The sequence below is a fragment of the Capnocytophaga sp. oral taxon 864 genome, assembly GCF_002998835.1.
Lineage (GTDB): Bacteria > Bacteroidota > Bacteroidia > Flavobacteriales > Flavobacteriaceae > Capnocytophaga > Capnocytophaga ochracea.
The window spans coordinates 1,195,001-1,656,373 of sequence record NZ_CP027232.1 but is presented as its reverse complement, the minus strand read 5'-3'; the positions used below and the strand labels follow the sequence as shown (position 1 = coordinate 1,656,373).

The window sequence follows — 461,373 nt, the reverse complement described above, 5'->3', positions numbered from 1 at the left end:
CAGGCGTAGAAATTAAACGATTTACAGCAGGCATTCAGTACGGTATTGGTTTCAGCGATGTGCTCCCTAACCGTTCTGAGAGTACCTCAAACCAAGTGTTTAGCCTTTCAGTAGGATATAGAATATTTTAAATAGGAAAGTATAGTATAAAATAAAAAACAAAAGCCTCAGCATTACGCTGAGGCTTTTGCAATTCCTAATCCTTAAAAATATGAAAAATTTCCTCTATGAAGAAGATCTCGTGGTACCTCCAGGAATCGAACCAGGGACACAAGGATTTTCAGTCCTTTGCTCTACCAACTGAGCTAAGGTACCTTCTTTCATTACGGGTGCAAAAGTAATACTATTTTCGAAACTTGCAAAATATTTAGTGATTATTTTCTAAGTTTTTTCACTACTTTTTTTCAATACTTTGACATTCAGAATAATTATTAAAGAGTTTTTGTGTAAAATTCTCTGCTTTTTTAGCTAATGAACCTTTCGTTATTTAAATTTATTTAGGTAGAGTTGTATTACATTTTCTAAACCTAAATAGAGTGCTTCACAAATAAGTGCGTGCCCTATGGATACTTCCGATAAATTAGGAATATTATCTTTGAAGTACTTCACATTGTCGAGATTCAAATCGTGTCCTGCATTGAGTCCTAATCCTACTTTTTGTGCTTCTAAGGCTGCTTTTATATAAGGGGCTATCTGGGTTTTATCACCGCGAGCATACTCACGCGCATACCTCTCAGTATAAAGCTCCACACGGTCAGCTCCTGTGGTAGCGGCAGCCGTTACCATTGCTTCCACTGGGTCTACAAAAAGAGAGGTGCGAATGCCGTTGCGCTTAAATTCGGTAACTACTTCGGTTAAGAAACTTTTGTGTTTAACAGTATCCCAACCCGCATTAGAGGTAATAGCATCTTCGGCATCAGGAACAAGAGTTACTTGGGTAGGTTTTACTTGTAACACTAAATCGATGAACTTAGGGATAGGGTTGCCCTCAATATTGTACTCGGTGGTTACTACTTTTAGCAAATCGAAGGCATCTTGGTAGCGGATATGACGTTCATCGGGGCGAGGGTGAATAGTGATACCCTCGGCACCAAACTGTTGTACATCTTTGGCTACTTGTAACAAATCGGGGATATTGCCTCCACGTGCATTGCGCAAGGTGGCAATCTTATTAATGTTTACACTTAGTTTTGTCATTGTTTTTTTGTATTATAAACTGTCTTGAGGTTGAGGTTGAGTCTCTTCCTCTTCTACTTCTTTACGAAGAATAGAATCTTTTTTTGTAGGAGTTGTCCTGTAAGCCTTAGGGTTGTATTTGGGGTCGGAGATGTTAAAGCTGGTAGTATCTTTGTCTTGTTGAGGTTTGATATTACCTACAAGTACCTTTTTTAGTGAAGCGAGATACTCATCATTACTTTGTATTTTACCTTCTAAGGAATCTACCCTAAAGAGCAAGTTTAAAGTCTCGCGTTTGTTTTCTACGGCAGTATACCCTAAGATATACTGACGCAAAGGTGAATAGATAATCAGCACGGTGGTGAGCGTAATGAGCACAAAGGCAAACAAGGAACCAAACACAAAGATATTAAGACGACTCAAGCGGAAGGAGGTTTTCTCCTCATAAGTACTGTCGTCCATTACTACCAAGCGGTATTTACTGAGCCACTTGCGTTTCCAATATTCTTTTCTCGATTCTTTATTCGTTGCCATTATACTGATTAGTTATTCCACACTGATTACCTTTTCTATTTGAGGTACAAACTCTTTGATAGTCATTTCCACTCCGCTTTTAAGTGTGAGTTGGTTTACTGAACAGTTAGTGCAAGTACCTTCTAATCGCACTTTTACGATTTTGCCATCTTCGATATCCACTAAAGAAATATCTCCCCCATCATTTTGCAAATAGGGACGTATCTTATCTAAAGCTTTTATTACTTCTTGTTTAAGTTTTTCTGGGTTCATTGATATTGTTGTTTATTAGTTATAAGAAGTTAGTAATTAATTTAAATCTAATTCATCAGGATCATTCCTATTGTCCCAAAAAACAATAAAGCGAATTTCTTTCTTATCTTCTATGATTTTGTAATAGATGGAGAAATTATGAAGCACTATCACCCTTCTTAATTCTTCTGTTGTATTTTCAATATCATATACTTTCTGTCCTATTCTTGGAGTTTGTTTAAGTAGATTAGCAATCTTTTCTACTTCCGTTTCTATTTTATCACTATAAGACCTTGAGAAGGTCTTTTTCATCCAAAACAATAGAGCATCTAAGTATTGTATTTGTGCTTTGGGCATCCATACAATTCTCAATTCATCATCTTTTGCTCCCATTGGTCTATAACTTTTTTGGCTTCTTTCATAACATCATCGTGGGGTATAAAAATACCCTTCTTTTCATCTTCTAAGCCTTCTTTTATAGCTTTTAGAGCTTCTTTTGATATGTTAGAAAGAGGTAAAACTTCTCTTTCTTTAGGTTCTACAATAGGTGTATCCATAATTATTACTTATTAATTGTTACTTGCTACTGCACCCTGCCATATTGGTAATTTTGATAGCCTCAGAGGGTGGTAGGGTTTCGTTGCGAGCGACTACATTCTTCACCACTTCTTGCGCTAAGGAGTGGAAGGCTTTTGCTTGCGGACTGTCTTCTTGCAACGCTATGGGTTGCCCTGTATCGCCTGCCTCACGAACGGCTTGTACTAAGGGTATTTCGCCTAAGAAAGAAACTTTTAGTTCTCCTGCCAGGTGTTTAGCTCCTTCTTTACCAAAGATATAATACTTGTTGTTCGGCAATTCCTTAGGGGTAAAGTAAGCCATATTTTCTACGATACCCAACACAGGCACATTGATATTTTCTTGTCCGAACATTGCTACCGCACGACGAGCATCGGCAAGGGCGACAGGCTGTGGAGTGCTCACTACTACTGCCCCTGTGATAGGTAAGGCTTGCATAATGCTTAGGTGAATGTCGCCTGTACCTGGGGGAAGGTCGATGAGGAGAAAATCTAATTCGCCCCAATAAGCCTCGAAAATGAGCTGGTTAAGGGCTTTGGCTGCCATAGGACCTCTCCATATCACTGCTTGATTGGCATTGGTAAAGAACCCAATTGAGAGTATTTTTACCCCGTAGTTTTCGATGGGCTGAATAAACGATTTATCCTCAATGGTTACTGAACGCGGACGCTCTCTAGCTACATCGAACATCATAGGGATAGAAGGACCATATACATCGGCATCGAGCACACCTACTTTAAAGCCCATTTTGGCAAGAGCTGCTGCTAAGTTGGCTGTAACAGTACTCTTTCCTACGCCTCCTTTGCCTGAGGCAACGGCTATGATATTCTGAATACCTGGAATAGGTTTCCCTTTGATTTCAGTAACTTCGGGTGCGATTACTTTTACATTTACCACTACTTTGGCTTTCTCGTTTACTTCGCCGTGAATGGCTTTCATCACCTCTACTTCGGTGCGTTTTTTGGCTTGCAGACTGGGGTTGTTTATCACTACATCTACTACCACTTCATCACCAAAAACTACTATATTTTGTACAGCACCGCTATCTACCATATTTTTTCCTTCACCAGGAGCGGTAATCTTGCGGAGCGCTTCTAATACGTCTTTTTTTTGAATAATCATCTTTTTAGTTATGGGTTAAGAGTTAATAGTTAAAAGTTTTGCAAAGGTAGAACTTTAAAATGAGAAAAGCAAATTTAAAGAATTGTTTGTAGGGCGAAGAGGCAAAATTAAAGATAAGAGGAAGTATAGCTTGCGCTATAGAAATTAAACAAAAATCAGAATAAAATCAACACTGTGCCTTGTGAAATGGTTATAAGGCTTCAACTTTGCCAAAGGTACGAACCGCACAGGCAAAAACTTTGGCTAAGTGTATGATAAGTAAAAAGGGGAAGACCTAAAGTAGTAGTCTTCCCCTTTCTTAGAATGAGAGTATTAATTTTCTATTTTTTAGTTTTTTTCTCTAAGAGGGGTATATATTTGCCATAACCTTCTTTTTCCATATCGTCTTTGGGGATAAAGCGCAATGAGGCACTGTTGATACAATAGCGCAAGCCTCCTTTATCCTTAGGTCCATCGTTAAAAACGTGACCGAGATGTGCGTTGCCTAACTTACTGCGCACTTCGGTACGAGTCATATTATGAGATTTATCGGTTTTTTCTTCTATGAGTTTTTTATCAATAGGTTTAGAGAAACTTGGCCAGCCACAGCCTGATTCGAACTTATCGGTAGAGATAAAGAGGGGTTCGCCGGTGGTAATATCCACATAAATACCTTCGCGGAACTCGTTGTAATAGGCATTGGCAAATGGGCGCTCGGTAGCGCTTTCTTGGGTAACGGCGTATTGCTCGGGGGTGAGTTGCTTACGAAGGTCGGCTTGGGAAGGCTTTTTAAAGCCTTTCTGTTTGACTGGATTGGCTTTGCGGGCTATTTCAAACAAGGCTGGTGAAATATGGCAATAGCCTTGCGGATTCTTATCTAAATACGCTTGATGATATTCTTCGGCTTTATAAAAGTTCTTTAAAGGGAGCACTTCTACTACTATGGGTTTACTGTATTGTGTGGCAAGTGTCGCGATAGCTTTGTCGATAAGCGGTTTTTCGGTTTCGTTTACGTAATAGATGCCTGTGCGGTATTGCGTGCCACGGTCGTTGCCTTGTTTGTTGAGAGAAGTGGGGTCGATGATTTTGAAATAGAGGTCGAGCAGTTGGTTGAGGTCGATGAGTTGAGGGTTGTAGGTTACTTTTACGGTTTCGGCAAAACCTGTATTGCCTGTACTTACTTGTTCGTAACTGGGGGCTTTGGAGAGTTTGCCATTGGCATAGCCTACTTCGGTGGCGAGCACTCCGCGAATTTGTTTAAAGAAGTGTTCGGTGCCCCAGAAGCAACCTCCTGCAAAATAGATGTCAGTAGATTTTGATTTGTTTGTTTTTTTCATTTCTGCTTGTTGATGAGTTGAATTTTCGTCGTTAGTGATAAGTGAGGATGTTCTTTGGCTATTGCCGTTAGCACACCCCATTGTGAAGACCGTTGTCATTAAAGTAAAAAAAAGGATTTTCATTAGTGATTAGTTTTTAATTAATTAGTTTATGAGTTTTTGTTTTGGTGTGTAACCTCAAAAATAATGCCAGATTAATTAGTAAATTAGCAAATGAGAAAATTAGGTGCGAGTACAAGCTTGCACCAGAGGAGATTAACTTTGCCAAAGGTGCGAGCCGCACGTGCAAAAACTTTGCCAAAGTTAATACCCCTAAAAATGATACCTCTGAGTTATCGAAAGGAAGCGGAAAAGTTCGGAAGTAGGTCGGGAGGGATTTTGGTGAAAAAAGGGTGTAAGGAGGGTGGGGTTAGCTTATAGAGAGCTTATAGGAAGCTTATACGAATCTTGGACGATTGGTATAGGAAGGGTATATAAAAAGTTGATTCATAATATAATACAACGATGCAAAAAACGGTAAAAACGGGGTTTCGAGGCGAAAGAAAAGGGAATGGGCACTAGGCCTTAGGCCACAGGCACTAGGAGGGAGTATGACGGAAAATCAAAGGAAACCTCCCCCTTCTCACATACTCCGCTCTCGCGGGGCACATACCCAGCTGTCACTGGCTAGGTTCAAAAAGGGAGTGTACTGACGGGAAAGATAAAGGAGAGGTGGTGGAAAGGTGTTTTTTACTGGAATTTTACAAAAAAGTCGTACAGGTTATCGGTTTCGGAAAGGTTGAGTTTTTTGCGGATACGGTAACGGGCAGTTTCAACCCCACGAATGGATACACCTTGCATAGTGGCGATTTCTTTGGTTGTGTAATTAAGCCTTATCAGTACGCAAATGCGCAAATCGGTGGTGGTGAGTGAAGGGAAACGCTCTTTGAGATTCTTGAAGAAGTTCTTGTGAATCATATCGAAGTTTTCCTGGAATACTGCCCATTGGTCTTCTTCTGAGATATTCTCGCGGATATGTTGCAAGATAAGATGACTTTTGGCTTTACTTACTTTCTGGTTGTCCATTAGTTGTTCCAGCTCTACTATGAGGTTGGTAAGGAACTCGTCGCGCCTGATGTTTAGCATAGTGGCTTCGGCAAGAGCTTTACTCTTGTACTCTAACTGGTTCGCGAGCATTTGGTTTTGGAGTTTAGTTACCTCCTGTTCGCGTGACTCGAGCAGGCGTTGGCGACGTATTCTTTCACGCAAAAAGGAACGCTCTTTTTTCTTCATTTTATAACGGAAGTAGATAGCTGTTGCTACAATACTTACCCCGATGAAGCTGACAAAATACAATATATAAGCCCAAAGGCTTTTATACCAAGGGGTGGTGATTTGAAACGGGAGAGAATAGAGGGAGAGCTCTTTGTTTAGTTCGTTGAGCACTTTTACTTTGAGCCTGTATTTACCAGGGGGGAGATTTTGATAGCTGATGCTAAAATCGGGGTCGGCTTGCGTCCACCGCTTGTCATACCCTTCTAAGACGTACCACAGTTGGTAATGTTCTTTACTAAAATTGGGATACTGAAATTGGAACACCAAATTGTTTTTGGCGTAAGGGAAAGAAGGATTGGCGGTAATTTCTTCCAAAAGATATTGGTCGGTATCGCGGTCGTAGGAGCGGAGGCTTTTTAGGCTGAGATTATAGGGGTAGGTGGTTTGAGGGGCATTATCGGTATAACGGGCGATACTACCGTCTAAACAAAAGAAAGAAGCACCATCGGAGGAAACGAATACTGAGGCGCGGTCTTCGGTGGTGGGGTGTTGGAGCTCATCGAAAGCAATCTTTTCGGTTATTTTGTATTGACCATCGGCAAAGGAAACTAAAAAGTAATCGGTGGCAGTGATAAACCAGAACCGATTATCGTTTACGGGTACTATATTGCGGGTTTTGGTGAGCTGAGGGAGTTGTTCATTGAGGATAGTATAAGGTACAATTTCTTCTTTATCTTCGTTGTAGTAGTAGAATTGAGAGCCGTCGGCAAAGACTACTTTTCCGCGTATTTTGAGGAGGCGGAGGGCTTCTTTGGTTTTAGGTTTACTGAACACTGTTTTGTGTTTCACCTTTTTTAGGTCTTCGGTAAGTGAAAGTTTGCAGACGCCTTTATAGATGTGATTTGTCCAGATGTTGCCCATAGGGTCTATTTCGATGCGATAAGTAAGGTCGAAAAAGCCATCGACGATATGTGAGGGTTCCCACCTGCCAGCTTTGTCTCTCTTGTAAATAGTAAGTACAGAATACGAAGAGCCGACGAGCACCTCCTGACCGTGAATCGTTCCCTTCTTTAAATCCATACCGCCGACGCCTACATTGCTGAGGGGACGTAATTGGTCACCTACGAGTTCGGAGACTCCTTTGTTATGTCCTACAAATAACTGGTGGTCGAACTGCTTTACGAACCACACTTGGCTTGAGAAGTTGGGCAGTTTGTTGAGTTTTCCGTTAGTAAGGGAAAAGACCCCTTTATTAGAAGCTAAGTAATAAGAGTTGCCTTGCTCAGCCATATCGCTGATGAGCTCTACATCGCCATTTAAATTTAAGAAGCGGAGTTTGCTAGGGATTTCAATCATAGCAATACCGTTGTCTAAGGCTACCCAGAGGTTGTGCTGGATATCTTCATAAACCCCGAGTACGGTGTTATTGTTCAGTCCGTTTTTCTTGTGGATATGCCACAGGAGTTTACCTGTACTGACATTGATAGCATACAAACCTTCGGAAAGGCTTCCTAAGATGAGGTTACCTTCATCGGTAATGAGCGCACGGTTCAGCCTAATGGAGGGTAATAGGGTGTCGATATCGGTAGTGAACTTGCGCAACTGGTCGGTTTGAGGGTTGAAAAAGAACAAGCCATTCTTGTCGGTTACCAGAAGGAGTTCTTTTTGATAGGGGATAGTAGCGATTACCAATCCTCCTAAGCTGTTAGTAGAGAGTTTTTGGTGGAGGCGATGCTGAGGGTCGATGGTATAAAAGTCGGCATTTACGCCTTGCATATAGAGGGTATTGCCGTCGGAGAACATTGCAAAAGGGGCAGGTTTAGGGTTGAAGGCGCATACTTGGTTGCCGTCGAACACAAAATAGGAGGAGAAAGTTTGGAAGTAAATCTTATCTTGATGCTTGAATATGCGCCAGACTTCATCGTTGTGAAAGCGGTAATCTTTGAGTTGGTCTTTTAGAGAAGTGTAGACCAATTGGTTTTGAGCATTGCGCTGGAAGTAGCCAAACTCTTCGAAAGAGCCTACATAGACGCGCAGTTTCGAATCGTTATTATCGGCAAGAACAGAACGGGCTATTTTTTTCTGGGGCAGGTAGTGGAGTTGCCATACCTGTCCGTCGAAAGTAAGTAGCCCTTGGTTATTAGCCACGTAGAGGACGCCCGTTTTGCATTGGCTTATTTGCCAATTTTGCAAGCCTGCCTTGTATTGAGTTTGAGAGTAGTTATAGATAGGTGGGACAAAGGGCAAGTCTTGATTTTGGGCTGTTGTGGTGGGGAAATGCCCCAAAAGAATGATAAGTAAGATGATGAAGTGCTTCATATCTATCGCACAATAGTGAGCGACAAAGGTACGAAAAAAAAATTAAATAAGGTGCATTGGATAGGTAAAAGGTAAAAGATAAAAGGTAAAAGGTAAAACCAGCGAGGGCTCACAGCTGGATATATGAATAAAAGGGAAAAGAGAAAAGGAAAAAAGTAGTGATAGCTATTAGGTTGAAAGACAAGGTTTGTCAGGAGGTAGAGCAGGGGTAAGATAAAGGTAGGGTAAACGATGAGTGGGTCTACAGTGGGTCTACAGTGGGTCTACAGTGGCTCTACAATGAAGATTAATCAAATTATAATCGAAGATTAATTGAGTTTATAGCGCTACTATCTGCTAATATCATTGGCTACTGGTTAGATTTGTCGGACATAAAATAACTAACGTGAGTCCGATGTAAGAAAAGTGTAGCTTACGCTACAGAAATCTTACAATTCTTTACAAATCAAACAAATAGGCAACAAGTTGCCTTTATACACATACTCTGCTATGCCAGCTCGCAAACTACAGACAGATTATAATACAAATACAATTGTAAATCAGTATTGTATATATTGAACAAATATTATAGTCAAATAAAAATAGATTACGACTCAATAGGCTTGTTTTTAGAGGGCGTTTTGCAAATCGCCCCCTACAATATACTGAAAAAGCAACTGATTATCAGTGTGTCAATTTTACTAAGGGTCGTAGCACGACGAGGAGAGAGCTACACGAGCAGGTGGAAAATTAGAGAATTAGAAAATGAGGGTGTGTAGTTAATCGGAGTTCTCAGAAAATCTTGGAGAGACTCAGGACATCACTGATGACTAAAAACTAAGTACTAAATTTTGCTAATTTACAAATTAGTTATTATCTTTGTCGCCAGATTCCTAATGGAGTGATTGCCTTAATAGGGCGAATTGCCTCACATACTCAGCTGTGCCAGCTCGCTGACTTTGCTCCTACGACTTAACACAAAACTTGATTTATATTAAGAACTAAAAACAATGAAAACATTACGTACTTACAGCGATTTTAAAGATATCGTTTTTGATAAGAAAGAAGTGGCTATTAGCAAAGAAGCTAAAGCCCTCATTGAAGAGAGTTACGCTTTCTTAAAAGACTTTGCAGAGAACAAAATCATCTATGGCGTGAATACAGGCTTTGGACCGATGGCGCAATATCGCATTGAAAAAGAAGACCAATTGCAGTTGCAATACAACCTTATCCGCAGTCATAGTTCGGGCTTAGGGGAGGTGTTTGATGAAGAAACCGTGCGTGCGGCTATATTGTGTAGACTTACGAGCTTGTCGTTAGGCAAATCGGGGGTGCATATAGAGGCAATTGAACTGATGCGCGACCTATTGAACTACCGCATTACCCCGCTTATCTTCAAACACGGAGGCGTGGGAGCTAGTGGCGACCTTGTGCAGTTAGCCCATCTCGCCTTAGTGCTCATAGGCGAAGGAGAAGTGTTCTACAAAGGCGCGCGCAGACCTACGGCTGAAGTATTTGCCGAAGTGGGACTCAAACCGCTACAAATACATTTGCGCGAGGGTCTTTCGCTGATGAACGGTACGTCGGTAATGACGGGCTTGGCAGGGGTGAATGTGTATTACGCACAAAAGCTATTGGATTGGACAGTGAAGTTCACAACGGCTATCAACGAGCTAGTACAGACTTATGACGACCATTTTTCATCTGAATTAAACAACGCCAAACAACATACTGGGCAAAAAGAAATCGCCCGAATGATGCGCGACTTCTTGCACGACAGCAAACGCACCCGCAAACGTGCAGAACATCTTTACAAAGGGCAGCACAACGAAACTGTATTTAAAGAAAAGGTGCAAGAATACTACTCCTTGCGCTGTGTGCCACAGATACTCGGGGCTGTATACGACACCATTGCGCATACTGAGCGCATCGTAGAAGAGGAACTGAACTCGGCTAACGACAACCCAATAGTAGATGTGCCTACCCAGCAGGTATATCACGGGGGTAACTTCCACGGCGATTATATATCCCTTGAAATGGACAAGCTTAAACTGGTAGTTACCCGTATGACAATGCTTGCTGAGCGACAGATCAACTACCTTTTGAACCCCAAAATCAACGAGCTATTGCCTCCATTTGTGAACGCGGGTAAATTGGGCTTTAACTTCGGTATGCAAGGGGTGCAGTTTACCGCTACTTCTACCACTGCCGAAAACCAAACCCTCTCTACCTCGATGTATGTGCATAGTATCCCGAACAATAACGACAATCAGGATATAGTGAGTATGGGTACCAATGCGGCGACCCTTACCCATAAAGTGATAGACAACGCTTTTCAGGTGCTTGCTATTGAGGCTATCACCATTGCGCAGGCTATCGATATCTTGGGCTGTTATGACGAGCTTTCGAGCACTACGCAAAGATGGTATAGGGAAATAAGAGCCATTATTCCGTTCTTTAAGGAAGATTTGGTGTTTTATACTTACTTGAAGGAAGCCACATCGTGGTTGAAGAAATAGAATGTTTTTCAACTTTGGCAAAGTTTCAAACTTTGCCAAAGTGTAGCGACAGCGTGATTGAAGAAATAGAACAATCTGACTTGTCGGACTAATGATAGAAAACAAAAAAGAAGTAAAACTAAATAAAAAAACAAATGAGAAAGTATGCTATTATTACAGGCGGTTCGCGAGGCATAGGGCGCGCTATATGCGAAAAGCTCGCACAAGACACCGATTATCATTTACTCATTGCTTACCAAAGCAATGAGGTTGCTGCACTTGAAACCCTCAATCACATCAGGAAATTAGGGCGCGAAGGAGAGATTATACGCTTTGACGTATCTGACCACCAAAGTACTACTGAAGCCCTTACCAAATGGCAACACGACAATAAAGATGCCGTGGTAGAAGTGATTGTGAACAACGCGGGTATTAACCGCGATGGACTCTTTATGTGGATGCCCCAAGAGGATTGGAGCAAAGTGATTTCCACTACTCTCGACGGCTTCTACAATGTAACTAATTTCTTTATCCAAAAGATGCTACGCCATCGTTATGGACGTATTATCAATATCTCATCGGTATCGGGAGTGAAGGGAACCGCAGGGCAAACCAACTATTCGGCTGCCAAAGGAGCAATTATTGCGGCTACCAAAGCCTTGGCGCAAGAAGTAGCCAAAAGACACATCACCGTGAATGCCATTGCTCCTGGTTTTATACGCACTGATATGACCTCTTCGCTCAACGAAGAAGACCTCGTGAAACTTATACCGGTAGGTCGTTTTGGGGAAGCCGAAGAAGTAGCTGACCTCGTATCGTTTTTAGTCTCTAAAAAAGCTTCGTATATCACCGGAGAAGTGATTAATATCAACGGGGGAGTGTATAGTTAGGTAAAAGATAAAAGATAAAAGGTAAAGCCAGCGAGGGCTCACAGCTGGGTATGTGAGTAAAAGATAAAACCAGTGAGGGTTCACAGCTGGGTATGTGAATAAAAGATAAAAGGTATTGCATAAGAAGCGTTGCCAAAGGTCGTTTTACGACCTTTGGCAACGCTTTCTTAATAATATCAATTGTTAATAAAGAATTATCCTTGGTGAGTTTTCTTCAATAAATCGTTTACTACTTTTACGGGGTTGAAGGTGATGATAGGTACTTCTACGAATAGGGTAATCCAGTGAGCCATAGAGCCGTTCCACAAACCGGGGAGTTCGAGAGCTTTTAGCGGTCTGCCCATAAAGGTTTTGGAGGTTATAAAGGCTTGGTTAGGGTCTACGTACTGTTGTAGATCGAATTTTTCGCCTTTGTAGTTCTTCGTGCCACAAACCAAATCTACGGGGTTAAAGTGAGTAGATTGCTGGAAAATTTCCTTTTGCTTGGCATCTGCCATATTCACCTGTGCAGATTCGATGATTTGTAAACTATAACCTTCACCATCTTTCACCCAGAAAGGACCTCCACCGGGTTCTCCTTCGTTCTTCACCATTCCGCATACGCGTATAGGGCGATTCAGTTGCTCTTTGATAAACTCCATAGCATATTGACGGCGGAATTTATAGAGATAATCGGGAACGGAGATATTGATTTCTTTGAGGAAATCGAGTATATGCTTAATCTCTTTCTTCTTAATCTTATCATTATCTATACGATGTAGGATTTTAAACACTTCGTCTTGTACTTCACATAGTTTTCCGGCGAGCGCTTCTTTGTAAAACACGGTCTCATCGGTATACTTTTTCACTACCACATTATCAATATTCTTGATGAAGATGATGTCGGCATCGATATCGTTGAGGTTGCTGAGTAGCGCTCCGTGCCCCGCAGGGCGGAAGACTAAATTACCTTCTTCGTCGCGGAAAAACTCATTATCTTCGGTTACCGAAATTGTATCAGTACTTGGTTTTTGGTAAGAGAAAGTTACATCGAAAGTAATGTTATAGCGTTCTTCGAGTATAGGTTTGATATGGTTGAGTTCCTTATAAAAAGCTTCGGTATGCTGCTCGGTGATGGTGAAGTGTAGGTGTGCTACTTCCTCATCGGAGGCATAAAGTACTGCTTCGCGGAAGTGCTCTTCAAAAGGAGTAGCGATTTTCTCGGAATGCTTATGGAAAGGCAGTAATCCCTTAGGCATATTGCCATAGCCCAACCCTTCTTCATTGAGAAGCGTATTGACGATGATGTGTTTTTGGATATCTTCGTTTAGTGAGGAAAAGTCGGGGTGATTTTTATCAATAGCAGCTTTTAAGATAGGATAAAAGGCAAAGCGTTCGAGACCTTCGAAGAAGGTTTTAACTTCTTTGTTACCTGTTCTATTGACATAAGCTATAAATGACTCACGATCGGGTTCGAAATCGTCTCGGAAAGCGAAAAGAGCTTTAAACATACGGGTAGCCGCACCAGAGGCAGGCACGAATTTGAGGATAGTGTTACCTCGCTTTCGTTTTTGGTAAATAGCAGCGTACTTGGCGGCTTCTTCTTTGCTGAGCGGAATAATACCATCGTCTATCACAGCGGCTTTATACAGTTGTATAGGAGGAATTCCTTGTTTGAATTGCGCTATTTGGGCATCGAGTATTTCTTCGGAGATCCCTTTTTTAATGAGCAATTGGCGGTCTTTTTCTGTTAATTCATTCATAATATAATAGTTTCGTTTAACATTCTAAAACTTACGATTGTTTTAGAGGACAAAGATATAAACAAAAAAAGATAAAAGCAAATAAAAAGCAAAAAAAGTTTTTGGAAGATAAAAGATAAAATTTATGACAGCTGAGTATGTGGCAAATTAGAGAATTAGAGAATGAGAAAATTAGGAAATTAGGAAATGAGAGAATGAGGAAATGAGAGAATGAAGAAATGGAGCGTGAGCTTGTAGCTCACGCTGACGAAGGGACTCGGAGGAGCGAGCTATACGAGCATTCTTATTATTTAGTTTTTGAAATCATAGATTCTTCTGTAGCTATATCGGCTTTTGCGCGGTCTCTTCCTATTTGGAAGCCTATGGTAAGGAGTATTGCTATCGCCCAAATAATAGAGAGCACCAAGCGCCTTTCTTTATTTTTCTCGCGATAAGCACTGGCTAAAAAGATACATAAAAATACAATAACTAACCACATAATATAAGGGTTTAATGAGAGATATAATACAAAAATTCGCCTGTAGCTTTCCCTAATCTATAAATAAAAAAAAAGGATAAGATAACAGCTACAAGGGTTAGTTTTTTGTCACTAAGAATAAGGCGACGGACTGAGGTAAGAAAATTCATAAGTCTTTCTGGATATTCCCTACAAATTCTCCTAAGGCATAAAAAACGCCATATAAGAACCACCATAGTAGAATGGCTAAGAATATCATTTTGGGTATGGACACTGTTTCTGATTCTTTTGTTTTCATATTACAAACGAGTATTAATGTTAATAACTATTGTCCGAACAATCCTTCAAGGAACCCTTGTTTGGCGGAAGCCCAGTTGTTGTACAGATAGGCGATTGCCATTAGTATTAGGAAAGCGCCTATAATTCGGTTGGGTTTTGATTTTTTCATATGCTTATTATTAAAATGCAAATTAAGGAAAATGTTGGGAGAGCCATCACATACAGGCATTATAAAAATCATCAGCGTTGTTTACCTTTTTCATACCCCTCATAAAAGGAGTTTAATAGACTGTCGATGTCTTGTGCTAAGAGAGCAACTAAAAGAGCTATAACTATTACAATTAAGATTTTTGTATGTGTTTTCATAACGTATGTGATTAAAATTCGGTACAAAGGTAGTGAATTATTATTTATAAAACAAAAATAATAATGCCAATAATACTAAAAATGCCAATAATGCCAGAAATACTGATAATTAACTTTGCCAAAGGTGCGAGCCGCACGGGCTGTTAAATTAGCAGATTAGCAAATGTAGAGGGTTGAGGGGTTCGAAAGGATACGGAGAAGTTCGGAAGGGAGCTGAGAAAAATTTTGATGAAAAAAGGGTGTAAGGAGGGTGAGGTTAGCTTATAGAGAGCTTATAGGAAGCTTATACGAATCTTGGACGATTGGTATAGAAAGGGTATATAAAAAGTTGATTCATAATATAATACAACGATGCAAAAAACGGTAAAAACAGGGTTTCGAGGCGAAAGAAAGAGGAATAGGTGATAGGCCTTAGGCCATAGGCACTAGGAGGGAGTATGACGGAAAATCAAAAGAAACCTCCCCCTTCTCACATACCCCGCTCTCGCAGACTTCCATTCAAAGGGGGAATGTGGTGACGGAAAAGGGAAGAAAAATTAGAGAATTAGCAAATTAGAAAATTAGTAAATGGGACACGAGCTATAAGAAACGCGTCAGCAAAGGTGAGCCATAGAGGTAGGAGGGAGGTTCGTTAGGTAAAAGATAATAAGGTAAAGCCAGTGAGGGCTTAAAGCTGGGTATATGAGTAAAAGGTAAAATGGATATATTTAGCTTATACGAATCTTATAGGATAGAAGTCTCTGTTTTGGTAAGAGGATATCTGTAAGGAAGCGTTTTCGTAGAAAAAAGAACTATGTAAATAGGGATTGTGTAGGATATATAACGAATGTTAGAGCTTACAGTGCTGAGGGTGAGAAAATATTTATGGGTGAATTGCTAATTGATAATTATTTTCTATCTTTGCCAAAAATTTACCCATTTATGAATGTAAGATTTACTATACTCACTACCACAATGTTTGTCCTAATGGCTTGTAATAACGGGCAACAGGAAATAGCTGTTGCCGAAGATGCTCTTGCTAACACTCAGAAAGCTGAGGAAGCACGCGATAAGAGCAACGAAGGAAATCCGTTTGGTGCAGGTGGGGCGAATTTTTCTAACAACGTATCGCTACCAGCTACACAGCAAGGAGTAAAGCTCAATCCGCCTCACGGAGAGCCAGGACACCGTTGTGATATAGCCGTGGGGGCTCCGCTACCCAACGACGGCAATGTGATAGCCCAAACGCAAACACAAGCACAGCCTGTGAGCAGTGCCGATGCTAAGCCTGTAGTTTCGGGAGGTATGCCACAAGTGCAACAGGTGCAGGTGACACAACCTCAGACACAGCAAGGGGTGGCGACGAAGGGTCAGAAACTGAATCCGCCTCACGGGCAACCAGGGCACCGTTGTGATATACCGGTGGGCGCTCCGCTGAACAGTAAGCCTGTGAAACAGCAAGCACCAGCTACGCCTAAAACGGTAGAACAACAAATAGTTATCGACCCCAAAATGGCACAACAACACACGGGAACTACTGAACCGGGCTTTTCGGGGAAGCCTAATCCGCCTCACGGGCAACCGGGACACCGCTGTGATATAGCGGTAGGAGCGATATTGCCATAAAAAGAGGCGCAAGGGGTGATTTTTAATATGTAAATGAGTGAAAAAATAGCAATACAGGGTATCAAAGGTTCGTTTCACTATCAGACGGCTGAGAGTTACTTTGGCAAAGACATAGAGGTGCTGGAATGTCGTACTTTTGATGCGGTAGTGAAAGCACTGCTGAAAGGCGATGCTAACTGGGGCGTGATGGCTATTGAGAATAGCATTGCAGGAGCAATATTACCTAATTATGCGCTTATAGACCACCATAACCTGCATATTACAGGGGAGCACTATATGAACATACAGCACCACTTGATGGCGCTAGAAGGGCAACGCTTGGAGGATATTACTGAGGTGCATTCGCACTATATGGCACTGTTGCAGTGTAAGGATTTCTTTCACGATTATCCTGATATAAGACTGGTGGAATCTCCTGATACAGCTGAGGCAGCACGACAGATACACTTGCAACAACTCAAAGGAGTGGCGGCTATTGCTTCGGCATCGGCTTCTGAGCTTTACGGCTTGCCTATTATAGCGGAAAGCATACAAACCATTAAGCGTAATGCTACCCGCTTTGTGGTACTCAGAACTACTGATGCACACCTGCCCAAAAGAGATATCAATAAGGCGACGCTTAAATTCCAGGTGTATGACAAGAGTGGTAGTTTGGCAACCGTGCTGAACGTGTTACGCGATTATGATATGAATATGACTAAAATACAGTCGTTGCCTGTAATAGAGACTCCTTGGAAATACGCATTCTTTGTAGATGTGGTGTTTGATAGTTATGCTCGATACCAACAAGTGATGCAACTTTTGGATATTATGACAGAAGAGCTAAAAGTATTAGGGGAATATGAAAATCGGTTGAACAGTGAGAGCTATTCAAAATCAATCATATAGAAAATAAATATAAAAAAACAGATTAAAAGATAGCTTCTATATCAAAAAAATTGACTAATATTGACCGCGAAATTAATAATCAATGGTTAAAGGTTAATGATAAATGACAAAAGACTAATTAGAAATGGCGAATTATGAATTACAAAAGGTGGCTGTATTTAGACGCAATAGAGTGCACCAATACTTACATACCCAGCTTTTGTTGGCTTTATTTCTTAGCTTTTACTTGTTATCTGCACAGTCTATTTCTTTAGAGAATATCTGGACGCAACACGCTTTTTACCCCGAACGTATGTACAACTTGAAGGCACTGAAGAAAACCCCACAATATACAGTGCTCGAATATAGCCGTGACAAACACATTCAGGAAATCAACCTTTACGACTTTGCAACACTCAGCAAAGTACAAACACTCTTTGAAACTAATGAAAGGGTGAATAGGATTGAGAGCTATGAGTTTTCTCCTGATGAGAAAAAGCTCCTCATCGCTACCCGAAAAGAGGATATCTACCGACATTCGTTTATAGCCGATTATTTTCTGTACGACCTCGCTTCTGGCGACCTTAAAAAAGTGAGCGATAAGCGCATACAAGTCCCCACTTTTTCGCCTAATGGTAAGCAATTGGCTTTTGTATACGAAAACAACTTGTATTTATACGACCTTACGACGGGTGCGGAAACCCAAATCACTACCGACGGACAGAAGAACGCTATCATCAATGGTACTGCCGATTGGGTGTACGAAGAAGAGTTCGGGATTGTGCGATTGTTCGCTTGGAATGCCGATGGTACACAATTAGCATTTATACGTTCGGATGAGCGCAAAGTACCTGAGTTTTCAATGGACATCTACGGTTACGACCTCTATCCTACACCTTATACTTTCAAATATCCCAAAGCAGGGGAAGCTAATTCGGCGGTAAGTTTGCACATTTATACTGTGGCTGATAAATCGGTGGCTGAAATACCCTTGAAAGCCTATTATATCCCACGTTTGCAATGGACAAACGACCCTCATAAGCTGACGGTACAAACTCTCAATCGCCACCAAAACGATTGGCAACTCTTGCAAGTGAATAGCCAGACGAAGGCGACGACTTCCTTAGTGAAGGAAACCAGCGCGACTTATGTAAGCATCAACAAGGATATACTATTTTTACCCGATAATAGTTTTATTTACCAATCGGAGAAAGATGGAAATAACCATTTTTACTACTGCAATGCCAAAGGAAAATTAGTATGCCAGCTCACGCGTGGTAACTGGGAAGTAACCGATTGCTATGGCTATGATCCTAAAACCCAACAGTTGTTCTACCAATCTACCCAGACGGGCTCTACCCGCCGAGGGCTCTATGCGGTAAACCTCAAAGGCAAAGCTCCTCGCGCGCTTTCTACTGAGGCAGGAACAAACAAAGGCACATTCAGTGGGGATTTTTCTATGTATATCCACGCTTTTGCCAATGCCACTACGCCTCCACGCTATACGTTAAACGATACCAAAAGTGGCAAGCAACTCAAAGAAATCGTTACCAATGCCGAATACGCCCAACGATTGAAAGCCTATAATTTGCCCGAAAAAGAGTTTATGGAACTGAAAACTGCTAAGGGTACTTTCAACGCTTATATGCTCAAACCTAGGGATTTTGACCCTAAAAAGCAATATCCGCTCTTGATGTACCAATACTCAGGACCAGGTTCACAAGAAGTTGCCGACCAATGGTGGGATATGAATGACTTTTGGCACGCAATGCTCACCCAAAAAGGTTATATAGTGCTATGTGTAGACGGCAGAGGCACAGGTTACAAAGGAGCAGATTTTAAGAAATGTACCTATCAGCAACTAGGGAAATACGAAGTTGAAGACCAAGCAGAAGTTGCTCAGCTCGTAGGGACTTATCCTTATATAGATAAGAGCAGAATAGGTATTTGGGGTTGGAGTTTTGGTGGATTTATGTCGTCTAACTGTCTGTTTCAAAAAGGCGATATATTTAAAATGGCGATAGCAGTAGCCCCTGTTACCAATTGGCGTTTTTACGATACTATTTACACCGAGCGTTTTATGCGCACCCCCCAAGAGAACGCAAAAGGTTACGACGAAAATTCACCGTTGTTTCACGCTGCCAAACTCAAAGGTAAATACTTGCTCATTCACGGTAGTGCCGACGACAATGTACACGTGCAAAACGCAATGGTGCTCATCAATACCTTGGTGAGTTTGCAAAAAGATTTTGATTGGTTAATTTACCCCGATAAGAATCACGGTATTTACGACAACACAGGTAGCACACGCTATCAGTTATATACAAAAATGACGAATTTTATCATAGAAAATTTATAAACAAAGCCCCCGTCCCCCGAAGGGGGACAATCTGTAAAAGAAAAACTTTACTGGATTAAAAATATTTAATGTAGAATTTTAATTTATAAACAAACTTTTTAATTTATTAAATAAATGGATACAAACGTAGAAAATGCGAAAAAGAAGCACCCTAAGGGGCTTTATTTGGTGTTCCTAACAGGTATGTGGGAGCGTTTCAGTTACTATGGAATGCGTGGTATTTTGATGTTATACCTCACCAAGACGTGGCTTGAAGGCGGTTTGGCTTTCGATAAAGCTACAGCGAGTCTTATCTATGGCTTTGCCACAGGGCTTACCTATTTCACTCCACTGATTGGTGGTTGGATAGCCGATAACTTTTTAGGACAACGCAGGGCAGTATTGTTAGGGGGACTCATAATGTTCTTCGGTGAGTTTGCGTTGTTCTCTATAAACACTCACTTTGGCTTATATTTAGGGCTCTTTTTGCTAATTATAGGTAACGGGTTCTTCAAACCGAACATTTCAGCCTTGGTAGGAGGACTCTATGAATCAGGTGATAAACGTCTAGACTCGGCTTTCTCGATTTTCTATATGGGTATTAACTTAGGGGCTTTCTTAGCACCACTCATTACTGGATTCCTTACTGATAACATCTTTGCTACTCACGGTGTAGATGCACAAGGAAAAGAAATAATTCTTTCTTACGGTTATAGATATGGATTCTTGGCAGCTGCTATCGGTATGCTTATAGGAGAGTTGATATTTGTTTTCTTTGCACAGAAATACTTAGGCGACCTTGGATTGCAACCAAAAGGTGGTAAGAAAAAAGTAGAAGAACTTTCGGAAGCCGAAGTGCAAAAACCACTTACCAAAGAAGAAAAAGAGCGTATTGCTGTTATCTTTATCTATTTCTTCTTTGCAATCTTCTTTTTTGCAGGATTTGAGCAAGCGGGCTCTTCGCTTACCCTTTATACCGATAACTATATCAACAGGACGGTGATGGGCTTTGAAATTCCTACTGCTTGGTTCCAATCAGTAAACCCATTGTTTATTGTATTATTAGCACCGGTATTTGCATCGTTTTGGGGTACTAAAATGGGACAACGTCTCACTACTCCGTTTAAAATGGGAATGGGAATGATACTCTTAGGGGTAGGGTTCTTCTTTATGCTTGGTGCTGTTTACGAGCGCGGTGGCTCCATAGGGGTAGACCCTAAAGATATAGCAGTGAAAGCGAGCTTGGCTTGGTTGGTGCTTACTTACCTTACTCATACCATTGGTGAGTTGTGCTTATCACCCGTAGGACTTTCTACGGTTACAAAACTTTCACCTCCGCGTTTAGCAGGACTTATGATGGGTGTTTGGATGATGGCTGCTTTCTTCGCCAATGCAGCAGGAGGAGTGATTGCTTCTTACGTAGAGAAACTTGGGGCAAGCGTAGTATTTGCTGCGGTTTCAGGATTTGTAATCCTCTGCGGTTTAGGAATGATACTCCTTAACAAGAAACTTCAAGCGATGATGCACGGAGTAAAATAGTGCGAGCGTGTGAGCCACACAAGCGCATACAAACCGTACAAGTTATATAATAAAGGCTGTCCTATTTTAGGACAGCTTTTTTGTTATATATATTCTTGGATTTGTTAAGTAGAGAGTTATAGCACGACGGGTGGAGTGAGCCATATAGGCGGGGAAAAATTAGCAAATTAGCAAATTAGAAAATGAGAAAATGAAGATTGTCAGTTTATTCAACTTTGCCAAAGTTTCAAACTTTGGCAAAGTTTGAGATAAAAAAGCGATGTGTTGGGTCTGTTAAGAGTATTCGGAAGATATCGGAAAAGAACGGAAGAAGATAGGGAGGGTTTTTGATGAAAAAAGGCTGTAAGGAGGGTAGGGGTAGCTTATAGAGAGCTTATAGGAAGCTTATACGAATCTTGGACGATTGGTATAGAAAGGGTATATAAGTAGTTGGTAGTGAATAGTTAAAGGAGAAGGGTTAGGAGGTGATAAACGAGAAGAAAAACGAAAATAAAACAAAGATTAGAGAGATGTATCTTAAAAATTGTTTTTTGGTATTGTATGTTATTTTTGTATTTTTGCACCGAAATAAAAGAAGAAGCTACGAGCTTATAGTATCTGAGAAGCAAAGCATATCGTTTTATCAAGGAGAGTTGAGCCTAACGCTCCTGAGATGATGGAGTATAGAGGGATAGGGTTTAGCTTTGGAGTGCGGTTTTGATAGTAGAAGAAGCTATCGTGTTAAATTTATCAATGGTTAATTGCTAATTGTGAATTGTTTTGTATCTTTGCACCCGAAATGAGTGGTTATGGCAAAACTGAAGCTATCGACAGAGTTTTTTTGCGATTATAAACTTATCGCTCTTCACACCCATTTGGAAGACTATCAGCTAGCGTATTTCTTAAATAAAACGCTACATTTGCAGTTGGCTAAGACAAAAGGAAAGGCTTGTTTGACGATGCCTTCGGGAGGACAGTTTTCTTATTATACGTGGGAGGACACCTCTGCGGATATTATTTGGCATTGTATAGCTAACAAACTGCAAGACACACAAGCTCCTACCGCTGTGGTTACCCTTTTTGAAGAACTGCCACAGGTGCAATATTTGGTTGAGAACGAAAAGAAGGTGGATTACTTTTTGAAGATAGATACTGAAGGGCGGCTGGATATACCGAAAATTTTAAATCGGCTTCGTGAAGTGCCTGCCACTACCGCACGAGAAATAGCAATTGATACCCTAGATAAAAAATATAAATTGATTTTTCAAGAATGTTAAATACAAAGAAAACAAAGATTGTAGCGACCTTAGGTCCAGCGACCGAGAGTCCTGAGGTGATAAGGGATATGATGGTTGCAGGGGTAAATGTATTCCGCATCAACTTCTCGCACGCCGATTACGACGATGTGCGCAACCGCGTGCAAATGATTCGCCAAATCAACGAAGAAAACGGTTTTCATACCGCTATCCTCGCTGACCTACAAGGTCCTAAGTTGCGAGTGGGGGTAATGGAAGACGACGCTACGGTATACCCAGGTGACCGAGTTACTTTCGTTACCGGAGAGCCCTTCGTAGGAACTAAAGAGCGCGTATATATGAACTACAAAGCTTTCCCAATGGACGTGAACCCAGGAGAGCGCATCTTATTAGACGATGGGAAGCTCATCTTTGAAGTAGAATCCACCAACCGTGAAGACGAGGTAGTAGCGGTAGTAGTGCAAGGCGGTCCGCTGAAATCTAAAAAGGGCGTGAACTTGCCTAACACCAAAATATCACTCCCTGCGCTTACCGAAAAAGACGTACGTGATGCCCTTTTTGCTATCACACAAGACGTAGACTGGTTTGCGCTATCGTTTGTGCGTCACCCTGAAGACATTCAGGATTTAAAAGACCTCATCAAAGAGAATGCAGGTCACGAAATTCCTATCATTGCCAAGATAGAAAAGCCAGAAGCCTTGGTGAATATTGATAAGATTATGGCAGCTTGTAATGGGATTATGGTTGCTCGTGGTGACCTTGGAGTAGAAATCCCTGCTGAAGAAGTGCCTCTTATCCAAAAAGAATTGGTGCGCAAAGCTAAATCACACCACATTCCGGTAATCATCGCTACCCAAATGATGGAAAGTATGATTTCCAGCTTGACACCTACCCGTGCTGAAGTAAATGACGTAGGAAACTCGGTAATGGACGGTGCTGATGCGGTGATGCTTTCAGGCGAAACTTCGGTAGGAAAATATCCTGTACAGGTAATCCAACAAATGACTCGCATTATCAAAAGTGTAGAGGATTCGAATTTGATACAAGTACCACTTGTTACACCTTTTATCCGTTCGTTGCGCTATGTAACTAACACTATCTGTTTTCACGCAGCCAAGATGGCGAACGATACCAATGCCAAAGTGATTACTTCGCTTACAAACAGTGGGTATGCTGCTTTCCGCATTTCGTCGTACCGACCTAATTCGCACATTCTCATCTTTACTGCCAACAAGCGTATCCTCACCCAGTTGAACCTCTTGTGGGGGGTAACTACTTTCTACTACGACCGCTTTGTTTCTACAGATGAGCTTATTGAAGACATTAACCACATTGCCAACGAAAAAGGCTACGTGGATATGGGTGATATAATGATAAGTCTCGTGTCGATGCCAATGCAAGGCAAGGGAATGGTAAACACTTTGCGCGTATCGGAAATCGACTCGTGTGCGGTGAATTTTGAGAAGAAAAAGAAGAAATAATTTTAGAGGGTTAATATTTGAGAAAGGTCGTTTGGCAAGGTGCTGAACGACTTTTCTTATTATTGGTTGCAGTACGATAGGCGATTACTTGGGCGAGCCGGACTGGTTATACGAAGCTGAAGGCTGACAACTAATTGTTAAATTGATAAATTTGCTTTATCTTTGCACCCAAAGAAGAACAGATATGCAGTTTTTTGGAGTGTGATAATTAGCCGATTTGGATAATAATCTAAGAGCTAAAACTAACGACTAATAACAAATACTATGATAAAGAAAATATTCATTTTTACAAGTCTGCTATTAGCAATGGCTTGTAGTGACAAAAAAGAGAAAGAAATAGCAGCGATTCCGATGGACTTTGATTGGATACGTCTTGATTCGCTCTTTATGAAAACTCCCGACGCAAAAATGGGTGAGTTAAGTGCACAGTATCCTTATTTTTTCACTCAGAGCGTTACTCCCGAAGAGTGGTGTGAGATACGAAAGGGTTCTATCTTCCCTGATATTCCTGCTTTTGCGAATCTACATTATGCCGATTTGTACGGAGAAATTGAAAAGAGTGTAGGTACACTTTCTGCTGAAAAGAAAGAGATTAAGAACTTGTTTCAGCATATTAAGTACTATTTCCCCAAGTTTGAGCCACCTAAGGTTGTGATGCTCATCAGTAGGGTAGCTTATGAAACCCGAGTGATTTATGCCGATAGTCTCTTACTTATCGGTACAGATAATTACTTAGGAACTCAACACAAATACTACCAAGATATGGATAAGTATATCAGGGCTGATTTAGACAAGAAAAACCTTGTGATAGATGTAGCTGATGCTTTTGCCGATAAACTCGTACCTCGTGGCATACATCTCACTTTCTTGGACAATATGATTTACGAGGGCAAGAAGCTCTATTTAGAAAGTGAGTTATTACCCAAAAAAACACCCGCTGACCTTTTGCGGTATGACGCAAAGAAGTACGCTTGGGCTGAGGCAAACGAAGCTGAGATATGGCGTTATTTTATAGAAAAAGAATTGCTATATCAAACAGATAAGAAACTGCTCACCCGCTTTTTGTATCCAGCTCCCTTCTCCAAGTTTTACTTAGAATTAGACAACGAATCACCAGGACAAATAGGTAGATTTATAGGGTTACGCATAGTACAAGCCTATGCTAAAAATCACAAAGAGGAATCTATGTTGAAAATTTTGGCAATGAAACCCGATGAGCTCTTTAAGCAATCACTTTACAAACCTGATAAGAATTAAAAGCGAGTTACGCACACAATTTAATTTAGAAATTAGCAGATTAGTAGATGAGCAAATGTTTTGATTAGCTAACATCTTTTTACTTTGGAGAAATGAAAATTCTAAACACACAACAAATGCGCGAAGCTGATGCGCATACTATCTCTGCTGAAGGTATCACCTCGTGGCAACTGATGGAGCGCGCCGCAACCAAACTCTTTGAGTGGATAAAAGAACACCTCCCCAAAGAGCGAACTGTTACCGTATTGGCAGGTACGGGAAACAACGGAGGAGATGGTCTCGCTTTGGCGCGTATGCTCATAGCTGATGGTTGGCAAGTGAATACTTATCTGCTTTGCTTTAGCGAACACCTATCGCCAGATTGCCAGCAGAATAAAGAACTCTTAGAAACACAAGGAATTGCGATTGCCGAAATACGAGCCGAGCAAGTAAGTAATATTACGTTTGGTAAGATAGTGATAGATGCTGTTTTTGGCATTGGACTCAATCGTCCAGCTCCTAAATGGATACAACAAATATTTTGGAATTTAAATAACTCTAACAGCTATATATTAAGTGTAGATATGCCCTCGGGTCTGCCTACCGAACGCATTCCGTCTCCCGAGGAGGTTTGGGTACACCCTCACCAAGTGCTCACTTTTCAAGCCCCGAAATTGCCTTTCTTCCTTCCTTCCACAGGTTGCTATATCCGTAAGTGGGAAGTGCTCAACATAGGTTTAGACGAGCATTTTTTAAAGACTCTTCACCCGGATTTCTACTATCTCGAATCCGATATACAGCAATTACAACGACGACGTGCTAAATTTTCGCACAAGGGTACTTATGGGCACGCGTTGCTTGTAGGTGGGAGCTATGGTAAAATAGGGGCAGTAGTGCTTAGCGGGACAGCCGTATTGCGCGCAGGAGCAGGTCTGCTTACCGTTGCTATTCCCCAATGTGGTTATAACATACTGCAAACTGCTCTGCCCGAGGCGATGGTACTCACCTGTGAGGAAGAAAAACACTATAAGACAGCAGAGATTCCTTTTACACCCTCTGCCATAGGCGTGGGTATCGGTTGGGGTACGCATCCCGAAACCGCCTCAGCACTCTTTGATCTTTTTCAACAATATCCTAACACTCCTTTTGTAATAGATGCCGATGCGCTGAATATTCTCGCTCAACACCCTGAACAATTAAAAAACCTTCCAAAAAATGCAATTCTCACACCACACCCTAAGGAATTAGAGCGTCTTATAGGTAAGTGGGACGACGACCTGCACAAGCTCACCAAAGCCAAAGCCTTTGCCAAAGAGCACAAAGTAATACTTCTCATCAAAGGTGCCTATACGATGATAACCGATGGAGAAAAGTATTGGATAAATTCCACTGGAAATGCAGGAATGGCAACCGCGGGCAGTGGCGATGTGCTTACTGGAATGCTTACGGGCTTACTGGCTCAGGGTTATAGTGCGGTAGAAGCTGCTTGCTTAGGTGTCTTTTTACACGGTTTACAAGGTGACCGTGCAGCAAAAAAAATGGGTATGGAACGCCTTATTGCACGTGACCTTTTATAACCTTGGCACGGTTTTTGCCCATATGTTAGCGGTTTATCATTAAAAACTCACAAATAATGAAAAGACTTATCCTAAGTATGGCAGTAATAACAACGTTTCTCACAAGTTGCGGCAACAGTAAAAACGCTGTAAGTTACACTCCTGCTGAGAACTATTTTGTGAATAATACTTTCCAAAATACAAAAGTAGAAACTTTAAAAATCGACTCACAAGCTGATTTTGACCGTATCTTTGGAGGTGCTACTACTATCACAGCGCGCCCTACCACTATTGATTTCAGCAAACAGAGCGTTTTAGCTATCGTGGCTCCTGCCAGCAATAAGGAAGTAAAAATAGTGGTAAAAGCCTTAGAAACCACACTTACAGGTGGTATTTTGGTAAAATATACTATAGATGAAGGTAAAGATTTAGGTCATACAGCCCAGTCTTCTGAAATACTCATCGTAAACAAAACCGATAAAGAAGTAGAGTTTAGAGAAGTATTTTAAACCATAGAAAAATCCCATCGCTATTATTTTATATAACAATAGGGGAGACAGTTTACATAAACTGTCTCCCCTCTCTTTTTGATTAATATCAGTCGGATATAACCAAATACTATTTCCTCTTTTATATCGCTATACTCCCCTCTTTACGACCCTATAGCTCGCCCCTCCAAGTTTCTCAGAGTCTCTCCGAGACCTTCAGTAAGTCGTCTGTCCTTTCTCTTATTTTCGCCTCGAAACCTTATTTTTACCATTTTTAACCTTCTTGTACTACAGTATGAATCAAGTACTTATATACCCTTTCTATACCAATCGTCCAAGATTCGTATAAGCTTCCTATAAGCTCTCTATAAGCTAAGTGCACTCAATTTACCTCTTATCTTTTACCTTTTACCTGATTTCTCTCTTCCGTTCTTCTCCGTTTCCTTCCGAAAAACCCTAACCAGTCCTATTTGTCCAACAAGTCATACCCATCAAAAAACCTTTTTTATCACTATCCATTTGCTAATTTCTCAATCTACTAATCTGCTAATTAATGGCCGGTGTGGCTCGCACCTGCGACCTTGTACCTGTACTTACGCTATTTTAAAGCGTATAAATATAACTAAAATTGATGACAGCGTGGTAACGAGTGATGTAGTTACCTTTGTTCCAAAAAGAGCCTCCTATTTCGCCAAAAATTGCTAATTTGCTATGATCGGAAGCGTATAAATCTATTCCTCCAAAAAGATGATAACCGAGATTGACAGTACCTCCTATCCAACCTTTGTTGTTCACATCCTGAGTTTTGAATTGTCGCCACAAAGGAGCGCTGAGATGAAGTCCGGCACCTGTAACAATACCAATATTAGGGCTCACAGGAGTAACCACAGCTAATCTCAAGGGCACATCAAGGGTAGAGACTCTGAGCATTGCGTAGTTACTTTCACTTTGCTGAAAACTTCCTTGTGAAAACTCGCTGACTCCAAACCCCATTTCAAAGCGGAAGTTTTTTTCAGGAGAGTAGAGCACTCGCATTTGCAGGCGTAGCAAATCACCTCTCATTTGGAAATCACTGCTCACCATTTCAGCAAGCCCTAATCCTGCATCGAATTCACAAGACCATTTCGCATACGGAATACTATCTTTAACGGTTCCTTTTTCTTGGCTAAAAGCGCTAACAGTAGCGCATAATAACAGGGATAATAATAACTTTTTCATTTTATATTTAGTTTTTTAAGCTTTCAAGGATTGAAAGTCAGAATTGTCAGACCAATCAGACTCCGTCCAATAACTAACCCCTTATTTAGGTATTCCCCAAATAGGGAAAGCATATAAAGGGAATTCGTAGCTTTGCAATAGGTATACGGGGTTATCTTCTTGAGGTTGAACTTTTATATTTAATTTTTTGATATAGAAGCCCTGTGTACCAAGGTCGTAGATGGCACCTAACGCACGTTTAGCTTGCTCTAAGATAGCCTTGTTTTTCTCATCGCTCCAAGCTTTAGCATCGCTAGTACTCAAATTTTTATCACTGTCTTTTAAGTATAAACGTTTGTTTTTAAGTTCGTATTTACAACTGATTTGTAGTATAGAGAATCCACCATCAGGGAATCGATGTCCTATTTGTATATTACAATCATCAGTGCCATCAAACATTATTCTAAGCATAAAGAGGTCGGTAGAGGCATTGACTTTTAAGACATCTTCATAGAAGGCTTCACTCATATATTCATTATTTTTGAAAGCTTGGCTTATAAGAGCAAACCCTTCAATGGTGGTATTGACATCTTTATAATCGTCGTTGTCAAAGAAATTAGGAGGTACTGAGGAATAGAAAAGTTCGGCAGTAACCCCATTTACTGTTGCCTTATACACCGGAGGCATACTACCTGCAACGCGTTCCAACTCGGTAAAAGGTTGTCCTCCTAAAGTGAAAGTGCGATTGAAAGCAACGCCTTTTTCAGTTGCTAAAACAGCTACTTTACTTTGGGTATCTTTCAGCGCCAACACTCTATTGGTAAACTGAATAGGGTAAGTAGTAGGAGTGCCCGTAGCGGTGCTTACTTTTAGATAATAATGAGTTGCATTTTCCGTAATCGGAGTGATATTTCTGTACAAAGCAGGGGTGCGTGTCCAGTCGGCAGAGGTGGCAGGCTCAAAGTAAATAAAAGAATTGCCTTTTACAAGTAGATTCTGGAATTTGAGTTTGTTACCATCTTTACCTGTGTACAAAAACTGATATACCTTCCCCGTATGGGCATAGCCTATTTCCCCTTGTAAGGCATCGGCTAACAGATGGATTTGATTCTGCCCTATAAAACTGAGCACCAAACCACGTGCCTCTTCTTGGGTGCTATAGCTACTGATAGTGGGGGTAGTAGTGCCACAGAGGTCGGAGAGCATAGATACTTTTCCTTGAGTGTCGAACTTCATCAGGAACTGATAGCCTCCAAAAGAGTCGTCAGCAGAGATATAAGTAAGTTTCCATCCTTCGGAAGAAGCAGTAAGTTCTTTCATCAGGGCAGGGTTTTGTATTGGAGCAATAGGGTCGGGCTCAGGAGTGTTATCATCGTTCTTAGAGCAGAACGAGAGGCTCATAGCGATCAAGAGTAGGGTAAACTTTTTCATAAGGTGTTTATTTTATGGATGTTTTATTTTCCAAATAGATAGCACAATAAGCAGTAATAGGGCAGTAATAGCTATTACTGAAGGCTCATAGAAAATATGGGTAATGAGCAGGAGTACAGCTACTATAAGGATAAATTTGTACATTTAGGTTAGAGTTTTAGAGATTAAATAACTTTGCCAAAGGTGCGAGCCGCACGGGCAAGAAACTTTGGCAAAGTTGTTAAATTATCTTTTATAGACGAGATAAGGAGCGATATAAGTAGGATTATTACGACTTTGTAAGGAGTATATTGGGTATCCTGAATAAGTACGTCCTGTATTTGCTACATAAAATCCTTCTGCAGCTATTTGTATTGTTTTTGTTATGGCATTTGTAGCTTTTGCAAAAATAGTTGCATTTTCAGTTTTCTCCCAAACAGTAGCGTTTGTTTTTTTTAGGGCTCCTGGATTTTTTAAATACAAGCGTTTGTTTCTTAATTCATAATTACAGGTAAGGTAAAGCCATGAATTATTATTTTTATCAAATTTATACGCTATTTGGATTGTGCAAGTTCCATCATTACCAAAGTCCATCCTAAAGATTTCAAAATCTTTAACGCCATCGATTTTTAAGATATTATCATAAAAATCTCGTGACATAAGAGATTTTAAGGTAGAAGGAAGTATTACAAAAGCATTTAATCTTGAAGGAATAACTAGGTAATCATCTGTAACAAATTCATCAGGAGGTACTAATGAATAGTACACCTTTACCGTTACGCCATCAACGGTAGCTTTATAGGTAGGAGGGGTGGTACCATCATCACGTATAAGCTCGGTAAAGTTTTTGCCTTGAATAGTAAGGGCAGGTTTAAAGGCTACTCCTATTTTGGTGGCCACTACTGAGACTTGTGAGAAATCATTGGCATTAGAAAGTGGAGCTATCCCTATACTCCCGTTTTGCATATCGATTTCATAGGGAATAGTAGTACCATTAGTAGTTACTTCCATATAATAATTAGAAATGTTCTCAGCCAAGGCATTGAGGTTGCTTGAAAGAGTGCTAATGTCTGTCCAATCTTGGGCAGTAGCGGGCTCAAAGTACACAAATTGTTCGGTAGATTTGCGCTGGGTTTTGAATTTGAGTTTATCGCCTTCTTTACCGTAATACAGGAACTGATATTCACCTGCATAACCTGCTCCTCGTTTTCCTTGCATCGCATCAGATAGCTCGTGGATATAGGTTTTGGTAGTGAAAGTGAGTTTCACTCCTTGTCCTTGTTGCAATTCGTACTTGCTGGTGGTAGGAGAGATTGTACTACTATTGAAATCAGATACCATTGTTACAAGACCTTCAGGAGTAAACTTCATCAAGAAATGGTAGCCTCCAAACGTGCCTTCTTTGGTAAAGTAGGTAAGTTTCCAGCCTTGAGAGGCGGAAGTAAGGGTGTTGCGGAGTTCGCTTTGATTTTCTTCGAAGCGCTTAGAGGGGCTTTTGCCAAAAAGGTCATCGGGTTCGTTCTTTTGGCAGGCAAAAATTGTAAGAGCCCCTACAAATAGGTATATTAATTTTTTCATTGTTCTACTTTTTATTTTAATACTGATAGCATTTGTTCTTCTACTTTAGCTTGTAGTTGATAGATGTCGATACCCCATTCGCTTTTGAAGTAGGCTACTACAAAAGCTTCCTTCTTGCGAATAGCTTCTTTTCCAGTCGCGCTACTGATAGCGTTTATTTTGGCATCCCAAGCGGTTTTACTCATACTGAGCATCCCAGAAGTCATCTCGGCAAAGTCTTCAATGTCATTCAACATAGAATATGGGGTGATAAAACCAGCGGCGTTAGCATCGGCTTCTCGCACGTTATACCAGTTGGCGGTATAGCCAGAAGGGGTAATCTTACCATATTCAGAAGAATAAGGTTTCTTCTGGTTGATGATGTGGCAATACTCGTGCTGGATGGTATGAAAATACTGGCGTGTACCACTGTGATTGTGGGTGTCGAGCTGGTCGACATTGAAAAGGGTAATTTTCATACCACTATCGGCAAAACCAAGAGTAATGGTACCGCTGGGGTTCACGTTGTATCCTCCAATAAGGGAGATTTGGCGCGGTGCTACTTCTTTTATGAAGTTAGGTCCTGCTACCTCGGAATAGGCATCAATCCATACTTTTTTACGATTTCAAGCATCGGTTGCACTTTGGCTTCAGTAGGGGGGTAGAAGTATTTACCCATTTCGAAATCAGCATCGATATAGTTATAGGTTACTATAATATTGTAAGGCTTTTGGAAGTTGTTGTATATATAGGTATCCAAAGGAGTCTTAGCTGTAACTCTGGGTTTTAACACGCTCTCAGAGTTTAGTGATTCTTTGTTGTTGCAGGCAGCTAACGATAAAGCCAACACTGCGATTATACTTATTTTTTTCATATGATTAACTATTAAAATTAGCAATTATCTTGGGTTTACAGTGATACCATTAGAAACAGCATCTTCAGGAATTTGCAACTCACGACGAGGGTCGTTTTTAAGAAGTTCCATTGTTTGCCCCCTTTTCACGTGCACGACTTTCATTCCGAGGCGTTTGTTGTCTATCCAGCGCAAACCTTCAAACACAAAGGTAGCTCTTCTCACATCGGCTACCGCTTGTAACCATTCGCGTTGTTGGGTAGAAAGCGTATAGGCGGGGTCGAACTCAGTACCTTTGTTTTGATAAATGGTATTCATATCCTCTTCACTTAACACAAAGGAATCGGGGATGTCTTGCATAGTTTTCTTTTTTAGGAAGACTACCAAATCAGTGAGGAACTTCGCTTTTTCGCCTTTCATTAGGTAGGCTTCCAAACGGTTTAAGAATACCTCGTCGTAAGAGATGAGCACTGCCATATCATAGACGTAACCATTACCTGCTGATACATTGGTGTATTTGAAATACTCTTGATATTTAGGGATATTGCGATAGTCATCACGTCCAAAGATAGCAAAAGCCCAAGTAGCACGGAAGGCATTTAGAGGGTGTTTGTTGTCACCTAATACTTCTTCAGATTTCTGCAAAGTCAAACCGTACTTGTTGAAAGCAAAATTTCTTTCATATTTTGAAGAAGCACCTACAATCAGAGCATTAGTGGGTTCATCGGAGCTAGCGTACAAGAGTTGTTGTTGTGCATAAGTGCGTGTGCGTTGTCCTTTCACATCACGTAGCTTATTAGCAGGGGCACTACCAAGAGCTTCATTGGCGTGTGCTATTACCTTATCCCAATCACCTTTTATCAAATAGAAGCGTGAGGCAAAAGCGTGAGCCGCTTCTTTGGTAAAGTGGAATTTAGGTTTAGTATACTTGCTATTATCAATAAGAGATATGCCTTCTGTCAAGTCTTTTTCAATCGCATCGTAATAATTCTTTAAAGGGATGCGTTTGTATATCTCAAAAACTTTTCTTTCGGCTTTGGTAGCATAGGGCAACCCTAAATCGGAAGTGGCAGTAGCGGGGTTGTAGGGCTTGCACCAGAAGAGCCCCAACATAAAGTGTGCATAAGCACGGGCTACGAGTGCTTCGCCTTTGAGATAGTTGAGCTCACTACCTCCTCCGAGTTTTTCTACTGCTTCCAAGGCATAGTTGGCATTAGCAACTGCTGCATAAGCAGCATAGAAATAATGAGGTGGTGTATCCCAAGAGCTATATTCGTTGTTAGTCTCCCAAGAGTACATTTGAGTGTTGAAAATGGAGGACTCGGTGAGGTTCACTTTGTCGCCAGCATTATCGCTCATTGTTTCACAGAAATCTGCATACAAAGCATTGGGGTAGGCTGTTGCCAAGAGCTCTTGTACTTTTTCGGGCGAGTCGAGTTCAGTACGCGCATCGGGTACTTCATCTAAGAATTTATCGCAAGCGGTAAGTGATAAGCCTAAAATAAGGGCTATTATGGGTGTATATATATTCTTTTTCATTGCTACTTGTTTTTAGATTCCAAGGTTGATAGTAAATGTATATTGAGCATTTACAGGGTAAGCTACTCCTCCTGTACGGAAGAACTCAGGGTCTTGCCCATTGAGGTCTTTATGTGCATATATCAAGAACGGATTGGTAGCTTGTAAGCGCAAGGTAAGGTTGTTTATGTGCAAAGCATCCAATACGTCTTTGGCAAAAGTATAAGAAAGACTCATACTTTTCATACGAATAAAAGAGCCATCTACTACTCGCTGGGTAGAATAGTTGTAGGCGTTGTACACACGGCGTAGGGTACTTCTACCTATCTCGTTAACAGTTCTCTTATCGGCAATACCAGGAATATTGGTAGTATATTCGTTGCCTGGGTGTATCCAACGGTTTTTCATTTCTTTAGGAAATACACTTAGGTCGTTGTAATCGACATCATATTGGTCAGGTTTGCGTATCTTGTTACCTGCTGCTATGGTAATCAAGCAACTGAATTCCCAGTTTTTATATTTGAAAGTATTGGAAAGCCCCGCAGTAATATTAGGTTCTACAGGACCTTCCTTTTTGAGATAAGACAAGATATTATCCATACTTTGGAAATCTATTTTATTATAGTCGGTGCTACCGTCGAGCAAGTTAAACACAGGAAGACCTTTATCGTTTAATCCTTTGAAATCATAAGAATACAAGGTATTACGAGCGCCTCCTACTACATTTCCTCCTACTTCACGTACTAAGTTGTACACATTAGGGCGATAGGTAAGACTTGTAATTTCTTGGTTAAAATAGGCAAAATTGATACCGGTATTCCAACTGAAATCGACGGTTTTGATATTTTTGGTATCCAAAGCAAGCTCTATACCTTTAGTCACCATAGAAGCATTGTTTGCTAATTTCACAAGTTGTCCTCCAACACCTGAGGTACGTACATAGTCAATCAAGTCTTTAGAGTTCTTTTGGTAAAGGTCTAATGATAAGTTAACGCGGTTTTTGAACAAACCAAGTTCTATACCTATGTTAGCTTCGTATACTTTTTCCCAAGTAAGCTCGGAGTTTTGAAGCGCTTCTATATAGATAGTGTTTTCTCTATCATTTAGGTTATAACGGTTAGCTACCTCATTTTTAAAGATAGCTAAGGCGTTGCTCGCAGAGCCTAAACCAGCTATAAGTCCGTAGCTAAGGCGGAAAGCGAGGTTTGAGATGGTGCTATTATCTTCGAGGAATTTCTCGTTCGAAGCGTTCCAACGACCACTGACATTCCAAGTAGGTAACCAGCGAGAGCTACGACTTCTACCCAATTGGTTAGAGCCTTCGTAATTGGCAGTACCTGCAAATACGTACCGATTATCATAGGTATAAGTGCCTTGCAAGAAAAAGGCAATACCACGTTCTTTGGTGAAAGATTTACCAAAGTAAGGAGAGTTATCCTGTATCGCTTTTTGAATCACGCGATAATCGGTAAAGGCGGTTCCTCCGCGTGCAAACTGATAACCATATCCGTTGAAGAAAGAGTTATCGCGGTCGGTATGGCGATACTCTTGCCCAAAGAACACTTTTAGGTCGTGTACGTCTTTAAACAAGCGTTTGTACTCTAAGGCATTACGAAAATAATAACTTTGCAAGTTGTTTTCGGTAAGTTTATAAATACCTCCGTTGGGCAATGCTACCTGAGGAATCATATCAGGGTTTTCAGGGTCTTTGAACAAGAAAGGATTGGCTTTGGCAATCACGGTAGTGCGATTGGCGCGATAAGCTCCTACCACGTTAGAGTTTTCTCTCATAGAGTGTTCGTTAGAACTCTTTACGTGGCGTACAGAGCCGAGGAAATTATACTTCAAGCCTTTGGCGAGTTTTACTTCTAAGTCACCTTGAATTTTATACTCAAGCACATTTAAATCCATATAGTTATTGGCGAGCTCGTTGAGGATGTTCATAGGAGCATAGTTATAGCTGTAATACTCATATTGTCCATCATCGCCATAAGGGCGCAAGGCGCGTGTGGTGTTGAGCGCATAGCTAAAAGGGTTGATATCGAAATCACGGTCGTACCCACCACTTACGGTATTAGCTGAACGGTTGTAAGTACCGGGAGCTCTTTGGGTACGGATAGAGCCTTGTGTAAGCACCCCTATCTTTACGCTGGGTGAAAGGGTATAGGTGGTTTTGAGGTTACCGGTTACGCGGTGTACACGGTCAGCAATTGTCCAACCGGGGTCTACAAAGAAACCTACTGAACCATACACCGTTGCATTTTCACCCCCACCTGAAAGACTCACCGTATGGTTTTGAGTGAGCGATGGGCGAAAGAGCGTTTTAAACCAATCGGTATTGGCATATTCGTATTTTTTTAGAAATTCAGTACGTGCTGCTTCGGTATTTTCGAGTAAGAAAGTACCTGTAGCGGGATTAAAGGTATCGATAGCACGATACATTATATTATAAGCCCCACCGTAACGCGCTTGAGTATAAGAAGAAAGCGAAAAGTAGCCTTTGCGTTCCAACTCTTGATATACGTCCATTGTTTCTTGAGAGTTCATAATGTCGTACTGATTATAGTTAGGAATCATACGCACGGACTCTTCTAATTGGTAGTTTATCTGTGTTTTTACGTTTTTCTTACCACTTTTGGTAGTGATAATCACGGCACCGTTCAGGGCGCGTGCTCCGTAAAGAGAAAGGGCTGAGGCATCTTTGAGGATTTCGATGCTCTCGATATCGTTGGCATTGATACCAGAGATAGCGGAGCTTACCAGGGTAGAAGCATCACCCGAAGCGAGTTGCTCGAAGCTAAGGTTTACTACCTCTTCTTGTACGGCACCATCGACCACCCATAGCGGTTTGGTATCGCCGAAGATGGAGGAGCCCCCGCGAATGGTAATTTTAGGTGAAGTACCAAAAGTACCAGAGATGTTCTGCACGTTTACCCCTGCGGCACGACCTTCGATCATACGACCTACATCGACTACGCCGTCCATTTTGATATTGTCGGCTTTGAGGGTTTGAGCATTACCCGTAAATTTAGAACGGTCGAACTCTTGGTAACCAGTAACGACTACTCCTTTAAGTTCAGTTACGTTCTCTTTAAGGACAACGTTAATCACTTTGGCAGTACCTACTACTTTCTCTACTGAGGCGCTCCCCAGTTGAGAAAAGACTAATACGGCGCTGTCATTGGGTACTTTAATGGAGTATTTACCATCGAAATCGGTGGCGACCCCGTGAGAAGTACCTTTTACCAGTACTGAGGCACCGGGTAGTGGAGTGCCTGCTTCATCTTTTACTACCCCTGTTACGGTGCGTTCTTGGGCAAAGGCAACACCAAAGAACAGCACAGTGCATAACAGTGCATACATCAATTTTTCTTTCATCGCTATTATATTATTTCGTTCAATTAATTTTGCAAAGGTTCAGAAAAAAAAATTATAAAAGCAAATTTTATGGGTAATTTTTTCTATGTTAAATAACTAAATGTGTATAATTTCCTAATGCTATTTTTTGAATAAAACAAGTGCATTTCTTGAAAATACCCTATTTTTTTTCATCATTTTGCCGAATTCTTTGCAATATTTTCAGAGAATCGCCAAAAACATTGCGTTTTTTTCAGTTTTTCACATATTGCTTTGCAAAATACTTATTTTCAAGTATATAGGGACTCATAATTCGCTTTTAAGCGCTATTTATTAAACTGTAACTTTCTGTGAAATTTAACTTTATTTAACATTTTGAAATATTATTCTTTTATTGAAATTGAAGTGTTTTTAGGCTAATGAGAGTTTGAGTGATTAGTAAATTAGGTGCGAACCGCACGGGCGGGAGAAAATTAGGAAATAAGAGAATTAGAAAATTAGGAAATGAGGAAATTTGGAAATGGGTAGTGATAAAAAAGGTTTTCAATAGGTGTGAGTTGTCGGACAAATAGGACTGGTTTGAGTTATCGGAGGAAAACGAAAAATATAAAAAGTGAGTTAGGAGGATTTTTGGTGAAAAAAGGGTGTAAGGAGGGTGGGGTTAGCTTATAGAGAGCTTATAGGAAGCTTATACGAATCTTGGACGATTGGTATAGAAAGGGTATATAAAAAGTTGATTCATAATATGATACAACGAGTATAAAAATGGTAAAAACAGGGTTTCGAGGCGAAAGAAAGGGAAAAGGCAATAGGTCTTAGTCCATAGGCACTAGGGGGGAGTATGGCGGAAAAAGGAAGAAATGACGAAGGGCGAGGGGCGAATAACGAGGGACAAATGATGAATCACGAGGGACGAATCACGGAGGTAATGTGAGGTCATAGCGCGATAGACAGGTGAAAAATTAGTAGATTAGCAAATTTGGGAGAGGCTAAAAAGGGAGAACCAAAGACAAAGAGGGTTATATTAACTTTACTAAGTTTGAAACTTTGGCAAAGTGTAGAGACACAAAAGAGGAGGTAGGAAGGAGAAGAGGTGTATGTGAAACGGTTGTAAAATGATATTTAGAAAGAGAAAAAATGTTATTTTTTGCGTATCATTTTTTAGTTATGATTTTATTTTGTACCTTTGCACACTTAAAAGAGTTTGAATTGTTATGCCAAGAATCTATTACAGAGAGAGGAAACTACACGGTCACCCATTAAGGAACGAGGTGATTACCGTTGATTTATTCAATAAAATCATACAACTCAGTGCTTTCATTCCCGAAGATGCCTTGCAGATTTTTGAGCTTCCTCAGAAAACATCGCCGTTGGCTTTTTGGAACAACACCAAAGGTTTTAAGTATGCTGTAGTGTGGAATACCGAAAAACCTCACACTACTTATGAATATGGAGATTTTTATCTACCGAAATCTATTGTGTTCTTTGATGAAAAAGACTCTTATTTTCCTTCTGATTATTATTTTATTGTAAATATAGACAACCAACTGGAACTGAGTCATAGTAGGGCAGGAGCTGATACCGCTTGGTATGAACAACCTCAGTTGCGCAGTAAAGTAACTAATCCTAAACTCATCAAACGCTTCGAAAAGAGTATCAAAGAACTGTATAAACTTCTAAAGAAAAATTAGCAAATTAGCAGATTAGCACATTTGCAAATTAGACAAATGTTTACAACTGAATACGATGTGATAGTAGTGGGCGGAGGACACGCAGGTGCTGAAGCTGTCGCTGCGGCTGCCAATATGGGAGCCAGCACACTACTGATTACTATGAACTTACAACATATCGCCCAAATGAGCTGTAACCCTGCTGTAGGAGGTATTGCCAAAGGGCAGATAGTACGCGAAATAGATGCCTTGGGTGGCTATATGGGGATTATCACTGATAAAACCGCTATTCAATTTAAGATGCTCAACCAATCGAAGGGTCCTGCTATGTGGAGTCCGCGTGCACAATCTGACCGTATGCGTTTTTCGGAAGCGTGGCGATTGCAGTTGGAAAGTCTGCCTACACTTGATTTCTTTCAAGGAATGGTAAACGACCTTCTGATTGAGAAAGACAAGGTAGTAGGAGTACGCACTTCGTTGGGGATTACTATCAAAGCGAAGAGTGTAGTGCTCACCAATGGTACTTTCTTGAACGGAGTGATGCACATAGGGCTGAAACAGTTTGGCGGAGGGCGTGCAGGTGAACCCGCAGCATACGGTATCACCGAGTGCCTCGTACAACACGGTTTTGAGGCGGGACGTATGAAAACAGGTACGCCTCCACGTGTAGATGCACGTTCGCTTGATTTCAGTAAGATGATTCCTCAACCGGGCGATGAACATCCACAAAAGTTTTCTTTCTCTGCTGAAACACAGCCGCTCGCAGTGCAAAAAGACTGCTATATGACATACACCAGCGAGCGCGTACATAATATATTGCGCACAGGCTTCGATCGTTCGCCTATGTTTCAGGGCATTATCCACGGTGTGGGTCCGCGCTATTGCCCTTCGATAGAAGATAAAATAAATCGTTTTGCCGACAAAGACCATCATCAGCTGTTTGTAGAGCCCGAAGGCTGGCATACCGTAGAGATGTACGTGAACGGTTTTTCGACTTCTTTGCCCGAAGAAGTGCAATACGTTGCCCTGAGTCAGGTAGCTGGTTTTGAGAAGGTGAAGTTTTTCCGTCCAGGGTATGCGATAGAGTACGACTATTTTCCGCCTACCCAGCTGAAACATACCCTTGAAACGAAACTCATAGAAAACTTATACTTTGCAGGGCAAATCAACGGAACTACGGGCTATGAAGAAGCTGCTGCACAAGGACTAATGGCAGGAGTGAATGCGGTACTGAAAATACGCGAGCGAGCTCCTTTTGTACTGAAACGCGACGAGGCTTATATAGGAGTTTTGATTGATGACCTCATCACCAAAGGCACCGAAGAGCCTTATCGTATGTTTACCTCACGCGCTGAATACCGCACCCTCTTGCGACAGGATAATGCTGACAGACGATTGACTCCGTTAGGGTATGAAATAGGTACTGTAAGTGAAGCGCGCTATCGTGCGTGGGAAGCCAAAGAACGCAAGGTGAGTGGATTTATCACTTATATAAAGGAATTGAGTGTTACCCCCGAAGAGGTAAACCCTATACTCGAAAAATACGAGTCATCACCAATGAAACAAGGCGACAAGTTTCAAAAGGTACTTTCTCGCCCCGATGTAACTCTTGCTGACTTTGAGGCTATAGACCGTATTGCCGAATATATAAAGAAGAACGAACTTACCGAAGAAGAAAAAACCTGCGCAGAAGTGGAGGTGAAATACGCCGGCTATATAGAAAAAGAGCGCAATAATGCTGATAAACTCAACCGCTTGGAGAGTATGCGTATTCCCGACAACTTCGATTACGACAAGATAGTATCGCTCTCGTTTGAAGGGCGCGAGAAGCTGAAAAAGATACGCCCTGTTACCCTTTCGCAAGCCTCACGCATCAGTGGCGTATCGCCAGCGGATATCAGTGTATTACTGATATATATGGGAAGGTAATTGGTGTGAGGTCGTAGCACGACAGGCGGCAGTGAGCCATACAGACGATTGCAAAATAAAGGAATTGAGAAGGGAAGATTAACTTAGAGCCTAAACATTTAGCGTAATGCGGTGTTTAGGTTTTTGTTTTATAGATATTATAGTTGTTATCGGCAGTTATGGTATTGTAGAATTAAAATTATTTACTACCTTTGCACTCAAAATCATTCTAAATAATAATCGTTATGGAAGAAGTGCGCAACCGTGCTTGTACTGTTGCCGAGCTAAAGAAGGGCGAAAAAGGGATTATACAAGACTTTGATATTACTAAAATACCTCAAAAACTCATTGATTTAGGTTGTTATGCGGATAGTGAAATAGAGGTACTCCAAAAAGCTACTTTTGGCGACCCTATCTATATCCGTATGAATGAGGCATATCTTTCGATTAGAAAGGATATGGCAGAGAATATTCAATTAGCAAATTAGGTGCGAGCCGCACGAGCAAATTAATTAGCAAATTAGTAAATTGGCAAATTTAAAAATCGCCCTTGTGGGCAACCCTAATACCGGTAAAACTTCGCTCTTCAATGCACTGACGGGCTTGAACCAAAAGGTAGGCAACTACCCTGGTATTACTGTCGAAAAAAAAATAGGATACTGCAAGCTTTCCGATACCCAGCAAGCCGAAATCATAGACTTGCCGGGTGCCTATAGTCTCAACCCAAGCTCGGAAGACGAGCACGTGGCTATAAATGTGCTTACACATAACTCTGAGCCTCATTACCCTGATGTGGTGGTAGTGGTGTGTGAGGTGAGTAACCTCAAGCAAAATCTCTTGCTCTTTACCCAAGTAAAAGACCTTGGGTTGCCTACGATACTTGTTATCAATATGGTAGACCAGATGCACAAAAAGGGTATCAGTATTGAGGTGGAAAAATTAGCGCAAGCTTTGCAGACGAAAGTTGTGCTCACTAGTACTCGCAAAGGCGAAGGACTTGCAGAACTGAAAGAAGCGATTGTAAATTATCAACAACTGTCGCTCACTCCTTGCGTAGATATCTCTCGCTTAGAGGCAATGACTTTTGGCACTTCGGAAAGTGAGCAACGGCGCAAACAGCAAAAAGAAACAATACTTCGCTATCAGTTTATCAACAAAATACTGAAAGAGACGTATACGGTAGACCAGCGCAAAGCACAGACGCTTCGCGCACATCTCGACCGCTTCCTCATACACCCCTTCTTTGGCTATGTGGTGTTTGCTGCGATACTCTTGCTTATTTTCCAAGCAGTATTTACTTGGTCGAGCTATCCAATGGATTGGATAGAAAACGGTTTCAATGTTTTTGGGGAATGGCTTGCTACTAAACTACCCGCTGGGGCACTTAGCGAATTACTAATAGAGGGTATCATACCAGGAATCGCAGGTATCACAGTGTTTATCCCCCAAATAGCTGTACTCTTCACCTTGATTGCTCTATTGGAAGAAAGTGGCTATATGAGTAGGGTGGTGTTCTTGATGGACAATGTAATGCGTCGTTTTGGGCTCAGTGGTAAGAGTGTTGTTCCTCTGATTTCGGGAGCAGCTTGTGCCGTACCTGCCGTGATGATTGCCCGCAATATTGAGAATTGGAAAGAACGCCTAATCACCATACTTGTTACTCCGTTTATGACCTGTTCGGCGCGTTTGCCTGTATATCTCATCATCATTAACTTGGTAATCCCAGACGGTGATTTTTGCTGGATTAGCTATAAAGCGTGGACCTTCTTTGCGATGTACTTTTTGGGCTTTGCGGTAGCTTTGCTCTCGGCTTTTATCTTAGACAAAGTACTGAAGATGCACAAGAACAGCAGTTTCTTTATCGCAGAAATTCCCGATTATAAAATTCCGCTTTTACGTAATGTATGTCTCACTGTATACGAGAAGACCAAAGGCTTTGTAATAGGAGCCGGGAAGTTCATTTTAGCAATTTCGATACTTTTGTGGTTCTTAGGGTCTCACGGGGTAGGAGAAAAGTACAACAGCATAGAGACTACCGCCGAGCAGTTGGCACAAACTCACCAGTGGACTGCCGAGCAGAAAGCACATTACATAGAAGCCCAAAGTCTTGAATACTCGTTTTTGGGTTACATAGGCAAAGGAATAGAGCCCGTATTTCGCCCGCTGGGCTACGATTGGAAAATCAGTATAGGGGTAGTAGCCTCGTTTGCAGCGCGAGAGGTGTTCATTAGTACCCTATCAACGGTTTATAGTTTAGGAAAAGATTTGGATACCGAAGGTGAAGAGGGTGAACGTACTATCTTGGCAAAAATGCGCGCTGAAGTACGTCCTGATGGTACGCCTGTATACACACTCGGCACCGGTATTTCGCTCTTGCTCTATTACGCTTTTGCAATGCAGTGTCTTAGCACTGTTGCCGTAGTACGAAAAGAGACCAACAGCTGGAAATGGACAGCTATCCAATGGATATTTATGACGGGAATTGCCTACGTGAGTGCAATGATGGCATTTTTTTTAATTAGATAATTAGCAGATTGCCCCCGTTCCCCCGAGGGGGGACAATCCGTAAAGACGATAATCGACAAATAATGAAGTTAGGTTTAGTATTTTCAGGTGGCGGGGTGCGCGCTTTGGCACACGCTGGATTGTTGAAGGCTTTGGAAGAAAAAGGCTTGCAACCCTCAATTATTTCGGGTACCAGTGGTGGAGCGCTTATTGGGGCACTCTACGCTTGTGGGGTAAAGCCCGAAGATATGGTGCATTTTTTTAAGGAAACACCTGTGTTCAAATGGTCGATGCTCACTTTTAAAAAAGTGGGATTAGTAGATAGTGCTAAATATACCAAGTTCTTTAAAAAACAATTCCAATGTCCGACTTTTGAAGACTTGCGTTTGCCCTTAGTGGTAACAGCTACCAATCTGCTGAACGGTAAAGTACAGTATTTTAGCAAAGGAGAGCTCATTCAGCCCCTCATTGCATCGTCGGCATTACCGCCTTACTTCTCACCGGTGAGAATAGGAGACAGTTTATATTGCGATGGTGGACTGCTGGACAACTTCCCTATAGAACCCCTCAAAGACCGATGCGATAGAATTATAGGGAGCTTTGTGAATCCGTTAGAAACGATTACCGAGAAGGAGCTCAGCAACTCGTTCCAGTTTATGCAACGCATTTACAACATCACTATGGATGGCAATTATAACCGCAAGTTTAAAAAATGTGACTACTTACTACTACATAACCTCAGCAATGTAGGCGTACTCGATACTAAAAAGCTCGATCAAGCCTTCGAATATGGATACGAACAAACAATTATCAAATTAGCTGATTTGTCAGTTAGCTAATGAGTAGAGGCAAACATTGACAAATTACTAAATTAAGACATTAACTTTATGAGTGAGATTTCTAAAATTCTATTCTTGGTATCGGATAGTTTGCTGATACCCGACATTATTGTACTCTTGGTACTTTTTGTGCGCGCTTTATTATTAGTAGGTAGTTTCTACAATCGCTTCATCACTAAATACAAAAACGACAAACAGCTGAATGAAGCTATCAGGACGCTCACACCCGAAAGCGCAGAACAGCTTAAAGCTCTATTGCCCGCACGCGATAACGCTCTTTACACTCAATACTTGCGTGATATTCTTAGCCATATACCCGATGAGGCTTATTACGACTATATGATTTCCAACTTCGAGAATGAAGGCGAAAAAGACATAGCCACCTCTAAGCTGTTGGCAAAAGTAGGTCCCGTTTTGGGGCTCATCGGTACGCTTATTGCTATGAGTCCGGCGCTTACGGGGCTCTCCACCGGAGACATTTCTAAGATGGCAAGTAATATGCAAGTGGTATTTGCCACCACCGTTGTAGGCTTAGTGATTAGTTTAGTAGGGTTGGTAACTTTGCAGTTCAAACAACGCTGGTATAGCAAAGAAATCAACAACCTTGAATATGTAAGTAGAGTATTAACTCAACCCGCAAGACAATGAAAACAAACCGACGCATATCCCGACTCAAAGACGATGATGCCGACCCGCTAAGTGTAGTAGTAAACCTCTTTGACGTGGCAATGGTCTTTGCCGTTGCCTTAATGGTATCGATGGTGATGAACCTGAATATGGCAGATTTCTTTTCGGGTGAAGATTTTACCATTGTAAAGAAGAAAGGTGATGATATGGAAATCATTCGTCGTGAAGGACAAAAAATCACTAAATATAAAACTGTAGAAGGTGCAACCCCCGACGCTTCTACCACTCAGAAAAAAGGTAAACGCCTCGGGGTAATGTACGAAACCGAGAATGGCGAAACTATATTGTTGCCTGATGAAGAATAAGCATAAATAAACCCTATTAAATATGAAAAAGTTTCTCATTAATTTCGTTGTTGTACTGCTACTACTCATAGGAACCCTTTACGTGGCGGGCTATGGTTATATTCTCAAAGCAGTAGTGGTGGTCTACGGCACGGGGCATACTACTACTTTCCTTGATGATTATACCTATTTTGACAATCGTACAATTGCTAAAAGTCCTACTCCTCAGCCTTGGCCACTTTCAGCGGATTACAACAAAATACCCGAAACCCCCGAGTTACAAAATGCTCACAAGAAATACGGAACGGTAGCTTTCCTTATTATCAAAGGTGATAGTATATGGCACGAACAGTATTTTGAAGGCTATAATACTGAGAGTAAGAGCAATTCGTTTTCTATGGCAAAAAGCTATGTCTCGGCGCTCTTGGGTAGGGCTATTGCCGATGGTTATATCAAGAGTCTCGACCAAAAAGTAAGCGATTTCTTCCCTGAGTACAAAAAAGGCTTCGGAGCCCAGCTTACGGTAGGCGACCTGTCGTCTATGGCATCAGGGCTTGACTGGGACGAGGCGTATTACAATCCGTTTTCTATTACGACTCGTGCTTATTTTGATAAACATTTTAGAGAAAAGATGCTCCAACTGAGGATTGTTTCTCCTCCTGGGAAAGCCTATAAATACCTCAGTGGAAATACTTTCCTTTTGGGAATGGTATTGGAGAAAGCTACAAAGAAGACCCTTACTCAGTATCTCACCGAAAGCTTATGGCAACCGATGGGTTGTGAGAGCGATGCTCTTTGGCAATTGGACAGTAAAGAAAGCGGACTCGAAAAAGCGTATTGTTGTATTGCTTCGAATGCACGTGATTTTGCCCGCCTCGGGAAACTCTATCGAGATAATGGTAAGTGGAACGGCAAACAGCTATTAGACTCTACCTTTGTGGCGACTTCCGTACAACCGCGCTTTGCCGAGAGTCCAGAATACGGCTATGGTTGGTGGTTATTAGACTATAAAGATACCCATTTCTTTATGATGCGTGGACATTTGGGACAATACGTAATAGTAAATCCTACTGATAAAGTCATCATTGTGCGTTTAGGACATTGCACTGCCGATACCTCTCCTGAAGGCAGTAAGTTTACTCAGGACATTTATGATTATATAGATGAGGCATATAAGGTTTTAGATGTTAGAGGGTAGTAGAGCGATGAGACTTTAAATTAATAGTTGAATTTCAGTAAAAATGCTTAACAAGATTAATCTTGAAGATATTCTCTTCTTAGACATAGAAACGGTACCACTCTATGAACAACACGCTGAGCTTTCGGTTTTAGAACAAGAACTGTGGGAGGAAAAGACACGTTATCAGCGGAAAGATGAGTTTACTGCTGAAGAATTTTACGACCGTGCAGGTATTTGGGCGGAGTTTGGGAAGATTGTATGTATATCAGTAGGCTACTTTTCTTTTCGACATCAGCAACGCACTTTTAGGGTTACCTCGTTTGTGGGAGAGGAAGAAGTATTGTTAAAAGATTTTGTACGTTTGGTAGAAGAACACTTTTCACGCGCTAATAAATTGTTTTGTGCTCATAACGGCAAAGAGTTTGACTTTCCTTACCTTTCGCGACGTATGATTATTAATGGTATTCCTATTCCTCAAAAACTACAGCTCTTTGGCAAGAAACCTTGGGAGATTCCACATCTCGATACTCTTGAACTATGGAAATTTGGTGATTATAAACACTTCACTTCGCTGAAGCTCTTGGCTCATATTTTGGGCATTCCTTCGCCTAAAGACGATATTAATGGTAGCGAAGTGCGTGATGTGTTCTACAATGAAGGTGATGTAGACCGCATTGCTACTTATTGTGAAAAAGATACTATTACAGTAGCCCAAATACTGCTACGTTTCCGCAACGAAGAGCTTCTAACCGATGATGAAATTCTAATTGTAGGGCATTAACTTTTACTTCTATTTTAAATACTGAGGTTCAAAATAAGCAATATCTTCAAAGTCTTGTTTTGTATATTTTTCTATAGCAAACGGAAGCATATCTTTTGCCTCAGGGAAGGCATTGGGTATAAATACAGCATTAGGATGCTTACAGATAGTAGCAAACTTCGTACTACCATCACCTAAAAAAGTTACTTTACCCCTATTTAGTTCTTCTTGATAACTATGCTCATCGAGGATTTTAGCTTCAGTAGGACTCACAAACTGATAAGCACTATTAAACACGGCGCTATACACCTCCATACGGCGTGCATCGAGCATAGGGATAATGCAATTACCCTGAGCTTGGTGAGCGAGGATTTGCAAGGTAGGAATAGCAATTAAGGGTTTCTCCAAAGCAAAGCAAAGACCCTTGGCAGTAGCAATACCAATGCGCAAACCTGTATAAGAGCCTGCACCAGCACTTACGGCTATAGCATCAACCGCAGAAAGGGACAAGGAGGCTTGTTGCATTACGTCTTCAATGAAGAGATGTAAGTTTTCAGAATGGGTAAACTTGCCTGCATTCTCAGATTTTTCAGCTATAATATGATTGTCTTTTGATAGGGCTACCGAGCAATTGAGTCCTGAAGTTTCTATGTGAAGGATAATCATTTTTGTTGTATTTTTCAACTTAGGGGGAATGTGTGACGCAAAAGCGACTGTTTATTTTTCACTTTTCCCAGAAACAATAAGAACTATTTCTCCTTTAATATTCTTATCTTTATAATAGTCTAAAAGTTGTTGGAGGGTGCCACGTTGGGTCTCTTCGTGTAGCTTAGTGAGCTCACGTGAGAGACTCGCAGGACGGTCGGTACCGAAAGTGGTGATAAAGTCAGTGAGGGTTTTGAGCAATTTATGCGGGGAGATGTAGAAAATCATCGTTTTGGTTTCAGTTGTGAGCCGAGAGAGGCGCGTTTGTCGTCCTTTTTTATCGGGGAGGAAACCTTCGAAGGTAAAACGGTCGTTAGGCAGACCACTGTTTACCAAGGCAGGCACAAAGGCTGTAGCTCCTGGTAAGCATTCTACATCTACTCCCTCAGTAAGGCAAGCACGTGTAAGCAAGAAGCCGGGATCGGAAATGGCAGGTGTTCCTGCATCGGTGATGAGTGCTACGGTAGTACCCCCTTTGATGCGCTGTACCCAACCGTCTACCACTTTGTGCTCGTTGAACAGGTGGTAACTTTGCATAGGGGTATGGATATCGTAGTGTTTGAGAAGCTTACTACTGGTGCGCGTATCTTCGGCTAAGATGATATCAACCTCTTTGAGCAAACGGAGTGCTCGCAAGGTTATATCTTCGAGATTGCCTATGGGGGTAGGAATGAGATAGAGTTTGCTCATTACACTTCAAAGCGTTTGAGGAGGAGAGAAAGGAAGCGTTCTTCGTATTCCTCTTTGTCTTTCCAATAGTTGTAAGTAGGTTTTATTTCTTGTTCTAAGTATAAAACAGCATCTTGCATTGTATTGAGTTCTCCGATATGTTTTACAACTTTGTTATATTCGCTTTCACTACCAAGGAAGAGTTTTTGTACAAAAGCCAATTTATCATTCAAACCTATTTGAGCATTTTTACCTAACTTATCGTTAAGAGATTGTACGGGTTTTATATTCTCATCAGTTTCTTTTCTATCGAATACTGTGTTCTTAGACTGAGAGATATATTCTTCTAAGGAAGGGGATTGCTTTAAGATACGTTGTTCATCGGTGTACTGAGGTTGCTCAATAAACTGTTCGGGCTGTGTTACTTGCTGAGGTTGCTCGATAGCAAAATCTATTTGAGATGTTTCTACTCTTTTGGGTTGTTCCACAGGTACTGCCCATTCAGGTTCGGGCTGATGTACTTCTACTTGGGGTTGCGCTATTTTTGTAGTTTGTTTTTGAACGGGTTTTGGTTCCATTGCTACAAACGAAGTTTTTTCTTTTGTTTGTCCTTTAGGAGCAATAGGGTGCACTTCGGTAGCTTCTACGTTGATGTCGAAAATATCTTTTTCTTGATTTTCATCAATGAAATTAGATACTTTTTTCATCATTGAGTTTTTTCGGTTTTCATTAGCACCTAAGTCTTGATAATATTTATCAACGAAACTCAATATAGTGATTTTTTCAGCTAATTTATGAGCCTGTCTATTGAGTTCTATGAGGTTAAGTTTCCCTTGTTTAGCAATAATTTCGGTAGCGAGAGCTACTAAACTTTGTTCTAATTCTTCTTTCATAGATTGCTATTCTTTAGTTAAGATGTGGCAAAGATATAAAATATTTTTGAATAATAAAGAAATAACAAAAAAACAGACTGCCCCAGAAAATCTTTTTGAAGCAGTCTGTTTTTTTTAGATTACTTAATTGAAGCTTCGTAAATACCTTCGATAGTGTGAGTTAAAGTATCGTTGAACTGAGCATCGGTTTGCTGAGCTGAGAGTCCTTCGGTAAGTGCTCTTGAGAAACTGGCGATTACGCCTTTATTTTCGGCAAGGATATCATTGGCTTTCTCTCTTGGGTAACCTCCTGAAAGGGCGACTACACGCACTACACGAGGGTGCTTGGTGAACTCTTTGTAGAGATTGTTAATAGTTGGCAAAGAGAGTTTGAGCATCACATTGAAAGTATCGGGGAGGGCATCGAGGTGTTTTCTTATCTCGTCGCGCAAGATAGCTTCGGCAGGTGATTTATCGGGGATATTGATATCTACTTCGGGCTCTATAATAGGCACGAGTCCTGCTTTTACGATTTGTTTGGCTATCTCAAACTGCTGTTTTACCACTCGTGCAATACCGTCAGGAGAGGCTTTTTTAATGACTGAGCGCATTTTGGTGCCGAAGATATGACGCTCATTGGCACGCTCTAAGAGTTCTGTAAGACCGCCAATAGGTTTCATCAGTTGAACGCCATCGGCGTCTAAGCTTTCTAAGCCTTTATCGACTTTTAGGAAGGGAACTATATGTTTTTCTTCCCAGAGATAATCGGCGGTATATTTACCGTCGATTTTTCTATCCATTGTCTGTTCGAAAAGGATAGCACCGATAATTTTATGGCTGTTAAAAGCGGGGCTTTTGATGATGCGGGTACGCATTTGGTGAATGAGGTCAAACATTTGGTCTTCATTGCTATATTGGTCTTCATTCACACCGTAAAGTTTAAGGGCTTTTGGGGTACTACCGCCACTTTGGTCGAGGGCTGCGATAAAGCCCTTGCCATCTTTCATTTGTTTGAGTTGTTCTTTTTTCATAGTGTGTTACTGTTTAAAAGATAGTACAAAGGTACGAAATATTTTTTAATTGACAAAAATTAATAATACTGGAAATGCGAAAGATGCGAGCTACACGGGCGAGGAAAAATTAGAAAATTAGCAAATTAGAAAATGAGAGAATGAGGAAATGAGAAAATGGAGTGTGAGGTTGTATTAGAGAAATGAGGCTGTGCCTCAGAAATTAAACAAATTTTAAACAAAATCAAGGCTACGCCTTGTAAACCAGCGGAAATATTGTCAGTTTATTCAACTTTGGCAAAGGAGCGAGCCACACAGGCAGTCGTAGCACGACGGGCTATTAACTTTGCCAAAGTTTGAGATGAAAAAGCGATGTGTTGGGGTCTGTTAGGAGGATTCGGAAGGAAACGGAGAAGTTCGGAAGAAGGGAGGGAGGGGTTTTGACGAAAAAAGACTATAAGGAGGGTGGGGTTAGCTTATAGAGAGCTTATAGGAAGCTTATACGAATCTTGGACGATTGGTATAGAAAGGGTGTGTAAATAATTGAATAATAGTATAATACAGCGATACAAAAAATGGTAAAAACGGGGTTTCGAGGCGAAAGAAAAGAGAATCCTCACCCCGTCCCTCTCCCAAGGAGAGGGGGGGATATAGCGACGGAAAGAAGAAGGGATAATTAGAGAATTGGCAAATTAGAAAATTAGTAAATGGGAAAGTGTGAGGGCTTAGGGCATAGGCAATAAGGGAAAAACATCTTCAAAGGAGAAATGTGGCAACCAAAGGGAAGCTATCGGGGGGGTCGGAGAGGCTCAAAAAGGGAGAACCAAAGACAAAGAGAGCTATATTAACTTTGGCAAAGTTTTAAACTTTGCCAAAGTATAGTGATAACAAACATCTCTATAACTCGCTTTAAATGGGGAATGTAGTAATAGGGAAAAAAGAGGAATGTAGGGACAAAAATAGTTGTTTGGTGGGGAGGACTCGTAGGAAGGGGGTCGGATAGAGGGGGCTTGTGAGAAGATGTTATGCGGTTAGCATTTTGGTGCATTGGGCGATGCGTTCCTCTAAGGAGCCTTTTAGGATATGGTGTTGTATGCCGTGAGCGTTCAGATGTTGCTCAAAAAAAGCAAATACGCTCTCGCGCTCGTGGGGTTTATCGCGGAGGTCATCGGGTTGCCAAGGGACATCTACATAAGTGAGAAAAAGGGTGTGATAATGATGTGTGAGGGCTGCGCGCTCTATTTGTGGGTTGCATTTGCCATAGTAAAGGTAAGAATAGACCATTAGTTCGAGCAGACAGGTGTCGCAGAACAAATATTCATTGGCTTGCTGGATACGTTTGTTTTCGAGAGAAACTTGTCCGTGAGCGATAGGAAGGAGGTCGTCCCACGTGCAGGTGAGATGCTGAGTGTCCCACTTGTGTTGCAGGTAAGTGCGCATATACTCCTCAGCCCATACGGTTTGGAACTGCTGGGCAAGAGTACGACTAAGAGTGGTTTTGCCGGTGCACTCAGGGCCTACAAAGGCGATACGCTTTATCGGGCTGTCTCGTTGCGCAAGTGTTGTTTCCATTCTCTATAGCCCATAATGGCAATAATGGTGAATAAAAAGTACTGAAAGGAGGTGAATAACATTCCTTTTTTGAGGTAGAGGGGTACTGAAATGAGGTCGCCGAGAATCCAAAAGACCCAGTTTTCTACTTTGCGTTTTGCCATTAGCCACATTCCTATCAAGAAAATGGAGGTGGTAAAGACATCGACATATTCGGTAGGGAGGAAGTTGTGAAATCCTAAGGAGATTCCCTGCATAGAAAAGTTGTTTTTGATGTAAGGTTTCAGGTAGTATACCGCAGTGACAAAAACCAAGCTAAAAACACCTAAAAGAGTACAGATTTGCCAATCGCGACGGGTGGTAGCGGAGATAGTAATCACATTGTCTTGGGCGTTCTTTGCCCATAGTATCCATCCGTAGATACTCATCGCTGTATAATAGGCATTGATAAGCATATCGCCCCACAGCACGTAGTGCCATAGCAGGTATACAAATAACACCGTGCTGATGATACCCGTAGGGTATACCCATATATTTCCTTTTTTAGCCAGCCAAACACTGAGGAACCCAAAGAACACACCTATAATTTCTAAAACCACTAAATGGGTAGGGACTCCTTGATACTGACTAAAAAACCAATTGAAAAACGCTTCCATATCAGATACTCAGTTACGCTTGCTCGTTGGCTTTACTTAGAAGAAAGGTTTATACTCGTGGCGGTCGGACTTTACGATTTTCACGTACATCAGTCCGCGTTCTACTAAGTCGAGGGCTTCTTCTATCTCGGTGGTGAGAACATTCATCACTTGGGTATATTCGCCATAGACTTGGGTACTGAGAGGGTTTTCTTGTACGATGAGCCCAGAGGCGCGCAGTTTCTTAATAAAGTGAATGATAGGACGCTCGTAATCGTCTTGCAACGGGCTAAAAGTAAGTTCAACAGATACTTTCATAATGGTGAATGATTAATTATTAAAGGTTAATTTATATTCGGGACAAAAGTACAAATAAAATGGGAAATTACAATTATTTTACTACCTTTGCGCAAAAATATGTATCTCTTTCAGCCAAAAGAGTAACCCCCTTTTTACCTATATTGAGTGAAGATAAAAAGAACTAAAAACACCCTTCGAAGAGGGAATTAGCGAATTTAAGAGGGAGTATGCTTGATGTTTTTGGCTTAATGGAGGATAAATTATTTAATGAATGAAAAAACGGCTTTTCCTACTCGATGCTTATGCCCTTATTTTTAGGGGTTATTACGCTTTTATCAAGAACCCGCGTATCAACTCCAAAGGGTTGAACACGTCGGCTATTTTGGGCTTTATGAACTCTCTTTTAGAAGTAATTAAAAAAGAAAAGCCCGACCACCTTGCTGTGGCTTTCGACAAGGGAGGAAGTGTGGAGCGCACGGAACTCTTTGCCGACTATAAAGCCAATCGGGAGGAAACGCCCGAAGCCATTCGGTTAGCAATCCCGTATATTCACGAAATCTTGAAAGCCTTGCATATTCCTATCATCGAAAAAGAGGGTTATGAGGCTGACGATATCATCGGGACACTCTCTAAACAAGCTGAAAAGCAGAACTACCAAGTGTATATGGTAACACCCGATAAGGACTATGCACAACTTGTGAGTGATAATATCTTTATATACCGACCTTCGCGCGGAGGTAACGATGTGGAGATTTGGGGCGTAAAAGAAGTACAAGAGAAATTTGAGGTACAAAATCCTTTGCAGGTAATAGACTTCCTCGGAATGATGGGTGATGCGGTAGACAATATACCTGGACTCCCGGGAGTAGGCGAGAAGACCGCTAAAAAGCTACTTGCCGACTTTGGCTCTATGGAAAACCTTCTCGCCCATACTGACCAGCTGAAAGGCAAACTACGCGAGAATATAGAGAGCAACAAGGAAAAAGGAATCCTCTCTAAACAGTTGGCTACCATTATGCTGGACGTGCCTGTAACATTTGATGAAGAAGACTTTGCGATGTCCGAACCCGATTTTGAAGCGGTAGGGAGGATATTTGAAGAGTTAGAATTTCGTCAGTTATTGCAAAACTTTCTCAGAACGTATCAGCCCCAGATGGCAACAACACCCCCGCCACTTACAGGGAATAAGCCCACAGAGGGACAGTTAAGTCTCTTTACGCAAGGCGACCTATTTGCCCAACCGCAGGTAATGAGCGAGAAGAAGAACAGCGCTAAAACACCTCACTTCTACCAATTAGCCGATACCCCAATGGCGCAACAACTGCTCTTGCAGAATTTATTGCAACAAACCGAAGTGTGTTTTGATACCGAAACGACCAGTGTGAACGCCCTGGAAGCCGAATTGGTAGGGATTTCCTTCTGCTGGTCGGCTCACAAAGGTTATTACGTACCTTTCCCTACTGATAAAGCAGCAACAACAAAACTGCTTGAAACTTTCCGTCCGTTCTTTGAAAATGAGCGTATTGGTAAGGTAGGTCAGAATTTGAAATACGACCTTAAAGTATTGCAAAACTACAACATTGAGGTGCGAGGCGCACTCTTCGATACGATGATAGCCCACTATCTGCTGAATCCAGATATGCGCCACAATATGGATATCCTCAGTGAAACCTATTTGAACTATACCCCTATTACTATTGAGAGTTTGATAGGTAAAGGTAAGGCACAACGCTCTATGCGTACCGTTCCACTCGACCAAGTGAAGGAATACGCCGTGGAAGATGCTGATGTTACGTGGCAACTCAAAAACGTATTTAAGGAGGAAATGCCCAAAGTGAACGCCGAGAAAATCTATACTGATTTGGAAGCGCCTTTGATAAAAGTGTTAGCCGCTATGGAACGCGAAGGAGTGAACCTGGATGTACCCTTCTTAAAAGAATACGCTAAGACCTTAGATGCCGATATTGCACAACTCGAAGCCACTATAGCCCAGCAGGCGGGGGAGAGTTTCAATTTGGCATCGCCGAAACAGTTAGGTGATATTCTTTTTGAAAAACTGAAAATTGACAGCAAACCTAAGAAGACAAAAACAGGTCAGTATGCCACTTCCGAAGAAGTATTAGCCCCCTTTGCTTCTAAGCATAAGATAGTAGCCGATATACTTGAATGGCGACAAGTACAGAAGCTGAAATCTACTTATGTAGATGCCTTGCCTTTGGAGGTGAACAAACTCACCGGTCGTGTACACACTACCTATATGCAAACGGTAGCTGCGACGGGTAGATTGAGCAGTAATAATCCTAACTTGCAGAATATTCCTATCCGCACTCCTCGCGGTCAGCAGGTACGCAAGGCGTTCATTGCACGCAATCCTGATTATGTGCTTCTCTCTGCCGACTATTCGCAAATAGAGCTTCGCATCATCGCTGCCTTGAGCGAAGAACACAATATGATTGACTCATTCCTCCGCAATGAGGATATTCACCGTTCCACAGCTGCCAAAGTGTTCCACGTGCCTTTGGAAGAGGTAACTCGCGAACAGCGCAGTCACGCCAAGACAGTGAACTTCGGGATTATCTATGGTGTATCGGCTTTTGGGCTCTCGGCTCAAACCAATTTGAGTCGTTCAGAGAGCAAGGAATTGATAGATACTTATTACGCTACGTATCCCAATCTGCGAAACTATATCAGTAAGCAAATACAATTTGCTCAAGAACACAGCTATGTAGAGACCGTATTAGGAAGGCGTCGCTATCTACCCGATATTCACTCTCGTAACCAAGTAGTGCGCGGAGCAGCTGAGCGCAACGCTGTGAATGCTCCGATACAGGGCTCGGCTGCGGATATCATCAAAATTGCGATGATACGCATACAACACGAGTTGATTCGCCAACAACTTCAAACCCGTATGCTCTTGCAGGTGCACGATGAGTTAGTGTTTGATGTACCTAAAACAGAGCTCAATATCGTTAAGCCTCTGATTAAAGAAGCAATGGAAAGCGCTTTTAACCTTGCTGTTCCGCTTGTGGCAGATTTAGGGGTAGGGGATAACTGGCTCGATGCACACTAGAATTAGGTAAGAGGTAAGAGGTAAAAGGTAAAGCCAGCGAGGCTCACAGCTGGGTATGTGAATAAAAGGTAAAAGGTGAGGCGACGCAGACTTTGGCGAAATTTGTGGCTCAAAGGTGTTACTCCTTGTTAATTGTCAATGTAAATTATGTACAAGATATTTCCTAAAAAACGCTATCAAAAAACTTTGAGTATTCTCAAACAATATGCCCCTCAGGGAAGCACTATCCTTGATGTGGGGGTGGAGAATCCTTTTTCGGCAGTAATGCAACAAGAAGGCTATACTGTGCTTAACACTACGGGGCAGGATTTGGATTTTGAATCACACACCCTACAAGCCTTTAAGGCTGATTTTACAGTAGCTTTGGAAATTTTAGAGCACTTGGTAAACCCTTTGGCAGTTTTGCAGAATCTCCCTACTAAGAGAGTGCTCATTACGGTGCCCTTGCGCCTTTGGTTTGCCAAAGCCTACCGCAATACGTCTGACCCTCGCGACTGTCATTATCACGAGTTTGAAGATTGGCAATTGGATATGCTGGTAGAGAAAGCGGGCTTTCGTATTATTTATAGAGAGAAATGGACACACCCAGTGAAGAAGTTCGGTTTACGTCCGCTATTGCGATATTTTACGAATAGATACTATGCCGTGGTTGCAGAGAGAAAATAATAGTTCAATCTGCCTTTGGGAGAGAAATTTAACAAATTGCAACAAATCAAACAAGCTATAGCACGATAGATAGGAGCGAGCTAGACGGATTTAGCACAGATGATTCTTTTGTAAAACATCATTGTTCCACGGATTGGCTCAGCTTTAGCTGAGGAATTTCACGGAACAGTAATGAAAAGGCAATTGTAAATCAATATTGTATATATCGAACTGACGTTAAATTATATTAGGATTGAACCGGCTTTTTAATAGGAATTAGAGAATTTCGGAGAGACTCAGAAATGCGAGGTCGTAGTACGACAGACAGTGTACAATTAACTTTGGCAAAGGTGCGAGCCACACAGGCAGCCGTAGCACGGCAGGCGAGGAAAAATTAGCAAATGAGGAAGCGTTGAGGGGTTCGGAAGGAAACGGAGGAGTTCGGAAGAGGGGAGGGAGAGTTTTTGATGAAAAAAGGGTGTAAGGAGGGTGGGGTTAGCTTATAGAGAGCTTATAGGAAGCTTATACGAATCTTGGACGATTGGTATAGAAGGGGTATATAAGTGGTTGACTCATAGTATAATACAGCGATGCAAAAAATGGTAAAAACGGGGTTTCGAGGCGAAAGAAAGAGGAAGAGGTGATAGGCCTTAGGGCATAGGCACTAGGGGGAGTATGATGGAAAAGAGAATTAGCAAATTGGCAAATTTGGAAATTAGCAAATGGGAAAGAGGTTAATAAATTCGGAGAGGCTCAGGAAAGGTGTAAGCGGTGAGAGAAACTTATTAAGGGATTAGACCTTAAATTGCTATAAAGTGGAATAAGAAAAACGGTGGGATTCTTTGTTAATTGAAAATTATATCGTACCTTTGTACTTTAAACATCATTAAAACTAAGTATGAATCTGAAAAATATATCGTTTAAGAAGCTACTTACACAAGGCGGTCTTGTACTTGCTACCCTGCTATCACGGTTGTTAGAAGGCTGTATCGCTTTGGCTTCGATGGTATATAAATTACTACGTTATGCCTTAAAAGTGCTCTGGGCGGTATTTATCTTCGCTTTGCTTATAATCCCTTATGGTATTTTTAGACTTTACCAAGGATATAAGAATAGAAAAAACGCTCCGAAAAAGGAACAGGAACAGATAGTATATACGGGCAACATATTCCACCGCAGCTGGCAATGGTTGCGGGCTAAACCTTATCAGTTTTACCTCAAATGCATAGGTATACCGATTGGGATAGGCGTAGCAGGTATACTGTTGCTCATCTTGTTAATTTACTTTGGGGCTTTTGGCAGGTTACCCTCAGAGGAGGATTTGAAAGAGTTGCGCCAATCGGAAGCGAGTCTTGTTTACGATTACGAGAACCAATTGATAGGGAAATTTTATATCTTCGACCGTACTAAAATAGAATACAAGGACTTTCCTCCTTATCTTATCAACGCACTTATCGCTACCGAAGACGAGCGTTTTTACTTGCACAAAGGGGTAGACACGAAGAGTTTGTTTAGGGTTTTCTTTAAATCACTGCTTTTGCAAGACGACTCATCAGGAGGGGGAAGTACTGTTACAATGCAGTTGGCTAAAAATATTTATGGGCGTGGACAGCGCTACGGAAAACTTTCGATGCCTATACACAAAATCAAAGAGATGATTATAGCCAGACGCATAGAAAAGGTATACAGCAAGGAGGAAATCTTGACACTTTACCTCAATACTGTGCCTTTCAGCGATAATACTTACGGGATAGAAAGTGCGGCGCAACGATTCTTTGACAAATCGGCGAGAGACCTTACGCTTAATGAAGCGGCTACGCTTATCGGTACGCTTAAAGCGACGAATAGCTATAATCCGCGTACCTCACCCAAGCGCAGTGAAGAGCGTCGGAATGTGGTATTGGCACAGATGAAGAAAAACAACTTGCTGACCGAAGACGACTTTAAAGTTCATACAAGAGACACTCTTAAAACTACGGTAACTACGGCTGAAAAAGATGGTGTAGCGCCTTATCTTGTAGAGCAAATACGCTTACTATTACCTGAACTGCTGAAAGAGGTGAAGAAGCCAGACGGTTCGGCTTATAATATTTATAAAGATGGATTGCGCATCTATACGACCATTGACAAGACAATGCAGGAATATGCTGAGAAAGCAGTGGAAAAGCATTTAACATCGTTACAACAAGATTTTGAACAGACCTATGGCAAACGTGCTCCTTGGAACTTGGACAGTGATTGGTTTAAGGAAGAAGTGAAGAAGTTGCCTGCTTATAAAGAACTTGAAGAGCAAAAACTCTCGGAAGCGAAGATATGGGCGAAGCTGAGTGAGAAGAAGCCAATGGATTTATCTTTCTATACCGAAGACAGTATCAAAAAGCATAGTACATTGGACAGTTTGTCGCGTTTTATACGCATATTAAACACGGGATTTGTGAGTGTAGAGCCTCAAACAGGGGCAATTAAAACTTATGTGGGTGGAGCAGACTTCCGCTACTTTAAGTACGACCATATCCTACAAAGCCGTCGCCAAGTGGGCTCAGTTTTTAAACCGATAGTGTACGCTACTGCCTTAGAGATGGGAATGCCTGTGTGCACACACTTTTCGCCCCTGCCTTTGACCTATGCTGATTACGAATATTGGTCGCCACGCAACGCTTCTAAGACTGACGATGACCCTAACATATATTACTCAGTATGCAAGGGATTGCGAGAATCATTGAACACCATAGCTGTACAAACGCTCTTTTATGCGGGGCTAAAGAATGTGATAAAGAAAACACGACAGTTAGGCATCACTTCTCCTCTACCGAATGTACCTTCGATAGCATTGGGTTCGGCTGAACTATCGGTGATAGAAGTAGCTAAGGCTTATACGGCTTTTGCGAACAAAGGGGTGCCTGTAGAGCCTTATTTTATCACCCGAATAGAGAACAAAAAAGGGGAAGTAATATGGGAACGCAAACCTAAGGTTTTAGCTCCTGCACTGAGTGAACGCACTGCCCAAATAATGATACAGATGATGCGCTCGACCGTGAACGAAGGTACCGCATCACGTATGCGTGGGCAATACGGACTTACCAATGACCTTGCGGGTAAAACAGGTACGACCCAAGACAATAAAGACGGTTGGTTTGCGGGAATGCTCCCCAACCTTGTGATGATTACGTGGGTGGGTAACGACCAGCAGATAGGGTTTAAAAGTACGCGTTTGGGACAAGGAGCTAACTCGGCATTACCTATTGCTGCCTTGTTTGTATCGCAACTGAACCGCAACAGCAAGTATAAAGACCTAACGCGAGCTACTTTTAAGGTAAGCGAAGAGATACGTACGGAGGTAACTGAATGTGAGCCTACTGTACGCGAAGGTTTCTTTGACCGCCTTTTGAGCAGTACTGCCAAAGATACCATAAGAGCAGGAGATGTGCATTATCGGATTTATGAGCGCAAAGGTAAGCTACACAATGTGGAAGATGAGGAAGATATATCGGTAGACGATGTGGTAAATCCTGCAAATACCCCTGCGCCAGCACCAAGCACTCAAACAGCTACACAGGAGGGAAAAGAAAAGAAAAAAGGGCTTTTGGATAGGATTTTTAGTCGTAGCACGACAGGCGATTAGTCGTAGCACGACAGGCAATTGAATGAGAAAATTAGGGAATGAGAAAGTTAGCAAATGAGGAAATGAGGAAGGATAAGATTTTAAGAGAGGCAATAAAACATTGAGATAACTAAAGACTAACAAATTAAAACTAATATAGATGAAAAGAATAGTATTTTTAATGGTGTCGTTCATCTTGATGACACCTTACATAAACGCACAAGAAAAAAAGAAGTTTGCTGTGAGAACCGTTGCTTTTTACAACGTTGAGAACCTTTTCGACACGATTAATGACCCTCATAAGTTTGATGATGACCGCACTCCTGAGGGAGCTGACCGCTGGACGAGTAAGGTGTATAACGACCACGTACACAAGATAGCCAAAGTAATTTCGGAGATAGGAAGTGATGTTACCAAACACGCCCCCGATATAGTAGGTCTTGCCGAAATAGAAAATGAAGCGGTAGTGAGAGACCTTATCAATACCGAATATTTGAGGAAATATAATTATGGGATTGTACATTACGAATCACCCGACGCTCGTGGGGTGGATGTAGCTCTCATCTACAAAAAAAGCGTGTTTAAACCTACTGCTTCATTTCCACACCCTCTATACCTCACCAAAGATGACGGAAAGCCTCTTTACACTCGCGACCAACTGTTAGTAAGTGGTGAATTGGACGGTGAAATGATTCATTTTATAGTAAACCACTGGCCTTCGCGTTTTGGAGGAGAAGCTAAAAGTAGACCCAGTCGTGAAAAAGCGGCGGCTTTGAACAAGAAAATTATAGATTCACTTCTCAGCAAAGACCCTAATGCTAAGGTGATAGCAATGGGTGACTTTAACGACGACCCTATTAACTCAGGCTTTAAGAATGTGTTAAAGACTAAAGACAAAAAGAAGATGTAAAACAAGGGGAGTTATTTAACCCTATGGAGGCTATGCTGAAAAAAGGAATGGGAACGTTAGCCTATCAGGACGGCTGGAATCTTTTTGACCAGTTTTACTTTACTTATGATTTGCTAAAAGAAGACAAGAGCAGTTACCGCTATTGGAAAACGGGGATATTCAATCGCTCGTATTTGGCTAACCCCAAAGGGCGCTATAAGGGATATCCTTTCCGCAGTATGAGCAATGGCAATTACACTTGGGGATATTCTGACCACTTCCCAGTATATATGTACCTTATCAGAGAACTGAAATAAGGAAATAAGAATATTTATGTTAGCAATTGAGAGGCTACCCGAAGAGTTTAAAATATTTTCGGGTAGCCTCTCGAACTTTTCTATTCTTCTCTCACCTCTGTTGTCTCCTCAGTAGGTGCTTCTACAGGTGCTGTACTCTCAGGCTGAGGTGCAATTACAGGAGGCTCTTGCTCCTGTAAAGGTCTGTTTTTAGAGAGTTTCAAGCCTGCACCTACTGAAATGGCAAAGTAATAACTTTGAGCGTCTTTAAAGTTTAGATAAGGTGTAGGTTCTTGATTGGTGAGAGGCGATAGATTGGTAGAAAAACGACCATCTACGGTAAGGATGATTTTAGGAAATTCCCACATCACACCTCCTCCTAAATGCAAATTCATCACAACACTATTGAAATGTGAGGTGATATCATACTTTTCACTGTATTGTTTCTCGGAATAAGAGGCTAAAAGTAAGAATTTAGGAGCTACTCCTATTTGTCCAAAGCCCCTAAATTTCTTTTTACCTTCTATTTGTAGTAAAATAGGTACTTCCAAGCAATCAAAACGAATAAAATGACGGTCGGATAGTTTTAAATCAGAACCTTCAGGACGAAAAGGAATAGCTTCGCGTTTGTACATCACTTCGGGTAAGAATACCCAATGGGTCTTGAGCGGAAGGCGGAAGAATACGCCTGTATTAAAAACTCCTGAATGCCCAAAGTACTCTATATTATAGCTTTCATTGGCTGTTTTAGGAGTTATAACACTTACCGTTGCCAAAGGATTATTAAGTTTTACTCCTATGGCTGTCTGAGAAAAACCGAGTGTAGCAACACTCAAAAAAACGATGGTAATTAAAAAACGTTTCATAATATATGTTGTTAAAAATTAAAAATCTTGTTCTTGTGATGTATTCACCTCAGCAGGAACACTATCTTTGATAATAATTGGGAGCTCTTCTTGGGGAATAGCCCTTTCTAAAGGCAATGCTTTCTTTTTAAAAGGTTTGTAGCCTGCGCCTAAAGAAAACGCAAAATAATAGCTTTGTGCCTTACTGAAATCAATATCAGGGGTGTTCTTTTCAGAAGTAAGTGGTGTAAGGTTGGTAGCGAGTCTTCCATCAGCAGTAAAAACCCAATCTCTTCTGTTCCATAAAACACCTCCCCCAACATTTAAATTGAGAACAACCCTATTAAAAGAGCTCGTAACATTATGGTCGCCTTTTTCTAAAACAGCAGAATACTTTGCTGAAGTTAAGAATTTAGGAGACACTCCTAATTGGGCAAACCCTCTTACGGTGCGCTTTCCTTCCCATTGTAACAGGATAGGGACCTCAGCATACCAAAATTTATATACTCCGCGATCAGAGAGAAGTTCTTCTATTGTTTCCTCTTGATGAAAAAACCAAACCCCTTCACGCTTGAACAACACTTCGGTTTGTAGTGCCCAATGTGTTTTTAGAGGCATTCGCATAAAAGCTCCTATATTAAAAGCCCCTATATAAAACTCACCAAAAATACCTCCTCCGTTTCTAATCCCCTTAGGTGTATTTGCAATTTGATGTTTCATTACATTAACTGCTACAAACGGATTAGCAACTTTCACCCCTACGGCTATTTGGCTATAGCTAAATGCCGAAATACTTAAAAGCATAGCAGTAATTAAAAAACGTTTCATAATATATTTAGTTAAAGATTATTATTACTTATTACCTAATTCTAAGTATTTTTCAAAATAATCAGCAATGTCTTTGAGTTCTTGGCGGTAGTGATCGTCGTCTTTTTCGGTAAGGATACCATAGCCATAACGGCGGAAGTCCTGTAGTATATCCGAGAGTCGGTTGGTGATGAGTTTGAGCGTAATATGCACATTGTTTTCCGTGCGATTGGAGAGGTAAATCCCTAATACCTTCCCTCCATTTTCTTCCACTATCCTACTGATTTCAGTAAAAGAATAATTGTGAGCACTTTTCTCTAAGATGAGTACCCGACCCGCTTCTTGTATAAAAGGCGTTTTGGTGAGTTGTTGTATAAAGTCTCCCAAGTAGTAATAACCTATAAATTGCTGATTCTCATTTATTACGGGGAGCATTTCGGTGTGATAGGAAGCGAAAGCCTCTATTACGGTATCCCACGTTGCGGTTAGCGGTACAAAAAAGCGTTCTAACGCATATTGATAATCGGCTACTATAGCTTCTTTATCTTCCTCATCTACTGCTTCTTTGCGGAGTACCCCTATAAAAGTATTGCCTTCGCACACGGGCAAAGCTGAAAGCAAATGCGCCTCAAAAAGCAACTTCACTTCCTCTATTGAAGTATTAGGTTCTATGTATAAAAAATGTGTTGTCATATTCTTACCTCTTATCTCTTATCTAATCAATAACAGTCTGTTTTGATTTGTCCTTTGTTTTGGTAGTAGCTCAGCGGTTTATCTAAATGTTCTCTACAAATAGCTTCCAAAACTTCGGTCACCGCTTTCTCCATCGCAACCGACCCGCATATCATTATAATTCCTTTGTTTTTCAGGAGTTCAGCAAAGAAAGGAGCTTCTCTTTGCAAGATGTCTTGCACGTAGAATTTATCACCTTCACGCGAGAGGGCTTGCCAATAGTTGGCTATCTTTCCTTCGCGAGTAAACTGTTCTATATAAGGGCGATAGATTTCCAAAGAGGCTTCACGGCGACAACCCCATATCAGGGTGATAGGTTTCTTTTGGGTATTTTCGGCTATCATTCCTATAAAGGGCGCCATCCCCGAACCATTGGCAATACACACCACTTGGGGTGCTTTTTTAGGGAAATGGAAGTGTTTGTTGGCTACCAAAGCAGCTTGCAACGTATCGCCTATTTGCAAATTGTTCAGCAGGTTTGACACCACCCCTTGTGAGTGTAGCTTCACGCTCAACCACACATCTCCTTTGTATTTGGCAACCGAATAGAGCCGTTCACGTCCGTCTTCAGGAGTAATGCCCAAGAGGTCACCCGAGGCAAAACTACTTTTTTGGGATGGGCGTAGCGCTATTAGGAAAATATCGTCGTCCATTACGGGTGTTTTCTCCGTTACCGTAAAAGTGAGCAGTTTGCGCTGAGGTTGTACACTGAAATTATCAGGCAAAGCCAAAGAGAGCTTTTGAGTCATAGCCCAAGCTGTTGCCCACGCTTTAAACTGACCGAAGTCTTGGTCGTTTACGGTATGCAAAGGCAGCGCACATTCTGCTTGTGCAGTAGCCGACAATAGTTGGTCTACTTCTTTGGCATATTTGCAGAAATCGGGGTAAGTATCAGAGCCAAAGCCGAGTACGCTATACGCCAAAGGTTGTGCGGGGGGATATTTTGCCCATAAGTGCGCAAAGTGAGTCGCATTGATAGGCGCCTCGCCATCGCCATAAGTGCAAGTAAATACAATGAGTTGCTCTGCTTTAGCAAAACGAGTGTAGGCGTTCATATCGGTCAGGTAGGAACGCTTGCCCAAACGGAGGAGTTCGTTATGAAAAAGGATAGCAAACTTGCGGGTGGTGCCCCCTTCAGTGCCTACTAACACGATGTATTCACATTCGCTTTTATCAAACGGATTGTTGATGCCTTTCTTTCGTTTTCTGAGGGTCATCGCAAAGCCAGAGTAGAGGAAGAACAACAACGCTACACACGAGAGCAACAAGACAGTCGCCCAGAGGTAATGCCCTTTGCCAACGTGTAGGGTGCGCACCAAATACGCCAAGCCTTTATAAGGAGAAGTGGAGGTGCTAATAACCTCGCCCGTAAACTGATTGACTACTATATTTTTATCGATGAAATCTACTTTATAGACCTCTTCTACATCTTCAAAAGCAGGAAATTCTACTTGGCGCACTTCGGAAAGAGGCACTTGGAAAACAGAGAAGTCTTTAGCGGGTTTTGCGGGAGTTTCTCGTAGTGTGCTAGCGTCATAATTGTGTTCGGCTTTAAACTTAGGAAATACTTTCACCGTTTCGAGCATCATATACACCCCCGTGAGGGCAATGATAAAGATAGGCACGAGCGCCCAACGCCCCAGAGCACTATGGTAATGATTGTAGAATTTCTCTTGCGGAAGTTTGTGGAAAAATCTACCCCAACGTTGCTGTTTGCGGGCGATGAGCCATATACCCGACAAGGCTACTACACACAAACACAAGGCTGTAAGCCCCATTATCACCCGTCCCGTTTTGCCCATATAGAGCGAGCGGTGTAGCGTTTTGACGAACTGTATAAACTTCGAGGGTTTGTAATTCCCTTTGATAACCTCCCCCGATTGCGGATGGATAAAGAGTTTTTCGCCCTCAGCCGTCTCTATTTGCACAAAGTGATTGCGGTCGATAGTGAGTTTAAGGACGTCTATATTCTTTTCCTTTAAAACGGCAATTGTTTGGGCAAGGGTAGTGCTTTCAAACGCTACACTTTTGTAAGGCAACGTTTGGTTATACACCGATTCACCTGCCAAGATAACCCCCGTAAGAGCTCCCAGCAGTATGAATACCCCTGCTATCAGGGAAAATATTAAGTGGAGTTTACGCATAATAATTACGAATTACGAATGACGAATTACGCAAAGGCGGTTTGCCGATGTGTTTGGCACGAGTTATAAGCTCGCGCCAGTGGTGGGATTTGTTGATGTGTTGATTTGTCAATTTGTTTAGCACGAGCTACAAGCTCGCGCCAGCGGTGTGTGAGTATTCTTATTTTGGCTATTGCAAGATATAAAAAATACTGAAACTAGGTATATAACATATCTATAAAGGAATTTTTGTATGATCATTATTATTATCAAAACGTGTTTAAACTTTTTTGAGGAACTTGGAGATAAACCCTATATCTCATTATCAAACTTTTATATCCGTCAAGCCAATCATTGGCTTGTTCAATCTTAAACCTATTTTTGTACAATTCTTCATTTTTAACTTTGCCAAAGTCTGAAACTTTGGCAAAGTGTAGTGACGCTTTTCTTACCTCTTATCTCTTACCTAACTCAAACCGTATTTTCTTTGCATTTTTCAAAGCCTCGTGACTGATAAAATAGGATTTGTAAGGCTTGTCGTCGATGTAAATGTTCTTAATGTAAATGTTTTCAGGCGAAGCATTACTTTCTATTACCAAATCACCAGCAGGATAGTACTGCGGGTCGCGTTTAAGGGTGATTTTGGTGAACTTAGGCGAGGTGAAAGTGTAGTTAGGCTCAGATGGGGTAATGGGGTAGAAGCCTGCCATTCCATAAATGAGCCAAGCCGACATTACCCCTGTGTCTTCATTGCCTGGGAGTCCCGCAGGTTTATTTTGGAAATACTCATTGATGAGTTGGTCTACTTTCTGTTGGGTTTTCCACTCTTTGCCTTTAAGGAAGTTGTAGAGATATGGATAAGCAATATCGGGTTCGTTTGCCATATCGTACTGTTTACTGTCGAAAATATGGTCGAGTTGCTTTTCAAAAGGTTTTTCACCACCCATTAGCTTGATCATTCCTTTTACATCGTGGGTTACCATATATACGTATTGCCACGCATTGCCCTCGATATAGCCCACATTCTCTTCAAAATTAGCCCCACTTTCGGGGTTGAAAGGCGCATACCACTTGCCATCAGCGTGACGTGGACGCAATAAATGGGTTTCCTTATCGAATAGTTTTCTATATGAATAGGCTTGTTTGTTAAACTTCTCGTAATCGGTTTTTTTGCCTAACTTCTTAGCTATTTGCGCAATGGCAAAGTCAGCCGCATTATACTCTTGGGTAGTAGATACCGGACCTCTTACACCCCCATCTACACTCAGGTAACCCAATTTCCAATACTCTTTCACTCCTGGGCGTATAGGGTTATTTTCAAGGGTATTCGCCCCTTTGAGCATCGCCTCGTAGGCAGTTTGTATATCAAAATCGGTGAGACCGCGCAAGTAAGTATCTGCTAATACTATGCTGGCAGGGTCACCTACCATCGTAAAGGTTTCTGTAGAATTGAGTTCCCATTTGGGCAGCCAACCGCTTTCTTTGTAGATATCGAGCATCGTGCGCACCATTTGCAGTTGCTGTTCGGGATAGAGCAGGGTGAGCAATTGGTGGTAATTGCGATAGGTATCCCACAATGAGAACACCGTATAACGCTGGTGATTTTTGCCTATTTTGTTAGTCTTGCTCTCAGGATAATCACCATTCACATCGTTCAGAAGGTTGGGGTGAATAAGCGCGTGATAGAGCGCTGTGTAGAATATCGTTTTTTGGTCGTCGGTACCCCCTTCTACGGTAGCGCGTAGGGCATCGTTCCACGTTTGGCGAGTAGTGGCATACACCTCATCGAAAGTGCGGTTGCCTATTTCTTTTTCAAGGTTTTCACGGGCGTTGGCTATGTTCACGTACGAAATACCCACTTTGAGTTCCACGACTTCCTCTTTGTCAAATTTATAGCGGAAATACGCCCCTATACTATCGCCTACTACCTCGCGGGCAAATTGTTCTTTGAAGCGTGTTTCGCCATTGTACCACATCCATTGGGCTTCCACCCCTTGATGTTTTTCGGGCGTATGCCAAACACCATAGGAAGGTGCTACTTTGCTTACTTTGGCTACAAAATACACTGGATAAGCTAGCTCCGGACTGTTATAGCAGAAAGTCCCTACCATACGCATTCCTTCTACCTCGGTAGGCGATACGAATTTCAACATAGCCCCCTTTTCGTTGGTGAGTCCAAGTCCGAGATTGATGAGCAAATTAGCTTCGCCTTTAGGAAAGTGATAACGAGTGATACCTGCGCGGGTGGTAGCAGTAGCTTCGGTTTTGATATTGTATTTAGTGAGGAAATTGCTGTAATAACCCGCTTTAGCGACTTCTTTTTGGTAAGTAGAGCCGTATTTTAGGTGATTTACCTCCAATTTGCCAGTGGTAGGCATTGCGATAATCACCCCCAGTTCAGGACAGCCCACCCCACTGAGGTTCACGTGGGTAAGTCCGGTGAAGAATTTATTTTCATTTACATAAGGGTTTGAAAGCCAACGACTGTCTTTTTCAAGCGGAGCTTTCACCCCCGTAGTATCGAAAGCTACATTGAAAGGCGAAATGCTAAGCATACCGCGGGGAGCAATTGCGCCAGGGTGCGTAGCACCAAAATTAGAAGTACCAATAAGCGGATTGATATAATCCACGGGTTGCTGTTGTGCGTGTAGTGATAAAGCCACCCATAGAGTGGTAAAAGCAAATAGGTTTCTCATTCGTATAAAACGCTAAAATGGTTAATCAGGCTACAAATGTACAACTATTTTTTAGAAGAAGCAACACTTAATAACTTATTATACATTTCTATCAAGGCTTGCCATACCATTCCCCTGTGATATCGTTGTTCTATCAAAGGTCTACTATTACTCTTTAACTTATGATACAATGGCTTATCATCTAATAATAACGTCATTGCTTTTTGAAAAGCTTCTGTATTTTTAGGAGGAACGATAAGTCCGTTTTTGTTTTCTATAACTATTTCATTACTACCATTGATATCGGTTACGATACAAGGTAATTCCATAGCACCTGCCTCTAATACTACATTGGGGAAGCCTTCGCGATAACTTGGGAATACAAAACAGTTGGCTATTGCTAAATAAGGGCGTACGTCTTTTTGCTCTCCTACGGATATAATATCAGGGTCTGTATCTATGGCGCTTAATGTTTTAGTTTGCAAGGGGTCTAAATGAGCTTCTTGTCTGCCTACTAATAGCAGTTTTATAGGAGATGTTGTTTGCTGTTTCAGTGCTTGAAAAGCGGTAACCAATTCATTAATTCCCTTATCACCTACTAATCTTCCTACAAAAACGTATACAAAATCATCTGCTCCTATGCCTAAGGATGCTCGTAAAGTAGCTTTATCAGTAGCCGAAAAATGTGTTTTAGAAAAATAATCGGTATCTATCCCGTTGATATTGCCATTAGCCAATACTTTTAAGGGTTTTGCTGTAATATGAAATCGCTGTAAATCTCTTTTTACTCCTTCACCTTCGGGATATATATCGGTAGCCGACCAGCATAGTAACTTATCCATCGCTATGAGTAGCCGTTGCATTAAACCTTTGCGAGTGGGAAAAATGAGTCCGGTGAAAGTATGTATCCTGATAGGTACTCCTGCCATTTTTGCAGCCAGCATACTCAATAAGCCTGCCTTTGGAGTAATAGAATGTACTATAGTAGGTTTTTCTCTCTTAAACAAGCGATAAAGTTTCAGTAGAGAACTCAAATCTTTCAAGGGAGCAATAGGGCGCGACATTGCGATAGCAAAGGTATTTACCCCTTCTCGCCTCTTTACCTCTTCCAAGTCTTCTCCTTCACCCGAAATAGCAGTTACCTCAAAAGTCTCGTTCAAGAACTTTAGTTGCCCTTTTAGCAGTGAGTTTAAAGACGAGGGTACAGTGGCAGTTCTAAATAGTTTTGTTTTCATCTTGATAAGCTGTATAAGGTTTTACAGGGTTGATTTTTACATTGCGCCTATTCACAAGCCATTGCTCCATACCAAAAATATGAGCTATTCTATATACAATACCTTTGAGAAAATTCGCTCTAAAATAGTGTTTCCAATAGCTTTCATTAGGATATTTACTAAAAATATAGGCTTTACTTTGCTGAGCTAAAAAATACTTCTTGTAATAGTTATTGCCTACTTCTCTATAAAACATCAAAGGCTCATTTAAACGCACAAAATGGTATTTTGAGTGGGTGCGATACCACAGTTCAGCATCTTCCATACGAAGCGCTTTGGTATCATAAGGATTTTCTAAAAACCACTGTTTTTTAGCTATGATGGTAGGGTGTATAAAGCTTTTTACACGTGTTAAAGTATTTTTAGGAGTGAGAGGGTATCGTGTGCTTGTTACGGCATTCTCATCGTTTATGATATAAGCATTAGTGCCGAGTACATCTATCTCGGGATGAGTTTCCAATATTGCCAATTGTCTTTCAATGCGAGCAGAGTGCATTATATCATCAGCGTCCATTCGGGCAAGATAAAGTCCTTGGGCAAGAGAAGAAAGTTCGTTGAGTCGCGTTGCCAAGTTCTTATTCTTTCCATCGCTTATTACTTTTATACGACTGTCTTTCTGAGCATAGCTTTGAGCAATAGATAAAGAATTGTCAGTGCTTCCATCGTCCAATAGCAACAATTCCCAATTGGTATACGTTTGAGCTTGTACCGATTCAATGGCTAAAGCTAAATACTTTTCGGCATTGTAAAAAGGGAGTCCAATGGTTACCATCTATGCGTGTTTTAAAGTGTTGTACAAAGTGAAAAAGGCGTATAGGAAAATGAAAAAAGCAATCACGGCGGTCTTAGGTTTAAAGTCTTTTGAAAAACAAGGCAGTACAATAAACGGAATTGCTATCCAAGCAAAAAGTCCCCAACGGTCGGAATACGGAATCTGGAATGCCATAAAAAACAGAAAACTTACGCTTACAAAGTATTTTAAAAGCTGGTCGTAAGAGGTACTCCAAGCGCTCGCTACCATAAACGATTGCTTACGTATATAGAGCCCTATCCCCAGAAATAGCGTGGTAAAAGCTACAAATTGTGGCTTGAATCCCACTTGATATAAGCCATCATCATTTAGAAAATAAGTACTAAATCGCCCTGGATCTTTCCGCAAGATAACTTCCATAACCGAAGCAATATTTAACAGCCCTATATTTAGATAGGCTAAGACAATCCCCAATACATATAAGGCTAAAAAATAATACAATGGAATTCTTTTAGCTATTAATTGCAATAGCAGAAATACAACAATAGGAATTATTACAGTGGTATGAGTAATAAAGGCTAATAATAAAAATAGATAAGCTGTGTATTGCTTTCTTTCCCATAAGCTATAAGCAAATATTAAAAAAGCTAAAGAAAGTCCTTGTCTGATAATATTAATGGCTAAACTCTCTGCAAAAAACAATGACACGAAGGAGAAAAAAACAAAAAAAGCATTTGCTTGGTATTTGTTACTTAAGTTTTTCAAAGCATAGGCTATGATTCCGTAGAAAAGTCCTGCAATTATTAGTAAAAATACTGAAAAAGGGGCTCCTATACTACTTAATCCTGCCATCAACCAGCTGAACATTACCTCTATTTTTACAATCGGAGGTACATCGCCTGCCATCCAGTAGTGATAATTTACCGTATCTGTACCTACACTCACGTCTCTAAACCCTACAATCGCAATAAAGTAGAGCACAAAGAAAGGTAAAGCGTGTTTTGAAATAAAAGAGGGTAATTTATCTTCATTCCCTCTATCCATTTGGTATGCCCAAACGAGGGCTATAATAGCCATTAGTGCATAACCAACGTTATACAATAGCTTAAAATACGCTTCTGAAATTCCTAATGGTGCAATCATAGTTCTTTATTTTTATACATAATTTGTTTCACTTCCTTTGCATAAAACACAGCGAAAAGCGACCCTATCACTAAACATTTTAACACAAAAGAGAGGTATAAATTATGAAATTCAATAGCTCGGGTAAAATAGGCTATCAATAATAGCCCTACAAATATAATGGCTACTTTCAGCAGATTCCATAACTGATGCTTTAAAATTCCTTTGAGCACTTTATCAAGAGAGAAACTCACCCAAAGGAACATTATCACACTGTGGATTACAATTCCGTAGAGTACCCACTGAAAACTTCCGCAGTAGGCAATTAAAAGAACGGGAATAATGAGCAGTTTCCCGATGAGTTCTATCCGTAAATATTGGTTAGTGTCACCTAATACCGCAAAATAATCGATATTTAAGTTATAAAGCACTATAAAGACTCCTGAAAGGGAAAGGATTTGTAATATCGGGATACTTTCTATCCATTTTTCTGATAATATAATAATTATTATCTCCTTTGAAGCAAAAAATAGCACACAACTCACAAAACTCACTAATAAGAAAGTAACTTTTTCAAAAAAGAAGAATTTATCACTTTTGGCTTTGAGATTTTCTTCCTTAGAAAGAGTTGAGAAACTTACTTTTTTTACAATCGTAGAAATATTGGAAGAAAACAAATCGCGAAAGGTTACTGCACGAGTGTAATAACCCAAAGCACTTGCACTAAAAAACTTACCAATAAACACGTAGTAAATATTAGTTTGGAGGATATTTAGCAGGTTTGAAAACAGCAAATTCCCTCCATACAAAAACAACTGTTTAAACGATTGCCAAGAGAACAACCAACTGGGGCGCCATTTATTTAAAATCCAAAAAAGTACGACTGTAATAGCTTCTCCAATAAGCACTCTATACACCAAACTGTACACACCCCAGCCTCTTTTTGCCATTACGATAGCGCAAACGGCACTGATAGTTACAGAAATGAGCGAAACAACAGCAATCTTTCTGAAAGCTAATTCTTTTATAAGTATAGTGCGATGTATAAGTTCAAAAGAAACTAATACAATGTTAAGTCCTAATAACTGTAATAGAGGCTGAATAGGAGGGTTACCAAAAAAAGAGGCTATCCCTGCTGATGAGACATAGAGGAGTAGGTATAAAAAGACTGAAAAACATATATTTATAAAGAAGATAGTGCTATAATCGGTTTGTGTAGTGTTCTTTTTATTGATAAGTGCTGCCCCAAAACCTCCTTCTACCAAAACATTTGTTACAGTAATGAAGAAGGTAGCAATACCAATAAGACCAAAATCTTCAGGCACGAGGATACGAGCCAAAATAATCCCTACTACAAAATTCAATATTTGTTGTAGGAAATTATCTACTGAACTCCAAAATAAATGCCTAAAAGAATTGTTTTGTAACATTAAAAAAATGATTCTCTACATTAAGTAGTTAAATTGCAAAAGTAGCAACTCTGCCGAAAAAAAACAACAAAAAGGACGTATTTTTATTTTTTGAGTATTGATAAACAACTTCTCAGAGAGACTCTGAGTGTATCGGAAGGAAACAGAAGAAATCAGAAGAGAGCTGAGAGAAAAATTGGTGAAAAAAGGGTGTTAGGAGGGTGGGGTTAGCTTATAGAGAGCTTATAGGAAGCTTATACGAATCTTGGACGATTGGTATAGAAAGAGTGTATAAGTAGTTGATTCATACTGTGATACAACAGCGCTAAAAATGGTAAAAAGAGGGTTTCGAGGCGAAAGAAAGAGAAAAGGCACTAGGCCTTAGGCAATAGGCACTAGGGGGGAGTATGACGGAAAAGAGGAGGGATAATTAGGGAATTAACAAATTAGAAAATTAGTAAATGGGGAGGTGTAAGCTACACGGGCAGTTATAACTTTCAGCAAAAATCGTAGCACAACAAGTAAAAAAGCTGTTAAGCCCCTCGCTTAACAGCTTTTTTTATTATTTATCCTGAATAGGTATGTACACTCATTTGTGCCGTTGGCAAGTAGTTAACGCCAAACCAACAGATGAGCAACAGTATGAATGCGAGCCCTACAATGATAAAACTCTGAAAAGGTTTCTTTTCTTTGTGATTGTACTTGTGGTGGAGATATACCAAATAGCCGAGCCAAGTGATAAACGCCCAAGTTTCTTTAGGGTCCCACGTCCAATAGTGTCCCCACGCTTCTTTTGCCCAAAGGGCTCCAAAAAGCAATCCAAAGGTGAGAAATACATAGCCTATTTTTACGAGTTGGTCGATGACAGTAAAGATTGATTGTACTTCTTTTCCTTTTTTATAGCGATAAATACCATAGAAAGCAGTAAGTGAAGCCATACCCAACATCGCATAAGCAAAGATATACACGATTACGTGTGGAATGAACCACACGCTCTGTAAGGCAGGCATCAGGGCTTTGTTCATCGTATCGGGGTGAGTGTAGGTAAGCACTATAAATACAATACCCATTACTGCTGAATAGCTAAGCATCCACTTTTGGCGATAGAGCCAATAGATAGCACAGCCTATGAGTCCCATAAAAAAGGCATACCAAATACGCGTTTCGGCAAGTGTGCGCAATGGCGGACGGTCTAAGTTTTGCCATAAGGCAACAATAAAACCTCCTATGGTTAAGGTAGCTACTAAGTGAGCTACAATACTCACTCCTCTAAGTGCTTTGCTCTTGCTGTAGATAAGCGTACCTGAAAGTAGCCACAAAGCTACTGTAATATATGTTATAAGATTAAAATAATGCCACATTTTTAATTAACAATTGACAATTAATAATTAACAACAGCGTTAGCTGTTACTTGTTAGCTGTTTTAGTTTTTACTTCAAAGAGTAGAGCAATACCGCCAGCAAGTAGTAAGAAAATTCCTACATAAACGACAGGTAACCAAGGGTCGGAAATGAGTTCTACCACACTAAGCTCTGACCAGCGTCCCATACGCTCGTCATAACTCAATTGGTAAATACGCCAACCGTCTACACTGATAGGGTGATTCACCTCTATTTTTTCTTCTAAAACTTCTTGTTTTCCTTTTTGGTATACTAATACCTCAGATTGGAATTTGCGTGCTTCGGCAGGAGCCATTACCAAGGTATGCTCATCGTCTAAATGAATGGCACGGGGTGAGAATTGGAAGTTACCTGCAGAAATCCAATCGGTTTTCTTTTTATGAGTACGAAGGTCTTCTACGGTTACCTTAGCCGCATTGGTCGCGCCCCACATCGTGTGATTGATGTAGGTACTATCGGTATCGGGAATAGCTTTTTCAAGATATTGGTGAAGGGTGATTTTCCAGTTCAGCAGGGTTGCATAGTCACCTTCTTTCTCCAGCATAAAGCCTATAGGTTTTTCGTGAGGTAGTGCTGAGCCTGTGCTATCGATAACAAATAGTTTATTAGGGTAGATATCGATACTAAACTCTTTGATTTCCATAGCGATAGGAAGTTGTACTACGCGATTATCATCGGTAGTAGCGTGCCATTCGAGTTTATCCTTATAGAGGTTCATTTTCAGACGTATAATATCTCCCTGACCTAATACGCCAGCGAACATTGTAAGCCATAAGCCAAAGTGGTTGAGGAGGAAAGGTATGTTTTTACGTTGGTAGACCATCGAGCGTTTGAGGATAGAAAACCAAAGGTTCATCAGTGCCAATACGAAGATAATACCAAAGTACCAAGTTTTGGTAAGGTCGTCTAAGCCCAATTTGCCCACAAAGCTATGAGCTACCTCTTGAGGATTTACGTTGATGCTCCCCAAACCAATGGTGAGTACCCCAAGGGTTACGACCGTAACAATAGCAAAAGGCGCTGATGAAAAGCGCACGATGAAATTCGTTTTTCTAAAAATAAAATATACAGCTGTAGTGAGTACCACAAAGGCAAAGCCTCCTATTACATTGTAAGGAAAGCTAAACCAGCTTTTGCTGATACTTCCTAAGGTAAGTTGTAGTATCAGCCCTATGATAAGGGATAAGCACGCTACGAGAATAGCGAAGGGATATTGTTTCATAGTTAGGTAAGAGATAAGAGGTAAGAAATAGGGGCGAATGTAATTCGCCCCTACTCGTCATTTGTCATTCGTAATTCGTTAAATTACTTTTGGGTTACTAAGCGTCCTTTTTCTTTAGCTTCTTTAATCCATTTAGGGACGATAGTTTCCAAGAATCTTTTCTTAGCAGCTTCTTCTTTAGGAATATCTAGACCGATTTCTTTTTGGGCTTTAGCTTTAGTGCTGATATCAGGCATTACGAAAGCTGTTTTGATGTTTAGTTTTTCTTTAAGCACATCTAAATTATTTTCAGCTTGATAAGCATAGATAAGACCATCGCTAAGGAGGCGTTCAGATTCGATAGGAGCGTGGAAAGCGGCACCGTGTGAAGAGTGTACCATATCCCAACGCCATTGTGATTTGCGGATAAGTGCCAAAGTAGGTTTCATTTGTTCTTCAGTAGCACCGTTATCCCACAAGAATTTAGCTTTAAAGTGTACTTTTGCTAATTGTTTTTCGAGTTTCATACGCATACCATATACAGCATCTTGGCGATCGTATACGTTTTTCACCAATTCTTCTTCACTTTGGCGGTGACAAGTTTGGCAACTTGCAGACACGTTACGCAATGGACTGCTGATTTGGTGATCAGTAAATTTCACAGCGCCATCAGTTTTGTAAGGCATATGGCAATCGGCACAAGAAACGCCGCGTTGTCCGTGAATACCGAGTTGAGAAAGTTCATAGTCGGGGTGTTGTGCTTTGAGGATAGGAGTACGGCTAAGTGGGTGTACATAGTCAGTCCAACCTTCTGCATCGTAGTACTCTTCCATCTTTTCAACAGTCATACCTTTATCCCAAGGGAAAGTAAGATATTTTTTATCACCTTTGAAGTAGTACTCTACGTGGCATTGCGCACACACAAGAGAACGCATCTCTTGATGAGTAGCTTTATTGATATCGCGACCTTGACGTTTGAAGGCTTCTTGTAAAGCCAATTGGCTTACTTGCAATTTCATAGTTTTAGTATCGTGGCAAGTAGCACAACCGATAGGATTTACGATTTGGCTACCCCATTGATCCCAAGGAGCGCTGTAATAAGTTTCAGCACCTACTTCTTTAATTAAGCGAGGCACATCAGGGCTTTTACAAGTCCAGCAAGTACCTGGTTGAGGGGAGTGGGTAGAATCGGTAGGGGCACCAGTACGGAGGATTTTAGTAACGTCTTCAATAGCGTGCATATGTCCGCGTGGAGCGTTGTATTCCTTAGAGAAAGAATAACCAGCCCAAAGGATTACCATTTCGGGGCGCAAAGCGAGCAAATCATCATCTTGACTACTCATATACTTAGAGCGGAAAGTAGTGTCGACAGTAGCTGCCCACGAAGCGTATTCACGAGGATAGAACGGTTCGTAAAGCTCGTTGCGGCATTCACCCTCTTTAAGGTTATTACCACCTCTAGCTATTAACTGAGCTTCTGTTGATCTGTTCATTATCGAATTAGCCAATAGACCTAATAAAAAGGTAACCACTGCTAATAAACCTGCAATTAACCAATGTTTCTTTTTCATCGCTGTATAAATTATATTTCGTTTTTTTTAATTATTTGATTTTTCTCTGTTTTTCACCATTTTGTCAAGCCAATCGGGAGTGTTGCTCGGCATATTGTCCACAATAGGCACAGGCGAATGAGGAGCAGCATTAAGCCCTCTCACACGACTGTGAGGTACTTCGCGGTGGCAATCCCAGCACAATTTGCCATTATCGGCGTGTGCCATTTCAGCAGTTACCTTGCCTGCTTGCACTTCGCTTACAAGGGTGCTGTGGCAACGAATACAATTTTCTTGTACTACTCTTTGCCCTGGAGAGTGCATCTTAATCACTTGTGGTTCCATACGGAAGGTGAACATTGTGGCGTGACGCAGACCGTCGTTCGCTTTAAAATAATATTTGCGAAAAACGTTGTCGTGAGGCACGTGACAATCGTTACACATAGTATTGCGACCGTGCGAAGAGTGCATCCACGTAGCGTACTCAGGCTCCATAATATGGCAGTTCACACACGCCTTAGGGTCGTCAGACAGATAGGTATATGCTTTGGATATATAAAATTTGTATCCACAAAGCCCTATCAGTATCCCTACTAACGAGGGAATTAAGAAACGAAACCATCGTCCTTTTTTAGTAGATGGGGTGTTGTTATCTGTTGTCGCCATTATATAAAAAATATTTTTTTCGTTGCTTTTCGTTGCAAATGTAAAATAGTTTCCTTACATTTGTAAAAGAAAATAAAGATATATCCTTATTTTATTGTTATTCTAAATAAGAAACTCTGCTCTTATGTCTTATTTTCAGCATTTTAACCTATTTTAAACGTAAAACATTTTAAAAACACTATACCAATGAAAAAACATTTATTATCATTTTTTGCTTTGGGTACCGCTTTCGTTTTGTACCCCACTTTAGCAACTGCGCAGGTAGAAAATCCTCCTGCCCCTAATGAAGGTGTTCCTCCTCCTCAACCTCCTATGGAAGAGATGATGACGCCACCTCCTCCGCCACCTGCCGATAACGAGTTCACGCTATCAGCACAAATTCGTCCGCGTTTCGAGTACCGCAATGGGGCATATCGTCCTTTAGTAGAAGGTGAATCGCCTGCTATCCTCACCAACAACCGCGTGCGCTTAAACTTCGACTATAAGCATAGCGACCGTCTACATTTGTACGTTTCTCTTCAAAACGTGAACGTTTGGGGGCAAGCGCAACAAGTACAAGCCGTCGATAAAACAGGCGGTATGTCGGTTTTCGAGGCTTACGCCGAATTCCCTCTTGTGAATACCCTTAGCGCAAAAGTAGGTAGACAAGTGATTGCGTTGGACGACGACCGTATTTTCGGCTCTCTCGATTGGCACCCTGCTGGACGTAGCCACGATGCAGTGAACCTCAATTGGACACCTTCTGAAAAGTGGACACTTCGCGGTTTCTTTGCTTATAACCAATCGGGAAGTACCACGACCCCTACTCTAAATGTAAATACTCCTAGCGGACAGAATTTTACTCCAGGATTGGGTCAGGATTATCAACACTTGCAAGCTCTTCACGCGCACTATAGCATCAGTGAAGCACACCAATTGTCGCTCTTGTTTGCTAACTTAGGTTACCGTACTAATGATAGTGCTGACCAAAATATGCAAACTTTCGGTGCGCACTACACTGGCAAAAGTAACCAGTTGAGCTATGGAGCTTCGGCTTATTTGCAAACTGGTAAAAATGCAGGAGGAACTGAAAAGAGTGCTTATATGTTTGCAGTGAACGCAGGCTATAAGTTCTCTCCTATCTTTGGCTTAACCGCTGGTGTAGACTACCTCAGTGGCAATGCTTCTGATGACAATTCTAAAGATAAGAAATTCAATCCATTCAGCGGTACCAACCACAAGTTCTACGGTTTTATGGATTATTACTATGTAGGTTTCACCCCTTCTGTGGGTTTGCTCAATCCGTATCTCACTGCCAATGTACGCACTGGTGAGAAGAGCAACCTCAGCGCTACTTATCACTTCTTTGCACCCGCTGCCAAGTTCGAAACTGATAAGAAGCACAGTAGTCTCGGTAGTGAAATCGACTTGGTGTACAACTTAAAAGTACAACCTTTTATAGGATTGCAAGTAGGTTACTCTACTTATTTTGCTAACGATGGTACTAAAGCCCTCAAAGGTACTGCTAACCAACGCGGTTACCAAGACTGGTTCTGGTGCAGCCTAAATATCAATCCTAAATTGTTCTCTGCGATATTTTAATTGTATTGAACTATAATAAAAAGAGGTAAGAATTGCCATAGCATTCTTACCTCTTCTTTTTTGCTAAATTGTTCACTACATCTCTCTCCTACCTTCGCTTTACCTTCTCCTTTCCGTCGCTACATTCCCCCTATTACCTCCGTCATTCGCCCCTCGTCCTTCGTCATTTCTTCCTCTTTCCGTCATATTCCCCCTAGTGCCTATGGGCTAAGACCTCACACTTCCCCATTTACTAATTTTCTAATTTGCTAATTCCCTAATTATCCCTTCTCCTTTCCGTCACCACATTCCCCCTCTCCTTGGGAGAGGGACGGGGTGAGGATTCCTCTTTCTTTCGCCTCGAAACCCTGTTTTTACCATTTTTTGTGTCGCTGTATTATACTATGAGTCAACTACTTATATACCCTTTCTATACCAATCGTCCAAGATTCGTATAAGCTTCCTATAAGCTCTCTATAAGCTAGCCCCACCCTCCTTACAGCCTTTTTTCATCAAAAAACCTCCCTCTCCTCTTCCGCTCTTCTTCGTTTCCTTCCGAAAATCCTAACCAGTCCGATTTGCTCGACAAGCCAGATCTGTCAAAAAACCTTTTTTATCACTACCTATTTTCTAATTTTCTAATTCTATCATTTTCTAATTCCCTCACTTTTTTACTCTCAAAAATATCTAACAATCAAAATATTGCATTTCTTTGTAGTACTTTTGACGTAGTACGTCATTTCGTTAATTTTTCATTGTAGTAGTTTTGACGTAGCTCTTTTTTTGGAGACAAAAGAAACTTTTAGCAATTTTGCGGTGAAAAAAATCAACAACATATGGAAATAAAGAAAATATTGTTTTTCTTCCTGATGTTTTCTCTAACCGTTACCCTGCACGCTCAGCAAATTACCGTACAAGGTACCGTTTATGAAGAAGGGACTAAAAACCCCATTCCAGGAGCAAACGTAATTGTAAAGGGTACTACCCAGGGTACTTCTACCGACTTCGAAGGGCACTATACACTTCCCAATGTGCCCTCCAATGCCGTCTTAGAAGTCAGCTTCGTAGGTATGCAGACCCAAAATGTAAAAGTAGCAGGACGCTCCCGCATTAATGTTACTTTAAGAGAAAATACCCAAGAGCTCAAAGAAGTAGTAGTGATTGGGTATGGGGCAGCTCAGAAACGAGACCTTACAGGCTCTATTGTCAGTCTTAAAACCGATGAATTTGCTGACCGTCCGTCTACCAACCCCTTAGCCTCTATCCAAGGGAAGGTAGCTGGGGTGCAAATCGTTAATACAGGGCGTGCAGGGCAAGACCCCGAAATACGTATCCGCGGTACAAACTCTATCAACGGCTATACACCTCTATATGTAGTCGATGGGCTCTTTACCGATAATATCAACTACCTCAACCCGCAGGATATCGAGTCTATGGAAATCCTTAAAGACCCCTCGTCTCTCGCAATCTTTGGGGTTCGTGGTGCCAATGGGGTGATTATTATTACCACCAAGAAAGCCAAAAAAGGACAAACAGTCGTAAATATCAATTCTTCCGTAGGATTAAAAGTCATCAACGACCGTGTTGCAATGACTGATGCCGAAGGCTTTAAAACTCTTTATGACGAAGAGTTAGCCAATAAAGGCGCCAATCCGTTTGATTATACCCATTGGCAAGCTAATACCGATTGGCAAGATGAAATCTTCCGCCGTGCGTGGGTGTCCAATCATAACGTGAGCGTAGCTAGCTCAGGCGAGAAAGGACGCTTTTATATGGGGGCAGGTTATACCGATGAAGAAGGTTCTATCAAGCACGAAAAGCTCTCCAAACTTACCCTCAACCTCAGTAGCGATTACAACGTAACCGACTTTTTGCGTTTTGGTTTCCAAGCCAACGGCTCACGTATCCTACCTGCTGACGGGCGTGGTGTAGAAGCAGCGCTCAAAGCGGTTCCTATTGCCCCTGTGAAAGATGAAAATACAGGTTTGTTTTACGATATGCCTAACTTCCAAAATGCACAGGTATACAATCCTATGATACGTGTAGAAGAACAAGCTAATAATGCCAAAGCTTCTATTCACCGTTTAACAGGGAACATCTATGGAGAATTGAAGTTCTTGAAAGACTTTACTTTCAAAGCCACTTTCTCCGCCGATTATAACGTGCACGAAGAACGCAAATTTGACCCTCTTACCTATGTGTATAGTCCTTTAACTCGCGATAAAAAACACATAGGAGGGCAGTATGAAACCCTTTCACAATCTAAGGCAACCACTTTGCGCACTCAGCAAGATTACATACTTTCATTTAAAAAGCAATGGGGGAAACACAACCTCAATGCAATGACAGGGCTCACTACTGATTATAAAGAATATTCTAAGTTAAATGGAGCGCGTAGTCAGCATATGGACGATATTATCTTTTCTCCTAACGGCAATACCGATAAATGGTGGCTTTCTTCTTTTGGAGCTAAGAATTCTTCTAATGGTTCTTCACAAAACAGACGCTTCACGATGTCTTACCTTCTTAGAGCTCTTTATAATTACGACAATCGTTATTTGCTCAACGCTTCTTATCGCCGTGATGGAGCTTCAGTATTTCATCGCTTGGGTAATACGTGGGACAACTTCTACTCCTTTGGCGCAGGTTGGGTACTCAGTGAAGAAGCCTTTATGAAAAACCAAAAAGTAGTAGATTACCTCAAACTAAAAGGTTCTTGGGGTGTGCTAGGTAACCAAAACACAGGCAATGACTATCCTCTTTACCCTAGATTAGTAAGTTCAAGTAGTGCTGTTTTTGGCGACCGTATTATTACAGGCTATGTACCTGCCTATTTAGTACAAAACTTAGGTTGGGAAAAGACCTATGCGTGGGAAGCCGGTGCCGAGTTCCGTTTCTTGGGCAATCGCCTCAGTGTAGAGCCTGTTTACTATCACAAGAAAACCAAAGACCTTATTGTAAATCTGCCTAGCCTTGCAGGTACACAAAACTCTTTGGAGAACCTCGGAGAGATAGAGAATAAAGGTTGGGAAATTTCAGCCTCTTGGCAAGACCAACTCAAAGAAAGCGGATTTAGTTATGGTGTAAGTGCCAATATTACCACTATTGATAACAAAGTGCTTTCATTAGGTCGTAATGCTGAGTATGCTGTTTATAGTGGTCCAAACGACGTAGCGCGTAGCTTGGAAGGTTATCCTATTGGTCATTTTTACGGCTACAGAGTGATTGGTGTATATCAAAATTATCAGGACATTGCCAATTCTCCAGTAAATTCTTTTGGAGCTAAACCTGGTGACCTTAAATTTGCCGATCTCAACGGTGATGGCGTGATAGACACCAAAGACCGTGAGATGATAGGTAATCCTACCCCAGACCTTACCTATGGTTTCAGTCTCAATCTCGGCTACAAAGGCTTTGACCTTTCAGCAGAGTTTATGGGAGCTTATGGCAACGAAATCTATCGCGGTTGGGGCGAAAGTGGTTATGCGACCCTTAACTACCAAGCACACCGCTTGAACCGTTGGCACGGCGAAGGTACTTCTAACTGGGAACCTATTGTAGATAACAGTCGCCCCATCAATCGTATGAACTCTTCATACTATATAGAAGATGGTAGCTTTTTCCGCTTGCGCAACGTGCAGTTAGGCTATAGCTTGCCACAAGACGTATTACAACGTCTAAGAGTACAGAAATTGCGCTTCTATGCCAATATGCAAAACCTCAAAACTTGGCATAAAAATACAGGGTATGTTCCCGAAATAGGAGGTAGTGCCTTATCTTTCGGTATCGATACGGGTACTTATCCTATGCCAATGATTATTACTTACGGTGTAAATATCACTTTTTAATTAACAATTATGAAAAAGAATATAAACCATATTATAGCAATAGGATTAATGGCAACAAGTATTGCCCTCTTCACCCATTGCAACAAGTTCGACCAAGAGCCTCAAGGCGAATGGTATGAAGGAGAACAAAAAGGAGCAGCTGGTACTTATGAAGCCGAAGTATTCGGGATGTATGGTAAAATACGAGCTTCTTCTATCACGTCAGGATTGCCAGCTTTGGCGGTACACAGCTTCCGTAGTGAAGATGCCGAAAAAGGCTCTAACGCAGGAGACTCAGCTGATTCTAAGAATGTAGACGAATTCAATTACGTAGCTACCAATGCTCTTGTATCACAGTATTACGACGGAAATTACCAATTGATTTTCGCAGCCAATACCGTAATTGACAAGATTAATAATGCTAATCAAGCCTCTTTGGCAGAAACAGATAAAGTCAATAGAGGAGAAGCTCATTTCTTCCGTGCTTATGCTTTTTTCAATTTGGTGCGCGCCTTTGGTGAAGTACCTCTTATTAACTTCTCGGTGAAAAGTAGAGATGAAGCCAATAAACCAAAAGCATCAGTAGAAAACATTTACGCACAAATTGATGCTGACCTCGCTATTGCTGAGCGCGATTTACCACGAATGTGGCCTACTACTTTTGTAGGACGCCTTACTTGGGGAGCTGCTCGCGCCCTGCACGCTCGCACCTATATGATGCGTAGTAATTGGCAAGAAATGTATACCGCTTCTGTAGATGTAATTAACTCAGGATTGTATAATCTAAGTGCCGATTACAATAAGATTTTCCGTGAGACAGGCGAGAATGGACCCGGTTCTATTTTTGAATTGCAATGCACTTTTGATAAGGCATACGGAGCAGAACAAGTAGGAAGTACTTTTGCCCAAGTACAAGGAGTACGCGGTTCTGGACAATGGGATTTCGGTTGGGGTTTCAACTGTCCTACTCAATACTTAGCCGATGCTTTTGAAGCAGGTGACCCTCGCAAAGATGAAACCTTGCTTTATTTTGCTAAAAATATAGCAGAAGCCAACGCTATGCAGCCTAATACACCCTATGGCGAAAAACCTATTGCTAATAATGATGTAGTGAATAAGTATTATAACAAGAAAGTATATACTGATCCTGCTTTGCGTCGCACCAATAGCAAGTTTGGTTATTGGTTCAATATTCGCCTTATTCGTTATTCAGATGTACTCTTAATGGCTGCCGAAGCAGCTAATGAGCTTGGTAACAGCACCGAAGCCCTTACCTACTTGGAACAAGTGCGCGCCCGTGCAAGACGAACTAGTAGCACCCCCGTGCTTCCTGCCGTTACTACCACCAATCAAAGTGATTTGCGTAAGGCTATTCGTCACGAGCGCCGTGTAGAACTGGGTATGGAGTTTGACCGCTTTTATGACTTAGTACGTTGGAATATAGATGTAGAAACTCTTCATAATGCAGGTAAAGCCTCTTATCAAGTAAAACATCGTTTGTTCCCTTTACCACAAACACAGATAGACCGTTCTAACGGTGTACTTGTACAAAACCCTAATTATTAATTGAGATAACAGGTCTAAACTTAGCCAAAATTTCAAACTTTGGCTAAGTTAAAAATCTAAAATTTACTACAATGAAAAAATATGTATTATATATCAGTTTTATGGTGAGTCTGACAGCTTTTACCAGCTGTTTCCAAGACTTAGACCAAGACCCTGCGTTTGATTATCCCAAGCAACCTCCTATCTTAGACTATGTAAAGCCTAAATTGGCTTTTACTTTTGAAGATAATAGTGAGGATATGAGTGTGTATAAAGCAACTACTCAGGTAGTAGGAAATGCTTCTTATACAAAAGGAAAAGTAAAGAAAGCTTATCAAGGAGCTGATAATAGCTATATACTTATCACGCCTCCTACTACTCCACTTAATGGTGATAAATCGTTGCACGATGTATTGAGTAACTTAGGTAGTTTTTCTATCGCTTTTTGGATGAATGCCGAAAAACCTACTAAGGCAACAGGATTATTTTCTTTAACCAATAACAAAGGCTTTTGGAGTTATATAGACCTATTTATGGAACCAGGTAATTCTACTCAAACCAATGGACGTTTTAAACTGCATTTGAGCAACGGTACCAAAGATGGTTGGGTAGATAAGGTAATCCCAGAAACATTAGGCAAATGGGTACATTTGGTCTTTCGTTATGATGCTACCACAGGTAAGTTTACTATTTTTCGGAATGGAGCAGAGGTGCATTCGCAAGAATTTAAGACTTTGGGAGGCATAGCGTGCCCCAACTTAGGTACTCTTGTAATAGGAACGCTTCCTTTTCAAACTACTCCTCCGCTCACCACTGGGGCAGGTGCACAAGGATGGGCAGGATTCTACAAAGGTCAGTTAGACCAGTTTTATTTCTTTAATGAACCTATTAATGATGTTCAAATAAAAACATTAGCGAGTGAAAAATAGATATTTAATAATTTTTATCATCTTTCTTTACAGCATCAGTATCAGTGCTCAGAATGAGGCGTATACCAAAGGCGTATATGTGGATAAGCAAAAGAATAGTATGCCTTATCGCTTTCTTCAACCTAAAAAAATGGAGAAAGGCAAGAAATACCCTTTGGTGCTCTTCTTGCACGGAGCTGGCGAAAGAGGGAACGATAATGAGAGTCAGTTGCGCAATGGGGGCACAGTGTTTAGCAATCCTGCAAACCGAGAAAAGTATCCTTGCTTTGTGCTCTTTCCTCAGTGCCCTGAGGAGGCGTATTGGTCGCTTGAAAAGCGCCCTGACCAAGGTTACAAAAGCGGTAATCCTCTGCCAAAGGACACTCCTATTACCAGTCATTTGCGGTTGGTGAAGGAACTTTTAGACGAGACTTTGGCTACATATCCTATCGACCCTAAGCGGGTGTACATTATGGGCATTTCGATGGGTGCGATTGCTACTTTGGATATGGTGTATCGCTTTCCTGATACCTTTGCCAAAGCTGTCTCGATATGTGGGGCGACTAATATAGAGCGTATGCGCGAGTTCAAAGGGAAAACAAAATTCCGTTTCTATCACGGTGATATTGACGATGTGATACCGGTGACTTACTCGCGCGAAGCCTATGAGGCGTTGAAAAGCACTGGAAAGAAAGTAGAATACATAGAGTTCTACGGAGCTAATCACAACGCTTGGCATCCTGCTTTTAACACCAAAGACTTTTTAGAATGGAGTTTTAGGTAAAGCAAATGAGGAAATTAGCAAATGAGGAAATTAGAAAATATTATCAGTTTATTCAACTTTGCCAAAGTTTCAAACTTTGGCAAAGTGTATATCCTTAAAAGTGACATATCTGAGCTATCGGAAGGAAACGGAGTAATTCGGAAGAAGGGAGGGAGAAATTTTAGCGAAAAAAAGCTGTAAGGAGGGTGGGGTTAGCTTATAGAGAGCTTATAGGAAGCTTATACGAATCTTGGACGATTGGTATAGAAAGGGTGTATAAGTAGTTGACTCATAGTATAATACAGCGATATAAAAAATGGCAAAAACGGGGTTTCGAGGCGAAAGAAAGAGGAATAGGTGATAGGCCTTAGGCCATAGGCAATAGGGGGGAGTGTGACGGAAAAAAGAAAGAAATGACGAATGACGAGAGACGAATGTCGAAGGAAATATGATGAAAATATCCTCTTAGTATTGTATAAACATCCCCCTAGCCCCCCTTCAAAGGGGGAATGTAGTGACGGAAAATCAAAAGAAACCTCTCTCTTCTCACATACTCCGCTCTCGCAGACTTCCGTTTAAAGGGGGAAATTAGTGATGGATAGGAGCACGAGCTACAAGCTCGCGCTAGCGGGGAGATAAGTAGCTGATGTTACTAGATTGCACAGATTGCAATATAAATATAACTGTAAATCAGTATTAATATTATATTGAATTGATGTTAAAATAGAAAAATATACAAAATATGAAGCATTTCAAACAGATAAACAGAACACTTTTTGTGCTTCTTATTGCATTCTGCGCGTCGTGCAGTTGCAGTAAGGACAGTAAGAAAGGCGGTAATACGCCTACTCCTAAACCACCTGTTGAAAAGAACCGTCCGATGGAATTTGCTTCCGACGATGCTTTCTTGGATTATATTCAGCGTTCGCACCTCAACTATATGTGGGATGGTGCCGAACCTAATTCGGGGTTAGCCCCTGAGCGCAATCATATAGATGTGCCTTCCGATGATGCTCATATCATCACTACGGGAGGTTCGGGCTTTGGGATTGCAGGGCTATTGGTGGGTGTAGAGCGCGGTTTTATCCCTCGTGCACAAGCGGTAGAAAGATTTACAAAAATCGTAACTTTCTTGGAGAAAGCCGACCGTTATCACGGTGTATGGTCGCATTGGATAGACGGGCGTACGGGTAAGACCAAGCCTTTTGGACAGAAAGACAACGGGGGTGACCTTGTGGAAAGCGCTTTCTTGATGCAAGGATTGCTTTGTGTACGTCAGTATTTCAAAGATGGCAACGATACCGAAAAAGCCTTAGCCCAGCGTATTGATAAATTATGGCGCGAAATGGAATGGGATTGGTACCTAAACGGACAAGATGTGCTCTATTGGCATTGGAGTCCCGATTATGCTTGGCAGATGAATTTTCCTCTGAAAGGTTATAACGAGTGCCTGATTACCTATATTTTGGCAGCTTCTTCACCAACCCACACCATTCCTGCTTCGGCTTATCACAACGGTTGGGCACGCGGAGGAGCTATTAAAAGCTCTCAGGTAACTTACAATTTGCCACTTATTCTCAAGCACAACGGAGCAGAACAATACGGAGGTCCGCTATTTTGGGCGCATTATTCGTACATAGGGTTGAACCCCAAAGGACTCAGTGATGATTATGCCAATTACTGGGATTTGAATCGCAATCACACCCTTATCAACTACAAATATTGCCTAGAAAACCCCAAAGGTTATAAAGGTTATGGGGCGAACTGCTGGGGACTTACCGCCAGTTATTCAGTAAAAGGGTACTCAGCCCACAGCCCTAGTAACGATTTAGGGGTAATCGTGCCTACTGCCGCCCTTTCCAGTTTCCCTTATACCCCTCAAGAATCAATGGCTGCGCTCAAGCATTTCTATTACGATTTGGGCGATACTATTTGGGGTAAATACGGCTTTTACGACGCTTTCAGCGAGCAAGCGGTATGGTATCCTAAGCGTTATTTAGCAATCGACCAGCTTACTATTGCCCCGATGATAGAAAACCACCGCACAGGCTTCGTATGGAAACTGTTTATGAGTTGCCCCGAAGTGCAGGAGGGATTAAAGAAACTGAATTTTAAGGTGCAGTAAAAAAGATAAAAGGTAAAGCCCAGCATTATCTTATATCTAACCTAACCAGAAGTTTATTACTAACAGTGTTTTGAAAATTGGGTTTTAACAAAGGGCGATGTGTGAACATCGCCCTTTGTTTGATTAATGACTAAAAATAAAGAATAACAATTTTAATACGATAATACCAAAAATGCCAATAATACCAAGTCAGAGACGAATGATGAGGGAGAAATAAGCGAAAAGAGACTTTCATTGAAAATAGAGGATGTTTTTTGGAATATTCAAAATAAAATAGTTATCTTTGCCAGCAACTAAACTTTAATACCTTATGCGTATGCGTGTTTTTTTGTGTGTTTTGATGGGGTGGTTTGTAGGGACGATACACGCTCAGTTATTGCCACCTATCTATAACTACGCTCCTTCGGTATACTTGGGTGAGAGTCAGAATTGGAAAATATGTCAAGCGATAAATCAAAAGATATATTTTGCTAACAATATAGGTCTGTTGGAGTTCAATGGGGTGGTATGGCAACATTACCCCTTGCCCAATGGGGCGATAGTGCGCGCCGTAAACGCCAAAGGTAACACTATCTATACGGGAGGTTTTGCTGAATTTGGTTATTGGCAAGCAGATGCTTTCAACCGTTTGCAATATACTTCACTAAGTAAACGCTTGCCACCTAAGGATATAGAAGATGAAGAGGTATGGAAAATTGTTTTTTTTGACCATTGGGTGCTCTTCCAGTCGTTGCACAAACTTTATATTTACGACTCTCAGCACGACCGCTTTCACATTGTGCATTCGCAAAACAACCTACCTAAAATCTTCAAAGTGGGCGAGCATATCTTCTTTCAAAAGATGAATGAGGGGCTTTTTGCTCTTGTGAATGGTAAAGAGGAGTTGCGTTCGGAAGCATCTCTTTTCCGCGAGCATATTGTTATTAATATCTTCCCATATAAAGGTAAGTTTCTATTTGTTACCCAAGACAAAGGCATTTACGAAGGAACACCTGCTGAGGTGAGACCTTGGCAAGTGAGTACTGGAGCGCTTACTTCTTCTTTAAATATCTATAGTTGCGAACAACTCTCTGACGGTTCTATCTTGCTGGGGACGATTGCCAATGGTGTATACCGATTATCGCCAGAAGGACAACTGTGGGAGCACCTTCATCAGAAACAAGGCTTGCAAAACAACACAGTGCTTTCTATCTTCGAGGACAAAGAACACAATGTGTGGTTAGGCTTAGACAATGGCATTAGTATGGTGAATTTCTTTTCGCCTTTCCGCCAGTATAAAGATAACGAAGGAGTGTTAGGAGCTGTTTATACCTCTATTGTTTACCAAGGTGATTTGTATTTGGGTACCAATCAGGGGCTTTTTTATGCGCCTTTTCCTTTGAAAGCAGGTCAGCCATTTCAGTTGGTTGAAGGTACTAAAGGGCAAGTGTGGCAACTGAAAGAACTACAAGGCACTTTGTTTTGTGGGCACAATTCAGGTACGTTTGTGATAAACAACCATCGTGCACAGTTGGTTTGTAATCTTTTGGGTACTTGGGATATTAAACCTGTGGAAGGACACCCTAATTGGCTCTTGCAAGGTAATTATGAAGGTTTATACCTTTTGGAACTGAAAGAAGGGCGTTGGCAATATCGCAATAAGATAACAGGATTCAACGTATCGAGTAGGTTTTTTGAGTTTATTTCGCCTACTGAACTATTGGTAAGCCACGAGTACAAAGGCGTGTTCCGGTTGCAACTCTCCCCTGATTTTACCAGAGTACTCCAAGTGCACAAAGAGACTTCTGCTCCAATGGGACGCAAGTCGGCGATTGCTAAATACCGCAATGAGATTTGGTATTTTACTGAAAAAGGCTTGTTTAAATATGATATTACCGCACGTAAGTTTGTGCAAGATGAAAGCCTTACCCATCGGCTATTCGACCAAGATGCCTACTTATCGGGCACTATGTTACAGGGCAAAGAGGACGGATTGTGGTTTTTTACCCAATACAATATAGTGAAGGTGAGTCAGGGTAAGTTAGACAAGGCGCTTCAGCTGAAAAAGATGCCTCTCTCGGCTACTTTTCGCAAGGATTTGGTAGGGTTTGAGAACCTCAATGAGTACCGAGAAGGTGATTGCCTTTTAGGTACGAGCACCGGCTTTATGGATTTTGTGTTTAATCCGTCGCACCATACCGCTTATGAGGTGCATATAGACCATATAGATAAAAGCAAAGTGGAAGGCGTATGGCAACCTATTGCTCTTAATAGTACTGATAACCGCTGGGCACATAACCAAAACAATCTGCGTTTTAGCTATAGTGTACCTGCCTATAATGCGATGTTTCAAACTGTATATCAATATAAATTGGAAGGACTTTACGAGCACTGGAGCGACTGGAGCAAGGAGGCAAGTGTGCAGTTTGATAATCTGCCTGCGGGTGATTATACCTTTTTGGTAAGAGCCAGAGTGGGAAATGCTGTTTCGACCAATACGGCTACTTTTCACTTTGTAATAGAAAAACCTTGGTATGCCACTAATGTGATGATAGCTACCTATATAGGACTCTTACTGCTTTTGCTTTTTATAATTCACCGAGTGTATAGAGTTCATTACAAGCGTCATAAGAAGAAAGTAGAACAAGAAAAGGAGAAAGAACTCGCCCTATTGCAACTGGAAAATGACCGCACAGTAATGAAACTCCAAAACGATAAGCTCCAGAGTGAAGTGGAGAGCAAGAACCGCGAGCTGGCGGTGACTACGATGAACATCGTGCGCAAGAATGAACTGCTGATGAGCATCAAAGAGGCACTTTTGAATAGTGGCAATAGCAAACACGTATTGCATATTGTGGAAGATAATATTAACAGCGAAGGTGACTGGGAGCATTTTAAAGAAATCTTTAATCAAACTGACCGCGACTTCCTTAATCGGCTTAAATCACTTCACCCTGACCTTACTCCTAATGACATCAAACTGTGTATTTACCTGCGTTTGAACCTTTCGAGTAAAGAAATTGCTCCACTACTGAACATCTCTACCCAAAGTATAGAGATAAAGCGCTACCGCTTGCGTAAAAAGATGCGTTTAGAGCGCAACCAGAACCTTACTGACTATATTCTAAAGCTCTAAATTAATGATTAATGGTTAATGATTAATAGTGCGAGCCACATAGGCAGATGTGAGTTGTACGAGCGAGTAGAAAACATAAATTGATTTTCTTAAAAAAATATATACATTACCTATACAACACCTCTTTTTAAGAGGTGTTTTTTATTTGTTGTTACCTTTACATCGATTTTTTGCATATAAGTTTAAATGTAAGATTTACAATGGTTTGTTTTGTAATTCTCGTTAATAGCAACTATACATTTACGTTAAAAATACTTCTTGTATATTTTTTGTATAGGTAAAATATTTTGTGTGTTGAATAATTGCGTTTATCTTTGTTGCGTGATTGAAAGAGAAATAAAGGAAAGAGAAAGTAATACCGAGTTAATACCAATAATGCCAATAATACTGATTGAAAAGTATAAATTTAGAGAGAGTAGGAAAAAGCAACTGAAAAAGGTGATTTGTTGTTTTGAAATTAAGGCTGTAATTTATCATTTTTGAGATAAAACTTATCAAAAGTTACCACTGGGAATGGAAGAACGAAAGCGCACGAAAATTATTCTTAACTTTATCCCAAAAAAGAGAGGGATTTTTACTATATGAATGATGGACTTAGCTTATAGAGAGCTTATAGGAAGCTTATACGAATCTTGGACGATTGGTATAGAAGGGGTGTATAAATAGTTGATTAATAATACAATACAACAATACCAGTAATATCAGTAATAGGTAGAGAAGCGAAAGTAAAGGGAAGAAAAGAGCAAGTTAGAAACAGTTTAAACCTAATATAATACATTAACATACCATTTAAAAAGAGCAATTCAGATGAAAGTATTTATTTTACCAATGTTGCTATTTTTATGTACGAGTTTGGCAGTGGCACAAACTTATAACATAAAAGGAAATGTGAAAGAAGCTCCTAACAGTCCGATGATGGGGGTTTCGGTGGTTGTAAAAGGCACTACCCACGGGGTCTCTACCGATTTCGAAGGGAATTTTGCCTTAGACAATGTGAAGAGAGGTCAGGTTCTGGTGTTTTCGTATGTGGGTTACATCACTCAAGAAATCACTGTGAACAATGGCAATGCGCTGAACGTTACCTTGAAAGAAGATACCCAAACCCTCGGCGAAGTGGTAGTTATCGGGTATGGAACTCAAAAGGTAAAGGACGTAACAGGTTCGGTATCAGTAGTAGATGCTAAAACCATTACCGAACTAAAGCCTGTGGATGCGGCTACTGCCCTACAAGGTACTACCTCAGGGGTGAGCGTAAACAAGGCTTCGGGCTCACCTGGAGGGAAGATAAACATTCTCATTCGCGGAGTGAGTTCTAACGGTAGCAACGAGCCTTTGGTAATTATCGACGGTTACGAAGGGGCACTGAACAGTATCAATCCCGAGGATATTGAGAGTCTTACCGTACTGAAAGACGCTCAAGCGGCTATCTACGGTATCAAAGGAGCGAATGGGGTAGTGCTCGTAACTACTAAAGGTGGACGCAAAAATACGCCTTTGGAAGTGAAAATTAGCTCGTACAGTGGTATCCAACAAACTACCAAAAAGTTGGATTATATGAACGCTACCGAGTATGCTGCCTTGCTCAACGAGAGTTATGCTGCCAACGGACAGGCGTTGCCCTTTGGCAATTTGGCTTCTTTAGGCAAAGGCATTGATTGGCAAGACGAGGTGTTTAAGAATTCTGTTATTTCAGATATGACAGCTAGTATCTCGGGTGGAGGTGAGAAATTTAGTTATTACTTAGGGGCATCACATCTTACCCAAGACGGTATTGTAGCCCCTGAAAAATCCAACTTTAAACGCAATAACGTGAAAGTGAGTTTGGGAGCTGATATTTCACCAAAACTTAAGATGAACTTCACTGCCAATTATTACAACAACAAGCGCAAAACCATTGAGGAAAACGGCTTGGGAGCAGTGCTTTTCAACGCTTTGAACTTCTCGCCTACTTACGGTTTGCACGATGAGGATTTAACGGGCTTTTTGGGCAATGAGGTGATTAACCCTTTAGCACAAATAGACAATACCTATAATCAGTATGACGGCAATGGATTGGAGGGGAATTTCCAGTTGAGCTATAATCTCATAGAAGGCTTAGACCTCACTTCGCGTATTGGGTTTAAAACGTATAGTGATGAGAAGAAAGATTTTCAACCTCTGAGCTTTTTTGGTACAGGCAAAATCTTTAACCGCAGTCGCAGTACGGTAACTCAGGAAAAGAACGAAACGCACGCCTATACGTGGGAGACTTTTGCTACTTATAACAAAACTTTCTGGAAAAACCACAACACTTCACTCACTGTGGGAACCAGTGCGCAACGGAACTGGGGCAGTGGACTCAGCGCTACGGGTTACGATGTGCCTAATAACTCTTGGGATTTTGCCGATATAGGGCTTACTACAGGTACGAACAATAGCAAAACTGATAACTCGTATATGAACGATTCGCGTCTTACCTCTTTTTTTGGTAGATTGCAATACGATTTTAAGAGCAAATACTTGCTATCGGCGATGCTTAGGCGTGATGCTTCTTCAGACTTCCCGAAAGACAACCGCGCCGACTTGTTTTCATCAGTAACAGCAGGTTGGAAAGTATCCGATGAAGGCTTCTTGAAAGACAGCAAATGGATAGACTTCCTCAAATTGCGCGGTAGTTACGGTACGTTAGGTAACAATGCCGGTAAAAACCTTTATAAGGCGATTTTAAACGGGGAAGCTGTGTACGTGTTCAACGGACAGATAGTGCGTGGAAAAGCTGTAGGCAAATTGCCCAACCCAAGTGCTAAATGGGAAGTAGCTGAAAAGTTAGACGTTGGTTTTGATTTCAATACCTTGAAGAACCGTTTGTCGTTAGTATTTGATTACTTTATAGAAAACCGCAACGATTTGCTCATTTCTAATTTTCCTGTCTCAGGTATTATAGGGACGGCTGCACCAGGAGCATCAAACCCCACCGTGAACGCTGGTAATACTCAAAATAAGGGCTTTGAGGTAGCCTTAGGTTATAGAAGTGATGTAACAAGACCTTTCTCTTGGGGCTTTAACTACAACATTACCCGTTTAGACGGCAAAGTGGTATCAATCAATGGTGATGTGATTCCAGAAGGAGGGGCTTTCAGCGTCGGTCAGTTAGCGCCTGCACGTATGGAAGTGGGTCAACCTATTGGTTACTTCTACGGTTTGCAAGCCGATGGAATTTTCCAAAACCAAGCTGAGGTAGATGCACACCCTTCACAACTCGCCTTAGGGGCTCCTGCCAAACCTGGCGACATCAGGTATAAAGATGTGAATGGCGACGGAGTAATCGATTTTAAAGACCGTACTTATTTGGGTAAGCCTACCGCCACTTACTATATGGGCTTGAACCTCAATGCTAAGTATAAAAACTTTGATTTCTCGACCTATATGTATGCCGAGCTCGATAAAGAGATGGTGCGCAACTACGAGCGTTCACAACCTAACGTAAACCGTCAGCGTTTATATCTTGACCGTTGGCGTGGTGAGGGCACCAGCAACAGCGTGCCTCGTGTAACCACAGGGGCGACTACCAATAATTTATTCTCAAGTTTCTTTGTAGAAGACGCCTCATTCTTGCGCGTTCAGAATATACAGTTGGGCTATTCGATTCCTGCATCGGTATTGGAGAGTGTGAAGATGAAGAGCTTCCGCGTGTACTTTTCAGTAAACAACGCCTTTACGTTTACTAAGTACAAAGGTTATGACCCCTCAGCTACCTCTGGCGATGCCATTGGTGGAGGTATAGATTACGGCTTTTATCCACAAGCTCGTCAGTTTATCTTAGGATTTAATACATCATTCTAAAACCCATACAAACAAATGAAAACGATACACCACATACAAAAATGGACAGTAGGGCTAATGCTCCTCGCCTTTGCCCTTGCTTGTTCCGATGATTTTCTCGACAAAACCAAACAGTACGAGATAAATTCCGAAAGTTACTTCAATTCTAAAGAAGATTACCAAAATGCGCTGATTGCATCCTACAACTTGTTGCATTCTACGTATATAAATGTATTGATGGGCGAAATTGCTTCCGATAATACCCTTTGCGGAGGGGAAGGAGCATCGGATGTAATAGGCTTTCAGCAAATAGACCAGATGATTCATACTCCTGTCAATGCACAACTCAAAAACCTTTGGGACTGGATGTTTGCCGGTGTAAACCGCACGGCTTATATCTTGGAATTCCAAAACAAAACAGCCTTTGAGGGCAAAGAGGTGATCATTGCCGAAACACATTTCCTTCACGCTTATTACAATTTTGAACTCGTGAAATGGTTCGGAGCAATTCCTCTTAAAGAAAACAAACGCTTTGAGCGTGGCGACGAACAAAAAATACCTCGTTCTCCTGTGAGTGAGGTCTATGCTTCTATTGAGAAAGACCTTTTGGCTGCCATTCCTCACTTGCCTACAACACCCCCCGACGGTCAAGTAGGGCGTGCTACCAAAGGTGCGGCTCAAGCCCTCCTCGGCAAGGTATATTTATACCAAAACAAGTTTGCCGAAGCTGCTCAAGTATTAGAAACTGTGATACATAGCAATACCTATTCTCTTGTAACCGACTATGCTTCTATCTTTGAAAAAGAAGGTGAAAATGGTGCTGAATCAGTATTCGAGATACAATACACCGATGCTGAAGGTGCGAGCTTCGACTGTTTGCAATGTAGCAAAGGGAATGTAGCGGTAGGGTTTAACAGTATCCGCAACTACAACGGCCCTGTGTTCGATTCTGGCTATAGTTTCAATGTGCCTGTGCAAGAAGCTGTCGATGCTTTTGAAGCAGGCGACCTCCGCAAAGATGTTGCTATCTTGGATATCGTAGCGTGGGCAGCCGCTAACAATGCTACTTATGCCGAAGGTTACAAGCATACAGGCTATTTCAATAGAAAATATATTGCTCGCAAAGGTGACCTCAATAGCCCCGACCAAAACCTTACCAACCCTAATAACTATCGTGCCATTCGCTATGCCGATGTGCTCTTAATGGCTGCCGAAGCGCTCAACCGTGGTAATATCAGCGATGAACGTGCTCGTGACTATCTCAACCAAGTGCGCAAACGTGCCTTTGGCAATGAAAATCACAATATTACGGTTTCGGGTACTGCCCTTACCGAAGCAATATGGAAAGAACGCCGTGTAGAGTTCTTAGGTGAAGGCTTGCGCTTTTTCGACTTAGTCCGCACCGGAAAAGGTACCGAAATACAAGGCTTTACTGCCAATAAAAACGAAGTATTCCCCATACCCCACGAAGAAATTCGTTACGCCAACGGCAATTGGCAACAAAATCAAGGATACTAATTACCTCTTATCTAAATTAAAATGAAAACACTCAAAAACCTCATAGCACTACTGTTTCTCATTGGAATAGTAGCCTGCGAAAAAGATAAGGACGATCTCAGTTTCGTCCAAAATGCCACTGCCCCTACTGATGTCTCAGCTAAATTTCAGGTGAGCACCGATAACTCAGGAGCTGTAACCATCACGCCAGTAGCTACGGGAGTAGCCACCTACAAGGTCTACTTTGGCGATAGCACTGCAACTCCCACTGTGGTAAAAGCAGGTGGTTCGGTAACACACACTTATGCTGAAGGTAGTTACCAAGTGAAAATAGTAGCTGTGAACATTGCTGGCAAGGAAGCCGAAGCGACTTTGCCTTTAGAGGTGTCTTTCCGCGCCCCTGAGAATGTAGAGGTAACCGTCGCTAACGACCAAGCGGTCTCCAAAAAAGTGAATGTAACAGCTAAAGCCAACTTTGCGATTACTTACGACGTGTATTTCGGTGAGAGTGCCGACGAAAAACCGGTCTCTGGCAATATAGGAGAGGAAGTTTCACACATTTATAAGCAAGTAGGTACTTACACCCTTACCATAGAAGTGAAAGGTGCGGGCAGACAAACTACTAAAGTGCAAAAAACGGTACGAGTAATTGCCTTGCAACAGCCTACTACTGCAGCTCCTCAACCTCCAATCCGCAAAGCACAAGAGGTCGTTTCGCTTTTCAGCGGACGATATACCAATGTGGCAGGTACCGATTTCAACCCTAATTGGGGTCAAGCCACTGCCTACAACCTCTTTAAGTTGGGCACCGATGAAATCTTGCAATACGCTCACCTCAATTATCAAGGTATCCAATTTGCCCGAGAAATCGACCTATCAGCGATGGAGTTCTTACATTTAGACGTTTGGACTGCCGATGCTACAGCTTTAGATATCTATTTGATTAGCAAAAGCACAGGCGCTGACGGTGAGAAGTTCGTCAAAAAGACCCTCACTGCCGATAAGTGGACAAGCATCGATATTCCACTAAACGACTACACCAAACAAGGATTTGTAATCACCGATGTACACCAAATCAAATTAGTAGGACAAGGTACGGTATTTATCGACAACTTGTATTTCTACAAAAAATCGAATACTGTGATAATCGAAAACTTTGAGGGTACAGCTCCCGAGTTTACTACCTTTGGCAATATGGCAGATGTAGAAGTAGTAGCCAATCCTAATACTACAGGCAATACTTCTGCTAAAGTAGTAAAAATGGTGCGCACCAAAGGTTGTGAAACGTGGGCAGGTGCGTTCTTCACTTCCGAAAGTTTGGATATGAAAAGTCACAAGGTATTGAAGCTAAAAGCTTTTTCTCCTAAGACAGGTATTACTGTAAAAGTGAAATTAGAGGGAGCTACTAGCGATGAAGCAAAAGAAGTAGATGCTCGCATCACCAAAAAGAACACTTGGGAAGAACTTTCGTTTGATTTTACTGGCATTGATACCAGCGCAACCTACACCAAAGTAGTTGTTTTTTTCGACTTTGGTGAAAAAGGCGATGATACCACTTATTACTACGACGAAATAACACTGAATTAATTACCCGTGCGGCCCGCACTAAATTGACAAATTAAAATGAAAACCTTAAATCTTTTAACCCTATTAGTAGCTTTTGTCTTTATAAGTTGTAAAGATAAGCACGAGTTTGGAGACCTTACACCTCCTTCTAATGTAAATGCCTCGTTCAGTATCGTGGGGGCTGATAACACTCATCCTCACGGCGATGGCACGGGCTTGGTGAACTTTGTAGTAACCGCCCAAAACGCCATTTCTTACCGCATCGATTTTGGCGATGGCAAGACCGAAATGGCTCCCTCTGGTAAAATCCAACACCGCTATACCAAAGTAGGTACCAACAAATTCACAGCGGTAGTAAGTGCTGTAGGTGCAGGAGGCTCTATGAGTTCTGTGTCTTTAGAATTGGAAGTATATAGTTCCTTCTCCGATGCTGAAGCCGAAAATATGCTCGCAGGTAAGAACATCGGCGATACTAAAACTTGGTATTGGGCTGCCAATGTAGCGGGATATGCAGGCTTAGGCCCTCAAGAAAGTGGCGACAATGGCGAATATGGCTACCCAGCTTGGTGGCAAGCAACACCATTTGACCCTACTCGTACTTGTATGTTCGAAAATTCCTTTATCTTCACCCGTACAGCTAATGGTATTACCTATAAACAAACTGCCAACCACGTGTTTATACCAGGAGCCTATGCTGAGGTATTAGGTGTAGCTAAAGACCAATGTCACGGCACCGATGTAGTACCTACGATTACAGGTGAGAAACAAGTGTCCTTCGTGCCTTCTACTTCCAAAGCTGCTACCCAAGGTAAGTACGACAACAAAGCCTATCGCGGTACAGCTATCGAGCTCTCCAATGGCGGTATGCTCGGCTGGTGGGTAGGCGCAAGTACTTATGACATCATCAGCCTTAGCGATACCCAACTCATCGTGCGCGTGATGCAACCTAACAGTCAGTATGCGTGGTATCACATTTTCACCACTACCAAACCTTCCGAAAATAGTTTTACCAATCTCGTGTGGTCTGACGAATTTAACAAAGCGGGTACCCCCGATGCGACAAAATGGACGTATGATTTAGGCAAAGGTAGCAATGGTTGGGGTAACAACGAGTTGCAAACCTATACCAAAGACCCTGAAAATGTGAAAGTGGAAAACGGAGTGCTAAAAATTACTGCCAAAGCCGATGGAAATGGGGGGTATACCTCTGCCCGCCTCAAAACCGAAGGCTTGTATGGTTTCAAATATGGTAAAGTGGAAATCAAAGCCAAATTACCAGCTTCTCAAGGCACCTGGCCTGCAATGTGGTTCTTGGGCAACAACTTTGCTACCGAGGGTTGGCCTAAATGTGGCGAAATAGATATGCTCGAGCAAAAAGGTAATAAAAAGACTCATATTCTCGGCGCTTGCCATTGGTATGACACCGATAGCAACCATCAGGGTGATTACGACAAAGAAACGGCGGTAGCAGGCACATCAAACGATTTTCATATCTATACAATGACGTGGACAGAAAAAAAGATTATCTTTGCAATCGATAACAAGAACTATTTCGAAATGGATAACAACGCTAAATTGCCATTCAACCAAAAATTCTTCCTTATTCTAAATGTCGCGATGGGAGGTACATTGGGAGGTCAGGTAGCTAATAATTTCACCGAAGATAGCCTTGAAATCGATTATGTGAGAATTTATCAGTAAATTAATTATTATGAAGAAAATAACGTATTGTATCGCTATGGCATTAGCTGTAGTAGCTTGTAACAATTCGTCAAAAACTGACGATAAAACCCCTGTGAAATGGGAGTCCTTCAGTGGCGATAAAAACATCGAACGCAAGGTAGATTCTTTGCTATCGCTGATGACCTTAGAAGAAAAAATCGGACAACTTACTCAGTTTGCTGCCAATTGGGATGTTACAGGCCCCGTAATGTCCGATGACTTTCAGCCTTATCTCGAAAAAGGTCTCGTAGGCAGTGTGTTCAACGCTGTTACCGTGCCTGGAGTGCGCAAATTGCAGGATATAGCTGTCAAGAAAACTCGCTTGGGTATCCCTATTCTATTTGGTTACGACGTGATTCACGGTTATAAAACCATATTTCCTATGTCGCTTGCCGAAGCCTGCTCTTGGGATTTAGACCTAATGCGCCAAACCGCTGCTATTGCTGCCGAAGAAGCTGCTGCCGATGGCATCAAATGGACGTTCGCCCCTATGGTCGACCTCGCTCGCGACCCACGCTGGGGGCGTGTGATGGAAGGCGCTGGCGAAGACCCCTTCTTGGGAAGTGAAATCGCCAAAGCTCGCGTACAAGGTTTTCAAGGGGGAACCGACTGGCATTCGCTTAGTAAAACCAATACTGTCTTAGCGTGTGTAAAACACTTTGCTGCCTATGGCGCTGCCGAAGCAGGACGCGACTACAATACTGCCGAGCTCTCTCAGCACACCCTTTGGAATGCCTATCTACCACCATATAAAGCAGCAATTGATGCTGGAGTGGGCACCGTAATGGCTTCCTTCAACGAGGTGAATGGTATCCCTGCAACTGCCAATCGCTACCTAATGACGGATATCCTTCGCAAGCAATGGGGCTTTAAAGGCTTTGTAGTAACCGATTATACCGGTATTAACGAACTGGTTCCTCACGGTATTGCGGTTGATAATAAGCACGCTGCCGAGTTAGCAATCAATGCTGGTATTGATATGGATATGACAGGCGCTAACTTTATCAAGCACCTCAAAAAATCAGTCGAAGAGGGTAAGGTAAAAGAAGAGACTATCAACACCGCTGTACGCCGTATCTTGGAAATGAAATTCGTATTGGGCTTATTTGACGACCCTTACAAGTTCCTCGATGAGAATCGCGCCAAAACAACCCTTATGAAACCGGAGTTCTTGCAAGTAGCCCGCACTGCGGTTGCTAAATCAGTGGTATTGCTCAAAAACAACGCCGAGGTATTGCCTATCACTCCCGATATGGTGAAAAAGGTAGCCCTTATAGGCCCTATGGTAAAAGATTCTATTAACCAAAATGGCGAATGGCAAGGTCGCGGCGACCGTGAACTCAGCGCTTCTCTTTTCAAAGGATTACAAGAAGTGTATAAAGATAGTAAGGTGCAGTTCAGCTATGCCAAAGGTTGTACCCTTACTGCCACTACTTCTGCCGATATAGCCAAAGCAGTAGCTACAGCACGCGCTGCCGATGTAGCAGTGGTAGCCTTAGGTGAAGACTATAACTGGTCTGGTGAATCCGCTTGCCTTACCGATATACGTTTGCGCGCTCCTCAGCGCGAATTGCTCCGCACCCTCAAGCAAGCAGGCAAACCTATAGTGTTATTAGTGTATAGCGGTCGTCCGCTCGATCTCAGTGAAGAAAGTGAATTAGCCGATGCTATTTTGCAAGTGTGGTTCCCTGGTACCCAGTCAGGTTATGGCATTGCCGATGTATTATCAGGCAAGTACAACCCTTCAGGGCGTTTGGTGATGAGTTTTCCTCGTAATGTTGGACAAGTGCCTATCTATTACAATCACAAGAACACCGGTCGCCCCGTTGATCCTAATAACCCAACAGTTGATTACCGTTCTAAATATGAGGATGCGCCTGTCACACCGCTCTATCCTTTTGGTTACGGATTGAGCTACACCACCTTTAATGTTAGTAATGTACAGCTCAGCAGTGCCACCCTCAACAAAGGAGGTAAGATTACTGTTACAGCCCAAGTAGTCAATACCGGCAAGCGCGATGGTGAAATAGTAGTGCAATTGTATATTCGTGATTTGGTAGGTAGTGTAACCCGTCCGGTGAAAGAGCTCAAAGGCTTCCAAAAAGTCGCACTCAAAGCCGGCGAAAGCAAACAAGTGCAGTTTGAAATTACCGAAGACCTCTTAGCCTTCTACAACGCCGATTTGAAAAAAGTAACCGAACCCGGCGCTTTCAAACTCTGGGTAGCTCAACACTCCGCCGATAACAGCAACGAAAAAGATTTTGAGCTAAAGTAGATTTTTTCCTTTCATTACACGCAAAAAGGATTGCTCTTCTAGGGCAATCCTTTTTTTGTTTTAGTGTATGATATCTTATTCGCTAATCTTAGCCCACGTATCTTTTAAGCCGACGGTTTTGTTGAACACCAATTTTTCGGGGGTAGTATCAGGGTCTACGCTGAAATACCCCAGACGTTGGAACTGTACCGTGTCGCCTGCTTGGGCGGTCTTGAGGCTTGGCTCTACATAAGCAGTTACTACTTTTAGAGAATCGGGGTTGATGTAGTTTAAGAAGCTATCTTCTTGGCGGTCGGGTTCAGCAACGGTAAAGAGGCGGTCGTAGAGGCGCGCTTCGGCTTCTATTGCGTGGGCTACTGATACCCAATGCAATGTGCCTTTTACCTTGCGCATACTCGCTTCGGTACCACTACCGCTACGGCTATCGGGGTCGTAAGTACAATGTATTTCAGTAATATTTCCTTGAGCGTCTTTCACTACGCTTTCAGCTTTGATGATATAAGCATTCTTCAAACGTACTTCTCCTCCTAATTTCAATCGGAAATACTTCTTGTCAGCCTCTTCTCTAAAGTCATCTCTCTCGATATAAATTTCTCTACTAAAAGGCACCTTACGATAAGTCATAGGAGTTATCTCGGGATTATTTTCGGCGTCAAGCCATTCTTCTTGTCCCTCAGGATAATTGGTAATCACCACCTTCACGGGGTCGAGCACTGCCATTACGCGGTTAGCTTTTTTATTGAGGTCTTCGCGCACACAGAACTCTAAAAGAGATACATCGATGAGGTTTTCGCGTTTGGCAATACCGATGGTGTCAGCGAATTTGCGAATGGCTTCAGGGGTATAACCACGGCGACGTAAGCCTGAGATAGTAGGCATACGGGGGTCGTCCCAGCCAGCAACGTAGTTTTCGGTTACTAACTGCAACAGCTTACGTTTACTCACAATCGTATGACTGAGATTGCGGCGGGCAAACTCACGTTGCTTAGGACGGGTACGAGTGTTGTCGTATACCTGGTCTAAAAACCAATCGTATAACTCTCTGTGTGGTAAGAATTCCAACGTACAAAGGGAGTGTGATATTTGTTCGAGGTAGTCGCTTTCGCCGTGTGCCCAGTCGTACATAGGGTAGATATGCCATTTGTCGCCTGTGCGGTGGTGTGAAGCGTTCATAATGCGGTAGATGATAGGGTCGCGCATTAGCATATTAGGCGATGCCATATCTATCTTGGCGCGGAGTACATATGTGCCGTTTTCGAACTCACCGTTTTTCATACGCTCAAAAAGGGCGAGGTTTTCCTCTACTGAGGTATTGCGATAGGGGCTCTCGGTACCCGCTACCGTTGGCGTGCCTTTTTGAGTGGCAATTTCTTCCGATGTTTGTTTATCTACATAGGCTTTCCCTTGTTTGATGAGCATTACTGCCCAGTCGTAAAGTTCTTGAAAATAGTCGGAAGCATAGCATTCTTTATCCCATTTGAATCCGAGCCACGCTACATCACGGCGAATCGCATCTACGTATTCTTGTTCTTCCTTAGAAGGGTTGGTATCGTCGAAACGCAAGTTTACAGGGGCGTTGTAGCGCAACCCCAATCCGAAGTTAAGGCAGATAGAACTCGCGTGACCGAGGTGCAAGTAGCCATTCGGTTCTGGAGGGAAGCGAAAGCGTAAGGCGCTGGCGGGAAAGCCTTTCGCAAGGTCTTCCTCAATGATATTTTCTATAAAGTTATTAGAGCGTTGTTCTTTTAATTCTTCTGACATCTTTTTTAATGATTAATGATGAATGGTAGATAGTTAATTCTTGTTTTCAAGGTGCAAAGATACAAATAATTTCCTAATTTACTAATTAACCAATTACTCTCATTCTTTTGGCGAAGGCAATAGCTTCCACATTATCAGCGTGTGTTTTCTCTTAGGATATTTTGCCTATAACGGTTTACTGTATGTACACTGATATTCAGCTTTTCGGAGATTTCTCTGCAAATATTTGTCATTTCCCTAAAAACACCTACCTTTGCCACCTCAGTAGCCACTAATCATTATAACTTATGCCTACTTACAACAAAATATTCGAAAACAATCGTCAATGGGTAAAACACCGCAAAGAGGGCGACCCTCATTTCTTCGAGAAACTCGCCGAAGACCAGAACCCCGACTATCTTTATATAGGTTGCTCCGATAGTCGTGTAGCTGCCGAAGAGTTAATGGGTGTAGGTCCTGGTAAGGTGTTTGTACACCGCAATATTGCCAATGTAGTAAACACCCTCGATATGAGCTCTACCGCTGTGATACAATATGCCGTAGAACACCTGCAAGTAAAGCATATTGTCGTATGTGGTCATTACGATTGCGGAGGTGTAAAGGCTGCTATGCAAGCCAAAGACTTTGGTTTGTTAAACCCTTGGTTGCGTACCATTCGCGATGTATACCGCTTGCATCAAGCAGAACTCGATGCCATTACTGATGCCGACCAGCGTTACCGCCGTTTGGTAGAACTGAACGTAGAAGAACAGTGTTTCAATGTTACCAAAATGGCAGTTGTGCAAGAAAGTTATCTCAAACACCAATACCCTGCTGTTCACGGTTGGGTATTCGATATTCACACCGGCGAACTCATAGACCTTAACCTCGACTTCGAAGCCTTCCTTCATAAAATCCAAAAGATATACGACCTCACCGGACAAGAATGGTATAAACCCTACTAATTTCACTCAGTAGTCAAAAATCAAAAGACGTCATATATCAGTTCCAACTATTCTCTGGCTACTTTACAACGAACTTATATTAAATACAATTTCTCTCAAAAGTTTTTTTATAAACACCTATTCTACCACATCTATCTTTTCGCTCCCCTAAGTCTCTCCGACAGCACCCACCTTTTTAACCTATCTCATAAAACTTTTTCACCGCCTCACCCTCGTCATTCTCCGTTCATTCCTCATTGCCCGTGCGACTGACACCTGCCTGTGTGGTTCACACTTTTCCTTCGCTACACTCCCCCTCGGGGAGGAAGTCCGCGAGAGCGGAGTATGTGTAAAGAGGGAGGTTATCCCCTAGTGCCTATGGCCTAAGGCCTAGCACCTCTTCCTCTTTCTTTCGACTCGAAACCCTCTTTTTACCATTTTTAACCTTATCGTATTATAGTATGAATCAACCACTTATACACCCTTCCTATACCAATCGTCCAAGATTCGTATAAGCTTCCTATAAGCTAACCCCACCCTCCTTACAGCCTTTTTTCATCAAAAGACCCTTCAGTCTTCTTCTGAAAATCTTCGTTTTCTTCCGAACCCCTCAACGCTTCTCTATTTGCTAATTTTTTTCTCGCCTGCCGTGCTACGGCTGCCTGTGCGGCTGGCACCTTTGCCAAAGTTGAATAAACTAATAATATTTACTCCTTTCCTCATTCTCTAATTTCCTCATTTTCTAATTTGCTAATTTTCCCCGCCCGTCGTGCTACGACCTCACACTTTCTTCCTTTTTCTTTTGAAAAGTGTTAAAATTAATAATAATACACTTTCTTTTATTTTCTCCTTATCTATTGTAATTCATATGATTATCCCCTCTATTTAGCGAAGAATATAAAATTATTTAAAAATATTAGCTATGATTATTTGGTAGATATAATAAATAGTGCTACTTTTACGCCGTAAATTTCATTTAATAGCCAAACTTATGAAAGAAAAGTATTTAACATTTGTTATGTTTGTGTTAGGTTGCTTTTTAACAACTCTTATGGCACAAACCATCTCAGTAAAAGGTAAAGTTACTGATGATAAAAAAACGCCTTTACCCGGTGTTTCCGTAGTGGTTAAAGGCTCTACGCACGGTACATCTACTGATTTTGACGGTAATTATCAAATCCAAGCCAAAGCAGGCGATGTGCTCGAGTTTAGCTTTGTAGGATTTACTACCCAGACTAAAAAAGTTGTAGGGGGGGGTAATTCTTACACAGTTAATGTGCAACTAAAAGAAGATACCCACCAACTTACAGAAGTGGTAGTGGTAGGTTTTGCCACTCAAAAGAAAGAAAACCTTACAGGAGCTGTAGCTTCGGTAGATGCTAAAGCCTTAGAGAATCGCCCTGTAAACAATGTAACCCAAGCACTACAGGGGAACGTTTCGGGGGTGAACTTCTCTGTAGGAAATGGAGGCGGACAGTTGGACAGTAATCTTTCCTTCAATATTCGCGGTACAGGTACTATTGGGTCAGGATCTAGTGCAAACCCCTTGGTACTTATAGATGGTATGGAAGGCGATATGAATACTTTAAATCCTAATGATATAGAAAGTATTTCGGTGTTGAAAGATGCAGCTTCGGCTTCTATTTATGGGTCGCGTGCGGCTTTTGGAGTGATTTTAGTAACTACTAAATCAGGTAAAGATGGTAGAATGGTGATAAATTATAGTACTAATTACCGCCTTGCTTCACCCGTAGGCCTCCCTGAAATGTTGGATTCAGAAGATTTTGCTAACTATTTTAATGAAGCTCAAAAGAATAATGGAGGGGCTCCTGTATTTGAAGATCGTATTATACAGAACATCAAGGCATACAAAGCAGGGAAGCTAAAAGATGCTACTGATTGGAACCCTACCAAAGATGGAAATGGTGCTTGGAATGACTACAAGCAAAGCTGGGCAAATGTAGATTGGTTTAAAGAGTTTTATAGAGCTTCTACTCCTTCGCAAGAACACAATTTTACAGCTCGTGGTGGTACTGAAAAGATACAATATTACGTATCATTAGGTTGGCTTGATGCTGAGGGGTTATCGCGTTATAATACCGATAAAATGTCACGTTACTCAGCACAAGGAAAGATATCAGCACAAATACTTCCTTATTTAAAGTTGAATTACAACTCACGTTTCAGTCGCAGAGATTTCTCTCGTTCTTCTTATTTAGGAGGTTTGTTTTTCCACAATATAGCCAGACGTTGGCCTACCTTACCACTTAAAGACCCTAATGGTCATTATATGAACGGTAATGAAATTGCACAGCTTAATGAAGGACGCGATAAAACACAAAGAGATGAGCTTACCCAACAATTAGCTTTGGTATTCAATCCTATAAAAGGATGGGTAACCAATGTAGAGCTCAACTACCGCACTTCTACTATCTTTAATAATTGGTACTACTTGCCTATCTACAAATATGGTTTACACGGAGAGCCTATTCCTATTTCGCGCGATGGGGAAGCTCCTGCTGGACATTCAAAAATAAGTGAATGGGCAGCCCGTTACAACTTCTTTAATACTAATATATATTCATCTTATACTAAAGAGATTAAGAAACATACAGTTACTGCATTAGCAGGTTTTCAATCAGAGCTATTCAAATCACGTCAATTTTCTGCTTCTCGCGATGAGATATACAGCAAGAACTCTCTTTCACTCAACACTACAGGAGGAAAGAATGATGATGTAAGTGGAGATTATCAACACTGGGCAACCGCAGGTTTCTTTGGCAGGCTCAACTACAACTACGACAGCAAGTATTTATTGGAAGTAAACGCTCGTTATGACGGTACCTCTCGCTTTTTGCGCGACCAGCGTTGGAACTTGTTTACCTCAGCTTCAGTAGGTTGGAATATAGCCAAAGAGGGCTTTTGGAAACACTTCGGTAAGTTTGGAGAAGCGGTAAGTGAATTTAAATTTAGAGGGTCTTATGGCGAATTGGGCAACCAAAACACTGATAGTTGGTATCCTTTCTATCAAACAATGAACATAGGGGCTAATAATGGTAGTTGGCTTCTTAATGGTGATAAAACTAATACAGCAAAAATGCCAGGATTGGTAGCTTCTACCCTCACTTGGGAAAAAGTAGCTTCTTGGAATGTAGGGTTTGACCTTACTGCTTTGAAGAACCGTCTTAAATTCACATTCGAGTTGTTTAGCCGTAAAACCTATAATATGGTAGGACCTGCTCCTCAACTACCTCCTGTATTGGGTACTGCTCCTGCTCGTATCAACAATACTGATATGGTATCAAACGGATTTGAGATTGTAACGAGCTGGAAAGACAAAATAGGAGAGGATTTCTCTTATGGTATTTCAGCTAACTTAACTGATAGCCGTCAAAAAATTACTAAATATCCTAACAAAAATAAATCTTTAGGAACTTTTTACGAAGGACAGTATTTAGGTGAAATATGGGGCTACCAAACACGTGGCATTGCTAAAACAGATGCAGAGATGACCGAATGGTTAAAAACACACGACCAAAGTGCTTTGGGTAACAACTGGGCAGCAGGTGATATAATGTATGAAGACCTCAATGGCGATGGTAAAATTAATAGTGGAGCTAATACCCTCGATGATCCAGGTGATAGAAAAGTTATTGGTAACACCACTCCTCGTTATAACTTTGGGGTACAAGTAGAGTTGAAGTACAAAAACGTAGATTTTAGTATGTTTTGGCAGGGCACAGGTAAGCGTGATTTAATTTTCAATGATTCTCCTTATTTTAGAGGGGCTAACCAAAACGTATGGCAATCAGCAGGCTTTAAAGAACACTTAGATTACTTCCGTCCCCAAGGCACTGATAGTCCTTTTGGATCTAATGTAAATGCGTATTATCCACGACCTACTATGGACGGTGGAGGTAAGAACTTCGCCTCTCAAACACGTTGGGTACAAAACGCTGCTTATGTACGTTTGAAGAACATACAATTGGGGTATACCTTCCCTACTGATATTATGAAGACTATAGGTATAGATAATTTGCGAATTTATATCTCAGCCGATAATGTATTTACCTTTACCAAACTCTCTAAAATATTCGACCCTGAAGCTAATGGAGGTTCTTGGGGACAAGGGAAACTATATCCTCTTTCAAGAGTGATTTCAACAGGATTAAGTTTAACCTTCTAAAAGACTAACACAATGAAAAAAATATATAAAAATATAATCATAGCTACCTTTTCGGTAGGGCTTATAGGGTGTAACAAATTTTTGGATAGAGAACCGCTCTCTAATATCACCCCTCAACAATATTTCAATACCGAATCAGATTTGGCAGCCTATACTATCACTTATTATAATTTCCCTACTCACGGTGGGTATAATATAGGGATTTTTAAAGATGATAACGGCACTGATAACCAAGCTACAACAAATGCTAATGTAGCTTGGGTAAAAGGACAATGGCACGTGCCTAAAGGTACAGAAGGTTATGATTTTGGTAATATTCGTGCTATCAACTATTTTTTAGCTGAAGTAACCCCGAAAATAGAGGCAGGAAAAATAACAGGAACACCTGCTAATATCAATCACTATTTAGGAGAAGCCTACTTTTTAAGAGCTTATGAGTATTTCGATCGTTTACAATCCTATGGTGATTACCCTATTGTGAAAACCGTACTCCCCGATAATGAAGATGAGCTCATAGAGGCTTCTAAACGTCGCCCTCGTAATGAAGTAGCTCGCTTTATTTTGCAAGATTTAGACAAAGCTATCAGCTTGTTAAAGTCAAGCCCAGTAGAAGGTAAAAACCGTATCAGTAAAGAAGTGGCTCAGCTTTTCCGCTCACGTGTAGCGCTTTTTGAAGGAACTTGGCTCAAATATCATAAGGGCACTGCCCAAGTGCCGGGAGGTATGGGCTGGCCAGGAACTAAAGTCTCTTACTTATCCGGTTTTTCTATCAATATAGATAGTGAAATTAATTACTTTTTGACAGAAGCAATGGCTTCTGCTAAGGTCGTAGCCGATGCTTTCCCATTGGTAGCAAATGACCACAATACCACTGGAACAGCTGTGTTTAGCAATCCTTATTTCAAAATGTATGGTGATAACAGTCAGTCAGGTTATTCAGAAGTGCTTTTTTGGAGACAATACAGCGCTGATAAAAGTGTTGGGCATTATACCAATGGTTTCTTGACAGGAGGCGCTAATAGTGGTTATACACGTGGTTTTGTGGATGCTTTCTTGATGAAAAATGGTTTACCTATCTACGCATCAGGTTCGGGTTACCAAGGTGATGCTGATCTTACAACTGTGAAAGTAGATAGAGACGAGCGCTTGCAACTTTTTATGCGTGTACCAGGTGATTATTTAGCCGTTACTCAGCAAGATAACAGTTATCCTAACATTATTAACTCGGTAACCGAAAGAAAAGCTGTTACAGGCTATAATGTGAAAAAAGGGCTAAATGGAGATGCCAAATATCTCACTGATGCGGTACTTACTGAGGCGGGTTGTATTGTATTCCGTGCTGCAGAAGCCTATCTTAATTATATTGAAGCTTGTTATGTAAAAAATAACAGTCTCGATGGTGATGCCGACCGCTATTGGAAAGCATTACGCGCTCGTGCAGGGGTAAGTGAAAATTACAATGCTACTATAGCCGCTACCGATCTCACCAAAGAAAACGACTGGGCAGTATATTCAGCAGGACAAAAAGTAGATGCAACCCTTTACAACATTCGCCGTGAACGCCGTTGTGAGTTTATAGCTGAAGGAATACGTAATAACGACCTCCGCCGTTGGCGCGCTATGGATCAGTTAAGAAACTACCAAATAGAAGGTATGAACCTTTGGACAAGTATGTATGATAAACCTACTTATAAAAATAATAACGGGACTTCTAAATTAGTAGCTTTGCCTGCTGCCAGCCCCAACATATCAGCAAAAACATTGAGCGTGTACATTCGTCCTTATCAAATTATACAACAAAACAACTTGTATTACAACGGTATTACTTGGACGAAAGCACATTACCTATCACCCATAGGCTTTGAAAACTTCTTACGCACTTCCAAAGGAGGAAATGTAGCTACCAGTGTTATCTACCAAAACCCAGGTTGGCCAGTACAAGCCGATGGTATTCCTACTGAATAATATATAGAATAACATCTTTCATAACATAATTTTTATTGCTTAAATAGGAAAAGCTACCCCTAAAAGGTAGCTTTTCCTATTTTATAGCTATTTGCTATAAACTTTTTCATCGCCCCATCTTTTGTCACTCATCATTCGTCCCCCGTCATTACTTCCCTTTTCCGTCATACTCACCCCTAGTGCCTATGGCCTAAGGCCTAGTGCCTCTTCCTCTTTCTTTCGTCTCGAAACCCCGTTTTTAACATTTTTAGCGCTGTTGTATTATGTTATTATTCAACTGTTTATATACCCTTTCTATACCAATCGTCCAAGATTCGTATAAGCTTCCTATAAGCTCTCTATAAGCTAACCCCACCCTCCTTACAGCCTTTTTTCATCAAAAACCCTCCCTCTCCTCTTTCGAACTTCTTCGTTTCCTTCCGAGCTCTCCAATCCCTCCTCTAACCTGTCCTACTCGTCTGAAAACTCCGACCCGTCCATTCCCTTTGGTGGTATTATTGGTATTTCTGGTATTATTGGCATTTACCTCATTTCCTATTTTTCTCATTTTCTCATTTTCTCATTTTCTCATTTCCTAATTTCCTCATTCTCTCATTTTCTAATTCTCTAATTTCCTCATTTTCTTTAAATTATTTTAAACTCAAAATTCTGTTCTCATATTTCTTGCACAATTCAAAAAAAGAAAGTACATTTGTAGCCGTTAATAACCCATAAAATTTCACATTATGCCCTATTTATTTTACATTTTATTCTTTTTTGCGTTAGTATTTTTGCTATCTACTTTCTTTACCGTGCGCCAACAAACCGCCGTGTCAGTAGAACGTTTTGGTAAATTCGAAAGTATTCGTCATTCGGGTTTACAAATGAAAATACCTATCATCGATAAAGTAGCCGCTCGCATCAGCCTCAAAATCCAACAGCTCGATGTCATTGTCGAAACCAAAACTTTGGACGATGTATTCGTCAAAATCAAAGTATCAGTACAGTTCGTGGTGATCAAAGAAAAAGTATACGATGCCATTTACAAGCTCGAATACCCACACGACCAGATTACCAGCTATGTATTCGACGTAGTCCGCGCCGAAGTCCCTAAGATGAAACTCGACGATGTATTCGTTAAGAAAGACGATATCGCCATTGCCGTAAAACGCGAAGTACAAGAATCAATGGAAACTTACGGTTACGACATCATCAAAACCTTAGTAACCGATATCGACCCCGATGCTCAAGTGAAGGCCGCAATGAACCGTATCAATGCCGCCGAACGCGAAAAAGTAGCGGCTCAATACGAAGGTGATGCACAACGCATCCTCATCGTCGAAAAAGCAAAAGCAGAAGCCGAAAGCAAACGTTTGCAAGGTCAAGGTATCGCCGACCAGCGTCGTGAAATTGCTCGCGGATTGGTAGAGAGTGTAGACGTATTGCATAAAGTAGGTATCAGCTCGCAAGAAGCTTCAGCGCTTATTGTAGTTACTCAACACTACGACACCTTGCAAGCCGTAGGTCAGCAAACCAATAGTAATCTTATCCTACTTCCTAACTCACCCGAAGCAGGTAGTGAGATGCTCAACAATATGATTACCTCCTTTACCGCTTCAGCTCAAGTAACCGAAACCTTGAAGAAGAAGAAAAACGACTAACTCACTGTTAAATAATATAGATTTTAAAAGCTATTCATTTTTTTGAATAGCTTTTTTTGTGATTATTGCTAAAATTACTACTTTTGCACTCTGTAATAACTTTTTGCGGTATACACATTGGTATACACTTTGCCAAAGTGTAGTAACGCTTGATTGAAGATTGAAAAAAAACAACTATGAAAATATCATATAACTGGTTAAAACAATATTTGAAGTTAGAAATGCCTGCTGAAGATACAGCGGTCATCCTTACTGATTTAGGCTTAGAAGTAGAAGGGATTGAACACTTCGAAAGCGTAAAAGGGGGACTCAAAGGGGTAGTGGTAGGTCACGTACTCGAATGCGAAAAACACCCTAACGCCGATAAACTTAAAATCACCAAAGTAGACGTAGGGGGCGAAGCTCCTTTGCAAATCGTTTGTGGAGCTCCTAACGTAGCACAAGGGCAGAAAGTACTTGTAGCTACTATTGGCACAGTACTCTACGACAAAGAAGGTAAGCCTTTCGAAATTAAGAAAGGTAAAATTCGTGGCGAAGAGAGTTACGGTATGATTTGCGCTGAAGACGAGCTTGGCTTAGGCGAAAGTCACGATGGCATTATGGTGCTCAACGATAAGTACGAAGTAGGTACCCCTGCCAGTAAGGTGTTTGAGGTAGAAACCGACGAAGTGTTCGAAATAGGACTGACTCCTAACCGCGCCGATGCAATGAGCCACTACGGTGTAGCACGCGACTTACGTGCAGGCTTGATGCAAAAAGGTATTTCATTAGAGCTCATCACCCCTTCTATTACAAAATTCCACGTCGATAACCGTTCACTTAAAATAGATATAGAGGTGCAGAACAAAAAACTCGTACCTCGCTATACCGGCGTTACCATTAGCAATGTACGCGTAGACGAATCTCCTGAATGGTTACAAAACAAACTAAAAGCCATAGGCATTACTCCTAAGAACAACGTAGTAGATGCTACAAACTACGTACTGCACGGAATGGGACAACCTATTCACGCTTTTGATGCCGACCATATTATTGGTCGCAAGGTGATTGTAAAGAATGCCGACGAAGGCATAAAGTTTAAAACCCTCGACGGAGTAGAACGTACCCTCAACGCTGAAGACATTATGATTTGTGATGCCGAAAAACCTCTCTGTATAGCAGGGGTATTAGGCGGTGAAAACTCAGGTATCACTCATTTTACTCGCAATGTATTTTTAGAAAGTGCTTATTTCGATGCTGTATCGGTGCGCAAAACAGCCAAACGTCACGGCATCAATACCGATGCTTCTTATCGCTTTGAGCGCGGTATTAATATAGAAGATTGTAAATACGCCCTAATGTATGCCGCAGTACTGATTGAAAATATTGCAGGAGGGGTTATATCATCCGATGTGATAGATTTTTATCCTAAAAAGCAAGAAGATTTTCAGGTGTTTCTTACTTTTGAGAAAATAGATAAACTTATTGGTCAGAAGATTTCACGCGATACAATTAAGGCTATCTTACACTCTTTAGATATCAAAGTAAATTCGTTTACCGAACGTGGGTTAGGCTTGTCAGTCCCTTCTTACCGCGTAGATGTACAGCGTGAAGCCGATGTAATAGAGGAAATCCTTCGCATCTATGGCTACAACAATGTCATTTTCCCTGAAAAACTAAATGCTACAATGGCGTATTCTAACAAATACGACGACCACAATATACAAAATGTGATAGCCGACCAGTTGGTAGCGAAAGGCTTCTTTGAGATAATGACCAACAGTCTTGTTTCAGAAAAAGAGATTACTACTTATGCCGAAAATCCAGAGCAAGCAGTAAAGCTCCTCAATCCTTTGAGTAGCGATTTGGGCTATATGCGTAAGAATCTAGTGTTTTCAGGCTTAGAAGTGATTGCTTATAATAACAATCGCAAACGCTCCGATTTGAAATTGTTCGAGTTTGGCAAGAACTATCACTATATCGATGGTAATTATACTGAAAGCAAGCATTTGGTGTTGTATCTCACAGGTAATACCCAACCTGAGTATTGGGGCGCTCCCGCTCAAAAAACCTCTTTCTTTGAGCTCAAAGGAGTAGTGGAATCTCTCTTCGAACGTCTCGGCTTGAAGGAAATCACTATTTTGCCTTTAGAAGCTAACGACACGTTGAGTAGTGAAGGCTTCCGTTGGCAAATAGGGGAGACCCTTTTAGGAACGATAGGAGTAGTAAAAAGCAAAGTGCTTAAAGATTTCGATATCAAACAAGAGGTACTTGTAGCTGATTTGCATTGGGAAGTGATTTTAGAACAAGTACAAGACCATAAAGTGGTATACAAGGAAATCTCTAAATACCCCGAAGTACGTCGTGATTTAGCTCTTTTGCTCGATGAGAAAGTAACCTTCGCCGACCTTTACGAAAAGGCATACGCTACCGAGAAAAACCTCTTAAAACACGTAAACCTTTTTGATGTATACCAAGGCGACAAACTACCCGAAGGCAAGAAGAGCTATGCCCTCAGTTTTGTACTTCAAGACAATAATAAAACTCTTACCGATAAACAAATCGACAAAACGATGCAACACCTCCAAGACGCTTTTGAAAAGCAATTAGGGGCTACATTAAGAGAGTAAAAAAGAAATTAGAACAAAAATAAGACGGCGTAAAAAGCCGTCTTATTTTGTTATGCTCCTTAATGGTTTAGTTCTCAAATTAAGACTATTGTTATAGAACAAAAATAGAATTATTTTGTGATATTTGTAACAAATCACAACTTTTTCATAACTACTTATGTTACACTAATTTCTAAAACTAAATCTCATTAAAACATTGGTAATCAACGATAATATAGTGTCTATACCTCTTGTTTCTTACCTCCTATCTCTTATCTCTTATCTCTTATCTATCACCTCTTATCTATCAGAGACTTTTGCAGTTTTAAAAAATAGTTGTACTTTTGCACCCGCTTTGGATAATTAAGTCTAAACCTCTAAGTCCTATGGACTGAAACAAGTAAACAAATAAACAAATATATAGTATTGTAAATTATGCCAACAATTTCACAATTAGTACGAAAAGGAAGAACCAGAATTACCAAGAAGAGTAAATCGGTTGCTTTGGATTCGTGCCCACAACGCCGAGGTGTATGTACACGTGTGTACACCACAACGCCTAAAAAGCCGAACTCAGCTATGCGTAAAGTAGCTCGTGTTCGCTTGACTAATGGCAATGAGGTGAACGCTTACATACCTGGTGAAGGTCACAACCTCCAAGAGCACTCGATAGTATTGGTACGAGGCGGAAGGGTAAAAGATTTACCAGGTGTTAGATACCACATTGTTCGTGGTGCTCTCGATACGGCTGGTGTAGCAGGTAGAACGCAACGCCGTTCTAAATACGGTGCGAAACGCCCTAAACCAGGACAAGCAGCTCCCGCCGACAAAAAGAAAAAGTAATTTAACACACAAAATCTTTTAACTGAAAAGAAATGAGAAAAAGACAGGCTAAAAAACGCCCCCTTTTACCAGACCCTAAGTTTAACGACCAATTGGTTACGCGTTTCGTGAATAACCTTATGTGGGACGGTAAAAAGTCAGTGGCTTTTAAAGTATTCTACGACGCAATTGATATCGTAGAACAAAAGAAGAATAACGACGAAAAGTCGGCATTAGAAGTTTGGAAAGACGCCCTTAGTAATGTGATGCCTCACGTTGAGGTGCGTTCACGTCGCGTGGGTGGTGCTACCTTCCAAATCCCTATGCAAATCCGCCCAGACCGCAAAGTGTCTATGGCGATGAAATGGCTCATCGGTTTCGCTCGTAAACGCAATGAGAAATCAATGGCTCAGAAATTGGCTGCCGAAATTATCGCTGCCTCTAAAGAAGAAGGTGCTGCTGTGAAGAAAAAAATGGATACGCACCGTATGGCTGAAGCTAACAAAGCATTCTCACACTTTAGATTTTAATTAACACGATGAGTAGAGATTTAAAATATACAAGAAACATAGGTATTGCCGCGCATATTGATGCCGGTAAAACCACAACTACTGAACGTATCCTTTTCTATACCGGTAAAACGCACAAAATCGGTGAAGTACACGATGGCGCTTCTACTATGGACTGGATGGAACAAGAGGCTGAACGCGGTATTACTATTACTTCAGCGGCTACTACCTGTAAATGGAACTTCCCTACCGAAAATGGTAAACCTACCGCCGATGCTAAAGAGTATCACTTCAACATTATCGATACCCCAGGTCACGTGGATTTTACCGTTGAGGTAAACCGTTCCTTACGTGTACTCGACGGCTTAGTATTCCTTTTCTCTGCCGTTGATGGCGTAGAACCTCAATCGGAAACCAACTGGCGTTTAGCTGATAACTACAAAGTACCTCGTATTGGGTTTGTAAACAAAATGGACCGTCAAGGAGCTAATTTCCTCAACGTTTGCAACCAAGTGAGAGATATGCTCAAATCTAACGCGGTTCCTATCGTATTGCCTATCGGTGACGAAGCAGATTTCAAAGGTGTTGTAGATTTGATTAAAAACCGCGCCATTGTATGGCACGAAGAAAATTCAGGTTCTACTTTCGACGTAGTAGAAATTCCTGCCGATATGAAAGAAGATGTAGCCAAATATCGCGCTCAATTGATTGAAGAGGTAGCAGGCTATGACGAAGGATTACTTGAGAAATTTATGGAAGATGAAAGTTCAATTACTGAAGAGGAAATCCATAAGGCATTGCGTGCAGCAGTAATGGATATGGCTATCATTCCTATGGTATGCGGTTCATCATTCAAAAACAAAGGAGTACAATTTATGCTTGATGCGGTATGTCGTTATTTGCCATCACCGCTTGATAAAGAAGCTATTGAGGGTACTAATCCTGAAACAGGTGAGCCTGCACTCCGCAAGCCAGCCGTTGACGCTCCTTTTGCAGCCTTGGCATTCAAGATTGCTACTGACCCTTACGTAGGTCGTTTAGCATTCTTCCGCGCTTATTCTGGTCACCTCGATGCAGGTTCTTATGTGTTGAACACTCGTTCAAATAACAAAGAGCGTATCTCTCGTATCTACCAGATGCACGCTAATAAACAAAATCCTATCGAATATATTGAAGCTGGTGATATAGGGGCTGCAGTAGGTTTTAAAGATATCAAAACGGGTGATACCCTTTGCGATGAGAAATATCCTATCGTGCTCGAAAGTATGGTATTCCCTGATCCAGTAATCGGTATCGCTGTAGAGCCTAAAACAAAAGCCGACGTTGATAAGTTAGGTATGGCTTTAGCTAAACTCGCTGAAGAAGACCCAACCTTCCAAGTAAAAACTGACCAAGCCTCCGGGCAAACTATCATTTCTGGTATGGGTGAGTTACACTTGGATATCATTGTAGACCGTCTCAAACGCGAGTTCAAAGTAGAAGTAAACCAAGGACAACCTCAAGTAGAGTATAAAGAGGCTATCACTGCTAAAGCTGACCACCGCGAAGTCTACAAAAAACAAACAGGTGGACGTGGTAAATTTGCCGACATCGTATTCCGTATGGAACCAGCTGAAGAAGGCAAAGTAGGTCTTGAGTTCGTAAACGAAATCAAAGGTGGTAACATTCCTAAAGAGTATATCCCATCAGTTGAAAAAGGTTTCAAAGAAGCAATGAAGAACGGGCCTTTAGCAGGCTTCGAAATGGACGCGATGAAGATTGTTCTTATCGATGGTTCATTTCACCCTGTCGATTCAGACTCATTGTCATTCGAGTTGGCGGCCAAATTGGGGTACAAAGAAGCTGCTCGTGCTGCAAAAGCTGTATTGATGGAGCCTATTATGAAATTGGAAGTTATTACTCCAGAGGAAAATATGGGTGATATCGTAGGAGACTTGAACCGCCGTCGTGGTCAAGTAAACAATATGGACGACCGTAACGGTGCTAAAGTAATTAAAGCATTTGTTCCACTATCTGAAATGTTCGGTTATGTAACAGCGCTTCGCACTCTTTCATCAGGTCGTGCTACTTCTACAATGGAGTTCTCTCATTATGCTGAAACTCCTTCAAACATTGCAGACGAAGTAATTAAAAATGCCAGAGGCAACTAATTTATTGAAAAAATGGGTAATCAACAAAAAATAAGAATAAAGTTAAAATCTTACGACCATAACTTGGTAGATAAATCTGCTGAGAAAATCGTAAAAACAGTAAAAGCAACAGGTGCAGTAGTTACAGGTCCTATTCCATTACCTACACACAAGAAAATCTTTACTGTGTTGCGCTCACCTCACGTAAATAAAAAAGCACGTGAACAGTTCCAATTGAGCTCTCATAAGCGTCTTTTAGATATCTATAGCTCTTCATCAAAAACTATTGATGCTTTGATGAAATTGGAATTGCCAAGTGGTGTAGAAGTAGAAATCAAAGTTTGATAACTTTACTAAAATGTCCCGAAACTGTGGGTTAGGGAAAGACGGATAAAAATGATTCAGGGTTAAAAAGTCTCGGGCATTTTTTGACCCTGAAACGTTATAATAATTGTCAATTATCAATTGTTAATTGTCAATTAAAAAAGAACTAATAACTAATTTAATATTTAATTTATGTCTGGGTTAATCGGAAAAAAAGTAGGAATGACCAGCATTTTTGATGAGAACGGTAAAAATATACCTTGTACCATCATCGAAGCAGGTCCTTGCGTAGTTACCCAAGTCAGAACCAAAGAGGTTGATGGCTATGATGCTCTTCAACTTGGTTTCGATGACAAAGCAGAAAAACGTGCTACCAAAGCAGAGCTTGGTCACTTCAAAAAAGCAGGTACTTCTGTAAAGAAAAAAGTTGTTGAATTCCAAGGTTTTGAAGACAATTACAAATTAGGTGATACTATCACCGTCGATTTCTTCACCGAAGGAGAGTTTGTGGATATCACAGGCGTTTCTAAAGGTAAAGGTTTCCAAGGGGTAGTGCGTCGCCACGGTTTTGGCGGAGTAGGTCAAACTACTCACGGTCAGCATAACCGCCTCAGAGCACCAGGTTCAGTAGGCGCTTCGTCTTATCCTTCACGCGTATTCAAAGGTATGCGTATGGCTGGACGTATGGGAGCTGAAAAGGTAACAGTACAAAACTTGAAAGTATTGAAAGTGGTTGCTGAGAAAAATCTTTTAGTTGTAAAAGGTTGTATTCCAGGTCACAAAAATGCTTACGTAACTATTCACAAATAATGGAAGTAGCAGTATTAAACATAAAAGGAAAAGAAACAGGTAGAAAGGTAACCCTTTCTGATGCTGTGTTCGGTATCGAGCCTAATAATCACGTAGTATACTTAGATGTTAAACGCTATTTAGCTAACAAACGTCAAGGTACTCACAAGGCTAAAGAAAGAAACGAAGTGGCTGGAAGTACTCGCAAAATTAAAAAACAAAAAGGTACTGGTACAGCTCGTGCAGGTAGCGTAAAATCTCCTGTATTTGTGGGTGGTGGACGCATATTCGGTCCTCGTCCTAAAGACTATACACAAAAACTTACTAAAAACGTAAAACGCTTGGCTCGCCGTTCTGTCCTCAGTGCTAAACTACAAAACCAAGCCCTCGTTGTAGTTGAAGATTTAAATTTCGACGCTCCAAAAACTAAAGATTTCACCGCAGTTGTAAAATCTTTGGGCTTAGAAAATAAAAAATCACTTTTTGTGTTACCAAATACAAATAATAATGTATATTTGTCCTCTCGTAACGTACCTACTTCAAGTGTAGTAACCGCTTCAGAGTTAAACACTTATCAATTAGTGAATGCTTCAAACGTAGTACTTACTGAGAGCTCAGTAGCAGTTTTAGAGTCAATTTTAACAAAATAAGAAGGAAATGAGCGTATTAATTAAACCTGTAAATACAGAAAAAGCAAACGACAATAGCGAGTTGAGAAACTGCTATACGTTCGTAGTAGCTAAGGACGCTAACAAGATTCAAATCAAAAATGAAGTTGAAGCTACTTATGGCGTTAAAGTGAAATCCGTGCGTACTCTTAACTACGGACCTAAACGATCTACTCGTTATACAAAAACAGGCTTGCAAATTGCTAAAACCAACGCAGTGAAAAAAGCAGTTGTGCAAGTAGAAGATGGAACTATAGATTTTTATAGTAATATATAAGTATTTAACAAATAGACAAAAATGTCAGTTAGAAAATTAAAACCGATTACCCCCGGTCAGCGTTTTAGAGTAGTAAACGAATTCGACACCATTACTACTGATAAGCCGGAAAAGAGCTTGCTCGTTCCGTTGAAAAAGACTGGTGGTAGAAACAATCAAGGAAAAATGACCATGCGTTACATTGGTGGTGGTCATAAGAAAAAGTACCGTATTATCGACTTCAAACGAAACAAATTCGGCGTAGACGCCAAAGTAGTTTCTATCGAGTACGACCCAAACAGAACAGCGTTTATTGCTCTCGTTCAATACACCGACGGCGAAAAGCGTTACATCATCGCTCCCGCTGGTTTGAAGGTTGATCAAGTAATCGTTTCAGGTCAAGAAAATATCGCCCCTGAAATCGGTAACGCAATGCCGCTCTCTCAAATCCCTCTCGGTACTGTAATTTCTTGTATTGAATTGCGCCCTGGACAAGGAGCTAACATTGCTCGTTCTGCAGGAACTTTTGCTCAACTAATGGCAAAAGATGGTAAGTATGCTACTGTAAAGCTACCCTCAGGTGAAACCCGTATGATCCTCCTCACTTGCCTCGCAACCATAGGAGCCGTATCAAACTCTGATCACCAATTGGTACTTTCAGGTAAAGCAGGTCGCTCACGCTGGTTAGGACGCCGTCCTCGTACACGTGCAGTAGTTATGAACCCTGTCGATCACCCAATGGGTGGTGGTGAAGGTCGTGCTACCGGTGGTCACCCACGCTCACGTAAAGGTATCCCAGCGAAAGGTTATAGAACTCGTTCTAAAACCAAAGCAAGTAATAAGTATATTGTAGAACGCAGAAAAAAATAAGAGACTAACAAATGGCACGTTCATTAAAAAAAGGACCTTACGTTCACTATAGCTTGGAAAAGAAAATCCAACAAAATATACAGTCTGGTAAGAAAAACGTTATCAAAACTTGGTCACGCGCTTCTATGATTACACCAGACTTCGTTGGCCAAACTATTGCAGTTCACAACGGTCGTCAGTTTGTCCCTGTATATATCACTGAAAATATGGTGGGACATAAATTAGGAGAATTTTCACCTACTCGTTCTTTCCGTGGACACGCAGGTGCAAAAAATAAAGGTAAAAAATAATTAAGGCTATGGGAGTTAGAAAAAAATTAAGAGCAGACGAAATTAAAGAAGCTAAAAAAAGCTTGGCTTTCGCGAAGTTAAATAACTGCCCTACTTCTCCTCGAAAAATGCGCTTAGTAGCGGATTTAGTACGTGGACAGCAAGTAGACAAAGCCTTGGCTATTTTGAAATTCAGCCAAAAAGAAGCAGCCGCTCGTTTGGAAAAATTGTTGCTTTCAGCTATCGCTAACTGGCAAGCTAAAAACGAGGACGCTAACTTGGAAGAAGCAGGAGTATTCATCAAAGAAATCCGTGTGGATGGTGGCGCTATCCTTAAACGCTTACGCCCAGCTCCACAAGGAAGAGCACACAGAATTAGAAAACGCTCTAACCACATAACTTTGGTGCTTGGAGCTAAAAATTTTAACACAGAAAGCTAAGATAAACTATGGGACAAAAGACAAATCCAATCGGAAATCGCCTAGGAATTATCAGAGGATGGGAGTCTAACTGGTATGGAGGCAATGATTACGGAGATAAACTCGCTGAAGATGATAAAATCAGAAAATATGTTCTCGCTCGTTTATCTAAAGCTAGTGTTGCTCACGTGATTATCGAACGTACTTTCAAACTTGTAACCGTTACTATCACCACCGCTCGCCCCGGTATCATCATCGGTAAAGGCGGTCAGGAGGTAGACAAGTTGAAAGAAGAACTTAAGAAAATCACCGGTAAAGACATCCAAATCAACATTTTTGAAATTAAGCGCCCTGAGCTAGACGCAGCTCTCGTTGCAGCAAGCATCGCTCGCCAAATCGAAGGTCGTGTTTCTTATAAACGCGCTATCAAAATGGCTATCGCTTCCGCTATGCGTATGAATGCCGAAGGTATCAAGGTAATGATTTCAGGTCGTTTGAATGGAGCCGAAATGGCACGTTCCGAAAGCTTTAAAGAAGGTCGTATCCCTCTTTCAACCTTTAGAGCTGATATTGATTACGCTATTGACGAAGCTCACACTACTTATGGCCGTATGGGCATCAAAGTGTGGATTATGAAAGGCGAAATCTATGGTAAAAGAGAACTCTCCCCACTCGTAGGTATGACTAAAAAAGCCACTGGCGGAAATTTCTCTGGTAAATCAACTGACAAGCCTGCTGGTGCACCCAAAAGAGCGCGTCGTAAAAAGTAATTTTTTAAAGAACAAGAAAGATGTTACAGCCAAAAAGAACGAAATATCGTAAACAACAAAAAGGCAGAATGAAAGGTGTATCTCACCGCGGGGCGCTCCTTTCTAATGGTACTTTCGGAATTAAATCGTTAGATTCAGCATTCATCACTTCTCGCCAAATCGAGTCAGCTCGTGTAGCTGCTACCCGTTATATGAAACGTGAAGGTCAACTTTGGATCAAAATCTTCCCAGATAAACCTATTACCAAAAAGCCTTTGGAAGTACGTATGGGTAAAGGTAAAGGTGCCGTAGAATACTGGGCAGCCGTAGTAAAACCAGGAAGAATAATGTTTGAGGTAGGCGGTGTGCCGCTCGACGTAGCCAAAGAAGCGCTACGCCTCGCAGCTCAAAAGCTACCTGTGAAAACAAAATTCGTTGTAGCAAGAGATTATCAAAATTAATTAAAGAACAATGAAACAGTCTGAAATTAACAAATTGACAATAACTGAGCTACAAGAAAAGCTTGGTGAGTTTAAGAAATCGTATGCAGATTTGAAAATGGCACACGCAATTTCGTCATTGGAAAAACCAATTCAATTACGTAATGTAAGAAGAACTATCGCGAGATTGGCTTGTGAGCTAACTAAACGAGAATTACAATAATTCGAACCTGCCTTATGGAAAAAAGAAATTTAAGAAAAGAAAGAATAGGGGTTGTTACAAGCAACAAAATGGATAAATCTATCGTAGTTTCAGAAGTGAAACGTGTAAAACACCCTATGTATGGTAAGTTCGTGTTGCGCACTAAAAAATATGTTGCGCACGACGAAAAAAACGATTGCAACATTGGTGATACTGTGCGTATAATGGAAACACGTCCATTGAGCAAAACCAAATGTTGGAGATTAGTAGAAATCATTGAAAGAGCTAAGTAATTATGGTACAACAAGAATCAAGACTAAAAGTAGCCGATAATACTGGCGCTAAAGAAGTGCTAACAATCCGTGTACTCGGTGGTACTAAGCGCCGATACGCCTCTGTTGGCGATAAGATTGTAGTTACCGTCAAAGAAGCTACCCCTAACGGAAACGTAAAAAAAGGACAAGTTTCTACCGCGGTGGTTGTAAGAACTAAGAAAGAAGTACGCCGTGCCGATGGTTCTTATATCCGATTTGATGAAAACGCTTGCGTTCTCTTGAACGCAGCTGGTGAAATGAGAGGTACCCGTGTGTTCGGACCTGTAGCGAGAGAACTTCGTGATAAACAATTTATGAAGATCGTTTCATTAGCACCAGAAGTGCTTTAATTTTTAACTAAAGTAAATGATGAAACTAAAAATTAAAACTGGAGATACCGTAAAAGTAATTGCTGGAGACGAAAAAGGTAAAGAAGGCAAAGTATTACGTGTAGATCGCGAGAAGAACAGAGCGATTATTGAGGGAGTTAACCTGGTGAAAAAGCACACCAAACCTAACGCTCAAAAACCTCAAGGTGGAATCGTAGAAAAAGAAGCATCTATTCACATTTCTAACCTCGCCCTCATCGACCCTAAAACGAAAAAAACTACTCGTGTAGGATTCGAAGTACGTGACGGTAAAAAAGTGCGAATTTCTAAAAAATCTAATGTAGTAATATAATATGGCTTACGTACCTAGATTAAAACAAGAATACAAAGAGCGCGTCATTGCGGCTCTAAAAGAAGAATTTGGCTATAAAAACGTAATGCAGGTTCCTAAACTTGAAAAAATAGTTGTGAGCCGCGGTGTTGGTTCAGCCGTAGCCGATAAAAAACAAATCGACTATGCTGTAGACGAACTTACCAAAATTACTGGTCAGAAAGCTGTTGCCACTTATTCTAAAAAGGACGTAGCTTCTTTCAAACTCCGTAAAGGTATGGCTATCGGTGCCAAAGTTACCCTTCGTGGCGAAAGAATGTATGAGTTCTTAGACCGCCTTATAACTACAGCTCTTCCTCGTGTAAGAGACTTCCAAGGCGTGAAAGCAAATGGCTTCGATGGTAGAGGTAACTACAACTTAGGCGTTACCGAACAAATCATATTCCCTGAAATCGACATTGATAAAATCAACAAGATTGCAGGTATGGATATTACCTTCGTTACATCAGCTCACACTGATAAAGAAGCTAAATCATTATTAAGCGAATTAGGATTACCTTTTAAAAAGAACTAAGTATATGGCTAAAGAATCAATGAAAGCCCGCGAGGTGAAACGTCAAAAGTTAGTAGCTAAATACGCTGCTAAACGCAAAGCTCTAAAAGAAGCTGGTGATTATGAAGCACTTCAGCTAATCCCTAAAAATGCTTCTCCTGTCCGTCTGCACAACCGTTGCAAACTTACAGGACGCCCTAAAGGGTATATGCGCACTTTTGGAATTTCACGTGTGTTATTCCGCGAAATGGCAAACAAAGGATTAATTCCTGGTGTAAAAAAAGCAAGTTGGTAATAATTTAAAAGGACAAATTTATGTATACAGATCCTATCGCAGATTATTTAACAAGAATTAGAAATGCTAATAGCGCAGGTCATAGAGTTGTAGAAATCCCTGCATCTAAACTCAAAAAGGAAATTACTAAAATCCTTTTCGACCAAGGATTCATCCTTAGCTATAAATTTGATGACTCTACCGTTCAAGGTACTATCAAAATAGCTTTGAAATACGACAAAGTGACTAAAGAACCCGTTATTAGGCATATTGAAAGAGCCAGCCGCCCAGGTCTGAGAAAGTACGCTGGCGCTGATAACCTACCTCGAATATTAAACGGATTGGGTATTGCTATCATCTCTACATCACAAGGCGTGATGACAGGTAAAAAAGCTAGAGAACTCAATATCGGTGGAGAGGTAATTTGTTACGTTTACTAATCAATAAAAAGACAATAAAGAATGTCAAGAATAGGTAAAGCACCCATCAATATTCCCGCAGGCGTTACCGTTACTATCAAAGATAACGCTGTAACCGTAAAGGGGAAGTTAGGCGAATTAACCCAAGAGGTTAAAGACATTGCTGTAAAGCAAGAAGATGGACATTTAGTGTTTGAAACTACAGATGCTACCAAAGACCAAAACGCTAAACACGGTTTATACCGTGCCTTAGTCCATAATATGGTTGTAGGTGTTTCTGAAGGATTCACTAAAGAATTAGAGTTAGTAGGGGTTGGATACCGTGCAGCTAACCAAGGACAAAAGTTAGATTTAGCCCTCGGTTTCTCTCACAACATCATTCTCGAATTGCCAAAAGAAATTAAACTCGAGACAATCAACGAGAAAGGTAAAAACCCTATCATTAAATTAACTTCTCACGACAAACAACTACTCGGTCAAGTAGCGGCTAAAATCCGTAGCTTCCGCAAACCTGAACCTTATAAAGGTAAAGGTGTGAAATTCGTAGGCGAAGAGTTGAGAAGAAAAGCAGGTAAATCAGCTTAATAGTTAGAACAATGGCATTATCAAGAATAGAAAGAAGACAACGTATTAAAAGCAGAATCAGAAAAGTAGTAAAAGGTACTGCTGAACAACCTCGTTTGGCTGTTTTCAGAAGTAATAATGAAATCTATGTACAAATCATAGACGATACTAAAGGAACTACTCTGTTGGCTGCATCTTCACGTGATAAAGAAATTAGTGCCGCCAAAGGTACTAAAACTGAAAAAGCAGCATTGGTCGGTAAAGCTATTGCTGAAAAAGCTTTAAAACAAGGTATCGAAAAAGTATCCTTCGATCGCGGGGGATATCTTTACCACGGACGTGTAAAATCATTAGCCGACGGTGCTAGAGAAGGCGGACTTAAATTCTAATAACTATGTATCAGAAATATAAAAATGTAGAATATGTAAAACCAAGTGGTTTGGAATTGAAAGACCGTTTGGTAGGAGTACAACGTGTTACTAAAGTAACTAAAGGTGGTCGCGCTTTCGGTTTCTCTGCTATCGTTGTAGTAGGCGACGAAAACGGCGTGGTTGGTCACGGCTTAGGAAAATCTAAAGAGGTTTCTGAAGCTATTGCTAAAGCAGTAGAAGACGCTAAGAAAAACTTAGTACGCATACCTCTCAACGGTACTACCTTGCCCCACGAACAAAAAGGAAAATACGGCGGAGCTCGTGTATTCTTACAACCAGCTACTGAGGGTACCGGAGTAATCGCAGGAGGTACAGTACGTGCCGTATTGGAATCAGTAGGTATCCATAACGTACTTTCTAAATCACAAGGTTCTTCTAACCCTCACAACGTGGTAAAAGCTACTTTCGATGCTTTATTGCAGTTGCGTAGCGCTAAAACTGTTGCTGCTCAACGTGGCATCTCTTTAGAAAAATTGTTTAAAGGTTAATTTTTATAGCAATGGCAAAACTTAGAGTAACACAAATTAAAAGTAGCATCAAACGTCCAAAAGACCAAAAACTCACTCTCGAGGCTTTAGGACTTACCAAAATCGGTAGAACCGTGGAACACGAAGCTACACCAAGTATCCTTGGTATGATCAATAAGGTAAAACACTTAATTTCTGTAGAAGAAGTTAAATAATATTTTTATACAAAGTTATGAACTTGAGTAATTTACAACCCGCACAGGGTTCAATTCACAGAGAAGGGAAGCGCGTAGGTCGCGGTCAAGGTTCCGGTAAAGGTGGAACTGCTACCCGTGGTCATAAAGGAGCTAAATCTCGTTCAGGCTTTTCTAATAAGATTGGCTTCGAAGGTGGACAAATGCCCCTCCAAAGACGCGTACCAAAATTCGGTTTTAAAAACTTTAACCGTAAAGAATACGTAGGTATCAACTTGGGTAGACTACAAGAACTCGTTGATAATGGTAAAATTACTGATAAAGTAGACCTTGAAATCTTAGTTCAACTAAACCTCATTAAAAAAACTGACTTGGTGAAAATATTAGGTGGTGGAGAACTAAAATCTAAGCTAAAAATATCTGTTCATAAGTTTACAGCAAGTGCTAAAGCTGCTATCGAAGCTGCTGGAGGTGAAGCTGTAACCTTGTAATATTTAATTTATGAAGAAGTTTATCGAGAACCTGACCAACATTTGGAAAATTGAAGAGTTAAAAAATAGAATTATTTTAACTCTCGGAATTTTGTTAGTTTATCGCTTTGGAGCTCACATCGTTCTCCCTGGTATCGACTCCGCTCAACTCCACGAGTTGGCAACGAAAACCTCAGGTGGCGGATTGCTCGACATTCTCAACGCTTTTACAGGGGGCGCTTTCTCTAATGCCTCAGTATTCGCGCTCGGGATTATGCCCTACATCTCGGCTTCTATCGTAGTACAGTTGATGGGAATCGCTATTCCTTATCTCCAAAAACTACAAAAAGAAGGTGAAAGCGGACGAAGAAAGATAAACCAAATCACTCGATGGCTTACTATTGCAATATGTATTGTACAAGCACCTGTATACTTATACGGTATCAATAGATTAGGAGTCCCTGATTCTGCCTTCCTTTTAGGTAAGGGACTCAATTTTATTGTTCCAGCAGTGCTTATCTTAGTAACAGGAACTATTTTTGCAATGTGGTTAGGTGAGAAAATCACCGATAAAGGAATAGGTAACGGTATCTCCCTCCTCATTATGGTAGGTATCATCGCCCGCTTGCCTCGCGCATTCTTGTCTGAAACAGCCTCTCGCCTTACTGGTAATGGAGGACCTCTATTGATTCTTATCGAAATAATTCTTTGGTTCGTAATCATTCTGCTTTGTATTTATCTAATCAAAGCAGTACGTCAAATCCCAGTACAGTATGCGCGCAGAACAGCTGATGGTGGAACTACTAACGAGAGAAACATCTTCGGAGCTCGCCAATACATTCCTTTAAAAATTAACGCTGCAGGGGTAATGCCTATCATCTTTGCTCAAGCCTTGATGTTTATCCCAGCCACTGTAGCCGGACTATCACAATCAGAATTTGCAAAAAGTGTTCAAGCAGCCTTCTCAAACGTCTTCGGATTTTGGTACAACTTGCTATTTGCAGCTATGATTATACTTTTTACGTATTTTTATACTGCAATCACAGTGCCTACAAACAAAATGGCCGATGACCTAAAACGCAGTGGAGGTTTCATACCAGGTATACGTCCAGGTAAAGAAACAGGCGACTATTTAGATAAAATTATGTCGCTCATCACTCTCCCAGGTTCTATATTTATAGCCTTGGTAGCAATATTCCCTTCTCTGCTTAAAATCATCGGAATGCAAGACCAATGGGCATTGTTCTACGGTGGTACCTCACTACTCATCTTAGTAGGGGTTGCAATTGATACTATGCAACAAGTAAATTCATATCTGCTCAATCGCCATTATGATGGTTTGATGAAAACAGGTAAAAACAGAAAAGTATCTTAATTAATATATGGCTAAACAGGCAGCAATTGAGCAAGACGGAACCATTGTAGAAGCTTTGTCTAATGCAATGTTCAGAGTTGAATTGGATAACGGTCACGTAGTGATTGCCCATATCTCAGGAAAAATGCGTATGCACTACATCAAGCTTCTTCCTGGTGATAAAGTAAAACTCGAAATGAGTCCTTACGACCTAAGTAAAGCTCGTATCACTTACCGTTATTAGTTAATTAAGAGAATTCTTCCAATATTTTGGTTGTTAATTTCTCACAGATATTTTTCTATTTTAGTAATATCTGTGAGAAATTATAATCATAAAAAAGAATTTTTTATTTGTAGTATTTTTAGTATAAAGCATTTGTATTCAGTATCTTGAATATGGTTTTTTATGCTTAAAAATGAGTGAGTGAAATGTATAATTGCATTTTTGTGAGCTAAAAATGTGGCTATTACAAAAAAAAATTGTAGTTTTGCGCACTCTATTGATATAAACAAAACGAAATGAAAGTTAGAGCATCAATTAAAAAAAGAAGTTCAGAGTGCATCATTGTGCGCAGAAAAGGACGATTGTACGTAATTAACAAGAAAAATCCTAAATTTAAACAACGACAAGGATAATTATGGCACGAATTGCAGGTATTGACTTACCAAAAAACAAAAGAGGGGTTATTGGTTTAACCTACATTTTTGGTATTGGAAAAAGTAGAGCTAAAGAAATCTTAAGTAGAGCTCAAGTAAACGAAGACACAAAAGTAAGCGAATGGAATGATGACGAAATCACTCGTATTCGCGAAGTGGTTGCGTCTTATAAAATTGAAGGAGAATTGCGCTCCGAAATCCAATTGAACATCAAACGTTTGATGGACATCGGTTGTTATCGCGGTATCCGCCATCGTAACGGATTGCCTTTGCGCGGACAAAAAACTAAAAACAATTCTCGTACAAGAAAAGGTAAAAGAAAAACTGTTGCGAACAAGAAGAAAGCAACTAAATAATAAGTAGTAGAGTATGGCAAAACAAAATGCAAAGAATGCAAAAGTCTCTAAGAAGAGAAAAGTAGTGGTTGAGTCAGTAGGCGAAGCACACGTTTCAGCTACTTTTAACAATGTTATTATTTCTCTTACCAACAAAAAAGGAGACGTAATTGCGTGGTCATCAGCAGGAAAAATGGGCTTCAGAGGATCTAAAAAGAACACTCCTTACGCTGCCCAAGTAGCCGCAGAAGATGCAGCTAAAGTAGCTTTTGACTCAGGTCTTAAAAAAGTAAAAGTATACGTGAAAGGACCGGGTAATGGTAGAGAATCTGCTATCCGTACTATTCATAATGCAGGTATAGAAGTAACTGAAATTATCGACGTTACTCCACTACCTCACAACGGATGTCGCCCTCCTAAAAAACGTAGAGTCTAATTTCAATACTAACAAGTAAGAAAGGTGAGTTGTTATCGAAGGAATGCCTTAATTCATAACTACCTTTCATTTAAACAATTTAAAATGGCAAGATATACAGGACCAAAAACAAAAATAGCTCGTAAATTTGGTGAAGCTATCTTCGGAGATGATAAATCTTTTGAAAGAAAAAACTATCCTCCCGGGCAACACGGTTTGGCACGCCGTAGAGCAAAACGCTCTGAATATGCTATCCAGCTACAAGAAAAACAAAAAGCTAAATATACTTATGGTATTTTAGAAAAACAATTCCATAATCTATATGAAAAAGCAAAAAGAAGTAAAAGTATTACCGGTGAGGTGCTTCTTCAACTTTGTGAATCTCGCTTAGACAACGTAGTATACCGTATGGGCATTGCTCCTACTCGTAGTGCAGCCCGCCAATTGGTATCTCACCGTCACATCACTGTAAACGGAAATATTGTAAACATTCCGTCTTACTCTCTTAAACCAGGTGATGTAGTAGGCGTTCGCGAAAAATCAAAATCTTTAAGTGTGATCGAAAATTCATTGGCTGCTCACAGCACCGTATACGAATGGATCACTTGGAACCCTGAAAAATTAGAAGGTACTTTCGTAGCAGTACCTCAACGTATTCAGATTCCTGAAAATATTAAAGAACAGTTAATCGTAGAGTTGTACTCTAAATAATAATAAAGACAGCAGTCAAATTATGGCATTATTCAACTTCCAAAAACCAGATAAAGTTATAATGATTGAATCATCTGATTTCGAAGGACGATTTGAGTTTCGCCCTTTGGAACCAGGGTATGGTTTAACAATAGGTAACGCATTACGAAGAGTTATGCTTTCTTCGTTAGAAGGTTTTGCAATCACTTCTGTGAAATTTGATAAAGTAGGGCACGAATTTTCTACTATATCAGGAGTAAGAGAAGATGTTACTGAAATTATTCTCAATTTGAAACAAATACGTTTTAAACGCCAGATTGAGGATATAGAAAACGAAACAGCAACTATTACTGTTTCTGGTAAAAGACAATTGACTGCCGGTGATTTTCAAAAAGCTCTTTCAGGTTTTCAAGTATTAAATACTGATTTGGTGATTTGCAATATGGATTCTTCAGCTTCTTTTACAATAGAGATTACTATTGAAAAAGGACGCGGTTATGTTTCGGCTGAAGAAAATGCAAAACCAAATGCGTCGATAGGTGTAATTGCTACTGATGCAATTTTTACGCCTATTAAAAATGTGAAATATTCTATTGAAAATTATCGTGTTGAACAAAAAACAGACTACGAGAAGTTAGTCTTTGAAATTAAAACCGATGGGTCTATACACCCTAAACAAGCACTTACAGAAGCTGCAAAAACACTCATTCATCACTTTATGCTCTTCTCTGACGAGAGAATTACTTTAGAGGCTGATGAAATAGCACAAACTGATACTTACGATGAAGAATCATTGCATATGCGCCAGTTGCTAAAAACTAAGTTGGTGGATATGGACTTATCCGTTCGTGCACTCAATTGTTTGAAAGCTGCCGAAGTAGAAACATTAGGTGATTTGGTATCTTTCAATAAAGCCGATTTGATGAAGTTTAGAAACTTCGGAAAGAAATCATTAATTGAGCTTGATGAGTTGGTAGTCAATAAAGGTTTAGTGTTTGGTATGGACACCTCGAAGTATAAATTGGATAAAGATTAACTCGCTCTTGCGATATTTTAACTAAGGAAAAATGAGACACGGAAATAAAATTAATCATTTAGGAAGAAAAACTGCTCACAGAAATTCAATGCTTGCCAATATGGCGAACTCACTGATTGAGCATAAACGCATTAACACTACTTTGGCAAAAGCAAAGGCTTTAAAACTATTTGTAGAGCCTTTGGTAACCAAATCTAAAGAAGATACCACTCACAACCGTCGTATCGCTTTTAGTAAATTGCGCAATAAATATGCTGTTACCGAGCTTTTCAAAGAAGTGGCTGTAAAGGTGGGCGACCGCCCAGGGGGATACACTCGTATTATTAAATTAGGAAACCGTTTGGGTGATAACGCTGAAATGGCTATGATTGAGTTTGTAGATTACAACACTACTTACAACGTAGCTAAAACCGCTAAGAAGAAAACTACCCGTCGTGGTAGAAAGAAAGCAACTGCTGAAGAAACTCCAGCTACAGCCGAAGTTAAACCAGAGGCTACTGCTGAAGCTACTGAATAATATTGCAGTTTATTAGGTTCGTAAATTATAAAAAAGGGCTTGCCGTCGGCAAGCCCTTTTTTATTGTGTAAGATTTCTTTTTTAAGGCTGTTTTTAGTCTTTTATATAAAAGTGTAGCTATACGCTACAGAAATCGTACAAATCTTTAAAAAATCAAACAAATGGGTAACAAGTTGCTTGAAAAAGCTAATAATACCAGAAATGACAGAAATACTGATAATTAACTTTGGCAAAGGTGCGAGTCGCACAGGCAGGGGAAAAAATTAGAAAATGAGAAAATTTGGAAATTAGAGAATGAGAAAATGGGGGAATGGGGAGGTAACTTTTTGGAACATCAACTTTGCCAAAATTTCAAACTTTGGCAAAGTGCGTAGCGCAAAAGCGATGTGTTAGGATTGTTAGGAGGGTTCGGAAGGAAACGAAGAAGTTCGGAAGAAGTAATTCAGGTAAAAAGTAAAAAATGAGCTGTAAGGAGGGTGGGGTTAGCTTATAGAGAGCTTATAGGAAGATTATACGAATCTTGGACGATTGGTATAGGAAAGGTGTATAAAAAGTTGATTCATAGTATAATACAGCGACACAAAAAACGGTAAAAACAGGGTTTCGAGGCGAAAGAAAGAGGAAGAGGCACTAGGTCTTAGGCTATAGGCACTAGGAGGGAGTGTGACGGGAAAGAGAATTAGCAAATTTGGAAATTAGAAAATTAGAGAATTAGCAGGTTAGGTGTGAGCTGGACGGGCGGGGACGAGCTACACGGAGGATTGTAGCAAAATAGACAATAAAAAACTTTGCCAAAGTTGTAGAACGATAGGTGTTCAGAACCTTTGGCAAAGTGCTATGGTATAAAAAGCAATTTTAAGCTTGTGTTATTTAGAAAAGTGTGGTTACCCGATAATCATTCCGGCGATAGTTGCGGATAACAGAGAGGCTAAAGTACCCCCAAGAACGGCTTTTAAGCCGAATTGAGAGAGTGTTTTACGTTGGTTGGGGGCTAAGGCACCTATACCACCTATTTGAATGCCTATGGAGGCGAAATTGGCAAAACCGCAAAGCATATAGGTAGCCATAATGATAGATTTGTTATACATTAAGTGAGGAGCACTCGTCATATCTTTTAGAGCAGCTAACTGAGTGTAAGCTACAAATTCCGAGGAGGAGAGCTTAATACCGAGCAATTGTCCCATCAGCATAACGTCTTCTTTGGCAATACCAGCGAGCCACATAACGGGTGAGAAAACGGTACCTAAAATCATTTCTAAAGAGAGTCCATTATAAGGAGTATTGCTGGCTATGATATTGTTGAGATGTGTTTGATAACCCACCCAATTAAAGAAATAATTAATCATTGCAATAAAAGCCACAAATACTAAAAGCATAGCCGCTACATTGGCAGCGAGTTTAAGTCCTTCGGTAGTACCATTGGCGATAGCGTCGAGCACATTGGAACCTACATTCTCCATAGACACTTTGGAATCGTTGGAGAATTGCTCGGTTTGAGGGCATAGCATCTTGGAAACTACGATAGCACCGGGGGCAGCCATTACGGAAGCTGCTAAGAGGTGTCGGGCGAAGAGCAAGCGCATTTGGGGGTCGTCGCCACCGAGGTATTGGATATAAGCAGCCATTACGCCTCCTGCTACGGTAGCCATTCCGCCTATCATTACAAGGAGGATTTCGGAGCGAGTCATTTTGGCTAAATAGGCTTTAATCATCAGAGGGGCTTCGGTTTGTCCTAAGAAGATGTTCCCCGTAACCGAAAGACTTTCGGCACCTGAGATATTCAGCAGTTTAGACAATGCCCACGCCATACCACGCACTATTACCTGAATAACACCTAAATAGAACAATAGGGAGGTGAGTGCAGAAAAGAAGATGATGGTGGGGAGCACTTGGAAAGCGAAGATATAGCCTATGCTATTGGTATCGACTAAGTTACCGAGGAGAAAATGACTGCCTGCTCTTGTAAAATCTAATATGAGCACAAAGATACTACCGGCAAAATCGAAGGCGTCTTGTATAAAGCCTACTTTTAGAATACCTATTGCAATGGAGAGTTGTAGGGCTAAGCCTATGCCAATAGTCTTCCAATTAATAGCGCGCCTATTGCTACTGAAAAGATAGGCGATAAACAGGAGGGTAATCATACCTACCACACCACGAGTAAAACTTTCGAGAGAGAAACCTTCGCTAGCGACAGCCTTCATTACTTGTGTAGTGGCGGTTTGTGTAGTAGGAGATTGTGTAGTAGGAGATTGTGTAGCGTCTTGGGCGACACTTATGAGTGGTAAAAGGAAGCTAAGGCTTCCGATGGTTATGTTTTTTTCATTGGTATATAGTTTTAAAAAGTACTATCGCGTTTAGAGATTTCATCTCTGATAAGCGCTGCCATTTCGTAATCTTCATTTTCGATACAGTCATTTAGCATTGTTTTTAGTTCGGGTAAGGCGTATTTAGTATATCTGTTTCGGCTGCTGTCTTCCTCATCAACATTGTCTAACGAAGGGCTTATGGTATTGGAGGGCTCATCGTTGAGCAAAGGGATATAAATGCCGGCTCTTTGAATGATATCTCGATAGGTGTAGATGGGTGCGTTGCAACGCAAGGCAATGGCGATGGCATCGCTGGTACGAGCTTCGATGGTGTATTCTTGACCATTTTGTACACAGAGAATATTGGAGTAGAAAATGCCTTCTTCTAATTTGTAAATCACGACTCTTTTTATTTGTATACTGAAAGTATCGGCGAATATCTTGAAGAGGTCGTGTGTAAGGGGTCGAGGAGGTACAAGGCTCTTCTCTAATTCCAAGGCAATAGATTGCGCTTCAAAGGTACCAATGACGATGGGTAGCTTTAAATCGGTCTCGACCTCGTGCATTATAAGCACAAAGGCATCGTTCTGCGATTGATTGTATGATATCCTTTTTATGAAAAGACGCACTAAATCCATTGGAAGGTTACTAACATAAAATACAAATTAGGGGGTAAAGTTATAACAATTATTTTAACTACAAAAGATTTTTAACATATTTTTTCTTCTTTGTAAAAGAAAAGGCTGTTCAATCTTGTATTGAACAGCCTTCGCATTACATAAGATTTTACTTGTTACATTTGTTTGGTAAGAGTATATTCTTTTACCATTTTAGGTTCTTTACCATCTTCACCTACTTGTACGATATTATCGCCTTTGGTAATATAGAAAGATTTGTGATTATCAGCTTTAGAAACGAGTGTAAAACCTTTATCAGTGTGTTCTACTTTACCTTCTTCTTTAGATTCGAAGTTTTTGCTTGCACAGTTTTCTTGTTTTACATAGGTGTCATCGGCATAGAGATGGATAACGGTAGCCATTCCGCCGCAATCGGCAGCAGGAAGAGTACCTACATAAGTAGCTAACAATTGAGGAGTTACCATTTCTTCTACTTTTTCAGCAGCATTCTCCATCATAGTAGTGGTTTCACTTACTACAGTGTTAGCAGTTTGTGAAGGATTGTTTTGGCAGGAGGCGAGCATAAGCACAGCAACTCCCAATGTTAAGATGTGATTTTTCATAAAATATAATGTTTATTTATTTACTTATTCAAAAAGTGTACCAATACTACAGTAAATTCACTTCCCTTTCCTACTTCGGAAGTAAAATGAATACTACCCCCGTAGGAAAGCACGATGTTTTTCACCATTGCTAATCCCAAGCCACTACCACTGGTTTTGGTAGTGAATTTTGGTTCGAATATCTTTTCTTTATCAACATCGGGGATACCCGTACCATTGTCTTTTACTTTTAGAGTAATATCGGTATCGCTTTTATTAAGGCTCACTTCAATAGAAGGGAAAGGTTCGTTTTCGGTAGCTTGTAGCGCATTTTTCACCAAATTGGTAACTACACGACCGAGCTGGTCTTTATCGAATATACTTATAATCTCATCGTGAGAATGGGTGAAGTGAATTTCATCAGAATTAAAGATATCTAAAGTGCGTTTGATAACAGACACAAAATCGAATTCCTCATCATTTTTAGCAGGCATATTGGTAAGTGCCGAGAAGGCAGTAGAAATATTACTCAATATGTCTATCTGTTGGATAAGAGATTCGCAGAATTCATTAGTTTGTTCAGCGGTTTGAGGCTCTCGAAGGGCTTTGCGTTGATAACTTTGCACGGAGAGACGCATAGGAGTAAGAGGATTTTTGATTTCGTGTGCTACCTGCTTTGCCATATCGCGCCACGCTTGTTCGCGTTCGGATTGCGCCAAAAGGGCTTTGCTGTTCTCAATCTCATCAATCATTCCGTTATAGGCATTTACCAACTCGGTAATCTCGGTAGGGGCAGACTTGAGAAGTATCTTTTCGTTTTGGGAGAGCAAACGAGTTTTCTCTAAGCGACCTTCGATGGTTTTAAGCGATTTGGTAATATATTTAGAGATGAAGTAAGCTACCGTAAGGGCAACTACCAAGAGCGAGAAATACACCATCGCTAAGTTGTACAGCGACCCTTTTAAAGCGCGCTCGTTGAAGGTGTCGTTCTCGAAATAAGGAATATTGAGAATAGCGATAGGCTTAAACTGCAAATCGGTAATATAACTGTAAGAGGTTTGGTAACCACGCCCTGCAAATTCGTGGTGCTCAACAAGACGTTTATTGAGTGTAGCGGAAAGCTGATGCAATACATCAGGAGGAATAAAAAACGCATCTTGGTCGGGCGAGAGAGAGGCTTTGGAGCTTTTTAGCAGAACTCCGTCGAGGTCATAGAGGGCAAAGTTTAGGTTTTGGATATTGGCAATGCTGTAGATATCCTCCCGAAAGATAAGGGGTATATAAGGGGTTTCGACAGGGAAAGTGGTTTGCGAGAATACATATTGTATCTGCATCTTGATTTGGTTTTCCTTGTCGATAAGTCGCTCATCGTGATATTCTAATGCCTGTTTTTTATACTGCCCAATCATTACGAAAGCTAAGATAGCGAAAGCTACTAGCACGAGTAGGGTCATACTGAGGAATATCTGAAAGCGAAGGGTTTTTTTTTTAAACATAGTGTCCCCTTATTACAGGTTATTTTAAGCCTATTACAAAGGCTGCGGGATAAGATTTTTTAATCTCTACAAGTTTCTTCTCAGCCTCTAAACGCGTACGAAAACTACCAAGGCGCACTTTGTAGTTAGGCGACTCGAAAGTGAGCAATACAGGGTATTGTTTGTATTTGCTTTTGGCATCGAGCATTACTTTATTAGCTTCGGTGATATTGCCATTATAGATTTGTACTTGGAAAGCACTCTCGGTACGAGCTATTTCCTTTTTGAGTTCCATAGCATCGGCTATATTCTTTTCCTGACTAATAGTTATTTGTGCATAGGAAGCGCTTGTGAGCAATAGTATTCCAGCTATAAATATGTTTTTCATCATCAATATAAATTTAATTCTTTTGTTTTCTTTGGCGTAAGAACCAATACAATTTACTAAATCCAAAGCCTATGCCAAACAAGGCTATAAAGAAAGTAAATATACCTCCCAATACTTTTAAATTGATAGGTTCACTTTGGGGAACGTAGAGTATTTGTCCGTTAGCAGTACCTATAAGTCCTAAGAGAGTGATAAGCAAACTCACCAAAAAGTGTAGCTCTAAGCGCAGGTCTTTCTCGGGCAACAGCTTTTGAAGACCCCAAGCACCTAATATAATGAAAACTACCACGCTCGCACCTATCCAAAAAGCAATATGCTCAAACGATACCCCTGTATAATAAAAGATAGATTGAGTGAGTACATAGAACAATGCAGGAAAGATAAGCAGGTTAGGATACCACTGCAAAACTTTATGCCAGCGACTTTCTTTACCTTTGAAAAGCGTACGTAGTGAAGTAAAACAATACGCCATACACACAGCAGTTTCTACGGTGAGCAGTACAGTGATATTACCGAGCACTTTGGGGTTGCTGAGCATTGTTTGGAGGGTAACTTGTGACTGCTCTGAGGCAAAATCAGTAGCCAACCATACAAACAAGAAACAAACAGCTGCAAATAACGCCTGTTGCCACAGTTTCCAAAAACTGAGTTTCAGCACTACGTTCAGCATTATAAAGACTGTAAGAATTGCTATTACCATATCACATATCCCTTATCTCTTACTTACATTCTCAGCTACGCCAGCTCACCGACTTTACTTATTACCTCTACTGAGTCTTCTCCGTCGTTTTGTTTCCAGTGTACTACCACACGCTCATCATTGATAGCGTCTACTTGCTTACCACTGTAATCGGGTTGTATGGGAAGATGACGACTAAAGCGCCTATCAATAAGCACTAAGAGTTCTATTTCAGAAGGGCGCCCGAAGCTCTGTATGGCACTGAGAGCAGCGCGAATACTGCGCCCTGTGTAGAGCACATCGTCTATAAATACCACTCTCTTGTTTTCGACGATAAAGTCGATAGCGGTAGAGTTGGCTTCAAGAGGTCTACCTGTGCGCCTAAAATCGTCGCGAAAGAAAGTAATATCTAATAAGCCTAATGGAATATCAGCAATGTGGTATTCGTTAGTGAGTAGTTCTACCAATCGCCCAGCTAAATAAGTGCCACGGGGCTGGATACCGATAAAAACCGTATTCGAGAAATCGTTATGGTTTTCTATCAGCTCACAAGCAAGGCGATGTAGCATTACTTGGAGTTCCTTCTCGCTGAGGATTTGTTTTGTATAGGTATTCATTTGACTTAAAAACTGAGGGTATTTAAGTTGCGTTGAGCATCGGCATTGCCCTCGCTAGCGGCTTTTTGGAAAAAGACTTTGGCGTTTGCTTTGTCGCCCAACATATAGTAGCAAGAGGCGCGATAATTATTCAGTACAGCATCTACGGGCACTCCTAAGCTCTCCATTTCAGCCATATCATTAATAGCCTTTTGGTATTGCTGCGTGTTGTAGTAACTAATAGCACGATACCTGAGCCCGTCTATATGAGCAGGTACTTTCTCCAAGAACTTCGTAAATATAGGAATTGCTTCAGCATAACGTTGCTGCAAATAGAGTTGCATTGCCTGAGTGTAAAGAGGGGCAAACTGTTCTACCTGCATACGCGAGATAATCTTGTTGCGGTTATTAATTATATCTTTATTATCGGGCAAATACACAATGGCACTATCTAAGGTAGCACGAGCATCAGCTATTAAGTTATTTTTCTCTTGCAGATAAGCCAAAGAGTTCCACGCTTGTACCTCACTGCGATTACCGCGAAGAGCGTCTCTATCTACATCTACGTGGAAACGGTTTTTCAGTATAGTTTTCCACTTAGGTTGTGGTTTCTGCACACTGTCTTTCTCCAAGCCTAAATACTGTTTGAGCAAGTGAATCGATTCTTGTTCTTTACCCATATTGTTCAGCGCAAAGGTCTCTAAATTTAGGTTACCGAAGAAATTTGGCTTTATCATTCGGGCTTTATGAGCATATTTATAAATACTATCGTTGTTTTTGTTCTCTTCCATAAAGTATGATACAGCAGTAAAATACTCAGGGCGCGCATCATAAGGGTGGTAATGAATGGAAGCCAATACTTTACGTGCCTCATCGAATTTCTTTTCGTCTATCAAGTAGCGCGCCTTTTCTACATCCACGGGCTCAGCCACTGCCGTGAGATTTGGAATACGAGGATAGTTGCGTATCAGGTAATCCGAAGGTGATTTAGTAGGACGCACCCCTTGTTGCTCTTCTTTTACCATACGTTGTATTTTAGAAGAATCAAAGTACATACGCTCTACTACTACATTCAAAACCATTGCCACCACGGCTACTGATCCTATAAAACCTACAACACTCATTGGCAATTTGCGCTCTTCTGCTTTTTTCTTACTGAAATACAATACTGCCAAGCCTACTGCTATCCCTACATAAATACCAAAGAGGGCTTGTATTTCGGGGCGGTCTTGAGGAAAATTAAAGAATGCATCGAACGAATAAGCAAAGAGTCCAAACAATGGTAAGAAAAACCATTGCTCTTGCTCAGGATTCTTGTTTTTATAAGTGCCTCTTAGGAAATAATAAGCTGTCAAGAGGAAGATAGCCAAGAACGCCAACCCTGCGAAGATTCCCGCTTCGGCGGTGAGCTCCAAAAAGTCGTTGTGGTTCTTATACATATAAATATAATGCGGACTGTAAGAATTCTCATACTGTAAGAAGCGTACCTTCCAGTTACCAATGCCTACGCCCAACAGTGGGTCGTTCGGGATCATATCAGTAGTGGTAATCACCCAAGCAGTTTTACGCAAGTTGTTACTGGTATTCTCTTGGTTAGCTACCTCAGCTAAACGAGCCCCGAAACTGGTGCTTTGTCGCACTTGTTGAGGGTAGAGATAGTTCTGTACAAACGAGAAAATACCAAAAGCAAGAACTACCAAGCCTACGTGCATCAGTACTTTTACGCCCGTTTCACGGCGTTTTAAGATAAAATAGTCGATAGCACCATACGTGATGAAGATAAGCGTTGTAAGAATAGTTGCTAAATAGAAAGCACGGGTACTCATAAAGAAGATTGCCAAAGTACCGACTAAAACACCTATCCCTCCGATGATACGCAAGGTGTTTTTCTGAAAATAAAACAACCAGATAGCAAAAGGTATCTTAATAAACATAGCCGAAGCCAAAATATTCTTGTTAGAATACGAGCCTTTGATATTGTAATCGGCACTAATACCCTTGATGATGCCTTTTACCCCGTCGAGGGTTACCAAAAAGTCATAACACAAAAGAATTGTCATCGCAACTGCCAAATGTACTAAACTCTTTTTGTTGTAAATTACCAAAGCCGATACCATCCAAGCAGCTGAGAAAGCTGTAAATATCTTAAAGAAGTGCAAAATCGCTTCTTCTATATCAATAGCTTTGGTAAACGAGAGCAATGCCAATACCATTATCAGGCAGTAAGCAATCCCTATTTTATTGGTAAAAAAGCCAAACAGTAATTGTGTGCGTTCTCTGAATTCTTTAATAAAAAACACAAGCCCTACTACTATCAAGTTCAGAATAGCAAAGGTGTAAAACTTTGTAGCATTGGAGTCGAATGCCATCCAGTTAGGGGTAAGTACCGTTACATAGCCATAGGCAATGAGCAAGACACTCGCCAAAAGCTTCATACTCGAATTCCCTTCCTCACTCACTGTGGGGGTAGGTTTAATAGGATTCTTGCTGGGTGTTTTCTTCTTGTTGGGTTTCATCTTATGTATTTATATAATTTTTCTTAATTACTTATATCTTGATAGTTACCTCCAATTATAATCAGTCTTTTATACCAGAAATTCTATTGAATATTTGGTGTTCTTTTATTTGTTGTTTGGTGTTAATAATGGCTATGATAATCACTTCTGACAATTCTTCCAAAACAATATAATGAATTCCAAAGTGGAATCTTTTAGTAAAGAAAATACGAACCTCCTCATATTTCTTTGGAGCAACAAAGGGAAAGTCTTTTAATGTTTCTATATAATCTACTATTTCATTATATGCTTCAAAACCTAAATTTTCTCTAAAAACATTGTAATAATCTATAATATCATTTAACTCTTTTTCTGCTCTGGGGTGGAAAATCAAACTAAATGACATACTTCTCTGATATTTTCTTCTTTACTTCTTCAAAAGGAATTCCAATAGAAGGATTCTCTTTTATCTCTATAACTCTTCTATCCAACTCTTTTTTAAGAGAATCAGATAAAAAAGATTGTTCATACTCAAATTCCACTCCCATTTTTTCAAACAAAGAGGTCAATTCAGCTTTTTGTATTTCATTCTTAGGATACACTAATATACACATATTATTTTAATTAACAGTTAATATCTGTAAAAGTCTCTTTCTCTTCTCATTTACCTTTTATCTCTTACCCTTTACCAACTCTTGTGGCTCGCACCTTTTACCTATTTGAATCATCTCATACGCTAGTCCCGTTTGCTTCACTACGTCTTCGGTGCGTTGCGAATGAGTATCGGTGATAAAAAGCTGTCCGAAATGTTTTTGAGTAACTAACTGCACCAACTGTGTTACGCGAGTATCGTCAAGCTTATCAAAAATATCATCTAAAAGCACTATGGGTGTAATCCCTAACGATTGCTTCAACACTTCAAACTGCGATAGCTTTAAGGCTATCAAAAAAGACTTCTGTTGCCCCTGACTGCCATACTTCTTCATCGGGTAGCCCTCAATCTCAAAAAGCAAATCGTCCTTGTGAATACCTGCGGTAGTGTATTGCGCACTGCGGTCTCGCTCAGTATTTTCAGCAAGCTGGGTAGCCAAATCACTTTGGTGCAAACTGCTGTCGTACTGCAAACTCACTCGTTCCTTACCCCCCGAAATATACGCGTACTGCTCGCTAAAGATAGGCAAAAACTCTTTCATAAAAGCTCGCCGTTTCTCATAAATGTGTTGTCCTAAGGGCGCCAACTGCTCGTCGTAAATGTGCAAAGTCTCTAAAGAGAAAACGCCTCCTTCTGCCATTTGTTTCAGTAACGTATTGCGTTGCAAGAGCGTGCGGTTGTAACGCAAAAGCAGTTCTAAGTAAGCCCTATCAGTTTGCGAAATCACACTATCCAAAAACTTACGGCGTGTTTCACTACCTTCTACTATCAAGTCGCGGTCGGAAGGTGAAATGAGCACCATAGGGTATTTACCTATATGGTCAGCCAGACGTTCATAGGCTTTGCCGTTGTGTTTCATTACTTTCTTCTGTCCTTTTTTAAGGCTACACACTATCTGCTCTTCACGTTCCTCTTGCCGAAACTGTCCTTCGATAAGATAAAACTCCTCGCCGTGGCGTACGTTCTGCACTGCCGAAGTAGTAAAGTAGCTCTTAGCCATACCTAAGTGATAAATAGCATCAAGCAGATTCGTTTTCCCTACACCATTATCCCCTACAAAACAGTTGATAGTAGGGCTAAAGGCATACGCTTGTGAGAGTATGTTCTTGTAGTTTACGACCGATATTTGTTTGAGAAACATCATTTGTTAGTGCAAAGGTACGAATAATTTGTGAATTACCAAATTTGTCGATTGAGTAATAAAAAACTTTGCCAAAGGTAATAGTCTGTCGTGCTACGTCCTTTGGCAAAGTTGATACTATAATGCTTCTTGTTAAAATTCTCTTAGAAAATTAATAGCTGTATTCTGTAGTGCTGATAAGTACTTGTGGTGCTTTTTCATCTTTAGGCACTGAGTAAACTTTAATTCGGATTGGATAATCCCCATCATACTGAATATCATAGCGATATACGGTCTTAGTAACATTTTCTGGCTTATTGAGTTCTGCAGTTACAACTGTTTTCTTAATGATATTATTAGGGGTAAGAAGAGTAACAAAGTGGTCGGGAGTAGTTTGTATTATAAAATTCACATACTCAGGATTGATTTTAGCATCATATTCATAGGTTACCTCATAGCTATGAGTGGTAGTAGTGTACTCATCTTTTACCACATTGCCTTTAGCGTCTAAGGTGTAGCTATGCCATTCGTTTGTGTCATCACCGTTTTTGCCATCTTTTCTCACATAAGTGTTTTTGGTAATTCTTACCACATTGGTACTGGGATAATCGAAAGTAGTCGTGATGTAATTCCCGTCGTTGTTGTTGGCGGGCTTATCTTCTTTTTTCACAAGACGTCCGTCTGCTCTGTATTCATAAACTTTCGTAGCGTAAAGAGTTGTTCCTAAGGCTATCGTTTCTTCTTTTTCTAACTTCCCATCAGCTCTATAGGTATAGATGTAGTTATGGAAGTAGGGCTCCTTTGAGTAGTAAGTTCTTCTTTGTAAACGGCCACTGCTATCGTAGTCGTAATCGTGATAAGTCTCATCACCATAAGAAGAATTGCCTCGATAGGTAATTCTTGTTTCTTTTTTAGGACGAGTAGCATCTTGCATCTCATATTTAATAACAGTGCGTTCTGTTCCTACAATAGTAGTAATTTCTTTAGGAAATTTAGCACTAGTACCGTCTTCGTCCTTGTCTTCTTTATTACAAGCTACGAAAGTTGCTGTTGCCATTAAGGCTAAAAATATTTTCTTCATCGTTTAAAAAGTATTTTGTTAATCGGCACAAAAGTACATACTTTTTTGTTCCCCACCAAATATTTCATCATCTTTTTTGTTTTACATATAACACAAACCATTTACCAACCTTCTTGCCTATGCGCTCACACCTAATCTGTTAATTTTCTAATTCCCAAATTTTCTAATTCTCTAATTTCCCAGCCCGTCCAGCTCACACCTAATTTGCTAAATCTCTTTTCTGTCACACTCCCTCCTAGTGCCTAAGGCCTAAGGCCTAGCACCTATTCCTCTTTCTTTCGCCTCGAAACCCTGTTTTTAACATTTTTTGCGTTGTCGTACCACAGTATGAATCAACTACTTATATACCCTTTCTATACCAATCGTCCAAGATTCGTATAAGCTTCCTATAAGCTCTCTATAAGCTAACCCCACCCTCCTTACAGCCATTTTTCACCAAAAATTCCCTCAACCCTCTTCCGAACCTTTCCGATTTTTTTCGTCTCCGTTTACTAATCTATTAAATTTCTCATTCTCACATTTTCACATTTTCTAATTATTAAAAAAGCTATTCACATTTAAAAAAAAGCTATTTATATTAAATCTATGTAAGAGCTTTTTACAGTATTTTTGCCCCGTTAATCAAACATTTAAATAAAATGATTCGCAATTTACTGTATATTACAGCTTTTAATAAAAAAGGTACGTGGCAGAGCGTGTTGTGGGAAATTGTGCATAACGGTTTTATCACAGCTCCGTCGGGCATATTACTCATAATATTATGGGAGCTTTTTAAACCACAACCCAATCTGTCCCTTATCTGGGAAATGGTAGCCCTAATGGGCATCTTACTCCTATTACAGTTCTTCGTTGCCTCGCGCACCCTTGTGTCGTCCAACCTATTAGTATATGGTATTTCCGAAAAAGTACGCATTCGCTTAGGTAATCATATCCAAAAATTCTCATTAGGTTTCTTCAAAAAGCGCGACCCCGGCGAAATAGCTTCAGTGATTATGCAAGATGTCGCCTCGTTTGAGCATATTTTCAGTCACAGTTTTGGCAATTTAGCAGCCGCTCTTTTCGGTACACTTATGCTCTCAGGATTCCTCTTCTATTGCGATTGGCGACTCACCCTTTGTTTGTTCATTGGCATTCTACTGGTAATACCGTTCTTAAAGCTCGGTATTTTTATGGTCGATAAATGGGAACTCAGCAAAGGGCAAGTAAAGGCACGAAACGAAGTATCAGCTAAATTCTTGGAATATGTACAAGGAATACGACACCTAAAATCCTATGGTCTTACAGGTAGTAATTACCGAATGCTCGAAAAGGCTTATGAGAATTTGCGCCAAAAAAGTATCCGCTTAGAAGCTATACCAGGACCATTTGTAATGCTTTCGTTTACTGTTTTGGAAATAGGCTTTGTGTTGATGCTTGCTTTAGGCTTGTACTATCTCACTCACAATACCATTACTATTCCTGTGCTTATCGTTTTTCTAATTTTAGGCTATATTCTGTACAACCCCATCAAAGTAGTATTAGTAGATTATATGATGTTGCGCTATATGAACGAAAGCCTCAGCCGTGTCATTGATGTACTGAAAGAACCCACTATGGAAACCGATAAAAACGAGTTCCCTTCTCACTTTAATATCAATTTTGATAATGTAAGTTTCTCGTATTTAGAAGATAAAACTACACTTAACAATCTTAATTTCAGCATTCCTCAGCACAGTATGGTAGCATTGGTAGGACATTCGGGCTCGGGTAAAACCACTATTGCTTCACTGATTGCGCGTTTTTGGGACGTGAATAATGGAAGAATTACCATTGGTGGAGTAGATATTAGAAATATCCGGCAAGACCGCTTCTATGGACTTATCAGCGAAGTATTCCAAGATGTATACCTATTCGATGATACTATTTACAATAACATCAAAATAGGGAATCCTAATGCTACCGAAAGCCAAATTATAGAGGCTGCCGAAAAAGCACAAGTACTTTCGTTTGCGTGGGAATTACCGCAAGGAATGCACACTCCCGTAGGTGAAGGAGGCAACCATCTCTCTGGCGGACAAAAACAACGTATCAGCATCGCACGTGCTTTGCTGAAAGACGCTCCTATTATCTTGTTAGACGAAGCTACTGCCAGTCTCGACCCCGAAAACGAAATATACATTCAAAAAGCCATTCAGGAACTTGTAAAAAACAAAACAGTAGTGGTGATAGCCCATAAGCTCTCCACCATTAAAAATGCTGATAAAATACTTGTTTTAGAAGAAGGGCATATTGCCGAAGAAGGTACGCACCCCGAACTCTTGGCTAAAAAAGGTATTTATCATCGCCTCTGGACACTCCAACAACAAGCCTCTGGCTGGACAGCAATTAACAATTAACGAACTATGAAAAGATTATTACAAATAGCAGGACAGCGTAAAACCTTACTCTTAGCCTCCTGCACTTTAGCCATTATTCACGCAGTACTGAGCTTGATTCCTTATGCCTTGGTATTCTATATCATACAAGAACTCACACAGCAAATGCCCAATTTTGCTACCGCTCAACAATATGTAATCTACGCCATTGTAATGATAGCCGTGAGTATGGTCGCTTTCTTCTTATCGGGTATTTTATCACATATCGCCGCTTTCAACATTCTTTACGGTCTCAGGAAAACGATTACCGAAAAGGTCGGCGTATTGCCTATGGGCTATCTTTCTAACCGTAATTCAGGAGCTTTTAAGAAGATTATTTCGGACGATGTAGAGCGTATAGAAACCTTTATTGCTCACCAAATCCCCGATTTTGTAAAAGCTATTGCCTTGCCTTTATTCACCTTAGGATATCTGTTCAGTCAAGATTGGCGATTAGCTCTTGCCAGCTGTTTGCCTTTATTGTTGCTACTGCTTATTTTCCCAATAATGTTTGGAGGAAAAAACAAAAATCTCACTCAGCTATATCACCAATCGTTAGAAGAGATGAGCTCAGGTATCGTAGAATACGTACGTGCTATGCCTGTGATGAAAATATTCCAACAATCAGCTGAGAGTTTTGATAAATACGGCAAAAAAGTAAAATCTTTCAACCGTTTTGTAAGCCAGTGGATACGTCATAGCTCACCTCCTTACGCTATCTTTATGAGTTTTGCTAGTAATGCAATGTTGCCTGTTTTGGCATTAGGTCTATATCTTTATTTTCACAATGGGGTAACCCTTGCCACTATGCTCTTTTTCCTCATCATAGGTACAGGCTATATGCGTCCCGTTTTTGCCATTAGCAATATGGCAATGCAACTACAGCTGATAGAACAAGGCGTACAACAGATTGATAAAATTCTCAATCAACCCATTCTTCCCGAAGGACATAATGCACAGATACCTACTCACTATAATATCTGTTTCGACAAGGTTAGCTTTGCTTACGACGGCGAGAACTATGTATTGAACAACGTTAGCTTCACAGCCAAAGAAGGTACAGTTACTGCCTTAGTAGGCCCCTCAGGGGCAGGTAAAAGTACCGTAGGGCAATTGCTCTCTCGTTTTTGGGATTGCCAAGAAGGACGAATTACTATAGGTGGAATTGACATCAAAGAGTTACCCACCGAAAGTTTGATGCAAAAGGTATCATTTGTTTTCCAAGATAGCTTTATGTTTCAACAAACAATGTACGACAATATTCGTATGGGAATGGATAAAACAGAAGAAGAAGTGATAGAGGCTGCCAAAGCAGCTCAAATACACGATTTTATCACGAATCTGCCCAATGGGTACAACACATTTTTCGGTCAGCAAGGGGTACATCTCAGCGGAGGAGAACAACAACGCTTCCAGTTGGCACGTGCTATTCTTAAAAATGCACCAATCCTCATCTTAGACGAAGCTACTGCCTTTGCCGACCCTGAGAACGAGCATAAAATACAGCAGGCTTTCAGTACGCTTATTCGCAACAAAACCGTACTTGTGATAGCACACCGCCTTAGCTCTATCACTACAGCCAACCAGATTATTGTATTCAACAAAGGCGAAATCAACGCTATAGGCACTCATAGTCAGTTATTGCAAGAGAGTGAATTATACGAAAGAATGTGGAATGCTCACAACCGAGCTAAAGAATGGGCTTTATAAGAAGATAAAATAAAAAAAGCACTTACTTATGTAAGTGCTTTTTTTGTTGCTCCCCCTACTGGACTTGAACCAGTGACCCTCTGATTAACAGTCAGATGCTCTAACCAACTGAGCTAAGGAGGAATATTTTCTACTTATGTTTTCCTTAATTGCGGTGCAAAGGTACAACTATTTTTGAAACCTGCAAATTTTTAAGCAGAAAAATATTTAATATTTTTTAGCTGTATTGCTAAGTCGTTTATTTTCAATAATAATATAAAAAGACTTTACCAAAAATTTAATAGCCTCTCGTGCTACGAGTTTTGGTAAAGTCCTTATTACTATTTATGTAACTCGTATTACTTTTGTACAAAGTAGTGATAGAACCACGGAATGGTTTCAATACCTTTTAGGAAGTTGAAAATACCGTAGTGTTCGTTAGGCGAGTGAATAGCATCGCTATCTAAACCAAAGCCTAAGAGAATAGATTTGCTACCTAATTCTTCTTCAAAAAGAGCTACAATAGGGATACTACCACCTGAACGCACAGGTATAGGCTCTTTCCCGAAGCTCGCTTGGCAGGCTTTTACTGCTGCTTGGTAAGCAGGCGTATCGGTAGGGGTTACATAACCTTGTCCGCCGTGGTGCGGAGTTACTTTCACGCGCACACCTGCTGGAGCGATACTCTCAAAGTGTTTGGTGAAGAGCTCGGTTATTTCGTGGTTGTCTTGGTTAGGCACTAAGCGCATTGATATTTTGGCATAAGCCTTACTTGGGATAACCGTTTTAGCTCCTTGTCCGGTATAGCCTCCCCAGATACCATTTACATCAAGGGTAGGACGTATAGAGGCACGCTCGGTAGTGGTATAGCCTTTTTCGCCATATACTTCATCGATATCTAAGGCTTTTTTGTAGGCTTCGAGTGAGAAAGGTGCTTTTGCCATTTCATCTCGTTCAGCTTGTGAGAGCTCTTCTACTTTATCGTAGAAATGCGGAATGGTAATGCGGTTGTTCTCGTCGTGCAAAGAAGCAATCATTTTAGTAAGCACGTTGATAGGGTTCGCTACGGCACCACCATATAAGCCAGAGTGCAAATCGCGGTTGGCACTGGTAACTTCCACTTCCACATAGCTAAGTCCGCGTAAGCCCGTAGTGATAGAAGGTGTATCGTTAGCTAGCATACTAGTATCGGAAATGAGAATAATATCGTTTTTGAGTTTTTCGTGGTTGTTTTTTACAAACCAACTAAGGCTTCCTGAGCCTATTTCTTCCTCGCCTTCAATCATAAACTTCACATTGCAAGGGAGCACGTTGTTTTTCACCATATATTCAAGGGCTTTCACGTGCATAAACATTTGTCCCTTGTCGTCACAAGCCCCACGAGCGAAGATAGCTCCATCGGGGTGAATATCGGTTTTTTTGATAACAGGCTCAAAGGGGTCAGATTCCCAAAGCTCAATAGGGTCGGCGGGTTGTACATCATAGTGCCCGTATACTAAAACAGTAGGCAGGGCAGGGTCGATAGTTTTTTCGCCATAGACGATAGGGTAGCCAGGGGTCTCACATATTTCCACCTTGTCGCAACCAGCCTTCTCTAAGGCATTTTTTACGGCATCGGCAGTGTTAAGCACGTCCTGAGAATAGGCAGCATCAGCACTAATAGAAGGCATTTTAAGCAGTTCTATCAGTTCCGCAATAAAGCGGTCTTTGTTTTCATTGATATAATTTTTTACTGAATCCATATGTCAATTAACAATTTACAATTAATAATTTACAATTCTGCAACCGTAGCAGGGTGTTTTTTTCTTTTTGTGTTATTGTTGTGTGTTTTTAAAAATATGTAGTTATATCCTTTGGTAAAATTATTTGCTAAACAATTCTGAATGAGAACCTAACCTAACTAAAAGTATTCTTTTCCTCTCTTCGTCGTATTGTAACCAAATGATAAGTAAATCAGGTTCTATATGGCATTCCAAATGTCCTTTATAATTTCCTGTGAGGAAATGGGCTTTCATTGATTTAGGTAAGTTATCTACTCCTCCCTCTTCTAATAAAGCAATAGTATCTTCAATCTTTAGAGCTTTGTTTTTATTACTTCTATACTTTTTATAGTCTTTTTTAAATTGTCCAGTATAAGTTATCTCATATACATTTCTGTTAATATTATCCATAACTTAATCATTTAAAGAGGCTATTAATTCTTTTACATTTGTAAAGTATTTTGTGTTAGAATCGTTTATAAGTCTTTCAGCTTCTTCTAAGGCTTTTTGAGTAGTCTCATTTGGAATGTTTTCTCCCCTTCGTAAACGAGGAGTTTCTTCAAAAGTCTCTATTATTTTAAAGTTGAGACTTTCAAGTACAGATTTAGCATTTTTCAATGAAAGTCCTTTGGGTAAGGCAACTGTAATTGTTTCCATATTTTTCTTCTTTTACGCAACAAAGGTACATTATTTTTCTAAAATACCAAAATTTCATCTATAAAAAGCCAAGCATCACCTCCTTTTGGGGGTGTTTTTACGTTTTTGAGGGTGAGCTTGATATAGCGAGCTTCCGTTGGACTAAACTTCAACACAAAATCTTTTAAGGTGGCTTTCCCTCTCACTACACAAGGCTCGTTGTGTGTTGCTACTTCACGGTAGTTTTTACCGTCGTTTGAAAGGGATACCATAAATTTTACGGGAAAGTAAATACCAGATGCTTGGGCATCCATTGCGCCTATACGCACTTCTCTCACCTCAGTAGCTTGCTCCAAATCGAGGGTAAGGGTTACATCGTCGCCTAACCAACCGAGCCATTGCCCATCGTGAAAGTTTTTGGTACCGCGAATGACATTGGTGAGCGTCGCTTCTCCTTGCCCTTGGTAACTCTTGTGATAAAATGGACTGTAACTTACTTTCTTATCTATCGCTTTGTGGAATGTTACCTCGCCAGTGGTAATGGTGTTGGTCGCCTTTCCACTGAAAACAGTTGCTTTAAAGGTAGTACTTCTATTCAGCGCAATAGGCTGGTGGTATTTCGTAGCTTTCTCTATAGGAGTATCTCCCAAAGCGTAGCGAATGTCGGCGTTGGGGACTTCACAGTCTAATTTTAGAAAGATATTCCCCTTTTGGTTTTCAACGGTAGGCACTACTTGGTACATAGAGCGGGCATAGTTCACCTTCATCACGTCCAAGCGCTTCATAAAGGCTTGAGTGCGATTTATAAAGTTGTCCCAATTCTTCAAGTTATCGGTTGTCCAACTGATTTCAGCAAGCGCCAACAATCGCGGAAAGAGCATATATTCCGAATGTTCAGTGCTACCCACGTGTTCTGTCCATAAGTTGGCTTGCGTACCCAAAATATTTTTTTGCAGCGCTGGGCTGAGGTTTTCTTTTTCAAGATTGTAATGGTAAAGGGTTTTGAGCGGTAAGTAACCGCCATTAGCTTGAGGCTCATAGTCGGGAAGACCTTGATAGTTGTCTATATAGCAATCGCTAGTGAGGACAACAGGGTTACCTTGTTCGAGGGCTTTTTTACCTACCTCGATACCGCGCCAATTCATCACCACTGCATTGTTAGCTAAACCCCCGTCCATTATTTCGTCCCAACCTACCAAAGTGCGCCCTTTGGATAGTAAGAAATCATTTATACGCTTGATAAAATAACTCTGTAATTGGTGCACATCTTTTAAATGATGGTCTTTCATACGTGTTTGGCATTTGAGGCATTTTTCCCATTCGGTGTGAGTAGCTTCGTCGCCACCTACGTGAATGTATTTGCTGGGGAAAAGCTCCATCACTTCGGTAAGTACATCTTCCAAGAAAGTGAAAGTCTCTTCTTGCCCCGCACAATAGATATCGGTGATAGGCCACACCGCGCCTGAGGGTACTCCTATGGGGCGTTTGTGACAAGACAGTTCGGGGTAAGCCGCTATGGCACTCATTGCGTGGGCAGGCATTTCTATTTCGGGGATTACCGTAATGCCACGTGCAGAGGCGTAGGCTACAATCTCTTTAATATCTTCTTGGGTATAGAAACCTCCGTATTTTTTAGGAGCTGTCGCAGGATTAGCAAAGGCGTTGGCGGAGTTAGGAGTGCGCTCATTCCATAGTTTATCTTCTTGGTCTACACGCCACGCACCTATTTCGGTAAGTTTAGGATACTTTTTAATTTCGACGCGCCAACCTTCATTGTCTACTAAGTGGAAGTGGAAGGTATTGAGCTTGAGCATTGCCATACGGTCGAGGGTTTTCAGTATATATTCCTTGGGGAAAAAATGGCGAGAAACGTCCAGCATCAATCCGCGCCAAGCGTACTGAGGAGCATCAGTGATGGTAACTGCGGGCACCGCCCAATCAGTCTTCACGGGTGTAGTGCTTTCAAACTCTTTAGGCAGTAGCTGACGCAGCGTTTCGAGGGCGTAAAGTGCCCCGTTGTAACCACCTGCCTTAATGATAATTTCTTTAGGATTTACAGTGAGAGTGTAACCTTCTTTAGGAAGAGATGTATCAGTGTCAATCACTACATAATTAGTCAAGAGAGCTACTTTTTGTACAGAAAACCTAAATCCAGAAGCCTTCTCAAATTGTTCGAGAAAAGAACGCCGAGCTGGCATCAAAGCAGGGTCAATCACAAAAACAGTTTCCTTAGTAAACCGGAAACTACCCCTACCCATAGTGAGCGATTGGGGTCGCGGAATAACATTAAGGTCACTCTCGGTAAAGGCAACCTCTTTGTGAGGAAGTTGGCAAGCAACTACTAAAAGAAATAACAAAAATAGGAGCCTCTTCATAACAATTAAAACTAATTGGGATTATATGAAAATACTATTCTGAAACACTTTTAGTTCCTGTTGGTTTAGTCGATTTCTTAGTTATAAGAGCCTGTGCTAAGCGCTGTTTATTAGCGTTTATAGTGTCATCAAGTAACTTATTAAATAAGGTGGTGAAATTATCAGTTTCAGCAGAAGCATTGATAATGTGATTTGCAAAGACAAACCTTGCCAAATCCTTATAAAGCAAATCGGTTTCTTTTCGCACTTTTTTCACATTGATTACCTTATTGCTAATTTGGTTTTCAGCTCTCACATCTACCAGTTCTTGGTATTTAGCGTTAGCTTCTTTCAAAGGAACTACGGCGTGTGAAATGCCTAAAGTCTTTAAATGTTTAGCGATTTCAGGCTTTTCTAAATCTTTAACCAAAGCATCGATAGCTTGAGACTTCTGCCGGGTAGGCAAAGAGGCAACACCTTTGTAGTTTTTAAACTCTAAATAAAGAATTTGCGCCGAATCTTTCTGGGTTTGTAATGAACTTTTCTTACCTAACCTAAAAGAAGAAAGTAAATAAGAAAGCAATTCATTACGTTGTTTGTCTAACCGATTGATGTTTTCAGACTCTTTACTTGAACGGCTTTGTCGGGAAGCCTCAGTAAGGAGGTCTAAATTCTTTTCAATAGCTGTAATAAGTTCTGGCTTAACGCCTAATTTTTCTACGGTGGTAGTATTCACTAATTTTACTACCCCTTTAATAAACTGAGCATACTCATCGTTATTGAGTTTGCTAACGTTAGGTAATGAGATGTCAATTTTAAAGCTCATAATTTTAATTTTTATTGTTAAAGTTTCATTCGGAAAAAATAAATAATACTTTTGATATATGCAAACTATTTTCGTTTTTTAACATCAATAGCTTATTTATTATTTAGCTACAGGAATAACCTCGCGACAGTAGCTTTTATGTTTTTTACCCTAAAGAATGAGGTAGAAATCGTAGTTTTTGTATTTATTAGCTACAATAATGAGGTAGCGACAGTAGCTATTTTCTTTTTAATCTATATTTGTGTTGTAAATCAACTGTCTTTTACATTAAGTAAGATATGCTACCGCAAATCCTACACAAACACTTAAAAACTTTAGCAGATTAAAACGGTGTCCTTCGGCACTTTCAAATAGAATAACGGTGGATATATGTAAGAAAATACCTATTACAATAGCCGAAAGCTCGGTGTGGTAACTGATAAGGCTTGGTACAGTACTGCTTAAGTAAGTGCCTAATGGCGTCATTAGAGCAAAAAAGAGTAAAAACAGTGCTGTCTTCCACTTGTTTACTCCTGAATTAATAAAAAAGGTGGTAAGCACAATAGCGACGGGCAACTTATGAACAAATATGCCATACACGAGGTCGTGATTATGCCCGTGAGATAGCGGGAAACCTTCTAAAATGGAGTGAATACTAAGGCTGATAAACAGTGAGAGAGGAAAAGCACTATGCTGATGCAGGTGTGGGTGCTGGGTGTGACCGTGTTCGGCTCCGTGCGAAAATAACTCCAAAACAATTTGCAAGAGTACTCCTACTATCACAAATAGCCCTATGTATTTAAAACCGTGTGTTTGCTCATCGTGAGAGTGATATACTTCAGGTATCAGTGCGAATACAGTGAGTGCTAATAGATAAGCGCCACTGAAAGAGAGTAGTAATTTGGTGTATTGCTGTTGGGCAGGTTTAAAAAAGGTAACGAATGAGTAGCCTAATACTACTGCCAGAAAAGGGAGAAGATAATTCATTTTACATTTAATCTCTTACCTGTTTTTTAAAGGTAGCACGGCGAGCAAAGATAACGGGGTCAAAGCTCTTCCAGAGTTGCTGAATAGCAATATTTTCTTCGAGTTCAGGTGTAATCACGCAATGAGTAACCCCATTGCGGGTGAATATATCATAATAATAGTCGAACAACAAGGCGGGAATACCCTTGCTTTGGTATTCGGGGGCTACCCCAATAAGGTAGAACTCCACCGTATCGTGATGTCGTTTGGACTGTAACAAATACCACCAGCCCCAAGGGAAGAGTTTGCCCTTTGCCTTTTGTAATGCTCTAGAGAACGAAGGCATCACTATGGCAAAACATATCAGTTTACCGTCCTTATCTTCAATAAAACGTACATACTCAGGATTGATAAAAGGGATATACTTTTGTTTGAAATACTCGCGCTGACGTTCGCTTATAGGCACGTAGGAGGCTAACTTAGAATAGGTTTCGTTGTAAAGGTCAAACATTGCGTCTACGTGCTTGAGCACTTCTTTAGTAGTAGGCGTATCGATGAACTTTACCCCATAGCGTTTTTTTATGGCTTCAGCTGTTTTCTTAAAAACCTCAGGTTTAGAGTTCTTTACTAGGAATTTCATCTCTACAAAGCCTTTTTCTTTGGTAAAGCCTAATTGCTCTAAATGCCGATTATAATAAGGATAGTTATACCACGTCATCATATTCGAGAGATGGTCGTAACCTTCAGTAAGCAATCCCACTTTGTCCATATTCGAAAAACCTATAGGCCCTTCCATATACTCCAATTGATACTCACGAGCTTTTTCAGCTACTTTATCCAAGAGAACTTGTGTTACTTGAATGTCGTCTATCATATCCAGCCAACCAAAGCGCACTTTCTTTATGTTCTGTTTAAGGTCGTGCTGATTAACAATAGCTACTACGCGCCCTACCATTTTACCTTTTTCATTGTAAGCTCCGTAAAAGAAGGCTTCGGCATTGTCGAATACAGGGTTCTTGGTTTTGTCAAAAGAGGCTACCTCGTCGCTGATGAGAGGCGGCACCCAATAAGGGTTGTTTTTGTATAAAGACAAAGGGAACTTCACAAACTCGGTAAGTTCCTTTTTAGTGGTGAGTTCTTTAATCAGGATCAATGGCATTAGGTCTGTTTCTTTTAGGTTTTTTCTTGCGTTTAATTTTGGTGGTTTCTATTGTTTCATTCAACACCTTCTTGATATAGCTGTTGTGATTATCGATGCGATAAGAAGCCCCGAACAATCCCATATAGCGTTGTGGGGTATCTTTCCAGCCAAAACCCATATCGGCATTGAGTTGTATTTTATCGGAAAGCAAGAAGGCAACGCCAAGACGCGTAATCTGGTCGTTGTAATGCTGGCTGTGAATACCTTGATGCTCTGCAAAGATACTAAACCAACCATTGTCTAAATTATGAGTAACGGTGAACAAATAGCTGTATTCGGTGTTTTTTCCGCTTAAGAACCTATCAATGATACCGTTTGCTACCAACACCACACGGGGGATAGGCTCTGCTTGAAAGATAGCTGCTATTTTAGGAGAGAGTGCTGGTATTGACTCGTAGTAATATCGCTTGTTTGGTAAGAAATTCACCCCTGCATAAAGAGATATAGAAGGTGTGAGATTGCGCCATCTAAAAGAGTTATTAGCCTTCCAACTGTAAATACTTGGCTTCTCGTCTAAAAAAGCAGGTTTAAAGAGCAAATACTTAGCTCCGATAGTATTGTTCACAAAACCAAAGTGCGAAGTTGTACCATTAGATGCAATCGTACGGTCATAAGCAAGAGTACCATTGAGCATCACTTCCAATTCTTCTTTATAAAAGCCATAACGCACTGCATAGTTCACTCCCGTAAAATCCATAGAAGTACCTGTGTATTTGTGGTGGTTGTGTTCATACCAAAAACCTCCTTCGAATTGTAATACTCTCGCTCCTACTGCATAGGCACTTTGTGAAGTACCTGGGAGATTTGAGTTAATAATTTCAGTGTATTGTGCCTTTGCCAAAAATGGGAAAGTACAAAGCATTAGCAAGTATATTTTCTTCATTGTATGTGAAAATTTTGGGCGACAAAGATAGAAAAAAGTTTTTTACTATACAACTTTTATAACCTAAACACGTTCTTCTTCACTTTCAACTCCCCCTTTACGTCGTAAATGATACCGTCTTCTTTTAAGTAATTTCCTATATTCATTTGCAGAAACTCTTGGTGCGCCACGCAAAGCACCACTACATCGTTGTGGGTAGGGAGGTTTTGTGGTTTAGTAGCTACTGTAATGCCATATTCTTCACGAGCGCGCTCGGGGTTTGCCCAGGGGTCGTATACCACTATATGATTAGTAAAGTTTTCGAAGGTGCGGTAGATGTCTACTACTTTCGTATTGCGAGTGTCGCGGCAGTTTTCTTTGAATGTAAAACCTAAGAGCAGGATTCGGCTGTCCTTCACAGGCATACCTTGTAAACACAATCGGTTGATAATCTGATAGGCGATATATCCTCCCATCGAGTCGTTTGTCTTGCGTGCTTCCATCATTAAGCGTGGCGATACGCCGTGCAGTTTAGCTTTCTGTATGAGGTAGTAAGGGTCTACCCCTATACAGTGTCCACCTACCAGACCGGGGCGGAAGGGCAAGAAGTTCCACTTGCTACTCGCTGCATCTATCACCGCATTAGTATCAATCTCTAAAATATTGAATATCTTCGCTATCTCATTCATAAAGGCGATATTCACATCACGCTGAGCGTTTTCTATCACTTTGGCGGCTTCGGCTACTTTTATAGACGGGGCAAGGTAAGTGCCTCCCCTCAGCACTGAATTGTAGAGCGTATCTATTTCCTGTGCTACCTCAGGGGTAGAGCCTGAGGTAATCTTGCAGATAGTCTCCACGGTATGGTGCTTATCACCAGGGTTGATGCGCTCGGGCGAGTAACCCACAAAGAAATCGCGGTTGTATGCAAGCCCCGACGCGCTTTCCAAGATAGGCACACACACCTCTTCCGTCACTCCTGGGTAAACCGTCGATTCGTAAATCACTATATCTCCTTTTTTTAGCAATGCGCCTACTGTTTGGCTCGCCTCGCGCAAGGCGGTAAGGTCGGGTTGCTGATAAAGGTCGATAGGTGTAGGTACTGCCACTATGTACACATTGCAATCCTTAGCGTCCTCAGGGTTCGCAGTACAAATAAGGTGGGTAGCCAAACGCTCTTTAAGGGTTTCACTACCGATTTCGCCCGTAGTGTCAATACCCGTGTTGAGGCTCTCCACTCGCGCCGTATAGGGGTCGTAACCCACTGTGGGATATTTTTTGGCAAACAGACAAGCTAAGGGGAAACCCACATAACCCAGCCCAATAATGCCTATTTTATATGATTTCATCTAAATAATTAACAATTCACAATTAATAATTAACAATCCTTTCCCAAAACTCCGCCTCTTCCGGCTGAGCAGAAAGTTCTCTCCTCTGACCTCCTATTGCCTGAGGCTTATGCCCCAAAGCTTAGTGCCTAAATCATATTATACTGTTTTAGTTTGCGATATAGCGTCCGCTCCGAAATCCCCAAGGCTTTGGCGGTTTCCTTGCGCTTGCCACCGTTGTGTTCTAACGACTTGCGTATCATCTCGCGCTCTTGCTCTTGAAGTGAAAAACGCTCTTCTTCCGCAGCTTCCTCATAGTCGTACACCTCTTCGTGAGATAGGATTTCCTTCTCGGTAGGAGGTACGGGAATAATAGAATAAGCCGGAGAGCTCGCCTCATTCTTGTGTGAATCATTGCCGTAGATGCGGTGAATAAGTCCCTCGTTGTCCTGTTGTACTTGGGCTGAATTGCCGTGTTGTAGCAGTTCAAGAGTAAGCTTTTTCAAGTCGTTGAGGTCAGATTTCATATCGAAAAGCACCTTGTAAAGCAATTCGCGTTCGTTGCTAAAATCACTATCCTGGCGCGCTTGCTGAGGTACAACCTGTGGTAGATTGCTACCCTCATCAGGTAAGTAGGTGCGCAAAATACTCGCTGTAATATCCCTGCGCTGTTCAAGTACCGAAATCTGTTCGGCTACATTGCGCAACTGACGGATATTCCCGCTCCAACGGTAGTTTGTGAGCAGATGTACTGCATCTTCGCTGAGCTTCACAGGAGGCATTTTGTATTTCTCGGCAAAATCTGAAGCAAACTTGCGGAAAAGCAAGTGGATATCCTCTTTGCGTTCGCGCAAAGGAGGCAAATGTATCTCTACTGTGCTGAGTCGGTAGTAAAGGTCTTCGCGAAAACGTCCTTTTTTAATAGCTTCTTGCATTTGCACATTGGTAGCCGCCACAATGCGCACATTCGTCTTCTGCACTACCGACGAACCTACTTTTATGAACTCGCCGTTCTCGAGCACCCGCAAGAGGCGCACTTGGGTAGTGAGGGGCAATTCACCTACCTCGTCTAAGAAGATAGTCCCGCCATCGGCTTCCTCAAAATACCCACTACGGGTAGCGGTAGCTCCCGTAAAAGCGCCTTTTTCGTGACCAAAAAGTTCTGAATCGATAGTTCCTTCGGGGATTGCTCCGCAGTTTACGGCTATGTATTTGCCGTGTTTGCGTAGGGACAGCGAGTGAATGATGCGCGGTATAACCTCTTTTCCCACCCCACTTTCTCCGGTGATGAGTACCGAAATGTCAGTAGTGGCTACTTGTATGGCTTTTTCGATAGCGCGATTCAGCTTAGGGTCGTTGCCAATAATGCTAAATCGCTGTTTTATAGCTTGTATATTTTCCACTTTTTTAGTTGAGAGTTTATGAACGGCAAAGGTACGAATATTTTTTTGAATTTATGTCAGTTCGATATAACAAAATGCTATTTTTCAATCGCTTTTTCTACGCCTTTCTGCCACCACACTCCCACTAAACTCCTCCAACAAATTTGCTAATTTCCCAATTTGCTAATTCTCTTTCCCGTCGCTACATTCGCCCTTTTCCGTCGCCATATTCCCCCTTCGAAGGGGGCTAGGGGGATGTTATCTCATAGTGCCTATGTGTCATAATACTTTGCCAAAGTTTTTGCCTGTGCGACTCGCACTATCTTTCCGCCACCACACTCCCACTAAACTCCTCCCGCAAATTTGCTAATTTCCCAATTTGCTAATTCTCTTTCCCGTCGCCATATTCCCCCTTTGAAGGGGGCTAGGGGGATGTTATCTCCTAGTGCCTATGCCCTAAGGCCTAGTGCCTCTTCCTCTTTCTTTCGCCTCGAAATCTCGTTTTTACCGTTTTTAGCCTTGTTGTATTATACTATTAATCAACTGTTTATATACCCTTTCTATACCAATCGTCCAAGATTCGTATAAGCTTCCTATAAGCTCTCTATAAGCTAACCCCACCCTTCTCACAGCCTTTTTTCACCAAAACCCCTCTCAACTCTCTTCCGAACTTTTCCGTTTCCTTCCGAACACTCCTAACAGTCCCAACACATCGCTTTTTCATCTCAAACTTTGCCAAAGTTGAATAAACTAACAAACCCTCCGCTAGTGCGATTCTTGTAGCCTCCTCCTCATTCTCTCATTCTCCCATTTTCTCATTTCCAAATTCTCTCATTTCCCCACCCTCTTGTCACTTTTTCGTCGCATTCCTAGTGCCTATGGCCTAAGGCCTCGCACTTTTCTCATTTTCTCATTTTCTAATTTTTCTCATTTCCACATTTTCTTTATCTTTGCAAAAAAATATGTTTTTAATGAAGAAATATATCATCACTTTATCGCTTTTGTGCCTCGCAATGGCTTGCAAAAGCCCCTCAACCGGACAAATAATCCCCCAAGAGGAGATTACTAATCAAATGTATTTCACCTCCAAACCCATTGTTTCTGCTCATCGGGGTGGGGGAGGAGAGCAACTTAAAGGCTATCCCGAAAACTGTTTGGAAAGCATTCAATACCTTTCCAAGAAAGGAATACACAGCTTTGAGATAGATATCTTCGAGAGTGCCGACGGCGATTTGCTCTTGATGCACGACGATAAGTTAGGACGTACCGCCACAGGTCAAGGAGTCGTATCAGTCCTTACTACCGCACAGTTGCGCACTGAAAAACTCAAAGATGAGTTTGGCAATGTAACTGCTTTTCAGATTCCGTTTTTAAAAGATGTACTTTCGTGGTGTAAAACCCATAAGGGGTACTTAATGTTAGATTTTAAAAAGGGTATTTCTTATCAAAAGGTGGTAGATTTAGTGCGCGAAGAGAAAATGGAAGCGCAAGTGGTGCTTATCAGTTATAATACTGCACAAGCCGAAGCCTTGCATAAGGTAGCTCCTGAGATGCTCCTTTCGGTGAGCGCCCGCAATGAAGACGAACTGAACCGTATTTTGCAAACAGGTATTCCTAAACAGAAGTTGTTGGCTTTCACCGGTATTCGTTTAGCTCCTGATCAGCTGTACGAGCGTTTAAACCAACTAAAAATACCTGCCATATTAGGTACATTAGGTAACTTAGATAAGCGTGCTGCTACCAAAGGCGACCATCTATATACCGAGTGGGCAAAGAAAGGTATACAAGTTTTTTCTACCGATAGACCTTTGGCATTCAAGTAAAAAATAAGAGGTAAGAAACTTACTTCTTACCTCTTATTTTATCTAAAATAAATCGTTTTCGCTAATACTCTTGTCGTGTTTAGTATAAGCAGTAGGGCGTTTGGCAAAGAAGTCGTCAAGCTCATTGCTAAACACTTCCTCCTCAAACCACATCATCGGTTTAGCTTCCTCTCCCGAAATACCAAAAGGCTTTCCTAATCCCAATTGTGTAAGCGAGTCGTCCAAACGATAACGCATATAGTTCGACAAGTCTTTTTTGCTAAAGAACTCCAATTCACCTTGTTCAAAAATCCAGTCTAGCATCTTGTCTTCCAAAGTGATATAACTACGGATAAAAGTAGTCGCATCTTCTTCGGCTTTAGCTTTCATTTCTGGATTTTCTTCAAATATCTTTTTGAGAATATAAATACCTGCATTGGCGTGTAACTGTTCGTCTACCGATGTCCACGCAATAATATTCGCTACGTTTTTCAAGAACCCTTTAAAACGTGTAAATGAAAGAATAGTAGCAAACTGACTGAACAACGAAGCATTCTCAATAATCAATGTGAAAAACAGAATCCGCTCCATAGCGTTCTCACGATTTTTAGCCAAGTATTCTTTTAATACATTACTACGTTCTTTAAAAACAGGTACCTCCAATAAGTTTTCAAACTCGTTGTTGTAACCCAAAACCTCCAATAAGCGTGCGTAAGCCTCGCTGTGGCGGAACTCACATTCGGCAAAAGTAGCTCCTAATCCGTTGAATTCAGGTTTAGGGAAGAGGTCATAGAGGTCTCCCCAGAAAGTCTTTACTGATACTTCCACTTGGGCGATACCTAATAGGGCGCGTTTCACTGCCTCTTTTTCTACAGGTGTTAACTCCGATTTAAAATCCTGAATATCGGCAGTAAACTCCACTTCTGAGTGTACCCAAAACGATTTGTGCATAGCGTTCACAAACTCCATAACCTCAGGATATTCAAAAGGTTTGTAGTTCTCGCGTTTGTCAAAAATTCCCATAATGATAAATGTTTTTTTATGAATGTTTTAATGATGTTTTACAGAGCGCAAAGATAATAAAAATACTATAAACTCCAATAATTTTTCTAATTTGCTAATTCCCACATTCCCTAATTTTCTAATTTTCTCATTCTCTAATTTTCTTCACCTTACCTTTGCTCTTCAAAAAATCTTTTATTTTCACTAATTTTACCTTTTACCTTTTATCTTTTACCTTTTATCTAAATTCCTCCTGTTGATAACTCTGTTAATAACCTGTTAATTTAAATTGATAACTATTTTTTTGTCAATAATAAATTTATTCGTACTTTTGCCTCGTCAAACAATGATTAAACATTTATAGAACTATGGAAGAATTTGTAAAATTAGTAGAACACATTTTGTATATGGAGAATTTCAACACTGCAATTACTCCTGATTTAAAACAAAAGTTTATAGAGCTTAACAGAACTTATGGCAATAATGTGCCCGATAAGTATAAAGCAGATGTAAACAGATTATATAATAGCTTTCGCGATAAACAAAGCGTAGAGGTAGATAGTAACGCTTACGCTGTTAGCTAATAGTAAATGAATGTTTTAGTAACTGGAGGTAGTGGGCAATTAGGTTCTGAAATTCAGGCTAATCCTCACAAGAAAAGTTGCTACTATTTCACGGATATAAATAGCTTGGACATCTGTGATGTCCAAGCTATTCGTGCTTTTGTGCAACTTAATAATATTGATGTCATTGTCAATTGTGCAGCTTATACCAATGTAGATAAAGCCGAAGACGACTCAGCTCTCGCAACTCTTATCAACCATACAGCTGTCGAGAATTTAGCAACTGTTTGTAAAGAACACAACTTGCCTCTTATTCATATTTCCACCGATTATGTATTCGGAGGAAGTAAAAACACTCCTTATACCGAAACCGACCCAACCACACCTCTTGGGGTGTATGGGCGTACTAAATTAGCAGGCGAACAAGTAATACAACAAGCAGGTATTGAACATCTCATTATCCGTACAGCGTGGTTGTACTCATTGCGTTTCGGTCATAACTTTGTAAAGACTATTCAGCGTCTCAGTGCCGAACGTACTGAACTAAAAGTAGTATTCGACCAAGTAGGTACCCCTACCAACGCTTCTGATTTAGCCGATTTTATTGTGCAAGCAGTCGAAAATCTTTGGTATAAAGGCAAACGTGAGGTATATCACTTCTCTAACGAAGGGGTTTGCTCGTGGTATGACTTTGCAGTAACTATTGTAGCGCAATCGGGTAATAATTGTAAAGTATTGCCCTGTCGTTCCGATGAGTTTCCAAGCAAAGTAACGCGCCCTGCCTACTCAGTGTTAGATAAAACCAAGCTAAAAAAAGACTTTAATTATCCAATTCCTCATTGGAGGCATAGTTTTTGCAGTGATAAATGAGAAATAAATGCTAAATTATATGAAAAAAGAAATCTCAAAGAGCCCCTTTAAAGTAGGTGATATTGTAGAAGTATCACCTGATTTAACTATGTTAAAAGATTGGATAACAGGTACTGTTATTAAAATCTTTAAAAATCCGTTTATAGGAGATGAAATAGCTATCAAAGATAATCAAGGACGTATCTTCTTCGGTGTAAAAGATTACTTCAAAACCTCTAAATCTTAGGTTATGTATGCTATAGCTTTTGATATGAATATATCATCTTTAGAAAAGCATTATGGGAAACCGTATAATAATGCTTATTATGAGATAGCTTCAGAACTTGAAAAATATAACTTTTACAGAATACAAGGGAGTACCTATGTAACCGATAATAAGGATATGGGCAATTTAATGTTAGCCATAGATGCCCTTGCTTATATTGAATGGTTTGCTAATGCTGTTAGAGATATAAGAGTATTCAGAATTGAGGACTGGAGTGATTTAACTCAAGTAGTAAAAATAAAATCCACTAAAAAAACATTTATTAATTAGATATGGGACTTATAATAACCATTGCAATCATAGTGATTCTAGTATTTTGGTACATTAGTGCCAACAACAAACTCGTGGCATTAGCCAATAATCGTGAGAACGCCTTTGCTGATATCGATGTGCAACTCAAGCAACGTCACGACCTTATTCCTCAACTCGTAGCAGCTGTAAAAGGCTATATGACTCACGAGTCCGATGTGCTCACCAAAATCACTCAAGCGCGCAGTCGTGCTATGAGCGCTACTGATATAAACGATAAGATTGCAGCTGAGAAAGAACTTTCTTCTGCTATGGGCGCTTTCAATATCCAAGTAGAAGCTTATCCTGATTTGAAAGCGAATACTAACTTTATGCACCTCCAACAAGAAATTGCCGATATAGAAAATAAATTGGCGTCAGTGCGTCGCTTCTTCAACTCTACTACCAAAGAGCTGAATACCGCCATCCAATCGATACCTACTAACATCGTAGCAGGTTTCAAGAAAATGACTCCACAACCTTTCTTCGATTTGGGTACAGAACAACGCCAGCAGTTGGATAAAGCTCCAGAGATTTCGTTTAGCTAATCGAATGCATAGAAGATATATAAAGGAGATGTTTTATAGCGTCTCCTTTATTTGTTTTTTTGAACATTGTTTGGTATTCTCATATAAAACTAATATCTTTGCCACTCCTATCTTTGCAAGTAAAGAAAAATTGGTAATAATTAAAACCTAAATTATGCAATATCTTGGTATCCGACAACAAATCGCACGAAATAACACCAAGTCTGTTCTGTATTTATTAGCCTTCCCCTTGCTAATCCTTGCGGGAACCTATGCGGTATTGTATATGCTTAACGACCAAGATATAGAGGCTGTGAATGCTCAATTCCTTTCAGTAGTCCCTGTGGTGCTGATAGGGGTAGCTATATGGTTTGTAATCTCCTACTTCTTCAATACCCAAATGATACAAACCGCCACTCACTCTCGTCCCTTAGAACGCCGTGAGAATATGCGGGTGTATAATCTCACCGAGAACCTTTGTATGAGTGTCGGAATGCCTATGCCCAAGCTCTATATTATAGAAAGCGATGCGCTCAATGCTTTTGCTTCCGGTATCAACCAAAAAACCTTTGCCGTCACCCTCACACGTGGTATTATCAACACGCTTAACGACGACGAACTCGAAGGGGTGATAGCTCACGAACTTACCCATATCCGCAATCGCGATGTTCGTTTGCTTATTATTACCATTGTGTTTGTAGGTATTTTTGCCACGATTGCCAATATCGCTTTCCGCACGATGCTCAATAGTCAGTTGTATTCTTCACGCAATAGGCGAAACGAAAAGGGTGGGGGAGGAGCTGTTGTGCTGGTAGTCTTATTGGTAGCAGGGGTTGTCTATTTCTTTTCAATACTCTTTAAGTTGGCACTTTCTCGCAGTCGCGAATATATGGCTGATGCAGGAGCTGTTGAAATGACCCATAAGTCTTTGGCATTAGCCAATGCCTTAAAGAAAATCTCAGGGCACTCCACCATCGAAGGTGTCGATAACGACGAAGTAAAAGAACTCTTCATCGACTATAAAGCCGAAGGCTTTTTTGCAATGTTCGCCACCCACCCACCTATTCGCAAACGCATACAAGTATTAGAGCAATTTTAAAGACTTATTTTAGCTCAAATCAACTAAAACATTCTTGCGCATAAGCTTCCCTTCTACAACTCCCCTTGATTCTTTCAGTAAACGTACCTCCCCTATGTATCAATCATAGAAGTTTCCTTCATTCATTCTTCGTCTTTTGTTTGTCTTTCCTTCATTCTAGACCCACTGTAGAGCCACTGTAGAGCCACTGTAGAGCCACTGTAGAGCCACTGTAGAGCCACTGTAGAGCCACTTATCCTTCGTTTAAACCTTATTACTTGTCCGTATGCCCCACACTTGTTCGTGCGGTTCGCATCGTATTTTTGTTTACTTTTACATCATAAAGCTTTGCCAAATCCTAATTAGCTAATTATTCACGTAAGCTAAAAAAATAGCAATAAAGTTAAAACATATTATTTAGAAAATACATCTGATATTCAAATGTTTATATTTACAATTAAAATATTTTCGTAAAAAAAGTGCTAAAAATTTTGTTGATAAAAAAAAATGTTATACTTTTGCGCTCTGTAAAAAGATAGACGCCGGCATAGCTCAGTTGGCCAGAGCACGTGATTTGTAATCTCGGGGTCGTGGGTTCGAATCCCTCTGCCGGCTCAAAAAAAGTACATATTTTAATAGTTCGAATATTCGGGGGAGATACTCAAGCGGCCAACGAGGGCAGACTGTAAATCTGCTGGTTTTACCTTCACAGGTTCGAATCCTGTTCTCCCCACTGTCATATTTTTATTTTTTTGCGGGAGTAGCTCAGTTGGTAGAGCGTCAGCCTTCCAAGCTGAATGTCGCGAGTTCGAACCTCGTCTCCCGCTCTTTTTTTGTATGCTGATGTAGCTCAGGGGTAGAGCACTTCCTTGGTAAGGAAGAGGTCACGAGTTCAAATCTCGTCATCAGCTCTCACGTATTTTGTACACACATCAAACACTCATTTATATAACTAAGATTTAAAATTTATTTAAAAATGGCAAAAGAAACATTTGATCGTTCCAAACCCCACTTGAATATTGGTACTATTGGACACGTGGATCACGGTAAAACAACTTTGACAGCCGCTATTACTAAAGTATTAGCCGACGCTGGTCTTTCAGAAGTTCGTAGCTTCGATTCAATCGACAACGCTCCAGAAGAAAAAGAACGTGGTATTACCATTAATACCTCTCACGTAGAATACCAAACAGCTACTCGTCACTACGCACACGTAGACTGTCCTGGCCACGCCGACTACGTAAAGAATATGATTACAGGTGCTGCCCAAATGGACGGTGCTATCCTCGTAGTTGCTGCTACCGACGGACCTATGCCTCAAACTCGTGAGCACATCCTCCTCGGTCGCCAAGTAGGTATTCCTCGTATCGTTGTGTTTATGAACAAAGTAGATATGGTAGACGACCCAGAATTGTTGGAACTCGTAGAACTCGAAATGCGTGAGCTTTTGAGCTCTTACCAATACGATGGCGATAACACTCCTATCATTCAAGGTTCAGCGCTTGGAGCTCTTAACGGTGAGAAAAAATGGGTTGATAGCGTTCTTGCCCTTATGGACGCTGTTGATAAATGGATCGAACTTCCAACTCGTGACATCGATAAACCATTCTTGATGCCTATTGAAGACGTGTTCACTATCACCGGTCGTGGTACCGTTGCTACTGGTCGTATCGAAACTGGTGAAGCTAAAACAGGTGATGCAGTTGAAATCATCGGTATGGGTGCTGAAAAATTGACCTCTACTATTACTGGGGTTGAAATGTTCCGCAAAATCCTCGACCGTGGTGAAGCTGGTGACAACGTAGGTTTGTTGCTTCGTGGTATCGACAAAAAAGACATCAAACGTGGTATGGTAATCTGCAAACCAGGTTCTGTAACTCCACACGCTAAATTCAAAGCTGAGGTGTATATTCTTTCTAAAGAAGAAGGTGGTCGTCACACTCCATTCCACAACAACTACCGTCCTCAGTTCTACGTACGTACTACCGACGTAACCGGTACTATCCACTTGCAACCAGGTGTTGATATGGTTATGCCAGGTGATAACGTAACTATCGAAGTAGAATTGTTGCAACCTATCGCATTGAACGTAGGTCTTCGTTTCGCTATCCGCGAAGGTGGTCGTACCGTAGGTGCTGGTCAAGTAACTGAAATTCTTGACTAATTAGCTAAGAAGGTTAGGTTAAATATTATTTAATACAAAAAAGTTTTGAGCATAAAAACTCAAAACTTTTTTAAAATACGGGTGTAGTTCAAGGGTAGAATAGCGGTCTCCAAAACCGTTGATGGGGGTTCGAATCCCTCCACCCGTGCTTAACATTGCTAAAGTTACAAACTTTGGCAATGTTTTTTTTGTTTTTATCTTCTAAAAATCATATCTTTGTATCACATTATTTTTTATCTTTTACCTGAATATACTTCATATTTTTGATGATAAATAAAAAAGTTGTACCTTTGTGGTGTCAAACCAAAAACAGTATTACCCAATGAAACCTTTTTACTTCTTTTTCGTATTGTTGTGGACTTTCATCAGTTGTGGAAAGTCCGGTAACCAGCAAGACAACCGCCTTTACGAGAATTGGAAATACGTAGGCTATCGCGATAAAGCTTTAAAATTCCACTCGTCCTCTTCGTATGTAGCCGATTGCAAGTCGTGTTATACCGTCCATTTTAAAAACGACGACTTTTTTGATATTCAAAAATGTAGTAATAAAGGGGGAGGCAAATATCAAATAGATGTACAACGACATCAACTCTTCTCTCAAGGCTACGGACTTACAAAGATTTACGACCCAATGTGCCCTGATGAGGAGGGTTTTTTCATTAGCGGTAATTACCGTTTTATAGGCGATACACTTGCCATTTCACCTAACGACACGCTTACTTCACTCTTTGTAAAAGCAACTACATACATCCCCCACGTAGATCCTCCGCGTTACTACAAACGAGGTGTCCTTAACCTAGCACCACAAGGTAGTTATGATTGTTCTGCTGTGAGCCACACCCTTGTTTTAGAAGATAACAGCGGTACTCTATCAATTTCCTACGATCAAATACTCGACCTGAGTAGTTACGAAGGAAAACCCGTAAGTATTTGGGGATATTTTACCCCCAAGTTTAAAAACTGTCCCCAAACATTTCACATAGAACGAATTACAAAACTATATTAAAATGAAACCTCTTTATTTTTTCTTCTGTATGCTCCTCGTTATGAGTTGTAGCAAAAGTTCCGATGATAATAACGCTTTTGCTTTTACGCCTCTACTCAATAGTTATACGGGTTCTACATCCTCTATTACTCACCAGCAAGAAATTATTCATAGTGAAATCGAATTACAAGATATTGCTAAAAAAAGGGGTATAGAACACAAAATAGCCAAACTCCCTAAAATTAATTTCAATACTGAACAGTTGGTACTCATTTGGGGAGGCATCAAAGGTTCGACACCATCGCAAATAGAGGTAATCTCGGCTATAGAATACGATGACTACATAGAAATCATCACCGAAAGCAAAGTAACAGGAGATGCCTTGGCACTTAGTCGTCCTTTTTGTATTATTAAAACGACTAAAACACATAAGAAAATGGTGATTAAGAGTAATATCTCTACTAGTGGAATTATAGATTCTTAAAACAATTTCCTTAAAACATTTGTTTTTTAATGACAGGTTTAATACCTTTGCGGGGTAGTTTATTAGGCATCAGACGTTAGAGTTTTTTCAGAAACTCTCCGAGCTTCTCCGAAAATTCAGACACTCCTAAACAACTTTACTCAAGAATTTCAACTAAATATCAATCAACAAGAAGTAAAGGTATCATCTCTTACCTCTTATCTCTTACCTAAACAAAATGGAAAGTAAATTTAACATAGGACAACGCGTGTGGGTTTCTCCTCAACTCACAGGGAAACCCGATTGGGTAGAAGCTACCATTACCGAAATAGAACAAAATCCTTTTATAGGAATTGTCATTGAAGTAAAGACGGACAATGGCGAATTATTCTTTGAAAAAGAAGATATGTTTAAACCTGTTGAAGAGGAAGAATTATGCACACTATAGCTTTTGACTTAATAGTTTCTGAGCTAAAGAAACATTATAAAGATCCATATCACAACGCTTATGCTGAAATTAGAAAAGTACTTAAGCAAAATGATTTTTATTGGATACAAGGGAGTACTTATGCTACTGAAGGCGATTTGCGAACCCTTTTTCGTGCTATACAAAGCCTAAAAAATATCAAATGGTTTTGCTTTTCAGTAAGAGATATTCGCGCTTTCAAAATAGAAGACTACTCCGATTTCACTCAAGAATTTCAACTAAATATCAATTAACAAGAGTTAAAATGTAAAAGGTATAATTTCTTACCTCTTATCTCTTACCTCTTAACTAAACAAAATGGAAAGAATAGCAAGTTTTTGTATTGACCACCTCAAACTGGAGCGTGGCATTTATGTATCGCGTAAAGACTATGTAGGCAACGAAGTGCTTACCTCTTTCGATATCCGTATGAAGCTCCCTTACCGTGAGCCCGTACTCGGTAGTCCCGAAACGCATACTATCGAGCACCTCGCTGCTACTTGGTTGCGCAACAACCCCGAGTGGAAAGACAAAATTATCTACTGGGGGCCTATGGGCTGTATGACCGGTAATTACCTCATTCTTGCTGGCGACTATACCTCTAAAGATATAGCCCCCTTGATTACCGAACTCTTTGAGTATATCGCTAATTTTGAAGGTGATATCCCTGGTGCATCGGCTTTAGAATGCGGCAATTTCTACAACAACAACCTCCCTTTTGCTAAATACGAAGCTAAAAAATACTTAGAGGAAACCTTGTATCACCTCACCGATAAAAATCTGAATTATCCCAAGTAAAATATGAATATAATGATTTTACAAGAACCCACTTTTCTAACTGATAGACAAGGCAATACACTCTCGGCAGTTGTTCCTATTGAACAATACAACGAGCTTTTGAGAATTGCTGAATTATATGAAGAGTTAGAAGACTTACAACTCTATTACGAATCTAAAGCCGACCCAACTCCTGCTGAGCCTGCTGATATAGTATTTAAAAGAATAGAAGCTCGCCGTAATCAAAATGAAAACTAAAACCAAAACAGAAAAAGAATATACTGTTGTATTGAAGAAAAAAGCAGAGAAGTTTTTAGATGGACTTTCTGAACCTAATTATTCTGCTGTTAAGACTGCTATTCTCTCTTTGGCTTACAATCCAAGACCTTTTGGTTATATCAAACTATCAGGTTCTGATGCCTATAGAATAAGAGTAGGAAACTATAGAATTATCTATGACATTTTTGATGAAATACTCACTGTAGAAGTTGTCAATATAGGTCATAGAAAAGAGATTTACAAAAATTCAAAACTATAAACAATGAATACACCTGAAAAATTATCCCTCTTGCGCTCTAAAATGCAAGAAAACCACATCGACGCTTTTGTGGTATTCAGCGCCGACCCTCACCTTAGTGAATACCTACCCAAAGAATGGCTCGAACGCGCTTGGCTCTCTGGATTTACAGGCTCTGCGGGTTTTGTAGTCGTTACTAAAGATAAAGCCGGCTTGTGGACGGACTCTCGTTACTTTGTACAATCGGCGATTGAGCTCAAAGGCTCTGGCATCGACCTCTTCAAAGACGGTGTAGAAGGTACCCCCGATTATGCCGATTGGCTCGTATCAGTACTTCCCGCTGGGGCTACTGTAGCACTCAACGCCTTGGCGACCTCTCACATCGCTTGGGAAAAACTACAAGCTACTTTAGCCGCTCAAAACATCAAATTGGTACATAAACCTCTCATCGACCTTATCTGGACGAACCGCGAAAAAGACCCTCTTCATCACATTTTCGTACACCCCGATAAATGGGCAGGACAAACCGTAGCCGAGAAACTCACCGCTATTCGCAAAGCAATGGCTACCCACCGCACTACCTTGCACCTTATCACTGCCTTAGACGATGTAGCTTGGACACTCAACCTCCGCGGTAGCGATGTGGCTTACAACCCTGTATTCCTCGGTTATATTGCTCTATCCGATAAAGAAGCGACCCTTTTTGTAGATAAAGCTAAACTCACCCCTGAGGTAGAAGCTCATTTGGCAGCAGCCAAAGTAAGCGTGCGTCCTTATGATGAGTTTTACAACTATTTGGCTACCGTAAAAGGACAAAATATACTCCTCGCCCCTAATACCAATCAGGCGATATTCGAAGCTCTTCAAAAGGACAATAAACTCGTGCAAGCTCCCGCCCCTGGCAACTTGATGAAAGCCGTAAAGAATGCTACCGAGCTCGAAGGTTTCCGTACTGTAATGGTACGCGATGGGGTAGCAATGGTGAAGTTCCTCTACTGGCTCACCCACCAAGTAGGCAAAGAACCAATGACCGAATACAGCATTGGCAAGAAGCTACGCGACTTCCGCGCCGAAGGCAAGAACTTCGTAGGTGAAAGTTTTGGCAGTATCATTGGTTACCAAGACAATGGCGCCATTGTGCACTATTCAGCTCCTGAACACGGCAGTAAAGAGGTACATCCCGAAGGTAGTGTTTTGGTAGACTCTGGCGGACAGTATCTTGAAGGTACTACCGATATCACTCGTACCATTCCATTAGGCAAAGTAAGTCAGCAGTTTATAGACGACAGTACCCTTGTACTCAAAGGAATGATACAACTCGCAATGGTACAATTCCCTAAAGGCACCCGCGGCGTACAACTCGATGCTTATGCGCGTATGGCACTTTGGAAAAACCACAAGGACTACGGTCACGGTACTGGTCACGGGGTAGGTAGCTTTATGAACGTACACGAAGGACCTCAAAATATCCGCAAAGACCTCAACCCACAAGTACTATTAGCAGGTATGGTATGCTCCGACGAACCTGGGGTATATCTCGAAAATCAATACGGTATTCGTCACGAGAACCTCATTACGGTGCGTGAAGTAGTTACCAATGAGTTTGGTACCTTCTACGATTTCGAGACCCTCACCCTTTGCCCGTTTATGCCCTCAAGCATCAATGTGAGTCTACTCACCGATGTAGAGCGTAAATGGCTTAATGCCTACCACAAAACCTGTGAAGAAAAACTCGCTCCCCTTTTGGAAGGAGAAGTAAAAGAATGGTTCTTAACTCTTGTAAAACCCTTGTAGTTTAGCTTCTATTTGTTTTTAAATATACTGAAGGAAGGCTATCCAAAGCTCTATTTGGGTAGCCTTTTTTAATTATTACGCTTGCCAATTGTTTATTATTTTGTACTTTTGAGCCCAAAATATAATAAGATGTCTGTAGAAGTTCAACAACTAACAAAAATATACGGACAGCAAGTGGCTGTCAATGCTATCAGTTTTCAACTTGAAAAAGGTGAAATTACCGGATTTTTAGGGCCTAATGGAGCAGGTAAATCTACTACTATGAAAATGATTACAGGAGCGCTTACCCCTACTGATGGAACAATAACAGTAAATGGCATTGATATACTAAAAAATCCTATTGAAGCACAGAGAACAATAGGGTATTTACCTGAACACAATCCGTTGTATACCGAAATGTACGTGCGAGAATATCTGCGCTTTATGGCTGAACTATACCCCAAAGTCCCCTCCGATAGAATTGAAGAGGTAATTGCTCTTACAGGGCTTTCTTCTGAAAGCAATAAGAAAATAGAGGCACTCTCCAAAGGCTATCGCCAGCGTGTAGGCTTGGCTTCTGCGCTTATTCACGACCCCGAAATTCTTATACTCGATGAACCTACCACAGGGCTCGACCCCAATCAGCTGGTAGAAATACGCCATATTATCAAAGAGTTAGGTAAGCGTAAAACAGTGTTGCTATCTTCTCATATTATGCAAGAAATTCAAGCTTTGGCTGACCGTGTGATTGTATTGCATAAAGGTAACATTGTGTTAGATAAGAAAATGGCCGAACTGCAAAACAAAGAACAAATTATAGAAGTAGCTTTTGATTTTCGTGTCGAAGAACGCCTCTTACGCGCTTTGCCTAACATAGTATCAGTGCATAATGTCTATGATTTTCTATATCAGTTACAGTTCGATACCTCAGAAGATATGCGCCCCACTGTATTTGATTTTGCCAAAGAAAACGGATTGAAAATACTACAAATTAATCACAAGCATAAAGACTTAGAAGAAACCTTTATTCAACTAACGGCTAATAATTAAAAAAGTTGCTTGATTTTTTCAAGCAACTTTTTTAATTAACCATTAGGCATTATTTTATTCAGAAACGCCTCCCTACAATTCTCAGCAATCGTAATGCGCTGTTTGCCAAATACTATTTGGTTGCGCTCCACTACTTTCACTTTGTCCAAAGCTACTATAAACGACCTATGCACTCGCATAAACCGTTCTTCCGGTAATTCCTCTTCTAATTTCTTCAAGCTCATCAGCGTTATAATAGGTTGTGGCTGACTGTTGAGGTATATTTTTACGTAATCTTTAAGACTTTCTATATACAAAATATCATTATACATCACCTTTATTTGCTTGTAATCCGCCTTTACAAACATATAATCCTGCGCTACTTCGAGCGATTTTTCAGTAACAAAAGGTGTGCTTAATAGCAGAGCCTTTTGAGCCGTCTCCAAAAACTCAGCATAATCAAAAGGTTTCAATAAGTATCCAATAGAGTTTACCTTATATCCCTCAATAGCGTATTGGTCAAAAGCCGTAGTGAAAACAATTTTAGTAGAGGTGGGTATCTTTTTAGAAAGCTGGAGCCCTGTAAGCTCAGGCATTTGGATATCCATATAGATAAGGTCGGGCGCGCTACCTTCATATAAGAACGTCAATACATCAATAGCATTGCTAAATTTGCCGACTAACCTCAGAAAAGGAGTCTTTACCACATAACTTTCCAGCAGTTGGAGCGCCATAGGCTCATCGTCTACAATGATACAAGTAAGTTGCATTTTGGCACAGATATAAAATTCCAAAGGCAAAGATACACTTATTTTTCTGTTATATACCCAAATAATGATATTTTTTTCCTCCCGCACACTCCCCAAAACTCCTCTCACAAATTTGCTAATTTCCAAATTCTCTAATTTGCTAATTCTCTTTTCTGTCATACTCCCCTAGTGCCTATGGTCTAAGGCCTAGCACCTCTTCCTCTTTCTTTCGCCTCGAAACCCCGATTTTAACATTTTTAGCGCTGTTGTATTATATTATGAATCAACTATTTATATACCCTTTCTATACCAATCGTCCAAGATTCGTATAAGCTTCCTATAAGCTCTCTATAAGCTAACCATACTCATTTTACAGCTTATTTTTATCTTCCATCTAAATTTCTCCTTCTGAATTTCTCCGTTTTCTTCCGACAGGTTCAACCTTCCCATTTGCTAATTTCCAAATTTCCTCATTTCCACATTTTCTACGCACCCCATTTGCTATTTTTATCCCTCCTCTCACAGTAAGTATGACCTAATTAGCCATTAATCAGATTTTTTCTTTGCACAAACAAGAATAAGAAAAAAATATTTCTAAAATATATCCTCGTTAAATTGTTGGTTTTCTGACTCTTGTATGTTTTCAAATCATAAATCCACCCTTTTAAATAAAAATATTTAATAAAAAACTTGTTTATATTGTTATTTTTATCTTATTTTGCGCTGTAAAATTAAATACTGTAAAAACTATCCTTGTGATTTAAAACTATAGGAAGTATGAAAGAACATTTATTAACAATTAGAAATATAGTGACCCTATGGTTGCTATGTTTGGGTACTTCCTCTTTATGGGCACAGACGCTCGAGGTAAAGGGGAGAGTGACCGATGACAGTAATCAGCCCTTAATGGGAGTGAGTGTAGTAGTGAAAGGTACTACCCAAGGAGTGAGTACCGATATGGAGGGGAATTATACCCTTGCTAATGTGCCTCGTGGGGCTACTTTGGAGATTTCTTATATAGGTATGATTACCCAAAACATTGCTGTCAATGGGCGCTCGCTTATCAACGTACAGATGAAAGACGAGAACCAACAGCTCGACGAAGTGGTAGTCGTAGGCTATGGTACTCAAAAGAAATCGAGTATGACGGCTGCTGTATCTTCGGTATCGGCTAAAGAGGTGCAAAAGCAGGTAACTGCCAATGTGGCTTCAGCCTTGCAAGGGCGTACACCTGGGGTGGAAATCTTGCAACGCGGAGGTATTGCGGGTGCCGAGGTAAATATCGTAGTGCGTGGAGCGGGTTCGTTTGGAGCTACCGCACCGCTTTATGTAATCGATGGAGCAATAGCCGATGGACTCGAGGCACTTAACCCTTCCGATATCGAATCGATAGAGATTCTCAAAGATGGTTCAGCGGCAGCTATCTATGGTTCGCGCGCTGCCAATGGGGTGGTACTCGTTACTACCAAAAATGGTAAGAGTGGTAAAACCATAGTAGAGGTCGATGCTTCTTATTCTTACCAAACGCCTTCTAAAATGCTCGATATGATGAATGCCGAGCAATGGCGCACTTTTGCTAATCAAGTAGCCGACAACAGTCCAGCTTACGACCGTGCCCCTCAAAACGTAAACCCTACCGACCCTAACCGTAGCACCGATTGGCAAGATTTGTACTACCGCAATGCGCCAATGAGTAGCTTCAATGCCAGCGTATCAGGTGGTGGCGAAAACTCTACTTTCAACACCAGCTTGGGCTATGTAAGGCAAGAAGGGATTATCATCAAATCGGAATACGACAAATACAACGCACGTATCAACTCTACTTTCAAAAAGGGTAGATTTTCCTTGACAGAGAAACTATCGATTGCCAATACTAAGAAAGTAGCTCCTCCTAGTGTTCGTACGCTCGAAATGCCTACTATTCCTGTAACTGATGAAAATGGACGTTATATTTCTACAGCTGCTTCAAAAGGCTATTCTATCACCAATAGTAATATTTCTAATCCCTTGGCAGCTATTTATAAACAAGATGCTTTCACCCGGAACACTAGTGCTACGGGAAGTTTATCAGGAGCTTTTAAACTGATGAAAGGGTTGCAATATAAGCTAAATGTAGCAGGTACTTATGTAAATACCAATACCTATAAACACACTCCTGCTTATAATACCTTCTTTAATCCTGATGGTACTCCTGATGCCAAACTCAATCAAACAGGACGTACTTCATTATCGGAAGGTAGAGCGGAACACTTCAATTATACTATTGATAATCTGCTCACTTTTAACCGTACTTTTCAAAAGAAACACCATTTCGATGTGCTATTAGGTACCAGCTGGATGCGCGATTTTTACCGTAAAAACTCTATCAGTTCAGGGGTGAACGATTTAGGAGCCCCTACCGTAAAAACTTATAATGGCGAAGGGGTAGTAGGATCTAACCAACTGAACAGTGCGTTACTTTCTTTCTTTGGTCGTTTGAATTACGACTATAACAACAAATACCTGCTATCGCTTAGCTTGCGCCGTGATGAGTCGTCTAAATTTGCCAAAGGGCATCGTGTAGGATATTTCCCTTCAGCTTCTGTGGGTTGGAATATTCATTCTGAGCCTTGGTTCGACACTGAATTACTCAGCAAACTGAAAGTACGCGCCAGCTATGGTGAATTGGGAGCTAACTTTATCGACCCTTATACTTTCTTAAACTTGGCTTATGGTCCTGTACCAGCTATTTTCGGTAGTAGCCGTCAGTATGGTTATGTTACTCGCTTTGCACAACAAGACCTTACGTGGGAAACTTCTATTACCTCCAATGCAGCTATCGAAGTAGGAGTGCTTAACAATATGCTCACCTTCACAGCCGAATACTTTATCAAGCGCAACAACAATTTGTTAGCACCGCTCGAATCACTACCTTCTTCAGGGCAAACCATCACTATCAACAAAGGAGCGGTACCCAATTACAATACGGCTTCGGTTGAAAACAAAGGGTTAGAGTTTTCTTTGGAATTCAGAAAGAAATGGGATGATTTCACTCTTAACTTTCAAACCAATCTTACCTATATGAAGAATAAAGTGTTGGCATTGGGTGAAGGAGTACAACCTATTCGTGGAGAGTTGATGAGTGCTAAGTTTAACGACCGTCCTACCATTACTAAAGAAGGCTTGCCTATCGGTACTTTCTGGGGCTATAAAGTAGTAGGAATTAATGACCAAGGCGATTTTCTTTACCAAGCCAAAGACGGCACTGCTAAGCTGGCCAAGCAGCTAAAAGAAGACGATAAACAAGTAATCGGGAACCCTACTCCTGATTTTATCTTTGGCTATAACCTCAATTTGAATTATAAGAATTGGGATTTCACCGCTTTCTTTCAAGGAGTAGCAGGCAATGAAATTTTCAATGCCGAAAAGTATGATTTGTACTTCAACTATAATAGTAATGCGCCTGTAGATGCCTTAAATTCTTGGACACCTACCAATCGCAATACCAAGTTGCCTATCGCTAAAACCGATAACTACAACGGTGGGAACGCTTTGCCCAGTACGTTCTATATAGAAGACGGCTCTTATTTGCGCCTTAAAAACGTGCAAATAGGCTATACTTTTCCCGAAACATTACTCAAAAAGATAGGAGGCTTACGTTCTTTGCGTATTTATGGCAGTGCTCAAAACCTCTTTACCCTCACTAACTATTCTCTTTACGACCCTGAGGTAAGTAGCAACGCTTTGTTCAACAAAGGTATTGACGGCTTGGAAGCCAATGCTCCTGCTATCAATGCCCGCGTGTATAATATGGGATTAAAACTCACTTTCTAAACTAAAAACAAAATGAAAAAGATAGTATATAAAGCTGTATTTGCAGCCTGTCTTATAGGGCTTACGGCTTGCGAAAAAACATTCGATGAATTGGCGAGCAACCCTAACCAACAAGACGTAAATGGGTTTTATAATACGCCACAAAACATTAATAAAGGGGTAATAGGTATCTATGCCTATATTACTACCCCTCGTGCAATGGGTACTGCGGGGCGCTTGCAAATCAATCGTGGTGATGAGAGTAGCGACTGCTCCGACTATGGAGAACCTGGTCAGTATTCGGCTAACCTATCCAGCTCTTGGTATACCATTGTGCAACCTTATGCGCTCTTCTATACTGCAGCTTCTCAAGCCTGCCAAATGATAGAAGCAATTCCTAATGTAAACTTTACGAACCAACAGTTGAAAAATGCCTATTTGGGTGAAGCCTATTTTTTAAGGGCTTATACACACTGGTTTTTATTTCTCAACTTTCGCAATATCCCGTTGATGAAAGAATTGCCAGCCTCTGCCAAAGACTACAAACCTCAGGCAACTCCTGAAGAGGCTTGGAATTTTATCATATCAGACCTTAAACGTGCTAAAGAACTTTTACCCAAAAAAGGCTTTTGGAAAGGTGAATCGGTAGGACGTGTAACCAAAGGCTCGGCTATTGCTCTGCTCGGTAAAGCTTATTTGTACCGTTCGGGTATTGAACGCTATTATGGCAACAGTACCGCTACCTATTACAACGAGGCAGCTGCCGAGTTCAATGAGCTTATTGTTAGTGGTAAATACCGCTTGGTAGCCGATTATAACGATAACTTTAAAGTCGCTACCGAAAACAACGATGAGTCTATTTTCGAACTCCAATTTTTGGGCGATGTAACCAATACGGGCTTTAACCCAGGTTTGTCTAACAGTGGGGTATGGCGTGACCCTCGTGGCTATCTGCCTCCTACCAATAAAATTGCCAGCAGTAGTATAATTCACGATTGGGTCTACAATACCTTTGTTAATTCTAAAGACGCCTCAGGTCATACCGACCCTCGTATGTTTGGCACTTTAATTTTTGATGATACCAAGCCAGAAATCAATGCCCGTACAGGTGATGAAGTGCGTATTTTTGACAATAAGACTTTTAAGGAATATTATGGAACCAAAGGTTTTGGGGTAGCCAAAGCACAAGCTAAGAAGTATAAAGCAGCTTGCCGTAAGGGTATCGACTGGACACTACCTACTAATAACCCTGGTAATAACTTCTATATGTGGAACGGTAGGGCTAACGGCTTAAACCAAATAGAAATTCGTTACGCCGATGTATTACTAATGTATGCTGAAGCGGTAGTAAGTGGAGGTACGCAAGGCTCATTGAGTGCGTTAGACGCTGTAAACCAAGTGCGCGCCCGTGTAGGTATGCCAGCAGTAGTTTCAGTAGATATGAACGTAATAGAACGTGAGCGCATCTTAGAACTCACCCAAGAAGGGCATCGCTTTTTCGACCTCCTTCGCTGGGGCAAGGTAGTTCAACGTTTCCGCGAATTGGAGGGTAGTGACCCCAATTTCAAACAGTATAACAATTCGGCTTACCTTGGCTTCCAAGAACACAAAAATGAGTGGTTACCGCTACCCGTAGACGAAGTAGAAGGCAACCCCTATATTCAACATAATAATCCTGGTTGGTAATGATGAAAAAAATAATACTTTTACTTTTAATTACTTTATTTGTAAAGTCTTTCGGTCAGGAGCTTCATAACGGCATTCAGCTACCTGCTGAGTGGCCTCCCCGTTATGAAGAGCCTACTGAGAGAAAAGAAATGTCCGTGCCCTATTTACAGCACAAACCTGCTGTCATCCCTATCAATACGGGCAGACAACTATTTGTAGACGATTTTTTGCTCAGCGAAAACCACTTGCAGAAGGTCTATCACACCCCCACTTACTATGCGGGCAACCCTGTATTGGAACCCGATAAAGAGTGGGAGAAAACCACACAAGGAGCGGTTTATGCTTCGCCTTTCAGCGATGGGGTATGGTATGACGAGCGTGACGGTAAGTACAAAATGTGGTACCTTACTGGGGCAGGCACGTTGCACAGAGAAGACCCGCAGACTTTCTACACCGGTTATGCCGAATCAACCGACGGCAAACACTGGGTGAAACCTAGTGTAGGGGTGTATAGCAATACCAATATCGTAGAGACATCTAACCGTGATGCAGCTACCGTATGGCTCGACCGCAATGAAAAAGACCCTGCCAAACGCTGGAAACTCTTCAATGTAGAACGTCGCCCGTCCGACCGCCGTTGGCAGTTTGTACTTAAATACTCTCCCGATGGTGTGCATTGGAGCAAAGGGGTAGCGCAGTCAGGTGATATATACGATCGTTCTACTGCTTTCTATAACCCTTTCACTAAAAAATGGGTCATCAGTATGCGCTATGGCACCCCTGTGTCAAGCCGTTCACGTGCTTATGTAGAACATTCAGACCCTGAGACTCTTGTATCGGTAACCCACCGCATACGCAAAGACGACCGTGATAAGTACGTGCACTTTTGGTTCACCCCCGATGATAAAGAGCTACGCCACGAGAAATACCCCGAAGTAGAGCCTGGTATCTATAATTTTGATGCGATTGCTTACGAGAGTATCATACTCGGTTTCTACAGTGCGTGGGCAGGACCTGAAAACAAAGTATGCGAGCAGGATAAGATACAAAAGCGTAATGTGATTTCATTGGGTTATAGTCGTGATGGTTTTCACTTTGCTCGCCCTACTCACCAACCCTTTATGAATGTGAACGAAACTAAAGGAGCGTGGAACTGGGGCAATATGCAGTCGGTAAATGGTGTGCCTATCATTGTAGGCGATTCGCTTTACTTCTACGCCAGCGGTCGTAGGCTTAGCGATGTGTTCTGGGATAGCCATACCTCTACAGGCTTGGCTACCTTACGTCGTGATGGTTTTGTATCGCTCAAAGCTGATAAGAAAGAGGCTTTTGCCACTACCGAAAAGGTATCTTTTGACGGTGAATACCTTTTTGTAAATGCAGCCGTTAAGAAAGGCAAACTATTAGTAGAAGTATTGGACGAAAATGGCTCTCCTATTCCAGGTTTTACTAAGAAAGACTGTGTAGTATTGCAAAAAACCGACAGTATTAAGGCACGTATACAGTGGAAAAACAACGCTACTCTCACAGCACTCAAAGGCAAGCCCGTACGCTTTAAATTTTATCTTACTAATGGCGACCTCTACGCTTTTTGGGTGTCTCCTTGGGAAACTGGTGAAAGTAGGGGATATACAGCAGGAGGCGGTAAAGGCTTAAATCCTAATGGTATAGATGAACCATAAGAATTAGCAAATTTGTGTGTCGCAACACTTTGCCAAAGTTTTAATCGCCCGTCGTGCTACGACCTTTGGCAAAGTTGATACCCTACACTAATAACTAACGACTAAAAACTATGTACAGAATAATACTTTTACTTTCAATTACTTTATGTATGAAGTCTTTCGGTCAGGTACTTCATAACGGTATAACGCTACCTTCACACTGGCCACCCCGTTATGAAGAGCCTACTGAGAGAAAAGAAATGCCCGTGCCGTATTTGCAGCACAAGCCTGCGGTTATTCCTATCAATACAGGCAGACAACTGTTTGTAGACGACTTTTTGCTCAGTGAAAACCACCTTCAAAAGGTCTATCACACACCGCGCTTCTACGCTCAAAATCCAGTACTCAAAGCTGATAAACCTTGGGAAAACACTAAGGAAGGCTATCCTTATGCTGCTCCTTTTAGCGATGGAGTGTGGTATGACGAACAAGATAACAAGTTTAAGATGTGGTACTTAGCAGGTGCCTCTCAGGCAAATGGTGCCAAACACGGTTTGGCTACCTGCTATGCCGAATCGGTTGATGGTAAACATTGGATGAAACCTTCGTTAGACATAGTGCCTGGCACTAACTATGTAGATGTGAATAACCGTGATGCCGCCACGGTATGGCTCGACAAACAGGAAAAAGACCCCGCTAAACGCTTTAAGTTCTTCAATGTAGAATACAAAGCGATGAATAACATAGAGTACAAAAGCGACTATGTTCAATACCAAATCGTGTTGAAATATTCCCCCGATGGCATTCACTTTACGGACAAAGGAGTAGCACACTCAGGTAGTATTACCGACCGCTGTTCGGCGTTCTATAATCCTTTTACCAATCGGTGGGCTATTAGTATGCGCTATTCGGTGCCTGAGGTATCTAACCGTTCGCGCTCTTATTTAGAGCACGCTAATGTAGAAGATGCTGTAAGTCTTGCTCATATGATGAGTCGACAGCTACACGAGAAATATCAAGTATTCTGGTTCACCCCCGATGATAAAGAAAAACGTCACCCCGACCACCCCGAAGTAGCTCCTGGTATCTATAATTTCGATGCTATTGCCTATGAGAGTATCATACTCGGCTTTTACAGTCAGTGGCAAGGACCTGAGAATGGCATTTGCAAAAAAGCGATGATGCCTAAGCGCAACGAAGTGCAGTTGGGCTACAGTCGCGATGGCTTTCACTTTGCACGCCCTACTCACCAGTCTTTTATGGGGGTAAACCCTACCGAAGGAGCGTGGAATTACGGCAATATGCAGTCGGTGAATGGAGTGCCCATTATTGTAGGCGACTCGCTTTATTTTTACAGTAGTGGTCGCTCTAAAAACAATATCTGGTGGGATGCTGGTATGAGTACTGGCTTGGCTACCTTACGTCGTGATGGTTTTGTATCGCTCAAAGCTGAGAAGAAAGAGGCTTTTGCCACTACCGAAAAAGTGAGTTTTGACGGTGAATACCTCTTTGTAAATGTGGCAGTCAAGAAAGGAAAACTATTAGTAGAAGTGTTGGACGAAAGCGGCTCTCCTATTGCAGGTTTTACTAAGAAAGATTGTGTAGTATTGCAAAAAAACGACGACACTAAGGTGCCTGTACAGTGGAAAAACAATGCTACCCTCACAGCGCTTAAAGGCAAGCCTGTACGCTTTAAGTTCTACCTTACCAATGGCGACCTTTACGCTTTTTGGGTATCTCCTTGGCAAACCGGTGAAAGCCGTGGCTATACAGCAGGAGGCGGTAAAGGACTCAACCCAAGTGGAATAGATGAACCATAAGAATTAATAAATTAGTAAATTTGTCAATTAGCAAATCGACAAATCACTTTTTCGGCTTGTCCTCCTTCGGGGGAACGGGGGCTACTAACCCCTAATGACTAACGTTCTCGCTGGTACGAGCTACAAGCTCGTACCTCCTTTTAAGAAACCCAGCAACAGCTGTATATGTGTAAAGGGGAATGTTTTCCCCCTAGTGCCTATGGTCTAAGGCCTAGCACCTCTTCCTCTTTCTTTCGCCTCGAAACCCCGATTTTAACATTTTTAGCACTGTCGTATTATAGTATGAATCAATTATTTATATACCCTTCCTATACCAATCGTCCAAGATTCGTATAAGCTTCCTATAAGCTATTTATAAGCTACCCCCACCCTCCTTACAGCCTTTTTCCATCAAAATCCCTCTTAACCTTCTTCCGAACTTCTCCGATATCTTCCGAATCTCTCAATCCTTTCCCATTTGCTAATTTAACTGCCTGTGCGGCTCGCACCTCATTTCCTCATTTTCCACCTGCCCGTCGTGCCACGACTTGTTAATTTCGCAATTACTTCGTACCTTTGCACTTTCAATAACTATCAATAGAATATAATAATGAGAAAAATACTCTTAGCATTCTCTGTTTTCGCTTTTATGCTGAATGCAATAGCCCAAGATAACCCTTGGCAACAACAAGCTGATTACCAAATGAACGTAACGATGGACGTGAAAAACTTTCAGTATAAAGGCACCCAAAAACTCACGTATACCAATAACTCTCCCGATACCCTACGCGTAGTATTCTACCACCTCTATTTCAACGCTTTTCAGCCAAATAGCGAAATGGATAGCAAACTGCAATCCATCCCCGACCCCGATAGACGTATGGTTAACAATCTCGGCACCGATAAAAACCCCATTTACGAGAGTCGTATAGCCAAACTCTCACCTTCTGAAATCGGACTATTGCGCATTACGGCTATGAGTCAGGACGGACAAAAAGCTACCTTCTCTCACGAAAGTACAATCCTAAAAGTAACCCTCCCCACCCCTATTCTACCTCACAGCAAAACAGTACTCGATATGACCTTTGAAGGTCAAGTGCCCGTAATGATACGCCGTGCAGGTCGTAATAGCCCCGATGGTGTAGCACTTTCAATGGCACAATGGTACCCTAAAATGGTAGCTTACGACCATCAAGGTTGGCATACTACCGAATACTTAGGTCGTGAGTTCTACGGCGTTTGGGGTAACTTCGATGTAAAAATCACCCTCGACAAAACCTATGTGGTAGCAGGTTCAGGCGTGTTGCAAAATCCTAACGAAATGGGCTGTGGTTATGAAGATAAGGGCGTAAAAATACCCCAAACCAAAGCTAAAACCAAAACGTGGCATTTTATAGCCGAACGTGTACACGATTTCACTTGGGCTGCCGACCCTCAGTTTACTCACGATAAGCACACTCTCACCGACGGTAAGACCATACACTTCTTCTATAAAAAATATCCAGAGAATTGGAAGCGCATCCAGCCCGATATGCTCAAAGTATTCGATTATTTCAATACACTTATAGGCAAATATCCTTGGCCTCAATACTCTTTCATTCAAGGAGGCGATGGTGGTATGGAGTATGCAATGTGTACCCTTATGGAAGGCGGTAAGAAATATGAGAGTTTAGTAGGCACTGCCATTCACGAACTGGCTCACGCTTGGTTTCAACACCTCTTAGCTACCGATGAGGCAGCTTATCCGTGGATGGACGAAGGGTTTACCTCCTATATCCAAACACTTGCCGAACAACAAGTGTTGCACCTCATTCCTGCAACCAACTATCCCTTTAATAAAGCGTACAATGGTTACCTAAACTTAGTAAAATCGGGGTTACAAGAACCTACCATCACTCATTCCGACCGTTATGCGACGAACTACGCTTATAGTATTGCCGCTTACTACAAAGGGCAGCTCTTCCTCACTCAGTTAGATTATCTAATGGGTAACGAAGCACTGATGAAAACTCTCAAACGCTACTACCGAGAATATGCTTTCAAGAATCCAACCCCCAATGATTTTATTCGCATAGCCGAAAAAGTATCAGGAATGCAATTGCAATGGTTCCTCAATGAGTTTATGCAAACTGACCACGTAGCCGATTACGCTATCGACAAGGTAGAAGCCAAAGGAAATAAAACTGCAATTACCCTCAAACGCTTAGAACGCCTGCCTCTTTCTATCGACCTTTTTGTAACCGATAAAGCTGGTAAAACCCAATACGTATATGTGCCCTTGCGAATGACTTACGGCGAAAAACCAAACACTTACCCTAATTATCCCCGTACAGTAGTTCCTGCTTGGGGTTGGGGTAACCTTACCTACACTTTTGAACTCGATATGCCTTTGAACAATATCCAGAGTATAGTATTAGACCCTAATAACAGAAGTGTAGATATCAATAGGGAGAATAATATTTATAAGAAATAGAATGTATACTGTTATTATCTTTTTAGGATTTTATAATTTGCTCTTTGCCCTCTTCCATTTGTTGTTTTGGAGACTTTTTAAGTGGAAAGAAGAGGTGCACAAACTCAGTTTTGCCAATCGCGGAATTATCCAAATTCTCAATATACAAATAGTTTATTATTTTGTAGCAGTAGCAATAGTTTGTTTTTGTTTTACTAACGAACTTCTCACTACTGATTTAGGTAAGGTTTTCTTACTTGGCAACTCGTTGTTCTGGGCAATACGTTTGGTACAACAATATATATTTTTGAGGAAAAATAGTTTTGTAATTCACTTTTTGGCAGTACTATTTTTGTTAGGAACAGTATTATTTTTATTACCCTTGCTCTACTAAAATCAGTATATACTAACTCCTAACATCTAACACCTAAACAATGGACAATATTTTAGGATACGATACAATAAAGAACTATTTGCAAGCCAGTGTGGAAGCAGGTCGCATTCCACACGCTCAATTATTTGTGGCAGGCGAAGGACAAGGCGCTCTGCCAATGGCAATCGCCTACGCAACTCTCATTCTTTCGCACGATAACCCCAAGGCAAAGGCTCAATGCGCCCAACTCGCTCACCCCGACCTCCATTTTGCTTTCCCCACAGCTATTAATGACAAGGTGAAAAAAGACCCTATTAGTGCTCTCTTTATGGACGAATGGCGCGCTTTTGTAAAAGAACAGCCTTATGGCTCTCTTTTCGATTGGCTTGTGTTCCTTGGAATCGAAAAAAAACAAGCTAACATAGGGGTAAACGAGGCTAAAGAGATTACCAATAAGTTAGCACTGAAATCATTTGAAGGTGGTTATAAGGTAATGATTATCTGGATGGCAGAGAAGATGAATGCCGAAGCCTCTAACAAGCTTCTTAAACTCCTCGAAGAACCCGCCGATAAAACAGTCTTTCTCTTGGTGGTAGAAGATGAAAATGCCCTATTAGACACTATCAAATCACGTTGCCAAATCCTGCGTTTCCCGCCCCTAAGTGAGAAGGCTATTAAAGAAGCCCTCGTAGAACGTGGTTTAGCTGATGCCGAAGCGACCAAAATAGCCCTACGCGCTCAAGGAAATTTCAACAAAGCCCTCCAACTGATGAACAACAAAGAAAGCGAAGAAGCCATTTTTGAGCGTTGGTTTATTGCGTGGGTGCGCACAGCCTACCGCGCGCGTGGTAACAAAGCCTCTATACAAGGACTCTTGCAGTGGAGTGACGAAATCAATACCGTAGGGCGGGAGGCACAAAAACAGTTTTTGCAGTATTGCACTGAGGTGTTCCGTCAGGCATTCCTACTGAACTATACCGCCTCTGGTTTGGTATATATGCAATTCGCCGACCCTACTTTTCAACTTGCTAAATTTGCCCCTTTTATTCACGGCGGTAATATCGAGGCAATACATAACCTCCTCGAAGAAGCCCAGTTACACGTAGAGCGCAATGGTAATGGCAAAGTTATTTTCACCGATTTAGCTATCAAACTCACAAGATTGTTACACACTAAGCAATGAGACAATTTTCTAATTTTCTAATCTGCTAATTTGCTAATTTAAAATTATGTTAACCGCAATTTCCCCTATCGATGGTCGTTATGCCGATAAAACGACTTCTTTTGTGCCTTTCTTCTCCGAAATGGCACTCATTCGTTATCGTGTGCAAGTGGAAGTAGAGTACTTTATCGCACTCTGTGAACTCCCCTTGCCTCAACTCGGCAATTTCCCTAAGGAAAGATACACCGATTTGAGGAAACTCTACCAAAATTTCACTGAAGAGGAAGCTCTAAAAGTAAAAGAAATAGAGCAAACTACCAATCACGATGTAAAAGCGGTTGAATATTTCATTAAAGAGGCTTTTGATAAACTGCAATTAGAAAAATACAAGGAGTTTATCCACTTTGGTCTCACCTCTCAGGATATCAACAATACCGCTATTCCACTTAGCATCAAGGAAGCTGTACAACAAGTGTATTTGCCTGCCTTGGAGCAATTGCTCAGCAAACTGAGAAGTTTAGTAACCCAATGGAAAGATATCCCTCTACTGGCGCGCACTCACGGTCAGCCGGCATCCCCTACGCGTTTAGGCAAGGAGTTCGAGGTGTTTGTCGTTCGTATGGAACAGCAGTTACAAACCCTTATAGCAGTGCCTTATGCTGCCAAGTTTGGGGGAGCTACTGGTAACTACAACGCTCATAAAGTGGCCTATCCTAATATCGATTGGAAGGCTTTCGGCACTCGCTTTGTAGAGGAAATATTAGGCTTGCACCATTCTTTCCCCACTACCCAAATTGAGCATTACGACCATTTAGCCGCTCTTTTCGATGCTCTTAAACGCATCAATACGATTCTCATCGATTTGAACCGCGATATTTGGACGTATATTTCTATGGATTATTTCAAACAACAGATAAAAGCTGGCGAGGTAGGCTCTTCGGCTATGCCTCATAAAGTAAACCCTATTGATTTTGAAAACTCCGAAGGTAATTTAGGCATTGCCAATGCTCTTTTAGAGCATCTATCAGCGAAATTGCCTATTTCCCGTCTACAACGCGACCTCACCGATAGCACAGTATTGCGCAATGTAGGGGTGCCTTTTGGTCATATACTCATAGCCCTGCAATCTACCCTCAAAGGACTCAATAAACTTCTTTTAAATGAAGATAAAATCCGCGAAGACTTGCAAGACCATTGGGCAGTAGTAGCCGAGGCTATCCAAACGATTTTGCGTCGTGAAGGCTATCCTAACCCCTATGAAGCCCTCAAAGCCCTCACGCGTACCAATACCGCTATCACTGCCGAGACTATTAGCAGTTTTATCGATACCTTGGAAGTAAATGAAGATGTAAAGGCAGAACTAAAAGTTATAACGCCCGAGAACTATACGGGAGTTTAAAATAACAGCCACAATATCCAATAAAAAAGCCTACTTGAAATTTCAAGTAGGCTTTTCTTTTTTATAAATACTTCTTCTCTTAAAAATCTACGGTTACTCCTAATTTCTCAGCAATAATCGCATTGATATACTCCGAAAGGGCTGGAATGCTTACGCTCTCCAATACGGTATTTGCAAAAGCATAGGTAAGTAAGGCAGAGGCTTCTTTTTTGCCTATCCCACGTGTTTGCAAATAGAAAAAGGAGTCTGCGCTGAGAGAGCCTACGGTACAGCCGTGTGAGCACTTCACATCATCGGCGAAGATTTCGAGTTGGGGCTTGGTGTATACCGTTGCTTTATCGGAGAGAAGGATATTGTCGTTCTGCTGATAAGCATTTGTTTTCTGAGCGATTTGCTCTACCATTATCTTACCGTTGAACACATTGGTTGCTTCATCACTTACGATACTCTTATAATCCTGATGACTCTCACAGTTAGGATATGCGTGGTTCACTAGCGTATAATGGTCGGTATGTTGTGTGCCTTGCAAAATGCTCAACCCTTTAAGGGTGGACTCTAAATACTCGCCTTGGTGATAGAAATTGAGGTTGTTGCGAGTGAGTGTCCCACCAAACGAGAAGGTATGCACGCTGGCGTGGCTGTTTGCCTCTTGCGAAATATAGGTGTTATCGATAAGGGAAGCGGTAAGACTATCGTTTTGCAATTTGTAATAATCGAGGAAAGCCTCTTTGGCTACAAATGCCTCGGTTACTACATTGGTAAGGATTGCCGTAGCAGTATCCGATAAGTTTTGGTGAACTTCAATAACTTTGAGCTGTGCATTCTCACCCACTGCAATAATATTGCGCGGTTGGTAGCAAGTGGTTTCTTTTCTGTCGTTGAAATACAGCAACTGTATGGGTTTATCTACTACTTTCCCCTTAGGTACTTCTATATATATCCCTTCTGAGGCAAAAGCCGTGTTGAGGGCTGTGAATATATCGCCTTTTTCGGTATTGGTGTTGAAGTATTTTTTGATAAACGCCTCTCCGCCCTTGTGTAATGCTTCTAATAGGGGCGTAATGGTAACACCTGCTATTTCTTTACTCGACATTTCTGGGCAGTAATAGCCATTTACAAACACGAGCACATCACAATCCTTAATCCAGTGTTCGTATAGCACTTCTGCGGAGAGGGTTGTTTTATTATAAATAGGTTGCCACAAGTGGTAATCAGTAGCTTGGAGGTTAGTGAGAGAGGTGTATTTCCACGCTTCTACTTTTTTATGAGGGAAACCTTTTTCGGCAAAGAAACTAAGGGCTTCTTTGCGAATGTCTTTTAATATATCGCCTTTATGTGGGAACGCCTCGAAGGCAGTAACCCATTTTTCTTTTAAATTAGTCATTAGTGGTTTGTTCATTAGTCGTTAGCTCATTTGTTAATCTTTTAATTCACTTGGTAAGGGCAAACCTATTTTTTTGCAATTGGAGGCATAGCTTACTGTTGGATCAAGACCAAAGATAGTGAGAATTTTATCTTTTACTTTTTTGTTAAAAGGAGCTCTCAAGTCTCTCTTTCGCCATCCTAACGCTTCGCCACTTAGCACCTCTTGTAAATCACAGTTTCTGAACAACTGTGGCGAAATACCATTTCCTCTATTGTTATAATCCAAATCATCGGTAAGTGTTTTGAGTTTTTCGGCTCTTTCATCAAAAGCAGTTTCACTCATTCCTAATTGTATCAATCCCCATTGCAATATGTACTTAGGGGCTCCATATAGCATAGAACCATCGTTTTCAAAGTTGATAGGAAAGTCGTATTCTTCATCGGGTATAGGAGCATTGCCTATAATTTCATATTCCCCGTAGAACAGTTTGTTGTCCATCATTACATTGCAGGGCAGTACTTTTTGCTGTTGCAATACCTCTATAGGAATATTTTTAGTATCAGAAGCATATACGAAAAACTGTATCATCACTGGACGACCAAATAAAAACCTCCAAAAGTGATTTTTAGGTATGATATTCTCTTTTTCTACCTTATAAACATCTAATAGCACCCTACCAAATCCGTATTGGGTACGATTGAGCTTAAAGCAGAAAATATCGCCTTTTTTGAATTTTACGTGCTTGCGTTTCTGTTGTTTGAAAACGGCTATTTCTTCTAAATGATTCGCTGGTGATTGAGCAATAAAATCAGCTATTTGCTCGGGGATAGAGGTTTGTTTTCTATCGGGAGGTTTATCCCAATGACTGTTGTAAAAAGTGGTTTCCGAAGTATAACTTGCTATATATATGTTATCATTCTTGAGTTCAACAGAAACACCTATAGGGGTACGTTTTTCAAAATGATTGGCTTGCAAAGGCACTTCTTTACCTTTTTGGGTTTTAGGTAGCAAAATCTCGCGGTTGCGGGTTGCTTCCTCGTACTGTTTTTCGATGTACTTTTCCTTTGTGGAGATGATTTGCCTTTTGATGATGTCACCGTCAAAATACAATATACTCTCAGGGCGGTGTTTGTCACCTGCCAATAAAACCCTATCCCAATGAGGTAATATAGGGTCTAAGCCTACATATCTACGTTGTTCGTTGTTGAGTTCAAACATTGTGCAAGCCTTGGGTAAGTTCAATTATTTCAGCCAATCATAGCCTTTTGCTTCCAATTCTAAGGCGAGGTTTTTGTCGCCTGTTTTTACGATTTTACCGTCGGAAAGCACGTGTACGTAATCGGGGACGATGTAGTCTAAAAGGCGTTGGTAATGGGTGATAACAAGCACCGCATTGTTTTCGTTTTTGAGTTTATTCACCCCATTAGCTACAATGCGTAGGGCGTCGATATCAAGACCAGAGTCGGTCTCGTCTAAAATAGCAATTTTAGGTTCGAGCATTGCCATTTGGAAGATTTCGTTGCGTTTCTTCTCACCGCCAGAGAATCCTTGGTTAAGGGAGCGCGAAAGAAAGTCGGGGTTGATTTCTAAAAGGGCTGCTTTTTCGCGTATTTTTTGAGAAGTTCAGCAGCAGGCATATCGGGTAATCCTTGTGCCTTCCGACTCTCATTGATAGCGGTTTTGATGAAGTTGGTTACTGATATTCCAGGGATTTCTACAGGGTATTGGAAAGACATAAAGATACCTTTATGTGCGCGCTCTTCGGGGGCATCTTCTAACAGACTTTCGCCATTGAGGAGGATATCACCCTCTGTTACCTCAAAGTTTTCGCTACCTGCAATCACCGCCGAAAGGGTAGATTTGCCTGCTCCATTAGGTCCCATAATAGCGTGTACTTCGCCTGCTTTTATTTCTAAATCAATCCCTTTGAGGATTTCCTTGCCTTCCACACCTGCGTGGAGATTTTTTATTATTAACATTCTTAATTGAGTTTAGTGATACTTTTCTTCTAACTATAAAGTATGATACAGCTTGTATTAGTACTCATATTTTTCAATAGTACTATCATATCCCATCATCACTTTGGTAATTTTAGTAGCGTAACCTTGCGGATTATTAGCTTCATTTTTATATTCAGTTAAATATGGAATGCCTGTAGTAAGTCCTAAACTGGGGTTGTCAGGATCTTTTAGATGTTGAGTTTGTTCAGTTTTTTTCACTACAAGATTTTTGCTATTAGTGGCTTCATAAAGCTCATAAAAGATGTACTTATTTAAAGGATTGTTTGCTAACGTGATAAGTTGTATTTGCAAGTCTCTCTTGGGGTTTTTCTTCTGCAGGTCATACTCATATAGACAGGTCTCTCTAAGAAAAACTTCTCCCCCGTCATTGAGTTTATCTTTTACTTTCTTTATCAAGTTGCCTTCTGGACTAAAAGTATAGGTTTTTCTGTCGTGTCCAGAAGCACTCGTTGCCACCACAGTATGGGCATCTGGGTAGGTAATTTTGTAAACGATTGAAGGAGAAAATTCACTTAGTTTTCCATCTTTGTAGCCAAAAGTAATAGACATAGGATGCTTTCCTATTCTACTTTTTCTAATTTCAGTAACTTGGTCTTGGTCATTGAAACTAAATTCTACAACTCCTTGAGCTATACCGTCTTTATCAATATCTATCCTGGCAGGAAGTTTCTTACCCTTTAGGGGCTTAATAATCAAATGTTTGACTTCCTTTCGCTTTGAACGATAAGTTTTGAACTCTCTTGCTTCCTTAATAAATCCGTCCTCTATGGTGTAAACCATTTCGGAGATATCATCCTTTGAACGCTCTATGATGTACTTAGTAGGCAATAATGTCTTTTCTTCCCACGGGTCAGGAGTTTTTTTATTGTTATTATTGTTATTATTGTTATTGTCATCATCACTTTTGTGGCAAGCAACTCCAATGAGAGCAAGACTTGCTAAAATTAACAGCTTTCTCATAACGATTTTTTTAATTAAATTAGGGAGCAAAGGTAGTCTTTTTTGACGTAACAGACAAAAAATATTTCTCCTATCTCCTTCTTATATTCGTGCCACGTACGTGGTTTAGGTGTGGTACAGGCACCCTATACCCATCGTAATAACCTAATTTCTTTAAGAACCTCTCTATGGGGAAATTTAGCCCGTCCTGCTAGTGCAAGCGTTTCGTTCCTACTCTCACCATATCATCACTAAGGTACCTATGGTAATGAGTGAGACACCTATCACCGATTTAAGGGTGAAGTCTTCGTGTAGGAAGATAATAGCCAAAACAAAGGTGATGGCGATACTTAGTTTATCTACCGAAACAACTTTGGTAGTTTCTCCCATTTGCAGGGCTTTGTAATAGCACAACCACGATGCCCCTGTGGCAATTCCTGAGAGGATAAGAAAGAGCCAACTGCGCTGGCTTATCTGGGCAATATTATGCTGACTTTGGGTGATAAAAACCATTGCCCACGCCAGCAACACAACTACCACTGTGCGGATAGCGGTCGCTACATTAGAATTGACCCCTTCAATGCCTATTTTGGCAAGAATAGCGGTAAGAGCAGCAAAGATAGCCGAAAGTAGTGCAAAAACGAACCACATCATACGTTATTTTGTGACAAAGGTAAGTATAATTTACTAATTAGCAATTAGCAAATTATCTAATCTGCTAATTTATACACGTGTATTGCATCCGCTTGGTGGAGCGGGGTAACAGTAATATCGGTGATTTGTATTTTATCTGGCAGATTGACGATATAGGCTATGGTGTCGGCTATATCTTCGGCATATAGGGGCGTGATACCCTTATACACATTCTCGGCTTTTTGTTCGTCACCTTTGAAACGCACCTTGCTGAAATTGGTCTCTACCAACCCTGGTTTTACGGTTGTTACCTTCAGCTTCTTGTCCATTAGCTCTATGCGCATCGCATCGCTGAGGGCTTTTACGGCAAACTTCGTCGCACAATAAATACTGCCATTGGGGTAAGCTATCTCACCCGCTACCGACCCGACGTTCACTATCGTCCCTACCTTGTCGGTGGCAATCATTAGCGGAATCACACTATTGGCAATATAGGTAAACCCTTTGATGTTGGTGTCAATCATCTGGTCTATATCTTCTATGGCGTAAGTATAGAGGTGTTGCAATCCTATTGCCAAACCCGCATTGTTGATGAGTATATCTATTTGTTGCCATTTTTCGGGTAAGGACTGGATATTTTTCGCAACCTCTTGGTAGTTTCTCACGTCGAAAGCTAAGGTTATAACCTCCACAGCGTGTTCTTTTTCGAGTTTTGCTTTCAGTTCCGCCAATATCTCAGCACGACGAGCGCAGAGAATCAAATTAACACCCATTTGTGCCAACTTTTCGGCTACTGCTTTACCTATCCCGCTGCTTGCACCCGAGATAAAAGCGATTTTTCCTTTGATACGATTTAGTTCCATTTGTTTAGATATTTAAGTGTTAGGTTATCTCCATATCTTTTTCATTACCCCTTCTACAGTAGGTTGGTGATACTTACCCTCTTTATCTTTTGTGGTATTGAACACAGTAGGGTCAAAGTGCGGACAGTTGAGTGCTAAAAACTGAAAGAAGTAGCCATCGCTGTAAAACATATAAGGCATAAACTCCTGTTGAAAATCGTTTTCGCACTCAAATTCATTGTTTATGATGATACGCACAAAAGTAGCGATGTCCTCTCGGGTGAGGTTGTTGTGTTTTACAGGGTCGGGCATAGCCAAATCAAAGGCAAAAGCTTCAATGCCATTGCCTTCCCACCATTCCCATAGCCAAGTGTTGAAAGGTCTTTACCGGTGAGCTCACTGAGGTATTGCTCCATCACCTTGTATTCTTTGTCAAACACTTCTTCGGGAGTGTCTTCACTTTGGGCATCCCAAAAGGCTTCGTAATCTTGCAGGCGTTTTAGCACGAGGGGGTACAGCTTTTCTGCGGTTGCAAAATCGGGGCGTAGTTCTTTTCTAAGGTTTTTCATTTTCGTTAATTTTAATCATCATACGAAGTGTAATCCCATTGCAGACCATAACTTCCTAAATCATTTAATAGTTTATCAAAAAGAGCTTTTTGGGTAGTCCCTATAAAGATAGCTGTGGGTTTTCCAGTATCTCGGTGTATAGAGAGTGTTATCACAAGCTTAAAATCTTCATCGGTAAAGGTGCGTTGGCCTTCCCAACTGAGAGAGGTAAGTTCGGTATATTGTTTTTCTATATGGGCAACTGCTCCTGTGGGTACTTCAAAGTCTTCCATTGTAGCTCGCACCCTGTCTTGCTACGACCTTTGAAAAAGTTGATTACCTTATAATCACTCGCCTTTTCGGTGTGCGTAGGGGCGATTGGCAAATCGCTCTTTAAGAAATAAGCCCATTCATTTGCAATCTATTTTTGTTTGACTCTAAAAAGACAAAGCCTTTATTTTTGCTTATTTTTTTATCGAATTTCTATAGCGTGAGCTACATACACTTCCTCTTATCATTAATCATTAACCATTCATCACTAACCATTCATCATTTTTCTACCTCTTTTTCACTTTGCACGCCACTACTTGGGAGAGAGGTTGGAGGTGAAGCCTTCCTCATTCTCATATTCAGAAACTCTACCCCTAACGAAAACGCTATTGCAAAGTACAAGTATCCCTTAGGCACAGCACCCACCGTTTGCCCTGCCAATACCGCTTCCGATAGGTGCATACTCTCAGTAATAAGCATAAAACCAATGAGTATCAAGAACGAAAGTGCCAATATCTGAATCGAAGGATTGCGGTTTACAAAGTTGCCCACAGGGTTTGCAAAAAGCATCATTATACCCACCGAAAGCACTACCGCTGTAATCATTATATAAATCGCCCCTGTCAGTCCGCTGGTCATTCCCACCGCCGTAAGAATACTATCCATCGAGAAAATAAGGTCTATCAGCAGTATTTGTACAATAGTCCCCCCGAAAGAAGCGTGTTGTCGCCCCTTAGGGTTATCCGATTGTGTAACGTGTTCTATATGATTCACTTTCGCGTGAATTTCCTTAGTCGATTTATAGAGCAGGAAGATACCCCCGCAAGCAGTATGAGAGCCTGCCCGTTAAAATGAGCTGAAAACCACCCCCAGTCAAGGCTGATAAGCGGGTCTTTCAACCTAATCAGAAACGAAATACCCAATAAAAGAGCAATGCGCAAAAACATCGCCAAGAAAAGCCCTAAGCGTGTAGCGCGCTTACGTTGATGTTCGGGCAGCTTACCCGTAACGATAGAGATAAATATCACGTTATCAATCCCCAATACAATTTCGAGGAACGTAAGAGTAATAAGCGCCACAAAGGCATCAGCAGTAAAAAGAAAATCCATTTTATTCTTAGTTTTTAAAACGCAAAGATAAATCAAAAATTGAATATGAATACAACCCAAAGCCCAAAATAATAAAATTCTTATTCAATTACACCTTAATTATAAGAAAAGTTTCCCGTCCCCATACTCCCCCTAAACTGCTCCCACAAATTTGCTAATTTCCCAATTTTCTAATTTGCTAATTCTCTTTCCCGTCACACTTCCCCCTAGTGCCTATGCTCTAAAACCTAATTCCTATTCCTCTTTCTTTCGCCTCGAAACCCTGTTTTTAACATTTTCAGCCTTGTTGTATGATATTATGAATCAACTTTTTACACACCCTTTCTATACCAATCGTCCAAGATTCGTATAAGCTTCCTATAAGCTCTCTATAAGCTAACCCCACCCATCTTACACCCTTTTTTCATTAAAATTTCTCTCAGCCCTCTTCCGAACTTTTCCGTTTCCTTCCGACTCTCAAAGACCCTCCCCAATAAAGTCTTCAATCTCGCCTAACCTCCGTCCGACACGTCCGACCTGTCAAAAAACTATTTTTATCACTACTCATTTGCTAATTCTCTCATTCTTTCATTTCCTAATTCTCTCATTCTCTCATTTCCTAATTCTCTCATTCTCTCATTTCCTAATTCTCTCATTCTCTCATTTCCTAATTCTCTCATTCTCTCATTTCCAAATTCCCCACCCTCTTGTCACTTTTTCGTCGCATTCCTAGTGCCTATGCCCTAAGGCCTAAGGCCTCGCACTTTTCTCTTCTTTCATCACATTTTTTCGTAGTTTCAAAAAAAGTCGTACCTTTGCAAAAAATTACTCACAGGTCTTGTAGTTCAACGGATAGAATAGAAGTTTCCTAAACTTTTGATCCAAGTTCGATTCTTGGCAAGACCACTTTTTTATCAAAAAACTTGGTCGGTATAAAAAAATATCGTACCTTTGTTGTTTCAAAAGGCAAATCCATCATTTTAATAACTTAAAATATCGGAATTATGAAAGACCTAAATGTATACATCGAAGAATTGCTCTACAAACACCAATGCGTGATTATCCCTAAGTTTGGAGCATTTATATCTAATAGAAAATCAGCCCAAATGGCTGAAGATAAAACGTTCGACCCTCCTAAACGAGAGCTCAGTTTCAACGCAAGCCTCACTTCTAACGACGGCTTGCTCATCAAGTATATATCCGAACAAACAGGCATCGAATATAACTTGGTAGAAGATTACGTAAACTTAGCTGTCGAAGGGTGGAAACGCATCTTAAAACAAGACCAAACCTTAAATCTCGAAAAAATCGGGACGCTTAGGTTAGTCGGCGAAGGTCGTATCTCTTTCGAACCCGCTGACGACGTGAATTTCCTTACCGATTCTTTCGGTATGGCGCCTTTCGTACCTCACGAAGTAACCGCTTCCGATTTGAAAATAGAAGAAAATCAAATCCGTCCTACACTCGACCATTCAAGTACCGATACCGGCATTCCTAACCTTCCGCCAGAAGAAGAAGATGCCGTAGTAACTCCTACTGAAAGTCCTGTGAGCCAAGTTACAGCTCCTGTGGTAACCAATACTCCTAAAACCCACAGAGGTACTACCCCACCGCCAGCTAAGGAAAAGAAACCTGCTAAAATAATGCCGTATGTAAAATATACAGCAGTAGCCTCAGTAGGATTAGCCTTTTTGGCTTATGGAGCTTACCTGCTCTTTGGTGAAAGAGTAGTAAACGATGGCAATAACGAACAACAGTTTGCAATTACTGACAGCTTAGTACAAGAGCGTCTTAACCAAAAACTCAGCGAAGCAGCCGTGTTCACCCCGCCTATTACTATCCCTGCTATTCCTTTGCAAGTAGAAAAAGTAAAGGCTAAAAAGCCCGAACAAGTAAAACCTGAGCAAGTAAAGCCTGAACAAAAACCTACTCAGTCCACTAATCAAGCTGCCACTACGGTAGCGACAACCAAGCCCGCTAATACGCCTGTACAAGCTACTGCTACGCCTAAGCCAGCGCAAACTAGCACTGCGCCCAAACCTGCACAAACCACTACAACACCTAAGCCCGCTCAAACCAATACCTCAGGTGTAGCCTCTACCCCTGTACGTACAAATTCGGCAATGGCAGCTAAAAAATACCAAGTGATTGCAGGGGCTTTTAAAGACGAGAAAAACGCAGAAACCCGAGTGAAACAACTCCAAAAGCTGGGGTATAAAAACGCTTTCGTATTAGGAATGAACGCCAGAGGTCTGTACCAAGTAAGTTATGGCGGTTTCGATTCTATGGACGAAGCTAAACTACAACAAAAAGAAGTGCAAAACTCTAAAGAAGAGAAAAAACTCGACGGTGGCTGGATACTAACTCAACCCTAAAATAATGATGAAACTCAAGAAAAAACCTTCTGACTCACGTACTATACTCACCGACCTCGTACTCCCAGGCGAAACCAATCACCTCAACGCTCTGTTTGGGGGTGAACTCCTCGCCCGTATGGATAGAGCTGCTAGTATTGCCTCACAACGTCACTCTGGACGTTTAACCGTTACCGTATCAGTAAACCACGTGGCTTTTACTCACAGCATACGCATAGGAAGCATCGTAACGGTCGAAGCCGCCATCTCTCGCGCTTTCTCTACTTCTATGGAAGTATATATCGATGTGTGGATGGAAAATATCTATGGCGAACGTACCAAAGCTACCGAGGCGATTTACTCTTTCGTAGCGGTAGACGAAAACGGTCGCCCCGTAAAAGTACCTGAGATAGAACCAGAAACCCAGCTCGAAAAAGAACGTTACAACGGTGCCCTACAACGTCGCCAACTGAGTCTTGTGCTTGCAGGTAAACTCAGTCCGCACGACGCTACCGAGCTAAAAGCTCTCTTTACTGAATTAGAAAATAGCTGATGCATTTAGTAATAGAACCGCTGTAAAAGGCGGTTTTTCTCTTAAAAACAAAGCAAAATGACCTTATCTGAAGAAAACCACTTGAAAGCTATCTTTCACCTTTATAACGAAAAAAAAGAAGAGGTGAATACCAATGCTATTGCCGAAGTGATGAACACCAAAGCTTCATCAGTAACCGATATGCTTAAAAGGTTAGCCGATAAGGGGCTCATCAACTATGTAAAATATCAAGGGGTAACACTCACTAAAAAAGGCACGCAAAAAGCTATTGCTATCATTCGCAAACACCGTCTTTGGGAAGTATTCTTAGTCGAAAAACTCAATTTTTCTTGGGACGAAGTGCACGAAATAGCCGAAGAGTTAGAACATATACAGTCAGAAAAACTTATAGAGCGCCTCGATGCTTTCCTCGATTTTCCTAAAAAAGACCCCCACGGCGACCCGATTCCTAACAAAGAAGGCGTTTTTACCACCACTATTCAAACCCTATTAAGCGAGCTCAAACAAGGCGATAAAGGTATATGTGCAGCAGTAAAGAACACCTCTAAGGAATTTCTCGTTTACCTCAACAAAATGAATATAGCTCTTGGCGACGAAATAGAAGTACTCAGCAAAGAACCCTTCGACGACTCTATGATTCTACTGGTAAACGACAAACAAATCAACCTATCAGCAATGGTATGCCGAAATATCTATGTCAATGGTTAGTGATTAATTGTAAATGATTAATTGCGCCCCAAACTTTGGTAAAGTTGAAATTTTACAGACAAAGGTTTTAAAAAGATGAAAAAAAACAATATAAAAAAATTAAGCCTTATTTTAGGTCTTATATTCATTATAATAATCGGTTACTGCGGTTACTGCATTTACCGTCACTACACCCGTACTCAAAAAATCAGCTTCGAAGAGAAAACTATAGAACGTAGCGATGAGAATTGCGAGGATAACTGTTTCTCTGTAAGCCTAAACTATCTATATTGCAACGGTAATAGCGAGTTCGCTAAGAATTTCAATGAAGAAATAGAGCTACAACTCTCCAATTTTCTCCTTTCCAACGACGACTCTCTACAAGTGGAAGGTATCAGTATAGAAAAAGCTTTAGATAGCCTCACAAAAGATTACTATAAGCTTCACGAACATTTCCCTGAGCTCCCTGCTTTCGAGTTTATCGCTACCGATAGCATTATGTGGCAAAACAGTAAGATGCTTTCTTTAGTGTCCAACCGTTATGCTTTTACCGGTGAAGCACAACCTATACAAACCAAAGTTTTTACTCACTTTGCGTTAGATAATGGGGAAGTAATTACCAATGAAAACCTCTTTACTGATGAAGAAAAAGTAACCCAAATAGCCAAACGTTATTTTGAAAAAGCACAACAGAACGCCACCATCACTCTTTTGGATGATAAGAAGTTTGATTTTGAAGATGGAGTCTTTCGTCTTCCTAACCAAATGGGCGTAGCAGCCGATGCTCTCATTTTGTTCTATGAACCTTTTGAGATAGCTCCTTATGTAGATACGCCTTTTGAAGTGAAAGTACCTATAAAAGAAATTATGCCTTATCTCACTTTTGCTGACAATAAATAACACTATGAAAGAACGATTAACAACATTACATAACGCTCTCTTAGAAAAAACAGAAGTAGAAGGTCTCGCTTTTTTAGCTGAACAATTTCCTAATGAGATAGTTTTTTCAACCAGCTTTGGGTTAGAAGACCAAGCTATTACTCACCTCATTCTCGCAAACCAAATTCCTATCAGTATTTTCACCTTAGATACCGGTCGTTTGTTCAACGAAACTTACTCAGTTTGGGAAAGCACTGAACAGCGCTACAATACACATATTTTACCTTATTATCCCAAAACACACGATATAGAAGAATATGTACACAAAAATGGCCCTTTGTCTTTTTATCGCTCAGTAGAACTGCGCAAAGAGTGCTGTCATATACGCAAAGTAGAACCTCTTAGCCGAGCGCTAAAAGGTAAGAAAGTATGGGTAACAGGTTTGCGTGCCGACCAAAGTAATGCTCGTAAAGATCTCCCTATACTCGAATGGGACGATACTTACCAGCTCTTTAAATACAATCCTATCCTCCATTGGACGTTTGAAGATACCAAAGCCTTTATCAAGGCACATAACATTCCTTATAATGTGCTACACGACAAAGGTTTTGTGAGCATAGGCTGTGCCCCTTGTACTCGTGCTATCAAGGAGGGTGAAGATTTTCGCGCAGGTCGTTGGTGGTGGGAAAGCAATAGTAAAAAAGAATGCGGACTACACGAACACAAATAATAACAAAGAGCTCCACTTAGCTTGCTAAGTGGAGCTCTTTATTCTCTATAAATAATTCATTAATTAAGTTTTACCCTTTGTCTTTTCGCTTCAAAAATAAGCACCGCAGCAGCAACTGATACATTCATAGAGTCGATTGCGCCTTCCATTGGGATAATGATATTCTGAGTGCTATGAGTAAGCCATTCCTCTGTAAGACCTTGGTCTTCCGTACCTACTACGATAGCACTGGTTTCCTCAAAAGATACTTCGTAGTAAGGTTTAGAGGCAGTAAGAGCAGCGCAATAGCTATTGATACCTTTGGCTTTGAGAAAATCAATCACTTCAGTAGTACTACCCGTTGCGATAGGAACAGTAAACACACAACCTACGCTCGAACGTATAATATTAGGGTTGTAGAGGTCAGTTTTAGGATTAGCAATAATCACAGCGTCTATATTAGCAGCATCGGCAGTACGAAGGAGAGCCCCTATATTACCTGGTTTTTCAGGAGCTTCAGCTACCAATAACAAAGGAGAATCGGTTGCGAAAGCCAACGTGTCTAAACTGTGCTTTTTAGTCTGTATTAAGGCAATAACCCCCTCAGTAGAACTGCGATAACTAATCTTTTGGTATACTTCTTTGCTAATAGCGATAGGATTTACTCTTTGAGCTGTATGACTAAGGAGTTTTAGCAAGTGTTCTTCTGCAAAAATCTCAGGCTGATATAGCAATGTTTCGAGAGTGTAGCCTCCTTCAAGGGCTAAGCGTATCTCGCGCGCACCTTCTACTACACATATTCCTTCTTTTTTGCGTTCGCGTGATTTCTCGCTGAGGAGAACTATTTTCTTTATCAGGGGGTTTTGAGTACTGGTGATGTTCATTTTTAGGTAAGAGATAAGAAGTAAGAAAAAGCTGCCTACTCTCGTAGGCAGCTTTTGTTATCATTTATCCATAAGCACCATACATTGCATCAGCTCGGGCTTATTTTTGGTGTAGTCATCTAACCAAACTTTCAATTCTTCTATTTCATAAGGTAATAACCTATCAATAGCTTTTTTAAGTTCCTTACAAAATAGGTTAGGGTCGAAACTCACTTTCGATAAAATCATTGTGGTATATTCAAACATAGCTCGTTTCATAACTTCATCTATTTAGAATTTCACTGTACAAATGTACTTCTTTAAAATGAACTAAGCAAGTTTTTAGGTGTTAATATTGTGTTAATTTTTATAACTATTTCAGTTTCACATCGTATTCTAAATGGGCTTGCACTCCACGTTGCTGAGCGATATGTTTCACCTGCTGATAGACTTCATAAGCTTCTACACCCATCTCATTGCGCAAGTTCTCGCCTCTCAGATTCGCTCCAAAACGGCGGAACATTGCTTTAAAGTCCATTTCGAAAGTAGGGTAAGAAACAGTGCGATATTCTTTAAGTCCGTTGTCTTTAGCAGCGTAGGCGATAGCATCGTTCAGCGAGCCGATTTCATCTACCAAACCATTAGCAAGAGCTTCTTTACCGCTCCATACTCTTCCTTGTGCAATGGAGTCTATTTGGGCAACCGTTTTACCACGCCCTTTGGCTACACGGTCTAAAAATACAGTATACACTTGCTCGATAGATTCGGTCATTTCTTTTTTAAATTGTTCAGTAGGTTTTTGGAATACACTATAAAACTGAGCGTTGGGGTGAGTACTTACAGTTTCGGCATTTATACCCCAGTTGGTAGCTAAAACATTTACATTGGGAATTACCCCAAACACCCCAATAGAACCGGTGATAGTACCTGCTTCTGCAAAAATGCGGTTAGCATTGCACGCAATATAATAGCCCCCTGAAGCGGCATAGTTGCCCATAGAGACATATACCTTTTTCTTCTTTTTAGTAACTTCGATTTCTCGGTGCATCAATTCAGAGGCTAAGGCATCGCCACCAGGGGAATTGATACGAAGCACAATAGCTTTTATATCTTTATTATCAGAGGCTTTGCGCAAGGCGCGGATAATGGTTTCATTACCTACGATTTCGGCACGTCCTTCGCCTTGCATAATCTCACCATCGGCATAGATAACAGCTATCTTATTTTTGGAGTGCTTGCCCGCTGCTTTGCCTACTACGGCTTCGGCATAATCTTCAATATTGATAAAATCGACTTTATCGATACTTTTACTACCGGTTTTATCACAGATGATTTGTTCGAATTCATCACGGAAAAGAATGCCGTCTATGAGTCCGTTGTTTTTAGCTAACTGTGCAGTACGTCCGCCTACATTGGTAGCTATTTCATTGAGTTTTTCTACGGGAATATTACGACTTTTAGCGATATCGGTAACGATGACGTTCCACATAGCAGAGAGTAATTCGGTGAGTTGCTTGCGGTTGTTATCGCTCATCTTATTGTCTAAGAAAGGTTCTACAGCGCTTTTGTATTTACCGTGGCGAATCACTTCCATTTGTACACCGCTTTTTTCTTGGAGCCCTTTGAAGAAAAGGACTTCAGAAGAGAGACCTCGGAGCGCAACACTTCCAAGCTGACTAATATACACCTTATCGGCTACGGTTTGGAGATAGTAATCGAGTTGAGAAATTTCATCGCTATAAGCTAAGATGAATTTGCCAGAAGTCTTGAAATCCTCCAAAGCCTTACGAAGTTCTTGAGCGAAAGCTAATCCGCCGATATTACCCGTACTTTTGAGGTAAATACCTTTGATACGCTTGTCGGTTTTGGCATTCTCAATGGCTTTGAGAGTTGCATTAAGTCCGTTATAGGATTCAGAGGTATAGTCGAAATCCTTAAAGGTTATGCGTTCGCCGTAGTCTACTAATGGTTCTTCAAAAGAGAGTTCGAGTACAGAGTTGTCCTTCACACTCACTTCTTCACCTTTGGCACCACCTACCACTGAGCTTATCATCACAGAGATGAAGATGAGGAAAAGAATAAAACATATCCCCATAGAGATAAAGAATCCGAGGATAGTGGCTAAGAGAGTTTTAAAAAAAGTCATATTGTTGATGTTTTAATGATTATTTTTTAGGTGAAATATTATCACTATCATACCAAACGTATACCGCCTACGGGAATCAGTTTGTTATTAGGATCATTTTCTTTACTTTGTACATATAGTACCCTTTTTAAGTCTTTGATACCATTAGCGGTAAGTTCTCCTGAAAATACCGAAAGCAAAGTATATTTTACATCACTTTCTATACCTTCACTTTTAGAGAAAATACTAAACTTATTACCATTACCCGAAATGATAGTGGCTACTCCTTTACCTACATCGGTATTTTCTCCTTGGTAGCTATAATCTAACTTTAGATTTACCCCTTGCTGGTTGTAAAAGGTAAACTTGTAGTTATAGAGCTCTTTGCCCACTTTCCAACTATTGATATGAGAAGTATAGAGCAGTTTCCAAGGATTAGCAACAAAAGTACCATTTAGTACAGGTGGATTCGTCCCTTCATTAATAGGAAAATTTTGAGCTTTTATTTGGTCGAGTACCTCTTCGGGAACAATAGTTGTCGCTTTTTCAGGGAGGTTGTATTTTTTAGGTTTTGGAAAATTACCTCCTCCATCAGAAGAGCAAGCAGTAAAAGTTACTAATGTTACTGCAATAGCAATAAGGCTGTAAAATGTTTTTTTCATTTTATTTATTTAAGTTAATACTGGGGCAAAGATAGGAGAAAATTAGCAAATCAGCAAAGTTTTAATACAAAAAAACACAATATCTAAATAATTAGGTATTGTGTTTTTTAAGATTTTTCAACTTAGCCAAAGTTTCAAACTTTGGCTAAGTATGTAACTATTACTTTTCTGTTTTTATGGCTCTGAGAATTTCTCCTGTCCAGAGTACGAGGCTGGTAGCGCCAATGATGATTGTCCAATCGGTGAGCTTGAGTGGGGTTACATTGAACATCTGTCCACCAAAAGTAGTGATAAACACTTGACCGATGACAATCACCGTAGCAATAAGTATAAAACCTTGGCTCTTGCCTATATTATAAAAAGTACTCTTGCCGGTACGATAAGCTTTGGCATTGAACATATTCCAGAATTGCAAGAACACGAATATCGAGAAGAACAAGGAAAGTTCATAAGCCGATAGTCCGTTTTTGGGTGTTCCGAAGTGAAAGAAATGACTGAAATAATCAGTAATTGAAAATTGAGTGAGACTGGTGATATCCTCATTTTTAAAGTACTGAATGAAACCAAAAAGCAACACTACAAAGAATCCTCCTACACCAAAAATGCCTTTCGTCATTGGTTTTGTAATGATATTAGCACCACGCGCACGAGGTTTATCGTTCATTACGCGATTGCTCGGTGGTAAGGACGCTAACGCTAATGCTGCAAAGGTATCCATAATGAGGTTCACCCAGAGCATTTGGGTTACGGTAAGCGGTGACTCTACCCCTAAAAATGCCCCAATGAGCACGATGATACACGCTGCCACATTGATAGTCATCTGGAAGAGGATAAAACGCTGAATGTTTAAATAGAGTGAACGCCCCCACATCACGGCTTTACCGATACTACTGAACGAGTTGTCCAAGATAGTGATATCAGAAGCTTCTTTGGCTACTGAGGTTCCGTCGCCCATTGAAAGACCTACTTGGGCAGCTTTGAGGGCTGGTGCATCGTTGGTACCATCACCGGTTACGGCTACAACTTCGCCTTTTTGTTGCAATAGGTTCACGAGGCGTGCTTTGTCGAGCGGACGTGCGCGTGAAATCACACGTAGGTCGGTAATGCGGTCTAAGAGTTCGGTATCGCTCATTGCGGCAAATTCTACGCCGGTGATTTGGTTACGCTCGGTGCAAGTATCGTCCCACAAATGTATTTGGCGGGCGATTTCGCGAGCGGTACCTGGTGTATCACCGGTTACAATCTTCACCTGAATGCCTGCGTGCAAACATTCTTCAATAGAAGCAGGCACATCAGGGCGTACGGGGTCAGAAATAGCAGTAATACCTATAAAATTTAAGCCATTTATCACTAACTTACCATTTTCGGATATTACCGTATTCGGGTCGTCGATTACTTTATATGCAAAACCGATAGTGCGCATCGCTTGGTTTTGGTATTGTAATAGTTTTGCCTCGAAATCGGCTTGAGGAATATCGGAAAGGAATTTACCACCCTCGTAGCAAAAAGTCATCACGATTTCGGGTGCTCCTTTTACGTACAATACCGGTTTGCCCAACGCAGGTGATTGCACCAAAGTAGCCATATATTTGCGTTCGGTAGAAAAAGTGAGTTGGTTAAGCACTTCACTCCCTTCGCGTATGGGCAAGTAATTAGTTCCTTTGCCGTAGAGCCACAATAGGAGTGCTCCTTCGGTAGGATTCCCCAGCACGTTTGGTTTTTCTTTATCAGTAAAATCGAGGTAAGCCGTAGAGTTCACTGCCATCGATTCGGCGATGAGTTTTTCACCTAATTGTTCATCTGTAAAATGATTGAAATAAGTTTCGTAGATAGTCATTTGGTTTTGGGTGAGCGTACCCGTTTTATCGGTACAAATCACGGTAGTAGCACCCATCGTCTCACAAGCGTGCATCTTGCGCACGAGGTTATTGGTAGCCATCATACTGCGCATACTATAAGCCAAACTGAGGGTAACACTCATCGGTAAGCCTTCGGGTACCGCAACTACCACCACAGTAATAGCAATCATCGCTGTATTGAGAAGATAGTGACCAAAATCAATCCAATCGATTTGGTTTATGTTATGAGCAGGAAGCGTAAAATATAGGATAAGGCGACCTACAATCACCAAAATTGCAATGGCGTAACTGATTTTGGTAATCATTCCTGCGAGTTTATCCAACTGTTCGTTGAGAGGAGTTTTTACTGTGTTGTCTATCTGAACCCCTTCGAACACTTTGCCATATTCGGTAGCATCGCCGACCTTTTTCACTTCAAAAATACCGTGACCATCGGATACCGAAGTACCGCGACAAACGTAGTTAGAAGGGTAAGTAGCATCTGCCTCAAAATCGGCTGGATTGGTGGTCTTGTGTACCAAAGGTTCTCCGGTAAGGGTAGACTCGTTGATATGCATTGATACGGCTTCGAGGAGTTCGCCATCGGCGGGTACTTCTTCTCCGGTTTCCAAAATCACTATATCGCCTACTACAATATCCTTTTTGAGCACTTGTGTAATGTGTTCGTTGCGAATGACTTTGTAATAAATCTCGTCGTTTACCTGATTGAGAATTTCGAATTGTTTATTGGCTTTATGTTCAAAATAGAAAGCGACACCTGTAGCCAAGAGTACAGCAAAGAGAATCCCTATGGGCTCTAAGAAAGCATCGAAACCTTCATTATGCACCATATACTCATAAGTAGATACTCCAAAAGAGAAGACGAGGGCAACGAGAAGAATGATGATAATGGGGTCAGTGAACTTTTCTAAGAATTGTTTCCAAAGCGGTTCGCCTTCTACTGATGAGAGGGAGTTTTCGCCGTATTTTTGGCGACTTTCAAGAACTTGTGCATCGGTAAGACCTTTGTAATGGTGTTTATCAGCCATAGTTTTTCGAGTAATTAAAATGCAAAGATAGCTATAATTAGCGAATTAGAAAATTATAAAATGAGAGAATTAGAAAATTAGGAAATGAGGAAATGAGGAAATTAGAAAATGAGGAAATTAGAAAATGAGGAAATGGGGAAATGAGGTGCGAGGTTGAGTTAGAGGAATGAGGCTGTGCCTCAGAAATTAAACAAATTTTAAACAAAATCAAGGCTACGCCTTGTGAAATGGGGAGAGAGGTTCGTCGGAGTTTTCAGAGAATCTTAGAGAGGTTCTGAACTTTCGGAAGATATCGGAGAGATTCGGAAGAGAGCTGAGAGAAGTTTTGGTGAAAAAAGGGTGTAAGGAGGGTGGGGGTAGCTTATAGAGAGCTTATAGGAAGCTTATACGAATCTTGGACGATTGGTATAGAAAGGGTATATAAATAACTGATTAATAGTGTGATACAATAATGCTAAAAATATTAAAAACGGGGTTTCGAGGCGAAAGAAAGAGGAATAGGTGATAGGCCTTAGGCCATAGGCACTAGGGGGAAGTGTGACAGAAAAGAGAATTAGCAAATTAGAGATTTTGGGAATTAGTAAATTTGTTGGAGGAGTTTAGTGGGAGTGTGGGGACGGAAAGATGAAGCGTAGTGATATATAAGACAAAGATAAGCTATATAAAAAATTGGAAATAAGTGGGTTGATAGAATGAGAGGGGTTAGGGTATTGGTATTTTTTATTATTGTTGTATCTTTGCACCGATTTAACTTCTTAGGTTTAACACTTAACTAAAAATGCAAACATATCACGACCTCTTGCGCCATATCCTCGATAATGGCTATTCTAAAGATGACCGTACCGGCACGGGAACGACTAGTGTATTTGGTTACCAAATGCGCTTTGACCTCAATAAGGGTTTTCCGCTGGTAACGACTAAAAAGATACACTTAAAATCGGTTATCTATGAATTACTTTGGTTTTTAAAAGGAGATACAAATATTAAATATCTCACTGACCACGGGGTGCGCATTTGGAACGAATGGGCAGATGAAAACGGCGACCTCGGTCCTGTTTATGGAGCGCAATGGCGCCACTGGAATGGCGAGGCGATTGACCAGATAAAAACGGTGGTAGAGACCCTTAAACAAAATCCTGAAAGCCGACGGATTATCGTTTCGGCTTGGAATCCGTCGGTATTGCCTGATACGGGAAAATCGTTTGCGGAGAACGTAGCCAATGGTAAAGCGGCATTGCCTCCTTGTCACGCACTGTTTCAGTTTTACGTAGCCGATGGGAAATTGTCTTGTCAGTTATACCAACGCAGTGCCGATGTGTTTTTAGGGGTGCCTTTTAACATTGCTTCATATGCGTTACTCACGATGATGCTTGCGCAGGTATGCGATTTGCAATTAGGAGATTTTGTGCATACTTTTGGAGATGTGCACATCTATAACAATCATCGTGAGCAGGTAGCTTTACAGCTCAGCAGGACACCACGTCCTTTGCCTACGATGCACTTGAATCGGGCAGTGAAGGATTTGTTTGCCTTTGATTATGACGATTTTCGTTTAGAAGGCTATGACCCTTACCCTACGATTAAAGCGCAGGTATCGGTATAAAGTTAAAATTTCGTTAAAAAATGCTTAAAATTTTGCTATATGGAGCTTTTTTGTTTCATTTGTGCGTTTAAAATAAAGTAAATACTATAAATCAAGAATTAAATAGAGTTATAGTAATTGTTTTAAAAACATCCCCCTACGCCCCCTTCAAAGGGGGAATGTGGTGATGCAAAAATGACTTTAACAAGTAAATACTATAAAAAAATGAAGAAATTTCTTACAATCGTTATCGCTTTGGTAACCTTACAAAGTGCGTTTTCACAGGTTATTTCGGAGACTTTTTCGTCAGGGAGACTCAATAGAAAACAGAAGATAGGTATCTACAAGCCTGAAAAGTACACGGATAGACAGGCATATCCGCTGATAGTAGTGCTCAATGCCGAAACGTTGATGGAGCCTGTTGTTTCGATGGTGCGTTATTACGAACAGTTTGGTGAAATGCCTAAGTGTATAGTGGTGGGTGTGTATGAACCCAAACAAGAAGATGTAACGGTGGTAGAAGAGGTGGGTCGCCCTATTAATGAGTCGGCTCGTTTCTTTGAGTTTGTATCGGCAGAATTAGTGCCTTACATACAAGGGAAATACCCGATAGCTGACCTAAAAGGGGTTATTGCTTCGGAAGAGGCGGGTTTTTTGGCTAACTACTATATGCTTGCCGAGAAGAAACCTACTTTTAATATGATAGTAAGCCTTAATCCAGTGGCTCTTCCACGTATGGGAGAAGAGTTTTCGCACGCTTTGGCAGCGGGAGTGCCTAACCGTTTGTTTTACTATATGGCTACTGCCGATGTGGAAAACAAAGTGGTGTACGACAAGGCAATTCAGTTTGAAAGAGCGATGCGCTCAGCGCCTGTGCACGAATCGGTAGAATATCACTTTGTTGATTTTAAAGGAAGCTCAGTAAATGCTGCTAAATTGCAAGGGATAGCGCAGGCTCTTGATATGTGTTTTGACATTTATAAACCTATAGGAGGCAAGGAGTTTAAGACCCAAATGGAGACTCTTGAAACGGGGATTTATGAATATTTGGAGAACAAATATAACACTATTTATAAACAGTTAGGCGTAAAGAAAGTGCCTATACTAAACGATGTGATGGCTACTTATACAGCTATTAATTCGTCGCAAGACTGGGAATCGCTTAAGAAATTGGCGAAATACGTAGAGAGCAATGGCTACCTAAAAACAGCGATGCCCAACTTCTTTTTAGCTGAATATTACGAAAAGATGGGCGACGATAAAAAGGCACTGAAAACCTATCAGAAAGCGTATACTGAGCCTAATATAGATTTCATCACAGGAGACTTGATAAATGAACGTATCACGCATTTGCAAGTTACCAAACGCAAGAGTAAAAACACAAAAGTAATAGAACCCATAGAACCAACAGAAGAAGTGGCACCTGCACAAGAAGAACAAAATCCTACCGATGAAAGTAATCAGAACTAAGATAGAAGGCGTGGTGATTATTGAGCCACAGGTGTTTTTTGACGGAAGAGGTTACTTTTTTGAATCGTTTTCGCAACAGCGATTTAATGAGTTAGTAAGCCCCACTGTATTTGTACAAGACAACGAATCGCAATCGACCTATGGGGTATTGCGCGGATTACACTTTCAGAAACCACCTTTTGCACAGGCTAAATTGGTGAGAGTGGTAAAAGGAGAAGTACTTGATGTAGCAGTGGATTTGCGAGAAGGCTCACCTACCTTTGGGCAGTATGAGTCTGTGATACTAAACGAAGAAAACAAGCGCCAGTTTTTTATCCCGAGAGGTTTTGCTCACGGTTTTGCTGTACTGAGCGAAGAAGCTATTTTTCAATACAAATGCGACAATTACTACGCTCCCGAGAGTGAGGGTAGTGTGCGCTGGAACGACCCTATCATAGGTATCGATTGGCGACTACCAGCTGAGGTGATACAACTTTCGGAGAAAGACAAGAAAGCGCCATTACTGGTAGAGGTAAAAGGTAAAAGATAAAAGGTAAAGCCAGTGAGGGCTCGTAACAGGGTATGTGAGTGAAAGGTGAAAAGAGATTGAAAATCAAAGAGCTAAATGTTTCTAACACTTAACACTTAACACTTAGCTAAAAAATAGTTGTCTAAATATTTGGTAGATTGGGAAAAAGGAGTTACTTTTGCACCCGAAAATACAGACGGTGGTCTTAGCTCAGTTGGTTAGAGCGTCGGATTGTGGTTCCGAAGGTCGTGGGTTCGAGCCCCATATTCCACCCTATTGATAAAAAAAGCGCCTTAAAAGGCGCTTTTTTATTATATCACTTTTTACAGTTTCTTCTTTACTGCTACTTCTTGGAAGGCTTCTATTATATCGCCTTCGTGAATGTCGTTGTAGTTCTTGATCTGCAAACCGCAATCATAACCTTTGCTCACCTCTTTTACATCGTCTTTGAAACGCTTGAGTGAAGAAAGTTCACCCGTATAGATAACCACATTGTCACGCAATAGACGTATCTTAGAGTTGCGGTAGATTTTACCATCGGTTACCATACAACCCGCAATGGTTCCTACTTTAGAAATCTTGAAGAGTTCGCGTATCTCTACAGTACCGGTAACCTCTTCTTTAAACACAGGAGAAAGCATTCCTTCCATTGCGTCTTTGAGGTCGTTGATAGCATCGTAGATGATAGAGTAAGTACGGATATCGATAGATTCTTTTTCTGCCAAGGCGCGTGCGTTGGTCATCGGACGAACGTTGAAACCAATGATAATAGCATCGGAGGCGGAAGCCAATAATACATCAGACTCGGTAATTGCTCCCACGCCTTTATGAATGATAGACACTTGTATCTCTTCAGTAGAGAGCTTTTGGAAAGAGTCGGTAAGTGCTTCTACCGAGCCGTCTACGTCACCTTTAAGAATAATATTCAACTGTTTGAAGTCACCGAGAGCAATGCGTCGCCCTATCTCGTCGAGGGTGATGTGGCGTTGCGTACGTACTGATTGTTCGCGTTGTAATTGAGCGCGTTTAGCTACAATCTGTTTGGCTTCTTTTTCGTCTTCGAATACGTAGAATTTATCACCTGCTTGTGGAGCTCCGTCCAATCCTAAGATAGAAATAGGAGTAGAGGGGCCTGCTTCTTTTACCTTCTTACCTCGTTCGTCGTGCATAGCACGTATTTTACCAGAGTTGGTACCTGCCAGTACATAGTCGCCTACGTGCAACGTACCCGATTCTACCAATATAGTAGATACATATCCACGACCTTTGTCAAGAGCTGCTTCCACTACAGTACCTACCGCCGGTTTGTTTGGATTTGCTTTCAGTTCGAGGATTTCAGCTTCTAAGAGTACTTTTTCCAATAGTTCAGATACTCCAATACCTTGTTTTGCCGAAATATCCTGAGACTGTATTTTACCGCCCCATTCTTCTACGAGGAGGTTCATAGTCGCCAAGTGTTCTTTAATTTTATCGGGGTTCGCATTCGGTTTATCAATCTTGTTAATAGCGAAGATAATAGGTACTCCTGCGGCTTGTGCGTGACTAATAGCCTCTTTGGTTTGAGGCATTACATCGTCGTCGGCAGCCACCACAATAATAGCGATATCGGTTACCTTGGTACCACGAGCACGCATAGCAGTAAAGGCTTCGTGACCAGGAGTATCGAGGAAAGTGATACGTTCACCACTTTCTAATTTCACGCTGTAAGCCCCAATGTGCTGAGTTATACCTCCGCTTTCGCCTGCAATTACATTTTCTTTACGAATGTAGTCTAAGAGCGATGTTTTACCGTGGTCTACGTGACCCATTACAGTAACAATAGGTGCGCGAGGTACTAAATCTTCAGGTTGATCCTCTTCGGTATGGATAGCTTCTTCGATGTTAGCTGTTGCAAATTCCACTTCATAGCCAAACTCATCAGCTACTATCGAGAGGGTTTCGGCATCGAGACGCTGGTTCATTGTTACCATAATACCGAGAGACATACACGCACCAATCACCTTATTGATAGGTACGTCCATCATTGTAGCCAGCTCGTTTACTGTCACAAACTCGGTTACTTTTAGTATTTTCTCCTGTTGTTCTTGTTCAGCGAGCTCTTGTTCTACCTTTTGTCGGTGTGTTTCTCGTTTTTCTTTGCGGTATTTAGCCCCCTTAGATTTTGTACCTTTACCTTGCAAGCGTTCGAGGGTCTCGCGCACTTGTTTTTGTACTTCTTCTTCGGAAGGTTCTATTTTCGCAATAATCTTGTTTTTCTTCTCTTTCTTCGTGTTGTCGCCACTTTTAACCACATTCACTTCATCTTTGCGAATACGTTTGCGTTTGCGTTTTTCGCTGTCGCCAGTAGCATCAGTAGCGCTATTAGCAGTAGTTTGAGTCTCTTTATCCTTGTCTTTGTGACGGTTGCGTTTGCGCTTTTTCTTCTTTTTCTCAAACTGACTGAGGTCTATTTTCTCACCCACTACTTTAGGACCAGTGAGCTTTTGGTATTGGGTTTCAATCACACCTGCAGGGATCTCAGTTGTGAGTTCTTCCTTAGGGATATGGATCTGTTGTTCCTTCTTCTTTTGCGTAGCAACGGTTTGTGCCAATGGATTTTGATAAGCAGATTTATTCTTTTGAGCGTCGGGTTTGTTGTTGTCTTTTTTCTTGTCCTTAGCAAGCTGAGATTGCACTGTTCCAGAAGTTGCTTCTTGCTTCGAGGTTGTTGTCTTTGTTTTAGAAGTAGTTACTTCCTGTTTTGAAGTAGTAATTTCTGGTTCTGGTGCTTCTTGAGTAGGAGCTGTCCCTTCTTTTTTATTACCTTCTTCAAGGTCTATTTTACCCACAGGTTTGAGCCCAGCCAGTTGAGCCTTAGCTTTTATTACTTCTTGCTCCTGCTGTTTGCGCTTCTCTTGGTTTTCTTTCTCTTGCTCTATGCGGATAGCCTCGCGCTCTTTGCGCTTGTCTTCCACTATCTCTTTTGAAACCTCACGCTTACTCTTGTCGGCGTTAAATTTGTTCGAAAGGAACTTTACAATATCTTCTGTAATAGAAGTATTAGGGTTAGATTCTATTTCTATCCCTTTTTCCTTCTTCAGATATTCTACGGCTGTTACCATAGAGATATTGAACTCCTTTAAAACTTTGCTTAATCTTATTTTTTTTCCCTCGCTCATATATGTTTATTAAAATCCATTCCCCTTCTAAGAAGAAAGGGTACATTATTCTTTGTTTAAGTTGTAAGGAATCTACCTCCCTCATATACTCTGCTCTCGCAGATTTTTCCTTATTACCCTATTCAAACTCTTCCGCCAAAATGCGTAGCACTTCGCTTACAGTCTCTTCTTCGAGGTCAGTGCGTTGCATTAGCTCTTCGGCAGAAAGTTCCAATACACTCTTAGCTGTATCAAGTCCTGCTTTTTGCAGTTCTTCAATCACCCATTCTTCAATTTCGTCGTTAAACTCGCTAAGCTCAATATCTTCTTCGGTTGCTCCTTCGCGATATACGTCGATTTCATAGCCTGAAAGCTGACTCGCCAAGCGAATGTTATAGCCCGATTTACCAATGGCTTTCGATACTTCTTCATTTGCCAAATACACATCAGCACGTTTTTCTTCTTCGTTGATAATCACTGAAGATACACGTGCAGGTGCCAAGGCACGGGTGATGAGCAGTTGTGGGTTATTGGTGAATGGTAATACATCGATATTCTCATTGCCCAACTCGCGCACAATACCGTGAATACGAGACCCACGCACACCTACGCACGCACCTACCGCATCAATACGGTCGTCGAATGAATCTACAGCCACTTTTGCCTTTTCTCCTGGAATACGCACAACCTTGTTAATAGTGATAAGTCCGTCGGCAATCTCAGGGATTTCTTGTTCGAACAAACGCTCCAAGAATAGGGGAGAGGTACGCGACATAATAATGGTAGGCTTAGTGCTTTTCAGCTCTACTGATTCGATAATTCCGCGCACGTGCTCGCCTTTCTTAAAGAAGTCTGACGGAATTTGTTTTTCCTTAGGAAGGATAATCTCATTGCCTTCGTCGTCTAATAAGATGATAGCTTTGTGACGGATATGATGTATTTCGGCTACGTATAGCTGACCTATCAAGTCTTTGAAACGCTGATAGATAGTCATACTATCGTATTCGTGAATTTTAGAAATCAAGTTTTGGCGTAAAGCTAAGATAGCACGCCGACCCAAGTCATTAATTTTAATTTCCTCTGAAACGTCTTCTCCTACCTCAAAATCGGGTTCAATTTTGCGAGCCACCGAAAGTTCAATTTGCTGATTGTCGTTCGTTACTGCACCGTCTTCCACTACCACACGGTTACGAAAGATTTGTAAGTCGCCTTTATCGGGGTTGATAATAATATCGAAATTATCGTCAGAGCCATATTTCTTTTTTAGGGTATTGCGGAAAACCTCTTCCAAGATAGCCATCAAGGTTTCGCGATTGATGAGTTTATCATCTTTAAACTCCGAGAATGATTCGATTAATTCAAGACTATTCATATACGTTTAATTAAAATTTAATGATTACTTTAGTTTCTTTTATATCGGTGAGCGCAAACAAGTGCTCTTTTTTTACAGTGGTTTTACCTTTACCTACGGGTTTCGGTTCGCGAGTTTCAGTTTCGAGTACGGTTTTACCTTCAACAATGCCTTTCAGTACTCCTTCGTGTGTTTTGCCGTCGAGTGTTGTGATTTGCACGGTTCTACCCACATTTTTAGTGTATTGGCGTTCCATTACAAAAGGCTCAGTAGCACCAAACGAAGTAACCTCCAGGGCGAAATCTACCACCTCGCGGTCTAAAGAGTTTTCAATAGCACGGCTAAGCTCTATACAATCGTCAATACCCACGCCTTTATCTCCGTCGATAGTCACGCGAATGGTATTGTCAGTTCCTACGCTTAAATCGGTTAGAAATAGTTCAGGGTGCTCGCTTAAAGCCTTATTAACTAACTCTTTAACTTGGTCTTTGAAATTCATTTGCTATAAAAAGAGGGGACTTAAATGTCCCCTCAAGTATTATTTTTCGGTGCAAAGATACGACGAATTTTCTAAATAACAAGAAAAAAAGTAAAAAAAGTTTGGAAAATTAGGTAAATAAGTGGTAGTTTTTGGGCTGTTATTTTAATCTCTCGATCTGTTCTAATTTAAGTTTTTTAAGGAGAAATCATTACTTTTAGCTAAAAGTAGAATAATCAAAAAAATAAAGAGTATGAAAGTATATTTTTTTGTATTATCATTGTTCATTAGTACTTTTGCTTTGGCGCAAGAAGATAGTTTTTATGTACAAGATTCTATTATGTTGCTCAGTCAGCTTAAAAGATAAAAGTTTTAAGATAAACAAAAGAGTAACAATAGGTTGGGTTTCTCCTATAGAAGGTTCTTAATCATTTACCTAATAGTAAGTTGCAAGTTGAGAAGGATTTTGATGCTATTTTTGACGATGTTTTTTATCAAAAGCTAACTCAAGGAGCTTTTTCGCTTTCTATTCAAAGGAAGATTTTTGTAGATCTTGATTCTACACAAAGAGTAGAACTTGTCTATTTTCATTTATTTTTAGGGATTATTGGTTTGAAGAAAGAGGGAGAAAGTTTTGTTTTATAAAGATTGAATATCACTAGAGGGGTGTATGCGCAATAAGTGTTTAGAATTGTAAAGATTACCTATTTCTTTTTACTGTTGAATGTAGTGTTTTATAGCTTTATATATTATATTTTGAGTAACATAACAAAATAAAGTTTAGAAATTTACATAATAAAAGACCGATTTTACAAAGGAATGAAAAGTAAAATAAAAAAAAGGAAAGATTTTTCTTGCAAATAAAAAATAAAAGTTATATATTTGCCTCATCAAATGAATAAAACACATAAAATGAAATATATACTTAACATTGTGATAGGAGTCTTTATGTTAGTTCTTTTGGAATGCAATGTTAAAGAAGAATCTGATAATCCTCACAAAGACCTTGAAAAAGAAAAACCGTGGAAAGAGTTTATAAAAGAGAAACTCGGTATTCCTGCTGAAGCTCAAATAACATATGAAGCATTTGGTGTAGTGGGATATCCATCTTATCTACTTGCTAAAAATAAAAAAACTTTTTACTTCTATAAATATGACGATGACTACAAAGTTCTTGCTAAACATATTGAAACACTTCCTGAAGATATAGAATTTAGAGGTGAAAAAGTAGGTCAGATAGATGCACAGCGTATAGAACCTATTCTGTATCAAAAAAATAATATTGCAATGGGAGGTATTAGAATATCATTTGCTATTGTAGAAAGTCCTTCTCATACCAGCTTTCAGTATGAATATTATTCAAAAAAGTTTGTTTTAAGTGATGAAGCCGTAAAAGTAGTAGATATTCCTTATGAAATACAAGAAATAGAATATATGGAAGGAATAGGTTGTTTTATTGCTATAGCAGATAATTATCAATGGCGACTATTATACGATACCAATTGGAATTTGTGGGGAAAAGTGCCCTTGTATTTTCATAAACTTCCCTATTCTGGTAAAAAATCATTTGCTGTATTGAATAATGATAAGGAAGTAATCCTCTTTGAATTTAAAAATAATAAATTAGTAAAAAAATACATTGCAGCACTTCTTGAGAAAACTGATTGTATTGCTGAAATAAATTTTGAAAAGAACGAAATTCTAATCTATCTTTATAAAAATGGTAATAAAAAGAATTACTATTTCAAATTTACCGGAGAGGAACTAATGTTAGTCAATACATAATGCTATGAAAAAAATATATATACTTATTGTAGGATTTTCTATATTGGCACTCTCAGGGTGTAACACCAAGGACAATAATGATGTTATTGGAGAAAAAGAAGAACCTAAAAAAGAAAAGACAAAAGATGAATTGTTAAAGGAAAAACTTAATATTCCTATAGAAGCTGAAATAATAGAGCAAACAATTCCTCGAATAGGCTTTCCTTCCGATGTGCTTGCGAAACACAACAATACGTTTTATTTTTATAAATATGATTCTCAAACCTATCAAGTGCTTTCTAAACACATAGAAACTCTTCCCGATAGTTTAACGTTTAGAGGTGAAAAAGTAGCCCAAATGGATACAAAACGCTTACAACCCACTTTTGTGTATGTCAATGGATATGTGAGCGTAGCAACTATAAAAGTACAGTTCGAAGATGATGGCGATTTTGAATATGAACTATACAACAAAAAGTTTATCTTAAACGACGAAAATGTAAAAGTAGTAGATATACCTTATAAAGTAGCCTTCATAAAATACCAAGAAGGCTTAGGGTATTTTGTAACTATAGAAGGAAATAGAGATAAACAATTGTTGTATGATGCTAATTGGGATTTCTGGAGTGAAATACCTATGCAAATCTATACCTATGATTGTTATCGTATTAATAAAAAATATGCTGTCCTAAAAAATGAACATGAGATACTTCTCTTGGAATATCAAGGTAATGCTTTTGTAAAGAAATACGTAGGAGTTCTCCCCGAACTAATAACAGGTTATTATCCTAGCTTAAAAGTAGAAAAAGATATTGTCCAAATATATTTATATAAAGAAGACAATATTAGTCATCAAAAGAATTACTATTTCAAATTCACAGGGAAAGAATTAATTTTGGTTAATATATAATACTATGAGAATACTTGTAACCAATTTGGTTTTAATAGTAATGATAGCTTGTGCAAAAGAAGAGGCTACTTCTAAGATAGAGGAAAATAACTCCAAGCAACAAAATATGGTGATAAAAGCTAAATATACTGATTATTACCACCCTTATATGACGTATATTGCTGGAGTAAAAGGAAAAACTACTCTCTGTTGTTATACTATTAAAAAAGGAAAAATCATCGCACAAGGAGAAAAAACAATGCCCCAGAAACTGAAAATACGAAAAAAATGGTTTGATTTCAATGAAGCAAAAATAGCAGTAAGACATTGTGGTAGTGTAGTGCTAGCATCTTTAGAAGTAGACTATCCTACAGTGGAGTCACCTGGATTTAGAATTTCTGAAACAGCTTATTACAAAGAGCATCTTGTAATGGGAAGTGATAAGATATCAGCCATAGAAGTGGATAGTATCAATACTATTAAGGCTTATGAAGGAATGGGATACCTTGTAAGTTCACCTGGGCTTACTAGTGATCCATATCGTTACTACGACCCTCAATGGTCGTATGTAGGTCTCTTCTATCCATATACACAAATTGAAAATGATAGTAGAAACGGTTGGGATTACTTTGTAGTTGATATACAGAATGAAGTAGTGCTTTTTAGAGTTGAAGAACAACGTGTGATAGCTAAATATACTAAAAAAATACCTTTTTCTCCTAAAGAAGAAATTATACCCGAGTTTTCTAACACTAATAAAACAATCATTTTTAGAGATAAGGATGGACATCTAAAAAATTATATATTAGTACTAAAAAATGAACAACTTGTAGAAAAAAATAATTGAAACGATGAGAAAAATACTAATATACACTATATTTCTATTCCCTTTTATAGCTTGTCATTTAAAAGAGGAAGAACCCTCCAAACCTAAGGAAGAAATAACTGATATAAATGACCCCTTTCAAGAATTTAAAAAAGAATTAGGTATTCCTCAAGAGGTAGAAATACAAGGTCGAGAATCAGGTTATCCCGATCCTGAAAATACTTATACTATAGGTAAATATAAAAATACTTTCTATTTTTATTTGATTAGAAACAAGAAGATTATAGCTCAACATCAAGAAACACTTCCTGAAAAAGTGATTATAAATGGACGTAACTTCAATACCGAGGAACTAAAAGTAAATTTCTATAGAGATAATGAGGTGCAAGTAGGTCGTATAGTTGCACAACAACCTTTGGTAGAACCACAAGGATTTAGAGAAGATAAAGATAGATATTATCACAAAAAGTTTGTCTTTTCCAATGATAAAATCTATGAAGTATCTCTTGAAAAACTATATGGTATTAGTAAAGAAGGAGACTTAGGTTTCTTTGTTCAAATTTATTCTAGAACCGATAGACCGCGATTGGCTTACAATAAAGAGTGGCAGCTATTAGGTAAAGTAGCGGGGTGGGGGCAAAGTAATTATTGGAAAAGTGATACGTTCTATGCTATAAAAAACAAGAACACTCTTACCCTTTTTAGAATGAACAACAAGCAAGTTACAGCTAAGTATACCTATATACTTCCTTTCAGCGATGAAGATGTAGTGCCTATAATAGAAGCTCGCGAAAAATTCGAGATTTTCTTTGAAGATAATGAAGGTAATAAAAAAACATATAGTCTGAAATTCGAGAATTATAAAATTATTCCTAACACATAAAATTTAATTAATAACTAAAAAAAATAGATTCTTATGAAAAACATTTTAGTAACCACCGATTTTTCAGAAAAGTCAATCGCTTCACTACACGTTGCGATTAACTTAGCCAAGCAACACAATGCCAAAGTATATGTGTTGCACGCCATTGAACTTCCTATCCGCTTAATGACCGAAAGTCAAGTATCGGTTCCCGAAGCGATGTATTTCCTCAACCTTACTAAACAGCGTTTCAACGACCTTAAAAAGGAAATTGATACCACTGTCGAAGTGATTGACCTTGTTGAAACCGCTCCGCTACCCGAAGCTGTGGAAGAAGTTGTAAAGAAATACCATATCGACCTCGTGTTTATGGGCTCTAATGGGGCTTCAGGCGCCAAAGAACTCTTTATAGGCTCTAATGCTGAAAAAGTAGTCCGCTCTACCTCTGTGCCTGTATTGGTAATTAAAAATCCACACGAGAAGCTCAAAATTAGACATATGATGTTTGGTTGCGATTTCTCTAAACGATTTTTAAAACCTTTTGAAAAGGCACTGAAACTTGCTAAAGTATTTGGTGCTAAGGTTGATTTGGTGTATGTTAATACTCCTTACCAGTTCCTTACTACTTCCGAAATAAACAAACGTATGGAAGAGTTTCTTAAAGAAGCTGAACACTCTCATCAGCATTTTGAAACACACGTTTATAACGATATTCGTGTAGAAACAGGAATCTTAAACTATGTGAAGGAAAACAATATAGACCTTATCTGTATGTTCCCTAACGGACGTAAGGGTATTGCTCACTTCTTCAATGGAAGTATCAGTAGTGACCTTGTAAATCACTCCAGCACACCTGTGCTCACTATTAAATTAGAAAAGTAGGAGAATGTTAATGTAAAAAGGCTGTAAGAAAACTCTTACAGCCTTTTTATTAATCATTAGCCATTAATCATTATTTCACTAATTTTGCTATTTCCTTAAATCGCGGGTGCCCGGCAGTACGCAAGAGGGCGAAGAGAGTCGCTTCGGTGCTTAATAGAGTAGCTCCTGCATCACGTAGCATTGTGAGCCCGATGTGCTTATTGCTTTCGGTGCGCGAAGATACTGCATCGGCAATTACGGATACTTCATAACCTTCAGCGAGCAAATCGAGCGCAGTTTGGTAAATACAGATATGGGTTTCAATACCTATAAGCAATACGTGCTTGCGATTGTTAGCACTAAGCTCCTTGCGGAACTCAGCATTGCCCCAAGCTGAAAAGCTACTTTTCTTCACGGGGGTTTTGCCTTCTAATATCTCAGCAATCACAGGGTGAGTAGCACCCAACTTATCGGGCATTTGCTCCACCCAAATGATAGGAAGCTCTAAGAGCTTGCACCCCTCAATAAGAATCCTGCTGTTGTGTAACACCTCTTCCGATTTATAAACGATTTGTGATAACTTTCCTTGAATATCAAGGATTACCAATTGTGTATTTTCTGTTGTCATACTATTGATTATTATTATTAATTGATACTCATCTTCTATCTTATTTTATCTCTTATCTAAGTCGAATCCTGCTCTTCTCATTAAAGCATCTATAGAGGGCTCTTTTCCACGAAAACGTTTGTAAAGGGTCATTTCCTTCTCACTACTACCTTTGCTGAGCACTTCTCTGCGGAAACGAGTAGCTACCTCAGTATTAAAAATACCTGCTTCCTTAAAAACTTCAAAAGCATCAGCATCTAGCACTTCCGACCATTTGTAACTATAATACCCTGCGGCATAACCTCCACTAAAAATATGTGAAAAGGCGGGCGAAATACACATCGCTTCCACAGTTGGATAGAGTTGGGTTTCTTTGGTAACTGTTTGTTCAAAAGTGCGAACATCTTCAAGGCGTTCCAAATGAGGGTAGGTATGCCACGCCATATCTAAGAATCCAAAATTTAACTGACGCACACTTAAAAGTCCTTCCATAAAGACACTGGCTTCTTTTATTTTTTGCACCCATTCTATGGGCAAAGGCTCACCTGTTTGGTAATGTGTTGCAAAAAGGCGCAAAATTTCTTCTTCGTAACACCAGTTCTCCATCAGCTGGCTGGGAAGCTCTACAAAGTCGCGGGCTACATTAGTACCGCTTAGAGAAGGGTACGTAACCTTAGAAAGCATACCGTGAAGAGCGTGCCCAAACTCGTGGAAGAGAGTCGTCAGTTCGTTGAAGGTGAGCAAGGAAGGAGCCGAAGCAGTAGGGCGCGTGAAGTTACACACTATGGAAATGTGTGGACGCGAATCTTTTCCGTCACTATCAGTGTATTGCTCTTTATAAGAAGTCATCCACGCGCCATTGCGTTTGCCTGTACGTGGAAAGAAATCGGTGTAGAAAAGGGCAAGATATTCTCCTTTATCATCGGTTACTTTATAGGTTTGTACTTCGGGGTGATACTTTTCTACCTCATCGGTAAGGGTGAAGTGCAAACCGTAGAGCTTATGTGCTACTGCAAACATTCCTTCCACTGCTTTATCCAAAGATAAGTAGGGTTTTAATAGAGAGTCATCTATTTGATAGCGCTGTTGTTTCAGTTTTTCGGCATAATAAGCAAAATCCCATTGCTGAAAGTCATCAAGTCCTGAAAAGTCTTTTAGCTCTTCCAATTCTTTGATTGCTTGCGGTTTGGCTTTAGCTAAAAGTTTATTTAAGAAATCCATAACCTTTTCTGATGTTTCTGCCATACGTTCTTCTAATACCAAAGAGGCATAATCGGGATAACCCAATAGTGAGGCGCGTTGGGCACGTAACTCAGCGATACGCAATACATTGGCTTCGTTATTATAAGCACTATCACCTGCACAACGGCTATGATAGTCAATAAAAAGTTTACGGCGTAACTCACGGTTATTAGCATATTTCATCACGGCGGTATAGACAGGAAGGTCGAGGGTGATTACCCAACCTTCTTTATGGTGCTTTTTGGCTTCGGTAGCGAGCATCTCTAATACAAAGTCGGGTAGACCGCTGAGCTCTTCTTTATGGGTAATCACCCATTGGTAATGCTGTGTTTCAGCCAATACATTTTCTGAAAACTTCAGTTTGAGGCGCGCCAATTCCTTGTCAATTCTGCGCAAATGCTCTTTATCATTCGATGATAAATTTGCACCATTGCGAGTAAAACTCTTATAAGTCTTTTCAAGTAGAGTATGTTGTTCTGGTGAAGCGGAAAGGTAATTGCGGGTTTTGTAAACTGTTTCTACACGTTTAAAAAGCGCTTCGTTCAAACGGATGTCGTTGCTGTAATCGGTGAGCAGAGGCGAGATGCGTTGAGCTTCTGCTTGCAGGGTTTCGTTCGTTTCGGCACTGTTCAAGTTGAAGAACATTGCCGTAAGTCGGTCGAGTTCTAATCCCACATAAGCCAAAGGCTGTATTGTATTCATATAGGTAGGCACTTCTGGATTATGAGCAATGGTATTAATTTCTTTGAGGCTTTTGGCAATAGCTTTTTGGATGGCTGGTAGATAGTCGGTAGGAGCAAAGCGCGAAAAGGGCGCTGCGTTATAAGGTGTTTGGAACATATAGGTTGTTTTTTATTATAAGAGTGCAAATATATATCTTTATGCGGGAATTAGCAAATTAGCAGAAGAGAAAATAGATAAATGGCACTAATTTTTTTAGTGAAAAGAAAAATATTGAAATATAAAGGTAGAAAAAGGAAAATGAATTTTGGAGCCTTCTGAGACGAACCTAAAGCGAACCTAAGGCGAAGGTAAGGCGAAGCTAAGACGAAGAAAAGGTGCTTTTAAGTTGATTTTGAGGTGATAAGAAGAGGGTTTTAAGTTGACTGAAGTTTTAAATTTTGTTAAAGTCAATTTTCCAAACGAAACATTTCTGACTATAGCTAACAGAAGACAAATTTGTCAATTAAAAAATGTTTTGTACCTTTGCACTCATTATGAAAATACTCTATTTACACGGTCTCGATAGCTACTTACAAGATGATAGGCGCGCAGTGCTCACCCCTTACGGTGAAATCTTCGCTCCTACGATTGACTATCGGAATGCGCCTAACCTCTTTGCTGAGTTACAAAAAGAGTATGCTGAGGTTGATGTGCTTATAGGTTCGAGTCTTGGAGGGCTCATTGTCTATTACCTCGCTCAAAAGCTTGGAAAACCTTGCTTGTTGTTCAATCCTGCGCTTACCTATCGACACGAAGTGCCTTTTAACACCCAACCCAACCCTAATTACCGCGCTTATATGCAGATAGTTATCGGTTTGCAGGACGACGTCATCACACCGTGGGAGTCGCTATCAGTTCTCCGAGAAGATATGAGTTCTCAGCAAAATATAGAAATTCACCTCTTGAATACTATGGCACACACTTACCCCATAGAGATTTTTGAAAAAGAAGTGAAGGAGTTTTTTGAGGTAAAAGATGCGAGCCACACGAGCAGATAGCAGGTAAAAAGATAAATAAGGACTAAATGTTAATCATTAAAATTAATAACTAAATATAATGTATCCACTGAGAAGAAACCGCCGTTTGCGCGTAAGCGATACGGTACGTAGTTTGGTAAAAGAAACGATTGTTACCCCGAATGATTTTCTTGTACCTCTCTTTGTAGTTGAAGGTACTGGCGTAAAAGAAGAAATAGCCTCTATGCCGGGTTATTACCGTTATAGCCTCGACCTATTGGCAAAAGAAGTAAAAGAGCTCTGGAGCTTAGGACTCAAATCGGTATTACTGTTTGTGAAAGTGCCTGACGCTCTCAAAGACAACAAAGGCGTAGAAGCAGCCAACCCCAATGGTTTGATGCAACGCGCTATTAAAACTGTGAAAGAAGCAGTTCCCCAAATGCTCGTAATGACTGATGTAGCACTCGACCCTTATTCAATTTATGGTCACGATGGTATTGTGGAAAACGGGCGCATTGTGAACGATGCTACTGTAAATGCTCTTTGTACAATGGCACTCTCACACGCTCAGGCAGGTGCTGATTTTATTGCGCCCAGCGATATGATGGACGGACGTATCCTCGCCTTGCGTGAAACCCTTGAAGACAATAGCTTTGAGCACGTAGGGATAATGGCTTATAGTGCCAAGTACGCCTCAGCTTTCTACGGACCTTTCCGCGATGCACTCGACAGTGCTCCCGTAGACCAACAGGATATCCCTAAGGATAAGAAAACTTACCAAATGGACTATCACAACCGCCTCGAAGCCTTACGCGAGACCCGTATGGATATAGAGGAAGGCGCTGATATTGTGATGGTAAAACCAGGGCTTTGCTATTTAGACATCGTTCGCGAAGTGAAGAATATGAGCGAAGTGCCCGTAGCTGTTTACCAAGTATCGGGTGAATACGCAATGCTGAAAGCTGCCACTGCCAACGGTTGGCTCGACCACGATGCTGTAATGATGGAACAAATTGTGAGTATCAAGCGCGCCGGTGCTGACCTTATCGCTAGCTATTTTGCTAAGGAAGTCGTAAAACTTTTATAGGCAACAATCTTCCTGAGGGAGATAAATAGAACAAATCACACCAAATCAAACAGGGAATCTATATCTTTGTTTAATTTTCTTATTGATTTTTGTTTAATTTCTATGGCTTTAGCTATATTTCTTTACAAAACAAGAATACTTAATTAATTTTCATAGCGCAAGCTATATTTCTTTATACACTAATGAAAAAACACTTTTTAACATTCGCCACTATGGCACTTTTAACCGCTTGTGGTGGCGGAACAAACAACAATAACACCACCACCGATAGTACTACCCAAGAGGCAACTACTACTGCACCTGCCCCTTCAAACAGTGCACCAGAACCCGATTTTCCCGATTGGCAAAACAACAAAGGGATAGGTCCAGTGAAGACCATCACCCCACCCTTAGCTGATACCCCCGATGCAGCAATGGTAGCCAAAGGAGAAGAGACTTTCAATACCTATTGCACCGTGTGCCACCGTCCTAAAAAGCGACTCACAGGACCTGCAATGATAGGTTTGCTCGACCGCCGTACGCCAGAGTGGGTGATGAATATGATTCTCAATCCCGATGTGATGGAGAAGCAAGACCCTATCGCCAAGAAGTTGGTAGAAGAGTACAACACCTTAATGCTCAACCAGCGCTTGAACGAACAACAAGCTCGTGAAGTTTTGGAGTACATCAGAACAATAAAATAAGAAATAATTGTTCATTATCTATTTTTTTGTATCTTTGCCGAGTGAATAACTTAAAATAAGAATCACTAATGAAGAAGCTTGCACTCAGCTTAGCTATTATAACAAGTGTTGCACTTATATAAAAGGCAGTTGATAGCAACTGCCTTTTTCTATTATACCCTTATGGAACCTATTTCTGTAATAATTATTCTTACTACACTCGTGCTTTCAGCCTTCTTTTCGGGGTTTGAAATCGCTTACGTGTCGTCTAACAAAGTACACGTAGAAATCCTTAAAAAGCAAGAAGGAGTGATTGCTAATGTGCTTACCAAACTCACCCGAAAGCCTTCTAAACTACTGGCTACTATGCTTGTGGGCAATAACGTAGCCCTTGTAGTGTATGGGTTTGAAATGGGAAAGGTAATGACAGTTCTTTTGCCTCCTTTCTTCCAAAATGTCCTTTGGCATACCATTATTTCTACTCTCATAATTCTCATCACGGCAGAGTTTATGCCCAAAGTGTTCTTCCAGATTTATGCGAACCAACTCCTAAAAGTATTTGCTATTCCTGCATACTTTTTCTATCTGCTGTTCTATCCGTTTTCCAGCTTTGTGATGTGGATATCCGACTTTGTCTTACGCGTATTCTTTAAGACGAAAGGCGATTATGTGCCTCTTTCGTTCTCTAAAGTAGAGCTGGTAGATTATATCTCCGAACAGATGGAAAACGCTCCTAAAAAAGAAGAGGTAGATAGTGAGGTGCAGATGTTCCAAAACGCCTTGGAGTTCTCGGGCGTAAAAGCACGTGAAATAATGATTCCGCGTACTGAAATAGTAGCCGTGGAGCTCAATGAATCTATTGAAAATCTTATTGCTACCTTTGTATCATCAGGGTTTTCCAAAATATTGATATACAACGAAAATATAGATGATATTTTGGGTTACGTGCACTCTTTCGATATGTTCAAGAAGCCAAAAAACATTAAAGAAGTGCTTATTCCTATTGTGAATATCCCTGAGACTATCCAGATAAACGAAGTACTAAACATTCTCACCCGCAAACGCAAGAGTATGGCAGTAGTACTCGATGAGTATGGAGGTACTTCGGGCATTGTAACCTTAGAAGATATCGTAGAAGAACTCTTTGGCGAAATAGAAGACGAACACGACAAAGATAAGTTTATAGAAGAACAAATATCCGACACTGAATACCTTTTTTCAGCGCGTTTGGAGGTCGAATACCTCAATGAAACCTATCATTTGGATATCCCAGAAAGCGAGGAATACGAAACACTTGGCGGTTTTATAGTGCTTCATAACGAAGGAATCCCTACTCAAGGCGAAGTGATAGAAATCCCTCCTTTTACCTTCACTATCGAAGCCTGCTCACAGACTAAAATAGAAACCGTAAGACTTACTGTGAATAACGAATAGCGAATAGCGAAAAGTGATTAATCCCCTTTAAAAATAATGTATCAACTCCTGTTAAAGAAGTGAAGTACAGGGTCGCAAAAGGATTACTGCAACACCTTATTAACTATTAATCACTAATCATTAACCATTAAAAAAAGACCCTCCCTTTCGGAAGAGTCTTTTTTCACAATGCATATAAATACTACTACTAACTCCAAAATGAATACTTTTAAGTTGATAAAATTTTATGAACTTAAAAGTATTTGTTTTTTCTCATAAAATTTTGTCTTTAAATAGCCTAATAAATGACTTTGTAATTTAGTTTTTTCAGTCTTTGCTTCAATGATTCAATGTTTCTTATAGTAATTTTGATTAACAATGTTTATTTTAGCAATCTCTGTGTCTTCTCAAAATCTTGTTTCAATGAATAATTTTTATCTAACAATGTTTCTTATAGCAATTTTTCAGTAATTTTGTTTAATTCAGTTTTTTCAAGCAATTTTTAGTGTCATCATTTATTATATTTAAATGCACTTGCAAGTTTTACTAACATCCCGTCTGTCAAACTTACATTATCTATATTGAAAATAGCGTGCCAAAAATGATAAAGTAGCCTTTTTTACATTTAAATAGCTTATTATCAATGTCTAATATTGTTTTAGATTCTTTACTTCAATATCCCTAAAATCTTCATTTTGTGTATACGCTACACGATTAACCTGTATAATATTCTCATTTTACACGGCTCATTTTCAGTTTTCTCCCACACGAAAAAGAAGCAGTATCAAAATTCACACTAAACAAGATAATTGATATTATTCTATTTCTTCAGTTCTTAATACCATCATCTTGTCTCTCTCTTAACTTTCCTTATTTGTCGATTTATTTCCCTCAAAAACCCGTTTTATTTTTCATTTTTAGCTATTCATTATCAACTATTTATATACCCTTTCTATACCAATCGTCCAAGATTCGTATAAGCTTCCTATAAGCTCTCTATAAGCTAACCCCACCCAATTTACAGCTTATCTTTCACCTTTTACCTAACTCACCTCCTTCGAACTTCTTCGTTATCTTCCGGAAGTTCAAATTCATTTCTGATATCTCAAAGTTTTTCTGATATTTTCTAAGTCTCTCTGAGATTTCTCAAGTCTAAAATTAAAAATCTTCTTGCTTTTCAGGAAAGAATCAGTATCTTTGTAAAAAAATAATAGAATTATGAGTATTGCAGTATTAACACATAATCCAAATGTTCAGTTTATAACCGATAGTAATGGAAGAACAGTATCAGCCATAGTTCCTATAAATGAATATAATACTATGTTGAAAATCATAAAACAATATGATTCCGATGATGAGTTTACAGAAGAAGAATTAAAAAGAATAGCCTTATCGCATCAGCAAGCTAAAGAGGGAAAAATGGTAAAGAGTGAAGAAGTTTTTAAAATGCTAAGGGCTGAGTATGGAAATTAATTGGACTAATGAGGCTATTGAAAGCTTTAGAGATACACTTCGTTATTGGAGTAAACGGAATTGTAATAATGATTATTCCAATAAAATTATTGATGAGGTAGAAAAAACTGAAGTTTTTCTAAAAGAAAATCCTATGTTACTTTCAAAATTTGTAGAAGAGGTTAAATTATATAAAATACTAATTATGAAAGGGAAGTTTGCTTTGTATTACGATTTTATAGAAGAAGAAAATCTAATTGTAATAAAATTTTTTAGAAGCACCAAGCAAAAACCTTTAGAGTAGTTTTTTAGTTGCAAAAAGAAATGATTACGACAGAATTTAGCTAATCACTACAATGTAAGTGCCCATTCGTTAGCTCACAGCATTAACACTCCTGATATAAAGAAGTCTTTTTAAAATCGGTAGATTAACAAAACTTATGACGGAATCCTTACTTTTTATCTCTGAAGAAATAGATGTCAACCCTCGTGCATCTTGGGCAGAGCTTTTGCAAATAACTTTTGTAAATAAGAAGCAATATTTTTCTATAAGTAGATTAGCTTATGAAGAAGAACTCTATTTTGAATACAATGAGCAAACTCACTACATTTATGCCTTGTGCCAAGATGTAGAGTTTGAATTGAAAGCCAATGCCTTGCATATCCATATCACAAAGAAGCTAAAAGGTAATTGCCCTTTCAGTACTATTACAATACAATTACCTTCTTTTTCTGTTGATTTAGAAGAAGTGTTTCAAGAATTAAAAAAGAAAGTCCGATAAAAGAATTATCGGACTTCTTCATTAACCAACCAAAACTTTAAATTATGAAAACTATTATTTGAAGTTTACAATGAGCTACCACCCTCATTGCGAGGCAAAGGTACGAATAAAACAGTACTTGTCAAGCGTATTTTTAAGTTTAACAAAAGTTTAATATAAAAGGGGCTTATAGAGCCCCTTTTTAGGGTAAATTTAATACTTATGCACTTATTTTTTTAAGATTTTGTTTACCATTTTTATTTGGCATTACGTGCTTCAATCCACTTGCGGGCATTGATAAATGCCTCTAACCAAGGACTAACCGCTGCTTTTTTACTCGGATAGTACGCCCATTGCCAAGGAAAAACTGAACGCTCTATATGGGGCATCGTTACCAAATGTCGCCCTGTTTTGTCACATAACATAGCCGTGTTGTAATCAGAGCCGTTAGGGTTTGCAGGGTACTCCTGATAAGCGTATTTACCTACGATATTGTACTGATTTTCTGCCAATGGCAAGTGAAATTTCCCTTCGCCGTGTGATATCCATACCCCTAAGGTACTACCGGCAAGGGTGGAGAGCATCACCGAGTTGTTTTCAAGAATGGTTACTGATACAAAGCCACTTTCGTGCTTGCCACTATCGTTGTGCCACATTTTGCCGTGCTCAGTGTGCTCAGGATTGATGACTTCTAATTCCATAAACAACTGACAGCCATTACAGATACCTACCGAAAGAGTGTCGGGACGGGCAAAGAAGTTGTCTAACGCTTTTTTAGCTTGCTCGTTGTAAAGCAAAGCACCAGCCCAACCTTTGGCACTGCCTAACACATCGGAGTTAGAGAAACCGCCCACAGCTCCTATAAATTGTACATCTTCTAAGGTTTCGCGTCCGCTGATAAGGTCGGTCGTATGCACATCTTTCACATCAAAGCCTGCTAAGTATAGGGCATTTGCCATTTCGCGCTCGGAGTTGCTACCCTTTTCGCGTATCACTGCTGCTATAGGGCGTTTGCCTGTGGGGTGTGCGGGTTTTTCGCCCGTGAAATGCGCTGGGAAAGTGTATTGTAGAGGCTGCTCAGAGTAATTTTGATAACGCTCGGTCGCCTTGTCATTTTGCGTTTGTTGTTTGTCTAACAGGTAAGAAGTGAGGTACCACACATCGCGCAATTCGGGGATGTTAAAGTGGTGTTCTTTGCCTGAATGATGAATGACAAGTTCTTCAGAAGTAGTTACTTCGCCTATATTTGCCCACTCTAAACAGTATTCAGTGAATATTGTTGCTTCAACACTGCTATCGGCTTGTATTACTACCCCTGCGTTTTCGGCAAAGAGGGTTTTGATAAGGTCTTCACCGAAAAAGAGCTCGCTGAGATCAATATTTGCTCCTAAGCCGTTTTCGGTAAAACACATTTCTAAGAGCGTTGTGATAAGTCCGCCGCTACCAATGTCGTGTCCTGCTTGTATTTTACCTTCTTTTATCAGTTCTTGGAGTGCATTAAAGGCGTCTTTAAAGTAGGTAGCATCTTTGATGGTAGGGGCTTCCTCGCCTATACGGTTGAGAATTTGGGCAAAAGCTGAACCTCCTAATTTTAAACTATCGTCTGAAAAGTTGATATAGTAAATATTACCTCCGTTCTTTTTGAACACAGGCTCTACTACTTTTTGCACGTCAGTACAATGGGCAGCCGCCGAAATAATCACCGTACCTGGGGCAATCACATCACCACCTTCGGGGTATTTTTGTTTCATCGATAGGGAATCTTTACCAGTAGGGATATTGATACCCAATTCAATCGCAAAATTAGAAGCTGCTTCTACAGCTTCGTACAAACGCGCATCTTCTCCTTTATTACGGCACGCCCACATCCAGTTGGCGGATAGCGATACACTTTGCAAGCCGTCTTTTAGTGGTGCCCAAACAATGTTAGTCAGTGCTTCGGCAATAGCATTGCGACTACCTGCGGTAGGGCTGATGAGTGCCGTAAGAGGCGAATGACCAATACTGGTAGCGATTCCTTCTTTGCCATTGTAGTCCAAAGCCATAACCCCAACGTTGTTCAAAGGGAGTTGTAGTGCACCTGCACATTGTTGTTTCGCGACTTTGCCCCCTACACAACGGTCTACCTTATTAGTAAGCCAGTCTTTACAAGCCACACTTTCTAATTGCAGTACCTGTGTTAAATAGTTGTGCAACTGACTTGAATAGTAGTGTAACTCTTCGTAATTAGTAATTACTGTTTCATCGGTCATTATGGTTTTTGGCGAACTGCCAAAGAGCGCGCTGAGGTCTAAATCCATTGGGTGGGGACCTTTCTTTTTAGATACAATGCTGAAATGCTTGTCGTTGGTAACTACGCCCACCTCGTACATAGGCGCACGTTCGCGGTCGGCAATGGTTTTTAGTTTGGCAATAGCCGAATTGGGCAATACCAATCCCATACGCTCTTGAGATTCATTGCCTATAATTTCCTTGTCTGATAGGGTAGGGTCGCCTACGGGCAGTTTGTCTAAGTCAATTTTACCACCGGTTTCTTCTATGAGTTCCGATAAGCAGTTGAGGTGTCCGCCAGCCCCGTGGTCGTGTATAGAAACGATAGGGTTCTCGTCCAATTCTACCATTGCGCGGATAGCATTGGCAGCGCGTTTTTGCATTTCGGGATTCGAACGCTGTACGGCATTGAGCTCAATACCTGTACCAAAAGCGCCAGTATTGGCAGATGATACGGCAGCCCCTCCCATACCTATGCGGTAGTTTTCACCGCCTAAGATAACGATTTTGTCGCCTTCCTTGGGGGTGTGCTTTATAGCTTGTGAGGCTTTGGCATAACCCACACCTCCTGCTTGCATAATTACCTTATCGAAGCCTAATTTGCGTCCGCCTTCTTCGTGTTCAAAGGTGAAGAGAGAGCCCGTAATGAGTGGTTGCCCGAATTTATTACCAAAATCGCTTGCCCCGTTAGAGGCTTTGATGAGGATATCCATTGGCGTTTGGTACAACCATTGGCGTTCAGCCATTCCTTTTTCCCAAGGGCGGTCTTCTTCCAATCGAGGGTAAGCCGTCATATACACAGCTGTACCTGCCAAAGGCAAAGAACCTTGTCCGCCCGCGAGACGGTCGCGTATTTCACCTCCCGAACCTGTAGCAGCCCCGTTGAAAGGCTCTACCGTAGTGGGGAAGTTGTGGGTTTCGGCTTTGAGTGAGAGCACTGCCTCAAAAGGTTTTACCTCGTAGAAATCGGGTTTATCGGCACTTTTAGGTGCAAACTGGTCGACGGTAGCCCCTTTGATGAAAGCCACATTGTCCTTATAAGCCGAAACAATGCTATTAGGATGTTCTTGTGAAGTCTTTTTAATGAGTTTGAAGAGGGTAGAAGGTTTTTCCTCACCGTCGATAATAAAAGTGCCGTTGAAGATTTTATGGCGGCAGTGTTCGGAGTTGATTTGTGAGAAGCCAAACACTTCCGAGTCGGTGAGTTTGCGCCCCAATTGTTGAGAGAGATTTTGCAAATAGGCAACTTCTTCAGCGCTTAGTGCAAGCCCTTCTTGCTGGTTAAATGCCTCGATATCATCGATTTCGAGTGTTGTTTGCGGTTGAATGTCGATAGTAAAACTCTCCTGAGTAAGACCGTTGTATCGCTCAAAGAGCATAGGGTCGAAAGGCGTATCAGGGGCGGTTACCTCGTGGAACTCCTCAATGCGGGTAATCCCGTGGATATCCATATTTTGGGTAATTTCCACCGCATTGGTACTCCAAGGGGTAATCATCGCCACACGAGGTCCGATGAAAGTACCGCTAAGGGTAGGGGAGGGGATTTGCTGGGCATTGCCAAACAGCCATTTCAGTTTGTTGAGGTCGGTCTCAGTAAGGGCAGCTTCGGTAGCTACCACATAGATAGTGTTTTTTGGGTTTTTAAAGAAAAGAAGCATTATTATCCAATTAACGATTAGCAATTAACAATTAATAATTCAGTTATTGAGTAGTATTTTTCAAAAAGTTAGGTAGCATTAGTAAGAAAGGTATGCTGTTATTATAATTCAGTTTTTCGTAAAAGAACCCTAACAGAGCTATATTCTTGTAGTAAGTTTCACGCTGTTCCCAATAATTGATTTCAGAGGGTATAAACCAAGCATTTTTACCTGTTTTTTCAGCTAAGAACCATTTTTCGAGTAAGCGCGCTGTACGCCCGTTACCATCGTCAAAAGGGTGTATCTTTACTAAAAATAAGTGCAATAATGAGGCATAGAAGAACGTTTCTTCTACAGATAATGTTCGTTTTATGAGCTCTTCTAAGAAATTACAAAAAGCGTCAAACTCACTTTTCACTTCTTCCTTAGCGCAGGCTTCATAGATAACGATTCCTTTTGCCACATCGCGTATAATCATATCCGAAGTACGCACTTTTCCTTGTGAACTGTCGGTTAGCAAATTCTTTGTAATAATTTTATGTGCTTTCAGTAAGTTAGCAACAGTAAGGGGGGAGTTCTGAGCAAAAGTATAGGCAGCAAACACATCGTTAGGTTTCTCAACTAAGTTTTTTTGATAAATTACTCCATTTAATTTATGTTTCAAATAGCTATCGATGTCTAATACTTCTCCTTCAATTTTCGAAGAAGCCATAGAAGAAACAGCCGTATAGAACTGAAAACTCTCCTTTGTAAGAGGTATTTCTTTTATTTTTGAGAGAGATAGAGGAATGTTTACCTCTATCTTTTTTTGTAGAGCTCAAATAATTTATCTGTGATACTAATTGCTTCAGAAACTTTCATAGTTATTCATTCTTTCCCTTTATCCGCTACTTTATCATATAATAATAGAGGTTTCTTTTTCAGTGATTTGCGTTGTGTTGGTGCTGTTGTTGCAAGCTACCATTGCCATTGCCAAAAGAGCTACCATACTTAGTTTTTTCATAGGTGTTTTTTCTAAGATGAAACTTGCGACAAAGATACAAAATAATTATGAATAATATATTAAAAACTTTCTAATTAAAAGAATAAATTATTTTTATAGCAAAAGTACTCATTATACACCTCTAAGAACCCAGATTTGTAGTACTGTTCTTCATCTTTTGTTCGTTGTTTGTTCGTCTTTTCTTCGTCTTTTGTTCGTCTTTTCTTCGTTGTTTGTTCGTTGTTTGTTCGTTGTTTGTTCGTCATTTGTTCGTTCATTTTTTATCTGCCCGTGCGGCTCGCACCGTCTTTTGTTCGTCTTAGCTCCGAATAATGTTTGATTATAAAGCTATTACAGCTGAGCTGTCTACTGCTTTCGCCATAGATTATTTCTATAATGGAACTTGCTCTAAAGGTATGAAACAAATTGTAATTAGCAACAGATAAAGCCTTCGTTTTTATTTATGACTCTGGAAATATTCATATACTCTCTTACCTCTAAAACCTGCTACTTGGGTAAGCTCCTCTAAAGTAGCTTCTCTTATGCGTTTTACCGATTTAAAATGTTGTAAGAGTGTTTCTTTAGTTTTTTCTCCTATGCCCTCTACTCCATCAAGCTCCGATACGATAGCCGATTTACTCCGTTTTTGCCGGTGGAAGGTAATCCCAAAACGGTGAGCTTCATCACGTAACTGCTGTATCACTCGCAAGGTTTCCGAACGCTTGTCTAAATACAATGGAATACTATCCTCAGGGAAATATATTTCTTCCAAACGCTTCGCAATACCTATAATAGCTATCTTTCCGCGCAGTTCTAATTGCTCTAAGGCTTTTAATGCCGAAGACAATTGTCCCTTCCCGCCGTCTATTACAATCAGTTGTGGCAGAGGTTGTTCCTCGTCCAACAATCTTCGATAACGTCTATACACGGCTTCTTCCATCGAGGCAAAATCGTTAGGGCCTTCTACAGTTTTCACGTTAAAATGGCGATAGTCTTTTTTGCTCGGCTTCGCATTCTTAAATACTACACACGCCGATACGGGGTTCGTACCCTGAATATTCGAGTTGTCAAAGCACTCAATATGCACCGGTGGGACAGAGAGGTGCAAGTCGCGTTGCATCTGGGTGAGAATACGGTTCGTATGGCGTTCGGGGTCTACTATTTTCTCCTGTTTGAATCTATCTTGACGGAAGTGTTTGGCATTGCGCATCGATAGGTCTAAGAGTTGTTTTTTCTCACCTGCCTTAGGAATGGTCGCTTGTAATCCTTCTGAAAGAGTAACCTCAAAAGGCACAATAATCTCTTTGGAATTAGAGAAGAAACGTTCACGAATATCAATAATAGCGTATTCCAAGAGCTCTCTATCGGTTTCTTCCAATTTCTTTTTAATCTCCAAAGTATGAGCTCTCACAATCGCTCCGTAGGCTACTTGTAGGAAATTTACATAACCGTACTCTTCGTCCGAAACGATAGAAAATACATCTACATTGCTAATTTTACTACTTACGATGGTCGATTTTGCCTGATAGTTCTCTAAACTCTGTATCTTTTGCTTAATGAGATGTGCTTCTTCAAACCGCATTTCCGAAGCCAGTGCCATCATCTCCTCCTTAAACTGATGTAATGCATCTTTGAAATTCCCTTTGAGGATTTCTACAATCTGCTGAATATTCTGGTTGTAATCTGCTTCGTTTTGGTATCCTTCACAAGGCCCTTTACAATTTTTCAGATGATATTCCAAGCACACTTTAAACTTGTGGTTAGCGATGTTTTGCGGAGATAAATCGTAATTACAATTGCGCAAAGCGAAGAGCTCTTTTATCAAATCTAAAAGTGTGTGTACGGTTTTCATACTGGTATAAGGACCAAAGTACAGCGAACCGTCTTTTACTACCCTACGCGTAGAGAATACGCGTGGAAATCGTTCTTTCTTCACACATATCCAAGGATAGCTCTTGTCGTCTTTTAGGAGAATGTTATAGCGCGGTTGGTATTTCTTGATAAGGTTGTTTTCGAGTAGTAATGCATCACTCTCGGTAGCTACGACTATGTGTTCTATACGCACAATTTTTCTCACCAAAATACGTGTTTTGGCACTGTCGTGTTCCTTTTGGAAATAAGAAGAAACGCGCTTTTTCAAATTGACGGCTTTCCCTACATAAATAAGCGTGTCCGTAGCATCGTAAAACTGATAGACACCAGGATTAGTAGGTAAGGTTTGCAATTGAATTTCGATAGAAGGAAACATAAACAATTAGTAATTAATAACTGACAATTAATAATTAAAAAGAGGTTGTCCTTACGGGCAACCTCTTTTTATGTGTAACAAAAGGGTTAGAGAAACAACTATTTTACTAAGTTGATTTCAACACGACGGTTGAGCTCTCTACCTTTCTTAGTTTTGTTAGAAGCGATTGGTTTATCAGGACCGAAACCTTTTGCAGTCAAACGACTTTCATCGATACCTTTTTCAATCAAATAAGCTTTAACAGAGTAAGCTCTATCTTCTGATAATTTTTGGTTCTTAGCTCTCTTACCACTGATATCAGTGTAACCTTCAATAGAGAATTTAGAATTCTTGTATTGGTTCAATACGTCAACGATTTGGTTCAATACAGTTGCTGATTGAGGTTTGATAGTAGCTTTGTTTACGTCAAACAAGATAGTGCGTGCAAAGTCGTTCAATTTCTTTTGAACTTCTTCAGTTACTTCAGGACAACCGTTGTTTGAAGCAGGACCAGGTACGTCTACGCATTGGTCATCTTTATCAAGAACACCGTCACCATCAGTATCAGGCCAAGGACAACCGTTGTTTTCTTTAGGACCAGCTACATCTTTACATTGGTCTACGTTATCTGGCACACCATCACCATCAGTATCAGGGCATCCGTTAAATTCAGCTGGGCCAGCTTCATCAGGACAAGCATCATCTTTATCAGCGATACCATCATTGTCTCTGTCTGGGCAACCTTTTAATTCTGGTTTACCAGCTTCATCAGGACAAGCGTCGTCCTTATCAGCTACACCGTCATTATCGCGGTCTGGGCAACCTTTTAATTCTGGTTTACCTGGTTCATCTGGGCAAAGGTCATCTTTGTCAGCTACACCATCTTTATCACGGTCTTTTTTACCAAATTTAATGGTAATACCGGCAGCGTGTTGGAAGTAATCCTCTTTTGAATCAGATTGGAAAGTAGGGTGGTAAGCTGTCTGCAAGTTAATACCGATGTTTTCGGTAAACCAAAAGTTTACACCACCACCACCTAAGGCGCGGAATTTACCTTCGTTGTCAATAGCGGCATAACCACCACCTACTTGTAAGAATGGGTCAAACCATTTTACTTTCTCTTTGTTCCAAAGAGATTTAAAGTGGTATTGCAACGCTAAGTCTGCAGACCAGAAAGAAAAATCTACTTTGTTATCAAGATCTTTGTCATAACCGAATCCTTTTTCGATTTTGTTTAAAGAACCTGATAATTCAGCAGAAAAACCAGCTCCGATATATCTACCTACTGAAAGACGAGAAACTGCTGGAAGGATATTGATATCGCTTGGCCCTCCCCAGTCTTTCATTAAGTCCCCGAATGCATCAGGGGTACGAATATCAACGGAGTTCACTCCAAATCCTATTTGCCAAGGACTGTCTTCATCTTGTGCTTGAACTGCCACTGAAAAAGCAGCAGCTAAAGCAAATAAAGTTACTTTGATTTTCTTCATACTTAAAAAATGAATTTTGATTACTATTTTAATTTTGGTGCAAATATAAGTATTATTTTAATACAAAATCATTTTAGAGATATTTTTTTATTAATTTTAACATTTCTTATTCTTTTTAATCTCTCCAAAATAGTGGTTTTTTAACCTTTATATATTTGCTTATTTTCTTCGTATATACTTTAAAATGAAATATTTATTTATTTGTTATAACCATTTTACCAAAGCGAAATCTTGGCGGTGTGGCAATAAATTATTTTTAGGGAAAATTCTTATTGCTAAGTGCAAAGCGCCTGGATATTCTGAGGCAATTTCCAATTGATAGGTAGCTTTGTTCCCTTCTTGAGCCACTACCGTAAACTCACTTGTCGAGAGTACTTTAAACTTATCGTCTTTATGTTGGGCTACTACCAATTCTACTCCTACGTCTTCAGGACGTAATTCTCCCAATTCTAAGGTAATTTCACCTTTGTATATTTTGCCAATAGAAATGAGTTGCTCGTTGCGATTAGGCACTTTAAAGCTCACTACCTTTATGTTATCCCATTCTTGAGTTACTTTGCGTTTCCAGTTCGAAAGTTCAATAGCGATTGCAAAGTGATTGTCTTTAATCTTGGTTACACGCTCAGTCATTGGGTAATAGTATTGCTTTTCGTAATCAGTGAGCATACGAGTAGTGGTAAAGTTTACCGCCACTTTGGCAATCGTATTCTTAATGAGTGCACACCAGCGTGATGAGATGCCATCTTTATTCTTATCATAGAATATAGGAGCTATCTCGTCTTCAATAATGTTGTAAATCGTCTCTGCATCCATTTCGTCTTGATACTGCTGGTTTTCGTAGGAGCGTTCCATAGGGAGAGCCCAACCGGCATCTTCCCGATACCCTTCTACCCACCAACCATCAAGTACGCTGAAGTGCATTACTCCGTTCATTGCAGCTTTTTCACCACTGGTTCCTGAGGCTTCTAGCGGACGTGTAGGGGTATTCATCCATACATCTACCCCTTGTACCATATGGCGCGCGAGCTCCATATCGTAGTTAGGAACGAATAATATCTTGCCTAAGAACTGTGGTAATTTCGAGATTTCCACAATATTCTTAATCAAATCCTGTCCTGCTTTATCGGCAGGGTGGGCTTTACCGGCAAAGATGAACTGTACAGGACGCTCAGGATTGTTCACTATTTTATCCAAACGCTCTATATTGGTAAAGAGCAAATGAGCGCGTTTGTAGGTTGCAAAACGGCGCGCAAAACCAATGGTAAGGATATCTTCGCGTAAGTTCTCTTTGATTTCCACTAACTGACGTGGAGAGAAATAAGGGGTGTTCTTCTCTAAACGCAGCTTTTGTTCTACACGGCGCAAGAGCTTAGAACGAAGAGCCGTTTTGATTTCCCACACGCGTTGGTCAGATACCTTATAGATGCCCTCAAAGCTCTTAGGGTCGTAGTGATGTGTTTTGTAGTCTTTGCCAAACACCTCGTTTTCTACTTCTTTCCACAAGCCAGCTGTCCACGTAGGTTGGTGTACCCCATTGGTTACATAGCTAATGTGAAGTTCTTCGGGCATATAACCTGGCCACAAGTCTTTGAGGATTTCTTTACTTACCTCACCGTGTAGCCAGCTCACACCGTTTACTTCTTGCGAAAGGTTCGCTGCGAGGTTACTCATCGAGAATTTCTCGTGTGGGTTTTGCAAGTTTATTTTACCCAAAGCGAGTATTTGTTCCCAATTCACGTGCAATATATCGGCGTAATTTCCTAAATAAGCGCGTAATAAGCCTTCTTCAAAAGCATCGTGACCTGCGGGTACTGGGGTGTGAGTAGTAAAGAGTGACGAAGCGCGCACCACTTCCATCGCTTCCGAGAAAGTAAGGTTCTCGTTTTGGATATACTCGCTGAGGCGTTCCAAACCTATAAAGGCAGCGTGCCCTTCGTTGCAGTGGTAAATATCACTGTCGATACCTAGCTTGCGCAACATCTTAATACCTCCTAAACCTAATAACATTTCTTGTTTAAGACGGTTTTCCCAGTCGCCTCCATACAAGTGGTGGGTGATAGAACGGTCGTCTTCGCGGTTGTTCTCAAAATCGGTGTCGAGAAGATAAAGCTCTATACGACCTACGTCCACACGCCATACACGTGCATATAGGGTTCTGCCTGGTAAATCTATTGATATAATCAACCATTTTCCACTCTCATCTGTTACAGGCGTTACCGGTATCTTCGAGAAATCTTGTGCTTCGTAGTCGGCTTCTTGGTTACCTGCTGAAGATAGTTTTTGAGTGAAATAACCATAGCGGTATAACAAACCTACCCCAGTGATTTTAGTTGCCTTGTCGCTGGCTTCTTTTAGGTAATCGCCCGCCAAGATACCCAAACCTCCTGAATAAATCTTCAAGGAAGAATGCAAGCCGTATTCCATACTAAAATAAGAGATAGACGGACTTACCATCTCCGATTTCTTAGCCATATAGGCTTGGAAATCACCATATACTTTCGAAAGATTGCGCATAAATACCGCATCTTGCTCCAATTCTTTATAACGAGTAAGTGAGATGCTGTCCAGCAATGCAATAGGGTTCTTACGCACTTCTATCCATTGGGCTTTATCTATGTATTTAAAAACTTCGTAAGCCTCGTCATTCCAGCACCACCAAAGGTTTTTAGCGAGTTCTTCGAGCGGTTGTAAGGCTTCTGGAATTGCACGGTGGATAATCACACTGCGCCAGTTAGGCGTGTTCACCACCTTCGATTTCTCTAAATATGCCACTCCATCAGTTTCTACCGGAGGCAGACTCTCCACTCTGTCCTCTATATTTTCAAGAGTGAGTTCATAACACTTTATGTAGTATTGTACCAAGTTCTTCCACAGAGCGATTTCTGATACTTTACCTGCTGTTTCGCGAAGCTCTTGGAAGTCTTGTTCTTTCCTGTCTAATAAATTCTGAATATTCTTAGCAATCGCGCCTACTACCTCACCGTAGTTGCTATCGGTGCGCGGTACTACTTCTATCGCTTTTTGTTTTTCGGGGTAATAATCGTTCACCCACTTGCCAAAACCTGCCAAAGTAGTGGTAATGGTAGGCACTTTAAAAGCCAAACTTTCAAGTGGTGTATAGCCCCAAGGTTCGTAGTACGATGGGAAAGCGGTGCCGTCTAACCCGATGAGCAAGTCGTAATAAGAAAGGTTGAACACCCCGTCGTTGCCATTGAGATAACTTGGACAGAAAATCACTTTTACCTTATCTTCCTTCCGATTGAAGAGCTGTTGCTCATAAATACGAGTCATTATCGCATCGTGATACACATCAGGGAGAATATGGGTAAGGTGCTTTTGTTCGTTTTCGGTAGTTTGCTGAGGGTTGTGTAAATTGTTTAGCAATCCTTGGTTAGGCGCATCGTGAGCTGTAGGAATTAAGATGTAAGCCAAAAGCTCTTTCTTGTTATTAGAATTCCGATTCAGTGCTCCCAAGGCATCAATAAAGGCATCGATACCCTTGTTGCGGAACTCATATCTACCGCTGATAGCTACAATTTTGGTATCCTTGCTAATAGGTTGGGTTACCAAAGCCTGTGCCACGCTGATAAGACGCTGTTTAGCTTCTGCGCGCTTCTTATCAAAATCTTTTTCAGCTGGTACTATGGCGTCGTTGAAGCCATTAGGCGTGATGATATCAGTTTTTCTACTGAGGAAGTGCAACGCTTCTTGGGCAGTAATTTCGCTTACCGTAGTGAAGCAGTCGGCTACTTTAGTAGTTTCTTTTTCGAGGAAGTGTTTGTGTTGTACCCCAAACCGATAGGCCATTTCTTCGGGTTTGTAGTTCTTCATATCGTTGTAGAGCGGATAACCATTGCCGGCAATCGCACGACCTACTACGGTAGCGTGAGTAGTGAATACCGAACCTATTTTAGGCATTTCTTCTTCCAAATAGAGTAGTGCACTACCGGTCATCCATTCGTGGAAATGGCAAATCACGTTTTCGCGTGAAGCAGTGTTGAACTTCACAAAGCTCTCAATCACCTTCCCTACTGCATAACCAAAAAGCACCGACTCTACGTAATCCCACGGACTATTGTAAGAATCGAGCTTGTAATTATCCCAATAATAACGCAAAATCTCGTTTTTGGCACTTACATAATGAGAGAAATCTACCAGAATTACTATGGGGTTGCCTTCTATTTTCCAATTCCCCACACGCACGCGCAAGCCCTCAGATGCTGCTTTAGCACGCCACGATTTGAAGAGTTCGGGGTTTTCTACAAATTCTTTATTTTCGTTGTGTTGCCAAATATCGGGACCAATCAGAATGTATTTCCTTCTGAATTGTTTCGCAATACTCGGAGCTTTCGTGGTAATCACTGTGTGAATACCTCCTACTTTGTTACATACTTCCCAACTGGTTTCAAACACATAGTCGGGATTAATTTTCTTTGTATTACTCATTATATTTAGTGTTTAGTCGTTAGTTGTCAATTTTTAGATGTTTTATGTATCATTAGTTTCATACAATACCATTTCTCAATCGCTTTTCCCTCATTTCAGTTCCCCCTTATAATATTATCTTCTTCATCTGTTATTCGTCATTCGTCAATCGTCACTCGTCATTTCTTCCTTTTTTCGTCATACTCCCCTCCTAGTGCCTAAGGCCTTAGTCCTAACACCTATTTCTCTTTCTTTCGTCTCGAAACCCCGTTTTTAACATTTTTAGCACTGTTGTATTGTATTATGAGTCAATCACTTATATACCCTTTCTATACCAATCGTCCAAGATTCGTATAAGCTTCCTATAAGCTCCCTATAAGCTAAGTACACCCTTCCAATACCCTTTTTTCATCAAAAATCCTCTCACACTACTTCTGAAATCCTCCGTTATCTTTTGAATCGTCCAAAAGGCTACTTTTTATACCAAACAAAAAAAGTACCTTTACAAGCAACGTTGCAAAGGTACAAAGTTTTTTTGATTATAATACTATTTTCAGGAAAATAAATTTTAGCTAAGAGATATAAAACAAATCTTTTAATCTCCAAAACGTATCCCTATAGAAAAAGGATACTCGTTTACAGGATTGTTGCGGAAAAGAGGAGCGAGGCTATATCGAGCGTAAAGCACACAACTTTTATATCCTAAATGTGCCGAAAGTCCATATACCCAAGGACTGATATTTAAGTCCTCTCTTATAACATTTTTATGAATAGAACCATCGTCATATCTTATTTTCTGACTGTTGCCTATGGATACCCCTACATAACCCCCAAAACCTACTCTGAAACTGTCGTGAACAGGGTAAATGGTCACTCCGTTCTTAGTTTTAGGAGGTGTAAAATCAAATTCGAAGTCCACAGGCACGATGAGGTAATTGGTACGCAATTTCGATTTGTTAAGTTTATTAGCAGTATACTCCACCGATTTTGTTACGCCGTTTTCTCTTACAAAGTACTCGCTCTCTTTGAATTTGAGTCCGTCGTGCATCCAGGCAATTCCATAGTTGATATGCAACAAATTGTTCGTTTTAAGCAAGCGAAACCCTGATGTAAAGCCCAATTCAAACGATTTAGAACCTAAGGGTTTAAAACGATTATCACCAAAGCCATTGCTACTGTTTAAGTTGTGAAAACCTACTGCCATATAAAGCCCTATTTCGTCTAAGGCACGATTGGTATTCACTTTTTTCTCTTCTTTCTTGCGGAAAATAGTTTCTAATTCTTCCATTGCGCGCTTATACGTATCCGATTTAGCTGTGGTAACCGTATTGGTTTGGGTTTCTGTGGAGGCTGATGTCGCTCCTTCACGTATGAGTTTCGCTAAATGTTCGGCTTCAGCAGCTGTCTTTTCTTTGATATTCTTCTCGGTAGTAGCCGTGAGCTCTTCTTTCATCTGCTGACTCAGTTCTTCACTGATTTTCTTCTCTTTGAGCAACTGATTTACGGCTGAAAGTTTCTTTTTGAGCGTTTCTTTTTCTGCAAATACAATAGAGTCTATCGTGTATTTCGATTTTTTGATAGCTTCTTTGGAATGGTCTTGTGCGAAGGTGACGCTTGTCGCCAACAAGCAAATCACCCATAAAAAATGTAATGTTCTCATTTTGATATTTATTTTTAGTCTTTATTGTTTAAAACAACGCGTGTTCCTACTTCTTTTAGTAGCCTTTCAGCTAATAGTTTTACCCTGTTTCTAAGCAAGTCCCTTTCAATGGTGTTAAAAGTAGCATCTTGCTCGTATTTTTGATTTACATATTGGTTGAGTTGAGCTTGAGTAGTAGCGATAAGAGCTAAGTCTTCTGCTGATAGTTGCTGTAAATCCCCTGCTATTTGCTTTTCCATCTGTTTTGTAATTCTGGTTTCAATAGCATCGGCAGTATACTCGGCAAAAAGAGTATCTACCTCATTGATATCAAGGAGGGCAGGAGAAGCTATGGAACTCTTAGTAGCTGGCAAAGTTGTAAGAGTCCTTTGGACTATGGGAACTTTGGGAGTTTCGGTTATCGCAGTAGGAGTGAAAGTAGTACCAACAGATGATACGTTTTCTTTTTCTGTGGTTACAACTACTACTTTCTGCGATTGATATTCAGGGTTTGTATTGGTTTGTTGCTGTTGTAACAAATACCCTATCCCGAGGCACAATAGCAAGCAGGTAGCTATGGCGTAATACCACACTTTTCGGCTTTTGTGCTTTGCTTGTTGGGCTTCACTCTCGGCTAATTGCGCCTCTAACTGTTCCCATAGGGTAGGCGAGGGGGTGATTTTCCGATACCTAAATAGGCGTTGTATGCTATCTTTCCACATTTTTTAAGCTCTTTTTTTATAGTTTGTAACGTATTGTTGTAAAAGTTTTTTGGCATAAGCCAATTGCGATTTAGAAGTGCCTTCACTAATACCTAACTTCTCTGCTATCTGCTTGTGAGATTCATTTTCAAACACATAAAGGTTAAAAACGGTACGACAGGCAGAAGGAAGTTTATCTATAAAGGCTTGTATTTGTTCATCGTTAAAAGATTCATTGTCTAACTCACTCTCGTCGATAGTGTCGTAAGTATCGCTCCAATCGGTGAAGGATAGCTTTTGCGCTTTGCTTTTGAGAAAATCTATACATTCATTTACAGTAATCCTGCGTATCCACGCATAGAAGTGTTCTTGTTCTTCATATTTAGATAGACTGGTAAATATCTTGAAAAAGGCTTTCAGTAAGGCATCTTCAGCGAATTGCAAATCACTAATGTACAGCCTACACACACTCAGCAAAGCAGGAGCGTACTGGTCGTACAACTGCTTTTGCGCTAAGCGGTCGTTGCGCTGAGCTTTCTCAATGAGACGATGGTCGATTTGCATTTTTCTTTAAATGATGAATGATTTATTCTTTTTAAGGTTCAAATTAAGTACGATGTAGAAAAACAGGAGATTGTTCAACTTCATCGGTTACGGCAGTTTGATTGTACAGCCCTTTCCTATGTTGTTTTTTTCAAACCATCCTTGAGGCACTTCAAGAGCATAACGCACAGGTTCCGATGAATCCACACTTTGATGGCTGAACGGTGTCATATCGCGTGTTTCGCGAATTTCGCCATTCGAATTAATGAACGCAATCGAAAGGGGAGTAGGTGTATCTTTCATCCAAAAGCTTAACTTTTCGTCTCTTTTAAAGATAAAAAGCATACCCGTTCCTTCGGGAATATTCTCACGCCCCATATAACCTTTTGACATCTCTCGTATGGAGCGAGCAAGCTCAACTCTTATGGGAATGGTCTTGCCGTCAAGATTGGTAATGGTCAAGTCCCTCTCTTCAAACTCAAGCGTGAGTGCTGAACAAGCGCTAAAAACAAGGTAGCACAATAGGATAACTCCCATTAACAATAGTTTAGCAGATGTAAATATTTTCTTTTTCATAAGTCCTCCAATTTGCCCTTATAAACGAAGAAAAAATAAAAAGGTTGGAAAATAATTAGAAAATTTGTCAATTAGCAAATTATTTAGTTTTGGCAAAGTTGGCTTTTATTGTTTGATGATGTCGTAGCCTTTTACAGTAAAGGGAATTCCGAAGCCTCCATTCACTTGCCTGATTGTATTATCAGGGAAGCGTAACCAGCACTTGTTGGTAGTGGCGTTGAAGGTAATAGTAGCATCATCTTTACCTCTCACTTCCACAAACTGTACACCTACCCACATTTCGCCTTTGGGTACTAATACTGATAGCTTATGAGTGAAAGTTTGTGGGTTATCAGAAGGAAATAAATGAATGTAAATAGGTTCTTTGATAAGCGGAGTGAAGTTTTTGTGCTCCTTATCGGTTTGGTACACTACCACACGCAAGACTGCCATATAAAAGGTACTTTTCCTAATCTCAATACTGAACTCGGTAAGCTGAGTGTCGTTAGAAAGCGAAATGAAATCGCCTAATTCTGAGAGGACGCCACCGTGTTGCTGAAAATACTGTTTCATTTCGCCGTAAAGAGTAAAAGGGGTAGTTACTCCTTTACTTTTTACATAGCGTATTTTAGGTGTTTTCATTGTTAGGGTAGTAGTGGGGAGGTTAATTACTGCTTCGGTGAGTTGCACTTCTTTTTTGATATCACGATAAGCTAATACTTTATGTTGATAGCTCAAATGTGAAAAATAAATGCTATCAGTGGGCTTTGCCCCGAGCTTTTCGAGCGAAAAGTAACCATTTTCATCGCTAATAATACCTTTATTGGTGCCTACTATGCCTATATTCACATATTCAACAGACTCGTGATGCTTGTTTACCACCCTTTGTTGAGCAAAACAAGGGAGCGCAAAAAGTATCAGCTGGAAAAAGAGGAAACGTTTTGTCATATTCTACTAAAATTTTATACCTATTGAAAAAGGGTGTATATTGTTAGGGCTATTTTCGAATAAGGGAGCTAAACTGTATTTAGCATAAATCGAAAACCATTTGTTGCCCACTTGAGCTGATAGTCCGTAGGTGAATTTATTTACTTTCAAACCATTGCGGAGAAATAGTTTTAAATGGTCGTCTCCCTCAGTGTATTTTATCTTTTGGTTTACATCGATGAGTGCGCCAAAGTAAGCGCCTCCTCCTATATGTATTTTTGACTTAAAATTCTTTTGTAATTCAATAGGCAAGATGAGGTAATTAACACGCAGTTTAGCTCGGTCTAAAGGCTTAGAAAAAGGTACTAATTTTGTGTCACCATTTTCTGAAATGAGATAATTATTACCTTTTATGTTCAGTCTATTGCTTTGCCACACTAAGCCGTAATTGAGGGAAAGTTGTTTCTTTTTATACAATTGAGAGGTAAAAGCAAGTCCTAATTCTGTATTTAAATAGGGGTTAAAGTAAGTTTTATCATTGGTTACAGACTGTAATCCGATAGCCAAATGAATAGCTACTGTAACTCCGTGTTTATTTTCATTATATTTATTGGGCAAAGAATCTAACTGTTGAACAGTTTGTATATAGTTCTCTTTCGGCTCAGTAGATATAAGACTATCGAGCGTTGCGTTTTTTTGCAGGGTGTCCATACTGAGTTCAGTAGCCTTTTGCTGGATAAGAGCAGATAGACGTAAGCCTTCTTTATAGGTTTTCTGTTTAGTGCTCAGTTCGCTTGCTTCCTTAATCTCTTTGAGCATTTTTGCACTTTGCTCTTTGGTAATCTTGCCCTCTTTTAGCGACTGCTGAACGGCGGCTTCTCTCTTGTAAAGAAGTAGTTTTTCGGTTGCTACTATAGAATCGATAGTATACTTAGATTGCAAGATTTCTTTTTCAAAAGGATTTTGAGCCAAAAGAGCTGATACTGAAAGGATAGCAATAAGTGATAAAAGCTGTTTCATAGAAATGTCTTAATTTGTTCATTAACAATCGGTAAATTAAGGGCAAAGATAGAGAGAAATCAGTAAATTGACAAGTTAAAAAAATTAAATACGAGTTGTACAGGCAGTTTGATTAGCAAATTATTTGTACTTTTGTAGCCTTAAATCATTAGCTCATCGGTAAATTTAAAATGCTTACACTCATTCGTTTTATAAAGAATTGGACACTGCCTATTTCTATGGGCATAGGCGCTTTGGTATATCTCATATTTTACTACGTGCCTGCATTGGATGCTCTCTCACAAAAACTTGCTCCTACGTTCGACACTATACTGCCTCTGTTTATGTTCCTGATACTGTACGTTACTTTCTGCAAGGTAAACTTTAAGAAGTTGTTGCCCGTACGATGGCACTTTTGGGCAAGTCTCTTCCAAATCGTTTTGGTAGCAGCGATTGTAGGGGTGATTCTTTATTTTCGGATTGGAGGCAAGGAGTTGATACTCTTGGAGAGCATTCTTGCTTGTGTGATAGCCCCTTGTGCCGCAGCCGCAGCCGTAGTAACCTTAAAACTTGGGGGCAATTTAGAACAGATGACCACCTACACTTTCCTCTCTAATCTGCTTTGCGCCCTACTGATTCCGATTTGTTTTCCGCTGATAGAACCTGCATCGGAGTTTACTTTTTGGACTGCTTTCTCACTCATAATGCAGAAAGTGTGTTTGGTGTTGGTTGTGCCTATGCTCTTAGCACTACTCACCAAGAGCGTGCCACAACTTCACCGCTTTCACCAATGGCTGATAAACATTCCTGACCTCTCCTTCTACCTTTGGGGTTGTTCACTGATGATTGTTACCGGTACGACTCTTAAAAATATCTTCCACGCACAATCGGGGATAGGTTTTTTATTGCTCATTGCTTTTTTGGGGTTACTATTATGCCTAATGCAATACGCTATTGGGCGGTATATAGGTAGGTTTTTTGAAGCTTCGATTGAGGCAGGACAAGCCTTAGGGCAAAAGAATACGGCTTTTGCCATTTGGATAGCTACCACTTACCTGCACCCTCTTTCCACCGTAGGTCCTGGCTGTTATATTTTGTGGCAGAATATTATCAACTCAATAGAAATTTGGAAAAGAGGAAAGTATAAGGCTTAACCCTTTGAAATAAGGTTAAGTAAACGTCTTATAAAAATGAAATTTCGTATATTTACTTATTGAAATCATACAGAGAACTTTATTGCTATCTACACCGAAGCTATACCGAACCCACAGTGGCTCTACAGTGGCTCTACAGTGGCTCTACAGTGGGTCTACAGTGGGTCTACAGTGGGTCTACACCGAACGATAGGCAGTCTTAAACCGGAGAGCAGATGGACATATTTGCATTTAAAGGCCTCACCCCCGTTCCTCACATACTCCGCTCTCGCAGACTTCTCCCAAGGAGAGGGGGCAATCCATAAAAGCGACTTTTTTAATAAAAAACATCTTATATTTCTTACTATTATAGAACATTATTCTCAGGATATATAGACCATTGTTTTAAAAGTGAACGTCAGTGGAGAGCAGATGGGCACATTTGCTAATTCAGTAAATGTTTTATAATTTTGCAGTACTAATTAACAAAAGGACAAATTAACTAATAGACCTATGGCAAAAATAAAAGACAACTTAGCAATGCAAGGCATCTCGGGGAAACTCGGCAACCAAGTAGTATACTGCAGAGTAGGCGATAAGATTATTGTTGTTGCTAAACCCCGCCGAAAGCCTACTACTCACCCTACTCTTATCTCGCAAAATAACCGATTTAGGCTTGCTAGCACCTATGCCAAAAACGCTTTGCAAGACCCTGTTCTGAAAGACTTATATACAGCAGAAGCTAAACGACGTGGTGTTATCAACGCTTATAATATGGCAGTGTCCGACTATCTCAAAGCTCCTGAAATCAGACACATCGACGCCGAAGCCTATACAGGTACCCAAAAAGGAGAGCTTATAACCATTGAAGTAAGTGATAATTTTAAGGTTGTTCAGGTGAAAGTAACGATATCGCACGGTGAGGAAACCGTTGAAGAAGGCAATGCCATACTTACCGCTGACATTTGGCAATACGCTACTACTGCCCTGAACCCTGCTCTTTCAGGTAGTAAGATAGTAGTTACAGCCCTCGATAGACCCAATAATAGAGTTACCAAAGAGATTTTTTTAGATAAAAGGTAAGGATTGGAAATTAGCAAATAGGGAATTAGAGAATTAGAGAATTAGCAAATGAGAAAATGAAATCCCCGTATGCAAACAGCCTGTGTGGCTCGCACCACGGGGAGTTTTCGTCAATATATTAGCTAATCAGCAATTATTACTATCTTTGTAGCTTGAAAAGCAAAAAGTCTAACGACTAATAACTAAATACTAACGTTTATGAACAATATCTTTTCTCGTCTCCTTGCAGGAGAAACTGTTTCTTTCTTTGACCCCGATTACCACTTCATTCACGAGGCTTGTGCCGAAAGCAAAAAACTTCTTGTACGCCTCAATAACACTACCGAAACTACTGAAACAAAGCATCTATTACAAGAACTCTTTGGCAACCGAATGCACGAAACCGCTGTGATTACTACCCCTATTCACCTAAATTATGGTAAAAATCTCCGCATAGGGGCGCATACCTTTATCAACCACGATTGTTCGTTCCTCGATTTAGGCGGTATTACCATTGATGAAGAGGTGATGATAGCCCCTAAGGTTACTATTTCCAGCGAAGGACACCCCGTGGCTATCGCCAACCGCCAGAGTTTGAGTGTTGCCCACGTGCATATTTGTAAGAATGTATGGATAGGTGCTGGGGCTGTAATTACCGCTGGGGTTACCATAGGTGAAAACTCGGTAGTAGCGGCTGGCGCCGTTGTTACCAAAGATATTCCTGCTAATGTAGTAGTGGCAGGCGTACCAGCAAAAATAATTAAAGAAATAGAAAATAATACCGTATGAAGAAAATCTTTTTAACACTTACAACAGTTTTGGCTATGGCTTCTTGCCAAAACAAACAAGTGAGCAACACCGAAAATACACAAACAGAAGCTCAATCCTCTAAAACCGAAAACACTATGACACTTACACAAGAATGGGATAAGATATTCCCCAAATCAGAAAAAGTAGACCACCGCAAAGTAACCTTTAAAAACCGCTATGGCATCACCCTTGCTGCCGACCTCTATACCCCTAAAAACACTCTGGGTAAACTCGCGGCTATTGCTGTATCAGGTCCTTTTGGAGCAGTGAAAGAACAATCGTCTGGACTTTATGCCCAAACCCTTGCTGAGCGAGGCTTTGTAACCCTTGCTTTTGACCCTTCTTTTACTGGCGAAAGTTCTGGCGAACCCCGCAATATGCCCAGTCCCGAAATCAATACTGAAGACTTTTCAGCTGCTGTTGATTTCTTAGGCTCTTTGGAAAATGTAGACCGCGAGCGCATTGGTATACTCGGCATCTGCGGTTGGGGTGGTTTTGCTCTCAACGCTGCCCTTTCGGATACCCGTATCAAAGCGGTAGGCACCAGCACTATGTACGATATGACCCGCGTATCGGCTAATGGCTATGAAATAAAAATGACTCCCAATGCTCAAGGCACTTACGACCGTGTGCCAGGCAATACTCCCGAAGCACGCCGTAAGATGAAAGAGCAAATGAACAATGCACGCTGGGAAAGTGCTAAAAAAGACTATGCTTCCTACCTGCCGGCTAATAACCTCGACCCTAAAACTATCACGTCCGAAACACCTAAGTTCATTGCCGAGTATGCCGATTTTTACCGCACCAAGCGCGGTTTTCACCCTCGTGCTGTAAACTCTAACTCCGAACATTCTTGGGCTGATACCGGTATGTTAGCTCTTATCAATATGCCTATCTTGCACTACGCAGCCGAAATGCAAACCCCTGCCTTGCTCGTTCACGGCGAAAAAGCACATTCGCGCTATTTCAGTGAAGATGCTTACAAACAAATAGGTAGTAAAAGTAAAGAACTATACATCGTACCTGATGCTACTCACGTAGATTTATACGATAACAAAGCGGGCAAAATACCTTTTGATAAGTTTGAAGAGTTCTATAAAAAGTGGTTAGTTGTTAATAAATAGTCATTAGATTGTAGTGATATATATAAACTCCCTGTGTGGTATGCTACTGCACGGGGAGTTTTATCAATGATAAAATTATATTGTGTAAAATTTATTTGTTAAAAATTTGGTAGTTTAAAATAAACTCTATACCTTTGCCCCCGAAATTAAGAAACGATGACAAAAGATGCTTTAAAATTAAGCTCTCAGGTGTGCTTTCCGCTTTATGCAGCCTCACGAGAAATTACCCAACAATACGCTAAATACCTCATGCCCTTAGACCTTACCTACCCGCAGTATTTAGTGCTCTTGGTGCTTTGGGAGGAAAAAAACCTCTCGGTGAATGCCATAGGCGAAAAGCTGTATTTGGATAGTGGCACGCTCACTCCACTACTCAAGCGTATGGAAGCCAAAGAGTTGCTAACGCGTACCCGCAGTGCACAAGATGAACGCACAGTGCTGATAAACCTCACCGAGAAAGGCAAAAAGTTGCAAACCAAAGCTAAAAAGATACCAATACAACTCAAAGAAGAAACACCCCTAAGTGAGGAAGAGCTCGAAACACTTAAAACATTAGTAAACAAATTATTAAATCATAAATAAAAAAGAAGACAGATGACAACAATGTACACAGCAGTAGCCACCGCAACAGGTGGTCGTAATGGAAAAGTAGTTTCTGATAATGGTGTATTAAGCCTTGAAGTACGCACTCCTAAAGCCTTAGGTGGTGCTAACGATAATTTTACCAACCCCGAACAGCTCTTTGCAGCGGGGTATGCCGCTTGTTTTGACAGTGCTCTTAACTTAGTTATCAAACAAGCTAAAGTAACCACCGGTGAGACCGCTGTAACAGCACACGTATCTATCGGGAAACTCAATAATGGTGGTTTTGGTTTGGCAGTAACCCTGCAAGTAAACGTACCTGACGTATCGCTTGAACAAGCTAAAGAGCTCGTAGCAAAAGCCCACCAAGTATGTCCGTATTCTAACGCAACTCGTGGGAATGTAGAAGTAACCTTAGAAGTTAGTAATAATTAAAAAGAAAGAAAAATGGCAAAAACAAAAACTATCGACTTCCTACAATGGATAGGAGGAGCTCTTATCTCAGGAGCACAACAAAATTTTATTCACGCTCAAATTAATTTACAAAAGGGCTACACCAAACTCGGCAACCGTATGCTTGAGGAATACAAGGAGGAAACCGAGAACGTAACTAAGATTATTAATCGCCTTTTAGAATTGGGAGCTGTTCCTCAGTTTAAGTTTGAGGAGATAGAAATCTACCCTGAAGTAGAAGATCAACTTCGTTATGAGTGCAAACAACAAGTTGAAAGTCTTGTAACCTTAGAAAAGATGATTACAGAGGCAGATCTTGACCTTGTAACCGATGATTATTTTATCCAATACCTCAAAGAAGAAACCGATCACGCTACTTGGCTTAAGCAGCAAGTAGGTCTTATTGAGGCTATCGGTTTGCAAAACTATTTGGCAAAACAGCTATAATTTGTCAATTAGGTAGTAGCACGACAAGCAATAAATAAAACTCTCCGTGGTGAAGCCTATGTGGCTCGCATCACGGGGAAGTTTTTGTCAATTACCAATTATTAATTGTCAATTATTTTATATCTTTGTATCATCAATAAATAAAATAAAGCTAATCGACATTATGAATAGACGTAAATTCTTTCAAACCACTGCCCTCAGTGGGGGACTTTTAGCAGTTCCCTCACTAATGAGTTTCTTACCTAAAAAAACTACTGACAGCAATGTTGTAGCAACAGGATGTAACCTTAAAATTACATTGGGAGATTTGGAGCTTTTTCTCCTATCTGATGGATATATGAATGTCACTCCTCCTCAATCTATCTTTGCCCCTCAAATACCTAAAAAGGACTTTGTAAATCAGATGCAAAAACTGTATCTCAACCCCGAACTGATGCAGATGTCGGTGAATATATTGCTTATAAAATCGGCTAATAAGTATATCCTAATCGATGCTGGTAACGGGAAACATTCTGGGAAAACCAATATAGGAAGACTCCCCGAAAATCTCATAAGGATAGGTGTTTCTCCTTCTGATATTACTGATGTATTTATCACTCACGCTCACGGCGACCATATTGGGGGACTTACCACTCCTGATGGCAAACTTACTTTCCCTAATGCGCAATGTTATATCAACAAAAAGGAGTACGACTTTTGGCTATCACCTAATCCCGATTTTTCTAAAACTAAATATAAGAGAACGCCCCAGCAGTTAGAACAATACTTAAACTATTCGCGCAATATTCTCAAAGCTCTAGGCAATCATCTGCACTTCTTCAGCGCAGGTGATACTCTTTTTGGGATATTAAAAACCGAGTTAGCCGAAGGACATACGCCGGGGCATACGCTTGTAACTATCATCTCAGAGGGACGTTCATTAAAGCATTTAGCCGATACGGTTCACTCGCCTTTGCTCATTGCTAAACCCGATTGGGGTGTGTTGTGGGATACTGATTATCAGCAAGGTATTCACACACGCCTGCGCGTACTGGAAAACTGCTACAAAGAGGATACGCTTATTCTTGCAGGGCATTTACCTTTCCCTGGTTTGGGATATATAGGCAAAGAGAAGGACTACCGATGGGTGCCTTTTTCTTATGCTTCTCCTGAAGATGTAATCATTTAACGAGAACAAATCACAAATAAAATTCTCGTATGCAAACTACTTATACAGAACGCACTACAGGGAGTTTTTGTTAATCGTTAATTGTCAATTATTAATTATATAGTAAAGATTTTCTTACTGTTCGAAAGTATTGGAACAAACTAAAAGAACGACTAAAAGAAGAGGGAAATGAAACGGTGTCAAATTGTCACCAGTTGAAATTAGAAGCTACTGATAGTAAAATGCGACTTACTGATAAAGCTAAAGACTACCTTAAAATTGAGGAGTCATAGCACAATACGCAAGTTGTAGCACGACAAGCAGTAAATAAAATTCACTCGGACTTACCCCTAAATGTTGTTGTACAAAAAAATACTCATTAATTATCTATTCATTAAAATTAATTTTGTACTTTTGTTGTGAATTTAAGGAAATGAGATTCTTTTTACTTAGATTCTTGTGTGTTTATATTTATTAACTAAATAGTTATGTTATGAGAAAAGTAATAAAGAAAATACTACTTACTATCCTTGTTATTTTCTTGCTCTTAACCGTATTGCCCATAGCGTATTTCTTTATTTATGGGTTCTTCCTTCGTGGTGATATTAGTGAAGAAAAAGTAAATTACCTTAAAGCTAATAGTATAATATTACCGCCTGAATGCACAATCTCCGATACAACATTATTTGCAGAGGTTAATACACCTACTGTGTTTATGTTTGGTGAGATTCACGGATTTGCGAAGACACAGCTTTTTGACGCTCAACTTTTGATATACCTGAACAAAAAGTTTGGAGTTACTGATTATTTTAATGAATTTTTTACTGAAGATGCTGAACTTCTGAATCAATACCTAAATACTGACACTCCTGATGAAACGTTATTGAAACAACACTTCAACAACCTTAAAGAGAATATCCCGCAGCGCCAAACACAGGAGTATCTTGAAAAATGGAAGATACTTTACAACTATAATCAAACACTACCAAAGGATCAGAAGATACGAGTTTATGGACTTTTAGGTAAACAAGAAGCCTTTAAGCACAATCGCGATAGTGTTATGATGAGTAATTTTGATTTAACTATCAAGCAGTTAGATAGTGTGAGTAATACAAAAAGAAACTATTATTGCTCTTTGGGTAGCGGACATATCTATCAGGAAAAATACAACGCGAGAAAATGTTTTGCTACTCTTCTAAAACAGAAAGATTATACAGTGATTTCTGTGATGCATCGCCCTTTCGATTCAGAAATGTATCTTCCAAAAGGTTTGGGTATGCCAACGAGCCCTAACGAGATGATTTCTTGGGCAAACTGCGATGGGCCTATCTCCTATTTCACAAATGCAGAAAATTTCAAAGAAGCCTCTGAAAATCCTTCAATAGTGCTTTACAAGCTCAACAATAAAAATTCTCCTTATGCACACTGTCAAGATGTTGTTGGTTTCAAATCACCTATTAGTTTCCTTATGGGAAAGATAACGCCTGACGAGGATAAATATACTACCGATTATTTTCAATATGTTTTAGTAACCAGAGGCTGGAAAGGTCCAAAATTACCATAGTAAGCTTCCGTAGCTACAAAAATAAACTCCCTGCGTGATACATACCACACGGGGAGTTTATTATTACTGATAAAATTCACTCGGACTTACCCCTAAATGTTGTTGTACAAAGCGAGAGAAATAGGCGGTGGAAGAAAAACCAAAAAGATCGGTGAGCTCGGTGATAGAGTGTGTTTTTTGTTGTAACAGTTTTCGTATATGTATAGTAGTAAGGCGGTTAATCCAGTAGAGGGCATTGCGCCCGCTTACCTGCTTGCTCACTTCCGATAGGTGCTTGGGCGACACAAAGAGCTTATCGGCATAATACCCCACTTCGCGATGTCGCATATATTCTTCTTGTTCTAACAATGCCATAAAACGCACCATAAGGTCATTGTTCTGAAAGGTTATTTTCTGCTGACCAAACAACGAGGTATGAATATCAAAATAATCTAACATAAGTGTTTGCACTGCATTTTGTAGCACTTCCTCTTGAAAAGCGTGAATGGTATCGGTGAGGCGGTGTTTTATTTGCTGAAAATCGTATTGCAGTTGGGAAAATTGTTTTTCAGTAAGGGGCATAATAGGGTTTGCAAACAGTGCCAACGCCCCTCGTATGCCATAGTTGCTACGCGGGGTACAATATTCAGCATATTCAGGAGTCAGATAGATACAAGTAGCCTGTAAGTTGGGAGAAGTCATAACAACCTCTATAAACTGCTGATAAACAATAATCATTGTTTGCCCAGCTTCGAGCACAAAATTTTCTCCGTTGTACTGAAAAGCATAACTACCCGCCTCGCACAGCACGTGAGCTATACAATGCCACAACTCCTCACTACCCAAGCGGTGAAGATTGTCTTCAATAATGATATTTTCGCTATTCATACTCATAATGCGACAAAGGTACAGAAAAATTTGTAAAAACTACCGCCTTTTGTATAACAATCCTTTGAAAAAAACGCCGTACCTTTGCTTCAGAATCTTAAAAGTACAAATATTATGACAAAAGTACTCGTCATTGGAGCCACAGGTTCCTTGGCTACCGAAGTGATTAAAACCCTTGAAAAGAACCCTAACGTTACCCTTACTCTTTTTGCTCGCAACATCAGCAGGCTTAGTGGTAATCACACTAAAATACAAGGTGACGCCCTCGAAGTAAACGACCTAAAGAAAGCCATTTTAGGGCAAGATATTGTGTATGTAAACCTCGCTGGCGGCCTCGATATAATGAGCCAAAACATCATTGTAGCAATGAAGGACACGGGTGTAAAACGCATCATTGCCATTAGCTCTATTGGCATTTATAAAGAACCCGTAAACAGTATGCTCATTCCTTATCGCAAATTAGCCGATAACATCGAGGCATCAGGATTGACCTACACGATTATCCGTCCCGATTGGTTTACTAATGGCAATGAGATTGATTATTACATCACCCAAAAACCTGAACCCGAAGTAGGCGGTGCGGTATCGCGCAAGTCTATTGCCGATTTCATTAGTAAAATCATCGCTGACCCTACTACTTACGAAAATGCCAATGTAGGGATTAGCAAACTATAAAATTAAAAATATGGAAGTATTAAGAGTAGACCCAAGACAAATAACTCCTGAAGAACACGCTGAAGGAGTGCGCCAAGCCCAAGTGCTTTTTAAGCTAAACCATACAATGCCCTTTACCGAAGAATATGATGCTCTTTTGCGCGAACTCTTTGGAGAGAATATGGGCAAAAATGTACGTGTAATGAACGGGCTCACTGGTGTGTGTTTCCACAAAGTAACTATTGCTGATAACGCCCTTATTATGAACAACTGCTTGATGATGGGGCGCGGAGGTATCACTATTAACGAAGGTGTGCTAATAGCCGCCAACGTGCAACTCATCTCCAACAATCACGACCTATACGACCGACAAATATTGCTCTGTAAACCCGTGCATATCTGCAAAAATGCGTGGATAGGAGCAGGAGCTACTATTCTGCCGGGTATAACTATTGGTGAAAATGCTGTGGTAGCAGCCGGAGCAGTGGTTACCAAAGATGTCGCCCCCAACACTATTGTAGGGGGTAACCCTGCTAAATTTATTAAAAATGTATAACTCAAAAATCTAAAGATACAATGAAATTTCGTAACATTATTTCCGCAATGGCTTTGGCATTTATCGCTTGTCAGGCCCCACAAAAACAAGAAAATAACAATAATATGCAAGTAGAAACTTTAGCAAAAGACATTCAAGAAATCAAAGACCGTATGGCTTTGAAAAACGTGGTCGATACATTTTCTAACCTCGCCGATGAAAAGAAAATAACCGAGCAAATGGAACTTTTTACTGAGGATGCTGAGGTATCCTCAATAGCTGACGGCAAAATAAACTCTACTTATGTTGGCAAGAAAGCCATAGGTGAGGCTTTTGCGAAATATCTCGCCCTCTTCCATACGGTGTATCATATCAATGGACAGCAAACAGTAGAAATTAATGGTGATACTGCACACGGCATTAGCTACTGCCAAGTAGTGCTTATCGGCAATATCGACGGTAAGGAGATGCAACGCAAAGCAGGGGTACGCTACAGCGATACCTACGTAAAACAAAATGGCAAATGGCTCATTAAAAAACGTGTGTCTAACTTTATGTATAACGAAATGCAAGCGGTACAGAATTAAATCCAAAAATTAGTCATTAAAAAAGAAAACTTTATGAATACAAACAAACCATTAGTAATTACTGCACAAGGCAGTTTCTTTGTAGGTGGTAATATTATAAAGAACGAAGGTACTTATAGTACCTTAAAGCCTATGTCGCACGACGGACAAACTTTTCACGGCGACCACGCTTATGTGAGCTATCAAATTCCTGAAAATCCACATCGTTTGCCTTTGGTATTTTTGCACGGAGCAGGTCAGTCAGGTAAAACGTGGGAATCTACCCCCGATGGGCGTGAAGGATTTGGCACTATCTTCCTCCGTAGAGGCTTTGCAACCTATATCCTCGACCAACCTCGTAGGGGGCGTGCTGGCAACTCCTCTGTATCAGAAGAAATAACTGTACTGCCCAATGACCAGTTTTGGTTTGAAAACTTTCGTATGGGTATGTACCCTAATCTGTTTCCTAACAGTCAGTTTCCTAACGATACTGAAAGTCTTAATCAGTTTTTGCGCCAAATAACACCTAATACTGGGGCGTATGATTTAGAAGTAATAGCCTCAGCTACTGCAGCCCTTTTTAATCGTATAGGCGAAGGTATTCTTGTTACGCATTCACAAGGAGGGGGACCTGGTTGGCAAACAGCTCTTAAAAGCGATAAAGTAAAAGCTGTCATTTCATTTGAGCCTGGAACAGAATTTGTATTCCCAAAAAACGAAATGCCTACAGTGCCAACGCCTGCTAACGATGTAGCAAACATCTCACTTTCACAACCTATCAGCTTAGAACTCTTTAAAGCTCTTACTCGTATTCCTATCGTTATCTATTACCGCGATAACATACCCTCAGGTACTGAGCATTGGGCTTTCAACCGTTGGTATGAGCGTGTGCAAGTAGCCAAAGCCTTTGCTGAGTGTGTGAACAAACACGGGGGTGATGCCTTAGTGGTGCAATTGCCCGAAAAAGGCATTAGAGGTAATAGTCACTTTATATTTGCTGAAAAAAATAATCTTGAAATAGCTAATTTGTTAAGCAATTGGCTCGCTGAAAAAAAACTAAACTAATAAACTAAAACACAACAACAATGACAGAAGAAAAACAAATCACTAATAACCCAACGGGAGGCAATGCAGGTAATGTTTTTGCCATAGGGCAACCTAATGAGGCTCATAGAGAATATTTCACTGGTAAAAGCTACCTAAACGCTTTAGTAGTACCTGATAAGAGCAACACTATCAATGTAACTAACGTTACTTTTGAACCTAGTTGTATTAACCATTGGCATAAGCACACCACTGAGCAAATTCTATTAGTAACCGAAGGTATAGGTTGGTATCAAGAGTGGGGAAAACCTGCTCAACTGCTACAAAAAGGAGACGTGGTAGTAGTGCCTATAGGGGTAAAACACTGGCACGGAGCAAGTAATAAGAGTTGGTTTGCTCACCTCTCTATTATGGATACCGCTAAAGCCCAAACCGAATGGTTAGAACCTGTAAGCCAAAAAGATTACGAGAAATTAAGTACGAGTTGCACAGACAATTAACAAAAAACTAAAAATAAGAATTACAAATGAAAAACATTGAGTTAAACAACGGGGTACAAATGCCCCTATTGGGTTACGGTGTATACCAAGTAAACCCCGAAGAATGTGAGCGCTGCGTAAGCGATGCTATCTCGGTAGGCTACCGAATGATTGATACTGCCCAAATCTACAAAAATGAAGAGGGGGTAGGCAATGCCATTAAGAAAAGTGGTATCGACCGCAAAGAGTTCTTTATCGTTACCAAAGTGTGGATAAGCAATGCAGGCTACGAAAAGGCAAAAGCCTCTATCGAAACCTCTTTGCGCAAACTCCAAACTGATTATATCGATTTGCTACTCATTCACCAGCCTTTTGGCGACTATTATGGCTCTTATCGCGCTATGGAAGAAGCCTACAAAGAGGGCAAAGTGCGTGCTATTGGGATCAGCAACTTCTATGCTGATAGATACCTCGATTTGGCATACCACTGCGAGATAAAACCTGCTGTAAACCAAATGGAAACACACGTATTCTACCAACAGCAAGACCTCCAAGAGCTAATGAAGAAATACGACACCAAGCTAATGTCGTGGGGACCTTTTGCCGAAGGTAAAAACGATTTCTTCGCCAATCCTACGCTCAATGCTATTGGTGAAAAGTATCACAAAAGTGCTGCCCAAGTAGCTTTGCGTTACCTATTACAACGCGATATAATCTGCATTCCTAAGTCAGTGCGCAAAGAGCGTATGGAACAAAACCTTAATGTATTTGACTTCCAACTCTCAGCGGAAGATATGAGCCAAATAGCTGCTCTCGACACCAAGCAAACGCTGTTTTTTTCTCGCCGAGACCCTGCTTATGTAGAGATGATACTACAATATGGTAATTAGCAAATTAGCAAATTTGCTAATTAGTAAAAATCCCGTGTGGTACTTGTACCACACGGGATTTTTTAATAAAACATCTAACTTGTATCTATTTGCTAAATTCTACTTCAGCATTTAGTTTAGTTATCTTTTCTTGTAATTTAGTGATGTCTTTTTGCAATTTCTCAATACGACGATTACTTTTGGCTAAATCCTTGTTAGCCTTACTAGCTTTGCGCAATGCCTTTTCAGCTTTGTTCGCTTTTTTAGCACTTGCCGAAGCCGAGTTGGCATCACTAAAAGCATCCGTACGATTGGTAGCTTCTTCATTAGCTTGCGTAGCCTCAGTTTGCAACGACTGATTATTGCTTTGCTCTTGAGTGAGTTTCATTTGCAATTCGTTGAGCTCAGAATTGAGTTTTAAGGCTTGCTGTTGATTTTCTAAGCGTTTCATCTCTGGTGATTTAGCTGTACCACAGCTCGCTAGTATAAAGGAAGCTAACACTCCCATTAAAAGTACTTTTTTCATAATTATATTATTAATATTTTAATGCTGCAAAGGTAATACATAATTAACAAATGAGCAAATGAGGGAATTAGAAAATTAGTTATCTTTTTTACAAAATCTTACAAGTTGGCTGGTAGCCTCTTGCAAACTCCGTTTCCTTACTTTGGTTTTCTCAGTAAAAAGGTCGGTAGTTAAGTTAGTTGCTTGTTTATCAATACTCGCTTTCCAATTGCCTACAACTCTGCCTTCGTGCAGAATAACAGGTTTGAATATACCAAACTTATTATGTGCCTTTGCTTCGTGCTTTTTGTCGAGAGCTACCCAACGGCTTTTATAGCCTATCAGATACTCATCGTACGGCGGAAGCAAATGCATTGTTTTTGTGTAATCGGTAGCTTCAAAGTTATTGCGATACAGATACATTGGAGTACTTTCTACCGAAACTTCTTCTAATTCAGAGGCAATCCCCTCTATAGCTTTCTTACATTGCATTTTAGGCAATCCCGACCACCACACAAAATCCTCTAACAAGGCAGGTGAATGACTCCTGAAATACTTCTGTGCCAGTCGTTTCAAAGCCTCATCAAGGGGAATAATAGCTGTTGTAGGTACTCTTTCGGACAATAAAGCCCAAGTAGCCTCCTTGCCTTGCATCACCCCCGAACACAAAAGTCCTTCAATCTCAGCACGCAATAATAAGGGATTGAGTAGTTTATCATCAGGTAAAAGCCCCAAAGCTGTGAGTCTGTTAGCAATAGCTTTTTTAGACAATGAGTTACCTCCAGAGAGCAATTCACATAGAGCATGAGCTACCTCCTCAAAGTAATTTTGGGCAAACACTGTACTGATACTCTTTTGCCAAGATTGCAAAGTACTCAGGTTGCGTTCCTTGCATAAAGGAAGTAACCAGCCTATATCCGTTTTGCTCACCACTTGCACCGTACAGCGCAAAAGATGAAGACGTAAAAGTTCAGCCTTAGCAAAAGCCTCTTGGAGTTGAGCCAATTGCGGGACACTCTGCCGTATACCTATCGCCCAACGGAAATAATTATAATCCTGTGCCTGCATAGCTCCTTGCCACACTACAATATCCTCAGGTTTCTCATATTGAGGAGAAAGCAGTTGCTGGTGTAACAATCTCAGTGTAATAGCCTCTTGCCTACTTATTGTTCTCATCAATTCATCTGCTTATTAACTAATTGACTCATCTTGGAGAGTGTTTCCTCTATCATCGCCATACGCTTCTTTACTTTCTCTACTGAAGCATCTAACGTGTACCCCTCATCAAGGAGTTCTTTGATGAGGAGTATTTTTTTGATATTCAGGTAATCATACCGGCGGTTTTTCCCTTCTTCTTCCGTTAAACTGGTGATAATTCCTTTCTCTTCCCAATAGCGTATTTGTCGGGTAGGGATACCTGTAATTTGTGATACTTCCCCTATGCCCACTACCAATTTCCGCAGAAAATCAAAGTCTAACAAGAGTTCTTTTTGTACTTCTTTTGCCATAGATTGTAAATAAATTACGAAATAAGTTGCAAATATACAAATAAATACTTTATCTTTGCATTTTGTAAATAATCTACAATTAAAGAAGATAATTAACAAATGAATACAGAACTTAAACAAACTCTGCAATTTGTCTTTTTTATAGCAACACCGCTTTGCTTGGTAAACAGCTTTATTACAAGCGATAAGTTTAATCTTTGGAATGATTGGGGTCTGAAGTTTTTAATCTCTTACGCAATATCATTTCCTCAGGCAGTACTTTATGTTTCCTTAGTAAAATGGTATAAAAGAAGAAAATGTAAAATCAATAAACAAATATCAAAATGAAAAACTTAAACAACAAGAATGCCGTAATTACCGGCGGAAGTGATGGTATTGGCTTAGGAATAGCCAGAGCCTTTGCCCGTGAGGGCGCGAACCTATTGCTCATAGGTAAAGACCCTGAGAAACTACAAAGAGCCCAACAAGAGCTACTAAATGAGTTTGGCGTGCAAGTACACACCCTCTCTGCTGATTTATCAAAAACGGAGACAGTAACTGAGGTAGTGAAAAACATTGAGCAACTGCTACCTACGGTAGATATTTTAGTAAACAACGCTGGTTTGGGCAAGTTCGTGCCTTTTGAGCAAGTGGACAATACCTTATACGATGCCCACTTCAACCTCAATGTAAAAGCGCCTTATTTCCTTACCCAAAGTCTGCTTCCTGCTTTGGTGAAAAGCAAAGGGAATGTTATTAATATCTCGTCGTATTTTGCGCACCGAATGCTTCCTAACCGCGCAACAACTGTCTATTCGGCTACTAAAGGAGCGTTAAACTCTTTTACCAAGGCGTTGGCTTTTGAAGTGGGACATTTGGGCGTACGCGTAAATGCCATTGCCCCTGGAAGTATTTCTACACCGCAATTCAACCGCAATTTGCAAGCCCTTACCCCCAAAAAGCAAGCCGCTTTTGAGACTATGGTAAAGGAAATTTACCCTTTACAACACATTGGCACGCCTGAAGATATAGCCAAAGCTTGTGTATTCTTAGCCAGCGACAATGCTTCGTGGATTACAGGCACTGTGCTTGCTGTAGATGGTGGGCTCACTACAAATTAAAATTTGCTAATTTTCTAATTTGCTAATTATTACTATTTTTGTCCAACGATAGCTTTTGCAGTAGAATATGTACTTAAAAAATACAATAATTAAAATAAAAAAACTCTTTTTACTGCTATGTGTATGGGCAGCACTCCCCGCTGTAGCGCAAATCTCCGACGACAAAATCCTGATCATAGATGTTAGTTACCTCAAACAAGGTAGTAGTTACGGACAGTTAGGAATACATTTCAACTGTTATGACAGCAAAAAGTTTGCGCTATCAGTGGGACTTGCGGGCAACTTTCGTTCGGAAAACAGATTAGTCGCTATCCCTGAAGTACAACTCTCTGCTTGGCTAAGAACCGATGACTCTCATAGTGGTTTTATAGATATCCCTGTGTTAATGTTACGCTCTTAACTGAATTTCTCTCCCTATTACTTTGCCCCCGAAGCTGTTTTCCAAATCCTCTTTTTTATGTAAAAGTATAAAATAAAAGATGGGCAATTGTTGTGAGTATGATTATTTTTTGTACCTTTGCACCGAATTACAGAAATGAACACTTGGGGTCGACCGGTTTTGACAGTAAGTGGCATTAAATAGTAAGCATACCGAGCTGTGAAATGAATGCTCGATAATCTCTATTTCAAAATTTTAAATGGCGAGAATAACTACGCTCTTGCTGCCTAATCTGAAGTTTAGTAAGATTGCTGGCTAAGTCCCTACAAGGTAGGGAAGCGAGATGTCTCTGAAAAGCTCTTGTTGACGGCGTTTCGTACAGAGGCACCATAAAAGTCAACATTGAACCTGCGGTACGCTTCTGCTAACGGTTCTTAAGCAAAGGAAGCTAAGCGCAAAATGGGCGGTGCTCGGTCAGTTTTGCGACGAAAATCAAACGAGGACTAAGTATGTAGAAAGCTTTTTGATGACTTATTTGGACGAGAGTTCGATTCTCTCCGACTCCACATTACAATTTCATTATAGAACGAGAACTAAATAGAAAAACACTTCTATTTAGCTCTCGTTTTTTTATTCATTTTAGATGCTTTATTCACTATATTTGTTATATTTTTTTTCATTTATTTACCATTAAGTAGTAAAGTTATTGGCGTTTTCTTGTATTATCTTTATATTTGCGCCTTTAATAACAACGAAGATAATAATGGATACGCTCTTTACTATCGGCATTTTCCTTTGTTTTTTCCTCTCTGTATTGCTCTTTACCAAACGCCCTAAAGCCTTATCGGATAAGGTGCTGGGGATATGGTTGGTGTGCATTGGTATTTATCTGCTGAATTACTACCTGCATTATTTGGGCTATTGGGAGAAATATCCTCATTTAGTAGGAGCGACGCACCCTTTTCCGCTTTTGTTTGCTCCTTTTGTATATTTGTACGTATTGGTGTGTTCACGTGAAGACCAACATTTTCATTGGCGCGATAGCTTGCACTTTTTACCTTTTTTCTTCACCTACGTTGTGATGTTTCCCTTTCTTTTTGGCTATTCGGCGACTGAAAAAGCAATGATAGACCAAGCCGATTACCATAGCCCCTATCAATGGTTATTTACAATTTCGTTTGTAGCTTTTGTGACCGTGAGTGTGGTGTATATTGTATTGGCTTATCAGAAAATCAATCAGTATGAGCGGGTAATAGGCGACAATTTTGGCTATAACGAAGGTATTAGTTTGCAATGGCTACGACTGTTGCTCATTGGGTTCGGGCTGATTTTCTCAGTGATGATAGTGGGATATATAGTGCAATTTCTCTTAGAAATAGAGATAGGAGTTAATATAGAACTTATTTTCTTAACACTCTTTGTCTTACTTATAGGGCTTATTGGCTTCTGGGGCATACGGCATCAGGGAATTTTTAGTGTTGAAAAACAAAAGCCTTTTATAAAGAATCTAGTCTTGTCTGACAATTCTCATAGGTCAGACAATATTGAACCTTCTTCATTCTCCAAAACTCCTGAATACCGCAAATCTGGATTGAAAGCGGAAGATGCAACTAGCTTACACCAACAGTTGCTCACACTAATGACTACCGAAAAACCTTATCTCGAACCTAAACTCTCCTTAGCTCAATTAGCTGAAATGTTAGGTGTACTTCCTAACCACCTTTCACAAATTATCAATCAATACGAAGAAAAGAATTTTTATGACTTTGTGAACAGCTATCGTGTCGAAGAGTTTATCACTTTGGCGAAGAAAGACATTGATAAGAATTTTAATCTTTTGGGGCTTGCCTATGAAGCGGGCTTTAACTCTAAGTCTTCTTTTAACCAAGTTTTCAAGAAGATTACGGGTAAAACACCGAGTGAATTTGTAAATTAGGTGCGAGAAGCATAGTTTAGCACGTCCAAACTCTCACGCTACCCCCTCTTTTCACTCCCTCCGATCCGTCCGCCCCGCACAATTCTTCCGGTGAATAAAATCTCTCTAACCTCTTGCCTCACTGCCATTCGTCATTCATCTCTCGTCTCTCGTCATTCGTAATTCGTCATTAAAAAAGCGTCCATTCCCTCACGCTTGGGCGATGCACCTTGTTTTCCACCATACCTTTGCCCCAGAATTTTAAACGTATTACGCAATGAAAACCTTTTTGAACATCGTTCTTTTTTTAGTGCTTCCGCTTGTAGCACACGCACAAGATATTACCCAAACACTTAGGGGTACTATTTATGACCAAACTGGATAAATAGAGCTCAGTAAAGCTACTTTGGTTATCCCTAATATCAGTTATAAAATAGAATTTTGAAAGTAAAAGCCTCACCCCCGTTCCCCCTCTCCGAAGGAGAGGAGGCAAGCCGTGAAAGCGATTATTGTGAGAGGCTAAACATTGTCTTTATTTTAAAAAATGCTCACTTTTGCAGATTGTCCCCCTTCGGGGGAACGGGGGCTTTCTCATAAATTGAGTTTAACTCTTAAATAAAATGAAAAAATATAATCACCCTATTTTGTTTTTCACCCTTTCCCTTGTGATTCCTTGGGTATTGTGGTTTGTGGTGGCTTATTGGAGTCACCAGCCAAAAGCACCTAATGCTTTTTGGACAGGTTTTTTTGAATTGGCAGGCTTATTTGCTCCTGTGGGAGTGGCTACCTATTTATTTACACGCAATAAGGAGCTCTTATCCGACCTCAAAACGCGTTTTATTGGCAGAAATTTGCTCACCAACCGCTATTTTTGGATTACCCTCTTGTTTCCACCCCTTTCCATTGTGGTGGCACAGCTACTTTCGCTCGGTTTAGGACATAGTCTCGACCAGTTTTACATTTCGGGAGAGCCTAGTTTCAGTTCAGCGCCTTTCAACGCTTGGTTTGTGCTCTGTTTGGCGCCGGTGCTCGAAGAATTGGCTTGGCATACTTACGGCACTGATGCCTTGCGTAGTAGGTGGAGCTTGTTCACCTCATCGCTTATCTTTACTGTGTATTGGGGGTTATGGCATTTGCCCTTGTTCTTCGTAAAGAACTACTACCAAAGCAACATACAAGCTGAGGGGTGGCTCTATACAGCCAACTTTTTTGTGAGTCTGTTTGCCTTTGTGTTTATCATCAACTGGCTGTATTACAAATCGGGGCGCAACGTGCTGGTAGCCATATCATTCCATTTGGTAGCCAATGTTTCCAACGAAATCTTCGCCACCCACCCCGATAGCAAACTGATACAAACAGGCTTATTCGCGCTACTCGTGGGATATATATTAGTGAAAGAGAGACGATTGTTTTTTAGTAAATAAAGCCTTCGTTCCACCGAAAAAGCTAATCCTAAAAGGTAAAAAATCGTTGATATTCAGCTAGTATTCGGTGAATGTATCATTAGTGACCCTTGTAGAGCCACTGTAGAGCCACTGTAGAGCCACTGTAGAGCCACTGTAGAGCCACTGAAGACCCACCTTAAATTCGTTTAGTGTATAGTTAAAATATATCTATCTGTCATTCGTCATTCGTTATTTATTATTTTATTTGGCGGTTAGTAAATAAAGAAGTACTTTTGTTAAACCAAATTGTATTCTGACTATGAAGAAATCAAAATTAGGTGTCATTCATTTTCTTACCAAAGAAGAAGGCGGACGACAACACCCTCCTACCGGTGAGGTTTATTATGCCAGCACTTACATCGAGCAATTGCCTCAACCAAATTGGAGCATTATTATTGAATTTGAAGAGCCTATGAAAGAAAGTGAATACAGTGCTTTGTGCCAAGTGAGGTTTCTTGTAGGTCACGCCCCCGCTTATATCTTAGACGAACTTCACGAGCTCAACGTGTATGAAGGTGCTAAAATCGTAGGAAAAATTGTGTTCGATTAGTTATTTTTCGTCGCAAATTTAGCCAAAGTTTAAACATTAGCTAAGTTGAAAGTCTTAAATCAATTTATTGAAACAGTATGAAATCATCAGAAAAAATATTATTAGCCGGAGCGACCGGTTATTTAGGTCAGTTTATATTAGCTGAACTCTTAAAAAAAGAATACCCTACCCGCATTATAGTGCGCAATAAGTCGAAAATAGCACCCGCCTTACTTACCCACCCGCTATTAGAAGTAGTCGAGGCTGAGGTAACAAAACCCAATACTTTACTCGGTGTGTGCGAGGGGGTTACCCAAGTGATTTCCGCTGTCGGAATTACTCGGCAGAAAGACAAACTCACCTACGAGCAAGTAGATTATGCGGCTAACAAGAACTTGCTTGACGAAGCACTGCGCTCGGGGGTACGTAAGTTCGTATATATTTCCGTATTAAACGGCGAAGCAATGCGTCCTATTGCCATTGGGGCTGCCAAAGAGCGTTTTGTAGATACCCTTAAAACCAGTGGAATGGACTACTGTATCGTGCGTCCATCGGCTTTTTACAGCGATATAGCTACCATCTTTTCAATGGCAAAAGAAGGTAAAGTGCGCCTGTTTGGCAAAGGGCAATACACTATGAATCCTATTCACGGCGAGGATTTAGCCGAGGTGTGTGTAGCGCAATTAGAGAGCTCCGAAAAGGAAGTGAATGTAGGAGGGGCTGAGGTGTTCACCCAGTATGAAATCGCTGCTTTGGCTTTCGAGGTGTTACATAAGCCTGTGAAGGTCGGTTTTTTGCCTGATTGGGTACGGAAGTCCGTTTTGAAAATAGGCAAATATCTCTTGCCTAAAAGTGCTTACGGCACTATAGAATTCGTTTTCACCGTAATGGCAATGGATTCGGTAGCGCCAATGAAGGTAGGAAAACATAGGTTGAAGGTATTTTTTGAGGAACTTCGAAATAAATATTTGCATTTGTAGTATAAAATTACTATTTTTGCAAAGTTATTCTCTACCTCTATGCATCATATTCGTAAAAGCAAATGGAAAACTATTACCACCGTAGGCTTCGCTTTATTTGCGATGTTCTTTGGGGCGGGTAATCTTATATTACCTCCGTTCATAGGTTTAAGAACGGAAGGTGAATGGGGTATGGCGTTGTTAGGCTTTTTTATCACCGCTATTTTAGCTCCTTTTTTAGGGGTGTTAATGGTGGCTAAAACGGGCACTCACTTCACTGATTTAGGGAAGAAAACGCACCCTTGGCTCATTAAAATCCTTACGTTATTAGTTATTTTATGCATAGGTCCTTTGGTAGCTATCCCACGCACCGCTGCTACTACTTTTGAAGTAGGCATACAGCCCTTATTACCTGCTTTTCCTAAGGTGTGGTTCATCGTTTTATTCTTTGCCGTTGTAACCGCATTATCTATATCGAAATCCAAGATTGTAAGCATTATAGGCAGGTTTCTCACTCCTTTTCTGCTGATAGTTTTAGTACTGCTTATTGTTTTAGGCGTATGCTTTCCCCCCGATAGTATTACCTCTACGGCATTTACCGCCACCGAAAGTTTTTCCTTAGGTTTCTTAGAAGGCTACCAAACAATGGATTTGCTGGCTTCGGTCATCTTTGCAGGTATTGTTATTGCAGCAGTAATAGATAGTGGCTATACCTCACGTAATGAGCGTGTTTCTGTTACTTTTGCGGCTGGAATGCTTTCTACGCTCTGTTTGTTGTTTATTTATGGAGGGCTTATCTACTTAGGCGCCACTACCGATTACCCTTTAACTGATAGCGTACAACGCACTGAGCTTCTGTTACACATTTCTCATTCTGTTTTAGGAAAATGGGGTACTATTACTGTTGCCTTAGCTATTGGTTTTGCTTGTCTTACTACGGCTATTGCTCTTACATCGGCAGTGGGCTTGTTCTTTGAAGAAGTAACTCACCAACGCATCCCGTACAAAGTAGGTGCTATAGTCTGTACGCTCATTTCATTAGTATTATCAATTAACACGGTGGATAATATTATCAATTATGCGATTTATATTCTGCTATTTATATACCCCATAGTCTCTACTCTCATTATAACCGTTTTATTCTTCGACCGCTTTGTAAATAGCAAATTACCCTATATTTTAAGCGTATTGGTTACTGCTATTATTTCCACTATTGATAGCTGTCAAACATTAGGACTACCCTTTGATAAGCTTTATGAAATTAAAAGCCTATTACCTTTGAGCGATTACGGTTTAGAATGGTTTTTACCTGCCTTGCTAACTTTTATTATTACAGCTTTCATAAAAGGCTTTCAGAAGAAATAATTAGCGTATTATTTGCGGTTTTGATATTTATTTGTACTTTTGCGCCGTCTCATAAGGGGTGCTGTAACAGGCTGAGATTATACCCATTGAACTTGAACGGATAATCCCGTTGAAGGAATGAAACTAAGCAATTGGAGCTTGTTTTTGCTTTTGGGTAGCATAAACAGGCTTTTTTATTTTATTAACACACCAAATAATAGCCTCTTTTATTTGTAAATATTTATTTTACAATGAAAAATGTACTTTTGTACACTGCTATTTGCCTTACGACATCGGCAATGGCACAACAGGCAATAGAGCCTGACTCTATCGTCCCTTCACCTAAGCCCATTCAGTTAGACGAAGTATTAGTATCGTCCGTGAGGGCTACCAAAAAACTTCCCGTAACCTTTTCTAACCTCTCTAAGGAGGAAATCAAGACCAAAAATTTCGGTCAGCAAATGCCTTTGTTGTTAGGTCAGTTACCTAATGTGGTAAGCTATTCCGAAGATGGTTCGGGCTTCGGTAGTAGCAATATGTTTGTACGAGGGAGCGATTTGTACCGTACTAATGTTACTATCAACGGGGTACCGCTCAACGACTCCGAATCACAAGGGGTATTTTGGTACAATCTCTCCGACTTTGCTTCCTCTGCCGAGAGCATACAGTTGCAACGCGGAGTGGGTACTTCTTCCAATGGAGCAGGAGCTTTTGGTGCAAGCCTAAACGTTCTCACCGATGCTGTACAAGAGCAGGCATCAGGAGAGCTCGCTAACTTCTACGGCAGTTATAATACTCACAAACACAGCCTTAAACTTTCCACCGGAAAACTCAACGACCGTTTTGAGCTCAGCGGACGCTTTTCTGTTATCAAGAGTGATGGATATCGCGACCGCGCTTCTTCCGACCTTAAATCCTACTTCTTACAAGGCGCTTATAGCCACGAGGGGACGCTCATCAAAGGATTGGTATTTGGTGGCAAGCAAAGTGTCTATCTCACTTATCTGGGAGTAGATAAAGAGACTTTGAATAGCAATCGCCGTTATAATCCTGCGGGTGAATACAAAGATACCGCTGGTAACAAACGTTTCTATGAAAACGAAACCGATAACTATCAGCAAGACCACGCCCAACTGCACTGGACACAACAGTGGAATACGGCGTGGCATACGCAACTTTCCTTCCACTACACCAAAGGTAAAGGCTATTGGGAAAACTATGAGAAGAAAAAATATTCTAAGGTAGGCTTGCCCAAAGTGCTTGACGGGGCAGGCAAGGAGCAAAAAGCATACATCATCCACCAACAAGGATTGAACAACGATTTCTGGGGAACTACTTTTTCGGCGAACTATCAGAAAGACGGCGTGCAACTGCTCTTTGGAGGATTGCTCAATCGCTATGAAGGGTCGCATTACAAAGATTTGCTATGGGCAGAAAAAGCGTCTTTTGTGTATGGCAATCGTTATAGCTACGAAGGACTCAATACCAAAGAAGAAGCAGCGGGTTATGGCAAACTCACTTGGCAATTTGCTCCTAAATGGAGCCTGTTTGCCGATGTACAATTCCGTCACGTAGGGTATAAGGCGAATAAATACAAAATAGACGAAAGCCTTAATAGTTTCAACCCTAAGGCGGGTATTACCTTCTTCTTGAATGCATATAACGACCTTTACGTTTCTTATGCTCGTGCTACCAAAGAGCCTAACCGCTCCGATTACAAGAGTTATTACGAAGCCTTACAGGACGACCCTAATGCAAAGAAACCTATCGCCGAGAAGCTCAACGATATCGAACTCGGTTGGCGACTCACCACCCCCAAAGTACGTTTAAATCTCAATGGGTATTATATGGGCTATGAAAACCAATTGGTGCTTTCAGGGAAACTCAATAGCACCGGTTATCCTATCCGTGAGAATGTGGGTAAGAGCTATCGTGCAGGAATTGAAGCCGATGCGATGGTACAACTCTCAGAACGTTGGTTGTGGTCGCCTAACGTAGCTTTTAGCAAAAATATAAACAAAGATTATAAGAGTCAGGATGCTGAGGTAGCTACTCGCACTATTAGTTGGGGCAATACCCGCATTTCGTATGCTCCTGATGTAGTGCTCGGTAATACCATTACTTTTATACCTATTGACGGCTTTCAAATAGGTTTGATTTCTAAATATGTAGGTGCACAATATGTAGATAACACCGAGCGTGAGGAAGCAAAGCTCGATGCATATTTTGTGAATAACCTCAGTTTGCAATACGAGTGGAAACCTAAAAGCACTTTCAAATCGGTATTGTTTTCGGTAATGGGTAATAACATTTTCAATACCAAATACACTCCTTACGGCGATAACGGCTACGGAATGGTGTATATTCCCGCTGCCGAAGCGAATTACTTAGCAGGCGTAACGCTCAGTTTTTAGGAGATAAAAGATAAAGCCTGCTATAGTTTTTGTTACTTTGTTTTGAAGTTTCCATTTCTTTTATTATCTTTGTCGCGTAATAAAAAAACAAACCTTATATGAGAAAGTTTTTACCTGTTTTTATCGTAGCAGGACTCTTCTTTTCCTGCCAACGCGAAGAGGCAGATGCCCCGTTCGCAACCGACACAGATATTTCAGTATTACCCAATACTGAAACGAAGGCTTCCAACGATGGACTTTTAGGTTGGGTGGCTCTCACAGGGCAAACCCATATTTCGGCAGAAGAAGCCCAAGAAACCGCTCTCGCTACCGCAATGCAAATGCGTGAAGTAGAGGGTATTGTTACCAAAGCTCCCTTAAAAATTGGCTCGATTGAGGTAGTAAAAGGCGACACTCGTAAGCCTTACGTACCCACCAAAGGCAACGCAAAACCTGAACAAGCTGATGTGTACATTGTAAACTTTGCCAACAACCAAGGCTATGTAATTACCTCAGCAGATAGGCGCGTTCCTGGCGTATTAGCCTACAACTCCTACGGACATCTTGGCGACACTATTAGCAACCCAGGACAAGCAATACTGTTTAGCTATATGCAGGAGTACATAGAAGAACAACGCGCAGATTTTGAAGCCAATAAAGAAAAATTGGCTACCCAAGAGGAAGAAAATCTATTTAAAATTCTCCCTAAAAAACAACAAGAAAAACTTATAGCCAAAGGGCTTTTTAATGAAGAGGGGAAAAGATTAAAAAGTAAATATCATTATTATGATGAACATAATCCTAGGCAAATTCCAGAAGGAGGTTTTAATTCTCACGAAGAATATTGGAAATGGTTTTGTGATGATCCAAGAAATTTTGGAAGAGAATTTCAAGATGAAGGATATGCTGCTTATGATAAATGGTATATGGGATATGTTAAGCCTCCTCTACTAAAAACGCTTTGGGGGCAAAGTGGTAGATACAATGATAAAGTTTCTAAATATTGTGATGCTGATGGAGACCAATCTCCTGTAGGTTGTGTAGCAACTGCTGTAGGACAATTATTAGCTTATCATAAAAAGCCAGCTATTTTTAAAGGTAGAACGATGCATTGGGAGGATATGACTAAAATAGATAGTGGAGATATGTTCTCTAATATGAGAAGTAATAGTATTTTGAATAATCCTACCGCTACAGAAGATATTCAATACCTTTTAGCACATTTAGGAGATGGTGATTTATTAGCAATGAACTATGGTTGTAGAGCTGATGGGGGCAGTGGCTCAAGCAGAGCTCTTGAAGCATTACAAAAATTAGAATATAATGTTCATACAGAAGACTATGAAAGAAATAATGTACTAAATGAAATAGAAAAAGACCGTCCTGTATATGTAGAAGGTTGTTTGAATAAGACAGAACGCAAATTTTTAGGAATTCGATATTACCTAAAATACAGCGATTGTCACGCGTGGGTAATAGATGGTTATGCAGATCAAAGAAAAAGAACTATAATTTATTATGTTTTTAGTTGTTCTGCGGATGATGTTACAACTTCTTATGAGGGGTATAAAGAAGAAAGCAATGAATTTTTTCATCATAATTTTGGATGGGGAGGATCTCCTACAGGTTTTAGCTATGGAATAGGTACAGGATGGTACAATATTATACTTTTAGGACACCAAAGAGGACATTCTAGAACTTTTAAATCTCCCAATACTAATTTTAAGTATAATAATAAAATAATAACTGTTAACAAGTAGTTACTATGAAAAGAATAATGTTTTTAGTTTTAGCTATTGTTTTATTTAGCTGTAAAGATAAAGGAGGGGTGCCTTGTCAAGTACCTCCCCCTGACTTTAGTATGTGGGTAAACAAGAAGTCTGAGGTTTATAAGGAATTTATCAATGAAAGAGGAAACATTGACTCTACTCATATTGCCCTATACAAACAAGTAGATAATACAAAAAAAGAGTATCCAATGCAATTTCATTATGAAACAAACCCTCAAGGAGAGACATATTTATATGTAGGAACTCAACTTTGGTTTGAGAATGATGTTTACACTGGAAAAGCAGAGACGCTCTACCTTCAAAACGCTACCAAAACCTACAAAATTGAGGTAAATGGCTATATGAAGGATACAGACTGTGGGCTTGTGCCTATCACTAATGAGATATATGTAGATGGTGTAAAAGTAGAAAATCATTACTTAGCAAAATAATCTTAACCCTTTGGCAGAGAATCCTCTGCCAAAGGGTATTTTTTTAATTCTTTCTATGCGTTACCTTATATATCTATTGGCAGTCGTTGCCCTATCTTGCTCTAAGGAAGCTATAGAGCCTGAAAACTATACCCTTCGTATTCAAAACCGCTATTTTGAGACGGTAACCGTTTCGGTAGGTGAGCATTTTTCTGAAAAGCTATCACCTAATACTGTTTCTAAGGCATTTACTTTGCCTAAAGGTACTTATAAAGTAGTAGCCATCACGACTTCACGCCTACGCTTGGAAAGCACGGTACAAATACAAGGCAGTACGGCTGAGCTCACTATTGAAATCTGTCCTAAAGGAAAAATCTACATTACTCATTAACCATTTTGCTAGACTATGCGTTATTACTCTTTGCTTCTTATTAGCTTGGGGTTACTTTCTTGCCAAAAAGATAGCCCAACTCCTGAGCCTTTACCTCCTCACGAAATCACACTCGTGTATATGGTTGCTGATAACGACCTCGCTCCCTATGCCTTAAAAGACCTCAACGAAATAGAACGCGGGTTTGTGCCTAACGGAAGAGACAAACTCTTGCTGTATATCGATAGCAATACTTCTACCGCTTTGCCTTCACACCCTGTACTTTTAGAAATTGTACACGATACCACCGAGATAATAGCCTCTAAAATCATCGTTTCTTACCCCGAACAAAATTCAACTGATAAAACTGTAATGAGCAATGTGTTGAGAGATGCTTTGGGCTATTACAAAGGTGACAATCGTTATAAAGGACTTGTGCTTTGGTCGCACGGCAATGCCTGGTTGCCGGAAGGTTATCATATAGAAACCGAAAACAAATCAGGGGTGGTGGTAAAATCGTTTGGAAAAGATATGAGTCCGCGAGAGGGGGCTATGGAGCTTCCTGACCTTGCGGAAGTTTTAACCCCTTATCGGTTTGATTATATCCTTTTCGACGCTTGCTTTATGGGGTCGGTAGAGGTGCTCTATGAATTACGACATTCTGCCCGTTACTTTATTGCTTCGCCTGCCGAAATTCTTGCCGATGGTTTTCCTTATCACCACCTATTGCCTTACCTTATAGGGAAATTACAATTAGAAAAAGCAACCGAAGCTTACTACAACTATTACAATGCTTTGGAGGGCGCACGACAGTCGGCTACGGTTACTTTGGTAGATGGTGAGCAGTTGGAAGCATTAGCTTCTTTCTGCAAACAACTCAACACTTCTGAGTTGTCTTTAGCCCATTTGCAACAATACAGTAGGAATAACGAAAAGTATTTGTTTGACCTCAAACAAGTGCTTTTGGAGAGCAAAGCCAGTGTGGCTATGGAACCTATTTGGCAACAACTCTGTAAGGTTGAAAAACACACACCAAGATTTGCTAATATTGCGCTTACACATTGTAACGGGCTGAGTGTTTATTTGTTTGGAAAGAATGAAAAGCTGAACAACTATTATAAACAATTGTCGTGGTATAGAGCTACAAGGTTTCATTTCTCGTATAAATAGCTTATAATTTTCTAATTCTCAAATTTGCTAATTTGCTAATTTTTCCCTACCTTTGTTGCGTAATCCTAAAAAACTAACCTTATATGAAAAAACATCTGTTTATTTTAACCATTACAGGACTCTTCTTTTCCTGCCAACGCGAAGAGGCAGACGCCCCGTTCGCAACCGACACCGATATTTCAGTATTACCCAATACTGAAACGAAAGTTTCCAACGATGGACTTTTAGGTTGGGTAGCTCTCACAGGGCAAACCCATATTTCGGCAGAAGAAGCCCAAGAAACCGCTCTCGCTACCGCAATGCAAATGCGTGAAGTAGAGGGTGTTGTTACCAAAGCTCCCTTAAAAATTGGCTCAATTGAGGTAGTAAAAGGTAACACTCGCAAGCCTTACGTACCCACCAAAGGCAATGCAAAACCCGAACAAGCCGATGTGTACATTGTAAACTTTGCCAACAACCAAGGTTATGTAATTACCTCAGCTGATAAGCGTGTTCCTGGCGTATTAGCTTATAACTCTTACGGTCATCTCGGTGATACTATCACCAACCTAGGGCAAGCGGTACTCTTTAGCTATATGCAGGCATATATAGAAGAACAGCGTGCCGCCTTTGAAGCTAATAAAGAAAAATTGGCTACCCAAGCCGAAGAAGCTATTTTCAAACAGCTTTCTAAGGAACGACAAGCAGAGCTGATAGCAAAAGGACTCTTTGATAAAGAGGGTAAACGAGTGAAGAGTAAGTTTGAACCAGATGAAGGGAAAGGAAGAAAATTTAAAAACTTCTTTTGTATAGAACCTGATCACTACAAAGAAGATATTTATATTTATGGAGAGTGGAAAACAGATGTAATAGGACCTTTAGTGAAAACTCTTTGGAGTCAAGAAAATGATTATAATGAAAAGGTCTCTATGCAGTGTGGTAATAATAAGGCTCCTGTAGGTTGTGTATCTGTTGCTGTTGGACAACTATTAGCCTATCACAAAAAACCAGATAGCGTTGTAGGACGAAAAATGCATTGGGATGATATGACTAAAATAGATAGTGGAGATATGTTCTCTAATATTTATAGTCATAATGTATGGAACAACTCTACTGCTAAAGAAGACATTCAATATTTATTAGCTCACTTGGGGGAGATAATGATTTGTTAGAAATGAAATACACTTGTGACAAAGGTAGTAGTTCAGACGTAGGTAAAGCTCTCCATACATTCCATCAATTTGGTTATAAAGATGCTTATGTAGAAAATTTCCAAGTCCCAAAAGTTATTTCAGAAATAAAAAAAAGGAACCCTATCTACATAGGAGGTAGTGATATTGTAGAAACATATAAAACTGGGTGGTGGATATTTAAAACAACACATTATAAATATTCTGGTCACGCGTGGGTTATTGATGGTTATATGAAAAGATATAGAACTGTAGAAATGCATACAACCTGTGATAGCCCTGATGATTTTCTTCACGTGGGAGAAGAAGGATTTAGCTTAGTACACTACAATTTAGGTTGGGGAGGATATAAAGATGGCTCAAGTCCCTATCACGGAAGTGGTTGGTATAATTTGGGAATATTTGATACTAATGGGGATAAAGAACCTTCAAACGCATACAAATCAGGAATTAAAGGTAACTATCAATATAGAGTTAAAACAATTCTTAATATTAAATAATTATGAAAAGTATATTTTATCTCACAATATTATTATTTATTAGTATCATTTCTTGTCGAGAGAAAGATGAAGAAAGAGCATGTTCTCTCCCTCTTCCTGAATTAACCTTTGCTATCAACAAAACTTCTAAACTTTACAAGGAATTTATAAAAGAAGAAGGAAAAATTGATAAAGCAAATATTAGCTTATATAAATTACTTGAAGGAGAGAAAAAGGCGTATGAATATAATAGTTATGAAACCACCAAAGCAGAAAAGACTTATTTATACATTTCAGTTACTCTTCCTTTTAGTAACGATGTTTACACAGGCAAAATAGAAACACTTTATTTGCAGAATGCTACTAAAACTTATAAAATAGAAGTAAATGGTTATATGAAGGATACAGACTGTGGAAAGTATGTTGTTACGAATGAAATTCGTGTAGATGGCACTAAAATAGAAGTGCCTTATTTAGCAAAATAACCTTAACCCTTTTGCAGGGAACTCCCTGCAAAAGGGTATAAAATAATTAATATGAAAAACTTCTTACTCTTTATTCTATTGCTTTTTGCATTGCAAATAAGTGCTCAAGAAGCCTACACCAAAGGCGATGTATTTATTGATGTGCAAACAGGTGCTTCGTTTATAGGAGGTATTATAGGCGGAGGGGTACACTATGGTGCTACGCCTCGTTTCTCGGTGGGAGCTAACTTTTCTAACCAGAGTTTTAATCTTAAAAGTAAATACGAAACTGCTTACGTACCTGAGCTCAGTGTGGACTTCCATTTTGACCATCGTATGACTACCGATTGGTATACAGGGCTTTCAATAGGGCATTGTTTTTGGCAAAGCGATACTCCTGATGGATATAGTTCAGGTGGTTGTGATAGTTCTTCCGGTCCTATACCTGAAAAATTCAGAAGAGAACACCCCAATAATTTTGTATTGTGGAATGCACATTTAGGTTTTCGCTATTTCATCTTCAAAAACGTAGGACTTAACGGACAAGTGGCTTTTGGGAATGCTCTTTCATTTAAAGTGGGGGTAAGTGTGAAAATCTGAAAATTTTAAGACTTTTTATATATAGGGTAGATATGCTTAGCTTATAGAAAGCTTATAGGAAGCTTGAACGAATCTTGGAAGATAGGTATACAAAGGCTATATAAAATGTTGAATTTCATACTTTTATAAGTTTAAAATTTTTAAGGGAAAACTATATGATTTCTTAATTTTAGTAAAAATCTCTAAACTAAAAAATCGTTATTTAATTGTCTTCTATTTGCAATTATTTACTATCTTTGCACTTCTAACAACAAAGATATCCTTATTGGTTATTTGTCATTTGTAATTAGTATTATGATTTTTTCTTTTCTTACAAACCTTGCTAAAAACAATAATAAAGAGTGGTTCGATGCTCATAAGGAGGCTTATGAATGTGCTAAATTAGAAGCTACATTGCTTTTCAATTATATTTATACTGGGCTTGCTGAGCACGATACCCTTGCACCACTGAAAATATACCGTATCTATCGCGATTTGCGCTTTTCTAAAGACAAAACACCTTACAAGACGCACTTCGGTTGCTATATACAACGCAAACAACCGCACTACCGCGGTGGGTATTACGTGCATATTAGTCCGCAAGAGACCTTTATAGGGGGAGGTTTTTTCGACCCTAATAAAGAAGATTTATTGCGTATGCGTCAGGAAATTTCTCTCAATGCTGAGGATTTTCAAAAAGTGATGAATAGTGAGGGGATAAAGAAAGAGTTTGACGGGAAACTATGGGGTGACGAGGTGAAGACTGCCCCCAAAGGTTTTGAGAAAGACGACCCGATGATTGCCTATTTGCGCAAAAAGCAGTTTCTCTTAAAACACGACTATACACGACAAGAAGCCACAGCGAAGGACTTTGATAAGAAAGTAGTGCAGGGACTTTTGGCAATGCGCCCGTTTTTAGACTTTATGACAGAAGCTTTGACGACGGATTTGAATGGAGAAAGTTTGTTTTAGCTAAGAGGTAAAGCCAGCGACAGCTAGGTAAGTGTGATATGAAACTAACATTTAACAAAAAGTACTTTATATGGGCGTTGGCACTGTTGGGGGCAGAATTGCTTATTGCAACAGTGTTTAGCAGTATGGGCTTTATCAGAGGCTATATAGGCGATGTACTGGTGGTGATATTGCTGTACTACTTAGTGCTTTCGTTCGTGAAAGTGAAGCATAAGGATAAACTCATCTGGGGTATATTTGCCTTTGCGGTAGCCGTAGAAGTGATGCAGTACTTGGGTGTGGCTACTTATTTGGGCTTCACGAGAGGAAGCTTGGGCTATATCCTCTTAGGCAATCACTTTTCGTGGGCAGATGTGGTGTGTTACGCCATTGGTTGTCTTATTTTGCAATTCACAAGTAAGAATAAATAAAATGAGAGTGAAAGGTTGTTTTGCCCCTACATAATGTAACGCAAAGCAATTGTAAAATCGGGATAGTATTATATTGAACTAAGGTTGTATTATTAGGATAAATGAAGAAAATATTAGTAACGGGGGGAGCAGGATTTGTAGGTTCTAACCTTTGTGAAGCTCTTGCCAAAGACCCTAACAACGAGGTCTATTCGTTAGACAATTATTTCACCGGTAAGCGTGAAAATCACGTAGAAGGGGTGCAATATATCGAAGGAAGTACCGAACATATCTTCGAGCTTATCAGTTTTTCACCTGATATTATTTATCACTTAGGTGAATACTCACGGGTGGAACAGAGTTTTGAGGATATCGACAAGGTATTGTTGTTTAATAAAATAGGTACGCTGAAAGTATTGGAGTTTTCTCGTAAACACGGAGCTAAACTCGTATATGCAGGCAGTAGCACCAAGTTTGGTGACGGGGGTTTAGGCAAAGACCAAAGTCCGTATGCTTGGAGCAAATCGTCGAATACAGAGCTTATCAAGAACTACGGTATGTGGTATGGGCTTAACTATGCTATTGTGTATTTCTACAATGTTTATGGCAAAGGAGAAGTTGGCACGGGAAAATATGCGACGCTTATAGCACTCTTTATAGAGAAGATGAAGAAAGGGGAGCCTCTCACGGTAGTAGCCCCAGGTACTCAACAGCGCAATTTTACGCATATAGATGATATAGTAGCGGGCTTACTCTTGGTAGGTGAAAAAGGTAAAGGCGACGGTTATGGTATCGGCAGTCCGGAGACTTATACAGTTTTAGAAATCGCTCAGCTTTTTGGGGGCGAGATACAAATGCTACCGGAGCGCAAAGGTAACCGTATGACAGCTGAAGTTATTACCCAAAAAACAGAAGCCTTGGGCTGGCAAGCGAAGAAGCATATTAAAGAATATATAGAACTATTGTCAACTGATAATTAACAATTAGCAAGCGGGAAATGAAAATAGCTATTACAGGGGCGAGTACCCTCGCAGCTGAGGCACTCTCTCTTCACAATAATATTCCACAAGGGCGAATTTCTGACCGTGACCAAAAACTTATAGAACAACTTAGAGCTTCTAATTCTGCTTATGAGCCCTTAGACCCCACCGTTCTTTATGCCTTACATACTGTACGACGAGCCGTTGCACAAGCGGGCTGGCAAGGAGTTCGTTTTGGTATCAATATAGGGTCGTCGCGAGGAGCAACAATATTGTTTGAAAAGCATTTTAGTCATTTTCTGAAAGAAGGCAGTTGCCAAACCTTAGCTTCGCCTACTACTACTTTGGGCAATATCAGCACTTGGGTAGCGCAGGATTTGAGCAATGAGGGTTTTGAGCTCTCACATTCTATTACTTGCTCTACCGCTTTACACGGCGTTGCCAATGCCATTGCGTGGCTCGAAAGTGGTATGGAAGACCGCTTCTTGGTAGGTGGTAGCGAGGCACCTCTTACCCCTTTTACTATTGCACAAGTGAAAGCTCTGAAAATATACAGTAGTTTGCCCCTGCCTTATCCTTGCAGGGCAATGGATATGAGCAAAAAACAAAGTACTATGGTGTTAGGGGAGGGGGCAGGTTGTTTCTGTTTAGAAAAAGGAGAGCGTGCTAATGCCTTAGCCTATATCGTAGGAATAGGCTTTGCTACTGAAAAGCTCACCCATAGCGTATCACTCTCCAAAAACGGACAGTGCTTACAAGATGCTATGCTTCGTGCTTTGACAAGTGCTGGGAACCCCAAGATAGATGTGATTATCACTCACTGTACGGGTACTATTAAAGGTGACCAAGCTGAACTCAAAGCTATAGAAGCAGTTTTTGGTGAAGAAAAACCTCTACTCACCAATAATAAATGGCAACACGGACATACCTATGGGGCGAGTGGAGCTCTCAACCTCGCAATGGCAATACGAATGTTACAGAATAACCGTTTTGAAGGGGTGCCTTATCTCAGTTATCCCGAATCTGTACCCGATAAACTCGAACATATATTAATTAATGCCGTAGGATTTGGCGGAAATGGAATAAGTGTGATAGTGAAAAAGTGAAAAAAGCAAAGTAAAAAGTAGAATATTTATAAAATTATAAATCTATGATAATAAGTAGGTTTGTACTTTTTGAAAGTAAAAAATAAGAATATTTGTACGAAAAAGATTGTGTTTCAAAAAAAAGTGTTACTTTTGCCGGCAGTAATTATTATCAAATTATAAAAAAAGAAAATTATGTCAGACATTGCATCAAGAGTTAAAGCCATTATCGTTGATAAATTAGGCGTAGACGAAAATGAAGTAACCGCAGAAGCGAGCTTCACTAACGACTTAGGAGCTGATTCATTAGACACTGTTGAATTGATTATGGAGTTTGAAAAAGAATTTGATATTCAAATTCCAGATGACCAAGCTGAAAACATTGCAACTGTAGGTCAAGCAATCAAATATATTGAAGACGCTAAACAATAATTGGCTCATAGGCAGTAGGCTATCAACGTATATACTTGGTAGCTTACTGCTTAATGCTTTTTGCTCTAAACCTAAATGCTAAAAAGTTGAAACTAATATGGAGAAAAGACGTGTTGTAGTTACAGGTATAGGGGCTCTTACCCCTATAGGTAATACCGCCCAAGAGTTTTGGGAAGGACTCGTAGCCGGCAAGAGCGGTGCTGCGCCTATTACCCATTTCGATGCTTCAAAGTTTAAAACAAAGTTTGCTTGCGAAGTAAAAAACTTTAATGTCGAGGATTTTATAGACAAAAAAGAAGCACGTAAGCTCGATAAATTTGCTCAATATGCCTTAGTGGTTGCTGATGAAGCCGTAAAAGACGCTCATCTTGATATGGATACACTTGATAAAGACCGCATAGGGGTAATTTGGGGCTCAGGTATTGGGGGGTTAGAAACTTTCCAAAATGAGGTAATCAACTTCAACGAAGGTGATGGTACGCCACGCTTTAATCCATTCTTTATACCTAAAATGATAGCTGATATCGCAGCAGGTGTGATTTCTATACGCTATGGTTTTAGGGGTCCTAACTTCACTACAGTCTCAGCGTGTGCCTCTGCAGCTAATGCTATGATAGATGCGTTAAACTACATTCGTTTTGGCTATGCTGATATGATGGTATCAGGTGGTTCGGAAGCAGCGGTTACTATTGCAGGAATCGGTGGTTTCAACGCCTTGCACGCCCTTTCTACTTTCAATGAAGACCCTGCCAAAGCTTCTCGTCCGTTTGATGCCAATCGCGATGGTTTTGTATTAGGCGAAGGAGCAGGAGCGGTAGTGCTTGAAGAGTACAATCACGCAGTGGCTCGTGGAGCTACTATCTACTGCGAATTGGCAGGAGGAGGTCTCTCTGCTGATGCTTACCATATGACGGCGCCTCACCCTGAAGGGCTTGGTGCTAAAAACGTAATGATTAACTGTCTTAAAGACGCAGGAGTATCAGTCAACGAAGTAGATGCTATCAATATGCACGGTACCTCTACTCCATTAGGAGACATCGCTGAATCTAAGGCAGTATTGGATGTATTTGGTGAGCACGCCTATGATATCAATATTAACTCTACCAAGTCGATGACGGGGCACTTGTTGGGGGCTGCGGGAGCAATAGAAGCAGTAGCGTCTATTCTCGCTATCAAACACAGCATCGTTCCTCCTACCATCAACTTTGAACACCCCGATGAAAAAATAGATCAACGCCTTAACTTTACCTTCAACAAAGCGCAACGTCGCGACGTAAAAGTAGCGATGAGTAACACCTTTGGTTTCGGTGGACACAATGCGTGCTTATTATTCAAAAAGATATAAATTATAAGTGTTCGGCTTAAAGAAAATATTAACTTTTCCCCGTCTTATTCCTAAGAAGAAAGACGGGATTTTTTATACTAAAATCAAAGAGCTTTTAGGATTCCCTCCTAAAAACTTATCATATTACAGCGAGGCTTTTACACACCCTTCTTACCAATTCCAAAAAGCGACGCGTAAGAGCTATGAGCGCCTTGAATTTCTGGGTGATGCGATTCTTGGCGCTGTGATAGCCGACTATATTTTCACCAATGCTCCTGAACAAGATGAAGGCTATCTTACCAAAATGCGCTCTAAAATTGTAGAACGTCGCAATCTTAACCAGCTCGGTAAGGATATGGGGCTCTTGGACTTCTTGCGCACTAAACTCACTCCGAGACAATTAGGTAATAATATCACTGGTAACCTCTTCGAGGCACTTATAGGAGCAATTTATTTAGACAGAGGTTATAAGGCTTGTTTTAAGTTCATTGAGCGTGAGCTTATTTTGCCGTATATCAATATCAAGAATTTAGAAGGAAAGGTTATTAGTCATAAGAGTTTGCTGATAGAATGGTGTCAAAAACATAAGTTAGACTTTGCTTTTGAGGCTGAAGAAGATATAGAAGATTGCTCTGAGACTAAGTTTTTCGTTGCTAAAGTGCACGTACAAGGCTTTTCGGTAACTCGGGCGCGTTCTACGTCTAAGAAAAAAGCTGAAGAGATTGCTGCCAAACGCGCTTGTTACAAGATTCAGGGTAAACAGCATCATAAATTAGATGTACAATGAAAATCCTTCTTCTCTCCGATACCCATTCGTATATAGACGATCGCATATTGCACTACGCTAGTGAGGCAGACGAAGTGTGGCATTGTGGCGATTTTGGTAACCTGGCAGTGATAGAGGCGTTGCAAGCCGTAAAACCTTTGCGTGGGGTTTATGGTAATATCGATGGCATAGAGATACGACAACAATTCCCTGAAGTAAATCGGTTTGCTTGTGAGGGCGTGGAGGTACTGATGATACACATAGGCGGTTACCCTAATAAATACAGTCCGTTGGCAAAACAAGAAATCCTAACTTGCCCTCCTAAACTCTTCATCTCGGGGCATTCACATATTCTAAAAGTGCAATACGATAAACAGTTTCAGTTGCTACACCTCAATCCAGGAGCTGCTGGTCTTTATGGTTGGCAAACCGTGCGTACGATGCTTCGTTTTGAGATAGAAGCAGGAGAGATTAAAAACTTAGAGATTATAGAGTTAGCTCGTAGCGCGACAGGTAATGAATAAAAATAAAAATTGCTAATTAGTAAAATCTTTTATACTTTTGTTCCGAATTTAAAACTTTATTCCAATGAAAAGAATATTATTAATAGCACTTTCTGTGATAGCTTTCACGGCGTGCACTAAAAAAGACAATGAGGATACTAAGCATCCTAAAGAATTACAAGGTACTTGGGTTTATGAAAATTCAAAGCTACCTGATGGTAAGTTATTCACTGAGATTATTACTTCTAAACAAATGCAGTGTGCCAAAGAAAACAAGTACATTTTCTATGGTGAATTTTTCACCTCGGAGGAGCACACTCTTAAAGGAGATGATTGTGAAAAAAAGAATGCCACGGTAAAATATTTTGTAGAAAATAGCAAATTGTGCTTACAAGGGGCTAATGGAGTGGTTCTTAAAGCTTATGATATTGTTAGTATTACCCCTACACAATTTATTTTTAAATACGACAATGAATTTAAAGCTTTTTTGCGCTCTCAAATACCTTATGACCCTACTCTTAAAGAAAAAGGCTATACCATTGATGATATTTTGAATGTAACGATTACCTATCGGAAACAATAAATAGAAATAGGCTGTCCCTTAACCGGACAGCCTATTTTGTTTTCTCTATTGTCTTTCATTACTAATTTTTATAGCTTTTCCTATTAGGGTAGTAGAAGTACAATCTGTAATTTTTACCATTACAAAATCGCCTATTTTATAATCTTCTTTGGGGAATACTACTACGGTATTCTGACTATTGCGCCCCATCCACTCTTTATCCGATTTTTTAGAGTTCCCCTCTATAAGCACTTCTACCGTTTTGCCTATTTGTGCTTGAGTGCGGTACAAGCTGTGTTTTTGTTGCAGGTCGATAATCTCAGCAAGACGGCGTTTCTTCACTTCTTCGGGTACATCATCTTCTATTTTGCGTGCTGCTAATGTACCCGGACGCTCCGAATAAGCAAACATAAACCCAAAATCATACTTCACATATTCCATTAGCGAAAGCGTATCTTGGTGGTCGTCTTCAGTTTCGGTGGGGAAACCAGCAATCATATCCTGCGAAATAGCACACTCAGGAATGCGTTCGCGTATGCTGTCTATCAGCGCAAAATATTCTTCGCGAGTATGAAGGCGGTTCATTGCTTTGAGAATGCGATTGCTACCGCTCTGTACGGGCAGGTGGATATACTTGCAGATGTTAGGGTGTTTTGCCATCGTATCAATCACATCAAGGGTCATATCCTGCGGATTGGAGGTAGAAAAGCGGATGCGCATTTCAGACTGAGCTGTTGCCACCATATCGAGGAGTTTAGCGAAGTTGATAGCGGTGGCTTGTTGCATCTCACTTGCTTTGCTGAAATCCTTTTTGAGCCCGCCTCCATACCAAAGGTAACTATCCACATTCTGTCCCAGTAGAGTAACCTCTTTAAATCCACGCGCTTGGAGGTCGGCTATTTCGTTGAGGATAGAATAAGGATCACGACTGCGCTCACGTCCGCGAGTGAAAGGTACAATGCAGAAAGTACACATATTGTCACAACCGCGCGTAATCGATACAAAAGCTGTTACACCGTTGCTATTGAGACGAATAGGTGCAATATCGGCATAGGTTTCGTCCTTAGAGAGAATCACATTTACCGCTTCACGACCTTCTTCCACTTCTTCAAGTAGGTTAGGTAAATCCTTATAAGCATCAGGACCTACCACCATATCCACTATTTTTTCTTCTTCGAGGAAGGCGTGTTTTACCCTTTCGGCCATACAGCCCAATACGCCCACTTTCATAGAGGGTTTCTTGCGTTTGTACACATTGAATTGCTCCAAACGCTTGCGAATAGTCTGTTCCGCCTTTTCACGCACTGAGCAGGTGTTGATAAGCACCAAATCGGCTTCATCAACAGTATCAGTGGTATTATATCCCGCTTTAGAGAGAATAGAAGCTACAATTTCACTGTCGGAGAAGTTCATTTGGCAACCGTAACTCTCGATATATAGTTTTTTAGAATTGTTATTATCAGCTTGTAAAACAAGGCTTTGTCCTTGTTTACTTTCGTCTATTTCTTTAGCCATAGAGGTTTGAGTTTCTGAATTGAGGGCGCAAAGATAAAGATAATTTGGCAATTAGCCAATTTGTCAGTTCGCCAATTCTACCATCAAGGGCAATTGGCGAAATAAAATTATTGTCAAAAAGTTTTGTGTATATCACTTTTTTGTTGTACCTTTGAGGCTTGAATAAAATTATTGTAGTTTTAGATATATGAAAACCATAGACAATTTTAATTTTGCGGGCAAGAAAGCCCTTATTCGCGTGGACTTTAATGTGCCATTGGACGAAAATTTTAAAGTAACTGATAACACTCGTATTGAGGCTGCGAAACCTACTATCGAGAAAATTCTCAAAGATGGAGGAACTGCAGTACTTATGAGCCACTTAGGTCGCCCTAAAGGGGAACGCAACGACAAGTATTCTTTGCGTCACATTGTAAGTGAAGTGGAAAAAGTATTAGGTAAAAAAGTGATTTTTGTAGATGATTGCGTAGGCGAAGTAGCCGAAAAAGCGGTAGCAGCTGCTCCTGCTGGTAGTGTGGTATTACTTGAAAACTTGCGTTTTCATAACGAAGAAGAAAAAGGAGATGAAGCATTCTCTAAACAGCTTGCTAAACTCGGCGATATCTATGTGAACGACGCTTTTGGTACCGCTCACCGCGCTCACGCTTCGACTACTATTGTAGCGAAATTCTTCCCTAACCACAAATGCTTTGGTTACCTCCTCGCTAAGGAGATTGAAAGTATTGATAAAGTGATGAAGAACGGCGAAAAACCTGTAACTGCTATCCTTGGTGGTTCAAAAGTTTCTTCTAAAATCACTATTATCGAAAATATCTTAGATAAAGTGAACCACCTTATCATAGGTGGGGGTATGGCGTATACCTTTGCTAAAGCGCAAGGCGGGAAAGTAGGTGATTCTATTTGCGAAGATGATAAACTTGACCTTGCTCTTGATATCCTTGCCAAAGCCAAAGCTAAAGGGGTAGAAGTACACTTGCCTATAGATGTAGTAGCTGCTGATGCTTTTGATAACAACGCTAAGACACAAGTAGTACCTGTAAATGCTGTTCCTGATGGTTGGGAAGGATTGGATGCAGGACCTAAGACTCTTGAAAACATCAAATCGGTATTGCTTAAATCGAAAACTATTTTGTGGAATGGTCCTATCGGAGTATTTGAAATGCCTAACTTCGCAAAAGGTACCATAGCCGTAGGTGATTATGTGGCTGAAGCTACTAAAAAAGGAGCTTTCTCACTCGTAGGAGGTGGCGACTCGGTAGCTGCTGTAAAACAATTTGGTTTTGAGCATAAAGTAAGTTATGTTTCTACTGGTGGTGGAGCGATGCTTGAAAGCCTTGAAGGATTGGTACTTCCTGGTATTGCAGCTATTAACGAATAGTTAAAATATAGAAAAAGAGGTAACTAGAAATTAACTTAGTTACCTCTTTTTTATATCTTCATTATTTCTTCCCTGTTACTTGGGTGATAAGGTTCATTTTCTTCTTCTTGTTTTGCTGTTTTTGGTATTCATCGAACTGCATTAACAAGTTGTTATTAGCACGGATGAGCGCATTGGTTTCTAATAAAATACTAAAATATAATTTAGTAGTTTTATGACTGGTTTCGGTAGTGCGAATACGGTCGATTTGTTTTTGTACCATCTTTGATACTTCGTTTTTCAACACCTTACAATCTTCGAAAATTACGTGTAACTTGTTATAGTCTGAACCTTTAAATATTTCGGCTTCTGCCTTAAACACATCTTCCATCTTATCGGAAATGTATTTTAAGTCACGTAGCTGATTAAATTTGAGATTCTTGTGATTGTTGTTTACGTGTTCATAACTATTGAGTGTAATAGCCGTGAGACATTGTGCCATATCCTGCAAACAGTCCAAAATAAGGATATAAAACTTGCTAGACGCTACTGAACTTTCATTCAGCGATTTGATAAAGTAGTACACATTACCTTTCAGCTCATCGAGTTCTTTTTCGAGCTTTTTAGCATTCTTTTTGTTTTTGGTGAGTTTGCCTAAATCTTGAGTGCCGAGATTCTTCACCACTTTGCTATAAAGCTGGTCGATGCGGAAAATCGTTTCGGATACATAGTTAGAGCTTTCTTTGATGACACCGCCAATGGTAGCCAAGTCGGCACGCTCAAAGCGTTTGCCTTGTGCTTTGGCTTTCTGTTTATTGCGGTAGATAATTGCGTTGCGAATGAGCACAAAGCCTACTACCATTATCATCACAATAAGCCCAATCACGCTTCCGTAATACAATATGCCTGCTACTAAAAATGCCCCAATAAAGGCAACAATAGCTGTTAAAAACCAACCGCCGATTACGTTCAGTACCCCTGCCACGCGATATACAGCACTATCGCGCCCCCAAGCTCTATCGGCAAGGGAAGAACCCATTGCCACCATAAAGGTTACATAAGTAGTAGAAAGAGGGAGCTTAAAGGAAGTACCAATGGCAATTAAACTACTGGATACCACGAGGTTGATAGCAGCACGCACGAGGTCGAAAGCAGGAAGGTCTTCTTCTTTTACATTAGGGTCAGGTTCAGGTTTTTCAAAACGGTGGTCTATTTTGTTGCTAATCGACTTTGGCATTATGAAGTTCACGGCATTGGCACAAATCACTGTAATACGCACCAAGAATCGCGATAAGAAGTTAGAAGAAAACTTCTCTTCACCTCCTTCGTTTTGACGAGATAGATTGACGCCTGTATCGATTACGTGACGTGCTTTTTTGGAAAACCAAAGGGTGAGAATCATCACAAAACCGGTGAGCAATAGCAAGGCGGTAGGAGTAGAGATTTGTCCATCGGCTAAAGCCCCCATTAACAAGCCGTCGTGAGCTACTCCTGAATTATGCCATATATCATACGACTGATAAGCCGCTACCGGTACCCCTATGAAGTTCACTAAGTCGTTACCCGCAAAAGCCATTGCCAAAGCAAAAGTACCGCTGAGAATAATTACTCTAAAAATATTTACTTTCATACGGATAAGCACTTGTGAGAGCACCGAATAGAAAATAAAACAGCCAATAAGCAGCGGCACTATATTCGTGTCTATCCACGCAATGGCTTCTTTAGGAATGAAAGCAACGTCTTTGAGTCCTTTAAAGATAATGAAGTAGGAAAGCCCTGTAAGCGAGAGCCCGCCGAACACACCTCCTACATATTTTACATTTTCTTGATATTTAAATGAGAATACTAATCGGGCTAAATATTGCACAATCGTACCGACAGTAAAGGCGATGGCTACCGAGGTGAAAATACCGGTAATAATTTTGCCTGCTTCGCTTGTGTTGATATAGTTGAAAGCGTTAAAAAGCGATTCGTCACTCATAAACGTTTTGATAGTGGCGACACACATCGCAGCGCCCAAGAGTTCGAATACGATAGAAACGGTTGTGGAAGTAGGTAGACCGATAGAGTTGAAGAGGTCGAAGAGGAGGATATCGGCAAGGATAACCGACATAAAGATAACCATTACCTCATCGAAATAGAAGAGCTGAGGGTTAAAGATGCCTTTACGTGCGATTTCCATCATTCCGCTAGAAAAGACGGCACCAATGGCTACCCCCACGCTGGCGACTATCATAATGGTGCGAATGGTGGCTACTTTGGAGCCTACGGCAGAGTTAAGAAAGTTAGCTGCATCGTTACTCACACCCACCACCAAATCGATAACGGCGAGCACCAAGAACACGAACAGCATAAAGATGTACACCTGTTCCATAACACTATATCAGTTTTATGGGGCAAAGATATGAATAATTTGTCAATTAGACAATTTGCTGATTAGTAAATTTAAGAGGAGGTTTATTGATGTTTTCTTAGTTATATAAATATGAGGAACTAAGGTTATTTTTTATTTTGAGAATCTTTTGGTAGAGGAGATACTTTTTTATAGATATTGGCTTTTAATTCTTGTGTAGAAATACATATATCGTAGCCCATTTCTTTTAATCTTTTAGAAAGGATGTTGTCACAAGTCCATATTTTATGTCCCTTTTCAAAGTGTAAAGCTATAAAAAGATAATCGTCGGGGTCTATATTTTTGGCTATTTTACTTGCTTTCTCTCTATTTTGTTTTTTTATATCTTTTAATTCGTAGAAAGTAATGTTTTGGGTAAATTCTTTCAATAAAGCGTTTGCCTTTCTTTTAGTGAGAAGGTTGTCTTTCATAATTTCGGGCAAATGTTCTTTAACTTCTTCTAATATAAAAGAGGGGGCTATAAATTGTAACTTATTCTTCTTGTTTTTAAGAATAGAGGCTATTACGCCATTAGGGGTGTAAAAGCAACTGAAAATGATATTGGAGTCGGAAATGACTATCATATTTTATGTTTTTTTTCTTCTTTGGCGATAGCTGCTTCCCAACGTTTGGTCATATTGCGATTTGCTTGTTTTGACATAGCCATTATTTTATCTTTAAATTTTAGAGGGATGCCGTTTTCATCTTCCTCTAAAACTTCGGAAGTAGCTGTTACATTTTTTTTGGATTCTTTTTTCTTAGTAACTTTCACAAAGTCAAGAGTCTTAAGGTAATTTATTACCTTTAAGGCTTCAGGATTATTGCTGTTTATAGTTGCTATGTAAGACATAATGTTTAAGTATTTTTTATTTGTATGAGGCAAAGGTAGTAATAAATTAGGAGACTAGCAAAAAATGGGTTAGGTTTTACTAATTGAGGGTTAGTAATTGGATTTTTTGGAGTATCATAAGATACCGAAAGATACCGGAAGAGGTGATGCAGGTAAAAAGTAAAAGGTAAGAGGTAAAATCGGTATGGTTAGCTTATAGGGAGCTTATAGGAAGCTTATACGAATCTTGGACGATTGGTATAGGAAGGGTATATAAATAGTTGATTCAGAATATAATATAACAAGGCTAAAAATGGTAAAAACGGGGTTTCGAGGCGAAAGAAAGAGGAATAGGCACTAGGCCTTAGGCCATAGGCACTAGGAGGGAGTGTGACGGAAAAGGGGAAGTGTAGCGACCGAAGGAGAGTTATCAGATATTTGAGAGAGACTCGCAGGAGAGAGACAATAGAGACGCAAGGGGAGTTGTGGTGATGATCATATCGGACTAATGTTGATTAATGTGAGTTTGATAGTCTATTTTATTGCTAATTGTAAATTGTTTTGTATCTTTGTCGCATTAATGATTAACCATTTATAACTCATTATTAACTATTATGAAACATTTACTATTCAGCTTTTTAGCTTCCTTATGTATCATAGGAGTCAAGGCGCAAGAAAAACTTCCTAATGTTATCTTTATTTTGGCTGACGATTTAGGTTACGGCGATATAGAGCCTTACGGTCAGCAAATTATCAAAACACCCCAACTCAGCAAACTCGCTGATGAAGGAATGAAGTTTACTCAGTTTTATACAGGTACATCTGTGTGTGCGCCCTCTCGCGCTTCGTTTATTACAGGGCAAACTACGGGTGAAACGCACATACGCGGTAATGAAGAAGTGCGTGAGCCAGTAGATGGACAAGCACCTTTACTTGCTAACGACCCATCGGTAGCACAACTTTTTAAGAGAGCAGGCTATAATACGGGTTGTTTTGGTAAATGGGGTTTAGGTATCGTTCCTTCCGAGGGAATCCGCTAAAACAAGGGTTTGATACTTTTTTTGGTTATAACTCGCAGTTCCGCGCTCATCGTCGTTATCCTGCTTTCTTGTGGCACGACAATGAAAAGGTGCTCATTCCCGAAAACGGAAATTATGAGCGCCAAAAGATTTATGGCGAAGACCTCATACAAGAAAAAATATTGGATTATATAGGCAAACAAACAGCTGAAAAGCCTTTCTTTATGTGGCTTACTTATACACTCCCACACGCCGAATTGGTAGTGCCTCACGACAGTATTTACGCTTCGTACGAATATCTCCCCAAGAAACCTTATAAAGGGGTGGATTACGACAAGATTACTCCTAAACCTTTTGGCTGGGCAGGTTATATGTCGCAACCGCATACTTATGCCACTTATGCGGCTATGGTGAGTCGGTTAGACAAGTATTTGGGAGAAATACGCAAGCTCCTTAAAGTTAAAGGGCTTGATGAGGATACCCTTATCATCTTTGCGAGCGACAATGGGGCACATCGCGAAGGTGGTGCTGACCCTAAGTTCTTCAACTCCTCAGCAGGATTGAGAGGTATTAAACGCGACTTGTACGAAGGCGGTATACGTACCCCTTACATTGTGTATTGGAAAGGCAAGATAAAGGCAGGTAGCGTAAGCGACCACATAGGGGCTTTTTGGGATATGATGCCTACCTTTGCTGAGATTACGCATCAGAAGTATGTGCCTAATAGGTATCAGGTGTCGTTTTTACCTACGCTTTTAGGGAAGAAACAACAGCAACAGCATAAATACCTTTATTGGGAGTTTCACGAAATGGGAGGTAGACAAGCAGTGCGTTATAAAAACTGGAAAGGAGTACGCCTAAACGTGAATAAAGATAAAAAGGCTCCTATTGAGTTGTACGACCTTACTACTGACCCTGCTGAACAGCACAACCTCGCCGAGAAATATCCTAAGATAGTGAAGAAAATAGAGCGATTTATGGAACAAAGCCATACACGCTCAGAGCTCTTTCCTTTTGATTGGGAGGCAAAGAAATAAAACTTACTAAGGAGGAAGAAAGATAACTAAAAAGCCTTTACCTAATCAGTATTTAGGTAAAGGCTTTTAAGTATGAGTATTATAGACCTTAAAAATGCTCTAAGAAGTAGGTTTAATGAGCTTTTTCATCTATTTTATTCTGCTTGGAGTCATAAGTAAAAGGCACTTTCCAAGTGATTAATAGTGCAGGAATAGTGCAAATCATTACCAATAAGAAGAAGTGTTGATATCCTAAATATTTACTGAGGAAACCACTAATCATACCAGGAACCATCACTCCTAAGTTCATCAGGCTATTGGCGAAAGCATAGTGAGCCATTTGGTATTTACCAGGAGCTATTTGTTGCATCATAAAGAGGGTAAGACCTACAAAACCGAAGCCATAACCAAAGTACTCACCTACAATTCCCAAAGCGATAGTAGGCAAGTGAGAGGGCAAGAAATAAGCAAAGAGCAGGTAAACCACAAATGGAATATTAAAAGCACACGCCAAAGTGAAAAGAGCTTTGCGCAACCCTACACGAGAAACAAAATAGCCAGCTGAAATAGAGCCTACAATAAAAGCAATAACTCCCGCAGTACCGTATACTAAGCCATATTCTTGTTCGGTGAGCCCTAAGCCTCCTTTATCAGTTTTAGCAATGAGGAAAAGAGGAGCTATCTTCATAGCTAATCCTTCTGCAAAACGGTATAAGAAGATAAAAAACAAATAATAAAAAATATATTTCTTTCGGAAGAAAGCTACAAAAATACCCCATAGTTCTTTCATTTTTACATTAAAATCACCAGCTTGCTGAGGTTTAGTATCTTTTGGCAAAGCATAAAGGTGATATAGACCTACGAGACCTAAAATAGTAGCACAAATGCTAAGAATCAGTTGCCAAGAAGCAATTACACTCATACCTTTTGCTTTTACGAGCCAACCTGCTAAGAAGATAAGACCACCATTGGCAAGCACTTTTGCTAAGTTGTAGAAAGCACCTTGCCAGCCAGAATATACACTTTGGGTAGCTGTGTCCAATTGTTCCATATACATTCCGTCACCTGCAATATCGTGAGTAGAACCGCTAAGGGCAATCACTCCTAATAAGGCTAAACACACAGTGAAAAAGTTGGGGAGAGGTAACGAAAAGACAATACAACCGAATAAAGCTGCTGATACTAATTCGGTAATGACAATATATTGTTTTTTAGTACCATAGAGCTCCATTATTACACTGATAATAGGTTTTAATGACCAAGGTAAGATGAGTAAAGAAGTCCAAAAAGCGTTCTGGTCGTCAGGAATACCTAATCCTTTGAAGATAATAGGAAAAACTAATGAAAGCATCACAAAGGGAAGCCCCATAGCGAAATAGGTGGTAGGCACCCAAGTAATAGGATTTTTCTTTTTCATAATGGTTGTATTATATTACTTCATTTTAAAAATCAGACAAAAGTACAAAATAATTACAAATTGGCAAGTTAACAGATTAGCAAGTTTGAAAATACCCTAAATATACCAAAAAACTTATCAATTAAGTACTTTAAGTGCGGTTATTATTCTTTTGTTTTCTTAGCATTCATTGCTTTATAGAAGGCAGCGCGACTGAGAGGCTCATAGCTATCGGCTTCTCCTAACAAGCGTTGCTGGTCGTTAGAAACTTTGCGAAAACTATAATTGGCGAGGTTGCCGGTACGTGTACAAACAGCGTGTACCTTAGTAACATACTCGGCAGTAGCCATCAAGAAGGGCATAGGTCCAAAAGGCTTTCCTTTATAGTCCATATCGAGTCCTGCTACGATTACACGTACTCCACGATTGGCGAGCTCATTGCACACGTGTACTATCTCGTCGTCGAAAAACTGAGCTTCGTCTATACCCACCACATCGCAACCATCGGCAAGAAGCATAATGCTGGCGGCGGCTTCTACGGGAGTAGAAGGAATTTCATTGGCGTTGTGCGATACGATATTGGTATCATCATAACGCGTGTCGAAACTGGGTTTAAATATCTCTACCTTCTGTTTTGCAAATTGGGCACGACGTAATCGGCGAATCAGTTCTTCGGTTTTGCCTGAGAACATCGACCCGCATATTACTTCTATCCAGCCTGTCTTTTCGTTGTCGTTTACTGTATTCTCTAAAAACATCACTTAAAAAGTATATAGTACTCCTACTCCTAATACTTGCTTGAACTGAGTGCGTGCGCCATAGTTGTGCACTTCACCATTAGGTGCTTTGTACGAATAAAACTTCACATCGTCGTCGTATTTGATATGCACCCCTATACGCGCCTGCACGTAGCTATTTACCTTCAAGTTGAGATTAGTTTCCCAATCTACATCTATATTTCCGAAGTTTTTAAGGTAATCGCCATAGAAGTTGAAGGAAGTATTGAGTATCATATTCTCCATCACTTTCTTGTCCCAGCGACCGGACACTGAAAAACCGAGTTCGTTATGAGTACGCTTACCTTTCTTCAGAATAGTACCGTCAGGAGCACGCTGGGCTCTTTCTACCCCGAAAGCACCTTCATCGGCTAAACGTTGGTCGAGTACAGCAGTAGTTTTAAGCGTGATAGGCGAAAGGAAAATACTGAATTTTATCTTTGAAGGAGCATATTCAGTACCCAAACCAAAGGTGATATAAGCAGGGGCAAAGAATTTGGAGATAGGCTTTTCTACATCGGGATAGTTGTACCCGTTGCTGATTTGTGAAAGAAACTGATAGCGCGCCGTGTAATACCAAAACGACTGTGAGTCGCCTCGATAGCCAAACGATGAGATGAGTGAGAGTTTATCGTCGGTTTTGCGCACTTCGCGTCCTTTTTGAGCGTTAATACCGTAGTTGATTTCTAATTCGTTGTCCCAAAAGAAAGTGCGTTCGGTATAACGGCGACGGAATTTGGCATTAAATATCCCCGAAATAGAACTTTCTCCTCCTGCACTCCAATTAGAAAAAGCTACCTCGCTCATATTAAGGCTTACTTGATTGAATTTGAACCATTTTTGTTGTGCTAATTTAAAACGGTTGAAAGTGAACTTTAACGCTTCGGTATCTTTCATTACTTTTACCGTATCGGACTTTACAGGGGCTTCGTAGGTTCTTGCTTTGCGCACTTGCCCAAAAGCGGTAAAGGAGGTAAGAAACAGTAGAACAATGAGTTTTTTCATACAGAGAATCGTGCTAAATATTTCAGGGTGCAAAGGTAATGATAATTTGCTAATTTGGCAATTAGCAAATGAACTAATAAATGTAAAATGGAATGAATATAGCTGGTGAATGCTTGACAGACAAAGCGTAATGAAAATGTAATAGTAGGGGAGAGGTATAGAATGAGAAGTAATTATCAGATTAGCAAAATAGAAGCTTGACAGATTGCTGAAAAAATCTTAATGTTTGTTAAATGTATGTATTTTTTTCAATTATTGAAAAGAAAAACATAACTTAGTCTCTTACACCGTAAAAAGAGTTAAGATATTATTATTCAGTTAAATAAATGATTTATCATACTTGTCTCTTCACCGAAGCTTAACCGAAGGAAGAGCGAACCTAAGACGAAGGAAAGACGAAGGAAAGACGAACCTAAGATGAAGGAAAGGTGTTAGTTAGTTGAATGTCAATAGGAAGAAAGGGCTTTTAAAACTGTTGAGGGAAAAGTGTTAAAAACGTGAAATGGTTGAAGAAAAAGCAGTTTTTGTTCTTTCACACATTGGCTTATTTTGTCAATCTGCTAAATCTCTAATTTTTAAAAACTCTTCTTTGAGTGTCTCTACTTTGCCGTGAGGAATAAAACTATCAGGAAGGGTGATGATTTTCAGCGGAGTGGTATAGCTGTGCTGGGTAGCAAATTCGGCTACGGCACTACCTAAACCGCCTGTGCTTCCTTCTTCTACTGTGATTACTTTTTTATAAGAACGGAAAATATGATGTAGCATCGCCTCGTCCAAGGGTTTGAGAAAACAGGCATCGTAATGGGCATATTTCTCGGGTTCAGCAGTTTGAGTGAGCTGTTGTTGTACATTTTCGGCAATGGCACCAATGGTGAGTACGGCTACCTCGCTACCTTCTTTTAGCTGTTCGCCTTTGCCTATAATTAGCTGTTGAAAAGGTTGTTGCCAATCGGTTTGTGTACAACGACCACGAGGATAACGAATGGCAATAGGGTGCTTGAGCGATTGCTGGGCGGTATAAAGCAAATTGCGCAACTCGGTAGCATTACGCGGTGAAGCGATAATGAGGTTAGGAATAGGGCGCAAGAATGCCATATCAAACACTCCGTGATGGGTGGCACCGTCTTCGCCTACGAGTCCTGCACGGTCTATACAGAATACTACGGGCAGGTTTTGCAGGGCTACATCGTGAATAAGCTGGTCGTAAGCGCGCTGTAAAAAAGTGGAATATACCACACAGTACGGTATAAAACCTTGTGTAGCCCAACCGGCAGCAAAGGTAACCGCGTGTTGTTCGGCAATACCCACGTCCATTACCCTATCGGGGAATGCCTTTTGCATAGCCGTGAGTCCGCTACCACTACTCATCGCAGGGGTGATAACAACTATCTTGGGGTTCTGCTGAGCGAGTTCGGTGAGGGTTTGCCCTACTACGTCTTGATATTTAGCAGGGAGAGCAGAGTTTTCAGGCAGAGGGTTGCCTGTGATTTTATCGAATTGTGAAGGGGAATGGAAGAATACTTGTGAGGCTTCGGCTTTGGGATATCCTTTACCTTTGGTGGTGACTACGTGTAAGAGGCGCACTCCACAGGCTTGCTTTTCGGCTTTGAGTGCCGAGATGAGCGCGGTGAGGTTGTGTCCGTCTACTACGCCTTTGTAGGTAATCCCCAAAGCACTAAAAAAAGTACTGCGGGTAGCGTGTTCGGTTTTCAGTTGGGCAAGGTAATGAGAGAACGCTCCTACGGTGGGGTCGATAGCCATTGTATTGTCGTTCAGTATAATGAGCATATTGGCATCAGTGGTGCCTGCATAGTTCAGAGCCTCGAAAGCCATACCACTCACAATAGAAGCATCGCCTATCACGGCTATATGTTGTCGCTCTTTATCGCCTGCCAAAGCCGATGCCATTGCCATACCCAAGACAGCAGAAAGAGAGGTAGATGAGTGTCCCGTACCAAAGGCATCGTACTGACTTTCTGCACGTTTAGGAAAACCACTGATACCTACACGCTCGCGTATATGCGTAAAATCCTCGTTTCTATCGGTGAGGATTTTATGAGCATAACTCTGGTGCCCTACGTCCCATACTAGTATATCGTGAGGAGTATCGAACACATAGTGCAACGCAATAGTAAGCTCTACCACTCCGAGACTTGCACCTAAGTGCCCGCCTCGTGTAGCAATAACCTCTATAATGCGGTTGCGGATTTGCTGCGCCAGAGCAGGAAGAGAGGTTATAGGAGTATTTTTTAGTTGTTGCATATTAAGCTTACGCTATAGAAATTCAACAAAGAAATTAAAAAGGATAAGGTTTGTGCCTTAGAAATCAAACAAATCTATTCAAATCAAACAATTAAAAAAGAAGTGTAGCTTGTATTTGAAACTTTGGCTAAGTTTGCGACGCACTCATTGGCTAAAATGTTAATTTTCAAATATGCTAATTCTTTCCTTTATTGACCAATTTCACTACTAACATTATCAGAGCCCCCATTGCTACAAAAGCTATTAAAGAAAAATACCAATAGGTGATGAATAAGCCTTTTAGTATCACGGCGAATATCACTACAAAGAGGATAATTGTAGCTACTTCGTTGAGCATTCGCAGTTGTACCGAAGTAAGAGAGGCGCGACCCGCTTGGAGTCGTTTCATTATGCGCCAAGAATAGTAATGATACACAAACAAAAAGACGATGAATAGCAGTTTGACGTGAAACCATCCTTGTTTAATAAGCGTCCACTCGCCACCGTCGTATAGCATATAGAGTCCGCTAAGAGTCATCAGCAACAGCGCCGGCACGGTAATGATGTTCCACAAGCGCTCTTCCATAAAGCTGAATTGTTTGTGGAGAATTGAGCGTTCGGGGTCATCTTTTTCCAAGGTTTCGGTGTGATAGATAAATAGTCGCACCATATAAAAGAGCCCTGCGAAATAGCTCACTACAAAGATGATATGTATACTTTTAGCAATAAGATAATCGGTCATTAGAAATATTTTAAGCGTTTCAGATTACAAAGATAGGAATTAATTAGCTAAAATAAAAAAAGAAGTCGTCCGAAAAGTTTTAATCTTATCTTTCATCTCTTGTCTCTTCATTAATCCAAGAGGAGAGAGCTTGTACCCACAGGTCGGAGTCGTTGAGGCAGGGAATCATTTTAAAATTTTCGCCACCATTTTTGCGGAAAGATTTACCTCCTACGATTTCTATTTCTTCAAGAGTTTCTACGCAATCGGCGACAAAGGCAGGAGCGATGACCGCTAATTTCTTTACACCATTTCGGGCAAGTTCTATAATTTTATCGGAAGTGAAAGGGGTAATCCACTTATCCTTTCCCAAACGCGATTGAAACGCTTGTGAGTATTTTCCTTTTTCTAATCCCAGCTTTTCTGCCAATAAGCGAGTAGTCTCAAAACAATGACTGCGGTAGCAGTGCCTTCCTTCTTCGCTGTAAGGGTCGCAACAAGTTACACCTTCTACAATGTGTTTGTGTGCAGAGGTAGGTGTGGTTTTGTAGAGATGGCGCTCAGGTACACCGTGATAAGAAAAGAGCAAATGGTCGAAAGGAGCTGTCCCTAAATGAGCCCGTACTACCTGCGCTAAAGCCTCGATATACTCGGGGCGATGGAAGAAAGCAGGAAACTTGGTGAGGCGCATATTAGGATAAGAGGCTTTGATGAGTTTTTCGGTGAGGACTTCAATGGTTTCGGTAGTAGCCATTGCGTATTGAGGATAAAGAGGAATGAGGAGTACTTCATCAACTCCTTTGCTGTGTAATTCTTTTAGTGCATTGGCGATACTTGGGTTGCCATAGCGCATTGCTAATACTACGGGTACAGAGACTTTACGCTGTACTTTTTCAGTAAGCCAACGACTAATGACAATGAGCGGAGAACCTTCGCTCCACCATATTTTTTGATAGGCTTTACTGGTTTTAGGTGGGCGCGTATTGAGGATAACCCCGTGTACCAAAGCATAGCGCAATAGGTAAGGCAGGTCGATGACCCGTTCGTCCATTAAAAATTCTTTTAGATATCGTTTAATGTCTTTTATAGCAAAGGAATCGGGTGATCCTAAATTTACGAGTAATACTCCTTTGGGCATTTTTAGTTAAGTAAAAAATTAAAAGAGAAAAATGAGTATATCATTCATCGTTTTTCTAAAATGTGAATATATTCGGTAGTGCTGTTGGTTTTATGTTGTCTATTTTCTTCCTTATCTGCTTTAAAACGATTGTATTGAGTACTTTGTAGGTCATATTTTCCATATTTTTGCATAGTATCTCTTATTTGTTCGAGAGACATTAGTCCTTCGTTGTTATAACTGAGAAATATATATTCAAATTGAGCATTTTTAATTAATTCATCAAAAGTTTCTACTACCTTAGTTCTTTTGCAATAGTTAGATTTGTGATAAGGGCGCAAGCCTGTTTTCCCTTGTGGAGCAAAAGTATCGTATTTGGCAATGGTGTTGAGCAGATGATAATTAGCCCCATATTCTCGATGATTGTAAGGAGGGTCGAGATAGAGAATATCCCCATTGATTTTGGTAATAAGGGTGTTGCTATCTTCATTAAACACCAAGTGGTCATTTTCGTTTTCCACAAAGAGAGCGGGCTCAAGGTACAAATCTTTCTGAGCTGTTTTTTTGATATGTTTCAGAAAAGCGCCATACACCGAAGCAGTGTTGGCTACCTTATCAGCATTTTCAAGCAAAGAAGCTAATAAAAAAAAGTACACATTTTCAGTGATATGATTTTCTTTTTTCCAAAGTTCAATTCTTTGGCGTATAGCATCAATGCGTTTGCCGTTGTTTTCTTTGAAGTAATTCCTGCCTGCAACACCATTTTCAGAATATTCATTGAATATAAAACCCTCAGTACCTTTTAGTAAATTGAGTTCTGAGAGATGTTCCCAATAGTTGAAAGTAATGTGATTTTCTATATAGTTTTTGTTTAGCACATAGCTATAATACTCTATATCATTACTGATAACTTGCTTTACATTGGTCTTAAACCCTCTCCCTACGGTTCCTGTGCCAGCAAAAAGGTCGCAAAATACTTTTTTAGATAGGTCTTTACCTGCAACACTATAAATAGTTTGCTTAATAAAGGGTAATAGTTTGTATTTTGAGCCTATATAATTCATTTTTAGTTATGCAAGAGTATTACAAAAGCTTCTGTTCTATAGGTTTTCAATCCTATATCTTTATGATTAAAATCAAAAGAGATAGTGAATGGTGTTACTAAGTTCGTATTTTCTATGATTTGTTGTATTCTAATAGGTGAAATATCTTCATCTAAATAGACTATCAGTAATCGAGGGTTTGCCCCGAATCTACCTTCATCTTGGTACTTGTACAGATATTCGGCTACTTTTTCAGGGTGCTCAATAGCTGTTGTTTTCCAATGCTCACCGAAATCTCTTTTAAATTCATTGGTAGGACTACGCGATACTTTTTGGTCGTAGCTTACGCCATCGATAAAGAAATCAACCCCACGAATATGCGAAAGAGTGGGTATGATATTGTCGTTTTTCAGAAAAACTAAAGTCTCTAAAAAGTCATTGCGCTCGGTATTAAGTTCCTTTATACGTCTGTACTTTACAGCAGCTAATTTTACTTTTTCATCTTTCTCTGAACGTGTATTGTTTTCTGCATTAAGTGTTTGTACAAAACTATCGAACTGACCTTGGGAAAAAGGCCAATTGAGTTTGCCCAATCCTAATGTACGCCATTCTTCTAACAGAATAGCAATATTCTCTTCTCCGTTTAATCCGTTTTGAAACTTAGGTAAGGACTTAAATATATGTCTTATTTTGTCTTTTGCATCATTGTAATTCCATATCTTTACAATCTCACTAAACAACTCGTTAGATGATTGTTTGATGAGTGCTCTCCTCTCATAGCCATCATATAATTCCAGAAAAGCAACAGCATTAGCTTTATTGCTAAAAATCTTCTTAACAATATCTTGATTAATAGTCCTTTTTATATCCCTAATATCATTCATTATTGGTGTTTTTCTTCATTTGTCTGAGAGCGCTTTCAGCGAGTTCTTCCTCTACGTCGGCTTCGGGTTTGTCTTTCTCCATCTTACCATCTTTGCGTTTTTGGGCACTTACGGAGAGAATACACCCTAAGGCTAAGCACGTCATCCACAATGATGTACCCCCACTACTGATGAGAGGTAGGTTCTGCCCCGTTACGGGAAAGAGTTCTACTGCTACTCCCATATTAATGATTGCTTGCAAGAGTATTGGGAAACCTAAGCCTAATACTAATAACTGTCCGTAGAGGGTAGGTGCTTTTTGTGAGATGACTACAATGCGAATGAGCAGTAGTATGTAAAGCACCATTATAACGATAGCTCCTAATGAGCCATATTCTTCGGTGATGATAGCATAAATAAAGTCGGAGGAACTTTGAGGGAGGAAGTTTTTCATTGTGCTTTTACCTGCTCCTTGTCCCATTATACCTCCTTTGGCAATAGCCATTTTGGAACGCTCTATCTGATAGCCTTCTTTGTTGTCCTCGCCTCCCATAAACGATTCGATACGACTCATCCAAGTATCTACCCTATTGGGGAAAGCTTCGGGGAAAGCTTTTACTACTAATAAGAAAAGAGCAAGGAAAACAATTGCAATGCCTATAGCTGAAAAGATATGTTTCATTGGGAAACGACCCAAGAAAGTGAGCATCAGCACTGAGCTGAGGATTAGCATTGCGGTGGATAGGTTAGAAAGAAGCACTAAGGCTGCAATCACTCCTACGGGCATCCACAGGGGTAAGATAGTTTCTTTGAAAGAGAGTTTTTTGCCGTAGTTTTTAGCTAAATAAGAAGCTACATAAGCCATCAGCATTACCATTGCGAAGGTGGAAGGCTGAAAGGAGAAACCCCCTACGCTGAGCCATCGGCTGGCGTTTGCCCCTTCGATGGTGCTTCCTGAAAGGTTTGCAAAGATGAGCAGGAGCACCGCTAAGATGAGCCCCAGTTTAGAAGCAGGACGGAAAAAACGATAAGGTGTACGATGTACGATATAAAGAGTGAGATAGCCAACCCCTACAAACACCAAGTGCTTGATGAGGTAGCCAAAAGGAGTACCCTTACCCACTACATACACTAAGTTGGTACTGGTGCTGTACACCGCCAAGAAGGAGAAGAGGGTAAAGACGAGTATGAGCGCCCAAAGGGTTTTATCGCCTTTGATATGTGAGGCTATCCATTCGCGCATTATTACAGTTTCTGAACGGCTGCTTTAAAGAGGTCTCCGCGCTCTTCGTAGTTTTTAAAGAGGTCGAAGCTAGCGCAAGCGGGAGATAATAGTACTGTATCACCTTCTTGAGCAAAACCCTGTGCTAATTTTACAGCTTCGTCCATTGAGCGGGTTTCGACAAGCGTGCCTATTGTGTTGTAAAACGATTGAATAATAGGGAAATTATCGACTCCGAGGCATACAATAGCTCTTACTTTTTCGTGTACATAAGGTAAAAGAGAGTTATAGTCGTTGCCTTTGTCTTGTCCGCCAACTATCCACACGATAGGAGTTTTAATGGTGTCGAGAGCGTAGAATACTGAATTTACGTTAGTAGCTTTGGAGTCGTTTACGTAAGTAACGCCATCTACTACTTTCACCTCTTCGAGACGGTGGGGAGCACCTTTAAAGCCTTTGAGACTTTCGCGCAATGAGTTGTTGCGGATATTTACCAAGCGGGCAGCTACACTTGCTGCCATTGTATTTTTAATGTTGTGCTTGCCACGAAGGCTAATTTCTTCAACGTCGATTTCAGTAGTTTGATTCTCTAACATAATGTATATTTTATTATCTTTTAAGAAAGCTCCTTGTGGGAGTTCTTTCTCTATAGAAAAAGGTATAAGTTTAGATTTTATAGTATGGGTGCTGAGCCACTGTGTAATTACCTCGTCGTCGGCATCATAGATAAGGTAATCATTTTCAGTTTGGTTCATCGCGATACGGAATTTAGAGTTGATATAGTTTTCGAACTTATAGTCGTACCTATCCAGATGGTCAGGAGTTATGTTAAGCAACACGGCGATATGGGGGGCGAAATGCTCTATGCCGTCTAACTGAAAACTACTGATTTCGAGTACATAATACGGTGAATTTTCGGTAGCTACTAATTCGGCGAAGCTATAACCTATGTTTCCGCCAAGTCCCACTTGCAATCCTGCTTCTTTGAAAATGTGATGGGTGAGCAAGGTGGTAGTGGTTTTACCATTACTACCCGTGATGCCTACAATGAGGCTATCGGTATATTGGCTTGCAAATTCTATTTCAGAAATTACAGCAATGCCTTTTTCGTGAGCTTTTTTGATGATAGGTGCTTTATCGGGGATACCTGGGCTTTTCATAATCACATCGGCTGAGAGAATTTTCTCTTCGGTGTGTGTGCCTTCTTCCCACTGAATGCCTTCTTTGTTAAGAGATTCGCGGTAGTGAGGTTTTAGGGAGCCTTTATCGGAAAGGAATACTTCCCAGCCTTTTTGTTTACCGAGAATGGCGGTTCCTACACCACTTTCACCACCTCCTAATATTACTAAACGTTTCATTGATAAAACCTCGTTTTGTTGAGGTGCTTATTATTTTTGGGCAAAGGTACAAAACAAAAGGGAATTAGCAAGGGAGAAAGCGAAAAAAAATAAATAATGACAGAAATGAGGAAATGAGAGAATGAGGAAATGGGGTAAATGCTAATAATCAACTTTGCCAAAGGTGCGAGCCGCACAGGCAGTGTGAGCCGCACAGGCAAAATTTTTGGTAAAGAGTGTACCCCTAAAAGTGACACAACTGAGGATTCGGAAGGAAACGGAGAATTTCGGAAGAGAGGAGGGAGAGTTTTTGATGAAAAAAGAGTGTAAGGGGGGTGGTCTTAGCTTATAGAGAGCTTATACGAATCTTGGACGATTGGTATAGAAAGGGTATATAAAAAGTTGATTCATAATATAATACAGCGACACAAAAAACGGTAAAAACGGGGTTTCGATGCGAAAGAAAGAGGAAGAGGTGCTAGGCCTTAGGCCATAGGCAATAGGGGGCAGTGTGACAGAAAAGAGAATTAGCAAATTAGAAAATTTGGAGATTAGTAAATTTTTTGGGGGAGTTTAGAGGGAATGTGCTGGAAAAAGAGGATTAGAAAATTTGGAAATTAGTTGGAGAGACTCAGAAAGACTTCTCTTTTTATTCACTTACTCGGCTACTACGGGTAACTCTCAGAGAGTATAGGTGAGTGATTTTCAACTTTGCCAAAGGTCGTATCACGACGGGCGAATAGAAATTTTGGCAAAGTGTAGGACTCATTGGATAAGCATTGAACTATATAGATTGGATAAACATTAAACGAAGATGAATTTGAGATAGAATACATAATATAAATAAGGTGATAAAAGTTTTTGTGTAAAAACTTCCAATTATCTGTGTAAAGGAGGTGAAAAAAGAGTGAAAAAAGAGGGTGTTTTTTACCAAAATAGCGTCTCGGAAATGTTAAATTTTTGTATACAAAAAGTTAAAATATAGCTAAAAAATAGCGGATTAAAAGGGTAGATTGTTTTTCTTTTTCACAGTTGTATGTAATTAATAATGTTATAGTTGTGTAAGGTTTTTCCGTTGAAAGAGCAGGGTAGGGAAGGGGTAGAAGAGCAACATTTGTTTTAACATTCGCAATAAAAGAGTTTTGCTGTTTCGAGAAAAATATATACTTTTGTGCATTAAAGTATAGTGATACTATTGTTTCAAAATAGCATATATAGCATTATGAGAAAGTTTTTTCTAACAATTGTTTTTATAGTAATGACGGTTTTCGGGCTTTCGGCTCAAACACCGCTGAACTTAAACAACTTTAATGTTTCCACAACACCAGGGCAATGTGCCTCAGATGGAAAGATTAAGGTGACGCTTCCTACTACTATGGGACCTGTAGGTACCAAGTTGCAGGTAAAACTCGATGTACCTGGTGACCCGAGCGGTCGTACGTGGCCTATGGAAATAGGAGTGACGGGTAAAAATGAACACGAGTTTACTACGCTTAAAGCGGGTACGTACACTGTTACAATGGTGAATGTAGCTAATAACCAGAAATCTACTTTACCTAAAGTGGTAACGATTACTTCTTCGTACGTACCACCAACTTTTAAAAGTTTTAAATCGGTACCGCCGTCTTGTACAGGGAATGGTAATGACGGTAGCGTGGTTTTCAGTATACAGAAAGGAGCTAAGGGGCCTTTTAAAGTGCGCCTTACCAAAGGGGGGACTGAGCTGTATAATGCTACTCATAATGCTGTTGCGGGGCAAGACTTGGAAATCACTATTCAAGGAACTGATGCTAAACCGATTACTACAGGAAGTGGTTATGAGCTTACCGTAGAAGATACAATGAATGGAACTCCGAATTGTGGGGAAACCAATAAAACTACTTTTTCAGTAGCGGCTTCTTCATTGAATATTGACTGTATGGAGTTTGAACTCGACAATGAGAATTCAGGCATACGCGTAGGAGCTGATTGTAAGTTTAATTTTTCATTTCGTATAAAACGAAAAGACAATGTAGGTATACAACAAAGTTTAGAGAATGAAATTAAAGGGAACCCTGGCACTGCTGTTATAAAACACTATGATTCAGCAGGAAATTATAAAAATACTTATGATATTACCTCTTCTTATCGCACAGGAGCTCGCCCACAAAAATCCAGTGCTTATTCTTTTATTACCAATGATATAGCTGGAGTACATTTTCAAGAAGGAGATATTATTGAACTGACTATTAAGTTAGGGAAAACACCTATAGTTAAGAAGTTCAAACTTGATAAGGACTTAGTAGATGTTGTAAAGAACAAATTGAACCCTACGAACTCGCACGACCCATTTATATATATGGACAGAGCAGGTTCGACAGCGATAGCAGCAGTGAACCGTTCAGACCTAAACGCTGACCCTGCTAATCCTTGCCCCAGTGGTTCTTCAGCTAAGTATCTGTACGTAGAGGCTAATTGGAAAAAAATAGAATTACCTAACCCAGACAGTGCTTCTGATAAGATGTACTTTGGGTTCTATAACTGGCAGAACTTTACTCCAGCAGACTGGGTAAAAAATCCATCAGCAGCAGGAGCCAAAGGATTTTATTTTGAAATATACAAATATACAGGTACAGGTGACCCCAGTTGGAATGCTACTTATACACAATCAGAAATAGGCAACCCTGCTAAATGGCTACTTCTTACGCCAGGGACTGACTATACTTGGATAAACAACAACGGTAGTTTGTATGCCGATTTAGCTTCACAACCTGATGGCTACTATAAGGTGAAGTTTAAAACTGTAGGGATTACTCAGTGTTATGAGCCGGAGCGTATTGTGAATATGGCTCCTTTGCCTAATAAGATAGATGAGCGTTTTGACGGGATAGAAATTAATAGAGGGATATTTAAAGGTACTGTATCTATACGCAAATGGGTAGCAGGAAACCAATTTAATTACCCTATCACTGTGACTGTTGATTATTTAGACGATGGGCACAGTGGTACTACTCGTACATTTGACTTCCAAACCGCTTTACCTTTTGAACCCCTACACAAAGTAACGTATACTTTCCCTATAGTAAAAGAGGTGAGAAACCCTGATACCGCTAATGAAACGTATCGTTTTGAGTTTGGAGACCTTCCACAAGGTAGATATAGTATTACTATTAAAGACCGCTGTGGCAATGAAGCTACCAAGGACTTCGACTTAAACACCCCAATGCAGTATGACAAAGATGAGGTGAGAGTAGAGCAAGGATGTGTGGGAGCAGCAAAAATTTCGTATGAAATAGAGGCGACTCCCGTAGGAACACTTCGTTACGCACAATATACTTTATTAAAAAAGACTACTACAGGCTATGACCAAGTAGTAGGTAGAAGTAACGACCGTTCACACTCCTTTAATAACTTATCAGCAGGAGAGTATCTGTTACAGTCTACTTATTTCTATTACGCACGTATAAAACAACTATGGAGTGTAGGGAAAGCTTCACAGAGGGAACAGTACTTTACTGATCCAGCTAATAGTATGAATTTGTATAGTGTAATCCCTTCTCCTGACACTCATAAACCTTCTGACCCAGTGAATGATGGGACAGGAGCTTTTCACGTCAGTCGTGTGTACTTAACCGTGAGCCCTACGGGAGAACTCAAACGCGATGTGGTAGGTACTTCGTGTAGTGCGGCATCGGGAACAGGACTTATAGCGGTGAACGTTACCAATCCTGAGTATATCCGTTATCCATTACAATTCAGCATTAAGAATACCGTTACAGGAGTAGAAACTAAATCGCCAGTATTTGGAGCTACTTCTACTGCTACGGGGTACGTATTTAAGAACGTACCAGACGGTACTTATGCTGTGACCACTTCTCACGCTTGTGGTGATTACCCTGATTCGGCTTTGGTAACGGCAAATAACTATACTTCACCAGGAGTTACCTATGTAGCAAGAAGCACGAACCCTTGTAATGGTGATGTGGTAGACCTTACCTTTGGCGGTTCGGCGCAACTCTTCAATATAGAGTGGTTCCGTATAGAAACTGATGCTACTGAAACTTTCTTGGGTAGTGAACAAACTATTAGTGATACGGTAACACGCAATACTCAGTATGTGGTGCGTTACAGTTTGAAAGACCTCGGGTTGTGTACTACTAACTCGGGCAGTCATACTATTACCGTAAACTTTGCTCCTGACGCCATACCTCCTGTGATTACAGGTTGCCCATCGCAAAATATTGAAGTAACTGCAGTAGCTAACCAGTGTTACGGAATAGCACATTGGGGAGTGGTAACGGCAACCGATAACTGCCGTATAGGCTCTTGGGGTCAGACTCACCAAAGTGGAGAGCGTTTCCCGATAGGAACGACCTCGGTAACCTATGTGTTTAAGGATACCTCAGGTAATGCAGCTACTTGTACCTTTAACGTGGTAGTAAAATCGCGCGCTGTAGATATGGAGGTTACCAATGATTTTGTAGATGGTACAGGGGCTCCTATCAACCGCGATTTATCACTTACTGAGAACTTCAACTATCGCATTACTTATAGAAATAAAGGAACTGCAGGGGTAGTATCGTCGACCTTGGAGGTTACTTTGCCTAATCACCCTAACATTACCATAGGTACTCCTGATGTTACAGGGGCTACCCTTACTATCTACAAGCCTACCTTTACTAAATCGGGTAATGTGATTACTTTTACACTGCCTAAGCAAACACTTACAGCAGGAGGTAATGTGCGTACCATACTCATTCCTCTTACTCTAAAAGGAGAGTGTTCAGTAATCGGTAAACCTTGTATGAATGTGTTGCAAGCTACTTACTCTTTAACTTACTCAGGAGGAACGGCAGCTTGTACTATTCCTGAGCAAACTAGCACAGGCTCTAAAACTATTGCGATATCTACGCAAGAGTGTTCACGTACTGAGATTGCTTGTTCTGGCATAAATACACGCCTCACCGCTATTGATGGTTTTACTGCTTATAATTGGTATAAGAACGGTACACAGATACCAAATCCGTTAAACCATAATTATATAGAGGTAAGCGACCCTGCTACTTATAGAGTAGATAAATTGATGAAATGTGGTAATGTAACCTACACTACCAGTGAAGAAATAAAATTCGTATCCAGCAATAACCTACCAGACCCTATCAGACCTCAAGCTAACGGAGGTGATGTGTGTGCGGGTAACAACTTATGGGTAAGTCACTTTATCTTGTGTAATCAGCCTTCACGTAATATAGTGGTGAACTTCCGCGATAGCAATATAACTTGGCAAAAGCTAAAAGCAGGCTCTTCGCCATCAAGTTTGAACTGTCCGAACTTAGATGATAGCGCTTGGGGAGATGTACATAACAACAATACTTTTGTTGCCAACGCACAAGGTCATTTCCGCTTGCGTGTATCAGACAAGGATAACAACTGTGAAAAATACTTCTATTTTGATGTATTTACCAATTCACTTTCAGGTGAAATAATAGACTTTGCCAATGTAACCAGCTATCAGCAAGGTTTCATTACTATACGTATGGCTACGGCAGGTCTTGCTTATAAATATGTGTTGAAAAACTCAGCAGGTAATGTAGTGAACCAAAACGGACAAGCTTTTGTGATTACTACTAATTCAGAATATCGAGTGCCTATAACCATAGCCCCTGATACTTATACTGTTGAGGTTACTTCAACTGCTTTGCCAAGCACTTGTAAGGCAACCTTTATACAAAAAATAGAAAAACAAACTACTCTTACAGCCAAAGTAACTCCTAAGGCTTGGAAGAACTGTAACTCACTTACTACTCGCTTTGAAGCCGATGGAGGTAAGAATCCTTATCAGTTTGCTATTTGGAGTATTGACGGCGTAGTACAAAACGGTTATACTGATTACTCCGATGTACCTGCTTCAGCTTTCATAGCTACTATACCTGCGGGTAGTAGCTTTGTAGAGCGTGATATACATATAGACCAACCTGGTAGATATGTGTTCATAGCCAAAGATGCTAACTCAGCTTACGCTCTTACTGCGCCTGTGGATATTTATCCAGAAGGACTCTTAGGCTATACAATCAAAACTCGCGATATCTTGTGTGGCTTTGCTAATAACTCCGGACAGGTGTCTATTACTTATAATACACAGCAAAACGTGAAGTCTACCCTTTACAAGTTAGACGACACAGGAGCACGAATACAAACTATAGGTACCAACTCTACAGGTTTCTTTAATAACTTGGAAGCTGGTAAGTATGAATTGGAAATAAAAATACAGTTATCTACTACCAATATATGTACTTATAGGAACCGCAATATTGTAATTAAAGATATAGAAAGCACTTTGCGTGCTTATGCAGGAGTGGCTGAGGATATCTCTTGTGATACTTCAAGTCCTACCAAAGAGTATATAGTACATATTAACAATGTGTCAGGAGGTACTGGTACAGGTTATGAGTTTAGTACTAATAATGTATCGTTTACTACCGTGCCTATTTTGCGTGTAGGTTCTACAGCAAGTGTGGTATATGTACGCGATAGTAATAAATGTACTCTTGAAATACCTATTACCATAAAACCAATAGTACCTGCTACCGTAAGTGCTTCTACTGTTACTTATGACTGTGAGGGTAAAGGTACCTTTACGGTAACTACTAACCCAGCAGGTAACTACGAATATGACATTGTAAAAGACAATGGTACTCTCAGTGAAACACGTACTTCTAATGTCTTTACATTAGACCCAGGTATTTATAGTGTTTATGTGCGGTATACACCGAAGACAGCTACGGGCACAACTCCTAATGTGTTGTTTAAAGAAGACTTTGGTAAAGGTAAGAATACTTGTGACTCCGAGTCGGTATTTATTACTTGTAATGCCAACGGTACTACTTTGGGCGATAACCAGTATATGATTACACGCCAAGTACCTACTACAGGAACTTACTGGGTATCTACACCACCGTTAGACGCTTCGGGAGTAACCGATGGTCGCTATTTAGCAATCAACGGAAGTAGCCCTGATAATGATAATGGTATTGTTTACAAGCGCACGATTAGAGATGTAGTAGCCGGTCAAGAAATGAGTGTATCGGTGAACTTGTTCAACTTATTACCTATTACTTATATAGGTGGTACTAACCCTAACTTGATAGTACGCTTGTACAATCCTGGTAACCCAGCACAATACGTTGAAAGGTCATTAGGTGAACTTCCTCGTATAGGAGCTTGGCTTAATAAGAAAGTAACCTTTGCAACTACTGATATAACTGCTAATGCTTATATATTTGAGATTAGAAATATAGCAGCTGCTTCTACTGTGGGTAGTGATTTAGCAGTGGACGATATTGTGATTACACAACCTACTAAGATATGCCAAGTACGCGCCGAAGGACTTTCAGTGAAGATTGACAAGAACAAAGGCTTTAAAGCACGTGGTACTACCTACGATGAAAAATGTGGTAAGAATGATGGTTCTATCTTCTTAACAGTTGATAATCCACCTTCTACATTTGTAATAGAATATCAAATAGCGGGTACTACTACTTGGACGAGTGTTACCCTTACACAGATTAATCCTACTCAAGGGGTCGCTACCCTTACAGGAATCCCAGCAGTAAATAATGGTACGTTATTGGTGCGTAAAGCTAATGAACACAGTTGCCAAACAGCCTTTAACTATACTATTAACAAGCCAGTACCTTTAACGGTTACGGCTACAGTTACAGCTCCGGTGTCTTGCTTCAATACCTTTGCGACAGTACGCTTTACTGCCGAAGGAGGTGCAAAACCTTATAAAACATTCCGCTTTACTCCTATAACAGGTGCTACACCATCACAATCGAAATCGGCTGTAAATAACGAAGCTGACTTTAACTTACAGGTAGGAACTTATGTAATTGAAGTAGAGGATAACAATGGTTGTACAATGACGGCTACTCTTGATGTGCCAGCGCCTAAGCCATTGCAAATAGAAGTAGTAGACTTAGAACCTTGCTTTAAAGGTGGTGCTACAGGTCGTTTGCAAGTGAAGGTAATAAATGGCAATGGTAGCTATCAGTTTAGTAAAGACGGAGGCGCAACTTTTGAGTCCAGCGCTACAAACTTTGTCATTTACGAAAACCTATCGGCTGGTGTTTATAACTTTGAAGTAAAAGATGGTGCCGACTGTCGTACAAGCACTTCTTATACTATAGATAACCCATTGCGTATGCAAGTGATCTCTAAAGCAGCTTTAACTTGTGTACCTAATAGCGAAGCTGAGTATGATATTACTTACTCTGGTGGTAAAGCTGGAGGTGCTCGTCAGTTCTTGTGGAGCAATTCACCTACTGCCAACTTTACAGTAGCAGCCCCTACAGGTATTGCTATTAGCCACTCTGGTAATACTTATACTTTCAAAACTAAGATACCAGGTGATTACTACTTCAAGATACGTTACCAAATGACTAATGGAGACTACTGTGAAGTGATTTCATCTAAACAAGAAGTGAAGAAAGGTGCTCCTGCCTTTGTAGTTACGCCTACTGTTGAAGGTATTAACTGCGCAGGCATTAATTCAGGTAAGATACTTTTCAACAATGCCAATATTTCAGGAGGAGTAGCTCCTTATACTATAGAGTTTAATAATGGTCTTACCACCGTTACACGTCCAGTAGGAGATATTACAGGATTGGCAAAAGGAATCTATACTCTTACAATTGTAGATGCTTCAAACTGTAAATCCGACCCATTAGGTCTTACTGTTACCGAAGTACCTGCAATGGTAGTCTCTGTTACCCATACTGATCTTGAGTGCTCTACTACGGGTACTCAGAAAGCTCAGGCAAGTGCTTGGGTGAATAAAGGAGGTACTGCACCATTCACTGTTACTTTAAATAAGAACGGCGTGGTGAATGCTACTCGTACTAATGTAGCTACTGGTTCAAGAGAAACCTTTATGAACTTAGACATTGGTAACTACCAAATAGTGGTAGAAGATGCTAAGTCTTGTAAGTATACTTATGACTTTGTCGTAAAATCCGACGCTAATGGCTTAGACGCACGAGGTACAGCCACCATAGGTTGTGCTGCCAACTCCGGTGAAATAGCTATCTCAGTATACGATAAGTCAGGAGGAACTATTGGTGCTAACCAATACATCGCCGTATATCGTGAAGGTATTACTCCTCCTTATGGAGCCACTACCAGTGTACAAGAAACAACTAATAACCCTCTTGGTGGTACCGATACTTGGTTCCACGGAGGTGCTGTGGTACCTACTCTCTTGTCCGATGGTAGTGTTAAAAACGCCTCTACTTACACCTTTACAGGTGTTACACCAGGGGTAACCTATACCTTTATCGTGTACGATGCAAGTAGCAAGTGTACCTTTATCAAGGAAGCTAATATACCTGTACCTACGCAATCGCACTTAGAAGCTACTATCACAGGTGTTGCTTCTACTACTTGTGCCGATGCTAATGACGGTAAGGTGTTCGTTCGCTTGAAGAACTGGACAAATCCAAATGTTACCTATCAAGTATTCCGTTATACACCTACTTATCCGTCATTAGGAACTGCTGTAGCGAGTGGTCCTGTTACGCCACCATTAACAGCAACTCCAGCAGTGGGTCAAGATATAGTAATACCAAATGTTCCAGCAGGTAGATATTTTGTCCTCTTTACTGAGGGTGGTACTAACTGTACACAAGGTACTACCAACTTTACCATAGGTAAGTCAGCGTCTTTATTGACAATGACTGCTACGGTTACCCGTAAGGCAAACTGTCAAGCACCGCAACCACAAGGTCTCGGTAAGATAGTAGTAGATGCCACAGGTGGTACAGCCCCTTATCAGTATTACTATCACAATACAACCATATCAGCAGCACCTACCGGTACTGCCTTAGATAATGCCCTCACTACTTCTACTGATAACGAATCAAAAGACGTAGAAGCAGGTGTTTGGAAAGTATTCGTCAGAGATACTTCTGGCTGTTTGAGAGAAAACACAGTTACCGTAACCGTCGATTCTCAACCTTCTGTTGCTTCAATTACTGTCGATGACGCTTGTAGCGATAATACCGATTATCCTATTAGAGTGAAATTTAACAGCATAGGTATTGGTCAACATCAATACAAGATAGACGGTATTGTGAACTGGCAAAACATAACAGTAGCTACTGAAACTGTTTTACCAATACGCTTAGCACCAAATCCAAATCCGTACACCATCTCATTTAAAGATGCTAATGGTTGCGAAACTAGTACTACATTTAGAGTACACGAGATGATTAAGTTTGATGCAAGTCACTTACCATTGTTACCTTGTGGTGCTACTAATACAGTAACTATCAATGTAACTAATATCACAGGTGGTTCAGGTACTTATAAGTTTAGTCTCTACCGTGTGATTAACAAAGGTACTGCCAACGAACGTGCTGTACCAGTGGTTACAGGGGCTAATGTTACAGGTAATGCACATAGTGTAATAACCAATGGTGGTATAGGTAGCTACCTCATCAATATCTATGATGCAGCTACTTGGGGTACTCCTGCCGAATGTGCTAAGTCGTTAGACTTCGTAGTAAGACCTCCTGAAATACCTAGACTCGAAGTCCTTTCGGTTACTACACCTACTTGTTATGCCGAAACTGCTACCGTACGTATAAAAGCAAACCCTGTTGATGGTATTCCATATACCTTCACAATTACCGATAATGCAGGGGTAGCAGTACCAGGTGTTACTCAGGTTCTAAATGGTAATTACGTAACCTTTAATAACGTACCATCAGGTGCAGCCATCTTAGGTGGTGCTACCTACCGTATTACAGCTGTAAGTGCACAAGTTTGTTCATCAACCATTGAAGTAACGGTTACCTCTCCTGATGTAATCTCAACTACCAATGCCCTTAGCAAAAAAGAGTACACTTGCGATGCTGATACAGGTGAAGTTACTAATCCACAATTGCATTTCGATTTGAATAATGTAACAGGTGGTACTGAGTCTTATACACGTATTGAATACCGAGAGCTTGCCTCAGGCACCTTGCTCTATCAACAGCAAGTAACTCCGGGAGTAACCTCTTATAGCTACACCTTACCAAACTATTTAACTACCGCTAATAGTTATTATGCACAGGTGTACGATACCAATGGTTGTAGTGCAACTACTACCGCAGTGACTATTTCACCTACACTTATGATGAGCGGTCTTACCGCTACTCAGTTACAAGCGAAGACTTGTAATGTAGATGAAAACATCTCTGTAACCCTCAGCACTACCACCGTATACAGTGGCGAACCTATCGAGTACTCAGTGAGCAAAGTAGGTTGGGGTACTATTACCGTAATACCTCCAGTAACGCTTAACTCACTCACTTATACATTCACCCTTACTGAACCTTACGCTTATGTGATAAGAGCTAAGAATATGATTACGGGTTGCGAGGTAAGTACCAACTATACCGTTCTTGATCCTAATACCTTGTTGTTAGAAGCTAAGAACCCACAAAGGGTAACTTGCTACGGCGGTACGGGTTCTATTACCTTAGAACTTACCGATACCCGCCTTTCTGACGGCGACCAAGTGGCTAACGGATTTAGCTATACAATCTATCCGTTGCCAGTAGGTACTCCTATTACGGGTAACTCTACAGGTGCTACCATAGTACACGCAGGCTTGCCAGCAAGCAAGTACAGGGTAGAAGCTATCTCGGCTATTTCAGGCTGTAAAGCCGAAACTACCTTCGAAATAGTACAAGCCGAAGCTCCTATAACTGTTTTTGCAAGAGAAACATTTAGTGTAACTTGTGATAATAATCGTGGTGAGATACTCGTAACCGTGTCAGGTGGTTGGGCTCCTTATACGGTCAATATACAAGGCGGTGCTATTACAGGTCAGAAAACCATAGCTCTCAATGGCGATAGTGTATTATTCTCAGGATTGGTCGGTACTCCTGGTGGTGTAGTAACTTACACTATTACTGTTACCGATGCGTGGGGCTGTTCAGTAGCTTCAGGTACTACTCAGGTAGGCTTAAAAGCACCTGACCCAATTACCGCTACTGTTTCCGTAACTCGTCACGTTACTTGTCAGGGAGATACTGATGGAGAGATTACTATTGATCCATTGAGCATAAGAGGAGGATCAGGACGTTATCATTATACAATTATAGATTCTCACTATAACTTTAGGACGCAATCAGATACTACATTTAGGAACTTGCCTCCTGATACTTATACAGTCGAAATAATGGATACTTGGGGCTGTTTGTTCAAAAAGGAACAACTAATAGTAAAAGAACCTAAGCCTATCGTAGTGAATGTAACCGATTCTAACTTGCTTGTATGCCACAAAGGTAACGATGCTTGGATAGAGTTCACCGTTGATGGCGGTCGTCCTAACTACGACATCGCTATAATGAAAGAAGGCTCTAACGTTCCTGCACATACCGATTATGCTACCTCGTCAGCAACCGTAATCCGCGCTTCTAACTTAACCGAAGGCAATTACGAGATTGTGGTAACCGATAGCGTAAGCAGTACAACCAACAGCTGTGTGATGTCGCCTACATATAAGTTCAGCGTTTACTCAGCTCCTGACCTCGACCCAACTACCGAGCAAGGCTTCAGTTGTGATAATAACGACTTCACAACCTGGATAGAAGTACGCTTCAAAGACGAAGTAGATTTCAATAAGATAACCTACAAACTCAATGGAGCTACTACACCACAAACCTTCTCGCGTAACAACGGTGTGAATGTCGGCTATATCGACCAGAACAGGTTTAATATGAGTATAGCAACTCAAACCTTAGAGATTATCTATACCGATGTCCATTCAGTTACCGGAGCTGTTAAGCAATGTACTCAAATGGCTACCAAATCAGTAACTGTGATAGAGTATCGCCAGTTGAACAATATCGTGAAATCACCTACTACCGTTATCAATACACTACAAGTAGAAGGTGTAAACGGTGTGAAACCTTATCGTTATGAGTTCAATGGCGAGGATTACGATACCAATAACGTCTACGAATTGAGAATGAACGACCGTGAGTACACCGATCCAGTAAGCGGTAAGAAACTCAAAATAGTAGATGTAGTAGTACACGATGCAGCAGGCTGTACGTTCTCCAAAACGTTCTATGAAGAATACTTCGATGTATTCATACCGAACTTCTTTACTCCTGACGGCGATGGCAACTACGATACGTGGGCTCCACGCAGAGTAGATAAGTATCCGTTCATTCGTACTACTATTTACGACCGCTATGGTCGTCGCCTCAAAACGCTTAGAGCAGGCGAAGAATGGGACGGTAAGTACGACGGTAGAGATATGCCAACAGGCGACTATTGGTACCTCGTAGAACTTAGCGACGAACACGATACTCGTACCTTCAACGGTAACTTTACACTATATCGTTAAGATTTGTTTGCTTCATAGGTTATACATTAATTAATATTTATTTCAAAAGGGCTATCCGCTAAGGGTAGCCCTTTTTCATTTCTTAAAAATTTTATTGCTATCCCAACTGTAATGGTCATTGTATTTTCCTTCACTTTATTTATTACCTTTTGCCTTTTATTTTTATCTTATACACTCCCCATTTGCTAATTTCCTCATTCTCTCATTTCCTTACTTCTGGTATTATTGGCTTATTTTGGTGTTATCAGTTTTATTCCCTATCTTATGCATCATAATTAACATCAGTTACAATTTATTCATTACTGTTCCGTGAAATCTGTGCGAGACTTCCAGGCTTGCTACCTATTTGTTTGATTATTTTAAGATTTGTAAGATTTCTGTAGCGTAAGCTACACTTTTTTCTTACACCAATCTCACACTAACTTAAAACACTATAAACTCAATTAATGTTCGATTATAATTTAATTGATTGTTATTGTAGAGCCACTGTAGAGCCACTATAAAACCATTGTAGTTCTGTTTAAGGTTTATTAAAAGTTCGTCAGGCGTCTCACAGAGCAACTGCACAAAATTATGAAGTATAGGTCAGTTCGATATATACAAAGCGAATTAAGAGTTGAAGAAAAATACTATATTGTTTTATTGATAGTTATGTTCTTCACGTATGATAAGCATCGCTACTTCCCCCTTTGAAGGAAGTCCGTGAGAGCGGAGTATGTGAGAGGGGGGATGTTTATAATCAACCGATTAGCTCAATGCAAGTTGCTAATCCGTACACATCACATTTGTCAATTGTCAATTGTCAATTGAAAGACTTTCTGGGTAGCTTCCTACCTATTTGTTTGATTTTCTTTAAAGAAAACCTTGTACGTTTAACCTATACTTCTCTTATTAAACAATAATTTTACTCTAATAAAGTTCTTATAATATTACTTGATTGTCAGATGTTTAAATATAAAATGTTACAAATAACACAAAATAATAGATAATATTATCTCTAAAAGTTTGTTTTGTATTGTAAAAATACCTATTTTTGTAGCGAAATTTAATTAAATGTATTTAGCAATGAAAACTAGACTAATGATGTTAGCTTTAGCAGTGTTGACTTCAGCAACCCTGTTCAGCTGCAAAAAAGACGATAAAGAGGGAGACTCTAATATCATATTAGAGAAAACGGCTGTCACCCTTAACTTAGGAGGGCAAACAACCGTGAAAGTAACTGCCCCCGACGGTATCCTAAAGCCCGAATCTGAAGATGTAGACGTGGCTATCGCCAATATGGGAAGAGATATTAATGTTATTATCTCTAGCAAAAAAGTAGGCGGTAAAGTAGGCGAAACCCGTGTGAAAATAGAAAGTAAAACGGGTGGAGTTGCCTATATCAATGTAACTGTAAAAGACAAAGAAACTAATGATAGAGGTTTAGTCGTTTTGGGTAAAACCGTATTTGTTGATAGAGACCAAGAAGTAGAAGTTACCAATTTGCTCAAGAAATATAACGGTACTGTAGATAAAGTAAATATCAAATCTACTTCATCTGCTTTGGCACAAGTACGCAAAGATGGAAATAGATTTTTTGTAAAAGGAATAGGCGAAGGGCAAACTGGTGAAGTATATTTCGAAGATACCGCGGGTGAGAAAGACGATAAAGGATTCCCTAAAGGAAGTTTTATCGTACACGTACGAGCTCCTTTTACTGCTGCAATTCAAAATGTAGAAATAGGGATAGGAGGAAAACCTAGACGTATTGATTTAAATAATATTTATAATAATTCATTTACTATTGGCACTTACGATAGTAGTATTGCTACTATTGAATATGCGAAAGAATTAGTTGGTGCAGATATAGAGAAAGAGAATGGTAAATATACGGGTGTTAAAATATTTGGGAAAAAAGAAGGAACTTTAACAGTAGAGCTTACTAATAGTGATGGTGATAATGGTAAGGGAAATAAACTTATACTTACTATTGCTGTTAGAAAATCAGATGACTCAAATTATATTGTTAAAGATGGTGTACTTTTAGGAATAAAGACAGGTGTAAAATTAAAAGGAAATATTACTCTTCCACCTAATATTACTAAAGTAGCACGTAGGGCTTTTGCAGGGCAAAACGAGCTTACAGGAATAGATTTTAATAATGTTACAGAGATAGAAGGTAAGTTGTTTAATGAAAATGAGACAGATCTTTATTCTTTTGATGTTAATGTTTCATATATCAAATTTCCTAAAATTAAAAAGATTGGAGATTCTTCTTTTAGAATGGCCAGAAGTTTAACGAAGGTAGAATTTCCTGCTACTTTAACCCACTTAGGACAAAATGCATTCAGTAATTGTACTGCATTACAACACGTAGCTTTTAGAGGAACAGTTCCTCCAAAAGGATTAGGAGCTTTACCAGAGGGTAAAGATGTTCCAGCTCCTGAAATAGATAACATAAGAGATGTTTTTTCAAACGGAAACGGTAAGATACAGTTGTATATTCCATTATCAAGTAAAGCTGATTATGATAGAGTTATCTCACAGTCTGATTTCCGTGCAGGAGGTATATACAATCCTAAAGATATTTCAGAATTTAAATAATAGACAAGATAGTTGGAGAAGATATACTTTTAGTAGTCGTCTTATTCATAAGAATTAAATATTTAATAATAGGGGAAAACCGTTATAAGTATAGCTTATAACGGTTTTTTTATGTGCAATCTTTCAAGCACTCCAATTCTGAAATCAATTGTCCGTCGTGCTACTACTTTTTCTGAGGCATAGTTTCACTCTTTAGCCCAAATTCGCCTCAAATTGTATTTGCCTAATTAAAGTGCCTGCCGTGCTACGGACGGCTCAAATAAAAAGAGGCTTCTAACCCCTTAGAAGCCTCTTGAATTTAATAATAAAAAAGAAAACTTAAAAATAAAAATTATGAAAAAAACTTTTTGTTTACAATTACATTCTTGTTTTTATACACAACTTGTAGTTTGTTTATTTCTTTGTTGTTGGTTATGAAAAAGTCTCTTATCTTTTTTGATGGCACAAAGATACGTTAAAAAATGTAACTACCAAAAAATATTCAAAAAAATATGCAAAAAAAATATAACTATTATCGCTGAAATTCTTATTTTACTGTTAATAATTACACACTAAATCTTTAAAAACACTGCGTTTTATCTGTTAAAAAACTGTTTTTAACAGATAAAACGCAAAGAAAATGTTAAAATCCCGAGAATAACGCAATGAATGTTAAAGTTTTATTTTTGCCCTTTTAAGACAATATTATCTTCTTTAAAATGCCCAAAATCTCTATAAAAAAGCTATTGTGTCACTCTTTCCTTTATTCATTTTAGAACGATAAAAGGATTCAAACATCTTCTTAATGTTAAAATGAAGGTCTTAAATATTTGTTAATGTAAAAGGAATGTTAAAAGCGAAAACTACCTTATTTCTAAGGTATAGTATTTGTATAATAAACAAAAAAGATATAATACACTTTTATTATCCAAATACTTTTCATACCTTTGCCCTCTCAAATTAAATTATTATGAGTATAACAACAAACAAAACCATTGGCGAAATCGTAGCCGACGATTTTCGCACTGCCGCTATATTTAAAAAACACGGTATTGATTTTTGCTGCAAAGGCGGTCGTACTATCGACGAAGCCTGTGAGAAAAAAGGAGTAGAGAAAAACGCGCTTATTAGCGAGTTAGAAGCGCTCCCCAAAGGCAATAGCAACGAGGTCGATGTACGCGATTGGCCTCTCGACTTGCTTGCTAACTATATTGTGCGCATTCATCACCAATACGTGCGCGACAAAACCCCTATGCTTTTGCAGTTTCTCGATAAGCTATGTCGTGTGCACGGCGAGCGTCACCCTGAACTCTTTGAAATCAATCGTATTTTTAATGAGAGTGCTCGTGACCTCGAGTCGCATTTTAAAAAAGAAGAAGGAGTGCTTTTCCCTTTTATCGAAAGCCTCGTAAAAGCACAACAATCAGGGCAACCTCTTGGCGATATACCTTTCGGTACGGTAGAGAACCCTATCGCAATGATGATGCACGAACACAGTGCAGAAGGTGAGCGTTTCGAGGAAATAGTAAAGCTTACCAATAACTATACGCCTCCTGCCGACGCTTGTAATACTTACAAGGTAACGTATCAAATGTTGCAAGAGTTTGAAACCGATTTAAATCGTCATATTCACCTCGAAAACAATATTCTTTTCCCTAAAGCTATTGCTTTGGAAAAGCAACTTCGTCAAGCGTAGTTTATTATTAGGATTATCAATAAAAAAGAGTTCGGTAAGAATACCGAACTCTTTTTTATTTCAGTTTTAAGTATTTTCCTGTGTAGCTCTTTTTGTTTTTAGCGATTTCTTCGGGCGTGCCTGTCGCTATGAGATTACCTCCCTTAGCACCGCCTTCTAAGCCTAAATCTATCACGTAGTCAGCCGATTTTATCATCTCTACATTGTGCTCTATAATAATTACCGAATGCCCTTTTTCTATAAGAGCTTGCAATGAGTCTAAGAGCTTTCGAATGTCGTGAAAGTGTAAGCCGGTAGTAGGCTCATCGAAGATGAAAAGCACCTTTTCTTTACTGTCCGATTTTGATAGAAACGACGCTAATTTTATCCGTTGGGCTTCCCCACCCGATAGGGTAGAGGAGGACTGCCCCAGTGTTACATACCCCAAACCTACATCTTGCAAAGGTTTGAGTTTTTCAGCTATTTTGGTTTGTTTGTGCTTTTGGAAAAAGGCTACTGCATCGTCAATAGTGGTGTTCAGCAGGTCATCTATGTTTTTGCCTTCGTACATCACTTCAAGCACTTCTTTTTTGAAGCGTTTGCCTCCACAAGCCTCACAAGTGAGGTGCACATCAGCCATAAATTGCATTTCTATGGTTACTTCACCCTCTCCTTTACATACTTCACAACGCCCCCCATCAACGTTGAACGAGAAGTGCTTAGATTGGAAATTCCGAATCTTTGCCAACTTCTGATTTGCAAAGAGGGCGCGAATATCGTCGTAAGCCTTAATATAGGTAATAGGATTTGAACGGGTGGATTTTCCAATAGGGTTTTGGTCTACAAACTCCACACTTTGCAAGTGCTTGTATTTGCCCTCTATTTTGGTAAACTGACCGATTTTCTCTCCGCCTAAATCCAATTCTTTTTGAATAGCAGGATAGAGTAGCTTTTTCACCAAAGTAGATTTTCCACTACCCGATACCCCTGTAACTACCGTGAGCATATCCAAAGGGAAGGTAACATCTATATTTTTAAGGTTGTTCTCGCGACAGCCTACCAAAGTGATGTAGTGAGGTGAAGTGCGTCGCTTTTTGGGTACTTCAATTGTTAAGCGCCCACTGAGGTATTTCCCCGTAAGGGTGTTGGCTTTTAGAAGTTCCTCATAAGTGCCTGTCGCTACTACTTCGCCACCGTGCGTGCCCGCTTCAGGACCTATATCTATGATGTAGTCGGCAGCTTTCATAATATCCTCGTCGTGCTCCACCACAATCACCGTATTGCCTAAGTTGCGCAAAGATTTTAGTACGCTTATCAGTCGTTCGGTATCGCGCGGGTGCAAACCGATACTGGGCTCATCGAGTATGTACATAGAGCCTACCAAACTACTTCCCAACGAGGTCGCTAAGTTAATGCGCTGGCTTTCCCCTCCTGAGAGCGTATTCGATTTTCGGTTGAGCGTTAAGTAACCTAAGCCCACATCGGTGAGGAATTGCAAGCGGTTGTTAATTTCTAAAAGCAATCGTTTGGCTACCTCTTGCTCATAGTCGGTGAGTTTGAGTTCTTTGAAAAAGACTTGTAGTTCTTCAATAGGCAATTCTACCAAGTCCGAAATGCTTTTGCCTGCTATTTTCACGTAGTTAGCCTCTTTGCGCAAACGCTTGCCGTGGCATTCGTGACAACGCGTTTTTCCGCGATAGCGTGCCAAGAGCACTCGGTTTTGTATTTTATAACTTTTGTCTTCTAACTCTTTGAAAAAATCGGTGAGTCCTGTGAAATACTTGTTGCCGTCCCAAACCAATTGTTTTTGCTCATCGGTGAGCTCAAACCAAGGCTTGTGTATCGGGAAATCGAACTTATAGGCATTATTCACCAATTGGTCACGAAACCAACTCATCGTCTCGCCACGCCAAGGATAGATAGCATTCTCGTAGACCGAAAGACCTGTGTTAGGTACGATAAGATCTTCATCAAGTCCGATAGTATCACCATAACCATCGCATTTTGGGCAAGCCCCATAAGGGTTGTTAAAGCTGAATAAGTGTACGTTAGGCTCTAAAAAAGTGATACCGTCCAACTCAAACCGATTGCTGAAATGCGTTTGTACCACTCCGTCCATTTCTTGAATGTAGCATTCACCCTTCCCTTCAAAGAAAGCCGTGTCTACGGCATCGGCAAGGCGGTGCTGAAAGTCTTCGTCGTGACGCACAATCACCCTATCTACTACCAATTGGAAATTGTCGAGATTCTTAGGCAAATTGTCTTCCTCAAGACGGATGATTTCTTCTTTGTATAGAATACGCGCATAGCCTTGTTGTAATAGGAGTTTGAGCACTTGCTCTACGGTATGGTCTTTGGGGATACTCACAGGTGCTAAAAGCAACAGTTTGGTGCCTTCTGGATAGCGCATCACCGCATCAACCACATCGGTAACCGTATGTTTTTTCACCTCTTGTCCCGAAATTGGCGAATACGTCTTCCCGATACGAGCAAAGAGCAGTTTCAAGTAGTCGTACACCTCGGTAGAAGTGCCCACAGTAGAACGTGGGTTCGAGGTGTTTACTTTCTGCTGAATAGCAATGGCAGGGGCAATCCCTATGATATTGTCCACTTTGGGTTTGTCTAACTTACCCAAAAACTGACGCGCGTACGACGATAGGCTCTCCACATAACGGCGTTGCCCTTCGGCGTAAAGCGTGTCAAACGCCAATGATGATTTACCCGAGCCCGAAAGTCCTGTAATCACCACTAACTTATTACGAGGAATTCCTACGGTTATATTTTTAAGGTTGTGCAATTTCGCACCCTTTATAAGTATCTCTTTGGTTTTCATTTTTATCTATTAGGGAGGGCAAAGGTACGAAATAATTAACAAATAGGCTAATTGGGAAAAATCTTATTATAGCAACCGCAATTTCGTGCGGTTAACCTAAGTTGTTAGTTATTTTGCGCTCGACAAGTCTAACTCGTAAAACGAGCGATATTAGCAGATAGGAGCACTAAAAACTCAATTAGTATTCACTTAGTATTCAGTTAATCTTTGGTTAGTCTTCATTGTAGAGCCACTGTAGAGCCACTGTAGAGCCACTGTAGAGCCACTCTTCGTTCATCTATCCTATAAGCTTTGTATAGTCCTCTCCCAAATTAACCATTAACCATTAATCATTAACCATTAGCTAATTTCTAAGTTATCCGCCTGCCTATTGTGCTACAACCTCGCACCTTTGGCATATAAATTGCATATAATAAACTAAAAACAAACATATGAAACAGTACATTTTATTATTCTCATTAGTCCCTACAATGGCAATAGCACAAACCCAAACACCTTCAGTGCAAGTGGTGGGTGAAGGCATTGTATATGTTACCTCCGATGTCGTAAACATCTCTATCAGTATAGAAAGAGAAGGACTTGACCTTAAAAATTTGCGACAAAAAAACAGTGAAGAAGTAGCCAAGGTCTTGGAGACTTTGAGTAAAGAACTGCCAAAGGAAAACTTCCAAACCAGCTATGTTTCACTTTATAAAGACGATTATAACAAGATTAATAAATATCGCGTTTTACAAAATATTACTATCAAATTAGAAGATATTAGCAAATACGATAGTTTAATGAACGCTATTTTCGATGCAGGCGTAAACCGTATCAACAGTGTAAGTTTCGATGTGAAGAATAAAGAAAAACATTTACAAGACGCTCGTGTAGCTGCCATTGAAGATGCTCGTAAAAAAGCACTGCTCTATGCGGTAAGTTTAGACCAAAATATAGGTAAAGCCATTGCTGTTAAAGAACTTTCATCAAACTTTAACGATGTACAACCTACTTTCAGATCCAGTAAAATGAGCTTAGGTAATAGCGGAGCAGAAGCCAATGACACCTTAGCAATAGGCAAAATAGCAGTAGAAGCACAAATAAATGTAGCTTTTGAATTACTCAATAAATAGATATTTTTACTATGAGTACACAAGAAATCATCGCTTATATATTAGTTGTTATAGCAGTAGGCTATCTCGTAAAAACACTTTTTTTTAAAAAGAAAAAGAAAAGTTGTGGAGGAGGAACTGATTGTAAGTGTCGATAAAAATAACGAGATTTTTCTCGGCATTGTAATATATTTTTAAATTGCGCAGCCCCCTTTTTGGGGGCTTTTTTATCTTTTATTCTTTTGTTTTTATCTTTTTTCTATTTGTTATAGGCTATTTTTCTTTTTATTACTTTCTTAGAGCTTCTTTTTAGCCTTTGATTATGAATATCTTAAAACTCATTAGACGATTTTAAACCTTTTATAGACGATTTTAAACCTCCATTTCTTCAACTATTTTGTACTTTTGAACCATCAAAACCATACGAAAACAAACGAACAAACAACCATTGTATGAAAAGAAATCTATTTTTATCAGTTCTGTTGTTCTTATTAGTGAGTTGGAGCTATGCGCAACAACGCACTATCCGTGGAACTGTCAGCGATGCTACTACCAAAGAGCCCCTAATGAGTGCTTCGGTAGTAATTAAAGGAACTAGTAAGGGTGTCAGTACCGATATGAGCGGTAAGTATACCATAGAGGTATCGGTAGGGCAAACCTTAGAAGTCTCATTTATGGGTTATGTAACTCAAAATGTAAAAGTAACCGCCAATACACCTTCACCTTTGAATATTGCTCTTGCCGAAGAGCAAAGAAAGTTAGACGAAGTAGTGGTCGTAGGTTATGGTGTTACCAAAGTACGTGATTTAGCAGGTGCTATTACCTCCATCAAAACCAATGATGTAAAAGCAGGGGTGGTAGCCGATATGTCACAGATGTTAAAAGGTCGTGCCTCAGGAGTACAAGTGCGCCAAAACTCACTCGAGCCTGGTGGTAATGTATCTATCCGTGTGCGTGGTGCTTCTTCAGTAAGTGCCGATAACGAACCACTTTATGTAATCGATGGATTCCAAACTGATAATATGTCGCAAATCAGTATAGACGACATCGAATCAATCGAAATCTTAAAAGATGCCTCTACTACCGCTATTTACGGAGCTCGTGGTGCTAATGGGGTTATCCTTATTACTACTAAAAAAGGTAAAGAAGGTAGCTTTAATGTAGAGTACTCTAACCAAACTTCTTATAAGAATATGTACAATCCTTGGGATTTGCTCGATGCTGGAGAAACCATAGCACTTACCCGCCGCTTATATGAACAAACCCAAGACGCCGCTTATGGCAAATGGACAGCTCAACAAGCTACCTATCGTGGTAAAGGTACCGATTGGCTCAAAGAAACCACTCACGATGCCTTTACTGTATTGCATCAACTTTCTGTATCAGGAGGTACTGACCGCTTATCTGCTTTTATGTCAGGTAACTACCTTACCGAGCCTGGTATTCTGCTCAATACCGATTATAATCGTTATGGAGGACGCATCAATTTGCAGTACAAGATAAGTCCGAAAGTAAGAGCGGGTGCTAATATGAGTTTTTCCAAATCTAAAAAGAAATTCTTAGATATGGGTACAGTCTCTTCTGATAAAAATATTATGTATCGTATCTTTAATTTGGAACCTTGGAAAAATAAAGAAGGTTTCGATGTGTTTGGAACTAAAGACCGTCGTCCTGCTGTGTTCGAAGAAATGAGCGGAGCACAACTCTATCGCCATTTTAATACAATGTATGCAACCGCTTATGCCGATATAGATTTGTTGCCTTCACTTACTATCAATGGTCGTTATACCTATGCTTATGACCATTTAAAAACTGAAAAGTATTATGACCGTTCTACTTCTATAGGTCAGTCTTACAAAGGGCAAGCATTCCTCAGTCACGAAGAAAACGTAAAACACCAAATAGAAGGTGTGGCTACTTATCACCCTAAAATGGAAGGTAAACACGATGTAAAAGTAACCGCAGGTACTTCCTATATTTATCAAAGAGGTAAAGGAGATGAAGTGCAAGCCTATGGTTTTGCTTCCGATGTATTCTCTTTCAAAAATATTGGAGCTGCCCAACATTTAGATTGGATAGGTTCAGGTGAATCCTCAATCAAAAAAGCTTCTGTTTTCGGTCGTGCCGAATACATCTTCAATAACCGTTATATTATCAACGCTTCAGTTCGTGCCGATGGTTCATCAGTGTTTGGAGCTGACTATCGTTGGGGTATATTTCCTGCGGGGTCTATCGCTTGGCACTTAGGAGAAGAAGAGTTTATGGAATTTGCTAAACCTCTTTTCTCTCGTATCAAATTGCGCACTAGCTATGGACTTAGTGGTAACGATGGTATCCGCTTTGGTTTGTCACAATACCAATACTCTGTACGCGATGTGTATATTGGTAATGATGTGAACTCTAAAGGTATGTATCCTTCTAATCCCTACAATCCAAAACTCCGTTGGGAAACCACTGCACAATGGAATGCCGGTATCGATTTAGTGGTTGGTAGAGTAGAAGCCAGCTTCGATTATTATATCAAACGCACTCACGACTTGTTAAACCCTGACCCTATTCACCCTTCAGGAGGTTTCCCTAACTATGTGAATGACGGTCGCCGTTTTGAGTATACCGCAATGATGGTAAACGATGGTGAGATTGAAAACCGAGGCTTTGAAGTGGCTATCAAATCTACCAATATCAATAAAAACGATTTTGTGTGGACTACAGCATTTAACCTCTCTCATAACCGCAGTGAGGTATTGAAACTCAACAATGGAAAACCACGCTTTCAGTATATACGTCCTCACGGTTCTTATGACGAAAAAGAATATATGATGCTCAAAGAAGGAGAACCTCTCAGTGCTATCTATGGTTATGAGTTCGATGGTATCCTTCAAGAAGGTGAAACTTATGCACCACAGCCTAACTCAGCACCTGGTGACCCTAAGTTTAAAGACCTTAATGGTGATGGTAAAATAGACGAAAAAGACCGTACTGTATTGGGTACTGGTATCCCTAAAACTATCATAGGTCTTAACAATAGTTTTACCTATAAAGGGTTTGACTTCTCTTTCTTCTTTGAAGCCTCATTAGGAGCCAAGATGCTTAACTTAACTCGTATTTATTTGGAAGATAATAACCGCCTTTCAGATTCAGCTGACCGTTGGACAAAAGCGCACGCTTCTAACAGTGTGCCTCGTAATGGTTATCAAAAAACAGCTAAATTGCAATATGGTTCTTATGTGAACTCTCGTTTTGTAGAAGATGCCGATTTCGTAAAATTGCGCAATGTTGAGTTAGGATATACCTTCACAGGCAGTCAATGGAATATGAAAACTCTTAAAACAATGCGTGTGTTTGTAGGAGGCCAAAACTTGCTTACCTTCACTAAATACCAAGGTTTCGACCCCGATATCAGTACCAATGGTAGTAGTGCTATTGCACAAGGTTTGGATTTAAACTCTTATCCTGCTTACAGAACCATTAACTTTGGAGTGAAATTAACTTTTTAACGCAAAAGAATAATGAAAACGAATTATAAACTATATACATTGGTAGGTCTTTTAGGACTCTCGTTTACTGCTTGTGAACTCAAAGAAGATTTAAGTTCGGTTTACAATGCCAATAACGCCTATACTACCGAAGAAAATGCACAAGAAGGTGTAAACGGAATTTACCGTTATCTTCTTGGGGCTACACACACAAGCAACTTCTATATCAACGATATGTCTACTGATGACTGTTTTAAAGATGGTATTGCTTTCGAGATATACAATGAAAACGGTCTCTCTGGCAACGTAGAACTTGCGAGATGCTACAATGGTAACTGGCAAATGATTGGTTGTGCCAATACTGCTATTGACAATATCTCAATGATTCCCGAATCTCGTTTCAAAACCGCCGATAGGAAACCAGAACTCTTAGCCGAAGCCCACTTTTTGCGCGCTTTTGCTTTCTATCAGCTTACCAATGCTTTTTATCGAGTACCTTTGATAACAAATGGTTTCTACGAAGCTGATGCTAACCCTACTTTGGCTACTGTTGAGGAATTAGATGACCAAATAGAACAAGATTTGCTCATTGCTACTAATAACCTTCCCGATGAATGGGGTACTACAACAGAGGGAGCTTCAGGTCGTCCTACCAAAGGCGCGGCTTATGGCTATTTGATGCGTCTTAATATGCGTAAAGCAGGGCGTTTGCGTGAAGAAGGTAAAGATGCTACTGCTGCTTGGCAAGCTGCTTTAATGTATGCAGACCAAGTGATAACCTCAGGTAAATACGCCTTACAAGCTAAAGTGTTTGATGTGTTCGACCCTTCTAAGCCAGAAACCTTAAATAATAACGAGATTATCTTTGCTATACGAGCAAGTGATAAAGTGCCTTCAGGTTCTTCAGATTTAGCTTTGTATTTCACTCCTTGGGAATATGATATGGGCTGGAACAATATCAATATGCCTCTGGAATTGTACTGGAAGTTTGATAGTGACGACCAACGTCTTAAGGAACTTATTGTAACTTCTTTCAAGAACGTGTACGGAAAACCTATAAAGTACATATCTCCTAAACTTAATGAAGTAGGAACGCTTAGGAATGAAAAAAGTAATCCGCAAATAGTAGAGAATGATGCGGTATATACTAAAAAGTACAAATATACCAAACCAGGAACCTATAATTATAATACACCTAATAACCTCATCTTATTGCGTTATGCTGATGTATTGCTTTGCAAGGCTGAAATCCTTAATGAGCTCAATGGACCTACTCAAGAATCAGTGGATTTGATTAATAAAATTCGTGAGAGAGCTTTTGAAAATAGCAACCACAATTATACCTTGGCAAACTTTGCTTCTAAAGAAGATATGCGTAGTAAATTGTGTGATGAACGCTTGTTTGAGCTTAATATGGAGGGAGTCCGTCGTGTAGACCTTATCCGTATGGGATTATGGAAAGACCGCTTAGATGCTTATATGGATCTTGTTAAACAGAAATTGGAAACTAAAGAGGCCAATCTAAATGCCAGAAGAGACCCTAATGTAGTAAAAAATCCTTATGATTTGAGTCCTGAATGGAAAGTGTATCCTAAGTTCAGCAATCCGTTTAAACCTTATGACAAACGTAGGTATTACCCTATACCAGGGGTGTATAGTAACAAATTCCCTGACCTACAAAACAACCGTTCTTTTAGAGAACAATAATTCTTAAATGTAAACTCATATGAAAACCTATACAAAACCAATACTGATGGCTGTTGCGATGCTTAGTATGATAGGCTGCGACAAGAGCGATGTAGATGGGCGTTTTAGCGATAACCCACGCAGTGAGATAGGAACTCCACAAGAAGGCAGTTTGGTTACTGCTAAGCAAGTGAAGTGGAACTTTGATAATACCAATGATTGGCTTAATGCCAGCCAAGGAGAACAGGCTAATATTTCACAAACTTCAGTGGAGAGCAATACACAAGCTGAAGATGGTAAAGTAGTGAAAATATTCACTAAAGCAGGTACCAAAGAGCGTAAAAAGCTCAAAACTAAAAAACAATACGGAGCAGGACTCTACACTTGGCGTGCCTATATCTCTGATTTAGGAACTACTGAACGTGTGAGCATAGGCTCTTGGTTGTGGAATAGCGATAAACACGAATTGGACTTCGAGGTAGGTTCTGGTACGACTAAAGACCGTGATGCCTTAGCAGCTGCTGATGATGAAGTGATTGCTTATATTACCAGCCAGGATAACCCAGCTTTACACCAAAAGGTAAAAATCAAGAAGAATGCGTGGCATACGTTCCAAATTGACCTAAAATTAGCAGGAGGAAAGTATTTTGCTACTTGGCTTATTGATGATGTAAAGTGTGCCGCTCAGCAACTCACTTATGGGCAAGAGCACCCTTTTTATATCTTTTGTAGTACTGAGAACTTGAAGTTTGTAGGCGATAGCTGGCCTTATAAAGATAATTATGGCTTATGGGATTATGTAACCTATACTCCCTACTCATATTCTATGGAACCTACAGAACCTCAAAACCAACTTAACCCACCTGACCCAGAACCAGAACCAGATACAGGAGAAGTAAAGAAATGGACTTTCAACAGCTTCCCCGACGATTGGTTGAAATGGGGTATTGCTAAAGTAGATAGTGGTAAATTGGTGTTAGGAGTAGATAGTGGTAATACTATTGCTAAGGTACAATACAAGTTGGGTATGAAAATGGGCTATGGAAAATATACGTGGTCTGTCCGCTTCCCCGATGTATCAACTATTCCTGCGGGTACTCAATTCCAATCAGGAGCTAATCTTTATTATTATGCAGAAGATGAAAAAGGGAAAGTAACCGAACGCTTCTTTTTAATGATGGCTCGTATAGGCTCAGAAGAGAATCGCACTCGTTTAGGAGCTAAACCCAATCAGTTATTGCTATATATACAAGGAGCTGAACCTGCGGTAGATGAATATGTTGGCTTATTAGATGCTAACAAAGACTACAAACTTACCATCGACCTTAAAAAAGTAAATAACAAGTATACTATTGTTTACTCTATTGATGGTAACGTATTAAAAACTTTAGTTGCAAATTATGGTGAAGATGAATTTAAGTTCTTCTTTATAGCCGAAGCAGCTGCTAATAGACCTTGGATGAAATGGGCTAAACTCGATAAAGCTCTTACAAAACACTTAGAAACGAAGTTTAACTTTATTGAATATACCGCCTATTAGTAGTAATTGATGTTTATCTATAAATGGCAAATTGATTTTTCTGAGGCTGTCTCACCTCCAACAACGAGACAGCCTCTTTTTCTTAAAAAGGAAACTAAGAATAAAGCATACAACTTAATGATTTTAGTATGAAAAAAACATTTATTTTTTCATTGATGACCTTGTTCATCTATGTTGGTTGTAAGATAGATTCTGAGGAAACTAAACGCAACGCAACAACTACATCAAGCGATGGACAATCGCTTAATGCCGCACAACAAGCTCAAAAAGGGGTAATGTTTTGGGAGTTTGATGCTCCTTCTAACGATTGGATAGAAGCCAATCAGAACAGTAAGCCTAATTGCTATAAGATACAACATAGCCCTGGCTGTACAAACGGTGGACTTATTATTCACACAGAGGTGAATACTTTGCAACGCAACAAACTCAAAACTGTAAGACAATATGGAGCGGGAGTATATGAATGGAGATTGTATGTTCCTAAATTGGAAAAAGGAGCCCAAACAAGTGTGAATTGCTTTCTTTACAAAGATGACAGTCACGAATTGGCTATCAAAGTCTATTCAGGAAAGAATGCGGAACGCTCTCAAATGAGACTTACTGATAATCAAGTAATAGCAGAATTGGGTGGTTACGGAATGGCCACTAAAAAGATAGCTATTACCCAACAAGATTGGCATAGGTTTAAGATAGAATTGAAGTTAGTGAATGGTAACTATCACGCTATCCTTACAGTAGATGGAAGAGAAGGAAAGGATAAATTGGAAGGAACACTTGATTATGGTCAAGACAACCTTTTCAATATCTTTTGTAGTGTAGAGAACTTACCAAAAGTAGGTGATAGACCTGCTACCACTCCTACAACAGGTGTATGGGATAATGTTAAGTATACGCCCAATGGTGGAGCTGTAGTTCCTACACCTAAGCCTACACCTAACCCTAAGCCTGATAATCCTGTTGGAACTTACAGATGGCACTTTGGTTCTTATCCTCTTTCAGATTGGATTTTAGCCAACCAAGAACCTAATAAGAATGTAGACCATTGTTCATCAGTTTATAAAGATGGTTGTGACGATGGTAAGGCTTTGAAGATATGGACAAAAGCAGGGACAAAAGAGCGGAAAAAATTAAAGACAAAACAAATGTTTGGTGCAGGGATTTACACTTGGCGTGTTTTCATTCCTACAATGAATATTGGTGAAAGAGTGAGCGTAGGTTCTTGGCTTTATAACGATGACCAACACGAAGTAGATTTTGAGGTTGGTTCAGGGACTATTAAAAAAAGAGAAGAAGCTCACGCAACGAAAAACAATCAGTTGATAGCTTATATTACAAGCCAAAATAATCCAGAACTACATCACGATACTGAGATTGTTACAGTTGATAGGGTAAATAAAGGATCGTGGCATACTTTTCAGATAAGATTGGAAATAAATCAAGCTATTAATGGTCAGAACTATATCATTACTTGGGCTATAGACGGAGTAGACCGTTATAAGTCAAAACTAAACTATGGACAAGAAAAATTATTTCATATATTTTGTAGTGTAGAGAACTTAGACTTTTTAGGAGAACGTCCTACTACAGAAGATGTTGTAGGCTTATGGGATTATGTAACTTATCAACCATATCCTTATTCTTATAAACCTCGCTAATAAAACGAGACTTACATATTGCTTTTATAAATGGCTGGTAAAGGGGTTGTAATTATCTACCTTTATAGAATATTAATAGAATTGCTTTGTTGTTAGTTAAAACGGTATTCATTACAACCCTCACACCAGTTTGTATAGTGAAAAGTGAAAAATTATTAGGATAATGAGCTTTTGAGCTTTTCGGAAGGAAACGGAGATTTTCAAAAGGAGGAATTTAGATAAAAGGTAAAAGATGAGCTGTAAATTGGGTGGGGTTAGCTTATAGAGAGCTTATAGGAAGCTTATACGAATCTTGGACGATTGGTATAGAAAGGGTATGTAAGTAATTGATTAATACTGTAATACAACAAAGCAAAAAACGGCAAAAACGGGGTTTCGAGGCGAAAGAAAGAGGGATAGGCAATAGGTCTTAGGTCATAGGCACTAGGGAGGGAGTATGACGGAAAAGGTGAAGTGTAGCGATGCAATAACGAATAATGAACGAAGAAACAACGAAGGAAAGACGAAGAAACAACGAAGAAACAACGAAGAAACAACGAAGGAAAGGCGAAGAAAGAACGAAGAAAGAACGAAGAAACGGAGAAGGAATAGCGAAGAAACAATAAAGCAAAAGAGAAATTTAAATAAAGCAAAAACGAAAAAATAAAAGCATATGAAACGAGTAAATCTATTTTTAATGGCAATGTGTTGGACAGCTTTTGTAAGCTGTAGCAAACAATCGAGTGATATTCCTGAGGTGACCATTGATAAAACCAAAGTGATGCGATGGGATTTTAAAACGCTTGACGGTTGGTTATTAGGTAATCAGGACGAGGATTACCCACAAGGGAAGGACAAAGAAACTTATGCCAAAGTGGTAAGTGATTCTTATGCCAAAGATGGTTGGGCACTGAAAATATGGACGAAAGCTCATACTGAACAACGCAAAAAACAAAAAACAGTACACCGTTACGGGGCAGGTATTTACACTTGGCGCGCTTACATTCCGCCGATGGAAACAGGAGCTTGGGCAAGTATAGGCTCTTTCTTGTATAACAGTGAGGGGCACGAAATAGATTTTGAAGTAGGCTCGGGTGATGCCAAACGCAGGAAGAAGTTGGGCGCAAAAGAGGGTCAGGTAGTGGTGTTTATGACCAGCCAGAATAATCCTTGGAAGCAAAATGCTGAGGTGCTTATAGACAGCGACCAATGGCATACTTTTCAGATTAAATTAGCTATCAATCCGCAGAACAACCATTATATTGCTACGTGGCTCATCGATGGGGTACAACACCTTCATACGGAGCTCAACTATGGGCAGCAGTATCCTTTCCGTATCTTTTGCAGTGTAGAAAATATAGATTTTATAGGCGACCGTATTCCTACCAGAGACCATTATGCCTTGTGGGATTATGTGACATATGAACCTTTTAGTAATGCTATTGAGCCTGTAAATCCCGATAAAGACTAACGCTTTTTTCTTATTGAAATAACATATAGGAACAAGAAAGATTTAAAATATGAGAAAATCGATTATTATTTTGTTTTTAATCATAGGGGGGGTATTAGTTTCTTGTAAAAAAGACGAACTTTTTATCCCTAAAAAAGAAGACCCTATTCCCCCTAAAAAAGAAGACCCTTTTACCCCTCCGTATCAGAGTAATCTTACCGATTTTGAGGTGTCTTTGAGCAAGACGAATAACCTTCGCGCGGAAGTAACTGCAACTTTCAGCGGAGAAACGTCCTTCCATATAGCTTATTGGGAAGTGAACCACCCGGCACAAGTACAGCAAACCAATACCTATCAGGGCAAAGGGATAGAACGTAAAACGCTATTGTTCCTCAAACCCGATAGGCAATACAGTTGCCAAATCATTACCGAGAAAGGAGATAAGTCGGCAGTGAAAACCTTTAAAACAAAAAGTGTGGAGGCTTTTCTTCCTAATGCAACATTACTGATAGACGACCTAAAAGAAGATATAGGTGGTTATTTTTTTGCAAATGCCCGTATGAATGGTACAAAAGCCATCTATCTGACAGATACAAAAGGAGTAGTAGTATGGTATGAGCAAGTGCCCGAAGAGCCTTTGGTCGTAAATTACGATGCACAGCGTCAGCAGTTTTACATTCTTACCAATCCTGCTTACCCTGTTGGAAGTCCTTATACTTTCAATGCTAAAAGTATTAAAATTATAGACCTCTTTGGGGAGGTAGTATTTCAAAAAGACTTTGCTACTGTTCCTGCACTTAATGGACGGGAAGTGCATCACGAGTGTCGCCCTATGCCAGATGGCAGTATAGGATTAGTAACCTATATTGATAAAACTTTCGACCTCACTGCACAAGGCGGTACAACCACCGATACTGTAAAAGGTGATGGTTTTGTGATTATGAATAGAAGAGGAGAAATCACCCAGCAATGGAGTTGTTTTGATTATGTAGACCCCACTACCGATCCTAATATAAAAATACAAGGGGTAAAAAAAGATTGGCTACACGCCAACTCCTTTAACTACGATAGCGAAGGTAATTACTATATGACGTTTAATCGTTATGGAGAACTTTGGAAAATTGACGGTAAAACAGGGAAGTTACTATATCGCATAGGCGAAAATGGCACCATAAAACCTGAGAAAAAATACTTTACTCACGGAATGCACTGTGCTAACCCGAAAGCACCTAACGAGGTGTTAGTGATTGACAATGCGCGTTCAGATTCCGATACGGGCTCGAGAGCTATTTTGTATAAAGTGAATGAACAAAGCAAAACAGTAACAGTTCCTATGGCAGTAGCACTTCCCAAAGATTTATCCTCATCAAACCGTAGTAATGCACAATTTATAGGTGAGGACTTACTACTAATCACGTTGAGTACCAAAAAACAAATAATCATTACCGACCGCAACGAAACACCCACCATAAAACGTTCTTTTATGTTGCCTTTTACTTTTTATCGAGCACAATATATCCCAACTATTAAATATTAAAAATCAAAACACCACCAATGAAAAAACTTATATTTAGTTTAGTAACACTATGTCTTATGGCTTGTAAAGGCACTGAGCCTGTAATTCATTACGAGGTAATTCCGCTACCACAATCCATTAGTTATACCCATCAGAAACCTTTTGAGCTCGATGCTCAAACCGTGATTACCTATCCACAAGGTGATGCCTTACTACAAAGGAATGCCCAATTTCTTGCCTCTTATCTTAAAGAAATCACAGGGCTTACTCTTACCACTGAGCCCAATGTAAATAGGGGGAAGGTTATTCGTCTTAAAACCGACCTTAAAAAAACTAACCAAGAGGCTTATCAACTTACTGTAGCAAGTGAGCAAATTACTATTGATGGAGCAAGTCCCGCAGGTGTGTTCTACGGCATACAAACCTTGCGCAAGTCGATTGACGTAACAGAACCTAAATCCTTAGCGTTCCCTACGGCTGTGATAGACGATGCGCCTCGCTTTGCCTATCGGGGAATGCATTTTGATGTGAGCAGGCATTTCTTTACAGTAGATTTTATCAAGCAGTACATTGATATACTCGCACTTCATAACCTCAATAAGTTCCATTGGCACCTCACCGATGACCAAGGGTGGCGTATAGAAATCAAAAAATACCCTCGCCTTACTGAGGTAGGTTCAACACGCAAAGAAACGCTTATTGGGCATTTGCTCAAAGATAAACCCCACCAATTTGATGGTAAACCTTATGGCGGGTTCTACACCCAAGAACAGATTAAAGAGATTGTAAAATATGCCCAAGACCGCTATATTACGATTATTCCCGAGGTAGATATCCCTGGACATACCTTAGCTGTGCTCACGGCTTACCCTGAGTTGGGTTGTACAGGCAAGGACTGTGCAGTAGGTACCAAATGGGGCGTTTTCGACGATGTACTTTGTGCCGGCAATGAGGCTTCTTATGAGTTCTTAGAGGGCGTATTCGACGAAATTACCGAACTTTTCCCCTCTAAATATATTCATATAGGAGGTGATGAGTGTCCTAAAACACGTTGGAAAGAGTGCCCTAAATGTCAGGCTAAAATTAAAGCATTGGGTTTAAAAGGCGACGCTGAACACACTGCCGAACAGAAACTACAAGGCTATGTGGTATCGCGCGTAGAGCAGTTTCTCAAGAAGAAAGGTAGAGAGGTAATAGGCTGGGACGAGATTTTGGAGGGAGATAACATTTCACAAGACGCGATTGTAATGTCGTGGCGAGGTACCGAAGGAGGTATAGCCGCAGCACAACGCCACAACCGCGCTATTATGACCCCGCATTACAGTTTGTATTTCGACTATAATCAAGGCGAAGACCCTAGTAAAGAACCACTGTCCATAGGTGAATACCTCCCCGTGAAAAAGGTGTACGACTATGAGCCTATCGACCCTAAACTCACTCCCGAACAAGGTAAATATATCTTAGGAGCACAAGCTAATTTGTGGACAGAGTACATCGCGAGTCCTGCACACGCCCAGTATATGCTCTTGCCTCGCTTGGCTGCCTTAGCTGAGGTACAATGGACAGCCCCAGAGAAAAAGAACTATGCCGACTTTTTGAAGCGTTTAGGCAACTTACTCAATTACTACCAAAAAGAGGGATATCATTATGCCAAACACGTGTTGGGTGTTACACCTGTCATTCAGCCCGCTCCTAAGAAAGATGGCATTCAGGTAGAACTCCTCACCGTAGGCGATGGCAAGGTGTACTACACCACCGATGGCACTACTCCTGATGCTACCAAAACGCTTTATACCCAGCCTATCAAACTCAGCAACGAGGTGCTGTTAAAAGCAGTAGCTGTGCATAAAGATACTATAAGCGGAGTGTTTAGCTACCAGTCGTTATTTAATAAGGCTACTTACAAGCCTATACAATTACTCACTGAAACTAATCCTAAATACACTTTTGGAGGGGCTACTGCCTTAGTAGATGCCCAAATAGGTGAAGATTCTTATATCGATGGACATTGGGTGGGCTTTCCTGGTCGAGTGGGAGTAGAAGCAGTAATCGATTTAGGTAAAGAAGAAGAAATTAGCAATCTCAAAACAGGTTCTTTGTCCGATACGCCTAACTGGATATTCCCAGCCTCAGAAGTTGCTATTTACAGCTCTGCTGATGGAAAAAACTTTCAGCTCATCACTCAGCAACCTTTGAAGATAGCCCAGAAGACCGACCCTATTAAGCGCGTGCCTATCAGTTTGAACTTTGCTAAAACTAAAACTCGCTATGTGAAAGTAGTGCTCAAAGGTACTGTAATCCCTGAATGGCACGAGGGTAAAGGCACGCCAGCCTTACTATTTGTAGATGAAATCCAACTGATGTAAAAATATATATTTTTCATATGTAATATTGCTTTTATTTAAAATTTGTGTACTTTTGCACATCGTAAAGACGCGACTACAAAACGCGTCTTTACTTTTTAGTATGCAAAAACCTTTAATATTAGTAACAAACGACGACGGTATTACCGCTCCGGGTATCCGTTATCTGATAGACATAATGAAAGAATTAGGAGAAGTAGTGGTAGTAGCTCCTGATTCGCCACAGAGCGGTAAAGGGCACGCCGTTACCCTCGATACTACTATGTACTGCGACCCTGTGCCCTCACATAACGGAGCTACTCGCGAATACGCTTGTAGTGGTACACCTGCCGACTGTGTGAAAATAGCCAAACACGAAGTGCTGAACGGTCGTTTGCCCGATCTCTGTGTGAGTGGTATCAATCACGGTTCCAATGCTTCTATCAACGTGATATATTCAGGAACGATGAGTGCAGCTATCGAGGCGGGTACTGAGGGCATTCCTGCTATTGGTTTTTCATTATTAGACTCCAGTTGGAATGCCGACTTTTCGCAAGCGCGCTCTTATATCAAAAGTATTGCTGAAAAAGTACTCGCTAATGGTTTGCCCAAAGGGACAGTACTGAATGTGAATATACCTAATATCAAGAAGGAAGAAATAAAAGGCGTAAAAGTATGCCGTCAAGCACGTTCGCGCTGGATAGAAAGTTTTGACAAACGTGTGAACCCGCAAGGGAGAGTGTACTACTGGATGACAGGTACTTTTGTGAATGAAGACCAAGGTACTGATACTGACCAATGGGCTCTCGAAAACGGCTACATTTCAGTAGTGCCTATTCAATTTGACCTTACGGCTCACCAAAATATTCAAGAGTTAAAGCAATGGGATTTTTAAATATAAATCAAAAACGCAAAGACCAAATCATTGGTTTTATAGCAGGTATTGTCGTAAATGTAATAGGGGTGATAGCCTATGTGCTTATTTTCTCTAAATTTAGTATTGCTACTACCTTGCAAGATGCCTATTACAAGAGATATTTAGGTAAACTCATACTCTTAGGAGCCCTGTTAGACCTTGCTATCTTCTTCTTTTTTATCAATCGTTATGAAAACGAACGCGCACGTGGTGTACTTATCGCTTCGTGCGTATTAGCCTTTATAATTCTGCTATTACAATTCACTTAAAATTAAATACAATGAGAATCAGAGAATATGTAGTTTTCTTATACCGTATCTTCTTGGTATACTTATTTTATGCCATTGCACGTGGTTTGTTTATCTATATGAATCGCGGACTGATGGGTGATTATAACACATCCGACCTTTTCTATTATGGATTGGCGTTTGATAACTGTGCTATAATGTACACTAATTTGCTGTTCATACTGCTCAGTTTACTACCTTTGTGGGTAAATACCCATAAGAAGTTTCAGAAAGCAGTTTTTTGGTCGTACTTTATACCTAATACGATTGCTTATGCCACCAATTTTATTGATATGGCATACTACCCTTTTAGCAAGTCTCGCCTTACTTCGGCATCGTTTGCAGTTATAGAACACGAAAACAACAAAATGAAAATATTCAGTAGCTTTTTAGGAGGCTATTGGTATATGTTCGTAGGCTTCTTTTTACTGATAGCTCTTTGGGTTTTTCTTTATAAACGCGTGAAAAACGTCGAAGTGCCTATTGCTCAAAAGAAATCTTATTTTGGTTGGTCTGCTGTATTTTTCTTAGGCTTCGGTACTCTGATAATGATGGCTATACGAGGCGGTGGTTTTACTTCGGATACACGCCCTATCAATATGCTCGATGCTAGCCGACACGTAAATACAGCTCCTCAGGCTGATGCGATACTAAACACGCCTTTTTGTCTCATTCGCAGTATGGGTAAGAACAAAGGATTTAAAGAATATCACTTTGTAGATGAAGCCTACATCAATGAGAGTTTAAAACCTATTAAGCAGTACAACCGCGAAGTAGCTACCAAGCCCAATGTTGTCCTCTTTATTTTAGAAAGTTTCGGTAAAGAGTATTGGGGCTGTATGAATACTAAAACCCATATTCCTAACTTTAAGTCGTATACTCCCTTTTTAGACTCGTTAGCACAACATTCACTTGTGCTCGACAATGCTTATTGCACAGGACGTCAGTCTATACACGGAATGTCGTCAATGTTGGCAGGAATTCCCTCTTTTCAAGTCGCTTACACCTCATCACCTTATGTGAAGCAACCCACACAGTCTTTGGTGTCTATTGCCAAAGAAATGGGCTACGATACCTCTTTCTTCCATTCAGCACCCAATGGTTCTATGGGATTCTTAGGTTTTTCTAATATCTTAGGCTTCGACCATTATTATGGTAAAAATGAGTACAATAACGATGCTGATGACGATGGACACTGGGGAATTTGGGACGAACCTTTTTTCCAATATATGTGCAGGACTTATTCTCAAAAGAAACAACCTTTCTTAGGCACTATTTTCACACTCTCCTCCCACCACCCTTTTCAAATTCCTAAGCAATATGAGGGCAAATTCCCTAAAGGCAACTTAGAAATTCACCAATGTATTGGCTATACCGATTACGCTCTCAAACAATTCTTTGAGTGTGCTAAAAAACAACCTTGGTATAACAATACTATCTTTGCTTTTGTCAATGACCACCCTAACCAAATCTATTACGACCTTTACAAAGAGCCTATTACAGGCAAAGGAGCAGCAATTATGTTCTACAGCCCTAACCCTAATTTAGTGCCAAAGGGGGTAAATTCAGATATTACTCAGCAAATAGATATTTATCCTTCGTTAGTAGACCTAATGGGTTACCATAAGCCTTTCCGCTCTTGGGGGCGCAGTGTGTTTGCCAATCTTCCTGATGAAACGCCTCGCGCTTTTATCTCCGATGCGCTTATGTACCAAATGATGCAAGGTAATTACATCTATATCATCGACGAAACAGGCAAGGTAAACGGAGTGTACAAGAAAGAAGACGGTGCTCTCAAAAACAATCTCTTGGGCAAAGAAGACAATGCCGAAATACAAAAAGGTATTAAAGATTTAAAAGCCTTTATGCAAGACTATATGGATAGAATTATCAACCATAAATTGAATAATTAGCAAATTAGTCAATTAGCAAATGAGAAAGCGCGATGTTTAGAATAATAAACATCGCGCTTTTTTACCTTTTACCTTTTATCTTTTACCTTTTACCTATTCAAGAGTAAGGAGGTATTTCTCTGCGTCCAACGCTGCCATACAGCCCGAGCCTGCTGCCGTAATAGCTTGGCGGTAGCGTGTGTCGGCAGCATCACCGGCTACAAACACCCCTGCTACATTGGTGAGCGAAGTGCCCGCTACATTTTTAATATAGCCCACCTCATCAGTGTCGATATAAGGTTTAAACACATCAGTATTAGGTTTGTGACCGATAGCTACAAAGAAACCTGTGATAGCTATTTCGCTTATCTCCCCTGTCTTGTTGTTGCGCACTTTAATGCCGGTAACTACTTGTCCGTCACCTAATATCTCTTCAGTTTCAGTATTGAAAAGCACTTCTATTTTTGGCGAATTGAGCACGCGTTCCTTCATAATTTGTGAAGCGCGGAACTCATCGCGACGCACGAGCATTGTTACTTTCGAGCAGAGGTTCGCTAAGTAAAGCGCTTCCTCACAAGCCGAGTCGCCTGCCCCTACAATAGCCACGTGTTGATTGCGGTAGAAAAAACCGTCGCACACAGCACAAGCCGATACGCCTCCTCCTGTTTGCAAATAGTGCTGTTCGGAGGGTAAACCTAAGTATTTAGCCGAAGCACCCGTAGCGATAATCACAGCATCAGCGTGGAGCTCTTGGTCATCTACCCATACTTTGTGGGGGTGAGCCGAAAAATCTACCTTAGTCACCCAGCCGTTGCGAATATCAGCCCCAAAGCGTTTAGCTTGTTGCTCTAACTGCATCATCATTTCGCTACCCATTACTCCCTCAGGATATCCCGGAAAATTCTCTACTTCGTTAGTAGTAGTGAGCTGTCCACCAGGTTGTTCTCCTTGGTAAAGCACAGGGCTTAGGTTCGCGCGCGAAGCGTAAATAGCGGCAGTATAGCCCGCAGGACCTGAGCCTATAATTAGGCATTTTATCTTTTCAATGTTTGCCATAGCAATTTTTTCTTTCTTTTAATTAGGGTGCAAAACTACAAAAATAATACCAATCTACAAACCTGCCAATTTGTCAATCAGAGCAAACGCACGAAGTTGAAAGTTAATATCAGTTCGATAAATAATTCTGATGATGAGTCTTTTTTGCGGTATATACACTTTGCCAAAGTTTCAAAATTTGGCAAAGTTGAATCTTGAATTGTTATTTCACAAGGCGTAGTCTTGATGCTATTTTAATTTTGAAATCAGTTTTGTTTAATTTCTGAAACACAATCTCTCGCATACCCCACTCCGAGTATTCGTCGGCTATTTTACATCGAGCTCACGTTACTTATTTTTATGTCCTACAAGTCTAACCAGTAGAACCAGTGATATGAGCAGATAGTAGCACTATAAGTCCAATCAGTATTCAGTTAGTATTCCATTAATCTTCGGTTAGTCTTCATTGTAGAGCCACTGTAGAGCCACTGTAGAGCCACTGTAGAGCCACTGTAGAGCCACTGTAGAGCCACTGTAGAGCCACTGTAGAGTTACTGTAGAGCCACTGTAGAGCCACTATAAGACCACTGTAGTTTCGTTTAAGATTTATTAAAAATCCGTCAGATGTCTCACAGAGCAACCACAAGGTACTTCTCGCTCCCTCCTCACAAGCACCTTTCATCTACCCACTTTTCACAAATCACCCCCGATAACTTATAATTCTTTATAAAAATAAATATACTTATATCGTGTTAATAATCAATGATATATAAAGAATTTTAACAGCTAATTAAAAAATCCAAAATAAAAAAATAGGAAATAATAAATGTTATTTCATATAAAACACGTATATTTGCGCCTTGCATAGAATAGCGTATGTACAGATTTATACACATTACATTGATACTATTGGCGATGCATATGGCATCGGCACAGCAACACGAAATCGGTGTTTTCTTAGGTGGAAGCAACCCCATTTCAGATGTTGGTAGAACCTATTATTTATATCCTAACAAAATCGCTTTTGGTGGGATATATAAATGGAATTTCCACGAACGTATGGCAGTTCGTGTGCAGGTTACTAAGTCCGAACTTAGAGCTAACGACGTCCAGTCCGATATCCCTGGTAAACGCAATCGAGGGTTCGCTTATTCAAGTGATATTACCGATTTGGCAGTAGGCACCGAGTTCAATTTCTTTAGCTACAGAATCGGCAATTTGCTCGATATGCCTATGACCCCCTATGTGTTCGTAGGTATAGCTGGGCTTTGGCACGACGATTTGTACTTCGACCCCTCCTCTCCCAAACCCGTTGAAGCTACCGATACTACACGTCGCGACTTCGATGTGGCTGTGCCCGTAGCTTTCGGTTTTAAAGCTAAAATCACTCGAAGGCTTGTTTTAGGAGGTGAAGTAGCTTTCCGTTTTGCCCTTACTAACAACGTCGATGGTAGTGCGCCCGAAAGAAAATCCTTTACATTCGGTAACATAGGAAGAAGTTACGACTGGTATGCCTTCTCAGGTCTTACCCTTACCTACACCTTCGGCGAATGGCCTTGCTATTGTAGATAATTTCACTTAAAACCAATGGAGATTACGAACTATCCAAAGCATCTGGCTATTATAATGGACGGTAATGGGCGCTGGGCAAAAAAACAAGGTTTGCTCAGAGCCTATGGTCACGAAAAAGGAGTGCAAACTGTGCGACAAGTAGTGGAATATTGTGTGGAACACGGTATTCCATACCTCACCCTTTTTGCCTTTTCTACCGAAAATTGGAAACGACCCGCCTTAGAAGTAAAAGCCCTAATGGAGCTATTGGTAAAGTTCCTAAAAAAGGAAGTTGATAATTTGCACAAGAATAATGTAAGACTCAAAACCATTGGCAATTTAGACCGTTTCCCTCCTAAACCACGCGAAGCCCTACTTGCTTCTATCGATAAACTCAAAAACAATACAGGGCTTACCCTTACCTTAGCCCTCAACTATGGAGCACGTGAAGAAATCCTAACTGCTATAAAAGAAATTGCAGCAAAAGTAAAAGAAGGCACACTTATTGCTAATACAATTACCGAAACAACACTACAAAAACACCTATACACCTACGACTTACCCGATGTAGACTTACTTATCCGCACCAGCGGTGAGGAGCGCATCAGCAATTTTTTATTATGGCAAATAGCCTATGCCGAACTCTATTTTACTGAAGTATTATGGCCTGATTTCACAAAAAAACACTTAGAAGAAGCCTTATCAAACTATCAAAATAGAGAAAGACGATTTGGAAAAACAAGCGAACAACTTACGTAAAACTATGCTGAAAAAATTTTTATTGCTTGCTTTCTTGGCTTTTGTAAGCCTTGTAAGTGCACAAGAAGAAGATAGAATATCATTAGGAAAAGGAAGAAAATATACAATTGGTGGCATTGAAGTTACTGGCGCAAAACGTTATAACGAACAAACTATCCTCACTACTTCGGGTTTGAAAGTAGGTGATGTAATCGAAATCCCCAGTGAAAAATTCAGCTCCATCATTCATAAGCTATGGGGCTATAAGTTGTTTAGCGATATTAATATTTATATCAAGCGCGTAGAAGGTGATACCGTATTCTTAGAGTTAGCTATCAAAGAAACACCTTCATTAGTCGATGTAAAAGTAACAGGTATCGGACAGAAAAAAGCAGAAACCCTCCTTAAAGATGCCGAAATTAAAAAAGGAGTAAAGGTAAACGAAAGCCTTATTGCTAATACTAAAAACTATATCACTAATAAATATCGAAAAGATGGTTATCTCAACACCAAAGTAACTATCGATACCAAAATAGATACTACCGATGCCAATGGTGTAGATATGCTCATTCACATCGATAGAGGTAATAAGGTAAAAATTGATAAAATTACTTTTGAAGGCAATCAGCAATTTACCTCAGCCAAGTTGCGCAAGAAGCTCAAAAAGACAAAACAAGTGCGTTTCGGTCGTTTCTGGAAACGCTCCAAATATGTTAAGAAAGACTACGACGAAGATTTAACAAACCTCGTAGATTTCTATAAAGAAAAAGGCTATCGCGATGCTCGTGTGGTAAACGATACGCTTATTAAAAATAAAGACGGTAATGTAAGTCTTAATATAGCAGTAGAAGAAGGGAAGCGTTATTATTTCGGTGATATCCGCTTCTTAGGAAACTCAGTCTATAACGACCGTGTGCTCAATCAAGTATTGGGTATCAAAAAAGGCGATGTATATAACGGAGTATTGCTCAAAAAACGCATTCAAGACAATACCAAACCCGATGCCGAAGATATAACCAATTTATATCAAAATAGTGGTTATCTCTTCTCGCAAATACACCCTGTAGAAACCTCAGTAGTAAATGATACTATCAATTTCGAAATACGCGTGGTAGAAGGGAAGCCTGCTTATTTTAATAAAATATCAGTAACAGGTAACGAAAAGACTAACGACTATGTAATTTATCGCGAGTTGCGCACACGTCCTGGTTATCTATATAGCAAAGATGCCGTAGTGCGTACCGTTCGTGAGTTAGGACAGTTGCAACTATTCGATGCTCAAAACATCAATCCAGAGTTTAAAAATGCCGACCCTAATGCAGGAACCGTAGATATAGAATATAAACTCACCGAAACAGGTTCAAGCCAAGTGCAGTTGCAAGGAGGGTACGGTGGAGGCTCATTCATAGGTACACTTGCCCTTTCATTCAATAACTTTTCTATTCGCAACTTGTTCAACCCCAAAGCCTATCGCCCAGTGCCTATGGGCGACGGTCAAGCACTATCACTCAGTTTCCAAATAAGTAGATACTACCGCACTTATGGGTTTTCATTCACCGAGCCTTGGATGGGAGGTAAACAGCCTGTGCAGTTCTCAGTGTCATTCAGTAGAACCGAACAGTTCGGGTATAGTTACAGGAGCTATGATGTAGATAAGAGTAAGCGTGTGTATATCACGGGAATAAGCGTAGGTTTAGCCAAACGTTTAAGAGTCCCCGATGATTATTTCCAAATCGCTCATACTTTAAGCTATCAGCATTATGATTTGAAGAATTATCCTAATTTAGGACTCTTTACTTTTAAAAACGGTAACTCTAATTCATTAGCTTATACTATTTCGCTATCGCGTAATTCAAGTGGGCCTAACCCTATCTATCCAATGTCAGGAAGTAGCTTTACCATTAGTGCGAAGCTTACCCCTCCTTACTCATTGTTCAATAAGGTAGATTATGGTAAACTACTTGAAGAACGAGAAACAGCTTCTACCAATAAAGATTCTGATAGAATAGCACAAATAGACCAAGAGCGTTTCCACTGGTTAGAGTTTTATAAGCTCAAGTTTACCTCAGCTTGGTATACCAATATTTACAGTAAATTTGTATTAAAGTTTGGTGCTGATTTTGGTTATTTGGGAGCTTATAACAGCAAACGCGGTATAGTACCTTTTGAACGTTTCTTTATGGGAGGCGATGGCTTAGGCTATTACTCGATGGACGGACGTGAAAACATACAAATGCGCGGGTATGAAAACTATGCCCTTTCCGCCGATGATGGCGAGACTGTGTTTAATAAGTTCTCTCTGGAATTGCGTTATCCTATTACTCTTAAACCAATGGCTTCTATCTATGGCTTAGTATTTGCCGAAGGAGGTAATGTACACAATGGATTAGAGAACTTTAATCCTTTCCAGATTAAGCGTTCAGCAGGTTTAGGATTGCGACTCTTTATGCCACAGTTCGGTATGCTGGGTATTGACTTTGGGTATGGTTTCGATAACCCTGCCAATAGCAATAACCGCAGTGGCTGGCAAACACACTTTATTTTTGGACAACAATTCTAATTTTTGGCACGATATTTTCTTTTACGAAAAGAGAAGGCTAAAAAGTAGTATATACATTTGATAAATGTTATGAACAAACTACAAGCGTTATTTATAGTACTATTGTGTAGTGCCTGTTTTACTTATGCACAAAAGCCATCTCGTATTGGCTATGTGGATATGGATTACATATTATCACACCTCGAAGATTATAAAGTAGCAAGCCAGCAGTTTGCCTTACAAGTAGAGCAATGGGAGGCTGAAATAGCCAAACGCCAAGAAAAGATAAAGGCTGAAAAAGATAAGTTAGAAGCTGAGAAAGCTTTACTTACTCCCGAGCTTATCAAAGATAAAGAAGAAGAAATAGCTCTGTTAGAATACAACTTGAATGCCTATAAACAGCAGAAGTTTGATGCTAAGGAAGGAGAGTATATCACCCAAAAGTTTATGCTTGCTAAGCCTATCCAAGACCAAGTGTTCAATATAGTGCAAGAGATAGGAAAGATGCGCAAATACGACTTTATTTTTGAAAAGAGTGACGCCACTATGTTATTCTCTAATGAGCAACATAACTTGAGTAAAGTAGTGCTTCGTGCCTTGAAGAAGAAAGACAATGCCGAAGATAGGAACAAAGATATGGCTCAGCTCTTAAAAGAAAGCTATGATTTTGAGTTTGTAGAAGAACGCGTTAAGAAACGTAAAGAAGCTGAAAAAGCACGTGAGCAACGCCGAGTACAATACGAACAAGAACGTTTGCGCAAAACTGAAGAAATGAAGCAACAGCGCGAACAGCTCAAAGCGAAACGCGAGAAAGAGCAAGCCGAGCGCCAGCAGAAGTTCCAACAAGAACGAGACGCCCTTAAAGCGCAACGCGAAAAAGAACAAGCTGAACGTGTACAGAAGTTCCAACAAGAGCGCGATGCTCTTAAAGCACAACGCGAGAAAGAGCAAGCTGAGCTTCAGCAGAAGTTCCAACAACAGCGCGATTCTATAAAGGTGCAACGGGACAAAGAGCAAGCCGAACGCCAACAGAAGTTACAAGAACAGAAAGAACAGCGTGAGAAGGAAATAGCTGAACGCCAAAAGAAACTTGAAGAACAAAGGGTGCAACGTGAAAAAGAACAAGCCGAGCGCCTTAAAAAACAACAAGAGGCGAGAACACAAACGCCAACAACAAATCAGTAAAAATTTTTAAATAACTAATATTACAAACAGATGATGAGAAACATTAGAACGTTGATGATTGCATTGGCTCTATTCTTAGGAGCTACTACAATGCTTACTGCACAAGTGAAAATCGCTCATATTGATGTGCAAAAACTTTTAGAAGAAATGCCTGAAAGAAAATCAATAGAGTCACAATTAAAGAAAATGGAGCAAGGATATATGAACGATATTCAAGCAGCTATTAAAGAATTGCAAGCTAAGGCTCAAAAGTATCAGAATGAAGCTGCTGCTCTTACAGAGGCACAACTTAAAGCTCGTGAAGCAGAATTCCTCAAAAAATCAGAGGAAATTAAAACTATGGAAGAAAATATCCGTAAAACACAACAAACTGCTGCTGAGAATTTACAGAAAAAGCAACAAGAATTGGTAGAGCCATTGCTTAAAAAGGTAAAAAGCTCTATTGAGAAAATTGCTAAGCAAAGAGGACTTCAGTACGTATTGGATTCAAGTGCAGGCTCAAGCGTGATTGTAGCTACAGGAGATGACCTTTACAGTACAGTTAAAAAGGACTTAGGATTTTAGTTCGTAGGTTTTTAAAATTAATAGATATTTTTTCTTATGAAAAGTGTTCGCTAAGTGAACACTTTTTTTTATTTTTGCAACTGAAAAGAACCTTATTTTAAAATGACTCACTCAACATCACGTACAGCACCTATTGGTTTGTTTGACTCTGGAGTAGGGGGGACTACTATCTGGAAAGAAGTAAACGCACTAATGCCTAATGAGAATACCCTGTTTATAGCAGATAATAAAAATGCTCCTTATGGTGAGAAGGCTAAGGAGGAAATCATTGCATTATGCGATGCTAATACGCGTTTTCTGTTAGAAAATAATGCAAAAATTATAGTAGTAGCGTGCAATACGGGTACTACCAATGCTATATCGTATTTGAGGAATAAATATAAAGAAGTACCTTTTATAGGAATAGAACCTGCCATAAAGCCTGCGAGTTTGCAGAGTGTTACTAAGAAAATAGGGGTATTAGCAACCCGCAGTACACTTGCCAGCGACCTTTTTGCTAAAACCAGTGAGCACCTTAAACAGGAAGAGCAAGTGGAAATTATAGAGCAAGTAGGGGAGGGGCTAGTAGACCTTATAGAAGCGGGACATATAAAAAGTCCTGAAATGACGCTATTATTACGCAAATACCTCTTACCTATGGTTGCCGAAGGGATTGATTATTTGGTGTTAGGTTGCACTCATTACCCTTATTTGTTGCCACAAATACAAGAGCTCATTCCTCCACACATAAAGGTAATAGATTCGGGGTATGCGGTAGCCAAACAAACGCGCAATATACTTTCTCAACATCATTTGCTGAATGATGATGCTACTGCAGAGGCACAACACCTTTGGCTTGCTAATGGCAAGGTAGAAGTATTGCAACAGTTTGCGCCCAAGAATGTCGAACACTTGAAAATTTCTACTTTCTGATATTTATTCTTAAAAACTATTTCTTGGGAATCCTGATATAATACGCTTTGCCATCTATATTATCTAGCCTTTTATCGCGTAGCCAAGGATTGTATAGTTTTAGGTCTTTATAAGTAATGTTCTGACTCTTGGCGAATTGGGTGAGATTTTCGATGGTAGAATCTACCATTACATTGTAAGTGGGCAGTTCGTTATACAAATGTTTCTTCTCGAAGATGAAGCCGTACTTCTTAGGGTGCTTCATTATCTCTTTTAGAGCTAAAATACGAAAAACATAGCGTGAAGTTTCGGAGCTTAGCCATAAATCATAATAATTATTAGTTTCTTGAAAAGAAGTTTGCTTATTCATTCCTGAGATACCGGCATTATAAGCAGCGGCAGCCATCGTCCACGAACCTGTACTGCGCTTGGCTTTGTTTAAATAATCGCAGGCAGCTTGGGTAGCTTTTTCTATGTGATAACGCTCATCTACTTGGTCGGTTACTTCTAAGCCGTATTCTTGAGCGGCGGGTTTCATAAGTTGCCAAAAGCCACTTGCACCGGAGGGTGATACCGCATTGGTGAGTCCGCTTTCTATGATGGCTAAATATTTGAAATCATCGGGGATATTATTGCGTTTGAGGATAGGTTCGATGATAGGGAAATACTTATTAGCACGCTTGAGCACCAACAAAGTATTGGATTGCCAATAGGTATTTACGATAAGCTCTCGGTCTAAACGCTCGTGTACATCGGGGTCTTCCAAAGGTACTCTTTCACCAGCAAAGTCTAATTTTTCGGGTAAATCGATGGCAAAAACTCTGTAATCATTAGAGAAATCGCTTTTATGATGAGTTTCTTGAGCTGAAAGAGGGTTCTGGGCTGCTTCGGCTTCTGCTTGTTCGTAGATATTGTTTTCTTCTTTTTTAACTGACATTGCATTGACCAAAAAACCAGAGAGCAAAACTACTCCTCCACCTATAAGCAAATATTGTATCGTTCTTTTCATCATTTTTTTCTTTTGTATAGATTGGGGCAAAGATAGTAAATAATTCTTTAATACCAAATAGTGTTAGAAATGAGAAAATGAGGAAATTAGCAAATGAGAAAATTAGCAAATGAGAAAATTAGCAAATGAGGAAATTAGCAAATGAGGAAATTAGCAAATGAGGAAATTAGCAAATGAGGAAATTAGCAAATGAGGAAATGAGGTGCGAGCTTGAGTTAGAGGAATGAGGCTGTGCCTCAGAAATTAAACAAATTTTAAACAAAATCAAGTCTACGTTTTGTGAAATGGGGAGAGAGATTTGTCGGAGTTTTTGAAGAATCTTAAAGAGGTTCTGAACTTTCGGAAGATATCGGAGAGATTCGGAAGAAGGTTAAGAGGGGTTTTGATGAAAAAAGGCTATTAGATGGGTGGGGTTAGCTTATAGAGAGCTTATAGGAAGCTTATACGAATCTTGGACGATTGGTATAGAAAGGGTATGTAAATAGTTGGTTCATAACATCATACAACAGCACTAAAAATGTTAAAAACGAGGTTTCGAGGCGAAAGAAAGAGGAAGAGGTGATAGGCCTTAGGCCATAGGCACTAGGGGAAACATCCCCCTAACCCCCTTCAAAGGGGGAATGTAGCGACGGAAAAAGGGGAAGAGATAATTAGGAAATTAGCAAATTAGAAAATTAGTAAATGGGGAAGTGTAATAGAAACCTCCTCTTTTACACATACCCAGCTGTCGCTGGCTACCTCCAAAGGAGGAATGTAGTGACGGAAAGAGGGAAAGAGAAATTAGAGAATTAGCAAATTTGAAAATGAGAAAATGGGGTGGTGTGGATTCTTAGGGCATAGGTAATAGGGGAAAGTATGACGGAAAAGGGAGAATGTAGCGAGCGAAAAATAAAGATAAGGCGAAGGTAAGATATATAAACCTCCTTGTTAAAGTAAAACAATAAAATAAGTTAATTCTTTTTGTGAAGTGTGTTTTTTATTTTACATTTGCACCATTATTCGCCATAAACAATATTTTAATGAAAAGTTTTATTTTCTTTCTTGCTCTTTTTTGTGAGCTTACCCTTTCTGCTCAAGCACAATACACTGTAAAAGGCTTCGTCCATAACGCTTCGCTTGAGGGAATTCCCAAAGTAGCTATTAAAGTATTAGATGCTGATACGAACCTTATTGTAAGCGAACCTCTTACGGGAGCTAACGGACTCTTTAGCTTTACTTCTCCTCCTCGTAAGTTGCGCATTTATATTGAAAGTACGGGTGATTATTTGTCGTATACGGGAGAGCCTTTTCTGTTAGACAAGAATATTGATATGCTTGCTATTGCACTTAGCACTGCGGTAGATTTGGAAGAAGTAGTACTTACAGCTACTCAGAAGAAAGCTGCTGTGTATATGGAGCAAGGCAAGATAGTGTTTTCACCTAAAAACAGCCTAACACACTCTTCGGGTACGGCACTTGATGCACTGAAAAGTACGCCCAATGTGGTGGTAGACAACCAAAATCACCTGAGCATTGGCGGAAAAAGCAATGTGTTGGTGCTCATCAATGGGAAACCTACTTATATGCAGCCCGACGATTTGGCGAACTACCTGAAATCTATTCCAATGGCGCAAATCAAGAAAACGGAATTATTACTTAATCCGCCAGCCGAATATGAGGCACAGGGAGGAGCAGGAGCGGTGAATATAGTATTAGACAAAAAGACGGTGGAAGGCACGTTCTTCTCTTTAAATAACGGGGTGTCGTATTGGTGGAATCTGCGACAGAACACAGAACTCCAATTGCAACACAGCGTGAAGAAGGGTATTTTGCGTTTGGGTTATAATCATCAGTTGGGGCATTACGCAATGGATTACGGCAGTGAGCGCCTACAAAATGGCTTGCGCTACGAAAGTCCTACCGATGATACCGAAAAGCGCAAAACGATTGCAGGGCATATTGGCTATGACTATTTGCCCGATGAACAACATACCTTAGGGGTGCAACTCTCTGCCAACACGTTATTTGGCAAAGGAACTACCAGCACGACTACCCGCTTTTTCAATGCTGCTAATGTATTGGAAAAGACGCTATCGGGCTATAACGATTACTTTATGCAAAAAGCCAATCGATACAGTGCCAATGCTTACTACACGTTTACTCCTTCGGATAACGAACGCTATCAGTTGGACATAGATTACGCTTTCTTTGATGGGGGCTCGGGCAATTGGCAACCCAACACTTACCGTTCGCCTGAGGGTACTATACTTTCTCACGAGATGTACCTCTCCGAAAACGACCGTAAGATACATATCTTCGCTACTTCTTTTCGTTCGGAGCTACCGTTATGGGGAGGCAGTCTTACAGCAGGTGCTAAATATTCACAAGTATTTTCGGATAATAGTTTTCATTTCTTCAAGCACTTGCCTACCCACAATATCATAGATGTAAACCGCTCCAATGCTTTCGACTTCAAAGAGCGTATTTTTGCCGTATATGCCCAGTATCACTACCCTATTACCGAACGCTTGAATGCTGAGGTGGGTGTGCGCAACGAGACCACTTTTTCTAAGGGAGTGCTATTGCCTGTTGCGGGCAGTGCAAATAGCCAACAAGAACACAAAAAGCACTATACCAATTTCTTTCCTACCCTGAGTTTGCAATACCAATGCAACGATGACCTACAACTATTTGCAGGTTATAGCACACGTATCAACCGACCTGAATACCAGAATCTCAATCCGTTTGAATACCTCTTAGACGAATTATCGTATTGGAAAGGGAATCCGTTTTTAGCCCCTGAGAAGATACAAAAACTCACTCTTTCGGCTTCGTATAAAAAGACATCTTTTACAATGGCTTACAGCTATTCTACTGATTTTTTTAGCAGTATTAGTGAACCTTTTCAGCAAAATAAGATTATTTCTATCCCTCAGAACATAGGTAGCCAGCACCATTTACTTTTTTCTCTTTATCAAGAACTCAACTGGGGCAAAGGCTGTCAGACGACTATTACCCCTAACCTCAGTTATATAGAGAACAAAGGCACTGTGTTAGAAGGCACTGAGTTACACCTCAATCGTTGGCAGTACAGCCTAACGATGCAAAATTACTTTCGCTTGCCTTGGCAACTGAAAGGCGAACTCACGGCAGTTTACAATTCGCGCAGATTAGCAGGCATCAACGAGATAGCTAAATCGTCAGGAGGTATAGACCTCGGTTTGCAACGCCTTTTCTTAAATAATCGTCTTACGGCTACCTTTAGTTTTACCGATATTTTCCACACCCAGCGTTGGGACAGCGAGAGCCATTTGCCTAACTTAGACCTTTATGCTTACGGCAATAGCGAAAGCCGACAGCTTAAACTGAACTTCACTTACCAATTTGGAAAAGCTAAAGAGGCACACATAAATGAACTGGAAGAAGTACAACGTTTGTGATTTTTTGGTGTTTTATTTCGCTATAATGGCAAAAAGCTATATCTTTGCATTTGAAATTATCCCTTGGAAATATATTTTTCAAGGCAATAAAATAAGCTAATGAAAAAAACACTTTTTACTATTATTGCCCTGTTACTTTCGGGCTACACTTTTGCACAGACGGATACTTCGGGGCGAAGCCTCTATCGTGCTACTCCTGAGAAGAAAACTGCCTTAAAGCACACGAAATTGAAGGTAGATTTTAACTTCACTAACCAAACACTCAACGGCGAAGAATGGCTTACTGCTTCTCCTTATTTCTATGCTACCGATAGCCTTATCCTTGATGCAAAGGCTATGCTTATCCACAAGGTGGCTTTGGAACAGAACGGCAAGCAACAGCCTCTTTCTTATAGCTATAAGAATGATATGTTGAGAATAAAACTCAACAAAACTTACCAAAAAGGGGAGACCTATACCGTGTACATTCGCTATACGGCACAGCCTGAAAAGGTAACCGATAAGGGCAGTCGTGCGATTACCGATGCCAAAGGGCTTTACTTTATCAACCCTAACGGAGAAGCCGACAAGCCTATGCGCCAAGTATGGACGCAGGGTGAAACGGAAGGCTCTTCGTGCTGGTTTCCTACCATCGACAAGCCCAACCAAAAGACTACTCAAGAAATAGAAATGACAGTGCCCGATAGCTTTGTTACCCTCTCTAACGGGGTGCTAAAAAGCAGTGATAAGAAAGGCAATATGCGCACCGACTATTGGGTGATGGACAAGCCTCACGCACCTTATCTTTTCTTTATGGGGGCAGGAGAGTTTGCCGTAGTAAAAGATACGCCTTGGCGCGGTAAGGTGCCTATTGAATACTATGTAGAAAAGGAATACGAGCCTGTTGCAAAACAGATATTTGGAAATACTTCCGAGATGATTACGTTCTTCTCTGAGCGTTTTGGCTATGACTATCCGTGGGCTAAATACGCCCAAATGGTAGTGCGCGACTTTGTGAGTGGAGCAATGGAAAACACTACGGCTGTAAGCCACGCCGAGAGTGCTTATCAGAGCGCAGAAGCTTTGGCTGACCAAAACTATTGGGAGCCTATTATCGCACACGAATTGGCACACCACTGGTTTGGTGATTTGGTAACTACCGAAAGCTGGTCGAATCTCACCGTAAACGAGTCGTTTGCGAACTATAGTGAATACTTGTGGTTGCTACACAAATACGGCAAAGATGCCGCAGAATACCACCTTAGCAATAACACCCTTCAATACCAACACCGCGTCAATGATTTTGCAAAAGATTTGGTGCGCTTTGGCTATGATTCACGTGAGGATATGTTCGATTTGGTATCTTACAACAAAGGCGGGGCTATCTTGCATATGTTGCGCAATTATCTTGGTGATGAGGCTTTCTTTGCAGGGCTTACCGATTACCTCAAAACGAATGAATACGGCACGGGGGAAGCTCACCAATTACGTCTTTCGTTAGAAAAAGTGAGCGGTAAAGACTTGAACTGGTTCTTCAACCAATGGTACTTTGGCAATGGTAATCCTACTGTGAATGTAGAAAAGACGTTTAGCAATGGTAAATTGACCTTAAAAATTATTCAAACACAAAGCGAAGACCTCTTGTTTCAGTTTCCGTTGGATATAGATATTTACAGAAATGGCAAGGCAGAGCGTCATAGTGTTTGGGTAGATGCTCGTAAAGAAAATACTTTTACTTTTGCAATGAAGAAAGCCCCAGAGCTGATAGATATCAACCCCGAAGGTGTGGTGCTGATAGATGAGCAATACCAAAAAACGTGGGCGGAGTATTTGTACCAAATGCAACGCGCTAAATCGCTCAAGAGCAGAATGCAAGCGGTAAGTGCCCCAATGGCTCCTGACGGCAAAGATATTTTGCTCGCTGCTCTTAAAGACCCCTTTTTCCAAGTGCGCATACAAGCATTGCAAAAACTCGCTAATTATGAACTGAATGCCAAAGAAATGGCAATGGTAGAAAAGATTGCGTCTTCTGACCCTGAGAACTTAGCTAAATCGGCAGCGATATGGGTATTAGCTACCTCAAAATACAAAAACAAATACGTTTCTTTATTTGAAAAATACCTTGGAACTCCTTCGGGGGCTATCAAGAATGCTGCTATCAACGGGATAGCTCGTACTGAGCCCGCACGCGCTAAGAGTATACTTGAAAAAGGAAATGTTAAAGACTTTGATACCGACCAATTAGCGGGATTATCAGGAGTAATTGTAGACAACCAAATGGAGCAGTATCTCCCTGCGATACTTCCTTATTTTATATACTATCCTTTTTTTGAAAAGGACAATCCTGAAACAGCTACCAACTTCAAAAAAGGCTATGAGTGGGCAATGCACTTAGACAATACTTCACACGTGGAGCTATTGGCTGAATCACTCAAAGAAATCGCTAAAGATATGGAGAACCCTGCTGCTAAAGAGATGCTCAAAAATGTTTTAGACGAGGGAATCACTATCAAACGTGGCTTAAACCAAACTGAATCGGTAAAGAAACAGATTAAGATGTTGGAAGAGATTAAAGAAATGTTTAAGTAGTGGTTAATGGTTAATGATAAACTTTGCCAAAGGTGCGAGCCGCACGGGCAGATAACTTTGGTAAAGTCTATTTATAAAATATTTAAGTTTATGGAAACACTTCACACAATGCGCCTTTTGCTTCGTCCTTGGAAAATAACAGATGCCGAAGCCTTATACGCACAAGCGCATAATCCTATTATAGGCAAGATGTGCGGTTGGTTACCTCACAAAAGTGTGGAGGAGAGCCGGGAGATTATTGAGGTTGTCCTTAGCAAGTCTCATAGTTTTGCTATTTGTCTGCCCAATAACACACCTATTGGTAGTATAGGCTTGCTTTTACAAGGAGAAAGCAATCTTCCTGTAAGCGAAAATGAAGCTGAAATAGGCTACTGGCTTGGAGAAGACTTTTGGGGTAAGGGATATGTTACTGAAGCTACTCTAAGGGTAATACAATATGCTTTTGAACAGTTGAACCTTACTCAACTATGGGCAAGCGCATACGAGGAAAATGTTGCCTCACAGCGAGTACTTGAAAAATGTGGATTCCGTTATCATCATACCCTTGAAGATTTCTTGTTTCCACTCACAGGGGAGAGACATACAAGTTTGATATATACATTAAACAGAGAAAATTGAAGATGAATACTCAAGAAATCGACGCGCAAAGTTTACAAAATGCCTATCGTCTTTTTGAGAGTGGGACTATAGAGCAGATAGAAGTAGGTACCACTAAAGGATTATGCGAGATACATCGCTATCTTTTTGAGGGGCTTTACGATTTTGCAGGTGAGATACGTCGGCTAAACATCAGCAAGGGCGGTTTTAAGTTTGCCAATGCGATGTTTTTGCACGCTATCCTACCCGTAATAGACCAAATGCCTGAAAATACTTTTGAAGAAATTGTAGCCAAATACGTAGAGATGAATATTGCCCACCCTTTTATGGAAGGCAATGGACGTGCTACTCGTATATGGCTCGACTTGATACTCAAAAAACGCTTAGGCAAAGTAGTGAATTGGCAACAGATAGATAAAGCTCCTTACCTCCAAGCAATGGAGCGTAGCCCTATCAACGATTTGGAATTACGCTTTTTGTTGCAACCTGCCCTTACTGATAAAGTAAACGACCGTGAAGTAATTTTTAAAGGTATAGAGCAATCATATTATTATGAAAGTAATGATTAAAACAATGAAAAGACTTCTATTGATAACTACTCTTTCTTTGGTAACAATTTCTTGCCAACAGAAGAAAGCAACAACTGAAAAAACAGCAGTTACTCTCACTTATTCTAATTTAGTAGATACCGCTACCCAAGATGAAGTGCAAAAAGCCCTTATAGCAGCGGGAATAGCTGAGCAAAATGTAGCCTCTTTTTTGGAGAGTGTAGCCCTTTTCAACCAAACCGTAGGCGATAAAGCAGGCTTAGTACCCAAAGGATTTGTTACTATTGACAGCTTGCTACCTAAGTATGATGAGGTTGCTATACAAAGCATTTGGACGGCTAAATACCCTATGTTTCAAGGTTATAATTGCCGTCTTACCTCTTTTACCCTCTTGCGTGATTTAATTTCTTTCCCTACGAATAAAAAGTTTGCTAGCAAAGAGGAAGACGAGGTGCTTTTTATAGACCGTGAGTCCTTGCACAATACTCCTAAGAAGTTCTTTACCTCTGAGGAAGAAAATAACTTTTTTACCCTCTTTACTGAGGTGCCTACTACTAATACCAAAGATATAAATACCCATTTGCAGGCGATGCAACAGGCGTGGAAAGAACGCGGTATCAATTTCCGTTATAAAAACGACCCTACTAAGGCATCGCTTATCTCGGCAGTCTTCCATTCTCAAGTCACCCCAGAGGAGAACACACTTTTTGTAGGACACGTAGGGGTATTAGTACCTTTTGACGGCAAGCTGCTCTTTATAGAAAAACTCGCTTTTCAAGAACCCTATCAGGTAATAAAATTAGAGAATCGCACCCAGCTCAGTGATTATTTAATGAACCGATATGATGTAGAATGGGAGCAACCTAATGCTATTCCGTTTATAATGGAAAACGATGTGCTAATGGACGGCTATCGCCCCAATCCATATAAAAAAGAACAGCGATTGTAAGAAGATAATTGTCATTTGTCAATTAATTTCTATCTTTGCAAAAAATAAGTAGGTGTATTATGAGTGCTATAGTAGCCATTGTGGGACGACCGAATGTAGGTAAATCCACTTTTTTTAACCGTTTGATAAAACGCCGTGAGGCTATCGTGGACGCTGTAAGTGGCGTAACACGCGACCGCCATTATGGTAAAACCGACTGGAACGGGGTCTCTTTTTCTGTTATTGATACAGGTGGTTACTTAGCGGGAGGCGACGATTCTTTCGAGAAAGAAATCAATAAACAAGTTGCCTTAGCCATAGATGAAGCCGATGCGATTATCTTTATGGTAAACGTAGAAGAAGGACTTACCGGTATGGACGAAGCTGTAGCTGAGTTGTTGCGTAAATGCCGTAAACCGATATTAGTAGCGGTAAACAAAGTAGATAGCAACAACCGTCGCAACGATATGCACGAATTTTATGCCTTAGGCTTTGAACATCTCTACGCCCTATCAAGTGTAAATGGTAGTGGTACGGGTGAATTGTTAGACGATTTGGTCGCTCTCTTGCCCGAAAAAGAAAAACAAGAAGAAAACACCTTACCGCGCTTTGCCGTAGTAGGGAGACCTAATGCGGGTAAATCGTCCTTTATCAACGCCCTTATAGGCGAAGACCGCTATATTGTTACCGATATTGCAGGCACTACACGCGATGCTATTGATACTAAATATAACCGCTTTGGATTTGAGTTCAACTTAGTAGATACAGCAGGTATCCGTCGTAAAGCCAAAGTGAAAGAGGACTTAGAGTTTTACTCGGTAATGCGTTCTATTCGCGCCATTGAACACTCCGATGTGTGTATTTTGATGCTTGATGCTACGCGTGGTTTTGAAAGCCAAGATGCTAATATTTTCTGGTTGGCACAACGTAATCGCAAAGGCATCGTAATATTAGTAAACAAATGGGATTTGGTAGAGAAGGAAAACAATACAGCTAAACAGTACGAAGCGGCTATCCGCAAAGAAATAGAACCTTTCACTGATGTACCCATCTTGTTTGTATCAGCACTGAATAAGCAACGTATCTACAAAGCCATAGAAACGGCTGTAGCTGTGTATAACAACCGTACCAAGCGTATCCCTACTCGCAAACTCAATGAGGTGATGTTGCCTATTATTGAGAACTATCCACCCCCTGCGATCAAAGGAAAATACATCAAGATAAAGTTCTGTACCCAGTTGCCTACACCTATGCCACAGTTTGCTTTCTTTGCTAATTTGCCACAGTACGTAAAAGACCCTTACAGGCGTTTTATCGAGAACAAACTCCGTGAGAACTTCGATTTTAATGGTGTGCCTATTGACGTGTATTTCAGACAGAAATGATACTATTGAAAAAAATGAAAAAGAATATAGCAATCATAATGGGAGGTTACTCTAATGAAGCTCCCGTTTCTTTAAAGAGTGCTGCAGTAGTAGCCAAACATCTCAACCAAGATAAATATGTACCTTACCCCGTGCGTATCGACCGCGATAAATGGGTGTATGTAGATGCTCAAAACAACGAACACCCTATTGATAAAAACGACTTCTCGGTAACAGTAAACGGGCGTAAAATTACTTTTGATGCTGTTTTCAATGCCATTCACGGCACCCCAGGTGAAGACGGTTATTTGCAAGCCTATTTCAATTTGATTGGCTTACCTCTCACAGGATGTAGTATGTATGCTTCGGCTCTTACTTTCAACAAACGTGATATGCTATCGGTACTCAAACCTTTTGGAATTCTTTCTGCCCCTTCTTACTATCTCAACAAAGGTGAAGACTACAACACTGCTGATATTGTAGCCAAAGTAGGCTTGCCTTGCTTTGTGAAGGCTAATAAATCAGGGAGTAGTTTTGGAGTGTATAAAGTATATGAAGAGGAACAACTGCCTATGTATATAGACAAAGCATTTGAAGTAGACGACGAAATCCTCATCGAAAGTTTCTTGAAAGGTACTGAAATCTCTATCGGGGTAATCAACTATCGCGGGAAAATAAAAGTTCTTCCAATGACTGAGATTGTATCCGAGAATGATTTCTTCGATTATGATGCCAAGTATAACGGCAAGTCGCAAGAAATTACCCCTGCGCGCCTTTCTGCCGAAATGACTGCTAAAATCAACGCTTTGGCGGAACGTGTATACCGATTGTTAAAAATGGAAGGTTTCAGCCGAAGTGAGTTCATCATAGTAGGCGACACGCCTTATTTACTCGAAATGAATACTACACCAGGGCTTTCAGAAGCTAGTTTACTGCCTCAACAAGCTAAAGTAGCAGGTATCAGTCTTGAAGAACTATTCGAAAGCGAAATTGAACGAGTATTGAATCACTAACCATTAATCGTTAATCATTGAAAAGAGCTTTATTTCCAGGGTCGTTTGACCCCATTACCTTAGGTCATTACGATATTATCAAACGTGCTTTAGACCTATTCGATGAAATTGTGGTTGCCATAGGTATCAATAGCGACAAGAACTATATGTTTACGGTAGAACAACGCAAAGAGTTTATCGAAAAAGCCTTTGCCGATGAACCCAAAGTAAAAGTTACTACCTACCAAGGGCTTACGGTAGACTTCTGCAAAGAAATTGATGCGCAATTTATCCTCAGAGGTTTGCGCAACCCAGCCGACTTTGAGTTTGAAAAAGCTATTGCGCATACTAACCGCAAATTATCTCAAATAGAAACTGTCTTTTTACTAACGGCAGCACGAACTTCGTTTATATCATCGTCTATTGTGCGCGATGTTATTCGCAATCACGGTGATTATACCGTATTAGTGCCCGAAAGTGTAAGAGTGTAAAATAATAAATAATAAAAAGAACTTAAAAATATGTGTGGAATTGTAGGTTATTTAGGCAAACGTGCCGCTTTTCCCATCGTGATTGATGGGTTAAAACGCTTAGAATACCGTGGATATGACAGCGCAGGTTTTATCTTAAACGCTGAGAGTTTTTACGGAGAAAAAACCAAGGGCAAAGTATCCGATTTGGTAGCCAAAGCAGGGGAAAATGTTCCTACTTATGGTTGCGGTATGGGGCATACCCGTTGGGCAACCCACGGAGTGCCTAACGACATCAATTCACACCCTCACCGTTCCAACTCTGGCAAGATTGCTATTGTACACAACGGTATTATTGAGAATTACGAGAGTATCAAGCAAAACCTCATCAAAGAGGGGTTTGTATTCCATTCAGATACTGATACCGAGGTATTAGTAGATTTCATCGAATACTTCAAAGAAAAAGAAAACGTCAATTTAGAGACTGCGGTGCGCTATGCGCTTAACGAGGTGGTGGGCGCTTTTGCCATTGCTGTAATGGAGGAAAGTAAACCTGAGGAAATAGTAGTAGCTCGCTTGGGTAGTCCGTTGGTAATAGGGGTAGGTGATGGAGAGTTCTTCATCGCTTCCGATGCCTCTCCTTTTATAGAATACACCCAAAATGCTGTGTATTTAGAAGATGGCGAAATGGCTACCATTCACCTCAACAAACCGTTAAAAGTGATTAAAATAGGCAGTAATGAGCAGGTGAGTCCGTTTGTACAACAACTCAAACTCAACCTCGAAGCAATAGAAAAAGGCGGATACGACCATTTTATGCTCAAAGAAATCTACGAGCAGCCTAAGTCTATCCAAGACACGATGCGCGGTCGCCTCTTGCCCAACCATACTACCAAACTATCAGGAATAGATAATCATTTAGAGACCTTCCTCAATGCCAAACGCATCGTTATTGTAGCGTGTGGCACTTCGTGGCACGCAGGCTTGGTAGGTGAATATCTGTTAGAAGAATACGCTCGTATTCCTGTAGAAGTAGAGTACGCCTCAGAGTTCCGTTATCGCAACCCTATTATCAATAAGGGGGATATCGTCATTGCTATTTCACAATCAGGCGAGACTGCCGATACCTTAGCAGCCCTCAAATTAGCGAAAGAAAAAGGAGCTTTTATCTACGGTATTTGCAATGTGGTAGGTTCATCAATTGCGCGTATCACCCATTCAGGTACTTACACTCACGCAGGTCCTGAAATAGGGGTAGCTTCTACCAAAGCCTTTACCACCCAACTCACGGTGCTTACCCTTATCGCTTTGCATTTAGGACATAAGAAGGGTACCCTCAGTTCGGAAACCTATCACCGTCTTTGTAAGGAATTAGAACGTGTGCCCCAGTTGCTCGAAACCACTATCAAAACAGTAGATCACAAGATAGCCGAGATAGCCGAAAGCTATAAAACAGCTACCAATTGCTTGTATTTAGGTCGTGGTTTTAACTTCCCTACCGCTTTGGAAGGGGCTTTAAAACTCAAAGAAATATCCTATATTCACGCCGAAGGCTATCCAGCTGCCGAGATGAAACACGGACCTATCGCCCTTATCGATGAGAATATGCCGGTGATATTCATAGCACCGTCTAAAGGACATTATGATAAGGTAGTTTCTAATGCACAAGAGATAAAGGCGCGCAAAGGTAAAATTATAGCCGTAGTAACCGAAGGCGATACCCAAATGGCGGGCTTAGCAAACCACGTGATTGAAATACCCGAAATCAGTGAGGCGCTTACCCCTATTTTAGCTTCAGTACCTTTGCAGTTGCTGTCCTATTATATCGCTATCAAGCGCGGTTGCAATGTCGATCAACCTCGTAATTTAGCCAAATCAGTAACCGTAGAATAATTTGGTAATAAAAAAGAGTCTATTTGCGGGAAAAGCAAATAGACTTTTCTTTGTTTGATAAAGAGATAAAGTTTTTTAAAAAGAGTTTAGCTGTAGAGTAATTTTTCAGCTTCTATGAAAGTTAAAGGTTTTGAAAGAGAAGCTAAATATGAATTATTTGAAACATCTATTAAGTGATTAATATGAAAGGTTTTTGCATCACTATCTACACATTCCTTTTTTATATCTTTCAATAAGTTATTAATCCTTTCAAAGCCCTTATTTGAAAAACTGATTAGTAAAGATTGAATGTCTTGTTTTGTATTATAGTAAGCAGAAGTATTCTCTTTAATTTTTTCATCATAGATAATATGAAATATTTCTTTTAAAAATTCTATATTGCTAAGATTAGTATACTTTAAAATAGCTTTGTTGTTAATTTTATAATCATCTCTTAAGTCAATATTTTTATTTTTAAGGTCTCTTAGATGTGTTATATAAAACTCTAAAGCTTTTGAATCATTACAATAAAAAAGAACACTTAAAGCATTAGATATGAACTCAGTTTTATTTGAGTTTAAATATCCTTTTACCTTATCAAGAATAAAATTAATATTTATATTCTCTTTCATGCAACTATCAATTGCTTCCCAAAATAAATATGTATTAATGTCTGTGCAACAATTTCTTAAAAAACTTTCTTTTCTTTCTTTTGTTAGAACTTCTATATATTCTTTCAAGATAGAAGAATCATCATCTAAAATAGCTTCTTCTATCTTAGGGTAACATTCCTTAATCTTATGCTTAATAACATATCTAACATGCTCTCTAAAAGAGCCATAATCCATTTTTATATTGCTAATATTGTCAATAATTTTACCTCTAAAAATTGACTTATCTACTTTATTTTCAATGAAATTGATATTATCTTCCATTTCTCCAATGATATTACAATATCTCAAAGTTTCTAAGTAAAATTCTTGAGAATAAATTACTTCATACTTTTTATCAAAAAAGTACAATATTTCTAAGATATTGCAATTAGGATAGATTGTTGAATAGTAATTTTTATCATCAAAAGATATAATATTATCATAGTCAAAATTATTTTCAAGAGATAAGCAAGTTTCTTTTATATAATTGATATGATTATGATTAATTTCAAAAGGTATATCTTTATCTTTAATCATAGATTTTATTTGATATAAGATATAATACTCATTCTCAAGTTTTGAGATGATTTCTTCCTTAGTCTTTGTTTCATCTCCATTTAAAACTTCAATAATAAGTGAATATAAACTATTTCTAATACCATAGTATGAGTTATTTCTATAAGATTCATATTCAAGTTTATGAACTATATCGACACTTATTTTTGTAATGTCATTATCTTCAAAAATTTTAGTTATTCTTTGCTCTATTTTTTGCCTATCAAATAAAATGTCATAGTTTTCCTGAGAAGCTTTTATGTATTTTTTATTATTCTCCTCAATTTCTTCTTCTGTATAGAGTATATTAGGAAAAGTATGACCTAAGAAAGAAAAATGATTGTCAAAATAAAGGGCAGAACGATAATTATGTCTTGAATAATAAAACCTTATAGTAGCAAGAGTGTCGTCTGAGATTTTTATTGTTTTTTCTTTATATTTTTCAACTAAGTAATCAATACATTTTTCATCATTAAATAATGTGATAATCATATAATTATTCTCTGTTACCCCATATTTATCAATAATATACCTAAATACATTAATCTTTTGATCAGACATTTCATTAACTAATGTAGGAAAAATGTTGTTAGGATCATATAGATTAGAAAGTTGACAATCATCTAATTGCATAAATATATCTATAATAGACGAAATATCCTTATTAGATATAATAAAAGAAAGGATTTTTTCTATAAACTTCTCTTTAAAATTACATTTATAAAATTCTGATATCCTAATATCAAAATTATCATCTACAATAATTTTTAGTATTTCTACAAAATGATCTCTATTTTGTATTTTTAAAGCTATTTGAGCAAAATATTCCTTAGTTCCTCTTATTACATTATCTATTTCTCTATTAGGTTCTATCTTGTATAATTTGTATAAAGAATTCTTTAGTATATCAAAATAATTATCAATATCTTCTAACTTATGAAGTATTGTAATTATTAGATGATGAATTTCTCGTGAATAATTATCTTTAAAATATGTGGCAATTTCTTTAAGGAAAGAAATATCTTTATAGAACTCTTTTTCTCTAAAAGTTCTCAAAGCCTCACTTTTTATTTGTAAAGATTCTTGTATTTGATTATCTGAAAGTATTATTGCTTTAAGAGTATTTTTTATTTTATCATTATCCTCATCAGAACATTCCGTAAAAGCTAATACATTTAAAGCAGATATAGTAGTTCTAAAATGTATATTTTTATTAATTACTGAGATAAGAAAATCAATATTAGCAAATTCTGCCATTTTATTCATAGAGAAAGGCTGAGCTCCTGCAAACCAATGTTTCTTTTCAATAGCTATATTTGTAAAATGCTTTTTAAAGATATCATTTTTTTGTTCAACATTCAATTTATCCTTTTCTACTAAAAAAAGTATTTCAGGTTCATTATTCAAAAGCCAATCTTTAATGTTTTCAAATTTGTCTTTTTGTAAAATATTTAACAAAAAGCCAATCGTGTTAAATAATGAAGGTTTTGTTTTGTTGATTTCTGAATTTATTTTTATAAAAGATAGGATGTTTTTCCCATTTTTATTAGCTAAGTACTTGGCTGCAAAAAACTCCTGATAATTCTTATGTCTAAATGTAAAGATATTTGAATTAGGTGTCTTTTCTATAAAAGAAACTTCTTCAAAAATTTCGTTGTTCCTACCTAATAAGTTGTATAAATTACTTTCTAATATAAAACTCTGTTGCATTAATTCATTCACAATAGCTACTTTTTCCAAACAATATTCTATATGAGGAATGTTGATAGATTCTCTTTTTTTGAATTTTTCTTTATTTAAAAGATTTAATTCTTTTTCAATAAATATATTCCAAATCTCTAATTGATTGTTAGGAAATTCTTTATGTCCCTTGTAATAATCAGAAAAAAGGCTTAAGTTAAAAGGATTTTCTAAAAAGGATTTGAAGCGATTCAGTTCGTTAAATGGTAAAGAGATACCATTTTCTTTTTTAAAAATATTATTTATTTGAAGCTCTGATAATCCTTCCAAAAAAACATATTCAAAATTATCAATTTTAGCAATATATTTTTCATAAATATTAGTTCTACAACTAATAACTACATTAATTTTGTATTCTTTGTATTGATTTAAAAAAAGTTCCAATGAAGAAATAAAGTCTTGAATATTGGCTATTTCATCAAGACCATCTAAAATAAATGTAATTATAGGTAATTCTCTCCATTCTTTCAAAGGTATTAAATCTTCAAAAGTAGAGGTTCCCCTAAAGTTTTTAAGAGTAATAAAAAAGGAAAATTCTGTTGTTCTTCTCTTTTATCCCATAGGGAATTAAATAGATACTTTAGTTCAATTGTTTTCCCTATACCTGCATTACCTAATAATACAATTCTATTTTTCTCTTGTAAAAAATGCTCTAAGGTTTCATTCTCTTCATTTATTGTGAAATAATTAATTTCTTCTCTTCTTATATATCTTTTTTCATAATTATCTATTTTTAATATTTCAACGTTGGTAAAATCGGCCACATTTAATGTTTTAAAGTTTAGTTTGCTTGAAGATATGTTCAGTTCCTTAGATATTGCATCTAATTTATCAGAATTTTCAAATATCTTATCTTTATAATTTTCTTCTATAAAAAGCTTTTTAAGCTCTTTATCTTTTTCAAGATTACTATAAAATAAATTATAAAAAGAAATTATTTGTTCTTTGGTCGGTTCTATAATGTTAGGAATTCTTTTAAATTCATCTAATAATTCATCAAAATCCACTTTCTTAGTTTCAAATAATTTATGTTCAAGTAGCTTTTTATATAAAATTTCTGAGTGATAAAAAGGAATTCTTCCATTTATATCTTCTATAATAAGACATTTCTCACCAAATTCTCGTGTTGTATCTGTTGTAATTTTAACCAATCTACTTGCGTACTTTTTTTTAGGAAAAAATAGCTGTCTAATACAGCTATATCCTTCTTTTTTAACAGTGTACTTTATTAGTTCAATAGCAACTGTAGACGTCATAGTTCCAATCATAGAAAAATATTTTTTTATAGTGCAAAATTAATACTTTTGATAGAAAAATAAATAATAATTCCTAATAAATATTACTTGAAGATAAAATTGAAGTAATAAGTATTTTTCGTCATTCGTATTTCGTATTTCGTAATTATTTATTACTTTTGCCCTCTGTAACAAAAATTTAAACCAATGAATACCGTAAATCGTTTATTCGATATACCTTATTATCAACAATCTAAACACCCTTTAGAGGTCGCTTTTGCTACCAAATACAACGGTGAGTGGGCAAAAACCTCTACCGCTGAATATATCCAAAAAGTGAATACCGTAAGCCGAGGCTTATTGCGCTTAGGCATTGAAAAAAATGATAAAATAGCGGTCATTTCAAGTACTAATCGCACCGAATGGCACGTGCTCGACATCGGGATTTTACAAGTAGGCGCACAGAATGTACCTATCTATCCCACTATCAACTTAGAGGATTTCGAGTATATCCTCAACCATTCGGAATGTAAATACTGTGTCGTTTCCGATAAAGAACTATGGGAGAAAATCTCTTCTATCCAAGATAAATTGCCTCATCTAAAAACTATTTTTACCTTCAACGATGTACCTTATGCCCACCATTGGCAAGAAATCCTCGATTTAGGCGCCGATGAGAGCAATCAAGCAGAAGTGGAAGCACGCAAAGATAGTATTCAAAAAGACGATTTAGCAACTATCATCTACACTTCGGGCACTACCAGCCGTCCAAAAGGGGTAATGCTCTCCCACTGGAATATCATCTCTAACATACTGAACTGCCAAGACCGTTTGCCTATTACCGAAGGCTCTACAGCACTCAGCTTTTTGCCTGTGTGCCACGTGTTTGAGCGTATGCTCACCTATTTGTATCAGTACGATTGTCTAAGCATTTATTTTGCCGAATCTCTCGATAAAATCAGTGATAACTTACGTGAAATAAAACCGCATATCATTACAGTAGTACCCCGACTTATAGAGAAGATTTACGACAAAATCTTCGTAAAAGGGGCAGAACTTAAAGGCATTAAACGCAAACTCTTCTTTTGGGCACTCAATTTGGGCTTTCAGTACGAACCTTATGGTGCTAATGGCGCTTGGTATCAGTTCAAACTGAAAATTGCACGCAAACTCATCTTTAGTAAATGGCGCGAAGCCTTAGGCGGACGCATACAGATGATTGTCTCAGGTAGTGCTGCCCTATCACCGCGTTTGGCTAAGGTGTTCTCTGCCGCAGGGCTGAAAATTATGGAAGGTTATGGTCTTACCGAAACCGCTCCCGTTATTGCAGTAAACCGCGAATCGGGTAGATTTTGGAAAATAGGTACCGTAGGGAAACCTATTGTCAATATAGAAGTGAAAATTGCAGAAGACGGTGAAATACTTGTGAAAGGCGAGAATGTAATGTTGGGCTACTATAAAGACCCCGAGCAAACAGATCAAAACATCACTGAAGGTTTCTTCCACACAGGCGATATAGGTGAGCTTGATGCTGATGGCTTCCTTAAAATCACCGACCGCAAGAAGGAAATCTTCAAAACTTCAGGCGGTAAATACGTATCACCTCAGCTGATAGAAAACCAATTGAAACTCTCTCGTTTCATCGAGAATGTAATGGTAGTAGGCGAAGGTGAAAAGATGCCAGCTGCTATTATTCAGCTTAATTTCCCGTTTGTAAAAGAATGGGCACGCCGTCATAAAGTGAAATTAGGAAAGACCAACGAAGAGATTATACAAAACCAAGCGGTTCACGACCGTATTGCTAAAGAGGTAGAAAAGGTAAACAATCATTTAGGCAAGTGGGAACAAGTAAAACTTTTTGATTTCACCCCCGATGAATGGACGATAGACGGCGGTCATCTCACTCCTACTCTCAAACTCAAACGACGTGTGATTAAAGAAAAGTATATAGATATTTACAATAAGTTCTACAATAAGTGAGAGAAATAACCGATATTACTACTTTTACTACCCAACAACCTACGGTGCTCACCATAGGCACGTTTGATGGTGTGCATCTAGGACATCAGAAAATCATTGAAAGGGTAGTAACAACAGCTCGCCAAGAAGGACTTTTAGCAACAATATTCACTTTCTTTCCGCATCCGCGAATGGTAGTGCAACACGACAAAAGTTTGAAACTTATTCACACTTTGGAAGAGAAGAAGCAACTACTCCAGCGATTAGGCGTCGATTTGCTTGTGGTGCAACCTTTTAATGAGGCTTTTGCTCAACTTACTGCCGAGGAGTTCGTAAGTACTATTTTGGTACAGCACCTCAATGTAAAAAAGGTGATTATTGGCTACGACCATCGTTTTGGGCGCAATCGTACCGCAAATATAAACGATATGTGTTTATTTGGCGAAAAGTATGGCTTTGCTGTGGAAGAAATATCAGTGCAAGAAGTAGATGAAGTATCGGTGAGTTCCACCAAAATAAGAGAAGCGTTGAATAAAGGTGACGTAACAACTGCTGAGCATTACCTCGGAACTCCTTATAGCCTTACAGGCACTGTGGTACACGGACTCAAATTGGGGCGTACCTTAGGTTACCCTACTGCTAATATACAAGTAACCGAAGACTACAAACTCATTCCCAAAGATGGCGTATATGCCGTGTATAGTTACATTGGCGAACGAAAAGTATATGGAATGATGAGCATTGGCAAGAACCCTACTATCGAAGGCAAAGGGGCTTCTATTGAGGTCTATTTCTTTGACTTCAACGGCGACCTTTACGACCGTGAACTCACAATATATTTTCTGAAATACCTACGTGAAGAGCGAAAGTTCTCTTCGGTAGCACTTCTTAAAAAACAATTACAAGATGACGAAACAACAGCGAGAAAAGCAATTGCGTTATGACAAAGCTTATATGCGTATGGCGATGGAATGGGCAAAATTGTCTTATTCACAGCGAAAGCAAGTAGGAGCTATAATAGTAAAAGACCGTATGATTATTTCAGACGGTTATAATGGTACGCCCACTGGTTTTGATAACTGTTGTGAAGATGAGGAAGGCAATACCCATTGGTATGTACTTCACGCCGAAGCCAATGCGATAATGAAAGTTGCTTCGTCTACACAATCGTCAGAAGGAGCGACGCTCTATATCACAATGTCACCTTGCAAAGAGTGCAGTAAGCTCATCTACCAATCAGGGATTAAGCGCGTGGTGTATAAGGAAGGCTATCGCGACAACGAAGGGTTAGCTTTTCTCGAAAAAGCAGGCGTAGAAGTCGTTCATTTAGAAGATGTAAGTGAATAATTTTCTTTACTTAAATTTAATATTTACTCCAAGTAGCTGATATCCTTCCCAAGTGTTGGAGGTACAGAATTCCCAACTATATTTTACTTTATTAACTAAGAAAGTTTCTTCTTTTCTTATTTTGGTGATGCGTCTGTTAGCAATCGTTTTACCGGTGATATATCCCACAAATAGGGCAATAGGGTAATCGGAAGCCCAGTGTACTTTACTTTGCATCATCTCGTAGCACATCAAGCCTAAGGCTGTGTAACCTACGGGCTTTATCCATTTGTAGTCGGGGTAGTTTTCGGCAATCACTGTGAGTGCTGACATTGCAGTAGTGAGGTGTCCAGAGGGCATAGCGTCATACATAGGGGTATCCTCTTGGTAAGCTTTAAAGCTGGGAGCAAACGTCCACTGACTGTGCCAACGCCCGTCGTCTGCGGTTATAAATGGACTCTCGCGCCCTGTGAGTCGCTTGATAGGTTGTACAAATGCCCCCGATACGATGATGCTTTCCAATATCTGCATAGCAGTACTTTTGGCGCGATAATCACCTGTAATAAGACCATAAGTAGCCATCCCCCCACTGATAATGATAAAAGTCGTACCATTGCCAATAAAATACATTGCTGAGTTTACATCGGCAGGAATAATCTTCAAAAAGCCTAACTTCTTATAGGTATGAGCTTCATTTAGTCCTAAATTCTCTCCCAAATTTCTACTCTCTCTAATGAGCCAAGGGTCAGCGGGTATAAGTGCCGCAGTAGCACCAATAGCCGCCAATCCGTAAGGATAATTCGGTTTAGACACCATCTCCACTGCTGATTTACCTATGTTGCGTGGTATTTTGTTGAAGATATCTACAAAACGCGGTTTTTGGTATACATAGGTTAGATTATCATTGATTTTATATTGTTTGCCTAATAAATCTACTTCAGATGGGTGTGAGCCTTGCAAAGCATTTGCAAGGCTATCCAATGTAGTTTGTGGAATAGAGTCGTTTTCCTGTGCTGTAACAGGATATAGGGAGAAAAGGAGAAAGGATAGTAAAAAGTATTTCATCGAATGAGTTCTGTTAAAAAGCTATCGGTGTTTTTGTTGTTATAGAAGGCTTTGATTTCTTCGGCGTTTTCTTTGAGCAATTGGCGAATGAAAGCATCGTAGGTAGTTTTACGGTCTTCTAAAAAGCCGTTGAAATAACGTTCGCTTACTTCCAAACCATTGGCTTTTTCTATCTTTAAAAGACGTTCGTACAAAGGGACTATATGCTCGCTGATGAGTGCTTTAGGCAATGCCTTGCGGTGTGAAACAAAGGCAGTAATCTCATCTTGCTCATTGCGTATGATTTCAAAATTAGTAATCACCCAATAATAGCGCCCGCTTTTAGAGAGGTTCTTGATGATAGCGTGGAAATTATTATGCCCTTTGAGGTTTTCCCACAGTATTTTGAAAACTACTTTAGGCATATCGGGGTGGCGGATAAGGCTATGAGGCTGGTCGTATAACTCAGCCTCAGTATAGCCTGATACTTCCTGAAATGCCTTATTGGTTTCCATTATATGTCCGTGCTTGTTGGTACGACTCATCAGGGTAGTGGTTTTATCCCACAACACTTCTTCGTCTATGGGCACGGGACGTTTGATTGTTGGAGTTTCAGTCATTTTCTTACCTCTTATCTCTTACTTCGTATCTAATTTGTGAAGCCAATTGCGCATATCCACTTCTTTGGCAATAGTGTTGCGCAATTCGGGAATGGCAATGCGCACTTGCTCCATAGTGTCGCGGTGGCGTAAGGTAACAGTGTTGTCTTCCAAAGTTTGGTGATCGACGGTTACGCAGAAAGGTGTCCCTACCGCATCTTGGCGGCGATAACGGCGACCTACTGCATCTTTTTCGTCGTAAGCTACATTGAAATCGTATTTTAGCTCGTTCACGATTTGTTCGGCAACTTCTGGAAGTCCGTCTTTTTTGAGCAATGGCAATACAGCTACTTTGGTAGGAGCCAACACAAAAGGCAAGCGCAATACGGTACGGGTATCTCCTCCTTCTAATGCTTCTTCTTGCAATGAGTTGGAGAATACCGCAAGGAACATACGGTCGAGCCCGATAGAAGTTTCGAGTACATAAGGAGTATAACTCACTTTTTCTTCAGGGTCAAAGTATTGCATTTTTTTACCTGAATACTTTTCGTGGTTACCGAGGTCGAAATTAGTACGAGAGTGGATACCTTCTAATTCTTTGAAACCAAAAGGGAAACGGAATTCAATGTCGCAAGCAGCATCGGCGTAGTGGGCGAGCTTTTCGTGTGGATGGTAACGATAGTTTTCTTCACCCATTCCCAAAGATAAGTGCCATTTGAGGCGGGTTTCTTTCCAATACTCATACCATTGCTGTTGGGTACCTGGTTTGATGAAGAATTGCATTTCCATTTGTTCGAACTCGCGCATACGGAAAATAAACTGACGTGCCACAATCTCGTTGCGGAAGGCTTTACCCGTTTGGGCAATCCCGAAAGGAATTTTCATACGTCCAGATTTTTGCACGTTTAGGAAGTTTACAAAAATACCCTGAGCGGTTTCGGGACGCAAGTATAAATCCATAGAGGCATCGGCAGAGGCGCCTATTTTGGTGCCGAACATTAGGTTGAACTGTTTTACATCTGTCCAGTTGCGAGAACCTGTTTCGGGGTCGGCAATTTCGAGTTCTTCGATAAGGGCTTTTACATCGGCGAGGTCTTCTTTCTCAAGCGATTTACCCAAGCGGTGTAATATTTCTTCACCGCGTTTTTTGTATTCTAACACACGAGGATTGGTAGTTATAAACTGCTCGCGGTCGAAAGCATCGCCGAAGCGTTTTTGAGCTTTAGCAATTTCTTTTTCAATTTTATCGTCGAGTTTGGCTACATAATCTTCTACGAGCACATCGGCGCGGTAGCGTTTTTTAGAGTCTTTGTTATCGATAAGAGGGTCGTTGAAAGCATCGACGTGCCCAGAAGCCTTCCACGTAGTAGGGTGCATAAAAATAGCCGCATCGATACCCACAATGTTCTCGTTCATTTGCACCATTGCGCGCCACCAATATTCGCGGATATTCTTTTTTAGTTCAACGCCATTTTGCCCATAATCGTATACGGCACCGAGTCCGTCGTAGATTTCACTTGAAGGGAAAATAAAGCCATATTCTTTGGCGTGAGCAACAACTTTTTTGAATTGATCGTCTGTATTTGCCATATATTCAATTGATTTTCAGTTATAAAATATAGATTAAAGTTTGTTTGAGATTGAAAATAATTCGACAAAGATACTATTATTTTTTGGAAAAAGGAGTATATTTGCCGAAAAAAATTAGATTAATGGTTAGTGGTTAATGATTAATGGTTAATAGTGAAATTGGGAGAGGATTATACAAAGCTTATAGGATAGATGGACAAAGAGTGGGTCTACAGTGGGTCTACAGTGGGTCTACAACGAACAAAAGACGAACGATGAACGAAGGAACAACGAACCTAAGTAGAAGGAAAGTTGAAGCTAAGGCAGAGATAAAAAGAAGGTTATTACTGGATTTCAACTTTGCCAAAGATTTGAAACTTTGGCAAAGTTCATACATATAAACGAATAAACAACGGTGCAAGGCACGGGCAGATGAAGAGAAGACGAACAAAAGACGAACAAAAGACGAACAATGAACGAGGAGCGGAAGGAGAGAAGGTGGATTTAAGAGGAAGCTATTAACGACCTATTAGCTAAAAGAATTATGATTTTATCGGATATACTTTCGGTGTTATCACCTGCTTATTGCAGAGGTTGTGGAAAATTATTGGTTACAGGTGAGCAATTTTTGTGTGTAAATTGTAGAGAAAAGTTAGAAGAAACGAACTTTCATTTGCAGGCGGAAAATTTGTTTACCCAACGGCTGACAGAAGAGTGCGAAGTGTTTGCGGCTACTGCATTATTTTACTTTAAAAAGGATAATATGGCACAACATTTGATACATTCTTTAAAGTATAAAGGAGAAGAGCAGATAGGGGAGTGGTTAGGACAATGGCTCGGTGAAAAGATAAAGAATGCGCCCCTATTTCAGCAGGCTGAGGTGGTGTTGCCTGTGCCTTTGCACAAAAGCAAAGAACGCAAGCGAGGATACAACCAAGTCGCCTTGTTTGGTAGGACATTGGCTTCGGTATTACACCTTGATTATATAGATGATGTATTGGTGAAAATTGAAGCTAATACTACGCAGACCCGGAAGGTAGTGTGGCGACGTTTGAAGGAGAGTGAACATATATTTTCTCTTCAAAACACTCATAGAATAGAAGGCAAGAAGGTGCTTTTGGTAGATGATGTGGTGACCACAGGAGCTACGCTCACCAACTGTTATGAGCTACTGAAAACCGTACCCAATGTGGAAATAGGCGTTGCTACAATGGGGTATGCGATGTTGGGATAAGAATGGAAATATATTGATAAACAGAAAATTAATAACTAAATATAAAATTGTATGAAGAACACTTTTAAATTAATTGTTGCAGCATTTGTAATGTTTGCATTTAGTACTAATGTAGGGGCTATGACCCTTAATGTAAATCAAATCGCTAAAAGCCTTATCGTAGACCAAGATGGTAACGGAGGAGTGAAAGTGAAGAAATCTTGCGATAAAGACGGCGAGAAAAAAGAGTGCAATAAAGATGGCAAAAAGAAATCTTGTTGCAAAAAAGACGGTAAGAAAGATGCTAAAAAGTCTTGCCACGAAAAAGGTGGTGAGAAAAAAGAAGTGAAAGCAGAAGAAAAACCTGTAGAATAATTTTTCACCCATTATAAAAACTTTTTTACACTGAAAAACCTTAGCATAAGTGGCTGAGGTTTTTTGGTATTAGTGTGATGTATGAAAAAACTTATTTATAGTCTGTTGAGTAGTGTAGTGCTATTGTTAGTAGCTTGTGGTACTGATATATTACCTAAGCCTAAGGGAGTATTGCGATTGGAATACCCGCAAGCATCGTATCAGAAAGTAACCGAATTGCCCAATTGTCCGTTTACTTTTGAGGTAAATACGCTATCGGAATTGAAGTACAAGCCCCATTCGTGTGATGTTAATATAGAATATCCTGCGATGAAGGCTACGGTTTATCTCACTTATAAAAATGTGAATGGCAATATTCGTCAGTTGCTGAGTGATGCACAGAAGTTTACTTATGACCATACGATTAAGGCAGATAATATTGCTTCGACAGTATTTATGAACGATACGACCAAAGTGTACGGTATGTTTTACCAAGTGTATGGCAATGCAGCTTCGCAAGCACAGTTTTACGCTACTGATAGTGTGCGTCATTTTATATCAGGTTCGGTGTATTTTAGGGTGGTTCCTAATTACGATTCGGTACAACCTGCGAGTAATTATTTAGAAAAAGATGTGAGAAGGATAATGGAAAGCCTCCGTTGGAAATAAAAAATAGAGGTAAAAGTTGGCAGTTTACAAATATAGCATTACTTTTGCCCCACAAAACACTGGAAAATTATGAGTTTACAAACTAAAGTAATGGAGGCTCTCAAAGAAGCGATGAAAGCCAAGGACACAGTGGCATTAGAATCGTTGAGAGCTATTAAATCGGCTATTTTGTTAGCCAAAACAGAAGCTGGGGCTGCCGAAGAACTTTCGGAAGCTGATGAACTTAAACTGTTACAAAAATTAGTAAAACAGCGCAAAGACAGTGCGGCTTTGTACACACAGCAAGGTAGGAATGACTTAGCTGAGCCTGAATTAGCCCAAATGGCGGTGATAGAGAAGTTCTTACCGGCTCAACTCAGTGAAGCAGAAGTAGAAACTGCTCTGAGAGGGATTATTAACCAAGTGGGCGCTACTACGCCTAAGGATATGGGCAAGGTAATGGGTGTAGCTACCAAACAATTGGCAGGTAAGGCTGATGGCAAGCTCATTTCGGAGATTGTAAAGAGATTATTGTCTTAGTAATATATAGTTTAAAAGAGGCCGCATAGTTCAACTGGATAGAATATCAGATTCCGGTTCTGAAGGTTGGAGGTTCGACTCCTCTTGCGGTCACGAGGAAAAAGCAGGTTGCTATATAGCAACCTGCTTTTTTGGTTGTGCTCTGTGGAGTGACGAGAATGTAATGTGAGACAGTATATTAAACAAACTCTAAATGCTGTAATTCTTTACCAAAAGCGTGCAAATGGCGTTGTATTTTTTGAGTAGTTTTGGCGCTAGGTTTACGTTTGCCTGTGAGATAGTGGCTTAGTTGCCCTTGATTTACTCCAGTAAGACGTTCTAATCCTGCCAATGAAATAATTTTGCTGTAATATTCTAAGAAAGATGCGGTGTCATATTGATATATGAATTCTAAATCGGGGAACTCTTTACCTATTTCATCGTAATACTCTTTCATCTCATCACGACATAATAAAAAGTCATCTTTAGCCTCGGCTACTGTATTACCTTCTCCTATGATTCCAAAATTTAAATTATCATCATCTAAATAGATGCCATAAGAGCCATCGTTACCTCTTTCTATAATTGCTTTTACTTTCATATCTTCTGTTTATTTTTTAAGACCAGCTAATTTAAGAATGCTATTTAAAGTACCTGCTTTTACTTCTTGACTTTCGTGTCTACTGGTTGGGAATTCCTTATTAGTGAGAGGACTAAACCAAATGGGGTGATTACTTCCTTGCCTTACTATATAACAACCTGCTTCACGTAGTTTTTTGTGTAATTCAGAATACTTCATTTATTTCATTACTTAAATTGGTGTGGCAAAGATACGAATATTAATATCATTATACAAATTTTTAGTGTTAAAGATTCTATGGTTATCTTCTATTCCTATTAAATTAATTTATCTAAATTAGCTGTTTTGCGGATATAAAAAAGCAGGTTGCTGAGTTTTCAGTAACCTGTTTTTTTGGTTATGATATTTTAAAACGATTATAAAATGAAATCGGTGTTGATGAAGTTAGAAGCGCCGGTGCGGAGGAGGTTCTCTACTATCCTGTCGTTGTAGTCGTTGTTTTGGAACGATACAAAAGTGCGGATAGAGAACGAGCGTAAAGCATCGTGTACGCTTAGGGTACCCACAGCTGAGTCTTTTCTACCAGTGAAAGGGAATACATCGGGGCCTCGCTGACACAAACTGTTGAGGTTCACACGGCAGAGCATATTCACCAACATATCGATGAGAGGTGAGAGCTCGTGTGGGTCTTCGCCAAACAGACTGATTTGCTGTCCGTATTTAGAATCGGAAATCTCATCTATAATCTCGTTGATATTGGAGAACGGTTTTACTGGAATAAGGGGGCCAAACTGCTCTTCGTTATATACTCGCATTTCCTTGGTAACGGGATAAAGTACCGCAGGGAAAATGAAGTTATCAGTGCGCTGACCACCTTTTTTATTCTGAATAGTAGCGCCTTTGGCAAGAGCATCGTCTATGAGTTCCTGTAAGAAAGCAGGTTTATCGACCTCAGGTAGGGGAGTGAGAGCTACTTTTTCGTCCCACGGATTACCGAACTTCAGCGCATCTACCTTTTCGGCAAAACGCTTGAGAAACTCATCTTTTATCTTGGCGTGTACGTAGAGGATTTTTAGTGCTGTACAACGCTGTCCGTTGAAAGACAAAGCTCCTTTCACGCATTCGTTTACTGCTAAATCAAGATTGGCGTCAGGAAGTATTACCCCAGGGTTTTTAGCTTCCAACCCAAAGACAAGGCGCAAGCGGTTTTTCTTAGGGTGCTGGTCTTGCAGTGCAATAGCTGTCTTGCTGTTGCCTATGAGTGCCAATACATCTACCTTGCCACTCTCCATAATGGGTGGTGCAACGGTGCGACCGCGTCCGTAAAGAATATTAATCACCCCACGGGGGAAGGAGTTTTGGAAGGCTTCCAATAGAGGTGTGAAGAGTAATACCCCGTGTTTAGCGGGCTTAAAAATCACTGTATTGCCCATAATAAGCGCAGGGATAATCAGTGCAAAGGTTTCATTCAGTGGGTAGTTATAAGGGCCTAAACAGAGTACAACCCCTAAGGGGCCACGACGAATGAGGGCATAGACTCCATCCCGTTGTACGAATTTAGACGACTCGTTATCGAGTTCCTTATAAGCATTGATAGTGTCGTAGATGTACTCTACGGTACGGTCAAATTCCTTACGCGAGTCGTCCAGGTTTTTGCCGATTTCCCACATCATCAGTTTTACGACCTCATCGCGTTGCTTTTCCATTTGTTTTACAAATTTGAGCATTGCGGAGATGCGGTCTTTTACTTTCATTGTAGGCCATAAACCTTTACCTTTGTTATAAGCCTCGGTAGCCGAATGAAGGGCTTCTAAAGCATCAGCTTTGCCTAACGAAGGCACGCTACCCAAGAGGGTATGCTCATACTTTTCAGTAGAAGAAATAGTGGAATAGATATTGGTGAACTCACCTTTCCACTCACGGAGTTCGCCATCGATAAGGTAAGTGTCTTGGCGAAAGGGTTTTACTTGAAATTGTTCTGGTATATTCATAATTTTTTAATTAGCAAATTAGTAAATTAGCAAATGAGTAGGGTATGTACATTTGCTAATTATCACATTAACAAATTAGCAAACTGTCATACTCTTCCTTTGAGGGCGTTGAATACCCAAGCAATAGCGAAAAAGCCAATGCCTACCGCTCCGAATCCAAAGCCTGCTACTTCGTTGTATTTAAAGGCTCCTAAAGCGATAAGCCCTAAGCCTACTACTATCATTATGAGGGTTGCCCACCCTAATACAGCATTTTTATTCATTATTATGATTACAAGTATCGGTTATCAGTAGGCAAAAGTAGAAAATAATTAGCAAATGAACAAATTTTTGAATTAATGGTCAATGATTAATGGTTAATGGTTAATGGTTAGTGGTTAATGGTTAGTGGTTAATGGTGGAATTGGGAGAGGATTGTACAAAGCTTATAGGATAATTGAATAATGGATGGGTCTACAGTGGGTCTACAGTGGGTTTATAATGAATAAAAGACAGTGTGAGTTACACGGACAGATATAGAAAAGACAAAGGTAACCTTCTCCTTACACATACCCAGCTTTCGCTGTACACATACCCAGCTATCGCTGGCTACCTCCAAAGGGGGAATTGTAGCGATACAAAGACGAAGAATGAACGAAGAATGAACGAAGAATGAACGAAGAAAAAGTGAAGCTAAGTTAAAGGTAAGGTGGAGATAAAAAGAGGGTTATTGTTAGTTTTTGACTTTGTAAAAGGTTGTAGTACGAAAAGCAATTAGAAACTTTGGTAAGGTGTATGGTCGGGAAAAGGGGAGAAGAATAGTGGTTTGCAATTTTGAAAGGGAGTGATGAATGGCGCTGAGATGAAGGGGAGAAGACTTTAACATTTGTTTTAAGAAAATATTAAGAGTGAGTATTGATTTAGAAAAAAGACTTTAATTTAATGTGTAAACTATTTTGGTTATAATAATTAAATAGATTTAAAAAATAACCATATAAGATGAGATTCTCTTTAATAAAATAGATATAAAGAAGATTATTTTTTAATCTTTAGAGATTTTTGAAGGAGAAAAATATAAAATTAGTACTATTGATTTTATTTGATTATCAATAATATATATTTTTGAAATAAAGAAAAAGAGAAAAAAAAGGAAAAAAGTAAGGTAAAAAATTTGCGCTATGTTAAAATATTCCTAATTTTGCGCCCAAATTAATTTATTCAATAAAGTAATGAAAGTAAAAATATCAATGCTAATGTTCGTTTTTGCATTGTTTAGCGGTGCGCTAATGGCACAAACGAAAGTAACTGGTACAGTTACAGGCAGTGACGGTGTGCCACTGCCGGGTGTGAGTGTTGTGATTAAAGGTACAACACGTGGTGTTTCAACTGACTTTGACGGGAAGTATGAACTACAAGCAGCTGCCAATGAAACTATTGAGTACAGCTTCTTGGGGTATAGTACTCTGCAAAGAAAGGTTACGAAAGCGAGCGGTACTCTTACTTTAGATGTGGTGTTACAAGAAGAAGCACAACAACTTGGTGAAGTAGTGGTAACCGCTTTGGGTATCAAACGCCAAGAAAAGGCGCTGAGTTATAACGTGCAACAAGTGAAGTCGGAAGAACTTACCAAAGTGAAAGACGTGAACGTGGTGAACAGCCTCAACGGTAAAGTAGCGGGGGTGAATATCCAACGTAGCTCTTCTGGGGTAGGAGGTTCGACTAAAGTGGTGATGCGTGGTCTCAAATCATTGGACGGTAATAACGGTGTGCTCTATGTGATTGATGGGGTGCCTTTGTTCAACAAACAAAGTGATGGAGGCGGAAATAACTTTGGTAAACCAGGTGGCGGTGAAGGTATCGCTGATATTAACCCTGATGATATCGAAAGTATTAATGTATTGACAGGCCCATCGGCTGCGGCTCTTTACGGTAGTGAAGCGGCTAATGGGGTTATTCTTATCAACACTAAAAAGGGTAAAGAAGGCAAAACAGAGGTAAACATCTCGAGTAGTGTGGAAATGCTAATTCCTATACAATTGCCTGAATTCCAAAATACTTATGGGAGCAACGGCGATAAAAGTTGGGGGGCTAAACTCACTACTCCTTCGAATGTTGATCCTAAAAAATTCTTCAATGTAGGACACAATATTATGAACTCTGTTACCTTTTCTACCGGTAATGCTCAGAATCAAACTTTTGTATCGGCAGCACAAACTGAAGCTGAGGGGTTGATTCCTAACAACGCTTACTATCGTTACAATGTAGGGGTACGCAATACTTCTAATTTTGCCAAAGACAAGTTACATTTAGATGTGAGTGGTAACTTTATCCGACAAGGAAACCGGAATATGATTGCTGGTGGTGGATATTTTAACCCGTTAGTAGGTTTGTACTTAATGCCTCGTGGCATCGACTTCCGAGATGTAAAGGCTTATGAACGCTATAACCCAAGTACTCAGATTTATGAACGCTACCAACCTTTCTCAGAAAGAGCCGATAGCTATTTCTCTGAAAATCCTTATTGGGTAGCTAATCGCGAACTTTTCTTGAATAATAAGAAACGCTATATGATGTCGGCTTCACTAAAATATGATATTCTCGATTGGTTAAACATTACCGGGCGTGTACGTTTGGATAACGACTATGGTACCTCAGAAGAAAAACTGTATGCAAGTACTACCAACTTTTTAGTAGGCTGGAAGACTGAATTAGGTTCTTATAACAAAGGACGTTATGCCATTAACGAAACTAAAGACGAGCAGACTTATGCCGATATTATGCTGAATATGAACAAGAACCTCGGAGAGAAATTTTCTTTGACTGCCAACGTAGGTTCCAGCTATAACGACCGTTTGAGCAATAGCCTATCAGCAGGAGGTTACCTCAAAGAAATTGCTAACTTGTTCTCGACATCTAATTTCGACGGACAAGTAGGAGGCTCAGGGCAAAGTTACTCTCGTGCTAAGAACGTAGCAGTTTTTGCCAGTGCTGAGTTAGGCTATAGAGGTATGTTGTACCTCTCAGCTACAGGTCGTAACGACTGGTCTTCACAACTTGTAAACTCAGCTGAACCTTCATTCTTTTATCCTTCAGTAGGTCTTTCAGGAGTGATTTCCGAAATGGTGAAATTACCTTCTTTTATCAATTATTTGAAAGTACGTGCTTCTTATACTGAGGTGGGTTCTCCTATTAGTAAAACAGGTATTACACCAGGTACCATTACTCACGAACTTACTTCTACAGGTTTGAAAACTAATAAGGTATATCCTTATCCAGACTTTAAAGCAGAACGCACTGCCTCTTGGGAGGCTGGTTTAAATACCAAATTGTTTGGCAATAGCTTGTCAGTAGATTTGACTTTGTACAAATCGAATACTTACAACCAATTCTTTGAACAAAGTCTTTCAGCCTCTTCTATCTATAGTTCCTTCTACTTACAAGCGGGTGATGTAGAAAACCGTGGTATTGAGTTGGCGGTAAACTATAACAAAGAATTTTTCAACAAACAGTTAGCGTGGAACTCTACTCTTACTTACTCACGTAACGTAAACGAAATTAAGAAATTGGTACGTGGATATCGCAATCCATTCACTGGCGAATTGTTTGATATTACCGAAGTGCGCAAAGGAGGTACTGTACTACGTGAAGGAGGCAGCCTTTCTGATATTGTTGTAAAAGGAGTGCTTTTGCGTGATGCGAAAGGTAACTTGATAGAAAATGCTTCAGGGTATCAATATGATGAAACACAAGAAATTAAGTTAGGACGCTCAACCCCTGATTTCCAAATGGGCTGGCGCAATACTCTTTCTTATAAAAATATTGATTTGAGCTTCCTTATCAATGGTAGCTTTGGAGGTATTGTTCTTTCAGGAACCCAACCTTACTTAGATGCTTATGGAGTATCAAAAGCTTCAGCTGATGCACGTGATGCAGGTGGTGTTTGGGTAAACGGCAAACAATACGACCCTGAAAAATATTACAATACTATTAAAAACCTTCCTGGGTACTACTCTTACGACGCTACTAACGTGCGTTTACAAGAAGTATCACTTACTTACTCTTTAGATGGTTCACACTTCTGGGATAAAGTAAAACGCATAACTATTGGGGTGATTGGTACGAATCTTTGGATGATTTACAACAAAGCTCCTTTTGACCCACAACTTACTTTTGGGGTAGGTACTTATGCGGCTAAGGAACTCTTTATGACCCCAAGTGCTGCTACTTATGGAGCAAGTTTAAAACTTCAATTCTAATCTAAACAAATACGATAATGAAAATATTCAATAAACATATAGCAATTGTAGCTTTATCAGCATTGAGTTTTACCGCTTGTATCAAAGATTTTCAAGAGGTAAACACCAATAAGCTACAACCTACTGATGCCGATATTAATCGCGGTGGGTATTCTTCAGGAGGCTACTTCAATGAATTGGTGCAACGTCCTATCCCTACAGGAGTAGGCGTAGACCCAGCTAACGACTATCAGGTAATACAAAATATGAGTACTGATAACTGGGTAGGTTATTTCTCACCAGGGCGCAATCACTGGGATAACGGTTTTAACCAAACTAGTTATTACGTGTCTAACAGTCGTGCGAATGGTACTTTCTCTACTTTGATTACAAAAGTAATGAATCCTTACTTTAAAATCAAAACCCAAATGCACAATGTAGAAACGGTAAATGGCAAATTGGTGTATCACGAAAAAGACCTTACTAGCAAGGCTATTTACCAATTAGCTCAAATCGTGAAAATAATGGGTATGCACCGTGCTACCGACCTATTTGGTCCTATCCCTTATAGCGATATGGAACCTGGTAAAGTAAAAGCAAAATACGACAGCCAAGAAAAAGTTTATAAGTCTTTCTTAAAAGAATTGGAAGAAGCTGTAGTGGTGCTCAACCAATATGGTGCTAATAACAAAGTATTGCAAGACTTTGACCCTGTTTATAAAGGCGATACTTCTAAATGGATACGCTTGGCTAACTCTTTGATGTTACGTTTGGCAATGCGTGTGCGTTTTGCTGATGCTACCTTAGCGCAAGAATATGTAGGCAAAGCTATTGCTGGCGGTCTTATTGAAAACGATGACCAAGCAGGTAAATTGGTTACCTCCAGTAAATACATCTTCCACCATTCTTTGGTAACAATGTTAGGCTATGGTGAGCTTAAAATGGGAGCGACAATCTATTCTTATTTGAAAGGATATGACGACCCTCGTATGGAAAAGTATTTTACCAAAAATACAGCTGACAATAAACCTTTAGATTTTTATGCAGTACGTTCTGGTATTAAAAACACTACTCAAGAAACAGAATACAAAAATTACTCTGTGCCCACTGTAGTACAAACTACCCCTACTTATTGGTTACGTGCTTCAGAAGTACAATTCCTCTTGGCTGAAGCTGCTTTGATAGGATGGTATGCTGGTGATACAGCCGAAAGCTTGTACAAAAAAGGTATTGAAATGTCGTTTACTGAAAACGGTTTGACTGCTGCACAAGCGCAAACTTATTACAATGCTTCGGCTAAGCCTGCCAATTACGTAGATCCAAAAGAATCTAACTACAATATTGATGCAAAAAGCACTATTGATAAGCAATGGCTTTCCGGTGGTAGTGTAGAAGAGCATTTAGAGCAAATTATCACTCAGAAATACCTTGCTAACTATCCTAATGGTTTTGAATCTTGGAGTGAATGGAAACGCACCGGTTACCCACGTATGTTCCCTGTGCCTTACAACTTGAGTAATGTAGGAGCTCAAAATATCAATGCTACTGGTAAAGATTTAGGTATGCGCCGGTTCCCTTTCCCTCAAAGCGAATTTGAATTGAACCCTGAAAATGTAAGAGCAGCTCAAAGTCTCTTGGGAGGTACTGATAACGCCGCTACTAACGTATGGTGGGACAAAAAATCTAAATAAATTTTAAAAGTAAAATACTATGAAAAAGATAATATACACGCTATTAGCCCTTACTGTAACACTTACAGCGTGCAGTAAATGGACAGAAACAGAGTCGAACGCAGAAGATTTTGAAAGAGCTGCGTTAGAGGACTTAAAAAATAAAAGAGACGCTGCCAAATGGCTTGCTGAAGCTGAACGTACTGAAGAAAACAAAAAAGCGTTAGAGGCTTATTGGGCTCAGCTCCGTGAGTACAAACAAAAAGCGTGGCTCAATACCGGTGAAGCGGGCGGGCAAGTGCCAATGGTATATTTTTGGTTTGATGGGCCTACTTGGCAACCTGTAAAAGGCATTGCACGTGGCTGGTTACAAGCTGTACCCGACTCGGTAGTAGCGCTTTCTATTTGGGGAGGTACTAATATGCGCCCCGAAACCCTTACTGAGTTTCACAAGAAAGATATTGAGGTTTTTCACAAAAAGGGAGGCTCTATCTTGATGTGTTGGCAAACTCCCAGTGTAGGGTTAGGCTTACCTAATACTAAGGATGGGGTAAGTGGTTATAAGAATTTTCATAACAAATATCCTTATGCGGAATGCTACGATCAATGGCCTGCTCTTTATGCACGTGAGTTAGCACGCTATATCATTGCTATGGATTTCGATGGCTATGATGTAGACTGGGAAACTTGTGGTGACCACGGAGCAGTAACTAAAGAAGGAACTCCTTTGATGTGGGAATACGGTGGACAAAATAGTAATATTGCTAGATTTGTAAAGGAAATGGCAAAATATTTTGGCCCAATAGGAGCAGCTCATGCGGTAAAAACACAAGCAGAACGCGAAGCGAACTTAAAAGCTTTGTTTGAAGCATCAACTGTGGGATATCACCCTAAAGAAAAAGAATATATAGATGAATTTAAACCATATTTGCCGGCTAATTATCTTACCAAACGTTACTATTTCTGTGCTGATGTGCCTTGTGATGTAGCAACTATTTTTGGAAGAAACTCTCAAACACCGTTGGCAATTGAGGATAATGCCTTTGCTATCTATTTTGATAAGCACTTTATGCAGGATTATCCACACAATGGAGTGAATACATCAGGTTCTCGTCCGCCAATGTTAGGAGGACCTTATTACAACTCTACCTCTGCTAACTATCAAGCAGGGAATTTCCGTGTAATGATAGGTAAAGGAAAAGCAGTGAGAGATAAACAAGTATGGGGCTTAGGAGCTTATCACGGACAAAGTGATTACGCCGTAACCAATGAAAGTGATGTTTTTTTTAAAGCATATCTTACAGAGAATAAAATTACTCGTAAGTATTTGCACTACGCTTGGACTCGTGAAGCTATCCGCATCGCCAATCCTCGTCCTGATTACTCAGGCTATAAAGAAATGGAACCTACAATTATTCTCCCTTAAAAGATTATTGCAATGAAAAATACAATTATAAAATTAGTGAGTGTAGCCTTACTGTTAGGGCTTACCGCTTGTCAGGAAAAGTTAGATAACGACAACAATAATAGTCTAGAAAATCTTTCGGCTGTGTATATGAACGACAGCAATGCCAGCGTGAGTTTTGCTAAATCTACTGAATCAGGTAGTACTAAGTTTGAAGTGCGTATGTCTAACCTAAGAGACCGCAAAGAAACTATTACCATTGCCGCTACCGATTTTTTTGCCGAATACAACGAGAAGAACACTACTACGTACAAAATGTTGCCTGCTTCGGAATATGAATTGTATGAGGAAGGAAATACCGCCAACAAATCTACTAATGGTACTTTGAGTATTACTTTGAAACCAGGACAAGCTTCTGTGCAAGTAGGAGTGAAAGTGCGTCCACTAAATGAAGATATCTACCCAATGGGGATTAAATATGCTATTCCATTGCGCATAGTGTCTTCTTCTTTACCTATCCTTTCTAATAAAGATGTGGTAGTAACCCTTAGTCGTCCGTTTAAAACCTCGGTAGCTTTGATAAAACAGGGCTATGCCTTAGGAGTAAAAATGGCCGATAATATCAAAGGAAGTGATGAATTTACCGTACAAGGAATGTTCCTTTTTAAAAAAGAATTTCATGCTTATAACGGTAGAAACGTAAATATGTCGCTTTTCCAAGGAGAAATGTTGCCTTATACCCGTATAGATGCTGGTAAAATACAAGTGAAAAATGGTGGTGGTGATAGTCCTGACGACTGGGCTTATTCCGATGATATTGCTATAGAAAAATGGGTACAAATAACTTTTACTTACAAGGATTCCTTCCTTAAATTGTATATCAATGGTAAGCTGATAAAAACTTACCAACGCCCCAGCTTGAAGGTATCTCCAGGTATGCGTATCAATATTGAAAATGCTCAAACCTCTTACACTACCGATCGTTATCTTCGCGAATTTAGAGTATGGAATAGAGTGCTTACCGATGCTGAAATTGTAGATGGTTTATACCTACCTGCTGACCCAGACAACAGAGGATTGGTAGTGTATTTACCTATCAACAAAAAAGAAGGCTTTAAAGATATGAGTAAGTACAACAATACCACTATTTACAGAAAAGGGACTTCAAATTCTCCTTATGGAGTACAAGATGGAGATAATTATGTAAAAGACATAGAAGAAGGTACCTTTACGCCTACTGTAGAATGGAAAGAGAATATAAAATTCCCTGCTGTAGGTTTAGAAACAGAAGAATAGTAATAACAATGAGGCTATTCTTTTTAAGGATAGCCTCTTAAAAAGCAAGTACAATAATGAAGAGAATAATTATTAATAGTTTTATAGTTGTTTTCTGTTTAGCAATTCTAATGGCTTGTAAAAAAGACGAGATTACTATTCAGAAGAACGAAAGTACAACGTGGGAAATCGACAAGAAAATAGTAGATGACGATATTCGTACACGTATTGGCTATGATCCTCGATTCCAATATGCTTATCCAGCTACTTCCGAAGTAGTAGTACCAATGCTTAGTTTAGAAGGTTTTACTTTTACTGATAAGAATACACGTTCGTTAGAAATAAGACTCTCTCGAGCATCTGCACAAGATGTGAAAGTATCTTTGGTATATGATGCTTCTTTATATGAGAAGATAAGAGGTAACTACTCAGGATATGAATTAGGAGCTGCTAATTTAGTTGAGATAACAACTGCCGAGAAAACTATCACGGCAGGTACTACTTCCACTACTTTTGAACTCAAAGTAGCTAATCAAGCTAATTTCAACAAAAAAGTAATCCTCCCATTTGCTGTAAAAGTAACCAATAATGATTTGGTAAAAACTTTGAATGGTAAAGATTATTTTGTAGTGAAAATATATCCTAAAAATGTTACTTTTGAAGTGGCTAACAAAACCATTACTAAAAATGCTACTTTAGAGGACGGTAAAGCAAAGATGGCTAATAAGGAAGTAACTGTAACCGTTACCCCTTCTGACCTTATCCCAACAGATATTTCTTTAAGTTTAGAACGTGATGACAATCTTGTTAGTGGCAAGACTTTAGCTCCTAATGATATAGTAGGTGCTATTGACAAGGTTGATTTCAAAAATAAAACCACAGGCAAGATTACTTTTAGTTTGCAAAATGTAGAGAGCATTACTACTAAGGGTAGTTATGTATTGCCATTAAAATTAATGGCTTATGATGCTTCAGGTACAGCCTATCAAGTACTCAATACTCCTGTGTTAGTAACTATTGAAGTAAGTGAATTTGGTATACCCGATGATAACAGAATAAAAGAAATAAAGAGCTATTCAGGAGCACTGATTGAAAGTAGTAACTATAGTTTTTCATCTAATTATGAACAAGGACATTTGGGAAAACTTAGTGATAGAAGAACCGACAATGGAAATTGGTGGATAAACACTTATTTAAAAGGTGATAAAACAGTGTATTTATTGGCAAGTTTTAACACTTCTACGCTTATTAAAGGTGTTAAAATTACTCAGAAGACAGCTGGTAAACGAGTTCAAGGATTAGTAGCTTATGCTTCAGATACAAATCAACAAAGTTTGTATAAATCACAAGGAGAATTTGTAGCTGAGGAATCTACAGGTAGTGTATTGTATCTTAAATTTGAGAAACCTATTAAAGCTCAATACTTGATGCTTTCTTATTTTGAGAACTCAGATAACCAATACATTGATATTCACGAGTTGGAATTTTTCTAATATAAACATTTAGCAAATGAAAAATTTTATAATAGCACTAAGTTGTTTTTTGCTATTAGTATCTTGTAAGAAAGACGAGATTACTATTGAGAAAAACGAAAGCACTACGTGGGAAATTGACAAGAAAATAGTAGATGACGATATTCGTACGCGCATCGGCTATGATCCTCGCCTTAACTATATTTATTTGCATCCCACTGTTGCCGAACTACCAATGCTTTCTTTTGGTAATGTTACTATCAATAGAGATTACACTAAGGAAGTAGAAGTGAGATTGCTTGATAAACCTTATGACAAGGAGGTACGAGTATCACTTGCTTATGACGCTTCTGCTTACGACAAAGTGAAAGCTAATTATTCAGGCTTTGAATTAGGTGACGCTAACCTTGTTCAGTTAAGCGAAGTTACTAAAACCCTTAGCAAAGGTGAAACTTCTGTTACTTTCACGCTTACTATTAGCAATAACTCTAATTTTAAAAAGAAAGTTATTTTGCCTTATGCTTTAAAAGTAACCGATAATGGTCTTACACTTCCTAAAGAAAAAGATGTATTTGTACTAAAAGTTTTCCCAGAAGAAATAAAGATTAGTGCAGTGCCTCGAGATGTAACTAAGTTATTAGGTTTCTATAACGGCACAACCTACATAGGAAGTAGTGATAAAAAAGTTACTTTTACAGTGAAGAGCAGTTACGAATTACCTCCAGGGCTTACAGTTGCTTTGGTACGTGATGCGAATCCTTCTTTAGGAAGTAAAAAAGTGGCTCCTGATGGAATAGAAGGTACACTTCCAGAAGACAATTTCGATACCATTAGCAAAGACCTTTCATTCAATTTAGATGAATCAAACATTACAGCTAAAGGAGAGTATGTTTTACCGCTTAAATATATAGTAAAAGATGCTTCAGGAGTTGAGCAAGAATTATCAAACAACGGAATTTCTGTAAATTTGAATGTGAAAGAGTTAGTAGTTTCTAATGATAATGTAGAAGTAGCTTCTAAAGAATTAGGCACAAAAATAAATAGAAAAGGTATTCGTGTATCCTATTATGGAACTACTTATTACTTAGCAAGTATGATTGACGACGATCTTTCAAGTGTAGGCTATGTTAAAGAAGGTGCATATGTGTATTTTACTTTTCCTAAAGTAAGAAATATAAAATCTGTTGTTATAAAAATGCGTCAGGGTAATGAGATGAAAGCTCTCTCACTATATGCCGGTTTGTCACAAGGAAACGAACAGAAACAAGGTACGGCCTCTTATAGTGGAAAAGATGATTTTATCATTACATTCAAGAAAGCGGTTCCTCTTATCCGTTTAGCTTTGGGTGACTTTGTCAATAAAGATAATGCAACCTCTAATTGGATAGGTATAACCGATATTCAATTCTACGAAGAATAACACTAAGAAGCTTAGTATTTTTTCAGAAAAAGGAATGTTTAGTAATAAACATTCCTTTTTTTGTTTATCTATTTTTTTCTAATTCCAACAAGAAAGCGTATTCTTTTGAGATTTCTTTTAGGGCTTCAAAGCGTCCTGAGGCACCGCCGTGACCAGCTTCCATATTGGTGTCTAAATACAGCGGATGGTTGTCGGTTTTGAGTTCTCGCAGTTTGGCTACCCATTTGGCGGGCTCCCAGTACTGTACTTGTGAGTCGTGTAAACCGGTACTCACGTACATTGCTGGATAGGATTGAGCTCGCACTTGGTCGTAAGGGGAATAGGAGAGCATATAATTGTAATATTCCTCGTTATTAGGATTTCCCCACTCGTCGTATTCGCCCGTAGTGAGCGGAATACTCTCGTCGAGCATTGTGGTTACCACATCCACAAAAGGTACAGAGGCGATAATGCCTTTATACAATTGTGGTGCCATATTCACCACGGCACCCATTAACAAACCTCCAGCCGAGCCACCTTCGGCAAATAGATGTTCGGGAGAGGTGTAGCCTTCGGCGATGAGAAACTGAGAACAAGCGATAAAATCGGTAAATGTATTTTTCTTTTTGAGGAGTTTGCCATCTTCATACCATTGGCGACCTAAATATTCTCCCCCGCGGATATGTGCAATAGCATAGATAAAACCGCGGTCTAACAAGCTCAAACGAGTGGTAGAAAAATAAGGATTGATGGTTACTCCGTACGAGCCATAACCGTAGAGTAACAAAGGATTTTGTCCGTTTTTCACTATGTCTTTACGGTAGATGAGCGAAATGGGGACTTTTACTCCGTCGGGGGCAGTTGTCCAAAGGCGTTCTTCTATATAATTATCTTTGTTGAAGTTCCCGCCTAATACTTCTTGTTCTTTTAGTAGGCGCTCTTCGCCAGTGCGCATATTATATTCTATAATAGAGGCAGGGGTAGCTAATGATTGGTAGTTATAGCGGAGCCACTCGGTGTTGAAATCTATATTTTGGATAGTATAGGCGGTATAAGTTTCGCTATCAAAGGGGAGGTAATGCGTTTTTGAGCCGTCCCACGAGCGTATTTGTATACGTTCTAAGCCGTTGTACACTTCTTCGACTACTAAGTAATCTTTGAAAATTTCTATATCGTTCAGGCGTACTTCGGGACGATGGGCAATTATCTCTTCCCAATGTTCTGAGCTTGTAGCACTTTCGGGGGTACGCATCAGTTTGAAGTTGGTCGCACCATCTTTATTGGTGAGAATATAAAAATACTCCTCATAATGAGCGATATCGTACTCCAAGCCTCGTGTGCGGGGTTGGAATACTTTGAAAGCCTCGAGAGGAGTATTGGCATTCAAGATTTGATATTCGGATGTAAGGGTACTTTTGCTGCCTATCACAAGGTATTTACGAGACTTCTCGCGGTAGATGAACACATCAAAAGTATCGTCTTTTTCGTGGAAAATTAGTATATCGTCTTTGGGGTCAGTACCTAAAATATGGCGGTATACTTTGAAAGAACGCAGGGTTTGCTGGTTGTTTTTAACATAGAAAATGGTACGATTATCGGCTGCCCAAATGGCTTGTCCGTTGGTATTTTTGATTTTATAAGGCAGTATTTGGCCTGTGCTGAGGTTTTTGATTTGCAGGGTATATTGGCGACGGGACACGGTATCTACCCCAAAAACAGCCCACTGATTGTCGTCGCTTATGGCAAAGCTATCGAGGTAAAAGTAGGCTTTGCCTTTAGCCATCGCATTACAATCGAAAAGCACTTCTTTGGAAGCTTCGAGCGTTTCTTTGTAGCGCACATAAATAGGGTAATCCTTACCTTCTTCATAACGAGTTTGATACCAATAGCCGTTGTAGCAATAAGGCACAGAACTATCATTTTCTTTGATGCGGCTTTTCATTTCGGCAAAGAGCGTTTCTTGCAAAGGTTTGGTGTGTGCTGTTTGCGCCTGATAGTAGGCGTTTTCGGCTTCTAAATAAGCAATAACCTTAGGGTTTTCGCGCTCGCGTAGCCAATAGTAATTATCAGTGCGTTTGTTGCCAAATTCGGTGAATATATGAGGTATTTGTTTAGCTTTAGGAGGGTGTGATTGAGGTTTATTCATTTGATATGATATATGTTTTTTGTCAATTCCGATGCCTTTTAAAGTAATTTTTTTCCAATGTGCAGGCATTACAGTTTTCAGTTGTTGTATGCCTTTTTCTTCAGATAAATCTAAGCCTCCAAAGCCCATCATCACCGTTTGTAGTACGCCTCCTGCTCCAGTGAGGAAATAAGGAGTCTTACCATTTTTGGTTTCAGCCATTACTCTAAAAGGAGGTAGGAGATTAGGATGGTAGGCTTCAGTGAAGTACTTATAAGCCTTTTCGCGATCGCCTAATCGGCTGTATAAGAGAGAGAATATAGCTTGAGTCATCGCAGGAGTATCGTTGTAAGGCACTTTGTCTTTGTAATACTCTAAATCTTTGTGTATTTGGTTTTTGTCGGTAATTACTTTTAACGGATAAGCTAATAGGTTTACATCGGCTTGCTTGATTGCTTGCCCCGTATAGCTATCGTGTTCACGGGTTACGCCATTATCCATTGTGCTGAAAACGAGCTGTTCGGCTATGGTTTTCCATTGAGGGTTAGCTTTTATCCCTAATACTTTGGCAGCAGCAATAGCGTAGAGCAAATTCAGTTTAGCAGCTGCATTGGTATAGGCGTTGTTATCTACATTTTCAGCCCATTCATCGGCACATACTACGTTTTTAATTTGATAGGGAGCTTGTTCACTCACTCGGCTTTGCCAAAAGGTAGCGGTACTTTCTAAAATGGGATAGCCTATGCGGCGCAACCACTCTTTATCTTTAGTTACACAATAGTAATTCCATACAGCTATAGCTACATCGGCAGTGATGTGATGCTCGTAAGTACCTGTTAGTGCCCATACGGGGGTATCTTCTTCTCCTGATGTAGCACTTTCCCAAGGGAACATCGCCCCTTGATAACCGTGTAGAGCAGCGTTGTGTTGGGCGCGTTCTAACCTTTGATAGCGATAGTTGAGGAGGTTTTTAGCTATTTCGGGGTGCAATAATAACAAAGGGGGATACATCCACATTTCGGTATCCCAAAATATGTGTCCCATATACCCTGTGTGGCTTAACCCATAAGGAGAAAGAGAAAAGGAATGGAGCTCACTTACCGAAGCGTATAAGTGGTATAACATATTGTGAATATCCTGATTAGCCTGTGCATCTCCCTCAATCTCAATGTTGCTTTCCCAGAGTTTTGCCCACTGTTTGTTATGTCCTGCAAGTAGCGCCTCGTGTCCCTGCAAGAAAGCATAAGTACAGAGCCTTTCGGCTTGATTATAAGGGTCGGCAGAGTGCTGAGAGGTTATTAGGTTGCCAATTAGTGAGAAAGAATAGGTTTCTCCAGCTTTTAGTTTATGAGTGAATTGCATTAGGTGACTATTGTAGTCTCTCATTTCGTGCAATATTTGGGGAGCGTTACCGTATTTTTTATCGAAAAGAAAAGCGTTACTCACTGCTATTTTAGCATTTTCTGCAGGTGTTTGAGTTACCGTAGTGAGCAATGGGATATGAGTGTGAGGCGGATTGATTTCATTGAAGTAGTTTTGAGGGTTGCGGAAGCCATCGGGGGTGGTTAGAATGTTCTCTGCCAGAAGTGTAATATCGCGCAAAGGGGTAATGCTGATGTCTAACAGCAAGGTGTGAGGCAAGTGCCTCAAGGCATAATAAGTATAGGTAACTTTAGCTTTGTCTTTAAAATTGAAGTGACCTGAGAACGCCCCATTGCGCAATTCTAACTCTTGAGTGAAATCACTAACAGAATGAGCGTTGATATCCTCGTAATCAATAGCCATTCGCAGTTGTAATGGATTGATATTAGGCATAGCCGAAACTACCCTACTTTTGCCGTAATCGTACAACCCTGCTATGATTACTTGGTCTATTTGTAGGGGTACAGCAGAAGAACGCATCCCTATCATTCCATTGCCTATTGTAACCCCGTAATAGTTTGCGGGGTTGATGGTCTCTGCTTTGAGCAGCCACGGGTCTTGGGCATTCAGTGAAGCACAGCAAATGAAGCCTATAATGAAAAAGAATTGTTTCATAATCACTTGATACTTATAGCCAAGCCACCACTGGGAGCAAGGCGTTGTTTGAGTTTGGTTTTTTGAGTTACTTTCATTGTTTTGATGGAGTAACTATTGGGATTGGTACGCCAATCGGCATTTTTACCGTCGGTGTAGAGGGTAGCGGTATAGGTTTTTCCTTTGGGTAGAAAACTGAAATCAACGAGAGCTTCACGGGCGTTTTCATCGGTAATAGCACCTACGAACCACTCGTTTTTACCTTTGGCTTTACGGGCAATGGTGATGTAATCGCCGGGTTCGGCTTCTAAAATGTAAGTATTATCCCAGTCGGCTGCTACATCTTTGATAAATTGGAAAGCATCGAGGTGTTTTTCGTAGTTTTCAGGCAAGTCGGCTGCCATTTGTAACGGACTGTACATTGTTACGTAGAGCGCCAACTGCTTCACAAGGGTAGTACTACGTTTGGCTTTGTTGTTGCCATATCGGCTCAAATCGCCTTCAAAAATACCAGGGGTATAGTCCATAGCGCCACCCATCAAGCGGGTAAAGGGGAGGATAGTAGTATGTTCGGGGCGATTGCCGTTGAACGACTCAAATTCGGTACCGCGTGCACTCTCTTGGGCTACCCAGTTAGGGTAAGTACGGCTCATACCGGTAGGTCGCACCGCCTCGTGAGAATTGACCATTATGCGGTACTTAGCAGCGGTTTCGGCTACATAGTTGTAGTGGTTTACCATCCATTGTCCGTCGTGGTATTCGCTGCGCGGGATGATAGGTCCAACATAACCTGTTTTCACGGCGTCGTAACCGTTGTCGTTCATAAAGCGGAAAGCCTCGTGCAGGTGGCGTTCGTAATCAACTACTGAGGAGGTAGTTTCGTGGTGCATAATTAGTTTTACTCCTTTGGCAGCGGCGTATTGGTGTAGTGCTTGTACATCAAAATCGGGGTAGGCTTTGGTAAAGCTGTAGATGCGCTCTTTGTCGTAAGCATAATTATCTTCCCAGCCCTCGTTCCAACCTTCCACAAGAACGGCATCAAAACCGTGTTGAGCGGCAAAATCGATGTATTGCTTTACGTGCTCGGTATTAGCTCCGTGATGTCCGTTAGGTTTTAGTTTTGTATAATCGGTAACGCCAATGGTAATATCGCGGTCATCGGAGTAAGCCCACGTACTGCCGCCTCCTATGAAATACTCCCACCAAACACCTATGTATTTAGTAGGGTGAATCCAAGAAGTATCTTTGATTTTACAGGGTTCGTTGAGGTTGAGGATAAGGTTAGAAGCCAAAATATCACGGGCATCATTGCTTACTACTATCGTGCGCCACGACGTTACGCTACCTGTTTGAATATAGCCTTTTACCCCATTCTTGTCGGGGACTAAATGAGCTGATAACTGATGTTTGGCAGCATTGACGTTGAGCATCATTGAAGGGTAATTTACCAAAGCAGCTTCGTGCAGATTGATGTACAATCCATCATTTGATTTGAGCATCAAAGGCGTTTGTACAGCTACATTGGGGGTAGGTGCTTTGGCAGCCAAAGGCTCTTCGCGCACTTTGTCGATAAGTTTAGGAATTTCCGAAATAGCAGAAGTGGTAATAGGAAACTCGTTAGTATCGTAGTCAGCGGGAATCCAAAAAGCCTTGTGGTTACCCGAAAGCTGAAAAGTAGAGAGTTCTTCTTGAATTCTAAAGTGACGGAAGTTAGCTTGCACTGGAAATTCATAGCGGAAACCTAAACCGTCGTTGAACAAGCGAAAGCGCAAGTGCAATTGTCGTCCGTTGTTTTTCTGAGTGAGACGGACGAACATTTCTTTGTGATGGTCGCGTATTTCTTTGTTTTCGCCCAATACGGGTTGCCATACACTATTAGCTTCAGCAAATTGAACATCTGTGATTTCAAAATTGCTGTTGAAATCCTCCTTTTGGTTGATAACAAACCCCAGAGCACTCTCGCTGATGACTGTTTTGCCTTTGAAAGTTAAGGCATAAGTAGGCGTACCTTTTTCATTAAGCCGAAATGAGAGTTTGAGGTTCCCGTTAGGAGATGAAAGAGTTTGCGCAAATAGAAGAGGCGCAACACACAACATACATACAATAGTGATAATAAACTTTTTCATTGGTTAAATATTTTTATCGTGATTTTATCTTTTGCTTGACCACTCATTGGCTCTCCCTGAGAGAAATTCTTGTAAGATAATGGTAGCACTTATTTCATCTATCAGCGCTTTGTTCTGACGTTGTTTCTTTTTTAGTCCGCTATCAACCATTGTTTGGAAAGCAAGTTTGGAGGTAAACCGTTCGTCTTGACGGTGGATAGGTATCTCTGGAAACTCCTGTTGTAACTTACTGATAAACTTTTGTATCTCAGCCTCTACGCTGGAATCCTCGTTGTTGAGTCGTTTAGGTTGCCCAATCACAAAGGCTTCTACGGCTTCCTCGGCAGTGTATTGTTTTAGGAAAGCCAGTAGGGTAGGGGTTTCTACTGTGCAAAGCCCCGAAGCGATGATTTGCAGAGGGTCGGTTACAGCAATACCTGTGCGTTTGGTTCCGTAGTCTATAGCTAAGAGTTGCATAATTATTCTTCCTCTATGATTTCCTTAAATGTTTCCCAAGTAGATGAAGAAATAACAGGCTTGTAGTTAGTTCGCTGTTTACCGATATTTTGTAGCAAATACTCTTTCCTATCCTTTGGAAAAGGGTGAGTGCTTATCCATTTAAATGCCGAAGGCGGAGTATTCTCATCATCTATGACTCCTATAAACTCAGCAAAAGGTTTAGGGTCTATCTTCGCATTTTGTATATAGGTAAGTCCCACAAGGTCGGCTTCTTTTTCCATATTTCGGTTAAAAGCACTCGAAGATACGATTCTGCCTACTTCTGTAATCATCGAAAGGTCTGACCGCCCCGAAATAATAGCAAACAAAGTGCCTATCCCTAATTCTCTTACAAGCGACTGCATTACGTGATCTTTTTCAATATGCGCCAGCTCGTGCCCAATCACCCCACAAAGGGCTTCTGGGCTTGAGGTCTTTTTTACAAGTCCTGTATAAATCATCAGCTGGTGATTAGGCAAAGCAAAAGCATTTACCTCTTCACTATCTAATAAGTACACTTTCAGCTCCTTCCGGTCGATGTTATTAGCATCACATATTTTGGTCACCATACTGTCGATAGTCGTTACTGCAAGGCTATCGTCTACCACCGAGTTTCTGCTCGTGAAGTCCTCAAACATCATTTCACCCAGCTTTACCTCTATTTTCTTTACGTATTCATTCCTTATCAGTGGGTTAATCTTAAAAATTCCCAACCAGTTTACTTGTTGCAGTAAAAACCAACCCCCAAAGAAAACACACAGTAAAATAGTGCCTCTTGATATTACTTTATTCATTATTTTTTCACTATTAAATCTACAATATCACCGTAAAACCACCACGATAAATGTTCGCCCTTGCGTATCTTTATGGCAGAATAAAACGTGCCTATAATTTCATAGACATTAAAGATAAAGGCAATAATCAGCCAAGCAATATAAGCATTAGTTACTAAATTGCTCCCCAATACTATTGATACAGTCCACCAGAAAGTAGTGGTGTTTACAAAAAATAAGAAGAGTTGTGAAACGAAGGCTTGATAACAATGCCAACGCACAAAATAAGAGCCTTTGCGATGTGCCACCAGAAAGAATATGGTAGCCAGTAGATTGATGATAGGCAAAGGCATTCCCGCCATAATAGCCACTATCGACATTATATAGCTATTGGCAGCGCGCTCCTTGTCACCATCGCTGATGCGTTCGTTTAATTGTTTAGATTCTATCATAAACCTTTATAAATATTCCAAATCCAGTTCAGTACTATGAGAATAAAAAAGGGAATATACACGTAAGGGCGTTTAAAGAATTGTTCAAACTTTATGTAAGCTCCCTGCAAAGTAGTTTTCTTTCTGCATAAATCATAAAGTAACCACAACGGAGTAATGATAAGTAATACCGATGCCAATACCCCAAGCGGATTGGTCAGTAACGCCTCTCCCCAGTGCCCTTCAAAAAAAGCCTCAACCGACCGCGTGGTACCACACGACGGACAGGGGTACCCCGTAACATTCTTTATTGCACAAACAGTAACCCCTATGTCCTGTCCGTGAAAAACATAGTGGCTAAGTAGCCACCCCCAACAGGCAAGACATAGGAGTGTGATGAAAGTATAGAACTTTTTAGTCGTCAATTAATAACTAAGTGCTGAAGCTAATAATTCCGCATTTTTGTCTCTTGTAGCGTCCATAATTAGGAACCAGTCCACAATCGTCCAAATACCCAAACCACCACAAGTAAGCAATTTACCAACTCCCATACCTACATCGCCTATGTAGAAACGGTCAATGCCCAAATGTCCTGCAAAAATAGAAATGAGGAGAGAAGTAGTAGGGTCTTTAAATTGTATCGTTTGTAGCATTACCCATTTTGATTCGTCCAAAGAAAGAAGCTTTTCACGAATTTGAGGAACGATTTCAGGTCTGAAAAATTTACCATTGGTTACGATAAACATATCCACTTTTTGTGCATCCATAGTGTGTAAAATTATGAGATTAAAATTATGGTGCAATATTACAGCATTTTTTTGATATTGCCTAATATTTTAACAAAAAAAGTTATACTTCTGATTCAAATTCACAGAAAGTGTCTTTAACAAGGTGTTTTTCTACAAAATTGCCACACTCGGTTTTTACATTTCCCTTATCTTACCATCGCCTTACCTTCGTCATTTGCCTCTCGTCCTTCGTCATTTGTTCCCTTTTCCGTCACTATATTCCCCTTCTCCGAGATAGCCAGCAACAACTGGGTATGTGTAAAGGAGGAGGTTATCTCCTAGTGCCTATGGCCTAAGGCCTATCACCTCTTCCTCTTTCTTTCGACTCGAAACCCTCTTTTTGGCGTTTTTGGCATTGTTGTATTATATTATTAATCAATTATTTATATACCCTTTCTATACCAATCGTCCAAGATTCGTATAAGCTTCCTATAAGCTCTCTATAAGCTAACCCCACCCAAATTACAGCTCATTTTTTACCTTTTACCTCAACATGTCCTTCCGAACTCCTCCGTTTCCTTCCGAATTCTCCAACCTCTCCTCTGACCTGTCCGACCCGTCCATTCCTCTTGGTGGTATTATTGGCATTTCTGGTATTTCTGGCATTATTAACATTTACCCCATTTGCTAATCTGTTAATTTCCTAATTCTCTCTCATTTGCTAATTTCCAAATTTTTTAATTTTCTATCCGCCATACGGCTCCCACTTATTTTATCAACCGAATCGCTAATACAGCTTCTATGGTTGTGAAATAAAAAGAAGGCAATAAGATGAAGAGCATTTCGTATAAAGGAGAAGGACTTACAGTTTTTACCAGCGGAAGTGAGAGAATTACTACGGCTACAAAACGCAATACAAAGCCCGCCATAAAAGCAAAAGCAGTGTGCTGTTTGCGTCTTTTGTTTACAATGAAGATAATACTAAATAAGAAGAAGGATAAACCACAATGGAAGATGAGCAAGGAATTTAGCGAATAGTACAAACTAATATCCTCTGTGTTTACGCAATAATCGTACAGCCAAAAGAGTCCTACCCCTCCGGCAATAAGCAATAATAAATATTTTACAAACAGAAGTATGTTACTCTTCATCGCTCATCTGTTGGGCTTTCTTAATTACTGAATACATAGCTCCAAATACCCCAAAAAGCGAACATACCACTGTCCATAGAGAGTACTCATTAGGAAATTTACCATCTAACCAAACACCAAAAAAGCTACAAATGGCTATGGTAATAGCCATTTGTAGCCCTATTTGTGAAAAGGTAATCCACTTATTTAGGTGGCTGTTTTTCGGCTGTAAGTGGTGCTTGTGGTTTTTCATTGATGGTAAAGCTGTTTTTGCCTCCTTTCATCGAGCAAGAAACGTTAAATACCGCTCCTGGTTCTATAGAAAGCTTATCTACGTACACTTCGCCTTCTACAACTGCAGTAGATTTTAAACTTAAAATACTACTCACTTTGAGGGTACCTGTTATTTTACCTTCAATATCGGCGTTTTCGCAAATCACAGTGCCTTTTATTACACCGGTTCTGCCTACTACTAATTTACCTGAAGTTTGGAAAGTTCCTTCCACTTCACCATCAATTCTAAAATCAGATTTTGAATTGATTTCTCCTTTGAATTTTGTTTCAGTAACAATACGGTTGCTACTTCCTGTGGGATTTTCTGCTGCCATAATAATCTTTTTATTATCTCTCTCTTTATTAAATATAGCCATTTGTATTTCTATTTAAAATACAGCCCCAAAAGTACAATAAATATTTTTAAACTGCAATTTTTTTAATAATTCTTTTTTATTATTTTTCTTAATAAATTGTTTCTTAATAGTTTAATCTAATTAGTATATAAGAAAAAACTCTGGTAAAATTCAAGAATTACCAGAGTTTATTTGTTTTATATTTGTTCTTTAATTAAGTGTGTAGGTAGTCCCATTACGTTGTTATAAGAGCCTTCAATAGTGGTAACTCCTATATGTCCTATCCACTCCTGTATACCGTAAGCTCCTGCTTTGTCAAAAGGCTGATAGTGACTGATGTAATAGGTTATTTCGTCATCGGAAAGCTCTTTAAAGGTTACTTTTGTAATACAGTGTTCCGTTATTTGCTTTTCATTAGTAGTAAAACATATAGAGGTAATTACCTCGTGAGTCTTCCCCGAGAGCGAACGCAACATTGCGAAGGCTTCGGTAGCGTCTTTGGGTTTACCAAGGGCTTTACCTTCGTGCCACACGATAGTATCAGAGGTGAGAAGTACACAATCCATAGGTATCTCACCTGCAAAGGGCGTAGCTTTCAGCTGGGCGAGATAGTCGGTGATTTGCTCTCGCTTTAAGTGTTTAGGGTAGGTTTCGTCTATGGGTTTGAGGACTACCTCATAAGGGAAATCTAATTCTCTCAGGAACTGCTGACGGCGCGGTGAGCCTGAGGCTAATATAATTTTCTTCATTATCGGTTGATGGTAAAAGGCAATCCGCTATAAGGCTTCATATATTCGTCTTCAAGACTCTTTTCGAGCATTTGTTTTTCGAGGTCGCAGCGGTATACTTCACCTTTTAGGTATTTTTCAATCATTAGTGAGGCGATGGGAGCAGCTACTCGTGCTCCGTAATACCCGTTTTCCACAAATACGGCAATAGCAATCTTAGGGTCTTCTATGGGGGCAAAAGCTACGAATATAGAGTGGTCAGTAAGTTGCATACGCTTGCCATTCACTTTTATAAAGTTTTCGGCGGTACCTGTTTTAGCAGCGATATTAATACCTTCAATTTGGGTACGGCGTGCGGTACCTTGCTCATATGCCATATTCATACCTCTAATCACAGGTTCAAAGTTCTTAGGGGCTATCGTAGTGTGTTTAGCAACGGTATACTCTTGAAATGGAGTAATTTTATTATCTATTTTTTTTACGATATGAGGGGTATAGTAATAACCTCTATTAGCGATGGCTGCCATCACATTAGCAAGCTGTATAGGAGTGGTGAGCAATTCTCCTTGCCCAATAGCGTTAGAGATATTGGTTGTGCCGTTCCAGCGACCTTTACCATATTGTTTGTCATACAAAGCAGTATTAGGCACTTTCCCTGCACGTCCTGTCGGTAAGTCAGCACCTAAAAAGCTTCCCAATCCAAAACTTCGTACGTGAGCATTCCACTTGTCCATACCCACTGCCGAAGAGGTTTTCATATCAATAGCACGCTTATAGGTATTTGCAAAATAAGAGTTACAAGAAAAAGCTATCCCGTGTAATAGGTCATTAGAACTGCGCCCGCAGTGGCAACGCATTATACGCCCTCCAAAACGATAACCTCCTCCACAGCTGAACACACTACCTGGTGTTATCACACCTTCCTGTAAACCTATGAGTGCGTTTATTACTTTAAAGGGCGAACCTGGTGGGTATTCTGCTAATAGTGTGCGGTCGTAAAGAGGTTTAGCAATCGAATCGTTATAAAGGGCTGTGTAGTTCTTAGAGCGTTCACGTCCTACCAACAGAGCAGGGTCAAAAGTAGGCGCTGATATCAATGCGAGAATCTCCCCTGTTTTAGGTTCTATAGCTACGATTCCGCCGTGTTTGTGTTGCATCAGCATTTCGCCATAGGCTTGCAAATTGATGTCTATGGTTAGTTGCAATGGTTGTCCAGTGATAGGCAAAGTATCCATTGCGCCATTCTTATAGCGTTCAATGGCAGCGTTGTGTTTGTCCTTTTGGAAGAATTGTACACCTTTTTTACCTCGTAAGAATTCCTCGTATTGTTTTTCTACCCCACTGCGCCCTATCAGTTCACCAGCTAAGTAATAAGGGTTCTTTTTCAGTTCCCATTCATTTACCTCGCTGATATATCCCAATACATTCCCCGCATTGTGAGTGAGGTAACTGCGGAGCATTCGCTTCTGTATATAAAATCCTTGAAACTTGCGCAACTTTTCTTGTAGTACAGCATAATCGTCTTTGGAGAGCTGGTGCACGATTACTGAAGGTTTTTTGCGTGAGTAATCACTTGCTTTTATGAGCCGTTCCCTAAACTCTTCTTTACTGATTTCAAGGAGTCCACAAAGCTCTAAGGTATCGAGAGTTTTCACCTCACTGGGCACAACCATCACGTCATAGGCAGGTTGGTTCGATACCAATAGTTCTCCATTACGGTCGTAAATATATCCGCGTTCGGGGTAATCGTATACCGTTTCAATAGCAATGTTGTCAATTCCTGTATTTTCCTCGTGAAATATTACTTGTAAGAAGAATAACCGTACTAAGAACACCACTGCCACAAAAAGAATAATAATGGGCAACAGATATTTTCTCATTTCTTATTTTTACTAAACAGATAGATGAATAGCAAACAAACGATGATAGTGAAGATAGATGCTCCTACAATCTTTGCTAATGTAAGAAACAAGTGATTGAAGTTAAAGACTTCTAAGAAATAAAACAGTGTGTGATGCACTACCACCATCAAGGTTGTATAGCTAAAAATCTTAGAAAACGGATAAGCGAGCAAATCCAATTCTTGATACTCAAAATTCTTGCCAAATACTGTTAGTAGTATCGGATTACGCAAATAAGCTATGAGTACACTACTGGCAGCGTGCAACCCTCCCGTATTAGAAAAAATGTCTATACACAACCCTATTAAAAATGTCGCTACCAATGAAGGCATTCTGTTTTCACGATAGGGTAATAACAGTATAAACACTATGTAAACCATCGGATTTACATAGCCCCAATACTCCACATTGTTGAAGATGAGTACCTGCAACAACACTAAGAATACAAATAAATATACATTTCTTACTACTGGGTGACTCATTTTGGGTTCTGTTTTTCTAAGTCAGAAACGGCTGCTCTATCTCTATCTTCAATAATATACACATATTCAAGGTTCGACATATCAGCAAATAGCTTTACATCAATGATATACGTATTATCCTTTTTGCTCTTTTCAAAATGAACTATCCTGCCAATAGGAATTCCCTTAGGGAATATGTTCGACATACCCCCTGTTACAATTGTATCTCCATTCTGTATAGGGGCTATATTAGGTACTTCTAACAGCTGTACTTTATTCACCTCTCGGGTATCCCAACGCAATGAACCAAAGTGTTGCGTGCGCTTCACCATTGCATTCAGTGCCGACCTAGTATTCAGTACACTTTGTACAGTAGCAAACCTCTCCGAAGTATTCTCTATTATCCCCACAACTCCTTGTGGCGAGAGCACTCCCATATCTTGCTTTACACCGTCTTTCGTACCTTTGTCGATAGTGAGGTAGTTGTTTTTTAAACGGAAACTATTTTTTATCACATTTGCTTTAAGTACCTTGTATTTCAGTGAATCGGTAGTGGGAAATGACACCGAATCTACAAGAGATATATTGCGGATTTGCTGTTCCATCCGTAAGAGTTGTGAGCGCAGAGCTCGATTCTCCTCAGTAAGGGTTTCGTTCTGACCGCGTAAGCTAAAATATTGTGCCCAGTAGTCTGTGAAACTGTAAAGCCTACCCGACACTGCATTCGCTGAGTTTATGTAAGCACTCTGAGGATAATAATTGCTGTTAAAAACCAAACCAATAGCGCATAAGAACAGTGCGAGGAACACAAAAAAATCCCTCGACCTCATAAAGAATTGAATGATTTGGTTCATACCTCTTGTTTCTTATCTCTTACCTCTATCTATTTTTACTTTAATAAAATACTTCTGAATTTGTTAATGTTTTTTAGAGTGATACCTGTTCCACGTACTACGGCACGCAAAGGGTCTTCGGCTACGTATACAGGGAGGTCGGTTTTCATAGAAATACGTTTGTCTAATCCCCGCAACATCGATCCACCACCTGCCATATAGATACCTGTATTATAGATATCGGCAGCCAATTCAGGAGGCGTTTGCGAAAGTGTCTCCATTATAGCATCTTCTATACGAAGAATAGACTTATCCAGTGCTTTCACCATTTCGCGGTAGGATACTTGCACTTGCTTAGGTTTACCGGTGAGCAGGTCACGCCCTTGTACCATAATATCATCTGGTGGGGCATCGAGGTCTTCAGTAGCGGCTCCTACGGTCATCTTAATGTTTTCTGCAGTACTTTCCCCCACGTAAAGGTTGTGTTGTGTACGCATATAGTGCACAATATCCGAGTTAAAAATATCCCCTGCAATTTTTACCGACTTGTCGCATACAATACCCCCTAAGGCAATCACCGCAATCTCGGTAGTACCCCCACCTATGTCGATAATCATATTACCCTTAGGTTGCATAATGTCAAGCCCTATACCAATAGCCGCTGCCATCGGTTCGTGTACGAGGTAAATATCCTTACCGTTCACACGTTCGCACGACTCGCGTACCGCACGCGTTTCCACCTCGGTAATTCCTGAGGGGATACAAACTACCATACGCAACGAAGGCGAGAAAAAGCGTTTGCGTAACGCAGGTATACTCTTAATGAGCATTCCTATCATCTGTTCCGAAGCGTCAAAGTCGGCAATTACCCCGTCTTTTAGCGGACGAACAGTGGTGATATTAGGGTGTGTTTTCCCTTGCATTAGCCGTGCTTCTCTACCTACGGCTATAATTCTTCTGGTTGTCCTATCTATTGCTACAATCGATGGACTATCAATCACTACCCTGTCATTGTGAATAATGAGGGTGTTCGCAGTACCCAAATCAATGGCTATTTCTTCTGTCAAGAAATCAAAAAAACCCATATTATTTTTCTTTCTATTATATATTTACCTTATAAATCAGTTATTTAAGTGTTTTGTAGACACTACTTTTTGCGGGTGCAATTTTACGATTTTTTTTTGACCTACACAAATATTCTTACACTTTTTCTTAAAACTTTATAGCTAACCTCCTCTTATCTTGCTGTTTATCAGTTTATATGAATTTCTATTAAATAATGTCTATTCGATATAATATAATATCTTTTAGGTATACGTAAAACTAATTTCTAATCTCGCATAGTGTTCTACAATAGCTCACCGACTTTTGAGTAAGCACCGAGTTCCTATCCTTATCCATTACTCATTCCCTTTTCTTTCGCCTCGAACCCCTGTTTTTAACATTTTTAGCGTTGTTGTATTATATTATTAATCAATTATTTATATACCCTTTCTATACCAATCGTCCAAGATTCGTATAAGCTTCCTATAAGCTCTCTATAAGCTAACACCACCCAATTTACAACCCATTTTTTACCTTTCATCTGAATCAGCTCTTCCGAACTCTTTCGATATCTTCCGAATCCCTCAACCCTCTCCCATTTGCTAATTTCCTAATTCTCCAATTTTTCCACTTGCCCGTCGCTTTTCCGTCACTACATTCCCCCTTTGAAGGGGGCTAGAGGGATGTTTATACAACAATAACTACTGTCGCTTCTCCACCCTATCGTCTGTGACCTAAGGACTCATACCTCCTCATTTGCTCATTTTCTAATTTACTAATTAATCTGCCCGTACGACTCGCACCCGCTCGTCGTGCTACGACCTTTGCCAAAGTTAATCCCCTCCGCTAGCACTTTTCTTGTAGCTCATACCCCATTTTCTCATTTCCAAATTTCCTCATTCTCTAATTTTCTCATTTCCTCATTTCCTCATTTTCTTATCTCATTGTTTTTAAGTATTTATCATTAGATAGTTGTATTTTTTTAAGATAAAAACGCATCAGGGCATTGCAGTTTGCTTTTTGTTTTATATCTTTGTAGCGTTAAAAAGAGACAAAAATGAACGATTTTCTTAACACTCAGGAATCCCGAAAGAACAATCGCACTAAAAACATTGTTGCACTAATAGTGGGTGTGGTGTCTTTTGTTGTGGTATTTTTAGCAGCATTCTTTACGACGCGCTATCTCACAAGCTCCTTCTTTTCAAAAGCTAAAAACGATTTAGTTACCGATGAAATGAAGAATCAAGTTGCCGAAATGAACCAGCAGTTACCACAAATAATAGAAGAGGGGGTGCGCTTAGATAGTGTTGCCCTAAAAGGAGAAAAAACTATGGGGTATTATGTAACCCTCTTTAATTTCGATTCCGAAGGAGTAGAGTTTGACGCATCAGCAGCTAAGGAAGCTATTGTACAAAACCTAAAAAGCAATCGCGGAAAGATGCGTTTTTTCATTGATAACAATATAACGCTGTACTATTATTACTACGATAAAAACAAAAAAGTTGTAACCGAAATAGAAATAGCTCCATCACTCTACAAATAACTAACGATTAAAAACTAATAACTAAACACTAATGAATATTATCATTGCCATTGATGGCTATTCCTCAACAGGAAAGAGTACTACTGCCAAAGCCGTAGCCAAAGCGTTGGGCTACGTCTATATCGATACAGGTGCGATGTACCGCGCCGTTACTTATTTAGCCTTAGAAAAAGGTTATGTTTCTACCTCGGGCATCGAAGTAAAACCCCTGATGAAAGCCCTGCGAAAGTCGGAAATAAAGTTCGTGTACAACCCTGAGTTGGGATTTTCTGAAATTTATTTGGACGGTAAGAATATCGAAAACGAAATACGCGGTATTGAAATAGCCAATTGGGTGAGCGAAGTTGCCAAACAACCCGAAGTCCGCACTTACCTAGTAGACCTTCAACGCAAAATGGGTAAAGACAAAGGTATTGTAATGGACGGACGCGATATAGGTACAACGGTATTTCCCAATGCTGAACTTAAAATATTTATGACCGCTAGCGAACAAGTGCGCGCCCAGCGCCGTTATAAAGAGTTACAAGCCAAAGGCGATAAAGCATCGTTCGACGAAGTGCTTGCCAATATCCAGCACCGCGACCATATCGATACCACCCGTAAAGAGTCACCTCTCAAAAAAGCTGATGATGCCATAGTTATCGATAATACCAATCTTACTATAGAGGAACAAGTACAAAAAATCTTAGCATTTGTTAATTGTTAATTGTCAATTGTCAATTGTTTTGTATCTTTGCCCCCGAAATAAAGAAAAGAACTATGTGCGAAAATCAACATACGTGTGGCTGTAGCAATGCCGAAACCCGTCATAATTGGACGAAAGAAGAAATAATGGCTATTTACAATAAACCCCTAATGGAGTTGCTCTACGAAGCCGCTACCGTGCACCGTAAATATCACGACCCTAACTCGGTACAAGTCTCTACACTACTCTCTATTAAAACCGGAGGTTGCTCCGAGGATTGTGCTTACTGTCCGCAATCGGCGCGTTACGAAACCGAAGTAAAGATAGAAAACGCCGATATGATGAGTGTTACTCACGTAAAAGCCCAAGCCCTTCGTGCTAAATCAGCAGGAGCTTCACGTGTGTGTATGGGGGCAGCGTGGCGTAACGTAAAAGATGGTCCCGAATTTGAACAGGTGCTCGAAATGGTGCGCACTATCAATAAGCTGGATATGGAAGTGTGCTGTACACTCGGTATGCTTACCGAAAACCAAGCCAAACGTTTGGCGGAAGCAGGCTTGTATGCTTACAATCACAACCTCGATACGTCAGAAGAATACTACAAAGAAATCATTTCTACCCGTAGTTATGACGACCGCCTCAAAACGATTGACAACGTGCGCAAAACCAATATCACTGTGTGCAGTGGAGGGATTATTGGTATGGGTGAATCACTCGAAGACCGCGCCGGAATGCTCGTAGCGCTCTCAACGCTCAATCCACAACCCGAGTCGGTACCTATCAATGCCTTAGTACCCGTAGAAGGAACGCCTTTGGAAGACTGTGAGCCCGTAGATATCTTCGAGATGGTGCGTATGGTAGCCACCGCGCGTATCGTGATGCCACAATCGCAAGTGCGCCTTTCCGCAGGTCGTACCCAAATGAGCCAAGAAGGACAAGCTCTCTGTTTCTTTGCGGGAGCCAACTCTATCTTCGCAGGCGATAAGCTCCTCACCACTCCTAACCCCGATATCAATGAGGATATGCAAATGCTCGGTGTACTCGGTATGCGTATTCAGAAACCTTTTGAAACGCATCCACAGCCTAAAACGGTAGAAGCAGCCGATTCTCAATATCATTCCTTAGGTGAAAACCCTAAATGGACGCGCCCTAACCATAAAATAGAGCGCAACGAAGGAAAAAGAGTACGAGCTACACACTAATATCACAATTGCTTTGCGAATTTACGCCCTACACTTTGCCAAAGTTTCTTGCCAGTGTGGCTCTTACCTTTGACGAAGTTGAAAAATCGCCTAATTAATTCACAGATTTGTTAATTTACAAAGAAATAGACAACTTTTAATTGTTAAACTATGGATACAACCACATTAAAAATAACTTTTAATCCCACAGAATTATCCATATTTCAACCATTGTTTGATAAGTTTAAACTAAAAACAACAGTTGTAGAAAGAGCAGATGATTTTAGTGAGCTTACTGAAGAAGACCTTAGAAGTTTAGCCCTTTCAGAAGAACAATCAAGATTAGGAATGTTAGTGGATAGTTCTGAAGTGCACAGAAGGGCTACAGAACGAAGAAGACAACGTTATGAAAGTAAAGTGGACTCAAGAAGCTGAAAGAAATTATAACGATACCCTTGATTATTGGGACGAAAGAAATGGTAGTTTTTCTTACTCCGATAAAATTACTAAGGCTTTGATAGATTTAGAAAAAGAGATTTCAATAGATCCGTATGCCTTATCCTATTATAACAAAGACCTAAAATATTTATAGGCGAACTATTCTAAAAGGAAAATTTCTTGTTTATTACAAAGTTGATAAAGAAAAAAATATAATAGAAATACGCCATTTTAGAAGTTCTAAACAGAAACCTTTGTTCTAAATCACCTAATTAATTCACAAATTTTCTAATTATCTAATTCCCTAATTTTCTCTATGAACTCCCAAATTCTCAAAGAAATCATCACTACTCCTATGCCTTATGGCAAGTACAAGGGTACTATGATTGCTGATTTACCTTCCTATTACCTCGAGTGGTTCAGCACTCAAGGATTTCCCAAAGGAAAATTAGGAATGTTATTGGCTACTACTTTCGAGATAAAAACTAATGGTCTACAAGAGATAATCGATAAACTAAAAGAATATGTTAGTCAAGAAAGTTAACGAAAAGCAACCTACCTTTGGGGAAGGTTGCTTTTTTGCTGAAAATGCTACCCTTACCGGTGATGTGCACTTAGGCGACCACTGTACGGTGTGGTATAATGCGGTTATTCGTGGCGATGTAAACACTATTTGCATAGGTGATGACACCAATATCCAAGATGGTGTAGTGATTCACGCTACCTATCAAACACACCCCACAACCATTGGCAATCGCGTGTCTATAGGGCATAACGCTATCGTACACGGCTGTACTATCGAAGATGATGTGCTTATAGGAATGGGAAGTATTGTAATGGACGGATGTGTGGTAGAAAGCCATAGCATTGTAGCTGCTGGAGCCGTAGTACCTCCTAATACCCATATAGAAAAAGGGAGCCTCTATGCTGGCGTTCCTGCTAAAAAACTCAAAAATATTACCGATGAACAGAAAACTCTCATCGAGCGAACTGCCCTAAACTATCCTAAATATGCAAGTTGGATAGAAAAATAGACAATATGCTACGTATTGATTATCAGTATTAAGCATATGTTATTTAAAATTATTCTACTATTTATTTGGATGTATTCAAAATAATATATACCTTTGCCCCACTATTAGTAAAGGAATATAATAGTAGTAAAGTCTTTATATTTCGTTTGCGATTCCTTGTGAAGTCTGTATTCTTTTTTAGTGTTTTTAATAGTTGTTACCTTTTCTTCACAAGTGAATTAGTTAGTTTTACATATAAAAGTCCAGTGTGCTACACACTGGACTTTTTTTGATTTTACAGTATTATTTTTGTGTATTAGCATAAAAGTAGTATCTTTGCCATTATTTTTAAACTAAGAAAACCGATGAAAAAAATTATTGTAGCTGTAATGCTTATGTTTTTCTCAGCAAAAACATTTGCTCAAAGTGATTTCCGCCAACATCAAGTAAACTTGAATATCTTGAATGTTATATGGTTAGCTTCTGTAGAGTTAGGTTATGAACATTACATAGCTCCTAATCAGTCTATCGAAGGAACTATTTTCTTTAACGACCGCTTTTCTGTATTCCCTAGAAAAGAAGGAGAGAAGTACAGAGCTACTAGTATTCAAATAGGATATAACTATTATTTTGAAGAAGACGGAGGTACAGGGCTCTATGTAAATCCTTTTATCAAACAACGCTTTGGAACATTCTCTGAAGATGGAGTAAAAACGCGTTTGGATAGTTTTATCTTAGGTGTAGGGGCAGGTTACCAATGGAATCTCGACGATACCTTTATCATCGCTCCTTTTGCAAATATTGCACGAAACTTTGGTAAACAAGTTAATGAAAATAAGAAGTTCTGGGCTATCGAACCTAACTTTGGTATTAAGATAGGATATAAATTCTAAATCTATTATCTATTAAAAAGGCTACCCAAAAGGTAGCCTTTTCTATTTTATATCCTCATCACTTTTCTTATACAGAAACTCCATATTCTCTTAGAGCATCGTTTAGTGAAGTTTTCTTATCGGTTGAGGCTTTACGCTGCCCGATGATAAGGGCACAAGGCACTTGGTAATCGCCAGCAGGGAAGTGCTTGGTGTAACTACCAGGAATCACTACCGAACGTTCAGGTACATAACCTTTCAGTTCTTTAGGTTCGCTACCCGTTACATCAATGATTTTAGTAGAGGCTGTAAGCACTACATTAGCACCAAGTACCGCTTCTTTGCCTACGCGCACTCCTTCTACCAAGATACAACGCGACCCGATGAAAGCCCCGTCTTCTACTATCACAGGAGCTGCTTGCAAGGGTTCTAATACCCCCCCTACACCTACGCCACCACTCAGGTGCACGTGCTTGCCTATCTGGGCACAACTACCCACAGTAGCCCACGTATCTACCATTGTACCTTCGTCTACATACGCCCCTATATTCACATAGCTGGGCATCAGTATAGCGCCTTTGGCGATAAAAGCACCACGACGTGCTACAGCAGGTGGTACTACACGCACTCCTTTCTCATCGTAGTTGTGTTTGAGCGGAATCTTATCGTGGAACTCAAAGATACCCACCTCTACGGGTTTCATATTTTGGATAGGGAAGTAAAGCACAACCGCTTTTTTCACCCATTCGTTTACTTTCCAGCCATCGGCAGTAGGCTCTGCCACTCGCAATTTACCTAAATCTAAGAGGTGAATTACCTCTCTGATAGTTTGCTGCACTATTTCCTCACGAAGCAGAGAGCGATTTTCCCACGCTTCATCTATCATTTGTTTTAAGTGTTCCATTTATCTAATTATCAATTGTTAATTGCTTTTATCGCTTTTTCAAGTGTTTCAATTTTTGCCAAGGCATCAGCTTCTTTTTTGCGCTCATTATCTACTACTTGAGCAGGCGCTGAATTTACAAACTTCTCATTAGAAAGTTTCTTGCGCACTGAGGCTAAAAAGCCTTGTGTATAGGTGAGTTCCTCTTGTAGTTTTTTAAGTTCCTCTTCTACATTTACAGCCCCCCCGATAGGAATAAAGTATTCATTAGCTTTTACGCGGAAAGACATTGCCCCCTCTATAGCAGCGCTCACTTCGGTAATAGCCTCAAGTCCGCCCATTTTGCTAAGTACCACATCAAAACGATTGCTCACTTGCTCTTTGTTTAATACCGAAAGGCTAAGCGGTGTTTTGAAAGGTATGTTCTTATCTTTGCGCACCGTGCGGATACCTGCTATCACTTCGGCAGCAAAATCAAATTCTGCCAATAGTTTTTCGTCATATGGCTGTACGGTGGGGTAGGTAGCCACGATAAGGGCTTGTTCAGGGGTACGAGGTGCTAAACTTTGCCATATTTCTTCGGTGAGGAAAGGCATAAAGGGGTGGAGAAGTTTTAGTAAGTTCTCAAAAGCGGTTACTACGCCCTCATAAGTTGCTTTGTCCATCGGTTTGCCATATTCGGGTTTTACCATTTCCAAAAGCCACGCACAGAAGTCGTCCCAGGCGAGTTTATAAATTGCCATTAGGGCATCGGAGATGCGATATTTCTCAAAATGGTCTTCTACTTCGGTGAGTACTGCGTTGAACTTAGCTTCAAACCATTGCAAAGCCAGCTGAGCAGCTGCAGGTTGTGCTACCGAGCTATCCACTTGCCATCCTTTCACCAATTGGAAGGCATTCCACAATTTGTTGCCAAATCCTTTTCCTTGCTGACAAAGGGCTTCGTCAAATAGCAAGTCATTACCTGCTGCCGATGAGAGCAAGAGCCCCACGCGCACACCATCAGCACCGTAATCGGCGATGAGTTTGAGTGCATCGGGCGAGTTGCCTAAAGATTTAGACATCTTGCGGCGTTGTTTGTCGCGTACAAGTCCAGTGAAGTATACATTGTTAAACGGACGTTCACCTTTGTACTCAAAGCCTGCTACGATCATTCGGGTTACCCAGAAGAAAAGGATATCAGGTGCCGTTACTAAATCGTTGGTAGGGTAATAATACTCGATTTCAGGGTTGTTAGGCTCTAAAATACCGTTGAAAACGCTCATTGGCCATAACCAAGACGAGAACCAAGTATCGAGGGTATCCTCATCTTGTCGCAAATCGGCTTCAGTAAGATGTGCATTACCGCTCTTTTCTTTAGCCAAAGCGAGGGCTTCTGCCTTAGTTTCGGCTACTACAAATTGGTCTTTACCCTCGCCGTAGTAGTAAGCAGGGATTTGTTGTCCCCACCACAATTGGCGTGAGATATTCCAATCGCGTACGTTTTCTACCCAATGGCGATAGGTATTTTCGAATTTCTTAGGATATAGTTTGATGCTTTCGTCTTCCAATACCGCCTTGATAGCGGGTTGGATAAGAGTGTACATTTTGAGGAACCACTGGTCAGAAAGGCGAGGTTCTATCACAGCTTTGGTACGCTCTGACGTCCCTACTTTGTTAGTATAGGTTTCTTTCTTAGCAAGTAAGTTTTTTTCTTCTAATTCGGCTATTATCTCTTTGCGCACCACAAAGCGGTCTTTGCCAGCATAGTGCAAACCGTAGTGATTAAGAGTTGCATCATCATTGAAAATATCAATTACTTCCAACTGATGTTTGTCGCCCAAAACCTTGTCATTAGGGTCGTGTGCAGGGGTTACTTTCAGGCAACCTGTACCAAATTCCATATCTACGTACTCATCTTCAATAATCGGAATCACGCGGTTGCAGATAGGCACAATAGCCTTTTTGCCTTTGAGGTGTTGCCAACGCTCATCGTTAGGGTTGATGCAGATAGCTGTATCGCCCAAAATGGTTTCGGGGCGCGTTGTAGCAATCACGAGGTACTCATTCGTACCCTCAATTTGATATTTCAAATGATACAAAAATCCTTGACGTTCTTCATAAATCACTTCCTCGTCAGAAAGAGTGGTTTTAGCCTCTGGATCCCAGTTCACCATACGGTGACCGCGGTATATTTGTCCTTTGTTGTACAAATCCACAAACACTTTTATAACCGAAGCCGAAAGCTCCTCGTCCATTGTGAATTTAGTGCGCTCCCAGTCGCAAGAGCAACCTAATTTTTTGAGTTGTTCGAGAATCACCCCACCGTATTGGTGTGTCCATTCCCACGCGTGTACAAGGAACTCCTCGCGAGTGAGGTCGGATTTCTTAATGCCTTGTTCTTTGAGTTTTGCCACCACTTTGGCTTCTGTTGCAATAGAAGCGTGGTCAGTACCTGGTACCCAGCAAGCGTTGAAGCCTTTGAGGCGTGCACGACGAATAAGTACATCTTGAATGGTGTTGTTGAGCATATGCCCCATATGGAGCACTCCTGTAACGTTAGGAGGCGGAATCACAATGGTATAGGGTGTACGCTCATCGGGGGTTGAGTGAAAATAGTTGTGGGCAAGCCAATAGGCATACCATTTTTCTTCTAAATCAGTAGGGTTGTATTTTTTGGGTTCTGTCATATGTGCTAATTTGCCAATTTCTATTCTGACTGCAAAAGTAGTAAAAAAATACCAATTACCAATTTTTAAACTACTTTTGCTCTGTCTTACTTTCTTTTTACTACTGTCTTACTTTGGATTATTTAACTCTTTTTAACAATTCACTTTTAGATTTTAATCATTAATAATCAACTCTTTGTATACCCTTTCTATACCAATCGCCCAACATTCGTATAAGCTTCCTATAAGCTTTCTATAAGCTAAGTATACTCTCCTACTACCTTCGACTATCTCCGATATTATCCGAATCCGTACGAATTTTTACTATATGCTCAGAAAACTGCAATTTTCGCATTTCTGGTATTATTGGCATTATTGGCATTTTGGGTATTAAAAAATAATCTCTATTTTTGCATCTTAATCAGCAGTTCGAAGAGTCGGCAAAATGAAAAAACTCTTACTTCTTACTTTTTACCTCCTGCTCACCTCTTGCGGTATTTTCTACAAGAAAATCACTCCGCCTGAGGTAACCTATCCGTACCAGAAACCTCAAATTACTGCACTAAATGATACGTTGCGGTATTTTCAGGATAACTATATTGCAAAAAATCAACAAGGCTTGTGGGAGCTCTACCTTTCAGGAAATCCCTATCAGTTAGGGCTCAATTCGGGCGCACTTACTGAGCCTTTGTACCATCGTCAGGACAGTCTGCTCTTTGTCAAACTCAATCAGTTTGTGCCTTCACAGCGCAAACAGCGTTTTTTGCGCAAGTTCGTCAAGTGGTTCAATCGAGATATCAATAATTGTGTGATACCCCCTTTCCGGCAAGAACTCTGGGGACAAGCGCAGTACTCCGATACGATTTTTAACTACATAGCCCCTGCTTATCAGCGTACCCTTTACCTGCATTCGGCTCACGATTTAGGGCACGCTTTGCAAGATTTGATGCTCGTAGGCTGTTCTTCGTTAGCGGTTTGGGGCGATAAAACCGAAGATGGTCAGCTCCTCATAGGGCGCAATTTCGATTTTTATCTCTCCGATGACTTTGCTACTGAAAAGGTAGTGCGATTTGTGCGCCCTGAGGAAGGCATTCCTTTTATGAGTTACGCTTGGGGCGGAATGATAGGTGTGCTCTCGGGTATGAATCTCGAAGGTCTTACGGTTACTATCAATGCGGGAAAGTCGTCTATTCCGCTGAAAGCTCGCACCCCTATTTCGCTCCTCTGCCGTGAAATCTTGCAGTACGCCAAAAATATCGATGAGGCGATTGCTATTGCTAAAAAGCGAAAGGTATTCGTGTCCGAAGCTATAATGGTGGGGAGTGCTACCGACGGCAAGGCAGTAATCATCGAGGTATCACCCAAAAAGTTTGGGGTGTACGAAGCTCCTAATGCAGTGCTTTGCGCCAATCATTTCCAAAGTGAAGTGTACAAGAAAGATAAGAAGAATCTCAAACAGATACGCACTTCGCATTCAGCGTATAGATATGCCAAAATGCAGGAGTTCCTAACAGAAGAACCTAAGCTGAACCCCTCTAAAATAGCTACACTCCTCCGCAGTACCGAAGGCTTACACGCCGATTCCATAGGCTATGGCAATGAGAAAGCGCTCAACCAGCTATTGGCACATCACGCAGTAATTTTTAAACCTCAAGAACGCTTAGTATGGGTATCGACAGCTCCTTATCAGTTGGGCACTTTTGTAGCCTATGATTTAAAGCAGATATTTGCTACCAAAGCTTATCCGTCGCACAGTCCTTATCCTCAAACTTCCCTAAATATTCCGCCCGACCCTTTTATGTACACCCAAGCGTTTAAGGATTACGAAGCGTATAGGGTATTAGAGCAACAGATAGAAACACATTTGCGCGAACATACCCCTATTGTAATAGACGAAGTAAAGCCCATAACAAGTCTCAACCCGCATTATTGGAAAGCCTATTATTTATTAGGGCGAGCTTATCAAACACAAGGAAATAAAGAAACCGCACACCAGCTCTTCCAAAAAGCCCTCCAATGCGAAATACCGTATAGTGAAGAACGAGAAAAGATTCAAAAGTTAGTCAATAAAAATTAGTAACTCGTATTAAACTTGCTTTTACAGAAATCCAAAAAGAATTATCTTACTAATTAGCATCAGTCTGATATATATAACACTGATTTACGGTTGTGTTTACGTTATAATCAGTGAAATTTAAGCAACTCGTTGCTAAAATCCGTGCACTTTTGTTCTATAATATTGAAATCAATCGGGGTCTAAATCCATGCAATCCGTGTAATCTGTGCGAGATTTTAAAGTAGCGAAGCAACTTATTTGTTTGATTTTTTTTAAGATTTGTAATATTTCTGTAGCGTAAGCTACACTTTTCTTACATCAAACTCACATCAATTAACCACTAACCATTAATCATTAACCATTAATCAGTCGCTTTCTCCATTGCTTCATCAAACAAAGGTTTATAGAATTCAGGCAGTTCTTTTTGGAATTTATTTTGGTAAACCCTTTGTAGTACCTCATAAGGTTGCAGGTCGTTTAAAGTAATTTCCTTTTGCAAAGTTTCCTTTGTAGTGTTTTGTTGCTGTTGGTAGCGCACATCTATACGCGCCAAGCGTACGTGTTTATGAGCGATAGCTTTCAGTATGCTGTTTTTGAGTTCAGGAGCAGGTTCGTTTAGTAATACTTTTACTTCTAAATAAGGAGCAGGAGTATGAGTAGTTCCCTTAGGCAAAGAAGCCAAAGCATTCAGCACTTCTTTAACCGGTAGTGGTCGTTCAGGCACGCTTAACATAGGAGTATGCAACGGAATGGGCACAGTTTTAATATCCTGTACACGTCCTTCTTCTAATGAAAAAGCCACCACTTGATGCTGATAATGCTTTTCTGAAAATGATAAGGGTATAGGGCTTCCCGAGTAGCGTATATGAGCTTTACCACCTAAGGCTTGAGCTTTGTGAATATGTCCCAAAGCAATGTATTGTAACACGTTAGGAAAACTCGTAGGTTTGAAGCCTTCCATTCCCCCAATAATAGGACGCTCAGCCGTGTCCTCATCGCTGAGTTCTGCTCCCAAAGCGTGCAGATGTCCCATAGCAATCAGCGGTTTTCCTTTGGCAATAGTCAAAGCCTTTTCAGTAATTTCGCGGTAGAAAGCCTCCACCCCTTGAGTATAATCGGGGTTAGTATCTTCATTTTTAGGAGTATCCCCTAAGCGGAGAAAAGGCACAGCAAGGCAGTAAGCCATTACTTCCTCTTTTTCGTAAAGCGGAATAATAAGGCGCTTATAATCTATCTCTCTCTGTTCATTTCTTTTCACATATCCCACCAAATGCACTTGTGTATCTTCCAAAAGAGGTTGGGGCATTTCAAGGCGTACAGGCGAATCGTGATTACCCGCAATAGCTATAATTTGCAGTTGGGGGAAACGCTCAGTTGCTTGATGAAGAAAATGATAAAACTGCTTTACCGATGCCACTGCAGGGTTAGCAGTATCAAACACATCACCACTGATAAGTAAAACATCAGTATGTTGTTCTTCAATAATTTGCAAAAGATTATCTAAGAAATATTGATGTTCGTTATAGCGGTCGTATCGGTAAAACGTTTGTCCTAAGTGCCAATCGGCAGTATGTAGCAAGTTCATTTTTCAGTTATTTATTTTCTCAGATGGCAAAAATAATGTATATTTGCCATATTTTTGTATACTAATGGAAAATAATTATAAAATGGTAGCCAAAACTTTCTTTGGCTTTGAAGATATTTTAGCTGATGAATTGCGCAATTTAGGGGCTATGCACATAACCAAAGGCGTTCGCAGTGTACAGTTCGAAGGCGATAAAGGCTTTATGTATAAGGCAAACCTCTGCTTGCGTACCGCTTTAAAAATACTGAAACCTATTGCTTCTTTTTATGTGCGTAACGAGAAAGAATATTACCAAAAACTCTATAACTTCAATTGGCAAACCTACCTAAGAGTAGACCAGACCTTCGCTGTTACAGCCACCTTACAAACCGAACTTTTTAATCACTCTCAATATGTGGCTTTAAAAGCCAAAGATGCCATTGCTGATGCTTTTCGCAATGCTACAGGTCGTCGTCCCAATGTAGATGTACTACACCCCGATTTGGAGATACATATTCATATTCAGCGCAACGAAGTAATTGTGTCACTCGATAGTTCGGGCAATTCACTGCATCAGCGCGGGTATCGTACAGCTACCAATATAGCTCCTATCAACGAGGTGCTTGCTGCTGGTATCCTACTACTCAGCGGTTGGCAGGGGCAGTGTGATTTCTTAGACCCTATGTGTGGTAGTGGTACTTTTTTGATAGAAGCAGCTATGATAGCTTGTAATATTCCAGCCAATGTACACCGTAAAGAGTTCGCTTTTGAACGTTGGAACGATTTTGATGAAGACCTCTTTAATCTTATCTTTGGCAGTTGTATTAAAAAAATACGAGAGTTTCACCACCAAATTATAGGATATGATAAAGCACCGTCAGCAGTAGCCAAAGCCAAAGATAACTTAAAAAACGCCGACCTATCTGAGTACATTCAAGTATTCCAAAAAGACTTTTTTGCTACTGAAAAAGAAGATAAACAGCAACCATTACATATGGTGTTCAACCCACCTTACAATGAGCGCCTACAAACCGATGTAGAACAGCTTTACTCATCGATAGGCAACACTCTTAAACATCATTACCCCAATACCGATGCGTGGTTTATCACTTCTAATTTAGAAGGTATAAAATATGTAGGATTGCGTCCTTCACGAAAAATAAAGCTCTTTAATGGTAAATTAGAAAGCCGATTGTTACAATATAAGATGTACGAAGGAAGTAAGAAAGCTAAAAAACAAGCCGAAGAGTAAAGTTCTATTTTACAAAAGGCATTACCATTAAATAGAAATTGAGGTATTGCCCCAATAATATAAGGATAGCTGTTCCAAAAAGGAACAGCTTTTTTTGTTTGGCTCGTGAGGATAACAAGATGAGAAAAGGTAGTGCAAAACTGAGAATGAGCATTGCTACAATAGCCTCTCCGTAGCCTTTGCTGAGAAGAGTTTGGTAATAAACAATTTCTTCGGGAATATTGGCGTACCATATCAGCATATATTGTGAGAACCACAAATACGCCCAGAATATAGAGAACCCAAAGAGGTATTTTCCTAAATCGTGATAGTGCTCTGGCTTGCTAAATAAGGTAATGAGGGCAATACCTGAGAGCAGAAAACTGCTGAGCAATTGCCACGCAAAGAGGGTGCTGTGCCATTCGGGAGTAAGACTTAAAAACCAATCCCACGCCATTGGAGTTTCGGTAAGAAAGAAAATAACTAAGAATAGTACGTGAGGCGTTAAAGTCTTAAACTTTTTTAAAGTATAGCGATACCCCACCCATACTGCCATATAGCCCACAGCACGCAACAGAAAATAAGGTTCGTTATGCACTATATACAGCACCCCTAACAAAACTAATAACACTAACCATAAAGATGTTGTGATACGCTTCATTATAGGGTATAAACTCATAGCCCACTCAGCGTGCGTAACTTTGTTGATAGCATAGAATACCAATACCCCTACCAACGTAAGCGCTACAAACAATACAATTGAATATGTTAAAAACAATATGTTCATACTTCTTACCTCTTATCTCTTAGCTGTTCAACGTACATTGCTACTTGCCAGCGTTCTTTCTCACTCAGCTGATTAACAAAAGCAGGCATTGTATTGCGTCCGTAGTAGAGTACGTCGTAAATGCTGCCTTCGGTGAGCTCTCTGCTCTTGTAGTTTGGAACGCCTAAAATCTTCTCCCTTTGCACTAAAACTCCTTTGCCGTCACCTTTCTCACCGTGACAGAGCGCGCAATAGATGCCGTAAAGTTTTTTACCATCGGTTAGGTTTTGAGTTTGTTGTAAAGTATCAGTTGCTAAGGGGTTGCTCAATTGTGCTTTAGCTTGCTCATAACCCTCAATGGTATTAGGGTAGCGGTAGGGCAACTCACCTCTTTTTACAGTGTGCTCAGGAGGGGAGAGCGGTGCGACTTCATAAGTTTTATAAGCAGGGCTCTCGTACATATCGGGCATAAACTCAATGTTGCGCTCTTGCTTGTTCCTACAAGCAACTGCCGATAATATTAGCAATAAATACTTTGTATAAATATTAAAATGTTTCATTTCTTACCTCTTACTTCTTATCTCTTACCTGAATTATAAATTTATCATCACTACTTTTCTTTATAGGATTTTCAGCTTTTTTGAATGGGTATAACCTACTTCTGATAAAGAAACTAATCACCAATAGATGCGCTGCAAAATATACAACCAGCTCGAATATTACGGGTACAAAAGCGGGGAGGTTTTGCCAGAAAGTGGCATTAGGCTTTCCACCAATATCCATTGGCCAGTCTTTTATCATTGTGAAATAGGTAAGCCAACAACCGAAAAACAAGCCTATGAGTCCGTATAGAAAAGTGGCTTTGCCTAAGCGAGTGCGCTTAAGCCCTAAGGCTTCGGCTAAACCGTGTACATAGAAAGGCGTATATACTTCTTGAATTTCCTTGCCTTCTGATTTTAATTCTTTTATTTTATCTAAAAGATTTTTAGGAGAGGTAAGAGTTAAGAGGTAAGAGTTAAGAGATTCCTGCCTGCTAACATCTGTCCCCTGACATCTGTCCCCTGACATCTGTCCGCTGACACCTTTCACTTCTGCTTGTGCAATCATCGGGAAACTTCTTGCATATAATAAGAACAACAAAAAGAAAAATCCCAAAGTGCCTACAAATATCCCTATATCTACCCACGTAGGACTGAACATTGTCCACGACGATGGCAGATAACCGCGGTGCAGTGAGGTAACGATAATCACAAAACGCTCGAACCACATCCCTACACAAACTACCAAAGCAACACATACAGAGAAAGTAATACTACGTCGTAACTTTTTGAACCATAAGAGTTGTGGGAAGACTACATTGCAAATAATCATCGTCCAGAATGCCCACGCATAAGCACCTGTAGCACGATTGCAGAATACGTATTGTTCAAACTCCGAGTGAGAGCGCATTGCCATAAAAAACTCGGTGAGGTAAGCAACAGTTACAATACTACCTGCAACTAACATTACAGTGTTCATCAGCTCGATGTGTTTTAGGGTGATATAGGCTTCTAACTTACATACTTTGCGCAAGATAATAAGTAGCAAGCTCACCATTGCAAAACCCGAAAAGATAGCTCCTACTACAAAGTAGGGCGGGAAGATAGTAGTGTGCCAACCAGAGACCACCGAAGTAGCAAAATCAAAAGAGACAATAGTATGCACTGAAATTACTAACGGAGTGGCAATACCTGCCAAGAGTAACATTGTTTCTTCCATACGTTGCCAATCTTTGGCGCGACCACTCCAACCGAAGCTCAGCAAACTGTAAATCTTCTTCTGAAAAGGCTTGAGAGCACGATCGCGAAGCATCGCAAAATCGGGGAGTAAGCCTACCCACCAAAAAACTAAAGATACCGAAAAATAGGTAGCAATAGCAAAAACATCCCATAGCAAAGGCGAGTTGAAATTGTCCCATAATGAGCCATATTGATTAGGAATAGGCAAGTTGAAATGCAACAACCACGGTCTGCCCAAATGCAGTATCGGGAAGATACTCGCTTGTAGCACCGCAAAGATAGTCATTGCTTCAGCCGAGCGATTGATTGCCACCCGCCACTGTTGTCGAAAGAGCAACAATACCGCCGAGATGAGTGTTCCTGCGTGCCCGATACCTATCCACCACACAAAGTTGGTGATGTCCCACGCCCAGCCCACGCTTTTGTTGAGCCCCCAAGCGCCTATACCATCGCGCAAGGTTACCCATATTGCCCATACCCCCCAGAGGGTTGTAAGGAGGGTAATGCCAAAGGCAATCCACCACGCACGCGAAGCACGACCTTCGATGGGCTGCGCTATATCTTCACTGATGGTATGATAGGATTTATCGTTGAGTATCTGCATAAATAAGATTTTTTACAGCATCCTTGCCGTCGGGAGTTACAAACACACAAGTGAATTGCCATTTCACCAATCGCACTTCAGGGGTCGAGAAAGCTCCCACGGGTAGCTTGAGCAACACTTTATTCCATCCCTTGTTGAGTGTAACTTGTAAAGGAAGACGCACTTGAAAATTTTCGTTAGTAAGAGGTATTTCGTTAGAGAGCTCTCTGTGAGTTGATTCCCATATAGGAGGAGAGAGTTCAGTATTGTTTAGCCAAATTTTACTCTCCTTGTAATCCCATTTGCCTTGTGGCGGAGGAAGATCTTTTTCCGACCGACTGTAATCTTGAAAACTTACCCATAAACCAACCGATTGTTCTTTGGGTGAATATACATAAGTGTAAGCATAAGCAGTGTGGTTGGGTTGAGGGTTTTTATAGAAAGCAGGTACAAGGTCACCCCAAGTATGTCGCAAATAAATACCTGCCCCTATGGATTTATGAGTGTGATAAGTTTTTCCTTCATAAGAGTAGCTTTCTTTTAAGGCTTTCTCAGGCGGAAAAGATAGAGAAAGGTTGCCATTATTAGGGAATGCATCGGTAATGCGCCAAACTACTTTCGTTTGAGGTACGTAGGCAAAGGGTTCGGCAGTAAAGTGATGGGTTTTATGCCAACACATACGCCTTTCAAAATCAGCAAACTGCCGGAATATAGGGTCGCTGGTATCAGTAGGGAGCATAGTGCCTTTGCCATCAAAATATTCGCTACCTCCTCCTTTCCAAGAGCGTTCGGCTAAAGCGAGCATCGCAGGATAGAAATTGTTTTGTATGAGAATATTTCTCTCTCCTTTGATGTAGCGGTCATTCCACAGCCCTATAATAGCTCCCGTGTGCTCATCGTCGCCTTGGGCTACATTTAAAATTCTGCTGTTGTAGAGGGCAACCAAATCGGCAAAAGCATCAAAATGATTGATATAGTGAAATTTGCTATCAATAGCAGGAATGCCTTTTTGTGCTTTACCCCGATAGCTCCACAGTTGGGTCATATCTATTTCACCTGCTTTATATTGCCACCCAGGATTCCAAGAAATCACCTTTTTGCCTTTATTACGCAGGTAAGCCACCATTTTGGGTACAAATTGCGGATTGCTAAAAACTACTTCATCAGTGCCTATATGAATATAAGGAACATCAAAATTTTCGACTACCTCATCCAATAGTTCTTTGAGAATTGCCATTCCTTTTTCCGATTGCATATCTACCCCAAAAGCCTTTTCAAAAGCGAGACTGTGTCCAGGCATATCAATTTCGGGGATGAGCAATACATTGTGTTCTTTGCAGAAAGCAACTAACTCTTTGGCTTCTTGTAGGGTATAGTATTGGGCAGGCATACGTTCATAGCTAGACGGTGCATTGAGTTCAGGATAACGCAAACTCTGCAAACGCCACCCTTGATTTTCGGTGAGATGCCAATGAAATACATTGATTTTGTACTGCGAAAGTAGTGCTATTTCTCTTTTCAACTCCTCCAAACTCATAAAGGTGCGTCCTACATCTTGCATAAAACCGCGTATCCTAAAAGCAGGATAATCAATGATTTTGCACCCTTCGTAATAGGCTTTGTTGCCTTTGGTAACCAAAAGTTGTTTTAGGGTTTGTTTTGCCCAATATACGCCTTTTCCACTGATCGCCCGAATGAGGATATAATTTTTGGTAACTTCTAACATATACCCTTCTTCTTTATTGATGGGAATTTCGGGCAAATCGGCTACTCTTTCTACAATAATGAGCGGGCGCGTTTCTGCCGAGGCTACCTTGTAGCGTTGCCCATTGGGGATTACTTGTTGTGGCTCAGGCAACAAGTGGTCTATCCCTGCATAAAGCACACAAGGAGAAACACACCAAAGGTATGTGAAAAATATATAAAACTTCATAACTGCTAATTCCTAACTTTCACTTGATACACCACATTTAATTCCTAACTTTCACTTGATACACCACATTAGGGTCTGTCCCCAGCTCTGCTAAAAGCTGATACATACGATCACTGGCACTGAGTTGGGCTATTTTGCTTCCTTCTTCGTTAGCATCGCCAAATACCATAGCCCCTGTATTACAAGCGGCGGCACAAGCTACTACATTGTTGAACTCTCCTAGGGCGACCGCACGACCTTCTCTTTTGGCTTTTAGTATTACCGCTTGGGTGTTCTGGATACAGAGGGAGCACTTTTCCATTACCCCTCGCGAACGTACTGTTACATCGGGGTTGAGCACCATACGCCCTATTTCGTTGTTCATATTGTAGTTGAACTGCTTGTTTTCACTATACTGAAACCAGTTGAACCGGCGTACTTTGTAAGGGCAGTTATTGGCGCAATAGCGCGTGCCTACACAGCGATTGTAAGCCATTTGGTTTTGTCCTTGCTGTCCGTGAGTGGTAGCGATTACGGGACAAACAGTCTCACAAGGGGCATTATTACAATGCTGACACATCACGGGCTGAAAACCAACACACCTTTGTTCGTCTTCTCTTGATTCATAACGATCAATGCGCAACCAGTGCATATCGCGCGAGCGACGCACTTCCTCTTTGCCTACTACGGGCACATTGTTTTCGGCGTGGCAAGCGATTACACAAGCCGCGCAACCCGTGCAAGCATTCAGGTCGATAGAGAGTTTAAAGTGATGTGGGGTAGTAGGGTCTTTCTTTGTTTTAGGAGGTTGAGGATTCCACACTTCGGCAGAGGAGTTTAAGAAAGTATCTAAACTGATTTCTTTGAGGATATTTTTACGCCCTACCAATTCATTTTGCAGTTGTAAGCAGGCAAATTTGTGTGTGCCGTCTGCTTTTTCTATCTGTACGCCTTGGTTTTTACAATGGTCTTTATAAAGAGGGAAGGTATTCACGCCTATTTGCATTTCGGTTTGTATGCCTGCCTTGCGCCCATAACCTAAGGCAAGCCCCACACTGCCCTGCGCTTGTGCGGGGGTGATAAGTACGGGAGCGATGATACTTTTGCCGTTACCACTGATTTTCGCCTGATGCCCGTCCAAAGCACCATCAGCTGTATGCCAATTCTCAATACCTAAGGTTTTGGCATCGGTGGGGTGCATCGTGAGGAAGTTATCCCACGTAGTGCGGTGGATAGGGTCGGGGAGCTCTTGTAGCCAAGGATTGTTAGCCTGCTGCCCGTCTCCCAAAGCGGTACTAGTGTAGAGGGTGAGTTCAAAAGATGTTTTCGATTGGCTTATAAGCAATTGAGAGATAGATATATCGGTAAAAGATTCTTTGGTGCGGAATAAACTTAGTCGTTCCTCTTCTTGTTGTTCAAAATCAAATCTTTTTTCCTTATCTACAAAAGTGCCGTCGTGTAGGGCTTGTTCCCAAGAAAATCCTTTTAAGATATGGTTTTCCCAATGAGCTTTGATAAAATCGTAATAGCTCTCCTTGTGTCCTATCCATTGCAAAAAACAGTCTTGCCATTGTTTGGTGTTGAAAAGCGGACGTATACAAGGTTGCATCAGTCCGTAGTGCCTGTATTTAAATTCTACATCGCCCCACGACTCTAAATAATGCGGTTGAGGCGCCCAAAGGGTCGTTTGCTGGGCAGTTTCATCAGCGCGCATCGCAAAGGATACCGAAAAAGGTACTTTCTTCAAGCCTGAGATAAACACTTCAGCGTTAGGCAAACTGTATAAAGGGTTGAGATTGTTGATAAAGAGAACGCCTACCTTGCCTTCGTTCATATCGGTGAGCAATGGTTTGAATTTCCACACTATATCTCCTTTTCGCGTGAGTACGGGTGTTTCAGGTATAAAAGCCTTGCTTTTCAGTCTTTTATTCAGCGCAAAGGTGAGTTCTTGAGCATTGTCCTTATCAATACCTGTTACGATTACGGCATCGCTACCCGCTTTTTTTACTTCATCGGCTATTGCTTTGAGTTTTTTATTAATTTCAGCAGGAAGATTTTCAGAATGAGAAGTTTGATATTCTGTTAAAAAAATATAGAATTGTGCTAAAGCTACTTTCAGTTGTTGAGGGGTGAGGGCGATACGCTCATCGGCATTAGCGCCTGTAAGGCTGAGGTTGGCTTCTAACTGAATATGGCGCGACATTCCGTTTGCTTTGCTGGGGATACGCCCTTGAGCATAGCCAGCTTCATAGCCCCCGCCATTCCAATCGCCCAAGAAATCGGCATCAAATGAAACGATGATCTTTGCCTTGCTGAAATCGTAATCGGGCATCGCGCGCAGTCCACAACGTTTTTCAAAAGCTCTGAGAGTAGCCTCTTCTGAGACGGTGTCGTATTCAACTAGTTTAAAAGTAGGGTATTTTTCTTTTAGGAGTTCTACAAGAGCATAACTCGACGGACTTGCGAGTGTTTGACTGAGCATCACTATTTGCTTCCCTTCAGCTTTTGCTTTCTCTAAGGCTGAAAGGGTATCGGTGTCAATTTTCTGCCAAAAGCCTTCCCCTGCAATAGTGGGAGGTTTCCTATTTTCATCGTATAAACTCAATACCGATGCCAATATCCTTGCATTCACTGCTCCTCCTGCTTTGGCTTCGGGGTTGCGCAATACAGCAATGGGTCGCCCTTCGCGAGTTTTCACTAGTACGCTGGCAAAGTCAAAACCATCGGCGATGCAAGTAGCATAATAATTGGCTTCACCTGCTACAATGCTTTCGGGCTGTATTACATACGGAATCGTTTTGTGTACCGCCCCTTCGCAACCTGCCAAGGCAGCCACCGCTGTAGAAAAACCTAAGAATTTTAGGAAATCCCGCCGTGATGTTGGTATGTTATGTATGGACTCTTTAGTCATTTGTAACTCGTAATTCGTAATTATTAATAGTGGCATTTTGCACATTCTAAGCCTCCCATTTCGGCAACGGTTAGTTTGCTAACATTTAGCTTTTTAGCCAAAGCCTTGTGCACTTCTTCATAGTGTTGATAATAAGGGTTGTTAGCATTCACAGGCATTTGGCGGTGGCAGTTTATACACCACCCCATTGTAAGAGGAGCGTACTGGTGTACCACCTCCATTTGTTGTACTTCGCCGTGGCATTTCTGACATTCCAATCCACCTACAGCTACGTGCTGACTGTGATTGAAATAAGTAAAGTCGGGAAGTTTGTGAATGCGTATCCATTGCACAGGTTTAGAAGTACCTGTATAGCGAAATTTCTGCTCGTCCCAGCCTACCGCTTCGTATAATTTCTTGATTTCTTTGGTGTAAAATTCTTTGGTATAACCATTAGCGAGATCCTCTTCCCCCTCATATTCCGAAATGGTGTTGTGGCAACCCATACACACATTGAGTGAGGGCACACCTGCTACTGCCGAAGTCCGCGCTCCTGAATGGCAATATTTACAATCGATTTGGTTATCACCTGCGTGAATTTTATGAGAGAAGTGAATAGGTTGTATAGGTTCATAGCCCTCGTCTACCCCTATCTGCATCAGAAAGGCGTAAAGAGCATAGGTAATGCCTAAAAAGGCAATAATAAGGGTTGATATAATGATAATTTTTTTCAATTAACAATTTATAATTAACAATTAACAAATGTCGTTGCGTTACAAACTTTGGCAAAGTTGAAAATGTATCCTCTTCACTTGTTCTTTGGCACTTTCCAAATCGACGTTCTCAATCACCGCATTTGAGAGGGCAATGCGCTGGGCATCACTCCATTGTTGTGACATACGCGCTCGCACTTGGGCTTCGGTGCAATGGTCGCGTGCCATTACACGGGCAATGCGCACCTCCTCAGGTGCTGTAACCGTGATGATATAATCACAATCCTTGTAGCTACCACTTTCAAAGAGGATAGCGGCTTCTTTCACTACATAAGGTGAAGTTTGCTTCTTTGCCCACTGTTTAAAATATTTTGCAAGGTCAGGATGTACAATGCCGTTGAGTATCGCTAATTTCTCAGAATTGTTGAACACAATCTGGGCGATATAAGCACGGTTATACTCTCCATTTTGGTAAGCCTCCTCACCAAAAGCAGCCATAATGCGTTTCTTTACCTGCGCATCCGTAGCGATGAGGACTTTAGCTTGTTCATCTGAATTGAATACCGCGATACCTAAGGTAGCAAATTCTTTGGCTATAGTGCTTTTGCCACTGCCAATACCTCCTGTAAGTCCTACTACCATCATTCTTTGCGTATTAGAAAATCAACGGAGGTTTCTTTCATAAAAGCTACCTTTATGCGTCGTTTATGAGTATTGAGTTGTAGTGGTATATGGTTGTCGGTTGCTTCGCACAAATCAGCAGTTACTTCTATATCGTTAGGAGTAAGGGTCTTTAAGATACTCAATTCACCTGTACAAAGTACACTCACTTCGTCGGGGAAGACTTTTACTTGACTCTCTTTCGGTACGCCCATCACCTTCACAGGTACGCGCAATTCCTGCTCGCTCACCTTATCGACAAAGGCTTGCATCACAATTTTATGAGCGTTATAATGTACCCAAGGAGTGCTTTTGAGCGTATAAGTTTCACCGAAATTGTCTTTTAGCGGACGTTTGTGACGATATTGGAAAGTTACTTGTGTGAGCGTATCTATCACTTTTTGGCTACCTGAAGCTACTACCGAATCGGGTAAGAGGCGCAGTTCTGTAAGTTGGTATTCTTTAGGAAATTCCACGTTTAGGTGTACTACTACGGGTATTTTTTTGGTGTGTTTGGGTACTAAGTATAGTTGTAGAGTATCGGAGACTACCGAGCGTATTCTGAAATTCGATAGGTAAGTATTGCTGAGCTTGTCCTTACTGCTTTTAGAGAGTGTATAAAAGTGTTCGCCCACTTCTTGTAAATCGGAGAAATCTACGGTGAGGGTAGCATTTTGTCGGTAGGATTTCAGAAGAGAAAAACCATTGCCTTCTACTGTTATTCTCACGTAGTTAGGAGCAGAGGGTAGAAATACCTTGTCGGCTGGCAGATTGATAACCGTTACTGGTACTGATAATTCTCTGATAAGGTTTTTAGAGAGTTTCTTCAGCGACCAAATGAATACCGAGAGCAACAGGCATATCACAAAAGTGAGGTTGCGACGATTAGTGAAAAAGAGGCGAAATGGCTTCATAATTAGGTGAAAGGTAAAATTTGGCACAAAGGTATAAACTTTTATTGAGAGCACAAAATAATACTTATTAATACTTTAATGCCAATTAATACTATAATACCAAAATATTACTCATTTTAAGAATATCAATAGCTTGCATTTTTATATCTATTTTTTTGTATATTGGAAATAAATTGTACATTTGCCAATATAGAAATAAATTCATTTAAATAAGAATAAAAAATAATCATATGAATGAACAACAAAAATACCACATTCAGCAATTAGCACAAAACCTTATTCGTTATTCATTTACTAAAATCAAAGCGCAAACTGATAGAGAAGGCAAACATCTTTTAGCTTATTACTTTTCTTTGGTAGACGACTTTTTTGCTGCTGCCGATAACGCTATTACTCGTGAAGATAGGCAGGCTTACAATCCCCAAGCATCTATTTTATATGCTATATGGAGTGGCAGATGCTATACTTATGAAGGTAGTTACGAGCCTGTAAAACAAAACGCTGACAATTGGTTAGACAATCAAAGCTATTTGTATAAAGAAACTTATCAAATAATAGAAGCGCTTGGTGACGATGATGATACTTATGAAGAAAAATACGAGACAATTCGGAAAGATTTTGAAGAATGTTTGCTAAGAGCCTTACAGCAATGCGATGCTGAAGGTGTTTTTGGTAATCGTTTAGAAAGTGGTTTAGTACTCTTTGCCTTTTATGTAGACGATTATGACAAAAACGGGAAAGGCTCTATGTTATACCGTTCTGCCCAACTGCTCAACCCTCAAAAAGATTGGTCGTTACTGATAGATAATTACAACTAAAAAATAACGGGTATATACACGTTACAGCTCGCGTATATACCCGTTTGGTATTAGAATACTATTTGAGTATTTTCCTAATATAATTGGCTTCGTGGATACTTTGGGTAAGGGCTTCGGATTGTTCAGTTTCGATGAGGGTTCTGAAAGCTTCTAAATTCTTGATATATTCATTGAGGGCTTTTAGTACATTGTCCTTGTTCTCCAAAAAGATAGGACACCACATCTGAGCGTCACTTTTTGCCAAACGCACCGTAGAGGCGAACCCTGTACTGGCTAAATCGAAGATTTGAGCTTCGTCTTTTTCTATCTCTAAAACGGTTTTGCCCAACATAAACGAACTTACGTGCGAGAGGTGTGATACATAGGCAGTATGCAAGTCGTGGTCAGAAGGTTGCATCATCTTCACGCGCATATTAAGGGCTTTTACAATACTCAACGCACGGTCAAGCAGTTGCCAATTGCTTTTTTCTACTTCACAAAGAGCCATTACTTTCCCATCGAAGAGGTTGTAAAGAGCTGCCTCAGGTCCTGAATGCTCGGTACCTGCCATAGGGTGCGCTGCTACAAAATTTTGCCTATGGGGGTGCGTAGCTACTACCTCGCAGATGTGACCTTTTACAGAACCTGCGTCCATTACTAACGTGTGCTCGCCTACTTTATTGAGCACCTCTATAAGCACTTCGCCTATATGGTTCACGGGTACTGCTATGAGCACGAGGTCGGCATCGGTGAGATGGTTGTAATCCGTACTTTCATCGATGATGCCTAAGGCTAAGGCTTTTTCTATATGATTAGGGTTTAGGTCGATACCAGCAATGTGGTAGCCCAAACGTTTTTTTAATTCTAAGGCAAAGGAACCTCCTATGAGACCTAAGCCTATGATGACTGCTTTTTTCAATTCGATATTAATTAGCTAATTGTCTCATAGTGTAGAGCACCAATTCAGTGGGTGATTTTTCAGTAACTATCCAAATAGATTTATCTAAATCTACATCTATTGCAATGGGGGATACTGATTCTACGGGAAAGTCTTTTAACAATTTTCCTTTTTCGTCGTATAAATAGGCTTTTTTGGTGTTTTGTTCGTTTACTGAGACGTAGTTGATGCCACGAATACGGAACTGTTTAGGACGGGCATATTTACCTTCGGGAAGTTCAATGCGTTGCCCGCCTATGGTAAGTATATTGGCTGAAAGAGAGGTAAGAGCATAACGATTACCTTCCCAATAAAAAGGTTCTACCAGCGATGGATTTGTGCGATTCATTCCTCCTTTCTCATCGATAGAAATAAGGTTACCTTCTTGAGTGGTGAACATAAACAAGTTATTGAATACCAAAGGAGGATTGTTGGAGAAACGATAGTTACCCTTTACTGTTATTCTGTTTTCACCGTTGCGGTGCAAGATGTTAAAGATACCATTATCGGAAGGGTAGATAAGATAGTCTTTGCCATTGAAACGGTAATGCTTAGGAGTAAACAAAGGTTTTCCATTGGTGCGCTGTAAGAAGCCTTTCACTTGTTGTCCTTTTCTGTCTAACAGGTGCAAGATATTGTTTTCGGCAAAGAGGAAGCGGTATTCGCGATTGCTATCGTAATCGAACACCTCCAAAGGTGTGATAGGGTTTTGATATTTTAGAGGGAAAGGCTCTACCACATTGCCGTTGCGGTCAATAATCCAGATAGACTTTTCGGTAGTGAAAGCCATTTGCAAGAAGCCGTTTTTAAATAAATCGACCTGGTAAATAGGGCTTTGTATCTTTCCGTCTAAGCGTTTTTTCCACAAGAGAGAACCGTTGTTACCTATCAGATATAAATCGTTATTGGTGTCTTGTACGGCTATTTCGAGTTGTTTGGTGCGGTGGTTTAAGAGAATGGTAGGAGGGATAACCATTTGGTCGTCTAACGTAAGGCGGAAACGTTCTTTCATCTCATCGGAAAGAGTGCTTTCAGTTTGTTTTTGACTGATGAAATTGAGCACGTAATAGTCGTTTTGAGGGGTTTGTTGGAATACTGCCCAGCGATAGTTTTCGGCTATATAAGGATATTTACTGCTAAAAGCTGTGTTGTCATAAAGATTTGTGAGCCGTGTAACACTCACGTTGGAAGCACTGTTTTGTTCTAACCAATCGTAAGATTTATTGGCTGAAAGCACATTGCCTCGTTGCATATCGTTGATTACTGAGGTAAGAAGATCTTTGGTGGTTGTAAATACGAGAAACTTTTCATACACTCCGACGTATTTAGGGACAAACTGAGGTACAAAAGCCGTGAAAAAATCCATTGGGAGGTCGGGGTTGAGTTCGTACATAGAGAAGTTGTGCTGAAAGTCTTCTGAGAGTACGGGCAACTGTTTGATGGTCTCATCTACATCAAAAGAAGAGGCGACCGCAAATTGACCTTCGGGGGTTTGAGCGAAAGCTACCCCATTGATAGAGGTTTTAAACGGATTATTGGTAGCTGTACTATCGTTTTGAGCGAGCTTATCGCCGTCGTCGAAAGTGTAAGAAACGAGTGAACGCAAGCGCGCGGGAAGTACGTTTAACACATTGTTTTGATAGGGTAGGGTGTGTGCCATTATATCGGCATTGGCATTGGCAATGAGCGCCATACCGCTGAAACGTATGTTGTTTTCTTCTAAGAAAAGGTCGAGAGAGACCCAATCTTTTACATTTTGCAATATCTCGGTTCCGAAAAACGATTTGAAGTAAGCATTTGCTTCGTCTTTTTGGAAAAAAAGAGTGGCAACGCATTCGGTATTACCTACTTTTTGGAGTTGTTCCAAAGACTGTTGCCGAGGTGTTTTAGTTTCTTGTTTCAGTTGTTGATAAGCCGAAACAGTCTCGGAATCGCCTATAACCAAGTTGTTATCGGCTATGGTATAAAACCATTCTTTACCAAACTGAGCTTGTTTTTGGATTTGAGTATCGGCATTGCGCCAAAAACTAATAGTATCGTTACTAATACGGGGAGTTATGGCAAAGAAATGACCTTCGGTATCAAAAGCTACCCACAAGTTATCATCGGTGGGAATGCTATTAAGGAGTTTTACCTCGTGTGGGCGCAACTGATGAGGATTGAGTGTTTTCCAAAAGGTATTGTTAGCAATGGCACTGAGGAAGTTGTCTTTATCGTTGATGCGGAAAAGCATTTGCGTATTATCGGGGAAGAGCAAGGGTGTTACCTCCTCTTTCTTCTCTTTGGAATCGCAGGCGAGCAGGGATAAAAACAGCGTTATGTAAAAAAGAATGCGCATAATTAAGATGTTTCAATGAAAGCAGTGTAATATGCAATGAAGTGCAAAGGTAGGAAAAAATTTTTTAATACCAAAAATGCTGATAATGGCAATAATGCCAATAATACTAAATAATGCCAGAAATTAGAAAATGAGAGAATTAGAAAATGAGGAAATGAGTAGCTGTGAGTCCTTAGATCACAGGCGATAGGGTGGAGAAGCAACGGTAGTTATTGTTGTATAAACATCCCCCTCTCACATACTCCGCTTCCGCGGACTTCCGTTCAAAGGGGGAATGTAGTGACGGAAAAGCGACGGGCAGGTGGAAAAATTGGAGAATTAGAAAAATTGAAAATTAGCAAATGGGGGAGGGTTGAGGGTTCGGAAGATATCGGAGAGAAACGGAAGGGTGTGTTGAGGTAAAAGGTAAAAGATGAGTTGTAAATTGGGTGGGGTTAGCTTATAGAGAGCTTATAGGAAGCTTATACGAATCTTGGACGATTGGTATAGGAAGGGTATATAAAAAGTTGATTTATAATATAATACAACAGCGCTAAAAATGTTAAAAACGGGGTTTCGAGGCGAAAGAAAGAGGAATAGGTACTAGGCCTTAGGCCATAGGCACTAGGGGGGAGTATGACGGAAAGGAGAAGGGATAATTAGGGAATTAGCAAATTAGAAAATTAGTAAATGGGGAAGTGTGAGGTCTTAGGTCATAGGCACTAGGGGGAGTATGACAGAAAAGGGAAGAGATAGAGGTGTGATAGGATGAAATTATAGAAAGAGTTGATAGTGAACGGTTAAACAGTGAATAGCTTAAAAGTGAATAGTTAAAAATTGAAAATAGAAAAATAATCGAAAGTAAGATAGAGGTGAGATAAAGGTGTGTTATGTTAAAATTAAGGATTTTTCAGTTTAAATCAAAAAAAAAGAAAATAATTCATTGCTAATTGGAAAATAGTTTTTACCTTTGTGGCGTTAAAAGAACTATAATAATAATTTACCAACTCCATTAACAAACATTATTTTAACCGATGAAAAAGTTACCCTTTTTAATTTTGGGGCTATTGCTGTCTTTCTTCAGTACAGCTATAGCCCAAGAGCTCGATACCATTCGCTATAACCAATATGGCGTGGCAGTCGATAGAAAAGAACTTCGCTCAGAGGCACGTAACAACATCTTGGTTTTTGAATCAAAACATCAGAACTATAAGTTTTGGTTTGACAACCGTGTGCAAGTGGATGCTGCTACGTTTTTTGGCGCTAAGAGCGATTACGACAAGATAGGCAACGGTGCTTCTATTCGCCGTGCTCGATTTGCCGTAAAGGCACAAGTTACCAAAGATTGGTACGGTGAAGTGGACGTTGATTTCGCCGATGGTATTTTTGAACTTAAAGATGCTATCGTGGAATACGACGGGATTAAGAACGTAGCCTTGAAGGTGGGAAACTTCAAAGAAGATTTCTCGATGGAGCAAACTACCAGTTCGCGTTACTTAACCTTTATGGAACGCCCTATGGTCTGTAAAGCCTTAGTGCCGTCACGACATTTGGGTATTCAAGGAGAGTACTTGCGCGACCATTTTAGGGCTTCGCTTGGTATGTTTTTGCAACGAGTGGCTGGCGTTGAGGAAGTGACCAATGTGCAAGACAACAATAAGGATTACGGACGCAACCAGGGGTATTCAATCACCAGTAAAGTGGGCTGGATGCCTTATACCGAAGACCGTATGCAAGGTTGTTATTTAGGAGTTAAGGGCTCTTACCGCACTCCAAAAACTGATGTAGCACCTAAGGATTACGGCGGAGCGCGTTTTAGTACCCGCAACTCTACCTCGATTAACCGCAAAAAGTACTTAGACACTGATGTTATACCCAATGTAGACCACGAATGGTTGCGCGGGGTAGAAGCTGCTGCTTACTACGGAGGCTTCCGCGTACAAGGAGAGTGGATAGGCAACCACGTTACTACGGAAGCTACCTATTACAATTTCACGGGTTGGTATGTGCAAGCAGCGTATTTGCTCTTTGGTGGCAAACAGAAGTTTAACGTATCGGAAGGCGAGTTTACTCAACCTACCCGAGGCAAGGAATGGGGTGATGTGGAGCTAGCAATGCGCTGTGATTACCTCAGCTTGAACGACAAAGATGTGTATGGTGGTTCAGGAGCAAACTTCACTACGGGGTTGAACTTTTATGTGAATAACAACGTGAAAATATCTCTGAACTATCAGTATACCAACAACGACCGTTATGCAAACGGCAGAGGCAAACTGATTATTGGACACGATGCCACAGGAGCCCCAACTACCGATTATAAAAAAGCGGTGGAAGGCAAAGGCAAAGGCGGTGTGAGCTACCATATGCTCGCTATGCGCTTTGAAATTAATTTCTAAACATTCACCTTTTAAACCATTACTAAAATGAAAAGTTTAAGATACATACTTCTATTAATATTGGTCATCACAGCAGGTTGTGTGAAAGATGCAGTGTACGAGGGAGCTTCGACTATCAAATCGGTGAAGCTTACTCCCGCAGCCCCTACCTCAACTGACAACGTAGTGGTAACCGCTGTAATAGCTCCGGGACTACAAGCACCTTCGACAGTAACTTTGGTTTACAACGCAGGAGCAGGCAACCAAACCGTAGCGATGACGGGCAAGGACAATACTTTTATAGGGACTATTCCGGCACAAGCCGATAAAACAAAAGTAACCTACAAAGTAACAGTAGTGAATACCGCAGGATTTTCGACCGTAAAAGAAAGTAGCTATGTGGTAGGCGATAAGCCTTCGGACTACACTAAATTGGTTCTCAACGAGCTTTACGGAGCAGGCGCCGATGCCGAAAAATTTATAGAACTTTACAACAACGGCGACACTCCTATCAAACTAAAAGACGTAACCATTAAAAAAGACGAAGAACTTGCGTGGACGGGTATTGAGGGTGAAGTGGTAGCCCCTCACTCACATTTTGCTATCGTAGGCGCCAAAGGCACTACCCCGAGAGGGTTCAGTTCGGGTTTTTCGAGCAAGAAAAATGTGCTTATAGAGCTTTACAGCCCTGAGGGAACTAAGCTTAACACCTTTCAACGAGGTGAAAAAGGCGATGGTTGGGGCAAAGTGAGTCTTGCGGCAGTTACGAAATCGTGGAGCCGATGTCCTGATGGTATAGGTAAATTTATGCAAGCAGACCCAACCCAAGGGAAAGCGAACCCTGCGACAGGAACAGAAGATGAGACTGTTAAGCAGTGAGAGAGGAGGAGTGTAGGTACGGTTATCGAAGGAAAATATTACAAAATAAGCGATTAAACAATAAATGATATAAAAACATAATTATGGCAAAAGAAGAATTAAAGATTGGCGAAATTTCTAAACCGCGTTTTGAGTTTCGCAGTTTTGGGCGTTGCTTTGCTAAACAAGCCGAGCGTATGGCACGCCTAAGTGTACCTGTTCCTGAAAAAGTATGGGAACGCCACAGTACCGAAACCTATATTGTGAGTAGGACTAACGATGTGAACAACACTAAAATTCGCGATGGTAAGATGGACATCAAAACCTTTGTACAAAAGGTAGATGGCTTAGAACAATGGAACCCACTGATGAAAGGAGAGTTTCCCATCTCGGCAAAAGTGCTTAAAGAAGAAGTATTCCCCGCTTTTAAAGTGCAAGGAATGCCAGAGCTTACCAAAGGAGAATACACCTTAGGAGAGTTCTTACAGATGGTGGAAGCACACCCCGACTTACAAGCAGTAACCGTTGAGAAGGTGCGTTTTGGTTATATGGTGAACAATACCATTTGCGAAACCGGCAACGTATATATCAATGGGGCTTTGGTGAAAACCATTAACTCAGAGTCTACCGAGATAGAAGATATTAAGAAAACCATTGCCGATTGCGGGTTAGAAGGAGTAGAGAACATCAACTACTTGCAAGCGATTAAACGCGTGATTGGAATGATACATAAACCCTTAGCAAATTAAGTTATGGCACAAGAAATAGAAAGAAAATTTATGGTGAAGAGCGATGCCTATAAAGCAGCATCGTTTAAGGCAACTCGTATCACCCAAGGTTATTTGAGCTCCGTTCCCGAACGCACCGTGAGAGTGCGCATAAAAGGGGACAAAGGTTTCATTACCATAAAAGGCATCGGTAATGAAAGTGGCGCAAGCCGGTTTGAATGGGAAAAGGAAATACCCGTAGCTGAAGTGCAAGAGCTATTGAAGCTATGTGAACCAGGTATTATAGACAAGACACGTTATTTGGTAAAGAACGGCGACTATTGTTTTGAGATTGACGAGTTCTATGGAGACAATGAAGGACTTGTAATGGCAGAGATTGAATTACCCGACGAGAAAGCTACTTTTGCCCGTCCTGATTGGTTGGGAGAAGAAGTAACAGGCGACAAGCGTTATTACAATTCAATGTTAATGAAGAACCCTTATAAAAACTGGAAATGACAAACAATACCGACCACACGCCACCCTTTGACCCTTTGGATATGAATAACTATCATATCGAAAAGTTGCCAAAGGTACAAAAAACAGGGGTAGAGCGGTTCCTCCAACGCATTGGAGGACCGCTTGCTATCCTCGCCTTTGTGCTTATTTACTGGGTAGCCAATATTTCGTTTATCAACCGGATTGATACCAATGAGAAGACGACACCGCTTACTGAATCGGCGATGGCTCGGTATGCCCAAATAGAAAAGGCTAAAACCAAACAACTAACAGCTACAATGAAGGGAGAAAAAAAACTCTCGGACGAGCAAAAAGTAACCCTACAACAGGCAACACACAACGAGTTTATACACATCAACTACGCGATGCTGGCTATTTTTGTAGCTGCTATTATTTTATGGATTACCGAAGCAATCCCCAATTACCTTACTTCATTACTGGTAATACTGGGCATTGTACTTTGTGGAGTCACGACCGACAAGACGGCATATGCTCAATTAGGACACCCTGTGATGTGGCTTAATATTCTTTCGTTTATCTTAGCGAGTATGTTAGTGAAAACGCAGGTGGCGAAGCGATTTGCTTTGTGGTTTGTGTTGAAGTTTGGCAGAAATTCGGGAGGTATTATACTGAGTTTTATCATTATTAACTTAGTGCTATCGGCATTTATTTCGGCAACTACTGCCAAAGCTGCTATACTGTTGCCTATCTTTATGGTTATAGCCGCTATCTACGGAGCTACGGGAGGAGAACACCGCAATAACTTCGGTAGGAATTTGATATTGCAGAACCTCTTCCAAATCAATTTAGGAGCTAATGCCTTTTTGACAGGCTCAGGGGCAGCTCTTTTAGCGGGCTCTCTTATAGCAGGAGCTATGGGTATAGGCTCTTTTAGTTATCAGGATTGGTTTAAAGCAGCCTTTCCGATGAGCGTGTTGCTTATTCTCATCGCGTGGTTCGTAGGCTCGAAAATATATTTTCCACTGAAAAAAGAAGAGCGCGTACCACAGATTGAAGGAGGTATGGAAAGGCTTAGAGAAGAGCTTAACAAGCTCGGCAAAATGAAGTTTGAGGAGTATAAAGCGATTGCTATTTTTGTTTGTGTACTCATCTTGTGGGCTACCGATAAGCAACACGGTATCAACCAAACAGCAGTAGCTTTTATGGGTGCCGTAGTAGCCTTGCTTCCAGGCGTAGGCGTAGTGAAATGGAACGATGTAGACATTCCTTGGCACTTGCTATTGTTCTCGGCAGGCGCTTATACCTTAGGGGCAGGACTTGACGCGACAGGTTTGCCTGGCACGCTTATAGATGCACTTTTTGGTAGTTTAGGGATTACACAAACCACTCCGTTTTGGGTATTGTATATGATACTTACAGGAGGGATTTTGCTTTTCTCGCTTATATTCCAATCTAAAACAATGCTTACCCTCATATTCATTCCTATTGCCATAGGGGTAGCTCAGAAAAACGGGTATCCAATTATGAGTCTGGCTTTCCCCGTAGCAATGCTCGTGGGACACGTGTATGTACTGCCCTTTAACAGTAAACCTGCTGCCCTGCTGTACACTACCAATCAATATAGCTGGAGCGACACCTTCAAGTTTGGTATCACGATGATGTTTATCAGTTGGTTGATGATACTCTTGTGGGGCGAAACGGTATTGCGGTGGTATGGTTTTACCAATGGAGTATTCTTTTAATACCACAGTGCAATAATGACAATTACTGAAGGTAAGAGTAAAGATAACTCTTAAAAAGGGTGCTGGATATTGGGTGTAGGCACATCAATTATAAAATCATAATACCTCCAAAGAGTATTTAATTCTTTGGAGGTATTTTTTGTAAAAAAGCACTATAGTTCTGTAGTCATAGGTATAACTATAGACTCGTGCCAGTGGTATTTTGCTAATCTGCTGTTATTTTAAGGCTTCTCTCACTTCTTTTTCGAGGTCTTCTATACGGTTCTTTAAATCATCTGATAACTTTTGAACAGAACTTTTTAACTTTTTCAGATTGAACGAAAGTACTACAGAAGAAATACCTGTGAAGATAAACGCTAAACCTGTGAACACTACTAATGAGATACCTGTAAAGATAGGATTAGCAATCAAAATGAACGAAAGGATAATACCCAATACGCTTACTATGGCTAGGTTACCCCAATTTAGTACACCAGCTTCTTTTACTTCGAAAGCAAAACCGAGTAACTGAAACGAACGGAATAACAATGTGAATCCTACTACCAATGGTAATATAAACATTGATAGGGCGGGATACATAAGTAAAAAAATACCCATTATCAATGAAATGAGTCCGCTTACCAAATACCACCCCCAACCGTTGAGAGTTTTAGTATTTTGTAGGGCAAAGAAGGATTCAGTTATCCCTGATATTAAGAATGAGAGACTAAAGAGTATTGAAAGGGTAAGATAAGAAGCTTGTGGTGATATAATTACCCCTATACCACAAAGAATGAACAAAATCCCTAAAATAAGGGGAATGTACCAGTGTTTTACTGGTCTTCTGATGGATTTGAAAAAATACAACATAACTTTATCATTTATAATTTAATGACACAAAGGTAAGGATATTTTATTGATTAGCAAAAATATTTACAAATAAAAGATTAAAAATATAGTTGTTTTGTCAGTTATGTAGCTTATTAGCTAATTATAAAAGCTTAATAAGAGTAAGGCCTGTCCCAAAAGTTTTGTTCTGTGAGGGCGATTTGACAATCGCTCCTACAATATAACTAGAGGGAATTGATTATCAAGGTAATCAACTTTTTCAAAGACTGAAACTTTAGCAAAATGTAGCGACGCAAATGCGATTTTAAGACTTTTCGGACAGTCTCAGCAATTGATATAACGAGATAGACACAAATAGCAAGCTCGCACTATCGAATAAATTTGGTATGTTTGACCTGTATCTAAAATTAACAAATTGGCTAATTGACAAATTATTCCTATCTTTGCCCCCAAATAGAAACGAATGACACTGAAAAAAACTATATATTTCCTTATAGGATTACTATTCCCCTTGCTGAGTTGGGCACAAGAAGACGATAGTGTGAACAACAATCAGGAGGGCGGGGTAACCTTTAAGTCGTTGCGTCCTAAAAAGAAGAAAGACAGCATTACTTTCACTGCACGCGACTACAAAATTATTACTTATACCCGCGATACCACCTCGGTAGATACTTCGCTTACGATGCAAAAGTATTACCTGAACAACGAGTGGGGAAAGGATATGTTTGGCAAGATGTCTTTCTCGAATATGGGGCAACCGTATAATGCACTCTCTTACGACTTCCGCCGTCAGGATTACCTGCCTTCGATGGGAGCAGAAGCTAAAAAACAACTCTACCTTACTCCCGAAGAGGTAACTTATTACCATTTGCCTACGCCACTTACTGAGTTTACTTACAAAAGCGGTATGGAACAAGGTCAGTTTTTGAATACCCTTTTTTCAATCAATCTACAGCCCAACCTCAATATCTTTATCGCTTACAAAGGTTTGCGTTCCTTGGGTAAATACCAACGTATATTAGTGAGCAATGGCAATTTTAGAGCAGGCTTTTCCTACGTATCGCCTAACAAGAAATACACCGCCTTTGCACACTTTGCTTCTCACGATATCACCAGTCAGGAGAATGGAGGTATAGTAACGCCCGAGCAGTTTGAGGGAGGTGAAAAACAGTTTAAAAACCGTGCGACAATAGACGTGCAATTGCTCAATGCCGAGAATATTCGGGAGAGCAAGCGTTATTTTTTGCAACACGACTACGCTTTCTTGCGCAACCGCGATTCGCTGGCTTCGTACAAGCAGATACGCTTCCGCCATTTATTTAGCTACGAAACCGAACATTATACTTATGACGAAACCCAAAGCAACAGTTATTTTGGAGATGCCTATGTACCTCAAAATTTGCACGACAAGGCGCGCTTGAAGAAGATGATCAACCGCTTGGGAGTAGAGCTCGAATTGCCCTATCTGGGTAGAACCTTCCTCTTTGGAAATGCTTATTTCTACAATTACTACTTTCAGAACGCTTACTACGTATCGGGAGTGTTGCAACGCCGGCAAATCAAGGATACCGACCTGAGTTTAGGTGTGCAATGGCATAAGAAAGTGGGTAGATTCAGCATAGAGGCAGAGGGCGAACAGACATTTGTAGGCAAGATGACAGGAACTAGACTGAGTGGAAAACTTGCCTATGCTTTTGACGATAAGAACAGCATCACCGCAGGAGCTGAACTGCATTCGGCTATGCCTAATTTTAATTATTTGTTGTATCAAAGCGATTACAAGCAGTTTAATTGGGATAACTATACTTCGTTTAACAAACAGAATACCCAGACCCTCTATGGCGATTTGAAAACCCAATGGGGGAATGCGTCGCTGAGTCTTACCAATCTTAACAACTACACTTATTTTCAAGAAGAAACCTTAGGAAAAGTGCGTCCTGAGCAATACAGTAGCAATATACAATATTTGCAACTGAAAGTACAAAAAGAGTTTAAATTTGGTAAATGGGGCTTAGACAACACTATGCTTTACCAGCAAGTGGTACAAGACAGCAATATTTTGAATGTGCCTACTTTTGTGACTCGCAATAGTTTTTACTTTGCATCACACTTGTTCAACAAGGCAATGTACTTACAAACGGGGATAGGGTTTAATTACTTCACCAAATATTACTCCAATCAGTACAATCCGCTTTTAGGAGAATTTGCTGTACAGACGGCAGAGAAGACGGGAAACTTTCCGATGTTTGACTTTTTTCTCAATGCCAAAGTGCGTACGATGCGCATTTTCTTCTCTTTAGAACAATGGCAAGTGCCCGTGAGCAACTGGCTAAAAATAGGAAATCCTTACAACTATTATTCTGCACCACGTCAGCCGTATAGAGATTTTATTATTCGATTGGGAATTAAGTGGGACATTTTTAGTTAAGAGTTGAGAGTTGAAAAGCAAGAAAAATAACGAATAAAATCTATATGACTAAAAAGACAATTTTCGATACACAAGTATTAGGACATCCAGCGGGACTGTTCGTGCTTTTCTTTACAGAAATGTGGGAGCGTTTTTCGTTTTATGGAATGCGTGTACTGCTCATCAACTTTCTTACGATGACGCTTATAGGGTATAACCCAGGATGGGCGTGGAGTACTGAAAACGCGGGTGCACTCTTTGGTACGTATGTTATGCTTCTTTATCTCACTCCTATACTTGGAGGTATAATAGCCGATAAGATTACCGGCTACCGCTGGGCAGTAATTATTGGGGCGGTTATTATCACCTTAGGACACGTGTCGATGGCTTTTGAAACTGAAGTTTCGCTCTATTTGGGGCTTGCACTCTTGGTGATAGGAACGGGCTTTTTCAAACCTAATATGGTGTCATTTGTATCGGAAATGTACAAAGACCTACCCGAGAAGAAAGATGCTGCTTATACCATCTTCTATATGGGAGTAAATTCTGGAGCTTTCTTTGGAATGATGCTTTGCGGTTACTTGGCAGAACGCATTGGGTGGAGTTGGGGCTTCGGTTTGGCAGGAGTGTTTATGCTCTTGGGAACTATACAGTTTTGGTTTGCCAAACCTTTATTCGGTTCAATAGGATCTGAGCCACGCAAGCAAGAAAAAAAAGAGACTACAAATGATGCAAAACAAGAAGAGGAAAAACTCAATCCGTTTACTACCCTAGATAAGATATTGGTAGCGCTTTCGGCAATCATAGGTATTGGCTATGCACTAAACGACCCTCTCTCGAAAATATGGAATATCGACCTCTTTGGGTGGGCTGCTACCTCAGGGCTTAAAGGGCAATATGTGATGGTGATTGTAGGCTTAATAGCTTTTTTTTACCTGATAGGTAGTCGCATAATGCGTTATACTACGATAGTGCGCGACCGTATGCTTACCGTGGTCATCTTTGCCTTTTTTGTGGTGTTCTTTTGGTTGTCGTTTGAACAAGGAGCTTCGTCTTTAGTGATTTTTGCACGGGATAATATAGAACGTGAGTTACAGGGTAATTGGGCAGTACTTTACAATATTTTCAATGCACTACTCACCGTGATTCCACTATTACTCATTACTTACGTACTTTTCCTTTTGATAAAGAAAACCTACAAAAAGATATTTCCTGCCGTAGTAGTGTTATTGGTGTGCTTTAGTCTTGTATGGGGCATTGCTTCGTGGATGCTACAACGCGACTTCAAAACTACAGCTTATAGTGTGAGTTATCAAGCCTATGAACAAACCGATACACAGGGCAGAACTACTTATATCCCTATTACAGAAGAAAACAAAGTCGCTCGTCCTGATTTGAAAATCGTAGAACGTACTACTATCATAGGAGTAGCTGATTATCACCTAAAAGTAGGACAAGAGATAAAATTGCTGAGCAAGAACAACAAAAATAGTTCGTTTGGCTATGTAGATGCCGAAAAGGAACAGTGGACAAAACAGCGGGGAGCAGATCTCAATACTGACAACGGGCTCATAGTTGCGCAAGTGAAAGAAGAGCGCGATAACTGGGTAGAGACGACTGTATCGTGGTTTTCAATCCTGAATTCTTTCTTCATTATTGCCTTAGCGAGCTTGTTCTCATGTTGGTGGGATAGCAAGTATAATCTACCTGCTGCGATGAAATACGGCATCGGACTGCTGATGCTCTCAGTAGGATTTGGTTTACTTGCCTTAGGCTCTCACGGGGTAACTCACGGAGTAAAGGTGAGTATGTTATGGCTTGTATTTGCTTATATGTTTAACACTATGGGTGAGTTGTGCTTATCGCCTGTGGGGCTTTCGTACGTCTCGAAGCTTGTACCTGCACGAATGATAGCATTTATGTTTGGGGTATGGTACCTCGCTGTAGCTATTGGTCATAAATTAGCAGCTGTAGTGGGCGGACAGATAGAGAATATCACCCGTGAGTACAGTTTGAGTACTTTCTTTTTGATATTTACCATTGTGCCTGCCGTAGCAGGGGTACTCATTATTCTCATCAATCCGTTTGTGAAGAAACTGATGCACGGAGTGAGGTAAGTGAGTTCTATTCTTGTGGAGAATATTTATTTTACTAAATAAAAAATAGTACACCTAAGACAAATATAAATATTTAATTATGAAAAAACTTCTCTTTTTACTCCTACTTCCCTTGGCAATGCAAGCACAACCGCTAGTGGAGAAAACACCACCTGATTATATCAAAACGATTATCTTCAAAGCTAACGGCAACGATAAAAACCAATTCCCTATCGTGCGCCGTAATGAGTCGTTTAGTTTGCAGTTCGATGACCTCGGGGGTAATGAGGAGACTTATTACTACAAAATCACTCATTGCAATGCCGATTGGTCAGTCTCTTCTCTGCTGAAAAGTGAATACCTTAAAGGTATTGATAACCAACCGGTACAGCCCGAGAGTAACTCCTACGGTACTCTGCAAGGCTATTCGCATTACCGCCTTACTTTCCCTAACGAACTCACTAAAATCACTCTCAGCGGTAACTATATGCTCTCTATCACCGATAGTTATGGCACAGAGCTCTTTTCACGCCGATTTGTGCTCTATACACCCCAAGTGAATGTACTCACCGAAGTAAAACGCGCTCGCGATTTGCAGTATTTCGATACCCAACAAGTGGTACAGTTCACTATTAAGCAGAAAGATTTTAGACTTGATAATCCTAATGTAGCGGTGAAAGTAGCCATACTGCAAAACTACCGTTGGGATACGGCTATCACGGGCGTAAAACCTCAGTACGTGATGGGTAACGACCTTGTGTATCGCTACGACCGCGAAACGGCTTTCTGGGGTGGAAATGAGTATTTCTATTTCGATAGCAAGGATATACACGTACCTGCATCGGGAGTCTATCGTTTGGATAGAAGCAAATGGGTAAATAGCTACTTGTTTACCAATGTAAGCCGTGCGAGCAATGTCTATACTTATTATCCCGATATCAATGGTGATTTCTTGGTAACCACTATCAACGGAATGAACCCCAGCAACGAAGCCGATTACACCCAAGTGCATTTCACCTTAGAAGGCAAATCTACTTTTTGGGGTAAAGAAGTGTATGTATACGGCAAGTTTAGCAATTACGAACTCCGTGAGGAATACAAACTCACTTATGACGAAAAAGACGGTCTTTTCAAGGGGAAAGTACTTCTTAAACAAGGATTTTACAACTATAAGTTTGCTACCAAAGCAGGCAACGCAGTTGATTTTAACGAAATAAGTGGTAATTTTCAACAAACTGAAAACACTTACCTCGTGCTCGTGTACTACCGCGCTCCTGGTGCTCTCTACGACGAGGTGGTAGGCATCGGCTCTGCTTCTAGTACCAATATCACAAAATAGGTCGTAGTACGACAGGCAGTTTATACATTACTACACTTTGGCAAAGTTGATTTCATTAATCATTAAACATTAATCATTATATCAATGTCTTCTCCTTTAGCAGAACGTATGCGCCCCACTTCCTTAGCGCAATATGTGGGACAAGAGCACTTGGTTGGAACTCAAGGGGCTTTGCGCCAACAGATAGAACGCGGTCTTTTGCCATCGCTTATCTTTTGGGGTCCCCCAGGTACGGGTAAAACTACGCTAGCAAACATTATTGCGCACCAAAGCAACCGCGCTTTCTATACCTTGAGTGCCATTAGTTCGGGGATTAAAGAAGTGCGCGAAGTAATTGACCAAAGCAAACAAAGTGGTGGACTCTTCACTACCCAAAACCCTATTGTTTTCATAGACGAAATTCACCGATTTAACAAAACCCAGCAAGATTCCCTTTTGCAGGCTGTTGAAAAAGGTTGGATTACCCTCATTGGAGCAACTACTGAGAACCCCAGTTTCGAGGTGATTCCCGCTTTGCTTTCTCGTTGCCAAGTGTATATACTGAACGCCTTTGAGCGCAAAGATTTAGAACAACTGCTTCACAATGCCATTACCCAAGATGTTATTCTTAAAACCAAAGATATTCAACTGCAAGAAACTGAAGCTCTTTTGCGACTCTCAGGTGGCGACGGACGCAAATTGTTGAACACTTTTGAGCTCATCGTCAATGCGACTCCTGAAGGTGAACCAGTAGTGATTACGAACGACAGCGTCCTCAGATTGGTGCAGAAAAACACCGTACTCTACGACAAAACGGGTGAACAGCATTACGATATCATTTCGGCTTTTATCAAATCGATACGAGGCAGTGACCCCAATGGCGCGGTCTATTGGTTGGCACGAATGATTGAAGGCGGTGAAGATGTGAAGTTTATCGCACGTCGTATGCTCATTCTCGCTTCGGAAGATATAGGCAATGCTAACCCTACTGCAATGATTTTGGCTAACAACACCTTTCAGGCAGTAACCACCATTGGTTACCCCGAGGCGCGTATTATCCTCAGTCAGTGTGCTATATATCTCGCTTCTTCGCCTAAGAGCAACGCTTCTTATAAGGCAATTAACAAAGCCCAACAAGTTGTGAAGCAAACAGGCGACCTGAGTGTACCTATCCATTTGCGCAATGCCCCTACCAAACTGATGAAAGAGCTCGGCTATGGCAAAGACTATCAATACGCTCACGATTATGAGAGCAATTTTGCCTTTCAGGATTACCTCCCTGATGAATTACAAGGTGAAACCTTCTATGAACCCTCTGATAATCCACGTGAAAATGCCCTGCGCGACTATCTCAAAAAACTCTGGGGCGATCGATATGGGTATTGAAATTAGCAAATTAGCAAATTAGCAAATGAGGGAATTAGAAAATGAGGTAAATACCAATAATACTAGAAATACTGATAATTAACTTTGCCAAAGGTGCGAGTCGCACAGGCAAAAACTTTGGCAAAGTGTGTACCCCTAAAAGTGACATAGCTGAGCTTTCGGAAGATATCGGAGAAGTTCGGAAGAGGGGAGGGAGGATTTTTGGTGAAAAAAGGCTGTAAGGAGGGTGGGGTTAGCTTATAGAGAGCTTATAGGAAGCTTATACGAATCTTGGACGATTGGTATAGAAAGGGTTTATAAAGAGTTAATAGTGAGGGGTTAAGAGTTAAGAGAGAGAAGCAGTTTTGAGGGTAATAAATCGAAAGGAAAGCAAAGACGAGGTGAATAAATGGGGGAGAAAAGACTATAAAATTTTGAATTCAGATTTTAGTATTTAGAGTCTCTGAGCTATGTGCGTGAAATAATTTTTACTTTTCAGTTTTCTTCACTATCTTTGCACTCTTATTTATGGTTAAAACAAATGAAATTCAATATAGTTTCTGACTTTGCCCCTACGGGCGACCAACCTCAGGCTATCGACCAATTGGTAAAGGGTATAGAGCGCAACGATAAGTACCAAGTGCTATTAGGCGTTACGGGCTCTGGAAAGACTTTTACTATCGCTAATGTGGTGGAGCGCATTCAGCGTCCTACTCTTGTGTTGGCACATAATAAGACGCTGGCTGCTCAGTTGTATTCTGAATTTAAGGCTTTCTTCCCCAATAACGCGGTGGAATACTTCGTCTCTTACTACGACTACTATCAGCCGGAAGCTTATATACCTTCCACAGGGACTTATATCGAAAAAGACCTCTCTATTAATGATGAAATTGAAAAACTGCGTCTCAGTACGACCTCTGCTTTGCTGTCGGGCAGACGCGATGTATTGGTTGTGGCATCGGTGTCGTGTTTGTATGGTATCGGTAATCCTGTTGAATTTCAAAAGAACGTGATTACCCTCAAACAAGGCGATATACTCCCCCGTACCAAGCTGATGCACCGCCTTGTGCAAAGTCTTTATGCCCGCACGACCGCCGAATTTAGGCACGGCAATTTCCGCATCAAAGGCGATGTGCTTGATGTCTTCCCAGGTTATGACGATAACGCCTTCCGCATTCACTTTTTTGGCGATGAAATTGAAGAGATAGAACAGTTTGACCCTACTACTAATCACGTGTTAGACCACTACCAGAGCCTTAATATCTACCCCGCTAATATGTTCGTTACTTCTCCCGATATTCTCCAAAAAGCGATATGGAACATTCAACAAGATTTGGTGAAGCAAGTAGAGTTCTTTGAGGCTTTAGGCAAACCCTTAGAAGCCAAACGGCTGAAAGAACGCACTGAGTTCGACCTTGAGATGATACGGGAATTAGGGTACTGTTCGGGTATTGAGAACTATTCTCGCTATTTGGACGGTAGAGAACCAGGCACACGTCCGTTTTGCCTTATAGATTACTTCCCCGATGATTTTTTGATGGTGATTGACGAAAGCCACGTAACCGTCTCGCAAGTACACGCGATGTATGGTGGTGACCGCAGTAGGAAGGAGAATCTCGTGGAATACGGTTTCCGCTTGCCCGCTGCAATGGACAACCGTCCGTTGAAATTCGAGGAGTTTGAAGCGCTTCAAAACCAAGTGATTTACGTGAGTGCTACCCCAGCCGACTACGAACTCCAGCAAGCGCAAGGCGTGTACGTAGAGCAGGTGATACGCCCCACAGGATTGCTCGACCCCGAAATAGAAGTGCGTCCGAGTGCCAATCAAATAGATGATTTAGTAGAAGAAATACAAGTGCGCACCGAAAAAGACGAGCGTATATTGGTAACCACCCTCACCAAACGAATGGCAGAGGAGCTTACCAAATACCTCACTCGCATTGGTATTAGGTGTCGTTACATTCACAGTGATGTAGACACATTAGAGCGTGTGGAGATAATGCAAGACCTGCGCAAAGGACTCTTTGATGTGCTCATAGGGGTAAACCTCCTCCGTGAGGGCTTAGACCTGCCCGAAGTGTCGCTCGTAGCTATCCTCGATGCCGATAAGGAAGGCTTTTTGCGTTCCACTCGTTCGCTCACTCAAACCGTAGGAAGGGCTGCCCGCAATGTGAATGGAAAAGCAATAATGTACGCCGACAAGATTACTGAGAGTATGCAGCGCACTATCGATGATACTAATTATCGTCGTGAAAAGCAAATGAACTACAACAAGACGCACAACATCACGCCTCAGCCTTTGCACAAGAAAATAGAGAACAGCCTCAGCAAGAGCCCTATAACCGAATTTCACTACGATCCTTCATTTAAGGAGCGCACAGCTGCCGAAGCACAATCGGTATATTTATCAGCTAAGGAATTGGAAAAGAAAATCAAAGAAACCCGCAAACAGATGGAGGTAGCTGCCAAAGAGTTGGATTTTGTAAAAGCTGCACAGTACAGAGATGAGCTAAAGAAATTGCAGGAATTAGCAAATTAGCAAATGAGAAAATGAGTAGCGATATAAAACTAAAGACTAATATTTGCTATATTGTAAAATGTTTTGTATCTTTGCCACCAATAATTAAAAACTAATAATACAATGAAAAAATTTTTATTACTCCTTTCAGTTTTTGCCCTCTTTGCTTGTAAAAAGGACAAAGGTAATGATGAAGAAGTTGTTACTATTCCTGCTTCTGATTATGAATTGAGTGCCGATGGACTCACCTTAGTAAAGTGGAAAAACGAGAACACAGCAGTGCTCAATATGCAAGCTGATGCGGTGCTTAGGAATATAAAAGTCATTGGTAACGGTGCTTTTTTTGAACACAAAAAATTAGGGAGTATCACACTACCTGAGGGACTTACAGGTATTGAGGTAGCAACTTTTTATGGGACTAAACTTAGAAGTATTGTTATTCCTAAAGGGGTACAAGTGATTGGTGCAAATGCTTTTGCTAAAACTTCACTTACCTCTGTTCAGTTTTCAGAAGGACTTATTACCATTGATGATGGAGCGTTTTCTGAGTGCCAAATTCCTATTCTCAACTTTCCAGAAAGCCTGCAAGCTATTGGAAGAAACGCATTTGATTCTAACAAAGTAATTGTTACAGTTACTATTCCTAAAAACGTACGAGATATTTCAGGTGCAGTTTTTGATTCTTGTGAAAAGTTAAGTACTGCAACTTTTAAAGGGCAAACTCCTCCAAGAATATCAACTCTTTTTGGGACAACGTTTAATTATGTAAATCAAACTTATGAGCCTACAGTAATAGGTCGTATTTATGTACCTAAAGGAAGAGCAGAGGTGTATAAAAAAGCAGAAGGTTTCAAACCATATATCAATATTATTTCAGAAGAAGAATAAAATCTTTTCTATAACAATCTCATAAAGTAGGGACAAATCTTTTGTCTCTACTTTTTTGTTTTCTATTGACTATTAGAGAAGAATTCATTGGCTAACTATTAGAAAGAATCAGGAACGCAATGTAATAGTGATTTGGTGATTTAGGAATTTTGGTGTAATTTTGCACCCTAATACATTAAAAGATAAAAAATGCAAAATGGTATTTATGCAAAGATAACTACCACGAAGGGAGTTATTTTACTTCGTCTTACTTATGAAAAAACGCCTGCTACGGTAGGGAATTTTGTAGCTCTTGCAGAAGGGAAAATGAAGAACTCGCAAAAACCACTTGGTACGCCTTATTACGATGGACTTACTTTTCACCGAGTGATTCCTAACTTTATGATACAAGGAGGCTGTCCGTTAGGAACCGGCACAGGAGACCCAGGTTATCGTTTTGACGATGAATTTCACCCAGAGCTCAAACACAATAAACCGGGAGTCATTTCGATGGCGAATGCAGGACCAGGTACGAATGGGAGTCAGTTTTTCATCACGCACGTAGCCACCCCTTGGTTAGACAACAAGCACACGGTGTTGGGTGAAGTTGTGGAAGGACAAGAAGTAGTAGATGCGATTGCACAAGGTGATAAGATTGAAAAAGTAGAAATAGTGAGAGTAGGAGAGGAGGCAGAAAAATGGGACGCCTTAAAAGCCTTCAATGATTTTAATGAAGCCAAAGCAGCTCGTTTGGCTGAAGAGAAACGCAAAGCTGAAGAAGCCTTTACCAAAGAAGTAGTGGGCTTTGAGAAAACGAATAGTGGTTTATATTACCAAATTACCCACAAGGGTAAAGGTAAAAAAGCAGAAGCAGGGCAAAAAGTAGCCGTGCACTATACAGGTATGTTGCTTGACAAGACCGTGTTTGATAGTTCTTATCGCAGGAAAGAACCACTACAGTTTACTGTAGGTGTTGGACAAGTGATCGCAGGTTGGGATGAAGGAATATTACTTCTTCACGAAGGAGATAAAGCCCGATTGGTAATCCCATCAGAACTCGCCTATGGCAGTCGTGGTGCGGGAGGCGTAATACCACCTAATGCACCTCTTATTTTTGATGTAGAATTAGTATTAGTAGGGTAACCTTATTTTTTATTAAAGAAGAGTATTTAGCTATTAAGCCATTTACTCTTCTTAAAGTTTTTGCCTCTTCTTATCAAGTAGGCGTGATAGGCACTAGGGATATCATTTTGCCATTTGGGCAACAAAAGCAAGATGAGAATTACATCTAATTGTGAGAAGAGCCCCCAATAAATAGCTAATTGCAAGGGAAATCCCCCGTGACCAAAGCCTATGAGGGAGATAAATGCTGTAAGTAAGCACAAACCCCACAACTTGGAGAGAAAAGCGTGAGTACAGGTTTCTTTCCCAAACTTCAGAAAACTAATAGTATAACATAACCCTTCCATTATAAAAATAGCGATTACTTCATACCGATACGTCTTTATGAGTTCAGGGTTGAGATGATAACACGCTATTCCTATAGAGAGCCAGAATACTAAATCTGTTTGGCTATCCATTCGTCGCATTTTTACTGTACTAATACCCATTTGCCTTGCGATAATCCCATCGAAAATATCGGAGAGTAAGCCAAGGATGATGAAAACTATAATCCATAGCCTTGCTATTGATTCTTCAGTGTAATAAGAAAAGATCAGTATGGTAGGGGCTAATAAAAAACGGAAGGCTATTAGTAAGTAAGGTGTCTTCATTTTAATAAGTTCTTATGAGAACAAAAATACAATATTTTTCTAATATGCAAAAAAATATATGTCTTTTAGTAAATTAGCAGATTATGTATTATATCACACTTGAGTACTAAAATTATTATGATAGGATAGATTGGAAACTACTTATATAGGTTAGAGATAAAAATGTGAGTGTATGTTTAACTGTTGGTAGTTACTTGTAAGAGAAGAAAAGCGTGTTAGAAAACACTAAGAAGCCCAAAAATGATTATAATATTAGTATTAATAATCAACCACTTACCAAAACACATAAAACTTTTTTGAAAAAAAAGTGTATAAAAATTTTGGAGGTTAGGAAAAAGGTTATACCTTTGCACCCGCAAAAGAGGAGAGTAGTGCCTCTGGAGTGGAAAGAAACAACACGTACCTTGACATAATGTTGTACAGCACAAAGAAGATTTAAAGGATTGAGTGAAACCTGAAGTCAATAACTTGAAGATCGGTTAGAAGATATAAAAGAATTTAACGATGAAGAGTTTGATCCTGGCTCAGGATGAACGCTAGCGGCAGGCCTAACACATGCAAGTCGAGGGGGAGGTTACTTTCGGGTAACTGAGACCGGCGTACGGGTGCGTAACGCGTATACAATCTGCCTTTCACTGGGGGATAGCCCGAAGAAATTTGGATTAATACCCCATAGTATAGTAATACGGCATCGTGATACTATTAAAGCTTAGGTGGTGAAAGATGAGTATGCGTTCTATTAGTTAGTTGGAGAGGTAACGGCTCCCCAAGGCGATGATAGATAGGGGTTCTGAGAGGGATGTCCCCCACACTGGTACTGAGATACGGACCAGACTCCTACGGGAGGCAGCAGTGAGGAATATTGGACAATGGTCGGAAGACTGATCCAGCCATGCCGCGTGCAGGATGAAGGTCTTATGGATTGTAAACTGCTTTTGTA

At 40.3% G+C, this 461,373-nt stretch carries 380 protein-coding genes, 10 tRNA genes, 1 rRNA gene, 1 other RNA gene, 11 pseudogenes and 1 riboswitch (2 of these 404 only partly in view); of the genes and pseudogenes, 243 read left to right on the top strand and 160 right to left on the bottom strand.

Going from position 1 to position 461,373, the window contains the following annotated elements; translation table 11 throughout:
- On the top strand, positions 1-131 hold the 3' portion of the coding sequence (locus tag C3V44_RS07330; RefSeq protein WP_106096025.1) for a porin family protein. The gene continues 544 nt to the left of window position 1, outside the view; only the last 131 of its 675 coding nucleotides appear in the window; the start codon falls outside the window, past its left edge; its stop codon occupies positions 129-131.
- 111 nt (positions 132-242) lie between these two features.
- Here C3V44_RS07330 and C3V44_RS07325 read toward each other — a convergent pair.
- The 9 genes from C3V44_RS07325 to C3V44_RS07275 all read right to left on the bottom strand — a co-directional run bounded on the left by C3V44_RS07325 (position 243) and on the right by C3V44_RS07275 (position 8,528).
- Positions 243-315: transfer RNA gene (locus tag C3V44_RS07325), tRNA-Phe, on the bottom strand.
- A gap of 168 nt (positions 316-483) precedes the next feature.
- Positions 484-1,197: a pyridoxine 5'-phosphate synthase gene (locus C3V44_RS07320; protein ID WP_106096024.1), complete on the bottom strand. Its 714-nt coding sequence runs from the start codon at positions 1,195-1,197 to the stop codon at positions 484-486.
- 12 nt (positions 1,198-1,209) lie between these two features.
- Complete coding sequence (locus C3V44_RS07315; RefSeq protein WP_009417051.1) at positions 1,210-1,710, bottom strand: hypothetical protein; 501 nt, start codon at positions 1,708-1,710, stop codon at positions 1,210-1,212.
- A gap of 12 nt (positions 1,711-1,722) precedes the next feature.
- A complete protein-coding gene (locus C3V44_RS07310) occupies positions 1,723-1,962 on the bottom strand; it encodes a NifU family protein (protein WP_009417048.1) in 240 nt (79 codons plus the stop codon).
- A gap of 36 nt (positions 1,963-1,998) precedes the next feature.
- Complete coding sequence (locus tag C3V44_RS07305; protein ID WP_002674770.1) at positions 1,999-2,334, bottom strand: type II toxin-antitoxin system RelE/ParE family toxin; 336 nt, start codon at positions 2,332-2,334, stop codon at positions 1,999-2,001.
- Positions 2,310-2,498, bottom strand: a complete 189-nt coding sequence (locus C3V44_RS07300) for an antitoxin (RefSeq protein WP_106096023.1) — start codon at positions 2,496-2,498, stop codon at positions 2,310-2,312. Before C3V44_RS07300 ends, C3V44_RS07305 begins: the two co-directional genes overlap by 25 nt.
- A gap of 19 nt (positions 2,499-2,517) precedes the next feature.
- The gene (locus C3V44_RS07295) at positions 2,518-3,639 is read right to left on the bottom strand and encodes an Mrp/NBP35 family ATP-binding protein (protein ID WP_106096022.1); all 1,122 of its coding nucleotides are present in this window, start codon (positions 3,637-3,639) and stop codon (positions 2,518-2,520) included.
- 320 nt (positions 3,640-3,959) lie between these two features.
- A complete protein-coding gene (gene msrB / locus C3V44_RS07290) occupies positions 3,960-5,078 on the bottom strand; it encodes a peptide-methionine (R)-S-oxide reductase MsrB (RefSeq protein WP_106096021.1) in 1,119 nt (372 codons plus the stop codon).
- 606 nt (positions 5,079-5,684) lie between these two features.
- On the bottom strand, positions 5,685-8,528 hold the full coding sequence (locus tag C3V44_RS07275) for a triple tyrosine motif-containing protein (RefSeq protein WP_106096020.1): 2,844 nt from the start codon (positions 8,526-8,528) through the stop codon (positions 5,685-5,687).
- Positions 8,529-9,517: 989 nt separating this feature from the next.
- Here C3V44_RS07275 and hutH point away from each other — a divergent pair.
- Entirely contained in the window at positions 9,518-11,026 is a 1,509-nt protein-coding gene (gene hutH / locus C3V44_RS07270; RefSeq protein WP_106096019.1) for a histidine ammonia-lyase, read from the top strand.
- A 134-nt stretch (positions 11,027-11,160) separates the two neighbouring features.
- Positions 11,161-11,895, top strand: coding sequence for a 3-oxoacyl-ACP reductase FabG (gene fabG / locus C3V44_RS07265; RefSeq protein WP_009410614.1), 735 nt, complete (start codon positions 11,161-11,163; stop codon positions 11,893-11,895).
- 194 nt (positions 11,896-12,089) lie between these two features.
- Here the strand turns inward: fabG and C3V44_RS07260 are convergent, their stop codons facing one another.
- From C3V44_RS07260 to C3V44_RS12505, 5 genes are all read right to left on the bottom strand, one after another.
- Entirely contained in the window at positions 12,090-13,637 is a 1,548-nt protein-coding gene (locus C3V44_RS07260) for a DUF4301 family protein (protein WP_009410612.1), read from the bottom strand.
- A 286-nt stretch (positions 13,638-13,923) separates the two neighbouring features.
- On the bottom strand, positions 13,924-14,115 hold the full coding sequence (locus C3V44_RS07255) for a hypothetical protein (RefSeq protein WP_106096018.1): 192 nt from the start codon (positions 14,113-14,115) through the stop codon (positions 13,924-13,926).
- 145 nt (positions 14,116-14,260) lie between these two features.
- Complete coding sequence (locus C3V44_RS07250) at positions 14,261-14,392, bottom strand: hypothetical protein (protein ID WP_009419051.1); 132 nt, start codon at positions 14,390-14,392, stop codon at positions 14,261-14,263.
- Between the two features lie 27 nt (positions 14,393-14,419).
- A complete protein-coding gene (locus C3V44_RS12510) occupies positions 14,420-14,542 on the bottom strand; it encodes a hypothetical protein (RefSeq protein WP_255493548.1) in 123 nt (40 codons plus the stop codon).
- A gap of 71 nt (positions 14,543-14,613) precedes the next feature.
- Positions 14,614-14,739, bottom strand: coding sequence for a hypothetical protein (locus tag C3V44_RS12505; protein WP_256387415.1), 126 nt, complete (start codon positions 14,737-14,739; stop codon positions 14,614-14,616).
- A gap of 921 nt (positions 14,740-15,660) precedes the next feature.
- On the opposite strand from C3V44_RS12505, the gene C3V44_RS07235 reads away from it, so the two are divergent.
- The 9 genes from C3V44_RS07235 to C3V44_RS07190 all read left to right on the top strand — a co-directional run bounded on the left by C3V44_RS07235 (position 15,661) and on the right by C3V44_RS07190 (position 27,105).
- On the top strand, positions 15,661-16,344 hold the full coding sequence (locus C3V44_RS07235; protein WP_106096016.1) for a hypothetical protein: 684 nt from the start codon (positions 15,661-15,663) through the stop codon (positions 16,342-16,344).
- 33 nt (positions 16,345-16,377) lie between these two features.
- Entirely contained in the window at positions 16,378-17,232 is an 855-nt protein-coding gene (locus C3V44_RS07230; protein WP_106096015.1) for a prephenate dehydratase, read from the top strand.
- Positions 17,233-17,356: 124 nt separating this feature from the next.
- Positions 17,357-19,570, top strand: a complete 2,214-nt coding sequence (locus C3V44_RS07225) for a S9 family peptidase (protein WP_106096014.1) — start codon at positions 17,357-17,359, stop codon at positions 19,568-19,570.
- Positions 19,571-19,684: 114 nt separating this feature from the next.
- On the top strand, positions 19,685-21,088 hold the full coding sequence (locus tag C3V44_RS07220; RefSeq protein ID WP_002674838.1) for a peptide MFS transporter: 1,404 nt from the start codon (positions 19,685-19,687) through the stop codon (positions 21,086-21,088).
- 788 nt (positions 21,089-21,876) lie between these two features.
- Entirely contained in the window at positions 21,877-22,344 is a 468-nt protein-coding gene (locus tag C3V44_RS07210) for an IPExxxVDY family protein (RefSeq protein WP_106096012.1), read from the top strand.
- Entirely contained in the window at positions 22,338-23,804 is a 1,467-nt protein-coding gene (pyk, locus tag C3V44_RS07205; RefSeq protein ID WP_009419067.1) for a pyruvate kinase, read from the top strand. Before C3V44_RS07210 ends, pyk begins: the two co-directional genes overlap by 7 nt.
- 264 nt (positions 23,805-24,068) lie before the next feature.
- A complete protein-coding gene (locus C3V44_RS07200; protein ID WP_016478466.1) occupies positions 24,069-25,061 on the top strand; it encodes a hypothetical protein in 993 nt (330 codons plus the stop codon).
- Positions 25,062-25,153: 92 nt separating this feature from the next.
- Complete coding sequence (locus C3V44_RS07195; protein ID WP_106096011.1) at positions 25,154-26,617, top strand: NAD(P)H-hydrate dehydratase; 1,464 nt, start codon at positions 25,154-25,156, stop codon at positions 26,615-26,617.
- Between the two features lie 56 nt (positions 26,618-26,673).
- Positions 26,674-27,105, top strand: a complete 432-nt coding sequence (locus C3V44_RS07190; RefSeq protein WP_106096010.1) for a hypothetical protein — start codon at positions 26,674-26,676, stop codon at positions 27,103-27,105.
- A gap of 582 nt (positions 27,106-27,687) precedes the next feature.
- On the opposite strand, the gene C3V44_RS07185 is transcribed toward C3V44_RS07190, so the two are convergent.
- From C3V44_RS07185 to C3V44_RS07160, 7 genes and pseudogenes are all read right to left on the bottom strand, one after another.
- Positions 27,688-28,302 carry a hypothetical protein gene (locus C3V44_RS07185; RefSeq protein ID WP_106096009.1) on the bottom strand — a complete coding sequence of 205 codons (615 nt, stop codon included), beginning with the start codon at positions 28,300-28,302 and terminating at the stop codon, positions 27,688-27,690.
- 81 nt (positions 28,303-28,383) lie between these two features.
- Positions 28,384-29,712, bottom strand: a complete 1,329-nt coding sequence (locus C3V44_RS07180) for a DUF4302 domain-containing protein (RefSeq protein WP_106096008.1) — start codon at positions 29,710-29,712, stop codon at positions 28,384-28,386.
- Positions 29,713-29,724: 12 nt separating this feature from the next.
- On the bottom strand, positions 29,725-29,856 hold the full coding sequence (locus tag C3V44_RS12500) for a hypothetical protein (protein ID WP_016478471.1): 132 nt from the start codon (positions 29,854-29,856) through the stop codon (positions 29,725-29,727).
- A gap of 81 nt (positions 29,857-29,937) precedes the next feature.
- Complete coding sequence (locus C3V44_RS07175; protein WP_106096007.1) at positions 29,938-31,269, bottom strand: DUF4302 domain-containing protein; 1,332 nt, start codon at positions 31,267-31,269, stop codon at positions 29,938-29,940.
- 11 nt (positions 31,270-31,280) lie between these two features.
- Positions 31,281-32,122: pseudogene (locus C3V44_RS07170) on the bottom strand (putative zinc-binding metallopeptidase).
- 24 nt (positions 32,123-32,146) lie between these two features.
- Entirely contained in the window at positions 32,147-33,640 is a 1,494-nt protein-coding gene (locus tag C3V44_RS07165) for a RagB/SusD family nutrient uptake outer membrane protein (protein ID WP_106096006.1), read from the bottom strand.
- A gap of 12 nt (positions 33,641-33,652) precedes the next feature.
- Positions 33,653-36,997, bottom strand: coding sequence for a SusC/RagA family TonB-linked outer membrane protein (locus C3V44_RS07160; RefSeq protein ID WP_106096005.1), 3,345 nt, complete (start codon positions 36,995-36,997; stop codon positions 33,653-33,655).
- Between the two features lie 499 nt (positions 36,998-37,496).
- Here C3V44_RS07160 and C3V44_RS12255 point away from each other — a divergent pair.
- From C3V44_RS12255 to C3V44_RS07110, 10 genes and pseudogenes are all read left to right on the top strand, one after another.
- A pseudogene (locus C3V44_RS12255) lies at positions 37,497-37,648 on the top strand (glycine cleavage system protein T).
- 542 nt (positions 37,649-38,190) lie between these two features.
- Positions 38,191-38,667, top strand: coding sequence for a hypothetical protein (locus tag C3V44_RS07150; RefSeq protein WP_009751603.1), 477 nt, complete (start codon positions 38,191-38,193; stop codon positions 38,665-38,667).
- Between the two features lie 36 nt (positions 38,668-38,703).
- Positions 38,704-40,575 carry a tRNA uridine-5-carboxymethylaminomethyl(34) synthesis enzyme MnmG gene (mnmG, locus tag C3V44_RS07145; protein ID WP_106096004.1) on the top strand — a complete coding sequence of 624 codons (1,872 nt, stop codon included), beginning with the start codon at positions 38,704-38,706 and terminating at the stop codon, positions 40,573-40,575.
- 224 nt (positions 40,576-40,799) lie between these two features.
- Positions 40,800-41,042, top strand: coding sequence for a FeoA family protein (locus C3V44_RS07140; protein WP_106096003.1), 243 nt, complete (start codon positions 40,800-40,802; stop codon positions 41,040-41,042).
- A 40-nt stretch (positions 41,043-41,082) separates the two neighbouring features.
- Positions 41,083-43,080 (top strand): ferrous iron transport protein B, encoded by a 1,998-nt coding sequence (feoB, locus tag C3V44_RS07135; RefSeq protein ID WP_174683114.1) that lies wholly within the window; start codon positions 41,083-41,085, stop codon positions 43,078-43,080.
- A 62-nt stretch (positions 43,081-43,142) separates the two neighbouring features.
- Positions 43,143-43,898: a patatin-like phospholipase family protein gene (locus tag C3V44_RS07130; protein WP_106096643.1), complete on the top strand. Its 756-nt coding sequence runs from the start codon at positions 43,143-43,145 to the stop codon at positions 43,896-43,898.
- Positions 43,899-43,946: 48 nt separating this feature from the next.
- Positions 43,947-44,546, top strand: coding sequence for a MotA/TolQ/ExbB proton channel family protein (locus C3V44_RS07125; RefSeq protein WP_009419083.1), 600 nt, complete (start codon positions 43,947-43,949; stop codon positions 44,544-44,546).
- Positions 44,543-44,890, top strand: coding sequence for a DUF2149 domain-containing protein (locus C3V44_RS07120; protein WP_106096002.1), 348 nt, complete (start codon positions 44,543-44,545; stop codon positions 44,888-44,890). Before C3V44_RS07125 ends, C3V44_RS07120 begins: the two co-directional genes overlap by 4 nt.
- A 22-nt stretch (positions 44,891-44,912) precedes the next feature.
- Positions 44,913-46,067: a serine hydrolase gene (locus tag C3V44_RS07115; RefSeq protein ID WP_106096001.1), complete on the top strand. Its 1,155-nt coding sequence runs from the start codon at positions 44,913-44,915 to the stop codon at positions 46,065-46,067.
- Between the two features lie 43 nt (positions 46,068-46,110).
- Positions 46,111-46,830 (top strand): 3'-5' exonuclease, encoded by a 720-nt coding sequence (locus C3V44_RS07110; protein WP_106096000.1) that lies wholly within the window; start codon positions 46,111-46,113, stop codon positions 46,828-46,830.
- A gap of 9 nt (positions 46,831-46,839) precedes the next feature.
- Here the strand turns inward: C3V44_RS07110 and tsaB are convergent, their stop codons facing one another.
- The 7 genes from tsaB to C3V44_RS07070 all read right to left on the bottom strand — a co-directional run bounded on the left by tsaB (position 46,840) and on the right by C3V44_RS07070 (position 52,569).
- On the bottom strand, positions 46,840-47,475 hold the full coding sequence (gene tsaB / locus C3V44_RS07105; protein ID WP_016478482.1) for a tRNA (adenosine(37)-N6)-threonylcarbamoyltransferase complex dimerization subunit type 1 TsaB: 636 nt from the start codon (positions 47,473-47,475) through the stop codon (positions 46,840-46,842).
- 51 nt (positions 47,476-47,526) lie between these two features.
- Entirely contained in the window at positions 47,527-48,204 is a 678-nt protein-coding gene (gene rsmI / locus C3V44_RS07100; RefSeq protein WP_016478483.1) for a 16S rRNA (cytidine(1402)-2'-O)-methyltransferase, read from the bottom strand.
- Positions 48,204-49,076, bottom strand: a complete 873-nt coding sequence (locus C3V44_RS07095) for a hypothetical protein (protein WP_016478484.1) — start codon at positions 49,074-49,076, stop codon at positions 48,204-48,206. The genes rsmI and C3V44_RS07095 overlap by 1 nt, the downstream gene beginning before the upstream one ends.
- 119 nt (positions 49,077-49,195) lie before the next feature.
- Positions 49,196-50,086 (bottom strand): fructose bisphosphate aldolase, encoded by an 891-nt coding sequence (locus tag C3V44_RS07090; protein ID WP_016478485.1) that lies wholly within the window; start codon positions 50,084-50,086, stop codon positions 49,196-49,198.
- A 1,002-nt stretch (positions 50,087-51,088) separates the two neighbouring features.
- Positions 51,089-51,637 carry an AAA family ATPase gene (locus C3V44_RS07080; protein ID WP_106095999.1) on the bottom strand — a complete coding sequence of 183 codons (549 nt, stop codon included), beginning with the start codon at positions 51,635-51,637 and terminating at the stop codon, positions 51,089-51,091.
- The gene (pnuC, locus tag C3V44_RS07075; protein WP_009410835.1) at positions 51,601-52,272 is read right to left on the bottom strand and encodes a nicotinamide riboside transporter PnuC; all 672 of its coding nucleotides are present in this window, start codon (positions 52,270-52,272) and stop codon (positions 51,601-51,603) included. Before pnuC ends, C3V44_RS07080 begins: the two co-directional genes overlap by 37 nt.
- A 36-nt stretch (positions 52,273-52,308) precedes the next feature.
- Positions 52,309-52,569, bottom strand: coding sequence for a thiamine-binding protein (locus tag C3V44_RS07070; RefSeq protein WP_002674885.1), 261 nt, complete (start codon positions 52,567-52,569; stop codon positions 52,309-52,311).
- 253 nt (positions 52,570-52,822) lie between these two features.
- On the opposite strand from C3V44_RS07070, the gene polA reads away from it, so the two are divergent.
- From polA to C3V44_RS07050, 4 genes and pseudogenes are all read left to right on the top strand, one after another.
- Positions 52,823-55,621, top strand: coding sequence for a DNA polymerase I (gene polA, locus C3V44_RS07065; RefSeq protein WP_106095998.1), 2,799 nt, complete (start codon positions 52,823-52,825; stop codon positions 55,619-55,621).
- Positions 55,622-55,768: 147 nt separating this feature from the next.
- Positions 55,769-56,287: a bifunctional 2-polyprenyl-6-hydroxyphenol methylase/3-demethylubiquinol 3-O-methyltransferase UbiG gene (locus tag C3V44_RS07060; protein ID WP_106095997.1), complete on the top strand. Its 519-nt coding sequence runs from the start codon at positions 55,769-55,771 to the stop codon at positions 56,285-56,287.
- 877 nt (positions 56,288-57,164) lie between these two features.
- Positions 57,165-59,888, top strand: a complete 2,724-nt coding sequence (locus C3V44_RS07055) for a penicillin-binding protein 1A (protein ID WP_106095996.1) — start codon at positions 57,165-57,167, stop codon at positions 59,886-59,888.
- 139 nt (positions 59,889-60,027) lie between these two features.
- Positions 60,028-61,073, top strand: a pseudogene (locus C3V44_RS07050) (endonuclease/exonuclease/phosphatase family protein).
- Between the two features lie 80 nt (positions 61,074-61,153).
- Here the strand turns inward: C3V44_RS07050 and C3V44_RS07045 are convergent.
- The 13 genes from C3V44_RS07045 to nrfH all read right to left on the bottom strand — a co-directional run bounded on the left by C3V44_RS07045 (position 61,154) and on the right by nrfH (position 77,607).
- Positions 61,154-61,918, bottom strand: a complete 765-nt coding sequence (locus C3V44_RS07045; RefSeq protein WP_106095995.1) for a porin family protein — start codon at positions 61,916-61,918, stop codon at positions 61,154-61,156.
- A gap of 18 nt (positions 61,919-61,936) precedes the next feature.
- Positions 61,937-62,725, bottom strand: coding sequence for a porin family protein (locus C3V44_RS07040; RefSeq protein WP_106095994.1), 789 nt, complete (start codon positions 62,723-62,725; stop codon positions 61,937-61,939).
- A 24-nt stretch (positions 62,726-62,749) separates the two neighbouring features.
- Positions 62,750-63,397: a CBS domain-containing protein gene (locus C3V44_RS07035; RefSeq protein ID WP_106095993.1), complete on the bottom strand. Its 648-nt coding sequence runs from the start codon at positions 63,395-63,397 to the stop codon at positions 62,750-62,752.
- Between the two features lie 26 nt (positions 63,398-63,423).
- Positions 63,424-65,580 (bottom strand): PepSY domain-containing protein, encoded by a 2,157-nt coding sequence (locus C3V44_RS07030; RefSeq protein WP_106095992.1) that lies wholly within the window; start codon positions 65,578-65,580, stop codon positions 63,424-63,426.
- Between the two features lie 434 nt (positions 65,581-66,014).
- The gene (locus C3V44_RS07025; RefSeq protein WP_106095991.1) at positions 66,015-68,255 is read right to left on the bottom strand and encodes a GH92 family glycosyl hydrolase; all 2,241 of its coding nucleotides are present in this window, start codon (positions 68,253-68,255) and stop codon (positions 66,015-66,017) included.
- Between the two features lie 44 nt (positions 68,256-68,299).
- On the bottom strand, positions 68,300-69,469 hold the full coding sequence (locus C3V44_RS07020) for a glycosyltransferase family 4 protein (RefSeq protein WP_106095990.1): 1,170 nt from the start codon (positions 69,467-69,469) through the stop codon (positions 68,300-68,302).
- On the bottom strand, positions 69,450-70,280 hold the full coding sequence (locus C3V44_RS07015) for a glycosyltransferase family 2 protein (protein WP_106095989.1): 831 nt from the start codon (positions 70,278-70,280) through the stop codon (positions 69,450-69,452). Before C3V44_RS07015 ends, C3V44_RS07020 begins: the two co-directional genes overlap by 20 nt.
- Positions 70,281-71,402 (bottom strand): EpsG family protein, encoded by a 1,122-nt coding sequence (locus C3V44_RS07010; RefSeq protein ID WP_106095988.1) that lies wholly within the window; start codon positions 71,400-71,402, stop codon positions 70,281-70,283.
- Complete coding sequence (locus C3V44_RS07005; RefSeq protein WP_254425410.1) at positions 71,399-72,745, bottom strand: lipopolysaccharide biosynthesis protein; 1,347 nt, start codon at positions 72,743-72,745, stop codon at positions 71,399-71,401. Before C3V44_RS07005 ends, C3V44_RS07010 begins: the two co-directional genes overlap by 4 nt.
- Positions 72,746-73,356: 611 nt before the next feature.
- Positions 73,357-74,151 carry a cytochrome c biogenesis protein CcsA gene (gene ccsA / locus C3V44_RS07000; protein WP_053581532.1) on the bottom strand — a complete coding sequence of 265 codons (795 nt, stop codon included), beginning with the start codon at positions 74,149-74,151 and terminating at the stop codon, positions 73,357-73,359.
- A 46-nt stretch (positions 74,152-74,197) separates the two neighbouring features.
- Positions 74,198-75,412: a cytochrome c biogenesis protein ResB gene (locus C3V44_RS06995; protein ID WP_106095986.1), complete on the bottom strand. Its 1,215-nt coding sequence runs from the start codon at positions 75,410-75,412 to the stop codon at positions 74,198-74,200.
- A gap of 83 nt (positions 75,413-75,495) precedes the next feature.
- Positions 75,496-76,962 (bottom strand): ammonia-forming cytochrome c nitrite reductase, encoded by a 1,467-nt coding sequence (gene nrfA, locus C3V44_RS06990; protein WP_106095985.1) that lies wholly within the window; start codon positions 76,960-76,962, stop codon positions 75,496-75,498.
- A 27-nt stretch (positions 76,963-76,989) separates the two neighbouring features.
- Entirely contained in the window at positions 76,990-77,607 is a 618-nt protein-coding gene (gene nrfH / locus C3V44_RS06985) for a cytochrome c nitrite reductase small subunit (RefSeq protein ID WP_106095984.1), read from the bottom strand.
- Positions 77,608-77,793: 186 nt separating this feature from the next.
- Here nrfH and C3V44_RS06980 point away from each other — a divergent pair, with 186 nt between their 5' ends.
- The 12 genes from C3V44_RS06980 (at position 77,794) to bglX (ending at position 102,311) form a co-directional block, all read left to right on the top strand.
- Positions 77,794-79,188, top strand: a complete 1,395-nt coding sequence (locus C3V44_RS06980) for an alginate export family protein (protein WP_106095983.1) — start codon at positions 77,794-77,796, stop codon at positions 79,186-79,188.
- Between the two features lie 815 nt (positions 79,189-80,003).
- Entirely contained in the window at positions 80,004-83,015 is a 3,012-nt protein-coding gene (locus C3V44_RS06970) for a TonB-dependent receptor (RefSeq protein WP_106095982.1), read from the top strand.
- Between the two features lie 9 nt (positions 83,016-83,024).
- Positions 83,025-84,560: a RagB/SusD family nutrient uptake outer membrane protein gene (locus tag C3V44_RS06965; protein ID WP_106095981.1), complete on the top strand. Its 1,536-nt coding sequence runs from the start codon at positions 83,025-83,027 to the stop codon at positions 84,558-84,560.
- Between the two features lie 71 nt (positions 84,561-84,631).
- The gene (locus C3V44_RS06960; RefSeq protein ID WP_106095980.1) at positions 84,632-85,468 is read left to right on the top strand and encodes a LamG domain-containing protein; all 837 of its coding nucleotides are present in this window, start codon (positions 84,632-84,634) and stop codon (positions 85,466-85,468) included.
- On the top strand, positions 85,458-86,231 hold the full coding sequence (locus C3V44_RS06955) for a prolyl oligopeptidase family serine peptidase (protein WP_106095979.1): 774 nt from the start codon (positions 85,458-85,460) through the stop codon (positions 86,229-86,231). Before C3V44_RS06960 ends, C3V44_RS06955 begins: the two co-directional genes overlap by 11 nt.
- A gap of 721 nt (positions 86,232-86,952) precedes the next feature.
- Positions 86,953-88,335 carry a glucoamylase family protein gene (locus tag C3V44_RS06950; RefSeq protein ID WP_106095978.1) on the top strand — a complete coding sequence of 461 codons (1,383 nt, stop codon included), beginning with the start codon at positions 86,953-86,955 and terminating at the stop codon, positions 88,333-88,335.
- Between the two features lie 310 nt (positions 88,336-88,645).
- Positions 88,646-91,450 (top strand): triple tyrosine motif-containing protein, encoded by a 2,805-nt coding sequence (locus C3V44_RS06945; RefSeq protein WP_106095977.1) that lies wholly within the window; start codon positions 88,646-88,648, stop codon positions 91,448-91,450.
- Positions 91,451-92,257: 807 nt separating this feature from the next.
- Positions 92,258-95,272, top strand: coding sequence for a TonB-dependent receptor (locus C3V44_RS06940; RefSeq protein ID WP_106095976.1), 3,015 nt, complete (start codon positions 92,258-92,260; stop codon positions 95,270-95,272).
- Between the two features lie 15 nt (positions 95,273-95,287).
- Positions 95,288-96,769 carry a RagB/SusD family nutrient uptake outer membrane protein gene (locus C3V44_RS06935; RefSeq protein ID WP_106095975.1) on the top strand — a complete coding sequence of 494 codons (1,482 nt, stop codon included), beginning with the start codon at positions 95,288-95,290 and terminating at the stop codon, positions 96,767-96,769.
- Between the two features lie 21 nt (positions 96,770-96,790).
- On the top strand, positions 96,791-98,335 hold the full coding sequence (locus C3V44_RS06930) for a PKD domain-containing protein (RefSeq protein ID WP_106095974.1): 1,545 nt from the start codon (positions 96,791-96,793) through the stop codon (positions 98,333-98,335).
- A 36-nt stretch (positions 98,336-98,371) separates the two neighbouring features.
- Entirely contained in the window at positions 98,372-100,015 is a 1,644-nt protein-coding gene (locus C3V44_RS06925; RefSeq protein ID WP_106095973.1) for a family 16 glycosylhydrolase, read from the top strand.
- 10 nt (positions 100,016-100,025) lie between these two features.
- Positions 100,026-102,311 (top strand): beta-glucosidase BglX, encoded by a 2,286-nt coding sequence (gene bglX / locus C3V44_RS06920; protein WP_305763989.1) that lies wholly within the window; start codon positions 100,026-100,028, stop codon positions 102,309-102,311.
- Between the two features lie 75 nt (positions 102,312-102,386).
- On the opposite strand, the gene C3V44_RS06915 is transcribed toward bglX, so the two are convergent.
- Positions 102,387-104,072, bottom strand: coding sequence for a glutamine--tRNA ligase/YqeY domain fusion protein (locus C3V44_RS06915; protein WP_106095972.1), 1,686 nt, complete (start codon positions 104,070-104,072; stop codon positions 102,387-102,389).
- Positions 104,073-104,359: 287 nt separating this feature from the next.
- On the opposite strand from C3V44_RS06915, the gene C3V44_RS06905 reads away from it, so the two are divergent.
- The 37 genes from C3V44_RS06905 (at position 104,360) to rplQ (ending at position 133,170) form a co-directional block, all read left to right on the top strand.
- Positions 104,360-105,016, top strand: coding sequence for a carbonic anhydrase (locus tag C3V44_RS06905; protein ID WP_009417398.1), 657 nt, complete (start codon positions 104,360-104,362; stop codon positions 105,014-105,016).
- Positions 105,017-105,986: 970 nt separating this feature from the next.
- Positions 105,987-109,181 (top strand): TonB-dependent receptor, encoded by a 3,195-nt coding sequence (locus C3V44_RS06900; RefSeq protein WP_106095971.1) that lies wholly within the window; start codon positions 105,987-105,989, stop codon positions 109,179-109,181.
- Between the two features lie 12 nt (positions 109,182-109,193).
- Positions 109,194-111,146, top strand: coding sequence for a RagB/SusD family nutrient uptake outer membrane protein (locus tag C3V44_RS06895; RefSeq protein WP_106095970.1), 1,953 nt, complete (start codon positions 109,194-109,196; stop codon positions 111,144-111,146).
- Positions 111,147-111,871: 725 nt separating this feature from the next.
- On the top strand, positions 111,872-112,786 hold the full coding sequence (locus tag C3V44_RS06890; RefSeq protein ID WP_002675001.1) for an SPFH domain-containing protein: 915 nt from the start codon (positions 111,872-111,874) through the stop codon (positions 112,784-112,786).
- 176 nt (positions 112,787-112,962) lie between these two features.
- A complete protein-coding gene (gene pheT, locus C3V44_RS06885) occupies positions 112,963-115,395 on the top strand; it encodes a phenylalanine--tRNA ligase subunit beta (protein ID WP_106095969.1) in 2,433 nt (810 codons plus the stop codon).
- 414 nt (positions 115,396-115,809) lie between these two features.
- On the top strand, positions 115,810-116,217 hold the full coding sequence (gene rpsL, locus C3V44_RS06880) for a 30S ribosomal protein S12 (RefSeq protein WP_002675007.1): 408 nt from the start codon (positions 115,810-115,812) through the stop codon (positions 116,215-116,217).
- Positions 116,218-116,249: 32 nt separating this feature from the next.
- Positions 116,250-116,726 (top strand): 30S ribosomal protein S7, encoded by a 477-nt coding sequence (rpsG, locus tag C3V44_RS06875; RefSeq protein ID WP_106095968.1) that lies wholly within the window; start codon positions 116,250-116,252, stop codon positions 116,724-116,726.
- Between the two features lie 8 nt (positions 116,727-116,734).
- On the top strand, positions 116,735-118,855 hold the full coding sequence (fusA, locus tag C3V44_RS06870; protein WP_053581606.1) for an elongation factor G: 2,121 nt from the start codon (positions 116,735-116,737) through the stop codon (positions 118,853-118,855).
- Positions 118,856-118,867: 12 nt separating this feature from the next.
- Positions 118,868-119,179 (top strand): 30S ribosomal protein S10, encoded by a 312-nt coding sequence (gene rpsJ, locus C3V44_RS06865; RefSeq protein ID WP_002675011.1) that lies wholly within the window; start codon positions 118,868-118,870, stop codon positions 119,177-119,179.
- Between the two features lie 171 nt (positions 119,180-119,350).
- Positions 119,351-119,968 carry a 50S ribosomal protein L3 gene (gene rplC, locus C3V44_RS06860; RefSeq protein WP_002675012.1) on the top strand — a complete coding sequence of 206 codons (618 nt, stop codon included), beginning with the start codon at positions 119,351-119,353 and terminating at the stop codon, positions 119,966-119,968.
- A complete protein-coding gene (rplD, locus tag C3V44_RS06855; protein ID WP_106095967.1) occupies positions 119,968-120,597 on the top strand; it encodes a 50S ribosomal protein L4 in 630 nt (209 codons plus the stop codon). The genes rplC and rplD overlap by 1 nt, the downstream gene beginning before the upstream one ends.
- Before the next feature lie 7 nt (positions 120,598-120,604).
- Positions 120,605-120,892: a 50S ribosomal protein L23 gene (gene rplW / locus C3V44_RS06850; RefSeq protein ID WP_002675014.1), complete on the top strand. Its 288-nt coding sequence runs from the start codon at positions 120,605-120,607 to the stop codon at positions 120,890-120,892.
- A 21-nt stretch (positions 120,893-120,913) separates the two neighbouring features.
- Entirely contained in the window at positions 120,914-121,741 is an 828-nt protein-coding gene (rplB, locus tag C3V44_RS06845) for a 50S ribosomal protein L2 (protein ID WP_002675016.1), read from the top strand.
- A gap of 11 nt (positions 121,742-121,752) precedes the next feature.
- Entirely contained in the window at positions 121,753-122,031 is a 279-nt protein-coding gene (gene rpsS / locus C3V44_RS06840; RefSeq protein ID WP_002675018.1) for a 30S ribosomal protein S19, read from the top strand.
- Between the two features lie 8 nt (positions 122,032-122,039).
- Positions 122,040-122,450 (top strand): 50S ribosomal protein L22, encoded by a 411-nt coding sequence (rplV, locus tag C3V44_RS06835; protein ID WP_106095966.1) that lies wholly within the window; start codon positions 122,040-122,042, stop codon positions 122,448-122,450.
- A gap of 8 nt (positions 122,451-122,458) precedes the next feature.
- Positions 122,459-123,199 (top strand): 30S ribosomal protein S3, encoded by a 741-nt coding sequence (gene rpsC / locus C3V44_RS06830; RefSeq protein ID WP_002679516.1) that lies wholly within the window; start codon positions 122,459-122,461, stop codon positions 123,197-123,199.
- 20 nt (positions 123,200-123,219) lie between these two features.
- Complete coding sequence (gene rplP / locus C3V44_RS06825; RefSeq protein WP_002675025.1) at positions 123,220-123,639, top strand: 50S ribosomal protein L16; 420 nt, start codon at positions 123,220-123,222, stop codon at positions 123,637-123,639.
- 10 nt (positions 123,640-123,649) lie between these two features.
- Entirely contained in the window at positions 123,650-123,841 is a 192-nt protein-coding gene (rpmC, locus tag C3V44_RS06820) for a 50S ribosomal protein L29 (RefSeq protein ID WP_002675028.1), read from the top strand.
- Positions 123,842-123,855: 14 nt separating this feature from the next.
- Entirely contained in the window at positions 123,856-124,113 is a 258-nt protein-coding gene (gene rpsQ, locus C3V44_RS06815; RefSeq protein ID WP_002675041.1) for a 30S ribosomal protein S17, read from the top strand.
- 2 nt (positions 124,114-124,115) lie between these two features.
- Positions 124,116-124,484, top strand: a complete 369-nt coding sequence (rplN, locus tag C3V44_RS06810; RefSeq protein ID WP_002675043.1) for a 50S ribosomal protein L14 — start codon at positions 124,116-124,118, stop codon at positions 124,482-124,484.
- 16 nt (positions 124,485-124,500) lie between these two features.
- Complete coding sequence (gene rplX, locus C3V44_RS06805; protein ID WP_002675045.1) at positions 124,501-124,815, top strand: 50S ribosomal protein L24; 315 nt, start codon at positions 124,501-124,503, stop codon at positions 124,813-124,815.
- Position 124,816: 1 nt separating this feature from the next.
- On the top strand, positions 124,817-125,368 hold the full coding sequence (rplE, locus tag C3V44_RS06800; RefSeq protein ID WP_002675047.1) for a 50S ribosomal protein L5: 552 nt from the start codon (positions 124,817-124,819) through the stop codon (positions 125,366-125,368).
- Between the two features lie 4 nt (positions 125,369-125,372).
- A complete protein-coding gene (gene rpsN / locus C3V44_RS06795; RefSeq protein WP_002675050.1) occupies positions 125,373-125,642 on the top strand; it encodes a 30S ribosomal protein S14 in 270 nt (89 codons plus the stop codon).
- Positions 125,643-125,662: 20 nt separating this feature from the next.
- Positions 125,663-126,061, top strand: coding sequence for a 30S ribosomal protein S8 (gene rpsH, locus C3V44_RS06790; protein ID WP_106095965.1), 399 nt, complete (start codon positions 125,663-125,665; stop codon positions 126,059-126,061).
- Between the two features lie 21 nt (positions 126,062-126,082).
- Positions 126,083-126,625, top strand: coding sequence for a 50S ribosomal protein L6 (gene rplF / locus C3V44_RS06785; protein ID WP_106095964.1), 543 nt, complete (start codon positions 126,083-126,085; stop codon positions 126,623-126,625).
- Between the two features lie 11 nt (positions 126,626-126,636).
- A complete protein-coding gene (rplR, locus tag C3V44_RS06780; protein ID WP_002679484.1) occupies positions 126,637-126,993 on the top strand; it encodes a 50S ribosomal protein L18 in 357 nt (118 codons plus the stop codon).
- Between the two features lie 5 nt (positions 126,994-126,998).
- Positions 126,999-127,523: a 30S ribosomal protein S5 gene (rpsE, locus tag C3V44_RS06775; protein WP_002675058.1), complete on the top strand. Its 525-nt coding sequence runs from the start codon at positions 126,999-127,001 to the stop codon at positions 127,521-127,523.
- Between the two features lie 11 nt (positions 127,524-127,534).
- Positions 127,535-127,717: a 50S ribosomal protein L30 gene (gene rpmD / locus C3V44_RS06770; protein WP_002675060.1), complete on the top strand. Its 183-nt coding sequence runs from the start codon at positions 127,535-127,537 to the stop codon at positions 127,715-127,717.
- 17 nt (positions 127,718-127,734) lie between these two features.
- A complete protein-coding gene (gene rplO / locus C3V44_RS06765; protein WP_009751575.1) occupies positions 127,735-128,187 on the top strand; it encodes a 50S ribosomal protein L15 in 453 nt (150 codons plus the stop codon).
- A 10-nt stretch (positions 128,188-128,197) separates the two neighbouring features.
- Positions 128,198-129,541 carry a preprotein translocase subunit SecY gene (gene secY, locus C3V44_RS06760; RefSeq protein ID WP_002675064.1) on the top strand — a complete coding sequence of 448 codons (1,344 nt, stop codon included), beginning with the start codon at positions 128,198-128,200 and terminating at the stop codon, positions 129,539-129,541.
- 7 nt (positions 129,542-129,548) lie between these two features.
- Positions 129,549-129,764 (top strand): translation initiation factor IF-1, encoded by a 216-nt coding sequence (gene infA, locus C3V44_RS06755; RefSeq protein WP_002675066.1) that lies wholly within the window; start codon positions 129,549-129,551, stop codon positions 129,762-129,764.
- A 275-nt stretch (positions 129,765-130,039) separates the two neighbouring features.
- Positions 130,040-130,156, top strand: a complete 117-nt coding sequence (gene ykgO / locus C3V44_RS06750; RefSeq protein WP_002676536.1) for a type B 50S ribosomal protein L36 — start codon at positions 130,040-130,042, stop codon at positions 130,154-130,156.
- Positions 130,157-130,158: 2 nt separating this feature from the next.
- Positions 130,159-130,533 (top strand): 30S ribosomal protein S13, encoded by a 375-nt coding sequence (gene rpsM, locus C3V44_RS06745; RefSeq protein WP_002675068.1) that lies wholly within the window; start codon positions 130,159-130,161, stop codon positions 130,531-130,533.
- Positions 130,534-130,546: 13 nt separating this feature from the next.
- A complete protein-coding gene (rpsK, locus tag C3V44_RS06740; protein WP_002675071.1) occupies positions 130,547-130,948 on the top strand; it encodes a 30S ribosomal protein S11 in 402 nt (133 codons plus the stop codon).
- A gap of 84 nt (positions 130,949-131,032) precedes the next feature.
- Positions 131,033-131,638 carry a 30S ribosomal protein S4 gene (gene rpsD / locus C3V44_RS06735; protein WP_009411647.1) on the top strand — a complete coding sequence of 202 codons (606 nt, stop codon included), beginning with the start codon at positions 131,033-131,035 and terminating at the stop codon, positions 131,636-131,638.
- Between the two features lie 22 nt (positions 131,639-131,660).
- On the top strand, positions 131,661-132,653 hold the full coding sequence (locus C3V44_RS06730; RefSeq protein ID WP_106095963.1) for a DNA-directed RNA polymerase subunit alpha: 993 nt from the start codon (positions 131,661-131,663) through the stop codon (positions 132,651-132,653).
- Positions 132,654-132,684: 31 nt separating this feature from the next.
- A complete protein-coding gene (rplQ, locus tag C3V44_RS06725; protein WP_002675077.1) occupies positions 132,685-133,170 on the top strand; it encodes a 50S ribosomal protein L17 in 486 nt (161 codons plus the stop codon).
- Between the two features lie 884 nt (positions 133,171-134,054).
- Here rplQ and C3V44_RS06720 read toward each other — a convergent pair.
- From C3V44_RS06720 to C3V44_RS06665, 12 genes are all read right to left on the bottom strand, one after another.
- Positions 134,055-135,374, bottom strand: coding sequence for a NupC/NupG family nucleoside CNT transporter (locus C3V44_RS06720; protein WP_254425409.1), 1,320 nt, complete (start codon positions 135,372-135,374; stop codon positions 134,055-134,057).
- A gap of 134 nt (positions 135,375-135,508) precedes the next feature.
- Entirely contained in the window at positions 135,509-136,117 is a 609-nt protein-coding gene (locus C3V44_RS06715) for a bifunctional nuclease family protein (protein WP_009410183.1), read from the bottom strand.
- A 155-nt stretch (positions 136,118-136,272) separates the two neighbouring features.
- Positions 136,273-136,719 carry a copper resistance protein NlpE N-terminal domain-containing protein gene (locus C3V44_RS06710; protein ID WP_009417407.1) on the bottom strand — a complete coding sequence of 149 codons (447 nt, stop codon included), beginning with the start codon at positions 136,717-136,719 and terminating at the stop codon, positions 136,273-136,275.
- 20 nt (positions 136,720-136,739) lie between these two features.
- Positions 136,740-138,194, bottom strand: a complete 1,455-nt coding sequence (locus tag C3V44_RS06705) for a HAMP domain-containing sensor histidine kinase (protein ID WP_106095961.1) — start codon at positions 138,192-138,194, stop codon at positions 136,740-136,742.
- A gap of 19 nt (positions 138,195-138,213) precedes the next feature.
- A complete protein-coding gene (locus tag C3V44_RS06700) occupies positions 138,214-138,564 on the bottom strand; it encodes an SPOR domain-containing protein (RefSeq protein ID WP_009410186.1) in 351 nt (116 codons plus the stop codon).
- Between the two features lie 10 nt (positions 138,565-138,574).
- On the bottom strand, positions 138,575-139,261 hold the full coding sequence (locus C3V44_RS06695; RefSeq protein ID WP_106095960.1) for a hypothetical protein: 687 nt from the start codon (positions 139,259-139,261) through the stop codon (positions 138,575-138,577).
- A 35-nt stretch (positions 139,262-139,296) separates the two neighbouring features.
- Positions 139,297-139,857 carry a bifunctional pyr operon transcriptional regulator/uracil phosphoribosyltransferase PyrR gene (pyrR, locus tag C3V44_RS06690; RefSeq protein ID WP_016478542.1) on the bottom strand — a complete coding sequence of 187 codons (561 nt, stop codon included), beginning with the start codon at positions 139,855-139,857 and terminating at the stop codon, positions 139,297-139,299.
- A gap of 5 nt (positions 139,858-139,862) precedes the next feature.
- Entirely contained in the window at positions 139,863-142,352 is a 2,490-nt protein-coding gene (locus tag C3V44_RS06685) for an O-antigen ligase family protein (RefSeq protein ID WP_016478543.1), read from the bottom strand.
- A gap of 61 nt (positions 142,353-142,413) precedes the next feature.
- Entirely contained in the window at positions 142,414-142,737 is a 324-nt protein-coding gene (locus C3V44_RS06680) for a type II toxin-antitoxin system RelE/ParE family toxin (RefSeq protein ID WP_106095959.1), read from the bottom strand.
- The gene (locus C3V44_RS06675; RefSeq protein WP_009410191.1) at positions 142,727-142,945 is read right to left on the bottom strand and encodes an addiction module protein; all 219 of its coding nucleotides are present in this window, start codon (positions 142,943-142,945) and stop codon (positions 142,727-142,729) included. The genes C3V44_RS06680 and C3V44_RS06675 overlap by 11 nt, the downstream gene beginning before the upstream one ends.
- Positions 142,946-143,002: 57 nt before the next feature.
- Complete coding sequence (locus C3V44_RS06670; RefSeq protein ID WP_106095958.1) at positions 143,003-144,124, bottom strand: DNA replication/repair protein RecF; 1,122 nt, start codon at positions 144,122-144,124, stop codon at positions 143,003-143,005.
- Positions 144,125-144,275: 151 nt separating this feature from the next.
- Positions 144,276-145,184 (bottom strand): hypothetical protein, encoded by a 909-nt coding sequence (locus C3V44_RS06665; protein WP_009410193.1) that lies wholly within the window; start codon positions 145,182-145,184, stop codon positions 144,276-144,278.
- A gap of 638 nt (positions 145,185-145,822) precedes the next feature.
- On the opposite strand from C3V44_RS06665, the gene C3V44_RS06655 reads away from it, so the two are divergent.
- Both C3V44_RS06655 and C3V44_RS06650 read left to right on the top strand, forming a co-directional pair.
- Positions 145,823-147,559: an ABC transporter ATP-binding protein gene (locus C3V44_RS06655; protein WP_106095957.1), complete on the top strand. Its 1,737-nt coding sequence runs from the start codon at positions 145,823-145,825 to the stop codon at positions 147,557-147,559.
- Positions 147,560-147,565: 6 nt separating this feature from the next.
- Entirely contained in the window at positions 147,566-149,287 is a 1,722-nt protein-coding gene (locus C3V44_RS06650) for an ABC transporter ATP-binding protein (RefSeq protein ID WP_106095956.1), read from the top strand.
- Between the two features lie 49 nt (positions 149,288-149,336).
- On the opposite strand, the gene C3V44_RS06645 is transcribed toward C3V44_RS06650, so the two are convergent.
- The 11 genes from C3V44_RS06645 to C3V44_RS06595 all read right to left on the bottom strand — a co-directional run bounded on the left by C3V44_RS06645 (position 149,337) and on the right by C3V44_RS06595 (position 160,581).
- Positions 149,337-149,410: transfer RNA gene (locus C3V44_RS06645), tRNA-Asn, on the bottom strand.
- Positions 149,411-149,625: 215 nt separating this feature from the next.
- Complete coding sequence (locus tag C3V44_RS06640) at positions 149,626-151,008, bottom strand: dipeptidase (protein WP_009410196.1); 1,383 nt, start codon at positions 151,006-151,008, stop codon at positions 149,626-149,628.
- Positions 151,009-151,128: 120 nt separating this feature from the next.
- The gene (locus tag C3V44_RS06635; protein ID WP_048745364.1) at positions 151,129-151,437 is read right to left on the bottom strand and encodes a type II toxin-antitoxin system YafQ family toxin; all 309 of its coding nucleotides are present in this window, start codon (positions 151,435-151,437) and stop codon (positions 151,129-151,131) included.
- Between the two features lie 3 nt (positions 151,438-151,440).
- Positions 151,441-151,683: a hypothetical protein gene (locus tag C3V44_RS06630; RefSeq protein ID WP_106095955.1), complete on the bottom strand. Its 243-nt coding sequence runs from the start codon at positions 151,681-151,683 to the stop codon at positions 151,441-151,443.
- 38 nt (positions 151,684-151,721) lie between these two features.
- Positions 151,722-154,037, bottom strand: coding sequence for a glycoside hydrolase family 20 protein (locus C3V44_RS06625; RefSeq protein ID WP_106095954.1), 2,316 nt, complete (start codon positions 154,035-154,037; stop codon positions 151,722-151,724).
- A 34-nt stretch (positions 154,038-154,071) separates the two neighbouring features.
- On the bottom strand, positions 154,072-154,842 hold the full coding sequence (locus C3V44_RS06620) for a DUF6261 family protein (RefSeq protein WP_106095953.1): 771 nt from the start codon (positions 154,840-154,842) through the stop codon (positions 154,072-154,074).
- Between the two features lie 267 nt (positions 154,843-155,109).
- A complete protein-coding gene (locus tag C3V44_RS06615) occupies positions 155,110-155,808 on the bottom strand; it encodes a ZIP family metal transporter (RefSeq protein WP_106095952.1) in 699 nt (232 codons plus the stop codon).
- A 7-nt stretch (positions 155,809-155,815) separates the two neighbouring features.
- Entirely contained in the window at positions 155,816-156,946 is a 1,131-nt protein-coding gene (locus tag C3V44_RS06610; RefSeq protein ID WP_174683113.1) for a GNAT family N-acetyltransferase, read from the bottom strand.
- Positions 156,927-157,871 carry a transporter gene (locus C3V44_RS06605; protein ID WP_106095951.1) on the bottom strand — a complete coding sequence of 315 codons (945 nt, stop codon included), beginning with the start codon at positions 157,869-157,871 and terminating at the stop codon, positions 156,927-156,929. Before C3V44_RS06605 ends, C3V44_RS06610 begins: the two co-directional genes overlap by 20 nt.
- A 56-nt stretch (positions 157,872-157,927) precedes the next feature.
- Positions 157,928-159,199 (bottom strand): nucleotide sugar dehydrogenase, encoded by a 1,272-nt coding sequence (locus C3V44_RS06600; protein ID WP_106095950.1) that lies wholly within the window; start codon positions 159,197-159,199, stop codon positions 157,928-157,930.
- Positions 159,200-159,327: 128 nt separating this feature from the next.
- Positions 159,328-160,581 (bottom strand): sigma-54-dependent Fis family transcriptional regulator, encoded by a 1,254-nt coding sequence (locus C3V44_RS06595; RefSeq protein WP_106095949.1) that lies wholly within the window; start codon positions 160,579-160,581, stop codon positions 159,328-159,330.
- A 941-nt stretch (positions 160,582-161,522) separates the two neighbouring features.
- Here C3V44_RS06595 and C3V44_RS06585 point away from each other — a divergent pair.
- Positions 161,523-162,383 carry a glycerophosphodiester phosphodiesterase family protein gene (locus tag C3V44_RS06585; protein ID WP_106095947.1) on the top strand — a complete coding sequence of 287 codons (861 nt, stop codon included), beginning with the start codon at positions 161,523-161,525 and terminating at the stop codon, positions 162,381-162,383.
- 42 nt (positions 162,384-162,425) lie between these two features.
- On the opposite strand, the gene C3V44_RS06580 is transcribed toward C3V44_RS06585, so the two are convergent.
- Positions 162,426-163,385: a ribonucleotide-diphosphate reductase subunit beta gene (locus C3V44_RS06580; protein WP_002675128.1), complete on the bottom strand. Its 960-nt coding sequence runs from the start codon at positions 163,383-163,385 to the stop codon at positions 162,426-162,428.
- Between the two features lie 347 nt (positions 163,386-163,732).
- Between C3V44_RS06580 and C3V44_RS06575 the strand changes: the two genes are divergently transcribed.
- From C3V44_RS06575 to gldA, 21 genes are all read left to right on the top strand, one after another.
- Positions 163,733-163,948: a hypothetical protein gene (locus C3V44_RS06575; protein ID WP_002675130.1), complete on the top strand. Its 216-nt coding sequence runs from the start codon at positions 163,733-163,735 to the stop codon at positions 163,946-163,948.
- A 6-nt stretch (positions 163,949-163,954) separates the two neighbouring features.
- Complete coding sequence (rfbD, locus tag C3V44_RS06570) at positions 163,955-164,797, top strand: dTDP-4-dehydrorhamnose reductase (protein ID WP_106095946.1); 843 nt, start codon at positions 163,955-163,957, stop codon at positions 164,795-164,797.
- A 7-nt stretch (positions 164,798-164,804) separates the two neighbouring features.
- Complete coding sequence (locus tag C3V44_RS06565; RefSeq protein WP_002675132.1) at positions 164,805-165,023, top strand: hypothetical protein; 219 nt, start codon at positions 164,805-164,807, stop codon at positions 165,021-165,023.
- A 3-nt stretch (positions 165,024-165,026) separates the two neighbouring features.
- Positions 165,027-165,332, top strand: coding sequence for a virulence factor (locus tag C3V44_RS06560; protein WP_015782375.1), 306 nt, complete (start codon positions 165,027-165,029; stop codon positions 165,330-165,332).
- A gap of 2 nt (positions 165,333-165,334) precedes the next feature.
- A complete protein-coding gene (locus C3V44_RS06555; RefSeq protein ID WP_015782376.1) occupies positions 165,335-165,898 on the top strand; it encodes a LemA family protein in 564 nt (187 codons plus the stop codon).
- A gap of 154 nt (positions 165,899-166,052) precedes the next feature.
- On the top strand, positions 166,053-166,976 hold the full coding sequence (locus C3V44_RS06550) for a M48 family metallopeptidase (protein WP_009419836.1): 924 nt from the start codon (positions 166,053-166,055) through the stop codon (positions 166,974-166,976).
- 520 nt (positions 166,977-167,496) lie between these two features.
- A tRNA-Thr gene (locus tag C3V44_RS06545) sits at positions 167,497-167,570 on the top strand.
- A gap of 36 nt (positions 167,571-167,606) precedes the next feature.
- Positions 167,607-167,688 (top strand) — tRNA-Tyr (locus C3V44_RS06540).
- Positions 167,689-167,709: 21 nt separating this feature from the next.
- Positions 167,710-167,782, top strand: a tRNA-Gly gene (locus C3V44_RS06535).
- Between the two features lie 12 nt (positions 167,783-167,794).
- A tRNA-Thr gene (locus C3V44_RS06530) sits at positions 167,795-167,866 on the top strand.
- Positions 167,867-167,931: 65 nt separating this feature from the next.
- The gene (gene tuf / locus C3V44_RS06525; RefSeq protein WP_034553965.1) at positions 167,932-169,119 is read left to right on the top strand and encodes an elongation factor Tu; all 1,188 of its coding nucleotides are present in this window, start codon (positions 167,932-167,934) and stop codon (positions 169,117-169,119) included.
- A gap of 77 nt (positions 169,120-169,196) precedes the next feature.
- Positions 169,197-169,267 (top strand) — tRNA-Trp (locus C3V44_RS06520).
- A gap of 174 nt (positions 169,268-169,441) precedes the next feature.
- Positions 169,442-170,125: a hypothetical protein gene (locus C3V44_RS06515; RefSeq protein ID WP_106095945.1), complete on the top strand. Its 684-nt coding sequence runs from the start codon at positions 169,442-169,444 to the stop codon at positions 170,123-170,125.
- A gap of 1 nt (position 170,126) precedes the next feature.
- Positions 170,127-170,588, top strand: coding sequence for a hypothetical protein (locus C3V44_RS06510; protein ID WP_106095944.1), 462 nt, complete (start codon positions 170,127-170,129; stop codon positions 170,586-170,588).
- 217 nt (positions 170,589-170,805) lie between these two features.
- On the top strand, positions 170,806-171,015 hold the full coding sequence (locus C3V44_RS06505; RefSeq protein ID WP_106095943.1) for a transcriptional regulator: 210 nt from the start codon (positions 170,806-170,808) through the stop codon (positions 171,013-171,015).
- Positions 171,003-171,287 carry a virulence protein gene (locus C3V44_RS06500; protein ID WP_106095942.1) on the top strand — a complete coding sequence of 95 codons (285 nt, stop codon included), beginning with the start codon at positions 171,003-171,005 and terminating at the stop codon, positions 171,285-171,287. Before C3V44_RS06505 ends, C3V44_RS06500 begins: the two co-directional genes overlap by 13 nt.
- A 64-nt stretch (positions 171,288-171,351) precedes the next feature.
- Positions 171,352-171,831: an S-ribosylhomocysteine lyase gene (locus tag C3V44_RS06495; protein WP_015782380.1), complete on the top strand. Its 480-nt coding sequence runs from the start codon at positions 171,352-171,354 to the stop codon at positions 171,829-171,831.
- A gap of 12 nt (positions 171,832-171,843) precedes the next feature.
- The gene (locus tag C3V44_RS06490) at positions 171,844-172,068 is read left to right on the top strand and encodes an XRE family transcriptional regulator (protein ID WP_370684725.1); all 225 of its coding nucleotides are present in this window, start codon (positions 171,844-171,846) and stop codon (positions 172,066-172,068) included.
- Positions 172,058-172,348: a type II toxin-antitoxin system RelE/ParE family toxin gene (locus C3V44_RS06485; RefSeq protein WP_009409937.1), complete on the top strand. Its 291-nt coding sequence runs from the start codon at positions 172,058-172,060 to the stop codon at positions 172,346-172,348. Before C3V44_RS06490 ends, C3V44_RS06485 begins: the two co-directional genes overlap by 11 nt.
- A gap of 3 nt (positions 172,349-172,351) precedes the next feature.
- Positions 172,352-174,121: an aminopeptidase P family protein gene (locus C3V44_RS06480; protein WP_106095940.1), complete on the top strand. Its 1,770-nt coding sequence runs from the start codon at positions 172,352-172,354 to the stop codon at positions 174,119-174,121.
- Positions 174,122-174,250: 129 nt separating this feature from the next.
- Entirely contained in the window at positions 174,251-175,150 is a 900-nt protein-coding gene (gldA, locus tag C3V44_RS06475; protein ID WP_002675140.1) for a gliding motility-associated ABC transporter ATP-binding subunit GldA, read from the top strand.
- 35 nt (positions 175,151-175,185) lie between these two features.
- Here the strand turns inward: gldA and C3V44_RS06470 are convergent, their stop codons facing one another.
- Positions 175,186-175,899: a LytTR family DNA-binding domain-containing protein gene (locus C3V44_RS06470; RefSeq protein WP_106096639.1), complete on the bottom strand. Its 714-nt coding sequence runs from the start codon at positions 175,897-175,899 to the stop codon at positions 175,186-175,188.
- Between the two features lie 756 nt (positions 175,900-176,655).
- On the opposite strand from C3V44_RS06470, the gene C3V44_RS06465 reads away from it, so the two are divergent.
- The 8 genes from C3V44_RS06465 to purB all read left to right on the top strand — a co-directional run bounded on the left by C3V44_RS06465 (position 176,656) and on the right by purB (position 190,184).
- Positions 176,656-179,691 (top strand): TonB-dependent receptor, encoded by a 3,036-nt coding sequence (locus C3V44_RS06465; RefSeq protein WP_106095939.1) that lies wholly within the window; start codon positions 176,656-176,658, stop codon positions 179,689-179,691.
- 12 nt (positions 179,692-179,703) lie between these two features.
- On the top strand, positions 179,704-181,356 hold the full coding sequence (locus C3V44_RS06460; protein ID WP_106095938.1) for a RagB/SusD family nutrient uptake outer membrane protein: 1,653 nt from the start codon (positions 179,704-179,706) through the stop codon (positions 181,354-181,356).
- Complete coding sequence (locus tag C3V44_RS06455; protein ID WP_106095937.1) at positions 181,356-183,020, top strand: hypothetical protein; 1,665 nt, start codon at positions 181,356-181,358, stop codon at positions 183,018-183,020. Before C3V44_RS06460 ends, C3V44_RS06455 begins: the two co-directional genes overlap by 1 nt.
- A gap of 110 nt (positions 183,021-183,130) precedes the next feature.
- Complete coding sequence (locus tag C3V44_RS06450) at positions 183,131-184,819, top strand: hypothetical protein (RefSeq protein WP_106095936.1); 1,689 nt, start codon at positions 183,131-183,133, stop codon at positions 184,817-184,819.
- 589 nt (positions 184,820-185,408) lie between these two features.
- Positions 185,409-187,271 (top strand): M1 family metallopeptidase, encoded by a 1,863-nt coding sequence (locus tag C3V44_RS06445; RefSeq protein WP_106095935.1) that lies wholly within the window; start codon positions 185,409-185,411, stop codon positions 187,269-187,271.
- 1 nt (position 187,272) lies between these two features.
- Entirely contained in the window at positions 187,273-187,644 is a 372-nt protein-coding gene (locus tag C3V44_RS06440) for a hypothetical protein (RefSeq protein WP_009421734.1), read from the top strand.
- 40 nt (positions 187,645-187,684) lie between these two features.
- A complete protein-coding gene (locus tag C3V44_RS06435) occupies positions 187,685-188,806 on the top strand; it encodes a DNA polymerase III subunit delta' (RefSeq protein ID WP_106095934.1) in 1,122 nt (373 codons plus the stop codon).
- Between the two features lie 46 nt (positions 188,807-188,852).
- Positions 188,853-190,184, top strand: a complete 1,332-nt coding sequence (gene purB, locus C3V44_RS06430; protein ID WP_106095933.1) for an adenylosuccinate lyase — start codon at positions 188,853-188,855, stop codon at positions 190,182-190,184.
- Positions 190,185-190,263: 79 nt separating this feature from the next.
- On the opposite strand, the gene sufD is transcribed toward purB, so the two are convergent.
- The 9 genes and pseudogenes from sufD to C3V44_RS06385 all read right to left on the bottom strand — a co-directional run bounded on the left by sufD (position 190,264) and on the right by C3V44_RS06385 (position 197,912).
- Positions 190,264-191,583 carry a Fe-S cluster assembly protein SufD gene (gene sufD, locus C3V44_RS06425; RefSeq protein WP_254425408.1) on the bottom strand — a complete coding sequence of 440 codons (1,320 nt, stop codon included), beginning with the start codon at positions 191,581-191,583 and terminating at the stop codon, positions 190,264-190,266.
- Positions 191,584-191,601: 18 nt separating this feature from the next.
- A complete protein-coding gene (locus C3V44_RS06420; RefSeq protein ID WP_254425407.1) occupies positions 191,602-192,792 on the bottom strand; it encodes an immunity 26/phosphotriesterase HocA family protein in 1,191 nt (396 codons plus the stop codon).
- Positions 192,793-193,529: pseudogene (gene sufC / locus C3V44_RS06415) on the bottom strand (Fe-S cluster assembly ATPase SufC).
- A 57-nt stretch (positions 193,530-193,586) separates the two neighbouring features.
- Entirely contained in the window at positions 193,587-194,531 is a 945-nt protein-coding gene (locus C3V44_RS06410) for a hypothetical protein (RefSeq protein WP_106095930.1), read from the bottom strand.
- Between the two features lie 216 nt (positions 194,532-194,747).
- Positions 194,748-195,164 (bottom strand): EamA family transporter, encoded by a 417-nt coding sequence (locus C3V44_RS06405; RefSeq protein ID WP_015782396.1) that lies wholly within the window; start codon positions 195,162-195,164, stop codon positions 194,748-194,750.
- Positions 195,165-195,220: 56 nt separating this feature from the next.
- Positions 195,221-196,006 (bottom strand): SDR family NAD(P)-dependent oxidoreductase, encoded by a 786-nt coding sequence (locus tag C3V44_RS06400; RefSeq protein ID WP_106095929.1) that lies wholly within the window; start codon positions 196,004-196,006, stop codon positions 195,221-195,223.
- 24 nt (positions 196,007-196,030) lie between these two features.
- Positions 196,031-196,554 (bottom strand): annotated as a pseudogene (locus C3V44_RS06395) (hypothetical protein).
- Between the two features lie 11 nt (positions 196,555-196,565).
- Positions 196,566-196,826, bottom strand: a pseudogene (locus C3V44_RS06390) (SMI1/KNR4 family protein); the annotation flags it as partial.
- A 256-nt stretch (positions 196,827-197,082) separates the two neighbouring features.
- A pseudogene (locus C3V44_RS06385) lies at positions 197,083-197,912 on the bottom strand (TerC family protein).
- 813 nt (positions 197,913-198,725) lie between these two features.
- On the opposite strand from C3V44_RS06385, the gene C3V44_RS06375 reads away from it, so the two are divergent.
- From C3V44_RS06375 to C3V44_RS06350, 6 genes are all read left to right on the top strand, one after another.
- Positions 198,726-198,797 (top strand) — tRNA-Arg (locus C3V44_RS06375).
- 98 nt (positions 198,798-198,895) lie between these two features.
- The gene (locus C3V44_RS06370; protein ID WP_053581485.1) at positions 198,896-200,266 is read left to right on the top strand and encodes an SPOR domain-containing protein; all 1,371 of its coding nucleotides are present in this window, start codon (positions 198,896-198,898) and stop codon (positions 200,264-200,266) included.
- A 4-nt stretch (positions 200,267-200,270) separates the two neighbouring features.
- Complete coding sequence (locus C3V44_RS06365) at positions 200,271-200,798, top strand: acyl-CoA thioesterase (protein ID WP_002675152.1); 528 nt, start codon at positions 200,271-200,273, stop codon at positions 200,796-200,798.
- 57 nt (positions 200,799-200,855) lie between these two features.
- Entirely contained in the window at positions 200,856-201,506 is a 651-nt protein-coding gene (locus tag C3V44_RS06360; RefSeq protein ID WP_106095927.1) for a metal-dependent transcriptional regulator, read from the top strand.
- A 75-nt stretch (positions 201,507-201,581) separates the two neighbouring features.
- Entirely contained in the window at positions 201,582-202,385 is an 804-nt protein-coding gene (locus C3V44_RS06355) for a DUF3298 and DUF4163 domain-containing protein (RefSeq protein WP_106095926.1), read from the top strand.
- A 4-nt stretch (positions 202,386-202,389) separates the two neighbouring features.
- On the top strand, positions 202,390-203,094 hold the full coding sequence (locus C3V44_RS06350; protein WP_106095925.1) for a phosphoadenylyl-sulfate reductase: 705 nt from the start codon (positions 202,390-202,392) through the stop codon (positions 203,092-203,094).
- 59 nt (positions 203,095-203,153) lie between these two features.
- On the opposite strand, the gene C3V44_RS06345 is transcribed toward C3V44_RS06350, so the two are convergent.
- The 5 genes from C3V44_RS06345 to C3V44_RS06325 form a co-directional block, all read right to left on the bottom strand.
- Entirely contained in the window at positions 203,154-203,957 is an 804-nt protein-coding gene (locus tag C3V44_RS06345; protein ID WP_106095924.1) for an RNA methyltransferase, read from the bottom strand.
- A gap of 60 nt (positions 203,958-204,017) precedes the next feature.
- A complete protein-coding gene (locus C3V44_RS06340) occupies positions 204,018-204,215 on the bottom strand; it encodes a hypothetical protein (protein ID WP_009410562.1) in 198 nt (65 codons plus the stop codon).
- Positions 204,216-204,309: 94 nt separating this feature from the next.
- On the bottom strand, positions 204,310-206,082 hold the full coding sequence (sppA, locus tag C3V44_RS06335; RefSeq protein ID WP_106095923.1) for a signal peptide peptidase SppA: 1,773 nt from the start codon (positions 206,080-206,082) through the stop codon (positions 204,310-204,312).
- Positions 206,083-206,129: 47 nt separating this feature from the next.
- Positions 206,130-206,723, bottom strand: coding sequence for a hypothetical protein (locus C3V44_RS06330; RefSeq protein WP_254425406.1), 594 nt, complete (start codon positions 206,721-206,723; stop codon positions 206,130-206,132).
- Positions 206,724-206,883: 160 nt separating this feature from the next.
- A complete protein-coding gene (locus tag C3V44_RS06325; RefSeq protein WP_106095922.1) occupies positions 206,884-209,610 on the bottom strand; it encodes a calcium-translocating P-type ATPase, PMCA-type in 2,727 nt (908 codons plus the stop codon).
- Positions 209,611-209,884: 274 nt separating this feature from the next.
- Between C3V44_RS06325 and C3V44_RS12240 the strand changes: the two genes are divergently transcribed.
- From C3V44_RS12240 to C3V44_RS06300, 5 genes are all read left to right on the top strand, one after another.
- Positions 209,885-209,977 (top strand): glycosyltransferase, encoded by a 93-nt coding sequence (locus C3V44_RS12240; RefSeq protein WP_106096638.1) that lies wholly within the window; start codon positions 209,885-209,887, stop codon positions 209,975-209,977.
- Positions 209,978-210,388: 411 nt separating this feature from the next.
- Positions 210,389-211,213 (top strand): thymidylate synthase, encoded by an 825-nt coding sequence (locus C3V44_RS06315; RefSeq protein WP_009410566.1) that lies wholly within the window; start codon positions 210,389-210,391, stop codon positions 211,211-211,213.
- Positions 211,214-211,417: 204 nt separating this feature from the next.
- Complete coding sequence (locus C3V44_RS06310; protein WP_106095921.1) at positions 211,418-212,662, top strand: alpha/beta hydrolase-fold protein; 1,245 nt, start codon at positions 211,418-211,420, stop codon at positions 212,660-212,662.
- Entirely contained in the window at positions 212,643-213,191 is a 549-nt protein-coding gene (rfbC, locus tag C3V44_RS06305) for a dTDP-4-dehydrorhamnose 3,5-epimerase (protein WP_106095920.1), read from the top strand. Before C3V44_RS06310 ends, rfbC begins: the two co-directional genes overlap by 20 nt.
- 177 nt (positions 213,192-213,368) lie before the next feature.
- A tRNA-His gene (locus C3V44_RS06300) sits at positions 213,369-213,444 on the top strand.
- 49 nt (positions 213,445-213,493) lie between these two features.
- Here the strand turns inward: C3V44_RS06300 and infB are convergent.
- The 3 genes from infB to rimP all read right to left on the bottom strand — a co-directional run bounded on the left by infB (position 213,494) and on the right by rimP (position 218,157).
- Positions 213,494-216,328, bottom strand: coding sequence for a translation initiation factor IF-2 (gene infB / locus C3V44_RS06295; RefSeq protein WP_106095919.1), 2,835 nt, complete (start codon positions 216,326-216,328; stop codon positions 213,494-213,496).
- Between the two features lie 118 nt (positions 216,329-216,446).
- Entirely contained in the window at positions 216,447-217,679 is a 1,233-nt protein-coding gene (nusA, locus tag C3V44_RS06290) for a transcription termination factor NusA (protein ID WP_002675200.1), read from the bottom strand.
- A gap of 10 nt (positions 217,680-217,689) precedes the next feature.
- Positions 217,690-218,157, bottom strand: a complete 468-nt coding sequence (gene rimP / locus C3V44_RS06285; RefSeq protein ID WP_106095918.1) for a ribosome assembly cofactor RimP — start codon at positions 218,155-218,157, stop codon at positions 217,690-217,692.
- A 426-nt stretch (positions 218,158-218,583) separates the two neighbouring features.
- On the opposite strand from rimP, the gene C3V44_RS06280 reads away from it, so the two are divergent.
- From C3V44_RS06280 to C3V44_RS06255, 6 genes are all read left to right on the top strand, one after another.
- Positions 218,584-218,781, top strand: coding sequence for a hypothetical protein (locus C3V44_RS06280; protein ID WP_106095917.1), 198 nt, complete (start codon positions 218,584-218,586; stop codon positions 218,779-218,781).
- Between the two features lie 267 nt (positions 218,782-219,048).
- Positions 219,049-219,921 carry a hypothetical protein gene (locus C3V44_RS06275; RefSeq protein WP_106095916.1) on the top strand — a complete coding sequence of 291 codons (873 nt, stop codon included), beginning with the start codon at positions 219,049-219,051 and terminating at the stop codon, positions 219,919-219,921.
- Between the two features lie 4 nt (positions 219,922-219,925).
- A complete protein-coding gene (locus tag C3V44_RS06270) occupies positions 219,926-220,810 on the top strand; it encodes a hypothetical protein (RefSeq protein WP_106095915.1) in 885 nt (294 codons plus the stop codon).
- 4 nt (positions 220,811-220,814) lie between these two features.
- Positions 220,815-221,636 (top strand): hypothetical protein, encoded by an 822-nt coding sequence (locus tag C3V44_RS06265; protein WP_106095914.1) that lies wholly within the window; start codon positions 220,815-220,817, stop codon positions 221,634-221,636.
- A 4-nt stretch (positions 221,637-221,640) separates the two neighbouring features.
- Positions 221,641-222,498, top strand: coding sequence for a hypothetical protein (locus C3V44_RS06260; protein ID WP_106095913.1), 858 nt, complete (start codon positions 221,641-221,643; stop codon positions 222,496-222,498).
- Positions 222,499-222,531: 33 nt separating this feature from the next.
- On the top strand, positions 222,532-223,359 hold the full coding sequence (locus tag C3V44_RS06255) for a universal stress protein (protein WP_106095912.1): 828 nt from the start codon (positions 222,532-222,534) through the stop codon (positions 223,357-223,359).
- Between the two features lie 70 nt (positions 223,360-223,429).
- Here the strand turns inward: C3V44_RS06255 and C3V44_RS06250 are convergent, their stop codons facing one another.
- Positions 223,430-223,966 carry a hydrolase gene (locus C3V44_RS06250; RefSeq protein ID WP_106095911.1) on the bottom strand — a complete coding sequence of 179 codons (537 nt, stop codon included), beginning with the start codon at positions 223,964-223,966 and terminating at the stop codon, positions 223,430-223,432.
- A 45-nt stretch (positions 223,967-224,011) separates the two neighbouring features.
- On the bottom strand, positions 224,012-226,027 hold the full coding sequence (locus C3V44_RS06245) for a M3 family metallopeptidase (RefSeq protein WP_106095910.1): 2,016 nt from the start codon (positions 226,025-226,027) through the stop codon (positions 224,012-224,014).
- Between the two features lie 353 nt (positions 226,028-226,380).
- On the opposite strand from C3V44_RS06245, the gene C3V44_RS06240 reads away from it, so the two are divergent.
- The 7 genes from C3V44_RS06240 to C3V44_RS06210 all read left to right on the top strand — a co-directional run bounded on the left by C3V44_RS06240 (position 226,381) and on the right by C3V44_RS06210 (position 232,262).
- A complete protein-coding gene (locus tag C3V44_RS06240) occupies positions 226,381-226,908 on the top strand; it encodes a YqiA/YcfP family alpha/beta fold hydrolase (RefSeq protein ID WP_106095909.1) in 528 nt (175 codons plus the stop codon).
- A gap of 58 nt (positions 226,909-226,966) precedes the next feature.
- Positions 226,967-227,953 (top strand): porphobilinogen synthase, encoded by a 987-nt coding sequence (gene hemB / locus C3V44_RS06235; RefSeq protein ID WP_106095908.1) that lies wholly within the window; start codon positions 226,967-226,969, stop codon positions 227,951-227,953.
- Positions 227,954-228,135: 182 nt separating this feature from the next.
- On the top strand, positions 228,136-228,636 hold the full coding sequence (locus C3V44_RS06230; protein WP_106095907.1) for a cytochrome c: 501 nt from the start codon (positions 228,136-228,138) through the stop codon (positions 228,634-228,636).
- A 162-nt stretch (positions 228,637-228,798) separates the two neighbouring features.
- On the top strand, positions 228,799-230,049 hold the full coding sequence (locus C3V44_RS06225) for a hemolysin family protein (RefSeq protein WP_002675186.1): 1,251 nt from the start codon (positions 228,799-228,801) through the stop codon (positions 230,047-230,049).
- Positions 230,050-231,246: 1,197 nt separating this feature from the next.
- A complete protein-coding gene (locus C3V44_RS06220) occupies positions 231,247-231,501 on the top strand; it encodes a hypothetical protein (RefSeq protein ID WP_106095906.1) in 255 nt (84 codons plus the stop codon).
- Positions 231,491-231,784, top strand: coding sequence for a type II toxin-antitoxin system RelE/ParE family toxin (locus C3V44_RS06215; protein WP_009420238.1), 294 nt, complete (start codon positions 231,491-231,493; stop codon positions 231,782-231,784). The genes C3V44_RS06220 and C3V44_RS06215 overlap by 11 nt, the downstream gene beginning before the upstream one ends.
- A gap of 136 nt (positions 231,785-231,920) precedes the next feature.
- Entirely contained in the window at positions 231,921-232,262 is a 342-nt protein-coding gene (locus tag C3V44_RS06210; protein ID WP_106095905.1) for a transcriptional regulator, read from the top strand.
- 236 nt (positions 232,263-232,498) lie between these two features.
- Here the strand turns inward: C3V44_RS06210 and purL are convergent, their stop codons facing one another.
- From purL to C3V44_RS06155, 12 genes are all read right to left on the bottom strand, one after another.
- Positions 232,499-236,170 carry a phosphoribosylformylglycinamidine synthase gene (gene purL / locus C3V44_RS06205; RefSeq protein WP_106095904.1) on the bottom strand — a complete coding sequence of 1,224 codons (3,672 nt, stop codon included), beginning with the start codon at positions 236,168-236,170 and terminating at the stop codon, positions 232,499-232,501.
- Positions 236,171-236,213: 43 nt separating this feature from the next.
- Positions 236,214-236,861, bottom strand: coding sequence for a Fic family protein (locus C3V44_RS06200; protein WP_254425405.1), 648 nt, complete (start codon positions 236,859-236,861; stop codon positions 236,214-236,216).
- 365 nt (positions 236,862-237,226) lie between these two features.
- Entirely contained in the window at positions 237,227-237,409 is a 183-nt protein-coding gene (locus C3V44_RS11960; RefSeq protein ID WP_129588182.1) for a hypothetical protein, read from the bottom strand.
- A 179-nt stretch (positions 237,410-237,588) separates the two neighbouring features.
- On the bottom strand, positions 237,589-239,379 hold the full coding sequence (uvrC, locus tag C3V44_RS06195) for an excinuclease ABC subunit UvrC (protein WP_106095903.1): 1,791 nt from the start codon (positions 239,377-239,379) through the stop codon (positions 237,589-237,591).
- 98 nt (positions 239,380-239,477) lie between these two features.
- On the bottom strand, positions 239,478-240,848 hold the full coding sequence (locus tag C3V44_RS06190) for an OmpA family protein (RefSeq protein ID WP_009410584.1): 1,371 nt from the start codon (positions 240,846-240,848) through the stop codon (positions 239,478-239,480).
- Between the two features lie 204 nt (positions 240,849-241,052).
- Positions 241,053-245,294, bottom strand: coding sequence for an alpha-glucan family phosphorylase (glgP, locus tag C3V44_RS06185; protein WP_106095902.1), 4,242 nt, complete (start codon positions 245,292-245,294; stop codon positions 241,053-241,055).
- Between the two features lie 574 nt (positions 245,295-245,868).
- On the bottom strand, positions 245,869-246,933 hold the full coding sequence (locus tag C3V44_RS06180; protein WP_106095901.1) for a hypothetical protein: 1,065 nt from the start codon (positions 246,931-246,933) through the stop codon (positions 245,869-245,871).
- Between the two features lie 14 nt (positions 246,934-246,947).
- Complete coding sequence (locus C3V44_RS06175; RefSeq protein WP_106095900.1) at positions 246,948-247,634, bottom strand: anti-sigma factor; 687 nt, start codon at positions 247,632-247,634, stop codon at positions 246,948-246,950.
- Positions 247,635-247,637: 3 nt separating this feature from the next.
- Positions 247,638-248,177: an RNA polymerase sigma factor gene (locus C3V44_RS06170; RefSeq protein WP_106095899.1), complete on the bottom strand. Its 540-nt coding sequence runs from the start codon at positions 248,175-248,177 to the stop codon at positions 247,638-247,640.
- An 87-nt stretch (positions 248,178-248,264) separates the two neighbouring features.
- On the bottom strand, positions 248,265-248,732 hold the full coding sequence (locus tag C3V44_RS06165; RefSeq protein WP_106095898.1) for a DUF192 domain-containing protein: 468 nt from the start codon (positions 248,730-248,732) through the stop codon (positions 248,265-248,267).
- Between the two features lie 105 nt (positions 248,733-248,837).
- Complete coding sequence (locus C3V44_RS06160) at positions 248,838-249,659, bottom strand: carboxypeptidase-like regulatory domain-containing protein (RefSeq protein WP_106095897.1); 822 nt, start codon at positions 249,657-249,659, stop codon at positions 248,838-248,840.
- Positions 249,660-249,665: 6 nt separating this feature from the next.
- Entirely contained in the window at positions 249,666-250,658 is a 993-nt protein-coding gene (locus tag C3V44_RS06155; RefSeq protein WP_048746978.1) for an outer membrane beta-barrel protein, read from the bottom strand.
- Positions 250,659-250,828: 170 nt separating this feature from the next.
- Between C3V44_RS06155 and C3V44_RS06150 the strand changes: the two genes are divergently transcribed.
- From C3V44_RS06150 to C3V44_RS06110, 9 genes are all read left to right on the top strand, one after another.
- Positions 250,829-251,791 carry a transporter gene (locus C3V44_RS06150; RefSeq protein ID WP_106095896.1) on the top strand — a complete coding sequence of 321 codons (963 nt, stop codon included), beginning with the start codon at positions 250,829-250,831 and terminating at the stop codon, positions 251,789-251,791.
- Between the two features lie 492 nt (positions 251,792-252,283).
- On the top strand, positions 252,284-252,853 hold the full coding sequence (locus C3V44_RS06145) for a hypothetical protein (RefSeq protein ID WP_106095895.1): 570 nt from the start codon (positions 252,284-252,286) through the stop codon (positions 252,851-252,853).
- 198 nt (positions 252,854-253,051) lie between these two features.
- Positions 253,052-253,621, top strand: coding sequence for a sugar O-acetyltransferase (locus C3V44_RS06140; RefSeq protein WP_106095894.1), 570 nt, complete (start codon positions 253,052-253,054; stop codon positions 253,619-253,621).
- Positions 253,618-254,766 (top strand): alpha/beta hydrolase, encoded by a 1,149-nt coding sequence (locus C3V44_RS06135; RefSeq protein ID WP_106095893.1) that lies wholly within the window; start codon positions 253,618-253,620, stop codon positions 254,764-254,766. The genes C3V44_RS06140 and C3V44_RS06135 overlap by 4 nt, the downstream gene beginning before the upstream one ends.
- Before the next feature lie 156 nt (positions 254,767-254,922).
- Positions 254,923-255,348 (top strand): MarR family winged helix-turn-helix transcriptional regulator, encoded by a 426-nt coding sequence (locus tag C3V44_RS06130; RefSeq protein ID WP_106095892.1) that lies wholly within the window; start codon positions 254,923-254,925, stop codon positions 255,346-255,348.
- A 12-nt stretch (positions 255,349-255,360) separates the two neighbouring features.
- Positions 255,361-255,783: an organic hydroperoxide resistance protein gene (locus C3V44_RS06125; protein WP_106095891.1), complete on the top strand. Its 423-nt coding sequence runs from the start codon at positions 255,361-255,363 to the stop codon at positions 255,781-255,783.
- 12 nt (positions 255,784-255,795) lie between these two features.
- Positions 255,796-256,248, top strand: a complete 453-nt coding sequence (locus C3V44_RS06120) for a bacterioferritin (RefSeq protein WP_106095890.1) — start codon at positions 255,796-255,798, stop codon at positions 256,246-256,248.
- 163 nt (positions 256,249-256,411) lie between these two features.
- Entirely contained in the window at positions 256,412-257,416 is a 1,005-nt protein-coding gene (locus tag C3V44_RS06115) for an MBL fold metallo-hydrolase (RefSeq protein WP_106095889.1), read from the top strand.
- Between the two features lie 472 nt (positions 257,417-257,888).
- A complete protein-coding gene (locus C3V44_RS06110) occupies positions 257,889-258,959 on the top strand; it encodes a hypothetical protein (protein ID WP_106095888.1) in 1,071 nt (356 codons plus the stop codon).
- A gap of 63 nt (positions 258,960-259,022) precedes the next feature.
- On the opposite strand, the gene C3V44_RS06105 is transcribed toward C3V44_RS06110, so the two are convergent.
- On the bottom strand, positions 259,023-259,832 hold the full coding sequence (locus tag C3V44_RS06105; protein ID WP_106095887.1) for a helix-turn-helix domain-containing protein: 810 nt from the start codon (positions 259,830-259,832) through the stop codon (positions 259,023-259,025).
- Between the two features lie 108 nt (positions 259,833-259,940).
- Here C3V44_RS06105 and C3V44_RS06100 point away from each other — a divergent pair, with 108 nt between their 5' ends.
- From C3V44_RS06100 to C3V44_RS06075, 6 genes and pseudogenes are all read left to right on the top strand, one after another.
- Positions 259,941-260,501, top strand: a complete 561-nt coding sequence (locus C3V44_RS06100) for an NAD(P)H-binding protein (RefSeq protein ID WP_106095886.1) — start codon at positions 259,941-259,943, stop codon at positions 260,499-260,501.
- Positions 260,502-260,886: 385 nt separating this feature from the next.
- A pseudogene (locus tag C3V44_RS12580) lies at positions 260,887-261,036 on the top strand (DapH/DapD/GlmU-related protein); the annotation flags it as partial.
- Between the two features lie 20 nt (positions 261,037-261,056).
- Positions 261,057-261,602, top strand: a complete 546-nt coding sequence (locus tag C3V44_RS06090) for a nuclear transport factor 2 family protein (protein WP_106095884.1) — start codon at positions 261,057-261,059, stop codon at positions 261,600-261,602.
- Between the two features lie 33 nt (positions 261,603-261,635).
- Positions 261,636-262,646 carry an alpha/beta fold hydrolase gene (locus C3V44_RS06085; RefSeq protein WP_106095883.1) on the top strand — a complete coding sequence of 337 codons (1,011 nt, stop codon included), beginning with the start codon at positions 261,636-261,638 and terminating at the stop codon, positions 262,644-262,646.
- A 20-nt stretch (positions 262,647-262,666) separates the two neighbouring features.
- Positions 262,667-263,125 (top strand): cupin domain-containing protein, encoded by a 459-nt coding sequence (locus C3V44_RS06080; RefSeq protein WP_106095882.1) that lies wholly within the window; start codon positions 262,667-262,669, stop codon positions 263,123-263,125.
- A gap of 26 nt (positions 263,126-263,151) precedes the next feature.
- Positions 263,152-263,994: an aldo/keto reductase gene (locus tag C3V44_RS06075; RefSeq protein WP_106095881.1), complete on the top strand. Its 843-nt coding sequence runs from the start codon at positions 263,152-263,154 to the stop codon at positions 263,992-263,994.
- Positions 263,995-264,079: 85 nt separating this feature from the next.
- On the opposite strand, the gene C3V44_RS06070 is transcribed toward C3V44_RS06075, so the two are convergent.
- The 3 genes from C3V44_RS06070 to C3V44_RS06060 all read right to left on the bottom strand — a co-directional run bounded on the left by C3V44_RS06070 (position 264,080) and on the right by C3V44_RS06060 (position 265,986).
- A complete protein-coding gene (locus tag C3V44_RS06070) occupies positions 264,080-264,499 on the bottom strand; it encodes a SlyB protein (RefSeq protein ID WP_106095880.1) in 420 nt (139 codons plus the stop codon).
- Between the two features lie 75 nt (positions 264,500-264,574).
- Positions 264,575-265,654: a winged helix DNA-binding domain-containing protein gene (locus tag C3V44_RS06065; protein WP_106095879.1), complete on the bottom strand. Its 1,080-nt coding sequence runs from the start codon at positions 265,652-265,654 to the stop codon at positions 264,575-264,577.
- Positions 265,654-265,986 carry a MerR family transcriptional regulator gene (locus tag C3V44_RS06060; RefSeq protein WP_106095878.1) on the bottom strand — a complete coding sequence of 111 codons (333 nt, stop codon included), beginning with the start codon at positions 265,984-265,986 and terminating at the stop codon, positions 265,654-265,656. Before C3V44_RS06060 ends, C3V44_RS06065 begins: the two co-directional genes overlap by 1 nt.
- A 323-nt stretch (positions 265,987-266,309) precedes the next feature.
- On the opposite strand from C3V44_RS06060, the gene C3V44_RS06050 reads away from it, so the two are divergent.
- From C3V44_RS06050 to C3V44_RS05930, 26 genes are all read left to right on the top strand, one after another.
- Positions 266,310-267,086 (top strand): SDR family NAD(P)-dependent oxidoreductase, encoded by a 777-nt coding sequence (locus C3V44_RS06050; protein ID WP_106095876.1) that lies wholly within the window; start codon positions 266,310-266,312, stop codon positions 267,084-267,086.
- Between the two features lie 67 nt (positions 267,087-267,153).
- A complete protein-coding gene (locus C3V44_RS06045) occupies positions 267,154-267,486 on the top strand; it encodes a hypothetical protein (protein ID WP_254425404.1) in 333 nt (110 codons plus the stop codon).
- 145 nt (positions 267,487-267,631) lie between these two features.
- Positions 267,632-268,034, top strand: a transfer-messenger RNA (tmRNA) gene (gene ssrA / locus C3V44_RS06040).
- A gap of 194 nt (positions 268,035-268,228) precedes the next feature.
- Positions 268,229-269,401, top strand: coding sequence for an AraC family transcriptional regulator (locus C3V44_RS06035; protein WP_106095875.1), 1,173 nt, complete (start codon positions 268,229-268,231; stop codon positions 269,399-269,401).
- Between the two features lie 599 nt (positions 269,402-270,000).
- Positions 270,001-270,804: a CPBP family intramembrane glutamic endopeptidase gene (locus C3V44_RS06030; RefSeq protein WP_106095874.1), complete on the top strand. Its 804-nt coding sequence runs from the start codon at positions 270,001-270,003 to the stop codon at positions 270,802-270,804.
- A gap of 280 nt (positions 270,805-271,084) precedes the next feature.
- The gene (locus tag C3V44_RS06025) at positions 271,085-271,375 is read left to right on the top strand and encodes a hypothetical protein (protein ID WP_009417596.1); all 291 of its coding nucleotides are present in this window, start codon (positions 271,085-271,087) and stop codon (positions 271,373-271,375) included.
- Positions 271,376-271,452: 77 nt separating this feature from the next.
- The gene (locus tag C3V44_RS06020; protein ID WP_106095873.1) at positions 271,453-272,334 is read left to right on the top strand and encodes an SDR family oxidoreductase; all 882 of its coding nucleotides are present in this window, start codon (positions 271,453-271,455) and stop codon (positions 272,332-272,334) included.
- Between the two features lie 39 nt (positions 272,335-272,373).
- Complete coding sequence (gene brnQ / locus C3V44_RS06015; RefSeq protein ID WP_106095872.1) at positions 272,374-273,678, top strand: branched-chain amino acid transport system II carrier protein; 1,305 nt, start codon at positions 272,374-272,376, stop codon at positions 273,676-273,678.
- A gap of 44 nt (positions 273,679-273,722) precedes the next feature.
- Positions 273,723-273,813, top strand: a riboswitch (TPP riboswitch).
- Positions 273,814-273,908: 95 nt separating this feature from the next.
- Entirely contained in the window at positions 273,909-276,071 is a 2,163-nt protein-coding gene (locus tag C3V44_RS06010; protein ID WP_106095871.1) for a TonB-dependent receptor, read from the top strand.
- 98 nt (positions 276,072-276,169) lie between these two features.
- Positions 276,170-277,810, top strand: coding sequence for a C10 family peptidase (locus C3V44_RS06005; RefSeq protein ID WP_106095870.1), 1,641 nt, complete (start codon positions 276,170-276,172; stop codon positions 277,808-277,810).
- Between the two features lie 5 nt (positions 277,811-277,815).
- On the top strand, positions 277,816-278,271 hold the full coding sequence (locus tag C3V44_RS06000; protein ID WP_106095869.1) for a hypothetical protein: 456 nt from the start codon (positions 277,816-277,818) through the stop codon (positions 278,269-278,271).
- Positions 278,272-278,326: 55 nt separating this feature from the next.
- Positions 278,327-278,641: a hypothetical protein gene (locus tag C3V44_RS05995; protein WP_106096637.1), complete on the top strand. Its 315-nt coding sequence runs from the start codon at positions 278,327-278,329 to the stop codon at positions 278,639-278,641.
- Positions 278,642-278,656: 15 nt separating this feature from the next.
- The gene (locus tag C3V44_RS05990; RefSeq protein WP_106095868.1) at positions 278,657-279,790 is read left to right on the top strand and encodes a clostripain-related cysteine peptidase; all 1,134 of its coding nucleotides are present in this window, start codon (positions 278,657-278,659) and stop codon (positions 279,788-279,790) included.
- An 83-nt stretch (positions 279,791-279,873) separates the two neighbouring features.
- Positions 279,874-280,941 (top strand): Spi family protease inhibitor, encoded by a 1,068-nt coding sequence (locus C3V44_RS05985; RefSeq protein WP_254425403.1) that lies wholly within the window; start codon positions 279,874-279,876, stop codon positions 280,939-280,941.
- A 2-nt stretch (positions 280,942-280,943) separates the two neighbouring features.
- The gene (locus C3V44_RS12230) at positions 280,944-281,459 is read left to right on the top strand and encodes a C10 family peptidase (protein ID WP_254425402.1); all 516 of its coding nucleotides are present in this window, start codon (positions 280,944-280,946) and stop codon (positions 281,457-281,459) included.
- A 2-nt stretch (positions 281,460-281,461) separates the two neighbouring features.
- Entirely contained in the window at positions 281,462-281,923 is a 462-nt protein-coding gene (locus C3V44_RS05980; RefSeq protein WP_106095867.1) for a hypothetical protein, read from the top strand.
- A 51-nt stretch (positions 281,924-281,974) separates the two neighbouring features.
- Complete coding sequence (locus C3V44_RS05975) at positions 281,975-282,502, top strand: hypothetical protein (protein ID WP_106095866.1); 528 nt, start codon at positions 281,975-281,977, stop codon at positions 282,500-282,502.
- Between the two features lie 294 nt (positions 282,503-282,796).
- Positions 282,797-283,453: a DUF2461 domain-containing protein gene (locus C3V44_RS05970; RefSeq protein ID WP_009411209.1), complete on the top strand. Its 657-nt coding sequence runs from the start codon at positions 282,797-282,799 to the stop codon at positions 283,451-283,453.
- 38 nt (positions 283,454-283,491) lie between these two features.
- Positions 283,492-283,863: a DUF2809 domain-containing protein gene (locus C3V44_RS05965; protein WP_009417662.1), complete on the top strand. Its 372-nt coding sequence runs from the start codon at positions 283,492-283,494 to the stop codon at positions 283,861-283,863.
- Between the two features lie 101 nt (positions 283,864-283,964).
- Positions 283,965-284,822, top strand: coding sequence for an NAD-dependent epimerase/dehydratase family protein (locus tag C3V44_RS05960; protein WP_106095865.1), 858 nt, complete (start codon positions 283,965-283,967; stop codon positions 284,820-284,822).
- A gap of 17 nt (positions 284,823-284,839) precedes the next feature.
- On the top strand, positions 284,840-285,928 hold the full coding sequence (locus tag C3V44_RS05955; RefSeq protein ID WP_106095864.1) for a beta-ketoacyl synthase N-terminal-like domain-containing protein: 1,089 nt from the start codon (positions 284,840-284,842) through the stop codon (positions 285,926-285,928).
- 174 nt (positions 285,929-286,102) lie between these two features.
- Positions 286,103-286,339, top strand: a complete 237-nt coding sequence (locus tag C3V44_RS05950) for an acyl carrier protein (protein WP_002675303.1) — start codon at positions 286,103-286,105, stop codon at positions 286,337-286,339.
- 97 nt (positions 286,340-286,436) lie between these two features.
- Positions 286,437-287,684 carry a beta-ketoacyl-ACP synthase II gene (fabF, locus tag C3V44_RS05945; protein WP_106095863.1) on the top strand — a complete coding sequence of 416 codons (1,248 nt, stop codon included), beginning with the start codon at positions 286,437-286,439 and terminating at the stop codon, positions 287,682-287,684.
- A gap of 7 nt (positions 287,685-287,691) precedes the next feature.
- Positions 287,692-288,450 (top strand): ribonuclease III, encoded by a 759-nt coding sequence (gene rnc / locus C3V44_RS05940; RefSeq protein ID WP_009420196.1) that lies wholly within the window; start codon positions 287,692-287,694, stop codon positions 288,448-288,450.
- The gene (locus C3V44_RS05935) at positions 288,447-288,953 is read left to right on the top strand and encodes a metallophosphoesterase family protein (RefSeq protein WP_009411215.1); all 507 of its coding nucleotides are present in this window, start codon (positions 288,447-288,449) and stop codon (positions 288,951-288,953) included. Before rnc ends, C3V44_RS05935 begins: the two co-directional genes overlap by 4 nt.
- 64 nt (positions 288,954-289,017) lie before the next feature.
- Complete coding sequence (locus C3V44_RS05930) at positions 289,018-289,515, top strand: hypothetical protein (protein WP_106095862.1); 498 nt, start codon at positions 289,018-289,020, stop codon at positions 289,513-289,515.
- A 45-nt stretch (positions 289,516-289,560) separates the two neighbouring features.
- Here C3V44_RS05930 and miaB read toward each other — a convergent pair whose 3' ends face one another.
- The gene (gene miaB, locus C3V44_RS05925) at positions 289,561-291,009 is read right to left on the bottom strand and encodes a tRNA (N6-isopentenyl adenosine(37)-C2)-methylthiotransferase MiaB (RefSeq protein ID WP_106095861.1); all 1,449 of its coding nucleotides are present in this window, start codon (positions 291,007-291,009) and stop codon (positions 289,561-289,563) included.
- Positions 291,010-291,196: 187 nt separating this feature from the next.
- Between miaB and pgk the strand changes: the two genes are divergently transcribed.
- Positions 291,197-292,387 carry a phosphoglycerate kinase gene (gene pgk, locus C3V44_RS05920; protein WP_106095860.1) on the top strand — a complete coding sequence of 397 codons (1,191 nt, stop codon included), beginning with the start codon at positions 291,197-291,199 and terminating at the stop codon, positions 292,385-292,387.
- Between the two features lie 61 nt (positions 292,388-292,448).
- Here pgk and C3V44_RS05915 read toward each other — a convergent pair whose 3' ends face one another.
- The 3 genes from C3V44_RS05915 to C3V44_RS05905 all read right to left on the bottom strand — a co-directional run bounded on the left by C3V44_RS05915 (position 292,449) and on the right by C3V44_RS05905 (position 295,608).
- Complete coding sequence (locus tag C3V44_RS05915; RefSeq protein ID WP_009411219.1) at positions 292,449-294,740, bottom strand: inorganic phosphate transporter; 2,292 nt, start codon at positions 294,738-294,740, stop codon at positions 292,449-292,451.
- A gap of 125 nt (positions 294,741-294,865) precedes the next feature.
- Positions 294,866-295,342, bottom strand: coding sequence for a PIN domain-containing protein (locus C3V44_RS05910; protein WP_106095859.1), 477 nt, complete (start codon positions 295,340-295,342; stop codon positions 294,866-294,868).
- Complete coding sequence (locus C3V44_RS05905; protein WP_048746918.1) at positions 295,339-295,608, bottom strand: hypothetical protein; 270 nt, start codon at positions 295,606-295,608, stop codon at positions 295,339-295,341. Before C3V44_RS05905 ends, C3V44_RS05910 begins: the two co-directional genes overlap by 4 nt.
- 593 nt (positions 295,609-296,201) lie before the next feature.
- On the opposite strand from C3V44_RS05905, the pseudogene C3V44_RS05895 reads away from it, so the two are divergent.
- A pseudogene (locus C3V44_RS05895) lies at positions 296,202-297,643 on the top strand (arylsulfatase).
- Between the two features lie 112 nt (positions 297,644-297,755).
- Here the strand turns inward: C3V44_RS05895 and C3V44_RS05890 are convergent.
- The 10 genes from C3V44_RS05890 to murD all read right to left on the bottom strand — a co-directional run bounded on the left by C3V44_RS05890 (position 297,756) and on the right by murD (position 309,364).
- A complete protein-coding gene (locus C3V44_RS05890; protein ID WP_002675323.1) occupies positions 297,756-299,039 on the bottom strand; it encodes an MFS transporter in 1,284 nt (427 codons plus the stop codon).
- A gap of 143 nt (positions 299,040-299,182) precedes the next feature.
- A complete protein-coding gene (locus tag C3V44_RS05885; protein ID WP_009417664.1) occupies positions 299,183-299,776 on the bottom strand; it encodes a thymidine kinase in 594 nt (197 codons plus the stop codon).
- A gap of 3 nt (positions 299,777-299,779) precedes the next feature.
- A complete protein-coding gene (locus C3V44_RS05880) occupies positions 299,780-300,799 on the bottom strand; it encodes a DUF3078 domain-containing protein (protein ID WP_009411224.1) in 1,020 nt (339 codons plus the stop codon).
- A 552-nt stretch (positions 300,800-301,351) separates the two neighbouring features.
- The gene (locus C3V44_RS05875; protein WP_106095858.1) at positions 301,352-303,061 is read right to left on the bottom strand and encodes a 1-deoxy-D-xylulose-5-phosphate synthase; all 1,710 of its coding nucleotides are present in this window, start codon (positions 303,059-303,061) and stop codon (positions 301,352-301,354) included.
- A gap of 175 nt (positions 303,062-303,236) precedes the next feature.
- A complete protein-coding gene (locus tag C3V44_RS05870; RefSeq protein ID WP_106095857.1) occupies positions 303,237-303,782 on the bottom strand; it encodes a CopD family protein in 546 nt (181 codons plus the stop codon).
- 85 nt (positions 303,783-303,867) lie between these two features.
- Positions 303,868-304,899 (bottom strand): ferrochelatase, encoded by a 1,032-nt coding sequence (gene hemH, locus C3V44_RS05865; RefSeq protein ID WP_106095856.1) that lies wholly within the window; start codon positions 304,897-304,899, stop codon positions 303,868-303,870.
- A gap of 44 nt (positions 304,900-304,943) precedes the next feature.
- Entirely contained in the window at positions 304,944-305,942 is a 999-nt protein-coding gene (locus C3V44_RS05860; protein WP_009411229.1) for a DNA adenine methylase, read from the bottom strand.
- Between the two features lie 2 nt (positions 305,943-305,944).
- Complete coding sequence (locus C3V44_RS05855) at positions 305,945-306,805, bottom strand: hypothetical protein (protein ID WP_106095855.1); 861 nt, start codon at positions 306,803-306,805, stop codon at positions 305,945-305,947.
- A complete protein-coding gene (locus C3V44_RS05850; RefSeq protein WP_009411231.1) occupies positions 306,798-308,027 on the bottom strand; it encodes an FtsW/RodA/SpoVE family cell cycle protein in 1,230 nt (409 codons plus the stop codon). The genes C3V44_RS05855 and C3V44_RS05850 overlap by 8 nt, the downstream gene beginning before the upstream one ends.
- Positions 308,028-308,029: 2 nt before the next feature.
- Positions 308,030-309,364 carry a UDP-N-acetylmuramoyl-L-alanine--D-glutamate ligase gene (murD, locus tag C3V44_RS05845; protein ID WP_106095854.1) on the bottom strand — a complete coding sequence of 445 codons (1,335 nt, stop codon included), beginning with the start codon at positions 309,362-309,364 and terminating at the stop codon, positions 308,030-308,032.
- Positions 309,365-310,565: 1,201 nt separating this feature from the next.
- On the opposite strand from murD, the gene C3V44_RS05840 reads away from it, so the two are divergent.
- The 3 genes from C3V44_RS05840 (at position 310,566) to ric (ending at position 326,985) form a co-directional block, all read left to right on the top strand.
- On the top strand, positions 310,566-322,727 hold the full coding sequence (locus C3V44_RS05840; protein ID WP_106095853.1) for a T9SS type B sorting domain-containing protein: 12,162 nt from the start codon (positions 310,566-310,568) through the stop codon (positions 322,725-322,727).
- Positions 322,728-323,780: 1,053 nt separating this feature from the next.
- Positions 323,781-325,310, top strand: coding sequence for a leucine-rich repeat domain-containing protein (locus C3V44_RS05835; RefSeq protein WP_106095852.1), 1,530 nt, complete (start codon positions 323,781-323,783; stop codon positions 325,308-325,310).
- Positions 325,311-326,259: 949 nt separating this feature from the next.
- Positions 326,260-326,985: an iron-sulfur cluster repair di-iron protein gene (gene ric / locus C3V44_RS05830; RefSeq protein WP_016479719.1), complete on the top strand. Its 726-nt coding sequence runs from the start codon at positions 326,260-326,262 to the stop codon at positions 326,983-326,985.
- 55 nt (positions 326,986-327,040) lie between these two features.
- Here the strand turns inward: ric and uvrA are convergent, their stop codons facing one another.
- On the bottom strand, positions 327,041-329,797 hold the full coding sequence (gene uvrA / locus C3V44_RS05825; RefSeq protein WP_106095851.1) for an excinuclease ABC subunit UvrA: 2,757 nt from the start codon (positions 329,795-329,797) through the stop codon (positions 327,041-327,043).
- Positions 329,798-330,228: 431 nt separating this feature from the next.
- Between uvrA and C3V44_RS05820 the strand changes: the two genes are divergently transcribed.
- The 13 genes from C3V44_RS05820 to C3V44_RS05760 all read left to right on the top strand — a co-directional run bounded on the left by C3V44_RS05820 (position 330,229) and on the right by C3V44_RS05760 (position 347,648).
- On the top strand, positions 330,229-330,909 hold the full coding sequence (locus C3V44_RS05820) for an SIMPL domain-containing protein (RefSeq protein ID WP_106095850.1): 681 nt from the start codon (positions 330,229-330,231) through the stop codon (positions 330,907-330,909).
- An 11-nt stretch (positions 330,910-330,920) separates the two neighbouring features.
- Positions 330,921-331,046, top strand: coding sequence for a FeoB-associated Cys-rich membrane protein (locus C3V44_RS05815; protein ID WP_106095849.1), 126 nt, complete (start codon positions 330,921-330,923; stop codon positions 331,044-331,046).
- Between the two features lie 294 nt (positions 331,047-331,340).
- Positions 331,341-334,385 carry a TonB-dependent receptor gene (locus C3V44_RS05810; protein WP_106095848.1) on the top strand — a complete coding sequence of 1,015 codons (3,045 nt, stop codon included), beginning with the start codon at positions 331,341-331,343 and terminating at the stop codon, positions 334,383-334,385.
- A 12-nt stretch (positions 334,386-334,397) separates the two neighbouring features.
- Positions 334,398-336,071, top strand: coding sequence for a RagB/SusD family nutrient uptake outer membrane protein (locus C3V44_RS05805; protein WP_106095847.1), 1,674 nt, complete (start codon positions 334,398-334,400; stop codon positions 336,069-336,071).
- Positions 336,072-336,090: 19 nt separating this feature from the next.
- Positions 336,091-337,590 (top strand): toxin-antitoxin system protein, encoded by a 1,500-nt coding sequence (locus C3V44_RS05800; RefSeq protein WP_106095846.1) that lies wholly within the window; start codon positions 336,091-336,093, stop codon positions 337,588-337,590.
- Positions 337,591-337,718: 128 nt separating this feature from the next.
- On the top strand, positions 337,719-339,245 hold the full coding sequence (locus C3V44_RS05795) for a hypothetical protein (RefSeq protein ID WP_106095845.1): 1,527 nt from the start codon (positions 337,719-337,721) through the stop codon (positions 339,243-339,245).
- Positions 339,246-339,721: 476 nt separating this feature from the next.
- Positions 339,722-339,850, top strand: coding sequence for a hypothetical protein (locus C3V44_RS12495; RefSeq protein WP_256387422.1), 129 nt, complete (start codon positions 339,722-339,724; stop codon positions 339,848-339,850).
- Positions 339,851-339,897: 47 nt separating this feature from the next.
- Positions 339,898-340,695: a hypothetical protein gene (locus C3V44_RS05785; RefSeq protein WP_015782491.1), complete on the top strand. Its 798-nt coding sequence runs from the start codon at positions 339,898-339,900 to the stop codon at positions 340,693-340,695.
- Positions 340,696-340,744: 49 nt separating this feature from the next.
- The gene (locus C3V44_RS05780; RefSeq protein ID WP_106095844.1) at positions 340,745-342,211 is read left to right on the top strand and encodes an aryl-sulfate sulfotransferase; all 1,467 of its coding nucleotides are present in this window, start codon (positions 340,745-340,747) and stop codon (positions 342,209-342,211) included.
- A gap of 17 nt (positions 342,212-342,228) precedes the next feature.
- Positions 342,229-344,556, top strand: coding sequence for a family 20 glycosylhydrolase (locus C3V44_RS05775; RefSeq protein WP_106095843.1), 2,328 nt, complete (start codon positions 342,229-342,231; stop codon positions 344,554-344,556).
- A 100-nt stretch (positions 344,557-344,656) separates the two neighbouring features.
- Positions 344,657-345,427, top strand: a complete 771-nt coding sequence (surE, locus tag C3V44_RS05770; protein WP_048748121.1) for a 5'/3'-nucleotidase SurE — start codon at positions 344,657-344,659, stop codon at positions 345,425-345,427.
- On the top strand, positions 345,415-345,717 hold the full coding sequence (locus C3V44_RS05765) for a hypothetical protein (RefSeq protein ID WP_009411254.1): 303 nt from the start codon (positions 345,415-345,417) through the stop codon (positions 345,715-345,717). The genes surE and C3V44_RS05765 overlap by 13 nt, the downstream gene beginning before the upstream one ends.
- Before the next feature lie 11 nt (positions 345,718-345,728).
- Entirely contained in the window at positions 345,729-347,648 is a 1,920-nt protein-coding gene (locus C3V44_RS05760; RefSeq protein WP_106095842.1) for an LTA synthase family protein, read from the top strand.
- Positions 347,649-347,741: 93 nt separating this feature from the next.
- On the opposite strand, the gene trxB is transcribed toward C3V44_RS05760, so the two are convergent.
- Positions 347,742-348,683: a thioredoxin-disulfide reductase gene (gene trxB / locus C3V44_RS05755; protein ID WP_009419158.1), complete on the bottom strand. Its 942-nt coding sequence runs from the start codon at positions 348,681-348,683 to the stop codon at positions 347,742-347,744.
- A gap of 442 nt (positions 348,684-349,125) precedes the next feature.
- On the bottom strand, positions 349,126-349,344 hold the full coding sequence (locus C3V44_RS05750; RefSeq protein ID WP_106095841.1) for a hypothetical protein: 219 nt from the start codon (positions 349,342-349,344) through the stop codon (positions 349,126-349,128).
- 194 nt (positions 349,345-349,538) lie between these two features.
- Between C3V44_RS05750 and C3V44_RS05745 the strand changes: the two genes are divergently transcribed.
- The 6 genes from C3V44_RS05745 to murI all read left to right on the top strand — a co-directional run bounded on the left by C3V44_RS05745 (position 349,539) and on the right by murI (position 356,151).
- Positions 349,539-350,234 carry a DUF6089 family protein gene (locus C3V44_RS05745; protein WP_034554165.1) on the top strand — a complete coding sequence of 232 codons (696 nt, stop codon included), beginning with the start codon at positions 349,539-349,541 and terminating at the stop codon, positions 350,232-350,234.
- 15 nt (positions 350,235-350,249) lie between these two features.
- Positions 350,250-350,972, top strand: coding sequence for an isoprenyl transferase (locus C3V44_RS05740; protein ID WP_016479702.1), 723 nt, complete (start codon positions 350,250-350,252; stop codon positions 350,970-350,972).
- A gap of 4 nt (positions 350,973-350,976) precedes the next feature.
- Complete coding sequence (bamA, locus tag C3V44_RS05735; RefSeq protein WP_106096635.1) at positions 350,977-353,511, top strand: outer membrane protein assembly factor BamA; 2,535 nt, start codon at positions 350,977-350,979, stop codon at positions 353,509-353,511.
- A gap of 69 nt (positions 353,512-353,580) precedes the next feature.
- Positions 353,581-354,675: an OmpH family outer membrane protein gene (locus C3V44_RS05730; protein WP_106095840.1), complete on the top strand. Its 1,095-nt coding sequence runs from the start codon at positions 353,581-353,583 to the stop codon at positions 354,673-354,675.
- Positions 354,676-354,705: 30 nt separating this feature from the next.
- Complete coding sequence (locus tag C3V44_RS05725) at positions 354,706-355,239, top strand: OmpH family outer membrane protein (protein WP_016479699.1); 534 nt, start codon at positions 354,706-354,708, stop codon at positions 355,237-355,239.
- Positions 355,240-355,341: 102 nt separating this feature from the next.
- On the top strand, positions 355,342-356,151 hold the full coding sequence (gene murI / locus C3V44_RS05720; RefSeq protein ID WP_106095839.1) for a glutamate racemase: 810 nt from the start codon (positions 355,342-355,344) through the stop codon (positions 356,149-356,151).
- A gap of 16 nt (positions 356,152-356,167) precedes the next feature.
- Here murI and C3V44_RS05715 read toward each other — a convergent pair whose 3' ends face one another.
- A complete protein-coding gene (locus C3V44_RS05715; protein ID WP_106095838.1) occupies positions 356,168-357,142 on the bottom strand; it encodes a lytic transglycosylase domain-containing protein in 975 nt (324 codons plus the stop codon).
- Between the two features lie 1,016 nt (positions 357,143-358,158).
- On the opposite strand from C3V44_RS05715, the gene C3V44_RS05705 reads away from it, so the two are divergent.
- From C3V44_RS05705 to glmS, 9 genes are all read left to right on the top strand, one after another.
- Positions 358,159-360,558, top strand: coding sequence for a TonB-dependent receptor (locus C3V44_RS05705; RefSeq protein ID WP_106095837.1), 2,400 nt, complete (start codon positions 358,159-358,161; stop codon positions 360,556-360,558).
- Between the two features lie 99 nt (positions 360,559-360,657).
- Entirely contained in the window at positions 360,658-363,126 is a 2,469-nt protein-coding gene (locus C3V44_RS05700; protein ID WP_106095836.1) for a M1 family metallopeptidase, read from the top strand.
- Positions 363,127-363,216: 90 nt separating this feature from the next.
- On the top strand, positions 363,217-363,744 hold the full coding sequence (locus tag C3V44_RS05695) for a GNAT family N-acetyltransferase (protein ID WP_106096633.1): 528 nt from the start codon (positions 363,217-363,219) through the stop codon (positions 363,742-363,744).
- 2 nt (positions 363,745-363,746) lie between these two features.
- Positions 363,747-364,292 carry a protein adenylyltransferase Fic gene (fic, locus tag C3V44_RS05690; protein WP_106095835.1) on the top strand — a complete coding sequence of 182 codons (546 nt, stop codon included), beginning with the start codon at positions 363,747-363,749 and terminating at the stop codon, positions 364,290-364,292.
- 4 nt (positions 364,293-364,296) lie between these two features.
- Positions 364,297-365,220, top strand: coding sequence for a DUF4300 family protein (locus C3V44_RS05685; RefSeq protein ID WP_106096634.1), 924 nt, complete (start codon positions 364,297-364,299; stop codon positions 365,218-365,220).
- 59 nt (positions 365,221-365,279) lie between these two features.
- Positions 365,280-366,584, top strand: a complete 1,305-nt coding sequence (der, locus tag C3V44_RS05680) for a ribosome biogenesis GTPase Der (RefSeq protein WP_106095834.1) — start codon at positions 365,280-365,282, stop codon at positions 366,582-366,584.
- 14 nt (positions 366,585-366,598) lie between these two features.
- Positions 366,599-367,576, top strand: a complete 978-nt coding sequence (locus C3V44_RS05675; RefSeq protein WP_106096632.1) for a D-alanine--D-alanine ligase — start codon at positions 366,599-366,601, stop codon at positions 367,574-367,576.
- Positions 367,577-367,593: 17 nt separating this feature from the next.
- Positions 367,594-368,046: a pantetheine-phosphate adenylyltransferase gene (gene coaD / locus C3V44_RS05670; RefSeq protein ID WP_002675408.1), complete on the top strand. Its 453-nt coding sequence runs from the start codon at positions 367,594-367,596 to the stop codon at positions 368,044-368,046.
- 30 nt (positions 368,047-368,076) lie between these two features.
- The gene (gene glmS / locus C3V44_RS05665; protein ID WP_106095833.1) at positions 368,077-369,918 is read left to right on the top strand and encodes a glutamine--fructose-6-phosphate transaminase (isomerizing); all 1,842 of its coding nucleotides are present in this window, start codon (positions 368,077-368,079) and stop codon (positions 369,916-369,918) included.
- A gap of 86 nt (positions 369,919-370,004) precedes the next feature.
- Here glmS and C3V44_RS05660 read toward each other — a convergent pair whose 3' ends face one another.
- Together C3V44_RS05660 and C3V44_RS05655 are read right to left on the bottom strand one after the other, a co-directional pair.
- On the bottom strand, positions 370,005-373,316 hold the full coding sequence (locus C3V44_RS05660; RefSeq protein WP_106095832.1) for an NACHT domain-containing NTPase: 3,312 nt from the start codon (positions 373,314-373,316) through the stop codon (positions 370,005-370,007).
- A gap of 5 nt (positions 373,317-373,321) precedes the next feature.
- Positions 373,322-374,113, bottom strand: a complete 792-nt coding sequence (locus C3V44_RS05655) for a hypothetical protein (protein WP_106095831.1) — start codon at positions 374,111-374,113, stop codon at positions 373,322-373,324.
- 174 nt (positions 374,114-374,287) lie between these two features.
- Between C3V44_RS05655 and C3V44_RS05650 the strand changes: the two genes are divergently transcribed.
- Genes C3V44_RS05650 through C3V44_RS05640 form a run of 3 tightly spaced genes read left to right on the top strand, consistent with a single transcriptional unit; the run spans position 374,288 to position 377,386 of the window.
- Positions 374,288-376,060 carry a long-chain fatty acid--CoA ligase gene (locus C3V44_RS05650; protein WP_106095830.1) on the top strand — a complete coding sequence of 591 codons (1,773 nt, stop codon included), beginning with the start codon at positions 374,288-374,290 and terminating at the stop codon, positions 376,058-376,060.
- Positions 376,057-376,983 (top strand): bifunctional riboflavin kinase/FAD synthetase, encoded by a 927-nt coding sequence (locus C3V44_RS05645; RefSeq protein ID WP_106095829.1) that lies wholly within the window; start codon positions 376,057-376,059, stop codon positions 376,981-376,983. Before C3V44_RS05650 ends, C3V44_RS05645 begins: the two co-directional genes overlap by 4 nt.
- A complete protein-coding gene (locus C3V44_RS05640; RefSeq protein ID WP_009411280.1) occupies positions 376,946-377,386 on the top strand; it encodes a dCMP deaminase family protein in 441 nt (146 codons plus the stop codon). Before C3V44_RS05645 ends, C3V44_RS05640 begins: the two co-directional genes overlap by 38 nt.
- Before the next feature lie 6 nt (positions 377,387-377,392).
- On the opposite strand, the gene C3V44_RS05635 is transcribed toward C3V44_RS05640, so the two are convergent.
- The 3 genes from C3V44_RS05635 to C3V44_RS05625 are packed head-to-tail and all read right to left on the bottom strand — an operon-like array spanning position 377,393 to position 380,598.
- Positions 377,393-378,430 (bottom strand): phosphatase PAP2 family protein, encoded by a 1,038-nt coding sequence (locus C3V44_RS05635; protein WP_106095828.1) that lies wholly within the window; start codon positions 378,428-378,430, stop codon positions 377,393-377,395.
- Positions 378,427-379,029, bottom strand: coding sequence for a PAS domain-containing protein (locus C3V44_RS05630; protein WP_106095827.1), 603 nt, complete (start codon positions 379,027-379,029; stop codon positions 378,427-378,429). Before C3V44_RS05630 ends, C3V44_RS05635 begins: the two co-directional genes overlap by 4 nt.
- Before the next feature lie 18 nt (positions 379,030-379,047).
- Entirely contained in the window at positions 379,048-380,598 is a 1,551-nt protein-coding gene (locus C3V44_RS05625) for a glycine--tRNA ligase (RefSeq protein ID WP_106095826.1), read from the bottom strand.
- Between the two features lie 523 nt (positions 380,599-381,121).
- On the opposite strand from C3V44_RS05625, the gene C3V44_RS05615 reads away from it, so the two are divergent.
- The 5 genes from C3V44_RS05615 (at position 381,122) to C3V44_RS05595 (ending at position 383,425) form a co-directional block, all read left to right on the top strand.
- Positions 381,122-381,811 (top strand): ComF family protein, encoded by a 690-nt coding sequence (locus tag C3V44_RS05615; RefSeq protein WP_106095824.1) that lies wholly within the window; start codon positions 381,122-381,124, stop codon positions 381,809-381,811.
- Between the two features lie 51 nt (positions 381,812-381,862).
- A complete protein-coding gene (locus C3V44_RS05610) occupies positions 381,863-382,165 on the top strand; it encodes a hypothetical protein (RefSeq protein ID WP_016479681.1) in 303 nt (100 codons plus the stop codon).
- Between the two features lie 81 nt (positions 382,166-382,246).
- Entirely contained in the window at positions 382,247-382,813 is a 567-nt protein-coding gene (gene gldD, locus C3V44_RS05605) for a gliding motility lipoprotein GldD (RefSeq protein ID WP_002675426.1), read from the top strand.
- A 69-nt stretch (positions 382,814-382,882) separates the two neighbouring features.
- Entirely contained in the window at positions 382,883-383,332 is a 450-nt protein-coding gene (locus tag C3V44_RS05600; protein ID WP_009411286.1) for a GatB/YqeY domain-containing protein, read from the top strand.
- A gap of 19 nt (positions 383,333-383,351) precedes the next feature.
- Positions 383,352-383,425, top strand: a tRNA-Arg gene (locus tag C3V44_RS05595).
- Between the two features lie 85 nt (positions 383,426-383,510).
- On the opposite strand, the gene C3V44_RS05590 is transcribed toward C3V44_RS05595, so the two are convergent.
- From C3V44_RS05590 to C3V44_RS12060, 4 genes are all read right to left on the bottom strand, one after another.
- Positions 383,511-383,912 carry a helix-turn-helix transcriptional regulator gene (locus C3V44_RS05590; protein WP_106095823.1) on the bottom strand — a complete coding sequence of 134 codons (402 nt, stop codon included), beginning with the start codon at positions 383,910-383,912 and terminating at the stop codon, positions 383,511-383,513.
- 9 nt (positions 383,913-383,921) lie between these two features.
- A complete protein-coding gene (locus C3V44_RS05585) occupies positions 383,922-384,110 on the bottom strand; it encodes a type II toxin-antitoxin system HicA family toxin (RefSeq protein WP_048748100.1) in 189 nt (62 codons plus the stop codon).
- Positions 384,111-384,307: 197 nt separating this feature from the next.
- Positions 384,308-385,882, bottom strand: coding sequence for an NADP-dependent glyceraldehyde-3-phosphate dehydrogenase (locus C3V44_RS05580; RefSeq protein ID WP_048748099.1), 1,575 nt, complete (start codon positions 385,880-385,882; stop codon positions 384,308-384,310).
- A gap of 86 nt (positions 385,883-385,968) precedes the next feature.
- On the bottom strand, positions 385,969-386,145 hold the full coding sequence (locus C3V44_RS12060) for a CAL67264 family membrane protein (protein ID WP_002675432.1): 177 nt from the start codon (positions 386,143-386,145) through the stop codon (positions 385,969-385,971).
- Between the two features lie 945 nt (positions 386,146-387,090).
- Here C3V44_RS12060 and C3V44_RS05575 point away from each other — a divergent pair.
- The 6 genes from C3V44_RS05575 to C3V44_RS05550 are packed head-to-tail and all read left to right on the top strand — an operon-like array spanning position 387,091 to position 397,338.
- Positions 387,091-390,117: a SusC/RagA family TonB-linked outer membrane protein gene (locus C3V44_RS05575; RefSeq protein WP_106095822.1), complete on the top strand. Its 3,027-nt coding sequence runs from the start codon at positions 387,091-387,093 to the stop codon at positions 390,115-390,117.
- A gap of 17 nt (positions 390,118-390,134) precedes the next feature.
- Positions 390,135-391,787: a SusD/RagB family nutrient-binding outer membrane lipoprotein gene (locus C3V44_RS05570; RefSeq protein WP_002675436.1), complete on the top strand. Its 1,653-nt coding sequence runs from the start codon at positions 390,135-390,137 to the stop codon at positions 391,785-391,787.
- A 19-nt stretch (positions 391,788-391,806) separates the two neighbouring features.
- Positions 391,807-393,192, top strand: a complete 1,386-nt coding sequence (locus C3V44_RS05565; protein WP_106095821.1) for a glycoside hydrolase family 18 — start codon at positions 391,807-391,809, stop codon at positions 393,190-393,192.
- A gap of 12 nt (positions 393,193-393,204) precedes the next feature.
- A complete protein-coding gene (locus C3V44_RS05560; RefSeq protein WP_106095820.1) occupies positions 393,205-394,467 on the top strand; it encodes a BT_3987 domain-containing protein in 1,263 nt (420 codons plus the stop codon).
- A gap of 56 nt (positions 394,468-394,523) precedes the next feature.
- Entirely contained in the window at positions 394,524-395,939 is a 1,416-nt protein-coding gene (locus C3V44_RS05555) for a BT_3987 domain-containing protein (protein ID WP_106095819.1), read from the top strand.
- A 16-nt stretch (positions 395,940-395,955) separates the two neighbouring features.
- Positions 395,956-397,338: a BT_3987 domain-containing protein gene (locus C3V44_RS05550; RefSeq protein ID WP_106095818.1), complete on the top strand. Its 1,383-nt coding sequence runs from the start codon at positions 395,956-395,958 to the stop codon at positions 397,336-397,338.
- Positions 397,339-397,402: 64 nt separating this feature from the next.
- Here the strand turns inward: C3V44_RS05550 and C3V44_RS12130 are convergent, their stop codons facing one another.
- The 16 genes and pseudogenes from C3V44_RS12130 to C3V44_RS05475 form a co-directional block, all read right to left on the bottom strand.
- The gene (locus C3V44_RS12130; RefSeq protein ID WP_217351579.1) at positions 397,403-399,463 is read right to left on the bottom strand and encodes a S9 family peptidase; all 2,061 of its coding nucleotides are present in this window, start codon (positions 399,461-399,463) and stop codon (positions 397,403-397,405) included.
- A gap of 498 nt (positions 399,464-399,961) precedes the next feature.
- Positions 399,962-401,344: pseudogene (locus C3V44_RS12125) on the bottom strand (glycoside hydrolase family 65 protein); the annotation flags it as partial.
- A 137-nt stretch (positions 401,345-401,481) separates the two neighbouring features.
- Positions 401,482-403,584: a glycoside hydrolase family 97 protein gene (locus tag C3V44_RS05540; protein WP_106095816.1), complete on the bottom strand. Its 2,103-nt coding sequence runs from the start codon at positions 403,582-403,584 to the stop codon at positions 401,482-401,484.
- A 24-nt stretch (positions 403,585-403,608) separates the two neighbouring features.
- Positions 403,609-404,040, bottom strand: coding sequence for a Holliday junction resolvase RuvX (ruvX, locus tag C3V44_RS05535; RefSeq protein ID WP_106095815.1), 432 nt, complete (start codon positions 404,038-404,040; stop codon positions 403,609-403,611).
- 2 nt (positions 404,041-404,042) lie between these two features.
- Positions 404,043-404,855 carry a M48 family metallopeptidase gene (locus tag C3V44_RS05530; RefSeq protein WP_106095814.1) on the bottom strand — a complete coding sequence of 271 codons (813 nt, stop codon included), beginning with the start codon at positions 404,853-404,855 and terminating at the stop codon, positions 404,043-404,045.
- A complete protein-coding gene (locus C3V44_RS05525) occupies positions 404,855-405,286 on the bottom strand; it encodes a hypothetical protein (protein ID WP_009422620.1) in 432 nt (143 codons plus the stop codon). The genes C3V44_RS05530 and C3V44_RS05525 overlap by 1 nt, the downstream gene beginning before the upstream one ends.
- Positions 405,283-405,690 carry a DUF2752 domain-containing protein gene (locus C3V44_RS05520; RefSeq protein ID WP_034554152.1) on the bottom strand — a complete coding sequence of 136 codons (408 nt, stop codon included), beginning with the start codon at positions 405,688-405,690 and terminating at the stop codon, positions 405,283-405,285. Before C3V44_RS05520 ends, C3V44_RS05525 begins: the two co-directional genes overlap by 4 nt.
- On the bottom strand, positions 405,691-406,032 hold the full coding sequence (locus C3V44_RS05515; RefSeq protein WP_009417595.1) for a TM2 domain-containing protein: 342 nt from the start codon (positions 406,030-406,032) through the stop codon (positions 405,691-405,693).
- A 728-nt stretch (positions 406,033-406,760) separates the two neighbouring features.
- Positions 406,761-407,144 (bottom strand): hypothetical protein, encoded by a 384-nt coding sequence (locus C3V44_RS05510; RefSeq protein WP_106095813.1) that lies wholly within the window; start codon positions 407,142-407,144, stop codon positions 406,761-406,763.
- Positions 407,134-407,295, bottom strand: coding sequence for an AtpZ/AtpI family protein (locus C3V44_RS05505; RefSeq protein ID WP_009411300.1), 162 nt, complete (start codon positions 407,293-407,295; stop codon positions 407,134-407,136). The genes C3V44_RS05510 and C3V44_RS05505 overlap by 11 nt, the downstream gene beginning before the upstream one ends.
- A gap of 31 nt (positions 407,296-407,326) precedes the next feature.
- Positions 407,327-407,773 carry a polymer-forming cytoskeletal protein gene (locus tag C3V44_RS05500; protein WP_002675467.1) on the bottom strand — a complete coding sequence of 149 codons (447 nt, stop codon included), beginning with the start codon at positions 407,771-407,773 and terminating at the stop codon, positions 407,327-407,329.
- 176 nt (positions 407,774-407,949) lie between these two features.
- Entirely contained in the window at positions 407,950-408,501 is a 552-nt protein-coding gene (locus C3V44_RS05495; protein WP_106095811.1) for a Maf-like protein, read from the bottom strand.
- Positions 408,501-410,360, bottom strand: a complete 1,860-nt coding sequence (mrdA, locus tag C3V44_RS05490) for a penicillin-binding protein 2 (protein WP_106095810.1) — start codon at positions 410,358-410,360, stop codon at positions 408,501-408,503. Before mrdA ends, C3V44_RS05495 begins: the two co-directional genes overlap by 1 nt.
- A complete protein-coding gene (locus C3V44_RS05485; RefSeq protein WP_106095809.1) occupies positions 410,357-410,863 on the bottom strand; it encodes a rod shape-determining protein MreD in 507 nt (168 codons plus the stop codon). The genes mrdA and C3V44_RS05485 overlap by 4 nt, the downstream gene beginning before the upstream one ends.
- Positions 410,860-411,696, bottom strand: a complete 837-nt coding sequence (gene mreC, locus C3V44_RS05480; RefSeq protein ID WP_002675472.1) for a rod shape-determining protein MreC — start codon at positions 411,694-411,696, stop codon at positions 410,860-410,862. The genes C3V44_RS05485 and mreC overlap by 4 nt, the downstream gene beginning before the upstream one ends.
- A 35-nt stretch (positions 411,697-411,731) precedes the next feature.
- Positions 411,732-412,760 (bottom strand): rod shape-determining protein, encoded by a 1,029-nt coding sequence (locus C3V44_RS05475; RefSeq protein WP_002675473.1) that lies wholly within the window; start codon positions 412,758-412,760, stop codon positions 411,732-411,734.
- 1,016 nt (positions 412,761-413,776) lie between these two features.
- Here C3V44_RS05475 and C3V44_RS05470 point away from each other — a divergent pair.
- From C3V44_RS05470 to C3V44_RS05435, 8 genes and pseudogenes are all read left to right on the top strand, one after another.
- Complete coding sequence (locus C3V44_RS05470) at positions 413,777-414,262, top strand: hypothetical protein (protein WP_106095808.1); 486 nt, start codon at positions 413,777-413,779, stop codon at positions 414,260-414,262.
- Positions 414,263-414,293: 31 nt separating this feature from the next.
- Positions 414,294-414,968: a (d)CMP kinase gene (cmk, locus tag C3V44_RS05465; RefSeq protein WP_009422545.1), complete on the top strand. Its 675-nt coding sequence runs from the start codon at positions 414,294-414,296 to the stop codon at positions 414,966-414,968.
- Positions 414,969-415,021: 53 nt separating this feature from the next.
- Positions 415,022-416,149, top strand: a complete 1,128-nt coding sequence (gene bioB, locus C3V44_RS05460; RefSeq protein ID WP_002675483.1) for a biotin synthase BioB — start codon at positions 415,022-415,024, stop codon at positions 416,147-416,149.
- 150 nt (positions 416,150-416,299) lie between these two features.
- The gene (locus C3V44_RS05455) at positions 416,300-416,563 is read left to right on the top strand and encodes a hypothetical protein (protein WP_002675485.1); all 264 of its coding nucleotides are present in this window, start codon (positions 416,300-416,302) and stop codon (positions 416,561-416,563) included.
- A pseudogene (locus tag C3V44_RS05450) lies at positions 416,535-416,829 on the top strand (type II toxin-antitoxin system RelE/ParE family toxin). The gene C3V44_RS05455 and the pseudogene C3V44_RS05450 overlap by 29 nt, the downstream one beginning before the upstream one ends.
- A 53-nt stretch (positions 416,830-416,882) precedes the next feature.
- Positions 416,883-417,110, top strand: coding sequence for a DUF3820 family protein (locus C3V44_RS05445; RefSeq protein ID WP_106095807.1), 228 nt, complete (start codon positions 416,883-416,885; stop codon positions 417,108-417,110).
- Positions 417,091-417,600 (top strand): gamma carbonic anhydrase family protein, encoded by a 510-nt coding sequence (locus C3V44_RS05440; protein WP_106095806.1) that lies wholly within the window; start codon positions 417,091-417,093, stop codon positions 417,598-417,600. Before C3V44_RS05445 ends, C3V44_RS05440 begins: the two co-directional genes overlap by 20 nt.
- Before the next feature lie 344 nt (positions 417,601-417,944).
- Positions 417,945-418,472: a DUF3575 domain-containing protein gene (locus C3V44_RS05435; protein ID WP_106095805.1), complete on the top strand. Its 528-nt coding sequence runs from the start codon at positions 417,945-417,947 to the stop codon at positions 418,470-418,472.
- A 67-nt stretch (positions 418,473-418,539) separates the two neighbouring features.
- On the opposite strand, the gene C3V44_RS05430 is transcribed toward C3V44_RS05435, so the two are convergent.
- Together C3V44_RS05430 and C3V44_RS05425 are read right to left on the bottom strand one after the other, a co-directional pair.
- Positions 418,540-419,355, bottom strand: a complete 816-nt coding sequence (locus C3V44_RS05430) for a 2,3,4,5-tetrahydropyridine-2,6-dicarboxylate N-succinyltransferase (RefSeq protein ID WP_016479662.1) — start codon at positions 419,353-419,355, stop codon at positions 418,540-418,542.
- Positions 419,356-419,366: 11 nt separating this feature from the next.
- Positions 419,367-422,003: a valine--tRNA ligase gene (locus tag C3V44_RS05425; protein ID WP_106095804.1), complete on the bottom strand. Its 2,637-nt coding sequence runs from the start codon at positions 422,001-422,003 to the stop codon at positions 419,367-419,369.
- Between the two features lie 424 nt (positions 422,004-422,427).
- Here C3V44_RS05425 and C3V44_RS05420 point away from each other — a divergent pair, with 424 nt between their 5' ends.
- Positions 422,428-424,059: a C45 family autoproteolytic acyltransferase/hydolase gene (locus C3V44_RS05420; RefSeq protein ID WP_106095803.1), complete on the top strand. Its 1,632-nt coding sequence runs from the start codon at positions 422,428-422,430 to the stop codon at positions 424,057-424,059.
- Positions 424,060-424,399: 340 nt separating this feature from the next.
- On the opposite strand, the gene C3V44_RS05415 is transcribed toward C3V44_RS05420, so the two are convergent.
- Complete coding sequence (locus C3V44_RS05415; RefSeq protein WP_106095802.1) at positions 424,400-425,623, bottom strand: exonuclease SbcCD subunit D C-terminal domain-containing protein; 1,224 nt, start codon at positions 425,621-425,623, stop codon at positions 424,400-424,402.
- A gap of 64 nt (positions 425,624-425,687) precedes the next feature.
- Here C3V44_RS05415 and C3V44_RS05410 point away from each other — a divergent pair, with 64 nt between their 5' ends.
- Entirely contained in the window at positions 425,688-426,854 is a 1,167-nt protein-coding gene (locus tag C3V44_RS05410; RefSeq protein WP_106095801.1) for a class I SAM-dependent RNA methyltransferase, read from the top strand.
- Positions 426,855-426,858: 4 nt separating this feature from the next.
- On the opposite strand, the gene C3V44_RS05405 is transcribed toward C3V44_RS05410, so the two are convergent.
- Genes C3V44_RS05405 through C3V44_RS05370 form a run of 8 tightly spaced genes read right to left on the bottom strand, consistent with a single transcriptional unit; the run spans position 426,859 to position 437,049 of the window.
- On the bottom strand, positions 426,859-427,620 hold the full coding sequence (locus C3V44_RS05405; protein WP_106095800.1) for a hypothetical protein: 762 nt from the start codon (positions 427,618-427,620) through the stop codon (positions 426,859-426,861).
- A gap of 5 nt (positions 427,621-427,625) precedes the next feature.
- Positions 427,626-428,159, bottom strand: a complete 534-nt coding sequence (locus C3V44_RS05400) for a cytochrome c (RefSeq protein WP_106095799.1) — start codon at positions 428,157-428,159, stop codon at positions 427,626-427,628.
- Between the two features lie 10 nt (positions 428,160-428,169).
- Positions 428,170-429,981, bottom strand: coding sequence for a quinol:electron acceptor oxidoreductase subunit ActD (locus C3V44_RS05395; protein ID WP_106095798.1), 1,812 nt, complete (start codon positions 429,979-429,981; stop codon positions 428,170-428,172).
- Positions 429,962-431,893, bottom strand: coding sequence for a family 20 glycosylhydrolase (locus C3V44_RS05390; RefSeq protein WP_106095797.1), 1,932 nt, complete (start codon positions 431,891-431,893; stop codon positions 429,962-429,964). Before C3V44_RS05390 ends, C3V44_RS05395 begins: the two co-directional genes overlap by 20 nt.
- Positions 431,894-431,930: 37 nt before the next feature.
- On the bottom strand, positions 431,931-434,783 hold the full coding sequence (locus C3V44_RS05385) for a 4Fe-4S dicluster domain-containing protein (RefSeq protein ID WP_106096631.1): 2,853 nt from the start codon (positions 434,781-434,783) through the stop codon (positions 431,931-431,933).
- 23 nt (positions 434,784-434,806) lie between these two features.
- Positions 434,807-435,496, bottom strand: coding sequence for a cytochrome c3 family protein (locus C3V44_RS05380; RefSeq protein ID WP_106095796.1), 690 nt, complete (start codon positions 435,494-435,496; stop codon positions 434,807-434,809).
- A gap of 39 nt (positions 435,497-435,535) precedes the next feature.
- Positions 435,536-436,120 (bottom strand): dephospho-CoA kinase, encoded by a 585-nt coding sequence (gene coaE, locus C3V44_RS05375; protein ID WP_106095795.1) that lies wholly within the window; start codon positions 436,118-436,120, stop codon positions 435,536-435,538.
- Entirely contained in the window at positions 436,117-437,049 is a 933-nt protein-coding gene (locus tag C3V44_RS05370; protein ID WP_009416999.1) for a hypothetical protein, read from the bottom strand. The genes coaE and C3V44_RS05370 overlap by 4 nt, the downstream gene beginning before the upstream one ends.
- Positions 437,050-437,279: 230 nt before the next feature.
- On the opposite strand from C3V44_RS05370, the gene C3V44_RS05365 reads away from it, so the two are divergent.
- Complete coding sequence (locus tag C3V44_RS05365) at positions 437,280-437,867, top strand: DUF4303 domain-containing protein (protein ID WP_106095794.1); 588 nt, start codon at positions 437,280-437,282, stop codon at positions 437,865-437,867.
- A gap of 58 nt (positions 437,868-437,925) precedes the next feature.
- On the opposite strand, the gene C3V44_RS05360 is transcribed toward C3V44_RS05365, so the two are convergent.
- Together C3V44_RS05360 and C3V44_RS05355 are read right to left on the bottom strand one after the other, a co-directional pair.
- Positions 437,926-438,765, bottom strand: coding sequence for a prephenate dehydrogenase (locus C3V44_RS05360; protein WP_002675505.1), 840 nt, complete (start codon positions 438,763-438,765; stop codon positions 437,926-437,928).
- A 7-nt stretch (positions 438,766-438,772) separates the two neighbouring features.
- The gene (locus C3V44_RS05355) at positions 438,773-441,121 is read right to left on the bottom strand and encodes a hypothetical protein (protein ID WP_053581743.1); all 2,349 of its coding nucleotides are present in this window, start codon (positions 441,119-441,121) and stop codon (positions 438,773-438,775) included.
- Positions 441,122-442,134: 1,013 nt separating this feature from the next.
- Between C3V44_RS05355 and C3V44_RS05350 the strand changes: the two genes are divergently transcribed.
- The 5 genes from C3V44_RS05350 to C3V44_RS05330 all read left to right on the top strand — a co-directional run bounded on the left by C3V44_RS05350 (position 442,135) and on the right by C3V44_RS05330 (position 447,262).
- Entirely contained in the window at positions 442,135-443,496 is a 1,362-nt protein-coding gene (locus C3V44_RS05350; RefSeq protein WP_106095793.1) for an OprO/OprP family phosphate-selective porin, read from the top strand.
- A gap of 27 nt (positions 443,497-443,523) precedes the next feature.
- Complete coding sequence (locus C3V44_RS05345) at positions 443,524-444,354, top strand: lamin tail domain-containing protein (RefSeq protein ID WP_106095792.1); 831 nt, start codon at positions 443,524-443,526, stop codon at positions 444,352-444,354.
- A gap of 83 nt (positions 444,355-444,437) precedes the next feature.
- Positions 444,438-445,082: a hypothetical protein gene (locus tag C3V44_RS05340; protein ID WP_106095791.1), complete on the top strand. Its 645-nt coding sequence runs from the start codon at positions 444,438-444,440 to the stop codon at positions 445,080-445,082.
- Between the two features lie 3 nt (positions 445,083-445,085).
- Positions 445,086-445,559: a CYTH domain-containing protein gene (locus C3V44_RS05335; protein ID WP_009417413.1), complete on the top strand. Its 474-nt coding sequence runs from the start codon at positions 445,086-445,088 to the stop codon at positions 445,557-445,559.
- Positions 445,556-447,262 (top strand): DASS family sodium-coupled anion symporter, encoded by a 1,707-nt coding sequence (locus tag C3V44_RS05330; RefSeq protein ID WP_106095790.1) that lies wholly within the window; start codon positions 445,556-445,558, stop codon positions 447,260-447,262. The genes C3V44_RS05335 and C3V44_RS05330 overlap by 4 nt, the downstream gene beginning before the upstream one ends.
- Before the next feature lie 216 nt (positions 447,263-447,478).
- On the opposite strand, the gene C3V44_RS05325 is transcribed toward C3V44_RS05330, so the two are convergent.
- Positions 447,479-448,111, bottom strand: a complete 633-nt coding sequence (locus tag C3V44_RS05325) for an HdeD family acid-resistance protein (RefSeq protein WP_009411332.1) — start codon at positions 448,109-448,111, stop codon at positions 447,479-447,481.
- A gap of 442 nt (positions 448,112-448,553) precedes the next feature.
- Between C3V44_RS05325 and C3V44_RS05320 the strand changes: the two genes are divergently transcribed.
- The 7 genes from C3V44_RS05320 (at position 448,554) to C3V44_RS05290 (ending at position 459,804) form a co-directional block, all read left to right on the top strand.
- A complete protein-coding gene (locus C3V44_RS05320; RefSeq protein ID WP_106095789.1) occupies positions 448,554-450,518 on the top strand; it encodes a putative porin in 1,965 nt (654 codons plus the stop codon).
- 44 nt (positions 450,519-450,562) lie between these two features.
- The gene (locus C3V44_RS05315) at positions 450,563-452,614 is read left to right on the top strand and encodes a peptide MFS transporter (RefSeq protein ID WP_106095788.1); all 2,052 of its coding nucleotides are present in this window, start codon (positions 450,563-450,565) and stop codon (positions 452,612-452,614) included.
- A 79-nt stretch (positions 452,615-452,693) separates the two neighbouring features.
- A complete protein-coding gene (locus C3V44_RS05310; RefSeq protein ID WP_106095787.1) occupies positions 452,694-453,932 on the top strand; it encodes a type IX secretion system plug protein domain-containing protein in 1,239 nt (412 codons plus the stop codon).
- Positions 453,933-454,016: 84 nt separating this feature from the next.
- Positions 454,017-455,297, top strand: a complete 1,281-nt coding sequence (locus C3V44_RS05305) for a replication-associated recombination protein A (RefSeq protein ID WP_106095786.1) — start codon at positions 454,017-454,019, stop codon at positions 455,295-455,297.
- A gap of 520 nt (positions 455,298-455,817) precedes the next feature.
- Positions 455,818-457,815 (top strand): excinuclease ABC subunit UvrB, encoded by a 1,998-nt coding sequence (uvrB, locus tag C3V44_RS05300; RefSeq protein WP_106095785.1) that lies wholly within the window; start codon positions 455,818-455,820, stop codon positions 457,813-457,815.
- A gap of 102 nt (positions 457,816-457,917) precedes the next feature.
- Positions 457,918-458,682 (top strand): leucine-rich repeat domain-containing protein, encoded by a 765-nt coding sequence (locus C3V44_RS05295; RefSeq protein ID WP_106095784.1) that lies wholly within the window; start codon positions 457,918-457,920, stop codon positions 458,680-458,682.
- A gap of 189 nt (positions 458,683-458,871) precedes the next feature.
- Positions 458,872-459,804, top strand: a complete 933-nt coding sequence (locus C3V44_RS05290) for a peptidylprolyl isomerase (RefSeq protein WP_106095783.1) — start codon at positions 458,872-458,874, stop codon at positions 459,802-459,804.
- Between the two features lie 26 nt (positions 459,805-459,830).
- On the opposite strand, the gene C3V44_RS05285 is transcribed toward C3V44_RS05290, so the two are convergent.
- Positions 459,831-460,433 carry a CDP-alcohol phosphatidyltransferase family protein gene (locus C3V44_RS05285; RefSeq protein ID WP_015782566.1) on the bottom strand — a complete coding sequence of 201 codons (603 nt, stop codon included), beginning with the start codon at positions 460,431-460,433 and terminating at the stop codon, positions 459,831-459,833.
- A gap of 501 nt (positions 460,434-460,934) precedes the next feature.
- Here C3V44_RS05285 and C3V44_RS05280 point away from each other — a divergent pair.
- Positions 460,935-461,373: ribosomal RNA gene (locus C3V44_RS05280) — 16S ribosomal RNA — on the top strand; it runs 1,079 nt beyond the window's last position.

Bases quoted from the DNA above. Each gene is read 5' to 3' on its own strand.
- C3V44_RS07320 (WP_106096024.1), bottom strand. From the start codon at position 1,197: ATGACAAAACTAAGTGTAAACATTAATAAGATTGCCACCTTGCGCAAT.
- C3V44_RS07315 (WP_009417051.1), bottom strand. From the start codon at position 1,710: ATGGCAACGAATAAAGAATCGAGAAAAGAATATTGGAAACGCAAGTGG.
- C3V44_RS07310 (WP_009417048.1), bottom strand. From the start codon at position 1,962: ATGAACCCAGAAAAACTTAAACAAGAAGTAATAAAAGCTTTAGATAAG.
- C3V44_RS07305 (WP_002674770.1), bottom strand. From the start codon at position 2,334: ATGGGAGCAAAAGATGATGAATTGAGAATTGTATGGATGCCCAAAGCA.
- C3V44_RS07300 (WP_106096023.1), bottom strand. From the start codon at position 2,498: ATGGATACACCTATTGTAGAACCTAAAGAAAGAGAAGTTTTACCTCTT.
- C3V44_RS07295 (WP_106096022.1), bottom strand. From the start codon at position 3,639: ATGATTATTCAAAAAAAAGACGTATTAGAAGCGCTCCGCAAGATTACC.
- msrB (WP_106096021.1), bottom strand. From the start codon at position 5,078: ATGAAAATCCTTTTTTTTACTTTAATGACAACGGTCTTCACAATGGGG.
- C3V44_RS07275 (WP_106096020.1), bottom strand. From the start codon at position 8,528: ATGAAGCACTTCATCATCTTACTTATCATTCTTTTGGGGCATTTCCCC.
- hutH (WP_106096019.1), top strand. From the start codon at position 9,518: ATGAAAACATTACGTACTTACAGCGATTTTAAAGATATCGTTTTTGAT.
- fabG (WP_009410614.1), top strand. From the start codon at position 11,161: ATGAGAAAGTATGCTATTATTACAGGCGGTTCGCGAGGCATAGGGCGC.
- C3V44_RS07260 (WP_009410612.1), bottom strand. From the start codon at position 13,637: ATGAATGAATTAACAGAAAAAGACCGCCAATTGCTCATTAAAAAAGGG.
- C3V44_RS07255 (WP_106096018.1), bottom strand. From the start codon at position 14,115: ATGTGGTTAGTTATTGTATTTTTATGTATCTTTTTAGCCAGTGCTTAT.
- C3V44_RS07250 (WP_009419051.1), bottom strand. From the start codon at position 14,392: ATGAAAACAAAAGAATCAGAAACAGTGTCCATACCCAAAATGATATTC.
- C3V44_RS12510 (WP_255493548.1), bottom strand. From the start codon at position 14,542: ATGAAAAAATCAAAACCCAACCGAATTATAGGCGCTTTCCTAATACTA.
- C3V44_RS12505 (WP_256387415.1), bottom strand. From the start codon at position 14,739: ATGAAAACACATACAAAAATCTTAATTGTAATAGTTATAGCTCTTTTA.
- C3V44_RS07235 (WP_106096016.1), top strand. From the start codon at position 15,661: ATGAATGTAAGATTTACTATACTCACTACCACAATGTTTGTCCTAATG.
- C3V44_RS07230 (WP_106096015.1), top strand. From the start codon at position 16,378: ATGAGTGAAAAAATAGCAATACAGGGTATCAAAGGTTCGTTTCACTAT.
- C3V44_RS07225 (WP_106096014.1), top strand. From the start codon at position 17,357: ATGGCGAATTATGAATTACAAAAGGTGGCTGTATTTAGACGCAATAGA.
- C3V44_RS07220 (WP_002674838.1), top strand. From the start codon at position 19,685: ATGGATACAAACGTAGAAAATGCGAAAAAGAAGCACCCTAAGGGGCTT.
- C3V44_RS07210 (WP_106096012.1), top strand. From the start codon at position 21,877: ATGGCAAAACTGAAGCTATCGACAGAGTTTTTTTGCGATTATAAACTT.
- pyk (WP_009419067.1), top strand. From the start codon at position 22,338: ATGTTAAATACAAAGAAAACAAAGATTGTAGCGACCTTAGGTCCAGCG.
- C3V44_RS07200 (WP_016478466.1), top strand. From the start codon at position 24,069: ATGATAAAGAAAATATTCATTTTTACAAGTCTGCTATTAGCAATGGCT.
- C3V44_RS07195 (WP_106096011.1), top strand. From the start codon at position 25,154: ATGAAAATTCTAAACACACAACAAATGCGCGAAGCTGATGCGCATACT.
- C3V44_RS07190 (WP_106096010.1), top strand. From the start codon at position 26,674: ATGAAAAGACTTATCCTAAGTATGGCAGTAATAACAACGTTTCTCACA.
- C3V44_RS07185 (WP_106096009.1), bottom strand. From the start codon at position 28,302: ATGAAAAAGTTATTATTATCCCTGTTATTATGCGCTACTGTTAGCGCT.
- C3V44_RS07180 (WP_106096008.1), bottom strand. From the start codon at position 29,712: ATGAAAAAGTTTACCCTACTCTTGATCGCTATGAGCCTCTCGTTCTGC.
- C3V44_RS12500 (WP_016478471.1), bottom strand. From the start codon at position 29,856: ATGTACAAATTTATCCTTATAGTAGCTGTACTCCTGCTCATTACCCAT.
- C3V44_RS07175 (WP_106096007.1), bottom strand. From the start codon at position 31,269: ATGAAAAAATTAATATACCTATTTGTAGGGGCTCTTACAATTTTTGCC.
- C3V44_RS07165 (WP_106096006.1), bottom strand. From the start codon at position 33,640: ATGAAAAAGAATATATATACACCCATAATAGCCCTTATTTTAGGCTTA.
- C3V44_RS07160 (WP_106096005.1), bottom strand. From the start codon at position 36,997: ATGAAAGAAAAATTGATGTATGCACTGTTATGCACTGTGCTGTTCTTT.
- C3V44_RS07150 (WP_009751603.1), top strand. From the start codon at position 38,191: ATGCCAAGAATCTATTACAGAGAGAGGAAACTACACGGTCACCCATTA.
- mnmG (WP_106096004.1), top strand. From the start codon at position 38,704: ATGTTTACAACTGAATACGATGTGATAGTAGTGGGCGGAGGACACGCA.
- C3V44_RS07140 (WP_106096003.1), top strand. From the start codon at position 40,800: ATGGAAGAAGTGCGCAACCGTGCTTGTACTGTTGCCGAGCTAAAGAAG.
- C3V44_RS07130 (WP_106096643.1), top strand. From the start codon at position 43,143: ATGAAGTTAGGTTTAGTATTTTCAGGTGGCGGGGTGCGCGCTTTGGCA.
- C3V44_RS07125 (WP_009419083.1), top strand. From the start codon at position 43,947: ATGAGTGAGATTTCTAAAATTCTATTCTTGGTATCGGATAGTTTGCTG.
- C3V44_RS07120 (WP_106096002.1), top strand. From the start codon at position 44,543: ATGAAAACAAACCGACGCATATCCCGACTCAAAGACGATGATGCCGAC.
- C3V44_RS07115 (WP_106096001.1), top strand. From the start codon at position 44,913: ATGAAAAAGTTTCTCATTAATTTCGTTGTTGTACTGCTACTACTCATA.
- C3V44_RS07110 (WP_106096000.1), top strand. From the start codon at position 46,111: ATGCTTAACAAGATTAATCTTGAAGATATTCTCTTCTTAGACATAGAA.
- tsaB (WP_016478482.1), bottom strand. From the start codon at position 47,475: ATGATTATCCTTCACATAGAAACTTCAGGACTCAATTGCTCGGTAGCC.
- rsmI (WP_016478483.1), bottom strand. From the start codon at position 48,204: ATGAGCAAACTCTATCTCATTCCTACCCCCATAGGCAATCTCGAAGAT.
- C3V44_RS07095 (WP_016478484.1), bottom strand. From the start codon at position 49,076: ATGAAAGAAGAATTAGAACAAAGTTTAGTAGCTCTCGCTACCGAAATT.
- C3V44_RS07090 (WP_016478485.1), bottom strand. From the start codon at position 50,086: ATGAAAAAAGAACAACTCAAACAAATGAAAGATGGCAAGGGCTTTATC.
- C3V44_RS07080 (WP_106095999.1), bottom strand. From the start codon at position 51,637: ATGGAAACAACACTTGCGCAACGAGACAGCCCGATAAAGCGTATCGCC.
- pnuC (WP_009410835.1), bottom strand. From the start codon at position 52,272: ATGGAAGCGTTTTTCAATTGGTTTTTTAGTCAGTATCAAGGAGTCCCT.
- C3V44_RS07070 (WP_002674885.1), bottom strand. From the start codon at position 52,569: ATGAAAGTATCTGTTGAACTTACTTTTAGCCCGTTGCAAGACGATTAC.
- polA (WP_106095998.1), top strand. From the start codon at position 52,823: ATGAAAAAACGGCTTTTCCTACTCGATGCTTATGCCCTTATTTTTAGG.
- C3V44_RS07060 (WP_106095997.1), top strand. From the start codon at position 55,769: ATGTACAAGATATTTCCTAAAAAACGCTATCAAAAAACTTTGAGTATT.
- C3V44_RS07055 (WP_106095996.1), top strand. From the start codon at position 57,165: ATGAATCTGAAAAATATATCGTTTAAGAAGCTACTTACACAAGGCGGT.
- C3V44_RS07045 (WP_106095995.1), bottom strand. From the start codon at position 61,918: ATGAAACGTTTTTTAATTACCATCGTTTTTTTGAGTGTTGCTACACTC.
- C3V44_RS07040 (WP_106095994.1), bottom strand. From the start codon at position 62,725: ATGAAACGTTTTTTAATTACTGCTATGCTTTTAAGTATTTCGGCATTT.
- C3V44_RS07035 (WP_106095993.1), bottom strand. From the start codon at position 63,397: ATGACAACACATTTTTTATACATAGAACCTAATACTTCAATAGAGGAA.
- C3V44_RS07030 (WP_106095992.1), bottom strand. From the start codon at position 65,580: ATGCGTAAACTCCACTTAATATTTTCCCTGATAGCAGGGGTATTCATA.
- C3V44_RS07025 (WP_106095991.1), bottom strand. From the start codon at position 68,255: ATGAGAAACCTATTTGCTTTTACCACTCTATGGGTGGCTTTATCACTA.
- C3V44_RS07020 (WP_106095990.1), bottom strand. From the start codon at position 69,469: ATGAAAACAAAACTATTTAGAACTGCCACTGTACCCTCGTCTTTAAAC.
- C3V44_RS07015 (WP_106095989.1), bottom strand. From the start codon at position 70,280: ATGGTAACCATTGGACTCCCTTTTTACAATGCCGAAAAGTATTTAGCT.
- C3V44_RS07010 (WP_106095988.1), bottom strand. From the start codon at position 71,402: ATGATTGCACCATTAGGAATTTCAGAAGCGTATTTTAAGCTATTGTAT.
- ccsA (WP_053581532.1), bottom strand. From the start codon at position 74,151: ATGTGGCATTATTTTAATCTTATAACATATATTACAGTAGCTTTGTGG.
- C3V44_RS06995 (WP_106095986.1), bottom strand. From the start codon at position 75,412: ATGAAACAATATCCCTTCGCTATTCTCGTAGCGTGCTTATCCCTTATC.
- nrfA (WP_106095985.1), bottom strand. From the start codon at position 76,962: ATGAAAAAGAAACATTGGTTAATTGCAGGTTTATTAGCAGTGGTTACC.
- nrfH (WP_106095984.1), bottom strand. From the start codon at position 77,607: ATGGCGACAACAGATAACAACACCCCATCTACTAAAAAAGGACGATGG.
- C3V44_RS06980 (WP_106095983.1), top strand. From the start codon at position 77,794: ATGAAAAAACATTTATTATCATTTTTTGCTTTGGGTACCGCTTTCGTT.
- C3V44_RS06970 (WP_106095982.1), top strand. From the start codon at position 80,004: ATGGAAATAAAGAAAATATTGTTTTTCTTCCTGATGTTTTCTCTAACC.
- C3V44_RS06965 (WP_106095981.1), top strand. From the start codon at position 83,025: ATGAAAAAGAATATAAACCATATTATAGCAATAGGATTAATGGCAACA.
- C3V44_RS06960 (WP_106095980.1), top strand. From the start codon at position 84,632: ATGAAAAAATATGTATTATATATCAGTTTTATGGTGAGTCTGACAGCT.
- C3V44_RS06950 (WP_106095978.1), top strand. From the start codon at position 86,953: ATGAAGCATTTCAAACAGATAAACAGAACACTTTTTGTGCTTCTTATT.
- C3V44_RS06945 (WP_106095977.1), top strand. From the start codon at position 88,646: ATGCGTATGCGTGTTTTTTTGTGTGTTTTGATGGGGTGGTTTGTAGGG.
- C3V44_RS06940 (WP_106095976.1), top strand. From the start codon at position 92,258: ATGAAAGTATTTATTTTACCAATGTTGCTATTTTTATGTACGAGTTTG.
- C3V44_RS06935 (WP_106095975.1), top strand. From the start codon at position 95,288: ATGAAAACGATACACCACATACAAAAATGGACAGTAGGGCTAATGCTC.
- C3V44_RS06930 (WP_106095974.1), top strand. From the start codon at position 96,791: ATGAAAACACTCAAAAACCTCATAGCACTACTGTTTCTCATTGGAATA.
- C3V44_RS06925 (WP_106095973.1), top strand. From the start codon at position 98,372: ATGAAAACCTTAAATCTTTTAACCCTATTAGTAGCTTTTGTCTTTATA.
- bglX (WP_305763989.1), top strand. From the start codon at position 100,026: ATGAAGAAAATAACGTATTGTATCGCTATGGCATTAGCTGTAGTAGCT.
- C3V44_RS06915 (WP_106095972.1), bottom strand. From the start codon at position 104,072: ATGTCAGAAGAATTAAAAGAACAACGCTCTAATAACTTTATAGAAAAT.
- C3V44_RS06905 (WP_009417398.1), top strand. From the start codon at position 104,360: ATGCCTACTTACAACAAAATATTCGAAAACAATCGTCAATGGGTAAAA.
- C3V44_RS06900 (WP_106095971.1), top strand. From the start codon at position 105,987: ATGAAAGAAAAGTATTTAACATTTGTTATGTTTGTGTTAGGTTGCTTT.
- C3V44_RS06895 (WP_106095970.1), top strand. From the start codon at position 109,194: ATGAAAAAAATATATAAAAATATAATCATAGCTACCTTTTCGGTAGGG.
- C3V44_RS06890 (WP_002675001.1), top strand. From the start codon at position 111,872: ATGCCCTATTTATTTTACATTTTATTCTTTTTTGCGTTAGTATTTTTG.
- pheT (WP_106095969.1), top strand. From the start codon at position 112,963: ATGAAAATATCATATAACTGGTTAAAACAATATTTGAAGTTAGAAATG.
- rpsL (WP_002675007.1), top strand. From the start codon at position 115,810: ATGCCAACAATTTCACAATTAGTACGAAAAGGAAGAACCAGAATTACC.
- rpsG (WP_106095968.1), top strand. From the start codon at position 116,250: ATGAGAAAAAGACAGGCTAAAAAACGCCCCCTTTTACCAGACCCTAAG.
- fusA (WP_053581606.1), top strand. From the start codon at position 116,735: ATGAGTAGAGATTTAAAATATACAAGAAACATAGGTATTGCCGCGCAT.
- rpsJ (WP_002675011.1), top strand. From the start codon at position 118,868: ATGGGTAATCAACAAAAAATAAGAATAAAGTTAAAATCTTACGACCAT.
- rplC (WP_002675012.1), top strand. From the start codon at position 119,351: ATGTCTGGGTTAATCGGAAAAAAAGTAGGAATGACCAGCATTTTTGAT.
- rplD (WP_106095967.1), top strand. From the start codon at position 119,968: ATGGAAGTAGCAGTATTAAACATAAAAGGAAAAGAAACAGGTAGAAAG.
- rplW (WP_002675014.1), top strand. From the start codon at position 120,605: ATGAGCGTATTAATTAAACCTGTAAATACAGAAAAAGCAAACGACAAT.
- rplB (WP_002675016.1), top strand. From the start codon at position 120,914: ATGTCAGTTAGAAAATTAAAACCGATTACCCCCGGTCAGCGTTTTAGA.
- rpsS (WP_002675018.1), top strand. From the start codon at position 121,753: ATGGCACGTTCATTAAAAAAAGGACCTTACGTTCACTATAGCTTGGAA.
- rplV (WP_106095966.1), top strand. From the start codon at position 122,040: ATGGGAGTTAGAAAAAAATTAAGAGCAGACGAAATTAAAGAAGCTAAA.
- rpsC (WP_002679516.1), top strand. From the start codon at position 122,459: ATGGGACAAAAGACAAATCCAATCGGAAATCGCCTAGGAATTATCAGA.
- rplP (WP_002675025.1), top strand. From the start codon at position 123,220: ATGTTACAGCCAAAAAGAACGAAATATCGTAAACAACAAAAAGGCAGA.
- rpmC (WP_002675028.1), top strand. From the start codon at position 123,650: ATGAAACAGTCTGAAATTAACAAATTGACAATAACTGAGCTACAAGAA.
- rpsQ (WP_002675041.1), top strand. From the start codon at position 123,856: ATGGAAAAAAGAAATTTAAGAAAAGAAAGAATAGGGGTTGTTACAAGC.
- rplN (WP_002675043.1), top strand. From the start codon at position 124,116: ATGGTACAACAAGAATCAAGACTAAAAGTAGCCGATAATACTGGCGCT.
- rplX (WP_002675045.1), top strand. From the start codon at position 124,501: ATGATGAAACTAAAAATTAAAACTGGAGATACCGTAAAAGTAATTGCT.
- rplE (WP_002675047.1), top strand. From the start codon at position 124,817: ATGGCTTACGTACCTAGATTAAAACAAGAATACAAAGAGCGCGTCATT.
- rpsN (WP_002675050.1), top strand. From the start codon at position 125,373: ATGGCTAAAGAATCAATGAAAGCCCGCGAGGTGAAACGTCAAAAGTTA.
- rpsH (WP_106095965.1), top strand. From the start codon at position 125,663: ATGTATACAGATCCTATCGCAGATTATTTAACAAGAATTAGAAATGCT.
- rplF (WP_106095964.1), top strand. From the start codon at position 126,083: ATGTCAAGAATAGGTAAAGCACCCATCAATATTCCCGCAGGCGTTACC.
- rplR (WP_002679484.1), top strand. From the start codon at position 126,637: ATGGCATTATCAAGAATAGAAAGAAGACAACGTATTAAAAGCAGAATC.
- rpsE (WP_002675058.1), top strand. From the start codon at position 126,999: ATGTATCAGAAATATAAAAATGTAGAATATGTAAAACCAAGTGGTTTG.
- rpmD (WP_002675060.1), top strand. From the start codon at position 127,535: ATGGCAAAACTTAGAGTAACACAAATTAAAAGTAGCATCAAACGTCCA.
- rplO (WP_009751575.1), top strand. From the start codon at position 127,735: ATGAACTTGAGTAATTTACAACCCGCACAGGGTTCAATTCACAGAGAA.
- secY (WP_002675064.1), top strand. From the start codon at position 128,198: ATGAAGAAGTTTATCGAGAACCTGACCAACATTTGGAAAATTGAAGAG.
- infA (WP_002675066.1), top strand. From the start codon at position 129,549: ATGGCTAAACAGGCAGCAATTGAGCAAGACGGAACCATTGTAGAAGCT.
- ykgO (WP_002676536.1), top strand. From the start codon at position 130,040: ATGAAAGTTAGAGCATCAATTAAAAAAAGAAGTTCAGAGTGCATCATT.
- rpsM (WP_002675068.1), top strand. From the start codon at position 130,159: ATGGCACGAATTGCAGGTATTGACTTACCAAAAAACAAAAGAGGGGTT.
- rpsK (WP_002675071.1), top strand. From the start codon at position 130,547: ATGGCAAAACAAAATGCAAAGAATGCAAAAGTCTCTAAGAAGAGAAAA.
- rpsD (WP_009411647.1), top strand. From the start codon at position 131,033: ATGGCAAGATATACAGGACCAAAAACAAAAATAGCTCGTAAATTTGGT.
- C3V44_RS06730 (WP_106095963.1), top strand. From the start codon at position 131,661: ATGGCATTATTCAACTTCCAAAAACCAGATAAAGTTATAATGATTGAA.
- rplQ (WP_002675077.1), top strand. From the start codon at position 132,685: ATGAGACACGGAAATAAAATTAATCATTTAGGAAGAAAAACTGCTCAC.
- C3V44_RS06720 (WP_254425409.1), bottom strand. From the start codon at position 135,374: ATGAAGGCTGTCGCTAGCGAAGGTTTCTCTCTCGAAAGTTTTACTCGT.
- C3V44_RS06715 (WP_009410183.1), bottom strand. From the start codon at position 136,117: ATGGATTTAGTGCGTCTTTTCATAAAAAGGATATCATACAATCAATCG.
- C3V44_RS06710 (WP_009417407.1), bottom strand. From the start codon at position 136,719: ATGAAAAATCACATCTTAACATTGGGAGTTGCTGTGCTTATGCTCGCC.
- C3V44_RS06705 (WP_106095961.1), bottom strand. From the start codon at position 138,194: ATGTTTAAAAAAAAAACCCTTCGCTTTCAGATATTCCTCAGTATGACC.
- C3V44_RS06700 (WP_009410186.1), bottom strand. From the start codon at position 138,564: ATGATGAAAAACATATTTATAGCTGGAATACTATTGCTCACAAGCGCT.
- C3V44_RS06695 (WP_106095960.1), bottom strand. From the start codon at position 139,261: ATGGTAATAGCAATTCTTACAGTCTTTATAATGCTGAACGTAGTGCTG.
- pyrR (WP_016478542.1), bottom strand. From the start codon at position 139,857: ATGAATACCTATACAAAACAAATCCTCAGCGAGAAGGAACTCCAAGTA.
- C3V44_RS06685 (WP_016478543.1), bottom strand. From the start codon at position 142,352: ATGAAACCCAACAAGAAGAAAACACCCAGCAAGAATCCTATTAAACCT.
- C3V44_RS06680 (WP_106095959.1), bottom strand. From the start codon at position 142,737: ATGTCATTTAGTTTGATTTTCCACCCCAGAGCAGAAAAAGAGTTAAAT.
- C3V44_RS06675 (WP_009410191.1), bottom strand. From the start codon at position 142,945: ATGTGTATATTAGTGTATCCTAAGAATGAAATACAAAAAGCTGAATTG.
- C3V44_RS06670 (WP_106095958.1), bottom strand. From the start codon at position 144,124: ATGTTTCTCAAACAAATATCGGTCGTAAACTACAAGAACATACTCTCA.
- C3V44_RS06665 (WP_009410193.1), bottom strand. From the start codon at position 145,184: ATGAAGAAAATATTTTTAGCCTTAATGGCAACAGCAACTTTCGTAGCT.
- C3V44_RS06655 (WP_106095957.1), top strand. From the start codon at position 145,823: ATGATTCGCAATTTACTGTATATTACAGCTTTTAATAAAAAAGGTACG.
- C3V44_RS06650 (WP_106095956.1), top strand. From the start codon at position 147,566: ATGAAAAGATTATTACAAATAGCAGGACAGCGTAAAACCTTACTCTTA.
- C3V44_RS06640 (WP_009410196.1), bottom strand. From the start codon at position 151,008: ATGGATTCAGTAAAAAATTATATCAATGAAAACAAAGACCGCTTTATT.
- C3V44_RS06635 (WP_048745364.1), bottom strand. From the start codon at position 151,437: ATGGATAATATTAACAGAAATGTATATGAGATAACTTATACTGGACAA.
- C3V44_RS06630 (WP_106095955.1), bottom strand. From the start codon at position 151,683: ATGGAAACAATTACAGTTGCCTTACCCAAAGGACTTTCATTGAAAAAT.
- C3V44_RS06625 (WP_106095954.1), bottom strand. From the start codon at position 154,037: ATGAAGAGGCTCCTATTTTTGTTATTTCTTTTAGTAGTTGCTTGCCAA.
- C3V44_RS06620 (WP_106095953.1), bottom strand. From the start codon at position 154,842: ATGAGCTTTAAAATTGACATCTCATTACCTAACGTTAGCAAACTCAAT.
- C3V44_RS06615 (WP_106095952.1), bottom strand. From the start codon at position 155,808: ATGAATTATCTTCTCCCTTTTCTGGCAGTAGTATTAGGCTACTCATTC.
- C3V44_RS06610 (WP_174683113.1), bottom strand. From the start codon at position 156,946: ATGCCATTGATCCTGATTAAAGAACTCACCACTAAAAAGGAACTTACC.
- C3V44_RS06605 (WP_106095951.1), bottom strand. From the start codon at position 157,871: ATGAAGAAAATATACTTGCTAATGCTTTGTACTTTCCCATTTTTGGCA.
- C3V44_RS06600 (WP_106095950.1), bottom strand. From the start codon at position 159,199: ATGAAATCATATAAAATAGGCATTATTGGGCTGGGTTATGTGGGTTTC.
- C3V44_RS06585 (WP_106095947.1), top strand. From the start codon at position 161,523: ATGTTTTTAATGAAGAAATATATCATCACTTTATCGCTTTTGTGCCTC.
- C3V44_RS06580 (WP_002675128.1), bottom strand. From the start codon at position 163,385: ATGGGAATTTTTGACAAACGCGAGAACTACAAACCTTTTGAATATCCT.
- C3V44_RS06575 (WP_002675130.1), top strand. From the start codon at position 163,733: ATGGAAGAATTTGTAAAATTAGTAGAACACATTTTGTATATGGAGAAT.
- rfbD (WP_106095946.1), top strand. From the start codon at position 163,955: ATGAATGTTTTAGTAACTGGAGGTAGTGGGCAATTAGGTTCTGAAATT.
- C3V44_RS06565 (WP_002675132.1), top strand. From the start codon at position 164,805: ATGCTAAATTATATGAAAAAAGAAATCTCAAAGAGCCCCTTTAAAGTA.
- C3V44_RS06560 (WP_015782375.1), top strand. From the start codon at position 165,027: ATGTATGCTATAGCTTTTGATATGAATATATCATCTTTAGAAAAGCAT.
- C3V44_RS06555 (WP_015782376.1), top strand. From the start codon at position 165,335: ATGGGACTTATAATAACCATTGCAATCATAGTGATTCTAGTATTTTGG.
- C3V44_RS06550 (WP_009419836.1), top strand. From the start codon at position 166,053: ATGCAATATCTTGGTATCCGACAACAAATCGCACGAAATAACACCAAG.
- tuf (WP_034553965.1), top strand. From the start codon at position 167,932: ATGGCAAAAGAAACATTTGATCGTTCCAAACCCCACTTGAATATTGGT.
- C3V44_RS06515 (WP_106095945.1), top strand. From the start codon at position 169,442: ATGAAACCTTTTTACTTCTTTTTCGTATTGTTGTGGACTTTCATCAGT.
- C3V44_RS06510 (WP_106095944.1), top strand. From the start codon at position 170,127: ATGAAACCTCTTTATTTTTTCTTCTGTATGCTCCTCGTTATGAGTTGT.
- C3V44_RS06505 (WP_106095943.1), top strand. From the start codon at position 170,806: ATGGAAAGTAAATTTAACATAGGACAACGCGTGTGGGTTTCTCCTCAA.
- C3V44_RS06500 (WP_106095942.1), top strand. From the start codon at position 171,003: ATGCACACTATAGCTTTTGACTTAATAGTTTCTGAGCTAAAGAAACAT.
- C3V44_RS06495 (WP_015782380.1), top strand. From the start codon at position 171,352: ATGGAAAGAATAGCAAGTTTTTGTATTGACCACCTCAAACTGGAGCGT.
- C3V44_RS06490 (WP_370684725.1), top strand. From the start codon at position 171,844: ATGATTTTACAAGAACCCACTTTTCTAACTGATAGACAAGGCAATACA.
- C3V44_RS06485 (WP_009409937.1), top strand. From the start codon at position 172,058: ATGAAAACTAAAACCAAAACAGAAAAAGAATATACTGTTGTATTGAAG.
- C3V44_RS06480 (WP_106095940.1), top strand. From the start codon at position 172,352: ATGAATACACCTGAAAAATTATCCCTCTTGCGCTCTAAAATGCAAGAA.
- gldA (WP_002675140.1), top strand. From the start codon at position 174,251: ATGTCTGTAGAAGTTCAACAACTAACAAAAATATACGGACAGCAAGTG.
- C3V44_RS06470 (WP_106096639.1), bottom strand. From the start codon at position 175,899: ATGCAACTTACTTGTATCATTGTAGACGATGAGCCTATGGCGCTCCAA.
- C3V44_RS06465 (WP_106095939.1), top strand. From the start codon at position 176,656: ATGAAAGAACATTTATTAACAATTAGAAATATAGTGACCCTATGGTTG.
- C3V44_RS06460 (WP_106095938.1), top strand. From the start codon at position 179,704: ATGAAAAAGATAGTATATAAAGCTGTATTTGCAGCCTGTCTTATAGGG.
- C3V44_RS06455 (WP_106095937.1), top strand. From the start codon at position 181,356: ATGATGAAAAAAATAATACTTTTACTTTTAATTACTTTATTTGTAAAG.
- C3V44_RS06450 (WP_106095936.1), top strand. From the start codon at position 183,131: ATGTACAGAATAATACTTTTACTTTCAATTACTTTATGTATGAAGTCT.
- C3V44_RS06445 (WP_106095935.1), top strand. From the start codon at position 185,409: ATGAGAAAAATACTCTTAGCATTCTCTGTTTTCGCTTTTATGCTGAAT.
- C3V44_RS06440 (WP_009421734.1), top strand. From the start codon at position 187,273: ATGTATACTGTTATTATCTTTTTAGGATTTTATAATTTGCTCTTTGCC.
- C3V44_RS06435 (WP_106095934.1), top strand. From the start codon at position 187,685: ATGGACAATATTTTAGGATACGATACAATAAAGAACTATTTGCAAGCC.
- purB (WP_106095933.1), top strand. From the start codon at position 188,853: ATGTTAACCGCAATTTCCCCTATCGATGGTCGTTATGCCGATAAAACG.
- sufD (WP_254425408.1), bottom strand. From the start codon at position 191,583: ATGAACAAACCACTAATGACTAATTTAAAAGAAAAATGGGTTACTGCC.
- C3V44_RS06410 (WP_106095930.1), bottom strand. From the start codon at position 194,531: ATGAGAAAGCTGTTAATTTTAGCAAGTCTTGCTCTCATTGGAGTTGCT.
- C3V44_RS06405 (WP_015782396.1), bottom strand. From the start codon at position 195,164: ATGATGTGGTTCGTTTTTGCACTACTTTCGGCTATCTTTGCTGCTCTT.
- C3V44_RS06400 (WP_106095929.1), bottom strand. From the start codon at position 196,006: ATGGAACTAAATCGTATCAAAGGAAAAATCGCTTTTATCTCGGGTGCA.
- C3V44_RS06370 (WP_053581485.1), top strand. From the start codon at position 198,896: ATGAAAGACCTAAATGTATACATCGAAGAATTGCTCTACAAACACCAA.
- C3V44_RS06365 (WP_002675152.1), top strand. From the start codon at position 200,271: ATGATGAAACTCAAGAAAAAACCTTCTGACTCACGTACTATACTCACC.
- C3V44_RS06360 (WP_106095927.1), top strand. From the start codon at position 200,856: ATGACCTTATCTGAAGAAAACCACTTGAAAGCTATCTTTCACCTTTAT.
- C3V44_RS06355 (WP_106095926.1), top strand. From the start codon at position 201,582: ATGAAAAAAAACAATATAAAAAAATTAAGCCTTATTTTAGGTCTTATA.
- C3V44_RS06350 (WP_106095925.1), top strand. From the start codon at position 202,390: ATGAAAGAACGATTAACAACATTACATAACGCTCTCTTAGAAAAAACA.
- C3V44_RS06345 (WP_106095924.1), bottom strand. From the start codon at position 203,957: ATGAACATCACCAGTACTCAAAACCCCCTGATAAAGAAAATAGTTCTC.
- C3V44_RS06340 (WP_009410562.1), bottom strand. From the start codon at position 204,215: ATGAAACGAGCTATGTTTGAATATACCACAATGATTTTATCGAAAGTG.
- sppA (WP_106095923.1), bottom strand. From the start codon at position 206,082: ATGACTTTTTTTAAAACTCTCTTAGCCACTATCCTCGGATTCTTTATC.
- C3V44_RS06330 (WP_254425406.1), bottom strand. From the start codon at position 206,723: ATGAAAAAAACATTTTACAGCCTTATTGCTATTGCAGTAACATTAGTA.
- C3V44_RS06325 (WP_106095922.1), bottom strand. From the start codon at position 209,610: ATGGCTGATAAACACCATTACAAAGGTCTTACCGATGCACAAGTTCTT.
- C3V44_RS06315 (WP_009410566.1), top strand. From the start codon at position 210,389: ATGCAAACATATCACGACCTCTTGCGCCATATCCTCGATAATGGCTAT.
- C3V44_RS06310 (WP_106095921.1), top strand. From the start codon at position 211,418: ATGAAGAAATTTCTTACAATCGTTATCGCTTTGGTAACCTTACAAAGT.
- rfbC (WP_106095920.1), top strand. From the start codon at position 212,643: ATGAAAGTAATCAGAACTAAGATAGAAGGCGTGGTGATTATTGAGCCA.
- infB (WP_106095919.1), bottom strand. From the start codon at position 216,328: ATGAGCGAGGGAAAAAAAATAAGATTAAGCAAAGTTTTAAAGGAGTTC.
- nusA (WP_002675200.1), bottom strand. From the start codon at position 217,679: ATGAATAGTCTTGAATTAATCGAATCATTCTCGGAGTTTAAAGATGAT.
- rimP (WP_106095918.1), bottom strand. From the start codon at position 218,157: ATGAATTTCAAAGACCAAGTTAAAGAGTTAGTTAATAAGGCTTTAAGC.
- C3V44_RS06275 (WP_106095916.1), top strand. From the start codon at position 219,049: ATGAAATATATACTTAACATTGTGATAGGAGTCTTTATGTTAGTTCTT.
- C3V44_RS06270 (WP_106095915.1), top strand. From the start codon at position 219,926: ATGAAAAAAATATATATACTTATTGTAGGATTTTCTATATTGGCACTC.
- C3V44_RS06265 (WP_106095914.1), top strand. From the start codon at position 220,815: ATGAGAATACTTGTAACCAATTTGGTTTTAATAGTAATGATAGCTTGT.
- C3V44_RS06260 (WP_106095913.1), top strand. From the start codon at position 221,641: ATGAGAAAAATACTAATATACACTATATTTCTATTCCCTTTTATAGCT.
- C3V44_RS06255 (WP_106095912.1), top strand. From the start codon at position 222,532: ATGAAAAACATTTTAGTAACCACCGATTTTTCAGAAAAGTCAATCGCT.
- C3V44_RS06250 (WP_106095911.1), bottom strand. From the start codon at position 223,966: ATGACAACAGAAAATACACAATTGGTAATCCTTGATATTCAAGGAAAG.
- C3V44_RS06245 (WP_106095910.1), bottom strand. From the start codon at position 226,027: ATGTTCCAAACACCTTATAACGCAGCGCCCTTTTCGCGCTTTGCTCCT.
- C3V44_RS06240 (WP_106095909.1), top strand. From the start codon at position 226,381: ATGTTTTGTACCTTTGCACTCATTATGAAAATACTCTATTTACACGGT.
- hemB (WP_106095908.1), top strand. From the start codon at position 226,967: ATGTATCCACTGAGAAGAAACCGCCGTTTGCGCGTAAGCGATACGGTA.
- C3V44_RS06230 (WP_106095907.1), top strand. From the start codon at position 228,136: ATGAAAAAACACTTTTTAACATTCGCCACTATGGCACTTTTAACCGCT.
- C3V44_RS06225 (WP_002675186.1), top strand. From the start codon at position 228,799: ATGGAACCTATTTCTGTAATAATTATTCTTACTACACTCGTGCTTTCA.
- C3V44_RS06220 (WP_106095906.1), top strand. From the start codon at position 231,247: ATGAGTATTGCAGTATTAACACATAATCCAAATGTTCAGTTTATAACC.
- C3V44_RS06215 (WP_009420238.1), top strand. From the start codon at position 231,491: ATGGAAATTAATTGGACTAATGAGGCTATTGAAAGCTTTAGAGATACA.
- C3V44_RS06210 (WP_106095905.1), top strand. From the start codon at position 231,921: ATGACGGAATCCTTACTTTTTATCTCTGAAGAAATAGATGTCAACCCT.
- purL (WP_106095904.1), bottom strand. From the start codon at position 236,170: ATGCTTCTTTTCTTTAAAAACCCAAAAAACACTATCTATGTGGTAGCT.
- C3V44_RS06200 (WP_254425405.1), bottom strand. From the start codon at position 236,861: ATGGCTTCTTCGAAAATTGAAGGAGAAGTATTAGACATCGATAGCTAT.
- C3V44_RS11960 (WP_129588182.1), bottom strand. From the start codon at position 237,409: ATGAACGAACAAATGACGAACAAACAACGAACAAACAACGAACAAACA.
- uvrC (WP_106095903.1), bottom strand. From the start codon at position 239,379: ATGTTTCCTTCTATCGAAATTCAATTGCAAACCTTACCTACTAATCCT.
- C3V44_RS06190 (WP_009410584.1), bottom strand. From the start codon at position 240,848: ATGAAGAAAATCAAAGTAACTTTATTTGCTTTAGCTGCTGCTTTTTCA.
- glgP (WP_106095902.1), bottom strand. From the start codon at position 245,294: ATGAGTAATACAAAGAAAATTAATCCCGACTATGTGTTTGAAACCAGT.
- C3V44_RS06180 (WP_106095901.1), bottom strand. From the start codon at position 246,933: ATGAGAACATTACATTTTTTATGGGTGATTTGCTTGTTGGCGACAAGC.
- C3V44_RS06175 (WP_106095900.1), bottom strand. From the start codon at position 247,634: ATGTGGAAAGATAGCATACAACGCCTATTTAGGTATCGGAAAATCACC.
- C3V44_RS06170 (WP_106095899.1), bottom strand. From the start codon at position 248,177: ATGCAAATCGACCATCGTCTCATTGAGAAAGCTCAGCGCAACGACCGC.
- C3V44_RS06165 (WP_106095898.1), bottom strand. From the start codon at position 248,732: ATGAAAAAGAAAATATTTACATCTGCTAAACTATTGTTAATGGGAGTT.
- C3V44_RS06160 (WP_106095897.1), bottom strand. From the start codon at position 249,659: ATGACAAAACGTTTCCTCTTTTTCCAGCTGATACTTTTTGCGCTCCCT.
- C3V44_RS06155 (WP_048746978.1), bottom strand. From the start codon at position 250,658: ATGAAACAGCTTTTATCACTTATTGCTATCCTTTCAGTATCAGCTCTT.
- C3V44_RS06150 (WP_106095896.1), top strand. From the start codon at position 250,829: ATGCTTACACTCATTCGTTTTATAAAGAATTGGACACTGCCTATTTCT.
- C3V44_RS06145 (WP_106095895.1), top strand. From the start codon at position 252,284: ATGGCAAAAATAAAAGACAACTTAGCAATGCAAGGCATCTCGGGGAAA.
- C3V44_RS06140 (WP_106095894.1), top strand. From the start codon at position 253,052: ATGAACAATATCTTTTCTCGTCTCCTTGCAGGAGAAACTGTTTCTTTC.
- C3V44_RS06135 (WP_106095893.1), top strand. From the start codon at position 253,618: ATGAAGAAAATCTTTTTAACACTTACAACAGTTTTGGCTATGGCTTCT.
- C3V44_RS06130 (WP_106095892.1), top strand. From the start codon at position 254,923: ATGACAAAAGATGCTTTAAAATTAAGCTCTCAGGTGTGCTTTCCGCTT.
- C3V44_RS06125 (WP_106095891.1), top strand. From the start codon at position 255,361: ATGACAACAATGTACACAGCAGTAGCCACCGCAACAGGTGGTCGTAAT.
- C3V44_RS06120 (WP_106095890.1), top strand. From the start codon at position 255,796: ATGGCAAAAACAAAAACTATCGACTTCCTACAATGGATAGGAGGAGCT.
- C3V44_RS06115 (WP_106095889.1), top strand. From the start codon at position 256,412: ATGAATAGACGTAAATTCTTTCAAACCACTGCCCTCAGTGGGGGACTT.
- C3V44_RS06110 (WP_106095888.1), top strand. From the start codon at position 257,889: ATGAGAAAAGTAATAAAGAAAATACTACTTACTATCCTTGTTATTTTC.
- C3V44_RS06105 (WP_106095887.1), bottom strand. From the start codon at position 259,832: ATGAGTATGAATAGCGAAAATATCATTATTGAAGACAATCTTCACCGC.
- C3V44_RS06100 (WP_106095886.1), top strand. From the start codon at position 259,941: ATGACAAAAGTACTCGTCATTGGAGCCACAGGTTCCTTGGCTACCGAA.
- C3V44_RS06090 (WP_106095884.1), top strand. From the start codon at position 261,057: ATGAAATTTCGTAACATTATTTCCGCAATGGCTTTGGCATTTATCGCT.
- C3V44_RS06085 (WP_106095883.1), top strand. From the start codon at position 261,636: ATGAATACAAACAAACCATTAGTAATTACTGCACAAGGCAGTTTCTTT.
- C3V44_RS06080 (WP_106095882.1), top strand. From the start codon at position 262,667: ATGACAGAAGAAAAACAAATCACTAATAACCCAACGGGAGGCAATGCA.
- C3V44_RS06075 (WP_106095881.1), top strand. From the start codon at position 263,152: ATGAAAAACATTGAGTTAAACAACGGGGTACAAATGCCCCTATTGGGT.
- C3V44_RS06070 (WP_106095880.1), bottom strand. From the start codon at position 264,499: ATGAAAAAAGTACTTTTAATGGGAGTGTTAGCTTCCTTTATACTAGCG.
- C3V44_RS06065 (WP_106095879.1), bottom strand. From the start codon at position 265,654: ATGAGAACAATAAGTAGGCAAGAGGCTATTACACTGAGATTGTTACAC.
- C3V44_RS06060 (WP_106095878.1), bottom strand. From the start codon at position 265,986: ATGGCAAAAGAAGTACAAAAAGAACTCTTGTTAGACTTTGATTTTCTG.
- C3V44_RS06050 (WP_106095876.1), top strand. From the start codon at position 266,310: ATGAAAAACTTAAACAACAAGAATGCCGTAATTACCGGCGGAAGTGAT.
- C3V44_RS06045 (WP_254425404.1), top strand. From the start codon at position 267,154: ATGTACTTAAAAAATACAATAATTAAAATAAAAAAACTCTTTTTACTG.
- C3V44_RS06035 (WP_106095875.1), top strand. From the start codon at position 268,229: ATGGATACGCTCTTTACTATCGGCATTTTCCTTTGTTTTTTCCTCTCT.
- C3V44_RS06030 (WP_106095874.1), top strand. From the start codon at position 270,001: ATGAAAAAATATAATCACCCTATTTTGTTTTTCACCCTTTCCCTTGTG.
- C3V44_RS06025 (WP_009417596.1), top strand. From the start codon at position 271,085: ATGAAGAAATCAAAATTAGGTGTCATTCATTTTCTTACCAAAGAAGAA.
- C3V44_RS06020 (WP_106095873.1), top strand. From the start codon at position 271,453: ATGAAATCATCAGAAAAAATATTATTAGCCGGAGCGACCGGTTATTTA.
- brnQ (WP_106095872.1), top strand. From the start codon at position 272,374: ATGCATCATATTCGTAAAAGCAAATGGAAAACTATTACCACCGTAGGC.
- C3V44_RS06010 (WP_106095871.1), top strand. From the start codon at position 273,909: ATGAAAAATGTACTTTTGTACACTGCTATTTGCCTTACGACATCGGCA.
- C3V44_RS06005 (WP_106095870.1), top strand. From the start codon at position 276,170: ATGAGAAAGTTTTTACCTGTTTTTATCGTAGCAGGACTCTTCTTTTCC.
- C3V44_RS06000 (WP_106095869.1), top strand. From the start codon at position 277,816: ATGAAAAGAATAATGTTTTTAGTTTTAGCTATTGTTTTATTTAGCTGT.
- C3V44_RS05995 (WP_106096637.1), top strand. From the start codon at position 278,327: ATGCGTTACCTTATATATCTATTGGCAGTCGTTGCCCTATCTTGCTCT.
- C3V44_RS05990 (WP_106095868.1), top strand. From the start codon at position 278,657: ATGCGTTATTACTCTTTGCTTCTTATTAGCTTGGGGTTACTTTCTTGC.
- C3V44_RS05985 (WP_254425403.1), top strand. From the start codon at position 279,874: ATGAAAAAACATCTGTTTATTTTAACCATTACAGGACTCTTCTTTTCC.
- C3V44_RS12230 (WP_254425402.1), top strand. From the start codon at position 280,944: ATGAAATACACTTGTGACAAAGGTAGTAGTTCAGACGTAGGTAAAGCT.
- C3V44_RS05980 (WP_106095867.1), top strand. From the start codon at position 281,462: ATGAAAAGTATATTTTATCTCACAATATTATTATTTATTAGTATCATT.
- C3V44_RS05975 (WP_106095866.1), top strand. From the start codon at position 281,975: ATGAAAAACTTCTTACTCTTTATTCTATTGCTTTTTGCATTGCAAATA.
- C3V44_RS05970 (WP_009411209.1), top strand. From the start codon at position 282,797: ATGATTTTTTCTTTTCTTACAAACCTTGCTAAAAACAATAATAAAGAG.
- C3V44_RS05965 (WP_009417662.1), top strand. From the start codon at position 283,492: ATGAAACTAACATTTAACAAAAAGTACTTTATATGGGCGTTGGCACTG.
- C3V44_RS05960 (WP_106095865.1), top strand. From the start codon at position 283,965: ATGAAGAAAATATTAGTAACGGGGGGAGCAGGATTTGTAGGTTCTAAC.
- C3V44_RS05955 (WP_106095864.1), top strand. From the start codon at position 284,840: ATGAAAATAGCTATTACAGGGGCGAGTACCCTCGCAGCTGAGGCACTC.
- C3V44_RS05950 (WP_002675303.1), top strand. From the start codon at position 286,103: ATGTCAGACATTGCATCAAGAGTTAAAGCCATTATCGTTGATAAATTA.
- fabF (WP_106095863.1), top strand. From the start codon at position 286,437: ATGGAGAAAAGACGTGTTGTAGTTACAGGTATAGGGGCTCTTACCCCT.
- C3V44_RS05935 (WP_009411215.1), top strand. From the start codon at position 288,447: ATGAAAATCCTTCTTCTCTCCGATACCCATTCGTATATAGACGATCGC.
- C3V44_RS05930 (WP_106095862.1), top strand. From the start codon at position 289,018: ATGAAAAGAATATTATTAATAGCACTTTCTGTGATAGCTTTCACGGCG.
- miaB (WP_106095861.1), bottom strand. From the start codon at position 291,009: ATGGCTAAAGAAATAGACGAAAGTAAACAAGGACAAAGCCTTGTTTTA.
- pgk (WP_106095860.1), top strand. From the start codon at position 291,197: ATGAAAACCATAGACAATTTTAATTTTGCGGGCAAGAAAGCCCTTATT.
- C3V44_RS05915 (WP_009411219.1), bottom strand. From the start codon at position 294,740: ATGGAACAGGTGTACATCTTTATGCTGTTCGTGTTCTTGGTGCTCGCC.
- C3V44_RS05910 (WP_106095859.1), bottom strand. From the start codon at position 295,342: ATGATAGTCATTTCCGACTCCAATATCATTTTCAGTTGCTTTTACACC.
- C3V44_RS05905 (WP_048746918.1), bottom strand. From the start codon at position 295,608: ATGTCTTACATAGCAACTATAAACAGCAATAATCCTGAAGCCTTAAAG.
- C3V44_RS05890 (WP_002675323.1), bottom strand. From the start codon at position 299,039: ATGAAAAAGAAAAATCCTATTACTTGGGTGCCTACCACCTATTTCGCT.
- C3V44_RS05885 (WP_009417664.1), bottom strand. From the start codon at position 299,776: ATGTTTTTAGAGAATACAGTAAACGACAACGAAAAGACAGGCTGGATA.
- C3V44_RS05880 (WP_009411224.1), bottom strand. From the start codon at position 300,799: ATGAAAAAACTCATTGTTCTACTGTTTCTTACCTCCTTTACCGCTTTT.
- C3V44_RS05875 (WP_106095858.1), bottom strand. From the start codon at position 303,061: ATGCAACAACTAAAAAATACTCCTATAACCTCTCTTCCTGCTCTGGCG.
- C3V44_RS05870 (WP_106095857.1), bottom strand. From the start codon at position 303,782: ATGACCGATTATCTTATTGCTAAAAGTATACATATCATCTTTGTAGTG.
- hemH (WP_106095856.1), bottom strand. From the start codon at position 304,899: ATGCCCAAAGGAGTATTACTCGTAAATTTAGGATCACCCGATTCCTTT.
- C3V44_RS05860 (WP_009411229.1), bottom strand. From the start codon at position 305,942: ATGAATTATATAGGCTCAAAATACAAACTATTACCCTTTATTAAGCAA.
- C3V44_RS05855 (WP_106095855.1), bottom strand. From the start codon at position 306,805: ATGAATGATATTAGGGATATAAAAAGGACTATTAATCAAGATATTGTT.
- C3V44_RS05850 (WP_009411231.1), bottom strand. From the start codon at position 308,027: ATGCGCGAATGGATAGCCTCACATATCAAAGGCGATAAAACCCTTTGG.
- murD (WP_106095854.1), bottom strand. From the start codon at position 309,364: ATGAAACGTTTAGTAATATTAGGAGGTGGTGAAAGTGGTGTAGGAACC.
- C3V44_RS05840 (WP_106095853.1), top strand. From the start codon at position 310,566: ATGAGAAAGTTTTTTCTAACAATTGTTTTTATAGTAATGACGGTTTTC.
- C3V44_RS05835 (WP_106095852.1), top strand. From the start codon at position 323,781: ATGTATTTAGCAATGAAAACTAGACTAATGATGTTAGCTTTAGCAGTG.
- ric (WP_016479719.1), top strand. From the start codon at position 326,260: ATGAGTATAACAACAAACAAAACCATTGGCGAAATCGTAGCCGACGAT.
- uvrA (WP_106095851.1), bottom strand. From the start codon at position 329,797: ATGAAAACCAAAGAGATACTTATAAAGGGTGCGAAATTGCACAACCTT.
- C3V44_RS05820 (WP_106095850.1), top strand. From the start codon at position 330,229: ATGAAACAGTACATTTTATTATTCTCATTAGTCCCTACAATGGCAATA.
- C3V44_RS05815 (WP_106095849.1), top strand. From the start codon at position 330,921: ATGAGTACACAAGAAATCATCGCTTATATATTAGTTGTTATAGCAGTA.
- C3V44_RS05810 (WP_106095848.1), top strand. From the start codon at position 331,341: ATGAAAAGAAATCTATTTTTATCAGTTCTGTTGTTCTTATTAGTGAGT.
- C3V44_RS05805 (WP_106095847.1), top strand. From the start codon at position 334,398: ATGAAAACGAATTATAAACTATATACATTGGTAGGTCTTTTAGGACTC.
- C3V44_RS05800 (WP_106095846.1), top strand. From the start codon at position 336,091: ATGAAAACCTATACAAAACCAATACTGATGGCTGTTGCGATGCTTAGT.
- C3V44_RS05795 (WP_106095845.1), top strand. From the start codon at position 337,719: ATGAAAAAAACATTTATTTTTTCATTGATGACCTTGTTCATCTATGTT.
- C3V44_RS12495 (WP_256387422.1), top strand. From the start codon at position 339,722: ATGAACGAAGAAACAACGAAGGAAAGACGAAGAAACAACGAAGAAACA.
- C3V44_RS05785 (WP_015782491.1), top strand. From the start codon at position 339,898: ATGAAACGAGTAAATCTATTTTTAATGGCAATGTGTTGGACAGCTTTT.
- C3V44_RS05780 (WP_106095844.1), top strand. From the start codon at position 340,745: ATGAGAAAATCGATTATTATTTTGTTTTTAATCATAGGGGGGGTATTA.
- C3V44_RS05775 (WP_106095843.1), top strand. From the start codon at position 342,229: ATGAAAAAACTTATATTTAGTTTAGTAACACTATGTCTTATGGCTTGT.
- surE (WP_048748121.1), top strand. From the start codon at position 344,657: ATGCAAAAACCTTTAATATTAGTAACAAACGACGACGGTATTACCGCT.
- C3V44_RS05765 (WP_009411254.1), top strand. From the start codon at position 345,415: ATGGGATTTTTAAATATAAATCAAAAACGCAAAGACCAAATCATTGGT.
- C3V44_RS05760 (WP_106095842.1), top strand. From the start codon at position 345,729: ATGAGAATCAGAGAATATGTAGTTTTCTTATACCGTATCTTCTTGGTA.
- trxB (WP_009419158.1), bottom strand. From the start codon at position 348,683: ATGGCAAACATTGAAAAGATAAAATGCCTAATTATAGGCTCAGGTCCT.
- C3V44_RS05750 (WP_106095841.1), bottom strand. From the start codon at position 349,344: ATGAAAGGTGCTTGTGAGGAGGGAGCGAGAAGTACCTTGTGGTTGCTC.
- C3V44_RS05745 (WP_034554165.1), top strand. From the start codon at position 349,539: ATGTACAGATTTATACACATTACATTGATACTATTGGCGATGCATATG.
- C3V44_RS05740 (WP_016479702.1), top strand. From the start codon at position 350,250: ATGGAGATTACGAACTATCCAAAGCATCTGGCTATTATAATGGACGGT.
- bamA (WP_106096635.1), top strand. From the start codon at position 350,977: ATGCTGAAAAAATTTTTATTGCTTGCTTTCTTGGCTTTTGTAAGCCTT.
- C3V44_RS05730 (WP_106095840.1), top strand. From the start codon at position 353,581: ATGAACAAACTACAAGCGTTATTTATAGTACTATTGTGTAGTGCCTGT.
- C3V44_RS05725 (WP_016479699.1), top strand. From the start codon at position 354,706: ATGATGAGAAACATTAGAACGTTGATGATTGCATTGGCTCTATTCTTA.
- murI (WP_106095839.1), top strand. From the start codon at position 355,342: ATGACTCACTCAACATCACGTACAGCACCTATTGGTTTGTTTGACTCT.
- C3V44_RS05715 (WP_106095838.1), bottom strand. From the start codon at position 357,142: ATGATGAAAAGAACGATACAATATTTGCTTATAGGTGGAGGAGTAGTT.
- C3V44_RS05705 (WP_106095837.1), top strand. From the start codon at position 358,159: ATGAAAAGTTTTATTTTCTTTCTTGCTCTTTTTTGTGAGCTTACCCTT.
- C3V44_RS05700 (WP_106095836.1), top strand. From the start codon at position 360,658: ATGAAAAAAACACTTTTTACTATTATTGCCCTGTTACTTTCGGGCTAC.
- C3V44_RS05695 (WP_106096633.1), top strand. From the start codon at position 363,217: ATGGAAACACTTCACACAATGCGCCTTTTGCTTCGTCCTTGGAAAATA.
- fic (WP_106095835.1), top strand. From the start codon at position 363,747: ATGAATACTCAAGAAATCGACGCGCAAAGTTTACAAAATGCCTATCGT.
- C3V44_RS05685 (WP_106096634.1), top strand. From the start codon at position 364,297: ATGAAAAGACTTCTATTGATAACTACTCTTTCTTTGGTAACAATTTCT.
- der (WP_106095834.1), top strand. From the start codon at position 365,280: ATGAGTGCTATAGTAGCCATTGTGGGACGACCGAATGTAGGTAAATCC.
- C3V44_RS05675 (WP_106096632.1), top strand. From the start codon at position 366,599: ATGAAAAAGAATATAGCAATCATAATGGGAGGTTACTCTAATGAAGCT.
- glmS (WP_106095833.1), top strand. From the start codon at position 368,077: ATGTGTGGAATTGTAGGTTATTTAGGCAAACGTGCCGCTTTTCCCATC.
- C3V44_RS05655 (WP_106095831.1), bottom strand. From the start codon at position 374,113: ATGATTGGAACTATGACGTCTACAGTTGCTATTGAACTAATAAAGTAC.
- C3V44_RS05650 (WP_106095830.1), top strand. From the start codon at position 374,288: ATGAATACCGTAAATCGTTTATTCGATATACCTTATTATCAACAATCT.
- C3V44_RS05640 (WP_009411280.1), top strand. From the start codon at position 376,946: ATGACGAAACAACAGCGAGAAAAGCAATTGCGTTATGACAAAGCTTAT.
- C3V44_RS05635 (WP_106095828.1), bottom strand. From the start codon at position 378,430: ATGAAATACTTTTTACTATCCTTTCTCCTTTTCTCCCTATATCCTGTT.
- C3V44_RS05630 (WP_106095827.1), bottom strand. From the start codon at position 379,029: ATGACTGAAACTCCAACAATCAAACGTCCCGTGCCCATAGACGAAGAA.
- C3V44_RS05625 (WP_106095826.1), bottom strand. From the start codon at position 380,598: ATGGCAAATACAGACGATCAATTCAAAAAAGTTGTTGCTCACGCCAAA.
- C3V44_RS05615 (WP_106095824.1), top strand. From the start codon at position 381,122: ATGATTTTATCGGATATACTTTCGGTGTTATCACCTGCTTATTGCAGA.
- C3V44_RS05610 (WP_016479681.1), top strand. From the start codon at position 381,863: ATGAAGAACACTTTTAAATTAATTGTTGCAGCATTTGTAATGTTTGCA.
- gldD (WP_002675426.1), top strand. From the start codon at position 382,247: ATGAAAAAACTTATTTATAGTCTGTTGAGTAGTGTAGTGCTATTGTTA.
- C3V44_RS05600 (WP_009411286.1), top strand. From the start codon at position 382,883: ATGAGTTTACAAACTAAAGTAATGGAGGCTCTCAAAGAAGCGATGAAA.
- C3V44_RS05590 (WP_106095823.1), bottom strand. From the start codon at position 383,912: ATGAAAGTAAAAGCAATTATAGAAAGAGGTAACGATGGCTCTTATGGC.
- C3V44_RS05585 (WP_048748100.1), bottom strand. From the start codon at position 384,110: ATGAAGTATTCTGAATTACACAAAAAACTACGTGAAGCAGGTTGTTAT.
- C3V44_RS05580 (WP_048748099.1), bottom strand. From the start codon at position 385,882: ATGAATATACCAGAACAATTTCAAGTAAAACCCTTTCGCCAAGACACT.
- C3V44_RS12060 (WP_002675432.1), bottom strand. From the start codon at position 386,145: ATGAATAAAAATGCTGTATTAGGGTGGGCAACCCTCATAATGATAGTA.
- C3V44_RS05575 (WP_106095822.1), top strand. From the start codon at position 387,091: ATGAAAGTAAAAATATCAATGCTAATGTTCGTTTTTGCATTGTTTAGC.
- C3V44_RS05570 (WP_002675436.1), top strand. From the start codon at position 390,135: ATGAAAATATTCAATAAACATATAGCAATTGTAGCTTTATCAGCATTG.
- C3V44_RS05565 (WP_106095821.1), top strand. From the start codon at position 391,807: ATGAAAAAGATAATATACACGCTATTAGCCCTTACTGTAACACTTACA.
- C3V44_RS05560 (WP_106095820.1), top strand. From the start codon at position 393,205: ATGAAAAATACAATTATAAAATTAGTGAGTGTAGCCTTACTGTTAGGG.
- C3V44_RS05555 (WP_106095819.1), top strand. From the start codon at position 394,524: ATGAAGAGAATAATTATTAATAGTTTTATAGTTGTTTTCTGTTTAGCA.
- C3V44_RS05550 (WP_106095818.1), top strand. From the start codon at position 395,956: ATGAAAAATTTTATAATAGCACTAAGTTGTTTTTTGCTATTAGTATCT.
- C3V44_RS12130 (WP_217351579.1), bottom strand. From the start codon at position 399,463: ATGAATAAACCTCAATCACACCCTCCTAAAGCTAAACAAATACCTCAT.
- C3V44_RS05540 (WP_106095816.1), bottom strand. From the start codon at position 403,584: ATGAAAAAGTTTATTATCACTATTGTATGTATGTTGTGTGTTGCGCCT.
- ruvX (WP_106095815.1), bottom strand. From the start codon at position 404,040: ATGCAACTCTTAGCTATAGACTACGGAACCAAACGCACAGGTATTGCT.
- C3V44_RS05530 (WP_106095814.1), bottom strand. From the start codon at position 404,855: ATGAATAAAGTAATATCAAGAGGCACTATTTTACTGTGTGTTTTCTTT.
- C3V44_RS05525 (WP_009422620.1), bottom strand. From the start codon at position 405,286: ATGATAGAATCTAAACAATTAAACGAACGCATCAGCGATGGTGACAAG.
- C3V44_RS05515 (WP_009417595.1), bottom strand. From the start codon at position 406,032: ATGGATGCACAAAAAGTGGATATGTTTATCGTAACCAATGGTAAATTT.
- C3V44_RS05510 (WP_106095813.1), bottom strand. From the start codon at position 407,144: ATGAAGAGTAACATACTTCTGTTTGTAAAATATTTATTATTGCTTATT.
- C3V44_RS05505 (WP_009411300.1), bottom strand. From the start codon at position 407,295: ATGGCTATTACCATAGCCATTTGTAGCTTTTTTGGTGTTTGGTTAGAT.
- C3V44_RS05500 (WP_002675467.1), bottom strand. From the start codon at position 407,773: ATGGCTATATTTAATAAAGAGAGAGATAATAAAAAGATTATTATGGCA.
- C3V44_RS05495 (WP_106095811.1), bottom strand. From the start codon at position 408,501: ATGAAGAAAATTATATTAGCCTCAGGCTCACCGCGCCGTCAGCAGTTC.
- mrdA (WP_106095810.1), bottom strand. From the start codon at position 410,360: ATGAGAAAATATCTGTTGCCCATTATTATTCTTTTTGTGGCAGTGGTG.
- C3V44_RS05485 (WP_106095809.1), bottom strand. From the start codon at position 410,863: ATGAGTCACCCAGTAGTAAGAAATGTATATTTATTTGTATTCTTAGTG.
- mreC (WP_002675472.1), bottom strand. From the start codon at position 411,696: ATGAACCAAATCATTCAATTCTTTATGAGGTCGAGGGATTTTTTTGTG.
- C3V44_RS05475 (WP_002675473.1), bottom strand. From the start codon at position 412,760: ATGGGTTTTTTTGATTTCTTGACAGAAGAAATAGCCATTGATTTGGGT.
- C3V44_RS05470 (WP_106095808.1), top strand. From the start codon at position 413,777: ATGAACGATTTTCTTAACACTCAGGAATCCCGAAAGAACAATCGCACT.
- cmk (WP_009422545.1), top strand. From the start codon at position 414,294: ATGAATATTATCATTGCCATTGATGGCTATTCCTCAACAGGAAAGAGT.
- bioB (WP_002675483.1), top strand. From the start codon at position 415,022: ATGTGCGAAAATCAACATACGTGTGGCTGTAGCAATGCCGAAACCCGT.
- C3V44_RS05455 (WP_002675485.1), top strand. From the start codon at position 416,300: ATGGATACAACCACATTAAAAATAACTTTTAATCCCACAGAATTATCC.
- C3V44_RS05445 (WP_106095807.1), top strand. From the start codon at position 416,883: ATGAACTCCCAAATTCTCAAAGAAATCATCACTACTCCTATGCCTTAT.
- C3V44_RS05440 (WP_106095806.1), top strand. From the start codon at position 417,091: ATGTTAGTCAAGAAAGTTAACGAAAAGCAACCTACCTTTGGGGAAGGT.
- C3V44_RS05435 (WP_106095805.1), top strand. From the start codon at position 417,945: ATGAAAAAAATTATTGTAGCTGTAATGCTTATGTTTTTCTCAGCAAAA.
- C3V44_RS05430 (WP_016479662.1), bottom strand. From the start codon at position 419,355: ATGGAACACTTAAAACAAATGATAGATGAAGCGTGGGAAAATCGCTCT.
- C3V44_RS05425 (WP_106095804.1), bottom strand. From the start codon at position 422,003: ATGACAGAACCCAAAAAATACAACCCTACTGATTTAGAAGAAAAATGG.
- C3V44_RS05420 (WP_106095803.1), top strand. From the start codon at position 422,428: ATGAAAAAACTCTTACTTCTTACTTTTTACCTCCTGCTCACCTCTTGC.
- C3V44_RS05415 (WP_106095802.1), bottom strand. From the start codon at position 425,623: ATGAACTTGCTACATACTGCCGATTGGCACTTAGGACAAACGTTTTAC.
- C3V44_RS05410 (WP_106095801.1), top strand. From the start codon at position 425,688: ATGGAAAATAATTATAAAATGGTAGCCAAAACTTTCTTTGGCTTTGAA.
- C3V44_RS05405 (WP_106095800.1), bottom strand. From the start codon at position 427,620: ATGAACATATTGTTTTTAACATATTCAATTGTATTGTTTGTAGCGCTT.
- C3V44_RS05400 (WP_106095799.1), bottom strand. From the start codon at position 428,159: ATGAAACATTTTAATATTTATACAAAGTATTTATTGCTAATATTATCG.
- C3V44_RS05395 (WP_106095798.1), bottom strand. From the start codon at position 429,981: ATGCAGATACTCAACGATAAATCCTATCATACCATCAGTGAAGATATA.
- C3V44_RS05390 (WP_106095797.1), bottom strand. From the start codon at position 431,893: ATGAAGTTTTATATATTTTTCACATACCTTTGGTGTGTTTCTCCTTGT.
- C3V44_RS05385 (WP_106096631.1), bottom strand. From the start codon at position 434,783: ATGACTAAAGAGTCCATACATAACATACCAACATCACGGCGGGATTTC.
- coaE (WP_106095795.1), bottom strand. From the start codon at position 436,120: ATGATGGTAGTAGGACTTACAGGAGGTATTGGCAGTGGCAAAAGCACT.
- C3V44_RS05370 (WP_009416999.1), bottom strand. From the start codon at position 437,049: ATGAAGCCATTTCGCCTCTTTTTCACTAATCGTCGCAACCTCACTTTT.
- C3V44_RS05365 (WP_106095794.1), top strand. From the start codon at position 437,280: ATGAATGAACAACAAAAATACCACATTCAGCAATTAGCACAAAACCTT.
- C3V44_RS05355 (WP_053581743.1), bottom strand. From the start codon at position 441,121: ATGCGCATTCTTTTTTACATAACGCTGTTTTTATCCCTGCTCGCCTGC.
- C3V44_RS05350 (WP_106095793.1), top strand. From the start codon at position 442,135: ATGAAAAAGTTACCCTTTTTAATTTTGGGGCTATTGCTGTCTTTCTTC.
- C3V44_RS05345 (WP_106095792.1), top strand. From the start codon at position 443,524: ATGAAAAGTTTAAGATACATACTTCTATTAATATTGGTCATCACAGCA.
- C3V44_RS05340 (WP_106095791.1), top strand. From the start codon at position 444,438: ATGGCAAAAGAAGAATTAAAGATTGGCGAAATTTCTAAACCGCGTTTT.
- C3V44_RS05335 (WP_009417413.1), top strand. From the start codon at position 445,086: ATGGCACAAGAAATAGAAAGAAAATTTATGGTGAAGAGCGATGCCTAT.
- C3V44_RS05330 (WP_106095790.1), top strand. From the start codon at position 445,556: ATGACAAACAATACCGACCACACGCCACCCTTTGACCCTTTGGATATG.
- C3V44_RS05325 (WP_009411332.1), bottom strand. From the start codon at position 448,111: ATGTTGTATTTTTTCAAATCCATCAGAAGACCAGTAAAACACTGGTAC.
- C3V44_RS05320 (WP_106095789.1), top strand. From the start codon at position 448,554: ATGACACTGAAAAAAACTATATATTTCCTTATAGGATTACTATTCCCC.
- C3V44_RS05315 (WP_106095788.1), top strand. From the start codon at position 450,563: ATGACTAAAAAGACAATTTTCGATACACAAGTATTAGGACATCCAGCG.
- C3V44_RS05310 (WP_106095787.1), top strand. From the start codon at position 452,694: ATGAAAAAACTTCTCTTTTTACTCCTACTTCCCTTGGCAATGCAAGCA.
- C3V44_RS05305 (WP_106095786.1), top strand. From the start codon at position 454,017: ATGTCTTCTCCTTTAGCAGAACGTATGCGCCCCACTTCCTTAGCGCAA.
- uvrB (WP_106095785.1), top strand. From the start codon at position 455,818: ATGAAATTCAATATAGTTTCTGACTTTGCCCCTACGGGCGACCAACCT.
- C3V44_RS05295 (WP_106095784.1), top strand. From the start codon at position 457,918: ATGAAAAAATTTTTATTACTCCTTTCAGTTTTTGCCCTCTTTGCTTGT.
- C3V44_RS05290 (WP_106095783.1), top strand. From the start codon at position 458,872: ATGCAAAATGGTATTTATGCAAAGATAACTACCACGAAGGGAGTTATT.
- C3V44_RS05285 (WP_015782566.1), bottom strand. From the start codon at position 460,433: ATGAAGACACCTTACTTACTAATAGCCTTCCGTTTTTTATTAGCCCCT.